This is a genomic window from Mesorhizobium sp. M0195, from assembly GCF_040322115.1.
Taxonomy (GTDB): Bacteria; Pseudomonadota; Alphaproteobacteria; order Rhizobiales; family Rhizobiaceae; genus Mesorhizobium.
Map to the genome: position 1 here is coordinate 229,022 of NZ_JAMYSV010000002.1, position 455,299 is coordinate 684,320.

The 455,299-nt window shown below is 62.7% G+C and carries 436 protein-coding genes, 8 pseudogenes and 1 riboswitch (2 of these 445 cut by a window edge); of the genes and pseudogenes, 227 read left to right on the forward strand and 217 right to left on the reverse strand.

Annotation, left to right across the window (positions count from 1 at the left end; genetic code table 11):
• The 3 genes in view from NKJ12_RS05920 to bglB are tightly spaced (each overlapping or abutting the next) and all read right to left on the reverse strand, a layout consistent with a single transcriptional unit that may run on beyond the window.
• Window positions 1–1,382: the 5' portion of a hypothetical protein gene (locus NKJ12_RS05920; protein WP_502899788.1), read on the reverse strand. It extends 1,138 nt beyond the left edge of the window; only the first 1,382 of its 2,520 coding nucleotides appear in the window; it begins with the start codon at window positions 1,380–1,382; the stop codon falls past the left edge of the window.
• Window positions 1,379–2,209 (reverse strand): 5-dehydro-4-deoxy-D-glucuronate isomerase, encoded by an 831-nt coding sequence (gene kduI / locus NKJ12_RS05925; protein WP_352701577.1) that lies wholly within the window; start codon window positions 2,207–2,209, stop codon window positions 1,379–1,381. Before kduI ends, NKJ12_RS05920 begins: the two co-directional genes overlap by 4 nt.
• Window positions 2,209–3,309: a beta-galactosidase BglB gene (gene bglB, locus NKJ12_RS05930; protein WP_352701578.1), complete on the reverse strand. Its 1,101-nt coding sequence runs from the start codon at window positions 3,307–3,309 to the stop codon at window positions 2,209–2,211. Before bglB ends, kduI begins: the two co-directional genes overlap by 1 nt.
• Before the next feature lie 110 nt (window positions 3,310–3,419).
• On the opposite strand from bglB, the gene NKJ12_RS05935 reads away from it, so the two are divergent.
• The gene (locus NKJ12_RS05935) at window positions 3,420–4,487 is read left to right on the forward strand and encodes a LacI family DNA-binding transcriptional regulator (protein ID WP_352701579.1); all 1,068 of its coding nucleotides are present in this window, start codon (window positions 3,420–3,422) and stop codon (window positions 4,485–4,487) included.
• Here NKJ12_RS05935 and NKJ12_RS05940 read toward each other — a convergent pair.
• Both NKJ12_RS05940 and NKJ12_RS05945 read right to left on the reverse strand, forming a co-directional pair.
• Complete coding sequence (locus NKJ12_RS05940) at window positions 4,472–4,954, reverse strand: flavin reductase family protein (protein ID WP_352476703.1); 483 nt, start codon at window positions 4,952–4,954, stop codon at window positions 4,472–4,474. The two genes, NKJ12_RS05935 and NKJ12_RS05940, sit on opposite strands and share 16 nt — an antisense overlap.
• Window positions 4,954–6,111 (reverse strand): LLM class flavin-dependent oxidoreductase, encoded by a 1,158-nt coding sequence (locus tag NKJ12_RS05945; protein ID WP_352476702.1) that lies wholly within the window; start codon window positions 6,109–6,111, stop codon window positions 4,954–4,956. The genes NKJ12_RS05940 and NKJ12_RS05945 overlap by 1 nt, the downstream gene beginning before the upstream one ends.
• Before the next feature lie 228 nt (window positions 6,112–6,339).
• On the opposite strand from NKJ12_RS05945, the gene NKJ12_RS05950 reads away from it, so the two are divergent.
• Together NKJ12_RS05950 and NKJ12_RS05955 are read left to right on the forward strand one after the other, a co-directional pair.
• On the forward strand, window positions 6,340–6,996 hold the full coding sequence (locus tag NKJ12_RS05950) for a GntR family transcriptional regulator (protein WP_352701580.1): 657 nt from the start codon (window positions 6,340–6,342) through the stop codon (window positions 6,994–6,996).
• Window positions 6,997–7,056: 60 nt separating this feature from the next.
• Window positions 7,057–8,130, forward strand: a complete 1,074-nt coding sequence (locus NKJ12_RS05955; protein ID WP_502905700.1) for a Gfo/Idh/MocA family protein — start codon at window positions 7,057–7,059, stop codon at window positions 8,128–8,130.
• Between the two features lie 30 nt (window positions 8,131–8,160).
• Here the strand turns inward: NKJ12_RS05955 and NKJ12_RS05960 are convergent, their stop codons facing one another.
• The 13 genes from NKJ12_RS05960 to NKJ12_RS06020 all read right to left on the reverse strand — a co-directional run bounded on the left by NKJ12_RS05960 (window position 8,161) and on the right by NKJ12_RS06020 (window position 22,136).
• The gene (locus NKJ12_RS05960; RefSeq protein WP_352571378.1) at window positions 8,161–9,219 is read right to left on the reverse strand and encodes an ABC transporter ATP-binding protein; all 1,059 of its coding nucleotides are present in this window, start codon (window positions 9,217–9,219) and stop codon (window positions 8,161–8,163) included.
• Window positions 9,220–9,257: 38 nt separating this feature from the next.
• Window positions 9,258–10,079 carry a carbohydrate ABC transporter permease gene (locus tag NKJ12_RS05965; protein ID WP_023674179.1) on the reverse strand — a complete coding sequence of 274 codons (822 nt, stop codon included), beginning with the start codon at window positions 10,077–10,079 and terminating at the stop codon, window positions 9,258–9,260.
• On the reverse strand, window positions 10,080–10,982 hold the full coding sequence (locus NKJ12_RS05970; RefSeq protein ID WP_352702071.1) for a carbohydrate ABC transporter permease: 903 nt from the start codon (window positions 10,980–10,982) through the stop codon (window positions 10,080–10,082).
• A gap of 35 nt (window positions 10,983–11,017) precedes the next feature.
• On the reverse strand, window positions 11,018–12,355 hold the full coding sequence (locus tag NKJ12_RS05975) for an extracellular solute-binding protein (RefSeq protein WP_352701582.1): 1,338 nt from the start codon (window positions 12,353–12,355) through the stop codon (window positions 11,018–11,020).
• 61 nt (window positions 12,356–12,416) lie between these two features.
• A complete protein-coding gene (locus tag NKJ12_RS05980; protein ID WP_023674176.1) occupies window positions 12,417–13,076 on the reverse strand; it encodes a GntR family transcriptional regulator in 660 nt (219 codons plus the stop codon).
• Between the two features lie 39 nt (window positions 13,077–13,115).
• Entirely contained in the window at window positions 13,116–14,000 is an 885-nt protein-coding gene (locus NKJ12_RS05985; RefSeq protein WP_352701583.1) for a dihydrodipicolinate synthase family protein, read from the reverse strand.
• A 204-nt stretch (window positions 14,001–14,204) separates the two neighbouring features.
• Window positions 14,205–16,001 (reverse strand): ABC transporter ATP-binding protein, encoded by a 1,797-nt coding sequence (locus NKJ12_RS05990; RefSeq protein ID WP_352701585.1) that lies wholly within the window; start codon window positions 15,999–16,001, stop codon window positions 14,205–14,207.
• Entirely contained in the window at window positions 15,998–16,942 is a 945-nt protein-coding gene (locus NKJ12_RS05995; RefSeq protein WP_352701586.1) for an acetamidase/formamidase family protein, read from the reverse strand. Before NKJ12_RS05995 ends, NKJ12_RS05990 begins: the two co-directional genes overlap by 4 nt.
• Window positions 16,932–18,575: an ABC transporter substrate-binding protein gene (locus tag NKJ12_RS06000; protein ID WP_352701587.1), complete on the reverse strand. Its 1,644-nt coding sequence runs from the start codon at window positions 18,573–18,575 to the stop codon at window positions 16,932–16,934. The genes NKJ12_RS05995 and NKJ12_RS06000 overlap by 11 nt, the downstream gene beginning before the upstream one ends.
• A gap of 31 nt (window positions 18,576–18,606) precedes the next feature.
• Window positions 18,607–19,527, reverse strand: a complete 921-nt coding sequence (locus NKJ12_RS06005) for an ABC transporter permease (protein WP_352688931.1) — start codon at window positions 19,525–19,527, stop codon at window positions 18,607–18,609.
• Window positions 19,524–20,390 (reverse strand): ABC transporter permease, encoded by an 867-nt coding sequence (locus NKJ12_RS06010; RefSeq protein WP_352476783.1) that lies wholly within the window; start codon window positions 20,388–20,390, stop codon window positions 19,524–19,526. The genes NKJ12_RS06005 and NKJ12_RS06010 overlap by 4 nt, the downstream gene beginning before the upstream one ends.
• Before the next feature lie 19 nt (window positions 20,391–20,409).
• Complete coding sequence (locus NKJ12_RS06015; RefSeq protein ID WP_352645958.1) at window positions 20,410–21,012, reverse strand: ANTAR domain-containing response regulator; 603 nt, start codon at window positions 21,010–21,012, stop codon at window positions 20,410–20,412.
• Window positions 21,009–22,136 carry a transporter substrate-binding protein gene (locus tag NKJ12_RS06020; protein WP_352505196.1) on the reverse strand — a complete coding sequence of 376 codons (1,128 nt, stop codon included), beginning with the start codon at window positions 22,134–22,136 and terminating at the stop codon, window positions 21,009–21,011. Before NKJ12_RS06020 ends, NKJ12_RS06015 begins: the two co-directional genes overlap by 4 nt.
• Before the next feature lie 516 nt (window positions 22,137–22,652).
• Between NKJ12_RS06020 and NKJ12_RS06025 the strand changes: the two genes are divergently transcribed.
• Entirely contained in the window at window positions 22,653–23,768 is a 1,116-nt protein-coding gene (locus NKJ12_RS06025) for a hypothetical protein (protein WP_352701588.1), read from the forward strand.
• Window positions 23,769–23,814: 46 nt separating this feature from the next.
• On the opposite strand, the gene nadE is transcribed toward NKJ12_RS06025, so the two are convergent.
• The 8 genes from nadE to NKJ12_RS06065 form a co-directional block, all read right to left on the reverse strand.
• On the reverse strand, window positions 23,815–24,822 hold the full coding sequence (gene nadE, locus NKJ12_RS06030; protein WP_352701589.1) for an NAD(+) synthase: 1,008 nt from the start codon (window positions 24,820–24,822) through the stop codon (window positions 23,815–23,817).
• Window positions 24,819–26,366 carry a class I adenylate-forming enzyme family protein gene (locus NKJ12_RS06035; protein WP_352701590.1) on the reverse strand — a complete coding sequence of 516 codons (1,548 nt, stop codon included), beginning with the start codon at window positions 26,364–26,366 and terminating at the stop codon, window positions 24,819–24,821. The genes nadE and NKJ12_RS06035 overlap by 4 nt, the downstream gene beginning before the upstream one ends.
• A 22-nt stretch (window positions 26,367–26,388) precedes the next feature.
• A complete protein-coding gene (locus NKJ12_RS06040; protein ID WP_254818658.1) occupies window positions 26,389–26,652 on the reverse strand; it encodes an acyl carrier protein in 264 nt (87 codons plus the stop codon).
• Window positions 26,653–26,671: 19 nt separating this feature from the next.
• A complete protein-coding gene (gene asnB, locus NKJ12_RS06045; RefSeq protein ID WP_352701591.1) occupies window positions 26,672–28,609 on the reverse strand; it encodes an asparagine synthase (glutamine-hydrolyzing) in 1,938 nt (645 codons plus the stop codon).
• Window positions 28,610–28,793: 184 nt separating this feature from the next.
• A complete protein-coding gene (locus tag NKJ12_RS06050) occupies window positions 28,794–29,765 on the reverse strand; it encodes an NAD-dependent epimerase/dehydratase family protein (protein ID WP_352701592.1) in 972 nt (323 codons plus the stop codon).
• Window positions 29,766–29,874: 109 nt separating this feature from the next.
• Window positions 29,875–33,333, reverse strand: coding sequence for a chromosome segregation protein SMC (smc, locus tag NKJ12_RS06055; protein WP_352701593.1), 3,459 nt, complete (start codon window positions 33,331–33,333; stop codon window positions 29,875–29,877).
• 117 nt (window positions 33,334–33,450) lie between these two features.
• Window positions 33,451–34,179 (reverse strand): DsbA family protein, encoded by a 729-nt coding sequence (locus tag NKJ12_RS06060; RefSeq protein ID WP_352701594.1) that lies wholly within the window; start codon window positions 34,177–34,179, stop codon window positions 33,451–33,453.
• 129 nt (window positions 34,180–34,308) lie between these two features.
• Window positions 34,309–34,809: a DUF721 domain-containing protein gene (locus tag NKJ12_RS06065; RefSeq protein ID WP_352701595.1), complete on the reverse strand. Its 501-nt coding sequence runs from the start codon at window positions 34,807–34,809 to the stop codon at window positions 34,309–34,311.
• A 48-nt stretch (window positions 34,810–34,857) separates the two neighbouring features.
• On the opposite strand from NKJ12_RS06065, the gene mutY reads away from it, so the two are divergent.
• Window positions 34,858–35,970 (forward strand): A/G-specific adenine glycosylase, encoded by a 1,113-nt coding sequence (mutY, locus tag NKJ12_RS06070; RefSeq protein ID WP_352701596.1) that lies wholly within the window; start codon window positions 34,858–34,860, stop codon window positions 35,968–35,970.
• A gap of 11 nt (window positions 35,971–35,981) precedes the next feature.
• Entirely contained in the window at window positions 35,982–36,593 is a 612-nt protein-coding gene (locus tag NKJ12_RS06075; protein WP_352645940.1) for an HAD family hydrolase, read from the forward strand.
• 62 nt (window positions 36,594–36,655) lie between these two features.
• On the opposite strand, the gene NKJ12_RS06080 is transcribed toward NKJ12_RS06075, so the two are convergent.
• Complete coding sequence (locus tag NKJ12_RS06080) at window positions 36,656–37,789, reverse strand: site-specific DNA-methyltransferase (RefSeq protein WP_352476683.1); 1,134 nt, start codon at window positions 37,787–37,789, stop codon at window positions 36,656–36,658.
• 181 nt (window positions 37,790–37,970) lie between these two features.
• Between NKJ12_RS06080 and NKJ12_RS06085 the strand changes: the two genes are divergently transcribed.
• On the forward strand, window positions 37,971–38,660 hold the full coding sequence (locus NKJ12_RS06085) for an HAD family hydrolase (protein ID WP_254818468.1): 690 nt from the start codon (window positions 37,971–37,973) through the stop codon (window positions 38,658–38,660).
• A 38-nt stretch (window positions 38,661–38,698) separates the two neighbouring features.
• Here the strand turns inward: NKJ12_RS06085 and NKJ12_RS06090 are convergent, their stop codons facing one another.
• Window positions 38,699–39,397, reverse strand: a complete 699-nt coding sequence (locus NKJ12_RS06090) for a hypothetical protein (protein WP_352701597.1) — start codon at window positions 39,395–39,397, stop codon at window positions 38,699–38,701.
• Between the two features lie 128 nt (window positions 39,398–39,525).
• Here NKJ12_RS06090 and thrC point away from each other — a divergent pair, with 128 nt between their 5' ends.
• From thrC to NKJ12_RS06110, 4 genes are read left to right on the forward strand one after another with little or no spacing between them, the layout of a single operon-like run.
• Complete coding sequence (thrC, locus tag NKJ12_RS06095; protein ID WP_352701598.1) at window positions 39,526–40,923, forward strand: threonine synthase; 1,398 nt, start codon at window positions 39,526–39,528, stop codon at window positions 40,921–40,923.
• Between the two features lie 14 nt (window positions 40,924–40,937).
• Window positions 40,938–42,230, forward strand: coding sequence for a M16 family metallopeptidase (locus NKJ12_RS06100; RefSeq protein WP_352701599.1), 1,293 nt, complete (start codon window positions 40,938–40,940; stop codon window positions 42,228–42,230).
• A 15-nt stretch (window positions 42,231–42,245) separates the two neighbouring features.
• Window positions 42,246–42,842, forward strand: coding sequence for a GNAT family N-acetyltransferase (locus NKJ12_RS06105; RefSeq protein WP_254818464.1), 597 nt, complete (start codon window positions 42,246–42,248; stop codon window positions 42,840–42,842).
• 3 nt (window positions 42,843–42,845) lie between these two features.
• Entirely contained in the window at window positions 42,846–45,734 is a 2,889-nt protein-coding gene (locus NKJ12_RS06110; protein WP_302895658.1) for an EAL domain-containing protein, read from the forward strand.
• A gap of 25 nt (window positions 45,735–45,759) precedes the next feature.
• On the opposite strand, the gene NKJ12_RS06115 is transcribed toward NKJ12_RS06110, so the two are convergent.
• Entirely contained in the window at window positions 45,760–46,368 is a 609-nt protein-coding gene (locus NKJ12_RS06115) for a YqgE/AlgH family protein (RefSeq protein WP_254818656.1), read from the reverse strand.
• Between the two features lie 147 nt (window positions 46,369–46,515).
• On the opposite strand from NKJ12_RS06115, the gene NKJ12_RS06120 reads away from it, so the two are divergent.
• The 3 genes from NKJ12_RS06120 (at window position 46,516) to NKJ12_RS06130 (ending at window position 48,533) form a co-directional block, all read left to right on the forward strand.
• Entirely contained in the window at window positions 46,516–47,322 is an 807-nt protein-coding gene (locus NKJ12_RS06120) for a protein-disulfide reductase DsbD domain-containing protein (RefSeq protein WP_352701601.1), read from the forward strand.
• Between the two features lie 82 nt (window positions 47,323–47,404).
• Window positions 47,405–47,905, forward strand: a complete 501-nt coding sequence (locus NKJ12_RS06125) for a peroxiredoxin (RefSeq protein ID WP_352688974.1) — start codon at window positions 47,405–47,407, stop codon at window positions 47,903–47,905.
• Between the two features lie 148 nt (window positions 47,906–48,053).
• Window positions 48,054–48,533 carry a DUF2938 domain-containing protein gene (locus NKJ12_RS06130; protein ID WP_352701602.1) on the forward strand — a complete coding sequence of 160 codons (480 nt, stop codon included), beginning with the start codon at window positions 48,054–48,056 and terminating at the stop codon, window positions 48,531–48,533.
• An 18-nt stretch (window positions 48,534–48,551) separates the two neighbouring features.
• On the opposite strand, the gene rnhA is transcribed toward NKJ12_RS06130, so the two are convergent.
• The 11 genes from rnhA to coxB (NKJ12_RS06185) form a co-directional block, all read right to left on the reverse strand.
• Complete coding sequence (rnhA, locus tag NKJ12_RS06135) at window positions 48,552–49,091, reverse strand: ribonuclease HI (protein ID WP_352701603.1); 540 nt, start codon at window positions 49,089–49,091, stop codon at window positions 48,552–48,554.
• On the reverse strand, window positions 49,088–50,050 hold the full coding sequence (locus tag NKJ12_RS06140; protein ID WP_352701604.1) for a homoserine kinase: 963 nt from the start codon (window positions 50,048–50,050) through the stop codon (window positions 49,088–49,090). Before NKJ12_RS06140 ends, rnhA begins: the two co-directional genes overlap by 4 nt.
• Before the next feature lie 5 nt (window positions 50,051–50,055).
• A complete protein-coding gene (gene ispH, locus NKJ12_RS06145; protein WP_254818458.1) occupies window positions 50,056–51,060 on the reverse strand; it encodes a 4-hydroxy-3-methylbut-2-enyl diphosphate reductase in 1,005 nt (334 codons plus the stop codon).
• A 107-nt stretch (window positions 51,061–51,167) separates the two neighbouring features.
• Window positions 51,168–51,923, reverse strand: a complete 756-nt coding sequence (locus NKJ12_RS06150; protein WP_352701605.1) for an SURF1 family protein — start codon at window positions 51,921–51,923, stop codon at window positions 51,168–51,170.
• Window positions 51,920–52,306, reverse strand: a complete 387-nt coding sequence (locus NKJ12_RS06155) for a DUF983 domain-containing protein (RefSeq protein WP_352701606.1) — start codon at window positions 52,304–52,306, stop codon at window positions 51,920–51,922. The genes NKJ12_RS06150 and NKJ12_RS06155 overlap by 4 nt, the downstream gene beginning before the upstream one ends.
• An 82-nt stretch (window positions 52,307–52,388) precedes the next feature.
• Complete coding sequence (locus NKJ12_RS06160; RefSeq protein ID WP_254818455.1) at window positions 52,389–53,270, reverse strand: cytochrome c oxidase subunit 3; 882 nt, start codon at window positions 53,268–53,270, stop codon at window positions 52,389–52,391.
• Window position 53,271: 1 nt separating this feature from the next.
• Window positions 53,272–53,904, reverse strand: coding sequence for a cytochrome c oxidase assembly protein (locus NKJ12_RS06165; protein ID WP_352476673.1), 633 nt, complete (start codon window positions 53,902–53,904; stop codon window positions 53,272–53,274).
• Window positions 53,905–53,911: 7 nt separating this feature from the next.
• On the reverse strand, window positions 53,912–54,079 hold the full coding sequence (locus tag NKJ12_RS06170; protein WP_023674135.1) for a cytochrome c oxidase system small membrane protein: 168 nt from the start codon (window positions 54,077–54,079) through the stop codon (window positions 53,912–53,914).
• Window positions 54,076–55,020 carry a heme o synthase gene (locus NKJ12_RS06175; protein WP_352701607.1) on the reverse strand — a complete coding sequence of 315 codons (945 nt, stop codon included), beginning with the start codon at window positions 55,018–55,020 and terminating at the stop codon, window positions 54,076–54,078. The genes NKJ12_RS06170 and NKJ12_RS06175 overlap by 4 nt, the downstream gene beginning before the upstream one ends.
• 76 nt (window positions 55,021–55,096) lie before the next feature.
• A complete protein-coding gene (gene ctaD, locus NKJ12_RS06180) occupies window positions 55,097–56,749 on the reverse strand; it encodes a cytochrome c oxidase subunit I (protein ID WP_352476671.1) in 1,653 nt (550 codons plus the stop codon).
• Window positions 56,750–56,787: 38 nt separating this feature from the next.
• Window positions 56,788–57,666: a cytochrome c oxidase subunit II gene (coxB, locus tag NKJ12_RS06185; RefSeq protein WP_352701609.1), complete on the reverse strand. Its 879-nt coding sequence runs from the start codon at window positions 57,664–57,666 to the stop codon at window positions 56,788–56,790.
• 371 nt (window positions 57,667–58,037) lie between these two features.
• On the opposite strand from coxB (NKJ12_RS06185), the gene NKJ12_RS06190 reads away from it, so the two are divergent.
• The 5 genes from NKJ12_RS06190 (at window position 58,038) to NKJ12_RS06210 (ending at window position 61,341) form a co-directional block, all read left to right on the forward strand.
• Complete coding sequence (locus NKJ12_RS06190; protein ID WP_254818452.1) at window positions 58,038–58,562, forward strand: invasion associated locus B family protein; 525 nt, start codon at window positions 58,038–58,040, stop codon at window positions 58,560–58,562.
• A gap of 9 nt (window positions 58,563–58,571) precedes the next feature.
• Window positions 58,572–59,063, forward strand: a complete 492-nt coding sequence (locus NKJ12_RS06195; protein WP_352505215.1) for a GNAT family N-acetyltransferase — start codon at window positions 58,572–58,574, stop codon at window positions 59,061–59,063.
• 81 nt (window positions 59,064–59,144) lie between these two features.
• Complete coding sequence (gene tldD, locus NKJ12_RS06200) at window positions 59,145–60,557, forward strand: metalloprotease TldD (RefSeq protein ID WP_352505216.1); 1,413 nt, start codon at window positions 59,145–59,147, stop codon at window positions 60,555–60,557.
• Window positions 60,558–60,689: 132 nt separating this feature from the next.
• The gene (locus tag NKJ12_RS06205) at window positions 60,690–60,965 is read left to right on the forward strand and encodes an AbrB/MazE/SpoVT family DNA-binding domain-containing protein (RefSeq protein WP_254818449.1); all 276 of its coding nucleotides are present in this window, start codon (window positions 60,690–60,692) and stop codon (window positions 60,963–60,965) included.
• Window positions 60,952–61,341, forward strand: a complete 390-nt coding sequence (locus NKJ12_RS06210) for a type II toxin-antitoxin system VapC family toxin (RefSeq protein WP_352505217.1) — start codon at window positions 60,952–60,954, stop codon at window positions 61,339–61,341. Before NKJ12_RS06205 ends, NKJ12_RS06210 begins: the two co-directional genes overlap by 14 nt.
• A 38-nt stretch (window positions 61,342–61,379) precedes the next feature.
• Here the strand turns inward: NKJ12_RS06210 and NKJ12_RS06215 are convergent.
• From NKJ12_RS06215 to NKJ12_RS06225, 3 genes and pseudogenes are all read right to left on the reverse strand, one after another.
• Window positions 61,380–61,716 (reverse strand): annotated as a pseudogene (locus NKJ12_RS06215) (antitoxin Xre/MbcA/ParS toxin-binding domain-containing protein).
• A 98-nt stretch (window positions 61,717–61,814) separates the two neighbouring features.
• Window positions 61,815–63,056 (reverse strand): class I SAM-dependent RNA methyltransferase, encoded by a 1,242-nt coding sequence (locus tag NKJ12_RS06220; protein ID WP_352701610.1) that lies wholly within the window; start codon window positions 63,054–63,056, stop codon window positions 61,815–61,817.
• Window positions 63,053–63,832 (reverse strand): TlyA family RNA methyltransferase, encoded by a 780-nt coding sequence (locus NKJ12_RS06225; RefSeq protein WP_352505219.1) that lies wholly within the window; start codon window positions 63,830–63,832, stop codon window positions 63,053–63,055. Before NKJ12_RS06225 ends, NKJ12_RS06220 begins: the two co-directional genes overlap by 4 nt.
• Window positions 63,833–64,006: 174 nt before the next feature.
• Between NKJ12_RS06225 and NKJ12_RS06230 the strand changes: the two genes are divergently transcribed.
• On the forward strand, window positions 64,007–64,408 hold the full coding sequence (locus NKJ12_RS06230) for a GFA family protein (protein ID WP_352505221.1): 402 nt from the start codon (window positions 64,007–64,009) through the stop codon (window positions 64,406–64,408).
• A 244-nt stretch (window positions 64,409–64,652) separates the two neighbouring features.
• On the opposite strand, the gene dxs is transcribed toward NKJ12_RS06230, so the two are convergent.
• The 6 genes from dxs to NKJ12_RS06260 form a co-directional block, all read right to left on the reverse strand.
• Window positions 64,653–66,566 (reverse strand): 1-deoxy-D-xylulose-5-phosphate synthase, encoded by a 1,914-nt coding sequence (gene dxs, locus NKJ12_RS06235; RefSeq protein WP_352476664.1) that lies wholly within the window; start codon window positions 66,564–66,566, stop codon window positions 64,653–64,655.
• A gap of 81 nt (window positions 66,567–66,647) precedes the next feature.
• The gene (locus tag NKJ12_RS06240) at window positions 66,648–67,568 is read right to left on the reverse strand and encodes a pirin family protein (protein WP_352505222.1); all 921 of its coding nucleotides are present in this window, start codon (window positions 67,566–67,568) and stop codon (window positions 66,648–66,650) included.
• 9 nt (window positions 67,569–67,577) lie between these two features.
• The gene (locus NKJ12_RS06245; protein WP_023716908.1) at window positions 67,578–67,844 is read right to left on the reverse strand and encodes a DUF2277 domain-containing protein; all 267 of its coding nucleotides are present in this window, start codon (window positions 67,842–67,844) and stop codon (window positions 67,578–67,580) included.
• Between the two features lie 109 nt (window positions 67,845–67,953).
• Window positions 67,954–68,205, reverse strand: a complete 252-nt coding sequence (locus tag NKJ12_RS06250) for an exodeoxyribonuclease VII small subunit (RefSeq protein ID WP_031211056.1) — start codon at window positions 68,203–68,205, stop codon at window positions 67,954–67,956.
• Between the two features lie 3 nt (window positions 68,206–68,208).
• The gene (locus NKJ12_RS06255; RefSeq protein ID WP_352476662.1) at window positions 68,209–69,135 is read right to left on the reverse strand and encodes a histone deacetylase family protein; all 927 of its coding nucleotides are present in this window, start codon (window positions 69,133–69,135) and stop codon (window positions 68,209–68,211) included.
• A 132-nt stretch (window positions 69,136–69,267) separates the two neighbouring features.
• Complete coding sequence (locus NKJ12_RS06260; RefSeq protein WP_352505223.1) at window positions 69,268–69,921, reverse strand: TetR/AcrR family transcriptional regulator; 654 nt, start codon at window positions 69,919–69,921, stop codon at window positions 69,268–69,270.
• Between the two features lie 118 nt (window positions 69,922–70,039).
• Here NKJ12_RS06260 and NKJ12_RS06265 point away from each other — a divergent pair, with 118 nt between their 5' ends.
• The gene (locus NKJ12_RS06265) at window positions 70,040–71,263 is read left to right on the forward strand and encodes an MFS transporter (RefSeq protein WP_352505224.1); all 1,224 of its coding nucleotides are present in this window, start codon (window positions 70,040–70,042) and stop codon (window positions 71,261–71,263) included.
• Window positions 71,264–71,322: 59 nt separating this feature from the next.
• Here the strand turns inward: NKJ12_RS06265 and ribB are convergent, their stop codons facing one another.
• Window positions 71,323–72,423 (reverse strand): 3,4-dihydroxy-2-butanone-4-phosphate synthase, encoded by a 1,101-nt coding sequence (gene ribB / locus NKJ12_RS06270; RefSeq protein WP_254818438.1) that lies wholly within the window; start codon window positions 72,421–72,423, stop codon window positions 71,323–71,325.
• 109 nt (window positions 72,424–72,532) lie between these two features.
• The gene (gene aroC / locus NKJ12_RS06275; RefSeq protein ID WP_352505225.1) at window positions 72,533–73,633 is read right to left on the reverse strand and encodes a chorismate synthase; all 1,101 of its coding nucleotides are present in this window, start codon (window positions 73,631–73,633) and stop codon (window positions 72,533–72,535) included.
• 275 nt (window positions 73,634–73,908) lie between these two features.
• Between aroC and NKJ12_RS06280 the strand changes: the two genes are divergently transcribed.
• Window positions 73,909–74,172, forward strand: coding sequence for a DUF1344 domain-containing protein (locus tag NKJ12_RS06280; protein ID WP_023716902.1), 264 nt, complete (start codon window positions 73,909–73,911; stop codon window positions 74,170–74,172).
• Window positions 74,173–74,235: 63 nt separating this feature from the next.
• On the opposite strand, the gene NKJ12_RS06285 is transcribed toward NKJ12_RS06280, so the two are convergent.
• The gene (locus tag NKJ12_RS06285) at window positions 74,236–74,823 is read right to left on the reverse strand and encodes a histidine phosphatase family protein (RefSeq protein WP_352476657.1); all 588 of its coding nucleotides are present in this window, start codon (window positions 74,821–74,823) and stop codon (window positions 74,236–74,238) included.
• A 31-nt stretch (window positions 74,824–74,854) separates the two neighbouring features.
• Window positions 74,855–75,673, reverse strand: coding sequence for an enoyl-ACP reductase FabI (gene fabI, locus NKJ12_RS06290; protein ID WP_352476656.1), 819 nt, complete (start codon window positions 75,671–75,673; stop codon window positions 74,855–74,857).
• Window positions 75,674–76,173: 500 nt separating this feature from the next.
• On the opposite strand from fabI, the gene NKJ12_RS06295 reads away from it, so the two are divergent.
• The 5 genes from NKJ12_RS06295 to NKJ12_RS06315 all read left to right on the forward strand — a co-directional run bounded on the left by NKJ12_RS06295 (window position 76,174) and on the right by NKJ12_RS06315 (window position 83,177).
• Window positions 76,174–79,341: an ATP-binding protein gene (locus tag NKJ12_RS06295; protein WP_352505226.1), complete on the forward strand. Its 3,168-nt coding sequence runs from the start codon at window positions 76,174–76,176 to the stop codon at window positions 79,339–79,341.
• Window positions 79,341–80,489: a YcaO-like family protein gene (locus NKJ12_RS06300; protein WP_352701611.1), complete on the forward strand. Its 1,149-nt coding sequence runs from the start codon at window positions 79,341–79,343 to the stop codon at window positions 80,487–80,489. Before NKJ12_RS06295 ends, NKJ12_RS06300 begins: the two co-directional genes overlap by 1 nt.
• A gap of 61 nt (window positions 80,490–80,550) precedes the next feature.
• Window positions 80,551–81,219 carry a TfuA-like protein gene (locus tag NKJ12_RS06305; RefSeq protein WP_352505228.1) on the forward strand — a complete coding sequence of 223 codons (669 nt, stop codon included), beginning with the start codon at window positions 80,551–80,553 and terminating at the stop codon, window positions 81,217–81,219.
• Window positions 81,220–81,304: 85 nt separating this feature from the next.
• Window positions 81,305–82,486 (forward strand): gluzincin family metallopeptidase, encoded by a 1,182-nt coding sequence (locus NKJ12_RS06310; RefSeq protein ID WP_352689740.1) that lies wholly within the window; start codon window positions 81,305–81,307, stop codon window positions 82,484–82,486.
• A 28-nt stretch (window positions 82,487–82,514) separates the two neighbouring features.
• Window positions 82,515–83,177 carry a hypothetical protein gene (locus NKJ12_RS06315; RefSeq protein WP_352689741.1) on the forward strand — a complete coding sequence of 221 codons (663 nt, stop codon included), beginning with the start codon at window positions 82,515–82,517 and terminating at the stop codon, window positions 83,175–83,177.
• A gap of 148 nt (window positions 83,178–83,325) precedes the next feature.
• Here NKJ12_RS06315 and NKJ12_RS06320 read toward each other — a convergent pair whose 3' ends face one another.
• Both NKJ12_RS06320 and NKJ12_RS06325 read right to left on the reverse strand, forming a co-directional pair.
• The gene (locus tag NKJ12_RS06320; RefSeq protein WP_352501969.1) at window positions 83,326–84,252 is read right to left on the reverse strand and encodes a DnaJ C-terminal domain-containing protein; all 927 of its coding nucleotides are present in this window, start codon (window positions 84,250–84,252) and stop codon (window positions 83,326–83,328) included.
• A 100-nt stretch (window positions 84,253–84,352) separates the two neighbouring features.
• Window positions 84,353–84,814 (reverse strand): RT0821/Lpp0805 family surface protein, encoded by a 462-nt coding sequence (locus tag NKJ12_RS06325; protein ID WP_352470671.1) that lies wholly within the window; start codon window positions 84,812–84,814, stop codon window positions 84,353–84,355.
• Between the two features lie 39 nt (window positions 84,815–84,853).
• Here NKJ12_RS06325 and pdxH point away from each other — a divergent pair, with 39 nt between their 5' ends.
• The 4 genes from pdxH to NKJ12_RS06345 all read left to right on the forward strand — a co-directional run bounded on the left by pdxH (window position 84,854) and on the right by NKJ12_RS06345 (window position 86,530).
• Window positions 84,854–85,471 carry a pyridoxamine 5'-phosphate oxidase gene (gene pdxH, locus NKJ12_RS06330; RefSeq protein ID WP_292663882.1) on the forward strand — a complete coding sequence of 206 codons (618 nt, stop codon included), beginning with the start codon at window positions 84,854–84,856 and terminating at the stop codon, window positions 85,469–85,471.
• A gap of 72 nt (window positions 85,472–85,543) precedes the next feature.
• Complete coding sequence (locus tag NKJ12_RS06335; RefSeq protein ID WP_352476649.1) at window positions 85,544–85,789, forward strand: CopG family ribbon-helix-helix protein; 246 nt, start codon at window positions 85,544–85,546, stop codon at window positions 85,787–85,789.
• Window positions 85,786–86,079, forward strand: a complete 294-nt coding sequence (locus tag NKJ12_RS06340) for a type II toxin-antitoxin system RelE/ParE family toxin (protein WP_254818423.1) — start codon at window positions 85,786–85,788, stop codon at window positions 86,077–86,079. The genes NKJ12_RS06335 and NKJ12_RS06340 overlap by 4 nt, the downstream gene beginning before the upstream one ends.
• Before the next feature lie 151 nt (window positions 86,080–86,230).
• Window positions 86,231–86,530, forward strand: coding sequence for a hypothetical protein (locus NKJ12_RS06345; RefSeq protein WP_352701612.1), 300 nt, complete (start codon window positions 86,231–86,233; stop codon window positions 86,528–86,530).
• A 72-nt stretch (window positions 86,531–86,602) separates the two neighbouring features.
• On the opposite strand, the gene NKJ12_RS06350 is transcribed toward NKJ12_RS06345, so the two are convergent.
• On the reverse strand, window positions 86,603–87,355 hold the full coding sequence (locus tag NKJ12_RS06350; protein WP_352701614.1) for a crotonase/enoyl-CoA hydratase family protein: 753 nt from the start codon (window positions 87,353–87,355) through the stop codon (window positions 86,603–86,605).
• Between the two features lie 52 nt (window positions 87,356–87,407).
• Window positions 87,408–89,171: an acyl-CoA dehydrogenase family protein gene (locus NKJ12_RS06355; protein ID WP_352701616.1), complete on the reverse strand. Its 1,764-nt coding sequence runs from the start codon at window positions 89,169–89,171 to the stop codon at window positions 87,408–87,410.
• 223 nt (window positions 89,172–89,394) lie between these two features.
• Between NKJ12_RS06355 and NKJ12_RS06360 the strand changes: the two genes are divergently transcribed.
• Window positions 89,395–89,625 carry a hypothetical protein gene (locus NKJ12_RS06360; RefSeq protein ID WP_352701618.1) on the forward strand — a complete coding sequence of 77 codons (231 nt, stop codon included), beginning with the start codon at window positions 89,395–89,397 and terminating at the stop codon, window positions 89,623–89,625.
• 121 nt (window positions 89,626–89,746) lie between these two features.
• Window positions 89,747–90,907, forward strand: a complete 1,161-nt coding sequence (locus NKJ12_RS06365; RefSeq protein WP_352701620.1) for a glycoside hydrolase family 25 protein — start codon at window positions 89,747–89,749, stop codon at window positions 90,905–90,907.
• A gap of 21 nt (window positions 90,908–90,928) precedes the next feature.
• Here the strand turns inward: NKJ12_RS06365 and purD are convergent, their stop codons facing one another.
• Window positions 90,929–92,206, reverse strand: a complete 1,278-nt coding sequence (purD, locus tag NKJ12_RS06370) for a phosphoribosylamine--glycine ligase (RefSeq protein WP_352701623.1) — start codon at window positions 92,204–92,206, stop codon at window positions 90,929–90,931.
• Between the two features lie 156 nt (window positions 92,207–92,362).
• Here purD and ubiA point away from each other — a divergent pair, with 156 nt between their 5' ends.
• Window positions 92,363–93,346 (forward strand): 4-hydroxybenzoate octaprenyltransferase, encoded by a 984-nt coding sequence (ubiA, locus tag NKJ12_RS06375; RefSeq protein ID WP_352702073.1) that lies wholly within the window; start codon window positions 92,363–92,365, stop codon window positions 93,344–93,346.
• Here ubiA and NKJ12_RS06380 read toward each other — a convergent pair whose 3' ends face one another.
• From NKJ12_RS06380 to NKJ12_RS06390, 3 genes are all read right to left on the reverse strand, one after another.
• Window positions 93,347–93,913, reverse strand: coding sequence for a DUF6101 family protein (locus NKJ12_RS06380; RefSeq protein ID WP_023674094.1), 567 nt, complete (start codon window positions 93,911–93,913; stop codon window positions 93,347–93,349).
• 185 nt (window positions 93,914–94,098) lie between these two features.
• A complete protein-coding gene (locus NKJ12_RS06385; RefSeq protein WP_352701625.1) occupies window positions 94,099–95,529 on the reverse strand; it encodes an FAD-binding oxidoreductase in 1,431 nt (476 codons plus the stop codon).
• A 9-nt stretch (window positions 95,530–95,538) separates the two neighbouring features.
• Window positions 95,539–96,528: an L-threonylcarbamoyladenylate synthase gene (locus NKJ12_RS06390; RefSeq protein WP_352701627.1), complete on the reverse strand. Its 990-nt coding sequence runs from the start codon at window positions 96,526–96,528 to the stop codon at window positions 95,539–95,541.
• Between the two features lie 200 nt (window positions 96,529–96,728).
• On the opposite strand from NKJ12_RS06390, the gene NKJ12_RS06395 reads away from it, so the two are divergent.
• Window positions 96,729–97,118 carry a hypothetical protein gene (locus tag NKJ12_RS06395; protein ID WP_352701629.1) on the forward strand — a complete coding sequence of 130 codons (390 nt, stop codon included), beginning with the start codon at window positions 96,729–96,731 and terminating at the stop codon, window positions 97,116–97,118.
• A 35-nt stretch (window positions 97,119–97,153) separates the two neighbouring features.
• Here NKJ12_RS06395 and NKJ12_RS06400 read toward each other — a convergent pair whose 3' ends face one another.
• On the reverse strand, window positions 97,154–99,850 hold the full coding sequence (locus NKJ12_RS06400; RefSeq protein WP_502905693.1) for a glycine--tRNA ligase subunit beta: 2,697 nt from the start codon (window positions 99,848–99,850) through the stop codon (window positions 97,154–97,156).
• Window positions 99,851–100,134: 284 nt separating this feature from the next.
• On the opposite strand from NKJ12_RS06400, the gene NKJ12_RS06405 reads away from it, so the two are divergent.
• Complete coding sequence (locus NKJ12_RS06405) at window positions 100,135–100,308, forward strand: hypothetical protein (protein WP_023674088.1); 174 nt, start codon at window positions 100,135–100,137, stop codon at window positions 100,306–100,308.
• 102 nt (window positions 100,309–100,410) lie between these two features.
• Here the strand turns inward: NKJ12_RS06405 and NKJ12_RS06410 are convergent, their stop codons facing one another.
• The 3 genes from NKJ12_RS06410 to NKJ12_RS06420 form a co-directional block, all read right to left on the reverse strand.
• Window positions 100,411–101,472, reverse strand: a complete 1,062-nt coding sequence (locus NKJ12_RS06410) for a glycine--tRNA ligase subunit alpha (protein WP_352701634.1) — start codon at window positions 101,470–101,472, stop codon at window positions 100,411–100,413.
• A 63-nt stretch (window positions 101,473–101,535) separates the two neighbouring features.
• A complete protein-coding gene (locus NKJ12_RS06415) occupies window positions 101,536–103,311 on the reverse strand; it encodes a tetratricopeptide repeat protein (RefSeq protein WP_352702075.1) in 1,776 nt (591 codons plus the stop codon).
• A 210-nt stretch (window positions 103,312–103,521) separates the two neighbouring features.
• Complete coding sequence (locus NKJ12_RS06420) at window positions 103,522–104,127, reverse strand: TetR/AcrR family transcriptional regulator (RefSeq protein WP_352701636.1); 606 nt, start codon at window positions 104,125–104,127, stop codon at window positions 103,522–103,524.
• A gap of 104 nt (window positions 104,128–104,231) precedes the next feature.
• Between NKJ12_RS06420 and NKJ12_RS06425 the strand changes: the two genes are divergently transcribed.
• Window positions 104,232–105,668, forward strand: coding sequence for an MFS transporter (locus NKJ12_RS06425; protein WP_352701637.1), 1,437 nt, complete (start codon window positions 104,232–104,234; stop codon window positions 105,666–105,668).
• A gap of 37 nt (window positions 105,669–105,705) precedes the next feature.
• On the opposite strand, the gene NKJ12_RS06430 is transcribed toward NKJ12_RS06425, so the two are convergent.
• Window positions 105,706–106,722: a polyprenyl synthetase family protein gene (locus NKJ12_RS06430; RefSeq protein ID WP_254818409.1), complete on the reverse strand. Its 1,017-nt coding sequence runs from the start codon at window positions 106,720–106,722 to the stop codon at window positions 105,706–105,708.
• 160 nt (window positions 106,723–106,882) lie between these two features.
• Here NKJ12_RS06430 and NKJ12_RS06435 point away from each other — a divergent pair, with 160 nt between their 5' ends.
• The 6 genes from NKJ12_RS06435 (at window position 106,883) to moaB (ending at window position 110,577) form a co-directional block, all read left to right on the forward strand.
• On the forward strand, window positions 106,883–107,107 hold the full coding sequence (locus NKJ12_RS06435) for a putative signal transducing protein (protein ID WP_023674082.1): 225 nt from the start codon (window positions 106,883–106,885) through the stop codon (window positions 107,105–107,107).
• Window positions 107,107–107,907 (forward strand): tRNA1(Val) (adenine(37)-N6)-methyltransferase, encoded by an 801-nt coding sequence (locus NKJ12_RS06440; RefSeq protein WP_352505243.1) that lies wholly within the window; start codon window positions 107,107–107,109, stop codon window positions 107,905–107,907. The genes NKJ12_RS06435 and NKJ12_RS06440 overlap by 1 nt, the downstream gene beginning before the upstream one ends.
• A gap of 87 nt (window positions 107,908–107,994) precedes the next feature.
• Window positions 107,995–108,852, forward strand: a complete 858-nt coding sequence (locus NKJ12_RS06445) for a S49 family peptidase (protein WP_352456850.1) — start codon at window positions 107,995–107,997, stop codon at window positions 108,850–108,852.
• An 81-nt stretch (window positions 108,853–108,933) separates the two neighbouring features.
• On the forward strand, window positions 108,934–109,119 hold the full coding sequence (locus NKJ12_RS06450; protein ID WP_292665400.1) for a hypothetical protein: 186 nt from the start codon (window positions 108,934–108,936) through the stop codon (window positions 109,117–109,119).
• Between the two features lie 26 nt (window positions 109,120–109,145).
• Window positions 109,146–110,048, forward strand: coding sequence for a 4-(cytidine 5'-diphospho)-2-C-methyl-D-erythritol kinase (locus tag NKJ12_RS06455; protein WP_352505454.1), 903 nt, complete (start codon window positions 109,146–109,148; stop codon window positions 110,046–110,048).
• Entirely contained in the window at window positions 110,035–110,577 is a 543-nt protein-coding gene (gene moaB, locus NKJ12_RS06460; RefSeq protein ID WP_352701640.1) for a molybdenum cofactor biosynthesis protein B, read from the forward strand. The genes NKJ12_RS06455 and moaB overlap by 14 nt, the downstream gene beginning before the upstream one ends.
• Before the next feature lie 33 nt (window positions 110,578–110,610).
• Here the strand turns inward: moaB and NKJ12_RS06465 are convergent, their stop codons facing one another.
• Window positions 110,611–111,585 carry a phytanoyl-CoA dioxygenase family protein gene (locus NKJ12_RS06465; RefSeq protein ID WP_352701642.1) on the reverse strand — a complete coding sequence of 325 codons (975 nt, stop codon included), beginning with the start codon at window positions 111,583–111,585 and terminating at the stop codon, window positions 110,611–110,613.
• A gap of 189 nt (window positions 111,586–111,774) precedes the next feature.
• Complete coding sequence (locus tag NKJ12_RS06470; RefSeq protein WP_023716858.1) at window positions 111,775–112,278, reverse strand: glycosyltransferase; 504 nt, start codon at window positions 112,276–112,278, stop codon at window positions 111,775–111,777.
• Window positions 112,279–112,429: 151 nt separating this feature from the next.
• Here NKJ12_RS06470 and NKJ12_RS06475 point away from each other — a divergent pair, with 151 nt between their 5' ends.
• Together NKJ12_RS06475 and rnhB are read left to right on the forward strand one after the other, a co-directional pair.
• Window positions 112,430–113,584 (forward strand): PA0069 family radical SAM protein, encoded by a 1,155-nt coding sequence (locus tag NKJ12_RS06475; protein ID WP_352505247.1) that lies wholly within the window; start codon window positions 112,430–112,432, stop codon window positions 113,582–113,584.
• A gap of 168 nt (window positions 113,585–113,752) precedes the next feature.
• Window positions 113,753–114,448 carry a ribonuclease HII gene (gene rnhB / locus NKJ12_RS06480; protein ID WP_352505248.1) on the forward strand — a complete coding sequence of 232 codons (696 nt, stop codon included), beginning with the start codon at window positions 113,753–113,755 and terminating at the stop codon, window positions 114,446–114,448.
• 258 nt (window positions 114,449–114,706) lie between these two features.
• On the opposite strand, the gene NKJ12_RS06485 is transcribed toward rnhB, so the two are convergent.
• The 7 genes from NKJ12_RS06485 to NKJ12_RS06515 form a co-directional block, all read right to left on the reverse strand.
• Window positions 114,707–115,198, reverse strand: coding sequence for a F0F1 ATP synthase subunit B (locus NKJ12_RS06485; protein ID WP_352505249.1), 492 nt, complete (start codon window positions 115,196–115,198; stop codon window positions 114,707–114,709).
• 10 nt (window positions 115,199–115,208) lie between these two features.
• The gene (locus NKJ12_RS06490) at window positions 115,209–115,790 is read right to left on the reverse strand and encodes a F0F1 ATP synthase subunit B (protein ID WP_352701645.1); all 582 of its coding nucleotides are present in this window, start codon (window positions 115,788–115,790) and stop codon (window positions 115,209–115,211) included.
• A gap of 81 nt (window positions 115,791–115,871) precedes the next feature.
• Window positions 115,872–116,096 carry a F0F1 ATP synthase subunit C gene (locus NKJ12_RS06495; RefSeq protein ID WP_254820421.1) on the reverse strand — a complete coding sequence of 75 codons (225 nt, stop codon included), beginning with the start codon at window positions 116,094–116,096 and terminating at the stop codon, window positions 115,872–115,874.
• A gap of 66 nt (window positions 116,097–116,162) precedes the next feature.
• Window positions 116,163–116,921, reverse strand: coding sequence for a F0F1 ATP synthase subunit A (locus NKJ12_RS06500; protein ID WP_352505251.1), 759 nt, complete (start codon window positions 116,919–116,921; stop codon window positions 116,163–116,165).
• Between the two features lie 70 nt (window positions 116,922–116,991).
• Window positions 116,992–117,390 carry an AtpZ/AtpI family protein gene (locus NKJ12_RS06505; protein WP_352505252.1) on the reverse strand — a complete coding sequence of 133 codons (399 nt, stop codon included), beginning with the start codon at window positions 117,388–117,390 and terminating at the stop codon, window positions 116,992–116,994.
• 256 nt (window positions 117,391–117,646) lie between these two features.
• Window positions 117,647–118,831: a cell wall hydrolase gene (locus tag NKJ12_RS06510; RefSeq protein WP_352505253.1), complete on the reverse strand. Its 1,185-nt coding sequence runs from the start codon at window positions 118,829–118,831 to the stop codon at window positions 117,647–117,649.
• Window positions 118,832–118,938: 107 nt separating this feature from the next.
• Window positions 118,939–120,258 carry an MFS transporter gene (locus NKJ12_RS06515; protein WP_352505254.1) on the reverse strand — a complete coding sequence of 440 codons (1,320 nt, stop codon included), beginning with the start codon at window positions 120,256–120,258 and terminating at the stop codon, window positions 118,939–118,941.
• 121 nt (window positions 120,259–120,379) lie between these two features.
• On the opposite strand from NKJ12_RS06515, the gene NKJ12_RS06520 reads away from it, so the two are divergent.
• Window positions 120,380–121,297 carry a LysR substrate-binding domain-containing protein gene (locus NKJ12_RS06520; protein WP_352505255.1) on the forward strand — a complete coding sequence of 306 codons (918 nt, stop codon included), beginning with the start codon at window positions 120,380–120,382 and terminating at the stop codon, window positions 121,295–121,297.
• A 367-nt stretch (window positions 121,298–121,664) separates the two neighbouring features.
• On the opposite strand, the gene NKJ12_RS06525 is transcribed toward NKJ12_RS06520, so the two are convergent.
• From NKJ12_RS06525 to NKJ12_RS06550, 6 genes are all read right to left on the reverse strand, one after another.
• On the reverse strand, window positions 121,665–122,555 hold the full coding sequence (locus NKJ12_RS06525) for an SDR family NAD(P)-dependent oxidoreductase (protein ID WP_352701648.1): 891 nt from the start codon (window positions 122,553–122,555) through the stop codon (window positions 121,665–121,667).
• Entirely contained in the window at window positions 122,552–123,331 is a 780-nt protein-coding gene (locus NKJ12_RS06530) for a hypothetical protein (RefSeq protein WP_352689759.1), read from the reverse strand. The genes NKJ12_RS06525 and NKJ12_RS06530 overlap by 4 nt, the downstream gene beginning before the upstream one ends.
• 10 nt (window positions 123,332–123,341) lie before the next feature.
• On the reverse strand, window positions 123,342–123,929 hold the full coding sequence (locus tag NKJ12_RS06535; RefSeq protein WP_254820426.1) for a protein-S-isoprenylcysteine O-methyltransferase: 588 nt from the start codon (window positions 123,927–123,929) through the stop codon (window positions 123,342–123,344).
• 200 nt (window positions 123,930–124,129) lie between these two features.
• Window positions 124,130–124,702, reverse strand: coding sequence for a hypothetical protein (locus NKJ12_RS06540; protein ID WP_254820425.1), 573 nt, complete (start codon window positions 124,700–124,702; stop codon window positions 124,130–124,132).
• 148 nt (window positions 124,703–124,850) lie between these two features.
• The gene (locus tag NKJ12_RS06545; RefSeq protein ID WP_254820414.1) at window positions 124,851–124,985 is read right to left on the reverse strand and encodes an ABC transporter; all 135 of its coding nucleotides are present in this window, start codon (window positions 124,983–124,985) and stop codon (window positions 124,851–124,853) included.
• Between the two features lie 199 nt (window positions 124,986–125,184).
• On the reverse strand, window positions 125,185–125,757 hold the full coding sequence (locus tag NKJ12_RS06550; protein ID WP_352505257.1) for a L,D-transpeptidase: 573 nt from the start codon (window positions 125,755–125,757) through the stop codon (window positions 125,185–125,187).
• Between the two features lie 188 nt (window positions 125,758–125,945).
• Between NKJ12_RS06550 and NKJ12_RS06555 the strand changes: the two genes are divergently transcribed.
• Window positions 125,946–126,701 (forward strand): SDR family NAD(P)-dependent oxidoreductase, encoded by a 756-nt coding sequence (locus NKJ12_RS06555; protein WP_352476622.1) that lies wholly within the window; start codon window positions 125,946–125,948, stop codon window positions 126,699–126,701.
• A 252-nt stretch (window positions 126,702–126,953) separates the two neighbouring features.
• On the opposite strand, the gene der is transcribed toward NKJ12_RS06555, so the two are convergent.
• A complete protein-coding gene (gene der, locus NKJ12_RS06560) occupies window positions 126,954–128,387 on the reverse strand; it encodes a ribosome biogenesis GTPase Der (RefSeq protein ID WP_352505258.1) in 1,434 nt (477 codons plus the stop codon).
• Window positions 128,388–128,393: 6 nt separating this feature from the next.
• A complete protein-coding gene (locus tag NKJ12_RS06565; protein ID WP_352505259.1) occupies window positions 128,394–129,059 on the reverse strand; it encodes a tetratricopeptide repeat protein in 666 nt (221 codons plus the stop codon).
• A 204-nt stretch (window positions 129,060–129,263) separates the two neighbouring features.
• Here NKJ12_RS06565 and NKJ12_RS06570 point away from each other — a divergent pair, with 204 nt between their 5' ends.
• On the forward strand, window positions 129,264–130,256 hold the full coding sequence (locus NKJ12_RS06570; protein ID WP_352702079.1) for a polysaccharide deacetylase family protein: 993 nt from the start codon (window positions 129,264–129,266) through the stop codon (window positions 130,254–130,256).
• Between the two features lie 28 nt (window positions 130,257–130,284).
• Here NKJ12_RS06570 and sbmA read toward each other — a convergent pair whose 3' ends face one another.
• The 3 genes from sbmA to NKJ12_RS06585 form a co-directional block, all read right to left on the reverse strand.
• Complete coding sequence (gene sbmA, locus NKJ12_RS06575; RefSeq protein WP_352701650.1) at window positions 130,285–131,562, reverse strand: peptide antibiotic transporter SbmA; 1,278 nt, start codon at window positions 131,560–131,562, stop codon at window positions 130,285–130,287.
• Window positions 131,563–131,675: 113 nt separating this feature from the next.
• Window positions 131,676–132,830 carry a YbfB/YjiJ family MFS transporter gene (locus tag NKJ12_RS06580; protein ID WP_352701652.1) on the reverse strand — a complete coding sequence of 385 codons (1,155 nt, stop codon included), beginning with the start codon at window positions 132,828–132,830 and terminating at the stop codon, window positions 131,676–131,678.
• A gap of 105 nt (window positions 132,831–132,935) precedes the next feature.
• On the reverse strand, window positions 132,936–133,154 hold the full coding sequence (locus NKJ12_RS06585) for a hypothetical protein (protein ID WP_352701654.1): 219 nt from the start codon (window positions 133,152–133,154) through the stop codon (window positions 132,936–132,938).
• Between the two features lie 96 nt (window positions 133,155–133,250).
• Here NKJ12_RS06585 and NKJ12_RS06590 point away from each other — a divergent pair, with 96 nt between their 5' ends.
• The 3 genes from NKJ12_RS06590 to NKJ12_RS06600 all read left to right on the forward strand — a co-directional run bounded on the left by NKJ12_RS06590 (window position 133,251) and on the right by NKJ12_RS06600 (window position 135,908).
• Window positions 133,251–134,165 carry a LysR substrate-binding domain-containing protein gene (locus NKJ12_RS06590; RefSeq protein ID WP_502905694.1) on the forward strand — a complete coding sequence of 305 codons (915 nt, stop codon included), beginning with the start codon at window positions 133,251–133,253 and terminating at the stop codon, window positions 134,163–134,165.
• 81 nt (window positions 134,166–134,246) lie between these two features.
• The gene (locus tag NKJ12_RS06595) at window positions 134,247–135,503 is read left to right on the forward strand and encodes an aminopeptidase (protein WP_352701657.1); all 1,257 of its coding nucleotides are present in this window, start codon (window positions 134,247–134,249) and stop codon (window positions 135,501–135,503) included.
• Between the two features lie 39 nt (window positions 135,504–135,542).
• Window positions 135,543–135,908: a DUF488 domain-containing protein gene (locus NKJ12_RS06600; RefSeq protein WP_352701659.1), complete on the forward strand. Its 366-nt coding sequence runs from the start codon at window positions 135,543–135,545 to the stop codon at window positions 135,906–135,908.
• A gap of 62 nt (window positions 135,909–135,970) precedes the next feature.
• On the opposite strand, the gene NKJ12_RS06605 is transcribed toward NKJ12_RS06600, so the two are convergent.
• Window positions 135,971–136,324 (reverse strand): ArsC family reductase, encoded by a 354-nt coding sequence (locus NKJ12_RS06605; protein WP_352701661.1) that lies wholly within the window; start codon window positions 136,322–136,324, stop codon window positions 135,971–135,973.
• 172 nt (window positions 136,325–136,496) lie between these two features.
• On the opposite strand from NKJ12_RS06605, the gene NKJ12_RS06610 reads away from it, so the two are divergent.
• Window positions 136,497–136,847, forward strand: coding sequence for an ArsR/SmtB family transcription factor (locus tag NKJ12_RS06610; protein ID WP_352701663.1), 351 nt, complete (start codon window positions 136,497–136,499; stop codon window positions 136,845–136,847).
• A gap of 2 nt (window positions 136,848–136,849) precedes the next feature.
• Window positions 136,850–137,329 (forward strand): SRPBCC family protein, encoded by a 480-nt coding sequence (locus tag NKJ12_RS06615; protein WP_352702081.1) that lies wholly within the window; start codon window positions 136,850–136,852, stop codon window positions 137,327–137,329.
• Window positions 137,330–137,455: 126 nt separating this feature from the next.
• On the opposite strand, the gene NKJ12_RS06620 is transcribed toward NKJ12_RS06615, so the two are convergent.
• On the reverse strand, window positions 137,456–138,883 hold the full coding sequence (locus NKJ12_RS06620; RefSeq protein ID WP_352701666.1) for an aldehyde dehydrogenase family protein: 1,428 nt from the start codon (window positions 138,881–138,883) through the stop codon (window positions 137,456–137,458).
• Between the two features lie 105 nt (window positions 138,884–138,988).
• Between NKJ12_RS06620 and NKJ12_RS06625 the strand changes: the two genes are divergently transcribed.
• Window positions 138,989–139,752 (forward strand): IS5 family transposase gene (locus NKJ12_RS06625; protein ID WP_352701668.1). Its coding sequence is split into 2 segments (ribosomal slippage): window positions 138,989–139,328 and window positions 139,328–139,752, totalling 765 coding nucleotides; the frame shifts between segments, so codons are not numbered across the junction.
• A 2-nt stretch (window positions 139,753–139,754) separates the two neighbouring features.
• Here NKJ12_RS06625 and NKJ12_RS06630 read toward each other — a convergent pair.
• From NKJ12_RS06630 to NKJ12_RS06655, 6 genes are all read right to left on the reverse strand, one after another.
• Window positions 139,755–140,840: an ABC transporter ATP-binding protein gene (locus NKJ12_RS06630; RefSeq protein WP_352701671.1), complete on the reverse strand. Its 1,086-nt coding sequence runs from the start codon at window positions 140,838–140,840 to the stop codon at window positions 139,755–139,757.
• Window positions 140,830–141,438: a cupin domain-containing protein gene (locus tag NKJ12_RS06635; RefSeq protein ID WP_254820400.1), complete on the reverse strand. Its 609-nt coding sequence runs from the start codon at window positions 141,436–141,438 to the stop codon at window positions 140,830–140,832. Before NKJ12_RS06635 ends, NKJ12_RS06630 begins: the two co-directional genes overlap by 11 nt.
• Before the next feature lie 176 nt (window positions 141,439–141,614).
• The gene (locus tag NKJ12_RS06640; protein WP_254820399.1) at window positions 141,615–142,685 is read right to left on the reverse strand and encodes an ABC transporter substrate-binding protein; all 1,071 of its coding nucleotides are present in this window, start codon (window positions 142,683–142,685) and stop codon (window positions 141,615–141,617) included.
• Window positions 142,670–143,548, reverse strand: a complete 879-nt coding sequence (locus NKJ12_RS06645) for an ABC transporter permease (protein WP_352701672.1) — start codon at window positions 143,546–143,548, stop codon at window positions 142,670–142,672. Before NKJ12_RS06645 ends, NKJ12_RS06640 begins: the two co-directional genes overlap by 16 nt.
• Window positions 143,545–144,432, reverse strand: a complete 888-nt coding sequence (locus tag NKJ12_RS06650; RefSeq protein WP_352701674.1) for an ABC transporter permease — start codon at window positions 144,430–144,432, stop codon at window positions 143,545–143,547. The genes NKJ12_RS06645 and NKJ12_RS06650 overlap by 4 nt, the downstream gene beginning before the upstream one ends.
• Before the next feature lie 83 nt (window positions 144,433–144,515).
• On the reverse strand, window positions 144,516–145,799 hold the full coding sequence (locus NKJ12_RS06655) for an NAD(P)/FAD-dependent oxidoreductase (RefSeq protein WP_352701675.1): 1,284 nt from the start codon (window positions 145,797–145,799) through the stop codon (window positions 144,516–144,518).
• Window positions 145,800–146,025: 226 nt separating this feature from the next.
• Here NKJ12_RS06655 and NKJ12_RS06660 point away from each other — a divergent pair, with 226 nt between their 5' ends.
• The 6 genes from NKJ12_RS06660 (at window position 146,026) to NKJ12_RS06685 (ending at window position 152,211) form a co-directional block, all read left to right on the forward strand.
• Window positions 146,026–147,183 (forward strand): fumarylacetoacetate hydrolase family protein, encoded by a 1,158-nt coding sequence (locus NKJ12_RS06660; protein WP_352701677.1) that lies wholly within the window; start codon window positions 146,026–146,028, stop codon window positions 147,181–147,183.
• Between the two features lie 77 nt (window positions 147,184–147,260).
• A complete protein-coding gene (locus NKJ12_RS06665) occupies window positions 147,261–148,055 on the forward strand; it encodes an SDR family oxidoreductase (protein WP_352476604.1) in 795 nt (264 codons plus the stop codon).
• 251 nt (window positions 148,056–148,306) lie between these two features.
• Window positions 148,307–149,239: a sugar ABC transporter substrate-binding protein gene (locus NKJ12_RS06670; protein WP_352701679.1), complete on the forward strand. Its 933-nt coding sequence runs from the start codon at window positions 148,307–148,309 to the stop codon at window positions 149,237–149,239.
• 106 nt (window positions 149,240–149,345) lie between these two features.
• Complete coding sequence (locus NKJ12_RS06675) at window positions 149,346–150,332, forward strand: ABC transporter permease (protein ID WP_254820392.1); 987 nt, start codon at window positions 149,346–149,348, stop codon at window positions 150,330–150,332.
• A gap of 4 nt (window positions 150,333–150,336) precedes the next feature.
• Window positions 150,337–151,131, forward strand: coding sequence for an ATP-binding cassette domain-containing protein (locus NKJ12_RS06680; protein WP_352701681.1), 795 nt, complete (start codon window positions 150,337–150,339; stop codon window positions 151,129–151,131).
• 57 nt (window positions 151,132–151,188) lie between these two features.
• Entirely contained in the window at window positions 151,189–152,211 is a 1,023-nt protein-coding gene (locus tag NKJ12_RS06685; RefSeq protein ID WP_352701682.1) for a LacI family DNA-binding transcriptional regulator, read from the forward strand.
• Window positions 152,212–152,755: 544 nt separating this feature from the next.
• Here the strand turns inward: NKJ12_RS06685 and NKJ12_RS06690 are convergent.
• Window positions 152,756–153,337 (reverse strand): TetR/AcrR family transcriptional regulator, encoded by a 582-nt coding sequence (locus tag NKJ12_RS06690; protein WP_031211029.1) that lies wholly within the window; start codon window positions 153,335–153,337, stop codon window positions 152,756–152,758.
• Window positions 153,338–153,588: 251 nt separating this feature from the next.
• Between NKJ12_RS06690 and NKJ12_RS06695 the strand changes: the two genes are divergently transcribed.
• The 7 genes from NKJ12_RS06695 (at window position 153,589) to NKJ12_RS06725 (ending at window position 163,421) form a co-directional block, all read left to right on the forward strand.
• A complete protein-coding gene (locus tag NKJ12_RS06695; protein WP_254820389.1) occupies window positions 153,589–153,864 on the forward strand; it encodes a hypothetical protein in 276 nt (91 codons plus the stop codon).
• On the forward strand, window positions 153,858–157,037 hold the full coding sequence (locus NKJ12_RS06700) for an efflux RND transporter permease subunit (RefSeq protein WP_352701685.1): 3,180 nt from the start codon (window positions 153,858–153,860) through the stop codon (window positions 157,035–157,037). Before NKJ12_RS06695 ends, NKJ12_RS06700 begins: the two co-directional genes overlap by 7 nt.
• 16 nt (window positions 157,038–157,053) lie before the next feature.
• Window positions 157,054–158,208 carry an efflux RND transporter periplasmic adaptor subunit gene (locus NKJ12_RS06705; protein WP_254820387.1) on the forward strand — a complete coding sequence of 385 codons (1,155 nt, stop codon included), beginning with the start codon at window positions 157,054–157,056 and terminating at the stop codon, window positions 158,206–158,208.
• 281 nt (window positions 158,209–158,489) lie between these two features.
• Window positions 158,490–159,215, forward strand: coding sequence for a GntR family transcriptional regulator (locus NKJ12_RS06710; protein WP_352701687.1), 726 nt, complete (start codon window positions 158,490–158,492; stop codon window positions 159,213–159,215).
• Window positions 159,216–159,265: 50 nt separating this feature from the next.
• The gene (locus NKJ12_RS06715; protein WP_352701689.1) at window positions 159,266–160,372 is read left to right on the forward strand and encodes a mandelate racemase/muconate lactonizing enzyme family protein; all 1,107 of its coding nucleotides are present in this window, start codon (window positions 159,266–159,268) and stop codon (window positions 160,370–160,372) included.
• A gap of 212 nt (window positions 160,373–160,584) precedes the next feature.
• On the forward strand, window positions 160,585–161,907 hold the full coding sequence (locus tag NKJ12_RS06720; RefSeq protein ID WP_352701692.1) for an NAD(P)H-dependent oxidoreductase: 1,323 nt from the start codon (window positions 160,585–160,587) through the stop codon (window positions 161,905–161,907).
• Between the two features lie 20 nt (window positions 161,908–161,927).
• Complete coding sequence (locus tag NKJ12_RS06725) at window positions 161,928–163,421, forward strand: xylulokinase (RefSeq protein ID WP_352701694.1); 1,494 nt, start codon at window positions 161,928–161,930, stop codon at window positions 163,419–163,421.
• Here NKJ12_RS06725 and NKJ12_RS06730 read toward each other — a convergent pair.
• Complete coding sequence (locus NKJ12_RS06730) at window positions 163,418–164,380, reverse strand: sugar-binding transcriptional regulator (protein WP_352473400.1); 963 nt, start codon at window positions 164,378–164,380, stop codon at window positions 163,418–163,420. The genes NKJ12_RS06725 and NKJ12_RS06730 overlap by 4 nt on opposite strands.
• A 308-nt stretch (window positions 164,381–164,688) precedes the next feature.
• Between NKJ12_RS06730 and NKJ12_RS06735 the strand changes: the two genes are divergently transcribed.
• The 9 genes from NKJ12_RS06735 to NKJ12_RS06775 all read left to right on the forward strand — a co-directional run bounded on the left by NKJ12_RS06735 (window position 164,689) and on the right by NKJ12_RS06775 (window position 176,311).
• Complete coding sequence (locus tag NKJ12_RS06735) at window positions 164,689–165,672, forward strand: ABC transporter permease (protein WP_502905701.1); 984 nt, start codon at window positions 164,689–164,691, stop codon at window positions 165,670–165,672.
• A 149-nt stretch (window positions 165,673–165,821) separates the two neighbouring features.
• Entirely contained in the window at window positions 165,822–166,760 is a 939-nt protein-coding gene (locus NKJ12_RS06740; protein ID WP_254820381.1) for a sugar ABC transporter substrate-binding protein, read from the forward strand.
• Window positions 166,761–166,793: 33 nt separating this feature from the next.
• On the forward strand, window positions 166,794–168,302 hold the full coding sequence (locus NKJ12_RS06745) for a sugar ABC transporter ATP-binding protein (RefSeq protein ID WP_352701699.1): 1,509 nt from the start codon (window positions 166,794–166,796) through the stop codon (window positions 168,300–168,302).
• A 126-nt stretch (window positions 168,303–168,428) separates the two neighbouring features.
• Window positions 168,429–169,193, forward strand: a complete 765-nt coding sequence (locus tag NKJ12_RS06750; protein WP_254820379.1) for an SDR family oxidoreductase — start codon at window positions 168,429–168,431, stop codon at window positions 169,191–169,193.
• 8 nt (window positions 169,194–169,201) lie between these two features.
• Window positions 169,202–169,987 (forward strand): SDR family oxidoreductase, encoded by a 786-nt coding sequence (locus tag NKJ12_RS06755; protein WP_352701702.1) that lies wholly within the window; start codon window positions 169,202–169,204, stop codon window positions 169,985–169,987.
• 414 nt (window positions 169,988–170,401) lie between these two features.
• Window positions 170,402–171,376, forward strand: coding sequence for an ABC transporter substrate-binding protein (locus NKJ12_RS06760; RefSeq protein ID WP_352701704.1), 975 nt, complete (start codon window positions 170,402–170,404; stop codon window positions 171,374–171,376).
• Window positions 171,377–171,450: 74 nt separating this feature from the next.
• Window positions 171,451–172,527, forward strand: a complete 1,077-nt coding sequence (locus NKJ12_RS06765; RefSeq protein ID WP_352701706.1) for a quaternary amine ABC transporter ATP-binding protein — start codon at window positions 171,451–171,453, stop codon at window positions 172,525–172,527.
• Window positions 172,524–174,506: an ABC transporter permease gene (locus NKJ12_RS06770; protein WP_352701708.1), complete on the forward strand. Its 1,983-nt coding sequence runs from the start codon at window positions 172,524–172,526 to the stop codon at window positions 174,504–174,506. The genes NKJ12_RS06765 and NKJ12_RS06770 overlap by 4 nt, the downstream gene beginning before the upstream one ends.
• Before the next feature lie 158 nt (window positions 174,507–174,664).
• On the forward strand, window positions 174,665–176,311 hold the full coding sequence (locus NKJ12_RS06775) for a hypothetical protein (RefSeq protein ID WP_352701711.1): 1,647 nt from the start codon (window positions 174,665–174,667) through the stop codon (window positions 176,309–176,311).
• 121 nt (window positions 176,312–176,432) lie between these two features.
• Here the strand turns inward: NKJ12_RS06775 and NKJ12_RS06780 are convergent, their stop codons facing one another.
• The 5 genes from NKJ12_RS06780 to NKJ12_RS06800 form a co-directional block, all read right to left on the reverse strand.
• Window positions 176,433–177,614, reverse strand: coding sequence for a M20 aminoacylase family protein (locus tag NKJ12_RS06780; protein WP_352701713.1), 1,182 nt, complete (start codon window positions 177,612–177,614; stop codon window positions 176,433–176,435).
• A gap of 46 nt (window positions 177,615–177,660) precedes the next feature.
• Complete coding sequence (locus NKJ12_RS06785; protein WP_352701716.1) at window positions 177,661–178,434, reverse strand: amino acid ABC transporter ATP-binding protein; 774 nt, start codon at window positions 178,432–178,434, stop codon at window positions 177,661–177,663.
• The gene (locus tag NKJ12_RS06790; RefSeq protein WP_352701718.1) at window positions 178,421–179,341 is read right to left on the reverse strand and encodes an amino acid ABC transporter permease; all 921 of its coding nucleotides are present in this window, start codon (window positions 179,339–179,341) and stop codon (window positions 178,421–178,423) included. The genes NKJ12_RS06785 and NKJ12_RS06790 overlap by 14 nt, the downstream gene beginning before the upstream one ends.
• 8 nt (window positions 179,342–179,349) lie before the next feature.
• Window positions 179,350–180,180 (reverse strand): ABC transporter substrate-binding protein, encoded by an 831-nt coding sequence (locus tag NKJ12_RS06795; RefSeq protein WP_502905702.1) that lies wholly within the window; start codon window positions 180,178–180,180, stop codon window positions 179,350–179,352.
• A gap of 70 nt (window positions 180,181–180,250) precedes the next feature.
• Window positions 180,251–181,225, reverse strand: coding sequence for a substrate-binding domain-containing protein (locus NKJ12_RS06800; protein WP_352701722.1), 975 nt, complete (start codon window positions 181,223–181,225; stop codon window positions 180,251–180,253).
• 109 nt (window positions 181,226–181,334) lie between these two features.
• On the opposite strand from NKJ12_RS06800, the gene NKJ12_RS06805 reads away from it, so the two are divergent.
• On the forward strand, window positions 181,335–182,672 hold the full coding sequence (locus NKJ12_RS06805) for an aminotransferase-like domain-containing protein (RefSeq protein ID WP_352701725.1): 1,338 nt from the start codon (window positions 181,335–181,337) through the stop codon (window positions 182,670–182,672).
• Window positions 182,673–182,688: 16 nt separating this feature from the next.
• On the opposite strand, the gene NKJ12_RS06810 is transcribed toward NKJ12_RS06805, so the two are convergent.
• A complete protein-coding gene (locus NKJ12_RS06810) occupies window positions 182,689–184,047 on the reverse strand; it encodes a trimethylamine monooxygenase (RefSeq protein WP_352701727.1) in 1,359 nt (452 codons plus the stop codon).
• A gap of 250 nt (window positions 184,048–184,297) precedes the next feature.
• On the opposite strand from NKJ12_RS06810, the gene NKJ12_RS06815 reads away from it, so the two are divergent.
• Window positions 184,298–185,011 carry a helix-turn-helix domain-containing protein gene (locus NKJ12_RS06815; RefSeq protein ID WP_352645392.1) on the forward strand — a complete coding sequence of 238 codons (714 nt, stop codon included), beginning with the start codon at window positions 184,298–184,300 and terminating at the stop codon, window positions 185,009–185,011.
• 51 nt (window positions 185,012–185,062) lie between these two features.
• Here NKJ12_RS06815 and NKJ12_RS06820 read toward each other — a convergent pair whose 3' ends face one another.
• The 4 genes and pseudogenes from NKJ12_RS06820 to NKJ12_RS06835 form a co-directional block, all read right to left on the reverse strand.
• Entirely contained in the window at window positions 185,063–186,103 is a 1,041-nt protein-coding gene (locus tag NKJ12_RS06820; protein WP_352701729.1) for a heme-dependent oxidative N-demethylase family protein, read from the reverse strand.
• A 9-nt stretch (window positions 186,104–186,112) separates the two neighbouring features.
• Window positions 186,113–187,079 (reverse strand): annotated as a pseudogene (locus NKJ12_RS06825) (PDR/VanB family oxidoreductase).
• Entirely contained in the window at window positions 187,076–187,672 is a 597-nt protein-coding gene (locus tag NKJ12_RS06830) for a dimethylamine monooxygenase subunit DmmA family protein (RefSeq protein ID WP_352701731.1), read from the reverse strand. Before NKJ12_RS06830 ends, NKJ12_RS06825 begins: the two are co-directional and overlap by 4 nt.
• 14 nt (window positions 187,673–187,686) lie before the next feature.
• On the reverse strand, window positions 187,687–188,820 hold the full coding sequence (locus NKJ12_RS06835; RefSeq protein ID WP_352688724.1) for an aminomethyl transferase family protein: 1,134 nt from the start codon (window positions 188,818–188,820) through the stop codon (window positions 187,687–187,689).
• Between the two features lie 253 nt (window positions 188,821–189,073).
• Here NKJ12_RS06835 and NKJ12_RS06840 point away from each other — a divergent pair, with 253 nt between their 5' ends.
• The 16 genes from NKJ12_RS06840 (at window position 189,074) to NKJ12_RS06915 (ending at window position 206,647) form a co-directional block, all read left to right on the forward strand.
• Window positions 189,074–189,361: a hypothetical protein gene (locus NKJ12_RS06840; RefSeq protein ID WP_352701733.1), complete on the forward strand. Its 288-nt coding sequence runs from the start codon at window positions 189,074–189,076 to the stop codon at window positions 189,359–189,361.
• 11 nt (window positions 189,362–189,372) lie between these two features.
• A complete protein-coding gene (locus NKJ12_RS06845; RefSeq protein ID WP_023673992.1) occupies window positions 189,373–189,750 on the forward strand; it encodes a hypothetical protein in 378 nt (125 codons plus the stop codon).
• Window positions 189,751–189,765: 15 nt separating this feature from the next.
• The gene (locus NKJ12_RS06850) at window positions 189,766–189,927 is read left to right on the forward strand and encodes a hypothetical protein (RefSeq protein WP_023673991.1); all 162 of its coding nucleotides are present in this window, start codon (window positions 189,766–189,768) and stop codon (window positions 189,925–189,927) included.
• Between the two features lie 15 nt (window positions 189,928–189,942).
• On the forward strand, window positions 189,943–191,343 hold the full coding sequence (locus NKJ12_RS06855; protein WP_352701736.1) for an APC family permease: 1,401 nt from the start codon (window positions 189,943–189,945) through the stop codon (window positions 191,341–191,343).
• Between the two features lie 45 nt (window positions 191,344–191,388).
• Complete coding sequence (locus NKJ12_RS06860) at window positions 191,389–192,069, forward strand: hypothetical protein (RefSeq protein WP_352688721.1); 681 nt, start codon at window positions 191,389–191,391, stop codon at window positions 192,067–192,069.
• Window positions 192,066–192,398 carry a hypothetical protein gene (locus tag NKJ12_RS06865; RefSeq protein WP_352688718.1) on the forward strand — a complete coding sequence of 111 codons (333 nt, stop codon included), beginning with the start codon at window positions 192,066–192,068 and terminating at the stop codon, window positions 192,396–192,398. The genes NKJ12_RS06860 and NKJ12_RS06865 overlap by 4 nt, the downstream gene beginning before the upstream one ends.
• 83 nt (window positions 192,399–192,481) lie before the next feature.
• A complete protein-coding gene (locus tag NKJ12_RS06870) occupies window positions 192,482–193,375 on the forward strand; it encodes a class II glutamine amidotransferase (RefSeq protein WP_352688715.1) in 894 nt (297 codons plus the stop codon).
• Between the two features lie 4 nt (window positions 193,376–193,379).
• On the forward strand, window positions 193,380–194,114 hold the full coding sequence (locus tag NKJ12_RS06875; RefSeq protein ID WP_352701738.1) for a GltB/FmdC/FwdC-like GXGXG domain-containing protein: 735 nt from the start codon (window positions 193,380–193,382) through the stop codon (window positions 194,112–194,114).
• A 6-nt stretch (window positions 194,115–194,120) separates the two neighbouring features.
• On the forward strand, window positions 194,121–195,449 hold the full coding sequence (locus NKJ12_RS06880) for an FMN-binding glutamate synthase family protein (RefSeq protein ID WP_254818691.1): 1,329 nt from the start codon (window positions 194,121–194,123) through the stop codon (window positions 195,447–195,449).
• Window positions 195,450–195,473: 24 nt separating this feature from the next.
• Complete coding sequence (gene glnT, locus NKJ12_RS06885) at window positions 195,474–196,781, forward strand: type III glutamate--ammonia ligase (RefSeq protein ID WP_352476570.1); 1,308 nt, start codon at window positions 195,474–195,476, stop codon at window positions 196,779–196,781.
• A gap of 36 nt (window positions 196,782–196,817) precedes the next feature.
• The gene (locus NKJ12_RS06890) at window positions 196,818–198,071 is read left to right on the forward strand and encodes a sarcosine oxidase subunit beta family protein (RefSeq protein ID WP_352701740.1); all 1,254 of its coding nucleotides are present in this window, start codon (window positions 196,818–196,820) and stop codon (window positions 198,069–198,071) included.
• A gap of 17 nt (window positions 198,072–198,088) precedes the next feature.
• Window positions 198,089–198,364 carry a sarcosine oxidase subunit delta gene (locus tag NKJ12_RS06895; RefSeq protein ID WP_352505310.1) on the forward strand — a complete coding sequence of 92 codons (276 nt, stop codon included), beginning with the start codon at window positions 198,089–198,091 and terminating at the stop codon, window positions 198,362–198,364.
• Window positions 198,365–198,416: 52 nt separating this feature from the next.
• Window positions 198,417–201,398 (forward strand): sarcosine oxidase subunit alpha, encoded by a 2,982-nt coding sequence (locus NKJ12_RS06900; protein WP_352701743.1) that lies wholly within the window; start codon window positions 198,417–198,419, stop codon window positions 201,396–201,398.
• Window positions 201,391–202,020 carry a sarcosine oxidase subunit gamma gene (locus tag NKJ12_RS06905; RefSeq protein ID WP_352505312.1) on the forward strand — a complete coding sequence of 210 codons (630 nt, stop codon included), beginning with the start codon at window positions 201,391–201,393 and terminating at the stop codon, window positions 202,018–202,020. Before NKJ12_RS06900 ends, NKJ12_RS06905 begins: the two co-directional genes overlap by 8 nt.
• A gap of 269 nt (window positions 202,021–202,289) precedes the next feature.
• Complete coding sequence (locus NKJ12_RS06910; protein ID WP_352701745.1) at window positions 202,290–204,659, forward strand: trimethylamine N-oxide demethylase; 2,370 nt, start codon at window positions 202,290–202,292, stop codon at window positions 204,657–204,659.
• Window positions 204,660–204,937: 278 nt separating this feature from the next.
• A complete protein-coding gene (locus NKJ12_RS06915; protein WP_352701748.1) occupies window positions 204,938–206,647 on the forward strand; it encodes a trimethylamine N-oxide permease in 1,710 nt (569 codons plus the stop codon).
• A 209-nt stretch (window positions 206,648–206,856) separates the two neighbouring features.
• Here the strand turns inward: NKJ12_RS06915 and NKJ12_RS06920 are convergent, their stop codons facing one another.
• From NKJ12_RS06920 to NKJ12_RS06940, 5 genes are all read right to left on the reverse strand, one after another.
• Window positions 206,857–208,350 (reverse strand): aldehyde dehydrogenase family protein, encoded by a 1,494-nt coding sequence (locus tag NKJ12_RS06920; RefSeq protein ID WP_352701750.1) that lies wholly within the window; start codon window positions 208,348–208,350, stop codon window positions 206,857–206,859.
• Window positions 208,351–208,419: 69 nt separating this feature from the next.
• Complete coding sequence (locus NKJ12_RS06925; protein WP_352701753.1) at window positions 208,420–211,554, reverse strand: efflux RND transporter permease subunit; 3,135 nt, start codon at window positions 211,552–211,554, stop codon at window positions 208,420–208,422.
• 207 nt (window positions 211,555–211,761) lie between these two features.
• Window positions 211,762–212,910, reverse strand: coding sequence for an efflux RND transporter periplasmic adaptor subunit (locus NKJ12_RS06930; protein ID WP_352701755.1), 1,149 nt, complete (start codon window positions 212,908–212,910; stop codon window positions 211,762–211,764).
• A gap of 62 nt (window positions 212,911–212,972) precedes the next feature.
• Window positions 212,973–213,581, reverse strand: a complete 609-nt coding sequence (locus tag NKJ12_RS06935) for a TetR/AcrR family transcriptional regulator (RefSeq protein WP_352701757.1) — start codon at window positions 213,579–213,581, stop codon at window positions 212,973–212,975.
• Window positions 213,582–213,822: 241 nt separating this feature from the next.
• Window positions 213,823–215,463, reverse strand: a complete 1,641-nt coding sequence (locus NKJ12_RS06940; RefSeq protein WP_352701759.1) for an acyl-CoA synthetase — start codon at window positions 215,461–215,463, stop codon at window positions 213,823–213,825.
• Between the two features lie 186 nt (window positions 215,464–215,649).
• On the opposite strand from NKJ12_RS06940, the gene NKJ12_RS06945 reads away from it, so the two are divergent.
• Entirely contained in the window at window positions 215,650–216,615 is a 966-nt protein-coding gene (locus NKJ12_RS06945) for a sugar-binding transcriptional regulator (protein WP_254818705.1), read from the forward strand.
• A gap of 84 nt (window positions 216,616–216,699) precedes the next feature.
• Complete coding sequence (locus NKJ12_RS06950; RefSeq protein WP_352701762.1) at window positions 216,700–218,754, forward strand: bifunctional aldolase/short-chain dehydrogenase; 2,055 nt, start codon at window positions 216,700–216,702, stop codon at window positions 218,752–218,754.
• A gap of 69 nt (window positions 218,755–218,823) precedes the next feature.
• Here the strand turns inward: NKJ12_RS06950 and NKJ12_RS06955 are convergent, their stop codons facing one another.
• The 3 genes from NKJ12_RS06955 to NKJ12_RS06965 all read right to left on the reverse strand — a co-directional run bounded on the left by NKJ12_RS06955 (window position 218,824) and on the right by NKJ12_RS06965 (window position 222,515).
• Window positions 218,824–219,879 carry a substrate-binding domain-containing protein gene (locus NKJ12_RS06955; protein ID WP_352701764.1) on the reverse strand — a complete coding sequence of 352 codons (1,056 nt, stop codon included), beginning with the start codon at window positions 219,877–219,879 and terminating at the stop codon, window positions 218,824–218,826.
• A gap of 45 nt (window positions 219,880–219,924) precedes the next feature.
• Window positions 219,925–220,920 (reverse strand): ABC transporter permease, encoded by a 996-nt coding sequence (locus NKJ12_RS06960; RefSeq protein WP_352701766.1) that lies wholly within the window; start codon window positions 220,918–220,920, stop codon window positions 219,925–219,927.
• An 83-nt stretch (window positions 220,921–221,003) separates the two neighbouring features.
• Complete coding sequence (locus NKJ12_RS06965; RefSeq protein WP_352701768.1) at window positions 221,004–222,515, reverse strand: sugar ABC transporter ATP-binding protein; 1,512 nt, start codon at window positions 222,513–222,515, stop codon at window positions 221,004–221,006.
• A gap of 135 nt (window positions 222,516–222,650) precedes the next feature.
• Between NKJ12_RS06965 and mtnK the strand changes: the two genes are divergently transcribed.
• The 10 genes from mtnK to dhaL all read left to right on the forward strand — a co-directional run bounded on the left by mtnK (window position 222,651) and on the right by dhaL (window position 233,316).
• A complete protein-coding gene (gene mtnK / locus NKJ12_RS06970; protein WP_352701771.1) occupies window positions 222,651–223,922 on the forward strand; it encodes an S-methyl-5-thioribose kinase in 1,272 nt (423 codons plus the stop codon).
• The gene (gene mtnA, locus NKJ12_RS06975; protein ID WP_352505326.1) at window positions 223,919–225,013 is read left to right on the forward strand and encodes an S-methyl-5-thioribose-1-phosphate isomerase; all 1,095 of its coding nucleotides are present in this window, start codon (window positions 223,919–223,921) and stop codon (window positions 225,011–225,013) included. Before mtnK ends, mtnA begins: the two co-directional genes overlap by 4 nt.
• A 180-nt stretch (window positions 225,014–225,193) precedes the next feature.
• Window positions 225,194–226,078, forward strand: a complete 885-nt coding sequence (locus NKJ12_RS06980) for a helix-turn-helix domain-containing protein (protein ID WP_352645508.1) — start codon at window positions 225,194–225,196, stop codon at window positions 226,076–226,078.
• 129 nt (window positions 226,079–226,207) lie between these two features.
• Window positions 226,208–226,867 (forward strand): 2Fe-2S iron-sulfur cluster-binding protein, encoded by a 660-nt coding sequence (locus NKJ12_RS06985; RefSeq protein ID WP_352645359.1) that lies wholly within the window; start codon window positions 226,208–226,210, stop codon window positions 226,865–226,867.
• Window positions 226,868–226,870: 3 nt separating this feature from the next.
• Entirely contained in the window at window positions 226,871–227,857 is a 987-nt protein-coding gene (locus NKJ12_RS06990) for an FAD binding domain-containing protein (RefSeq protein ID WP_352701773.1), read from the forward strand.
• Between the two features lie 71 nt (window positions 227,858–227,928).
• On the forward strand, window positions 227,929–228,399 hold the full coding sequence (locus tag NKJ12_RS06995; RefSeq protein ID WP_352701775.1) for a nuclear transport factor 2 family protein: 471 nt from the start codon (window positions 227,929–227,931) through the stop codon (window positions 228,397–228,399).
• 96 nt (window positions 228,400–228,495) lie between these two features.
• Window positions 228,496–230,805: a xanthine dehydrogenase family protein molybdopterin-binding subunit gene (locus tag NKJ12_RS07000; RefSeq protein WP_352701777.1), complete on the forward strand. Its 2,310-nt coding sequence runs from the start codon at window positions 228,496–228,498 to the stop codon at window positions 230,803–230,805.
• A gap of 91 nt (window positions 230,806–230,896) precedes the next feature.
• Window positions 230,897–231,044, forward strand: a riboswitch (FMN riboswitch).
• 77 nt (window positions 231,045–231,121) lie between these two features.
• A complete protein-coding gene (locus tag NKJ12_RS07005) occupies window positions 231,122–231,595 on the forward strand; it encodes a 6,7-dimethyl-8-ribityllumazine synthase (RefSeq protein WP_352701779.1) in 474 nt (157 codons plus the stop codon).
• A 68-nt stretch (window positions 231,596–231,663) separates the two neighbouring features.
• Complete coding sequence (locus NKJ12_RS07010) at window positions 231,664–232,671, forward strand: dihydroxyacetone kinase subunit DhaK (protein WP_352701781.1); 1,008 nt, start codon at window positions 231,664–231,666, stop codon at window positions 232,669–232,671.
• A gap of 9 nt (window positions 232,672–232,680) precedes the next feature.
• Window positions 232,681–233,316 (forward strand): dihydroxyacetone kinase subunit DhaL, encoded by a 636-nt coding sequence (gene dhaL / locus NKJ12_RS07015; RefSeq protein WP_352701783.1) that lies wholly within the window; start codon window positions 232,681–232,683, stop codon window positions 233,314–233,316.
• Here dhaL and derI read toward each other — a convergent pair.
• From derI to NKJ12_RS07030, 3 genes are read right to left on the reverse strand one after another with little or no spacing between them, the layout of a single operon-like run.
• A complete protein-coding gene (derI, locus tag NKJ12_RS07020) occupies window positions 233,313–233,756 on the reverse strand; it encodes a D-erythrulose-4-phosphate isomerase (RefSeq protein WP_254818715.1) in 444 nt (147 codons plus the stop codon). The two genes, dhaL and derI, sit on opposite strands and share 4 nt — an antisense overlap.
• 26 nt (window positions 233,757–233,782) lie before the next feature.
• Entirely contained in the window at window positions 233,783–234,541 is a 759-nt protein-coding gene (locus NKJ12_RS07025) for a triose-phosphate isomerase (RefSeq protein ID WP_352701786.1), read from the reverse strand.
• A 10-nt stretch (window positions 234,542–234,551) separates the two neighbouring features.
• Window positions 234,552–235,316, reverse strand: a complete 765-nt coding sequence (locus NKJ12_RS07030; RefSeq protein WP_352701788.1) for a DeoR/GlpR family DNA-binding transcription regulator — start codon at window positions 235,314–235,316, stop codon at window positions 234,552–234,554.
• Between the two features lie 256 nt (window positions 235,317–235,572).
• On the opposite strand from NKJ12_RS07030, the gene fba reads away from it, so the two are divergent.
• The gene (gene fba, locus NKJ12_RS07035) at window positions 235,573–236,637 is read left to right on the forward strand and encodes a class II fructose-bisphosphate aldolase (protein WP_352701790.1); all 1,065 of its coding nucleotides are present in this window, start codon (window positions 235,573–235,575) and stop codon (window positions 236,635–236,637) included.
• 44 nt (window positions 236,638–236,681) lie between these two features.
• Here the strand turns inward: fba and NKJ12_RS07040 are convergent, their stop codons facing one another.
• The 10 genes from NKJ12_RS07040 to NKJ12_RS07085 all read right to left on the reverse strand — a co-directional run bounded on the left by NKJ12_RS07040 (window position 236,682) and on the right by NKJ12_RS07085 (window position 248,416).
• Window positions 236,682–237,620, reverse strand: coding sequence for a sugar phosphate isomerase/epimerase family protein (locus tag NKJ12_RS07040; protein WP_352505459.1), 939 nt, complete (start codon window positions 237,618–237,620; stop codon window positions 236,682–236,684).
• Window positions 237,620–239,137, reverse strand: coding sequence for a glycerol-3-phosphate dehydrogenase (locus NKJ12_RS07045; RefSeq protein ID WP_352701792.1), 1,518 nt, complete (start codon window positions 239,135–239,137; stop codon window positions 237,620–237,622). The genes NKJ12_RS07040 and NKJ12_RS07045 overlap by 1 nt, the downstream gene beginning before the upstream one ends.
• Before the next feature lie 19 nt (window positions 239,138–239,156).
• Entirely contained in the window at window positions 239,157–240,197 is a 1,041-nt protein-coding gene (locus NKJ12_RS07050; RefSeq protein WP_352701794.1) for a 2-hydroxyacid dehydrogenase, read from the reverse strand.
• 7 nt (window positions 240,198–240,204) lie between these two features.
• The gene (locus NKJ12_RS07055; RefSeq protein ID WP_352701796.1) at window positions 240,205–241,767 is read right to left on the reverse strand and encodes an FGGY-family carbohydrate kinase; all 1,563 of its coding nucleotides are present in this window, start codon (window positions 241,765–241,767) and stop codon (window positions 240,205–240,207) included.
• Window positions 241,767–242,891, reverse strand: a complete 1,125-nt coding sequence (locus NKJ12_RS07060; RefSeq protein WP_352701799.1) for an ABC transporter ATP-binding protein — start codon at window positions 242,889–242,891, stop codon at window positions 241,767–241,769. Before NKJ12_RS07060 ends, NKJ12_RS07055 begins: the two co-directional genes overlap by 1 nt.
• Window positions 242,888–244,006, reverse strand: coding sequence for an ABC transporter ATP-binding protein (locus NKJ12_RS07065; protein ID WP_352476539.1), 1,119 nt, complete (start codon window positions 244,004–244,006; stop codon window positions 242,888–242,890). Before NKJ12_RS07065 ends, NKJ12_RS07060 begins: the two co-directional genes overlap by 4 nt.
• 4 nt (window positions 244,007–244,010) lie before the next feature.
• Entirely contained in the window at window positions 244,011–244,868 is an 858-nt protein-coding gene (locus NKJ12_RS07070; protein ID WP_023676025.1) for a carbohydrate ABC transporter permease, read from the reverse strand.
• A gap of 9 nt (window positions 244,869–244,877) precedes the next feature.
• Complete coding sequence (locus NKJ12_RS07075) at window positions 244,878–245,801, reverse strand: carbohydrate ABC transporter permease (protein ID WP_254818724.1); 924 nt, start codon at window positions 245,799–245,801, stop codon at window positions 244,878–244,880.
• 150 nt (window positions 245,802–245,951) lie between these two features.
• Window positions 245,952–247,397: an ABC transporter substrate-binding protein gene (locus NKJ12_RS07080; protein WP_352505338.1), complete on the reverse strand. Its 1,446-nt coding sequence runs from the start codon at window positions 247,395–247,397 to the stop codon at window positions 245,952–245,954.
• Window positions 247,398–247,441: 44 nt separating this feature from the next.
• The gene (locus NKJ12_RS07085; RefSeq protein ID WP_352701800.1) at window positions 247,442–248,416 is read right to left on the reverse strand and encodes a sugar-binding transcriptional regulator; all 975 of its coding nucleotides are present in this window, start codon (window positions 248,414–248,416) and stop codon (window positions 247,442–247,444) included.
• A 226-nt stretch (window positions 248,417–248,642) separates the two neighbouring features.
• On the opposite strand from NKJ12_RS07085, the gene NKJ12_RS07090 reads away from it, so the two are divergent.
• From NKJ12_RS07090 to NKJ12_RS07150, 13 genes are all read left to right on the forward strand, one after another.
• Window positions 248,643–249,686: a substrate-binding domain-containing protein gene (locus NKJ12_RS07090; protein ID WP_352701802.1), complete on the forward strand. Its 1,044-nt coding sequence runs from the start codon at window positions 248,643–248,645 to the stop codon at window positions 249,684–249,686.
• Window positions 249,687–249,722: 36 nt separating this feature from the next.
• Window positions 249,723–250,991, forward strand: a complete 1,269-nt coding sequence (locus tag NKJ12_RS07095; protein ID WP_352701804.1) for an ABC transporter substrate-binding protein — start codon at window positions 249,723–249,725, stop codon at window positions 250,989–250,991.
• A 77-nt stretch (window positions 250,992–251,068) separates the two neighbouring features.
• Window positions 251,069–251,914, forward strand: coding sequence for a carbohydrate ABC transporter permease (locus tag NKJ12_RS07100; RefSeq protein ID WP_352505343.1), 846 nt, complete (start codon window positions 251,069–251,071; stop codon window positions 251,912–251,914).
• On the forward strand, window positions 251,911–252,753 hold the full coding sequence (locus NKJ12_RS07105) for a carbohydrate ABC transporter permease (RefSeq protein ID WP_352476534.1): 843 nt from the start codon (window positions 251,911–251,913) through the stop codon (window positions 252,751–252,753). The genes NKJ12_RS07100 and NKJ12_RS07105 overlap by 4 nt, the downstream gene beginning before the upstream one ends.
• A 21-nt stretch (window positions 252,754–252,774) precedes the next feature.
• On the forward strand, window positions 252,775–253,815 hold the full coding sequence (locus tag NKJ12_RS07110) for an ABC transporter ATP-binding protein (protein WP_352505344.1): 1,041 nt from the start codon (window positions 252,775–252,777) through the stop codon (window positions 253,813–253,815).
• Window positions 253,816–253,849: 34 nt separating this feature from the next.
• Entirely contained in the window at window positions 253,850–255,130 is a 1,281-nt protein-coding gene (locus NKJ12_RS07115; RefSeq protein ID WP_352701806.1) for an amylo-alpha-1,6-glucosidase, read from the forward strand.
• Window positions 255,131–255,322: 192 nt separating this feature from the next.
• Entirely contained in the window at window positions 255,323–256,726 is a 1,404-nt protein-coding gene (locus tag NKJ12_RS07120; protein WP_352701808.1) for an SWIM zinc finger family protein, read from the forward strand.
• A 29-nt stretch (window positions 256,727–256,755) separates the two neighbouring features.
• Complete coding sequence (locus NKJ12_RS07125; protein WP_352701811.1) at window positions 256,756–258,165, forward strand: DUF5691 domain-containing protein; 1,410 nt, start codon at window positions 256,756–256,758, stop codon at window positions 258,163–258,165.
• Window positions 258,166–258,183: 18 nt separating this feature from the next.
• On the forward strand, window positions 258,184–259,263 hold the full coding sequence (locus NKJ12_RS07130; RefSeq protein WP_352645331.1) for an ATP-binding protein: 1,080 nt from the start codon (window positions 258,184–258,186) through the stop codon (window positions 259,261–259,263).
• Window positions 259,264–259,267: 4 nt separating this feature from the next.
• Window positions 259,268–261,394, forward strand: coding sequence for a DUF5682 family protein (locus tag NKJ12_RS07135; RefSeq protein ID WP_352701813.1), 2,127 nt, complete (start codon window positions 259,268–259,270; stop codon window positions 261,392–261,394).
• Window positions 261,395–261,518: 124 nt separating this feature from the next.
• Window positions 261,519–262,772 (forward strand): VWA domain-containing protein, encoded by a 1,254-nt coding sequence (locus NKJ12_RS07140; RefSeq protein WP_352701815.1) that lies wholly within the window; start codon window positions 261,519–261,521, stop codon window positions 262,770–262,772.
• Window positions 262,773–262,818: 46 nt separating this feature from the next.
• On the forward strand, window positions 262,819–262,950 hold the full coding sequence (locus NKJ12_RS07145) for a hypothetical protein (RefSeq protein ID WP_352701817.1): 132 nt from the start codon (window positions 262,819–262,821) through the stop codon (window positions 262,948–262,950).
• 5 nt (window positions 262,951–262,955) lie between these two features.
• Window positions 262,956–264,356, forward strand: coding sequence for an FAD-binding oxidoreductase (locus NKJ12_RS07150; protein WP_502905695.1), 1,401 nt, complete (start codon window positions 262,956–262,958; stop codon window positions 264,354–264,356).
• A 35-nt stretch (window positions 264,357–264,391) separates the two neighbouring features.
• Here the strand turns inward: NKJ12_RS07150 and NKJ12_RS07155 are convergent, their stop codons facing one another.
• The 3 genes from NKJ12_RS07155 to NKJ12_RS07165 form a co-directional block, all read right to left on the reverse strand.
• Window positions 264,392–265,321 carry a pseudouridine-5'-phosphate glycosidase gene (locus NKJ12_RS07155; RefSeq protein WP_023676041.1) on the reverse strand — a complete coding sequence of 310 codons (930 nt, stop codon included), beginning with the start codon at window positions 265,319–265,321 and terminating at the stop codon, window positions 264,392–264,394.
• Window positions 265,322–265,333: 12 nt separating this feature from the next.
• Window positions 265,334–266,443 (reverse strand): carbohydrate kinase, encoded by a 1,110-nt coding sequence (locus NKJ12_RS07160; RefSeq protein WP_352701819.1) that lies wholly within the window; start codon window positions 266,441–266,443, stop codon window positions 265,334–265,336.
• A 242-nt stretch (window positions 266,444–266,685) separates the two neighbouring features.
• Window positions 266,686–267,534 (reverse strand): MurR/RpiR family transcriptional regulator, encoded by an 849-nt coding sequence (locus tag NKJ12_RS07165; protein ID WP_352621064.1) that lies wholly within the window; start codon window positions 267,532–267,534, stop codon window positions 266,686–266,688.
• Window positions 267,535–267,720: 186 nt separating this feature from the next.
• Here NKJ12_RS07165 and murA point away from each other — a divergent pair, with 186 nt between their 5' ends.
• The 10 genes and pseudogenes from murA to NKJ12_RS07215 all read left to right on the forward strand — a co-directional run bounded on the left by murA (window position 267,721) and on the right by NKJ12_RS07215 (window position 278,999).
• Window positions 267,721–268,977 carry a UDP-N-acetylglucosamine 1-carboxyvinyltransferase gene (gene murA, locus NKJ12_RS07170; protein ID WP_352701821.1) on the forward strand — a complete coding sequence of 419 codons (1,257 nt, stop codon included), beginning with the start codon at window positions 267,721–267,723 and terminating at the stop codon, window positions 268,975–268,977.
• Entirely contained in the window at window positions 268,974–269,864 is an 891-nt protein-coding gene (locus NKJ12_RS07175; protein WP_352701823.1) for a glucosamine kinase nucleotide-binding domain-containing protein, read from the forward strand. The genes murA and NKJ12_RS07175 overlap by 4 nt, the downstream gene beginning before the upstream one ends.
• A gap of 181 nt (window positions 269,865–270,045) precedes the next feature.
• Window positions 270,046–270,969, forward strand: a complete 924-nt coding sequence (murQ, locus tag NKJ12_RS07180; protein WP_352455307.1) for an N-acetylmuramic acid 6-phosphate etherase — start codon at window positions 270,046–270,048, stop codon at window positions 270,967–270,969.
• A gap of 36 nt (window positions 270,970–271,005) precedes the next feature.
• A pseudogene (locus NKJ12_RS07185) lies at window positions 271,006–271,593 on the forward strand (N-acetylmuramic acid 6-phosphate etherase); the annotation flags it as partial.
• Window positions 271,594–271,692: 99 nt separating this feature from the next.
• Window positions 271,693–273,213, forward strand: coding sequence for an ABC transporter substrate-binding protein (locus tag NKJ12_RS07190; RefSeq protein ID WP_352701825.1), 1,521 nt, complete (start codon window positions 271,693–271,695; stop codon window positions 273,211–273,213).
• A 34-nt stretch (window positions 273,214–273,247) separates the two neighbouring features.
• Window positions 273,248–274,207: an ABC transporter permease gene (locus NKJ12_RS07195; RefSeq protein ID WP_352701828.1), complete on the forward strand. Its 960-nt coding sequence runs from the start codon at window positions 273,248–273,250 to the stop codon at window positions 274,205–274,207.
• Window positions 274,207–275,046 carry an ABC transporter permease gene (locus NKJ12_RS07200; protein ID WP_352701830.1) on the forward strand — a complete coding sequence of 280 codons (840 nt, stop codon included), beginning with the start codon at window positions 274,207–274,209 and terminating at the stop codon, window positions 275,044–275,046. The genes NKJ12_RS07195 and NKJ12_RS07200 overlap by 1 nt, the downstream gene beginning before the upstream one ends.
• Complete coding sequence (locus NKJ12_RS07205; protein WP_352701832.1) at window positions 275,043–276,791, forward strand: ABC transporter ATP-binding protein; 1,749 nt, start codon at window positions 275,043–275,045, stop codon at window positions 276,789–276,791. The genes NKJ12_RS07200 and NKJ12_RS07205 overlap by 4 nt, the downstream gene beginning before the upstream one ends.
• Before the next feature lie 70 nt (window positions 276,792–276,861).
• The gene (locus tag NKJ12_RS07210; RefSeq protein ID WP_352701834.1) at window positions 276,862–277,863 is read left to right on the forward strand and encodes a serine hydrolase domain-containing protein; all 1,002 of its coding nucleotides are present in this window, start codon (window positions 276,862–276,864) and stop codon (window positions 277,861–277,863) included.
• A gap of 5 nt (window positions 277,864–277,868) precedes the next feature.
• Window positions 277,869–278,999, forward strand: a complete 1,131-nt coding sequence (locus NKJ12_RS07215; protein ID WP_352701837.1) for an anhydro-N-acetylmuramic acid kinase — start codon at window positions 277,869–277,871, stop codon at window positions 278,997–278,999.
• Here the strand turns inward: NKJ12_RS07215 and NKJ12_RS07220 are convergent.
• Together NKJ12_RS07220 and NKJ12_RS07225 are read right to left on the reverse strand one after the other, a co-directional pair.
• On the reverse strand, window positions 278,996–279,427 hold the full coding sequence (locus NKJ12_RS07220) for a GNAT family N-acetyltransferase (protein ID WP_254818745.1): 432 nt from the start codon (window positions 279,425–279,427) through the stop codon (window positions 278,996–278,998). The genes NKJ12_RS07215 and NKJ12_RS07220 overlap by 4 nt on opposite strands.
• Window positions 279,428–279,476: 49 nt before the next feature.
• A pseudogene (locus NKJ12_RS07225) lies at window positions 279,477–280,651 on the reverse strand (MFS transporter).
• Between the two features lie 48 nt (window positions 280,652–280,699).
• On the opposite strand from NKJ12_RS07225, the gene NKJ12_RS07230 reads away from it, so the two are divergent.
• The 3 genes from NKJ12_RS07230 to NKJ12_RS07240 all read left to right on the forward strand — a co-directional run bounded on the left by NKJ12_RS07230 (window position 280,700) and on the right by NKJ12_RS07240 (window position 282,858).
• Window positions 280,700–281,239, forward strand: a complete 540-nt coding sequence (locus NKJ12_RS07230; RefSeq protein ID WP_352701839.1) for an Lrp/AsnC family transcriptional regulator — start codon at window positions 280,700–280,702, stop codon at window positions 281,237–281,239.
• Between the two features lie 139 nt (window positions 281,240–281,378).
• Window positions 281,379–281,918, forward strand: a complete 540-nt coding sequence (locus tag NKJ12_RS07235; protein WP_352701841.1) for a dihydrofolate reductase family protein — start codon at window positions 281,379–281,381, stop codon at window positions 281,916–281,918.
• Between the two features lie 22 nt (window positions 281,919–281,940).
• A complete protein-coding gene (locus NKJ12_RS07240; RefSeq protein WP_352701843.1) occupies window positions 281,941–282,858 on the forward strand; it encodes a sigma-70 family RNA polymerase sigma factor in 918 nt (305 codons plus the stop codon).
• 72 nt (window positions 282,859–282,930) lie between these two features.
• Here NKJ12_RS07240 and NKJ12_RS07245 read toward each other — a convergent pair whose 3' ends face one another.
• From NKJ12_RS07245 to NKJ12_RS07270, 6 genes are read right to left on the reverse strand one after another with little or no spacing between them, the layout of a single operon-like run.
• Window positions 282,931–284,190, reverse strand: coding sequence for an ABC transporter substrate-binding protein (locus NKJ12_RS07245; RefSeq protein ID WP_128244314.1), 1,260 nt, complete (start codon window positions 284,188–284,190; stop codon window positions 282,931–282,933).
• Between the two features lie 48 nt (window positions 284,191–284,238).
• Entirely contained in the window at window positions 284,239–284,667 is a 429-nt protein-coding gene (locus NKJ12_RS07250; protein WP_352505370.1) for a DUF4440 domain-containing protein, read from the reverse strand.
• A gap of 8 nt (window positions 284,668–284,675) precedes the next feature.
• Window positions 284,676–285,731 carry an aldo/keto reductase gene (locus NKJ12_RS07255; protein ID WP_352505371.1) on the reverse strand — a complete coding sequence of 352 codons (1,056 nt, stop codon included), beginning with the start codon at window positions 285,729–285,731 and terminating at the stop codon, window positions 284,676–284,678.
• Window positions 285,728–286,087: a TIGR04076 family protein gene (locus tag NKJ12_RS07260; RefSeq protein ID WP_352701846.1), complete on the reverse strand. Its 360-nt coding sequence runs from the start codon at window positions 286,085–286,087 to the stop codon at window positions 285,728–285,730. The genes NKJ12_RS07255 and NKJ12_RS07260 overlap by 4 nt, the downstream gene beginning before the upstream one ends.
• On the reverse strand, window positions 286,088–286,576 hold the full coding sequence (locus tag NKJ12_RS07265; RefSeq protein ID WP_254818754.1) for a DUF3830 family protein: 489 nt from the start codon (window positions 286,574–286,576) through the stop codon (window positions 286,088–286,090).
• Window positions 286,573–287,310 (reverse strand): GntR family transcriptional regulator, encoded by a 738-nt coding sequence (locus NKJ12_RS07270; protein ID WP_352505374.1) that lies wholly within the window; start codon window positions 287,308–287,310, stop codon window positions 286,573–286,575. Before NKJ12_RS07270 ends, NKJ12_RS07265 begins: the two co-directional genes overlap by 4 nt.
• A gap of 126 nt (window positions 287,311–287,436) precedes the next feature.
• On the opposite strand from NKJ12_RS07270, the gene NKJ12_RS07275 reads away from it, so the two are divergent.
• The 6 genes from NKJ12_RS07275 to NKJ12_RS07300 all read left to right on the forward strand — a co-directional run bounded on the left by NKJ12_RS07275 (window position 287,437) and on the right by NKJ12_RS07300 (window position 292,376).
• Window positions 287,437–288,234: an ABC transporter ATP-binding protein gene (locus tag NKJ12_RS07275; RefSeq protein WP_352505375.1), complete on the forward strand. Its 798-nt coding sequence runs from the start codon at window positions 287,437–287,439 to the stop codon at window positions 288,232–288,234.
• The gene (locus NKJ12_RS07280; RefSeq protein WP_352505376.1) at window positions 288,231–288,980 is read left to right on the forward strand and encodes an ABC transporter ATP-binding protein; all 750 of its coding nucleotides are present in this window, start codon (window positions 288,231–288,233) and stop codon (window positions 288,978–288,980) included. The genes NKJ12_RS07275 and NKJ12_RS07280 overlap by 4 nt, the downstream gene beginning before the upstream one ends.
• The gene (locus tag NKJ12_RS07285) at window positions 288,977–289,885 is read left to right on the forward strand and encodes a branched-chain amino acid ABC transporter permease (RefSeq protein ID WP_352701848.1); all 909 of its coding nucleotides are present in this window, start codon (window positions 288,977–288,979) and stop codon (window positions 289,883–289,885) included. The genes NKJ12_RS07280 and NKJ12_RS07285 overlap by 4 nt, the downstream gene beginning before the upstream one ends.
• Complete coding sequence (locus NKJ12_RS07290) at window positions 289,882–290,865, forward strand: branched-chain amino acid ABC transporter permease (protein WP_352688736.1); 984 nt, start codon at window positions 289,882–289,884, stop codon at window positions 290,863–290,865. The genes NKJ12_RS07285 and NKJ12_RS07290 overlap by 4 nt, the downstream gene beginning before the upstream one ends.
• Window positions 290,862–292,154, forward strand: coding sequence for an NAD(P)/FAD-dependent oxidoreductase (locus tag NKJ12_RS07295; RefSeq protein ID WP_352701850.1), 1,293 nt, complete (start codon window positions 290,862–290,864; stop codon window positions 292,152–292,154). Before NKJ12_RS07290 ends, NKJ12_RS07295 begins: the two co-directional genes overlap by 4 nt.
• A 75-nt stretch (window positions 292,155–292,229) precedes the next feature.
• Entirely contained in the window at window positions 292,230–292,376 is a 147-nt protein-coding gene (locus NKJ12_RS07300; protein ID WP_023716676.1) for a hypothetical protein, read from the forward strand.
• A 47-nt stretch (window positions 292,377–292,423) separates the two neighbouring features.
• Here NKJ12_RS07300 and NKJ12_RS07305 read toward each other — a convergent pair whose 3' ends face one another.
• From NKJ12_RS07305 to NKJ12_RS07330, 6 genes and pseudogenes are all read right to left on the reverse strand, one after another.
• Window positions 292,424–293,260: a GNAT family N-acetyltransferase gene (locus tag NKJ12_RS07305; RefSeq protein WP_352701852.1), complete on the reverse strand. Its 837-nt coding sequence runs from the start codon at window positions 293,258–293,260 to the stop codon at window positions 292,424–292,426.
• Between the two features lie 6 nt (window positions 293,261–293,266).
• Window positions 293,267–294,008 (reverse strand): annotated as a pseudogene (locus tag NKJ12_RS07310) (aspartate/glutamate racemase family protein).
• A gap of 2 nt (window positions 294,009–294,010) precedes the next feature.
• Window positions 294,011–294,829 (reverse strand): ABC transporter permease, encoded by an 819-nt coding sequence (locus NKJ12_RS07315; RefSeq protein ID WP_352701854.1) that lies wholly within the window; start codon window positions 294,827–294,829, stop codon window positions 294,011–294,013.
• Window positions 294,830–294,833: 4 nt separating this feature from the next.
• Entirely contained in the window at window positions 294,834–295,742 is a 909-nt protein-coding gene (locus NKJ12_RS07320; RefSeq protein WP_352701856.1) for an ABC transporter permease, read from the reverse strand.
• A 254-nt stretch (window positions 295,743–295,996) separates the two neighbouring features.
• Entirely contained in the window at window positions 295,997–297,286 is a 1,290-nt protein-coding gene (locus NKJ12_RS07325) for an ABC transporter substrate-binding protein (RefSeq protein WP_352505383.1), read from the reverse strand.
• 36 nt (window positions 297,287–297,322) lie between these two features.
• Window positions 297,323–298,411, reverse strand: a complete 1,089-nt coding sequence (locus NKJ12_RS07330) for an ABC transporter ATP-binding protein (RefSeq protein ID WP_352701858.1) — start codon at window positions 298,409–298,411, stop codon at window positions 297,323–297,325.
• A gap of 258 nt (window positions 298,412–298,669) precedes the next feature.
• Between NKJ12_RS07330 and NKJ12_RS07335 the strand changes: the two genes are divergently transcribed.
• A complete protein-coding gene (locus NKJ12_RS07335) occupies window positions 298,670–299,383 on the forward strand; it encodes a GntR family transcriptional regulator (protein ID WP_352505385.1) in 714 nt (237 codons plus the stop codon).
• A gap of 7 nt (window positions 299,384–299,390) precedes the next feature.
• On the opposite strand, the gene NKJ12_RS07340 is transcribed toward NKJ12_RS07335, so the two are convergent.
• Window positions 299,391–300,488 carry a lactonase family protein gene (locus NKJ12_RS07340; RefSeq protein WP_352505386.1) on the reverse strand — a complete coding sequence of 366 codons (1,098 nt, stop codon included), beginning with the start codon at window positions 300,486–300,488 and terminating at the stop codon, window positions 299,391–299,393.
• Window positions 300,489–300,678: 190 nt separating this feature from the next.
• On the opposite strand from NKJ12_RS07340, the gene NKJ12_RS07345 reads away from it, so the two are divergent.
• The 4 genes from NKJ12_RS07345 to NKJ12_RS07360 are packed head-to-tail and all read left to right on the forward strand — an operon-like array spanning window position 300,679 to window position 303,661.
• Window positions 300,679–301,230, forward strand: coding sequence for a MaoC family dehydratase (locus tag NKJ12_RS07345; protein WP_352701861.1), 552 nt, complete (start codon window positions 300,679–300,681; stop codon window positions 301,228–301,230).
• A gap of 3 nt (window positions 301,231–301,233) precedes the next feature.
• Window positions 301,234–302,394 carry a CaiB/BaiF CoA transferase family protein gene (locus NKJ12_RS07350; RefSeq protein ID WP_352505388.1) on the forward strand — a complete coding sequence of 387 codons (1,161 nt, stop codon included), beginning with the start codon at window positions 301,234–301,236 and terminating at the stop codon, window positions 302,392–302,394.
• 20 nt (window positions 302,395–302,414) lie between these two features.
• Complete coding sequence (locus NKJ12_RS07355; protein WP_352505461.1) at window positions 302,415–303,515, forward strand: extracellular solute-binding protein; 1,101 nt, start codon at window positions 302,415–302,417, stop codon at window positions 303,513–303,515.
• An 8-nt stretch (window positions 303,516–303,523) separates the two neighbouring features.
• On the forward strand, window positions 303,524–303,661 hold the full coding sequence (locus NKJ12_RS07360) for a hypothetical protein (RefSeq protein ID WP_352505389.1): 138 nt from the start codon (window positions 303,524–303,526) through the stop codon (window positions 303,659–303,661).
• Between the two features lie 65 nt (window positions 303,662–303,726).
• Here NKJ12_RS07360 and NKJ12_RS07365 read toward each other — a convergent pair whose 3' ends face one another.
• Window positions 303,727–304,563 (reverse strand): amidohydrolase family protein, encoded by an 837-nt coding sequence (locus tag NKJ12_RS07365; RefSeq protein WP_352505390.1) that lies wholly within the window; start codon window positions 304,561–304,563, stop codon window positions 303,727–303,729.
• A gap of 67 nt (window positions 304,564–304,630) precedes the next feature.
• Window positions 304,631–305,419: an IclR family transcriptional regulator gene (locus NKJ12_RS07370; RefSeq protein WP_352451570.1), complete on the reverse strand. Its 789-nt coding sequence runs from the start codon at window positions 305,417–305,419 to the stop codon at window positions 304,631–304,633.
• Between the two features lie 159 nt (window positions 305,420–305,578).
• Between NKJ12_RS07370 and NKJ12_RS07375 the strand changes: the two genes are divergently transcribed.
• The 8 genes from NKJ12_RS07375 (at window position 305,579) to NKJ12_RS07410 (ending at window position 312,911) form a co-directional block, all read left to right on the forward strand.
• Window positions 305,579–306,898 carry an ABC transporter substrate-binding protein gene (locus tag NKJ12_RS07375; protein WP_352505391.1) on the forward strand — a complete coding sequence of 440 codons (1,320 nt, stop codon included), beginning with the start codon at window positions 305,579–305,581 and terminating at the stop codon, window positions 306,896–306,898.
• A 142-nt stretch (window positions 306,899–307,040) separates the two neighbouring features.
• Entirely contained in the window at window positions 307,041–307,937 is an 897-nt protein-coding gene (locus NKJ12_RS07380; RefSeq protein ID WP_352701863.1) for a carbohydrate ABC transporter permease, read from the forward strand.
• 2 nt (window positions 307,938–307,939) lie between these two features.
• Window positions 307,940–308,806 carry a carbohydrate ABC transporter permease gene (locus NKJ12_RS07385; RefSeq protein WP_352465970.1) on the forward strand — a complete coding sequence of 289 codons (867 nt, stop codon included), beginning with the start codon at window positions 307,940–307,942 and terminating at the stop codon, window positions 308,804–308,806.
• A gap of 1 nt (window position 308,807) precedes the next feature.
• On the forward strand, window positions 308,808–309,905 hold the full coding sequence (locus NKJ12_RS07390) for an ABC transporter ATP-binding protein (RefSeq protein ID WP_352505393.1): 1,098 nt from the start codon (window positions 308,808–308,810) through the stop codon (window positions 309,903–309,905).
• A gap of 4 nt (window positions 309,906–309,909) precedes the next feature.
• Complete coding sequence (locus NKJ12_RS07395) at window positions 309,910–311,022, forward strand: mandelate racemase/muconate lactonizing enzyme family protein (RefSeq protein WP_352701865.1); 1,113 nt, start codon at window positions 309,910–309,912, stop codon at window positions 311,020–311,022.
• Between the two features lie 9 nt (window positions 311,023–311,031).
• On the forward strand, window positions 311,032–311,361 hold the full coding sequence (locus tag NKJ12_RS07400; RefSeq protein WP_023676093.1) for an L-rhamnose mutarotase: 330 nt from the start codon (window positions 311,032–311,034) through the stop codon (window positions 311,359–311,361).
• Window positions 311,354–312,430 (forward strand): Gfo/Idh/MocA family protein, encoded by a 1,077-nt coding sequence (locus NKJ12_RS07405; RefSeq protein WP_352701867.1) that lies wholly within the window; start codon window positions 311,354–311,356, stop codon window positions 312,428–312,430. Before NKJ12_RS07400 ends, NKJ12_RS07405 begins: the two co-directional genes overlap by 8 nt.
• A gap of 1 nt (window position 312,431) precedes the next feature.
• Complete coding sequence (locus NKJ12_RS07410) at window positions 312,432–312,911, forward strand: MaoC/PaaZ C-terminal domain-containing protein (RefSeq protein WP_352701869.1); 480 nt, start codon at window positions 312,432–312,434, stop codon at window positions 312,909–312,911.
• 242 nt (window positions 312,912–313,153) lie between these two features.
• On the opposite strand, the gene NKJ12_RS07415 is transcribed toward NKJ12_RS07410, so the two are convergent.
• The 9 genes from NKJ12_RS07415 to NKJ12_RS07455 all read right to left on the reverse strand — a co-directional run bounded on the left by NKJ12_RS07415 (window position 313,154) and on the right by NKJ12_RS07455 (window position 320,991).
• Window positions 313,154–314,110, reverse strand: coding sequence for a C-terminal binding protein (locus tag NKJ12_RS07415; RefSeq protein WP_352701871.1), 957 nt, complete (start codon window positions 314,108–314,110; stop codon window positions 313,154–313,156).
• A 12-nt stretch (window positions 314,111–314,122) separates the two neighbouring features.
• Window positions 314,123–314,881: an HpcH/HpaI aldolase family protein gene (locus NKJ12_RS07420; RefSeq protein ID WP_352701873.1), complete on the reverse strand. Its 759-nt coding sequence runs from the start codon at window positions 314,879–314,881 to the stop codon at window positions 314,123–314,125.
• Window positions 314,882–314,922: 41 nt separating this feature from the next.
• On the reverse strand, window positions 314,923–315,636 hold the full coding sequence (locus tag NKJ12_RS07425) for a hypothetical protein (protein WP_352701875.1): 714 nt from the start codon (window positions 315,634–315,636) through the stop codon (window positions 314,923–314,925).
• Window positions 315,637–315,662: 26 nt separating this feature from the next.
• Window positions 315,663–316,973, reverse strand: a complete 1,311-nt coding sequence (locus NKJ12_RS07430) for a TRAP transporter large permease (RefSeq protein ID WP_254818782.1) — start codon at window positions 316,971–316,973, stop codon at window positions 315,663–315,665.
• Between the two features lie 3 nt (window positions 316,974–316,976).
• The gene (locus NKJ12_RS07435) at window positions 316,977–317,489 is read right to left on the reverse strand and encodes a TRAP transporter small permease (protein ID WP_352701877.1); all 513 of its coding nucleotides are present in this window, start codon (window positions 317,487–317,489) and stop codon (window positions 316,977–316,979) included.
• Window positions 317,490–317,566: 77 nt separating this feature from the next.
• The gene (gene dctP / locus NKJ12_RS07440) at window positions 317,567–318,544 is read right to left on the reverse strand and encodes a TRAP transporter substrate-binding protein DctP (RefSeq protein WP_352701879.1); all 978 of its coding nucleotides are present in this window, start codon (window positions 318,542–318,544) and stop codon (window positions 317,567–317,569) included.
• A gap of 89 nt (window positions 318,545–318,633) precedes the next feature.
• On the reverse strand, window positions 318,634–319,179 hold the full coding sequence (locus NKJ12_RS07445) for a flavin reductase family protein (protein WP_254818785.1): 546 nt from the start codon (window positions 319,177–319,179) through the stop codon (window positions 318,634–318,636).
• On the reverse strand, window positions 319,179–320,276 hold the full coding sequence (locus NKJ12_RS07450; RefSeq protein ID WP_352701881.1) for an LLM class flavin-dependent oxidoreductase: 1,098 nt from the start codon (window positions 320,274–320,276) through the stop codon (window positions 319,179–319,181). The genes NKJ12_RS07445 and NKJ12_RS07450 overlap by 1 nt, the downstream gene beginning before the upstream one ends.
• 100 nt (window positions 320,277–320,376) lie before the next feature.
• A complete protein-coding gene (locus NKJ12_RS07455; protein WP_352701883.1) occupies window positions 320,377–320,991 on the reverse strand; it encodes a GntR family transcriptional regulator in 615 nt (204 codons plus the stop codon).
• Between the two features lie 441 nt (window positions 320,992–321,432).
• On the opposite strand from NKJ12_RS07455, the gene NKJ12_RS07460 reads away from it, so the two are divergent.
• On the forward strand, window positions 321,433–321,699 hold the full coding sequence (locus NKJ12_RS07460) for a hypothetical protein (protein ID WP_352701886.1): 267 nt from the start codon (window positions 321,433–321,435) through the stop codon (window positions 321,697–321,699).
• Window positions 321,700–321,740: 41 nt separating this feature from the next.
• On the opposite strand, the gene NKJ12_RS07465 is transcribed toward NKJ12_RS07460, so the two are convergent.
• From NKJ12_RS07465 to NKJ12_RS07495, 7 genes are all read right to left on the reverse strand, one after another.
• Window positions 321,741–321,959 (reverse strand): hypothetical protein, encoded by a 219-nt coding sequence (locus tag NKJ12_RS07465; protein WP_352701888.1) that lies wholly within the window; start codon window positions 321,957–321,959, stop codon window positions 321,741–321,743.
• Window positions 321,960–321,962: 3 nt separating this feature from the next.
• The gene (locus tag NKJ12_RS07470; RefSeq protein ID WP_352701890.1) at window positions 321,963–322,148 is read right to left on the reverse strand and encodes a hypothetical protein; all 186 of its coding nucleotides are present in this window, start codon (window positions 322,146–322,148) and stop codon (window positions 321,963–321,965) included.
• A gap of 136 nt (window positions 322,149–322,284) precedes the next feature.
• A complete protein-coding gene (locus NKJ12_RS07475) occupies window positions 322,285–322,485 on the reverse strand; it encodes a hypothetical protein (RefSeq protein WP_352701892.1) in 201 nt (66 codons plus the stop codon).
• 104 nt (window positions 322,486–322,589) lie between these two features.
• Window positions 322,590–323,027 carry a GFA family protein gene (locus NKJ12_RS07480; protein ID WP_352505410.1) on the reverse strand — a complete coding sequence of 146 codons (438 nt, stop codon included), beginning with the start codon at window positions 323,025–323,027 and terminating at the stop codon, window positions 322,590–322,592.
• A gap of 27 nt (window positions 323,028–323,054) precedes the next feature.
• Window positions 323,055–323,273, reverse strand: coding sequence for a hypothetical protein (locus tag NKJ12_RS07485; protein ID WP_352701894.1), 219 nt, complete (start codon window positions 323,271–323,273; stop codon window positions 323,055–323,057).
• A gap of 152 nt (window positions 323,274–323,425) precedes the next feature.
• Window positions 323,426–323,767, reverse strand: a complete 342-nt coding sequence (locus NKJ12_RS07490) for a response regulator (protein WP_352505411.1) — start codon at window positions 323,765–323,767, stop codon at window positions 323,426–323,428.
• A gap of 14 nt (window positions 323,768–323,781) precedes the next feature.
• Complete coding sequence (locus NKJ12_RS07495) at window positions 323,782–326,886, reverse strand: CheR family methyltransferase (protein ID WP_352701896.1); 3,105 nt, start codon at window positions 326,884–326,886, stop codon at window positions 323,782–323,784.
• Window positions 326,887–327,052: 166 nt separating this feature from the next.
• Here NKJ12_RS07495 and NKJ12_RS07500 point away from each other — a divergent pair, with 166 nt between their 5' ends.
• Both NKJ12_RS07500 and NKJ12_RS07505 read left to right on the forward strand, forming a co-directional pair.
• On the forward strand, window positions 327,053–327,250 hold the full coding sequence (locus NKJ12_RS07500; RefSeq protein WP_352645256.1) for a hypothetical protein: 198 nt from the start codon (window positions 327,053–327,055) through the stop codon (window positions 327,248–327,250).
• 1 nt (window position 327,251) lies between these two features.
• Window positions 327,252–327,848 carry a response regulator gene (locus NKJ12_RS07505; protein ID WP_352701898.1) on the forward strand — a complete coding sequence of 199 codons (597 nt, stop codon included), beginning with the start codon at window positions 327,252–327,254 and terminating at the stop codon, window positions 327,846–327,848.
• A gap of 29 nt (window positions 327,849–327,877) precedes the next feature.
• On the opposite strand, the gene NKJ12_RS07510 is transcribed toward NKJ12_RS07505, so the two are convergent.
• A complete protein-coding gene (locus NKJ12_RS07510; protein WP_352701901.1) occupies window positions 327,878–328,150 on the reverse strand; it encodes a hypothetical protein in 273 nt (90 codons plus the stop codon).
• A gap of 256 nt (window positions 328,151–328,406) precedes the next feature.
• Here NKJ12_RS07510 and NKJ12_RS07515 point away from each other — a divergent pair, with 256 nt between their 5' ends.
• From NKJ12_RS07515 to NKJ12_RS07550, 8 genes are read left to right on the forward strand one after another with little or no spacing between them, the layout of a single operon-like run.
• Window positions 328,407–329,513, forward strand: coding sequence for an NAD-dependent epimerase/dehydratase family protein (locus tag NKJ12_RS07515; RefSeq protein ID WP_352701903.1), 1,107 nt, complete (start codon window positions 328,407–328,409; stop codon window positions 329,511–329,513).
• On the forward strand, window positions 329,510–330,589 hold the full coding sequence (locus NKJ12_RS07520) for an NAD-dependent epimerase/dehydratase family protein (RefSeq protein WP_352701906.1): 1,080 nt from the start codon (window positions 329,510–329,512) through the stop codon (window positions 330,587–330,589). The genes NKJ12_RS07515 and NKJ12_RS07520 overlap by 4 nt, the downstream gene beginning before the upstream one ends.
• A complete protein-coding gene (locus tag NKJ12_RS07525) occupies window positions 330,586–331,878 on the forward strand; it encodes a TIGR04295 family B12-binding domain-containing radical SAM protein (RefSeq protein WP_352701908.1) in 1,293 nt (430 codons plus the stop codon). Before NKJ12_RS07520 ends, NKJ12_RS07525 begins: the two co-directional genes overlap by 4 nt.
• Window positions 331,863–332,963: a glycosyltransferase family 4 protein gene (locus tag NKJ12_RS07530; RefSeq protein WP_352701911.1), complete on the forward strand. Its 1,101-nt coding sequence runs from the start codon at window positions 331,863–331,865 to the stop codon at window positions 332,961–332,963. Before NKJ12_RS07525 ends, NKJ12_RS07530 begins: the two co-directional genes overlap by 16 nt.
• A gap of 2 nt (window positions 332,964–332,965) precedes the next feature.
• Window positions 332,966–334,096 (forward strand): CgeB family protein, encoded by a 1,131-nt coding sequence (locus tag NKJ12_RS07535; RefSeq protein WP_352701913.1) that lies wholly within the window; start codon window positions 332,966–332,968, stop codon window positions 334,094–334,096.
• The gene (locus NKJ12_RS07540) at window positions 334,093–335,187 is read left to right on the forward strand and encodes a CgeB family protein (protein WP_352701915.1); all 1,095 of its coding nucleotides are present in this window, start codon (window positions 334,093–334,095) and stop codon (window positions 335,185–335,187) included. The genes NKJ12_RS07535 and NKJ12_RS07540 overlap by 4 nt, the downstream gene beginning before the upstream one ends.
• Complete coding sequence (locus tag NKJ12_RS07545; protein ID WP_352701918.1) at window positions 335,184–336,293, forward strand: CgeB family protein; 1,110 nt, start codon at window positions 335,184–335,186, stop codon at window positions 336,291–336,293. Before NKJ12_RS07540 ends, NKJ12_RS07545 begins: the two co-directional genes overlap by 4 nt.
• Window positions 336,294–336,316: 23 nt before the next feature.
• Entirely contained in the window at window positions 336,317–337,363 is a 1,047-nt protein-coding gene (locus NKJ12_RS07550; RefSeq protein WP_352701920.1) for a UDP-glucuronic acid decarboxylase family protein, read from the forward strand.
• A 243-nt stretch (window positions 337,364–337,606) separates the two neighbouring features.
• Here NKJ12_RS07550 and NKJ12_RS07555 read toward each other — a convergent pair whose 3' ends face one another.
• A complete protein-coding gene (locus NKJ12_RS07555; protein WP_352701922.1) occupies window positions 337,607–339,439 on the reverse strand; it encodes a hypothetical protein in 1,833 nt (610 codons plus the stop codon).
• A 158-nt stretch (window positions 339,440–339,597) separates the two neighbouring features.
• Between NKJ12_RS07555 and NKJ12_RS07560 the strand changes: the two genes are divergently transcribed.
• The 11 genes and pseudogenes from NKJ12_RS07560 (at window position 339,598) to NKJ12_RS07610 (ending at window position 348,545) form a co-directional block, all read left to right on the forward strand.
• Window positions 339,598–340,701: an inositol-3-phosphate synthase gene (locus NKJ12_RS07560; RefSeq protein WP_352701924.1), complete on the forward strand. Its 1,104-nt coding sequence runs from the start codon at window positions 339,598–339,600 to the stop codon at window positions 340,699–340,701.
• The gene (locus NKJ12_RS07565) at window positions 340,698–341,294 is read left to right on the forward strand and encodes a histidine phosphatase family protein (RefSeq protein WP_352701926.1); all 597 of its coding nucleotides are present in this window, start codon (window positions 340,698–340,700) and stop codon (window positions 341,292–341,294) included. Before NKJ12_RS07560 ends, NKJ12_RS07565 begins: the two co-directional genes overlap by 4 nt.
• 15 nt (window positions 341,295–341,309) lie before the next feature.
• The gene (locus NKJ12_RS07570; RefSeq protein ID WP_352701929.1) at window positions 341,310–342,413 is read left to right on the forward strand and encodes a CgeB family protein; all 1,104 of its coding nucleotides are present in this window, start codon (window positions 341,310–341,312) and stop codon (window positions 342,411–342,413) included.
• Window positions 342,413–343,213 (forward strand): nucleotidyltransferase family protein, encoded by an 801-nt coding sequence (locus tag NKJ12_RS07575; RefSeq protein ID WP_352701931.1) that lies wholly within the window; start codon window positions 342,413–342,415, stop codon window positions 343,211–343,213. Before NKJ12_RS07570 ends, NKJ12_RS07575 begins: the two co-directional genes overlap by 1 nt.
• Window positions 343,214–343,215: 2 nt before the next feature.
• Window positions 343,216–343,977: a TIGR04290 family methyltransferase gene (locus NKJ12_RS07580; protein ID WP_352701932.1), complete on the forward strand. Its 762-nt coding sequence runs from the start codon at window positions 343,216–343,218 to the stop codon at window positions 343,975–343,977.
• A complete protein-coding gene (locus tag NKJ12_RS07585; protein WP_352505431.1) occupies window positions 343,970–344,902 on the forward strand; it encodes a glycoside hydrolase 5 family protein in 933 nt (310 codons plus the stop codon). The genes NKJ12_RS07580 and NKJ12_RS07585 overlap by 8 nt, the downstream gene beginning before the upstream one ends.
• A 20-nt stretch (window positions 344,903–344,922) precedes the next feature.
• Window positions 344,923–345,987, forward strand: coding sequence for a glycosyltransferase family 4 protein (locus NKJ12_RS07590; protein ID WP_352701934.1), 1,065 nt, complete (start codon window positions 344,923–344,925; stop codon window positions 345,985–345,987).
• Between the two features lie 7 nt (window positions 345,988–345,994).
• A complete protein-coding gene (locus NKJ12_RS07595; protein ID WP_352701936.1) occupies window positions 345,995–346,984 on the forward strand; it encodes a GNAT family N-acetyltransferase in 990 nt (329 codons plus the stop codon).
• A gap of 59 nt (window positions 346,985–347,043) precedes the next feature.
• Window positions 347,044–347,748, forward strand: a pseudogene (locus NKJ12_RS07600) (class I SAM-dependent methyltransferase); the annotation flags it as partial.
• 222 nt (window positions 347,749–347,970) lie between these two features.
• Window positions 347,971–348,189 (forward strand): hypothetical protein, encoded by a 219-nt coding sequence (locus tag NKJ12_RS07605; protein ID WP_023676213.1) that lies wholly within the window; start codon window positions 347,971–347,973, stop codon window positions 348,187–348,189.
• 179 nt (window positions 348,190–348,368) lie between these two features.
• The gene (locus NKJ12_RS07610; RefSeq protein WP_254818813.1) at window positions 348,369–348,545 is read left to right on the forward strand and encodes a hypothetical protein; all 177 of its coding nucleotides are present in this window, start codon (window positions 348,369–348,371) and stop codon (window positions 348,543–348,545) included.
• An 11-nt stretch (window positions 348,546–348,556) separates the two neighbouring features.
• Here the strand turns inward: NKJ12_RS07610 and NKJ12_RS07615 are convergent, their stop codons facing one another.
• Window positions 348,557–349,141: a sigma-70 family RNA polymerase sigma factor gene (locus tag NKJ12_RS07615; RefSeq protein WP_502900970.1), complete on the reverse strand. Its 585-nt coding sequence runs from the start codon at window positions 349,139–349,141 to the stop codon at window positions 348,557–348,559.
• A 296-nt stretch (window positions 349,142–349,437) separates the two neighbouring features.
• Between NKJ12_RS07615 and NKJ12_RS07620 the strand changes: the two genes are divergently transcribed.
• The 3 genes from NKJ12_RS07620 to NKJ12_RS07630 all read left to right on the forward strand — a co-directional run bounded on the left by NKJ12_RS07620 (window position 349,438) and on the right by NKJ12_RS07630 (window position 350,435).
• Entirely contained in the window at window positions 349,438–349,641 is a 204-nt protein-coding gene (locus NKJ12_RS07620; RefSeq protein WP_254818814.1) for a hypothetical protein, read from the forward strand.
• A gap of 117 nt (window positions 349,642–349,758) precedes the next feature.
• Window positions 349,759–350,106, forward strand: coding sequence for a DUF982 domain-containing protein (locus NKJ12_RS07625; RefSeq protein WP_254818815.1), 348 nt, complete (start codon window positions 349,759–349,761; stop codon window positions 350,104–350,106).
• 32 nt (window positions 350,107–350,138) lie between these two features.
• The gene (locus NKJ12_RS07630) at window positions 350,139–350,435 is read left to right on the forward strand and encodes a DUF982 domain-containing protein (RefSeq protein ID WP_352701937.1); all 297 of its coding nucleotides are present in this window, start codon (window positions 350,139–350,141) and stop codon (window positions 350,433–350,435) included.
• Between the two features lie 32 nt (window positions 350,436–350,467).
• Here the strand turns inward: NKJ12_RS07630 and NKJ12_RS07635 are convergent, their stop codons facing one another.
• The 3 genes from NKJ12_RS07635 to NKJ12_RS07645 all read right to left on the reverse strand — a co-directional run bounded on the left by NKJ12_RS07635 (window position 350,468) and on the right by NKJ12_RS07645 (window position 352,795).
• Window positions 350,468–351,037, reverse strand: coding sequence for a hypothetical protein (locus NKJ12_RS07635; RefSeq protein WP_352701939.1), 570 nt, complete (start codon window positions 351,035–351,037; stop codon window positions 350,468–350,470).
• Window positions 351,038–351,047: 10 nt separating this feature from the next.
• Window positions 351,048–351,683, reverse strand: coding sequence for a LysE family translocator (locus tag NKJ12_RS07640; RefSeq protein ID WP_352505437.1), 636 nt, complete (start codon window positions 351,681–351,683; stop codon window positions 351,048–351,050).
• 281 nt (window positions 351,684–351,964) lie between these two features.
• On the reverse strand, window positions 351,965–352,795 hold the full coding sequence (locus NKJ12_RS07645; RefSeq protein WP_502900489.1) for an SIR2 family NAD-dependent protein deacylase: 831 nt from the start codon (window positions 352,793–352,795) through the stop codon (window positions 351,965–351,967).
• Between the two features lie 214 nt (window positions 352,796–353,009).
• On the opposite strand from NKJ12_RS07645, the gene NKJ12_RS07650 reads away from it, so the two are divergent.
• The 10 genes from NKJ12_RS07650 (at window position 353,010) to NKJ12_RS07695 (ending at window position 362,393) form a co-directional block, all read left to right on the forward strand.
• Window positions 353,010–353,789: a heme-binding protein gene (locus tag NKJ12_RS07650; protein WP_352505438.1), complete on the forward strand. Its 780-nt coding sequence runs from the start codon at window positions 353,010–353,012 to the stop codon at window positions 353,787–353,789.
• Window positions 353,790–353,893: 104 nt separating this feature from the next.
• A complete protein-coding gene (locus NKJ12_RS07655; protein WP_352702085.1) occupies window positions 353,894–355,651 on the forward strand; it encodes a methanol/ethanol family PQQ-dependent dehydrogenase in 1,758 nt (585 codons plus the stop codon).
• Window positions 355,652–355,667: 16 nt separating this feature from the next.
• A complete protein-coding gene (locus NKJ12_RS07660) occupies window positions 355,668–356,501 on the forward strand; it encodes a substrate-binding domain-containing protein (protein ID WP_352701941.1) in 834 nt (277 codons plus the stop codon).
• Window positions 356,498–357,031: a c-type cytochrome gene (locus NKJ12_RS07665; RefSeq protein ID WP_254818823.1), complete on the forward strand. Its 534-nt coding sequence runs from the start codon at window positions 356,498–356,500 to the stop codon at window positions 357,029–357,031. The genes NKJ12_RS07660 and NKJ12_RS07665 overlap by 4 nt, the downstream gene beginning before the upstream one ends.
• 38 nt (window positions 357,032–357,069) lie before the next feature.
• Complete coding sequence (gene coxB / locus NKJ12_RS07670) at window positions 357,070–358,044, forward strand: cytochrome c oxidase subunit II (RefSeq protein ID WP_352505441.1); 975 nt, start codon at window positions 357,070–357,072, stop codon at window positions 358,042–358,044.
• Window positions 358,041–360,017, forward strand: a complete 1,977-nt coding sequence (gene ctaD, locus NKJ12_RS07675) for a cytochrome c oxidase subunit I (protein ID WP_352701944.1) — start codon at window positions 358,041–358,043, stop codon at window positions 360,015–360,017. The genes coxB (NKJ12_RS07670) and ctaD (NKJ12_RS07675) overlap by 4 nt, the downstream gene beginning before the upstream one ends.
• On the forward strand, window positions 360,014–360,619 hold the full coding sequence (locus NKJ12_RS07680; protein ID WP_254818826.1) for a cytochrome c oxidase subunit 3: 606 nt from the start codon (window positions 360,014–360,016) through the stop codon (window positions 360,617–360,619). The genes ctaD (NKJ12_RS07675) and NKJ12_RS07680 overlap by 4 nt, the downstream gene beginning before the upstream one ends.
• Window position 360,620: 1 nt before the next feature.
• Window positions 360,621–360,962: a hypothetical protein gene (locus NKJ12_RS07685; RefSeq protein WP_352505443.1), complete on the forward strand. Its 342-nt coding sequence runs from the start codon at window positions 360,621–360,623 to the stop codon at window positions 360,960–360,962.
• Window positions 360,959–361,843, forward strand: coding sequence for a cytochrome c oxidase assembly protein (locus tag NKJ12_RS07690; RefSeq protein WP_352505444.1), 885 nt, complete (start codon window positions 360,959–360,961; stop codon window positions 361,841–361,843). The genes NKJ12_RS07685 and NKJ12_RS07690 overlap by 4 nt, the downstream gene beginning before the upstream one ends.
• Window positions 361,824–362,393 carry a c-type cytochrome gene (locus tag NKJ12_RS07695; protein WP_352476444.1) on the forward strand — a complete coding sequence of 190 codons (570 nt, stop codon included), beginning with the start codon at window positions 361,824–361,826 and terminating at the stop codon, window positions 362,391–362,393. Before NKJ12_RS07690 ends, NKJ12_RS07695 begins: the two co-directional genes overlap by 20 nt.
• 538 nt (window positions 362,394–362,931) lie before the next feature.
• On the opposite strand, the gene NKJ12_RS07700 is transcribed toward NKJ12_RS07695, so the two are convergent.
• The 9 genes from NKJ12_RS07700 to NKJ12_RS07740 all read right to left on the reverse strand — a co-directional run bounded on the left by NKJ12_RS07700 (window position 362,932) and on the right by NKJ12_RS07740 (window position 369,354).
• Window positions 362,932–363,861 carry a hypothetical protein gene (locus NKJ12_RS07700; protein ID WP_352701945.1) on the reverse strand — a complete coding sequence of 310 codons (930 nt, stop codon included), beginning with the start codon at window positions 363,859–363,861 and terminating at the stop codon, window positions 362,932–362,934.
• On the reverse strand, window positions 363,858–364,253 hold the full coding sequence (locus tag NKJ12_RS07705) for a phage holin family protein (RefSeq protein WP_254818831.1): 396 nt from the start codon (window positions 364,251–364,253) through the stop codon (window positions 363,858–363,860). The genes NKJ12_RS07700 and NKJ12_RS07705 overlap by 4 nt, the downstream gene beginning before the upstream one ends.
• Window positions 364,250–364,978, reverse strand: coding sequence for a WXG100 family type VII secretion target (locus tag NKJ12_RS07710; RefSeq protein WP_352701947.1), 729 nt, complete (start codon window positions 364,976–364,978; stop codon window positions 364,250–364,252). Before NKJ12_RS07710 ends, NKJ12_RS07705 begins: the two co-directional genes overlap by 4 nt.
• 269 nt (window positions 364,979–365,247) lie before the next feature.
• Window positions 365,248–365,721: a DUF2269 family protein gene (locus NKJ12_RS07715; protein ID WP_352688547.1), complete on the reverse strand. Its 474-nt coding sequence runs from the start codon at window positions 365,719–365,721 to the stop codon at window positions 365,248–365,250.
• Window positions 365,721–367,007, reverse strand: coding sequence for an SDR family oxidoreductase (locus NKJ12_RS07720; protein WP_352506813.1), 1,287 nt, complete (start codon window positions 367,005–367,007; stop codon window positions 365,721–365,723). The genes NKJ12_RS07715 and NKJ12_RS07720 overlap by 1 nt, the downstream gene beginning before the upstream one ends.
• A gap of 34 nt (window positions 367,008–367,041) precedes the next feature.
• Entirely contained in the window at window positions 367,042–367,380 is a 339-nt protein-coding gene (locus NKJ12_RS07725; RefSeq protein ID WP_352506814.1) for a hypothetical protein, read from the reverse strand.
• The gene (locus tag NKJ12_RS07730; RefSeq protein ID WP_352475750.1) at window positions 367,380–367,742 is read right to left on the reverse strand and encodes a hypothetical protein; all 363 of its coding nucleotides are present in this window, start codon (window positions 367,740–367,742) and stop codon (window positions 367,380–367,382) included. The genes NKJ12_RS07725 and NKJ12_RS07730 overlap by 1 nt, the downstream gene beginning before the upstream one ends.
• On the reverse strand, window positions 367,742–368,962 hold the full coding sequence (locus tag NKJ12_RS07735) for an NRAMP family divalent metal transporter (protein WP_352506815.1): 1,221 nt from the start codon (window positions 368,960–368,962) through the stop codon (window positions 367,742–367,744). The genes NKJ12_RS07730 and NKJ12_RS07735 overlap by 1 nt, the downstream gene beginning before the upstream one ends.
• The gene (locus NKJ12_RS07740; protein ID WP_352701949.1) at window positions 368,959–369,354 is read right to left on the reverse strand and encodes a hypothetical protein; all 396 of its coding nucleotides are present in this window, start codon (window positions 369,352–369,354) and stop codon (window positions 368,959–368,961) included. Before NKJ12_RS07740 ends, NKJ12_RS07735 begins: the two co-directional genes overlap by 4 nt.
• Before the next feature lie 223 nt (window positions 369,355–369,577).
• On the opposite strand from NKJ12_RS07740, the gene NKJ12_RS07745 reads away from it, so the two are divergent.
• Complete coding sequence (locus NKJ12_RS07745; protein WP_254818839.1) at window positions 369,578–369,790, forward strand: DUF2934 domain-containing protein; 213 nt, start codon at window positions 369,578–369,580, stop codon at window positions 369,788–369,790.
• 149 nt (window positions 369,791–369,939) lie between these two features.
• Window positions 369,940–370,128 (forward strand): hypothetical protein, encoded by a 189-nt coding sequence (locus tag NKJ12_RS07750; protein WP_352688542.1) that lies wholly within the window; start codon window positions 369,940–369,942, stop codon window positions 370,126–370,128.
• A gap of 59 nt (window positions 370,129–370,187) precedes the next feature.
• On the opposite strand, the gene NKJ12_RS07755 is transcribed toward NKJ12_RS07750, so the two are convergent.
• The 6 genes from NKJ12_RS07755 to NKJ12_RS07780 all read right to left on the reverse strand — a co-directional run bounded on the left by NKJ12_RS07755 (window position 370,188) and on the right by NKJ12_RS07780 (window position 375,936).
• Window positions 370,188–370,958, reverse strand: a complete 771-nt coding sequence (locus tag NKJ12_RS07755; protein ID WP_352701951.1) for a GntR family transcriptional regulator — start codon at window positions 370,956–370,958, stop codon at window positions 370,188–370,190.
• Window positions 370,959–371,029: 71 nt separating this feature from the next.
• Window positions 371,030–371,812 (reverse strand): SDR family NAD(P)-dependent oxidoreductase, encoded by a 783-nt coding sequence (locus NKJ12_RS07760; RefSeq protein WP_352506819.1) that lies wholly within the window; start codon window positions 371,810–371,812, stop codon window positions 371,030–371,032.
• Window positions 371,813–371,908: 96 nt separating this feature from the next.
• Window positions 371,909–372,823, reverse strand: a complete 915-nt coding sequence (locus NKJ12_RS07765; protein ID WP_352701953.1) for a PfkB family carbohydrate kinase — start codon at window positions 372,821–372,823, stop codon at window positions 371,909–371,911.
• The gene (gene uxuA, locus NKJ12_RS07770; protein ID WP_352701955.1) at window positions 372,820–374,016 is read right to left on the reverse strand and encodes a mannonate dehydratase; all 1,197 of its coding nucleotides are present in this window, start codon (window positions 374,014–374,016) and stop codon (window positions 372,820–372,822) included. Before uxuA ends, NKJ12_RS07765 begins: the two co-directional genes overlap by 4 nt.
• A 151-nt stretch (window positions 374,017–374,167) precedes the next feature.
• Window positions 374,168–374,827, reverse strand: coding sequence for a ThuA domain-containing protein (locus NKJ12_RS07775; protein ID WP_352701957.1), 660 nt, complete (start codon window positions 374,825–374,827; stop codon window positions 374,168–374,170).
• An 11-nt stretch (window positions 374,828–374,838) separates the two neighbouring features.
• Window positions 374,839–375,936 carry a Gfo/Idh/MocA family protein gene (locus NKJ12_RS07780; protein WP_352701959.1) on the reverse strand — a complete coding sequence of 366 codons (1,098 nt, stop codon included), beginning with the start codon at window positions 375,934–375,936 and terminating at the stop codon, window positions 374,839–374,841.
• Between the two features lie 266 nt (window positions 375,937–376,202).
• Between NKJ12_RS07780 and NKJ12_RS07785 the strand changes: the two genes are divergently transcribed.
• A complete protein-coding gene (locus tag NKJ12_RS07785; protein WP_352701961.1) occupies window positions 376,203–377,111 on the forward strand; it encodes a dihydrodipicolinate synthase family protein in 909 nt (302 codons plus the stop codon).
• Here NKJ12_RS07785 and NKJ12_RS07790 read toward each other — a convergent pair whose 3' ends face one another.
• From NKJ12_RS07790 to NKJ12_RS07815, 6 genes are all read right to left on the reverse strand, one after another.
• Window positions 377,112–377,510, reverse strand: coding sequence for a DUF1801 domain-containing protein (locus NKJ12_RS07790; protein ID WP_352476064.1), 399 nt, complete (start codon window positions 377,508–377,510; stop codon window positions 377,112–377,114).
• Between the two features lie 90 nt (window positions 377,511–377,600).
• Complete coding sequence (locus NKJ12_RS07795) at window positions 377,601–378,071, reverse strand: DUF1801 domain-containing protein (protein WP_254818847.1); 471 nt, start codon at window positions 378,069–378,071, stop codon at window positions 377,601–377,603.
• 4 nt (window positions 378,072–378,075) lie between these two features.
• Complete coding sequence (locus tag NKJ12_RS07800) at window positions 378,076–378,306, reverse strand: hypothetical protein (protein ID WP_352645168.1); 231 nt, start codon at window positions 378,304–378,306, stop codon at window positions 378,076–378,078.
• An 86-nt stretch (window positions 378,307–378,392) separates the two neighbouring features.
• Entirely contained in the window at window positions 378,393–378,785 is a 393-nt protein-coding gene (locus tag NKJ12_RS07805) for a VOC family protein (RefSeq protein ID WP_352701963.1), read from the reverse strand.
• Window positions 378,786–378,858: 73 nt separating this feature from the next.
• On the reverse strand, window positions 378,859–379,269 hold the full coding sequence (locus NKJ12_RS07810; protein ID WP_352701965.1) for an SRPBCC family protein: 411 nt from the start codon (window positions 379,267–379,269) through the stop codon (window positions 378,859–378,861).
• Window positions 379,266–379,589 (reverse strand): ArsR/SmtB family transcription factor, encoded by a 324-nt coding sequence (locus tag NKJ12_RS07815; protein WP_023716560.1) that lies wholly within the window; start codon window positions 379,587–379,589, stop codon window positions 379,266–379,268. Before NKJ12_RS07815 ends, NKJ12_RS07810 begins: the two co-directional genes overlap by 4 nt.
• A 193-nt stretch (window positions 379,590–379,782) precedes the next feature.
• Between NKJ12_RS07815 and NKJ12_RS07820 the strand changes: the two genes are divergently transcribed.
• A complete protein-coding gene (locus tag NKJ12_RS07820) occupies window positions 379,783–380,025 on the forward strand; it encodes a type II toxin-antitoxin system Phd/YefM family antitoxin (RefSeq protein ID WP_352701967.1) in 243 nt (80 codons plus the stop codon).
• On the forward strand, window positions 380,025–380,450 hold the full coding sequence (locus tag NKJ12_RS07825) for a type II toxin-antitoxin system VapC family toxin (protein ID WP_352701969.1): 426 nt from the start codon (window positions 380,025–380,027) through the stop codon (window positions 380,448–380,450). Before NKJ12_RS07820 ends, NKJ12_RS07825 begins: the two co-directional genes overlap by 1 nt.
• Before the next feature lie 138 nt (window positions 380,451–380,588).
• Here the strand turns inward: NKJ12_RS07825 and NKJ12_RS07830 are convergent, their stop codons facing one another.
• From NKJ12_RS07830 to NKJ12_RS07875, 10 genes are all read right to left on the reverse strand, one after another.
• Entirely contained in the window at window positions 380,589–380,954 is a 366-nt protein-coding gene (locus tag NKJ12_RS07830; RefSeq protein WP_352701971.1) for an RNA polymerase sigma factor, read from the reverse strand.
• A 72-nt stretch (window positions 380,955–381,026) separates the two neighbouring features.
• Complete coding sequence (locus NKJ12_RS07835; RefSeq protein ID WP_352701973.1) at window positions 381,027–381,845, reverse strand: RNA polymerase sigma factor; 819 nt, start codon at window positions 381,843–381,845, stop codon at window positions 381,027–381,029.
• A gap of 85 nt (window positions 381,846–381,930) precedes the next feature.
• Window positions 381,931–382,332: a YciI family protein gene (locus NKJ12_RS07840; RefSeq protein ID WP_352475767.1), complete on the reverse strand. Its 402-nt coding sequence runs from the start codon at window positions 382,330–382,332 to the stop codon at window positions 381,931–381,933.
• Window positions 382,333–382,597: 265 nt separating this feature from the next.
• Window positions 382,598–383,380 carry an ABC transporter ATP-binding protein gene (locus NKJ12_RS07845; protein WP_352506832.1) on the reverse strand — a complete coding sequence of 261 codons (783 nt, stop codon included), beginning with the start codon at window positions 383,378–383,380 and terminating at the stop codon, window positions 382,598–382,600.
• 10 nt (window positions 383,381–383,390) lie between these two features.
• Window positions 383,391–384,131, reverse strand: a complete 741-nt coding sequence (locus NKJ12_RS07850) for an ABC transporter permease (RefSeq protein ID WP_352702088.1) — start codon at window positions 384,129–384,131, stop codon at window positions 383,391–383,393.
• Between the two features lie 154 nt (window positions 384,132–384,285).
• Window positions 384,286–385,287 carry an ABC transporter substrate-binding protein gene (locus NKJ12_RS07855; protein WP_502905696.1) on the reverse strand — a complete coding sequence of 334 codons (1,002 nt, stop codon included), beginning with the start codon at window positions 385,285–385,287 and terminating at the stop codon, window positions 384,286–384,288.
• A gap of 224 nt (window positions 385,288–385,511) precedes the next feature.
• Window positions 385,512–386,243: a histidine utilization transcriptional repressor HutC gene (hutC, locus tag NKJ12_RS07860; protein ID WP_352701975.1), complete on the reverse strand. Its 732-nt coding sequence runs from the start codon at window positions 386,241–386,243 to the stop codon at window positions 385,512–385,514.
• Window positions 386,244–386,273: 30 nt separating this feature from the next.
• Window positions 386,274–387,296, reverse strand: coding sequence for a zinc-dependent alcohol dehydrogenase (locus NKJ12_RS07865; protein ID WP_352506834.1), 1,023 nt, complete (start codon window positions 387,294–387,296; stop codon window positions 386,274–386,276).
• A gap of 15 nt (window positions 387,297–387,311) precedes the next feature.
• Window positions 387,312–388,634, reverse strand: coding sequence for a histidinol dehydrogenase (gene hisD, locus NKJ12_RS07870; protein WP_352701977.1), 1,323 nt, complete (start codon window positions 388,632–388,634; stop codon window positions 387,312–387,314).
• An 80-nt stretch (window positions 388,635–388,714) separates the two neighbouring features.
• A complete protein-coding gene (locus NKJ12_RS07875; RefSeq protein ID WP_352701978.1) occupies window positions 388,715–389,488 on the reverse strand; it encodes an SDR family NAD(P)-dependent oxidoreductase in 774 nt (257 codons plus the stop codon).
• Between the two features lie 198 nt (window positions 389,489–389,686).
• Between NKJ12_RS07875 and NKJ12_RS07880 the strand changes: the two genes are divergently transcribed.
• The 4 genes from NKJ12_RS07880 to NKJ12_RS07895 all read left to right on the forward strand — a co-directional run bounded on the left by NKJ12_RS07880 (window position 389,687) and on the right by NKJ12_RS07895 (window position 396,540).
• The gene (locus NKJ12_RS07880) at window positions 389,687–391,747 is read left to right on the forward strand and encodes a N,N-dimethylformamidase beta subunit family domain-containing protein (RefSeq protein WP_352701980.1); all 2,061 of its coding nucleotides are present in this window, start codon (window positions 389,687–389,689) and stop codon (window positions 391,745–391,747) included.
• Window positions 391,748–392,886: 1,139 nt separating this feature from the next.
• On the forward strand, window positions 392,887–394,101 hold the full coding sequence (locus tag NKJ12_RS07885) for a glycosyltransferase family protein (RefSeq protein ID WP_352645145.1): 1,215 nt from the start codon (window positions 392,887–392,889) through the stop codon (window positions 394,099–394,101).
• A gap of 1 nt (window position 394,102) precedes the next feature.
• Window positions 394,103–395,347: a glycosyltransferase gene (locus NKJ12_RS07890; protein ID WP_352701983.1), complete on the forward strand. Its 1,245-nt coding sequence runs from the start codon at window positions 394,103–394,105 to the stop codon at window positions 395,345–395,347.
• Complete coding sequence (locus tag NKJ12_RS07895; RefSeq protein ID WP_352701985.1) at window positions 395,344–396,540, forward strand: glycosyltransferase family protein; 1,197 nt, start codon at window positions 395,344–395,346, stop codon at window positions 396,538–396,540. The genes NKJ12_RS07890 and NKJ12_RS07895 overlap by 4 nt, the downstream gene beginning before the upstream one ends.
• Before the next feature lie 98 nt (window positions 396,541–396,638).
• Here NKJ12_RS07895 and NKJ12_RS07900 read toward each other — a convergent pair whose 3' ends face one another.
• Window positions 396,639–397,307 (reverse strand): class I SAM-dependent methyltransferase, encoded by a 669-nt coding sequence (locus tag NKJ12_RS07900; RefSeq protein ID WP_352702090.1) that lies wholly within the window; start codon window positions 397,305–397,307, stop codon window positions 396,639–396,641.
• A gap of 336 nt (window positions 397,308–397,643) precedes the next feature.
• On the opposite strand from NKJ12_RS07900, the gene NKJ12_RS07905 reads away from it, so the two are divergent.
• From NKJ12_RS07905 to NKJ12_RS07915, 3 genes are all read left to right on the forward strand, one after another.
• Window positions 397,644–400,358, forward strand: a complete 2,715-nt coding sequence (locus NKJ12_RS07905) for an ABC transporter transmembrane domain-containing protein (RefSeq protein ID WP_352645137.1) — start codon at window positions 397,644–397,646, stop codon at window positions 400,356–400,358.
• A 156-nt stretch (window positions 400,359–400,514) separates the two neighbouring features.
• Window positions 400,515–400,964, forward strand: coding sequence for a cyclic nucleotide-binding domain-containing protein (locus NKJ12_RS07910; protein ID WP_023675957.1), 450 nt, complete (start codon window positions 400,515–400,517; stop codon window positions 400,962–400,964).
• A 122-nt stretch (window positions 400,965–401,086) separates the two neighbouring features.
• Entirely contained in the window at window positions 401,087–401,941 is an 855-nt protein-coding gene (locus NKJ12_RS07915) for an MBL fold metallo-hydrolase (protein ID WP_352701987.1), read from the forward strand.
• A 51-nt stretch (window positions 401,942–401,992) separates the two neighbouring features.
• On the opposite strand, the gene NKJ12_RS07920 is transcribed toward NKJ12_RS07915, so the two are convergent.
• Window positions 401,993–402,769: a polysaccharide deacetylase family protein gene (locus tag NKJ12_RS07920; RefSeq protein ID WP_352701988.1), complete on the reverse strand. Its 777-nt coding sequence runs from the start codon at window positions 402,767–402,769 to the stop codon at window positions 401,993–401,995.
• Window positions 402,766–403,854: a glycosyltransferase family 4 protein gene (locus NKJ12_RS07925; protein WP_352701990.1), complete on the reverse strand. Its 1,089-nt coding sequence runs from the start codon at window positions 403,852–403,854 to the stop codon at window positions 402,766–402,768. Before NKJ12_RS07925 ends, NKJ12_RS07920 begins: the two co-directional genes overlap by 4 nt.
• A gap of 92 nt (window positions 403,855–403,946) precedes the next feature.
• On the opposite strand from NKJ12_RS07925, the gene NKJ12_RS07930 reads away from it, so the two are divergent.
• The 8 genes from NKJ12_RS07930 to NKJ12_RS07965 all read left to right on the forward strand — a co-directional run bounded on the left by NKJ12_RS07930 (window position 403,947) and on the right by NKJ12_RS07965 (window position 414,754).
• Window positions 403,947–405,107, forward strand: coding sequence for a DUF3095 domain-containing protein (locus tag NKJ12_RS07930; RefSeq protein ID WP_352702092.1), 1,161 nt, complete (start codon window positions 403,947–403,949; stop codon window positions 405,105–405,107).
• 104 nt (window positions 405,108–405,211) lie between these two features.
• On the forward strand, window positions 405,212–406,555 hold the full coding sequence (locus tag NKJ12_RS07935; protein ID WP_352506846.1) for a nucleotide sugar dehydrogenase: 1,344 nt from the start codon (window positions 405,212–405,214) through the stop codon (window positions 406,553–406,555).
• A 51-nt stretch (window positions 406,556–406,606) separates the two neighbouring features.
• A complete protein-coding gene (locus tag NKJ12_RS07940; RefSeq protein ID WP_352506847.1) occupies window positions 406,607–407,947 on the forward strand; it encodes an adenylate/guanylate cyclase domain-containing protein in 1,341 nt (446 codons plus the stop codon).
• A 149-nt stretch (window positions 407,948–408,096) separates the two neighbouring features.
• A complete protein-coding gene (locus NKJ12_RS07945; protein WP_352475783.1) occupies window positions 408,097–409,992 on the forward strand; it encodes an ABC transporter ATP-binding protein in 1,896 nt (631 codons plus the stop codon).
• Window positions 409,989–411,887 (forward strand): ABC transporter substrate-binding protein, encoded by a 1,899-nt coding sequence (locus NKJ12_RS07950; RefSeq protein WP_352506848.1) that lies wholly within the window; start codon window positions 409,989–409,991, stop codon window positions 411,885–411,887. The genes NKJ12_RS07945 and NKJ12_RS07950 overlap by 4 nt, the downstream gene beginning before the upstream one ends.
• 2 nt (window positions 411,888–411,889) lie before the next feature.
• Window positions 411,890–412,888, forward strand: a complete 999-nt coding sequence (locus NKJ12_RS07955; RefSeq protein ID WP_254818875.1) for an ABC transporter permease — start codon at window positions 411,890–411,892, stop codon at window positions 412,886–412,888.
• Entirely contained in the window at window positions 412,885–414,066 is a 1,182-nt protein-coding gene (locus NKJ12_RS07960) for an ABC transporter permease (RefSeq protein WP_352701993.1), read from the forward strand. The genes NKJ12_RS07955 and NKJ12_RS07960 overlap by 4 nt, the downstream gene beginning before the upstream one ends.
• Before the next feature lie 208 nt (window positions 414,067–414,274).
• A complete protein-coding gene (locus NKJ12_RS07965) occupies window positions 414,275–414,754 on the forward strand; it encodes a class I SAM-dependent methyltransferase (RefSeq protein WP_352506849.1) in 480 nt (159 codons plus the stop codon).
• Window positions 414,755–414,790: 36 nt separating this feature from the next.
• Here NKJ12_RS07965 and NKJ12_RS07970 read toward each other — a convergent pair whose 3' ends face one another.
• Window positions 414,791–416,206, reverse strand: coding sequence for an adenylate/guanylate cyclase domain-containing protein (locus tag NKJ12_RS07970; protein WP_352701995.1), 1,416 nt, complete (start codon window positions 416,204–416,206; stop codon window positions 414,791–414,793).
• Window positions 416,207–416,404: 198 nt separating this feature from the next.
• Here NKJ12_RS07970 and NKJ12_RS07975 point away from each other — a divergent pair, with 198 nt between their 5' ends.
• The 5 genes from NKJ12_RS07975 (at window position 416,405) to NKJ12_RS07995 (ending at window position 423,531) form a co-directional block, all read left to right on the forward strand.
• Window positions 416,405–417,229 (forward strand): hypothetical protein, encoded by an 825-nt coding sequence (locus tag NKJ12_RS07975; RefSeq protein ID WP_352506851.1) that lies wholly within the window; start codon window positions 416,405–416,407, stop codon window positions 417,227–417,229.
• Between the two features lie 73 nt (window positions 417,230–417,302).
• Entirely contained in the window at window positions 417,303–417,827 is a 525-nt protein-coding gene (locus NKJ12_RS07980; RefSeq protein WP_302895874.1) for a GNAT family N-acetyltransferase, read from the forward strand.
• 123 nt (window positions 417,828–417,950) lie between these two features.
• Window positions 417,951–419,336, forward strand: a complete 1,386-nt coding sequence (locus NKJ12_RS07985) for a hypothetical protein (protein WP_352506852.1) — start codon at window positions 417,951–417,953, stop codon at window positions 419,334–419,336.
• 210 nt (window positions 419,337–419,546) lie between these two features.
• A complete protein-coding gene (locus NKJ12_RS07990; RefSeq protein WP_352701997.1) occupies window positions 419,547–422,846 on the forward strand; it encodes an ATP-binding protein in 3,300 nt (1,099 codons plus the stop codon).
• A gap of 19 nt (window positions 422,847–422,865) precedes the next feature.
• Window positions 422,866–423,531, forward strand: a complete 666-nt coding sequence (locus NKJ12_RS07995; protein WP_352701999.1) for a redoxin domain-containing protein — start codon at window positions 422,866–422,868, stop codon at window positions 423,529–423,531.
• A gap of 86 nt (window positions 423,532–423,617) precedes the next feature.
• Here NKJ12_RS07995 and NKJ12_RS08000 read toward each other — a convergent pair whose 3' ends face one another.
• Window positions 423,618–426,473 carry a trifunctional glycosyltransferase/class I SAM-dependent methyltransferase/polysaccharide deacetylase gene (locus tag NKJ12_RS08000; RefSeq protein WP_352702001.1) on the reverse strand — a complete coding sequence of 952 codons (2,856 nt, stop codon included), beginning with the start codon at window positions 426,471–426,473 and terminating at the stop codon, window positions 423,618–423,620.
• A 386-nt stretch (window positions 426,474–426,859) separates the two neighbouring features.
• On the opposite strand from NKJ12_RS08000, the gene NKJ12_RS08005 reads away from it, so the two are divergent.
• The 6 genes from NKJ12_RS08005 to NKJ12_RS08030 all read left to right on the forward strand — a co-directional run bounded on the left by NKJ12_RS08005 (window position 426,860) and on the right by NKJ12_RS08030 (window position 434,661).
• Window positions 426,860–427,051: a hypothetical protein gene (locus tag NKJ12_RS08005; protein ID WP_352702003.1), complete on the forward strand. Its 192-nt coding sequence runs from the start codon at window positions 426,860–426,862 to the stop codon at window positions 427,049–427,051.
• A 35-nt stretch (window positions 427,052–427,086) separates the two neighbouring features.
• Entirely contained in the window at window positions 427,087–427,752 is a 666-nt protein-coding gene (locus NKJ12_RS08010; RefSeq protein WP_254818887.1) for a DUF3450 domain-containing protein, read from the forward strand.
• A 94-nt stretch (window positions 427,753–427,846) separates the two neighbouring features.
• A complete protein-coding gene (locus NKJ12_RS08015; RefSeq protein WP_352702005.1) occupies window positions 427,847–430,417 on the forward strand; it encodes an OmpA family protein in 2,571 nt (856 codons plus the stop codon).
• Window positions 430,418–430,432: 15 nt separating this feature from the next.
• Complete coding sequence (locus NKJ12_RS08020; RefSeq protein ID WP_254818889.1) at window positions 430,433–430,924, forward strand: Rab family GTPase; 492 nt, start codon at window positions 430,433–430,435, stop codon at window positions 430,922–430,924.
• Between the two features lie 3 nt (window positions 430,925–430,927).
• The gene (locus NKJ12_RS08025) at window positions 430,928–431,998 is read left to right on the forward strand and encodes an adenylate/guanylate cyclase domain-containing protein (protein WP_352702007.1); all 1,071 of its coding nucleotides are present in this window, start codon (window positions 430,928–430,930) and stop codon (window positions 431,996–431,998) included.
• Between the two features lie 362 nt (window positions 431,999–432,360).
• A complete protein-coding gene (locus tag NKJ12_RS08030; RefSeq protein WP_352702009.1) occupies window positions 432,361–434,661 on the forward strand; it encodes a mechanosensitive ion channel family protein in 2,301 nt (766 codons plus the stop codon).
• A gap of 202 nt (window positions 434,662–434,863) precedes the next feature.
• Here the strand turns inward: NKJ12_RS08030 and NKJ12_RS08035 are convergent, their stop codons facing one another.
• Window positions 434,864–435,760 (reverse strand): LysR family transcriptional regulator, encoded by an 897-nt coding sequence (locus NKJ12_RS08035; protein ID WP_352702012.1) that lies wholly within the window; start codon window positions 435,758–435,760, stop codon window positions 434,864–434,866.
• Between the two features lie 269 nt (window positions 435,761–436,029).
• On the opposite strand from NKJ12_RS08035, the gene NKJ12_RS08040 reads away from it, so the two are divergent.
• On the forward strand, window positions 436,030–436,764 hold the full coding sequence (locus NKJ12_RS08040; RefSeq protein WP_352473458.1) for an SDR family NAD(P)-dependent oxidoreductase: 735 nt from the start codon (window positions 436,030–436,032) through the stop codon (window positions 436,762–436,764).
• 61 nt (window positions 436,765–436,825) lie between these two features.
• A complete protein-coding gene (locus tag NKJ12_RS08045) occupies window positions 436,826–437,422 on the forward strand; it encodes an NADPH-dependent F420 reductase (protein ID WP_352645096.1) in 597 nt (198 codons plus the stop codon).
• Between the two features lie 196 nt (window positions 437,423–437,618).
• Here the strand turns inward: NKJ12_RS08045 and NKJ12_RS08050 are convergent, their stop codons facing one another.
• Window positions 437,619–438,830, reverse strand: coding sequence for a carboxymuconolactone decarboxylase family protein (locus tag NKJ12_RS08050; RefSeq protein ID WP_352702014.1), 1,212 nt, complete (start codon window positions 438,828–438,830; stop codon window positions 437,619–437,621).
• 571 nt (window positions 438,831–439,401) lie between these two features.
• Between NKJ12_RS08050 and NKJ12_RS08055 the strand changes: the two genes are divergently transcribed.
• Window positions 439,402–439,761 carry an ArsR/SmtB family transcription factor gene (locus tag NKJ12_RS08055; RefSeq protein ID WP_352506866.1) on the forward strand — a complete coding sequence of 120 codons (360 nt, stop codon included), beginning with the start codon at window positions 439,402–439,404 and terminating at the stop codon, window positions 439,759–439,761.
• A 16-nt stretch (window positions 439,762–439,777) separates the two neighbouring features.
• Window positions 439,778–440,257, forward strand: coding sequence for an SRPBCC domain-containing protein (locus NKJ12_RS08060; protein ID WP_352506867.1), 480 nt, complete (start codon window positions 439,778–439,780; stop codon window positions 440,255–440,257).
• A 437-nt stretch (window positions 440,258–440,694) separates the two neighbouring features.
• Here NKJ12_RS08060 and NKJ12_RS08065 read toward each other — a convergent pair whose 3' ends face one another.
• Entirely contained in the window at window positions 440,695–441,291 is a 597-nt protein-coding gene (locus tag NKJ12_RS08065; RefSeq protein ID WP_352506868.1) for a DUF8737 domain-containing protein, read from the reverse strand.
• Window positions 441,292–441,636: 345 nt separating this feature from the next.
• Complete coding sequence (locus NKJ12_RS08070) at window positions 441,637–442,017, reverse strand: hypothetical protein (RefSeq protein WP_352702016.1); 381 nt, start codon at window positions 442,015–442,017, stop codon at window positions 441,637–441,639.
• 82 nt (window positions 442,018–442,099) lie between these two features.
• On the opposite strand from NKJ12_RS08070, the gene NKJ12_RS08075 reads away from it, so the two are divergent.
• A complete protein-coding gene (locus NKJ12_RS08075; RefSeq protein ID WP_352506870.1) occupies window positions 442,100–443,071 on the forward strand; it encodes a LysR family transcriptional regulator in 972 nt (323 codons plus the stop codon).
• 640 nt (window positions 443,072–443,711) lie between these two features.
• Here NKJ12_RS08075 and NKJ12_RS08080 read toward each other — a convergent pair.
• The gene (locus NKJ12_RS08080; protein ID WP_352702018.1) at window positions 443,712–444,605 is read right to left on the reverse strand and encodes an NAD(P)/FAD-dependent oxidoreductase; all 894 of its coding nucleotides are present in this window, start codon (window positions 444,603–444,605) and stop codon (window positions 443,712–443,714) included.
• On the opposite strand from NKJ12_RS08080, the gene NKJ12_RS08085 reads away from it, so the two are divergent.
• The 3 genes and pseudogenes from NKJ12_RS08085 to NKJ12_RS08095 all read left to right on the forward strand — a co-directional run.
• On the forward strand, window positions 444,604–444,792 hold the full coding sequence (locus NKJ12_RS08085; RefSeq protein ID WP_352688513.1) for a hypothetical protein: 189 nt from the start codon (window positions 444,604–444,606) through the stop codon (window positions 444,790–444,792). The genes NKJ12_RS08080 and NKJ12_RS08085 overlap by 2 nt on opposite strands.
• Window positions 444,793–444,893: 101 nt before the next feature.
• A complete protein-coding gene (locus NKJ12_RS08090; protein ID WP_352702020.1) occupies window positions 444,894–445,541 on the forward strand; it encodes a TetR/AcrR family transcriptional regulator in 648 nt (215 codons plus the stop codon).
• Window positions 445,540–445,763: pseudogene (locus tag NKJ12_RS08095) on the forward strand (hypothetical protein); the annotation flags it as partial. The gene NKJ12_RS08090 and the pseudogene NKJ12_RS08095, both read left to right, overlap by 2 nt.
• A gap of 136 nt (window positions 445,764–445,899) precedes the next feature.
• Here NKJ12_RS08095 and NKJ12_RS08100 read toward each other — a convergent pair.
• The 6 genes from NKJ12_RS08100 to NKJ12_RS08125 all read right to left on the reverse strand — a co-directional run bounded on the left by NKJ12_RS08100 (window position 445,900) and on the right by NKJ12_RS08125 (window position 452,321).
• Window positions 445,900–446,847: a sigma-70 family RNA polymerase sigma factor gene (locus NKJ12_RS08100; RefSeq protein ID WP_352702023.1), complete on the reverse strand. Its 948-nt coding sequence runs from the start codon at window positions 446,845–446,847 to the stop codon at window positions 445,900–445,902.
• A gap of 19 nt (window positions 446,848–446,866) precedes the next feature.
• The gene (locus tag NKJ12_RS08105; protein WP_352702025.1) at window positions 446,867–447,799 is read right to left on the reverse strand and encodes an alpha/beta hydrolase fold domain-containing protein; all 933 of its coding nucleotides are present in this window, start codon (window positions 447,797–447,799) and stop codon (window positions 446,867–446,869) included.
• A 321-nt stretch (window positions 447,800–448,120) separates the two neighbouring features.
• A complete protein-coding gene (gene guaA, locus NKJ12_RS08110) occupies window positions 448,121–449,683 on the reverse strand; it encodes a glutamine-hydrolyzing GMP synthase (RefSeq protein ID WP_352702027.1) in 1,563 nt (520 codons plus the stop codon).
• Window positions 449,684–449,738: 55 nt separating this feature from the next.
• The gene (locus NKJ12_RS08115; protein WP_352702029.1) at window positions 449,739–450,419 is read right to left on the reverse strand and encodes a 5'-methylthioadenosine/S-adenosylhomocysteine nucleosidase; all 681 of its coding nucleotides are present in this window, start codon (window positions 450,417–450,419) and stop codon (window positions 449,739–449,741) included.
• A gap of 27 nt (window positions 450,420–450,446) precedes the next feature.
• Complete coding sequence (locus NKJ12_RS08120; protein ID WP_352702031.1) at window positions 450,447–450,905, reverse strand: PaaI family thioesterase; 459 nt, start codon at window positions 450,903–450,905, stop codon at window positions 450,447–450,449.
• A 126-nt stretch (window positions 450,906–451,031) separates the two neighbouring features.
• A complete protein-coding gene (locus NKJ12_RS08125; RefSeq protein WP_352702033.1) occupies window positions 451,032–452,321 on the reverse strand; it encodes an RsmB/NOP family class I SAM-dependent RNA methyltransferase in 1,290 nt (429 codons plus the stop codon).
• A 345-nt stretch (window positions 452,322–452,666) separates the two neighbouring features.
• Here NKJ12_RS08125 and NKJ12_RS08130 point away from each other — a divergent pair.
• Window positions 452,667–453,211, forward strand: a pseudogene (locus NKJ12_RS08130) (MIP/aquaporin family protein).
• 81 nt (window positions 453,212–453,292) lie between these two features.
• Here NKJ12_RS08130 and katG read toward each other — a convergent pair.
• On the reverse strand, window positions 453,293–455,299 hold the 3' portion of the coding sequence (gene katG, locus NKJ12_RS08135; protein WP_352702036.1) for a catalase/peroxidase HPI. 192 nt of this gene lie beyond the right edge of the window; the window shows 2,007 of its 2,199 coding nt (coding positions 193–2,199); the start codon falls outside the window, past its right edge; its stop codon occupies window positions 453,293–453,295.

Below are 455,299 nucleotides of genomic sequence, written 5' to 3' on the forward strand. Positions count from 1 at the left end.
GCGGACTGTTCGCGGCCAAGGCGGCCCGACCGCACGAACCGCACATCAGGCAACAGGCCCCCGGCAATATAGGCGGCGGTGTGGAAGAGCAGCGCGTGGTTCTCGGAGAAGTACCACTGCACATCATTGCCGGGCTCGTCCATCCAGTAGCGATAGCCGAGGATGGCGTTGTCGACGCGCGCGCGCAGGCTCGCTTCCAGCCGATCGCCATAGGCCTTGCGGCACCACAGCAGCGGCACCAGGATGAAGTCGGCGCAATCGTGACAATCCTCGATCGCCGGCAGCGTGCCGGAGATCATGGCGTCGGTCTCGGCGCCCTGCCGCCCGATCGCCAGGCGCGCCAGCGCGCGCACGGTGTCGGCCTCGGCGTGACCGGCGACCTCGCGCAGGGCTTCATCTATACGCGCGGTAAGCGTTTCCGGCGCATCGCCCTGACGGCGCGCGTGGCATATCTCGACGCCGAAGACACGCGATACGGAATGGTCTGCGACCGTCAGCGCCACCTTGAAATGGCGAAAGTCGGCCGGCAGCTGCTCGGTATCGGCGATCGGCAGCCGCGTCTGGCCCGCCGGCAGATCGAAGGCGAAGCGCACCGGCGTCTCGATCGACATGAAATCGCCTTCGATCTCGATCTCGACTTGCGCGTCGCGCGGCAGGGCCACGCCGGTGACGAGCGCCACCTCGCCGCCGTCATAGGCGGGACGGTCGAAATGCATGTCGTCAAGGGCTGCTTCCATCGCATCGGCAACGCCGCTCTCGACTTCGATCGGCAGTGCCACCGAAGCAGCCGGACCGGATAGATAATCGAGCTGGAAATAGTAGCGGGCGTCGCGCTCTGCGAGATCGTCGAACCATATCCGGACGTCGTTGCGGCCGGCCTTCAGCGCGATCTTGAAATGCTCTGCACTTTCCAGATTGCGGCCGTAGGGCGCCATCCAGCCGGCTTCCTCGCCATTGGCAAAGAGTGTGGCGCCGCCGCATGTGCGCAGCCGCACCAGCGCCTCGCCAGTCGAGGCCGCCTCGATGGTGGTCTCGGCCCAGGTTCCAAGCACCGTCGGCCGGAACCAGAAGCCCGATAGGTCGATGCGCGGCGAGGCGAAGGGCAGCCAGATGCGCTCGGCGCCGAATTCGGCGCTGACCTGTGGTCGCTTGCCGCGTCGTTCCGCTGCGAACTGCGCGCGGCACGGATATTCATGGGGAATGAAATTCTTGTGCTTGGTCAGGAAGAAGAAGGGATCCATCTCGCCTTGCATGGGCTGGTCGGCCACGTCGTAGCGTTGCTCGGCGATAGACCCGAGCCGCCAATAGACGATTGGCTGCCCCGCCATGAGCGGCCGGCGCAGCGTAAAGTCCGTCCGAACGCTTTGCGCGGCCTCGCTCATCGCAAATCCTTCACGGCAACTGGATCGACATCGGTGTAGGCCTGGTTCTCGCCGGTCATGCCCCAGACGAAGGCATAGGGGCCGGTCCCGGCACCCATATGGATAGACCAGGCAGGCGACAGGACGACGTCGCCGTCAGCGACCATCAGGTGGCGCGTCTTGTCTGGCCGGCCCATCAGATGGATTACACGGTCGGCCTCGGCGAGGTCGAAATAGCAATAAGCTTCCATGCGCCGCTCATGCAGATGCGGCGGCATGGTGTTCCACACACTGCCCGGCGCGAGGTCGGTGATCCCCATCAGCAAGAGGCAGGACGGGGCCACTTCGGGATGGATGTACATACGCAGCGTGCGCCTGTTCGCGCGGGCCTCCTCGCCGAGCACAAGCGGCCTGGCTTCGCTGCTGACGATGAGACGGTGCGCAACATCGGCGCCGGCCGGCACCGAGTTCATGTAGAAGCGTGCCGGCCTCTCCGGATCGTCGCTCTCCAGCGTCACCTCACGCGCTCCACGTCCGACATAGACGATGTCGCGGTTAGCCACGTGAAAGCGCCGGCCGTCCACCGCGACCGTGCCATTGCCGCCGAGATTGGCGATGCCCATCTCGCGCGCGTCAAAGAAGAGCGGGGTGCCGACTTCGGCCCCGTTGCCGAATGCCAGCGGGTTGGCCAGCGGCATCGCGCCACCGAAGATCATGCGGTCGACATGGGTGTAGACGAATTCGATCGCGCCAGGCCGGAACAAGCCGTCGACGAGGAACTCGGCCCTCAGCCGGTCCGTGTCCATGCCGGCAATATCGCCCGGCGACGCGCCATAGAGCGTCCGCATCACGCCGCCTCCACCTTCGACTGCAGATGCCGCGCCCCTTCGGTCAGGCACAGAATGGCCAGCGCCTGCCCGTAGCCCGTCGGATGGATGGGTATATCGCGATAGAACTGCAGGTCGGCGCCCATGCGTGTGCCATAGGACACGTTCGCCACCACACCTTTGTCATCGATGTTGGCCACCACGGCTTCCAAGGCGCGGAGGCCGGCGGCACGGCACTCTGTCGAGCCGATTCCGAGCCGCGCGGCCTTCATCAACCCGTAGCCGAAGCCGGCCGTGGCGGAAATCTCCTCGTAAGACATCGGGTCGTCGAGCAGAGTGTGCCATGCGCCCGAACCTGCCTGCACCTCGAGCAGGGCGTTGATCTGCGTGTCCAGCACGCCGAGCAGATAGGCCCGGACCGAAGGTGCAATTTCGGCGAACTCCACCAGTTCGAGAATACCGACGGTAATCCAGGCATTGCCTCTCGCCCAACGCGCACGGGCGAAATTGTGCCGTCCCGCGAACGTCCAGCCGTGAAACCACAGCCCTGATGCCGGGTCAGCGAGATAACGGGCGTGAACCAGGAATTGCCTTTCTGCTTCCTCGACGAAGCGACGCTGGCCGGCAGCCTGGCCGTAGGATGCGAGGAACAGCGCCACCATGAACAGCGTGTCGTCCCACAATTCGTCGTCGTTGACCCGGTCCGAAACATCATGCTGGAAACCGCCTTCGGGCGTCCGCGGCAAGGCGATGACTACCTGCTCGGCCCATTCGCGCAGGACCGGCTCGAAGCGCGGCTGGCGCCGCCGTCGCCACAATTCGCTTAGCGCCAGCAGAGGCGCGGTGGTGTTGACGTTCATCGCCGGGAGACCGGCAGCGATGCGTCGATCGTACCAGGTCTCGATCGTCTGCAGCAGCCGATCGTCGCCGGTCTGCGCCCACAGCCGAACCAGCCCGTAGAGCCCCACGCCTTGTGGCCATTCCCAGCTGTCGAAGCTGACATAGTCGCCCGGCGTGCCGTCGAGATTAGGCTCATGGAACCGCCCGTCATGACGCAAGCCGGTCATGCCCGCCACGAGGCTGGCAAGCGCGGAATTCAGGCGTTCGGCCGATAGCGGCATCACTCCTCCCGTTTCTCCCGCTTCATCAGAACTGTTTCACAGCCATTTTTCTTGCGCAATCTGAAAATTTTTGCATTAATCGGATGACTTTGCCGGAGATAACGAAGCGGATGAATATCCAGGGCAAGCGCGGCCGCCCCAGCCGCCGCATTCGACTTGAGGAGATCGCGGCGCGTTGCGGCGTGTCGGTCAGCACCGCCTCCCGTGCGCTGAGCGGCGTCGGCGGCGTGAGGGATGAGCTTCGCACCAGGATCATCGAAACGGCGAAGTCGATGAACTACGCCATTCCCGCCTCGGTTGCCGGCCGCAAGGTCATCCTGGCCGCAAGCAGCGTGGCAATGGTGGACAGTGCCCGCAATCAGTTCACCTACCATGTCCTTGATGGACTGAACGAGCGTGCCCGGTTGCTGGGCGTCGAACTGGTGACCCGGCCGGTTTCGGCGCCCGAGGACGAAATCGCGCTGCTGCGTGAATCCGAGCGCGACGACAGCGTCGCCGGTTGCCTGTTTCTGACGCTGGACGATGACGATGTGCTGACGCTGACAGCCGGCTTCGCTAAGCCGATCGTGCTCGTCAACGGCGACGATCCCTCGATGCGCCATTCGAGCGTGACGCCCTGCAATCGCTCTGGCGCCATGCTTGCCGCGCAGCATCTGATCGGCCTTGGCCACCGCCGCATCCTGTTCCTGATGCGGCGTGGCCGGCGCACAATCGAGCGGCGCTATGAAGGTTGGCGCGACGCGCTGATCACGGCCGGCATTGCCGGCTTCGACGACTTTGTGGTCGAGGTGCAGGACTGGCTGCCGGAACTTGCGAGCAGAGCCGTGACCAAGCGCATCGCGGCCCGCGGCCTCGATTTCACCGCCGTGCTGACGGCCGGCGACAGCCTGGCGTTTGGTGCCATCGCCGGCGTCCAGGAGGCCGGATATTCGGTGCCTGGCGATGTGTCCGTGGTCGGTATGGACGACTTGCCGCTCGCTGCCTTCTGCAACCCGCCGCTGACGGCGATGCACATTCCCATGCGCGAGATCGGATCGGCAGCACTTAGCCTGCTGCTCGACGACATGGCCCATTCGGGGTCGCCGCCGCGCCGCGTCGAGCTTGCCTGCAATCTCGTGGTGCGCCAGTCGACGGCACCAGCCCGGAGCGGCGCCGGCGGTCATCAACTGGCCTCTTGAGCGCGCGACTTGCCGCCAGCAAAGAGCAACGGCAAACCCTCTTGCGTCTCCAGTTCAAGGACACGTCCAAGCAGGATCATATGGTCGCCAGCCGGAAAGCGGTCGGCGACGCTGCATTCGAACCGCGCCAGTGCGCGCGGCAGCAATGGCACGCCGTGCTCGCTCCACGACAGGTCAAGATCGGCAAAGTCCGTCCCCGACTTCGAAAAACGCCAGCACAGATCGATTTGATCTTCCGCCAGCACGTGAATGGCGTAGTGCGCGGAATTAGCGAAGGCTTCGAACCGGCGCGAGTGGCGGCCGATTGACCAGAGCACCAGCGGCGGATCGAGCGACACGGATGAGAAGCTGTTGGCAGTGATTGCGACCGGGCCGTCGGCCGTGCCAGTGGTGACGACCGTGACGCCGGTGGCGAAGCGCCCGAAGGCATTGCGCAAAAGGCGTCGATCGCACACGACATGCTCCATCAGCGGCGCTCCCCCGTTCCCAGTGGTGTCGCTGGAATCCGTTCCGGCACCCGGCCATAGGCGTGCGGGAGCGAGCATGTCTTGAGCTGGGGCAGCACCTTGGTGCCGAAATGGCGCGCCTCGTCGAGATGCGGGTAGCCGGAAAAGATGAAGGCGCGGATCCCCATCTTCATATACGCCTCGATTTCCGACAGAACCTGATCGGTCGAGCCCACCAGCGCCGCGCCGCAGCCAGAGCGCGCTCGCCCGACGCCCGTCCACAGATGCGGCTCGACATAGCCTTCGGCATCGGCGATCTGGCGGTTCCTGGCCTGGTGCGATACGCCGAGCGATCGGGCGTCGAGCGCGCGCTCGCGGATCGCCCTGCCCTGCTCGTCGTCCAGCTTCGAAACCAGCTCCCGGGCATATTCCTTTGCCTCGGCCTCGGTGTCGCGCACGATCATGTGGACGCGCAGGCCGTAATCGAGCGTCCGCCCATGGCGCTCGGCGCGTTCGTGGACGGCTTTCATGCGGCCGGCAAGTTCCACCCTGGTTTCAGGCCACATCAGGTAGACGTCGCACTGTTCGGCGCAAAGCTCGAGTGCGTCGGGCGAATAACCGCCGAAATAGAGCAGCGGACCGCCGTTTTGCTGATAGGGCTTCGCCGGCGCCGTCGAGAGCCCCTTGAAACGATAGACCTCGCCCTCGAAATCGATGCTGTCCCTGGTCCAGGCCTGGCGCAGTATCTGCACCACCTCGCGCGAACGCTGATAACGGTAGGCGCTGTCGGCTGTCTCGCCCGGAAAGTCGGACGAAATGATGTTCACCGTCAGCCGGCCTTCCAGCATGTGATCCAGCGTCGCAATCGTGCGCGCCAGCATGATCGGCTGCATCTCGCCGCAGCGCACAGCGGCGAGCAGATTGATCTTCGAGGTGATCGGCGCACAGCCGGCAACGAAGCTCAGCGTGTCCTGGCCGACCTGATAGGACGACGGACACAAGATGTTGCGGAAACCGAGTTCCTCGGACGTCTTCACGATCTCGGAGCAATGCGCCCAGCTTGAGCGCAGCGCGCCGTCCGGAACGCCGAGATATCGATAGTCGTCCGAGCAGAGTGCGGCGAACCACGAGACTTCGGCAGCTTCGAGATCCGGCGAGGTGATTGGGACGATGCTCATTGCTACTCTTCAGAAAAGACGTCCGGGCCACTCTTCAATGACCTCAGGAGCTGCGAATGGGGCTTGCGTAGCATTCGTTTTTGTGTAGATCAATACTGTATCAATTTTGGAGCCAAACCCGAAACCGGGATGCGATTGGAACACCGGATGCATTTGACAAGGGCGGACCCCGGCCACCGATCCAGCCAGATGCGCGGCCCCTTGCCTGTGCACTTGCAGACCAGCGAAATGCTGATCCGCGAAATCGCGGCCGGACGGCTGGCCGACGGGGCGCGGCTGCCGCCCGAGCGCGCGATGGCCGCGAGCCTCGGGATTGCCGTCGGCACGCTCAGGCGGGCGCTGGCAGATTTGACCGAAAAGGGCCTTCTCGACCGCATCCAGGGCTCGGGTAACTATGTGCGGACGCGCGGCGACTTGCTCGGGATCTATGCTTTCTTTCGCCTGGAGCGTATCGGTGGCGGCGGCCTGCCGAGCGCCGACGTGCTATCCGTCGAGCGACTGCCCAAGCCAGCCGACCTGCCGAAATTCGGCAGCGCCGGCGAAGCCCATCGTATACGCCGGCTGCGGCGGCTCGACGGCGAGCCGGCCGCGGTCGAGGAGATCTGGCTCGACGTCAGCCGCGCCGAGCGGCTCAAGCGCGAGGACCTGTCGGAATCCCTCTATCTCCACTACCGGCTCGCGCTCGGCTTTTCGATCGTTCGCGCCGAAGACCATGTCGCCGTCGCGCCTGCGCCGGACTGGGCCCCGCTCGAGTTCAGGCCACCGCCGGGGACGGTCGTGGGTTTCATAGAACGTATCGCCTGGGCCGGCGACGGCGCCAGCGCGGAATATTCCCGCAGCTGGTTCGATCCGGGCGCGGCGCGGTACGTCACACGTTTCAGATAGGCCGGAGCAAGAGGCAGCGTGACCAGATCATCGATCGGCTACGGCATCATCGGCTGCGGCATGATGGGCCGCGAGCATATCCGCAACATCGCTCTGTTGCCCGACGCGCATGTGGCCGCGATCTTCGAGCCGGACCCCGGCATGTTGGCGGCGTCACTGGCGGCGGCGTCAGGCGCGCGATCGGCGGCATCGATCGCCGAGCTGCTGGCGATGGACGAGGTGGACTGCATCTTGATTGCCAGCCCCAACCACCATCACCTCAGTCAGATGGAGGAGATCGCCGCACTTCGACCACTGCCGGTGCTGGTGGAAAAGCCGCTCTTCACCGCGGCCGCCGACGAGAGGCGGATCGCGGCGTTGAAAGCTCGGCTTCCGCTCGTCTGGGTGGCCATGGAATACCGCTATATGCCGCCCGTCGCCGCCTTCGTCGAGCAGGCGCGCCACGCCACCGGCGGCATCCGCATGCTGACGGTCCGCGAGCACCGCTTCCCGTTTCTGGCCAAAGTCGGCGACTGGAACCGCTTCAACCGCAACACCGGCGGCACGTTCGTCGAGAAGTGCTGCCACTTCTTCGACCTGATGCGGCTGATCCTCGGATCGGACCCCGTCCGCGTGATGGCGAGCGCTGGACAGGCCGTAAACCACCTCGACGAACGCTATGGCGGTGAGAGGCCGGATATCCTTGACCATGGCTATGTGCTGGTTGATTTCGCGAGCGGCGCGCGCGCCATGCTGGAACTGTGCATGTTTGCCGAGAGCAGCCGCTACCAGGAGGAACTCTGCGCTGTCGGTGGCGACGGAAAGATCGAATGTCTGGTGCCCGGCCCAGGCCGGTTCTGGCCGACCCACCTTGGCCCTGCGCCAGTGCCCCAGTTGATCGTCAGTCCGCGCAATCCGCCTGGACCGCGACTGCTGGAGATTCCCGTTGACCCCCGGCTGCTCGAGGCAGGCGACCATAACGGTTCGACCTATTTCGAGCACGCCCGCTTCACCGCTGCGGTGCGCGGACAAGGCAAAGTGGAAGTGACCTTGCAAGACGGCTGGTGGGCCGTCGTCATGGGTCTTGCCGCCGAGAGATCGGCCCGCGAAGGCCGCGCCATCGAACTCGCCGGTGAATTCGCATTGCCGACCTAAGGCTAACCACGCATTCACCGGACCACCGAGTCAGATGCGCCGACCGGTTGCTGCGTCGAACAGATGCGCACATGCACGGTCGATTTCGATCCGCACCCCTTCGCCTTGCTTGAGCGCAAGCCTTTCTCGGAAGAGGCAGGAGATTTCTTCACCGGAGCAGTCGACCCTGGCGAAGATTTCCGAGCCGGTCGCCTCGAGAAGCGTGATCGTGCCCGGCACGCCCTGCCCGGTCGCCCGGATATGTTCCGGTCGAATGCCGTAGACGAGTTCGCGTCCTGCGGCATCCGCCGGCTGGGCGCCTTCCGGCAACGGCAGGATCAACCCGCCGGCGCTGCGGAACACGCCCTCCTCGATGCGGCCGGCAATGAAGTTCATGGCGGGCGAGCCTATGAAACCGGCAACGAAGAGGTTGGCCGGATGGTCGTAGAGGTCCAGCGGCGCGCCGATCTGCTCGACCAGGCCGTCATGTAGCACGACGATCTTGTCGGCCATGGTCATGGCCTCGATCTGGTCGTGCGTGACATAGATCGTCGTAGTACCCAGCCGCTGGTGCAGGGCCTTGATCTCGCCGCGCATCTGGACGCGCAATTTGGCATCGAGGTTGGAGAGCGGCTCGTCGAACAGGAAGACCTGTGGGTCGCGTACGATCGCGCGACCCATGGCAACGCGCTGGCGCTGGCCGCCAGAAAGCTGGCGCGGATAGCGGTCAAGCAACTTTTCCAGGCCAAGAATGCCGGCTGCCTTCCGGACCCGGCCAGCGGTGTCGGCCGGATCGGCTCTCTTGATCTTGAGGGCAAAGCCCATATTGTCGGCCACAGTCATATGCGGATAGAGCGCATAATTCTGGAACACCATGGCGATGTTCCGGTCCCGCGCGCGCAGATTGTTGACCATACGTTCGCCGATGGCGATCTTTCCGCCGGAGATCGTTTCAAGGCCTGCGATCATGCGCAGCAGCGTCGATTTTCCGCATCCCGACGGACCGACCAGGATGACGAATTCGCCGTCGGCGATGTCGACGCTGACGTCGTGAATGATCTTGGTGGCCCCGAAGGCCTTCTGCACGTTGTTGATTGTTACCGATGCCATTGGGTCTTCCTGGAAAAGAGTGATGTCGGGACGCGCGCTCAGCCGCCCTTGACGGCGCCGGCGGTCAGCCCCGCGACGATCTGCCTTTGCGCGAACATGGTCAGGATCAGCACCGGCAGCGTCACCACCAGCGCCGCCGCGGCGAGCGGCCCCCAACTGACCTGCTCGTAGGACAGCATGTTGTAGACGGCGACCGGGAGTGTGCGCGTCTCACGGCTGGCGAGCACCACGCCGAAAACGAAATTGTTCCACGAGAAGATAACGGACAGGATGAAGGCGACGACGATGCCCGGCTTGGCGATGGGCAGGGCAACCAGCCGGAAAACCTGCCAGGAGCTGGCGCCGTCGATGTTGGCCGCCTCCTCCAGTTCCATCGGCGTGGTCTCGAAATAGCCGATCATCACCCAGACCACGATCGGCACCGTCACCACCAGATGGATGATGATCTGCGGCCAGAGCGTGCCGAGGATCCCGATCCATTGAAACAGCAGAAACAGCGGGATGAGATAGGACAGTCCGGGCGTCATGCGGGCGATCATGATGACGACCGCCGATCGTTCAGCCTTGAGCCGTGCGATACCATAGCCGGCCGGTACGCCGATCAACAGCGCCAGCAAGGTCGCCGTGCCGGTCACCAGAACCGAATTCCAGAGATACAGCAGGAAATTGTTCTCCTCGAACACTTTCACATAGTTCGACCAGGCGAAACGTTCGGGGATCAGGATCGGCGGATAGGCACCGTTATCGATTTCGAATTTCAGCGACAATGAGATCATCCAGAGGAAGAACAGGATCGCCGGCGAGACGAAAACCAGGGCAGCGAAAAACAGACCGATCTGGTTGAGCAGCCGTGAACTCATCTATTTGCCCTCCGTATCGATCCACTGCGAGCGTTGGCGCAGCATCAGCAGGACGAAGGACAGGGCCACGATGACGACGAAGAACACCACGGCCATGGCCGAGCCGTAGCCGATATCGTAGTAGGAGAAGGCGGTGTTGTAGAGATAGATGTTGATGGTCTCCGACGCCGTGCCCGGCCCGCCCTGAGTCATCGCGTAGATGATGTCGAAGCTCTTCAACGCATCGATGGTGCGGATGATGACCGCGATCATCAGGAACGGCGCGATCATCGGCAGAGTGAGATAGCGGAATTGCTGCCAGGCATTGGCGCCGTCGATCTCGGCGCTTTCGAAGGGCTCGCGCGGCACCGAGGCCAGCCCGCCAAGCACGATCAGCATGACCAGCGGCGTCCACTGCCAGGTCTCGACCGCAACCAGCGACGGGATGACCGTGTTGGCGTTGAATATCCATTCCTGAGCCGGGATGCCGACCAGCGACAGCAGGTAGTTGAGCACGCCAAGCTGAGGATGGAACATCATGGTCCAAACCAGTGCCACGGCAACGGGTGTCGCCATCATCGGCATGACGAAGATGCCGCGCAGCAAGCCTCGCAGCGGAAACCTGGCGTCGAAAATCAGGGCGGCCAGAGTGCCCAGCAGCATCGGCGCTGCAACCGAGAGGAAGGTGTAGGTCAACGTATGAACAAGGGATTCCCAGAAACGTGGGTCGCTGGCCAGGCGGAGATAGTTTTCCATCCCGGCAAAGCTCCGCGACTGGCCGAGCGTCCAGCGGTTGACGCTCATCCACAGGGTGAAAGCCCAGGGGAAGACGATGACGGCGCCGACGACGACGAGTGCGGGGACAACGAAAGGCCAGTAGTTGGGAGCCAGCCGGATGGTCTGGTCCCCGTCGATAACCGGCATCGTCACCCCGGTCTGTTCTGGGGTGGTGGCCGACATCAGCCCTGCTCGCTCCTCTCGAGAACCGGCTGGAACTGCTCGGTGGCCTTCTTCAGCTCCGCGGCGGGATCGGCGCCGGCAATCATGTTGGTCAGCGCCACGCCATAGATGTCGCGGAATTCGGTGACGGGGATGATGACCGGCAGCGCCAGCCGGCTGATATTGCCCGAGCCGACCACGGCATCGAGCCAGCTTGCCGGCATGGTTACGCCTTCGCGCACCTTGGGATCCTCCAGCACGGATTTGCGGAACGGAACGCCGGCACCGGCCTGCAACAGCCGCGCGCCCATGGCTGGCGATACCGCCCACTGGCAGAACAGATAGGCGGCCTCCTTCTTCTCGCTGGCGGCGGTAACGCCAATCCCATCGCCGAAGGTGCCCGAGGCATGCGCCTTGGGACCCTTGGGCATCACGCCATAACCGACCTTGCCGACCACCCTCGATTTTTCCGGGTTTTCCATCGGCGGGGCAAAACCCACGCCGTCGAGCCACATGCCGATCTTGCCCTGCAGGAAAGCCGATTGTGCTTCGGCCCAATTGAACCCTGTGACGCCCGGAGGGGCGGACTTGGTCATCAGTCTTTGATAGAGCGCGGCAGCCTCGATCGCCTCGGGAGCCTCGGTGCGCAGCTTGCCCTTGTCATCGAGCGGCGTCATGTCGTAGCCGAGCATCAGCGACGTCCACACCGGCGTGTTTGCGTTCTTGAGCCCGCGGGCGACAAAGCCGTATGTATTGGTCGAGGGGTCGGTCAGCGCTTCGGCGGCGGCCACCAGTTGCTCGAAGGTCTCGGGGTATTTGAGGCCCTTGGCCTCGAACAGCTCCTTGTTCCAATAGAGGATCCAGTAGTCCACCGAGAACGGTAGCGAGCGCAGCACGCCCTGGCCGTCCTTGGCAAACAGCATGCCTGCTTCGGCGAAGTCGCTTTCGACCAGCCCCGGGTCGGTGAGCGACGGGTCGGCGAGATAGCCGGCGATATCGGCCAGCCAGCCGCCCTTCTCGAACTGGCGCTTCTGCACGTGGTAGCTCAGATGCACGACGTCGAAGCTCGGCTTGCCCGAGCTCAACTCGATCACCGTCTTCTGTCGCTGCTGCTGCTCGGGCGTTGCCTCGGCATTGACCTTGATGCCGGTCAGTTCCTCGAACTCGGCGAGATATTTCAGGATGGTGTCGCTGCGCGGGCTTTTCACCAGATTGACGTCAAGCGTCGTTCCGGCAAAGCGTTTCCAGTCGACGCCGGCGGCAAAGCCGGGGCGAATCCCCACAAGGCCGGCAGCGGTGAGCGCCGCGGTTCCGGCAAGGAGTTGCCTCCTGGTTGGGTTGAACAGATTGGACGACATTTCTTCCTCCCGGTTGCTGTCGTTGTGGATGCGCCGCGAACCGCGGCGCGGCTATATTTCCTCAGATCTGGAGCGCCAGCCGGCGCGCATTGTCGATATGCAGACTGATCGCTTCAACCGCCTTTTGCGGATTGCGGCTCTCCATGGCTTCGATGACGGCCAAATGTTCGCGCATCACAGGCACCACACGTCCATCGATGCGGAAACGCTCCTGGTGGATCAGCCGGATTTTCACCGAGTTGACCAGATAGGCCTTGGCGATAATCTCGTTGCCGAGCGCATTGATGAAGGTGTCGTGCATGGCCCAGTCGATGTTCTGGGCCTTGGCTTCCATTTCAGGCGTCGGCGCCTGTCCCAGAGCTTGAGCCAGCATCTCCTCATGTTCGCGCCGCATGCGGGCAAGTTCGGCGTCAGAAGCGCTGGTCGTGAATAGCGCCACTGCCTCGCGTTCCATGAACAACCGAAACTGAAACGCCTCGCGGATCAGATTGATATCGATATGCGCGATCTGCATGCCGCGCTGCGGGATGGTGGTCAGCAGTCCCTCGGCCTCGAGACGCGGGACGATCTCGCGAATGGCACCCAGCGGCAGCCCAGTGAAAGCGACCAGTTCGCGCTGTGACACGAACTGCCCCGGCCGCAGATCACGGGCCAGCAAATGCCGCGTGAAGCTGGCATAGGCTTTCTCCCGGAGAGTGATCGGTTCGCTGCCGTCTTCCACTTCAGCTCGCTTCCTTGTCGGTCAGCCCGCCCTTGTCGGTCAGGCCGCCTCTGTCGCAAACAGCCCGTCGTAGGCAGCAGCAAGCTGCCGTTGTCCTTGCGGGCCGATCGCCTCCAGGGGCGGGCGGACCGCCAGCCAGCGCTCGTCGCCGGTCTTGCGCGCGACCATGACCTTCACCGCCGGCGTGACCGGGTATTTGAGCAATTCGAGCACGAAGTCCTCGACGCGTGAGTCGTCGCGGCCCTCTTCGACCATTGCGCGGATTTCGCCGGTAACAAAATTAGCCATGCCGGAAATCGCACCCTGTCCGCCGCGGCGCACGCTTCTCGCCAGATGCCGTTCGTCGCCGATGAGGATCACCAGATCGCCGTGCGCTTCAAGCAGCGCCTCACTGTAGCTCCAGTCCCCGCCGGAATCCTTCACCCCGGCCACCACAGCGGGAAAAGCGGTGCGCAGCCGGCCGATCAGCCCAAGCGGGAGCGGCACCATGGTGACTGAGGGGATGTTATAGAGGAGCACGTCGCGCGCCAGCGGACCGAGTGCGGCGAAGACGGCGGAAAACCATCCGAATAGCCCGTCCTCGCCGACATTCTTGAAGTAGCTCGGCGGGGCGAGCAGAATGTTGCGAACGCCGCGCTGCAAAGCGTGCCGGGCCTGATCGGCGGCATCTTCAGCGGCATCGACCAGCACTCCGGCAACGAGCTGATGTGCCGGAATACCGGCCGCCAGCATGGCTTCGGTGACGATCCGCCGCTCGTCGGTGCCGACCGAGGCTCCTTCGCCGGTGGTACCGAACAGCGTCACACTGCTGCAGCCGGCGCCAAGGCAGGCTCGGGCAAGCGCGATCATCGGCGCGAGCGCTATCTTCCCCGACGCGTCGAAGGGTGTGGTCAGGGCAACCGAAAGACCAAAGCGGGAAGCCAATGCGATCTCCGTTGAAATCAATGTGCACTTAGCGATAGCATGCTAACATGTCAGATGTAAACTCGTGATCTTGCCAACTCGGCATCGCCGAACGGCGCTACCGCGGCAGCGCTATCGCCGATCGTTTTCCGCCGCTCGAACATCACATATGCAGCTGTCCCCGAGCCTCTGCGGGATTGGCTGGACGAGGCAGCCTAAGTTCGATCAAGTAGCGACGAGGTGGCCGTCGCCAACATCTTCGAGCTTGAGTTTCCGGGGCTCCTCACCGATGCGCCGCACAGCGCTTGGAATTTCGCTGTCCAAACGGGCGAACCGGGCGCGGCGCCGGCCCGGATCGGGAACCGGAACGGCTTCGATCAGCCGCTTTGTGTAAGGATGGCACGGGTTGGAGAAGATCTGGTCGCGGGTGCCCATCTCGACGATCTGCCCCAGATACATTACCGCCACGCGATCGGAGATGTTCTCTACCACCGCCATGTCGTGCGAGATGAAGAGATACGCGACGCCAAATTCGCGCTGCAGTTCCTTCAGCAGTCTTAACACGCGCGCTTGCACCGACACGTCGAGAGCAGAGACGCTCTCGTCGGCAATGATCAGCTTCGGTCGCAGCGCCAGCGCCCTTGCAATGCAGATTCGCTGGCGCTGGCCGCCGGAGAATTCGTGGGGATAGCGCTCCATCTGGTCAGCGGAGAGGCCCACGCGTTCGAACAGGGCGGCGATCTGGGCACGCCGTTGCTCTCTGTCGCCAAGGCCGTGGATCAGCAGAGGCTCGGCGACGAGATCGCCTACTCGCATACGCGGGTCGAGGGACGCGAAGGGATCCTGAAAGATCATCTGCACATTGCGGCGGACAGCCTTGCGCTCCTTTCGGCTGAGTGCGGACAAGTCCTGGCCGCCGATTGAAATGCTGCCGATGTAGGGCACCAGCCCGGCGATCGCCTTGGCCGTCGTCGACTTGCCGCAGCCCGATTCGCCGACCAGCGACAGGGTTTCGTGCGGCGCGATCGAGAAACTGACACCTTCGACCGCGTGCACCCTGCGGTCAACGCGGCCGAAGAAGCCGCCACGCAGGTCGAAGCGGACGTGAAGATCGCCGACATATACAAGCTCGGCCGGCATGTTGGCGGCATCTTGTCGGTCTTCGGCCATCCGTCCGCCGCCGATACGCGGCACGGCGGCCAGAAGCTCGCGCGTATAGTCGGCCTGCGGGCGATTGAAGATGTCAGCCGCCCTGCCCTGCTCGACCATCCGGCCGTCGCGCATGACAATGACGCGGTCCGCCATCTCGGCGACGACGCCCATGTCGTGCGTGATCAGGATAACACTGGTGCCGTACTCGCGCTGCAGGTCGCGCAGCAGCTCCAGCACCTCGCCCTGAACCGTGACATCGAGGGCGGTCGTCGGCTCATCGGCGATCAGCACATCCGGGTTCAGGGCCAGAGCCATGGCAATCATCACGCGCTGACGCATGCCGCCTGAGAGTTCGTGCGGATAGTGCTCGAGCCGCCGTTCGGCATCCGGAATTCGGACTGCCTTCAGCGCCTCGAGCGCCCTCAGCCGCGAGTCGGAGCGCGACAGCGAGGTGTGTGCCTCGATCGCCTCCGTGAGCTGACGGCCGATGGACAGAACCGGATTGAGCGATGTCATCGGTTCCTGAAAGATCATTGCAATACGGTTGCCGCGGATGCGGCGCATGCCGCTCTCGCTGAGAGCCGCGAGATCCTGATCGCCGAACCGGATGGAGCCTGATCTGATGCGTGCCGCCGGCTGCGGCAGCAAGCCCATGATGGCCAGCGCCGTCATCGACTTGCCGGAACCGGACTCGCCGGCAATGCAAAGCGTTTCGCCGCGCATCAGGCCGAATGTCAGGTCGGAAACGACGTCGCGCTCGCCCTCCTCGCCACGCACGGCGACGCTCAGACCTGAGACGCTGAGTACCGTCCTAATGGAGCCACTCTCCGCGGCGGCCTGCCCGGATCGTTTGATGTCCTCCACGTTCATTCAAAGACGCAGCGGGGGAAGTAGAACGAAACCAGCCAGTTGGGCATGTCGACGATCTCGCTGATGCGCAGGTCACCGCAAACCGAGACGAGCATATAGGCATCTACCGGATCCATGCCGTAGCGGCCGGAGAGCAGGTCGATCATCTGGGAGACGGCGCTCCTGGCGCCGTCCATCAGATCCGGCCCGATACCGGTTGTCACCTCATAACCCTTGGCGTCGAGATGCCGCGACACCGGACCGGGCGTTGTGAAACGCGGCGTCCGCAGCCGGGCATCCTTGACCAGATCGAGCGTCAGCACGGCATTCATGGGGCTCTCGATTGCCGTGCCGCAGACCTCGCCGTCGCCTTGCGCGGCGTGCGTGTCGCCGACCGAGAACAACGCTCCCGCGACCTCTACGGGCAGGTAGAGCACCGTGCCGGCAGCGAGATCGCGTATGTCCAGATTGCCGCCCACGCGCCGCGGCGGGACCACCGAATGCAGACCCGGCTCAGCCGGGGCATTGCCGATGGTGCCGGCGAAGGGCTTGAGCGGCACCCGGCCGCTCTTGCCGAACAGCGCCGGTTCGAGCGAGGCGGCGTCGTACTTCCAGATATTCAGTGCCGGTTGAGTGAAGTCATCCGCCAACAGACCGAATCCCGGGATATTTGCCGTCCACCCGAAGCCGGACGGCTTGAACGCCTCGATAGTGATTTTCAGGGCGTCGCCCGGCTCCGCCCCGTCGACATAGATCGGCCCAGTGACCGGGTTCACCTTGGCAAAATCGAGCACAGCAACGTCGTCGACGGTGCTCTCCATCGTCAGCTGCCCGCCGGACGAGTCCAGGCACTGGAACTCGATCGTCGACCCTGGCACCACTCGTTCGGCCGGGACAAAGGAATTGTCCCAGCCGAAATGATGGTGGCGCCCGTGGATGGTGTAGTCGCAGTTATTGCACATCGGTCACATACACATTGTCGTAGTTGATCGGGATGTGGACCGGGTCGACATAGAGGTTGTCGGCGCCACCCATGCGGGCTGATTTCATGGTGAAACGCTGCTCGTTGAACACCGGTGCCCAGGGCGCGTCTTCCATGATCTTGCCGTAGATCTCGCTCCACATCTTGGCGCGTTCGCCAGCCTTGGCCGGGTCGACGATGGAGTCGGCTTCGGCTGCCTTGGCGTCGAGCTCCTTGTTGCAATACCACGACCAGTTCCAGCCGCCCGGGACGGCACCAGCGCAGCCGAGGATCGGTCCGTAGAAGTTCGACGGATCGGGGAAGTCGGCGATCCAGGCCATGCCGCCGGACCAGATCATCGGCGCACCGGCCTTGTCGCCGCCGGCGGCGATGACGTTGGCCTGCGCGAGCGACTGGATACTGGCCTTGATGCCGACCGCCGCCAGATCCTGCTGAATGGCCTGCGCGATGCGCGGGTTGGGATCGGTGTTCATGGCAAACAACTGCGTGTCAAATCCGTCGGGATGCCCGGCCTCGGCAAGCAAAGCCTTGGCCTTGCTCACGTCATAGGGATAGCCCTTGAATTCCTTGTCGTAGCCAGGCATCGACGGCGGCAACGGCTGATTGGCCGGCACCGCACGGTTGTTGATCAGCTGGACGATGCGGTCCTTGTTGATCGCCATGTTGACCGCCTGCCGTACCTTCACATTGTCGAAGGGCGCCATGGTGGTATTCATGGTGATATAGCCGGTGTGCAACTGGCCGCCCTCGACGACACGGGCCTTCTGCTCGGGATCGGCCACCACCTCCTGGAATTTCGCCGGGGGAATGCCGTCACCGGGAACGTCGATCTCGCCTTTCTGCAGCCGCAGCAGCGCCACGATCGGCTCCTGGCCGATCTCAAAGGTGATCTTGTCGAGATGCGGCAGACCTTTGTGCCAGTAATCCGGGTTGCGCTCGAAGACCACGCGCTGGCCGAGCGTCCATTCGGCGAGCTTGAAGGCCCCGGTTCCGACCGGATGCTTGCCGAAGTCCGCGCCGTATTTTTCGACCTCTTCCTTCGGCACGACGTGCGAGAAGTTGATCGCCATGACATGCAGGAAGGTGGCGTCGGGCCGGGTCAGCTCGAACTTGATCGTGTAGGGATCGACGACGGTTATGCCGGCCAGGCTTTCCGCCTTGCCGGCAGCGACATCGTCATAGCCTTTGATCGAGCCGAAGAAGCCGGCACCCGGGCTCTGTGTCTTTGGATTGGTGACCCGGTCGAGCGAATATTTCACGTCGTCGGCGGTCATCTCGCGGCCGTTGTGGAATTTCACTCCATGGCGCAGCTTGAAGGCGAAGGTCTTGCCATCAGGCGCAATCTCGTAGCTCTCGGCAAGGTCGGGCCGCAGGTTGGTGGTGCCCGGCTCGTAGTCCATCAGCCCGTCGAACAGGCTCTTGATCATCGACCAGTTCTGCCAGTCATAGCCGATGGCCGGATCGAGCGTGGCGACGTCGTCCTTGTAGGTGATGGTGATCGCGCCGCCCTGCTTGGCATTCGGATCGACAATGTCTTCGGCGCGTACGCTCGTCATGCCAAGCACCAGCGCAAGCGCCGATGCTGCCACGGTGGATATCAGATATTTTCTCATGTCATGTTCCCTTTCTCTGATTTTTTGGTTTTCATCTGAGCTTGATGCGCGGATCGATGAACGGTGCGACAGTGTCGGCCAGGAGATTGCCGAGCACGATGGCAAAGGCCGAAACCAGGGTGACTCCCATGATGATCGGAATGTCGATGCGCTGAATGGCCTGCCAGGCTAGCTGGCCGATGCCTGGCCAGCCGAACACGCTTTCGACAACCACGATGCCGCCCATGAAGATGCCGATGTCGATGCCGATCATGGCGATGACCGGCAGGATGGCGTTGGGCAGCGCGTGCCGGAAGATAATGGCGCTGCGTGCAAGACCCTTGGCACGCGCGGTACGCACGTAATCCTGGCGCAGCACGTCGATCATCGACGAGCGCATCATGCGGGCGTACCATCCGGCGCCAAGAATTCCCATGGTCAGCGACGGCAGCACCAGATGACGCCAGGTGCCGTAACCGCCGATCGGGAACCAGCCGAGCCGCACCGCGAATACATAAAGCAGCAGCAGGCCGACGACGAACTGGGGTGCCGAGACGCCGACGAAGGAGGCGACCATCAGCGACTGGTCGGTGGCGGTGCCACGCTTGATGGCGGCGATGAGGCCCATCGTCAGCCCGATCATGACTTCGCAAGCAATGGCACCAACCATCAGCAGCAGGCTTGCCGGCAGCCGCGAGACGATAAGCTCCGTGACCTCCGAGCGCTGAATGTAGGAGCGCCCCAGATCACCGCTGAGAAGGCTGGTCAGGTAGTGCCAGTACTGGACGACAAAGGGCTGGTCGAGACCGAGCTGCCGGCGGATGCTCTCGACCGTCTCGGGCGTTGCGCTGCGGCCGGCGATCTGGCGGACAGGATCGGCGGGCAGCAGATAGAGCAGCGCAAAGGTGATCAGGGAGACGCCGAGCAAGATGAGAACCGACTGGACAACGCGGCGGCCGAGATAGGCGATCATGCCCGCCCCCTTTGCGTCGGATCGAGGATGTCGCGCAGCGCATCGCCGACCAGGTTAAAGGCTAGCGCCAGCGCCAGGATCGCCGCACCCGGAAAGAAAACCAGCCAGGGCGCTGCCTGAAAATAGGTTTGATTTTCGAAGATGATGTTGCCCCAGGAAGCAGTCGGCGGTTGCACGCCGATGCCGAGATAGCTGAGCGTCGCTTCCAGAAGCACCGTCGTCGAGATGCCGAGCGTGCCCCAGACGATGATCGTCGGCAAAAGGTGGGGCAGGATATGGCGAAACAGGATACGTGGAGCGCTTGCGCCGATGGTGCGCTCGGCATCGATGAACTCGCGCTCGGAGAGCGAACTTGTCTCGGTGTAGATGACGCGGGCGGTCTGCACCCAGTTCACCAATGCGATCACCATGGCGACGATCCACAGGCTCGGCTGGAGGACCGCCGCCAGGCAGATGGCGAGCAGCAGCGCGGGGAAAGCCATCATCAAATCGGTGAAGCGCATAAGCGCGCTTCCGATCCAGCCGCGGAAGTAGCCGGCGGTGATGCCGACTAGCGTGCCGATCAGAAGCGCCACGCCATTGGCGACGATGCCGATGATCAGCGACGTGCGCGCACCGAATAGGAGACGGGTCAGCAGGTCGCGGCCAAGCAGGTCGGTGCCTAGCCAGAACTGGGCTCCCGGCGGCAGTGGCGCGCCTTCAAGCGTGAGCCCGTCGAACATCTGCTCGTTCGGATCGTAGCCTGTCAGCCACGGTGCAAGGATGGCGCCGGCCAAGACAAGGGCAATAATCCCGAGGCCGAGCAAAGCGAGAGGCCGTTTTAGCAGACGTCGCCAGAGGCCGGCGCGAGGCTTGGCCGGCATACGCCCGGCGGCTGAAAGCTCAGGCGCGATCGGATTGGTCATCGTCGCCTTCTTCTTGTGTCATCGCCACGATCCTGCGCGCGGCTTCCTCGACGCTGATTTGCCAGCTCATTGCCAGCGAGCGGAGCTGCGCATAGGCACGGCCGTCCTCGACGCCCTTCGACAAGGCCTCCACCGCGCGTACGATGGTCTGGCGCTCCGCGACCCGCTGACGAAGCGAGGCGATCTCGCCGGCCAGAAGCTTGCGCGCCTCGAAACTCTGCCTTGCGATCAAAAGCGCGCTGTAGACGCCGGCATTGCCGACTGGTTTCAGCAATTGGGCATCGGCCTTGTGCGACAGTGCCCATTCGACACGCCCCGGCGCCTCGGAGCCGATCAGCGCTATCAGCGGCATCGGGGCCTCGCCCGGCTTCCACGGAAATTGCTCGTCAAAGCCGAGGTCGACGTCGAAGAAGACGAAGTCCGCCGCCAAGGCTTCGGCCGGCAGTTCCGGCCAGAAGCCAATCGCCTCAAGGCCGATGGCCGACAATTGTCTTGTGATCGCCTGCACGGTCGGATGTGGACGATGCAGGACAAAAGCCCTGGCGCCTCCAAGGTTCGGGATACGCGCCATCTTGCTCACGACACCACCCGCAGGCGTGGCCGCCCGAACGTCTCCGTCCGGTCATAGCGGGAAAGGTAGGGATCGGGTGCCACGCCCTTCGTCAGCGTGACCGTTTTGAACGATGTTCCATCGATACGTCCGATCTGCACCGGCAACGTAGCATGCTGGGTTTGCGGGTCGATGGCGATGTCGCCCAGCGGCGTTCGAAATGATGTTCCGGCAAAGACCTTGGGAAGGTCCATCCATTGTGCACCGGGGTTGCGGGTGAGTATCTCTGCGAGCGTACGCACCGAGGCATAAGCCGCCGCCTCGAAGGATGAGGCAGGCATAACGGAAGACACTGAAGCCGCTCCGCGATCCGCGCCCGAGATGTCGTGAAAATAGGGCCCAACCGAAAGATGGCCATCGCCTGCCCCGTTGAGCGCCGGCAATTCGCATTCCGTGAGATTGCAGGACAGGATCGGGCAACGCTCCGGCCTGAAATGCGGGTCGCGCCGGCCAAGCTCGGCATAGGCGGCGATAAAGGCATAGGACGAAGGGCCGATGAGATTGTTCAGAATGAAATCAGGTCTCGTCGCCTGTACCTCCGCGATCAGCCGCGCAACGTCGACCTCGCCGAGTGGCAGATAGCGTTCGCCCAGCACCTTGCCGCCGGCGTCCGCAATCAGGTCGCGCGCCACACGGTTGGTCTCCCAACCCCAGATGTAGTTGGAACCGAGCAGGAAGCCGTCGGCGCCGAAACGAGGCACGACATAGGCAAGCAGCGGTACGAGATGCTGATTGGGGCAGGCGTGCGTATAGACGACGTGCTCGTTGGCTTCGAAGCCTTCGTACGGGCAGGCGTACCACAGCGTGCCGCCTGCCCTTTCCAGGATTGGAATGACCTCCTTGCGGCTCCACGAGGTGACGCAGCCAATGATGTGACGCGCGCCACTGTTGGCGAGAATGTCCGCGCAGCCGCTTGCATACCGATCGATGTTGCCCTGCGGGTCGCGCTCAACCGGGACGAATTCGAAGGGGACAGCGGGATCGGCATTGACGTCCGCGATGGCGTTCACCGCGCCCGCGCGGCAGGAGTCGGACACCAGCCGGTAGTTGCCGGACCGCGAATAGAGAATGCCGATCTCGATATGCCGTTTCAAGCAAAGCCTCAAAATGACAATGCCCCGCAGCCACCGCCGCAAGGCGAGGCATACGAGGCATTCTTGCCGCCCGGCGGCCAGAGCCGGTATTTGTCCTCACCGTATTCCGCCCGCGCTCCCAGTCAAGAGCCGCCGCACGAAACTTTGGCTAGCCGCAACGGTTCGACGTGGAGCACGCAACTCACGCCGGTCGTATGGAGTCCGCCAGGAACCAAAATTGCTGATGCCCAGGTATGAGCCCGGACAACCAGGTTCGCTACCATTCAAAGCAACGACTTTAATATCGGTTTACCTGAATCTGCTAGCAGCAATGACGCCGGTTTTTCGTCGGTCAAGCAAAGGGTTCACCTTGCCGCAGCAATTCAGCATTCCGTTCGGTCACCCGGGCGATCGCAACTGGCCGAGGTTCCACGGCTTCATGGGCGTCGAATTGGAACGCGCGCCCGATGTTCTCGTGCCTCGTGTCGCCTTGGCCCGGAAGCTCGGTGGGTGGAACTTTGGTGGCGGGAGCCGGGCTTGAGCGTCATTCGCGCCTTGCAAGGCGCCGATCTCCCAGCAGTCGCGAACATGTTTCAACGCGTGCTGCTGAAGGAAAGGACCGAAGCGCCGGCCTCTCTCGTGGAATACATGAAACGGTTTTATCTGGATGCGCCCGGTTGCGGAGATAGCCTCCGGTCGCTTGTCCACGTCAACGACGCCGGTCGTGTCTCCGGGTTTGTCGGTGTTCATGTGTTGCCGATGACGTTCAACGGCCGTCAAGTACGCGCCGCCATCTGTAGCTCGCTCATGGTCGAGGACCATGAGCACGACCCGCTGGCCGGCGCCCGCTTGCTGAAAGCTTACCTGGATGGTCCGCAGGACATCTCCTTCAGCGAGACGGCCAACGATATCTCGGTGAAATTGTGGACCCGGCTGCGCGGCGTGGTCCTGCCGCAATACAGCCTCGACTGGGTGCGTGTGATGCGGCCAGCGACCTTCATGCTCGGCCTTTCCGCCAATCGCATGGAGCTTGCCCGAGTGCTCAATCCGTTGGCGCGTGCCGTCGACCGATTCTATTGCAGGAGGATGACGTCCAGCGAACGACGCTGGTCGGGTGTGGCGGCGGACGGGGCAGGTCACGGGGGATTTCGCATGTCCGAAATCGACAGCCACACATTTGCCAAGCTAATCGAGCCGTTTATCGCGCGTTTCGCGCTACGCCCGGAATGGACGGAAGACCAACTCAACCACATCCTGACCGATGCCGCACAAAAGCCGGATCTGGGCGAGCTTGTCTACGTTTGCGTGACGTCGCCAGTCGGCACCAATGTCGGCGCTTTCGCCTATTACGCACGGAAGTATGAAATTGGCCGCGTGCTGCAGATCCTCGCCCTGCCCGGCCAGGCGGGCTCCGTGATAGACTGCCTGATCGATCATGCCGCCGCGCGCGGCGTCAGCGGCCTGCGCGGACGTGTTCAACCTGCACTTCTAGAGGCGATGCTTGGACGACGGATCGCTTTCCTGACCGTTGCTTCAACGGTGGTGCATTCACGTGATACAGAGCTGTTGGACGCCATGAAGAACTCGCAAGTTTTCCTGAACGGGCTTGCGGGCGAGCAATGGAGCCGGCTGATCGGCACCCGTTTCAGCTAGAGCGGGATGCATGCAAATCGAACCGTGCACACCGCTCTACCTGTTGTCAGGTGCCGATTTCCTCGACGACATCAACGAGTTGCGGACGCTGGTGCAGATAACGCGTCGCCCTGCGTTTGGCGATGATATCGGCCCAGACGCTTTCCACTTGTGTGGCGGCCAACCCCGCCGCCTGCCCCACTACCTCAGCCGCCACGCCGTTGTTGAGACCGTAAAGGCACAGATCCATGCGGTCATAAGGAAGCGAGAAGTAAAACTCCTCCTGGGTCTGCGCCAGCGAGTAGGTATCGGTGGTCGGAGGCCGGTTAAGGATTTCCTCCGGAACACCGAGATGGGCCGCAAGCGCATAGACCTGCGTTTTATAGAGATGGGCGATCGGCTTGACGTCCGCGGCGCCGTCACCGTTCTTCACGAAGAAACCCTGATCGTATTCCAGCCGGTTCGGTGTTCCAAGAACGGCGAAATTCAGGCGGTCGGCGTGATAGTATTCAATCTGCTTGCGGGTGCGTTGTTTCATATTGGTAGCGGCGACGACGCCGAGATAGACAGGCAGCGGCATTCTCAGTTTCGTCTGCTTGCCGTCCGGATCCTGCACCACCAGGGATGAGATGTTGTAACCCCCGCCCTCGAGCGCGTTCGCGATGACGATCTTCGAGGCCCAGCCTTCGCCGTATTCCGGGACCACTTCGCGGATGAAGGCGTCGCGACGCTTGTAGCAGCCCATTGCGCGCAGGATCGGCCCTATATCCTCCGTCACAGCCTCGACACCGAAAGTTTCGGCGACGAGGCGGCCGAGCCGCAGGCTTTCAGGATCGGAATCGCTTTCCGGCATGAACAGGCAAAGCACATTCTTGGGCCCGACGGCTCGTGCCGCCAACGCGACCGACACGCTCGAATCGATCCCGCCCGAAAGACCGAGCACAAGGCCCCGCTTGCGAAGCCCGCGCAACTGCTGGCGCAAGGCCGTTACGATACGGTCCGTTTCGGTGATCAGGTCGATTGCCAGAGCCTGCGTCAGAAAGGTCCGCGCATCCTCGGTCGGGCGAACATTCATTGCGCGGCCTCCATGGTTTCTGCCGCAAGCCGACGGCTGACCTTGCCGGTATCAGTCTTCGGCAGTTCCCGGCGGAACTCGATGACCTTGGGGACCATGAAGTCCTCAAGGTGGCGTGCACAGTGACGGATGATATCCTTTTCGCTAAGCGCCGGGTCGGACCGTACGATAACTGCGCCGATCGAATGCCCGAGCACGGGATCCGGCACACCGACAACCACCGCTTCCGCGATGCCCGGATGAGCGTGAAGCACGGCTTCCACTTCCTTGGGCGCCACCTTCTCCCCCCGCGACTTTATGATGTCGTCCTTGCGGCCGACGAAATAAAGGAAGCCCTCCTCATCGGCCCTGAACAGATCGCCGGTGTAGAGAACCTTCTCCCAAGGGTTCGGACGCGGGCGCAGGGCTCGTGCTGTCGCAGCTTCGTTTCGCCAATAACCCTGCATGACGTGCGGCCCGCGAATGATCAGCTCGCCTGCTACGCCCGGCGGCACCCGTTGCCCGTGGTCGTCGACGACAAAGGCTTCGGTGTTCGGAATGGCTATTCCGACCGAGCCCGGCCGGCGGTCGAGCTCCTCGGGCGGCAGATAGGTGCAGCGCTTGCATTCCGTCAGGCCATACATCGAATAGAGCCTGACACCGGGGAAAAGGAACCGAAGGCGTTCTATGTGAGAGGGCGGCAAGGCAGCCGCCGTGTTGGAAATATAGCGAAGGCTGGGCAGGACGCCCGGCGCCAGATCACGCATCTGCAGGATCATCGCTGCCATCGTGGGCACGAGCGGAAGCCCGGTGACTCGTTCCTGGCGGATGCGTTCAAAGACCGCCTGGGGAAAAGCGAAGGACTTCTCGAGCACGAGCGTGGCGCCGAGCCTGACGGCCATCAGCAACTGATAGAGGCCGTAGTCGAAGGCGAGCGGCAGAACATTCAAGATGATGTCGTCGGGCGAGTTGCGCAGATAAGTGGTGATGGAGTCGGCCGCCGCGTCGCAATTGCGGTGCGTCATCATCACACCCTTGGGCCGGCCGGTCGAGCCCGAGGTGTAGATCAACATCGCAAGATCGACGTCAATGCCGCGATGGTCAATCTCCCCGGCTTGAAACGTCAAGCAATCCGCCAGGGATGTGGCTCCTGCCGGGCATTGGTTATCGGCAGCAACGGTGGAAGCCACGAAGATACCGGTCTTGCCGGAGTATCTTGACGCCTCCGCGACCACGGGCATCAGTTTTGCTTGAGTGAGAATCGCGGCCGCATCGCAATCGGTGATAATGTAGGCCAGCTTTTCGGCCTTAGTGGATGCGTTGATCGGACTGAAAGTCGCGCCTGCTTTAAGAACCGCGAAAATCGAAACCGCAGCCTCCCAGCAATTGTCCATGAAGATCAGGACCCGGTCGTCGCGCCTGACGCCATTCATGAAAAGGGCGGCGGCCAGGCGGCTCGAGAGATCGTCCAGCTCTTCGTAGCACAGCCTTTTGTGCTCGGTGATCAATGCCGTTTTGGCTGGATCGGCAGCGGCTTTCGCCGTCAGAAAATGTTCGATTCGCACGGACGCTCCTCGCCGATGGCGCCTACGCTGCCAGCGCTTCTGCTTTTGCCTTGATGAAGGCTGAGATGCGGTCAATCGAATCCAGATTGGCCGGTACGATGTCGGCATCGACCATCGCTATGCCGAAATCATCCTCTATAAATGCCACGAGCTCCAACACGGCCGTCGAATCGATGATGCCGTTTTCGATCAGTGACGCGGAGTCCGCAAGCTCGTAGGACGTGTCGCCGAACAAGAAGTTGTCGACGATAAAGGTTTTGACCTTGTCCTTGATTGCTACCATGATTTTTCATTCCCTCGATTTCTCAGGCCGCTCGTGCTGCACCGACCTTTTCGCCGGTGAAAATCTTCTGCCACAGCTGCGTCGACAAAATGCCGACGAAAGCCGCATTGTCGCGGAATCCGGACGCGGGCTGCAAGCGGCATTTCTCGTGCAGGTTCGCCACCGCCTTGGCGTTGAATAGTCCTCCGGCGGCGATGCTTGCCTCGCTCAACGAGTCGCGTATGTAGTCCAGTTCTCCGGGTCCAACGAAGGAGCGGGCTTCCGGCGCCCGGTAAGGCTGTTTGGTGCGCTCGCTGATGGCCGTCGGAAGCAGGTGCTTGGCAACTTTGCGCAGTATGTGTTTTTCCACCAGTCCCTTGAGCTTCATCTCCGGCGGAAGTCTTGCCGCAAACTCCACCAAGCGATGGTCAAGGAAGGGGAAACGCCCTTCGATACCATGCGCCATGGCCATGCGATCGCCCTGGCTGGAGAGGATGTAGCCCGGCAGGAGAAAGCGGGTTTCGAGATATTGCGCTTGATGCAGCGGATGCCACCGGGAAAACGCCTCAGGCAACCGGCCGGCCAGTTCCTCGGCTGCGTCGTAGCCCTTCAATGTCGCACGCAGGTCACCGGAGAAAAACATCTTGGCCGCTGATGTGGTCTTGAAACGCGGCCGATGCGAGAACAGCGGATCGTCCAGGGCTGCGCTGCCGGTGCCGAAGAACGCGGCCAGGTACTCTACGGACTGCTGCTGCAGACCTGGCAGATAGGGATAAAGCTTCCGGAACAGCTGTGGTCTTATGCGCGATGCCGGCTGTCGTCCGCAGAAACGGCGAACCCGCGCTTCCTTGAAGACATCATAGCCGGCAAAGACTTCGTCGGCGCCTTCGCCTGTCAGCACCACTTTCAAACCGGCCTGGCGAACGAGGCCGGACAGTTGATAGAGGGGGGCCGGGGCGGTGCGGATGATCGGCCGCTCGGTAAAGCGGATGACTTCGGGAAACACGCCGGCGATATCACCGGCACGACAGGCTATGGTTCGATGGCGCGTGCCAAGTGCTGACGCCATTTCGGTCTGGAAGGCGCTTTCGTCATGCTCGCCGCTGTCGAACGTTACGGAAAATGTCTGCAGCTTAAGAGGAGTCATGCCGGCCGCGAGTGCCGAAACGAGGGATGAATCGAGCCCGCCCGAAAGGTAAGAACCGACCGGCACGTCGGCGCGCATGCGAAGCCTCACCGCGTCGGTCAACAAGGTCCGCAGTTCCTCGGCCGCGTCGTCCTCATTGGTGATCTTCGATGGCGCATCTCGATGAGGATAGTCCAGATGCCAGTATGGTTTGACCGTCACTTGCCCCTCGGTCGCGATCATTACGCTTGCCGGCTCCAGCTCGTGGATATCCCGGAAAGCCGTGCGTGGCGCGATCGGCGCCCACAGCGTAAAGATCTGGTCGAGTGCAATCGGATCGATTTCGGCAGAGATGCCGGGTACCTTCAGCAGGGCTTTTATCTCGGACGCAAAGTAGAGCACGCCGTCCTTGCTGGTGTAGAACAGCGGCCTAACACCCATGCGGTCTCTTGCAAGCACCATCCGCCGCCGCCGGTTATCCCAAATCGCGAAGGCGAAATCACCGTTCAGGAGCGGCAGGCAGTCTTCGCCCATCTCATCATACAGCTGCAGGAGAACCTCGGTGTCGCTCGACGTGCGGAAGCGTCGGCCTTTGGCCAACAGCCCTTCGCGCAATTCCACGTAATTGAAAATCTCGCCGTTGAACGCAATCGTCAAACTGCCGGTTTCGTCGGACATCGGCTGCTGGCCATCACCAATCCCGATCACCGACAGCCGCGCATGCCCAAGTCCAGCCTCGGGCGCTACGAATTTGCCTTGTTCATCCGGTCCGCGATGGGCGATCGCGGACGTCATGCGCGCAAGCAAAGCTTCCGCATCCCGGACTGAACCGAAATAGCCCCCGAATCCGCACATCCACACAGCTCATATTGAACAGCAAGCCACGAAACATAGCGGTCATAAGCGCCTCAAAGGTTAATCGGATACCTTTCAGCGAGCATGTGGTTAACAGGATGTTAGGACAAAATGATGCTTTTGCGGACCGACTTGTGCCCACTGCAGGTGTCCCGCTTGAAGGCATCACGGCGAGTGGTGCAAATCACTGCTTCGAGTACGGCCGGTACCAGTCGACAAACTTCTTCAGCCCGTCCTCTATCGAAACGCTAGGCCTGAAGCCGAAATCCCGCTCCAGCGCGGTCATGTCGGCGTAAGTCTTCTCGACGTCGCTCGCCTGCATCGGCTCGTTGTGGCGGATTGCCTTGACCTCGAGCAGCCTTTCCAGAATGTCGATGAAGTCGCCGAGGCGCACCGGCCGGTTGTTGCCGACATTGTAAAGCCTGTTCGGCGGAACGTCAGCTGACGGCGGCTTGTCGAGCACGGCGACGACCGCCTTGACTACATCGTCTATGTAGGTGAAATCGCGCCACATTTCGCCATTGTTGAAAACCCGGATCGGTTTGCCCTCGAGCATCGCCCGGGTGAACATCCAATAGGCCATGTCGGGGCGGCCCCAGGGACCATAGACCGTGAAAAACCGCAGGCCGGTCTGCGGTATGCCGAACAGATGGGCGTAGGTGTGGCTCATCAACTCATCGGTTTTCTTGGTGGCGGCGTAGAGCGAAACGGGCTTGTCGACCTGATCGGCTTCGCTGAACGGCACGCTGCGGTTGCCGCCATACACCGAGCTCGACGAGGCATAGACCAGATGCTCGAATGCCGGTTCGGCGCGACAGAATTCGAGCACTTCGAGGTGGCCCATGACATTGGAGCGGACATAGAGCCGCGGATTGTCGAGTGAGTGGCGCACACCGGCCTGCGCGGCGAGATGCACGATCCTGACGATGCCTTGCCCGGCCAGAGCAGCCGCAAGCGCGCCCTGTTCGGCAATATCGAGCTGGTGGAACGAAAAATCCTTGCGGGGCAGAAGGCGGGCAAGCCGCCCCTTTTTGAGCGCCAGGTCGTAATAGTCGTTCATGTTGTCGACGCCGACGACCGCTTCTCCCCGGTCGAGCAGATGATGGCAAACGTGACTGCCAATGAACCCCGCGGCACCGGTGACAAGTATAGGCAACAAGCTTCTCCACGCGCATAGCCGGGCCGGTATCTGGAGCGGCAGATCCAGCCCATTTCGTCGTGCTATAGTCGAAAGCCGAGGTGGAGACCACCATTAAGCTGATGCGTCAGCTTGCCTCGCGCATGGCTTCGGCCGCCTGCAGGTCAACCGACACCAGTTGGCTGACGCCTTGCTCGGCCATGGTTACCCCGAACAGCCGGTCCATGCGCGCCATCGTGATCGGGTTGTGTGTGATGATGACGAAGCGCGTTTCGGTGGTTGCGGCCATTTCGTCCATCAGATTGCAGAAGCGTTCGACATTGTGGTCGTCGAGCGGCGCGTCGACCTCGTCGAGCACGCAGATCGGCGCCGGGTTGGTCAGGAACACGGCGAAGATCAGCGACATCGCCGTCAACGCCTGCTCGCCGCCGGACAGCAGCGTCATCGTCTGCGGCTTCTTGCCGGGCGGTCGCGCCAGGATCTCGAGCCCGGCTTCGAGCGGATCGTCGGACTCGATCAGTTGCAGCTCGGCGGTGCCGCCGCCGAACAGATGCGAAAACAGCCGTTGAAAATGGCCGTTGACCACCTCGAAGGCAGCGAGCAGCCGCTCGCGGCCTTCACGGTTCAGGCTGTGGATCGCCTGCCGCAGCTTACGGATCGCCTCGATGATGTCGTCGCGCTCGGAAACGATGGTCTCCAGCCGGTCCGACAGTTCCTTCTGCTCTTCCTCGGCGCGCAAATTGACGGCGCCCAACCGTTCGCGCTCGACCTTCAGCCGGTCGAGCTGACGCTCGATCTCGGCCATTTCGGGCATCGGGCTGTCGGGTTCGAGGCCGGTGTGGCGGATCACCAGATGCGGCGGCGTGTTCAGCGTTTCCTGGATGCGCGCTTCGACTTCCAGCCGACGCTCGTCGGCGGCGGTCAGCCGCTCTTCGGCGCGAACACGCGTTTCGCGCGCTTCAGCGAGCGATTGGATGGCAGCGGTCGCAGCCTTGTCCAGCTCGGACTGCCGGTTCTCCGCTTCCTGCAAGCGGTCGCCGGCAGCCTTGCGCAGGCTTTCGGCCTCGGCGAGCTGCGACAGCAAGGCGCGCCGCTTGGCGTCGATCTCGTCGGGGGCGTCGGCCAGCCGCTCGCGCTCGGCCTCGGCCTCGGCCTTGCGTTCGCCGAGCGCTGTGATCTGCGTCGACGCGTTTTCGGCGCGCTCCACCCAGTTGCGCCGTTCCGCGCCGATGGCGTCGAGCCGGCGCGCACGTGCCTCGGCTTCCCGCTTCAGGCCCTCGTGAACGGCGCGCGCATCGGCAAGGGCGGCGCGGTCGCGGGCGACGTTGGCGGCCGACTGGTCGAGTTGCGACTGCAGATCGCCGAGATCGGGCGCGTCCTGCAGCAGCATTTCCGCCTCGACGAATGCTGTCGCCGTTTCCTCATGGCTGTCGACAATGCGGGCGCGCGCCTCGTCAAGTGCTGCACGCCGGCTCGACAGTTCGCCGCCGGCCTTTTCGGCCTCGGCCAGCGCATTGCGAGCAGCGTCCAGCCCGTGCTGGGCGTCGCGCCCGGCCTGTCGAGCGGAGCGTTCGGCTTCGCTCGCCTGGGCAAGCGCCTGTTCGGCCCGGGCAAGAGCCTGTTCGGCGTCGCGCAGTATGCGGGTGGCATGGACGGCTTCGGCGTCGAGTTCGGCCAGCCGGTTTTTCTGCGCCAGCCGCTGCGCGGCAGCGGTCGGCGCATCGGCGCTGGCGGTAAAGCCGTCCCAGCGCCACAGCGCGCCTTCGCGGCTGACCAATCGCTGCCCGGGAGCAAGCAGCGTCTGCAGCCTTCTTCCGTCGGCGGCTTCGACAATGCCGATCTGGGCCAGCCGGCGGGCCAGCTGCGCCGGCGCGCGCACCACGCTGGCGAGGCTCTTTATGCCTTCGGGCAACGCGGCGTCGCCGGGCTGGATTTCGCTCTGGCCCCAATGCACCGGCGCGCTGCGGTCGAGCGGCACGTCGAGATCTTCGCCAAGTGCGGCACCCAGCGCCGTCTCGTAGCCGCGCTCGACGCTGATCTGCTCCAGCACCGAGGGAAACAAGTCGCCGCTCGCAGCGTTGAGGATCTTGGCAAGCGTGCGGGCCTCGGTTTCGATCCGCGCCAGCTCGGCCTTTGCGTCCTGAACCGGTGGGCGGGCAGCACCTTCGCCCGCACGCGCCTCGGCGACCGCCCGTTCGGCTGCGATCGCCGCTGCCTCGGCCCCTTCGAGCAGTGCCAGCGCCTGTTCGACCAGCAGCCGCTTCTCGGCGGGATCGGGCAGGCCGGCGACCCTGGAGACGACCTCCGACAATTCGCGGTCGACATCTGCAAGCTGGCGGCCAAAGCGGTCGCGGCGCTCAGCGGTGTCGCGCAGCGTCCGTTCGATCTGGTTGCGCGAGGCGGCAGCCTCCGCCCGTTCGGCGGTCAGCGCGGCGAGCCTGGCCTCGCTCGAGGCAAGCGTCGATGCCGCCTGCTCGAAAGCCGCGCGGGTGCTGGCCTCACGCTCGGCGGCGCCGGCGTTTTCGGCGTCGAGCGCGGCTTCTTCGGCCGCGAGACGTTCGAGAATATCCGCATTGTCGCGGACCATGCGCTGCTCGCGGGCAAGGTCGCCATCAAGCTGTTGCAGTCGGCGGTCGAGCTCTGCCTGGCGGGCGCGGATGCGGCCTGCCTCTTCCTCGATCTGCGCCTTGGCGATCGACAGACGCTGGAAGGCTGCGGCGGCGGCGGCTTCCGCATCGCGCAGGTCCGGCAGCCGGTGGGCGTTGATGCCTTGTTCCCTGGCGGCAGCCATCTGGGCGGCGGCACGGTCGCCGACCAGCGCGGTGGCAATCGCCAGCGCCGAACGCGCTTCGCCTTCCTGCGTCTTGGCCAGCGTCCAGCGAAGATGCAGCAGCGTCGCTTCGGCCTTGCGGACGTCGGCCGACAGGTTCTTGAAGCGCGAGGCTTGGCGGGCCTGGCGTTTCAGGCTTTCGATCTGGCTTTCCAGTTCGCCGACGACGTCGTCCAGCCTTTCGAGGTTCTGTTCCGCCGCCTTCAGCCGCAGCTCGGCTTCGTGGCGCCGTGTGTGCAGACCGGAAATTCCGGCCGCCTCTTCCAGCAGCGCGCGGCGCGCCTGCGGCTTTGCCTGGATCAGCTCGCCGATGCGGCCCTGCCCGACCATCGACGGCGAACGCGCGCCGGTCGACTGGTCGGCGAATAGCAGCTGCACATCCTTGGCGCGGGCTTCCTTGCCGTTGATGCGGTAGAGCGAACCCGCCTCGCGTTCGATGCGGCGCGAAACCTGCAACTCGTCTGCATCATTGAAGGCCGAGGGCGCGCTACGGTCGCTGTTGTCGAGAAAAAGCGTGACTTCAGCGGTGTTGCGGGCCGGTCGTGTTCCGGAACCGGAAAAGATGACGTCGTCCATGCCGGACGCACGCATGTTCTTGTAGGAGCTTTCGCCCATAACCCAGCGCAGCGCCTCGACCAGGTTCGACTTGCCGCAGCCATTCGGCCCGACGATGCCGGTCAGGCCGCGTTCGATGACGAACTCGCCGGGTTCTACGAAGGATTTGAAGCCGAGCAGGCGAAGGCGCGAGAACTTCATTCGCGCCGGCCCATAGCCAAGTTTCGCAACACTGTTCCGGGGTTTTGCAAGGAGAACCCGCGGCAAGACAAAGAAGTGCGTACGCCGAAGCGACGCCGCTTCGGCACTGCCGAAACGTCAGAGCAGAGGGTCGATGATGGCCGACATTTCCGCAATCGACATCGCCCCTTTGTAGGTCTTTCCGTTGATGAAAAAGGTCGGTGTGGAATCGACCTTGAATTCGTCGGCGCCGCGCTTCTGGACGGATCTCACATCGTCTAGAAGTTTCTGGTCCGTCAAGCAGGCCTCGAAGGACTCCTGTGTAAAACCGGCAAGCTTGGCGATTTGCAGCAGTGCGTCCTTGGTATTGTTCACACCAACCCAGTTCGCCTGCTGCCTGAACAGCACGTCGACCATCGGGAAATAGTTGTCCTTGGAGCAGCGCGCCAGCATGAAACCGGCCTCGGCACTGGGATCGAACGGAAACTCGCGCAGGATGTAACGGGCCTTGCCGGTGTCGATATATTTCGTCTTCAGCTCCGGAAACGTGGTCTCGGCGAAATGCGCGCAATGCGGGCAGGTCATCGATGCATATTCGACGATAGTGACCTTTGCATCATCCTTGCCGAGCTGCATGTCGGGCAGCGCGCCGGGCTTCAACAAGGCTGCCATATCCACCGTGCCCTGAGCTTCAGGCGCTTTGGCGGCGGCCGGAGCGGCCGGCTTCGCAGGTTCCGCCGGAGCCGCAGGTTTCACATCCTGCGCCTTGGCTTTCTCGCCCGAGTCGCTGCAGGCGGCAAGCAGGGCCGCCGCTGGTATTGCGGCCAGCGAAGTCAAAAGGTGTCTGCGGGACAAGGAACGAAGCATACGAATCACCTGGCAATAGTTGGATTTTGCAATGCAAAGGCTACAAAAAGCGAGAGTTGGCGCGAATTAAGGCATTACCGCCCCTATTCCAATCGCCAAATCCGGGCATACCATCACGATAGCGCGAGATCACGGCTTCTTTTGACCAAGAATGGTGGCGCCAAGCCGCTCCAATGAGGCGCGCAGCCCGCCGTCCTCGATCAAACCGACAGTGCCCGACAGCTTCGCCTTCTCCGCCACGGTCAGCGGCCGCAAACTGGGTTTCGGCTTTTCCTTGCCCGCCATTACCGGCTTCTGCACGATCCTGATCCGGCCGATCGCATTGAAACCGAGAAACGCATTGACCCGGTTGATGATCTCGCCGGTCTCGTGCTGCAGATGCAGTGCCGCCACACCCTCGCAGGCAATCACCAGCACAGCCGGCTCGAACGGATCGTCCTCGTGCATGCGGCGCGGCCACTGGATCTTTTCCGGGCGCGAGCGGCCGGCAAGCCGCGGTCCGGCAATCTCTTCCCACGACTGGACCAGCCCGATCGACATGCCGGCCCGCTTGCGCAGCACCGGGTCGAGGATCTCGGTTGCGAGATCGCTAACCGGAACGGGATTGCCGAAGGGCCTTTTCCCTGCCATGTGCGTTCTCCAGCTCAGCATCAGTGGATTAGGGCCGACCCTCGATCAATGGCACTGCACGACCAGACCCGCAAGGCCGTATCCGGAGACAATGGCGAGATCGCGTTCCGGCTGCTTGGCTGGTACGACGCGCATCACCGCGAGCTGCCGTGGCGCGTTCCGCCGCGCACGCTGGCAGGCGGCGCCCAGCCCGATCCCTATCTGGTCTGGCTTTCCGAGGTGATGCTGCAGCAAACCACGGTCGAGGCGGTAAAATCCTATTTTCGGGCTTTCGTGCAGAAATGGCCAACTGTCGAGGCACTGGCGGCGGCACCGACCGAAGACGTCATGAAGGCCTGGGCCGGGCTCGGCTATTATTCCCGCGCCCGTAACCTCAAAGCCTGCGCCGATCTCGTCGCGCGGCAAGGCGGCCGCTTTCCGGACAGCGAGTCCGGCTTGAGGGAACTGCCCGGCATCGGCGCCTACACGGCGGCGGCGATCGCGGCGATCGCCTTCGACCGACCAGCCGCGGTCGTCGACGGCAATGTCGAACGGGTCGTCTCACGGCTGTATTCGATCGCCACGCCGCTGGGCGACGCCAAGGGCGAGATACGCGGCCAGGTCGAACGCATGGTTCCCCCGACAAGGCCCGGCGACTTCGCGCAGGCGATGATGGACCTGGGCGCGACGATCTGCACGCCGCGCCGGCCCCGCTGCATGCTCTGCCCCGTCAGGCAGGATTGCAGCGCCACAATCTCGGGCGATCCCGAGCGCTTTCCGGTCCGCCTGCCCAAGGCCGAGAAACCCTTGCGCCGCGGCGCTGCCTTCGTCGCCGTCAGGAGCGACGGCGCCATCCTTTTGCGCAAGCGCGCGGATAAAGGCCTGCTGGGCGGCATGACCGAAGTGCCGACGACCGGCTGGACCGCGCGGATCGATGGCGCCACCACGGCGGCGGCAGCCCCGTTCCCCGGCGACTGGCGGCAGGCCGGACGCATCGGCCATATCTTTACCCATTTTGCGCTTGAACTCGACGTGTTCAAGGCGGAGACCGACAGTGCCGCCCCGGCCGGGCATTTCTGGTCGCTGGCCCATGAAATTTCCGGGGAGGCGCTGCCGAGCGTCATGAAGAAGGTAATCGAAGCGGCGATACCGGGCGCGACGAAAAAGCAGCGGCCGCATTGAAAGAGAGAAGAATGTCCGAAATCCGCCACATCGTTTTCGACATCGGCAAAGTGCTGATCCACTATGATCCGAACCTGCCCTTCAGCCGCTTGATCCCCGATCCCGACGAACGGAAATGGTTCTTCGACAATGTCTGCACGCATGACTGGAACATCGAGCAGGACCGCGGCCGCAGCTGGGAAGAGGCCGAAGCGCTGGCAATCGCTCAGTATCCCGACCATGCCGAAAACATCCGCAATTTCCGCCGGCATTGGCACGAGATGGTGCCTCATGCCTATGAGGACAGCGTCGCCATCATGATCGGGCTGATCGAGAGCGGCCACGACGTGACGATGCTGACCAATTTCGCGGCCGATACGCTTGCCGAGGCCCGCGAGCGGTTCGATTTCCTCAATAGGCCGCGTGGCGTGACCGTGTCGGGCGACATCCGCCAGATCAAGCCGGATCGCGCCATCTACGATCACCACGTCGCCGCGTTCGGCCTCGATCCGGCAGCCACGCTGTTCATCGACGACAGCCAGAAGAATGTCGACGGCGCCAAGGCGGCCGGTTGGCAGGCTGTGCTGTTCACCGATGCAAAGACGCTCAGGGCGGACCTTGAGCGCCTTGGGATCAAAGTGTGATTTGAATCGCTTCCAGAGGTTGGGTGAGCCTTCGCACAACCGATCTGTCGCAACTCGGAGCCTCAGGCTCCTGCCCGCTCCATGCCCAGCCGCGCAATGCGGCGAAGCTCGTCGATCGGTGTCAGACCGCCGCTGCGCTCATAATGCCAGAAGGTCCATCCGTTGCAGGCGTCCAGCCCCTGGACGTGAGCGCCGATCTTGTGGATCGACCCGGCACTGTCGCCAATCGCCAGCGTGCCATCGGCACGCACTTTTGCCGCCCAGCGCTTCTTGGCGTCGTAGAGCGTGGCGCCGGGCGCCACCAAGCCATTGTCGAGAAGCGTGACGAATGCGACGCGCGGCTCAGCCCGCTTGCCGGTCAGCACCGTCAAATTGGCGCCTTCCAGCGGCCGGACCGCATCGATACGTTCCATGGCGGCATCGATATAGGCCTGCTCACGCTCGATGCCGACGAAGTGGCGGCCAAGCCGCTTGGCCACAGCCCCGGTGGTACCTGAACCGAAGAAGGGGTCGAGCACGATGTCGCCCGGCCTGGTCGATGCCGTCATGACGCGGGCAAGCAACGCTTCCGGCTTCTGCGTCGGATGCAATTTGTCACCATTGTCGTTCTTCAGACGCTCGCCGCCGGTGCAGATCGGAAATAGCCAGTCGGAACGCATCTGAATGTCGTCATTCGACGCCTTCAGCGCCTCGTAGTTGAATGTGTAACCCTTGCCCTTTTGGTCGCGCGATGCCCAGATCATCGTCTCATGCGCGTTCTGGAAACGGCGGCCACGGAAATTGGGCATTGGATTGGTCTTGCGCCAGACGACGTCGTTGAGGATCCAGAAGCCCAGGTCCTGCATCTTGGCGCCGACCCTGAAAATATTGTGGTAGGAGCCGATGACCCAGATCGTGCCGTTGGGCTTCAACACGCGGCGCGCCGCTAGCAGCCAGGCGCGGGTGAAGGCGTCGTAGGCCTCAAAACTGTCGAACTGGTCCCAATGGTCGTCGACGGCATCGACCTTGGATTGGTCGGGCCGGTGCAGATCGCCATCGAGCTGCAGATTGTAAGGCGGATCGGCAAAGATCACGTCGATCGACTTTTCCGGCAGCCGTTCGAGCGCGGCGACGCAGTCGCCTTTCAGGATCGTATCCAGCCACTCGGATTGCTGGGGAGCATCGGAAAGGTCGTCGAGAAGACGCACGGCAGACATTGTGACACCCAAGGCACGCGTTACTGTTTACTGTCCGTTATGGTTACCGATCAGCGTAAATATTCAGTGAAGCAGCACGCCGAATTTGCGAAGCCGGGCCTGTTGGTGTATGCCGCGCCGCCTGAGCCGTTTTGACCAAAGGCCCTCTCGGCATTCCCCTCATCCCGCTTCCCGGATCGCCATGCCCCAGCCAGATCTTGTCATCTTCGATTGCGACGGCGTGCTCGTCGATTCCGAAATCATCGCCGCGCGTATCGATGCCGAGCTTTTGACCTCGGCTGGCTACGAGATATCGGCCGAGGAGATCTCCGAGGTCTATGCCGGGCTGACGTTCAAGGACATCATGATGCGGGTCGAGGAAAAGTCCCGGATCCCGTTCCAGGCCTCCCTGATCGACAAGGAGGAACAGCTTGTCGATCGTAGGCTGCGCAGCGACGTGCGTGCCATTGACGGAGCGCACGAAGCTGTCGCCGCGGTAGCAGTGCCGCGCTGCGTCTGTTCGAATTCGCGTTCTGAGCGGATCGAATTCATGCTGGAGAAGGTGCAGCTTTTGCCGTTCTTTGCCGGCCGGATCTTTTCCTCGCTGGAAACCCCGACCGGGAAAACCAAGCCGGCGCCGGACGTGTTTCGGTTCGCCGCGGAAAAGCTCAAGGCCGATCCGGCGAACACCTTTGTCATCGAGGATTCGGTGCATGGCGTCACCGGCGCCAAGACGGCGGGAATGCGCGTCATCGGCTTTACCGGCGCGGCGCACAGCTATCCCGGCCACGCCGATGCGCTGACCGAGGCCGGCGCGGAAACGGTCATCCGCCGCTGGGCGGAACTGAAAAGCGTGATCGCCGCGCTGTCGGAATGGTCGGCGGACGCGTGAGAGGCCGCCTCCAGCCGCCGTGGCGCGAATGCAGCGGCTTAGTTGGTCGCGGCGGCTTTCTTCTTCCTTGGCTTGTCTGTCGCTACTTTCGGAGCGCCCTCGTCATACCCGGCATATGCCTGGTAGTCCTTCGCCGTCGGCTCCGGAACGACGACGTTGGAATCGGTGAAGACGAACTGTGTGGCACTCGAAGGATCGGTAACCTGGACCTGATAGGAGTGAAGCTGCGAATAGAGGACTTCGGTGCCGTGCATCACCGCGATGCGGATCGGCATGGTGATGGTGCCGGGGGTGAACATCGGGCCAGGCACGACCTTGCCGGCGACGGCTATCTTCATCGACAAGGAGCCGTTGGCGCGGCTGCAGTCGCGGGTCACATCGGTGATCGAAGCCTGATAGATGATCTTGGCGGAATCGTCCGGCTGATCGACGCCAGCCGCGTCCGTTGCCGGCTGCGCGGCTTCCTCGGCGGCGACATCGGTTTTTTTCTTCGGCTTCGGACCGCTCTTGGCGTAGGTATTGAAGAAAGCGGTGCCGTCACGCAACGTCACTTTCGGGCAATAGGCCTGCAGCTGGCTGGAAAGCACCTTGGGATCGGGTGGCGGTGGCGGCGTCGTGTCCTTCTTGCCGAAGCCGAGAATACCATTGTCGCTCGATTGGCAGCCGGCGGCGGCAAGCATAAAGCCTGCGAGCCCCAGACCCGCGACAAAACGACCGTTGAATGAATGAAACGCCATGAACTGCACTTCCCTCTCGCAAAGCCGGTGACGTATATCAACCGCGCGGCAAAAATGCGACTGAGCCCGCGCAGAAATCCACCACCTCGCGGCGGGCCAAAATTCCCGGCAGCAATGGAAACGTAACGATGCAATATGTGAGTACCCGCGGGGAAGCGCCCGCGCTTGGATTTTCCGACGCGGTGCTGGCCGGACTGGCGCGCGACGGCGGGCTCTACCTGCCGAGCGCCTGGCCGCATTTTTCCGCAGCCGAGATCCGCGCCATGCGCGGCCTTGCCTATCCCGATCTTGCTATCCGTGTGCTGTCGCCATTCCTCGGCGGCGAGATCGCGCCGCCGGTGTTTGAACGGCTGGTGCGCGAAGCCTATGCGAGCTTCCGCCATGAGGCCGTCTGCCCGCTGGTGCAGACCGGGCCGAACAGCTTCGTGCTCGAGCTCTTCCACGGCCCGACGCTCGCGTTCAAGGACGTGGCGATGCAGCTTCTTGCGCGGCTGATGGACCATGTGCTGGCCGAGCGCGACCAGCGCGCCACCATTGTCGGCGCCACCTCCGGCGACACCGGAGGGGCCGCCATCGATGCCTTTGCCGGGCGCAACCGCACCGACATCTTCGTGCTTTTCCCGCATGGCCGCGTCTCGCCGGTACAGCAGCGGCAGATGACGACCTCGACCGCCGCAAACGTCCATGCGTTGGCGATCGAAGGTAATTTCGATGACTGCCAGGGCCTGGTGAAGGACATGTTCAACGACCACGGTTTTCGCGACCGGGTATCGCTGTCGGGCGTCAATTCGATCAACTGGGCCCGCATCATGGCCCAGATCGTCTATTATTTCTCCTCCGGGCTGTCGCTCGGCGCGCCCGACAGACCGGTTTCCTTCACCGTGCCGACCGGCAATTTCGGCGACATCTTTGCCGGCTATGCCGCCAAGAAGATGGGGCTGCCGATCGAACGGCTGATCATCGCCACCAACGACAACGATATTCTGGCGCGCACGCTGGCGACCGGCGAATACCGCATGAAGGGGGTCTTTTCGACCACGTCGCCCTCGATGGACATCCAGGTGTCTTCGAACTTCGAACGCTTGCTGTTCGAAGCGTCCGGCCGCGATGCCTCGACCGTGCGGCGCTACATGAACGGGCTCAAGCAGTCCGGCGCCTTCACCATCGAGGCTGGCGAAATCGCCAAGATCCGCTCCGAATTCGACGCCGGCCGCGCCACCATGGACGAGGTCGCCGCCACCATCCGCACCACACTAGCGGCGAGCGGGTATCTGCTCGACCCGCATACGGCCGCGGCCGTGCATGTGGCCGCCGGCAAGGCTGCGGGTGAGGTGCCGATGGTGGTGCTGGGCACTGCGCACCCGGCAAAGTTTCCCGCCGCGGTCGAAGCCGCCAGCGGCGTGTCGCCTGCCCTGCCTGCATGGCTAGGCGGGTTGATGAGCGCCGAGGAAAAATACACGGTACTTCCATCCGACCTGAAAATGGTGGAAGATTATCTCGGCCGCCACACGCGGGCGGCGCGTTAGGGAGTAATTGCCATATGGGTGTTGAGGTAAGCCGTCTGTCGAACGGCCTGACAGTCGCCACCGAAACCCTTCCAAGCCTCGAATCTGTTGCCCTTGGCGCCTGGGTCAAGTCGGGCGCACGCAACGAGCGTGACGAAGAGCACGGAATGGCGCACTTGCTCGAGCACATGGCTTTCAAGGGCACCAGGCGGCGAAGCGCCTTCGAGATTGCCTCGGAGATCGAGGACGTCGGCGGTGAGATCAATGCCGCCACCAGCGTCGAGACGACCTCCTATTATGCAAGGGTTCTGAGCGACGACGTGCCGCTGGCGGTCGATATTCTTTCCGACATCCTGCAGGACTCCGAATTCGATCCGCAGGAGTTGGAACGAGAGCAGCATGTGATTTTGCAGGAGATCGGCGCCGCGCACGATACGCCCGACGACGTCGTTTTCGATCACTTTACCGAGACCGCCTTTCGCCACCAGACTATCGGCCGCTCGATTCTCGGCACGCCGGAAACCGTCAAATCCTTCACTTCGAAGCAGTTGCACGACTTCATCGAACGACAGTACGGCGCCGAGAACATGGTGATGGTGGCGGCCGGCGATATCAAGCACGACGATTTCGTGCGGGAGGTCGAAAAGCGTCTCGGCAGCTTCCGCGGCAAGGCCGACGGCACCATCCCGCAATATGCGCAGTATGTCGGCGGCGATTTTCGCGAGGACCGCGACCTGATGGACGCCCAGATCGTGCTGGGTTTCGAGGGCCGCGCCTATCACGTCCGCGATTTCTATGCCTCCCAGGTCCTGTCGATGATCCTCGGCGGCGGCATGTCGTCGCGACTTTTCCAGGAAGTCCGCGAAAAACGCGGCCTGTGCTATTCGGTCTATGCCTTCCATTGGGGTTTTTCCGACACCGGCGTCTTCGGGGTCCATGCCGCGACCGGACAAAGCGATATTGCCGAGCTGGTGCCTGTGGTCATCGACGAGCTGCAAAAGGCCGGCGAAAACATCCTGCAGGAGGAGCTCGACCGGGCGCGTGCGCAATACCGCGCCGGGCTGATCATGTCGGCCGAGAGCCCGGCCAGCCGCGCCTCGCAGATCGCCAGGCAGTTGCTTCTGTTCGGCAGGCCGATTGCCAAGGAAGAGCTGATGGAGCGCCTGTCGGCGTTGACTGTCGAGCGGCTGACGGATCTGTCGTCCCGGCTTTTTTCGACCAAGCCGACGCTTACAGCTGTCGGGCCGGTGGGTACGCTCGCGCCCTATGAGGCGATCCTCGATTCGCTTTCGGGCACGCAGACCACCGCCCGTAAGCTTGCCGTCTAAGCCCATTCGAGCATCGTGTTCGCGCTCCCTTTCTTTCGCCGCGACCTGCCGGCACTGAAGGGCGAGCTGGTCACGCTGCGCGTGCCGCTGACCAACGACTATCGCGAGTGGTCGGTGCTGCGCAGTGAAAGCCGCGCCTTCCTCGAGCCGTGGGAGCCGCGATGGACGCCTGACGAGCTCGACCGCACGGCGTGGCGGCACCGTATCGGCCGCTACCGCGAGGACTACGCGCAGGGGACGGCGATCGCCTTCTTCATCTTCGAGAAAAGCAGCGGCAAGCTGGCCGGCGGTATCACCCTCGGCAATATCCGCCACGGGGTCGCCCAAAGCGGCCATATCGGCTACTGGATCGGCGAGCGCTTCAGCGGACGCGGCCTGATGACCGATGCCGTCAAGGTGGTGACGCGTTTCGCCTTCGAAACGCTGCGGTTGCACCGGATCGAAGCTGCCTGTATCCCCGATAATGCCCGGTCGATCCGCGTGCTTGAAAAAGCCGGATTCCGGCGCGAAGGACTGCTACGATCCTATCTCAGGATCAACGGCATCTGGCAGGACCATTACCTATATGCCCGAATCGCGGACGATCCGCCGGGCGTTGGAACAAAGGACTGATTTTTGACGAATTTTCTGCGCAACGGGTCGCTGCTTGCCTTTATGCTGGCGGCAATCGTCACGCTCTGCGCGGCATCGTCAGCGTTTGCGGTCGAACCGATCAAGATCGCCCGCGACGACGTGGCGCTCGACCTTTCGGGCGCCGTCGCAATCTACCGCAACCAAGGCGAGAATTTCCAGGTCTCGACGGCACCCGGCCCGGACGGCATCGTGCGGCGCATCGAGGTCGAGGCCAATGACGCGCGCTCGACCGGCGACTGGGCGGTGTTCGCGCTCGCTAACACCACCGACCAGCAGCTCGACAGGCTGATTGTCGCACCGCATTTCCGGCTGGTGAATTCCGGCCTGTTCTGGCCGGATCTCGGCTCGACCCGTATCGCTGCGATCACGCCCAGCGAAGGCTTTGCGCTCGACCGCCAGACCAGCCCCGACGCCGACGTGTTCCGGGTGACGTTGAACCCCGGAACGGTGATCACCTTCATCGCCGAGCTCGCCTCGCCCAAGCTGCCGCAGGTCTATCTGTGGGATCCTGAATCCTACAAGGACTCGGTCAATTCCTACACGCTGTTTCGTGGCATCGTCATCGGCATCGCCGGCCTGCTGGCGCTGTTCCTGACCATTCTTTTCGTCGTCAAGGGGACCTCGATGTTCCCGGCGACGGCGGCCCTTGCCTGGGCGGTGCTTGCGTATATCTGCGTCGATTTCGGCTTTCTTAACAAGATCATAGAAATATCCCCGGGCAACGAGCAGATGTGGCGCGCCGGAACGGAGGTGGCGCTTGCGGCGACCTTCGTGGTGTTCCTGTTTGCCTATCTCAACCTCAACCGGTGGCACGGCCATTTCAGCTACGGCGCGCTGGTCTGGATTCTCGGGCTGGTGCTGATCGCCGGCGTCGCCATCATCGATCCGGCGGTTGCCGCCGGCATTGCCAGGCTGTCCTTCGCCGCCACCGCACTGACCGGGCTCGGCCTGATCATCTTCCTCGGTATCCGCGGTTACGACCGCGCCATCATGCTCGTGCCCAGTTGGGTGATGGTTCTGCTGTGGCTATGCGGATCGTGGATGGCGATCACCGGCATGCTGGACAACGATATCGCCCAGCCGGCGCTGGGCGGCGGGCTGATCCTCATCATCCTGCTGATCGGCTTCACGGTGATGCAGCACGCTTTTGCTGGCGGCGCCCTGCATCAGGGCCTGTTCTCCGATCTCGAGCGGCAGGCGCTGGCGGTTGCCGGATCGGGCGATACTGTGTGGGACTGGGACGTGCTGCGCGACCGGGTCGTCACTCGTCCCGACGTCAGCATTCAGCTCGGCCTTGCTCCCAACAGTCTCGGCGGTCCCGCCCGCAACTGGCTGCCGGTGCTGCATGCCGACGACCGCGACACGTTTCGCACGACGCTCGACGTGGTGCTCGAGCACCGGCGTGGCCGGGTGTCGCAAAACTTCCGCCTGCGCGGCGCCGACGGGCACTATCACTGGTTTGCGCTGCGCGCCCGGCCGGTGATCGGCTCGGACGGCGAGGTCATCCGCTGCGTCGGCACCATGGTCGACGTGACGGAGCAGAAGAAGTCCGAGGAACGGCTGCTGCACGACGCCGTGCACGACAATCTGACCGGCTTGCCCAACCGCGAGCTGTTCATGAACCGGCTGGAGGCGATCATTTCGATCGCCCGCACCGAAGAGAAGGTGCGCCCGACCGTCTTCGTCATCGACATCGATCGCTTCAAGCAGGTCAATGACGGGCTCGGCATCTCGGCCGGCGATACCATCCTTTTGACCATAGCGCGGCGGCTGCACCGGCTGCTCAAGCCGAAGGATTCGCTGTCGCGCTTTGCCGGCGACCAGTTCGCGCTGATGCTTTTGTCGGAGCAGGATCCGGCTCGCATCGCGGCCATTGCCGATGCCATCAAGCACGCCATCAACAACCCGATCACCTTCGCCAAGCGCGAGATCGTGCTGACCGCCTCGATCGGTCTGATCACCTGGACGTCCACGCAGACCTCGGCCGAGGACATGGTCAAGGATGCCGAGCTTGCCATGCATCAGGCCAAGCGCTTCGGCGGCGACAGGATCGAGCCGTTCCGGCCCGCCTTCCGCACCGTCGGCACCGACCGGCTGCAGTTCGAGTCCGACCTGCGCCGCGCCATCGAGCGACGCGAATTCACGCTTGCCTATCAGCCGATCGTGCGGCTGGAGGACGGCAGCGTTGCCGGCTTCGAAGCGTTGCTGCGCTGGGACCATCCGCGGCGCGGCATGATCCCGCCGGCGGATTTCATTCCGGTTGCCGAAAACTGCGGCCTGATCGTGCAGCTTGGGCTGTTCGCCATGCAGCAGGCTGCCGAAGACCTGGCCGGATGGCAAAAGCAGATCGGCGATGCGCCGCTGTCGGTCTCGGTCAATCTGTCCAGCCGTCAGCTCATCCGCCGCGACCTGGTCAGCGACGTCCGCTCGGTGATCGCGCGAGCCAACCTGAAACCGCGCTGCTTCCGGCTCGAACTCACCGAATCGCTGGTGATGGACAATCCCGAGCAGACCGCCCATGTGCTGACCAAGCTGAAGCAGCTTGGCATTGGCCTGTCGCTGGACGATTTCGGCACCGGCTACTCATCGCTGGCCTATCTGACGCGCTTTCCATTCGACACCATCAAGATCGACAAGAGCTTCGTCGACGACGCGACGCCGAAACGCGCGGTGCTGCTCAAATCGATGGTCAACATGGCGCATGAGCTCGGCCTGTCGGTCGTTGCCGAAGGCATTTCGGACGAAAGCGATGCGCTGGAGCTACGGCAGATGGGCTGCGAATACGTGCAGAGCTTCATGTTCGGCGCGCCGATGCCCGGCGACCAGGTGCTGAAGACGCTGAAGGAACAGTATCCGCTCACTCAAGCGTGACAAGTTTCTGGGACGTGATGAGGGCTCAGGCGTGACCGGCAGCCAGGCTGAGATGCGCGAGATCGATGCCGATCGAGGCAAGGATCCGGTCGTATTTGCGGTCGATGTCGGCGTCGAACAGAAGCTCGGCACTTGCCGGGCAAGTCAGCCATCCATTCTCGGCGATCTCGTTTTCAAGCTGGCCCGCACCCCAGCCGGCATAGCCGAGAGCCATCAGCGCCCGCCGGGGTCCGCGGCCGGAGGAGATGGCGCGCAAAATGTCGACGGTCGCGGTCAGGCAGACGTCGTCGGACACGGCGAGCGAGGATTCCACCCGGTAGTCGCCCGAATGTAGAACGAAGCCGCGGCTGCGATCCACCGGTCCGCCATTGCGCACGACAAAGTCGCGCGCCGGCGCCGGCAGACGGATCGCCTCCATCTCATTCATGATGCCAAGTTGCACGAGCAGGTCCGGAAACAGCATCTGCTGCGTCTGGTTGATGATCAGCCCCATCGCACCTTCGTCGCTGTGCGCGCAAATGTAGATGACAGAGCGCGTGAAGCGGTCATCCTTCATGCCGGGCATGGCGATCAGGAACTGGTCGTCGAGAAAGCCGGGTCCTGTGGCCGTCCTTTTATGGCGCAACAAATCCATGGCGCCAGCGTAACGCGTTTCCGAAGCGTCGAAAAGATGGGCGGCGCTCGATTTGATCAGGCTCGTAAATCGAAGGTCACGCAAATATGATGCCGGCTGCGTCATGAAATCATTGTGCGGCCATCAACGGACAATCAAATCACCGTCATGCAAAGCTTGAAAATCCTGCTGCTTGGTGCGGCCATTGGATCGGCGACCGGCCTCCCAGCCTCAGCATCCTCGTCGGCCTGGTACAACAGCGAAGGCGGCAGGGTGAGGCTGGTGACGAGCGGCAAAGCCGACCAGGCCGGACGTCTCCAGGGCGTCCTCGACATTGCGCTGAAGCCCGGCTGGAAAACCTATTGGCGCGATCCGGGCGATGCGGGCGTGCCGCCACAGATCGACGTCTCGGCCAGCACCAACATTGCCGACGCGACGCTTTTGTTTCCGCCGCCGCAGCGCCATGACGACGGCTATGGCAAATGGGCCGGCTACGACCACCCGGTTTCGTTGCCGGTGACGTTCACGCTTGCCACGCCCGGCCAGCCGGCCGTCATCGATGCGGACATTTTCCTCGGCATCTGCGAAACCATCTGCATCCCTGTGCAAACAAGGCTGACCGTCGATCCCGGCGCCGATCCGGACAACGCCGAGGATGCGGCACTGGTCAAGGCAGGCCTTGCCACCCTGCCCGCCACGGCAACGCCCGATTTCGGCATAAACGTACTGCCGGGCGACCACGAAACGCTGATTGTCGAAGCGAGCTTTCCGGGCAGCCCCGAGGGCGCCGACTTCTTCGTTGCCGGCGAACGCGACTACATGTTCGGTGCCCCGGCACGCAGCGAAAAGGATGGCAAGCTGATCTTTACTGTGCCGATCCTCGACAGGCCGTCGACAACGCCAACGGATGGCGGCCTGCACTACACACTGACAAGTGCCGCAGGCGCGGTCGAAGGCCTGTTGCCATTCCCGTGATGCCAACGTCTGGACGGTTGCCGGGCGCGCCTTAATTCGCTATCGCAAGGACACTCCCTTCCATTTCCAAACGAGGACCATCATGACGATCTCCGTTGGCGACAAACTGCCCGATGCGACCTTCAAGACAATGACCGCCGACGGTGCAAAGCCGATCACGACGGGCGAGATATTCTCAGGAAAGACGGTGGTGCTGTTTGGCGTTCCAGGCGCTTTCACGCCGACCTGCAGCAACAATCATCTGCCCGGCTACCTGGACAATTACGACGCCATCCTGGCGCGCGGCGTCGACACTATCGCCGTTGTCTCGGTCAACGATGTTCACGTCATGGGGGCTTGGGCCCGCTTCAGCGGCGGTGAAGGCAAAATCCTTTATCTTGCCGATGGCAATGGCGATTTCGCCAAATCGGTCGGCCTCGACGCCGACCTCTCCAGCGGCGGCATGGGGCTGCGCTCGAAGCGTTTTTCGATGATCGTCGAGGACGGCAAGGTCACCGCACTCAATGTCGAGACAAAGCCCGGCGTCGATGAGTCCGGTGCGGCTCACATTCTCGGACAGCTTTCCGTCCTGGCGACAGCTTAGGCCTGGGACGGCGGCGGGGCGCCTTCTAGCGCTCAACGTCCAAAGGACGCTGACTTTTGCATCGGCGCATGATCCTTCCGAAAGCCGACCCGGTTTTCGGGGCCATGTGTCGGCCCTTCGGGACTGCTTGCTTTTGGCGACCTCGATTATGTCTGACATCGTCTGGCGCAGCGTCGCGATCGGCATCGGCGCAACCGCGCTTATGGATGTCTGGGCGATTTTCCTGAGCAAGGCCTTTGCCCAACCGCGGCCGAACTGGGGGCTGGTCGGCCGCTGGGTCTGGCATCTCCGGGAAGGCAAGGTCTTCCATGACGACATTGGCAAGGCCTCGCCCTACCCGCATGAATCAGTACTTGGCTGGGCCTTTCATTATGCTGTCGGCATCGTCTACGGCATCATACTGGTCGTGCTGGCCGGGACGGCCTGGCTCACCGCGCCGACCTTCCTGCCGGCCTTTATCCTCGGCATCGTCACCGTCGGCGCCGGGTGGTTTCTGCTGGCGCCCGGCATGGGCGCCGGCTGGGCCGCTTCGAAGCGGCCCAATCCGATGCAGGTCCGCGCCCTCAATCTTGTGTCGCATACGGTGTTTGCCATCGGACTGTTCGGCACCGCCCTCCTGATCCGCTGACACGCCAGTTCAACCGGATCAATAACTCTGGGTCGAGCGCCGAACCTTCTTGGCCGCCGATTGCCTGGACTGGGTGCCTTCCTTCGGCGGCTCGGACGCGAGCACGGGTTTCGCCGACTTCGTCTTGAATGGCGCCATGCCGAGCCGCGCCAATTCGTCGGCGCGCTCGTTCTCAGGATGGCCGGCATGGCCCTTGACCCAATGCCAGGTGACCTGATGGCGGTTGCGCGCCGCGTCGAGCTGCTGCCACAGCTCGGCATTCTTCACCGGCTGCCGGGCGGCGGTCTTCCAGCCGTTGCGCTTCCAGCCATCGATCCAACCGAAAATGCCGTCCTTGACGTAGTTGCTGTCGGTATAAAGGTCGACGACGCAAGGCTCCTTGAGCGCGTTGAGCGCCGAGATCGCCGCCAACAACTCCATGCGGTTGTTGGTGGTCAGAGCCTCGCCACCATGGAGCTCCTTGATGGCGCCGTTGAAGCGCAGGATTGCGCCCCAGCCGCCAGGCCCGGGATTGCCCGAACAGGCACCATCGGTGAAGATTTCAACGCGCTTGGTCATGTCAGTCCATATTCGGAAGGAGAGTTGATCGCCCGGTGGAAGCGCATCCGGCGAATATACTCGGTCGGGTCGCGTTTCATCACCAGCCCGCCGTCCGGAACCGTCAGCCAGTCGTAGAGCCGGGTCAGCATGAAGCGCAGCGCCGAGCCGCGCGCCAGCATCGGCAGCGCAGCTTTCTCGTCACTGCTCAACGGCCGCACGCTTTGGTAGCCGGCAAGCAGCGCCGTGCCCTTGGTCAGATTGAAGGAAAAATCCTTCTCGAAGCACCAGGCGTTCAGGCACGTGGCAACGTCATAGGCGTAGAGGTCGTTGCAGGCGAAATAGAAGTCGATCAGCCCGGACAGTTTCTCGCCGAGGAAGAACACATTGTCCGGGAAAAGATCGGCATGGATGATGCCTTGCGGCAGACCGTTCGGCCAGTTCCGCCCGAAATCGGCGAAATCGGCATCGACCTCGGCCGCCAGTCCCGGCTCGACCTCGTCGGCGCGGGCGCGGGCGGCATTCCACAGCTTGCGCCAGCCATCGATGGCAAGGGCGTTGGGGCGGGTCATCGGAAAATCCGCGCCGGCGAGATGCAGTGCCGCCAGTGCCTTGCCGACCTCGCCGCAATGCGCGGCCGTCGGCCGCCGCAGCGACAGGCCTTCGAGAAAGGTGATGATGACCGCCGGCCGACCAGCAAGTGTTCCAATCACACTGCCATCATGTGCGGTGACCGGGAGCGGACAAGAAATGCCCTTTCTGGCGAGATGGGCCATGAGGCCGAGAAAGAACGGCAGGTCAGCCTTGTCGACGCGCTTCTCGTAAAGCGTCAGGATATAGGAGCCGCTGCTGGTGTGCAGCAGAAAATTCGAGTTTTCGGTGCCTTCGGCGATGCCCTTGTAGGACAGGAGGTCGCCGACCGGATAGTTCCTGAGGAATGCGCCGAGCTCGCCCTCGTTGACGTCGGTGTAGACCGCCATCGTTGTTACGCGGCCCCGTTGACGAAGGCCATGTCGGCGGCCGTCAGTTCGACATCGCGCAACACCCGCATCACCGGAAAGTCCTCCGTCTCCGTCGCTGTTACGGCCAGCTCGATGGTCACGTCGAAGCGCTGCCTGAACGCATCGACGATCTCGTCGACGATGATCTCCGGCGCCGAGGCGCCCGCCGACAGGCCGAGCGTCGAAATGCCGGCAATCTCATTCCACGGAATTTCGGAGGCGCGCTGCACGAGAAGCGACATCGAGGCGCCGGCGCGCTCGGCCACTTCGACCAGGCGCCGCGAGTTGGAGGAGTTAGGTGCGCCGACAACCAGGAAGAGATCGGCGCCGGCCGCTGTTTCCTTGACCGCTTCCTGGCGATTGGTGGTGGCATAACAGATCGATTCCGCCGCCGGCGCGTGCAGCTCGGGAAAACGTTGCTGCAGGGCGCGAATGATACCAGCGGTGTCCTCGACCGACAGCGTCGTCTGGGTCACGAAGCCGAGCGCCTGCGGGTCTGCAGGAACGAAGCTTGCGGCGTCGGCTTCGGTTTCGATCAGAGTGACCGCGCCATCCGGCAACTGGCCCATTGTGCCGATCACCTCGGGATGCCCGGCATGGCCGATCAAAAGCACGTGGCGGCCAAGCCGCTGATGGCGCATTGCCTGCTTGTGGACTTTCGAGACCAGCGGGCAAGTCGCGTCGAGATAGAAGAGGTTGCGCGACTGGGCGTCGGCCGGCACCGATTTCGGCACGCCATGCGCCGAAAAGACGACCGGGCTCTGGCGATGCTCGGGCGGGATCTCGGAGAGCTCCTCGATGAACACCGCGCCGAGGCTTTGCAGCCCTTCGACGACGTAGCGGTTGTGCACGATCTCGTGGCGGACATAGACCGGCGCGCCATATTTCTTCAGCGCCAGCACGACGATCTGGATGGCACGGTCGACGCCGGCACAGAAACCGCGCGGCTGGCAAAGCCGGATGGTCAGCGGTGGCTTTGTGTGAAGCATGATTGCATCTTACGCTGATTGTAGGCCGGTTGATCGGACTGTGACTTCTGAGCTCTAGGCGCGAAATGAGGTGCGCGGCCCTGCCCTGTCAAGGGTAGTGGCGGCGATCATTGGTCTTTCGCCGGGCGGCGGAGCCAGGAGATAAGGACACCGGCAAGGGCGGCGGCAAGGCCGTACCAGGTTATCGCATATTGCAGATGGCTGTTCGGCAGGTCGATGACGGTGACGCCGCCGACCGGCAGCCCGCCGGGGTTGGGCGTGGCGTTCGCATCGATGAAGATCGGCACCAGCGCCGCACCTGCCGGCAGGCCGGCGCTCGAGGCCATCGCATCACGATCCTTCCAGTAGAAGATGTTCTTCTGCGGATCATTATCGGGAAGCATCATCGAGGGCCTGGCCGGCAGCGGGTTGCGGGCGAGCCCCGTCACCGTCACTTCGCCCGTTACCTGCCCCTGCGGCCGCTTGGCTGGGTCCTTGAAATCGTAAGGCACGAAGCCGCGGTTGATCAGTACGAAACGGCCATCGTCGAGCTGCAGCGGCGTGAAGACATCGAAACCGGACTGGCCTTCCCAGGTGGCGAGGAAATGCCGCTCGCCTTGATGCAGGAAAGTGCCGGTCACCGTTACCGGCGTGTAGTCCACGTCGCCGGTGGCAGCAAACCGCTTTTCGACCTCGGCCAATGGCACGGGCGCCGAATGCGTGCGCTGGTCTATCGTCTCGAGAAGGCCCTCTTTCCAGTGCAGGCGCTGAACCTGCCAGGTGCCGAGCGCCAGCAGGATCAAAAACACGATGATACCCAGGCCGAGCGCCAATGCGCGCTTGGGCGGCGACCGGCCGGCCATCAAACCTGATGCCTCGCTCATTCGCCGCGGTCCAGCCGGCCCTCGGCCGCCTTGTTGCGGTATTGCAGCGTCAGCAGCACCCCCTTGATCAGCCGGAGCGCCGCCAGGCAAAGCACCAGCGTCAGCGGAATCCACAGCAGCAGATGCAGCCAGAGCGGCGGATTGAGCGTCACCTCCGTCCACAACGCCAGGCCGACGACGATGAAGCCGATGATCAGGATAACGAACACCGCCGGCCCGTCGCCGGCATCGGCGAAGGAATAATCGAGGCCGCAATTGGTGCAGCGATTGCCGACCGTGAGGAATCCCGAAAACAGCTTGCCCTCGCCGCAGCGCGGGCAGCGGCCATACAGGCCGGCCGAGATCGGATCGATTGGTGGCCAGATCGCCTTGTCGTCGCTCATGCGATCATCCTAGGAGCATTTGCCGCAAAAGATAAGGCGGCCACGTCGCCGCAGCCGCCTTGTCGATTTCCTCAGGTCGATCTCAATGCGGTTCGATCATCGCGCCGTTCGATGCCCAGACGTAGATCGAGGCAAACAGGAACAGCCACACCACGTCGACGAAGTGCCAGTACCAGGCGGCGGCCTCGAAGCCGAAATGCTGCTTGGGCGTGAAGTCGCCCTTCATGGCGCGGATCAGGCAGACCAGCAGGAAGATAGTGCCGATGATGACGTGGAAGCCGTGGAAGCCGGTCGCCATGAAGAAGGTGGCGCCGTAGATTGAATCCCTGAAGCCGAACGGCGCGTGCATGTACTCGTAGGCCTGCACCATGGTGAACAGCATGCCGAGGCCGACGGTCAGCACCAAGCCATTGATCAGGCCTTTGCGGTCGCCGTGGATGAGCGAGTGATGCGCCCATGTCACCGTGGTGCCCGACAAAAGCAGGATGACGGTGTTGTAGAGCGGCAGATGGAAGGGGTCGAGAACTTCGATGCCCTTGGGCGGCCAGACGCCGCCGGTGAAGGCGGTGCGGGCGTATTGATGGACCTCGCCCGGAAACAGGCTGGCGTCGAAGAAGGCCCAGAACCAGGCGACGAAGAACATCACCTCGGAGGCAATGAACATGATCATGCCGTAGCGCAGATGCAGCGACACGACGCGGGTGTGGCGACCCTCATGCGCCTCCTTGATGGTGTCAGACCACCAAGCGAACATCGTGTAGATGACGATCAAAAGGCCAATGAAGAACAGCCACGGATTGGCAATGTTGAAACCGAAGATCGGGAAATCGCCGCCCTTGAGATACTGCATGTAACAGACGCCGCCGATCGCGGTCACCAGTGCCCCGACGGAGCCCAGGAAAGGCCACGGGCTCGGGTCGACGAGATGATAGTCATGCTGTGGTTTTGCGTGTGCGTCTGCCATATCAACCCCCGAGGCTTGCTTCGGTATCTGAAATCTTGTTGCGGCGGCCGTCGGCCGGCACCGATGATGCGACCGGCTTGGTCTTGTCGACCGGGAACATCGTGTAGGACAGGGTAATCGTCCTCAAATCCTTCAATTCCGGCGCGTTGACGATGTCGGGATCGACATAGAACACGACCGGCATGTCCAGCGTCTCGCCCGGCTTCAGCGTCGTGTCGGTGAAGCAGAAACACTCGACCTTGTTGAAGTAAGGTCCGGCCAGTTCAGGCTGTACATTGAAGGTGGCGCGTCCGGTGATGGGCCGGCTGAATTTGTTCGTCGCGCTGAAATGCGCCTCGGCGGTCTCGCCGATCTTGATGGTGATCGAGCGGTCGACCGGCTGGAATTGCCAGGGAACGCCGGCGGTGTTGGCATCAAAGCGGATGGTGATGTCGCGGTCGAGCACCCGATCGGCATATTGCTGGGTCGCCCGTTTGACGGTGCCGCCGTAGCCTGTCGCCTGGCAGAACATCGCATAGAGCGGCACTGCGGCGTAAGCCATGCCGATCATGCCGCCGAAGAACGCGATGCAGACGGCAGCGACGACGCGGTTCGTATTCTTCTTCGTAGGATCGGTGACTGTTTGCCTGGTCATCGTCAGCTCACATCGAGCCAGGGAAACTGTGGCCAAATTTCACGATGGTCGCGACGTAGAATATGACGACCAGCGCCGCCAGCGCGAAACCGATTGCGGCCGAGCGATTGCGGCGCGCCTTCTGCTGACGTTCGGTCAGCGTGACCAGTTCAAGCTTCTTTTCGGCCATGCTCATGCTCCGCCGACGGTCAGCGCGCGCGCGACGACGCAATCGCCAAGGTAGGTGGCGAAGATGGCGAAGAGATAAAGCAGCGAATAGCCGAACAAGGCCTTGGCCGGCTTCATCGCCCTGTCGTCATCGGCCATTTGCAGCACCTTCCACGCATACCATAGGAAGCCGACGCCGAGCAGCAACGCAACGATGCCATAGGCCGGCGTAGTGAAGCCAAGAACCCATGGCAGCACGCCAACCGGCGCGAGGACCAGCGCATAGGCAAAGATCTGGCGCCTGGTCGCGGGATGGCCGGCGACATTCGGCATCATCGGAATGCCTGCCTTGGCGTAGTCCTCCGACTTGAACAGCGCGAGCGCCCAGAAATGCGGCGGCGTCCACAGGAAGATGATCAGGAACAGCACCAAGCTTTCGAGGCTGACCGATCCGGTTACCGCCGCCCAGCCGATGACCGGCGGAATGGCGCCGGCAGCACCGCCGATGACGATGTTCTGCGGCGTCCAGCGCTTCAGCCACATCGTATAGATGACGGCATAGAAAAAGATGGTGAAGGCCAGAAGCGATGCGGCCAACCAGTTGACCAGCACGCCGAGCGTCATCACCGACAGAACCGACAGCACCAGCCCGAAACTCAATGCCTCGCCTGGCCGGATGCGGCCGGCCGGCACGGGACGGCCGGCGGTGCGCGTCATCACCGCATCGATGTCTGCGTCGTACCACATGTTGAGCGCACCGGACGCGCCAGCTCCAATGGCAATAGCCAGGATCGCGATCACCACCAGCAGCGGATTGATGGTTACCGGGGCGGCGACCATGCCGACAAACGCGGTGAACACCACCAGCGACATGACGCGCGGCTTCAGCAGGGCGAAAAAATCGCCCGCCGTCGCTTCCGACATGCGGAAGCCTGGCTCGTCAATCAGTCTGTCTTCGGCAAGGGCCATGCGTACTTAAAGTCCATCATTCCGTTGGCCAAAACCGCCGGTCGGCCGGCGGTTCCGTATTAAAGGAGGCAACCGCCTACTTGATCTTCGGCAACTGTTCCCACTGGTGGAACGGCGGCGGCGAAGGCAGTTGCCATTCCAGCGTGGTCGCACCCTCGCCCCAAGGATTGGCGCCGGCGACACGCTTCTTCTGGAACGCCTCGAAGACGCCGAACAGGAAGATGACGACGCCGACAGCCGAGATGTACGAGCCGTAGGACGACACCATATTCCAGCCGGCGAAGGCATCCGGATAGTCGATATAGCGACGCGGCATACCGGAAAGACCGAGGAAGTGCTGCGGGAAAAAGACCAGGTTGACGCCGACGAAAGTGACCCAGAAGTGGGTGTTGGCGATCACCGGCGAATACATGTAGCCGGTCATTTTCGGGAACCAGTAGTACCAGCCGGCGAAGATGGCGAAGACCGCGCCCAGCGACAACACGTAGTGGAAGTGCGCGACCACGAAATAGGTGTCGTGCAGCGGGCGGTCGAGGCCGGCATTGGCCAGCTGCACGCCGGTGACGCCGCCAACAGTGAACAGGAAGATGAAGCCGATCGCCCACAGCATCGGCGTCTTGAGCGAAATCGACCCGCCCCACATGGTGGCGATCCACGAGAAGATCTTCACACCCGTCGGCACCGCGATGACCATGGTGGCAAAGACGAAATAGCGCTGGGTGTCGAGCGACAGGCCCGTCGTGTACATGTGGTGGGCCCAGACGATGAAGCCCACCGCGCCGATGGCAACCATCGCATAGGCCATGCCTAGATAGCCGAACACCGGCTTCCTCGAAAAGGTCGAGATGATGTGGCTGATGATGCCGAAACCCGGGAGGATCAGAATGTAGACCTCCGGATGGCCGAAGAACCAGAACAGGTGCTGGAACAGGATCGGATCGCCGCCGCCGTCCGGGGCGAAGAAGGTGGTGCCGAAATTACGGTCGGTCAACAGCATGGTGATGCCGCCAGCCAACACTGGAAGCGACAGAAGCAGCAGGAAGGCGGTGATCAACACCGACCAGGCGAACAGCGGCATCTTGTGCATGGTCATGCCGGGCGCGCGCATGTTGAAGATGGTGGTGATGAAGTTGATGGCGCCAAGAATCGAGGAGGCGCCGGCGATGTGGATTGAAAGGATCGCCAGGTCCATGGCCGGTCCGGGCTGGCCCGATGTCGATAGCGGCGGATAAAGCGTCCAGCCGCCGCCGACGCCGTAGGCGCCGGGCGCACTCGGGACGAAGGCCGAGATAATCAGCAGGATGAAAGCCGGCGGCAGCAGCCAGAACGAGACGTTGTTCATGCGCGGGAAGGCCATGTCCGGCGCGCCGATCATGATCGGCACCATCCAGTTGGCAAAACCGCCTATCAGCGCCGGCATCACCATGAAGAAGATCATGATCAGCGCATGCGCGGTGGTGAAAGCATTGTACATGCTCTTGCCGCCGTCGATGGCGGCGTCACCATTCATGCCGTAGACCATCTGCGCCAGGCCAGTGAATATCTGGATGCCCGGCTCCTGCAATTCCATGCGCATGACGACCGACAAGGCCCCACCGATGCAGCCCGCCATGATCGCGAAGATCAGATAAAGCGTGCCAATGTCCTTGTGGTTGGTCGAATACACCCACCGGACCCAGCCATGATACGGCTTGTGGTCGTGGTCGTCGTGAACTGCAGCGTCTGCCATGATCGGCTCCGTTCCCTGAATCTTTTCTGGTCGCGGCATCAGTTGCCGGCGGCCGCTACCTTGTTCGTGCCATCGACCTCGGCCATCAGCGCCTTGTTGGCGCCGGGAAGGTCGGTCTTGGCTGCCGCCAGCCAGGTCTTGTATTGCGCATCGGAGACGACGCGAATAGCGATCGGCATGAAGGCGTGGTCCTTGCCGCAGAGTTCCGAGCACTGGCCATAATAGAGGCCTTCCTTGTCGGCCTTGAACCATACCTCGTTGATGCGGCCCGGCACTGCATCGGTCTTGATGCCGAAGGACGGCATGGCAAACGCGTGAATGACGTCGGTCGCCGTCACCAGCACCCGGGTCATGGTGTTGACCGGCACCACCATCTCATTGTCGACGGCGAGCAGGCGCGGATACGCGGCGCGATCTTCCTTGCCGGCAGCAGCCCTGTCGGCATCCTGAAGGATCGCGGAATTGAAGGAAAGCGTATTGTCGACCTGGTATTCGTAGTCCCAGTTCCACTGATTTCCGGTCGCCTTGACGGTCAGCTTGGCTTCTTCCGGCGGCGTGTACTGCGCGGTCAGCAGCTGGAACGAGGGAATGGCGAGACAGAGCAGGATGACGACGGGACCGACAGTCCAGATGACCTCGATCAGCGTGTTGTGGCTGGTGCGCGACGGGGTCGGGTTGACGCTCGCCCGGAACCGCAAAATGCAGTAGGCGATCAGGAAAAGCACCAAGGCGGTGATCACAATGATGAACGCGAACGAGTAGTTCCCGAACCACTCGATCTGCCTCATAATGTCGGTCGCCGGAGGCTGAAAACTGGTTTCCCAAGGTTGGGGCTGGGCTGCACGAGCCGATGCAGCGGCAAACAACGTGGCGGCGGCACTAGCTACGATTTTGGCGGTTGCCAGGAATTTTCTCATCGCCCTCGTCATCTCCCAGTTCCTCGCGATCGGACCGCAAGAATGTCGAACAATGCCGGGACGGGAATCCCGGACAATTCAAGGCTGGTTCAAACCATACTCTATTTGCCTCCGCAAGAAAGGAGCGCCGGAACCCGTGCGGCATTTTTGCGCGCAAGCGCGGCGCTGGCTTCGTGCGGTGACGGCTCGCCGCGAATCACCAGAGCGACATCCGAGTAGAATGAGCCGCGCGGCGCGCGGAACCGTCGCAATTAGGGCGAAATTGGCGCGGAAAAGCGCATTGTCGCCTGTGTCGGGGCAGATCGCCGGGGTCTCGTCCTTTACTTGGGTTTAGTGCGGCTTAAAGTGCCGTGATTCGCAATGGAGCCGTCATGAACCCTTGGCTTTCGAGAACCTTGGCGAAGGTCATCCTTGTTGCCGCCGCAATAGCCTTGCCCGGCGCCGGCCTGGCCAATGCCGCGCAGCCAAGCGGCACGGTGAAGTCGACGCATGGGGCGTGGTCGATCATCTGCGATACGCCGGCCGGTGCTACGTCCGAACAATGCGTGATGATGCAGAACGTCGTCGCCGAGGACCGCCCGGAAATGGGTCTTTCCGTCGTCGTGCTGCGTACAGCCGACAATAAGGCCGAAATCCTTCGCGTGCTGGCGCCGCTCGGCGTGCTGTTGCCCAACGGGCTCGGCCTCAATGTCGACGGCAAGGATATCGGCCGCGCCTATTTCGTGCGCTGTTTCCAGGACGGCTGCTACGCCGAGGTCATCCTGGAAAAGCCGCTGCTCGACACGCTGAAGACCGGTACGTCCGCCACCTTCATCGTCTTCCAGACGCCGGAGGAGGGCATCGGCATTCCCGTCGACCTCAAGGGTTTCGCCGACGGCTTTGCCGCCCTGCCTTGAGGCTGCACGTTGACGCTGAAACTGCTCGATGCGGACGACTTCGAGATATTCAGGCGAATTCGCCTGGAGGCTTTGCGCGCTGCGCCCGAAGCCTTCGCCAGCAGCGCAGCGGAATGGGAGCAACTTCCCGACGAGGAATGGCGGCGGCGCCTGACGAACAACCTGGTTGTCGTCAGCTTTCGGAGCGGGGAACCTGTCGGCATAATGGGCCTGATGCGCCAGCCGGCCAGCAAGATGGCGCACCGCGCGACGATCGTCATGGTCTATTTGCGCGGCAGCGAGCGTGGCGGCGGATACGCCGTCAAGATGCTCAATCTGCTGCTCGATCACGCCCGAGCATTGGGCATAAGGCAGGTCGAGCTGGCTGTAAGTGCTGAAAATCCAGCGGCCATACGATTCTATCAACGAGAAGGTTTTCACGAAGTAGGCTGCATACCGGCCGGCTTTCTTCATGAAGGCAGGGAGATCGACGAAATCATGATGGCACGCCGCTTGACTTAGGTCGTGGTGTTCCACCGTGAAGTTGCCGAACGGCGCCCAGGCGCCTACATGCCGTAAATCACTTCTCAAGAGGCCAGCGCCATGAACAGCCTGATCGGCCAATTCGACATTTCCGACGATCGCATCAAGCAGATCGTCGCCGAGACTATAAACGGCGCCGACGACGGTGAACTGTTTCTCGAATACAGCGAAAGCGAAGCGCTGATGTTCGACAATGGCAAGCTGAAGACCGCCAATTTCAACACCGACCAGGGTTTTGGCCTGCGCGCAGTCGCCGGCGAGGCCAGCGGCTACGCCCATTCCAGTGATCTCTCCGAAGCCTCGCTGCTGCGCGCCGCCGACGCGGTTTCGACGGTGAAGAGCGGCTATTCCGGCAGGCTTGCTGCGGCTCCCGCCCGCACCAACCGCCATCTCTACGGTGACGGAAACCCTATCCCCTCGCCTTCCTTCGAGACCAAGGCCAAGCTGCTTCAGGAAATCGATGCCTGGCTGCGATCGGAGGACCCGCGCGTCCGGCAGGTGACGGCGTCGCTCGCCGCCTCTTGGCAGCATGTCGAGATCGTGCGCGCTGATGGCCAGATGGTCCGCGACATCCGCCCGCTGGTCAGGATCAACGTGTCGGTGGTGGTCGGCGACGGTGACCGCCAGGAGAGCGGCTCCTACGGCATGGGCGGGCGCAAGGATTTTGGCGAGTTCCTGATCGAGGACAGCTGGAAGCATGCGGCCAAGGAGGCGCTGCGGCAAGCACTGGTCAATCTCGAAGCGGTTCCCGCGCCTGCCGGCACTTTCGACATCGTGCTGTCGAGCGGCTGGCCGGGCGTCATGCTGCACGAGGCCGTCGGCCACGGGCTGGAAGGCGATTTCAACCGCAAGAAGACGTCTGCCTTCGCCGGCCTGCTTGGCCAGCAGGTGGCGGCGAAAGGCGTCACCGTCGTCGACGACGGCACCATTCCCGAACGGCGTGGTTCGCTGACCGTCGACGATGAAGGCACGCCTTCTGCCCACAACGTGTTGATCGACGATGGCAAGCTGGTCGGTTACATGCAGGACCGCCAGAACGCGCGTCTGATGGGCATGAAAGCCACCGGCAACGGGCGGCGCCAAGGTTACGCACACGAGCCGATGCCGCGCATGACCAACACCTACATGACCGCAGGCGACATGGAGCCGGAGGAAATCATTGCCTCGGTCAAGAACGGCATCTATGCCGTGTCGTTCGGCGGCGGCCAGGTCGACATCACTTCGGGCAAGTTCGTGTTCGGTTGCACCGAGGCCTACATGATCGAGAACGGCAAGGTAACGCAGCCGATCAAGGGCGCCATGCTGATCGGCAACGGGCCGGATGCCATGCATCGTGTGGCGATGATCGGTAACGACATGACGCTCGACACCGGCATCGGCATGTGCGGCAAGGCCGGACAGGGCGTGCCGGTCGGCGTCGGCCAGCCGCATCTCAGGATGAACCAGATGACGGTCGGCGGCACCAGGGTTTGATGCGGCCGGCGGTCCGGCGTCGCTGTTTCGAACACCCTGTCCGTCCTGTCGTCCCATTGAGCTATTCGAGCCTTGAATTGGGCGCGATCTTCACTTATCTTACGTTCGTCTTACATCCAGAGGAGCGCCATCATGGCTGCCGCGGAAAAGCTCGTGACCACCGTCTCGACCAAGGGACAGGTCATCCTGCCCAGTTCGATCCGGAAACGGAGAGAATGGGACGCCGGCACACGCCTTCTGGTCGAAGATACCCCGGAGGGAGTGCTACTGAAGCCTGCGCCAGTCTTCGCCGAGACGCGGCCAGAGGACGTGTTTGGATCGCTGCGCTATAGCGGCAGACCGAAGACGTTGGAAGAAATGGACGCGGGCGTGCTCGCCGAAGCGCGGCGGCGCCATGCTCGCGATTGATACCAACCTGATCGTCCGCTACCTGACGGACGATCACCCGACTCAGTCTTCCCGCGCCCGCGCGTTGATCGATAGCCAGCCAGTCTTTGTCGCCGTCACGGTAATGCTGGAGGTCGAGTGGGTGTTGCGCAGCGCCTACGGTTTGGCACCGCTCGAAATCGCCCGCACGCTACGGGCGTTTAGCGGGCTCCCTACGGTAGAGGTGGAAGACGGGACGGTCGTGTCGTCCGCGCTCGACCTCTCGGAAAGGGGATTGGATTTCGCTGATGCGCTGCATCTGGGCAAATCTGCTCACTGCGTTGGCTTCGCGACTTTTGATCGTAAGTTCGTCACGGCAGCGCAGGCGGCTGGATATGACGGCGTGCAAGAAGCATAGCAGTTTATGGCCACCCAGCCTGGCATGAAGGCGACCGTTCAGGCATAGATACCGGAACGAGCGGCCTGCAGGTAAGCGAGAACCTTATCCGTCTTGCCTTCGCGAACCAGATCATAGGCGGTCTTTCCCACCCAGCCGGGATCGGCTGATGTTTGAACCAGATCGCTGCACGCACTTGATCGCCGGTCATCTCGCCGGCCGTCGCCAGAATACGAATGATGGGGCTCAATGCGGCGTCGACCTTGCGCGCTCCGGTCTTAGCGGCAAACGTGTCGCGGGCGATGCCGCTCAGGCCCGCCAGTTCCCGAGCAGTTCAGCCATCCGCTTCGACGAGAGAAACGGCGTCCGCTCCTCGCCGCAGCGCGATGCCGAAATATCAAAGGCTTTGGCTCATTATAAATTTCCTAGAATATTTGACCGGCGTACGCTCAAATGCGCTTTTTTAGTGCGCATTTCACGCCCGATAAATGCTGCTAGCGCCTTCTCTTGGGCTTCTCCAGCAATGCCACTGCCTCGACATGTGGCGACCACAGGAACTGGTCGATCGGGGTTACGCTCTTCAGGGCGTAACCGCCATCGAGGAGGATGCGAAGATCCCGCGCCAGCGTTGCCGGATTGCAGGACACCGCGGCGACCAGCGGCACGTCGGAGCGCGCGATCTGCTTCGACTGGTCCTCGGCGCCGGCGCGGGGCGGGTCGAAGACTACGCCGTCAAAGGCATTCAACTCCTTGAATGTGAGCGGCCTCCGGAACAGGTCGCGACGTTCGCCGGTCACCCGCTTCAGGCCGCTGGCGAAACGGAATGCCCGGTCGAGCGCCGCGAGTGCTGCCGCATCGCCTTCCACCGCGTGAACCTCCGATCTTGCGGCCAGGCGCAGCGCGAAGCTGCCGCAGCCGGCGAAGAGATCGGCGACCTTTTTGGCGCGCGCGAAATGCTGGCCGACAATGTTGGCCATCGCCTGTTCGGCAGCCTCGGTTGCCTGCAGGAAAGCGCCCGGAGGCACTGCGACGGCGACGCCATCAAACAGGACGACCGGTTTCTTTGGTTCGATAATGATCTCGCCGTCGATCGACAGCCTGGCTAGCCCCTCGGCCACGACGAAGTTGGACGCGACGCGGCGCTGGTTCTCGCCGAGCTTGCCGGAATCGTGAACCGCGACATCAAGGCCGGAACCGGTCACCGTTACCGCCATGTGGAACGATTTGGTCGTGGTGCAGATCAGCCCGGCAAGCATCCTCAAACGGTCGAGCGCAGCGACGATCTGCGGCAGCGAGATGGGGCATTCCTCGATCGAAATGATCTCGGATGACAGCGCGCGAACGAAACCGAACTGCATTCCCGCCTCGCTCCGCCGGGCGGTGAAGACGACGCGGCGGCGCGTGTGCGGCGCGCACGGCACCGGCGCGCCGACATCGCAAGCGATGCCCTTGCTCTTCAGCGCATGCACGACCTTTTCGCGCTTCCACCGGTGGTAGGCTTCAGTCTCGAGATGCTGGACGGCGCAGCCGCCGCATGCGCCGAAATGCCGGCACGGCGGATCGACCCGCAACGGCGAAGCCTCAAGGACCGACATCAAGGTGGCGCGATCTTTCTCCCGCGCGGCGGTGACGACCTCTCCCGGCAGCGCGAACGGAATGAAAACCTCGCCGGTTTCCGTCTCGGCGATGCCGTCGCCCTGCGAGCCCAACCTTGCGATCGTGAAACGGGTGCTCATCGCTTCTGGGTCTCGACGTCCTTGATGCCGCCGAGTAGGAACTCGCGGTTGCCGTCGCCGCCTTCTATCGGCGACAGATGCAGCCCCAGCGAGCGCCAGCCGGGAATGGCATCGAGCCAGTCCTGCATCAGGCCGGCAATGCGCGCCGCATCATAGGGGTCCTTCAACAGGCCGCCCTTGCCGATCGCCTCGCGGCCGGCCTCGAACTGCGGCTTGACCAGAAACACAGCCTTTGCGCCGTTCCCGGCCAAGGCAAGCGCCGGCGGCAGCGCCAGTTTCAGCGAGATGAAGCTGACGTCCGAGACGATGAAATCCGGCACACGGCCGCCGAGATCGGCTGCCGACAGTTCGCGCGCATTCAGGCCTTCAATTACCGTCACGCGCGGATCGCCGGCAACATCGGAGTGCATCTGGCCGTGCCCGACATCGATCGCCGTGACATGCGCCGCGCCGCGTTCGAGCAGCACCTGCGTGAAGCCGCCGGTCGAGGCGCCGACATCGAGGGCTTCGCTGCCGGTGGGGTCGAGGCCGAAATGGTCGAGACCAGCCTTCAGCTTCAGTGCGGCGCGCGACACGTAACCTTGCGCCGGATCGTCAACGACGATGTTGCACTCAGGCAGAACGGCCTGGCTTGGCTTGCGGGCGACGATGCCATCGACCGTCACGGTGCCGCGCGCCACGGCATCGCGGGCACGCGAGCGGCTGGCAAACAGGCCGCGGTGGACGAGCAATTCGTCGAGCCTCTGGCGTATGCTGGCTGGCGGAAGGGAAGTCATCGGCCTTCATGGCGAATGCCAACGATGATGGCAAGGATATTGGCGATGAGACAAGGCATGGCTGGAAAAGCGGTGAACGCATCAAGCCGCTCCGCTACCAGTCGAACCTCGCGCCAGGCGCGACGCAATGCTAAGAACGAGATGCCGTTTTGTGGTCGAAACGCGGAGGAGGAAATGCTGACGGGAACCTGCCACTGCGGTGCCGCCCGCTGGACCCTGGAGGGCGATCCCGGTTCGGTCACTGCCTGCAACTGCACACTTTGCCGCCGCTACGGCACGCTCTGGGCTTACGACTATATCGACGAACGCATCCGCCTTGCCGGGCCCGTAAGCGCCTATAGTCGCGTCGGAAAGGCTCATCCTTCACTTGAGATTCTCTTCTGTCCAACGTGCGCTTGCGTCCTGGCCTGGCGCGGTTTGCGTCCCGATGCGGCTGGGCGCTACCGCATCGCCGTCAATGTGAGGCTTGCGCCGCCCGAGGCCGTCGCCGATCTCCCGATCGACCATTTCGATGGTCTCGATACATTCGAGGATTTGCCGAGAGATGGTCGCTGCGTGCGGGATATGTGGTTCTAGTTTCTAGAGTCTCTTCGGGATCATGCTTTAGAATATCTTCCGCGAAACCCGCCGTTCGACGGCCGGCGTCAGACCGTCGCTGCTGTCGCCGGACACCTGCGTGCGCGGCCGGAAACCAGCAGCGTAAACAGCACGTTACGACTGTTCGCCGGCAATTTGATTCAAGCAGTTGAGATTTTGATTCAGACCGGCATCTTGCAGCCAAGTTGAATCGCTTCGGCGTCGCGGGACATGCGTCTAAAAACTAGGCGCGCTGGGCCTGCGCGGTATGCCCCAACGCCACGAACACAGTGCGCACGATGCCGGCGCTGTCCAGCCCGGCATCGGCATACATCTTTTCCGGCTTGGCATGGTCGACGAAGGCGTCGGGCAGCACGAGCGGGCGCACCTTCAAGCCGCTCTCCAGCAGCCCTTCATGGGCCAGGAACTGCAGCACATGGCTGGCGAAGCCGCCGACCGCGCCCTCTTCCACCGTCACCAGGATCTCGTGCGAACGGGCCAGCCGCCGGATCAGGTCCTCGTCGAGCGGCTTGGCAAAACGGGCATCGGCGACCGTGGTCGAAAGCCCGGCCGCGCCAAGCTCCTCGGCCGCGGCAAGGCAATCCTGCAGCCTGGTGCCGAAGGAAAGCAGCGCAACCTTGGTGCCTTCCCTGACGATCCGGCCCTTGCCGATCTCCAATACCGAGCCTCGTTGCGGCATCTCGACGCCAACGCCGTTGCCGCGCGGGTAGCGGAAGGCGATCGGGCCGTCATCGAAGCTTGCAGCGGTGCGTACCATGTGGCGCAGCTCGGCCTCATCGGCCGCGGCCATGACGACGAAACCGGGCAGCGTCGCCAGGAAGGTCGTGTCGAAGGCGCCGCAATGGGTGGCACCATCGGCGCCGACGAAGCCGGCGCGGTCGATCGGAAAGCGCACCGGCAATTTCTGGATCGCCACGTCGTGGACGACCTGGTCGTAGGCGCGCTGGAGAAAGGTCGAGTAGATCGCGGCGAAAGGCTTGAAGCCTTCCGTGGCAAGGCCGGCGGCGAAGGTAACCGCATGCTGCTCGGCGATGCCGACATCGAAGGTCCTCGCCGGAAACGCTTCGCCGAACAGGTCAAGCCCGGTGCCGTTCGGCATGGCGGCGGTGATGGCGACGATGCGGTCGTCCTCTCGGGCCTCCTGGATCAGACTTTCGGCAAACACCTTCGTATAGCTCGGCGCATTGGCGGGCGCCTTGGCCTGGGCGCCGGTGATGACGTCGAATTTGTTGACGCCATGATATTTGTCGGCCGCGGCCTCGGCCGGGGCGTAGCCCTTGCCCTTCTGGGTCACGACATGGATCAGCACCGGGCCGTCGGCATTGTCGCGGACGTTCTTCAGCACCGGGATCAGGTGCTCGAGGTTGTGACCGTCGATCGGACCGATGTGGTAGAAACCCATCTCCTCGAACAGCGTGCCGCCGGTGACGTAACCGCGCGCGTGCTCGACCGCGCGCTTGATGGCGCGATCGGCGCGCTCGCCAAGATAGGACGTCAGCTTCTTGCCGAAATCGCGCAACCCAAGATAGGTCTTGCCTGAGGCGAGCCGCGCCAGATAGGCGCTCATCGCACCGGTCGGCGGGGCGATCGACATGTCGTTGTCGTTCAAGATGACGATCAGCCGGGCATCGAGTGCGCCGGCATTGTTCATCGCCTCGTAGGCCATGCCGGCCGACATGGCGCCGTCGCCGATGACGGCAATGACATTGTTGCGGCCATCGGACAGATCGCGCGCCATCGCCATGCCGAGGCCGGCTGAAATCGAGGTTGAGGAGTGGGCTGCGCCAAACGGATCGTATTCGCTCTCGACGCGACGCGTGAAGCCGGACAGGCCGCCCTCCTGCCGCAGCGTGCGGATGCGGTCGCGGCGGCCGGTCAGGATCTTGTGCGGATAGGCCTGGTGGCCGACGTCCCAGATCAGCCGGTCGTCCGGCGTGTTGAAGACGTAGTGCAGCGCGACAGTCAGTTCGACCACGCCGAGGCCGGCGCCGAGATGGCCGCCGGTGTGGGAAACGACGTCGATCAGTTCGGCGCGAAGCTCTGACGCCAGCTGCGGCAGGTCGGCTTCGGCAAGCGTGCGCAAATCGGCTGGGACGCGGACCTTGTCGAGAAGCGGCGTATCGGGCTTTGCGTTCACTGTTTGCGAGCCTGGTCAGATTTTCTGTTCATCGTGAAATATGCCGCTGGCCGGCGAATGTAAATGTGGCGGTAACGCGCATCAGCTTTCGGGCAGCGGGATGAACTCTTGCTCGTCTCCAGGAACGATATCGAAGCGGCCCGTCTTCCATTCTTCTTTCGCCTGCTCGATGCGTTCCTTTGAGGACGATACGAAATTCCACCAGATATAACGTTTCGAACCGAGCGAAGCGCCGCCAAACAGCATGAAATGGGCGCCGCCCTCCGATGAAACAACGATCTCATCGCCGGGCCGGAAAACCAGCAGCCGCTCGGCCGGGAAGCGGTCACCGGATATCGAAACCTCGCCTGCCAGCGTATAGATGGCGCGCTCCTCGGCGTCGGCCGGGATCTTCACGCTGGCACCCGGCGCCAACCTGAGATCGGCATAGAGCGTGTCCGAAGCGGTGGCGACCGGGGAGCGCAGCCCGGACAATGCACCGATGACGATACGGCCGCTGACACCCTCTGCATCGATTTCGGGCAGGCGCAGGGCCGCGGTGTTTTCGAAGACCGGCGCGACCTCTTCCTTGCCGTCCGGCAGCGCCAGCCATGTCTGCAGGCCGGAAACCGACATCGGCAAGCCGCGCAGTTCTTCCGGCGTGCGCTCCGAATGGACGATGCCGCGGCCGGCGGTCATCAAATTCACGTCGCCGGGCTGGATCACCATCTCGGTGCCGAGCGAATCGCGGTGCCTGATCTTGCCGTCGAACAGGTAAGTCACCGTCGACAGGCCGATATGCGGATGCGGGCGCACGTCGAGCGCCTGGCCGGCCCGCAGAACGGCTGGACCCATGCGGTCGAAGAAGATGAAGGGTCCGACCAGCCGGCGCCTGGCCGTCGGCAAGGCGCGGCGAACCTGAAATCCGCCGATGTCCTTGGCATTCGGAATGACCATCAGTTCGATCTGATCGCTGGCGAAGGCATCGCCCATCTGCGGATCGTTTCCGGGAAAGAAGCTCACGCGGTCCCCTCAGGCGAAGCGAAGTGCAGATTTGGCCTTCGCCTTGGCCGCCACCTCTTCGCGATTGCGCGGATGCTGCGTCGTCTCGAGGCTGTCGAGCAATTCACGCGCCGAGGCGGCAATGGCCTCGACGGCATGGTCGAACGCATGCTGGTTCTGTTTCGACGGCCGTGTCGTTCCGCTCAGCTTGCGGACAAACTGAAGTGCGGCATCGCGGACCTCGTCATTGGTTGCCGGCGGATCGAAATTGAACAGGGTTTTGATGTTTCTGCACATCGTTCGCAATCTCCTCTCGTCCTGGAGCCGTTTCAAACGGGATGAGTTTTACCCTCAATCGTGATGATGTCCAAAGCCGGTAAGCACAATCGTCGTTCGAGGCCGCGCCTCAGTCCGCATCCAGCGGCTCTGTCCCCACCGGCTTGCCGTCACGCGACAGCCTGATTTTCTCGACCTTGTCCTCGGCCGCTTTCAGCAGCCGGTCGCAATGCGCCTTCAGCGCCTCGCCGCGCTCGTAAATGCGGATCGACTGGTCGAGCGGCACGTCGCCGCGCTCCAGATCGTCGACGATCCGTTCCAGCGCCTCGAGCGCCTGCTCGAAGCTCATCGCCTTGACGTCCTCGTTGGTCTCACCAGCCATCATCTATCCCTTCATCAGCCGCCCGACATGGGCGGCGACCGAAAATGCCAATCCCTGCAGATCGTAGCCGCCCTCGAGAACGCTGACGAGCCGGTTGCGGCTATGGCGCCCGGCTCGTTCGAGCAACTGGCCGGTCGCCCAGTCGAAATCATCCTCGGTCAGGTTGATCTCGGCCAGCGGATCGCGGTGGTGGGCGTCGAAACCGGCGGAGATGATGATGAGATCGGGCGCAAAATTGTCGAGCGCCGGCAGGATGCGTGACAGAAAGGCGTCACGGAAAACATCGCTGCCGCTCTGCGGCGCCAGCGGCGCGTTGACGATGTTGCCGGCGCCGGTTTCGCTCGCGGCGCCGGTTCCCGGGTAAAGCGGCATCTGGTGTGTCGAGCAATAGAGCACCGACGGATCGTCCCAGAAGATGTCCTGCGTGCCGTTGCCGTGATGCACATCCCAGTCGACGACGGCGACACGGCCGGCGCCATGGTTCTTCTGCGCGTAGCGTGCCGCGATCGCCGCGGTGTTGAACAGGCAAAAACCCATGGAGGTGGTCTTTTCGGCATGATGGCCGGGCGGCCGTGCGGCGACGAAGACGTTCTCGGCACGGCCGGTGAAGACGTCATCGACCGCGGCGTTGGCAGCTCCGATCGCGGTCACGGCAGCCTGCCAGCTCTTCGGGCTGGCGGTGGTATCGGCGTCGATACGGGCGATGCCGGTGTCCGGTATCGCTGCACGGACACGTTCGACGAATTCGGGCGGATGCGCGTAGAGAATGGTTGCCTCGTCGCCTTCAGGCGCCTGGACGCGATCGAGCGCCGCGAAGGCCTCGTCGTCAAGCACACGCTCTATGGCGCGCAGACGGTCCGGCCGCTCCGGATGACCGGGCGGTGTTATGTGCTCGAGGAAAATCGGATGCGTGTAAAGTCTCGTGACCATGCCCCGATATAGGCGCGCCTTACCGCTTTGGCCATGTTTTCGCGCGCTGGTGACGCGATGTTCAACAGGGTTTAGGCAACCGGCGTCGGCCGAGCCCACCGCGAGCCGCCTGGGATTGGCGAAAAGATGATCTCAGGCCGGTGATCGGTCAACCTCGGGCTGCATCGCTGACGGTCGATCAGGTTGATGCAGCCTGCCGGTGCGATTGAGCAGCCCCTCCAGAAGAACCTTGAACGCCTTCACTGCCTTCTTCGACGTCGCTTCGGGATCGTTCGAATTTGCGATCCACTGCGCCGCATGCAGCGAGGCGCCGCTGACCAGCCTTGCCGCGGCTTCGGGATCGACGGCGAGAATTGTCCCCTCGTCGCTCAGTCTTTGCAGGCTCTCTGTCATCGAGCGGATGCATGTGCTCTGGCTTGGCCATTGCGATGGATCGCCGAGCACCGCCGGCCCGTCGCGAAGCACGATACGCTGGATCTCCGGCTCCAGCGCCATCTCGATATAGGCGGTGCATTCGTCGACAAAGCCCTGCCAGAGATTGTCCGGCTTGGCCGAAACGACCTTCAGCCGGGCTGCCATTTCGGCGTCGATCTCGGCGATAACCGCCTGGAGCAGGCCCTTCTTGTCGCCGAAGTGATGATAGAGCGCACCGCGCGTCAGCCCGGCCGATGCCGTGAAGTTATCCATCGAGGCTTCGGCATAGCCGAGCGTGCCGAAGGCCTGGCGCGCCGCGGCAATCAGTTTGGCGCGGGTCTCGGCAATCATCTCCTTGCGTGGTTTGTGCATGCACTGGCCCTATTAACATACGCTTCGCATGCCAATTGACATACGCCACGTATGATCTATTTAAACTCATACGCTACGTATGTAATCGCCGAACCGGCCGTTGTCGAGGAGCCAGACCATGCAAAATCCCTATTCCCAGATCTTTCGCGCGCCGGGCGCCAAGGGCTTTGCTGCCGCCGGGTTCGTTGCCCGGCTGCCGATGGCCATGGCTCCGATCGGGATCGTCGCAATGCTGTCGCAGACCGATGGCCAATACTGGCTGGCCGGTGCCGTTTCCGCGACATATGCGCTGGCCAACGCTTTCGTCGCCCCGCAGGTATCGCGACTGGTGGACCGCCTCGGCCAGACGCGGATTGTGGTGCCGACCACCATGATTTCCGCGCTCGCCTTCGCGATCCTGATTGCAGCGACCAATCAGCATTGGCCGATATGGACGCTATTCGTCTCGGCGCTGCTCGCCGCCGTCATGCCCAGCATCCCGGCAATGGTGCGCGCACGCTGGACCGAAATCTTCCGCAACCGCCCCGAGTTGAACACGGCGTTCGCCTTCGAGTCGGCGGCGGACGAACTGGTCTACATCGCCGGCGCATCGCTGTCGGTCGGACTGAGTGTCGCGCTTTTCCCGGAAGCGGGAGTGCTCGCGAGCACATTGTTCCTGGCCTTCGGTTCGACGGCCTTCATCCTGCAGCGCTCGACCGAACCGCGAGCGCGACCGGTGGAACACGGTTCGGGCGGCTCGGCAATCCGCCTGCGGCCGGTCCAGATCATCACCTTGGCCCTGATCTTCATCGGCGCGACCTTCGCCACCACGGAGGTGAGCACCGTGGCGATCACCAAGGAGCTTGGCCAGCCGGGCGCCGCCAGCTTCGTCATCGGCGTCTACGCGCTCGGATCGTTCGTCGTCGGCATCGTCATCGGCGCCCTGAACCTGAAAGTGCCGCTGCAGATTCAGCTTGCCATCGCAATCGCCATCATTGCGCTCACCACGCTGCCGCTGCTCGTCGCCGACACCGTGCCGCTGCTGGCACTGGCCGTCTTCGTCAGCGGCGTGGCAATCTCGCCGACCTTCATCACGGCATTCGGCCTGATCGAGCGGCGCGTGCCGGAGGCGGTGCTGACCGAGGGCGTGACCTGGGTGATGACCGGCATCGGCATCGGCATGGCGCTCGGCTCCTTCGCCGCCGGCTGGGTGGTGGACGCTTTCGGCGCGCAGAACGGGTTCTGGGTATCGGTGGCATCGGGCACAATCGCTTTGGCCATCGTGCTCGCCGGCCAGCGCAGCCTTGCCGCGCCGAACTGCGACATGGCGGCATGCGACGCAGCCGCGGTCGCTGCGGAATAGTTTCCGGTGCGTCCGGCCCCGAGCCGGGGCCGGACGCATACCAGCACCGTGAGAATGGCCTAAAGAATCTCGGTCTTGGCGATGTGGATGCCAAAACCTTCGAGGCCGACATAATGGCGCTCGCGCGAGGCGATCAGATTTATCGAGGAAATTCCGAGATCCTTGAGGATTTGCGCGCCGAGGCCGATCTCGCGCCATTCGTTTTCGCGGCGGCGAGCCTCTTCGTGATCCTCGCGGTCGCCGGCAGCCGGGCGCTTGCGCTCCTGATGGGCGACGCCGACTGAGCCTTCGCGCAGATAGACGATGACGCCGCGCTTACGCTCGCCCATCGTCTTCATGATGGCGTCCAGTCTGTGGCTGGTGCCGAACACGTCGCTGACCACGTCCTCGGAATGAAGGCGCACCGGCACCTCCTCGCCGTCGCGGATGTCGCCGAAGACGATCGCTACATGATGCATCGAATCCCAGGGCAGCGTGTAGGTGAAGACCTGTGCCTTGCCGCCTGCCGTCTCAATGTCGGAACAGGCGACACGCTCGACCAGCGTTTCCTTGCGCTGCCGGTAGGCGATGAGGTCGGCAACCGAGATCTGCTTCAACCCGTGCTTTTCGGCGAAGGCCTGCACCTGCGGGCCACGCATGACGGTGCCGTCATCGTTGACCAGCTCGGAAATCACGCCGACCGGCGGCAGGCCGGCGAGCTTGCAGAGGTCGACAGCGGCCTCGGTATGGCCCGAACGCATCAGCACGCCGCCTTCGCGTGCGATCAGCGGAAAGATGTGACCGGGCCGGACGAAATCGGAGGCGCCGACATTGCCGTTGGCGAGGTTGCGGACAGTCAGAGTACGGTCGTCCGCCGAAATGCCGGTCGTGGTGCCGTGCTTGAAATCGACGCTGACGGTGAAGGCGGTGGTGTGGGCCGAATCATTGTCGGCGACCATCGGCGACAGGTTGAGCCGCTTGGCTTCCTCGCGCGGCATCGGCGTGCAGACGATGCCCGACGTGTTGCGAACGATGAACGCCATCTTTTCCGGCGTGCAATGGACGGCGGCTACGATCAGGTCGCCCTCGTTCTCGCGGCCGTCATCGTCCATAACGACGACGATCTCGCCGCGCTCGAAGGCGCGCAGGGCTTCGACGATCTTCTTCTGGTCGTAAGGCATAAGTGCTCGCTTCGCTCGCAGGGAATAGGGGAGTAGGGCAGTACGGGAGTAGAGAAAAGGAAAAAATGCTGTCGTGGGAGCTGCGTAACCTACTCCCCTACTCTACTCCCTACTGCCTTCCCGTTTGTCCCCGATGACGCAGATAATGATCGGCAATGGCGCAGGCAACCATCGCCTCGCCGATCGGTACAGCGCGGATGCCGACGCACGGATCGTGCCGGCCCTTGGTCATGATCTCGACGTCGTTACCGTCCTTGTCGATCGACTTTCGCGGCGTCAGGATCGACGAGGTCGGCTTGACGGCGAAACGCGCGACGATCGCCTGGCCGGTCGAGATGCCGCCGAGAATGCCGCCGGCATTGTTGGACAGGAAGACCGGCTTGCCGTCATTGCCCATGCGCATCTCATCGGCATTCTCCTCGCCGGTGATGCGGGCGGCCTCGAAACCGTTGCCGATCTCGACACCCTTGACGGCGTTGATCGACATCAGGCCGGCGGCGATGTCCTGGTCGAGCTTGGCATAGATCGGCGCGCCAAGCCCGGCCGGAACGCCGTCGGCGACGATCTCGATGACCGCACCGACCGAGGAGCCCGCCTTGCGGATGCCGTCCAGATATTTGGTGAAGACGGCGACGGACGCCGGATCAGGTGTGAAGAACGGGTTTTCGGCGTCGCCGACGAAATTCCAGTTCCAATTGGCGCGATCGATCGATTTATCGCCCATGGACACCAGCGCGCCGCGCACCACCATGCCGGGCACGACCTTCCGGGCAAGCGCTCCGGCCGCCACCCGCGCCGCCGTCTCACGCGCCGAGGAGCGGCCGCCGCCGCGGTAGTCGCGCAGACCGTATTTGACCTCGTACGTGTAATCGGCATGGCCCGGCCGGAACTGGCGGGCGATGTCGCCATAATCCTTCGAGCGCTGGTCGACATTCTCGATCAGCATCGACACCGGCGTGCCGGTCGTGATCATCGTCTCGCCGTCCTCATCGAGGACGAAGCCGGACAGGACCTTCACCTCATCCGGTTCGCGACGTTGCGTCACAAAACGTGACTGGCCGGGGCGGCGCTTGTCGAGTTCGGCCTGGATCTCGTCGCGAGTGAAGCGGATGCCTGGCGGACAGCCGTCGACGACGCAGCCCAACGCCGGCCCGTGGCTTTCGCCCCAGGTGGTGACGCGGAAAAGATGGCCGAACGTGTTGTGCGACATGGAACCAGCCCTGCCGGCGTCGGAGCCGGCCTAGCGCATAACCCCGAAAATCGGAGCGATTTTCGGAAAGGATCATGCACAAAATCAAAAGTGCTACAGCGTCCTTTGCGCGTCCAGGAGGACGCGCGGCGCTGTCGCCTGCCTTCTATTGGCGTTTTCCACAGTGGTCAAACTGTGATCCGGCGGATTTAGTTTTGACACATTCGATTGGTTTCTGCTCAGTTCCGTTCCGTTGGACCGAGCCGCTGTACCGGCAATGATTAAAGAGGACGATGATGCGTATCCTGATTGGCGCTGTTGCCGCCACGCTGTTGATTTCCACCGCCGCCTTCGCCGGCCAGACCGAAGGCCTGATCAAGAAGGTCGACAAGGATGCGCTGACGCTGACGCTGGACGACGGCAAGTCCTACAAGCTGAACGCCGAAACCGACCTCGATGCGCTGAAGCCAGGCATGGACATCGTCCTCGCCTATGACGTGACGAATGGCGAGAATGTCGTCACCGATATGGAACTGCCGGACACCGGATCGACCGAGTAGGACGCGTCGACATTCAGCTGATGCCGGCCCGACCTGATCTCAACATACGCTGCGTCATCGGTCTCAAAGCCACTCCAGGCGCCGGCCGTCCAGTCTGAGCACGCGGTCCTGCGGCACGTCCATGCTGACCGCATCTTGTTCGGACATCCCCAGTACCAAGCGGAACATTACGCGCATGACGCCACCATGGGTCACGCAGACCGTCTGGCGATCGAGCGCGTCGAACCACGGCTTCACCCGTTCGAGCAGCATCTGATAGCTTTCGGCGCCTTCGCCGGGCGGCTGGAAATTCCATTTATCGAGCCGGCGGCGCCTGGTCGAACCAGGATTGTTCGCCTCGAGTTCGGCAAAGGTGAAACCCTGCCAGTCGCCAAAGCTCAATTCCACGAGCAGCGGCTCGGTACGATAGGCGTGCGGATCGAGCTTCATCGCCGCGCGCAGGCGCTCCATCGTCTCGCGCGTGCGCCGCATCGGGCTGGCGACAAAGTCGAAATCTTCGGGCTTGTCGATGAGTTCGGCCAGCCTGCGCCCGTTGCGGCTAGCCTGCTCGCGGCCAAGCTCGTCGAGGTCGGTATCGGCCTGCCCCTGCAGCCGGGCCTCGGCGTTCCACGCCGTCTGGCCGTGGCGCACGATATAGACGAGCGGGTACATCAGGTCTTCCGGAGGAGGTCAGGCGGTGGCGTCAGTCCTTGACCGTCGAAATATCCGGCGCGTCGACCGCCTTCATGCCGACAACATGATAGCCGGAATCGACATGATGGATCTCGCCGGTGACGCCACGCGAAAGGTCGGACAGGAAATAGACGCCGGAATCGCCAACCTCCTCCTGCGTGACCGTCTGCTTCAACGGCGAATTGTATTCGTTCCATTTCAGGATATAGCGGAAATCGCCGATGCCGGATGCGGCAAGCGTCTTGATCGGGCCGGCGGAGATCGCGTTGACACGGATCTTCTTGGCGCCGAGATCGACGGCCAGATAGCGCACGCTGGCTTCGAGTGCCGCCTTGGCGACACCCATGACGTTGTAGTGCGGCATCACCTTTTCCGCGCCGTAATAGGTCAGCGTCAGCAGCGAGCCGCCGTCGGTCATCAGCGCCTCGGCACGTTTGGCAATGGTCGTGAAGGAATAGACCGAAATATCCATGGTGCGCAGGAAATTATCGCGCGTCGTCTCGACATAGCGGCCGGTCAGCTCGTCCTTGTCGGAAAAGGCGATAGCGTGGACGAGGAAATCGAGCTTGCCCCAATGGCTGGCGATATCGGCGAACACCGCATCGAGGCTGGCCGGGTCGGTCACATCGCAGTGGCCGGCGACATGCGCGCCCAGTTCCGCCGCGAGCGGCTCGACACGTTTCTTGAACGCCTCGCCCTGATAAGTCAGCGCGATCTCGGCGCCGTGATCGACACAGGCCCTGGCGATGCCGTAAGCGATCGAGCGATTGTTGGCGATGCCAAGGATAAGGCCGCGCTTGCCGGCCATAAGGCCCCGTTCACCCGCCATGTCAGCGCTCTCCGCAAGGTTCTCTGCTTTGTGGAGTGCCTATCGCACAGCCACAGTGCCCCTTCAAGCGTTCAAAGCGGACAGTTCGGGGGACAAAGCCGCTGGTCTACAGAGCCGCGCGTCCTTTCGGGCGCGCAAAGGACGCTGTAGCGCTTTGACCTTGCAGCCGTGGGCCAGTGGAAAAATCCGACGCCAGTATCGGTGTCACGGCGGAAGATGACCCTTTGGCGGAAGTTTCGTTGGCCAGCGGCCGAAGTCACGGTCATGACCCCGAGCCGACTTCCATACTTTGGGCCGTGGACGACCGCTTTGCGGTGCGCCGGGAGCGGACGTCTGGGCTTAGGCCGTCGAATGTCTGCCTTTGGACAAAAAATTTGACGTTGAGTCCGCCAACCCACAGGCGAGAGGTCCTGAGCAGCCGTCGCACCTTCCGGCGATCGCCGCTCAGTAATTTGTGCTCTGTCATACTTTTGATAGTATGCCCTGTCAGCGAGGGTGACATGTCGCATAAGAGCCGAGTTGATGTTCCGAAGGCGGGGACTGGCTCGCGCCTTCCGATCGGCAAAGGGTTGATGGATGACGGTGTCGAGACCCGTCACGAACGGCGCATACTAACCGCTCTTTGCTACGATCTCGTAGGCTCCACCGAGCTGCTGGGCCTGCTCGGCATCGAAGATTTTGAGGAACTTATCTTGGCGTTTCAAATGGCCGCCAAGGAAGCGATTGTATCGTGCTCCGGAACCGTGACGGTCGAGGTCGGCGACGGCGGCGTCGCTGTGTTCCCAGTCGATCTGGGTGCGAAGGATGCGGCGTCGCTGACGATCAGCGCCGGGCTTGGGATCGTCAGGGCGTGCAAGCTCCTTGCCGCGGAGAAAGGGAGGAGCGACCTGCATGTAAGGGTAGGCGTGGCGACCTCGATGACGCTAATCCTGAAGGGCGACACCGCTGTAGCGCAGGACACGGTAACCGGCCCTGCATTTGCGCTGGCAACCAGGCTGCAGGCAATTGCCCGGCCGGATACCGTCGTCGTGTGCAACGAGACGCGTAATCTGGCACGGCGCTCACACGTATTTAGCTTCTACGGTTCTCACGTCATCAAAGGCTTCGCGCAACCCGAGCAGGTCTGGCAGGCGCTGAGTCACAAGCGGGGGGTAGACCGTTTCTCCGCGTTCGGACGCCTCACCAGCCCCTTGGTCGACCGTACGGATGAGGCCGAGCTGATCCACGAATGTTGGAATGAGGCCGTTTCGGGACGTGGCCAAGTCGTAGTGATCGAGGGCGAGGCCGGCATTGGCAAGTCGCGCATCCTACACGAGGTGCGCCGGCGAACGCGCTTCCAACGCAACAGGTTGCTCCTCTTCCAATGTATGCCAGGCGACTCGCGTTCGACGCTGTATCCACTGCGGCAGGCGATGCTGGGCAATTTCGACGACGGCGAGCGTGCACTCACCCCTGCGCTTGTAGCAGAGGTGTTCGCAGCACATGACATTCACGACGCCGAAGTCGTCGACATCTTTTCTTTTCTGCTCGGCGTGGAAGGCGCGAGGTCCGGTTTCCATGAGATGGATCCGGAAGTGATCCGAGAGAAAGCCGGTTGGGCTGCGCGCCATGCGTTACAAGCAACGTGCGCCAGTGGCCCAGTGATCTTGATCGCTGAGGATATTCACTGGATCGACCTTACGTCGAAGCAACTGCTGGGTGAACTTGCAAAACTGGTTCCTAGTTGCCCCGTGCTCTTGATCGCAACGACGAGGCCGGGATCTGGCGACTGGCTGGATGAAAAAAGCAAGCATGTCCTGCTCGCTCCCCTTGAGCATGCCGACACCTTGCGGGCAATCGCGACGATGTGGCCTCAGGGCAAGCGAGCGCCCGCGCCTGAGCTGATAGAGTTGGTCGAGCGCGTCACCGGCGGTGTACCCCTGTTCATCGAGGAGGTTTGCCAATGGATGGCGGAGAATGCCGCTAGCGGTACTGAGCACCTGCCACAGGGTGTTTCGCTCGGCCGCGCGGCGGTGTTGGAAACAGTGTTGGACGCCCGGCTCGAGCCTCTCGGCCGCGCCCGCGAGGTGGCGCGCGCGGCCGCCGTCGCCGGCAACAGATTCAGCCTGGACTTGCTGTCGGCGCTCTTGCCGGAATTTGACCCGGGCACAATCTCTGCGGCGCTCAATGCCCTGGCCGAGGCTGGCTTCGTACGCGCCAGGCATGCAGCAGCAACAGTGTACGCGTTTCGGCATGCGCTTATCCAAGAAACGATCTATAGTGGAACACTACGGAAACGGCGCCGGACCCTGCATCAGCGTCTTTATGCGGTGGCTAGTGGCAACCGCAGCCTCGTTGGCTGGCTAACAACGGCAGCTCTTGCCGATCATGCTGAGCGAGGTGGCCTGCTTGACGAAGCGATCGGCGAGTTCGTCAATGCCGGCATGGAAAGCTCGTCCCGCTCGGCTATGGCTGAGGCAAGGCAGCTGCTCGAGCATGCCATTGCGCTTTGCGGGCAGGTTTCTGATCATGACAAACGGGATGCGCTGCGGCTCTCGGCGATGGTGGCGCTCGGGCCGATATTGACCGCTGTCGAAGGGCCAAATTCCGAGCACGCCCGCAGGCTCTACGACGAAGGCGTAAATATCGCACGGCGTCGGCCGATAGCGGAGCGCGCCAAGTGGTTCCCGATCTATTGGGGTTGGTGGTTCACGGGTTCGGTCGTTGATGGCGAGCGGGCGCAGGCCGTCGTCAGTGATCTAAAGGAGGTTAACGACCCCGAGATTCAGCTTCAGGCTAGGCACTGCTTGTGGGCAGTCGATTTCAATCGCGGAGACCATGGTGGATGCATAGCCGCGGTTGATGCTGGATTGCCGCACTATGACGTGGGCCAGGGGCACGCGAATGCCACGCGTTTTGGGGGGCACGACGCGCGCGTGTGCGGCTTGGCGCATCGTGCACTGTCGCTGTGGTTCTCGGGACGTGCAACGAGCGCTCTCCGCTCCATGTCGGAGGCCCGCCGCTGGGCTCAGCAGACTGGCCATGTCAGCAGCATCGCGCATGCCTGTATCAACGGCGCGATGCTGAGTTGCTATCGCCGCGACTTCGCTTCGTTGCGTGACGTGATTGAGGATCTGCGGCAGCTGACCGCGCTTCATCACCTGCCTTCGCTAGTCGTCTCGGCACAAATCTTCGAGGGCTGGTGCGATGGCAACGCTGGCCACCTCGAGCGGGGCAAGGACAAGATGCGTGAGGCCCTCGGCCTGCATGGACAAGTGCAGACACCTGAGGACGAGCCCGTCTATTGCGGCATGCTGGCGGAACTTCTCGCGCGCTCGGGTGAGATCAGTGGCGCGCTTGCCCTGCTTCATTCGGCGGTGGCGCAGGCCGAGGCGGGTGGCAGTCGATATTGGCTGGCGGAACTACATCGGCGAATTGCACAACTTCTCGTCCTTGACGGCGCGGCAGCTGGCCAGGTGGCAGCTGCCCTTGAGAAGAGCCTCAATACTGCAGCCGAGCAAAATGCCGTGCCCATCCTCATCGCGGCCTACGAGACGCTCAGCGTGTCAAATCTCTCGCCCGTCCTGCTTCGGAGCTACAACGACCGTATCGAAGCGGCAAGGAAGTCGGTTGAGCCCGGCGAACCGCTGATCGTCAACCCTGAGCCGGAACTGCGGGCCAGCCGATAGTGGAACAATATGAGCGCCTTGGTCCTCCGGCAGACGAAGCGCTGACGTATCTGATGTCGATGCGACAAGCGTTGGGCATCACCCGTATTGCGGACATTACCGGCCTGGACCGTGTCGGCATCCCGGTCGTGCAGGCAACGAGGCCGTTCTCGTTTTCAAACGCGGTCGCGCAGGGAAAGGGTGCCAGCCTGGCTCGCGCTGCCATATCGGCCATTTTGGAATCCGCTGAGAGCTTTTTCGCCGAGCGCATCGAATATCTTGATGCAGCTTACGCTTCGGCCACTTTACTCGGCATACCCTACGGGCGATTTGAGACGTGGCTGCGAGAGCCCGCCCCTGCTGATTGGCGCGGCCGAAAAATCGCTTGGATGGAGGCGGAGAACCTGCTGGGCGGCGGCCGCGACTTCGTTCCGCTGGAATTGGTGCACACGGCCTATCTCGTACCGCCCAGCCCCTGTGACGGAATTTTCACGCCAACCACAACCGGACTGGCGGCCGCGCTTGATGAAGCAGACGCCATCACACACGGCATATTGGAATGCGTCGAACGCGATGCGATCGCCCGCGCTCTCAAGACGCATGGTTTTCTGCAACACCAGCGAATCGATCCAGCGACCATCGATGACGCAAGGGTCTTGGCTTTATTGGATGAACTCGCACGAAAAGACATGATCGTCGGCCTTTGGCTCGCGCCGTCGCCTGTTGGCCTGCCTGTGATTTGGTGCCATCTGATGGAGAGCAATCCTCGAGAGACGGCATTGCTCCATCTGCCGGCCGACGGCTCGGCCGCTGCATTCGATCCGGCGGCAGCTGCCGTCCAAGCGATCCATGAGGCGGCGCAGGCGCGGCTTGCGGCGATCTCGGGTGCGCGCGACGACATGACCCGGGCGTCTTATCCGAAATATCCCGACTGGCAGCTTATCGAGGCGCACCGCCAGCTGATCACCGGCGGCCGCAAGGACGTGAGTTTCGCCCGCCAGCCTGCCGATCGAGCGGCGAGCGGGCAGACCTTGCGTGGCAGCCTTCTCGCACGACTGGAGGAAAGCGGAATCAGCGCGGTGTATCTGATCCGCCTCAACACCAGCCCTTGGAACCGACTGTCGGCCGTCAGGATAGTTATCCCGCAATTGTACCCTTTAGTGGAGTGACCGGATGCGACCTCGGCTCGTTTTCACCGGCCCCACGCTATCGCATCCAGAGGCACAGCAGGTGGCCGACGTGATCTGCCTGGCGCCCGCGGTACAAGGCTCGATCATAGCCGCGGTGCAGCGTTATGACCCGGCTGCAATTGTCATCATAGACGGCGCTTTCCAGGCTGAGCCGGCAGTGAGGCACAAGGAGATACTGTGGGCGATCAGCCAGGCCATCCCGGTAATTGGTGCGGGAAGCATGGGAGCCTTGCGAGCCGCCGAGCTTTACCCGTACATGCACGGCGTTGGCCTTATCTATCGATGGTATCGCCGCTTCGCTTTCCTGCCTGATGACGCAGTGGCAGTGCTGTACGGTCCGAAGGCGGTGAATTTTTCGCCACTAACGCACGCTTTGGTTGATTTGCGAATAACCGTCCGCGCCGCTTGGAGGCGGAACCTGATCTCCACCGATTTGTCAGGAAAGCTTGGGAATACGGCCCGGAACCTCAATTTTAGGGAACGTACGCTGTCGCGAATGGTCCGCGAGACATTACCGGAAGCCGGTGACCATGATATCGAAGCCTGCCGGCAAATTCTCGCAGGAGCTTTCGTTCAGCAAAAGAAACGCGACGCACTGTCGGCTCTGCAACTTATGAGAGAAAAGGCATTGGTGCCGGCGGAATTGAAGAATTTCAGAATGACGGTCGCGTTTGTCCAGGATTTGGAGGACGCCGGCTTAGCAATCTGACGACAGAGTTGCCGGTGATACCTGGTGCAATTTACGAAGTGCAGGCTTCGTGCTAGTGTTGCCGACTATGAGAGGGGCCGCGCAGTTGAACGCGCTCGATGTCGCCGGTCGGGCGGGGATGTCGGCTGGAACGCGCTTCCTGCTATACCCACAAGCGCCTCACGTTTCTGGGTACGAGAAACCCGAGGCGGTCTGGATTTCAACATCGCCTGGTTTGATCCATCCGGGCCCGGAGGATCATCGCATATATGTGCGTGATCCCGTGCTGGACAAGCAGCCGTACGAGTATCCTTACCTGCCGCCCTTTGTTGGCGCGTATTTCCCACCAGCCGGACCCGGCCTTGATGGTCATTTCGACCACCTCTCTCTTCAGTCGCGCCAGTTCCTGGCAGCGCATGCGTTCGCGGCCGCGAGCCGGGTGCTGGACATCTGGGAAAGCTATCTGGGCAAGCCGATTGTCTGGTACTTCGCCGAAACATACGAGCGGCTTGAGATCATTCCCTGGCTTGACTGGGAGAATGCGCAATCGGGGTTTGGATATCTGGAGCTTGGCCGCGAGCGTGGAGCCGACGGGCGCGGCCATCCGTACGCCCTCAACTTCGACGTGATCGCGCACGAAATGGGTCACGCCATACTCTTTTCTCTCTTCGGAGTGCCCACGCAAGGCCTGCAGGACGGCGACTTCGGGCCGTTCCACGAAGCCAACGCCGATCTTATTTCGCTGCTTTCGTTCCTGCATTTCGACAGCGGGATGGATCGATTGTTACGGCACAGCCAGGCAAACCTGCTTGTCCTCAACGAGCTCAACCGCATCGCCGAACTGACGGGCGACCGCCAGATCCGCCTTGCCAGTAACTCGCGCAAGATGACGGAAGTGACCGAAGAGATTCATGACCGGTCTCGCCCATTCACGGGAGCGGTGTTCGATACTCTGGTCGATCTCTACCATGCCGGCCTGGTGCGGCAGGGCTTGGCCGACGAGCGCCTGCTTGGCTTCGACATCAGGCAGGTTGGCGAAGCCGACATGCGGCACATCTCCGACTTCACGGGCGATGCATTCCGGGCCCGTCCGTTCCTTTTTAAGACCGAGCTAATCAAGGCGCGCGACGATGTCGCGCTTGGGCTTGCGCGCGCGTGGACACGCCTCGATGCCGATCATCTCACATTCGCAGTCGCAGCCTCCACCATCATCGAAGTGTCCGACCGCATCCGCCCGGCCATAGCGGCAAGCTTCGAAGAGAATTTCAGGTGGCGGGAAATTTTATGAATTGGTGATTGCAACGGAGGGTAACAACATGAGCGACGATTTTCATCGACCGACTTACACCACGAAAGATCCCCATGGAGCATTTAACGCCACACAAGTGCGCCTCTATGGAATACCTGGTCTTGGTCTTCCTATATCAAGCAAAAAGAAAAAGACACTGGAGCCAATAACAGGAAAATACAAGAATCATTCTATAATAATAGCAAAGATACTTGATGACGGCGATCCTGATGACAAAAGAATTTTACGGTTTAAGAAATATCTTAGTAAAACCCCACCTAACAATAGCAGTTATGTGTTTGTTAATTCGATCGTAAATAGGTTTATGCTTATGCTTGGGGCGATTGATATAAACCCAGCAAATGGTGATAAAGAAATACTTAGTTGCGGTATAATATTTGGATATGCCTACGAGGGTCATACTTATGATCTCCCGAAGCCCAAGGTAATGTTAATTCCAGCAAATCCGGAGGCAGATATTCCTGAAGACGACTCCAACTATAAATCCAAGGAGAGTGAAGGATACGCCGTCTGGATCGTTGATAAGCTCGACAAATGCGTGGAGATTGAAGTGAATCAGGGTTTCGTCGAGCAGATTGTTCTTGACGCGAATCTACCGGGCAAAAGCTCGCCCACAATGTACGCGTCCCGAATGATGATGGGGCACCGCGGGGGAAGACTTGGCGACTGATAGACGCTAGATCTAGTGCGCGCATGGCCGATCGCGAGTTGTGGTCGGCCAGCCCAGTGGCGCTGGTTGCTCGTTTCCTGTCAATAACCGACGCGGCATGAAACCACTCACGCCCGCTTACGACGTCAAGCGCCGGCCTTTTCGACCGTCAGCGCTTTCGCCGGCGCATCAGCGCCTCTAGCTCGGCGTCGCCGCCTTCCGGCAGCATCAGCCGCACGTGCGCGTAGAGGTCGCCGTGACCGCCGGCCTTTTCCGGCAGGCCCCTGCCCTTCAGCCGCAGAACCTTGTCCGAGCTCGACCAAGGGGGGACGTTGACCGCAATCCTGCCGGTCGGGGTTTCGACTGCCACCTTGGCGCCATGCACCGCATCGGCCAGTTCTACCGGCAGGTCGACATGCAGGTCGCGGCCCTCGACGCGGTAGCGCGGGTGCCGGCGGAAACGGATCTTGACCAGCGCATCGCCCGGCTGCCCCGGTCCTTGCTCACCCTGGCCTTTCAACCGGATGGTCTGGCCGTCCTCGACATAGGCCGGCAACTTGACCGCCATCTTGCGGCCGTCGGGGAACATCGCCGTCACTTTCTCGGCGGTGGCGGCTTCCTCGATGGTGACGTCCAGCGTCACGTTGAGATCTGCGGCCGTCGGCGCCTGACGGCGGCCGCCCGTGCCGGCGCCGCGCTGCTGGCTGAAAGCATCGCCGAAGATCTGGCTGAAGATGTCGCTGTTGCCGTCGAACGGGTCACCACCGGGACGGCCCGTGCGGAATTCGAAATGCGCGCCGCCCGGCCCTTGCTGCCGGCGGAAACCGGCGAAAGGATCGGCGCCGCCGGCCGCACTCTCGAAACCCTGAAACCGCGGTTTGCCTTCGGCGTCGATCTCACCGCGATCGAAAGCCGCCCGGTTCTTCTCGTCGCCGACGATCTCGTAAGCCTGATTGGCGGCGGCAAAACGCTCCTTTGCCTTGGGATCCGGATTCTGGTCCGGATGATACTTCTTGGCGAGCTTCCGGTACGCCGATTTTATGTCCTTGGCCGATGCGTTCTTGGCAACGCCCAGCACCTCATAGGGGTCGCGCATGCTTACTGCCCTGGAGAAGGAGTGGTTCCATGATCGCCTCCTATATGCGCTTGCATAGGAAGAAATTCCAGTGGCTTACCGCTATATAGCCGGCGGAAAATCAGAGCGCCTTGAAGTCCTGCATTCGCCAGGCGCTGCCGCCGGCCAGGCATACTTCGCCTTTGAACAGCGCGACGCCGTCGAAGCTCTCGCGCGACGCGGTGAAGCGACGGCATGTCTCACCGTTAGCCCTGAATTCTGCGAGCTCGGTGATGGAGCCGCGCGAGCCGGTGTCGGCATTCGCCCAGGGAATGGCCTGCCCGGCCAGTTGCTCGACGTCGGCGGAGGACACGGCGTTGCGGATCGTAGCCTGGTCGGAAGCGCGGTCCTGATCGAGCGGCGTGACTGAGGCCGGCGTGCTCGAGGTCAGTATCGAGCGGTCCACCTCCGCCTGCTCCAGGCTGAAGCCGCCCCCGCCACAGGCGGCAAGCGGCAGGATGATTGTCACGATCATGGCTTTGGCGCTGGCCGAAGCGATAACGCTCCATTGCCCACTGTCAAAAGCTTGCGCGATACGCGACAATCGGCAATCTCCCCAGCCGGCGACAAATTTGGGAAAACTATGAGCGAAACCGGGTTAACAAGCGGTGACTTTACCGAGGCGGCGGAGCCGTTCCGGCTTTTTGCGGCGTGGCTCGACGACGCTACGAAGAGCGAGATCAACGACCCCAACAGCGTGGCGCTGGCGACGGTCGATGCCGAGGGCATGCCGAATGTGCGAATGGTGCTGCTCAAGGGGTTCGATGAGGGTGGCTTTGTCTTCTACACGAATTTCGAGAGCGCCAAGGGCCGCGAGATCCTTGGCAGCATGAAAGCAGCGATGTGCTTCCACTGGAAATCTCTGCGCCGGCAGGTGCGGGCGCGGGGCCCGGTGGAGATTGTCACCGACGCCGAAGCCGATGCCTATTATGCGACGCGTCCGCGCGGCAGCCGCATCGGCGCCTGGGCCTCCAAGCAGTCGCGGCCGCTGGAAAGCCGCTTCGCGCTGGAAAAGGCGGTTGCCGAATATACGGCGCGCCACGCGATCGGCGACATCCCGCGGCCAAAACACTGGTCGGGCTTCCGCATCGTGCCGCAGACAATCGAGTTCTGGCACGACCGTCCGTTCCGGCTGCACGACCGTGTCGTCTTTTCGCGCAACGCCGAGGGCGGCTGGGACAAGGTGAGGCTTTATCCGTAGAGGACGATGCGGCAATCCTTGACGAACCACTTTGGTTCACTAATAATCATAGTGAACCAGAGGAATGTGGCCATGACGGCTTTTACCGTGCGCGTTCGTGACGAAACTGCAGACCGGCTAGACCAGCTTGCCGAGAAGCTCGACCGCTCGCGCTCCTACGTGGCTGCGAAGGCCATCGAGGATTTTGTAGCCCGTGAGGAATGGCAACTCGCCGAGATAGAGGCAGGATTGGCTGAAGCCTCGCAAGGCGATTTTGCGGGTGCCAGCGACGTAGAGGCTGTCGTTAGAAAATACGTTAAATCCACCCGCCAGGCATGAGCCATAAGCGAATCCGCTGGACCAAGCGGGCGTTGCGGCGGCTTGATGAAATCGGCACGCATGTTGAGAAAGACAATCCCGAGGCGGCCGCGAGGATCATTGCGCGTATCGTAACGGCGGCGGAACATCTCACCGAACAGCCGGCGATGGGGCGCATCGGGCGCATCAAGGGGACACGGGAACTCGTCTTGGTCGATGTGCCGTATATCGTCCCTTGTCGCATCGACGGCGAAACTGTCGAAATCCTCACCGTCATGCACGCCGCGCAGCGCTGGCCGCAGACCATGTAAGATCAGGCTCCTGCGCGACCCATGCCGGGCTATAGAGACCTGGAGTTTCCAATCCCACGATCACGATCTCGTGTGCGTGAAACGTTCCAGCGTGCCGCAACGAACCAGGAAAGGGCTCAACGCGCCGCTGGCGCAAATTCAGGAGGAAGCAATGCATTCACTCAGGTTGGTCACGATAGCCGGTCTTGCCGGCTTTTTCGCTTCGCAAGCCTTTGCGGAGGAGGCGATGGGGACAATGACGATGATGAAGGGTGGGGAGGTCATGGCGATCATGCCCGATGGGCATATGGGCACCATGATGCCCGACGCGAAGATGAGCGCCGAAATGATGAAAATGGCGAAACCGATCAAGCATTGCATGATGTTGATGACCGACGCCAAAGGCAAGACATTCATGATCGACACGTCTTCGGCAAAGGCCCAGGCCGAATGTAAAAAAATGGCGATGTGACAAAGAGAGCATGGCGAAACCGCCCGCCGGTTGCTGCCGGCGGGTCCACGATGCGAGACAAGGCCAGATGGTCTAGGCCTTTTTCCTGGCCATGAAGGCCGTCAAGGCTGCGCGGGCCTCGTCGGATTTGAGCCGCTCGCGGAAATGCTGGCTTTCCTTGCCGATGCGCTCGACAAGGTCGTCGCGCGAGCCGCGCATCAGATCGCGCGCGATCCTTAGCGCTTGCGGCGGTTTGGCAGCGACCTGGCCCGCCGCCGCCAATACCGATGCTTCGAGTGCCTCTTCCTCGACCACCTCGTAGATCAGCCCGGCGGCCTTGGCGCGCTCGGCCGAAAAGCCCTCGCCGAGGCCAAGTAGCGCGAAGGCGCCTTGCCGGCCAAGGATCTGCGGCGCGAGCAGGCTCGATCCTGCCTCCGGCACAAGGCCGAGATCGACGAAGGGCGTCCGGAACATTGTGCGCGGCGTGGCGAAGGTCAGGTCGCAATGCAGGTTGAGCGTGGTGCCGATACCGACCGCAATGCCGTCGACGCCGGAAACCATCGGCTTCTCCGCTTTGGCCAGCGCCATCAGGAAATCCCAGACTTCGGTACCGCCTTCGCCGCCCGAGGCGACGACCATGAAATCAGCAAGGTCGTTACCGGACGAGAAGGCACCGGGCACGCCGAGAAAGACATGGACGCGGATCGTCGGATCGGCGTCGCCGCCGGCAAGAGCCGCCGACATCGTCGCGTACATGGCGCGGGTCAGGGCGTTCTTCTTGTCCGGACGGTTCATGCGGATGATCTGGATGGCACCCTGGCGTTCGACGAGGATGTGGTCTGTCACTGATTGGTCCTTTGTGAATTTCGGGCATTGTGAATTTCGGCGCGTGCGAACGTCAGGCTGAAATCAGCGCTTTGCCGGCAACGGCAAGGCTGTCGGCGCCGCCGATGACGCGCTCCTTGAGCGCGCCCGCTTCGCCAAGCAGGTTCTCGGCGAAGAACCGACACAGCGCGATGCGGCTTTGGTCGGCAAGCGCGCCGCGCGCCAGATAGGCGCCGCCAGCGGCAAGCGAGATCAGCCTGAGATAAGGTGTGGCGCCCGCCAACGCCTCGTCCGGACGGCCTTCGGCCTGCAGGTCTTGCAGGGAACGGCTCGCCTGTGACAGGTCATCAAGCGCCTGGTCGAGGCGATCGGCGGTGCGGCCAAAGCCTTCAAGGTTCGACGCTCGCACCGCATCGGCGACGGCCTTGAGCTCGGCGATGTAGCCATGCAGATGCCGACCGCCGCCGAGCGGCAGCTTGCGCGTCACCAGATCGATCGCCTGGATGCCATTGGTGCCTTCGTAAATGGGTGCAATGCGCGCGTCGCGATAAAGCGCTGCTGCCCCCGTCTCCTCGATGAACCCCATGCCGCCATGCACCTGCAGCCCAAGCGAGGCGACCTCGACGCCAACATCGGTGGAAAACGCCTTGGCCAGCGGCGTCAACAGATTGGCGCGCTCCTGCCAGTGCTTTGCATCGTCGCTCCGCGACGCGAGATCGATGGCGTGGGCGCAGGAATAGCAGATGGCGCGGGCAATCTGGGTCAGCGCCTTCATGGTCAGAAGACTGCGCTGGATGTCGGGGTGATGCACGATCGGCGCCATGCCGGCACCGCGATAGCTCGCCGCCTTTCCTTGCCGGCGGTCGTTTGCATAGGCGAGCGCCTTTTGCATCGCCGCCTCGGCGACCGCCACGCCCTGCATGCCGACGGCAAGGCGCGCATTGTTCATCATGGTGAACATGCAGGCGAGGCCCTTGTTCTCCTCGCCGACCAGCCAGCCGATCGCGCCGGGCGTAGCGCCTTCGAAGCCATCGCCATAGATCATCGTGCAGGTCGGCGAAGCGTGGATGCCCAGTTTGTGCTCCAGCCCGGAGCAGAAGACGTCGTTGCGTGCGCCCAGCGCGCCATCGTCGCCGACGAGGAATTTCGGCACCAGGAACAAAGACAGGCCGCGCGTGCCGGGCGGTGCGTCCGGCAGCCGCGCCAGCACCAGATGGATGATGTTGTCGGTGAAATCGTGCTCGCCATAGGTGATGAATATCTTTTGCCCGAAGATGCGGTAGGTGCCGTCGCCGGCCGGTTCGGCGCGGGTTCGCAAGGCATTCAGGTCCGAGCCTGCCTGCGGCTCGGTCAGGTTCATGGTGCCCATCCATTCGCCGGAGACCAGTTTTTCCAGATATCTGGCCTTGAGCGCCTGCGAGCCATGCTTGTCGAGTGCTTCGACCGCGCCCATGGTCAGCGTCGGGGCGATGCCGAACGCCATCGAGGCGGAGTTCCACATTTCAAGCGCGGCGACGCCGAGCATGGCCGGCAGCGCCTGGCCGCCATACGCTTCCGGCGCCGACAGCGCATTCCAGCCACCGCCGATCCAGCGGCGATAAAGTTCCTTCCAGCCGGGCGGGGTAGTGACGGCAGCGCCGTTGAGCACCGCGCCGTGCTGGTCGCCGATCGTGTAAAGCGGTGCGACCTCCTCGCTGGCGAAGCGGCCGGCCTCGGCCAGAATGGCGTCGACGAGGTCCTCGCCGAGTTCGCCAAAGGTGCCGGCATCGAGCGCCGGCTTCAAGCCGGCGACATGTTTCAGGGCGAAGGCGATTTCCTCGACCGGTGCCCGATACATGGCGCTGCTCCTCCTCCGTCCGGCCGCCCTCAGTCCGGAAGGTCTACTTAAGACCCGTGCCGAGGCAAAATCATCTGCTTTCGGCTTCCCTGGCGATCTTCTTTTTACGTAAACGTCAAACTTTGTCACGCGGATTTTGCCAATTGCTGCGACGCAGGCTAAATTCGCCAAAAGCCGGGATAAGTTCGACCGGCGGAATCAGGAATACCGGATCGGACCGCCCGTGCTCGCCAGACCTGACGCCTATCGCTGCATCGAATGCGGCCTGCCCTACCGGGCGACCGGTTTTTGCTATCACGAAGGTAAGATGGAGAACGGAGCAGCCTATTGGTCTGATCGCGGCATATTGTGCTCGCCGCAATGCTCGCTCGCCCATCACCGTAAGCGCGAGACGGCGGGAACGCTGTCGCAAGTGCCGGCGCCCGACCCGTTTCAAACCCGCTCTCGACATTGACGACCATCAAAACCATCGACGGAGAAGCTGTCCGAGCCTTGGCGTCCCCGGGCCGCGATCGAGAGCATTTCCTTAACCATGGCCGTTCAGGATTTGGCTTTGGCCAGCAAGGATCTGCTGTTTGAAAACGCCGGCGCGCCCCCTTGTCCGCTCAGCGCTTCTCCTTGTCGCGGCCGCGATGACCCTGGCGCTGAAGCCGGCAAAGGCCTCGGATTTCTCCGAACCGTGGAAGGATGCGGACCGGGCACTGGTCGTCGACGCTTACGAATACAATTCCATCTACTGGACCCGGCTAGCCGACGACAAGCGTCTTGTCGGCTTCATCAACAAGGCATCGGACGGAATGCCGCCACCCTATTTCTGTTTCGGCGACGAGACCGAGCTGCGGCTGTGCAAGACGCTTTGGAAACGCCATGCGATGGCACAGGAACTGTTCCAGACGCGCAAGGTGGTGGCCAAGGCACTGGGCCTGAAATGGGGTGCCTATCATCTCGCCCGCCCCGGCAACCCCGTGGGACAGGCCAATAATTTCATCAATTTCGTGAAACCCGGGCCGGATGACCTGCTTGCCCTCGATATCGAGGACGATGACCCCACCCAATGGATGTCGCTCGAGGATGCCGAGGAATTCGTGCGCCATGTGCATCGTCGGGTTGGCCGCTTTCCGGTGCTCTACACCAACGGCACGACAGCCCGGCATATCGCCGACAACAAGTATAAGTACCCGCTCCTGTCCCGGCTGCCGCTGTGGTATGCGCGCTACAAGCCAGACATCGGCCTGCATTTTCCGATGGGCAACTGGCAGGGGTATGCGCTCTGGCAGTTTTCGGCGCGAGCAAATTGCGGCCGGTTCCGCTGTCCCTACCGGGTCGCGGGCACACCTAACGATATCGACGTCAGCGTCGCGCCGATGAACGCGACGGAATTGCGCGCGCAGTGGCCGTTCGGCGGCCTGATCGACGTGCAGCCGGATTATCTCGCCTTGATACCGGTGCCGCTCTCACGCGAGGCGGGGCTCGCCGGCACTGCCATGACCTACGCCACCGTGGCAGCACCCCCGAGCCTCGAGCAACTGGTCGCGGTACTCAGGGCGCGCTTGGCCAGCTTCAGCAGCGGCTTTCAAATGCCGGCTGCGAAGACGACGCCGAGCCTTCCCCGCGGGATTGCCGAATATGTCGCCTGGATGCGAAACGAAAAGCGTGCGGCCTCGGTGTCCGCAATTGCCCCCACCGCCGGTGCGGTCAGCACCGTCTCGACCGAATTTGACCGCGGCCTGCACTGAAGCCGGAGGCCGCCTGAAGCGTCAGTTCGACTGCTCGCGCGCCAGTGCCAGCCAGCCAATGTCACGGCGGCAAAAGCCTTGCGGCCAGTCGATCCGGTCGAGCGCGGCATAAGCCTTCCTCTGCGCCTCGCCGACGGTGCGGCCGGTCGCCGTGATGTTGAGCACGCGACCGCCATTGGCGACGAGTGCACCGCCGTTTATCGCGGTGCCGGCATGAAATATCTCGACGCCCTCGCCCGCCGCCGCCTCGACGCCGCGGATGACCGAGCCCTTTTCCGGCGCTCCGGGATAACCCCTGGCCGCCATCACCACGGTGAGCGCCGCGTCGTCGCGCCAGCGCACCGAGGTGTGCGCCAGTTGGCCGTCAGCGGCGGCGTTGAGCAGGACGAGCAGATCGTCCTTCAGCCGCATCATCAGCACCTGGCATTCCGGGTCGCCGAAACGGGTGTTGTATTCGATCAGCTTCGGCCCCTTGTCAGTAATCATCAGCCCGGCGAACAGCACGCCGGAAAACGGAGCGCCTGTTTCAGCCATGCCGCGCATGGTCGGCTCGACGATCTCGCGCATGGTTCGGTCGATCATCTCCGGCGTCATCACCGGCGCCGGCGAATAGGCGCCCATGCCGCCGGTGTTCGGGCCGGTGTCGCCGTCACTGAGGCGCTTATGGTCCTGCGCCGTGCCAAAGGGCAGCGCGGTGGTGCCGTCGCACAGGCAGAAGAAACTTGCTTCTTCACCGACGAGAAACTCCTCGACCACCACTTCCGCGCCGGCTTGGCCGAAGGAGCCATCAAAACAGGCGTCGAGCGCGGTCCGCGCCTCGTCAAGCGTCATGGCGACGGTGACGCCCTTGCCGGCAGCTAGGCCGTCGGCCTTGATGACGATCGGCGCACCCGTCTTCTCGACATACGCCCTGGCCGAAGCCAGATCGCGGAAGCGGCCATAGGCGGCGGTCGGGACGCCGTATTTGGCGCAGAGGTCTTTGGTAAAACCCTTTGATCCTTCCAGCCGTGCCGCCGCCTTTGACGGGCCGAAGACGCGGATGCCCTCGGCGCGCAGGTCGTCGGCAATGCCGGCGACCAGCGGCCCTTCCGGCCCGACCACGACGAGGTCTATTTCATTCTCGCGGCAAAACCGGGCCACCGCCGTGTGATCCGCAATATCGAGCCTCACCAGCTCGGCTTCGCGGCCGATCCCCGGATTGCCGGGCACCGCATAGAGTTTGGTCAGCAGCGGTGACGCCGCCATCTTCCATGCCAGCGCATGTTCTCGTCCGCCGGAGCCGATCAGTAAAACACGCATGCCCAGATTCCTCGTCATTCCAAGACCAGGACTGCGCTATTGCGCCGCGCCCGACGGGTCAAGACATTTGGCTGCCGAAGCGCCGATTGCGCGTGGCGAGTGTGCGGGGGCTGCTTGACGCTTGACGGCATTCGCCTCTGCTGCCACTTCAGCAAAATGGAAACCGTCCAGTCGAAAGCGGCCCAGGGCCGCGTCGCCGATGCGCCGAGCGGCCACTGGGTCTATCGCGCGCTGCCGCGGGGGTTGTGGCCCTATGCGCAGCTTGCCCGATGGGACCGGCCGATCGGCTGGCAATTGCTGCTGTGGCCATGCTGGTGGTCGGCTGCACTTGCCGCGAGCGCCTATCCGCGTCCGACGGATCCGCTGCTCTCGCTGCTGCCGTCGCCGTGGTACCTGCTGCTGTTTTTTCTCGGTGCGTTCGCCATGCGTGGCGCCGGCTGCGCCTACAATGATTTGGTCGACGAGGACATCGACAACCAGGTGGAACGCACGCGCTCGCGGCCGCTGCCGGCCGGCAAGGTCACGCGCCGACAGGCCTGGATGTTTGTTGTCCTGCAGGCACTGGTCGGCCTCGCTGTGCTTTTGCAGTTCAACAGCTTTGCCATCTCGCTGGCCATCGGCTCGCTGGTCATCGTCGCCATCTATCCGTTGATGAAGCGATATACCAATTGGCCGCAACTGGTTCTCGGCCTTGCCTTTTCCTGGGGAGCGCTGATGGGATGGGCGGTCGAGTTCGGCGATCTCGATGGGCCGGCAATCATGCTCTACATCGGCTCGATTCTGTGGGTGATCGGCTACGACACGATCTATGCGCATCAGGACAAGGAAGACGACGCCATCGTCGGCGTGCGCTCGACGGCGCGCCTGTTCGGCGATAACACCAAAGCCTGGCTGGCCGGGCTTTATGGCGGAGCGCTGGTCTGCTTCGCCATTGCCTTTGCCTCGGCGCAGGCACCGGTGCCGGCGCTCGCCGGGCTGATCGCCGCCGGCGCGCATATGACCCGGCAGATCGCCGTGCTCGACATCGACAATCCGGACCAGTGCCTAAGGCTGTTCAGATCGAACAACCAGGTCGGCTGGCTGATCTTCCTCGGCCTGATCGGCGGCGCGGCCTGGGTGACGCTGAAGCCGCTGGTTTAGCTACTCCCGCGAAATAAGCTCCTCGCCGCCGATGACCAGCCTGAGGCCGAGATCGCCGGCGCGGCGGCGGGCGAGGAAGCGCGGGCGGCGCATGGTCGAGACGCGACCCTTGCGGCGGTCCTGCGCCGGCAGCGCCTTGATGGCGGCGCCGAGCGATTCTTCCAGCGTGCGGGCAATGCCGTCGGCCTCGATCAGCAGCATGGGCAGGCGGTAGGCGTCGGCCCAGGCGCGCCAGTCGGCGGCGACGTCATCGAGATCGTCGGCGACCAGCAGCGGCACCGACAGCATCGGGTCGTTGTGCAGAAGCTCGAGCGTCACTGTGACATTGCCATCCGGATCCTCCATGGCGCGGGCGGCGACGCCGCGAAACGCGTTGGCGGGCAGAGCGATGATCGCCGGCACGCCGCTCATCTCCAGCGTGCGGCGGATAACCGCGCCGCGCTGGTCGATGGTGAAGGTAACGTCGCCATAGTCGTCACGCGTCGCGTAGCTCACCACCTGCGGCAGGCGGAATGGATCAAGGCGCATATTGCGCCCGGCCCAGACTGGCTTCAGTCCAGTGTTCATGTCGTGCCTTTCCTGTTTCTCCTGAGAGCCGGTGTTTCCGGTTCTCCGGGCCGGTTTTCCCAGCCTCGTTGTGGAGAAACATTAGCGCGAGCTTCTTATCCTCGCGCTTAAGAAAGTCGGTTAAATTTTGCTGATCCGGGGCGGATGGTTATCGGATTGCGAACCGGCGTAGGCCGGCGAAAGGATCAGATAACCTTACCGGGATTCATGATGCCGGCCGGGTCGAACGCGGCCTTCACCCGGCGCATCAGCTCGATCGTCATCGGCGGTGCCGTCGCGATCAATTCGTCCCGCTTCAACTGGCCGATGCCGTGCTCGGCCGAGATGGAGCCATGAAACGAGCGCACGACGTCGTGCACGGCCTTGTTCATGACGTGGTAAAGGCCGAGAAACGCTTCGTCATCGCCGTCGACCGGCCGGGAGATGTTGTAGTGCAGGTTGCCGTCGCCCATGTGGCCGAAGCAGACGACGCGTGCGCCGGGACTGACCGACTGCACGGCACCGGCGGCCTTTTCGATGAATGGCGGGATTGACGCCACCGGCACCGAGATGTCGTGCTTGATCGAGGCACCTTCCGGTTTCTGCGCCTCGGGCAGCACCTCGCGGAAATTCCAGAACGCGTCGCCCTGGGCAATGCTTGCCGCGATCACCGCATCGCCGACGATGCCTTGCTCGAGGCCTGCCTCCAGCACCTCCTCGATCAGGGCCCTTGCATCGTCGGCCGAACGGCCCGACGAGATCTGCATCAGCACATACCACGGCCAATCGCCGGCCAGCGGCCGCACCACGCCTTGCGCGTGGGCAAGCGTAAAGTCGTAGGGCCTCTGGCCGATCAGTTCAAAGGCGGTGAGCGCTGCACCGGCACGATCCATCGCCAGGCTGAACAGCGACAGTGCCGCCTGCGGGGATGACAGGCCGGCAAATGCCACCTCGCGCCCCTTGGGCTTGGGGAAAAGCTTGAGCACGGCGGCGGTGATGATGCCGAGCGTGCCTTCCGCGCCGACGAACAGGTTCTTCAAATCGTAACCGGTATTGTCCTTTTTCAGCTTGCGCAGATCGTCGAACACTTCGCCGGTCGGCAGCACCACTTCGACGCCGAGGCAGAGCTCGCGCGCATTGCCGTAGGCAAGCACGCCGGTGCCGCCGGCATTCGAGGAGAGATTGCCGCCGATCTGGCAGGAACCTTGCGCGGCAAGCGACAGCGGAAACAGCCGGTCGGCGGCATCGGCCGCTTCCTGCAGCGTCTGCAGGATGACGCCGGTTTCGACCGTCACCGTGTTTGACAGCGTATCGATCTCGCGGATGCGGTTCAGCCGCGACAGCGACAGCACGATCTCGCGGCCGGATGCGTCCGGCACCTGGGCACCGACCAGCCCGGTGTTGCCGCTTTGCGGCACGATGGGCGTGCCGGTTTCGGTCGCCAGCCGCATGATGCGGCTGACCTCCTCGACGGTCCCCGGCCTCAGCACCAGCGCCGTCCTGCCATGCCAAAGTCCGCGCCGCTCGGTGAGGTAAGGCGCGATGTCCTGCTGGTCGCGCAGCGCATATTTGTCGCCGACGATTGCCGCAAAGCGCGCGACGACAGCGGGGTCGAGGTCGGGGGAAATGTCGTTCATGGGTGGAAACTATGGTGCCCAATCCATCTTGTCACGAGGGGCGATCTTGTCACGCGGGGCGGCGGCGCGCGAAAGCCTGTCGTTGATCGCCTCGCCCAGCCCGTCGAACGGTATCGGCTCGACGGCGATGGTTCTGGCGCCGCTGCGATCGAGATCCTGCAGATGGGCGAAGAGATTGCTCGCTGCCTCGCGCAGGTCGCCGGTCTCCGACAAATTGCGCAGTGCGGCTGCATCGCGCCAGCCTTCGGCACGGCTGCGGCCGAAGGCCAGCAGGGCTTCGCCCGGTGCGACCTCCGCAGCATTGAGCCGCACCGCCGCACCTGGTGCATAGTGCGAGGCGAGCATGCCGGGCGCCTCGATGGCCGAAGCGCCGCGCAGCAACTTCACCCCGGCGACCGCTTCGATCTCTCCGGCGGCAATGCCGCCCGGCCGCAGCAGCCGCGGCTTTCCAGCTTCGACCTTGAGGATGGTCGATTCCAGCCCGACCGGCGTCGCGCCGCCATCGACCACCAGCTTGATCCTGGGGCCGAGGTCGGCGGCCACGGCTTCCGCCGTCGTGGCGCTGATCCTGCCCGAGGAATTGGCGCTGGGCGCCGCCAGCGCGCGACCGAGCCTGGCGATCAGCTCGCCGCCAAAGCCTTTCGGCATGCGCAGCGCGATGGTGTCCAGCCCTGCGGTGACCAGCGGATGAATGCCGTTGCCGGGCCGTTGCGGCAGCACGAGCGTCAGCGGCCCCGGCCAGAATGCCTGCGCCAATCTTTCCGACAGCGGATCGAACAGCGCGATGCGCTCGGCCATCGCCGGATCGGCAACATGGGCGATCAGCGGGTTGAAGCGAGGTCGGCCCTTGGCTTCGAAGATACGAGCCACGGCAACGCCGTTGGTCGCGTCGCCGGCCAGCCCATAGACGGTCTCGGTCGGGATGGCGACGACATCGCCGCTCTCGAGCAGCGCCAACGCCCTTTCCATCGCCTCGCCGACGGCACGAATTTCAGCCACTGTCGTCACCTCACGGATGCGGGTGCCTAATACGGCGACGCCGGGCGGGCAAGCCCAGGCGTCGGCGAATCGCAAATCGCTAAAATGCTATGTTTCCTCGCAAGCCGGCATCAATTGCCCTCGGCTAGGGTGCCGTCTTCTTGGACAAGGGAACTATCATGCTTTCGATGCGTATCGTTGGCGCGCTTGGCCTGGCGGTTATGGCCGGCACGGCGCAGGCTTCATCGCTCGTTTTTGTCGGGCAGACGACTGAAACGCCGTCGGTGGTAAGTGCCGGCGCCCTCGAACGGGCGAAAACACCGTCGATCGTCGCGCTCGGCGAGAAGTTGCCTGACGTCAATGAAAACGTCACCGATGAAAAGGTCGCGGCAATCCCGAGCCAGCCGAGTCATGGCTTCGACGGAAGCCCGATGATCATTCGCGGCGGTATCGTCGGCGATGCCTTTGCAACGCCCGCGCCCAAAGCCGCGCCGGCCACCGCTGCCGCGCCCGCCGCGAACAGCAAGGCCGATCCAAAGGTCGCCAGCAAAACCCCTGAGCCGGCCGCGCCGCAGCCTGCGCCGCTAGCAGCTCCCGATCAGCCCAAATAGCGCCTGAAGCACAAGCGATGATTTTTTCGCGGATGTCAGCCGGCTATTTTCGAGAAATCGGCGACCCGGTCCGTCGCCGCGCGGATGCGGGCGAGCAATGCCAGGCGATTGGCGCGCACCGCCTGGTCCTCATCGTTTACCAGGACTTTCTCAAAGAAGGAATCAACTGGCTCGCGCAACACGCTAAGCGCCAGCATGGCGGCGGAAAAGTCTTCGTTTTGAATTGCTTCGCCGGCTTGTCTCTCGGCCTGATTGACCGCCGCAAACAAGGTTTTTTCGGCGTCCTCCCGGAACAGAGCCGGCTCAACGCTGGTTGCGATCGCCGTCCCCTTCTTCTCTTCGGCAGCCACAATGTTCGCCGCGCGCTTGGTGCCGGCAAGCAGGTTTTGTCCGTCCTCGGTGTCGAGGAAGGAGCCGAGCGCCTCGACACGGCGGACGATCTGCAGGAGATCGTCGTTTTGCGATAGGCCAATCTCCCCCCTAGAGGGGGAGATGCCCGGCAGGGCAGAGGGGGGCGCGACAGAATGAGAGGCTGGCGGGACAGCGCCCCCCTCTGTCGGCTTCGCCGACATCTCCCCCTCTAGGGGGGAGATTGGGCGCGAACCTGCCGCGAGTACGGCGTCGATCAGGTCGTGCCGGGCGCCCTGATCGCGGAGATAGACTTTGAGGCGGTCATGGAAGAAGGACAGGAGGTTGTTGATCTCTTGCTGCTGCCTTTCTCCAGAACGCTCAAAGGTGTTGTTTGAGATTGCGGAATCGCGTTCGATGACGAGATCGGTAAGCGAATCTCCCCCGAGTTGCTGCTCTAGCTCCGCAGCAATTTCGAACTGTCGGTCGAGTTCGGGATCGCGTATGTGATCAGCAATATTTTCGGACGCGACATTGGCCACAGATTTCAGGGACAACCTAATCCCGTTCTCAATCAGTATCCTCGTTACCCCCAGGGCCGCTCTCCGCAGCGCATAAGGGTCCTTCGATCCCGTCGGCTTTTCATCAATCGCCCAGAATCCAACCAGCGTATCCAGCTTGTCGGCAAGCGCTACTGCGATCGAAACCGGATCGGTCGGCACGTTATCGGACGGGCCTTGCGGCTTATAATGCTCCTCGATCGCGGCGGCGACCGACGGATGCTCGCCCTGCAGCAGCGCGTATTTGCGGCCCATGGCGCCTTGCAGTTCCGGGAATTCGCCGACGACTTCGGTGGTGAGATCGGCCTTGGCCAGAACGGCAGCGCGACGCGCCAGCGCGGGAATCTCCCCCCCTGAGGGGGAGATGTCGCCGAAGGCGACAGAGGGGGTCGGCACGTCCTGACGCGGCTTCCTATTTTGGGCAGAGGATGCCGGCGCTTCACGCGAAGCGACCCCCCCTGGCCTGCCGGCCATCTCCCCCTCGAGGGGGGAGATCGACTGCGCCACGATTGGTGCCAGTTCTTCGGCCAACCTGGCAATCCGCTCCACCCGCTCGCCTTGCGTGCCGAGCTTGGCATGAAACGTTACATTGAGGTGGTCGAGGCGGGCCATGCGCTGGTCGAGCGGCTTTTTGAGATCAAGTCCGAACTTTTGCGCCGATGCCTGCAACTGGTCGAGATCCGGCAGGTCGCCCTGGTCGGTCTTCCAGAAATAGAGCGCGTCGGACAGGCGCGCGCGTACCACCTTGCCGTTGCCATGGGCGATCTCCTTGCCGCCGTCCTTGGCCTCGATGTTGGCGGTCAGGATAAAGCGGTTGGAGAGCGGCGATTGGCTGATCTCCCCCCTTGAGGGGGAGATGGCCGGTAGGCCAGAGGGGGTCGGCACGACCTGACGCGACTCCCTGTCGCGGACAGGGGATGCCGCCGATCCACGCGAGGCGACCCCCTCTGTCGCCTGCGGCGACATCTCCCCCTCGAGGGGGGAGATCTGGCGCGTCGTGACAAAACACTTCTGGTTGGCGCGGATGGTGAGCCTGATCACCTCGGCCGGAATGGTCAGAAAATCCTGCTCGAATTCGCCCATCAGCACGACCGGCCATTCGACCAGGCCCGACACTTCCTCCAGCAGCCCCTCGTCCTCGACGAGGTCGAGCCCGCTGGCGAAGGCGAGGTTCCTGGCATCGGCAAGAATGATCTCCTTGCGTCGGTCGGCATCGAGCACGACCTTGGCCGCCTCAAGCTTGGCGACATAATCGTCGAAGCGGCGCACCGTGATGGCGCCCGGCGCATGAAAACGGTGGCCGTAGGTGACATTGCCCGAGCGGATGCCGTCGATCTCGAAATCGACCACCACCGGCTCCTCGGTTTCGGGGCCGAAGGTGCACAGGATCGATTGCAGCGGCCGCACCCAGCGCAACGAGCCGGGCTTGGCCGAAGCCGGCCCCCAGCGCATCGATTTCGGCCAGGGAAAGTTGCGGATGATGCCCGGCACCAGCTCGGCGATGATCTGCTCGGCCGGCCGGCCCGGCCTGGCAATATGGGCGACATAGAAGTCGCCCTTCTTCGGATCGGAATGAACATGCGCGTCGGCAATCGAGGCAAGGCCGGCCTTGCGCAGAAAACCTTGCACCGCCTGCTCGGGCGCCTTGGTCGAGGGGCCCTTGATCTCCTCGTTTATGTCCTTCGAGCGGGCGGTCAGACCGCGGATGTCGAGCGCCAGCCGGCGCGGCGTCCAATATTCGCGCGCCGCCTCATAAGTCAGCCCGGCCTCGACCAGACCGTCGGTCAGCAGCTTCTTCAGGTCGCCGGCAGCTTTTCTCTGCATACGAGCAGGAATCTCTTCCGAACGGAGTTCTAAAAGCAGGTCGGGCATTGAGTGTGCTCACGCGGCAAATGGTCCGGGCGGGGCATAGCAACTCGGCCGGCCGCTGTCACCCTTCCCAGCAAAGTCGGGCCTGCACGATCGCGGCATCCAACGGCGATTTCCGAAAAAATTCATCCGCCTGTCGGACACGAAGCGGTCCGCCCGTCCTTGGGTCAAAGATTTCCATCAACCGAACGCAGCGCTGAAGCGACCAACGCTCAGGCAGAGAACTATTGGCTGAACGAATGAAAACGGCATCGACATTCCTGCAGATCCTCGCGCTCAGCGCCTGTTTTACAGCACAGGTGCATGGCACGTTCTCGATGCCCGGCGTCAGGCAAGCGCTGCGGACGATAGCCGGTGCAAGCGGCCAAGGTACGTTGCCAATCAGCGCTCCTGTCGAAATCGCCTGGAGCTAATGTGCATGTCGCGCAAAAGTGTGCAGCGGTTTTGCGATAACGACATGCATCAAAACAAGAACTTAAAGCGCGTCGCATGAGGCCGGTCGAACGCGACGCGCTTTAAGCCGCCATTCCGCCCGCCAGGGTCAGCAGAAACGCCTCGCCGCAGGCTTTGGCCAGATTGCGCACCCGCAAGATGTAACTCTGGCGCTCGGTGACCGAAATCACGCCGCGTGCGTCGAGCAGGTTGAAGACGTGGCTGGCCTTGATGCACTGGTCGTAGGCGGGGAATACCATGCGGTGACAACCCTCCCCCTTGAGGGGAGGGTGGCCCGAAGGGCCGGGTGGGGTCGCCCGCACAGTGCTCGACGCTTGACTTGAGGTGCCTTCTGAGATGACCCCCTCTGCCCGCTTCGCGGGCATCTCCCCCTCAAGGGGGGAGACAGGGGCGCCGGCTTGTAGCAGCGCTTTGCACTCGGCTTCGGCGTCTTCGAAATGGCGCAGCAGCATCGCGGTGTTGGCGAATTCGAAATTGTGGCGCGAATATTCCTGCTCGGCCTGCAGGAAGACGTCGCCATAGGTCACCTTGTCGGCGCCTTCGCGGCCGTTGAAGTTGAGGTCATAGACATTGTCGACGCCCTGGACATACATGGCCAGCCGCTCCAGCCCGTAAGTGAGCTCGCCCGCTACCGGTGCGCATTCGATGCCGCAGACCTGCTGGAAATAGGTGAACTGCGACACCTCCATGCCGTCGCACCAGCACTCCCAACCCAGCCCCCAGGCGCCCAGCGTCGGGCTTTCCCAGTCGTCCTCGACGAACCGGATGTCGTGCAGCAGCGGATCGACGCCGATCGCGGCCAGCGAGCCGAGGTAAAGCTCCTGCAGATTGGGCGGATTGGGCTTCAGGATCACCTGGTATTGGTAATAGTGCTGCAGTCGGTTCGGGTTCTCGCCATAGCGGCCGTCCTTGGGGCGGCGCGAGGGCTGGACATAGGCGGCGTTCCAGCGTTTTGGGCCGAGCGCGCGCAATGTCGTGGCCGGATGAAATGTGCCGGCGCCGACTTCCATGTCGTAAGGCTGGAGGACGACGCAGCCATAGTCCGCCCAGTAATTATGCAGCGTCAGGATCAGCCCCTGGAACGAGCGGCTGGGATGCATATGGGCAGGGATATCAACGGTCACGGCGGCCTCCGGCGGATGCGGCACCTCGTAGAGTGCCGCTCCGCGACCGTCAAGGCGATGGAGTCATCCCTTCGGGGCGGGCGCCGGCTCGGCCTTCACCTTGGGGGTTTCCTGCGCCGTGTTGGATTCGATCGGCGGCAGGCCCTTCATCAGCTTTTGCTGCAAGGCGGCAAGCACATCCGGGTCCGGCTTCAGGTCGCGGGCCTGGTTCCACTGGAAGGTGGCTTCCAGCTTGCGGCCGACGCGCCAGTAGGCGTCGCCGAGGTGATCGTTGAGCACCGGATCCTCCGGCTTCAACGAAACGGCGCGTTCCATTTCGCGCACCGCGTCGTCGAACTGGCCGAGGCGGTAATAGGCCCAGCCCAGCGAGTCGACGATGTAGCCGTCGCTCGGCCTCAGGTCGACGGCCTTCTGGATCATCGCGAGGCCTTCCTTGAGGTTCATGTTCTTGTCGACCCAGGAATAGCCGAGATAGTTCAGGACCTGCGGCTGGTCGGGGTAGAGCTCCAGCGCCTTGCGGAAATTCGGCTCGGCCTTCGGCCATTCCTTCAGCCGCTCATAGGCGATGCCGCGCTGGTAGAAGATGTTCCAGTTGGCGGCGGTCGGCGTCTTCAGCACCTCGACTGCCTTGTCGTAAAGATTGGCGGCGGAGCGGAAGTCCTCCTTCGCGGAATAGACGCCGCCGAGCGCCAGATAGGCGCGCATGTCGTCTGGATGCGCATCGACGATGGCTTTGAGGTGAGCGATCGCCTCGTCATTGCGGTCGAGATCGGCAAGGTTGAGGCCAAGCTGCAGGTCCGAAAGCTCCTTCAGCGGCGAGCCGGCGGGAATGCGGCGATAGAGCGCGATGGCGCCCTCGCCGTCCTTCAACTGCTCGGCGACCGCGGCAAGCTGAACAAGCGCCGCGTCGTTGCCGGGCCGCAGCGCCAGGGCATATCGCAGATAAAGCCGCACGAACGGCTCGCCGCCGCCGCGGTTGAGCGCGGTGGCGAGATCGAGCAGGATCTCCGAGGCGCCGTCCGAGGGACCGGCAACGAATGGTTCGATCTTTTCGTCCTTGTTGATCTTGTCGCGAAGCGCTGCAATCTCGACCTTGCCGGGCGCAAACGCCTCGGCCTTGTCGAGCACCGACAGCGCCTTGGCCTTGTCGCCTTTGCGGGCGAGGAAAGAGGCGTAGGCCTGCGCGTTGCGCATCCATGTTTCGGGCGCCGCACCGCCAGCGGCCGTGTCTTGCAGGGTGGCGGTGTAGAGCGCATCCGCCCTGTCGGGCAGGCCCGAGGCGTCGGCAATCAAGGCACGGTGGAACGACTTGAACGGGCTGAACCAGTCGGGGCCCTGCAGCTTGTCGATGGAAGCCATAGCCTCGCCGGCGTCGCCCTCACCTTGCTTGGCCCAGCCGGTCATGACGCCGGAGATCAGCCGGTCGAGATCGGATTCGAGCGAAAGCTGGAGCCAGTATTCGGCCTTGGAGAAATCCTTCTTGTGGAAGGAATCGATCGCCAGCGCCAGGCGCGAGAAGCGCTCGACGTCGGGAACCGCCTTGAGTTTGTCGGCATAGACCAAGGACTCGTCGAAGCGCCCCTGCGCGATCAGCGACAGCATCAGGCTTTGCTGCAGTCCCGTATCGTTCGGATCGAACGCAAGCGCCTGCTTGTAATAGGAAATGGCGCTGTCGAGGTCGTTGTCGCCTTCGGCAATCCGCGCCGCGAGATAGGCTCCCGAGAAGGATGTGATCCTGACCGGCTCGGCGGTCTGTCTGGCATGCGCCGGCAAAGCCGAGATCGCCATGCCCGTCGCGATTGCCAGCCCCGTCAGCCAGCGCGCATATCCTTGCCGCATCATATCCCTTTCAGCCAAACGCCATCTCCGCGTCAGCGGGATCGCCGTAGACTCGATCTTTACAGGTAAAGCATGGCCTTTTTGGGGTCATGCTTCAACCCGGCCCGAATTCACAATCGGGTCAAGCAATTAATAAACCATGCCGAAAGAGGTCGCACGACCGCATTGCGACAAGCCGGCAATGGGAAACCGGCGTAACGGCCCCGGAACTCAGGACGTTTGCGAAAGGCTTGCGTCGAGCGCCTGCATGGCGACGGTGACAAGATCGTGCAGCCGCTTTTTCGGCACGCCGTCGCGTGCCTGCACCGAAAGGCCGTGCATCAGCGTGGCGTAATAATCACCCAACGTCTCGGCGTCGGTACCCGGCTTCAATTCGCCTTCGCGCACCGCTTGCTTCAACCGCTCGATGATCGATGCGGTACGCGCCAGCCGGTGCTCCGCCAGCCATTGCTGCACGGCGTCGTTTTCGACGGCGCAATTGGTGGCGGCCGTCACCACCATGCAGCCCTGCGGCTGCCCCGGCCGCGTATAGATTTCGACGGCGTCGCGAAGCATGCGCTCGATGACGCGCCGGACGTTTGGTTCTTCGTGCAGCGCACGCGTGGCAAAGCCGCCCTCATTGGCCTCGTAAAGTCCCACGGCTTCGCGAAACAGATCCTCCTTCGAGCCGAAGGCGGCATAGATGCGCGCCGATGCGAGGCCAAGCGCCGAAACGAGATCGGCCATCGAGGTGCCCTCGTAGCCACGTCTCCAGAAAGCGTCCCGGGCTTTCTCCAGCGCCTGGTCGCGGTCGAACTCCCTTGGCCTTCCCGCCATTGCGGCCTCCAATTTTTGTCGATCAACAAATAATCCGCTTGACTTCGGATTGCAAATCTCAATTCTTTGTCGATCATTAAATAATTATCGACAAGGAGACCGACATGAGTTCACTGGATCAAGGCGCGCCGCTCGGGGCAATCGCAACGCAAGGGACAACCGGTGTGAAGCGCGGCGCAACGCTGGCGCTGCTCGCCTTCGCGCAGCTCATCATCTCGCTCGACCTCAACATCGTCTTCGTGGCCCTGCCGGAGATCGGCGCCGGCCTCGGATTTTCCGGTCAGACCCTGCAATGGGTGGTGAGCGCCTACACGGTCTTTACCGGCGGCTTCCTGCTGTTCGGCGGCCGGGCCGCCGACCTGATCGGCCAGCGCCGCGTCTTCATCTTCGCACTCTGGCTCTACGCGCTTTCTTCGCTTGTCGGCGGCCTGGCATGGTCACCGGAAATCATCATTGCGGCACGCGCGGTCCAAGGCATCGGCGCCGCATTCCTGTTTCCGGCGACGCTGTCGCTGATCAACCGTCTGTTCGCCGAAGGACCGGAACGCAACCGGGCGCTCGCCGTCTGGGGCGGCGCAGGCGCCAGCGGCCTGACGTTCGGTTCGCTTGCCGGCGGGTTTCTGACCAGCGCCTTTGGCTGGCCGTCGGTCTTCTACGTCAACGTGCTGCTGGCCGGGATCGCCATCATCGCGGCTTTCGCCATCATCCCGCGCGATCGCAAGCGGCACGAGCACCGTAGCTTCGATCTGCCGGGCGCATTGACCGTCACCGCCGGGGCGACGCTGCTTGTCTTCACCCTGGTTCAGGGGCCTGAGTATGGCTGGGGATCGACCGCAATTATCGTCAGCGCAGCACTGGCGGCATTCTTCCTGATCGCCTTCACGATGATCGAGGCGAAGAGCGCCGATCCGCTGATGCCGCTGCGCCTGTTTTACAACCGCAGCCTCGTCGCCGGCATGACGATAACCTTCCTCTACATGGCGACTTTCGGAGCGCTGCCCTACTTCCTCACCGTGCTGCTGCAGAACGTGCACGGTTTCACTGCCTTGCAGACGGGCCTCGCCTTTCTCGTGCCGTCGGTCGCCATCGCCGCCGGCACGCAAGCCGGCGAGCGTCTGGCGACGCGCTTTTCCACGCGCAGCACGCTGGTCGGCGGCATGATCGTCGGCGCGGTCGGCACTGCATTGATGGTATCAGGCGCAACCGCGGAGAGCAGCTATCTGTCCCTCGTACCCGGCCTGATCGTCTCCGGCGTCGGACAAGGCATCGTCTGGACCGCAATGTGGATTGCCGCCGCTTCCGGCGTTGCCCATGATCAGCAAGGCGTCGCCTCGGGCATGGCTTCGACGACACTCAATGTCGGCAACGCCATCGGCATGGCCGTGCTGATCGCGATTGCGAACAGCCAAATCGGCGAATTGTCCGGCGATGCGTTGAAAATTGCCGTCGCCGACGGCATCCGCGTCGCCTTCTGGCTCGCGGCGGCGGGCATCGCCGTCAGCCTGCTCGCAGCAATGGCTCTTCCGGCAAAGGCGCGATGAGAACGGCCCCTCCCCGGCGTCGCGGCGCCGACGCCTGTCAATTCACCCGGCTGATGCAGAAATCGATGACGTCGATCAGTGCAGACTTCTGCGGCGTCGCTTCGAGCGGCGCCAGGGCGTCGCGGGCGATCTCGCCGAAATGGCGGGCGCGCCCGATGGTGTCGGCAATCGCCCCGTGGCGGAGCATCAGGCCGATTGCCTTTTCCAGCCCGGCATCGTCGGCGGCATTGTCCTCGATGGCGCGTTTCCAGAAGCTGCGCTCGGCCTTGGTGCCGCGCCGATAGGCGAGGATCACCGGCAGCGTTACCTTGCCCTCGCGGAAATCGTCGCCGACATTCTTGCCGAGATCCTTGCTGGTGCCGCCATAATCCAGCGCGTCGTCGATCAGCTGGAAAGCAAGGCCGAGATTCATGCCGTAGGAGCGGAGTGCTGCGCGATCGTTGCGCGTCGCCTGGGCGATGACCGGGCCGACCTCGGCGGCAGCTGAGAACAGCGCCGCGGTCTTGGCCTTGATCACGGCGAAATGCTCGTCCTCGGTGGTTTCGAGGTTCTTGGCGGCGGCAAGCTGCATCACCTCGCCTTCGGCGATCACCGAGGCCGCACTCGACAGGATGTCGAGCGCTTCCAGCGAGGCGACATCGACCATCATGCGAAAGGCCTGGCCGAGCAGGAAATCGCCGACCAGAACACTGGCCTGGTTGCCCCAGATCATGCGCGCCGTTTTCTTGCCGCGCCGCATGCCGCTTTCGTCGACAACGTCGTCGTGGAGAAGTGTCGCGGTGTGCATGAATTCGACCGATGTGGCGAGCTTGACATGGCCGTCGCCGGAATAGCCGAACATCTGGGCGGCGGCGAGCGTCAGCATCGGCCGCAGCCGTTTGCCGCCGGACGAGATCAGATGGTTGGCGATCTCCGGGATCATCTCGACATCGGAGCCGGCCTTCGACAGGATCAATTTGTTGACGCGCCCCATGTCGGCCGCGGTCAGGTCGATGAGGTCCTTTATCGAGGCGGCTTCGCGCTTCCCGTTTTCAATGTTGAGAACGACACCCACGGCAAAACTCCCAACCTCGATATGCACGACGGCAACATGGTCCCTGGACAGACTCTAGGGTGTCACCCACCGGTGCGGCAAGAGGCGAATTGGCGCGCCGGCTCTGGTACATGATCACGCCTACGTTTACATCAACGCCGCAAACTGCGAGTTTCATCCGATGATAGAGCTCATCCGCACCAACGACGCTGTCATCATTTCGTTTGTCGAATCGCTGATGCGCGATGCCGGTATCGGCTGTTTCGTCGCCGACCAGAACATGAGCGTGCTCGACGGCTCGATCGGCATCCTGCCCCGCCGTGTCATGGTGGACGCCGACAAGGCCGATGCGGCACGGCGCATCCTGACGGATGCCGGCATCGCCAACGAGATCCGCCAAAAATAATGTCCGCGTCGCCCGCTGCCCTTGTCCCGGACATGCCGACTCACACGGTCGATGCCTTCCATCGTGGTCGCTTCTGGCTGGTGCAGCCGAGAAAGGCCGGCCACCGCGCCGGCATGGATGCGATGATGCTGGCGGCTGCCGTGCCGTCCTCCTTCGCCGGGCGGCTGGCCGACTTTGGCGCGGGTGCCGGTGCCGCGGGCCTGGCGGTGCTGTCGCGCTGCCCCGCTGCCGCGGCCGTGCTTGTCGAGCGTTCCCCGGAAATGGCGGCCTTCGCCACCACCACGCTTGCCCATCCCGGCAATGCGCATCTCAGCGACCGCGCCTCGGTGCTCGTCGCCGATGTCGCGCTGTCGGGCCGGGCGCGAACGGCCGCCGGCCTCGAGGACAACAGCTTCGATTTCGTCATCATGAACCCGCCGTTCAATGCCGCCGAGGATCGCGCGACGCCCGATCCGCTGAGAAAGGCCGCGCATGTCTCGGAGGATGGATTGTTCGACAGCTGGATCCGCAGCGCGGCCGCGGTGGTGAGGCCGGGCGGCGGGCTGGCCGTCATCGCCCGGCCGGAACAGCTCGGCGCCATCCTCGATGCCGTTGCCGGCCGCTTCGGCGACGCCGAGATGCTGGCCGTCCATCCTCGCCCCGAGGCGGCAGCGATCCGCATCGTCGTCCGGGCAGCACTCGGCGCACGCGGCAAGCTGTCGATCCAGCCACCGCTGATGCTGCATGCCTACTCAGGCAATGGCCCTTCGGAGCGGGCAGAGCTGATCAATAACGGGCTGGCGTCGCTGTTCGGAGACTGATCCATTCTGATTGCCGGGGTGACGGCATTGCCGTTGGCCGGCGCATTCCTACATGCCTCAAGCAAATCGACCGGAGACCGCCCCCTCGTGAAACGCCTTTTCAACCGCCTGCTGCCGAAATCCTGGCGCTCCACCGTCGTCACCATTCCGGTCATCCGGCTGCACGGCACGATCATGCCCGGCGGCGGCCAGTTCCGGCCGAGCCTGTCGCTCGCTTCCACCGCCGGTCTTCTCGAAAAGCTGTTTTCCTTCGATGCGCCGGCGGTCGCCATCTCGATCAATTCGCCAGGCGGCTCGCCGGTGCAGTCGCGGCTGATCTTCAGGCGCATCCGCGACCTGGCGAGCGAGAAGAACAAGAAGGTCCTGGTTTTCGTCGAGGACGTGGCGGCATCGGGCGGCTACATGATTGCGGTCGCGGGCGACGAGATCTTTGCCGACCCGTCCTCCATCGTCGGCTCGATCGGCGTGGTGTCGGCCTCGTTCGGCTTTCCCGAGCTGTTGAAGAAGATCGGCGTCGAGCGCCGCGTCCACACCGCCGGCCAGAACAAGGCGGTGCTCGACCCGTTCAAACCGGAAAAGAAGGAGGACGTCGAGCGCCTGAAGGCGCTGCAACTGGAGGTCCACGAGACCTTCATCGACCTCGTCAAGGACAGGCGCGGCAGCAAGCTCAAGGACGATCCCGACCTGTTCACAGGCCTGTTCTGGACGGCCAAGAAGGGGCTTGAACTCGGGCTGGTCGATGCGCTCGGCGACATGCGCAGCGTGCTGAAGAGCCGTTTCGGGCCGAAAACCCAGCTCAAGCTGATCACCGCGCCGCGCGGCCTGTTCGGCCGCTTCGGCCTGTTCGGCTCGAGCTTTTCGGCGCCCGACATCGCTGCCGCCGCGGCAAGCGGCGTCATCGATGCGGCGGAAGAGCGCGCGCTGTGGGCGCGCTTCGGGCTTTGAAAAGCCGGTGAAAGCGTCTAGCATAAATCATCAACCGACCCGACCGGCGGCCTTGCCGGCCTTGCGAGGGAGGAGTTTGACATGCCGCAGATCATTTTCTTCGCCGTCGTCGGCATTGCCGCCTATTTCGGCTACCGCTCCTTCGTCAGGGAAGCCGAGCGGGTGACCGCCAAGGTACGTCGGGCCGAAAAGCAGACGGCCAACGGGACCATGGGAACACTGGTCAAGGATCCGAAGACCGGCGAATACCGTCTGGCCAAGGATTGACCGTCGTCCCCCTCGCGGCCGAGCCAATCAACGCCGAGGCCAGCCTCCGGGCATTGCATGCGCACGCCAAGATAAATCTCGCGCTGCACGTCACCGGCCGGCGCGCCGACGGTTATCACATGATCGAAAGCCTGGCTGTGTTCACGCGCTTCGGCGACCGCATCGAGACAGAACTTGCCGACAGCGATGGGTTTTCCGTGTCCGGCAAATACGCCTCCGCGGTGCCGGTCGACGACAATAATCTGGTGGTGAGAGCGCGCGACGCACTGCGTCGCGAGGCCGGTTCCCAACACGCGCCGGCTGTCGCCATCCGGCTCGAAAAGAACCTGCCGGTCGCGTCCGGTGTCGGAGGCGGATCGAGCGACGCGGCGGCTGTGCTGCGCGCCCTGATCCAGACCTGGGGACTTGATGTTGACGATGCCGAACTGGCGCGGATCGGCCTGTCGCTCGGCGCCGACGTGCCGATGTGCCTCGCTGCTAAGCCACTGATAGCCCGCGGCGTCGGCGACGAGCTGACACTCGTGCCGGATTTCCCGGCGCTGGGTCTGGTGCTCGTCAATCCCGGCACTGCCGTCTCGACGGCCGACGTGTTCGAGGCGCTTGGCCGCCGCGACAATGCGGCGCTGCCGCCGCTGCCGCACAGCCTCGACTTCCACAGCATCCGCAACTGGCTGGAGATCACCCGCAACGATCTCGAACCTGCGGCGCGTGCAATCCAGCCCGCCATCGGCAAGGCGCTTTCCGTGCTTAACAAGGCCGGAGCCGGTTTTGCCAGGATGTCGGGTTCCGGCGCCACCTGCTTCGGGCTGTTCGAGACCGGCAACGTGGCCAAGCGCGCGGCCGTCGATATCCGCGGCCGCCATCCCGACTGGTTTGTCGCGGCGACGCGAAGCGTGAGATCGGAGGCTGATGCCCATGGCCAGGATTGACGTGAGCCGCCCCTTTGTTCCCGTGCGCATCGCGGTACTGACCGTTTCCGATACGCGCAGCCTCGTCGACGACAAATCCGGGCAGACGCTGGCCGACCGTATTGCCGAGGCCGGCCACATCCTCGCCGCCCGCGACATCGTCACCGACGACCGCGACAAGATCCGCGACAAGGTCCTAGGTTGGTCAAGGGACGAAGCGATCGATGTCGTCATCACCACCGGCGGCACCGGCTTCACCGGCCGCGACGTGACGCCGGAAGCGCTGGAGCCGATTTTCGAAAAGCGCATGGACGGCTTTTCCGAAGTGTTCCACCGCATATCCTACGACAAGATCGGCACCTCGACGATCCAGAGCCGGGCAACCGGCGGCGTCGTCAACGCCACCTTCGTCTTCGTGCTGCCGGGCTCGCCCGGCGCCTGCAAGGACGCCTGGGACGGCATCTTGAAGCCGCAGCTCGACTACCGGCACATGCCCTGCAACTTCGTCGAGATCATGCCGCGGCTGGACGAGCATTTGCGGCGCGGCTGAAGCGAGCCAAGGTATCAGCCAAGCGACCTCGGTTTAGCGAATGACCGGCTCGCCGTGAAAACGGCGGCGCGAGGGCGGCGACACGCCGAAGCCGACCTCCATCATCAGCCGCGGCGTGCGCGTCGGCACGGTGCCCATATGGAAGCCGAACGGGTCCTCGACAAAGCCGAGGCCGGCCGGCCCGGTCAGCGTGACCGGGCTCTGCTCGCCATAGACGCCCAGCACCTCCTCCGCCGAATGGCCGACAAGCAGCGTCAGCTGATGCTTCAGGATGCGGCGGTTGTGGGAGCCGCGGACATAGACATGCGGCCCGGTGTCGTTGTCGACCGGCACCAGGTAGAAAAAGAACTTCAGCATCCGCCAGTCATCGAGGTCGAAATGGTATTTGCCGAGCGAGGCCATGTTCTTGTCGGCGTCCGAGACGCCACCGGTCGGAAAGCTCCACCAGACGCGGGTGGTGATCAGCTTGGCCTGGCTGCCGAGATAGTGCGCTGCGATATCGAGAAGCAGCGGATCGCGCTGCACGGCGACCGCAGCGTTGCAGTCGAGGACCCGTTCGAAATAGTGACCGCTGAGCAGCGGGCGGCCGAAATGCTTTTCGGCATCGGCGTGTTTTTCGGGCAGGAATTCCAGCCGGCGGTCGAAATTGCCGAAGCATGGCGTGCGCTCGGCGAAGCGGGCAATCTCCTCATGGATGGCGGCCGGCAGCATCAGGCCCGAATAGAGCCCCTCCGTCCGCAGCGCGCCGACGACGGCATCGCGATCGACGCCGGCGAACATCGTTTCACCGACATTGCGCGCCGGCGGAACGGGCTTTGCACCGCGCCAGTGCAGGCGCCGCGCCGGCATGGTGCGGGCCAGCATGAACATCGGCAGCCATGCCGGATTCTCGCGAAGGTCGGAAAGATAGGTCGGGATGCGGGCGGCGATGCGGCGCAGCGTACCGCCGTTGCGTGCGATCGCCTCGAGGCTTGCAGCGCCGGACTTGTCGGGGCTTGAAAGGGTCATCGGGGTCCTCAAATGTCGATGGAACAGCATCGACGATAGTCGTCGCCGCCGCTCCGGCACACCCCAAACCCATTCGCCCGTTTCGCAGGGAATGGTAACCCCCGGCCAGATTTTGTGCAATGCACAATAAGCGACGACCCGCCAGAAAATTTGCTTGGGCGGCATTCCCTAGGCCGGGATGGTAAGCCGTCACTTCCGCGGCGCCACCCAGATCTCGGCGTGGAGCCTCCTGGTCGCCAGGCCGCGGGCGATCGCTTCGGCGCTGCGGGCGCTCTTTGATAGCGCGGCGGCCTGACGCTTGCTGATCACCAAGCCTTCGGCGAGAGCGCGATTTCCGGCAAAGACGCGTGACAGGAAGGGCGCGCGGCTGCCGCGTGCCCGCGAAAATCGCGCCGCCATGGTTTGCCTGGCGGTATGGGCGACGACCTCGTCGATCCAGCCCTCCCCCAGCCGCGCGCCCGGTTCCAGCAAGAGCAGCCAGTCGCCCTTGGCCTGCCTGATGCCCGCAGCGATGCCGCCGCTGACATAGTGGCAGCCGGCATGTTCGGCGACGCGGTGCGTCTGATCGGTCGAGCCGGTGTCGCAGACGAGAACGTCGCGCACCACGCCCTCGACCGCGCCGCCGATCAGCGAGGCGAGCGTGCGGGCAAGGCCCTCCTCGTCATTCAGGGTTTCGATCAGGACGCTGAGCATGTTTAGCCGAATAGCGGAAAGCGGTGGGCAGCGCCAGTTTTTGCGGCGCGCCGCGAGAAAGTTCTTGCTTTGTTCTCATCGATGCGATAGGAATACATTCATGAGCAGAGCGATTCGACAGCGGGCGGATAGTCCCTGGGAAAGGGCCAAAATGGAACAGATCGTGCGTGCCGACATTGCCGCCTTCGGCGCTGGCAGGGCCGAGATGGCGAATGCGATGATCGAGCAGAGCGGCATGCGCGTCCGTCCGGACCGCAATCGCGGCAGGTCGGCGGGCATCAATCCGTCCGGCCGTTTCGAGCCGGTCAGCCGGCATGTGTTCGATGACGGCTGGAATTCGCTGGAGGAGCTGCCGCCCTTCAGGACCGAGGTACAGGTCGAGAAGCCGCGCACCATCATCACCCGCAACGAATCGCCCGATATCTCCTTCGACCGCTCGATCAATCCCTATCGCGGCTGCGAACATGGCTGCGTCTATTGTTTCGCGCGGCCGACGCACAGCTTCATGGGCTTGTCGCCGGGGCTGGATTTCGAATCGAAGCTGTTTGCCAAGCCGGATGCGGCGCGGTTGCTCGACAAGGAATTGTCCAGGGACAATTACCAGCCGCGCACCATCGCCATAGGCACCAACACCGATCCCTATCAGCCGATAGAGAAGCAATACCGGATCATGCGCGAGATCCTCGAAGTTCTGGAGGCGCGCGGCCATCCGGTCGGCATCGTCACCAAATCGGCACTGGTGATCCGCGATATCGACATTCTGTCGCGCATGGCCGAGCGAGGGTTGGCCAAGGTGGCGCTGTCGGTGACGACATTGGACAGGATGCTGGCCAGAACGATGGAGCCGCGCGCGTCGACGCCGACCAAGCGGCTGGAGGCGGTCAGACAGCTTTCGGACGCCGGCATTCCGGCCTCGGTGATGGTCGCGCCGATCATCCCCGGACTGACCGACCCGGAAATGGAGCGCATCCTCGATTCGGCGCAGGCAGCGGGCGCGCGTGAAGCCGGCTATGTGCTGCTGCGCCTGCCGCTGGAGGTCGCGCCGATCTTCAAGGACTGGCTGCTGCGCCACTATCCCGACCGCTATCGCCACGTCATGTCGCTGATCCGTTCGATGCGCGACGGCAAGGACTACGATTCGGAATGGGGCAAGCGCATGAAAGGCTCCGGCCCCTATGCCTGGCAGATCGGCCGGCGTTTCGAGATCGCCGCCAAACGGCTCGGCCTCAATGCCGAACGGCGCTCGCTCAGGACCGACCAGTTCGTCCCCGCTGCCAAGGCAACCGAGCAGCTGATGCTGCTGTGACAAAGCGTCTCGCGCCAGCCGCTTTGAAGCGGCCGCAGAAGGCGAAAAATCCCGTCCGGCCTGTCCTGTCCCCGGGCTTGCAGACGGTAGCCCCCTCCTGGTCCGGTGCCCCGCCCGACCCGGAGGGGACTTGCGGAGAATCGGAGCCGATGCGAACCTCGCCGCACCATGGCTCGCCCGCGTTCCGATTCTCCGCTTCTCTTCGAAATCGTCGAGAAACCCGACTTCTCGTTCGAAACGAGAGCGATGGCCGAAGGCCTTTGGCCGGTGGCAGGGATGGACGAGGCCGGCCGCGGCCCACTCGCCGGGCCGGTGGTGGCGGCAGCGGTGGTGCTCGATCCCGCCAACATCCCCGACGGCCTCGATGATTCCAAGCGGCTGACGCATTTGCAGCGTGAGGCGCTGTTCATGAAAATCCTCGGCTCCTCACTCGCCGTGTCGATGGCCTCGGTCAGCGCCGAAGGCATCGATGCCTCCAACATTCTCAGGGCCAGCCTGGAGGCGATGCGCCGTGCAGTGGCCGGCCTGTCAATCCGGCCGAAGCTGGCACTGGCCGACGGCCGCGACGTGCCGCCCGGCCTGCCCTGCGAGGGCAAAGCGCTGATCAAGGGCGACCAGCGCTCGCAGTCGATCGCCGCAGCCTCGATCGTCGCCAAGGTGTTGCGCGACCGAATGATGTGCGGCTGCGGCAGCCATCATGCGCGTTACGGCTTCGAACTGCATATGGGCTACGCCACTGTGCGCCATCGCACGGCAATCGATCTGCACGGGCCGGTGGCGCGGCTGCACCGCGCCTCCTTCGCGCCGTTCCGGTTCGGCGGCACCGAGGTGCTGGAGGAAGAGGGTTTTTCGGGTTTGGATTGAGATTGGCGAAAGCGGCTGAGCGCGCAATCTCCCCCCTTGAGGGGGAGATGGCCGGCAGGCCAGAGGGGGTCGCCTTCGTGTGAAGCGTCAACGTTCTCTTTCGTCCCAGTGGCGTCGCGCCAGGACGTACCGCCCCCCTCTGTCGCCTTTGGCGACATCTCCCCCTCAAGGGGGAGATTATGCGCTCTGCCGCTTTCGCCAACAAAAAAGCCGCCAGGTTTCCCCGGCGGCTTCCGATGAATTTCTCGACGAAGTCGCTTAATTCAGTTTCGACTTCAAATCCTGCAGGGAGGCGTTGAACAGGTCGGCGCCGGCCTTGGCGTCGATCTTGCCGGCCAGCAGCGCGCGCGCGGCTTCGACCGCAATGTCGACAGCGCTGGCACGCACTTCGCCGATCGCTTCGCGCTCGGCCTGGCCGATCTTCTGCTCGGCCAAGGCGGTGCGCCGGGCGACATAGTCCTCGGTCTTCTGGTGCGCCTCGGCGGCAAGCATGTCGGCTTCACGCTTGGCGGCGGCAACGATGGCCGCCGCCTCCTGCTCGGCTTCCTTGCGCTTGCGCTGGTATTGGCCAAGCAGCTGCTGTGCCTCTTCGCGCAACCGGCGCGCCTCCTCGAGCTCGGAGCTGATCTTGTCGGCCCGCGCATCGAGCGCCTTGGCGATCATGCCCGGCACCTTGATGTAGATGGCGATGCCGAGGAAGATTACGAGGGCAACCGTTGCCCAAAGCGTCGCGAGAGATGTGGCGTCCATGATGCGCTCCTCACCCGGCCACGGATTTGACCGCGGCCGCGATTTCGGCCTTGCTGGCCTTGCCGCCGACAAGCGCCTCGACGATGGCCGAAGCGGTGTCCTCGGCGATCGTGCCGACTTCCTTCATGGCATTGGCCTTGATGGAAGAAATACGCGCCTCGGCCTCGCCAAGCTTCTGGTCAAGCGCTGCCTCGATCGTCTTGCGGGCAGCTTCGGCTTCCGCCTTGGCCGCATCGTTGGCCTGCTGACCGATCGCATTGGCCTTGCCCTTGGCTTCCGCCAATTCCTGCTCATAGGCGGCAACGGCGGCATCGGCCTCGCTTTTCAACCGGGCAGCATGATCGAGATCCTGCGTGATGCGGTCGTTGCGAACGTCGATGATGCCGCCGACGCGCGGCATCACTACCCGTTTCAAGAAGACGTAGAACAGCCCGAAAGTGATTGCCAGCCACACCAGCTGTGACGGGTACGTTGCCGGATTGAATGGCGGGAACGTGCCGTGCGCCTCGGCAGGCACGCCGGTGGCGGCGTGCGCGTCGGCTTCCGTTGCGGCGGGCGCGGACTCTTGCGCAAAGGCAGATGTCACGAACATGGACTATCCCCGAAATTCAGTCCCGCCGCAGGATCGCGGCCGGCCTGTTCAATTCTTCCCAATGTTCAGCCGAACAAATATTCAGCCGAACAGGGCGAGAAGCGCGATGAGAAGCGAGAAAATACCCAGCGCTTCGGTCACGGCGAAGCCGAAAATCAGACGGCCGAACTGGCCGTCGGCGGCCGACGGGTTGCGCAGCGCGCCCGCCAGATAGCTGCCGAAGATGTTGCCGAGGCCAACGCCCGCGCCGCCCATGCCGAGGCATGCGATGCCGGCGCCGATGTACTTTGCTGCTTCTGCGTCCATTTGTTCAACTCCTTTGGATCTAAAATTCCGTTGCAAATTCGATCCGGCGGCAATGCCGGAACCTAGTTAGTGCCCGGGATGCAGGGCGTCGTTGAGATACATGCAGGTCAGCACGGCAAAGACGTAGGCCTGCAGGAACGCGACCAGCAACTCAAGCGCCGTCAGCGCCACGGCCATGGCCAGCGGCAGAACCGAACCCGCCACGCCGACCGCGCCGAGCGCGCTCAGGCTGACGACAAAGCCCGAGAACACTTTCAGCGTAATGTGACCGGCGAGCATGTTGGCGAACAGACGAACCGACAGGCTGACCGGACGTGAGACGAAGGAAATCACCTCGATAAGCACCACCAGCGGCAGCAGGTAGACCGGCACGCCATGCGGGACGAACAGCTTCAGGAAGCCAACGCCGTGCTTGGTGAAGCCGTAGACGACAACCGTTCCGATCACCAGCGCGGCGAGGCCGAAAGTGACGATGATGTGGCTGGTGACGGTGAAGAAATACGGGAACAGGCCAAGCAGGTTGGCGACAAGCACGAACATGAACAGCGAGAACACGAAGGGGAAGAACTTCATGCCCTGCGTGCCCGCGGCGTCCCTCAGCATATTGCCGACAAATTCATAGGCCATTTCCGAGACCGACTGAAGGCGGCCCGGAACCAGGCTGCGGCTCGATGTGCTGAGATAGAGAAACGCCGCCGCGACGGCAACCGTCGCAAGCATGAACAGAGCCGAATTGGTGAAAGACAGGTCATAGCCGCCGATGTGAATCGGAATGATCGGATGGATCTGGAACTGGTGGATCGGATCGACCTTGTCAGCAGCCACTTTAAATCCCCATCAAAGCCGCAGACGGCTTCAGCATTCTGTTCAATGCGCCGGCATGCGGCGCCTCAATTCATTCTTTCGGATCGCGCGGTTTGTCGCCCGTTCCGAATTCCGACACAAGCCCGGCTGAACGCAGGACATTGAGCACGCCGGCGCCAAAACCCAGCAGCAGCCCGACTATCAGACCCCATGGCGATATCCCCGCCACGCGATCGATAAACCAGCCGAGAGCCGCACCGACCACTATCCCGGCGATGAACTCGCTGGACAGCTTGAGCGCCTGGCCGTACCCGGCCACACTGCCCGTTTTCGCGTCGTCTTTCCCCTCGAGCCGATCCGGCCGCCTTGTCGCAAGCGATGCTTCAAGGTCGCGCCGGCGGCGCTCAAGATCGTCGTCGCGGATGTCGGCTTCATGCTGCTTGCCGCGGCCGGTTTTGCCGGTTCCGTCTGGCCCATTCTTGTCGGCCACGCAACCCCCCCTGCCCGGTCAGACCGTTACCGTCCGTCCGCTTCTTAAAGTCGCCGGCAACATAGTTAGAGGGTCCGCGCCCGTCAAGCCACGGGCGGACCTTCGAGCTCAAGTATTTTTTCGTTATGAATCAGCTACTTGCCTGGGTGCGACATCGTGCCCGACGCGGTCTCCGGCGGGCTGCGGCCGAATCCCCACGGCGATGCGTCTTCCATCGGCCGCTCTCGCGGGAAAGATGCAAGGGCCGCCAGAGCGCTTAGCTCCAGCCGCCGCCATAGGTGCGGTAGAAGATGTGCAGGCCGATCCTGGTCATTTTCTGCATCGTCCGCGCCCAGCCCGGATGGACGTAGTTGGCGTAATAATGGGTCGACGAGCCGACTTCCGGAATGAAGATCTTGCCGGCTGTGACGGCCATGGCGACATCCTGAGCGGTCTTGTAGGCAGCGGGGTTGTCGATCCGCTTCTTCCTGCCGTCGCAGGCGAAGGAAAACTGACAGCGGTTGAACCAGTTGTCGTTCTGGTAGACAACGCCGCAGATCGAGTTCGGATAGGCCGGGTTTCGGACACGGTTGAGGATGACCTGGGCGACGGCGGCCTGGCCGCGCACGGACTCGCCGCGCGCCTCGAAATAGATGCCGTTGGCGAGACAGGCCTGCTCCGGTTTGGAAAAGACGCTCGCCGGCAGCGGCGTCTGCATCCAAGAATGATCGCCCTTGCTCAGGGGCGGAATGAAGCGGCCATCGTTCGGGTCCTCGTCCTGCAGCAAGGCCTCGAAAGGCGACGCCTTGGCGTAATCGGGGGCAGACGAGGCATAGGCGGTCGCCAGCACGTCGGGATGATCGTTGTTGACCAGCGCGGCAAGCATCGCCGGCACGCCGGAATCCGGCTTCTTGTCGACGCGCGTGTGGAAGGAGGCCGCGATCTGAATTTCCTTGCCTTTGATCTCGGGCTTGGCGAAGGCCATCCTCAGGCCGCTGTCCATGCTTGGGCGCAGCAGCGAGGAGGTTCGCTCGAAGATCGAGCCGGCGTTGAAGTTCTTCGGCGGCGAGACGGGCGAGACCTCGATGATGCGGCCCTTCTTGTCGGCACGCGTGATACGGTTCTCGTCCGGCGTCGTGCCGGCGATGCCGCCCTTGCCGCGAAACGAGACGGCGCCGATGCCGGGCAGTTGGACGCCGGAGCCGGAGAGCGAGCCGGTGCTGCTGGAATCGAGGAAGGGCATTTCGGCGGCGTGAACGGAGCCGGCGACGGATTTCTCGACATAGGCGTTCCAGCGGACGCTCGGCGCCTCAAGACCGGAGACCAGGCTTGTCATGTCCTGATAGGCAACGACACTCGGAAAGCCGATCCAGATGCCAAGGCCAATAATAAACGGAGACAGGAAGGAACGCTTTTTCTCACCGGCGGCGGCGACAAGCCGCGTCAAAACACGTCGATGCACGGAACTCTCCAGAAACGCAACGGACCCCACTGGAGAGCTACAATGATGCATTAACCTTGATGGGGCGTTAACAGCTTAGAACCTTGTTTTCCCATCTCGTGTCGAAGTCAGGCGCTTTTGCGGCTGTCCGTTGGCGGAAGAAAGATCGGCCAGGCGATCAGCGCGCAAATAGCCGCACCCAGCCAGACGCCTGGCCACGAGCAGAGCACGAGAAGCCCCGGAATGGCGATCGGCACCAGGAAAAAGGCAATGAAGACCAGACTGTTGGCAAGGCCGAGCGCCGTTCCGGCCTGGCTGGCGCCGGCCAGCGTCGCAAGCTCGGTGTAGGCGACGCCGTGCCAGGAGGAGACGCAGATGCCGGCCACGACGAGCATCGCAACGATCGCCGGCGACAGCATCGGCGCTTGGCCTGACAAGAATTGGGCCGAAAACAAGACGAGCGCCGCAAGCACGGCGAAGGCGGCCACGCTCAGCATGCTGCACAGACGCAGGAACGACCGGCGGTTGCCGTGACGGTCGGTATAGCGGCCGCTCCAGACGCGCATGACCATGGCGCCGACCTGCACGGCACCCAGGCTGGCGCTGATCACGGCTGTTCCCATGCCGGCAAAATCATGTAGGAAGACGGAAGCAAAGGTGAGCACGGCCACCTGTGGGAAGCACAGCAGGCCGATGGCTGTCGCGATGCGCCAGACGGCCGGGTTGCGCAGCGGCGCGGGGCCGGCCGGCTTTGCCGCGCTGCTCGAATGGGCATGGTCGTGCGCCGGCGGCTGATGCAGCCAGCGCCAGGCGAGTGAGGTCGAGACGGCGGATGCAGCCGCCAGAAGTCCGAAGACCGCCGTGAAGCCATGGGCCGAAGCGAGCGACGGCAGCACCAGCGCGCCAAGCCCGCCGCCAAGCGGCACCGCCGTCTGCCTGATGCTCATGGCAAAGCCACGCTCGCCTTCGCCGAACCAGGCCATGATGGCGCGGCCGCTGGAGCCGTTGACGCTGCCGCCGAGCAATCCGGTGACCAGCAGGGCAGCGGCGAGAAGCGCGACGCCGGGAATTTGGGCTGGTGACGGCACGACCAGCGCGGCCATGACGAGCAGCCACAACGCGGTTGCGCCGAGCCCGGTCAGCAGCACGCGGCGGTCGCCCCAGCGATCGGTCAGCAGCCCCCACGGCAATTCGCTCAGCGCCACGCCCAAGCCGAGAAGGCCAAGCGCCAGACCGAGCTCGCCATTGGAGAGATGATAGCCCGAGCGTAGGAACACCGCCGTGGCCGGAATGCCGGAGAATGTCGCGGAGAAGCAGGCGTTGGCGGCGACGCCGATACCCAGCACCTTCCAGCGATGATTGGGTCGAAGCACCGCCGCCTCTGACAGGGTGGTAACGGCGGCCGGGCGAAGCGGTTTGCAATCTGCTCGTGTGTCGACAGCGGACATGGTTCAGCTCCTGCATGCGCTGGTTGCGTTCGGGTCTTGACGCGCTCTCTCTACCGCCATAACTTCGTACTGAATATCAGGAAGTTTTTCACATAATGTCCTAAATATCAGGATTATCGCTATGCGACGCGTGACATTCGATCTCGAAGTTCTGCGCAGCTTCATTACCGGCATGGAGCTGGGCAGCTTCGCCAAGGCCGCCGACCGGCTCGGCCGCTCGACGTCGGCAATCAGTGCGCAATTGAAGAAGCTGGAGGAGCAGGCGGCGACGCCGATCTTCCGCAAATCTGGGCGTGGCCTGGCGCTGACGGACGCGGGCGAGACCATGCTCGGCTACGCGCGCCGGCTGATCGAGCTCAATGACGAGGCCGCCTCCGCCATCCACGATGTCGAGCTGGAGGGTTGGGTACGGCTTGGGCTACAGGAGGATTTCGGCGAGGCGGTGCTGCCGGATGTGCTCGGGCGCTTCGCCCGCGCCCATCCCAAGGTCAAGATCGAGGCCAGGATCGCGCGCAGCCATGAGCTTGCCGAAAGGATCATTTCGGGCAGCGTCGATATCGCGCTTGCCTGGCACAATGGCGCGACGCTGCCCTACAGCCGGAATCTCGCCGACGTCCAGATGCGCTGGATCGGCCCGGCAAAACAGATCGAGACCTGCCTGCGCGATGGCGAGCCGTTGCCGCTGGTGGCGCTCGAAGCGCCGTGCCTGCTGCGCAGCGTGGCGACCGAAACGCTGGACCGCGCCGGCCTGGCATGGCGGATGGCCTTCTCCAGCCCCAGCCTTGGCGGCATCTGGGCAGCCGTCGCCGCCGGGCTCGGACTGACGATCCGCACCGATATCGGCCTGCCGGCCAGCGTCAGGGCGATGACGCCGGAGATCGCCGGGCTGCCCGCCTTGCCCAAGATGGCGCTGTTCCTGCACCGCAAGGAGGCCGAGCCCGATCCGATAGCGGCGCGGCTTGGCGACATCCTGCTGCAGGCGGCGCTGGAAGCGTTGCCGGGAAGTGGCGACGCGGATGGTCTGAGGAAAGCGGCTTAGCGCAGACGAGCCGAAAGGGGCGCAGGGCGCTCCATAACTTAGTCGGTCGAAGAAGCAGTAATGCTGGCGATCCCTCGCGCGCCCCTCTGTCCTGCCGGATATCTCCCCCTCGAGGGCCGCTCGAGGGGGAGATTAGCAGCTTCGCCGTCCCACCCGTCTTTCGGCGTCGGAGATTGGCTAAAAGCGGAGGGAACGGCCAATCTCTCCCGGCCGGCGAACAGGTGTCCGAGGTGCGCAAGCGATGCGGATCGGCGCGCCGGGCATATCGAAAGCCTCGCCTCTATGCTACCAACATGCTTACTTTACGCCCGTCATCGGCGAGCGGTCTCTTGTTTCAATGAGGTTTTTCGGTGACATGCTGGTCCGGTCAGGGGATAATTCCCCGAGGGCCCCGGCGTAGCTGAATCTGGCGGGTACCGCAGCATTTCTTGAACTTCATACCTGAACCGCAAGGACATTGATCATTGCCGCCGCGTTGCAGCCGGCCGACCAGGGGCAGCAGCGCCGCGGAAGGCAGGAGCGCTGCCACAAGGGCAGCCAACTTACCCGAGATACCCGGTACGACGAGGCGACGACCGGATTTGAACGCTCGCCACGCCTGTTCGGCCACATACTTCGGATCCACCTTGGGCAAGATGTTGAAGAGCACCGTCTGATTGGCGCCTGATCTTGCGAGAAACTCCGTGGACACCGGGCCTGGTGCAACGCATGTGACCGTCACACCGGTTCGGCGCAATTCCTGGTGAAGCGCCTCTGAGAAGAAGCGCACGAAAGCTTTGCTAGCGAAGTACAGAGCCATATAAGGCCCGGGAACGAACCCGGCCACGGAACTGAGATTGAGCACCCCGCCCCGTCGGCGTGCCACCATTCCCGGCAGAAAATGAAGGGTCAGTTCTGTGAGGGAATGTATATTGAGATCGATGATGCCGAGTTGACCATCAATAGGCAGCGCCGGCGTCGCGCCCCGCAGGCCGTACCCGGCGCTGTTGACCAGGACATCACAGACCAGGCCGTGTGCGGACAGAAAGCCCTCCAGGCGCGTTGGCGCATCGCCTGCCACGAGATCCAACTCGAGCGTGAATGCCTCGCCGCCCGCCTCCCTAACCTCAGACGCCGCGGCGGCCAAACCCTCAGGTGAGCGGGCAACCAGCACAACCGCACCGCGCTCCCTTGCAGCGACGCTCGCAATCGCCCGGCCAATTCCACCCGAGCCGCCAATCACGACGATAGCTGGCCGGAATTCACAGTGCGAAATCACTTCGCATTCCTCTGTCTTGCAGGAGCGGAAACACCTTGACCGAGCAGCACCACTTCATTGGCGACAGTGCCGTTCAGAATCTTTTCGAATCTCTCCAGTGCTCGTGCGACGTTCGCTCCATCCATGACCCGGTGATCGTAGTGGATGCGGACATTCACCGATCCGTCTTTGCCGATCGGACCGTAGTTTAGAAGGGTGGTCAGTGGTGTCAGCGGGTTGAGTGATTCCGCACCGAGACCAGAATAGACGGACAGTTGGAAGGTACCGAAGTAATTTGCCCTTTGCCGGGCGATGTTCAACCCTAGCCACATAAGCAGCCACCTGACTGGCGCGGGCGCACCTGCCATCCGCAAGGCACGCCGAAACTCCGGGACCTCCTGGATCGGCCGTGATCGAGCCGCGTGGATGGATCGCTCAAGTTCCGTGATGGAGTAGCGCTCCGGGCATTTGATGCAGCTCAGCAGAACGGCCGGCTCGCCATCATATTCGCGCTCGTGGGCAATCGAGGCTACGCTTGCCGGATACTCGTAAAGCTGCGGCCAGGGCAACTTGACATAGGCGCGCCGCAACTCCGGGGTCTCTAGGGCAAGAAGCGCATACCCTTTCAGGAAGATCGCGGTCCACGAGGGCCTGGTCTGCTGCGCCATTCTAGCCCTTACGAGTGGGCCGAGATTCATCTGACGCTGCACCGCGACCCGTGGCACGCCGATCGAAAACCTCATCAGGTCGCCAACAAGGCGCCGGGGCGCGGAAAGCTTGAGGGCTCGGCCTCGCATAAAACGACCTCTAATAAAGATAAGGGAATATTCGCTTGGTCCTTTCCATATAGACACGGTATTGCGAGCCTAAATTCTCCAGCATCATACGCTCTTCCTTATCCACTCTCAGCAGGAAAAGGACTGCGAAACCAACCAAACCCGATATGCCCGCAACCCAGTTCGGCAGCAGAAAGAGCTGGCCGAGCCCCATAAGCAGGAAAGAGGTGTACATAGGGTGACGGACCAAGGCGTATGGCCCGGCGCTGACCAGTTCATGCCGTTCGCGAATCTCGAGCGTAATCGACCAGTTACGGCCAAGTTCCTTGTGGGATAAGCGAAAAATCCACAGCGCTGAGCAGAAGATGATGGTTCCGAGCGCCACCGACCACACGCTGGCCGGATGATCAGCCGCTGCGGGGATGCCGGTGGCGACATAGAAGCCAGGCAGGATCGCCAGGCCAAGGAGAGCCGATGCAAGCCCGACGGTGTCGGAACTTGAGCGGCCGCCAGCTACTATTCGCACGCGCCTTGCCCGGCGCTCGAAGGGATACCGGATCACGTACCAAGCGACGATGCCGATCACCCATATGATCTCGCCAAGTGAGGCTAAAGCAATGGTCACTTCAGGTCACCAGCGCCCTTTCTGCGATCGCGACTGTAGCAGCTGCCCCTGAGTATGGCCACTTCACCCATCGCCTCGATTTCGTCACCGGCCTACCTTCAGGCGCAGCGATCCTCTCCGAGTTAGTCCGCACACGCGAAAGCCGGAGGGGCAGTACCGATCGCATTCGGTCCCATTCATCCCTCGAATCTTGGTTATGTATTCATCTCCCGAAGCTCGGTTATGAATTGTTGCGGCCGGAGCTGAATGGCGGGAGTCTTATATCCCATGGAATGAGCGATGTCCGCCACGAAGCCGTTGCAGTTCAAGACCGTCGCCTGCCAGACATGCGAGCTCGCCTGCAGCTTGCGGATGTAGGCAACGACTTTGTCGTATTCGGCCCGGGTCAATATGATTCGCCAGCTTGCGGATCTGTATGGTTCTTCCAGATCACCGTCGCTCCACCCGGTTTCGGCTGGCACCGGCACGATATGGCCCAGAACATAGGGAACCGCACTGTTCGAAGCCGGGTGAAGGCCCGCGACTTGGGGATCGATCATTCTCCCGGCCCGGTCCAGGCGCCCAAAAACTGCGTAGGTGTGGCCGTAGCTTAGGGCGTAGCGGGAGCGGAACTCGATGAAGTACCGCTCGTCGTTTTTTTTAGGCGCAGCTCCGCCATCGGCATAAGATACGAAATTCGGCTGGGGCGGCAGGTCTTTCGTCTGACATGCCGCTGCCGGGAGGGCCACCAATGCCACAAGCAAGAGACGGCTACTTACAAGCGTCATCGCCGCGTCCATTCCCGAACTTCACAATGCACAGACCTAATAACGGCCTATGCCCGCCAACCGCGCCGGACGCTATGAAGCCGGCCAAAGCCCCGGCTGCGTATGTATGGGGAAGGGCTTGGCACCCCTTCCCCATACAAGCCGGTCCTTACTTAATCACTGGTTCCTCTACCGGAGCGGGTGCCGGAGCCTTACCCTTTCCTTTGCCGATCCAGTCGTTCGCGCAGCCGCTCAGGCTGGCAACGGCGAGCACAGCAACCATTGCAACCAATATCCTGTTCATCAAGCAATCCTTTCCCCGGGGGCGGAATAGCCTATAGAATCGCCACAACTAAAACGATATGCAGCCCCACCAAGTTAGCTGCGATCTACACCAACGCCTAGTGCAGAAATGACACAGTTGGCATCCAGTTGCCGGCGGCACCTTTGCGGTGACGTGCTGGCAGGGTTCACCATGCAACGGAGATCAGGCCTGCCCACCATCAAACAACCACCACCGTCGTGCCCAAAGGAGTACGGTCGTAGAGGTCAATGACGTCGTCATTTATCATACGGATGCACCCGTTCGATACCGCTGTGCCTATCGTCCATGGCTCGTTTGTACCATGTATCCGGAAGTGGGTGTCGCGCCCGTCTTGATAGAGATAAAGGGCACGCGCACCAAGCGGGTTGTTTGGTCCGCCAGGGACCCCCCCTGCATACTTCACCAGGCGCGGCTTGCGCTGCATCATGCTGGCGGTGGGTGTCCACGACGGCCAGTCCGCCTTGCGGCCGACGGTCGCTGTACCCTTGAACGAAAGTCCCTGCTCGCCGACGCCAACGCCGTAGCGCGTCGCCCACCCGTCCGTCTCGACGGCATAGAGAAAGCGTTGCGAAGTATCGACGACGATCGTTCCGGCCGGCTCGTTTCCGTCGTACCGCACGTGCTGTCGTCGGTAACGAGGATTCAGGCCACGCCTTGGTCCGAACGCGGATGAAATCGACGTACATCCGGAGACCATCAGAGCCAGACTACCCAGCACGAGCCCCCGGCGCGCAATGTGGTGTTCTTCCATTTGTACCTGCTAGGAAACTGGTCATCTACCGCCGCCCTCGTCTCTACCATTCCAAGGCCTGCGCGCCAAGTCTCGCTGTGTGGTGGCAAAATGAATTCACAGGATTGACAAGCGAATTGGAGCGAAACTTCTTGCGATAACCGTCTGCCTCTGTTCGGTTATGTCAAAATTGGCATAGGACAGAGACGATGAAGCCTGACTTCCATGGTAAAGTCGCGATTGTGACCGGCGCAGGCTCCGGAATAGGGGCGGCTGTTTCACGGCAACTCGCGCAAGAAGGAGCCGAGATTGTTGTCGCCGACCTTGATGCCGAGGCCGCGCACTGCAGAGCCGCCGAAATAAGCTCGCAAGGCGGCAGGGCCTACGACTTTGCGGTAGATGTCACGGATGCGGCAGCCGTGGAAAAGCTGATCGAGTTCACTGTCCAGAAATGCGGCGGACTGGATATGGCGGTAAACAATGCAGGTATCGACGGCATTCGAAAAGCCACGGCAGACTATCCGCTCGACAACTGGCACAAGCTGATAAACGTCAATCTAAATGGCGTTTTCTACAGCATGAAGTACGAAATCGCCGCGATGCTGGATCGAGGCGGAGGCGCCATCGTGAACATGTCCTCCGTCCTCGGTTCCGTCGGCTTGCCAACTGCGTCCGCATACACGGCAGCGAAACACGGAGTCGTTGGACTAACCAAAGTTGCGGCGATCGAATATGCCAGGATGGGCATCCGGATCAATGTAGTCGGCCCCGGCTGGATCGAAACGCCTCTTTTGTCGGAGCAAATGGAGGCATTAGCCAGCCGGCGCATGGCAGGTCTTCAGCCGATGGGCAGGCGCGGGAAACCAGAAGAGGTAGCGGCTCTTGTATGCTTCCTCTTGTCCGACCAGGCCAGCTTTATCACTGGGAGCTACCATCTGGTGGACGGAGCTTACACCGCCCATTAGGTGCAGAGGCTGCCCCCACTCGCGCCGGCCACCGTCAGGGCGATGACGCCGGAGATCGCCGGGCTGCCCGCACTGCCTGAGATGGGCCTGTTGCCGCATCGCAAGGAAGGCCGAGCCAGACCCGGTGGCGGCGCGACTTGCCGACATCCTGCTGCAGGTGTCGGTGGAATCGCCTTCCCGAAAATGTGCAGGCGCTGCCCGCGAGCGGCCTGCCGAGCGTAGCCTGATGCTGGCGCCCAGAAGACGCGCAGCTCAGCGGCGCTTCTTCGCCCTGCCGGCGAAAGGATTGTCCGAGGTGCGCAAGGCGATGCGGATCGGCACGCCGGGCATGTCGAAAGCCTCGCGCAGGCTGTTCGAGAGATAGCGGACGTAGGATTGCGGCATCGCATCCGGCCGTGAGCAGGAGACGACGAAGCCCGGCGGCCGCGTCTTGGCCTGCGTGACATATTTGATCTTCAGCCGACGCCCGGCGACAGCGGGCGGCGGATGATGCGCCAGGATGCCTTCCAGCCAGCGATTGAGCTTGCCGGTCGACACACGGCTGTTCCAAACTCGATGCGTCCTGATGACAGCATCCATCAGCTTGTCGAGGCCACGCCCGGTCTCGGCCGACACCGGCACCGCCTGCATGCCGCGCGCCTGCGGCAGCAGCCGCTCGGTTTTTTCGCGCAGCTCGGCCAGCAACTCCTGGGGATGATCGACAAGGTCCCATTTGTTGAAGGCGATCACCGGGGCACGGCCCTCGCGGATGATCAGGTCGGCGATCTGCAGATCCTGCTTCTCGAAGGGAATGGTGGCGTCGAGCACGATGATGACGATTTCGGCAAAGCGGATGGCGCGCAAGCCGTCCTGCACCGACATCACTTCGAGCTTTTCGTGGATCCTGGCCTTGCGGCGCATGCCGGCGGTGTCGAACAATTTTAAGCGGCGGCCATGCCAGTCCCAGTCGACCGAGATGGAATCGCGAGTGATGCCGGCCTCAGGGCCGGTCAACAGCCGCTCCTCGCCGATTAGTGCGTTGATCAGCGTCGACTTGCCGGCGTTGGGGCGGCCGACGACGGCGATGCGCATCGGCTTGGTGTCGTCATAGCTCGGCTCGGCGTCCGGGTCGGTGATGTCCTCGCCGATTAGCACCTCGCTGGCGGCGACCTCATCCTCGCCGGCCTCTTCGTCCTCGCCGAAGGCGCGCGCCTCGCCAAGTGCTGCGATCACCGCGTCGCGCAAATCGGGCAGGCCCTGGCCGTGTTCGGCCGAGACCGGGATCGGTTCGCCAAGGCCGAGCTCCCAGGCCTCCAGCATGCCGCCCTGGGCGCCGCGCGCCTCAGCCTTGTTGGCAACGACGACAACCGGCTTGCCGGACTTGCGCACGATCTCGGCGAAGGTCTTGTCGTCGGGCATCAGCCCGGACTTGGCATCGATCGTAAAAAAGATCAGGTCGGCCTCGCGGATGGCGATCTCGGTCTGGGCGCGCATGCGGCCGGGCAGCGTCGAGGCAGCCGCATCCTCGAAGCCGGCGGTGTCGATGACGTCGAAATGCAGGTCGTAGAGCTTTGCGGCATGGACGCGGCGATCGCGGGTGACGCCCGGCGTATCGTCGACAAGCGCCAGCTTCCTTCCCACCAGCCGATTGAAAAGGGTCGATTTGCCGACGTTAGGCCGGCCGATGATGGCGACTTTGAAGGTCATGGACTATCACGACACGCCGCCCGAGCCGCGGATCAGCTCGGACATCAAAGTCGCCCGCTCGCGCGTGTTGCGCGGGGCGCCATCATCCGCGGCGATCTGGTCGAACAGCTTCAATGCATCCGCCGCCTTGCCTTCCTTCCAGGCGGCAAGGCCAAGCGCCTCGCGCGCCGTATGGCGCAGCGTGTTGGTCTCGGCGGTGAGCGCCTCGACGCGACTGGAGACATCGGCGAAAGAGCCGTGGTCGACCAGAAGCAGCGCTGCCCTGAGCCGAGCCATGTCGCGAATGCCGGAGGGTATCTTGGTGTCGGCGGCGACCTCGTCGAAATCCTTGACGGCGGCGTCGACGTCGCCCTTGTCCGCCTTGACGGTTGCCGCGCGCATGCGGGCGAGCAGCGGATAGGCGCCGTAGCCGTCCTTCTCCAACGCCTCCAGAGCGGCAAGCGCCTCGTCGTTCTTGCCGTCATTGGCAAGCTTGAGCGCCTGCGAAAAAGCATCGCCCGAGCGGTTGGCGCGAGTTTCGTCCCAATAGCGGTAGCCGACGACAGCAGCAGTGCCGAGCACCACCAGCACGGCCAGCACGAGCAAGGCGGGACCGAAACGGTCCCACAGCGCATGCGCCTGGTCGCGACGAATCTCTTCGTTGACTTCGCGGATAAAACTGTCGTCCGACATGGATCAAAACCATTCATGCCCCGGGCGGGGCGGTTGATGAGCCCGCGTTTTAGCGAAATTTTGCCGGCATGGAAGGGGTTCGGCAGGAAAATCGCCTATTCACGAGGCAGTCGCCGCCAACGGCGGCCGTACAGGTCGATCGTACCCGTGCCATATTTCAGCGGTAGGCGTCGCTTCTACATTCCTTGATCCGGTCAGATGCCTTTGCCCCGTTTGTCCCGCGTTGTTGCGTTTTCGATTGCCGCGCTTGCTACCGGCGCGGCATTTGCCGACCCGCCGCCGCCGCCGACAAAACCGAAGCAGATCGTCATCATCTCATTCGACAGCGCCCGCGACATTTCGCAGTGGCAGCGCAGCCGGGCGCTGGCCCGGCGCACAGGCGCGCATTTCACCTATTTTGTCTCCTGCGTGTTCCTGCTGTCGCCCGAGACACGCAAGCAATACACCGCGCCCGGCAAGACAGAAGGCAAATCGAATATCGGCTTCGCTGCCTCCAAACAGGAAGTCGCCGAGCGGCTCGAGCAGATCAACCTCGCCGCTAGGGAAGGCCACGACATCGGCAGCCATGGCTGTGGTCATTTCGATGGCAAGGACTGGAGCAAAGCCGACTGGCTGAGCGAGTTCGGCTCGTTCAAGCATATTCTCGAAAACGCCTATTCGATCAACGGCATTGCTCCTGAACCGAAGGACTGGCGCGATTTCGCCCGCAAATCGGTGGTCGGGTTTCGCGCGCCCTACCTGTCGGCAAACAAGGCGCTCTACGAGGCGCTGCCCGCGGCCGGTTTCCTGCTCGACGCAAGCGGCGTCTCGCGTGAGCCGGTTGAGCCACCGACCGTCAGCGGCATCACGCGCTTTTCGCTGCCGCAGATCCCGGAAGGGCCGAGCTCAAGGCGGGTGATCGCCATGGACTACAATCTCTATGTCAGGCATTCCGGCGGCTTCGAGCGGCCGAGCATGGCGGAAGAGTTCGCTGACCGGACCTATCACGCGTTCCGCGCCGCCTTCGATGCGCAATACCGGGGCAAGCGCATTCCGCTTGAGCTCGGCTTCCACTTCACGCTGATGAATGACGGCGCCTACTGGAACGCGCTGGAACGCTTTGCCGGCGAGGTCTGCATCAAGGCCGACGTCGAGTGCATCAGCTTTCGCGACTATGTTTCGCGGCGAGGCGAAAGGCAGGCGGCGGTGGGCGGCTGAGCCCAAGTGGATCGCCGCCCGCTACCCTTTAGCTCACCGGCTGATCTTCAGGGCGCAAGCCGGCTTGCTCACGCTCCAGATAGCGCTGGTCGATTTCGGGCAGTGGCTCGCCCTCGAGCGTCGCCTCGAAGGCGCGCAGGCGCTTATGTACTGACTGCAGCTCGACGATGGTCGACCATGAGGTGAGCAGAAACTGCAGCGATCCGGTCACTCGGCCGAACGCGTTGGAAATCTGGCTAAACGCCCCGAAACTTATCTTATGAGCCACAAAGGACGGCCCCAGGATCAACATTGAGAAGATACCGTCGGCTTGCAGATAGGTATAACGGACCACATTGAAATAGATATAGTGAAAATACAGTCTGAAGTAGTTGTGACGAACGTTGGCGAACAACTCCGAAGTGGTTGCCGGTTGGGCCCTGTCCGCATGATCCTCGCCGTAGACGAGTTCCTTGCGATAGGCAGCCTCGACACGTTGGTTGCGAAACTGCAACCCAGGTAACTTCAGACCTGCAACCATAACCGAAATCGTTCCGAACAGGCACCAGGCAAGCGCGGCAAAGACTAATGGCTGGGGGATGGCACCGACGACCGGCAATTCGCTAATGTGGCTCTGCAGTTGAATCATCACCGGCAGAAATGCAATCAAGGTCATGATCGACTGAACAAAGCTCGAGCCCAGATCCTCCATGATCTGCGAGAACCGCATCGTATCTTCCTGGATACGCTGAGAGGCGCCTTCGATGTGGCGAAGCCTGCTCCAGTTCTCGATGAAGTAATTGTTCATCGCCGTTCGCCAGCGGAAAATCCAGTGACTGACAATGAAGGCGTTGATCACCTGCACGTTCATCCCGACCAGCGCAAGCCAAGCGAAGCTGCCTAGTCCGGCATAAAACTCTCCTGCGGTCGACTTGATAGTCCCCGACATAAGTCCCTGGATATAGTCATAAAAAGGGCCGTACCAAGCGTTGACCGCTACACTGACCTGCACATTGAAGTAGATGAGGAACAGGATGACTGCGCTGATCAATATCGACCAGTTTTGCCACGGATGCGGTGCATACCAGCTCCAGAATGCATAGAAGACGGCAACGCAAAAAGCGAAATAGAGATAGAACCACAGAAACGGGTTCGACCAGAGTATGGTGATGCCGATAATGGGCGGTGCATCAGCCGCGGCCGGCGGCAAGCCGAACACAGCGCCCAGCTGTTCGCCACCGAAAAACCAGAACAGGATAGCGGCAAGGCTCCAGACGGCCAGCGAACTGAAGAACAGCTTCGGCTGCGGGAAGAAGGATACAAACACTGTGGGGAAATCCTCGGTCGATGCGCAAATCAGCGGGTTCAGCGGGCATAAAGTCACACATTAGTGGGAAAGAAAATGCCGTGCCCGGTTCCCGGCGCCGAGCAAGACCACAATCATGGCGATTTTGGCGCAGCCGACCAGGCGATCGCACCGGAGGCGAGCAGGACGGCGGCGGCCACGATCGAGGCAAGGAAAAAGTCGCCTGAGGCCTGCGCAAGCAGCCCGGCGACGATCGGGCCGATGATCTGGCCGAGGCCGAAGGCGGCCGTCATCACCGCCAGCATCCGGCGTGGTGCTTGCGGGGCAAGCTGCCGTCCGGCCTGCAGGCCAAGCGCGGTGATGGCGATGAAGGTGCCGCCGACAAGAAGGCCGCCGAGCAGCGGCCCGGTGCGTCCGTCCATGACGACACTGGCGCTGACCCCAACCACCTCGACCAGGCACCCAAGGGCATAGGTGGCGTAAAGCCCGATCCTGGCCGTAAGCTTCTGCCACAGCCAGACCGAGGGGAACCCGGCAAGGCCGGTGACCATCCAAACCACGGCCTCGAAGACCCGGCCACCGCCGCCCTGGCGGACGATCGCGACCAGGAACGTCGCCGTGACGATGTAGCCGAAGCCGAACAGGCCGTAGGCGACAATGACCTTCACCAGTGAAGGGTTTTTTGGCAACGCCGGCTCCGGCCCGGCAACGCTGTTCGCAGCCGAGGTGCCGCCGGCGAGCAAGGCGACGGCGGCAAAGCCGCAGGCCGAAATCGCCGCGGACCACAGCCAGCCCGCCGCCCAGCCGGCGTGTTCGGTGACAAGGAGCGCCAACAGCCCCGAGGATGCCGCGATGCCGAGACCGACACCGCCGAAATACAGCGCCTGCAGGTCGTTTCGCCCGGCCGCGGCGAGATGACGGAAAACGATGCTGGTCATGAAGACCAGCACGAAGGCACTGGCGAGGCCGGCAAGAAAGCGGATGAGGAGAAGGGCGGCCATGGTACCGGTCAGGCCCATCAGCCCGGCGAGGATCGCAGTGGCGGCAAGGCCGGCCAGCATCAGCTGGCGCTCGCGGCCTTGCGCCCAGCCGCCGGTGGCGGCAAGCGCGCCGACGAGGTAGCCGAGATAGTTGGCCGATGCGATCCAGCCGGCATCAGCCGGCGACAGGCCGAGCTCGTCCATCATGCCAGGCAGGATCGGCGTATAAACGAAGCGGCCGATGCCCATGGCGACGGCCAGGGCGATCATGCCGGCGATTGCCAAGCGCAAGGGCGAAGCGATGTTCATCGCGGTGCACAATAAGTGCGCCTGCCGCCGAGACAATCCGCCTTTTGTTGGGCCAGAAGGGGTTGCGCAGCCCCGTCGGCGGCTGGCTCGCCTGAGGTGCTTCGTTCAGGAGACTCTGCCGCAGCAGGTCCTCGTCAAGGCCGTCTCGTAGCGGGTACGACGCGCGGTCAGCCTGAATGGCATGTCGGCGAGTTCGCGCTCCGACATGGTGTCGAGCAGCGGATGCGACAGCGGATCGGTCACCCAGCTGGTGGCCTCGCTGTCATGCCGGTGCGGCTGCGTTCCGATCGGGGAAAAGGCTCCGAGCCATGACAAAATCTTCATCAGATTGCCTCGTCACTCTGCGTAACCCACTTAGAATCCGGCATCCTGCAGTGTCTGGCAATTAAGATTTCAGCCGTTCGAGTTTAGAAAAACTGTATGGCTACTCTGAACCGCGTCCATCTCAACGGCTTGCGCGCCGTGGAAACCGTTGCCCGCCTGGGCTCGCTCGCGGCGGCGGCCGGCGAGCTCAACGTTTCGGTCAGCGCCGTCAGCCAGCAGATCAACCGGACAGAAAAGCAGCTCGGCCGGGCGCTGTTCGACCGGACGCCAGCTGGCCTGGTGGCGACCGAATTCGGTGTCGTCTTTACGGCGCGGCTCAGCGCCGGGTTTCGCGAACTCGCACAGGCGGTGGCGCTTGCCGATGAAAGCTCGGAGTGCACGCTGGTGGTTTCGGTGGCGCCGGCGTTCGCCTCGAAATGGCTGCTGCCGCGGCTGTCGCGGCATTTTGCCCGGCATCCGAACGTGCTCCTGCGCATCGATGCCTCGGTGCGGCTTGCCGATCTCGATCGTTCGGACATCGACGTCGCCATCCGGCTCGGCGACGGCAAATGGCCGGGCGGGCGGGCCGAATTGCTGCTGGCGCAAGAGGTGTTTCCGGTCTGTGCACCGATGATCGCCAGCAAGCTGAAAACGATCGAGGACCTTGCTTTGACCTGTGCGATCACCGACGAAAGGTCGATGATCAGCTGGGAGAGCTGGTTCGAAGCGGCCGGGGTGGAGCCGGTCACCTTCATGAAGGGCGCGCGCTTCACAGATCCGATGCTGTGCCTGGAATCGGCGATTGCCGGTCACGGCGTCATGCTCGGCTGGCAATTGCTGGCCGCCGACGCGCTGGTCGACGGCCGTCTCGTTGCGCCGTTCGGCATACGCGCCCAGAGCGGGCTCGGCTATTGGCTGGTGACTTCGGCCAGCAAGGGCGAAAGCCGCAAGGTCAGGGATTTCAAGATCTGGGTGCGCGAAGAGATCGAGGCGACGATGGCGCAGTTCAGGTCGCTCGAGAGCGTCAGCTAGACCTGCCGGCGTCATCAGAGTGGAAAGGTCGGTAACGCCGGTCTATGTAAGACGCAGTCCCCAATCACGGCAGGCAGGATCATGACCACACATTCGCGCGGCGTTTCCGCAACCATCGACCCGGTGAAGCTCGACAGGCTGGCGGAGGTCGCCGTCAAGGTCGGGCTGCAATTGCAGCCGGGTCAGGATCTGGTGCTGACCTCGTCTATCGCCGCGCTGCCTCTGACGCGGCGGATCGTCGAGCACGCCTACAAGGCAGGTGCCGGCCTGGTGACGCCGATCTTCAACGACGACGAGATCACTCTCGCGCGCTTCCGCTACGGCGCCGACGCCGGTTTTGACCGCGCCGCCGGCTGGCTCTATGAAGGCATGGCAAAAGCCTTCGCCAACAATGCGGCGAGGCTTGCCGTGCGCGGCGAGGATCCGTCGCTGCTTTCGTCTCAGGACCCGGCAAAGGTGGCGCGTGCCAACAAGGCAAATTCGATGGCCTATCAGCCGGCGCTTGAGAAGATCACCGGCTTCGACATCAACTGGAACATCGTGGCCTATCCCGATCAGGCGTGGGCCAAGCAGGTTTTCGCGGACGATGCCGAAGACGTCGCCGTGGCCAAGCTCGCCGATGCCATCTTTGCCGCCTCGCGGGTGGACGTCGAAGACCCGATCGGCAACTGGACGGCGCACAATGCGGCGTTGAAGAGCCGCACCGAATGGCTGAACGGCCACAATTTCCACGCACTGCATTTCACCGGCCCCGGCACCGACCTGACCGTCGGGCTGGCCGACGGCCACGAGTGGATGGGCGGCGCCTCGACCGCCAAGAACGGCATCACCTGCAACCCGAACATCCCGACCGAAGAGGTTTTCACCACGCCGCATGCAAGGCGCGTCGAAGGCCACGTCACGAGCACCAAGCCTCTGTCCTACCAGGGCACGCTGATCGACGGCATTGCGGTGCGTTTCGAGGCGGGCCGCATCGTCGAGGCCAAGGCCTCGAAAGGTGAGGATGTGCTGCAGAAGGTGCTCGATACCGACGAAGGCTCGCGCCGTCTCGGCGAGGTGGCGCTGGTGCCGCATTCCTCGCCGATCGCCAAGAGCGGGCTGCTGTTTTTCAACACGCTGTTCGACGAGAACGCCGCCTGCCACATCGCGCTTGGCCAGTGCTACTCGAAGTGCTTTGTCGACGGCGCCTCGCTCAGCCAGGACGAGATCGCGGCGCGCGGCGGCAACAAGAGTTTCATCCACATCGACTGGATGATTGGCTCGGACAAGATCGATATAGACGGCGTCCACAAGGACAGCAGCCGCGTGCCGGTGATGCGCGAGGGCGAGTGGGTTTAAGAGCACCAGCACGCAGCCGCGCCGGTGACGCATGCGGGGTTGGCAATGGAACTCGCGGTCAAGCGCATCTATGAGCCGCCGTCGCCCGATGACCGGCAGCGGGTGCTGGTGGACCGCATATGGCCGCGCGGCATCGCCAAGCAGGACGCGGCGCTGACGCTATGGCTGAAGGACATCGCGCCAAGCAACGCGTTGCGCAAATGGTTCGGCCATGAGCCGGCGCGCTGGGCGGAGTTCCAGCGGCGATACAGCGATGAGCTCGACCGGCACGGCGAGGCGGTAGCGGAACTGCGCGCCTTGCTGCGTGAGGGCAAGGTGACGCTGCTCTACGGCGCGCACGACGAGGCCCATAATAATGCGGTCGCGCTGGCGAGCTATTTGCGTGGGAAAACCACAAGCGTCTGATACGATCAATATGCATGCCGGGCAGGACAGAGGGGGGCGCGACGGATCGCGGTCGGTCGGTTCTACTTCCCGCCAACCGCCTGCTGATAAACATCGGGCTTGAACCCGACGAGAATCCTATCGCCAAGTTCCAGCACCGGACGCTTGATCATCGTCGGCTTTGCCAGCATCAGCGCCTTGGCCTTCCTTTCATCCAGGCCCATCCTGTCCTCCTCCGACAGTTCGCGAAACGTCGTGCTCGCCTTGTTGAGCAGAATTTCCCAACCGACTTTGCCTGACCAGCCGTTCAGCCGATCCGCATCCAGCCCCTCGACCCTGTAGTCATGAAAGCGATAGGCAAGATCATGGCTCGCCAGCCAGGAACGGGCCTTCTTGATCGTGTCGCAATTGGTGATGCCATACATGGTGATCGACAAAAACGAATCCTCGGGCCGGTCGAATCTGACGGCATCCTAAAACCGCACCTCTCAGTTTTCCAGCGGCTTGCCGGCCATCCATGATTTTCGCCCTTGCCAATAGTAAGGAATTTCCCTAAGTGTTTCTAAGCCAACTCTGGTCACGCGGAATGGCCGAGGCAAGGAAACGACTATGACGAGCCTGCAGACCGAAAGCCCCCCGCCCGTCGACGGCATTTTCCGGGCGCTCGCCGATCCGACCCGGCGACGCGTGGTCGAGCGACTGAACCGAAGCCCCGCCTCGGTCAGCGAGCTTGCCCAGCCGTTCGAGATGGCCCTGCCATCCTTCATCGAGCATCTCAAGGTTTTGGAAGGCTGCGGGCTGGTGCATTCGGAGAAGGCAGGCCGCGTCAGGACCTACCGGCTCGCGCCGGAGCCGCTGAAGCTCGCGGAAAACTGGCTGGCCGAGCAGCGGGCGCTGTGGGAGCGCCGTCTCGACCAGTTCGACGACTACGTGCTGAAACTCAAGGAGAAAGACAGATGAACATGGCTCCGTTGTTCCAACCCGATCCGAAGCTCGACCTCGTGCTCGAACGGTCGATCGAGGCGCCGCGCGAACTGCTGTGGATGGCCTTGACGAAGCCCGAGCATGTCCGCCAATGGTTCACGCCGAAGCCGTGGATCATCACCGATTGCGAGATCGACCTGCGGCCCGGCGGCCTGTTCCGCACCCGCATGCAGTCGCCCGACGGCAGGCAAGTCAACGACAGGCGTTGCTGCTACCTCGAGATCGTCCAGGATGAGCGGCTGGTGTGGACCGATGCGCTGCTGCCAGGCTACCGGCCGTCAGGCGACCCATTCATTACAGCCGTCATATCGCTGCAATCGCGGGGCGAGGCGACGCGCTACACCGCGACCGCCATCCACCGCGACGAAGCCACGCGCAATAGCCACGAGGAGATGGGCTTCTACGACGGCTGGGGCACGGTGGCGGATCAGTTGGCGGGCTACGTCAAAACGATCTGAGGCGACCCTGCTTCGCACTTACATTGCGGCCACGCAATCGTTGTGGCCGTTCAACCGAACGCCGCTGCCGAAGGCACCAACGCTCGCAACAAACTTGACGGTTGGCGTAATGCCAATGTCGAAGGCTCAGGCGCCGTAGCCGATGATGCCCTTGATCTCGAGGAAATCGTGGATGGCCCAGTCGGCGTATTCGCGGCCGTTGCCGGACTGCTTGTAGCCGCCGAAGGGCGCGAACGTGTCCCATTCCGGATAATTGATCGACACCTGCCCGGCACGCAGCCGGCTGGCAATCTTGCGGGCGTGTTCGATATCCCGGGACTGCACATAGGCGGCCAGCCCATAGACGGTGTCGTTGGCGATCTTCACCGCATCATCATCGTCCTCGTAGGAGATGACCGACAGAACCGGCCCGAAGATCTCCTCCTTCTCGATGGTCATGCCGGGTCTGACGTGGCCGAAAACGGTCGGCCGCACATAATAGCCGCGGTTGAGGTGCTCCGGCCGGCCGGGGCCGCCGGTGACCAACGTCGCGCCCTCGGCGATGCCGGCCTCGATCAGCCGCTGGATCTTGTCGAACTGGATGTTGTTGACCACCGGCCCGAGCTTGGTCTCCTCGGAGCGCGGGTCACCGACCTTGTGCCGTTCGGCGGCCTTCCTAGCGATCGTCAGCGCCTCGTCGTGGCGGGCGGCTGGTACCAGCATGCGCGACGGCGCGTCGCAAGACTGGCCGCTATTGCCGAAGCAGGCGTTGACACCCTTGCGCACCGCCGTCTCGAAGTCGGCATCGGGCAGCACGATGTTGGCCGATTTGCCGCCCAGCTCCTGCGCGACGCGCTTGACGGTCTCGGCCGCCGTCTTGGCGACGATGATGCCGGCCCGGGTCGACCCGGTGAACGAGACCATGTCTACGTCGGGATGGCCGGCCATGACCTGGCCCACATCCGGACCGGTGCCATTCACCATATTGTAGACGCCCTTCGGCGTACCGGCGGCGTCCATCACCTCGGAAAAGATGATGCCGCTGATCGGCGCGATCTCGGAAGGCTTCAGCACGACCGTGCAGCCGGCGGCGATCGCCGGCGCCACCTTGCAGACGATCTGGTTGAGCGGCCAGTTCCACGGCGTAATCAGCGCGCAGACGCCGATCGGTTCTTTGACCACCATGGTGGTGCCGCGCTTCTCGCTGAATTCGTAATCCTCAAGCGCCTTGATGGTGGCTTCCATATGCGCCCTGCCCGCCCAGGCCTGCGCCTCGCGCGCCCACCTGATCGGCGCGCCCATTTCCTGGCTGACCGCCTGGGCGATGTCCTCGTAGCGCTCATTGTAGACTTCGAGGATACGCTTCAGCAGCTTCAGGCGCTCGGCCTTGCTGGTTTGCGAGAAGGCCGGGAATGCCGCCTTGGCTGCCGCCACGGCCTTGTCGACATCGGCTTTCGAGCCGACCGAGATTTTGGTGTAGGCCTCTTCGGTGGACGGATCGATCACATCCAGCGTTGCCGCAACCACGGGGCCGACCCATTTGCCGCCGATGAAAAAATTGAGATGATTGCTCATGGGCCGTGCTCCGGTTTTCCAAAAATGAGTGAGACTAGGGTCAGGACCCATTAATTTGTTGAGTTGATCTCTGTTGGGTGATTCAAGGTGGCAGGAGGTGCCGCCTTGAGTGATTTGCTGATGTTGACGCCGGAGCAGATGCGCCGGATCGAGCCCTATTTTCCTTTGTCGCATGGTGTGCCGCGTGTAGATGACCGCCGGGTGCTGAGCGGCATCCTGTTCGTGATCCGCAATGGTCTTCGCTGGCGAGATGTCCCTTCCGACTACGGTCCGCACAAGACTATCTACAACCGCTTCATCCGCTGGAGTCGGCTGGGTGTGTTCAACCGCATCCTGGCGGAACTGGCCGCGCAGGGCGGCGAAACGGACAATCTGATGATCGATGCCACCCATCTCAAAGCGCATCGCACTGCCGCCCGCCTCCTTAAAAAGGGGCTCTATCCCGATGTATCGGACGCAGCCGAGGCGGACTGACCACCAAGCTGCAAGTGGTCTGTGACGGCAAGGGACGTCCGCGGCTGCTGCATCTGAGCGAAGGGCAGGCCAATGATCACAAGACTGCTGCGGCAGTGATCGAGGATTTGCCCGCCGCCAAATCCCTGCTCGCCGATCGGGCCTACAGTTCAGCGGCCTTCCGCCAGGCGCTCGTCGAGCGCGGTATCACGCCATGCATCCCACCCCATGCCAAGCATCGTGTTCAGCACAGCTACGATCCTGTCCTATACCGACAACGCCACAGGATCGAGAACATGTTCGCACGCCTCAAAGACTGGCGACGCATCCACACCAGATACGACCGATGTGCTCACACCTTCCTGTCGGCGATCGCCTTCGCTGCAGCCTTCATCTTCTGGATCAATGAGTCCTGACCCTAGCTGGGCAGCATAGGGCAGTTGGCGCCGCGGCGCAGGCTGATATGCGCCACATCGCCGACGCTGAATTGAAAACCCTCTGTCGGGCGTGGCGCGTCGATCACCACCTGTGTCCCCTGCCCCAGCTCTGCATGAAGGCGCAAGGTGCGGCCGTGGAAGACGATGCTGTTCACCCGCACCGGTACAGTGCCGGCCGTGGCCTCGGTCGTCGCCAAAAGATCCTCCGGACGCACGCCGATGGTGCGCACCGTGCCCTCGCCAGGCAATTCGCCCGTCTCCGAAACCGCTTCCAGCGGCAGGGCGCCGGCGGCGAACCGCAAGCGCTCGCCGTCGCGGCCGACAAAGCGCGACTGCAGAAGGTTCATCGTGCCGATGAAGCTGGCGACGAATTTGGTGGCGGGCCGGTCGTAGAGGGTCGCCGGCGGCGCGATCTGCTCGATGCGGCCTTCGTTCATGACGACGATGCGGTCAGAGATCGACAGCGCCTCGGTCTGGTCATGCGTGACCATGACGAAAGTGGTGCCGAGGCGCGACTGCAGGCGCTTCAACTCGACCTGCATCTGTTCGCGCAGATGCGCATCGAGCGCCGACAGCGGCTCGTCGAGCAGCAGCACGCGCGGTTCGCAGACTATGGCGCGGGCAAGCGCGACGCGCTGGCGCTGGCCACCCGACAATTCGGACACGCGGGCGCCGAGCTTGTCGGCAAGGCCGACCATGTCGAGCGCTGCGCCGACGCGCTTTGCCTGTTCGGCACCCGCGAGCTTGCGCAGCGACAAGCCGAAGCCGACATTTTCGGCGACGTTCATGTGCGGAAACAGCGCGTAGTCCTGGAATACGGTGTTGACCGGGCGGTCGAAGGGCCTGAGCCCCGTGATGTCGCGCCCTTCGAGCAGGACCCTGCCGCTCGACGGGCCTTCGAAACCAGCGATGACCCGCAGGCTGGTGGTCTTGCCGCAGCCGGACGGTCCGAGCAGGGTCAGGAACTCGCCGCGCGAAATATCGAGATCGACGGTGTCGAGCCCGACGATGCCGCCGGGGAAAATCTTGGAGACCTTGTCCAGCCGGACGAGCGGATCAGGCGCCATCGCGAACCTCGGACGGCTTGGTGGTGTTGACCCACAGGATCTGGCAGCGCTCGCTGCCCGGATTGCGGAAGGCATGCAGCAAGGTGCTCTTGAAGGCGAAGCTGTCACCGGCCTTCAGCCCGTATCTGGTCGAATCGACCACCAGCTCGACCTCGCCCGACAGGACGAAGCCGAATTCATGGCCGGCATGGGCGTAGGCTTCGGCGGTGCCGCCACCGGCTTCCACCGTCACCAGCATGCCGGTCAGCGTGGCAGCCGGCGGCGACAGCAGCGCCTTGGCGATGCCTTCCGACTTGACCGGGATCTGACGCCGGCTGTTGGCGCGCACGCAATAAAGATCGTTGCCGGCATCGTTGCCGTCAACGATCAGCGCCGACGGCTCGATGTCGAGTGCGGCGGCGAGCGGCCAGATCACTCGCACCCGCAATGACGACATGCCGCGCTCGATCTGGCTCAGCGCCCCGATCGAGACGCCGGCTTTGGCGGCGAGTTCGGCCAGGGAGAGATTGCGCTCCAGCCTGAGCGCCCGCACGCGCCGGCCGACCCTGACGTCGGCGTCATCCTTCGGCTTCTCAGCCGCTTCGTCCAACATGTCCATTCGTTCGTCCTTGTTTGGTAAGTTCCCCTTCTCCCCTTGTGGGAGCAGGTGGATCGGCGCGAAGCGCGGAGACGGATGAGGGGTGTCGGCCGGAGTGCCGTCGGTGCCATCTGGAACACCCCTCATCCGCCGCCTTCGGCGACACTTCTCCCGCAACGGGAGAAGGAATTGTGAACTCAGCCGCCTGCCTTGACCTTCTCGAACATCTTGGCGAGTTCGTCATTCTGTTTCATCGGCCCGGTGAAGATCGTGGTCTTCAGCATCACCTCGGGATCGGAAGGCAGCTGCAGTTTCTCCAACTCCTCCTTCGGCACGGCGGCGAAAGCCGAGCTGATCGAGCTTCCATAGCCGTAGGCCTGGATCAGATACTTTCCGGAATCCGTCTCCAGCCGGCTGTTGATGAAGTCATAGGCTAGATCGACGTTCTTGGCGTCCTTGAGCATGACGAAGCCGCAAGCCCAGGTCAGCATGCCTTCTTTCGGCTTCATGAACTCGACAGGCACGCCCTGCTTCTTCAGCGAGGTGGCCGAGGCGTTCCAGGTCATGGCCGCGACCAGCTGGCCGCTCGCCAATGCCTGTTCGACCGAGGTCATGTCGGTGGTGTAGTTCGAGAGCAGCGGGCGCTGCTCGCGAAGTTTTTCTGCCACCTTGTCCATCTGTTCCGGCGTCATGTCGAATGGATTGACGCCGGCGAGAAGGGCTGCCACCACCGGTGTGTCGTGGACGGCATCGATGGTCGCCATACGCCCGGCATATTGCTTGTCCCAAAGCAGGTTCCAACTGGCTTCCGGGTTCTTCACCAGATCGGTGCGGTAGAGGATCGAGGTGTTGCCCCAGTCCCATGGCACCATCCAGACCTTGCCGTCGCCGGCCTGCAGGTCGGGCAGGTTCTTGAAGACCGGGAAGATCGAATCCCAGTTCTTGATGCGCTTGGTGTCGATCGGCTGCAGCAGGCCTTCCTTGTTCCAGCGCGCCACCTTGTCATAGCATGGGTGCGCGACATCGGGGCGGAAGCCGGCCTTGACCTTGGTGAAAGCGTCATCGTCGTCGCCAAACATCGAGGCTTCGACACCATCGGGGTGCGCGGCGAGGAAGCTCTTGTTGAAGTCGGGCAGCTCATAGCCCGACCAGGTGAAATATTGCAGCTTGTCCCCGGCAAAGGCGACAGTCGACGCAAGCGCCAGCGCGAAGGCAGCCAGTCCGGTTTTCGCTGTCTTTGCCGTTATTGATTTCAGGTCGAATGCCATTGCAGTTCTCCTCTTTCGGTTTCTTCTGGTTTTGACAGGTTGGCGGGCGCTGACCGCCGGGTGGCAGCAAGCCCGCGATGGCGAAGCATTTCGGCGAGTGCGGCGATGAGGAACGACACGGCCAAGATCGAAGTGCCGAGCGCCATGACGGTCGGCAGCGATTTCGGGAAGCGCAGCTGGCTCCAGATATAAAGCGGCAGCGTCGGCTCGGTGCCGGCAAGGAAGAAGGCGACGATGAACTCGTCGAAGGAGGTCAGGAAGGCCAGCATGAACGCCGAAGTAATGGCCGGCAGGCTGAGCGGCAGCATCACCCGTCTGAAGGTCGTCCAGTCGGAAGCGCCGAGGTCGAGCGCTGCCTCGCGGATGGTCTTCGGGATGGCGGCGAAGCGGCTGCGCATGACCACCACCGTCGTCGGCAGCGCCACCAACACATGGCCGAGCACAATGGCAATGCGCGACGGCCCAAAGCCGGCGAGGTTGACCAGAATGAGCAGCGATATGCCGACGATGACGCCTGGGATCAGGATCGGCAGCCGCGCTATAGCACTGATCGTGGCGGCCAGCGGCGAGCGGCCGTAGAGGTCCATATAGGACACGGTCACGCCGCAGAGTGTTGCGCCAGTGGCAGCAATTGCGCCGATGACGAGGCTGGTGGCAAGCGCGCCGGACAGCGCCGAATTGCCGTAAAGCGTGCCATACCATTCAAGCGTAAAGCCTTGCAGCGGAAACGCCGCCTGGATCGAATTGTTGAAGGAAAACAGCGGGATCAGCAATATCGGCAAATACAGGAATATCAAATAGGCAAGGACATAGGCGCCGAGCCAGCCGCCGCCCTGTTTTGCATCGACACGCGCCTTGTTCATGTGCGGCTGCCGTATCGGCGGTCGGCGAAGCGCACCACCAGCACCACGGCGAGGATGACCAGCATGACGGCGACGGCGAGTGCGGCGCCGAACGGCCAGTCATTTGCCTTGCCGAACTCGGCCTGGATCAGCGTGCCGATCATGGTGCTGGCCGGGCCGCCGACCAACGCCGGGGTGACATAGTCGCCGACGGTCGGCACGAAGACGACGAGGGCCGCCGCCAGCACGCCCGGCATCGAATTGGGCAGCACGATGCGGCGGAAGCTGGTGAACGGTTTTGCGCCGAGATCGGAAGCGGCTTCGAGCAGCGATTTCGGGATCGTGTCCAGCGCCACATAGATGGGCAGGATGGCGAACGGGGCATAAGCGTGGGCAAGCGTGACGATGACCGCTGCCGGCGTATTAAGGAAGGCCAATGTCGGCTCCGACCAGATGCCGCTTTCGATCAGCGCCGAGTTCAGCACGCCATTATAGGCAAGTACGATCTTCCAGGCGAAGACGCGCAGCAGATAACTGGTCCAGAACGGCAGGGTCAGCAGGAACAGCAGCAGCCCACGCCACCGCCCGGCATGGAAAGCCAGATAATAGGCGACAGGATATGCCGTGACGACGGTTGCCAGCGTTACCAGGCCGGCGATGCCCAGCGAGCGCAGCGTAACCGTCCAGTACAGCGGATCGGTGGCCACCGTGACGAAATTCGCAAGGGTGAAACCAGTCCCCAGCAGCGAGCCGTCATTGCCGCGAAAGGCCAGGAAGAACACCAGGCCAAGGGCGAAAAGGATCAGCAGAAAGGTGACGAGCCCGCCCGGCAGCAGCATGGCGAAGCGGAATCCCGGCGAAGACCGGGGTTCCGGCAGCGGCTGCGTTGCGGCGATGGTCGACATCGACTGCCTATGGTATTTGAAATCGGCTAAGCTTTTTTCATATTCGTGAAGCTGTCAAGCTGTTTCACGTTTGGGAATGAACGTCAGCGTTCGAAGGCGTCCAGCATCCGGTACCAGGCGATGGTCGCGGCAACGCCGACCTGCCGAAAGGCGTGAAACGGAATCGGCCGGATCGGCGAGATCGGGAACGGCAATTGCCTGGTGTCGCCGCTCGACAGATAGGAGGCGATGCGCTCGCCAAGCGCGGTCATCAGGCCGATGCCGCGGCCCTGGCAGCCAACCACCGCCAGCAGACCCTTCTCTGGCTCGTGGATATGCGGGAGATGGTCCGGCGTCATTGCCACCCGGCCGAACCAGCGCTTTTCAATGGCCACGTCGGACAGCGCCGGGTAGAGCCGCAGCAGCGCGCGTTCCAGATGCGCCCAGTCGGCCGGGCCGTTCGGCAAGGCCATGCGGCCGCGTCCGCCAAGCACCAGCCGACCATCGGCACTCTTGCGGTAATAGACGAGGATGCGGCGCGAATCCGAAACCGCCTGCCCCTCCGGCAGGATCGCCGCCGCGAGATTGGACGATAGCGGTGCTGTCGCGATCTGAAAGGAATGCAGCGGGATGATCGTCTCGGCAAGGCCGGGAAGCAGGCCGCCGGTATAGGCGTTGGTCGCCAGGACAATCGCCTTGGCCTTGAGTTCGGCGCCGCTTTCCGTAAAAACGTGCCAATTGCCGGCATTCTTGCTGATCTGCATCACGTTCTGGCGCTCGGCGATCTTCACGCTTGCCGCTGCAGCGACGCGCGCCAGTTCCGACGTGTAGGCGAGCGGATCGATGACGCCGGCACGGCGATCGAGCCAGCCGCCGAGATAGCCTTGCGCGCCGGTCATCGTCGCGATCTCCGTCCCGCTAAGCAGCCGGACATCGGCGCCCCGCGCCCGCCACTGCCGATCCCGGTTTGCCGCCGCTTTCAGCGCGGTCTCGGTGTGCGCGGCCTGGATCCAGCCGTTGCGGACGAACGGCACCGCCAGTTTTTCGTCGCGGATCATTTCGAAAACGGCGTCCGCCGTCGAGGCGGCAAAGTTGACGAGCGCCTCACCGCGTTCGAGACCAAAATGCTCCAGCAGCCAGTCCGGATCGTATTTCAGGCCAGGAATAACCTGACCGCCGTTCAGACCGGACGCGCCATTGCCAATTTCGCCGGCCTCCAGCACCTGGACCGCAAGGCCGAGCCGGGCAGCGTGCAAGGCCGTTGACAGCCCCATGATGCCGCCGCCGACGATGACGACATCGACGCATTGGCCTGCAGGAACAAGCGACTGGAACGCAGTGGCTGTCCGCGGCTTCTGCCATATTGGGTCGGAAAACCGTAAGGACAAGGGTCACCTGGGCTGCGCTTTTCAGTGAAAATCCTAATGACGATTTCATGGATTTGACAGCCTGTTTTCGGCTCGCCATTGGCGCAGGGCGAAATCGATTACGATCCAGCAGCGCAAGACGACCTTAACAGATTGACAAAGCTGGCCTTGGAAACCGGATAGACCTTTGCCGGGAATTTGTTGAAAGTGCCGCGGCCCAAGGACAAGACAACAGGAAACGTAAGCCATGACGAACGCCACACATTTGCCCGCCGAAGGCCTCTTTGTAGGCCGCGCCCGGGCGAGCGATGCTTCCCATCCGCTGGTGGTCACGGTGCGTGACGGCACGGTCTTCGACATCACGTCAAATGTGGCACCGACCGTACGCGACGTTTGCGAATTGCCGGATCCGGCAGCGCACGTCCGCTCGGCAAACGGGCGGCCGATCGGCCCGCTCGATGCCATTGCGGCCAACAGTTTCGAGACAGCGCGCGATCCGGGGAAACCGTACCTGCTGTCCCCCGTCGACCTGCAGGCGATCAAGGCGTCTGGCGTCACCTTTGTCGTCAGCCTGCTCGAACGGGTGATCGAGGAGCAGGCGCGCGGTTCGGCGGAAAAGGCCGACGCCATTCGCGCCGACATTGCCGGGCTGATCGGCCACGATCTGTCGAAGCTCAAGCCCGGCTCGCCGGAAGCGATGGAGATCAAGGCCAAGCTGATTGCGCGCGGCGCCTGGTCGCAATATCTGGAAGTCGGCATCGGCCCCGATGCCGAGATCTTCACCAAATGCCAGCCGATGGCCTCGGTCGGCTTCGGCGCCGATGTCGGCCTGCATCCGGTTTCGACATGGAACAATCCGGAGCCGGAGATCGCCATGATCGCCGCGAGCAGCGGCAGGATCGTCGGGGCGACGATCGGCAACGACGTCAACCTGCGCGACGTCGAGGGGCGCTCGGCGCTGCTGCTCGGCAAAGCCAAGGACAACAACGCTTCGGCAGCACTTGGCCCCTTTATCCGGCTGTTCGATGAGACATTTTCCATCGGCGACGTGAAGCAGGCGATCGTACGGTTGAAAGTCGAAGGCGAGGATGGGTTCTCGCTGGAGGGCGCCAGTTCGATGGCCGAGATCAGCCGCTCGCCAGAAGAGTTGGTCGCCGCCGCCATGGGGCCACATCACCAATACCCGGACGGGCTGGCGCTCTATCTCGGCACGATGTTCGTGCCGTCGAAGGATCGCGGCGAAACAGGCAAAGGCTTTACCCACAAGGTCGGCGACATCGTCACCATATCCTCGGAGAAGTTCGGCGCCTTGGTCAACCGCGTGCGGCTGTCGCCCGACTGCCCACACTGGACCTATGGCGCCAGCCATCTGATGCGCGACCTCGCAAGGGCCGACCTCATCTAGTCCCCCAGCCTAACATCCGATAGATCTAGAATTCTCTGATTGGAAATTACCTGCTCGTCGGCATTCGGGAGAGTCCATTGATCGTCGCTCTTGAGGGCAAGACCCTTGTCGTTACCGGCGGGACGCAAGGGCTTGGCGAGACCATCGCCCGGCTGGCCTCAGCCGGCGGCGGCGAAGGGATCGCCATTGTCGGCCGCAATGCCGAGCGTGGCGCACGCATCGCCGAAGAGCTTTCACGACCAAGCCGGCCCGTCGTCTTCATCCAGGCCGAGCTTGGAGATCCGGCCGCGCCTGCAGCTGTCATGGCGGAAGCGATCAAAAGACTCGGCCGCATCGATTGTCTGGTGAACGCCGCGGCCCTCACCGACCGGGCCTCGCTGGAAACTGGCACAATCGACGACTGGGACAGGTTGTTTTCCGTCAATGCGCGCGCGCCGTTCTTCCTCATGCAAGCGGCCGTAGCCGACATGAAGACACGGCGGGCGGCGGGCGCCATCGTCAACATACTGTCGGTGAATGCGCATTGCGGTGCGCCGGACCTTGCCATCTATTCCGCCACCAAGGGCGCGCTTTCGACGCTGACCAGAAACATTGCCAACGCGCATCTTTCCGATCGCATCCGCGTCAACGGCATCAACATGGGCTGGGTAGCGACGCCGGCCGAACAAGAGATGCAGGCGCGCACGCTGGGCAAGGGCGAAAACTGGGCAAAGATCGCCGCCGCCGGCCTGCCGCTTGGTCGATTGCTGACCATGGACGAAGTCGCCCAGCTAACGCTGTTCCTGCTCAGCGACGCCTCCGGGCTGATGACCGGGACGCTTATCGACCTAGAGCAATCCGTGCTCGGCGCGCCGCCGCGCGGCATTGCGTGACGTCGCAGGGCCGATCGTCGGCCGCCTGGAAAATATCAGCCAAACTGATGCAATCTGATGGGATTGCTGATGGCGTCGTGCATTGCGCCAACGTCCATTGGCGGATGGAGGCTTGCCATCGATCGAAAAAGGGAATGCTCTAATGCGCCCAGGTCGACGCTGGCAAAATGCGACCACCGTTTTGGCCGCGCACGGCCTTTCGCGGTGATCGTCGTCGGAGGAGGAGTTCGGTTCAAATGGGAGGAAATCACATGCTGACGAGGCTAAGACTGATTGTACTTGGCTTGGTAGTGGCGCTGGCCATTCCGGCCGCGGCACAGGCCAAGACGTTCTACTGGATTTCGCATGGCGGCCCGGCCGATCCGGTCTGGACCTACTTCCTTGCCGGGGCCAAGCAATGGGCGGCGGACACCGGCAACACTGTCAACACATCGTTCCACAATGGCGACGTGGCGTCGCAGCAGGAGGCTATTCGCGCCGCGATTTCCGCCAAGGCCGACGGCATCACCACGACCAGCCCTGATCCGGGCAGCCTTGTCGAGATCGTCAAGGAGGCGCGGGCGGCGAACATCCCGATCATCAACTTCAACACGCCCGACCCGAAGGCGGACTTCAATGCCTATGTCGGCGGCGACAACGTCACCTTCGGCAAGCACTGGGCGCAGTATCTGGTCGACAAGGGCCTTGTGAAGAAGGGCGACTTCGTCTGGATGCCGGTCGAGATTCCCGGCGCCACCTATGGCGTCCAGGAAGAGGAAGGCATCAAGAGCGTGTTCGAGCCGCTCGGCATCACCTACGAGATCACCGAAGCGACGCTCGACCAGGCCGAAGTGATTAACCGCATGGTCGATTACCTCACCGCCAACAGGGCCAAGGTCAAGGCGGTTATCGGCCTCGGCGACCTGGTCACCGGTTCGATCAAGCGGGTGTTCGACCAGGTCGGCGTCAAGCCGGGCGAAATCCCGGTCGTCGGCTGGGGCAACTCGCTCGACACCACTCAGGAAGTGCTGAACGGCTACGTCAATGCCGCGCAGTGGCAGGATCCGCAGGCGACCAGCTACGTCGCGCTCTCGCTCGCCAACATGGCGGCAAGCGGTATCCCGCCAGGCTTCGACGTGATCACCGGCGCGCTCTACGAGAAGGACACCGCCGCGGTATACGACAAGATCCTGTCCGGCAAATAGGTCCGCGATCGAGTTGGTCACGGCCGCTTCGGCGGCCGTGACCGTCTCATCATTCCGCCGAACCGCTTGCGGTCTCGGCCAAATCCAATCCTATCGCGGGTCCAAGGTGGAAAATCGTTCTCTTATCCAACGCTCGATCGCGCGGCCTGAGTTCGGGCCGTTCGTGCTGCTCGTCATCGAGATCGCCGTGTTCTGGGGCATCAACCACGACTTCCTGTCGCCGCAAAACATCTCGAACACGCTGGCCTTCACGGTCGAACTCGGGCTGATCGCGCTGGCGATGACGCTGTTGATGACATCAGGCGAATTCGACCTCTCGGTCGGCTCGGTGTTCGGCTTCTCGCCGGTCCTGATGTGGACCTTGTTCAACAGCGGCGTCGCCTCGCTCGAAGCCGCCTTCGTCGTTGCGCTGGTGGTCGCTGCCTTCATCGGACTGGTCAATGGCTGGTTCGTGACGCAGCTCAAGATCCCGTCCTTCCTGGTGACGCTTGGCATGCTGCTGGTGGTGCGCGGCACCGCTTTGTTCGTCACCAGCGGGTTTCCGCAGCGGACCTGGAGCGCCGAGGGCAGCTGGCTGGCGGAAGCCCTGGTCGGCGATTTCTTCATCGGGCCGTTCCGTATCTATATGTCGCTGTTCTGGTTCATCGCCGCCGCAATCGCGCTCGGCTACGTGCTGACGCAGAGCCGGACCGGCAACTGGATCCAGGCGGCCGGCGGCAACCCGAGTGCTGCAAGGGCGCGCGGCGTCAATGTCAGCGGCGTCAAGATCGGCCTGTTCATCCTGTCGTCGATCCTGGCCTCGCTCGCCGGCGTCATCTCCTCGCTGCGTACCTCGGCGGCCAACCCCAACAGCGGCACCGGCTACGAGCTCGAAGTCATCGCCATGGTGGTGATCGGCGGCACGGCGCTGACCGGCGGGCGCGGTACAATCATCGGCACGGTGCTCGGTATCCTGATCCTGCGCGTGATGCGCAACGGCATCGTGCTGATCGGTGTGCCGGGCCTTGCCTACAACATCTTCATCGGCGCCATCATCCTCGGCATGATGGCGCTCCACTCATGGCTGGAACGCCGGCATCAGGCAGGGACTTGAGACGATGGTCGAGCCACTGATCCGCATGACGAACATCCGCAAGTCCTATGGGCGCGTGCAGGCGCTGATTGATGCCAATTTCCATGTCAACGAAAGAGAGATCGTCGGACTGCTCGGCGACAACGGCGCCGGCAAGTCGACGCTGATCAAGGTGCTGTCGGGCGCGGTCCCGCTGACCAGCGGCGACATCTTTATCCGTGGCAAGAAGGTGAATTTGCGCAGTACCAGCGACGCCATCGCCCATGGCATCGAGACGATCTACCAGGATTCCGCGTTGGTGACGCAGCTGTCGATCGCCCGTAACCTGTTCCTCGGACGCGAGCCGATCAAGCCGCCGCGTTTCCTCAACCGCATGGACCAGGAGGCGATGAACGTGGTTGCCCGTGACCTGCTCAAGCAGGTCGGCATCTCGAAGAACATCCCGCCGACGACGCCGATCGGCTCACTCTCCGGCGGCGAGCGGCAGGCGGTGGCGATTGCGCGCGCCATGCATTTCGACAGCGACCTTATCATCCTAGACGAGCCGACCAACAATCTCGGCGTCGCCGAAACGCAAGGGGTGCTGAGCTTCGTGCGCAGTGCCCGCGATTCCGGCCATTCCTGCATCTTCATCGCCCACAACATCCATCATGTCTTCCAGGTGGTCGACCGCATCGTCGTCATGCGCCGCGGCAAGGTGGTCGCCGACGATATCGACCCGAAGAAGACCAGCGTCGCCGAAGTCGAGCGCGTCATCACCGGCATGTCGGACAAGGAGATCCGTGACGCGCTGGCCGAGGGCACGCAACGGCCCGGGTGAGCAGCCGGGCCGGGCTTATCGTCGAGGCACTGGATCGCATCGCCACATGGTTGCGACATGAAAGCCACCGTTTCGGATATTGCCAGGAGCTGCGGCCTGTCGACCGCGACGGTCGACCGTGTGCTCAACAACCGGCCGGGGGCGAGTGCCGCCAACCGGCAGCGCGTGATGGAGGCGGCCAAGCAGCTCGGCTATCTGCCGGTCGTCGACCAGGTCGCGTTGCCCTCGCGGCCGGCACATCTCGAATTCTTCCTGCCGATGGGCAGCAATGCCTTCATGGCCGATCTGGCCAGGCACATCGAGGATTATGCGGCGCGCCTGCCGCTGGTCGCCTCCTGCCGCATCCACAAGCTCACCGGCATCTCGCCGAGTGCCTTGCAGATGGCCGTCGAAAACCTCTCTCTCAAGGCGAACGGTGTCGGCGTCATCGCCATCGACCATCCGAGAACGCGCAACATCTTGCGCGAGATCGTCGAGGCCGGCATCCGCCTGGTCACGCTGGTTTCCGACGTTCCCGGCGCGCCGCGCTCAGCTTATGTCGGCATCGACAACAGAGTGGCCGGCCGCACCGCGGCGCTGCTGATGGGACGTTTCCTCGGCGGCCGCCAGGGCCATTTGGCGATGGTGGTCGGATCACGCTCCTATCGCGGCCATGAGGAACGCGAGATGGGCTTTCGCTCCGTGCTCGGCGAGGAGTTCCCCAACCTGGCCGTCACCAGCGCCGTCGAGATCAACGACGAGCCGGAGGTCAGTTATACCGCGACCATGAAGGCGCTGCACAACGAGCCGGAGCTGCTCGGCATCTACTGTATCGGGGCCGGGCGCTCGGGCGTGGCAAAAGCATTGCTCGAAGCCAGGCCGCGGACGAAGCCGGTGTTCATCTGCCATGACCTGACGCGCGAGACGCGCGGCTATCTGGTCGACGATCTGCTCGACGTCGTCATCGACCAGAATGCGCGGCTGATCGCCGAACAGTCGGTCATTCGCCTGCTCGGCTCGATCGCCTCGTCGGCGCCCTATCTGACGCGGAAATTCATCGAGCCGCGCCTGATCTTCAAGGAAAATGTCCCGGTGCAGTGATGTCGTGCGGGGGCGATGGTCGCTCGGGCCTTGATCGTTAAAATTCGGTTGATACCGCAAATCTGCACATCACCTATGCAACTTTTTTGGTTGCCGAATCATTGGGCAATTGATAGTTTCGCAGGTGTCGGCCATCTACTCCTCCCAGATGCGATGCCGACGCTGAGTGCGGTACACCTCCTCCCGTGCCGTATTCGAAATCGAGCCCGCTGCCACCTCCTCCCGGCAGCGGGCTTTTTTTGTTCCGGCGCCGGGATAGCGGGCGATGCTGGGATCGTGACTGACACCGGACACGATTGCTGATCCGCGGATCGATGAGCTTCGCTGCGACCGCCGCGGCTTATCGGGCGAAATCCTGTCACACTTGTCACTCTCACCGGTTCGCCAACGGCCCTATCCTGCCTGACGACCAGCAAACAACGCCGCGCCAGCAATGCTGTTGCGGCAAGGGCGACGCGAGATGGAACATCGCGATGGGACGAGACGTCGCCCAGCGGCACGGCGCGCAATCAAAACGCCGCGGATCGTTTCGCCGCTTGCGAGATTATCTGGCCCTGAAAGAAGTGATCAGGCCTTCCGCCATGCGGACGAACTGCGCGCTCGGGCCCTCGGCGCCGACGCTTTGCAGGCTGACGCGGGCGCCCTCGAGCAGAAGCGACAGCGTATCGGCGAGAAGCTCGGCCTGTCCGATACCCGCATCGCGACACAGCGAGACCAGACGCTCGCGCTGCGCTTCCTTGAGTTCCTTGATCACTTGCCTTGCCGGATGATCGGCCTCGCTCAGCTCGATGGCGGCGTTGGCCATGTCGCAACCGCGGCGATCCGACATCAGGCAATCGGCCGCCATCCGGACCCAGGCGTGCAGCTGCGCCAGCTTGTCGCCCGGATTCTCCGCCTCGAACTTCTCCCACATCGCGTTGGCGCTGCAGGCGGTCGCCCGCAGACATTCGATGATCAGGTCGTCCTTGGACTCGAAATGCCGGTAGAGCGTCATCTTGTTGGTGCCGGCGGCCTCGGTGATGGCGTCGATGCCGACGCCGCGAATGCCATGCTTGTGAAACATGTCCCGTGCCGTCTCAAGGATCCTGTCCCGGGGGCGAACACGCTCCACAACACCGTCTGTCATCAAAACCTCCGTGATTGCGTTTCCGAAATTCCCTCGGTGCACCTCTTGACTAGGGTGTTACCGGTCTGTAACGTTAGCGATGTTACTTACCTGTAACACCCGCATTGCATCATGTCAAACTCGCAAGTGCCGGCCATCAGCCCCGCCCCGATCGGCAAGGGCACGAACCGCACCGCACGGCCTCGGCCGGCGAGCAAGAGAACACCCGATCCGCGGCTCGCCGCGGATCGCCAAAACCAGGAGCCGCTTCGATGTCGCAGCGCAATGATCTGACGATCGATGAAGTCGTGAGGGATCCGATGATCCGCATGCTGATGAAAGCCGACCGCGTCGACCCGCGGTCTTTCGAGGCGATGCTGCGTACGCTGGCGGACGAGCAGGCCGAGCGCCGCAATGCGCCGCGTCGCCCCCTGCAAGATTTCGGCTTTCTCGAAGATTCCGGCTCGACGCGCAGCCGGCGACTGTCCAGGGTGGCCAAGGCCTTCGGCCGGGCCAGAGCATCGGGCGAGGCGTGCATCTCATGGTAAACTTCTTCATCCATCGTCCGATCTTTGCGTCGGCGATCGCCATCATCATGGTGCTCGCCGGGGGAATCTCTTATTTCCTTCTGCCGGTCTCGCAATTTCCCGACATCACGCCGCCCCAGGTCGTGGTCAGTGCTCACTACCCGGGCGCCAGCGCGCAGGTCGTCGCCGACACGGTGACGACACCGCTCGAACAGCAGATCAACGGCGTCCAAGGCATGATCTATATGTCGTCGTCGAGCTCCAATGACGGCTCGTCGACGATCACCATCACCTTCGACGTCGGCTACGATCTGAGCACGGCGGCCGTCGACGTCCAGAACCGCGTTTCGCAGGCGGCTTCCTCGCTGCCGGCCATCGTCAATCAGGGCGGCGTGACGATCAAGAAGCAGAACCCGAACTTCGTCCTGATCGTCGACCTCACCTCGCCGGACGGTTCCGTCAATCCGGTCGCGCTGAGCAATCTCGCCTATCTGCAGGTGGTCGATCCGCTGAAGCGGCTGCCCGGCGTCGGCGACGTGCAGATCTTCGGCGAGCGGCGCTATTCGATGCGCATTTGGCTCGACCCCGACAAGCTCGCCAATCTCGGCATTACTGCCGTCGACGTGCAGAACGCCGTCGCCGAGCAGAACGTCCAGGTGGCGGCCGGCAAGATCGGGCAATCACCGGCTCCGGCCGGCACTGCCTTCGAGATGCAGGTCAACGCCGTCGGCAGGCTGAGCGATCCCAAGGAGTTCGGCGACATCGTCGTACGGGCCAATACCGCCAACGGCTCGCTGGTCAGGCTGCGCGACGTTGCCCGCATCGAACTCGGTGCGCTGCAATATTCGTCGTCGGCCTTCTTCGGCAAGGACCCGACGGTGGTGCTCGCGGTCTACCAGATGCCGGGCTCCAACGCGCTCGATCTGCAGCAGCGCGTCAAGGACAAGATGCAGGAGCTGTCGGGCCGTTTCCCGAAGGGCGTCAGCTACGCCATGCATTACGATACGACACGTTTCGTTTCGGCCTCAATGCACGACGTGCTGATCACGCTCGGCGAAGCGCTGGTCCTGGTCGTCGCCGTGGTGTTCATCTTCCTGCAAAGCTGGCGCACCACGATCATCCCGACGATCGCAATTCCGGTGTCGCTGGTAACGACGCTGGCCGTCATGCATATGCTTGGCTTCTCGCTGAACATGCTCAGCCTGCTCGGCATGGTGCTGGCGATCGGCCTCGTCGTCGACGACGCCATCGTCGTCGTCGAGAATGTCGAACGCCAACTTGAGGCCGGCCTCAAACCTCTGGCTGCCACGCGCACGGCGATGGCCGAGGTCACTGGCCCGATCATCGCCACGACCGCCGTGCTGATGGCCGTGTTCGTGCCGGTCGCCTTCATTCCCGGCGTGTCCGGCCGACTCTACAACCAGTTCGCCCTGACCGTGGCGATCTCCTTCGGCATCTCGGCCTTCGTCTCGCTGACGCTTACCCCGTCGCTCAGCGCCGCCTTCCTGCGCCACCGGCCGGAAACACAGTTCGTGCTGTTCCGCTGGTTCAACATGGGCTTCGAACGGCTGGCGCATGCCTATGCGAATGGCGTACGCATTCTCATCCGCCTGCGCTGGATCATGCTCGGCGTGTTCGCGGCCGGACTTGTCGCGACCTATTTCGTCTGGCAGCGCCTGCCGTCGACCTTCCTTCCGGTCGAGGACCAGGGCTATTTCTTCGTCGTCATCCAGCTCCCGGACGGGGCCTCGCTGGAACGCACCGATGCGGTGGCGCAAAAGGCGCGCGACATCCTGCAAAACACGCCCGGCGTCGACATCGTCGGCTCGATCAGCGGCTTGAATTTCCTGACCAGTGCCGCGCAGTCGAACTCGGCGGTCGAATTCGCGATCCTGAAGCCATGGGACGAACGCGGCCCCGACCAGAGCGCCTCGAAACTCGTCGCCGACGTGCGCAACAAGCTGCTGCAAATTCCGGAGGCTTTTGCGCTGAGCTTCGACCCGCCGTCGATCCCGGGCATCGGCACCACCGGTGGCTTCGAGTTCCAGGTCGAGGACCTGACCGGCCGCGGCAGCGTGGCGCTCAACGATGCGACGCAAGCCGTGATTGCCGAGGCGCGCAAGCAGCCGGAGCTCAACCCGCAGCAATTGTTCTCGTCGTTCTCGACCTCGACGCCGCAGTTCAACTACGATCTCGATCGCGCCAAGGCGAAGCTGCTCGGGCTCAACCTGCCGGACGTCTTCAACACGCTGCAGATCTATCTCGGCTCGCTCTATGTGAACGATTTCAACCTGTTCGGCCGCACCTTCCGGGTGACGATCCAGGCCGACAAGGACTCTCGCGCCGGTCCGGCCGACATATCGCGGCTCTATGTCCGCAATGCGTCGGGTGGCATGGTGCCGTTGAGCACGTTGGGCAAGCTTGTGCCGATCGTCGGCCCCGAGACCGTGCCGCATTACAACAACAATGCGTCGGCGCTGATCAATGGCGGCGCCGCCCCCGGCTTTTCGTCCGGCCAGGCGGTGGCGGCAATGGAGCGTGCCGCTGCCACGGCATTGCCGAGAGATTTCGGCTACGAATGGACCGGCATCACCTATCAGGAGCTCAAGGCAGGATCGATCGCATCCGTCGTCTTCGGCCTTGCAATCGTCTTCGTCTTCCTGATCCTCGCCGCGCAGTATGAGAGCTGGGCGATGCCGTTCATGGTGCTGCTGGCGGTGCCGCTCGCATTGTTCGGTGCGTTCGTCGTGCTGTGGCTGCGCGGCATGCAGATCGACGTCTATTCGCAGATCGGCTTCGTCATGCTGATCGGACTGGCGGCCAAGAACGCGATTCTGATCGTGGAGTTTGCCCGGCGTCGGCGCGAAGAAGGCCTCAGCATCGTCGACGCCGCAATGGAAGCGGCGCGGCTTCGGCTGCGACCGATCCTGATGACCGCCTTCGCCTTCATCCTCGGCGTGCTGCCGCTGATGTTCGCCACAGGTGCGGGTGCCGCAAGCCGGCAGTCGATCGGCACCACCGTCTTTGGCGGCATGGTCGCGGCGACGATCCTGTCGCTGGTGTTCGTGCCGGTCTTCTATGCGGTGATCGAGCAACTGCGCGAGCGCCGCAGCGAGAGCGAACCGGTTTCCGAAGCGACCGAACAACCAACTGCCGAACCCGCCTTCGAGCCCCTGGCCGAAGCGGCTGAATAGGACTGGAGAATTGATCATGCGTAAATGGAAAATCGCGCTGGGAACGGCCGTCGCCCTTGGGGCGATTTCGGTGGCGAGCGTTCACCTGCTCGACATGGGCAGCCTCAGCCTCAACGCCGGCACAGCCGGGGCGGCAACACCCAAGCCGGAAGCCTTCGTCATGCCGGTGCCGGTGGTGAGCGTCGTCAAGAAGACGATCCCGATCTATCTCGACTACGCCGCCCGGGTGGAGCCGATCCGCAGCATCACGCTGCAGGCGCGCGTGCCGGGCTACCTGCAGGAGCAGGTCGCCATCGACGGCAGTGACGTTGCGAAGGGCGACCTTCTCTACAAGATCGCCCCTGAGGATTTCCAGGCTGCCCTCGAGCAGGCGAAGGCGCTTATCCAGCGCGACACGGCAACACTCGACTATGCGCGCTCCAATCTCGGGCGCGGCAGCGAGCTCGCCAAGAGCGGCTATCTCGCCAAGGACGTGTTCGACCAGCGCACCAGCACCTTGCGTGAGGCTCAGGCCTCGCTCGCCGTGAACCAGGCCGCCTTGCGCACCGCCGAGCTCAATTTGAGCTATACCGAAATCCGCGCCCCGTTCGCGGGACGCATCGGACGCAGCCAAGCATCCGTTGGAACGCTGGTCAGCGTTGCCGGCACGGTGCTCAATTCGCTGGTGCAGCTCGATCCGATCTACGTCACCTTCAATCCGAGCGAAACGGACCTGACACAGATCGAGGAAGCCCGGGCCGCGGGACCGATCAGTGTCGATGTCCTGCTTCCCGGTGAAACGGAACCGCGCCAGAAGGGCGATCTTACCTTCATAGACAACACGATCGATCGCTCGACCGGCACGATCACGGCACGGGCGACGATCGGCAACGCGAAGTTCACGCTGCTCCCCGGCCAATATGTCCGCGTCCGGCTGCACGTCAAAGAGCAGCCCGATGCGCTGATGGTACCGCAGACGGCACTAGGCTCAGGCCAGCTCGGCAAATATCTCTATGTCGTCGGCAAGGACAACACGGTCGACCAGCGTATCGTTTCGCTCGGACCGACCAATGGCGATCAGGTCGCCATCTTGAGCGGTGTGGCCGAAGGCGACCGGGTCATTACCGGCAATCTGCAGAAGATCGGCCCGGGAATGCCGGTCTCGCCGCTGCCCGAGAAACCGGCCACCTGATAACCCCCATCAGGTCCGGTCCCGCGGCGCCCTCGGCTCCCACGCCAAGGGCGCCGTTTTGCTATGTTTCGTTTTACGCAATTCCTTGGGGAAGGCGCTACATACGCCAGCTTCGAGAAGCCGGCGTGATGTTCAGCGGGGTCGGTTCTGCGGCCGTGCGGCCTGACGGCCTTGCCTGCGCCGCAAGCCGCCGGCCAAGCGGAAGTTAAGAAATCCACAACCAGCCTCTTGTAAGATTGTCGACAATCTGTTTTTCCTTCCGGTTTGCTGGAGCAGCCGGAATGGCAACGCTGGATTTCAGTCCGATCGCCGACACGACAAGACGCGCCGAGATCGTGGCGCTGCTCCGGCGGGCGATCCTGACCGGCCAGTTGGAACCTGGGCAGAAGCTCAACGAACTCAGGATTTCCGAGCAGATGCGGGTGAGCCGCGCGCCGCTGCGCGAGGCGATGCGCGAATTGGTGCAGGAAGGCATCCTGACCAGCATTCCTTACGCCGGAACCTTCGTCATCGACGTTACCGCGAAGGATATCGACGATGCCTATTCGCTCAACAAGGTGCTCGACGAATTCGCCATCGCGCGGACCTGGCCGCTTCGCGACGAGCGCTTCTTCGACGAGATCGACCGACGCCATGCGGCGGTGAAGCAGGCGACGCGCGAACTGGACACGACGCGGCAGATCGAAACCGCGCTGCAACTGCATGGCCTGATCCATGAATGGGCCGACAATTCGGTGCTGCTTGAAACGTGGCAGCGGCTGACCAGCCGGCTGCAGATGTATTTCGCGCTGCACCAGCGGGCGCGCAACGAGCCGGTGCCTGCCGAAGATGCTCACGAGACCTATGTACGGCTGCTCAAGGGCAGCGACATGCGCGCTGCCCAGCGCCACGCCAAGGAGCACATCGATTTCGATTTCGAAGAACTGCTCGCCTATGCGCGCGGGCTGGAACAGCGCGGCTCAAAGGGTGCTGGCGCCAATCGTGCCGGACCGCCTGAAGGCGGCTGAGCCAGACAATTCTGGTGGTCATCCCGGAAAATAGGCAACGGACAGAAAACGTGCAGATCAAAACCATCAAGGCCTATCATGTCGTGCAGCCCTTCGTTGACGGGCCTTATCGTATGTCCAAGGGGCGCGTCGCCGATGCGTTCGACGCGGTGATCGTCGCCGTCACCGCCGATAGCGGGCTCACCGGCTGGGGCGAGATGGCGCCGCTCGGCAACTTCTATTCGCCTGCCTTCGCCGCCGGCACGCGCGCCGGCGTCGTCGAGATCGCACCGCATCTCATTGGCCATGACCCACGCGGGCTTGCCAGTATCAACAGGCTGATGGACACGGTGTTCAAGGGCCATCCCTACATCAAGTCGGCGCTCGACATGGCATGCTCGGATCTCGCGGCGCGCGCCGCCGACGTGCCGCTGGTCACCCTGCTCGGTGGGCGCGAAAGTGAGACGGCCGAACTCTACAAGGTCGTCACCCACGGCACCGTCGACGCGATGGCCGCACTCGCCAAGCGCATCCTCAACGACGGCTTTCACCGGCTGCAAGTCAAGGTCGGCGGCAACGTCCATGACGACATCGAACGCGTCACAGCCGTCGCCGCCGCCGTGCCGAAGGGCACCGTCATCTTCTGCGACGCCAATGCCGGTTGGACGCCTTACCAGGCGCGCCAGTTCGCCGATGCGACGCGCAACATCGACTACACGTTCGAGCAGCCCTGCACGACGATCGACGAATGCCTGTCGGTGCGCCGCTCGCTCGACAAGCCGATGGTGCTCGACGAATCCGTCGCCTCGCTTGACGATATGCTCGACATCCATCGCAAGGGCGCCGCCGACGGGCTGACGCTGAAGATCTCACGCCTTGGCGGCGTCACCAAAACGCGCCAGATCCGCGACCTTGCCGTCGACCTCGGCTTCATGATCACGGTCGAGGACACTGGCGGCGCCGAGATCGACACATCGGCCATGGCGCATCTGTCGCTGTCGACGCCGGAGGAGCGCCGGCTGCACGCTATCGCCTTTCACGAATGGGTGACGGTGCGCACCGCATCCAACATGCCGCCGGTTTCGGGAAGCCGTATGGGCATTCCGGATGGGCCGGGCCTCGGCATCGATGTCGTTCCCGGCCTGCTCGGTGCGCCCTTCTTCGAAATCGGCAGCTGAACTGCACAAGGCTGCACCGAATCAACCTGAATATGCCGCGTCCTTCTGACTGCGGAGGCACGGCCGTGTGGATTGACCGCTCATCCAATCGTCATCGCCGATTGCAGAGCGACAATGTCCAATTGCCGGTTGAAATATTTTTCATTTGCAAATAGAAATGTTCAAAACGTTGATTTCGACGCTGCGGCGCGTCAGGAACTGGAGGAAGCGACATGTCCCATCCGCAATTTGCAGCGGAACTTCTGCAGCGCGCTGAACAGCAGGGGCCGATCACTATCGGACTTGCCGGCGCCGGGCAGATGGGCACCGACATCGTCGTCCAGGTCGCGCTGATGCCGGGCATGCGGATCGGCGCTATTTCCGAAGTCAGGCCGCAGGCAGCGATCGACGCGGCGCTGCTCGCTGGCCATGACCGTTCCGACATCGTCCAAGCCGGCAATGCGGGCGCGATCGACCGCGCCATCGAGGCGGGCAAGATCGCGGTGACCGAAGATTTGCATGCGCTGGCGGCGGCCGGCCGGATCGACGTCATCATCGACGCGACGGGCAATCCCAATATCGGCACGCTGTTCGCGCTGGAAGTGATGAAGAACGGCAAGCACATCGTCATGCTCAATGTCGAGGCCGATATCACCATCGGCCGCTTCCTGAAGGAGGAGGCACGCAAGGCCGGCGTCGTCTATACCGGTGCGGCCGGCGACGAGCCGGCCTGCACACTGGAGATCATCGGCTTTGCCAAAAGCCTCGGCTTCAACATCATCGCCGCCGGCAAGGGCAAGAACAATCCGCTGAAGATCGACGCCATGCCGGCCGACTACGAGAAGGAGGCGGCCGAGCGCAACATGAATGCGCGCATGCTGGTCGAATTCGTCGACGGCTCGAAGACGGCGATCGAGATGGTGGCGATCGCGAATGCGACCGGGCTGGTGCCCGACGTGCCGGGCATGCACGGCCCGACCGCGACGCTGGAGGAACTGGCCAGCGTGCTTTGCCCGCGCGACGATGGCGGCGTGCTGCATCGCAAGGGCGTTGTCGATTACTCGATCGGCAAGGGTGTGGCGCCCGGCGTGTTCTGCATCATCGAGACCCGGCATCCGCGTGTGCTGGAGCGCATGATCGACCTCAAGGTCGGCAAGGGGCCCTATTTTACGATCTTCCGGCCCTATCATCTGACCAGCCTGGAAGTGCCGCTGTCGGCGGCGCGCGCCGTGGTCTACAAGCGGGCCGACATGGAGCCGCTCGACCATCCTGTGGCCGAGGCGGTCGCGGTCGCCAAGAGCGATCTTGGCGTTGGCCAGTCGCTCGGCATGATCGGCGAGAACGACTATCGCGGCTTCGCCATGACCTGGGGGGATGCGCGCGCCCGTGGCGCCCTGCCGCTCGGCCTTGCCGAACGCGCCAAGGTGGTCAAGCCGCTCAAGACCGGCGACTTCCTGACCTATGAAAATTGTGTACCCGACGATTCGATGGTGATAACCCAGATCCGCCGCCGTCTCGACCAGTCGGACGGACGGTTCGTTACAAACGCAGCCTGACCCCGCCGGATCTCCGCCTGATGGACGATGTCGTAATCGGGATCGACGCCTCGACCACGGCCGTGAAGGCGATTGCCTTCGCGCGCGACGGCGAGGAGCTGTTCCAGGCGCGCGAGCCGTACCCGCTTTCAAATCCGAAGCCCGGCCATTTCGAGCAGGACGCCGAACATTGGTGGACGGCGCTGCTTGGCGCATTGAAGCAGGTCACCGAGGCGGTCGGCGCTGCGCGGGTGGCGGCGATCTGCATCGCTCACCAGCGAGAGACCTTCACGCTGGTGGACAGCGCCGGCAAAGCACTCATGCCGGCGATCCTGTGGCTCGACGAACGCGCCCGGCCGCAGGTTATCAGGCTTTCGGCCGAACTCGGCCGCGAGGCGATCCGCGACTGGAGCGGCAAGCCGCCGGACCCGACGCCGGCGCTCTACGCCATTGCCTGGCTTGCCGAGCACCAGCCGCAAGTGCTTCGCCAGGCAGCGGCACTGGTCGACGTGCACGGCTTCTTCGTCCAGCGGCTGACCGGGCGATTGGTCACCAGCACCGCAAGTGCGGATCCGCTCGGGCTGCTCGACGTCGAGAAGGGTACCTGGCGTCCCCGCCTCGTTGCGGCCGCCGGACTGCAGATGAAGCAATTGCCCGAGCTGGTCGCACCAGGCGTGGTCTGCGGCAGTCTTTCCGGAAGCATAGCGCAGCTGACCGGCCTGAGGGCCGGCACGCCGGTCGTTGCCGGCGCCGGAGACGGTCAGGCGATGGGTCTCGGCATGGGCGTCTACGGCGAGGGCAAGAGCTACCTCTCGCTCGGCTCCGGCGTGGTCAGCGGCTGCTATTCCGGCAAGGTGAAAACCTCGGACGCCTTTCGCACGCTGGTCTCGCCGACCGGCTCCGGTTTCATGCTGGAGACCGTGCTGCGCTCGGGCATGCAGCTGGTCGACTGGATCGTGCGAACCACCGGTTCGCCCTCGGCGGCAGCGCTGGAGAAAGTGGCGCTGGATGTTGCCGCGGGTAGCGAGGGCCTGCTCATCATGCCCTATTGGGCCGGCGTCATGAGCCCGTATTGGGACGGTGCGGCGCGCGGCGCAATTGTCGGCCTGTCGCTGGATCACCGGCCGGAGCATCTCTTCCGCGCTGTCCTGGAAGGCATCGCCTTCGAGCAGGCCGTCGCCACCGAGGCCATGGAAGCCCAGGCCGGCGGACCGGCGGCGATGATTGCCGCCGGCGGCGGCACCAATTGCGCGCTGCTCATGCAGATCATGGCAAGCGTGCTCGAGCGGCCGCTCTCGGTTTCGCCGGTCAACGAAGCCGCCGCACTCGGCGCTGCCATGCTGGCGGCAGCGGCTGTCGGCTGGTTTGCCTCGCCGGAAGCCGCCGCGCAGGCAATGGCTGCCGCTCCCACCAGGCATGTCGATCCGGTCGACGGGCTTGTCGCCGCCTATCGCAGCCGCAAGGAAATCTACCGCGACCTTTATCAGGCGACGCGCGACATCCACACCCGCCTCAGCGCTCTCGGCGAAATCTAGCGGTTGAGCAGGCCCTTGGCCGCGTCTTCGTCGGTGATCAGAACCGATACCTTGGTGTTGGCGAGCGCAGCCCGCATTACCGCTACCTTTTCGCTGCCTCCCGACACCAGGATGATGCTCGGGATATCCGACAGATCCTGCAGCGGATAGGCGCAGACGCGGCGGTTGACCTCGTGGTCGACCGGGCGGCCCTCGGCGTCGATGAAATGACACAGAATATCGCCGACGGCACCGGCCGCCTGCAGTTCCTCGAGTTCGCTTGGCTTGATGAAGCCGTAATTGGCGATCGGGCTGTCGTTGGAAAACGAGCCGACGCTGAGCACGGCGATGTTTGCCCGGCGTGCACGGAAGACGACGTCCTGAACGCTGCGCTGGCTCATGAAAGCGTCGCGCTGCTCCGGCCTGTCGGCATAGACCGGCACCGGCAGCAGGAAGCACTCCGCACCGATCTTTTCGGCGAAATCCCAAGCGCTTTCTGTCGGGTTAAGCGGCTGGGCATGGGTGAGGCCGCCAAGCATCGAAACCACCGTCGTCCTGGCGATGGGCCGCCGCGGCAATTCATTGATGGCGAATTTCAGTGTCCGCCCCCAGCCCAGTGCGATGACATCGCCGGCATTCACATGGTCGGCCAGGTAGGCGGCGGCGGCGTGGCCGATCATCAGCGGCGCGTTGCTTCGGTCGGCCGCCGACGGCACCACAACAGCCTGGCTGAGCCCGAACCGCTGCTTGAGGCTTTCCTCCAAAATCACGCATTCGACGACGCTGTCGCGGATGCGAAACTGGACGACACCCTCTTCGCGGGCGGCGGAGAGAATGCGATGCACCTTGATGCGGCCGACGCCGAGAATTTCGGAAATCCGCTCCTGTGTAAGACCCTCGACATAATAGTGCCAGGCGGCGCGGGCCTTGAGTTCGGCGTCGGGGAAGCGCGGGGCTCTTTCGTTCTCTACGATCGTCATCTGTTTGCCTTGCCGCAGCCGCCGGCTCTGCTCAGGATATTCCAATCCGGCGACTTCGAAATGCCCAAGATTTCGGAGACCTTGCGTAAGGCAAACCGGCGGACAGCGCAAACCCGTCGTCGAATGAAGCGGCAGGCCTTGACAATTTTCCGACGAACAGTTTAGCTGAACAAAATTGCATGTTAAAGATAAATTGTTCACAGGGAGGAGCCTGGTGAGCAAAGTGGCCCGGTGATGCAGTGCCGGATTGCTGTGGAGGAGAGAAAGTGGCTGTGAGCAACGACGCAAGCAATTTGAAGGCAAGCGAGTTGAAGGCAGGCTCTGGCGCGCAGGCTACGGCGGGCGCAAGGTTTTCAGCTGTCTTTGCCGGAACCATGGGTCCGCTGATCGGGCTGGTTCTGCTGTGCCTGGCGCTCTCGCTGACCACCGACACGTTCCTGACCGTCCGCAACATCCTCAACGTGCTCGACCAGGTCACCGTGCTCGGCATCATGGCGATCGGCATGACGCTGGTCATTCTGATCGGCGGCATCGACCTGTCCGTCGGCTCGGTGCTGGCACTGGCTTCCATGGTGATGGGCTTCGTCGCCCATCCGGACTATCTCAATCTCGGCCTGCCCGCCGGCATCGCCGCGGCCCTCGTCGTCGCCGGTCTTTGCGGCCTGGTTTCGGGCCTGCTGGTCACGATCACCAAGCTGCCACCCTTCATCGCCACGTTGGCGATGATGTCGGTGGCGCGCGGTCTCGCCAACATGATCACCGACGGCTCGCAGATCGTCGGCTTTCCCGACTGGTTCACCAGCCTGTCGATCATCCGGCATTTCGGCTTCCTCTCGGTCACCGTCGGGCTGATGATCGTGCTTGCCGTCGTTTTCGCGATCTTCCTCAACTACCGCGCCACCGGCCGTAGCCTGTACGCAATCGGCGGCAGTGCCGAAGTCGCCCGGCTGTCCGGCATACCGGTCAAGTCGCTGACGAACTGGGTCTATGCGATCTGCGCCGTACTGGCCGGTCTCGCCGGCATCGTGCTTGCCGCGCGGCTCGATTCCGTCCAGCCGAGCTCCGGCCTCGGCTACGAACTCGACACCATCGCGGCGGTAGTGATCGGTGGCGCCAGCCTGTCGGGCGGCGTCGGCTCGATCGGCGGCACCGCCATCGGCGTCCTCATCATCGGCGTGCTGCGCAACGGGCTGAACCTGCTCGGTGTCTCGCCCTTCATCCAGCAAGTGGTTATCGGCGTGGTGATCGCGCTGGCAGTGGCCACCGACACCTGGCGGCGCCGAGCACAATGAAGAATGGGGCACAATGAAGAATTGGGCTCAATGAGATTCACCCGGATATTCGGGCGAAAACGGATCGGTGATCCGAAACTGGGAGTTGTTCGGCCAAGGGGCGCCGCGATGCGCGGGCAGGACAGATTGAACATCAACGGAGGAATAACATGCTGACCAAACGTTCATTGCTGCTTGCCGCCGCGGCCGTCATCCCGCTGCTTGGCCTGTCCGATATGGCGTCGGCCAAGGAGGCCAAGAAGCTCGGCCTCGCCGTCGCCAATCTGCAGGCCGACTTCTTCAACCAGATCAAGCAGTCCGTCGAAGCCTACGGCAAGGAAAAGGGCATAGAGGTCGTTACCGTCGATGCCAAGGGCGATTCGGCGACCCAGGTCAGCCAGGTGCAGGACCTGATCACGCAAAACATCGACGCGCTGATCTACATTCCGGCCGGCGCCACCGCCGCCACCGTGCCGACCAAGACGGCCAAGGCGGCCGGCATCCCTGTCATCAATGTCGATCGCAACGCCGACGGCGCACCCGGCGACACCTTCATCGCCACCAACAGCGTGGCATCGGCCAAGGCGGTTTGCGACTACATCGCCAAGCAGGCCGGCGGCAAGGGCGAGTTGATCATCATCCACGGCCAGAAGGGTACGACGCCCGAGGTCGATCGCTCGAAGGGCTGTGGCGAAGCATTGAAGGGCTATCCCGACATCAAGGTGGTCGGCGAATTGTGGAGCGAAGGCTGGCACCAGGACGAAGGCTTCAAGCTGACGCAGGATCTGTTGCAGTCGCATCCGGACGTGTCGATCGTCATCGGCCAGGCCGACGCGCTGGCGCTCGGTGCGGCGCAGGCGGTAAAGGTCGCCAATCCTGGCCACAAGGTTTGGGTTGCCGGCTTCGACGGCGACGTGGCGGCGCTCAAGGCACTAAAGGACGGCGTCTTCGACGTGACGGCAACGCAGCAGACGCAAGGCATGGGCCGGCTTGCCGTCGACGCGGCAATCAAGCTGGTGGCCGGCGAGACCATTCCCGCCGAACAGCTGCAGGATGCGACTTTGACCACCAAGGACAATGTCGAGCAGTTCATCGCCAAGCATCCCTGATTAAGACCAGTCCGGCAGTCAGCGAGCGCAACGATGTCCACCGATCCTCGCCATACGCACAGCCCCCATAACGGGCTCGTCGTCAGCGGCCTCTGCAAGAGCTACGGGCCAGTGCAGGTCCTGGCCGATGCGAGCTTCGAGGTGCGGCCGGGCGAGGTCGTGGCGCTGCTTGGCGAAAACGGCGCCGGCAAGTCGACCGTCTCGAACATCATCGCCGGGTCGACGAAACCCGATGCCGGCACCATCACCTGGCGGGGGAACCCTTATTCCCCCGCCAATCCTGCCGCGGCGATCGACGCCGGCATCGGCATGATCCACCAGGAGCTGAAGCTCTTGCCCGATCTGTCGGTCGCCGAAAACGTCTATGTGGGGCGCCTGCCGATGCGCGGCGGCCGCATCGACCGCGCGGCAATGAATGCACGGGCATCGGCCCAGTTGAAGCGCCTCGGCCTCGATGTCTCGCCCGAGCGCAAAGTGCGCACGCTGCGTATCGCCGCCCAGCAGCAGGTCGAAATCGCCAAGGCGCTGACGCTCAATGCCGAGCTGCTGATCTTCGACGAACCGACGGCCGCCCTTGGCGGCGAGGAAACGGAGCTCCTGTTCCAGCAAATCCGCAAGCTCAAGGCGGAAGGCATGTCCTTCATCTATATCAGCCACCGGCTGGACGAGATCGCCCAAATCGCCGATCGCGTGGTGGTGATGCGCGACGGGCGCATCGTCGCCCGGCACGAGCGCGCCGACATTCCGGTGCGCACCGTGGTCGAGCAGATGGTCGGCCGCAGCGTCGAGCGGATGTTCCCTACGGTATCGGCGCCGGGCAACGACACGCTGCTCGAGGTCGAGAACCTGTCCTCGCCGGAACGCAGCTTTCAAAATGTCAGCTTTTCAGTGCGGGCCGGCGAAATCCTCGGCATTGCCGGGCTGATCGGCGCCGGACGCACGGAGCTGGTGCGGGCGATCGCCGGTGCCGATCCGATCTCATCGGGTTCGGTGCGCGTCGCCGGCAAGCCGGTGCATCTCAATGGCCCGGCGGCGGCGATCAGGGCCGGCGTCGTTCTCGTACCGGAAGACCGCAAGGCGCAAGGCGTGGTGCTCGACCAGACGATCGGCGAGAACCTGGCGATCGGCAATTTCGACCATGTCGCGCCGAATGGCTGGGTGTTCCCGAAGGCGGTGCAGAAATTCGCCGAGGCCGGCATTCGCCGGCTCGGCGTCAAGGGCCGGCCGAACCAGGCGGTCAGCAAGCTCTCCGGCGGCAACCAGCAGAAGGTGATCATCGCCAAATGGGTGTCGCGCCCGCCAAAGGTGTTCATCCTGGACGAGCCGACGCGCGGCATAGACGTCGGTGCACGCGCCGCGATCTATGATGTCATCGCCGACCTTGCCCGTTCCGGCATGGCGGTGGTGGTGGTGAGTTCCGACCTCGAGGAAGTGCTCGGCCTGTCGCATCGCGTGCTGGTACTGAGCCGCGGCCGGCAACGCGGCATTCTCGACCGCAGCGAAGCGAGCAATGTCGCCGTGATGGAACTCGCCACAAGCTAGGACGGCCCATCGAAACAGAGCGCAGCAGGTGGTATCCTCCCGGGCACCAGACCGCGCGGGGCGCCAGCAACAGAGTTGGCGCCCCTTTATTTCCGGAGGACGGCGGTTGGAACAGAGGGACCGACGATGAAACTATTCGAACTTCATGGTGACGTGGCACTTGTTACAGGCGCCGGCAGCGGCATCGGCCAAGCAATCGCCATCGGCTTGGCCGAGGCCGGCGCCGACATAGCCTGCTTCGGCCACGCCTCCAAAGGCGGGCTGGAGGAGACCGCGCACCGGATCACGGCACTTGGCCGCAAGGCGCTGGTGCTGAACGGCACGGTGACGTCAGAGGCCGATCTCGCGGCCGCGATCGAGCGTACGGAGAAGGAACTCGGCGCGCTGACGGTCGCCGTCAACAATGCCGGCGTCGCCGGAGCTGAGCCGGCCGAGACGCTGTCGCTGGAGAAATGGCAGAAGCTTTATGACGTCAATGTCAGCGGCGTGTTCCTGTCCTGCCAGGCCGAGGCCCGCGCCATGCTGACGCGGCGCAAGGGCTCGATCATCAACATCGCCTCGATGTCGGGCTCGATCGTCAATCGCGGCCTGACCCAGGCGCATTACAATTCGTCGAAGGCCGCGGTCATCCACATGTCGAAGAGCCTGGCCATGGAATGGGCCGATCGCGGCCTGCGCGTCAATGTCGTCAGCCCCGGCTACACGCTGACGCCGATGAACAAGCGGCCGGAGGTCGCCGACCAGGTCAAAATCTTCGAGCGCGACACCCCTATGGGCCGCATGGCGGCGCCGGAAGAGATGGTCGGCCCGACCGTGTTCCTGGCCAGCCGCGCCTCGAGTTTCGTCACCGGCATCGACCTGATCGTCGATGGCGGCTTCGTCTGCTGGTAGGAGAAAAGATGCAGAAGCGATTCCAGGGAAAAACGGCGGTCATCACCGGCGCCAGCGGCGGCATTGGGGCGGCAATGGCCGGGCGCTTCGCCGCGGAAGGTGCGGCAGTCGTCATCAGCGCCATCGACACGCGCGTCGATGAGGTTGCCGCCGACCTGAAGGCTGCGGGCGCCAGGGTCGCATCGCTGCGCATGGACGTGACCAGGAAGGACGAGGTCGTCGCCCTCTATGACCTGGCCGAGCAACAGTTCGGCCGCGTCGACATCTCCGTACAGAATGCCGGTGTCATCACAATCGCCAGGGTCGAGGCGATGACAGAGGCCGAATGGGACAAGGTGATGGCGGTCAACACCAAGGGCGTGTTCCTGTGTTGCCAGGAGGCGATCGCGCGCATACGCAAGCATGGCGACGGCGGCCGGCTGATCAACACCGCATCCGGCCAGGCGCGGCAGGGCTTTATCTACACGCCGCATTATGCGGCCTCGAAATTCGGCGTCGTCGGCATCACCCAGAGCCTCGCCAAGGAAGTGGCAAAGGAGAAGATCACCGTCAACGCGATCTGCCCCGGCATCATCGACACCGACATGTGGGCCTATAACGACGCCGCGTGGGGCAAGCTGATGGGCGACTACAAGCCCGGCGAGCTGATGGCCGAATGGGTGAAGAACATCCCGATGGGCCGCGCCGGCAGCGGCGAGGACGTCTCCGGCCTGGTCAGCTTTCTCGCCAGCGACGATGCGGCCTACATCACCGGCCAGACCATCAATGTCGATGGCGGCCTGATCATGTCGTGAGGATACTCGGGCGCCAGTGCCCTGTCCGAATTGCATGACCGTGACGGCATAATGCGTTGCGAGACATGAATGTTGGTATATATAATTTCATCCCATGAAACGGCTCTGGCGAGATGGGTTCGCCAGCCCGACAGCTGAGATCATGGGACCGTGATGGCTCGCATCTTTCAGAGCGCCGCCAGACCGGCGATCGATCCGCGGACTGCCTTGGCCGCAATCCATCGGCAGCCATGACACGGTCCTCTCCGGCACGGTTTCACAAAATTGGGCACCATCCGCTCTGCGCCGCTTCAGCGCCGGCAGCAATCTGGCGCCAACGCCCTTGCGCAACGACCAGCTTTTCCAACACAATCAAAAAAAGACGCAAGAAGGGAACGAACAATAACTTCACCAGAGCTTGACAGGAGAACAAGCATGTCACTTCGGAGCATGATTTCGAGTTTCTCAATGGGAGCCTTAATACTTACCGCGGCGAGCGCGCTGACGTCTTCGGCCTATGCGGCAGCGCCGGAATCCAACGACCCGATCAAAATCGCGTTGTTCGACTGGACCAGCGTCAATCTGAACGCCAAGATCCTCGGCTGCATCCTCGAAAAGCTCGGCTACACCGTCGAGTACCCGACCGCCGACTATCTCTCCAGCCTGACCACCGGCCTGACCAATGGCGACATCGATGTCGGCCTGGAATTCTGGGACACGACGGCCGGCGAGGCGATGAAGGCCTCGGACGCGACGGGCCAGACCGAACGCCTCGGCAAGCTCGGACCCAAGGCCAAGGAAGAATGGTGGTTTCCCGAGTATATGAAAGAGAAATGCCCCGGCCTGCCTAACTGGGAGGCGCTGAAAGACCCGAAATGCGCCGAAGCGTTCTCGACCGCCGAAACCGCGCCGAAGGGGCGTTATCTCGGCGGACCCGTGACATGGGAAGGTTTTGACGACGAACGCGTCGAGGCGCTGAAACTGCCCTTCACCGTCATCCATGCCGGCACTGATGCGGCGATGTTCGCCGAACTGGACTCGGCCTATCAGCGCAAGGCGCCGATCATGCTGTGGATCTATTCGCCGCATTGGGCGCCGGCCAAATACAAGGGCGAATGGGTCGAATTCCCCGACTATACGCCGGAATGCTACAACGACCCGAAATGGGGCGTGAACCCCGATGCCAAATATGACTGCGGCAAGCCGCATGGCGAGATCTGGAAATATTCCTGGGCCGGCATGAAGGACAAATGGCCGGTCGCCTACAAGGTCGCGAAAAACTACACGGTCGATACCGACGAGCTCAACAAGATGAGCGGCGAGATCGATCTCGAAGGCAAGACGCCGGAAGACGTCGCCGCCGCCTGGATCGCCGCCCACGAAGCCGACTGGAAAGCCTGGGCCGAGTGACCGTCTGACTGGAAACGCGACGACCCGGCCACTCAGGGCCGGGTCTCGATCCCCTATTCCAGAAGGACGATTGAATGAGCCATACGATTGAACAGGCGTCGAAAGCGGGCAACGATGCACGCCCGATAAAACTTGCCTGTCGCAATGTCTGGAAGCTGTTTGGCGCGGACGCGGCCAATTTCATCCGCCGGCGCGACGGCAAGGCCAGCATGACGGACATCGCCGCCGCCGGACTGGTTGGGGCGGTGCGCGCCGTCGATCTCGAAATCCGCCAGGGCGAGATCTTCATCATCATGGGACTTTCCGGGTCAGGCAAGTCGACGCTGGTGCGCTGCATGTCGCGGCTGATCGAGCCGACCCACGGCAAGGTCGAGTTTGAAGGCAAGGACCTGCTCAAGATTTCCGATGCCGCGCTGATCGAGCTGCGACGCCACCGTATGGGTATGGTGTTCCAGAATTTTGCCTTGCTGCCGCATCTCAACGTACTGGAGAACATCGCCTTTCCCTTGGGCATCCAGGGGCAGGACCGGCCGACGCGCGAGAAGCGGGCCGGTGAAGTCATCGAGCTGGTTGGCTTGCGCGGCCGCGAGCATTTCTATCCGCGCGAGCTTTCCGGCGGACAACAGCAGCGTGTTGGCATCGCCCGCAGCCTCGCCACGAAGCCGGAAATCTGGTTCCTCGACGAACCGTTCTCGGCCCTCGATCCGCTGATCCGCCGTGAGATGCAGGACGAGCTGATGCGGCTGCAGACCATGCTGCACAAGACCATCGTCTTCATCACCCATGATTTCGACGAGGCCATCCGGCTAGCCGATCGTATCGCCATCATGAAGGACGGCGAGGTCATCCAGATCGGCACGCCGGAAGAGTTGGTGGTCAACCCGGCGACCGACTACGTCGCCGAATTCACCCGCGATGTCGATCGCGCCAAGGTGATATCGGCGCGCAGCCTGATGCGCGCCTGCGACGGCGCCGAGTACGGGGGCACGGTCGCGCCGGATGCCAAGATCGCCAGTTTCTCGGCTGATATCGTCTCTGCCGGCAAGCCCTTCGCGGTGGTCAACGGCACCGGCAAGCCGATCGGCTTAGTCACGCCGCAGGCGGTGATCGATCTTCTGGCCGGCATAGAACGTCGTGGGGCCGGCGCATGACGGTCACGGCAAGCGCCAGCGCAGCGAGGCCCCGGCCGGTTCAAACCTGGCTGGCGATCTGGGCCTGCGCGCTCGCCGCCGTGCTTGTCGTCTTCCTGCTGCAGGAAAGCCTGCCCTGGGCGGTCAATTACCCGGCCGGCGCGATCGTTCCTGTCGCAGACTGGGTCGGTGCGCTGATGAACTGGGTGAAGTCGAATTTCTCCTGGCTGACCCGTTCGATCACCGCGGTGCTCGGCGTGCCGCTCGATTTCGCGCTCGCTCTTCTGGCCAAAAATTTCAAGATCGGCCATGGCGCCGATATGGTCGTGTTGCCGCGCCTGTCCTGGGTCGGCGTCTGCGCTGCCGCCTACCTTGCCGGACGCGCCGCCGGCGGCTGGAAGCTGGGTGCGCTGGCCGGCGGCTGTTTTCTCTACATCGCGCTGTTCGGGCAGTGGACCAGCGCCATGCTGACGCTGGGCTTAATCTCGATCGCTGTGCCGTTTTGCATTGTCACCGGGCTGTTCGCCGGCATCTGGGCATGGCGCAAGCCCTGGGCGGAGAGGCTGTTGATCTCCCCTGCCCTCGATCTGATGCAGACGATCCCGACCTTCGCCTATCTCATCCCGATGCTGCTTCTGTTCGGCAACAGCCCGGTCTCGGCAATGATCGCGACGGCAATTTTCGCGACGCCGCCAATGGTGCGGGCGACGATGCTCGGCCTGTCGCGGGTGCCGTCGGAGATCGACGATTTCAGCGAGATGGCCGGCTGCACGGCACGGCAGAAGCTGTGGCGGGTGCTGTTGCCGTCGGCGCGGCCGACATTGATGGTCGGCGTCAACCAGGTCATCATGCTGGCGCTCAATATGGTGATCATCGCCTCGATGATCGGCGCCGGTGGGCTCGGCTATGACGTGCTTTTGGCGTTGCGCGCGCTCAAGGTCGGCGAGGCGATGGAAGCTGGCCTCGCCATCGTCGCACTGGCGATTGCACTCGACCGGCTGAGCCAGGCGATCGCGCACAATCACGCCAAGGGCAATGTCCGCCATCAGGCCGGCACCAGCTTCTGGCGGCGTTATCCCAACCTGACGCTGGCCGTCGCCATTCTCGCCGTCACCACGCTGCTCGGCCTGTTCGTGCCGGCCTTCGCCGCGGTGCCGAAGGCGATCACCTTCACCACCGCGCCTTTGTGGAAGGCGGCGGTGAACTGGATCACCATCAACTTCTTCGACACGATCGAAGCGTTCCGCGTGGCGCTTATCCTCAACGTGCTGAACCCGGTGCGCGCCTTCTGCGAGGGCTTTCCGTGGCTGGGCGCGGTTTGTCTCCTTGGCCTTGCCGGATACCAGCTCGGCGGCTTCCGCCTCGCCGCCCTGGTCGCGGCATTGACAGCGTTCTGCGCCGTCACCGGCCTTTGGGAAAAGACCATGGCGACGGTCTATTTGTGCGGCATCTCGGCCTTTATCGCTTGCCTCATCGGCATTCCGATCGGGCTGATGGCATCGCGCAGCGACCGCTTCGAAAAGACCGTCACGCCGGTCATCGACACGCTGCAGGTGCTGCCGTCGTTCTGCTTCATCATTCCGGTGGTGATGCTGTTCAGAGTCGGCGACGTCACCGCGATGATCGCCACCGTCGCCTTCGCCGTGGTGCCGGCGATCCGCTACACCAATCACGGCATCCGGCAGGTGCCGCCGGCGCTGATCGAGGCGGCGAAGGTGTCCGGCTGCACCAGGCGGCAGACCTTCTTTCGCGTGCAGCTGCCGCTGGCCCTTCCAGAGATCATGCTTGGCGTCAACCAGACGATCCTGATGGCACTGGCGATGATCATCATCTGCGCCATGGTCGGCACCCGCGATCTCGGCCAGGAGGTGTTCATCGCCCTGTCCAAGGCCGATTCCGGCCGCGGCATCGTCGCCGGCCTGGCCATTGCCTTCATCGGCATCGTCGCCGACCGGCTGTTCAACGCCTGGACGGCGAAGGCTCGCGCAAGGCTGGGATAGTCCGGAATAGGACGGCCTCAGGAAGCTGCCGCCAAGCGCGCCGTTAACGAGGCACCGATCCCTACGCCTAAAGATATAGCCATTCGGGATGATTGCTCGCTGTTACCTCACATCGTACGGCTGTCATCGGACGGGCAGGCTCAACAGGAGAGCGAACAATGGCTATACGCGTTCCCTTTACTCCCGGTGATCTAGTAGATCGTCAACGGGGCACCGATGACGTCCTCGCAGGCGATCTAAATACAAACATTTTAATCGGCGATGCTGGCGGCAGCCTGCTAGATTTCTCGAGGGGTGGCAACGACATCTTCACGGGATCGCCATCCTCCACCACCACTGCTTACGGAGATGCCGGCGAGGATAGCTCGGACCACAGCAAGGGCGGCGACGACAGTTTCACAGGCGCCTCGCTGGGCACCTACGTCTTCTACGGTGACGTCGGCGGCAACATGTTCGTTCATGCTCTGGGCGGAGACGACAGTTTTAGAGCCGAGGGCGACTCCTTCAACACTTTTTACGGCGATGCCGGCGGCGATATGTCGGACCACAGCAAGGGCGGCAACGATACGTTGAGCAGTGAAGTGGGTAGACGGGTAGACAACACGTTCTACGGTGACGCCGGCGGCAACATGTTCGGCTTTGCTCAAGGCGGCGACGACATTTTCGTGACCAGCACTCGACAAGGAGCCGATCACACCTTTTACGGTGACGCGGGCGGCGAGATGTCCGACCATGGCAAGGGCGGCAACGACACCTTCCAGGGCTCGATAGAAGCCAATAACATTTTCTACGGTGACGCGGGCAGCAACATGTCCGGCAATGCGCAAGGCGGCGACGACAATTTCACGAGCAGGACCGACTCCTTCAACACTTTCTACGGCGATGCCGGCGGCGATATGTCGGCCTACAGCAAGGGTGGCAACGATACCTTCACGGGTAGCTTCTTTTCCACCAACACCTTCTTCGGTGACGCCGGCGGCAACATGTCTGACCATGCTCAGGGCGGCGACGACCACTATACGGACCTGGGTGGGGAGATCGGGAGCAAAACTCTTTATGGCGATGCGGGCGGTGATCTTTCCGGTTTCGCCGCGGGCGGCAACGACACTTTCACGAGCGCGGGTGGCTCGGAGATAACGTTCTACGGGGACGCGGGCGGCAGTATGTTCGATCACGCGCTTGGGGGCGACGACGTGGCCGTGCTGCAAGGCACTCATAATTTGGGGTATGGCGATGCGGTCACGATGCTCGGCAGCGCTGTGGGCGGCAATGATACCCTGACGGGCGGGGACAAAAGCGCCTTTCCTGATGTTCTAAACGAGTTATACGGCGACGCGCGCTCTATGTCCGGTTCCGCCCAGGGCGGCAACGACATTCTTACTGGGGGCCAGAACAGCGAAAGCGGCCAGGTCCGTAACTTCCTGTGCGGCGACGCTCTGCAAATGTCCGGTTCGGCCAAGGGCGGAAACGATACCCTGTACGCCGGGAGCGCGGCACCCGGCTGCACGGTCATCAATGACATGTGGGGCGACGGGCAACTGAGCGAGTTGGCTCAGGGCGGCAGAGACCAATTCATATTCAAGGACGATGGTTCCATGACGGTCGGAACCCAAAACACCATCTACGATTTCAGCCAGACCCAAGGCGACACTATCGTGTTTAGCGGCGTGGAGCGCGTGCAATCGTTCGATGATCTCACTATTGCGCAAACTGGAACCGACACCATCATTACCGCGGGAGTCGATCAAGTTACTCTCGCAAACTTTACGAACACGCTGACGACGAGCGACTTTTTGTTCGTCTGAGAGCGAAACTCTTATCCTATTCGAAGAGGCGGAATGCGGTGAGAGTTCGTTGATAGTCGCGCGGCCGGTCGCCCCAATTCTGCTCGACCGGCCGATCGACAATCCAAGCCGCAGATGTGAATCAAATGGCCAGGAATCTCTCGGTCAGTCGAGCCCAGAGCGCTGCGCCGACGGTCAGATTGCCGTCGTTGAAATCGTATTTCGGGCTGTGCAGGATGGCTGAATCCTCGCCGTTTCCGAGGCGCAGGAAGCAACCGGGTTTGTGTTCGAGGAAATAAGAAAAATCTTCGCTGCCGGGGATCAACGGGCAGACGGACACCTTGTCCTGACCGACGAGCTCGACAGCGACGTCTGTCGCGAAGGACGTCTCGCCCTCGGAATTGATCACCACCGGGTAGCCGCGCTCGTAATCGATCTCGACCGTTGCGCCATGCGCCTGCGCCACAAGTGCTGCGATATTGCGAATTCGCTGCTCGAGCGTGTCGCGGATCTCGGCCGAGAAAGAGCGGACGCTCAGCGCGATCTCGGCGTGTTCCGGGATGACGTTGGAGGCCGTGCCGCCGTGAATGGTGCCGACGGTAACGACAGCCGTCTCGATGGGGTTGACGTTGCGCGACACCACCGTCTGCAGGGTCATGACGATGTTGGCGGCAGCGACGATCGGGTCGACCGTCAGGTGCGGACGCGAGGCGTGGCCGCCACGCCCGGTTATCTTGATCGTGACGGTATCGCTCGCCGCCATCAGCGGCCCGGCGCGCATCAGGAACGAACCCGTCGGCGCGCCCGGATGGTTATGCAGCCCGAATATCGCATCGCAGGGAAAGCGCTCGAACAGGCCGTCGGCGATCATCGCCTGCGCCCCGCTTCCCTTGCCGGCTTCCTCGGCCGGCTGGAAGATGAGGTTCACCGTGCCGTTAAAATGCCGCGTGCGCGCCAGGTATTCGGCGGCGCCGAGCAGCATCGTGGTGTGGCCGTCATGGCCGCAGGCGTGCATCTTGCCGCTGGCCTGGCTGGCATAAGGGAGATTGGTCGCTTCGGTAATCGGTAAGGCGTCCATGTCGGCGCGGATGGCGATGCTGCGGCCGCTGCCCTGGCGCAAGCGGCCGACGACGCCGAGCCCGCCGACATTGCGCGTCACCTCGTAGCCCCAGCCTTCGAGCCGTTCGGCAACGTATGCAGCGGTTTCGTGCTCCTGGAATGAAAGCTCGGGATGGGCGTGCAGGTGCTGGCGGGCCGCTGCAAGCTCCGCGGCCTTGTCGGCGAAGTCGGAAATGTCGGCGAACTGGTTGGAGGTCTTTGGCATCGAAGGTCCTTTGCCGGCCGAGCACGTAATCGTGCCGGCTTTGCTGTCAGATGAAACGGCTTAAAAAGGCCCGCGTGCGCGGGTGCCTGGGTTTAGCGAGAACCTCGTCCGGAGGCCCGGCCTCGATCACATTACCGTCGTCCATGAACACCACCCGATCCGCCGCTTCGCGGGCGAAGCCGATCTCATGCGTGACCACGATCATGGTCAAGCCCTGCCTGGCGAGATCGCGCATGGTGGCGAGCACCTCGCCGACCAGTTCCGGATCGAGCGCCGACGTCGGCTCGTCGAAGAGCATCAATTTCGGGCGGATGGCGAGCGCGCGGGCGATGGCGACCCGCTGCTGCTGGCCGCCTGAAAGCTGGCGCGGATAGGCGTCGATCTTGTCGGCCAGACCGACACGGGTCAGCAGTTCGCGGGCGTAGCCGATCGCCTCCTTGCGGTTCTCCCGGTGAACGCCAACCGGAGCCTCGATGACGTTCTGCAGGGTCGTCATGTGTGGATAGAGGTTGAACTGCTGGAACACCATGCCGATCTTGCGCCGCTGCGCCGCGATCGCCCGGTCGGAGAGTTTGTCGAGCCGGCCGTTGTGCAGCCGGTAGCCGATCTGCTCGCCGTCCACCTCAATCGACCCTTGATCGATCGCCTCCAGATGATTGATGCACCGCAGGAAGGTTGATTTGCCGGAGCCGGACGGTCCGAGAATGACCACCACCTCGCCAGGCGCGACATCCAGGTCGATGCCCTTCAGCACCTCGAGCGGGCCGAACGCCTTGTGAACGTTGCGTGCCCTGACCAGGGGCGTGTCATGCGCGCTCATTGGCGGCCTCCAGTGTGGCGGTCGCCGTCTTCTCACGGGCGCCGCGGTCGCCGCGGCTGTAGTGACGTTCGATCGCGCCTTGCGCGACATTGAGGATCGAGGTGATCAGCAGGTACCACAGCACTGCAACCATCAGCAGCGGAATGATTTCGAAGGTGCGGTTGTAGATCGACTGCACCGAGTAGAGCAGGTCGGCCATGGCGATGACGCTGACCAGCGACGTCGCCTTGATCATGCTGATCAGCTGATTGCCGGTCGGCGGGACGATCGATCGCATCGCCTGCGGGATGATGATGCGCCGCAAGGCCCGCGCGCGGGTCATGCCGAAGGCTTCAGCCGTTTCGGCCTGTCCCTTGTCCACCGACAGCAGCCCGCCACGAATGATCTCGGCCATGTAGGCGGCCTCGTTCAGCGCCAGACCAAGAACGGCGGCCGTCAAAGGCGTGATCAGGTCGTTGGTGTTCCAGCTGGCGAAGCCAATGGAAATGCGCGGAAACAGCGTCGAAAGGTTGTACCACAGGATCAATTGCACCAGCAGCGGCGTTCCGCGGAAGAACCAGATGAACAGGCCGGAGAGGAAGGATGCCAGCCTGTCCTTCGACATCCGCGCGATGGCGAGCAGCAGGCCGAGCACGATGCCCAGGATCATCGCCACGACCGTCAGGCCGAGCGTTACGGAAAGCCCCTGCATGACCGTCGGATCGAAGAAATACTGGGCGACCACCGGCCAGCCGAAATTCGGGTTGACCGCGACGATATAGGCGAAACCGGCGGCGACGGCGACGGTGAATGCCCAGAGCGCCAGCCGGACGAGCGGGAATGGCCGGTGGGCTCGTTTGACGTCGCGCAGCGCGTCGTCGGGACGTCGCGGCAGCCCGGCCGCGTAGGCAGCGGTCGCGTCGGTCATGGCAGCCTCTACTGGCCCTGGTTGATGCCGGGCGCGTCGATCATGTTCTTCTCGAGGCCCCACTTCTTCATCACCGCGGCGTAGGTGCCGTTCTTCATCAGGATCTTGAAGGCGTCGAGCAGCACGCCGCCCAGCGGCGAACCCTTCTTGACGACGGCGCCTTGGTAGATGTCCTTGAAGCCGTTGGCCTGGCCGACCCCGGCGAGTTCCAGCTGGCCCTTCGCCTGCTCGACGAAATAGGTCAGCGGCGCCTGCGAGGAGAAGAATGCGTCGGAGCGCTTCGACCGGACGGCCAGTATCGAGCTTGGCTGGTCGGTGAAGGATTGCACCTCGACGGCCGGCTTGCCGCCCTCGGTGCATTTCTGCGCCTGTTGCTTGATGACCTTTTCGGCCGAGCCACCCGACATCACGGCAATGCGCTTGCCGCACGCGGTGTCGAGCGAGGTGATGCCTTGCGGGTTGCCCTTCTCGACGGCGAAGACGACGTATTCGCGCACCCAATCGATGAAGTCGTTGGACTTCTGGCGGTCGGGATAGTCGCCGACAGGCCCCATCGCGAACTGATAGCGGCCGGCGTTGATGCCGCTCAGCAAAGCCGGCAGGCCGGCGACCGAGGCATGGTCGACCTCGACGCCGAGCAGCTGGCCTATAGCGTCCGAAATGTCCTTGGTCGCCCCTGTCAGTTCGGTGCCAGTGACGATCTCATAGGGCGGGAACGAGCCGTTGTTGACAGCCGTGATCTTTCCCGCCGTGCGGATCTCTTCCGGCAGCAGGGCGCGCAAGTCTTCGTTCACCGATTGCTTTTGGACGTCCTGGGCAAAGCTGGCCTGCGCCAGCATGGCGACGAGCGAGGCGAATATGAAGCTGATTGTCCTCATGGCATTCTCCTTCGTGTTCTTCGTTGCGTTGTCAGGCTGCGGTGGCCCGCGACCTGGCCTCGAAAGGAAACAAGGCTTCGGCGGAAATCGGTTCCGTCAGAATGCCCTGGGCATGGAGCTCGGTGACGAAATCCTCGATCATGCGCCGGTTGGCAGGCAGGCCGCTGGCGTTCCAGGAGGCAGGCAGGTCGCGCCCCGCATGAAGCAGCTCCTCGAGGACCCACGGCGAGGTGTCGGCATATTTTCGGCGCTTTGCCGTCCAGACGCGCTGGCTTTCGTCGATCAGCCTGGCGAGTTCCTGCGGCAGCCAGGGATGTTCCCTGGCCATTGCAGCCTTGACGGCGACCAGATGCATGCCCGGCACATAACCGACGTCGGCGAAATAGGCGCGTTCGGCCGCGCGAAAATCGCGCAGCACTTGCCGGAAGCCGGAAGCCGGGCCGAAAAAGCCGTCCGGCATGAAGGGCGTGAAAACGGCGTCGAGCTCGCCTTGCGCCAGCAGCTCCATCATCGGGCGCTCGCCCGGTGCTGCTTCGATGCGCCCCGGCCTGCCGAATCCGTCGAGGCGGTCGGCGATCGGGTGCTCGGATGTCAACCGGCCGGCAAACCAATACGCATCCTCGATGCCGACGCCCTCCCGGCGAAGCGCCCCGCGCGTCCACGTGTTGCCGGAATCGCGCCAGCCGGTGACGCCGATGCGTTTGCCGGCAAGGTCGGAAAGCTGCTCCAGCGGACTGGCCTCGACCGTGATGATACAGCGATGGCGAAAGCCGCGCATAATGAAACACGGTAGTCCAACCACCGTATCGACGCCCGAAGCCATGGCCGACACATAACGGCTGAACGAGACCTCCGCCGCATCGTAGTTCGGATCGGTACCGAGGTCCGGAATGAGCGTGGCGACGCGATCAACCTTCACCGACAAGCGGCTCGAAGTGACGTCACCCAGCACCAAAGGGGTGAGATAGTCCCAATCGCGGGTGGCTACAGTGATGGAAACGGGCATCGGCATGAACTTCAACGCTATGTTTGACCGGCGATTGGTAAATGTTTAATTTTGGCCGATCAAATGTTATTATGTTATTGAACATTAGCTTTAATGGTCGCGGGTGCCGATGGATTTCGATGCAGGATGGTTCGCTGAACGCCTTGGCGACCGCACGATGCGCGGCATCGCGCGCGAGACCAGTGCGCTGATCAGAAGCGGCGCGCTGCCGGTCGGCGCGAAACTTCCGCCGGTGCGCGATCTGGCCTATGTGCTCGGCGTCAGCCCGGCGACGGTCTCGCAGGCGTGGAGCGAGTTGCGGCGCTACAAGATCATCGGCGGCCGCGGACGCAACGGCACCTGGATCATGGGCAACCGCTTTGCCGCGCGGCCCGAGCGCCACATGAGCGGCGGCAATTACGGACAGGATGTTCTGAACCTGGCGATCGCGGAGCCCGATGTGAGGCTCTTGCCGCCGCTCGACATCGCGCTGGCGCATGGTGCGCGCGCCGAAAAGCTCAACAGTTACGAGCGGGTGCGTATCCTGCCCGAGCTGGAGGCCGCAGTGCGCCCGTCATGGCCGTACGATCCCGGTGCGTTCCTGGCCACCAATGGCGGTTACAACGCCATCTACACCTTGCTGCATGCGCTGGTCCCGCCGGGAGCGCCGGTGGCCATCGAGAACCCGACGGCGCTTCGCCTGCTCGACATCCTCGAAGATCTCGACGTACCGATCATTCCGGTAGATTGCGACGGTGAGGGCCCCCTGCCGGACGCGCTCGCCAGCGCACTGCGGCAGCGACCGGTGGCGTTCCTGTTCCAGCCGCGCGTCCATTCGGTGACCGGCGCCTGCATGTCGCCGGCGCGGCTGGAAGTCATCGGCGACCTGCTCGCCGGTACCGACGTGCTGATTGTCGAAGATGACGGCGTTGGCGATATTGCCTCGGCGCCGCGCATTTCGCTGGGTCGGCGTTTTCCCGATCGCGTCGTCCATATCCTGTCCTATTCCAAGACCCACGGCCCGGACCTGCGGCTCGCCGTCCTGTCCGGATCGGCGACGATCGTCGAGCAGATCCAGTCCTACCGCAGCTTCAGCTCGGGATGGACCAGCCGCATCCTGCAGGCGGCCACCGCCTGGCTGCTGCAAGACCCGGCCACGGCCGCCCTGGTGGAGCGGGCGAAGCAGGTCTACCGCCGCCGCCGCGAACGGCTCGCCTGCGAACTGGCCAAACGCAATGTCGATATCGACGCCGGGCACGGTCTCAGCGTCCTCATTCCGGTTGCTTCGGAACCTTACGCGATGGTCACGCTGGCCGCCCACGGCATCGCGGTCCATGCCGGAGCGAAGTTTTCGACGGGAAAAACGAACGCTGTCCGCGTCGCGACCAGCATTCTGGACGAGGAGCACCTCGAGCACGTCGCAAATTCCCTGGCGCTGGCAGCCGACCCGGCGCGGGAAGTTGTCTGAGGCAAGGCAATCACTGCTACTCCGCCGCCACGCCCTTCACCTCGAGATAGCTCTCCATCGAATCGTCCATCGCCTGCAGCCACGGCGTATGGTGCAGCGGCGCCATCGTGCCGGTCATCAGCGAGCGGTAGGCATGGTCGCGGAAGCCCATAATGTCTTCCGCCTTGTGGTGCTCCCACTCCATGAAGGTCCGATTGACGGCCTCGACGTCGAAGCCCGGATAGTCGGTCTGCTCCATCAGCTCTCGGGTGTAGTCGCCCTGGAACCAGATCATCTGCTCGGCGTCTTCCAGCGTCTCCTCGCGTGCCCGCCATTTCCGGCCGTGCTCCGCCATCGCTTCGGCCGACGGCAGCTTGATGCGACCCATGATGACGTCGCGGGCGAACCAGGCCTGCGCGTCGAACATGTTGAAGGTGTAGAACTGGTCCTGCATGCCGATATAGAAAAGCTTCGGGTTCTTCTCCCAGACGACGCCCTCGTAGAGCCCGTCCGGCCACATGCGGTTGGCGGTCTTCAGCTTCAAATCCTCGGTGAGGAACGGGAAGGAATGGAGATAGCCGGTGCACAGGATGATGGCGTCGACGTCTTTGGTGCTGCCATCCTTGAAATGCGCGGTCTTGCCGACGACCTTCTGCAGCAGCGGCACTTCCTTCCAGTTCTCCGGCCATTTGAAGCCCATCGGCTTCGAGCGGTAGCTCGAGGTTATCGATTTGGCGCCGTATTTGTAGCATTGCGAGCCGATGTCCTCGGCCGAATAGGAGCGGCCGATGATCAAGATATCCTTGCCCTTGAATTCCATCGCGTCGCGGAAATCGTGGCTGTGCAGGATGCGACCATTGAAAGTCGAGAAGCCCTCGAAATAGGGAACGTTGGGCACGGAAAAATGCCCCGAGGCGACGACGACATTGTCGAACTCTTCCGAATAGGTGACGTCGTTGGTGCGGTCATGCGCGGTGACGGTGAATTTTTTCGTCGTGTCGGAGAAGGTGACCATCCGCACCGGGCTGTTGAAGCGCACCCATTGGCGCACGCCGGATTTTTCGACGCGGCCCTTGATGTAGTCCCACAGCACGGCACGCGGCGGGTAGGAGCCGATCGGCCGGCCGAAATGCTCCTCGAACGTGTAGTCGGCGAATTCGAGGCATTCCTTCGGGCCGTTCGACCAGAGGTAACGGTACATCGAGCCATGCACCGGGTCGCCGTGCTCGTCGAGGCCGGTGCGCCAGGTGTAATTCCACAGACCGCCCCAGTCGGACTGCTTTTCGAAGCAGACGATCTCGGGAATATCGGCGCCCTTGTCGGCGGCCGACTTGAAGGCCCGGAGTTGGGCCATGCCGGACGGCCCGGCTCCAATGACGGCAACACGATCTTTCATTGCGGGCCTCCCGATCTCATTTCTCTAACGAAACAAATTTCACTGACAGGACAGTAATTGCCCCTTCGATGCTGTCAACAGGGCTTGTCGCGAAACCGCGCTTCGCCGAGTTGGATTTCTAAACGACGTGGAAGCTCGGGCGAAATCCGGTCATTGCGCAATTCGGCTTGCCGTGAGAGTTGCGCTTCTGTATCGGCACCGAATATGTTCACCGTGAGTGAAATGAATCGGCAAGGTCCGGGGTGGCGAAATGGCGAAAAGAGCGTCCAATCTGAAGCAAGATGCCGGCGCCGCGGCGGGCAAAGCCAAACCCGCCGCGATCGAGCCGCGCAAGATACGCGTGCCGCTCACCCAGAACCCGCACGCCATTCGCGACACCCGCGAAAAAGTGCTTGAGGTCGCGATCGGCCGCGAGGTGCGGGCATTCCGCAAAAAGCTCGGCATCACCGTCGCCGATCTGGCTGCCGCCACCGACATTTCGCTCGGCATGCTGTCGAAGATCGAGAACGGCATCACCTCGCCATCGCTGACCACGTTGCAGGCGCTGTCGCGGGCGCTCGGCGTTCCCGTCACCGCCTTCTTCCGCCGTTTCGAGGAGGAGCGCAGTGCCGTCTTCGTCAAGGCCGGCGAAGGCCTCGACGTCGAACGCCGCGGCACGCGCGCCGGCCACCAGTACAATTTGCTCGGCCATATCGGCTCCAACACCAGCGGCGTCGTCGTCGAACCCTATCTGATCACGCTGACCGAGGATTCCGACGTGTTCCCGACCTTCCAGCATGAAGGCATGGAATTCCTCTATATGCTCGAAGGCGAAGTGGTTTACCGGCATGGCAGCAATCTCTACCCGATGAAGCCCGGCGACAGCCTGTTCTTCGACGCCGATGCGCCGCACGGACCGGAAGTGCTGAGCGTTCTGCCGATGCGCTATCTGTCGATCATCTGCTACCCGCAGAGCGCGGGGTGAGTTGGCCAATCTCCCCCCTCGTGGGGGAGATTAGCAGCTTCGCGGGTAGCTTTACTCCGGCCCGAAGCCCGGCGATGTCGGGCTGCCATCATCCAATTTCGACAGCCATTCGACCAGCGTCGGCCGATAACGCGTCAGGCCCTTGTAATTGGCGAGTTCGTCTGGCAGGTCGCGGATGACGCGGTGCAGGCGGCGTGCCCATTTCGGCTGCGTCACCAGTTCGTCCATCTTGATGAGGTAACAGCGGATAGGGAAGACGATCGCGTTCGAGCGGGGCAGCCGCCAGAAACTCTGCAGCTCGACGCGCAGATGCACTTTTTCGCCGACGTTTTCCGGCGTCACCGTGGCGCGGTCCGGACCCCATTTGTGGTAATTTTCCGGGCTGGTGTCGAGGCGCGGATTGATGGTCATCGTCCAGTTCAGACGGCGCGCCGGCTTACCCTGCTGGATGTTGGTGAGGAATTTCAGCGCCCGGACGAAGATCCCCTTCTCATGCGCCAGCGGCACCGGCGCGTGCCATTCGAAGAAGTTCATGCCGATGTCGAAATCGAGCGACCAGTCGGCCTGGGTGGTGACCATGCCGGCATCCATCCACAGATTGCCGTCGCGCTGGTCGAGAATGCAGAAATCGCCCTGGCTCTGGCGGGTGATATATTCCATCGGCCCATAGGGCAGCGTCGAGACGTCGCCGAAGGTGAAGCTGTCGTCGATGCCGAGCGGCCGGTTGATCCAGCGCCAGCGATCGCCGTCGCGGATCAGCGTGAAATGCTCGGGATAGCCCAGCGCCTGCTGCTCCATCAGGAGTTCGAGCAGGTCCCAGCCGGCCAGTGTCATATGTGGCAGCGACTGGCAGCGCAGCGGATCCTCGGCCAGCACCAGTGCGCGGTCCTGCATCTCGGCGACATAGTGCTCGTCGACGTCGATCAGGTTTTCGAGCACGCTCCCCTTCGGCCCCAGAACATGCGGCTCGATATTGACCGCATACATGTAGCTGTCTTCGTGGAAGGGGAAGGGAAACCGCCTGATGTGTTCGGGGCTGTTCCTGAAGGTGAAGTCGTCGCGGAATGTTTCCTTGCGAAAGGTGATTCCCAAGCTCGCCTCCTATCTTTCCAGGACCAACGACCTGCCCTCGAAGCGCGAAACGCAGGGCATGATCTTCTTGCAGGATCGATGCTCTTCCTCGCTCAGCCAGTGATCGTTGTGGATGAATTTGCCGTCATGCGCGATGACGTTGGTTTCGCACTGGCCGCAGACGCCGCCGCGGCAGAGATAGGGCGGATCGACGCCGGCGGCCTCGATCGCCTCGAGCAGGCTCTGCTGCTCATCGACGCGGATCGTCTTGCCGCTGAGGGCCAGCGTCACGTCGAACGGCGCGCCGGGCTGGGGTGCAGCGAAATGCTCGAAATGCACGGTCTCTGGCGGCCAGCCGAGGGCAGCGGCGCGTTCGCGCACCCAGCCGATCATGCCGGACGGGCCCGCAGACATAGAGATGGGTGCCGAGCGGCTGCGACGACAACAGCCGGTCGAGATCGACGCGCTCGTCGCGGTCGTCGTGATAGAGCCTGACCCGGCGGTCGTAGCGCTCTCTCAGCAGGTCGGCATAGGTGCCGAGCGAGGCGGTGCGGCAGGTGTAATGCAATTCGAAATTGCCGCCTTGCGCCGCCAGCTGCGCGGTCTGCGCCATAAACGGGGTGATGCCGATGCCACCGGCCAGCATCAGATGCTTCCTGGCCCGAAGATCGAGCGAGAACAGATTGACGGGGTAGCTGACCACCATCTCCCTGCCCGGCCTGACCTGCCTGTGCATGAACAGCGAGCCGCCGCGGCCGGCGTCGTCGCGGCGCACCGAGATGGTGTATTCGCGGGTGTCGAGCGGCGAGCCCATCAGCGAATAGGGATTGAGCCTGGTGCGTTCGCCATCGCGCATCTCGACGACGACATGGGCGCCGCCGGAAAAGGTCGGAAAAAGCTGGCCGTCGCGCCTGCGGAAATGAAAGCGCGTCACCAACTCGTTGATCGGGACGACATCGCTGACGACGACATCGAGTCTGGTGGTGCCGGTGCTCATCGAAAGACCTCCTCGATCGGAGGAATTTCGCTGCGGTCCTCGGCGTTGATGCAGACGCCCTGGAAGGCGGCGAGGCGCCGCGAATAGTGGTCGCGCACCAGAAGCAGCAGGCCGCAATGCGAACAGGTTGCCGGCTGCGTCGTCACGTTCTCGGTGATGCCCTTGCAATGGACGCACTGCATGCGGCGCGCCAGCGAGCCGCGATGCTCGGTCTGGATCGAGGTGTGGTCGATGCCGGCTTCGAGCGCCGCCTGCATGGCCTGGCCGATCAGCCCTTCGGTGCCGGCAAGGTAGAGCCTGAGGCCCATATGGGCGTTGGCCAGCGTCTGCTTCAGCCGCGGCAGGGCACTGGCGAAGGAATGGCCGAGGTAGAGCTGCGCCGGCTTCAGTGCTTCGAGCGCCTCGGCATATTTACCGTCGCGGCCGGGAATGAAGATGATGTGGGCGCCGCCGAAGAAATCCGCCGGTGCCTTGGCGGCCAGATCGGCAATCGCCAGCGCTCCCTCTGCGTCCGCTACGAAAAGATGGTGCTTGCCGGGCTGCGGAGACAGGATCCCATAGACCGGGCGGCTGATGATGCTTTTCGCTGCCATACCCGCAGTATGCCTCAGCCTTTCGCCGTGCGCTTGGTCTTCTTCGGATCGTCGAACGGAAGCGGCTCGGCGGTTGCGCTGATGGCGCCGCTCTTGTTGCGGATCTCGAGCCTGGTGCCCTGGACCGCGCAGTCGACGTCGAGCCGGGCGATGCCCATCGATTTCCTGGCCAGCGGCGAATACATGGCGCAGGTCACCACGCCGACCTTCTTGCCGTCGCGATAGACCGGTGCGCCCTCGTCGGCCGGCTCCCTGCCTTCGAGCAGCACGCCGAATATCTTGAAGCGCTCCTTGCCCTTGAGGCGGTAGTGCTCCTCGGCACCGCGAAAGCCCGTCTTGCCGGGGCTGACGGTGAAGTCGAGACCAAGCTCCCACAGCGTGTCGCCGGGCCCCTCATTCTCGAACGGATATTTCTGCGAATTATCGTAGGGGTAAAACAACAGGTAGCTCTCGACGCGCAGCATGTCGAGCGTGGTGAAGCGGCACGGGATGATGCCGGCGCTCTTGCCCTCATCGAGAATCCTGTCCCAGATCGTGCCGGCGTCCTGGCCACGGCAGAAGATCTCGTAGCCGCGCTCGCCGGTGTAGCCGGTGCGCGAGATCATCACCGGAAAGCCGAACAACTGCGTCTGCACGTGGTGGAAATAGTTGAGGTCGCGAATGCCGGGCACATGCTTTGCCAGATAATCCACGGCTAGCGGCCCCTGCAGCGAAAGGTCGTGCAGATTGTCGTCGAAGCGCAGCGACACGTCGCGACCGACGGAAGCGCGCTGCAGCTCTTCATGGCCGGTGCCCGAGCCATGCACGACCATCCAGGAATTCGGGCCGGTGCGGTAGAGGATGCAGTCGTCGGTGAACTTGCCGGCCTCGTTGAGCATGCAGGCATAGGCCGACTTGCCGGGATAGATCTTTTCGACGTCGCGCGTCGTCGCCAGGTCGATCAGGTGCGAGGCGTGCGGCCCGGTGATGTGGATCTTCTTCAAGCCGGACACGTCCATCAGGCCGGCCTTGGTGCGGATGGCGATATACTCTTCGTCGGCGTCCTTGTCGTAGGTCCAGGCGGTGCCCATGCCGCTCCAGTCCTCGAGCTTCGAGCCGAGCGCGCGATGGCGGTCCGCAAGCGCCGAAAATCTCCAGGATGCCGTCATCCGCTTGTCCTCCGTTTCGAAAAACGTTTGCTTTCCCCTGCTCCTGCACAGCGGCGGGAGCGTTGCCCGAATATTGATCGCAAACGCCGGGAGCCTGCAATACCCGCAAGCAAATAATTTCATTGTCAGGCAAAATTCGGCGGATCAAACAAACGGTTAACGTTGCGTAAAATCGTCTTGACAATTGCGGAATTCGGCTTGAATTTATGAAAAAAATTTCACTCTCTTGAAAGAGAGCGATGGAGGGGAACCGATGTCCGACATGCAGCAGCGCATTGAAGCCCTGTACCGTTCCGACCTTCGTGGATCGGTGCTCCTGATCGTCTGCCTATGGGCGACGATCCTTTTCGTCCTGTTCATGACATGGCCATACATCCCCGATGCCGGCATCAAGCTCGTCGTCGCGGTCGCCGCGGCCGCCGTGCTGATCTTCAACACGGCCGCCATCCTGGCGATGGTCGATCACTACAAGGAAGACAAGGACTTCATCTACGGCCTCGACATCAAGAATGCCGACGCCTACCGCAACCGCAAGTCCTGAGGGGGAGACGCATGGCCCGCTATACACCGCCCGAACAGAGCAAGGCCGGACAGGTTTTCGATATCGCCGTCGTCGTGGTCGCGATTTTCGTCGCGCTGTGGCTGCCGCTGAAACTAGGCCTGGCAGGGGCGGCAAAATCCATCGACGCGCTCGACGCCAAGACGTGGGAAGCGCTCGGCCAGAACCCGACCATGGCCTCGATCTGGGAAAAGCTCGGCTACACGCCGGAAACCGCGCACGACATCATCCAGAACCGGTTCCACTACATCATCGACTGGCCGACGCTGATCATCATGGCCGCGGTGCTGATTGGCTATTTCATCTTTCTGTTCCGCGCATCTGACCGCGAATACCGCGACGTCATCGACGAAAAGTTCGGCGACAAATAGATAGGAAGCATCGTCATGTGGGTGGCACTCTCTTACGCATGCTGGGGCATCTCGATCGTGCTCGCGCTGTGGATGCTCTACGACTGGTTCAAGATCGACACGACCTATTCCGAAGAGATGCTGACCTCGTCCAGGGAAGGCGAGCTTGAAGCCGTGTCCGAAAAACACCGGATCTGAGTGGGGGATTGAACGATGACGATCACGGCTGAACCAGCGGTGCAAGCGCAAGGCGACAGGGTCTCACTGCTCAGGGTGCTCGGCCCCGCTCATGTCTGGGCGCTCGGTGTCGGCATCGTTCTGGTCGGCGAATTCACCGGCTGGAATTTCGCGGCGGACAAGGGCGGCGCGCTGGCGGCGCTGATCGTCTGCTGGATCGTCGGACTGCTCTACACCTCGGTCGCGATGATCGATTCCGAAGTCACCTCGACGGTTGCCGCCGCCGGCGGCCAATATGCCCAGGCCAAGCACATTGTCGGGCCGCTGATGGCCTTCAACGTCGCGCTTTTCCTGGTCTTTGCCTATACCATGCTCGAAGTGTCGGACGCGATCCTGCTTGGCGACACCATTGTCGCCAAGGCCGGCGTCGAGGGCCTCAACCACAATTCCTTCATCGCCGCGACCATCGTCGTGCTGGCATGGCTGAACTATCGCGGCGTGCTGATGACGCTCAACGTAAACTTCGTCATCACCGCCATCGCCTATGTCTCGATCGTCATCCTGTTCTTCTCGGTCAGCCCGTGGACCCAAGGCGCCGTGCTCAAGCTGAACGAGTTGGTCACCCCCGGCAACGCCCTGCCCTATGGCTGGATCGGCGTCATCGCCGCCTTCCAGTTCGGCATCTGGTACTATCTCGGCATCGAAGGCACCACGCAGGCCGCCGAGGAAGTTCGCTCGCCGGCGCGCTCGCTGCCTTACGGCACGATGGCCGGCATGATCACGCTTCTGATCGCGGCCGCGATGACCTGGTATGTCTGCGCCTCGCTGATGCCCTGGGAATATCTCGGCATCACCTATTATCCGCTGTGGGACGCAGGCAAACTGACCGGCAGTGCGCTGCTCGAGAACCTGTTGTTCATCGCGACGCTGCTTGCTGCACTTGCTTCCGCCAATGGCTGCATCAACGACGCCGCGCGCGCCTGGTTCTCGCTCGGCCGCGACCGCTATCTGCCGACCTGGTTCTCGGCGGTGCATCCGAAATACCGCACGCCCTATCGCTCGATCCTGTTCCTGCTGCCGATCGCGCTCGCCTTTGCCTTCATCGCCGACCTCAACCAGGCGATCACCTTCTCGATCCTGTCGGGCGTGCTGCAATACACCTTCATGAGCATCAACATCATCATGTTCAGGAAGAAGTGGCCGCTCGGCTCGATCCGCCGCGGCTACACCCATCCCTTCCATCCGCTGCCGGCGATCGTCTTGTTCTGCCTTTGCGTGGTCACCTTCTTTGCGATCTTCCTCGGCTTCGGCTCGCAGCTGATCGCCATGGTCGCCTTCTACTTCCTGATCTCGCTGTGGTTCCACTTCTACCGCTACAAATTCGTACGCCGTGGTGCCCAGTTCACCATGCCGTGGCCGAAGCCGCAGGGGTACTGACGGCGCGCCGGTCTGGGCGGGCATTTGCGTGACGAGGTGCGCTAGGTGATCTCAGCATTGCTCGCCGGGGCGGTTGCCCTGGCTCTCGTCCTCCACATAGCCTGGCTTGCGCGCGCCAGCCGCGCCAAGGCTTCGACTGCGCTTGCCGCCGACGAAGCGGGGCTTCGCGATATCATCCCCGACGTGGCAAACATCTCGGACGGCGCCGCCGGAGTCGTCACCTTCGCCGGCTCGTGGAACGGCCGGCGGGTGCAGGTGCGGACCATCGTCGACACGCTGGCGATAAGGAAGCTGCCGGCGCGCTGGCTGAGCGTTTCGATCACCGAAAAGGTCGCGGTGCCAGGCACTTTCGACATGATGATGCGGCCGGGATCGCCGACGACGTTTTCCAATTTCGATCATCTCGTCCAGACACTGCCGAAGGCCGCCGGATTTCCAGCCGAGGCGGTGCTGCGGAGCGACCGCAAGGGCGTGCGCTTCCCCGAAGCCGTCATCGCCGACCACCTCGATATCTTTGCCGAGGAGCGCGCCAAGGAACTGCTGATCACACCAAACGGCGTGCGCATCGTCTGGCTGCTGGCCGAGGCCGAGCGGGCGCGCTACGGCGTATTCCGGCAAGCCGAATTCGGCACGGTCAGGCTCGATCCGGGGCTGATCGAGAGGCTGCTGTCGTCGGCTTCGGCGCTGCGCGATGCCATCAATCAAAGCGAACGGCAGGCGGCATGACCAGCCAGATCACCACCTCCCCCGCACCACCGAGCCCCTATCTGGTTCTGGGCGCTGCGATCGTTTTGCCGGCGAGCGGGCATGTCGTGCTCGGCGTGCCGGTGCGCGGCCTGCAATTCCTGTTCTTCATGGTGGTCCTGGCCTGGGTCACCGCCAAGATCGCGCCGCCCGATGCCAGCTTCATCGGCCGCCATGCCGGCGGCGTCCTGATCTATGCCCTGTCGATCCTGGATGCCTACAAGATCGCCCGCATCCGCTATGCCAAATGGGTTCACAATGGCGGCCAGCGCAGCGATAGTGCGGCCGACGGCGCCTCAACCGATATATAACGACAGGAAAATTTTTTTCATGCCAATTGAATTCCCGGGACTCATTCGATACATCTCGGAGGAACAAACTCGCGGAGCCTGACATGTGCGGAATCGTCGGACTGTTTTTGAAGGACAAGTCGCTCGAGCCCCAGCTTGGCGCGATGCTGTCGGAGATGCTGATCTCGCTCAGCGATCGCGGTCCCGACAGCGCCGGCATCGCCATCTATGGCGCGCCCTCCAGTGAAGCCAAGATCACCATCCAGTCGGCCAAGCCGGAGCGCGATTTCGGCGGCCTCGACGCCGAACTCGCCAAGGCAATCGGCGCGCCGGTGAGCATTGCTGCGAAGTCGACGCATGCCGTGGTCCGGACGATGCCTGCCAAGATCGACGAAGCGCGCGAGGCGATCCAGACGCTGCGCCCCGACATCCGCATCATGGGCGCCGGCGACGTCGTCGAGATCTACAAGGAAGTCGGCTTGCCGGAAGCAGTCGTCGGCCGTTTCGGCGTCCGCGAGATGACCGGCACGCACGGCATCGGCCATACCCGCATGGCGACCGAATCGGCGGTGACGACGATGGGCGCGCATCCGTTCTCGACCGGCGCCGACCAGTGCCTGGTGCATAATGGCTCGCTGTCCAACCACAACAATGTCCGCCGCGAACTGATCCGTGAAGGCATGACGTTCGAGACCGAGAACGACACCGAGGTCGCTGCCGCCTATCTCTCCTCGCAGATGGCGCATGGCAAGAATCTGGGCGAGGCGCTGGAAGGCACGCTGAGCGATCTCGACGGCTTTTTCACCTTCGTCGTCGGCACCAAGAACGGCTTCGGCGTGGTGCGCGACCCCATCGCCTGCAAGCCCGCCGTGATGGCCGAAACCGACCAGTATGTCGCCTTCGGCTCGGAATATCGTGCGCTCACCAAACTGCCCGGCATAGACAATGCGAAGGTCTGGGAACCCGAGCCCGCAACCGTCTATTTCTGGGAGCATTGAACCAATGCCGGCAATCAACCTCTCCAAGGCGGTTCGCGAGCCGGGCCATGCGTCACGGGTCTTCGACCTGGCCGAAATGTCGCTGCGCGAGCTCAACCAGGCGCTGCACGATCTGGCGCCCGGTTCGAACGAGACTGCCTGGGAGGTGCTCCACCCGCGAGGCAGCCATTCGGTTGCCGTCGGCGTCGACCAGCCGGTCGCCATCGATGTGCGCGGCAGCGTCGGCTATTATTGCGGCGGCATGAACGACGGCGGCACCATCACCGTGCATGGCTCGGCCGGGCCCGGCGTCGGCGAAAACATGATGTCCGGCCAGATCGTCGTCAAAGGCGATGCCAGCCAGTATGCCGGCGCCACCGGCCGCGGCGGGCTGCTCGTCATCGAAGGCAACGCGTCATCGCGTTGCGGCATTTCGATGAAAGGCATCGACATCGTCGTCCATGGCAATATCGGCCACATGTCGGCCTTCATGGCGCAGTCCGGCAATCTGGTGGTGCTGGGCGATGCCGGCGATGCGCTCGGCGATTCCATCTACGAGGCGCGGCTTTTCGTGCGCGGCAAGGTCGAAAGCCTCGGCGCCGACTGCATCGCCAAGGAGATGCTGCCCGAGCATCTCGAATTGCTGCAAGGCTTACTCGACCGCGCCGGCGTGACCGGCGTCAAGGCGGCGGAGTTCAAGCGTTATGGCTCGGCTCGTACCCTCTACAATTTCAATATCGACAACGCCGACGCGTATTGAGGCTCAATGACCTATCGCAACCCGCCGACGACGCCGCGCAAATCCGCGACCTTCGACGACTACACGCTTTCCGAGATCCGTCGCGCCGCGGCGACCGGCATCTACGATATCCGCGGCGCCGGCGCCAAGCGCAAGCTGCCGCATTTCGATGACCTTCTGTTCCTCGGTGCTTCGATCTCGCGCTATCCGCTCGAAGGCTATCGCGAGCGCTGCGACACCAGCGTCGTGCTCGGCTCGCGCTATGCAAAAAAACCGATCGAATTGAAAATCCCGATCACCATTGCCGGCATGAGCTTTGGCTCGCTGTCCGGGCCGGCGAAGGAAGCGCTCGGCCGCGGCGCGACGCTGTCCGGCACCTCGACGACGACCGGCGACGGCGGCATGACCGAGGAAGAGCGCGGCCATTCGAAGACACTGGTCTACCAGTATCTGCCGTCGCGCTATGGCATGAACCCGCGCGATCTGCGCCGTGCCGACGCGATCGAGGTTGTCGTCGGCCAGGGCGCCAAGCCAGGCGGCGGCGGCATGCTGCTCGGCCAGAAGATCTCCGACCGCGTCGCCGAAATGCGCACGCTGCCGAAAGGCATCGACCAGCGCTCGGCCTCGCGCCACCCCGACTGGACCGGGCCGGACGATCTCGAGATCAAGATCCTGGAACTGCGCGAAATCACCGACTGGGAAAAGCCGATCTACGTCAAGGTCGGCGGCGCCCGGCCCTATTACGATACAGCCCTTGCGGTAAAGGCCGGCGCCGATGTCGTCGTCGTCGACGGCATGCAGGGCGGCACCGCGGCAACCCAGGAAGTGTTCATCGAGAACGTCGGCCAGCCGACGCTTGCCTGCATCAGGCCGGCGGTGCAGGCGCTGCAGGATCTCGGCATGCACCGCAAGGTGCAGCTGATCGTCTCGGGCGGCATACGCAACGGGGCCGACGTCGCCAAGGCCCTGGCGCTCGGCGTCGATGCGGTGTCGATCGGCACGGCAGCGCTTGTCGCGCTCGGCGACAATGATCCGCGCTGGGAAGCGGAATACAACGAGCTCGGCACCACCGCCGGCGCCTATGACGACTGGCATGAGGGACGCGACCCGGCCGGCATCACCACGCAGGATCCCGAGCTAATGAAACGGGTCGATCCGATTGCGGCCGGACGACGGCTGGCTAATTATCTTAAGGTGATGACACTTGAGGCTCAGACAATCGCCCGCGCCTGCGGCAAGAATAGCCTGCACAATCTCGAGCCCGAGGATCTTGTGGCCTTGACGATCGAAGCCGCAGCCATGGCCGGCGTGCCGCTGGCCGGCACCAATTGGATACCGGGCAAGAACGGCTTCTAAAACAAACCAAAGCGAGGAACTATAATGGGGAACGATCTCGCCGCCTTCGCCAAGGAAAAGGGCGTCAAATATTTCATGATATCCTACACCGACCTGTTCGGTGGGCAACGCGCCAAGCTGGTGCCGGCGCAGGCGATCGCCGACATGCAGCGGGACGGTGCCGGCTTTGCCGGCTTTGCCACCTGGCTCGACCTGACGCCGGCGCATCCCGACATGCTGGCGGTGCCAGATCCGGCCTCGGTGATCCAGTTGCCTTGGAAGCCGGAGGTCGCCTGGGTTGCCGCCAACTGCATCATGGACGACAAATCGGTCGAGCAGGCGCCGCGCAACACGCTGAAGCGGTTGATCGCCGAGGCCGCTGGCGACGGCATGCACATCAAGACCGGCGTCGAGGCCGAATTCTTCCTGATCTCGCCGGATGGCAAGACGATTTCCGACGAATACGATACGGCGTCGAAGCCCTGCTACGACCAGCAGGCGGTGATGCGCCGCTACGACGTGATCGCCGAGATCTGCGACCACATGCTGGCGCTCGGCTGGGGCGCCTACCAGAACGACCACGAGGACGCCAACGGCCAGTTCGAGATGAACTGGGCCTTCGACGATGCGCTGGCGACCGCCGACAAGCATTCCTTCTTCAAATTCATGGTGAAATCGGTCGCCGAAAAGCACGGCCTGCGCGCAACCTTCATGCCTAAACCCTTCCAGGGCCTGACCGGCAATGGCTGCCATGCGCATATCTCGGTGTGGGACAGGGACGGCAAGACCAATGTCTTTGCCGATAATGCGATGGAGCTCGGCCTGTCGGCAAAGGGCCGGAATTTCCTCGGCGGCATCATGAAACATGCTTCCGCCCTTGCCGCGATCACCAACCCGACGGTCAATTCCTACAAGCGCATCAACGCACCGCGCACCATCTCCGGCGCTACCTGGGCGCCGAACACCGTGACCTGGACCGGCAACAACCGCACCCACATGGTGCGCGTGCCTGGGCCAGGCCGGTTCGAGCTGCGCCTGCCGGACGGCGCGGCAAACCCCTATCTGCTGCAGGCCGTCATCATCGCGGCCGGCCTTGACGGTGTCCGCTCGAAGGCCGATCCCGGCCGGCGCTACGACATCGACATGTACCAGTTCGGCCATACGGTCGAGGGCGCGCCGAAGCTGCCCCTCAACCTGCTCGACGCGTTGCGCGAGTTCGACAACGACAAATCGCTCAAGGCGGCGCTGGGTGAGGAATTCTCGTCGGCGTATCTAAAGCTCAAGCAGCAGGAATGGAATTCCTATGCTTCCCACTTCACCCAGTGGGAGCGCGACCACACGCTCGACATCTGATCCGGAATTGTTGCACGCCCGGCGCGAAACAGGTTCATGAAATACTCGATCTTCTCCCTCGCCCGGGCGGCATTTTCCGGCCATAAGAACTGGCAGCGCACCTGGCGCGACGCCACCCCGAAGAGCCACTACGACGTGGTGATCATCGGCGGCGGCGGCCATGGCCTGGCGACGGCGTGGTTCCTCGCCAGCGAATACGGCATCAGAAATGTCGCCGTGCTGGAAAAAGGCTGGATCGGCTCCGGCAATGCCGGCCGCAACACCACCATCATCCGTTCCAATTACGGGCTGCCAGGCAATACAGGGTTCTACGAGCTTTCGATGAAGCTCTGGGAGCGCATGGAGCAGGACCTCAACTACAACACCATGGTCAGCCAGCGCGGCGTCATCAACCTCTACCATTCCGACGCGCAGCGCGACGCCTACGCACGGCGCGGCAACACCATGCGCATCAACGGCATCGATGCCGAACTGCTCGACCTCGCCGCGGTCAGGAAGATGATGCCGTTCCTGAACTTCGACAATGCGCGCTTTCCGGTGCAGGGCGGGCTTTTGCAGCGACGCGGCGGCACGGCAAGGCACGACGCCGTGGTCTGGGGCTATGCGCGTGCGGCGAGCGCACTCGGCATCGACATCATTCAGAATTGCGAGGTGACCGGCTTTGTTCGCGACGGCAGCGGCAAGGTGACCGGCGTCGAGACATCGCGCGGCAGGATCGGTGCCGCCAAGGTCGGCATGGCGGTCGCCGGCTCCTCGTCGCGCGTCGCGGCGATGGCCGGCATGCGGCTGCCGATCGAAAGCCATGTGCTGCAGGCCTTCGTCTCCGAGGCGATCAAGCCGCTGATCCCCAATGTCATGACCTTCGGCGCCGGCCATTTCTACGTCAGCCAGTCCGACAAGGGCGGGCTGGTCTTCGGCGGCGATATAGACGGCTACAATTCCTACGCCCAGCGCGGCAATCTGCCTGTCATGGAAGATGTCTGCGACGGCGGCATGGCGCTGATGCCGATGATCGGCCGGATACGGCTTCTGCGTCAGTGGGGCGGCATCATGGACATGTCGATGGACGGCTCGCCGATCATCGACAAGACACCGGTCGACGGGCTCTATCTCAACGCCGGCTGGTGCTATGGCGGCTTCAAGGCGACGCCCGGCTCCGGCCTGGTCTTTGCCCATCTGCTGGCGCGCGACGAGCCGCACAAGGAGGCTGCCCGCTTCCGCCTCGACCGCTTTCGGCGAGGTGCGATGATCGACGAAAAGGGCCAGGGCGCCCAACCGAACCTGCATTGAAGGCTGGCTGAAGAAGCATGCGCATTGTCTGTCCCTTCTGCGGCGAACGCGAACTCGGCGAATTCACCTATCTCGGCGACGCCAAGCCGGCGCGCCCGGCAGCCGGCGCCTCCGAAGACGAGGTGTTCGACTACGTCTATCTGCGCGACAACATCGCCGGGCCGATGAGCGAATACTGGTACCATGGCGGCGGCTGCCGGGCCTGGCTGAAGGTCGCCCGCAACACGCTTACGCATGAGATTTCCTCCGTCGAGCCGGCGGCCGGCGTTGGTGCGAAGCAGGCTGCAAGATGAATTCTGTCCAGGTCAGCGCTCATCAGGCCACAGCGACGGAAGGCGGGCGATCGTGACCTCCAGCCAGCCCTATCGTCTCGTATCAGGCGGTCTCATCGATCGCGCCGCGCCACTGGGCTTCCGCTTCGACGGCAAGAGCTTTGCCGGCTTCCAAGGCGACACGCTGGCCTCGGCGCTGATCGCCAATGGCGTCAAGCTGGTCGGCCGCTCGTTCAAATACCATCGCCCACGCGGCATCCTGACCGCTGGTTCGGAGGAGCCCAACGCGCTGGTCGAACTGCGCAGTGGAGCGCGACGCGAGCCCAACACTAGGGCGACCACGGCCGAGCTTTATGACGGTCTGGAAGCGGCCAGCCAGAACCGCTGGCCGTCGCTGCGCCATGATCTGATGGCGGTCAACCAGCTGTTGGCGCCGATCTTCGTCGCCGGCTTTTACTACAAGACGTTCATGTGGCCGGCGAAATTCTGGGAAGCGGTCTACGAGCCGGCGATCCGCCGCGCCGCTGGCCTCGGTCGCGCTGCAGGCATCGCCGATCCCGACCATTACGACAAGGCGTGGGCGCATTGCGACGTGCTGATTGCCGGGTCCGGCCCGGCCGGGCTGGCTGCGGCACTGGCGGCCGGGCGCGGCGGCGCCCGCGTCATCCTGTGCGAGGAAGATTTTGCGCTTGGCGGCCGCCTGCTTGCCGACGGCGGCATGATCGACGGCGCGCCGGCGGCCGAATGGATTACGCGCACGCTGGCCGAACTCGCCGCAGTGCCCGACGTCCGCATCATGACCCGCACGACATTGTTCGGCGTCTATGATGGCGGCACATATGGCGCCATCGAGCGGGTCAACGACCACCTGCCCTCGCCGCCCGAGCACCAGGTGCGCCAGCGGCTGTGGCGGATCGTGGCCAAGCGCTGCGTCGTCGCCGCCGGCGCCATAGAGCGGCCGATTGTCTTTGCCGGCAACGACACGCCCGGCGTGATGATGGCTTCGGCAATGCGGACCTATGTCGCGCGCTACGCGGTTACCCCTGCAAAGAGGATCGCGCTGTTCACCAATAATGAGGATGGCTGGCGCACCGTAGAGACCGCGCTTGCCGCCGGGTTGCAGGTCGCGGCGGTCATCGATGCGCGCCCGGATGTCTCCGCCGCGCATCGCGCGCTTGCCGCAAAGACCGGCTTCGCCGTGCTCAACGGCTCGGTCAGCGGGGTCGAAGGCGGCAAGGACGGGGTCCGGAAAATCGTGGTATCGCTCACTGGTGGGGCGCGCGCCGAGGTCGAGGCCGACGGGCTAGCCGTCTCGGGCGGCTGGAATCCGGCGGTCGGGCTGACCTCCTATCATCGCGGCCGGCCGAAATGGCAGGACGATATCGCAGCCTTCGTGCCGGACGGCGCGCCGCCCGGCATGGTGGCCGCCGGCGCCGCCAACGGCGCCTTCGAACTTGGCGAGTGCCTGCGCCAGGGCTTTGCCGCCGGATCCGCAGCAGCACAAAGCGCCGGCCGCGGCGGTAATGCCGGCACGCCGCCGGTCGCCGACGAAGAAGCCTTTTCGCTGACCCCGCTCTGGCACGTCGCCGGCAAGGGCAAGGCCTTTGTCGACTACCAGCACGATGTCACCGCGTCCGACATCGAACTGGCGCAGCGGGAAGGTTTTGAATCGGTCGAGCATCTCAAGCGCTACACGACGCTCGGCATGGCCACCGACCAGGGCAAGACCTCGAATGTCGCCGGCCTCGCCATCATGGCTGCGTTGTCAGGCAAGTCCATTCCCGAGACCGGCACGACGATCTACCGCCCGCCCTATGTGCCGGTCGCCATCGGCGCCTTCGCCGGCCATCATCGCGACGAAAACTTCCACGCGACACGACTGACGCCGTCGCATCACTGGGCAGCCGAACAGGGCGCGGTGTTCGTCGACACCGGCCTGTGGAAGCGGGCGCAATGGTATCCGCGCGCCGGCGAAAAGGACTGGCTGGAATCGGTGACGCGCGAGGTCAAGGCGGTGCGCTCAGGCGTTGGCTTCTGCGACGTCTCGACGCTCGGCAAGATCGACGTGCACGGCCCGGATGCCGGCGCTTTCCTCGACCGCGTCTACATCAACACTTTCTCCAATCTTGCCGTCGGAAAAGCCCGCTACGGGCTGATGCTGCGCGAGGACGGCATCGTCTATGACGACGGCACGACGTCGCGGCTCGCCGAGGACCATTATTTCCTGACCACCACCACCGCCAAGGCCGGGCTGGTGATGCAGCATCTCGAATTCTGCCGGCAGGTGCTATTCCCGGAATTCGACGTGCAGTTGACCTCGGTCTCCGACCAGTGGGCGCAATTCTCGATCGCCGGGCCGAGCGCGCGGGAGTTGCTGAAACAGGTCGTTGATGAATCCGAGGATTTGTCGAACGAAGGTTTCCCGTTCATGGGGGCGCGCGAAGTCGCGTTGCGCGGTGGCATCAGAGCGCGGCTGTTCCGCATCTCCTTCTCCGGCGAAATGGCGTTCGAGATTTCGGTTCCCGCCCGCTATGGCGACGCGCTGGTGCGCAATTTGATGCTGGCCGGCAAGCCATTCGGGGTTACGCCCTACGGCACCGAGGCGCTCGGCGTCATGCGCATCGAAAAGGGCCATGTCGCCGGACCGGAGTTGAACGGCACGACGACCGCCGCCGACCTCGGCCTCGGCAAGATGATGTCGACCAAGAAAGACTTCATCGGCCGCGTCATGGCCGGGCGCGAGGCGCTGGTCGCGCCGGACCGCCAGGTCGTCGTCGGCATCAAGCCGGTCGACAAGACGCGCCGCCTGCGTTCCGGCGCGCATATTATCCCGAAGGGCGAGACGCCCGGTCCCGACAATGACCAGGGCTATGTCACCTCGGTCTGCTTTTCGCCGATGCTCGACCAGTGGATCGGGCTTGGGCTGGTCGAGCGCGGCCGCGAGCGCATCGGCGAGATCGTCCATGCGCACGATCCGCTGCGTGGCGAAGATTACGATGTCGAGCTCTGCAGTCCTGTCTTCTACGATCCGGATGGAGGGCGCCAGCGTGGCTGAGTTTTCCTGGATTGCCCGCAGTCCGCTGGAGAAAGCGCTTGTTGTCGGCGGCTACGGCGCGCGCGGCACGGCGGCCGGCGTATCGCTCACCGAGATCCGCAATTTCGACCTGATCCAGGTGATGGCGCGGCGCGGCAAGGCGGCAGAACTGGCGAAGGCTGCCGAAACCCGCTTCGGCGTTGCCGCCCCGAATGCGCCCAACACGGTCCGAGTTCCCGACGCCACGCTGATCTGGTCGGGACCGGATCAGTTCCTCGTCTTGTCGAAGGGCGGCATTCACGCGATGGAGAAGCTGAGCCAGGCGTTCTCGCAGTCCGCCTCGCTTTCCGATCAGTCGCATGAGCGCGCCTTGATCAGCGTCTCGGGAGCCAAGGCGCGCTCGATGTTGGCGAAATTGTTGTCACTAGACCTGCACCCGGCGGCGTTCCCGGCCGGCACCGCTGCGGCGACCGCGGTCGATCACACCAGTATCAATCTCTGGCGTGGCAATGACCGGCCGGATGGGCAGGCGGTGTTCAATCTTCTGGTGTTCGCGACATTCGCGGAAAGCCTGTGGCACACGATGCTCGACGCTGCCGCCGAGCATGGCGTCGAGATCAGCCACAGCGAGGGGTTGGCATAGCCTTGGCGCGCCTTCCTTTTCCCCTTGTGGGAGAAGGTGGATCGGCGCGCAGCGCCGAGACGGATGAGGGGCGTTCCAGCGGAGTGAGAGGCTGGCGTTCCCTGGAACACCCCTCATCCGTCGCCTTCGGCGACACCTTCTCCCACAAGGGGAGAAGGAAGAGGCGCGCGCTCCACCTTCACCTTGCCAACTCCGGCTCTTCTGCCCTATTCTTCCCGCTAAAACAATTTCACACACAGGCAAACTTGTTTCTCGAAACCAGGGTTGAGATGAGCCAGTCGCCCTACCCCGCCGTCGTCGCCGGACCGCCGCGGCCGAGCCTGATCCTGCGGCCAGGCCAGATCGCGCTGCCGGCCGGGATGGAGCGCTACACCGTCCACGGCAACGGCGCGGTGCTAATCGAGGTCGAGGCCGGCGATACGATCAGCGTGCGCAATGTCGAGGGCGGGCAGGCTTGCGAGCTGCTGGCATGGGACAGCAGCGGCGCGACCGATCCCGGCATTCTCGGAGAGCAATCGAACAGCAATGCCGCCGGCATCAAGGCGATGCTGGCCGAGGGCGACGATAGCCTCGCTTCCTTGCGCCGAGGCCTCGAGCGGCGCGAGGTGCAGCTCGATCAGGCAAAGGGGGTTCGCGTTTTCGGCGGCGCCACCCCTGCCGGTACCGAACAGGCTTTTACGGTCGCCCGCGACGGTTCGATGCTGATTGCCGCGCCCGGCGGGCCGATGCTGGTCGACGGCCACGATACCGCGACGCCGCTTAGCGTCATCGTCCGGCGCGCCACCATCCGCCCGGCGGCGAAATCCAGGCTTGCCGACCCGCTGGCCGATCCCGTGCTCGACCTGCGCGTCCATTCGGCGACGGCGGAGGCCTACTTCGTCAAGGCGGGCGACTATCTGCAGATCATCGATGTCGACGGGCGCCAATGCACGGATTTCCAGTGCTTTTCGGCGCGCAAGCTGGACAAGGGCCGCGATCATCCGCTCGACGTGACGACGACGCGCACGCTGATGGGTTCGAGCTATCCGATGCCCGGCCTGCATTCGAAATACTACGACCAGGACATGGAGCCGCTGGTCGAGGTGGTGCAGGACACTTGCGGCCGGCACGATGCGTTCGCGCTCGCCTGCGCCGCCAAATATTACGACGACATCGGCTATCCCGGCCATCCCAACTGCTCGGAGAATTTCAACCGCGCGCTGGCCGACAAGGGCGTCACGCCCCGCGCCGGCTGGATGGCGATCAACTTCTTCTTCAACACGGCGATCGACGCGCATGGCGTCGTGGTTTCGGACGAGCCGTGGTCGCGGCCGGGCGACTATGTGCTACTCAGGGCGCTCACGGACATCGTCTGCGTCTCGTCGGCCTGCCCCGACGACACCACGCCGGCCAATGGCTGGAACCTGACCGACATCCATGTGCGAACCTATTCCGGCCAGCACAAATTCTCGCGAGCGATCGCCAGACGCATGACGCCCGATTCGGAACCGAAAATGACCCGCGAGACCGCCTTTTATTCGAGCTTTGCCAAGCACACCCGCAACTTCGTCGAGTACAAGGGTTATTGGCTGGCCAATTCCTTCGCCAGGCAAGGCCCGATCGACGAATACTGGGCCTGCCGGCAGGACGCCGTGATCATGGACCTGTCGCCGCTGCGCAAGTTCGAGGTCACCGGGCCGGATTCCGAAGCGCTGCTGCAATATACCCTGACCCGCGACATCAAGAAGCTTGGCGTCGGTCAGGTGGTCTACTCCGCCATGTGCTACGAGCACGGCGGCATGATCGACGACGGCACGCTGCTTCGGCTTGGCAAGGATAATTTCCGCTGGGTTGGCGGCGACGATCTATCCGGCGAATGGCTGCGGGAAACAGCGCAAAAACTCGGCCTCACCGTGCTGGTGCGCTCGTCGACCGACCAGATGCACAATGTCGCCGTGCAGGGACCGAAAAGCCGCGACATTCTGCGGCAGATCGTCTGGACCTCGCCGCTGCAGCCGTCGATCGACGAGCTTGAATGGTTCCGTTTCGCGGTCGCCCGCATCGGCGGCGGCAATGGCATTCCCGTCATTGTCTCGCGCACCGGCTACACCGGCGAGCTCGGCTACGAGATCTGGTGCCACCCGCGCGACGCCGACAAGGTCTTCGACGCGATCTGGCAGGCCGGCCAGCCGCACGGCCTGAAGCCGATGGGGCTGCAGGCGCTCGATATGGTGCGCATCGAGGCCGGGCTGATCTTTGCCGGTTACGAATTTTCCGACCAGACAGATCCGTTCGAGGCCGGCATCGGCTTCACCGTACCGCTGAAGACCAAGAGCGACGATTTCATCGGCCGCGAGGCGCTGATCCGGCGCAAGGAAAATCCGCAGAGGAAGCTGGTCGGCCTCGACATCGACGCCAATGTCGCCGTCGGCCACGGCGATTGCGTGCATGTCGGCCGCGCCCAGATCGGCGTGGTCACCTCCGGCATGCGCTCGCCGCTGCTAAGCAAGACCATCGCGCTGGCCAGGCTCGACGTCGCGCATTCGGCGGTCGGCACCGAGGTCGAGATCGGCAAGCTCGACGGCCACAGCAAGCGGCTGCCGGCGCGCGTCGTCGCCTTTGCCCATTATGACCCGCAAAAGACCAGGCCGCGCTCCTGATCGATGCTGTCTGGTTCTTCCCTTCTCCCGTTGCTGTCGTGGGAGAAGGAAGACCGCACCCGTTGGCAGCGCCAACGAAGCTCGACTGTTCCACAAACGCAATGTGCACAGCGTCACAAAGCGCTTGACGTGAAAGCGCGTTGGGTCAATCTTCACTGCTAAGAAAAAAATACTACTGAGCGGAAAACGCCTGGGGCCGTTCAACGTGAGCGTCGATGACGCCTCGCGAGACTGTGGCTGTTGCCGATGGGAACATCAAAAATGGGGAATCCACGTAAATGAGCACGATAGTCACCACCTTGGTGCCGCCTGCCGAAGGGCAGCTGCACCGGAACATCGATTGGCGCGGCGCCTTCTGGGTCGCGAGCGGCGTTCCGGCCCTTGTCCTGTTTTCGATCGGCGGCATCGCCGGCACTACCGGAACGCTGGCCTTCCTGATCTGGACCGTATCCATGGTCATGGGCTTCCTGCAGTCCTTCACCTATGCGGAAATCGCCGGGCTGTTCCCGAATAAATCCGGCGGCGCCTCGATCTATGGCGCCACCGCATGGCTGCGCTATTCGAAATTCATCGCGCCGCTTTCGGTGTGGTGCAACTGGTTCGCCTGGTCGCCGGTGCTGTCGCTCGGCTGCTCGATCGCCGCAGCCTACATCCTCAACGCACTGGCGCCGGTGCCGCTGTTCACCGACACTTCGCCGGAAGTCGCCGCCTATATTGCGGCCCATGCCGGAACCAGCGCCGCTGACGCCATCACCGCGGTCACCGCGGCGGCGACGCCGGCGATCCGCAGCTGGACGCTCTACGGTCACACGCTTGGTCCGGTTTCCTTTACTTTCAACGCCACCTTTTTCATCGGCGCGGTACTGATGCTGATCATCTTCTCGATCCAGCACCGCGGCATCCTGGGCACGGCCAACGTGCAGAAATATATCGGCCTGCTGGTCATCATCCCGATGCTGATCGTCGGCGTGGTGCCGATCGTCACCGGCCAGATCGATTGGGCAAATTTCTCGCCGCTGGTGCCGCTCGCGGCAGCCTATGCGCCGGAGCCCGGCGCATGGAACATCGCCGGCTGGACGCTGGTGCTCGGCGGCATGTTCATCGCGGCATGGTCGACCTACGGTTTCGAGACCGCGGTCTGCTACACCTCCGAATTCAAGAACCCCGGCACCGATACCTTCAAGGCGATCTTCTACTCCGGCCTGTTGTGCATGCTGCTGTTCATCCTGGTGCCATTCACCTTTCAGGGCGTGCTCGGCTTGAACGGCATGCTGGCGACGCCGATCGTCGACGGCTCCGGCGTTGCCGATGCGCTGGCCGGCATGGTCGGCGGCGGACAGCTGATCCACAGCCTGCTGGTCATGCTGATGATCCTGGCGCTGGTGCTCTGCATCATGACGGCGATGGCCGGCTCTTCGCGCACGCTCTACCAAGGTTCGGTCGACGGCTGGCTGCCGCGCTACCTCAGCCATGTCAACGAGCATGGCGCACCGACGCGGGCGATGTGGACCGACCTGGTCTTCAACCTGATCGTGCTGGCCATCGCCTCGGCCGACGCGACAAGCTTCTTCTTCATCCTCGCGGTGTCGAATTGCGGCTATATCATCTTCAACTTCCTCAATCTCAATGCCGGCTGGATCCACCGCATCGACAATGGCCACATCGCGCGGCCCTGGAAGGCGCCGAGCTGGCTGCTCGGCCTCGGCGCGATCTTTGCCTACGTCAACGCTGTTTTCATGGGCGCCGGAGCCAAGGTCTGGAACCCGATGGCATTGTGGGCAGGGCTGATCACGGCAGCCTTGATCATCCCGGTGTTCTGCTTCCGGCATTACATCCAGGACAAGGGCAAGTTCCCCGACCACATGCTGGCCGATCTCGGCATGAGCTCGTCCGACCTTACAGTGCGAAAGGCGGGGTTGCTGCCCTATCTGACGCTGGTCGCCGGCGCCGCGGTGATGCTGCTCGCCAACTGGCTGTTCGTCATCTGAGGCTTGCCTTGAGGGATCGGGTGCGCGATGCGCCCGATCCCCTGCCGGAACATCGAGACGCCCGGCACGTCGATTATTTGAGGCATAGCCCTATTTTGTTCTTGCTTTGTGCCCGCAGCTATGCTACTAAATTGAGTATGGTGCCAATTGGCTCCAAAAACCCGCCTCCCGAGGCGGGTTTTTCGTTTCTGACCCTGTTGGCGCCAGGCTCAATCGATCTTGATGAACACGCCCTTGGTGTTGAGATATTCGTCGAGGTGTTCGGCGCCACCCTCGCGGCCGTAGCCGCTCATCTTGTAGCCGCCGAAGGGCACGGCCGGATCGATGGCGTGATAGGTGTTGACCCAGACCGAGCCGGCGCGGATCTTGCGCGACAGCTGGTGGGCGGTAGCGAGATTTTGGGTGAAGACCCCTGCAGCCAGGCCGTAAGGCGTGTTGTTGGCCCGCTCGACCGCCTCGTCCAGAGCATCGAACGGCAAGGCTGAAATCACCGGCCCGAAGATCTCCTCACGGGCGATCTTCATGTCGTCCGAGACGCCGGCAAAGACGGTCGGCGCGACGAAATTGCCGGTGGCAAGCGCGCCTTCCACAAGCCGGGTGCCTCCGGTGACGAGTTTCGCCCCTTCCGCAGTGCCGGCCTCAAGGTAACCGGTGACCCGTTGCAACTGCTTTTCGGAGACGAGCGGGCCGATCTCGGTCGCCGGGTCGATGCCGTCGCCGACCCTGAGAACCTTGGCATATGCCGCCAGCCGCTCGACGAACTCGTCATGGACGGCGCGTTCGACAAACAGGCGCGAGCCGGCAATGCAGATCTGGCCGGAATTGGCGAACACCGACATCGCCGCCACCGGTACCGCCTTGTCGAGATCGGCATCGGTGCAGACGATGACCGGCGACTTGCCGCCGAGTTCCAGCGAGACGCGCTTGAGGTTGCCAGCCGAGGCCCGCACGATCGACTGGCCGGTTGCCGTCGAGCCGGTGAAGACGATCTTGTCGACGCCGGTGTGCTCGGCGAGTGCCGCGCCTGCCTCGGCGCCGGTGCCGGTGACGATGTTGACGACGCCTTCCGGGACGCCGGCTTCGTTCATGATGTCGGCGATCAAAAGCGGCGTCAGAGGCGCCTCTTCCGATGGTTTCAGCACGATGGTGCAGCCGGTCGCCAGCGCCGGGCCGATCTTCCAGATCGACGCCGCCGTTGGCGCGTTCCAGGGAATGATGGCGCCGACGACGCCGACCGGCTCCTTGCGGGTGAAAGAGACGATTTCGCCGGGCAGCGAGTTGTCGATGGTCTCGCCGTGCAGCGCCGTCGCCATGCCGGCATAGTAGCGCAGCATGCCGATGACGCGGTTGCGGTTGGCGCGGGTGCGTATGATCGGCATGCCCATGTCGGTGGTGTCGGAGCGGCTGATCTCTTCCCAGTGCTTTTCGAAGAGGTCGGCGATCCTCAGCAGCAGCACCTGCCGCTCATAAGGCTTGAACCGGCTCCATGGCCCCTCGAACGCCTTGCGGGCGGCAGTCACCGCGACGTCGATGTCCTGGCGGTCGGCGCGCGGCACTGTGGCGATGACCGCGCCGGTGGCGGGGTTGCGGCTCTCCATGGTCCGACCGGAGCGGGCATCAACCCAGCCACCGCCGATGAACATCCGGCGATGGCGCCCGTCGATCGGCAGCCGCAGCGCCGCCGCTGTCTGAGGCATGGTCATAACGTCCTCCTCCGGCGCCTACGCCTGGTGGGCGGATTAAACCGCCGGAGGTCACATTTGCCAACAGCGCTATTCGGCCGCCAGGGCCAGTTGCGGCCTTTCGTTCTTTTCTTCCGTCTCGGCCGGCTGCTCCACCACCTTCTTGGGCTCCCTGCCGAAGAACAGCGCATAGGCTGCCGGCAGGACAAGGATGGTCAGCACCGTGGCGACGAGAATGCCGCCCATCATGGCGTAGGCGAGCGGCCCCCAGAAGACGCCGCGCGAGATCGGGATCAGCGCCAGCACCGCCGTCAGCGCCGTCAGCACGATCGGCCGGAACCGGCGCACCGCCGAGCCGATGATGGCCTCGGAACGCTCCACGCCGGCGGCGATGTCCTGGTCGATCTGATCGACCAGGATGATCGAGTTGCGCATGATGATGCCGAGCAGGGCGATGACACCGAGGATGGCGACGAAGCCGAACGGCGCGCCGCTGATCAAAAGTGCCGCGGCCGCGCCGATAATGCCGAGCGGACCGGTCGCCAGCACCAGCATCGCCTTGCCGAAATGCTGCAGCTGGATCATCAGCAGCACGACGATGACGGCCAGCATGATCGGCGCTTTCGCCGCAATCGAGGCCTGGCTTTCGGCCGCATCCTCGGCGCCGCCCTGGATCTCGATCTTGTAGCCGGGGGCGAGGCTGGCGCGCAGGCCCTGCATCTCGCTGTACATTTTCATGGCGACATCGTTCGGCTGCACGCCATCCGGAAGCGTGGCGCGTACACTGATGGTCGGCAAGCGGTCGCGCCGCCATTCGACGCCTTGCTCCAGCACCGGGACGATCTTGGCGACCTGCGACAGCGGCACGGAGCCACCGAAATCGGTCGGTATATAGACGGAGTCGACCGCCGACAGCAGGTGACGGCTTGCCTCCGGCTCACGGGCGACGATCGAAACCGTCTCCTCGCCGTCGCGGAAGTCATCGAGCGGCGCTCCCGACATGGTCGCCTGCAGCATCTGGCGGATGCGCTGCGAGGTGACGCCGAGCGCACGGGCACGATCCTGGTCGATCACCAGCTTCATCGCCGGCACCGGCTCCAGCCAGTCGTCGTGGATGGCGCCGAGCAGCGGATTTGCCTGGAACTTCGCCTTTACCTCGTCGGCAATGCGTCGCACCTCCTGGCGATCGGGACCCATGACGCGCATCTGCACCGGCCAGCCGGTCGGCGGACCGAGGAACAGGCGATCAACCTTGGCGCGGATCGATGGGAAATCCTCAGCCAGGATGGTGCGCAGCTTGACGATCAGCCGCTCGCGGGCCGGTTCGTCATTGGCCATCACCAGAAGCTGGGCGAAGTTCGGGTTGCGAAGCTGCTGGTCGAGCGGCAGGAAGAAGCGCGGCGCGCCTTCGCCGATATAGGTGGCTATGAAGCGCTTGTCCTTGTCGTCCATCATCCTGGCTTCGAGCGCCTTGGCCTGGGTCTCGACTTCCTTGATGCTGGTGCCTTCCGGCAGCCAGAGATCGACGAGGATTTCCGGACGCGACGATTGCGGGAAGAAATTCTGCGGAATGAACTGGAACGCCCACAGGCTGGTGGCAAACGTCATCAGCGTCATCACCAGGACGATGATGCGATGGCGCACCGCCCATGCCACGGTCGAGCGAAGACGGCGGTAGAAGCGCGTGTCGAAGACATCGTGATGGTTGCCGGCGTGCTTGCGCTGCTTCAGGATCATGTGGCCGAGCCACGGCGTGAAATAGACCGCCGCAAACCAGGACACGACCAGCGCGATGCCGACGACGTAAAACAGGGTGCGCACATATTCGCCGGCGGTCGAGGCAGCGAACCCGACGGGAATGAAGCCGGCCGTGGTGATCAGCGTGCCGGTCAGCATCGGGAAAGCGGTCGAGGAGTAGGCGAAGCTCGCCGCCTCGACCTTGACCAAGCCTTCCTCGAGCTTTCGCTCCATCATTTCGACGACGATCATCGCGTCGTCGACCAAGAGGCCAAGGGCGATGATCAGCGCACCGAGCGAAATGCGCTGCAGGTCGATGCCGAGCTCGTACATAATGGCAAACGTAGCCGCCAGGACCAGCGGAATGACGATCGCGATTACCAGGCCCGAACGCCAGCCGATCGACAGGAACGAAACGAAAAGCACGATCAGGAGCGCTTCGCCGAGCGCTTCCATGAATTCGCTCACCGCCTCTTTCACCACGTGCGGCTGGTCGGAAATCTGATCGACCGCAACGCCATAGGGCAGCGCCTCTTCGAAGCGCTTGTAGGTTGCTTCGACGTCCTTGCCGACGTCGGTGACGTTGAAGCCCTTGGCCATGACGACGCCGAGCTGGACGCTGTCGTGACCGTTGAAACGGTATTTGCGCTGGTACGGATCCTCGAGGCCCGAGGTCACGGTGGCGATGTCGCCAAGGCGCGTCACCTGGTTGCCGGCGCGCAGGCGAAGCTCGCGGATGTCGGCCGCCCTGGTGACATCGCCCTCGACCGAAATGCGCACCGAACGCTGGCCGGTGTCGACCGAACCTGCCGGGTCGACATTGTTCTGGCCTCGGATCGCATTCTGCAGGTCGGTCAGCGTCAGGCCGCGTTCGGCAAGCGCCTTGGACGAAACGTCGATGTAGAGTTTTTCCGGCTGGTCGCCGATGATCACGGCCTTCTCGACACCGGGCGTCGTCAGCAACATGTCACGCGCCTGGATGGCGAATTTCTTCAGCTCGGGATAGCTGTAGCCGTCGCCGCTGATCGAATGCAGGGTGATGAAAGTATCGCCGAATTCGTCATTGAAGTAGGGCCCGAGCAGCCCCTGCGGCAGCTCATTGGCGATATCGCCGACCTTCTTGCGCACCTGATAGAAAGCATCGGCGACCTGCGCCGGATTGGTGTCGCCCTTGACCTGCAAGGTGATGATGGCGCTGCCGGCGCGGGTGTAGGAGCGGACAAAATCGAGGTGTGGGGTTTCCTGCAGCTTGCGCTCGATCTTGTTGACGACCTGGTCCTCCATCTCCTTGATCGAGGAGCCTGGCCAGATCGCCTGGACAACCATGACGCGGAAGGTGAAATCGGGGTCTTCCTTCTGGCCCATGCGCATCAGGCCGAGCGCACCGGCGACGATGATCAGCCCGAACAGGAAGCGGGCAATGCTCGGATGGCCGATTGCCCAGCGCGAAAGATTGAAAGACCGCTTTTCATTGGTGTCGGTAGTCATCGGCGTCAGTCCGTTTCAATTTGATCAACAGAGCACGCGCTTTCACATGCCCAAGGAACTTCCGATGTGGGCTTCCGGACGGCGAGGCCTTGCCGAGTTGAGAGATCTACATCGCGGTGGGACGCGAGGATCGACGTGGGGGTTACATCGACCTGAGATCTCGACAATCGGGCGCCTGCCGCCCGGAAACCGTGAATTGCCTGGCCGTCAGCGCAAGCGCCTTGCAGCGTCATCGGCCGACGCCGACTGTTGCGCTGCATCACCGGTCAGCTTGACTTTCAGATTCTCGGTCATGAACTGCGTGCCGGCGGCGACGACCACGTCACCCGGCTTCAGCCCGTCGGCGACGCTGACGCCGTCGGGGGTGAAGGCGGCGACCTTGACCGGATGCGCATGGACGGTCCCGCCATTGCGGTCGACGGTCCAGACGATCGATTGGCTGTCCTTTTGCGCCAACGCGGCCAGCGGGATCGACACCAGTTGCTGCCGGTTGTCCGCCGCGGCTTCGATGGAGGCGGTCATGCCTAGCAGCACGCGAGGATCGTTGGGCAGGCTGATGCGAACGGCAAAGGTGCGCGACTGCGGATCGGCGCTGCCGGCGACTTCGCGGACCTTGCCGTAGAGCGTCAGCGCCTCGTCGGACCAGAAGCCAGCCTTGACGGTCTTGCCCGGCTTGAATTCGGCGATATCGGTTTCCGGAACAGCGATCAGGACTTCCTTCTCGCCGTCGATGGCAACGGTCACCACCGGCGTGCCGGAGCCGACCACCTGGCCGACATCGGCGGCAACGGCGGTGATGATGCCGTTCTTGTCCGCCTTGAGATCGGTATAGCGGACCTGGTTCTGGGCCTGGGCAAGCTGCGAGCGGGCGGAGTCTCGCGTGGCGACCGCCTGATTATAGGCGAGCGTCGCCTGCTCGAGCTGCGACTTCGGCGCGAAATTCTTGGCGTAGAGCTGTTCGGCGCGCTTGCGCGTAAGCTCGACTGTCTCGACCTGACGGTCGGCAGCATCGAGGCTGGCCTGAGCGCTTCTCACCGAAAGCTCGTAGTCGGTGGGATCGATGCGGGCGAGAACGTCGCCCGGCTTGACGCGGTCACCGATGTCGACAAGGCGCTCGGTGATCTTGCCGTTGATGCGAAAGCCGAGATTCATCTCGGTGCGGGCACGCACCGATCCGGAATAGGAAAGCTGACGGGTATCACTCGCCTTGGCGATCTCGACCACCTTGACCGGGCGGATGATCTCGGTGACCTCGGCTTTCTCCTGCGAGCAGCCGGCGAGGCCGAGGGCGGCAACGACAATCAATGCCAGGCCGGCGGCCGGTCGCCCGTTGGTGATGGACTTGGACAGAGACACTTTTCGTACTCCCGAACTGTGGAGATGAATTCTCGGCATCGCCGCCCGACGGGCGGCAACGGTCATTTCTTCAAGGCTCTGATGGCAAAGTCGGCAAGCTCGTCCGGCGTTGCCCGGTTCTTCTTGGCGAGGCACTGGGCCACCATCTGCGGATGACAGAGGCTGATAATGGCAGCGCCGAAACACCGGGAAGCGATCACCGGATCCTGATCGACGAACTCGCCGGTAGCGATGCCCTCGCGGATCACTTCCGCGACCAGTTCATGGATGCTGTCGATGTGCTTTTCGATGACGTGCCAGTCGCGCTCGATGGCGACGATGACCATCTCGTGGACCTTCTCCTGGTCGATCATGGTCTCGAGCGTCCACTGATAGTGCGTACGCACGTAGCGGCGGAGCTTTTCGCTGGCGGTGCTGGGGCTATGGCAGGCTTCGTAGGTCAACCGGTAGCAGGTCTCGAGCATACGGCCGCAAACCGCCTGGTGGATTTCCACCTTGGAGGCGAAGAAGCGATAGATGTTGGCGGTCGACATGCCGAGTTCGCGCGCTATGTCGGCGACGTTGGTCTTGCCGTAGCCGTAGTGGCGGAACAATCGCTCCGCGCAATCCAGGATGCGCGTGACATTTTCCTGGCGGGCGGAATCGGCGGTGGCGTCTAGGGTTTCAAGCATCTCGTTGGCCAAAATTTACGACTGACGAATTTAGAATTTCGTCACTCGTAAATTGAAAACCGTCACCTGTCAAGGCACGATTTTGGGCGCTGACGACAGAGGGTGACATCTCTGGACGGAGTTGGCCCATGAAGCGCATGTGGTTCACGCCGGGTGCGCCTGCAACGCCGCCCCGTGTTTTTTGACGCAAAGGAATTTGAAATGATGCTTTCCGAAAAACGGTTCCGTTTCGGATCGGGCGTTAAGGCTGCTTTGTCATCTCCCGCAGCCGGAACTTCTGGATCTTGCCTGTCGAAGTCTTCGGGATCTCCGCGAAGATCACCGCTTTCGGCACTTTGAAGCGGGCGAGCAGCGCGCGGCAGTGCTCGATGATTTCGGCCTCAGTCGCCGCCTTGCCCGGCTTCAGCTCGACATAGGCGACGGGCACCTCGCCCCATTTGTCGTCGGATCGGGCGACAACGCCGCAGGAAGCCACGGCGGGATGCTTGTAGAGCGCCTCCTCGACCTCGATCGAGGAGATGTTTTCGCCGCCGGAGATGATGATGTCCTTGGAACGGTCCTTGAGCTGGATGTAGCCATCCGGATGCATCACGCCGAGGTCGCCCGAATGGAACCAGCCGCCGGCAAAAGCCTCGTCGCTCGCTCTGCGGTTCTTCAGATAGCCCTTCATGACGATATTGCCGCGGAACATCACCTCGCCGATCGTCTCGCCGTCGGCCGGCGTTTCTTGCATCGTCTGCGGGTCCATCACGGTCAGGCCTTCGAGCGCGGCATAGCGTACGCCCTGCCTGGCCTTCTTCGCTGCCCTCGCCCCCTTCTCCAGCCGGTCCCACTCGCCATGCCATTCGTTGACGACGGCCGGGCCGTAGGTCTCGGTCAGGCCGTAGAGATGGGTGACGGCAAAGCCCGCATCGGCCATGCCCGACAGCACCGCCTCAGGCGGTGGCGCCGCGGCGGTGTTGAAGGTGACGGTCTGCGGAAACTGCCGCTTGTCCTCGTCGCTGGCGTTGATCAGCACCGACATCACCACCGGCGCGCCACACAGATGGGTAACGCCGTGATCGGCGATGGCGTCGTAGATCGGCTTCGGCCGCACCCAGCGCAGGCAGACATGGGTGCCAGCCTGGACGGCAAGCGTCCAGGGAAAGCACCAGCCGTTGCAGTGGAACATCGGCAGCGTCCACAGATAGACCGGGTGCTTGCCCATGCCGGCATGGATGGTGTTGGCATAGGCCATCAGTGCCGCGCCGCGATGGTGACAGACGACGCCCTTCGGATTGCCTGTCGTGCCGGAGGTGTAGTTGAGCGAGATGGCGTCCCATTCATCGTCCGGCATCGACCAGGCGAAATCCTCGTCGCCGCCGGCGACGAACGCCTCATAGTCCAGCGTGCCGATCCGTTCCCCCTTGGGATAGGGCGCATCGGCGGCATAGTCGGGATCGTCGTAATCGATCAGCAGCGGCCTGACCTTGGCCAGCGTCAGCGCTTGCCGAACCACGCCGGCGAATTCGCGGTCGACGATCAGCACCTTGCTTTCGGCGTGATCGAGCTGGAAGGCAATGACGGCGGCGTCGAGGCGCGTGTTGAGCGAGTGCAGCACCGCCTTGGTCATCGGCACGCCGAAATGCGCTTCCAGCATCGGCGGTGTGTTGGACAGCATGACGGTAACGGTGTCGCCCTTGCCGATGCCGCGCTTAGAAAGGGCCGAGGCAAGCCTCAGCGAGCGTTTCCAGAAATCGCGATAAGTCGTGCGCCGGCGGCCATGAATGATGGCGACCTGGTCGGGAAAGGTTTTTGCCGCCCGCTCGAAATAGGTGAGCGGCGTCAGCGGCTGATGGTTGGCCGGGTTCCTGTCGAGATCCTGTTCGTAGGGATTGCCCATCCCGTCCTCCCCGATGTTCGTCCAGAACTTTAGCTACAGGTTTGCGGTCCGTCACCACCAACGATGCCGCGACAGACCGCATTTGGCACAATGACGGTCTAGATTCGACCGGCGCGAGAGCATTACCTGCCCGCGCGTAGTTTGACTTTTGTCGAGAGCCGTGAATAATGTCAGCGAGGAGATGGCATGGCGATCCGACCGGCAGAACAGCTTATCCACAAGGCCGCGTGGCTTTACTACGCACACGGCTTGCGCCAGGACCAGGTGGCCAGCCAGCTCAAGATTTCGCGCGCCTCGGTAGCCATGTATCTGCGCAAGGCGCGCGAGACCGGCATCGTCAACATCTCGACCTCGACCCAGCTTTTCACCGACGACGTGCTGGCGCGGGAGCTGGAAGACGCGCTGAAGCTCGACGCCGTCTGGATCGCGCCGGAAAACGGCTATGTCGCCGACCCGTCCACCGACATCGCGGTACTTGCGGCAAGCGTCTTCCTCGAGCTGGTCAGGAAGGGCGACCGCATCGGCGTCGCCTGGGGGCGGACCATCTACACCATCGCCGACATCATGTCCTATGCCGATCTGCAGGACGTCACCGTGGTGCAGCTCTGCGGCAATCTCGGCGCCCCCTATTCGTACCGGCCAGACCAATGCACCATGGAGATCGCCCGCCGGCTCAACGCCAAGGGACTGAATTTTTACGCGCCGCTGGTGCTGACGACGGAAGAACTGGCACGCGGCCTGCGCGCCGAGCCGGTGATCCGCGAGCAATTGTCGGGCATCGGTGACTGCAACCTGGCGCTATACTCGGTCGGCTCAGTGGATACCGACAGCCATCTGGTCAAATGCGGCGCGCTGACGCCAAGCGAAATGGCTGCATTGCGCAAGGCGGGTGCGGCCGGCGTCATTGCCGGGCAAATCATCGACGCCCAGGGCCAGGCGCTCGACTGCAGCTACAACCGCCGGCTGATTTCGGCGGAGCTGTCATCGCTGCGCCAGATCGAAAAGCGCCTTGTGGTGGTGCAGGAGGAGAGCAAGTTCGAACCGCTCGTCGCGGCGATCGCCGGCGGGCTCTGCACTCATCTCGTCGTCGGCGCGCGCATGGCACGACGGCTGCTCGACCATGCCGGAGCGGCAGCAGAAAAGGTCGCCTGATAGTTAATTCCAGCCGCCGGTGCATTGTCATCAAAGCGTCGCGGCATTCCTGTTCACAACAAAAAGAAATCGGACGAAGCTGACATGAAGAACCTCTGGAATGACGGCGAGGCGGAGAAGTTGGTCGCCGACTATGCAAAGAAGGGTGTGGCCCGCGACCTGGCGTTGCGCGTCTACACGACCAGGCTGCTGGGCGGCGAGCCGCGGCTCGTCCTGCATGGCGGCGGCAACACCTCGTGCAAGACCAAGGCTACCGATCTTATCGGTGACGAGTGGGACGTGCTCTGCGTCAAGGGCAGCGGCTGGGACATGGGCGTCATCGAGCCGCAGGGGCTGCCGGCGGTCAAGCTCGGCCCGCTGTTGAAGGCGCGGTCGCTGAAGAAGCTCTCCGACGAGGACATGGTCGCGCTGCAGCGGGCGAACCTCATCGATCCGTCCTCGCCAAATCCATCGGTCGAGACGCTGCTGCACGCCTTTCTGCCGCACAAATTCGTCGACCACACGCATTCGACCGCAATCCTCGCCATCGTCGACCAGGAGGACAGCGAGGCGCTGAGCCGGAAGGTGTTCGGCGAAAAGATGGGCTTCGTGCCTTACATCATGCCGGGCTTCGATCTGGCGAAGGCGGCCGCCGATGTTTTCGACGCCGATCCGACGGTCGAAGGCCTGATCCTCGACAAGCATGGCATTTTCACCTTCGGCGACGATGCCAGGCAGGCCTATGACCGGATGATCCATTATGTGAACGTCGCCGAGGATTTCATCGCCAGCCACGGCAAGCCGCGCACCGAAAAGGTGGCACTGCCGGCCAGGCTGGCGAAGCCTGCGGAGATTGCACCGATGCTGCGCGGCGCGGTGGCGGTGGCGCGCGGCGAAGGCCGTTTCGACCGCATGATCAGCGATTTCCGCACCTCGGATGCGATCGTCGACTTCATCAATTCGGCAAAAATTGCCGACTATGCCGGGCGCGGCGTGTCGACACCCGACCTGTCGATCCGCATCAAGACCGGACCGATGGCGCTGCCGGCGCCCGACGCTGACAAGGTCGGCGACTACAAATCCGTCATCCGCCAGCATGTCGAGAAATTCGCCAAGGACTATCGCGCCTATTTCGAAACCAATGATGCGCTCGACGACGTGAAGCGCACCATGCTCGACCCGATGCCGCGGCTGACGCTGGTGCCCGGCCTCGGCATGTTCGGCCACGGCCGCACACTCAAGGACGCGAAGATCGCCTCCGACGTCGGCGAAATGTGGATCGAGGCGGTGCGCGGCGCCGAAGCCGTCGGTGACTTCCGCCCGCTCTCCAAAGCCGACCTGTTCCCGCTCGAATACTGGTCGCTGGAACAGGCCAAACTCGCCTCCAACAAGCCGAAGCCGCTGACCGGCCAGGTGATGCTGGTCACCGGCGGCGCCGGCGCGATCGGTGCCGCCACGGCAAAGCTGTTCGCCGACAACGGTGCCCATGTCGTCGTCGTCGATCTCGATGCGTCAAGGGCTGCCGAGGCGGCAAAAAAAGCCGGCAACGGTTCGATCGGCATTGGCACCGACATCACCGATCCGGCGCAGATGCGCGCTGCGTTCGACAACGCGGTCGACGTCTACGGCGGCCTCGACATTCTCGTCTCGAATGCCGGTGCCGCCTGGGAGGGCCGGATCGGCGAGATCGACGACGCCACCTTGCGCAGGAGTTTCGAACTCAATTTCTTCGCACACCAGTCGGCGGCGCAAAATGCCGTGCGCATCATGCTCGAACAGGGCACCGGCGGCGTGCTGTTGTTCAATACCTCCAAGCAGGCGGTCAATCCGGGGCCGAAGTTCGGCGCTTACGGCATTCCCAAGGCGGCAACGCTGTTTTTGTCCAGGCAATATGCGCTCGACTACGGCGCGCATGGCATCCGCTCCAATGCCGTCAACGCCGACCGCATCCGTTCGGGGCTGTTGACCGATGCCATGATCGCCAGCCGCTCGGGCGCACGCGGCGTGTCGGAGAAGGAGTACATGTCCGGCAACCTGCTCGGGCAGGAAGTGACGGCCGAAGACGTCGCCCAGGCCTTTCTGCATCAAGCGCTGGCCGAGCGGACAACCGCCGATGTGACGACGGTGGACGGCGGCAACATCGCAGCGGCGTTGAGGTAGATCTAAACTCCGGGCCAACAAAAAAGAGCGGCCCGCGAGCCGCTCTTTTCCTTTGCCGATAGCGAAAGACTACTTCGCGTTCGGGTTCGGCATCCAGGCCGGCATCGCGACATCGGCATGGGCGAACTGCGGCAGCTTGGCCGAGAGGTCCTCCATGTTCTTGATGTCCTTGTCGATCAGATCCTTCTGGGTGATCAGCGTCGGCGGCACGATGACGTTGTGGCCGGGACCTTCACCGGCCAACAGCTGCGCCAGCGCACGCACCGAGACCTGGCCGACGACGGCCGGGTTGGTGGCGGCGGTTGCCGCCCAGGCGCTGTCCGGCTCGCGCATCGCGGCGATGTCCGAGGTAGAGATGTCGGCCGAATAGATCTTGATGTCCTTGTTCAACCCGGCCTCGTCGACGGCGATCTTCACGCCTTTGGCGAATTCGTCATAGGGCGCGAACATCACCTTGATGTCGGGATGAGCCGACAACACCGAGCGAGCCTGGTTGGCGACCGAATTGGCGATCGGATTGTCGAGCGTGCCGAACATGGCGACTTCGTTGATGCCCGAATATTTCTTCTTGAATTCGACCCAGGTCTCGTTGCGGCGGTCGAGTGGGGCGATGCCGGCGACATAGACATAGCCGGCCTTCCAGCTCTCGCCATTGTCTTTGACCGCCTGTTCGAGCGCCAGGCGCGCGAGGTCGCGGTCGGATTGCTCGATCTGCGGGATCTTGGGGTTTTCGACATTGACGTCGAAGGCGACGACCTTGATGCCGGCATCGACCGCGCGCTGGGCGGCGTCCTTCATCGATTCCGTCAGTCCGTGCTGGATGATGATGCCCTGGACGCCGAGCGCGATGGCTTGGTCGACCATGTCGGCCTGAAGCGCCGCGTCCTGGCGACTGTCGAGCACGCGCAGGTCGACGCCGAGCGCCTTGGCCTGCGCCTCGACACCGGACAAATACGCCTGGAAGAAGTCGCCGGTCGAGAGATAGCGGACCAGCGCTATCTTGACGCCGCCCGGCTTGTCGAACGGCGCTGGCCGATCCTGCGCCATTGCCGGCAACTGCATCAGCAATGTTGCGCCGGCAAGCCCGAGCGCTGCCTTCCCCAAAAGTCTTCTTGTGATGTTCACGTCGCTTCCTCCACTTGTTGAACCCAAAATGTAACCGGTCGAAACCTATCTCCTGCCCCTGCCGGACAGGGCGAAGGTGAAGACAAGGGCGACCACGAGAACCACGCCCTTGACGAAATCCTGCGTGTAGTAAGGCGCGTTCATCATCGTCAGGCCCTGCAGCAGCACGCCGACAAACACCGCGCCGACAGCCGTGCCGAAGGCGTTCGGCTTGGCGGCGCCGAGAACCGCGTAGCCGATGAGTGCCGCAGCCACCGCGTCGAGCAACAGATTATTACCCGAGGCGATGTCGCCACGTCCAAGCCGGGCGGCGAGCAAAATGCCGCCGATCGAGGCAAAAACCCCAGAAATAACGTAGGCCCAGATTTTGTATGCCTTGACAGGCGCGCCGGCGAGTTCGGCAGCGCGTTCGTTGCTGCCGACGGCGTACATCATGCGGCCGAAACGCGTGTATTCGAGAAAGAACCAGATCAGCACCGCCAGCACGAGCAGGACGACGACCGACACCGGGATGAGGTTCGGGATGAAGAAGTCGAAGCGATGGCGGCCAAGCGCCAGAAACGCGGCGCCGAAGCTGCCGTTGGCGACCGAGCCGTCGGGCATGGTCATGCCGGTGGCGATCGAACGGCCCTCGGTCGGTATGCGCTGCAGGCCGACAAGCAGGAACATCATGCCGAGCGTCGCCAAAAGGTCCGGCACCCGCGTATAGACGATCAGCCAGCCATTGATGAGGCCGACGACGGCGCCGATCACAAGGCAGACGACGACCGCCACGACGGCGTTCTGTTCCAGCACCACCATGACGTAGGCAGCCGCCATCATGGCGCTGGTGGCGACCGAGCCGATCGACAGGTCGAAGCCGCCGACGACCAGCGTGGCGGTGACGCCGAGCGCCAGAACGCCGGTGATGGCGACCGACTGGAAGATGAAGACGGCGCTTTGCGGCGAGACGAAACCATCGGCGGCGACGGCGAAATAGGCGATCAGCCCGAACAACAGAACGATGAAGCCGTAGCGAATAGCATGGTCGCGCAGGATCATTCAGCGCTCCCGTACGCTGGCACCGTCTTTATCCGACCCGAATTCATACCCTCTCCATTCCAATTCTCATCGTCTTCCCGCTCTCAGGCTGCGCTGTGCAACGGCCCGCCCGCCACTTCGGCCAGCAGACGCTCGAGATCGACATCGGTGTTGCGGTGCTCGCCGACGATCGTCTGCTCCGACATCACCAGGATGCGATCAGCCGTCTCCAGGGCTTCGTCCAGTTCGGTGACGAACAGCAGCGTCGCGCGGCCATGGGCGCTCGCCCGCAGCTTGGCGGCGATGTCACGCCTGGCCGAAATGTCGACGCCCTGAAAAGGCTCGTCGAGGATGAACAACCTTGCCGCCTGGGACATCCAGCGGGCGACCATCACCTTCTGCTGATTGCCGCCGGAAAGCGACGCCATCTCGTCCCTCTCGGAGCGGCAGACGATGCCCAACTCCTGGATCTGCTCGCGGGCAACAGCGCGTTCGATACCGCGTTTGAGAACACCGAGACGCGACATGCGACTGTGGAACGGCAGGCTGATGTTTTCCTGGATGTTGAAGTCGCCGACGATGCCGTTTTCGCCCCGGTCCTTGGCGACGAGAAACACGCCGGCGGCAATCGCTTCGCCGGTCGACGCCGGCGCATAGGGTTTCCCGTTCAGCACCATGGCCCCGGACAGCGGCTTGCGCAAACCGAACAGCGTCTCGGCAAGTGCGGTCTTGCCGACACCGACGAGGCCGGTGATGGCGACGACCTCGCCGTCGCCGAGGGTCAGCGAAATCGGCCTGGCGCCTTCAGCAATCCGCAATGCATCGGCAGCGAAAATTGCTTTGGCCGAATTCCTGGCGACAATCCGCTCGAGCTGGATCTTACGGCCGAGCATGGCGTTGACCGCACCTTCGTAATCCAGCGGCTTCTTGTCGAAGATACCTGAGATAACCCCATCGCGCATTGAAATGATGCGATCGGCAAGCCGTCTGATATCCGACATACGGTGCGAGATGTAGAGGATCGCCACGCCTTGCTGGCGGAGCCGGTCGAGCAATGCGAACAGCCGGTCGGCTTCGGCGCTGGACAGCGAGGAGGTCGGCTCGTCGAGGATCAGCACTTTCGGCCGGTGCGCCATGGCGCGGGCGATCGCCACCATCTGGCGGTCGGCCAGAGAGAGATCGCTGATCCGGGCCTTGAGGTCGATGGCCAGTCCCATACGGTCGGCCACCGCCTTTGCCTCGCGACGCACCCGGCCCGGATTGAACAGCGTCGGCACGCCGCTGCCGCTCAGCCTGTCGAGGGTAAGGTTGGTTGCGACGTCGAGGTCGGCGACGACACCGTCATTGATGTTCTGGTGGACGGTAACGACGCCGGCGCGGATCGCCTCGGCCGGCGTTTTCGGGTCGAAGTCCTGACCGGCAAGCGACATCGAGCCGCCGCCATGGTCGTAAACACCGCTGATGATCTTGACGAGGGTGGATTTGCCGGCGCCGTTGGCGCCCATCAACACGGTTACTTCGCCGGCATGCAATTCGAGCGAGACGCCGCCAAGCACCTCGATATGGCCAAAGGATTTCCTCAGGCCGTCGACGCGGAACACGGCATCATTGCCCATTCGTTCCTCCCTGACCGTGACGCTATGGGCTATATCGGCAATTGTCAACACGATTGACAATTGCCAGAAGGCTTCCTAGCTTGGCCCGGCCGCCATGGCTCCGCTATTATCGGAGCACATGAGCGGGAGGTGAGGATGACTGGGAAATCGCCGTTCGAAGCACTGTCGGTCGAGACACTGGCGGGCCGTCTCGGTGCCAACGAGGCCCTGTGTTCGCAGATCGGCAAGGATACGAGCCAGTGGAAGGTTCGTGAAGTCGGCGACGGCAATCTGAACCTTGTGTTCATCGTCGAAGGTGCTGAGGGTGCGGCCGTCGTCAAGCAGGCCCTGCCCTACGTCCGGCTGGTCGGCGACAGCTGGCCGCTGCCGTTAAAACGCTCCTTCTTCGAATACCATGCGCTGACGCGGCAACAGGCACGGGCGCCGGGTTCGGTGCCTGAGATCTACCACTTCGATGAAGGCCAGGCGCTGATCATCATGGAGTACCTGTCGCCGCACATTATCTTGCGGCGGGCACTGATCGAAGGCCGGCAATTGCCGAACATCGCGAAAGACATCGGCTTGTTCATGGCCCGCACGTTGTTTCGCGGCTCCGACCTGCATATGGCGACCAAGGATCGCAAGGCCGATCTGGCGCTGTTCGCCGACAATGTCGAACTCTGCGACATCACCGAGAACCTGGTTTTCTCGGATCCGTATTTCGATGCCAAGATGAACCGGCACACCAGCCCGCAGCTCGACGGCATTGTCGCCGAGCTGCGCGCCGACCGCGACCTCAAGGTCGAGGCGCAGCGCATGAAGCACATCTTCGCTGCCAATGCCGAGACGCTGCTGCATGGCGACCTGCATTCCGGCTCGATCATGGTCACCGACACCGAAACGCGGATGATCGATCCCGAATTCGCCTTCTACGGCCCGATCGCCTTCGACGTCGGCATGCTGCTCGCCAATTTCTGGATGGCGTTCTTCTCGCAGCGCGGCCATGAACAGGACGGAACCCGCGATGCCATGCGGGACTATCTGCTCGGCGTTACGGTCGAGACATGGTCGGTGTTCCGCGTCGAGTTCTCGCATCTGTGGCGGACGGAGCGTACCGGCATGCTCTACCAGAAGAGCCTGTTCGAAGATCAAGGCGACAGGCTTGGCGCCGAGCAGGCGCTCGACCACGTGCTGCAGTTGATCTGGACCGATCTGCTCGGCTTTGCCGGCGTCGAGGTTCACCGGCGCATTCTCGGCCTTGCCCATAATGCCGATTTCGAGACCATTGCCGATCCTGATCTGCGCGCCAGATGTGAGGCAAAGGCGCTGAAATTCGGCCGTCACCTCGCCGTCAACCGGCGCCAGATCCACAGCATCGACGAGGTCAACCGGTTGGCCGCGCTGATCGAACGGGAGAGCAGGATTTGAACGTCGGCGACCGCCACTACCGCACCATCTGGCCGAGTGACGACGGCCGTTCGGTGGAGATCATCGACCAGCGCTGGCTGCCGCACGAGTTCCGCATCGAAAAGATCGATACCGTCGCCGGCATCGCCACGGCAATCCGCGACATGTGGGTGCGCGGGGCGCCGCTGATCGGCGTCACCGCGGCCTATGGCGTCGCCATGCAGATGGCCGACGACCCGTCGGATGCAGCACTCGACGCCGTCTGGGCAACCTTGCACGAAACGCGCCCGACGGCGATCAATTTGCGCTGGGCGCTGAACGAAATGCAGCGCTTCCTGCTGACGCTTCCCCTGGCAGAACGTGCCGCGGCTGCGTATCGGCGTGCCGGCGAGATCGCCGACGAGGATGTCGGCCTCAACCGCGCCATCGGCGCCCATGGGCTCGAAATCATCAAGGCGATCGCGGCGCGCAAGCAGCCGGGCGAACCAGTCAACATCCTAACCCACTGCAATGCCGGCTGGCTGGCCACCGTCGACTACGGCACCGCCACCGCGCCGATCTATCTGGCGACGGAAGCCGGCATTCCAGTCCATGTCTATGTCGATGAAACGCGACCCCGCAACCAGGGTGCCCAATTGACCGCCTGGGAGATGGCCGGCCACGGCGTGCCGCATACGCTCATTGTCGACAACGCCGGCGGCCATCTGATGCAGCGTGGCCAGATCGACATGGTCGTCGTCGGCACCGACAGGACCACCGCCGACGGCGATGTGTGCAACAAGATCGGTACCTATCTCAAGGCACTGGCCGCCGCCGACAACGACGTGCCGTTCTATGTCGCGCTGCCGTCGCCGACGATCGACTGGACCGTGGGCGACGGGCTGGCCGAAATCCCGATCGAACAGCGCTCGCCCGACGAGGTCTCGCTGGTCTGGGGCAAGACCGCGTCCGGCGAGATCGCCCAGGTCCGCGTGTCGCCGGAAGCCACGCCGGCGGCCAATCCGGCCTTCGACGTGACGCCGGCGCGGCTGGTCACCGGTTTGATCACCGAACGCGGTGTCGCTACGGCCTCGCGCGAAGGCCTGAAGACGATGTTTCCCGAGCGCGGATGATCGGCTTTTCCGGGAGGGCGCTCTGGATTGCCTCATCTCACGATTTCTTGACCACGGCACGGTTAAAAACGCCCGTTGCCTGTCCCACATGGACGGCCGTATGCGTAGCGGCGGGGCGGCGCCCAACGCTCGAAGCCGGGGTTGACCACGGCCCGGCGAGTGAACAAGCGGGGTACCGCGATGTCATTCAGACCATTGCTTGGTGACGGACGGGTTCGGAGCCAGGACGAGAAGTCGGAGCCCCTGCAAACCGCGTCATGGGTCAGCTCCTCGATCGTGTTCGACAACCGGCGGTGGGCGTGCCGGGAGGCGGAGCTCCGCTGGACAGCCCCTCATCATCTGATCGTGCTGACCGAAGAAGGCGGCACGTCCCATACATCCATCCGGCACGAGGCACGATCCCTTTACGATGGAATGGACCGTCCCGGAGCCCTCACCTTCGTCCCGGCAGGCGCGGAGCGACAGGGCTTCTATCGCGATGTAAACCTCTCCTATTCAGCCCTGTGGATCGATCCCGATATCAGGCTTCCCGGATGCGAACGCCTGAGGAACCTGCCTATACTGGTAAACAAGAAAGACGCGGTCGTCGCCACGCTCCTGAGTTCGCTTCGCGACGAGATGGCACTCGGCCACAAGCCAGACACTGCCTATGTCGAGCATCTGGTCGCCCTGGTCAGCCTCCGCGTGGCCAACCTGAGCCGGGAGCAACAGCGGTTTGTACGTCACGGCTGTCTCAGCCGCCGAGCACTTGGTCGCGTTCGGGATTACATCGATGCGCATATGAATTCCGACATTTCGCTAAGCGAGCTGGCAGCCGTCGCGGGCATGGCCGTCGACAGCTTTGCGCGTCGCTTCAAGGCGACGACCGGCCTTGCACCCTATGCCTATGTGATCGAGGAACGGGTGCGGCGAGCGGAGGTGTTGCTGCGCGAAACGGGTTTGTCGATCGGTATCATTGCCTTTCGGCTTGGCTTTTCAAGCCAGAGCCACTTCACCACGACCTTCCGACGTCTCAGGGGCACGACGCCTCGTGCCTATCGGATGAATTCTTCTCCAGAATCCTGATAGTGCCGCCGGTTTCTTGAAAGAAAACCGCCGCGCGCACTCCCACCTCCAGTGTCGTTGGGTGACAGAACCCGAGAGTTGCTCGGGTCAAGTTGCCGGCTGCGCTTCATTGCGACTGGGAGATCATGCATGGCCAAAACGGACAACAGGAGCGGGCCGACGCGTCGGATGGTATTGGAAGGTGGTGTTGCGACCGGGGTGCTCCTGGCGGCCGGAATACCGGTTGACGCCGAGCCGGCCGAGACCGTCACGGCGGCTGCATCGTCCTCGCCGGTACCGACGATGACGATGTCGTTGCGGATAAACGCGAAGGATCTTGCCATCGAGCTAGACCCGCGGACGACGCTGCTCGACGCCCTGCGCAACCATCTCGGCCTCACCGGCTCGAAGAAGGGCTGCGACCACGGCCAGTGCGGCGCATGCACGGTGCTCGTCGATGGGCGCCGGATCAATGCCTGCCTGACGCTTGCCGCAATGCATGAAGGCGACGAGATCACCACGATCGAGGGCCTTGCCGAGGGTGACCGGCTGCATCCGGTCCAGGCCGCCTTCATCGCCCGCGACGGTTTCCAGTGCGGCTACTGTACGCCAGGCCAGATCTGCTCGGCGGTCGGCATGCTGGGCGAGGCGCGGGCCGGCTGGCCAAGCCATGCGAGCGCCGACGTGGCGGCGGCTTCCGTCGCTCTCACCGATGTCGAGATCCGCGAGCGGATGAGCGGCAACATCTGCCGTTGCGCCGCCTATCCGAACATTGTCGCTGCAATCCGCGACGCGGCAGAGGAGGCATGAGCAATGCAGTCCTTCACTTATGAACATGCGACGAGTGCCGAGCAGGCGGCCGCCGCGGTTGCGGCCCGGCCGGACGCCAAGTTCATCAGCGGCGGCACCAACCTGCTCGACCTGATGAAGCTCGAGATCGAGCGCCCAGCGCATCTCGTCGACATCAGCCGGCTGCCTCTTGATCGGATCGAGGAGACGGCGGAAGGCGGGCTTCGGGTCGGCGCCCAGGTCCGCAACAGCGATCTCGCCGCCGACCCGCGGGTGAGGTCGCGCTACCCGATGCTCACGCAAGCGCTGCTGGCGGGAGCGTCCGGCCAGATACGCAACAAGGCCTCGACCAGCGGCAATCTCCTGCAGCGTACGCGCTGCCCCTACTTCTATGACCGCAACATGCCCTGCAACAAGCGCCAGCCGGGTTCGGGCTGCACGGCGCTTCAAGGCTTCAATCGCATGCACGCTGTACTCGGCGCGAGCGAAGCCTGCATCACCGTCCATCCCTCCGACATGGCGGTCGCCATGTCCGGGCTCGACGCCAGGATTGAGACCCTCTCGCCCGGCGGCGAGACCCGCACGATCACAATCGCCGATTTCCATCGATTGCCCGAGGCGACGCCCCATGTGGAGACCGTGCTCGGCCACGGCGAAATGGTCGTTGCGGTTACCCTGCCGCCGCCACCACCCGGCCGGCAGCTTTACCGCAAGGTGCGCGACCGTGCTTCCTACGCCTTCGCGCTGGTGTCGGTGGCAGCAATCGTCGAGAAAAGCGGCGACCGTATCCGAAGCGCTCGGATCGCCATGGGCGGCGTGGCAGCGAAACCCTGGCGCGCGACGGAGGCGGAGCGCGCGCTGGCAGGCGCGGCGGCGTTCGACGGCGCCTTTACCGACGCGGCCGAAGCCGCGCTCGCCGGAGCCGTCGGGCATGGCGCCAATGACTTCAAGATCCCGCTGGCGAAACGGACGGTGCGGCACACGCTCGCTGCTGCCGTCGAACGTGCATGAGGTGGTGCGATGACAGAGACGACGACCCCGAGCAGCGGTTCCCAGATGCAGGCGACGAGCGGGGGATCGATATGAAACTCACGCGACGCGCCGTTGCCGCCGCGGGTGGCGGCCTTTTTGTTTCTGCCGCCGCAGCCTGGGGCGCCACATCCGACCCGGCAGCTCGTCACGTGCTCGAGGCCGCCGTTGACGCCTTCTTTGCCGGCTGGGCCTCTGGCGACTGGACGGCATTCCTTGATTCTTGCGATGAGACGATGACCTTCCAATTCCCTGTCGGCGAGCAACGAGGCCGACATGGACCGCCAGAAGGCAAGCAGGCACTCGCAGCCTGGACCGCCGCGCATCAAGCGCAGGGAAACAGGATCACGAAATCGACCGTCGATCTCAAGCTCTTCGCCGCCGACTGGGTCATCGTCTGCGATCGCGGGAGCGGGACAATCAGTGGCGCGCCCTACACTGGCCTGCATGCGATCTTCATGCGGGCCGGCTCGACAGGGAGGCTGGTCGAGTTTCGCGAGTATTTCGGCGAGATCGCCGCGTGAGCTCCGGCCGCCGCGCGACGAACATGAAGGTGCAAGGAAGAGGCGTCGTCGCGGCCTCGATGCTTCTGAACTCCCAATGAAATCTTTAGGTGACTTATGAACGACACCATACCCGGACTGCCCGGCTCCGCCATCCATTCAGGGGTGAAACCTCGTCCCGATGCCGGCGTCATCGGGCGGCCGATCGACCGCATCGACGGTCCGCTCAAAGTGACGGGCGGCGCCACATACGCTTACGAGAATGAGCTGGATGGTACAGCCTTTGGCTACATTCTCGGCGCCTCCGTCGCCAAGGGCCGCATCGCCGAGATCGACACGACCGAAGCCGAACGGGCGCCGGCAGTGTTGCTCGTCATGACGCACCGCAATGCGCCGGCCCAGCCGGATTTCGGCCCAACGGTCACGCCGACGGTGCCGGAGGTCTTCACGCGCGCCCGGCCCGCGCTCAACAGCGAGCGGGTGCGGTATTACGACGAGCCCGTCGCGCTGATCGTTGCGGAGACGTTCGAGGCGGCACGCGCTGCTGCGGGCCTCATCAAGGTGCGCTACGACGAGGAGCCGGGCGTCTACGATCTACCGGGCCATAAGGCCGACGCCTATGCACCAAAGCGGACAAATGCCGGCTTCGAGACCGACAGCGTGATCGGCGACTTCGAGAGCACCTTTGCTGTGGCTCCGGTCAAGATCGATGCCACGTACCGGACGCCTTTCGAACATCACAATCCGATGGAGCCTCATGCGACGCTTGCTGCCTGGTCAGGCAACGAGCTGACGATCCGTACATCGGCGCAGACCCTCGCGAACTTCCGGGCCGGGGTCGCCAGCACGCTTCGCATCCCGCCCGAGCGAGTGCGCATCGTGAGCCCCTTCATCGGCGGAGGCTTCGGGTCCAAGCTGATTGTCCATGCCGATACGATCCTGGCCGCGCTTGCAGCGCAGGTCCTGCGGCGCCCCGTGAAGATCGCGCTGAAGCGACAACAGATGTTCGCCAATGCCGGTCATCGTGCAGAGATGATCCAACAGGTGCGTCTCGGCGCGCGCACCGACGGGCGGCTCACCGGGATCGCGCACGATGTCTGGTCCGCAACGTCCAGCTTCGAGGAGTACTGCGAACAAACGGCAGTTTTTGCGCGCTCGCTCTATGTGGCGCCGAACCGTCTCACCCGCCATCGCCTGGTTCCGCTGGATATCAACCGCGGCGAATGGATGCGCTCGCCCGGCGAAGCGCCCGGCATGCTGGCTTTCGAATGCGCCATGGATGAGCTCGCCGACCGGCTCGGCCTGGACCCGATCGAACTCAGGGTCCGAAACGAGCCGGCACAGGATCCCGAGCGCGGCGTGCCGTTCTCCACCCGCAATCTCGTCGCCTGCATGGAGGAAGGCGCCCGCCGTTTCGGTTGGGAGCGGAGAAACCCGACACCTGGCCGCACCCGAGAGGGCCGCAAGCTCATCGGCTACGGCATGGCGGCGGCAATCCGTCCGAACTACATCGGCGCGGCGACGGCGCGGGTTGCGATCGACCGGGACGGTCGGGTGACGGCGCGGCTCGACATGACCGATATCGGGACCGGCACCTATACGATCCTGACCCAGATCGTGGCGGAGAGCCTCGGCCTGCCGATCTCGTCCATCAAAGTGGAGCTTGGCGACAGCCGCTTCCCGCGTACCGCCGGCTCCGGCGGGTCCTGGGGCGCAGCAAGCGCGGGTTCGGCGCTGCACAACGCCTGCAACGCTCTGAAGGAACGCATCCTGGAGGCGGCGCAGTCGAACGAAGCCTCGCCGTTGCGCGGCGCGAACGCCACCGAGGCAAGCTTTGCCGACGGCGAGGTCAGGGTCGGCCAGCGATCGGCGAGCCTGGCCGATCTTATCCGAGGGATCTCTCCCGACGGGCTCGAAGCCGAAGGCTCCGTAGCCGCGGGCGCCACTACCCAGTCATACAAGACCTATTCGCAGCATTCCTATGGCGCGCATTTCGCAGAGGTCGCTGTCGATTGCGATACCGGTGAAATCCGCATGCGCCGGATGCTGACTGTGATCGGCGCGGGCCGTATCCTCAACGCCAAGACCGCGCGCTCGCAAATCATCGGCGGCATGACTTGGGGGATCGGTGCAGCGCTGATGGAGCAGACGGTGCTCGATCCGCGCTACGGCCACTTCGTCAATCACGATCTTGCCGAGTATCATGTGCCGGTCAATGGCGATGTCCCCGATATGGAGGTCGCCTTCCTCGAGGAAGATGACGACAAGGCCAACCCGCTTGGCGCAAAGGGTCTCGGCGAGCTCGGCGTGTGCGGTGCCGGGGCAGCTGTCGCCAACGCCATTTACAACGCGACCGGCGTGCGAGTGCGTGAATTTCCCATCACCTTGGACAAGGTGCTGCCTGCCTTGCCTGTGATCGCCATTTGACGCTGCAAGTTGTCAGCGCCTCCTCGCCCTCAAGGGTGACCGCGACGCCGGCGGTTGACAGCGTCATCCAGCCCTTTCATACAAACGCCGTCAATGTTCTCAGGGCGGGGTGAAAGTCCCCACCGGCGGTGAAGGGTTTCGGCCCAAGCCCGCGAGCGCCTTCCAGATGATCGGAAGGGTCAGCAGATCCGGTGTGATTCCGGAGCCGACGGTCAAAGTCCGGATGGAAGAGAACGAATGGAAGACGGGTCCGCTCTCGCGGTTCGGATTCCCTATCGTGCGTCCTGATTCTGGTTCGAAACGGAAGGATGGACCCATGAATCAGCATTCCCGGAAAAACTATGAAATGATCCGCGTTGCCGTCATTCGGGCGCGCTGGCACGCCGACATCGTCGACCAATGCGTTGAAGCGTTCGAGGCGGAACTGGCGGTTCTCGGGGAGAAACGCTTTGCCGTCGATGTCTTCGACGTGCCGGGTGCCTATGAGATTCCCCTGCATGCAAAGACCTTGGCCCAGACCGGTCGCTATGCGGCGATCCTCGGCGCGGCGTTTGTCGTCAATGGCGGCATCTACCGCCATGAATTCGTGGCGGGCGCTGTCATCGACGGCATGATGAACGTGCAATTGTCGACTGGCGTGCCCGTGCTTTCGGCGGTGCTGACGCCGCACAACTACCATGACAGCGCGGACCATCACCGCTTCTTCTTCGAGCATTTCAAGGTCAAGGGCAAAGAGGCGGCCAGTGCCTGCGTGCAACTGCTGGCGGCACGCGAACGCATCGCGGCATGAAATCTCCGTCGCGGGTGGAAATCCCGGTAAGGCGCTGTAGTATCTCACGAAAACCAGGGAGGATGCCGGTGCAGACCAAGAAGATCATCAATGACGGTAACCGCTCCGTCGACGAGATGCTGGAGGGCATCCTGGCTGCGCATCCGCGCCATCTCAGCAGTGCGGAGGGAAGTCCGCGCTCCATCATCGCCCGCGACGGCCCACGCCCCGACAAGGTCGGTCTCGTCATCGGTGGCGGCTCGGGCCACGAGCCGACCTTCCTCGGCTTCGTCGGCAAGGGGCTGGCCGACGCCGCCGCAATCGGCAATGTCTTCGCCTCGCCGCCGCCGGACCCGATCCTCGAATGCGCCAAGGCGGCCAGCGGCGGCGCCGGCGTGCTGTTCATGTACGGCAACTATGCTGGCGACGTGATGAACTTCGACATGGCCGCAGAGATGGCGGCGATGGACGACATCGAAGTGCGCACCGTGCTGACCACCGACGACGTCGCCTCGGCGCCACGCGACCAGAGGCAGAAGCGGCGCGGCGTCGCCGGCAATTTCTTCATCTTCAAGGCCGCTGGTGCAGCCTGCGACCGGATGCTGTCATTCGATGAATGCGAACGCATTGCCAGGAAGGCCAACGATCACACCTTTACCATGGGCGTGGCACTGTCGCCCTGCTCGCTGCCGCAGACCCGCCGGCCCAATTTCGAGATCGGGCCGGACGAGATGGAGATCGGCATGGGCATTCATGGCGAACCGGGCATCGCGCGCGGAAAATTGAAAACCGCCGACGAGATCACCGACGAGATGCTGGACAAGATCTTCGACGAGATGGCGCCGGCGCGCGGCGATAAGGTCGCCGTGCTCGTCAATTCGCTCGGCTCAACGCCGCTGATGGAGCTCTACATCATGAACCGGCGGATCAAGCAGAGGCTCGATGACATCGGCGTTTCCGTCCACGCGACCTGGGTCGGCAATTATTGCACCTCGCTCGAAATGGCCGGCGCCTCGGTGACGCTGATGCATCTCGACGGCGAATTGCAGGAGATGCTCGACCATCCCTGCGACTGCGCCATGTTCCGCGCCGGCTGAGAGAGCATCATGACATCCACCGATACGGCCAAATTGAAAAGAATGTTCGATGCGATCGCCGCGGCGATCGACGCCGACAAGGACAGGCTCTGCCGGCTCGACGGCGTCATCGGCGACGCCGACCATGGCATCGCCATGGCACTAGGCTTCGGCGCTGTGCGCGACACGCTGGACCAGATCGATGCGTCGACCGAGCCGACGGCATTGCTCAACACCGCGGCAAAGTCGTTTCTCAACGCAGTCGGCGCCTCGTCGGGCCCGCTCTATGCGACCGCCTTCATGCGCGGTGCCGCCGCCGTCAAAGGCAAGGCAATTCTGGAGGACGCTGACGTCATCGCCATGTTCCGGGCGATGGCACAAGGCATCCAGGATCGCGGCAAGGCCGAGCTCGGCGAAAAGACCATGGTCGACGCCTGGCTGCCGGCAGCGCAGGCAGCGGGTGTCGCACAGGAAGCCGGCAAGAGCCTGTCCGAGAGCCTGGATGCGGCACTTGCCGCGGCCGAAAGCGGCGCCGAGGCGACCAAGGACATGATCGCCACGAAGGGCCGCTCTTCGCGTCTCGGCGAGCGCTCGATCGGCCATCTCGATCCTGGCGCCGCATCGGCCGTGACGATCATCAGGGCAATGCGGAACAGTCTGGCTTAACCCCGCTTCGCCGCGTCGAGCCTGTCGATGGCCTGGACATTGCCGGCCGATGGTCCCTTCTCATCGAATTCCGATGCGAGCCAGGCGTCGACGATCGACTTGGCCAGTTCCGGGCCGATGACGCGCGCGCCCATGGTGATGATCTGGGCGTTGTTGGATTTTGCCGCGCGCTCTGCCGAATAGGTGTCGTGGGTGAGTGCGGCGCGAATGCCGGGCACCTTGTTGGCGGAAATGGATACGCCGATGCCGGTGCCGCAAAACAGGATGCCGCGATCGTTCTCGCCGTCCAGGATGGTCTGGGCGAGCTTCTGCGACAGGTCGGCATAGTAGCCCGCCTGGCTGAGGTCGCTAACCGTGAGGCCGGGCTTGGTGGCGAGGTGAGCGGCAATGACGTCGAGCAGCGGCTTGCCGGCGCTGTCGGCTCCAATGGCTATTTTCATGTTCGGTTTCCTTCCTGTTCGATGCTTCAGATCGCCGCCGAGGCGCGTTTGAGGATGTCGATATAGCCTTCCGCCTGCCAGGCGGAACGGCCGATGAACAAGCCGTCTATATTGGGCTGGCCGACCAGTTCGGCGGCATTTTGCGGATTGACACTGCCGCCATAAAGCACCGGCGGCACCACCGGCAGCAGGTCGCGGGCGATTTTCTTGATCAGCGCCTGCTGCCTGTCGGCATAATCAGAACTGGCCGGCACGCCCTTGTCGCCGATCGCCCAGACCGGCTCATAGGCAAACAGGATCGTCGCCGCCTTCGCCGCCCCTTCGAGAAACTGCAGTGCGCCGTGCACCTGCAGGGCCAGTATCGCAGCGGCCTGCCCGCTGTTGCGTTGAGCCAAGGTCTCGCCGACGCAGATGAGTGGCACGAGACCGTGCTTCACCGCCGCTGCAGTCTTCAGCCCGACAGCCTTGTCGGTCTCGCCGAAATGCTCGCGCCGTTCGCTGTGGCCCAACTCTACCATATCAAGTTCGCAGTCTTTCAGCATTACCGGCGAGATCTCGCCGGTCCAGGCACCGGCGTCGGCCCAATGCATGTTCTGCGCGCCAACCTTGATGCGTGTCGGCGACAGCGCTTTCTTGACCTCGCGGACCGCCGTGAAGGGCGGGATGACGAAAGGCTGAATGCGCTCGTCGAAACCGGGGACGAACTCCGCCAGCGCCTCGGCGAAAGCCATCGCCTCGGCGAGCGTCTTGTTCATTTTCCAGCTGGTGCCGACCCAATAAACCATACGCGCCCTCCTAGTCTGCGATCACGGTCAGCGAAACGCCAGCGCCATCCAGCGCGGCGCGCATCTGCGGCTGCGGCTCGCGGCCGGTGAAGACCATGTCGAAGGCCTTGAGATCGGTCAGGAAGTGCAAGGCGGTGCGGCCAAACTTGCCGTGATCGGCCAGCAGATATTTGCGCGCTGCTGCGGCCATCATCAGCCGTTTGGTCTGGACCACTTCCTGATCTTGGTGAAAGGCAGAGGCACCATGGATGGCCGATGAAGACAGGAAGGCGACATCTGCGCGCAAAGATTTCAGCGTGTCTTCGGCGAGCAGGCCGAAGAAGCCGTGGAACTTCTTGCTGTATTGGCCGCCAAGCGCAATCAGGTTGATGCCGGCAACGCCCGCCAAATCCTGGATGACAGCCAGGTTGTTCGAGATCACCGTCAGCGGACGCAGATCGGCAAGGTGCCGAGCAACGCCGCCCGCGGTCGAGCCGTCGTCGATAATCACCGTCTGGCCCGGTTCGATCATCCTCACGGCGGCGACGGCGATGCGCTTTTTCTCGTCGCCAGCCAATCTCTGGCGGTAACGGAAATCGCTCTCGAAAAGGCTGCTCGGCTGGATCGAGGCGCCGCCGCGCACCTTGCGCAGAAAGCCGCTTTCCTCGAGCTCGTCGAGGTCGCGGTGGACGGTCATCTTCGACACGCCGAAGCGTGAGGCAAGATCGTCGACACTGGCCGTACCGGTGTCCATCAGAAAATCCATGATGCCTTGCCGACGGCCGTCGCTCTTCATTTCCGCGGCTTCCTCGTGCACCCCGGTTCCGAGACATAACAGCAAACGTCGGACAAGCCATCAAATTTTTTGTGATAATGTTATGTCTCTATGGGATATCATGACGCTTCTGGTCGCGTGCTGTAACAAGAATTGCTGCCGGCCGAGCGCCCAGCGGTTGCGGTGCCGCGGAAATCCGGCCAGAAGCATCAGGGGCTCGACGACAACCGAACAGCCCGCAAACACTGGCTCGAAACCGGATACGGGAGACTACTGAGTGGCTCGCATCACACTGAGACAATTGCTCGATCATGCCGCCGAATACGGCTATGGCGTGCCTGCCTTCAACATGAACAATATGGAACAGGGCCTCGCCATCATGGAGGCAGCCGAGGAGACCAAATCGCCGGTTATCCTGCAGGCAAGCCGCGGCGCGCGAGCCTACGCCAACGATGTGGTGCTGGCCAAGCTGATCGACGCGCTGGTCGAAATCCATCCCGATATCCCGGTCTGCATGCATCTCGACCATGGCAACAACGAAGCCACTTGCGTCACCGCGATCCAGCACGGCTTCACGTCGGTGATGATGGACGGATCGCTGAAGGAAGACGGCAAGACACCGGCCGACTACGCCTATAATTCCGGCATCACCCGCCGCGTCGTCGACATGGCGCATTGGGGCGGCGTCTCGGTGGAAGGCGAGATCGGCGTTCTCGGATCGCTGGAGATGGGTGGCGGCGAGCAGGAGGACGGCCATGGCGTCGAGGGCGTCATCAGCCACGACCAGCTGCTGACCGATCCCGTGCAGGCCGAACAGTTCGTGCGCGACACCCGTGTCGATGCGCTGGCCGTCGCCATGGGCACCAGCCACGGCGCCTACAAGTTCAGCCGCAAGCCGGATGGCGCTGTGCTCGCCATGAACGTCATCGAGGAAATTCACCGCCGCCTGCCGAGCATGCATCTCGTCATGCACGGCTCGTCCTCGGTGCCGGAGGAGCTGCAGGAGATCATCAACAAATATGGCGGCCAGATGAAGCCGACATGGGGGGTGCCGGTCGAGGAGATCCAGCGCGGCATCAAGCACGGCGTGCGCAAGATCAACATCGATACCGACAACCGCATGGCGCTGACCGGCGCCATTCGCAAGGTGCTGACCGAGAACCCGAGCGAATTCGACCCGCGCAAATATCTGACGCCGGCGATGGCCGCCATGCGAAAGCTCTGCAAGGAGCGTTTCGAGCAATTCGGCACCGCCGGCAACGCACCGAAGATCAAGCCGCTGCCGCTATCGGAAATGGCCAGGCGCTATAAATCCGGCAGCCTCGACCCTAAATTCGGCTGATGTGTTCTGGATGAGCAGGGGCCGCATCGGCTCCTGCTCATCCATCATGCTCGCGGCAAAAGATCGGCCCTGCCGGCCTCGATGAAGGGCGCCCAATAGCCGACCGACTCGCGGATCATGGCGATGACCTGGTGGTCGACGGGCTCGCGCTCGCGGAACGACAATTCGAGGCAGATCTCGTTGTCGACGCCGCCGCCACGGCGAATCGTCTCCAGCAGCTTTTCCGGTGTGATGCGGCCGTCCTTGTTGTGGGCGGCAATGAACGGCCAATGGCCACCCTTGTTCATCGACGACTGCTTGACGTGGATGATCGGCGATTGCTTTGGAAAGGCTTCGGCCCAGGCATAAGGGTCGATGTCGTCCGGATTGCTCGACGTCACGTCGCCATGATCGATGTCGACCATCATCTTGAGCGGGATCGCCATGCCGGCGGCATCGATCTCGCGCTGCAGCGTCCGGCAGCTCTCGATCGTATGGCCGAACTCGCGGCCGACCGACATCGGCTCCCAGAACAGGTAGATCAAGCCGGCGGCCTGGGCATGCTCGGCAACCTCACGCCAGCACGCCAGCGCGATGTCGAAAAGCCGCGCGCGACGTTCAGGATCGTCGTAATCCCGATGGGTGAAGATCGCGAACTGCGTACCCATGCCGCCGGCGCCGAGCTCGGCCGAAATTTCGGCAAAGGTCTTGAACCAGTCGACGTAGTAGCGTCGCACGTCGGCATCGGGATGGCCGAAATGATTGAGCCGGCCGTAAGGGCCGGTCATCGCCGAGGTCACGCGCACCCCGGTGCGGTTGAGAGCGGAGCGGAACAGGCGGGTGAATTTAGCGATCGTTGCCGCCGGCCAGCCGGGATTGATGAACTCATGCGTGAGCTGCACGTCGCGGATGCCGATGTCGTAGGCGATCGTATCGATCAGGTCGTCCGGTTCGGCAAAACGGTTGACCAGCGGATTGGTGTTGAGGGACAGCGTAAAGGCCATCAGCCGGCCTTCGCCAGCCGATTCGAACACCAGTCCTCGAACGCTTCTCTTTCCGCGCTGGACAGATGCAGGCCGTGCTTGGTGCGTCGTTCGAGAATATCGGCCGCGGTCTCGGCCCATTCGTGCTCGAGCAGGTAGTTAGCTTCGCGCTCGAAAAAATCCTTGCCGAAGCGCCGGCCCAGTTCGGCGAGCGAACCGGCCGCGCCGACCAGATCACGCGTCCTTGTGCCATAGAGCCGGCCATAATGCTTGACCAGGGAGGCGGGCATCCAAGGATATTCGTGGCCGAGGTCACCGAGGAACTGCTCGAAATCGGCATTGGCGATATCGCCGCCCGGCAGATGCCCTTTCGAGGTCCACGGCTTGCCCATCTTCGGAAAGAACGGGGCGATGCGGTCCAGCGCGTGCTCGGCCAATTTGCGGAAGGTGGTGATCTTGCCGCCGAAGACGGAAAGCAGCGGCGCCTGCCCTGCCGAAGCGTCGAGTTCGAAAATATAATCGCGGGTCACCGCACTCGGATTGTCGGCATTGTCGTCATAGAGCGGCCTGACGCCGGAAAACGAATGAACGACGTCGCCGCGCGCAAGCTGGCGCTTGAAGTAGCGGTTGACCACCTTGATCAGATAATCGATCTCGCCGGCATCCGCGGTCACGTCTTCCGGCCGCCCGTCATAGGGGATGTCGGTGGTGCCGATCAGCGCCAGATCGTTCTGGTAGGGATTGATGAAGATCACGCGCTTGTCGCTGTTTTGGACGAGATAGGCCTGTCGCCCTTCCCAGAATTTTGGCACGACAATGTGGCTGCCCTTGACCAGGCGCACGTTCCGCTTGGAGTTCTGGCCGGCCACGCGGTTGACGATGTCGTTGACCCAGGGACCGCCGGCGTTGATCAGCGCCCGTGCCCGGACTGTGGTCCTGACGCCGGTTCGACCGTCGCGCATCTCCACCGACCACAGGCCGCTTTCGCGACGGGCGGCAATGCAGGCGGTTCGGGTGAATATCCTGGCCCCACGCTCCGCGGCGTCGAGCGCGTTGATGACGACCAGGCGGGCGTCGTCGACCCAGCAGTCGGAATATTCGAAGCCGCGCTTGAAGGCGTCCTTGATCGGCGCGCCTTCGGGTGCGGTGCGCAGGTCCAGCGTGCGGGTGGCCGGCAGCCGCTTGCGGCCGCCAAGATGATCGTAGAGGAACAGGCCGAGCCGGACCAGCCAGGCCGGCCGGTCATCGGGGCTGTGCGGCAGCACGAAGCGCATAGGCCAGATGATGTGCGGCGCGGATTCGAGCAGCACCTCGCGCTCGATCAGCGCCTCCCGCACCAGGCGGAACTCGTAATATTCGAGATAGCGCAAACCGCCATGAACGAGCTTTCCCGATCGCGAACTGGTGCCTTCGGCGAGATCGCCTTTTTCGCAAAGAATGACCGACAGGCCACGGCCCGCCGCATCGCGCGCGATTCCGGCGCCATTGACGCCACCGCCGATGACGAAGAGGTCGACGATTTCGGTTTCACCGTTCATCTCGCTCGATGCCCTGTCGTCAGCATGGATTGACCGGAGGCAGACCGGCGATGAAGCGGCGCACTTCCTCGGCCGCCTGCTCGGCCGCATAAGTCACCGTGCGCACCGACGCGCCGGCGATATGCGGCGTCAGTGTCACGTTCGGCAACTGCAGCAAGGGCCAGTCGGCAGGCACCGGCTCGACGGCGAACGTCTCCAACATGGCACTGCCGATCTGTCCCGAGACGAGCGCCTCGTAGAGTGCATCGTAGTCAACCAGCGGTCCGCGCGCGGTATTGACGAAGATTACGCCTGGCTTCATCCGGGCAATAGCGTCCTTGCCGATGAGGCCGCGCGTCTCTTCGGTGACCCGGGAATGCAGCGTGACCACATCGGAGCGCGACAGCAGATCGTCCAGCGCTACCAGCTCGACGCCGGCATTGCGGTCCTCGACGCTCAACTGCACATAGGGATCGGAGACCAGGATGCGACAGCCGAAAGCACGCAGCAGCCGAACCAGCCTGGTGCCGATATTGCCATAGCCGATAACGCCAACGGTCATTTCGTTGAGCTCGCGGCCGGTGCGGTCGGCGCGGTAGAGATCGCCGCGCCACTCGCCCTTGCGCAAGGCTTCGTGGCCGACGCGGATCAGCCGCGTTTCGGCGAGAATGGCGCCGATGGTGAACTCGGCCACCGCGCTGGCGTTGCGGCCGGGCACATTGACCACCGTGATGCCATGGGCCTTGGCGGCAGCCATGTCGATGTTGATCGGCCCGCCGCGCGACACCGCAACCAGCTTGAGTGTGGGCAGGCGCTGCATCATGGCTTCGGAGAGCGGCGCAAGCTGGGTAACAAAAATTTCGGCATCGCCGATAAAATCGACCACCTCGTCCGGATCGCCGAAATACTCCTTGACCTTGTCGAGGCCGAGCGCCGCATTGCCGAATTGCATCGGCTCGTCGGGCCAAGCGGTCTCAACGGTGCGGATGTCGAGATTGTCGCCGCAGGCCGCCTCGATTTTCTCGCGAAACACGTCCGGAAGCATGAAGCGGTCGCCGATGATCGCAATTTTCTTGGGCATGCTCTTCTCAATTCACGTCGGTTTGCCTGGACGCGGCCAGCGAACGCCAGACCGGCCGCAGCGCCTGGTGCGCCAATGTGTAGGACGGAGCCATCGCCTCATAGGCAGCGGCAAGCTTTCGGTCGCTGGGCTCGGCCGCACGGAGCAACGGTGTGACCCATTCACTGACGCAATCGTCCATCGATGCGTACTGGCCGACGCAGACCGCAGCAATCATTGCGGCGCCCGCCGCACCGGCCTCCTCGCGCTCGCTGGTGCGAATGTCGGCGCCGATCGCAGCACCCAGGATATTGCGCAGCGCCGGGCTCCTGGCCGCTCCGCCGGTCAGGCGGATTTCCTTGGGCAGCGGCCCCATGGCGGCGTAGCAATCGCGTGCCGCGAAAGCCAGCCCCTCGAACACCGCACGAACCATGTCGGCATAGCCGTGCCTGGACGAAATGCCGATGAAGCCGGCCCGGGCATTGGCATCGACGAACGGGCCGCGCTCGCCGGCCTCCGAGACATAAGGCTGGTAGAGCAACGAGCCTGGCTCGGACGACGATATCCACTGGTCGACCAGCGCGATCATCTCGCCATTGGTCCGTGTGATACCTTGCGAGGCGAGAATGCCGGAGGCGAGGCCAAGGACCCAGTCAATATTGAGCGTTGCCGCCATGTTCGACTGCATCTGCGCAAAGACGCCCGGTGCCGGCATCGTCATCGTGTAGCCGGTTGCAGCCTCATTGAGCAGAACCTCCTCCGGCGTTTCGGCAAGCCGCATATGCATTCCGGTGGAGCCAATGATCGAGCATCCCGGCTTGCGCTCGCGATCGAACAGGCCGGCGCCAAGCGCCGTGCAGGCGACATCGACATAGGCCAGAACGACCGGTGTGCCGGCGAGCAGACCGGTCGCTTTGGCTGCTGCCGCCGACAGCGAGGTGCTTTGCCTGGTGCCATCTACGATCGGCGGCAGCAGATGCCGGAGATCGGTGACTCCGAGTACCTCGAGCACATCATCTGAATAGCCGCGCGTGCGGAAGTCGCCGAAGGTAAAGGTGCCCTCGGACGGGTCGGTGGCGCGTTGGCCGGTCAACTTGAAATAGAGCCAGTCCTTGCAGTGGAAGGCCGTCGCTGCATTGGCAAGCATCGCGGGCATGTGGCGCTTCATGAAGACGAACTGCGATCCCTGCTGGCAGGCAGCGAGCCCGCTGCCGGTCTTTTCGAAGCGCAGCCGGTCCTCGGGCCGCGCGCGTATCTCCTCGACGACCGCGGCAGCGCGCGCGTCGAGCCACAGCCAGCCCTTGGCCACCGGCTCACCATCCTTGTCGATCAGCCAGGTGCCGTCGCCCTGCCCGGTCACGGCGATGGCAATGGTCCGGCTGGCGAGATCCGGCACCTTGTTGGCAAGCTCGTGCAAGGTCGTCGCGGTATCGGCCCAGGTGCGTGTCAGGTCCTGCTCGGCGCCGCCGCCCGGCAGTGTCTCGTACTTGTTGGGCAGCGCGGCGGCCGCGATCTGCCTGCCCGCCGTGTCGAAGGCGACGGATTTGATGACAGACGTGCCGGCGTCGACGCCGATCAGCACATCCCGCATCAGGCAAGCTCCGTGCCGTGCGAAATGGCGTCACCGCTCGCCTGATCGAAGACGTGCAGGTTTTTTGGATCGATGCTGACCTTGATCGGCGCCCCTAGCTCCAGGCGGGTCCGGTCATGCTCGACCAGAACCAGCGAACCGCCGGCGAAATCGGCGGCGATATGGGTCTGATCGCCGAGCCATTGATTGGCCGAAACCGTGGCCGGCACGCCGTCCTTGGAGCGGCGGACAGCATAAGGCCTGACGCCGATGACGACGCGCTGCCGGTTGAGCAATTCGTCGCGAACCGGGCCGCTGAAGGCATCCTTGTCGTAGTCGAGCGAAAGCCCGTCAGGCAGCTTGAGACTGATCTTGCCGTCAGTCGTGCCGACATAGGCTTCGAAGACATTCATTGGCGGCTCGCCAACGAAGGTGCCGGTGAACAGGTTTGCCGGCCGCTCCTTGATCCTGTCAGGCGTATCGAACTGCTGCAGCACGCCGCCTTCCATAACGGCAATACGGTCGGCCAGCGCATTGGCCTCCGTCTGATCGTGGGTGACCAGGATCGCGGTCAGGCCGCGCTCCTTGATGAAGTGCTTGATGCGGCCGCGCAGCACAGCGCGAAGCTGCGGCTCGAGCTGGCCCATCGGCTCGTCCAGCAGGTGCAGGTTGGCTTCGCGGATCAGCGCCCGGCCGAGGCTGGCGCGCTGCTGCTGGCCGCCGGAGATCGAGCTCGGATAGCGCTCGAGAATGTCCTCGATCTCAAGCAGCTTGGCGATATGAGCAACCTTTGCATCGACCGCGCTCTTAGCCAGCCTGGCAGCCTTGAGGGCGAAGGCCATGTTCTCGCGCACGGTCAGCGGCGGGTAGAGCGAATAGCCCTCGAAGGCCATCGCGACGTTGCGCTTGACCGGCGGCAACGTGTGCACCTTGCGGCCGGCAACCGAGATTGTGCCGCGTGAGACCTCTTCGAAGCCTGCGATCATGCGCAATGTCGAGGTCTTGCCGCAGCCGGATGAGCCGAGCAGTGCCACGATCTCGCCCTTGGCGATTTCCATCGTCAGGTTCTTGACGGCGTGCACGCCGCGGTCGATCGGACCGTAGAACTTGTCGACGCCCGAAATGGTGATTGCGCTCGGGCTCATGCCGCTTCTCCACTGCGCAAATTGACGACATTTTTCGAGCCGATGCGCTCGCCGCTTGCACGATCGAACAGCAGGGCGCTTTTGCTGTCGACAGCGATATGCGCCCTACCCTCGGATTGACCCGGTATCCCGGACGGACGCGAAACCAGGATTTCACGGCCGCGCACGGTGCGCACCAGGGTGACGATCTTCTCGTTGAGCGGCGTCTCGGCCTCGACCGTCACCGGGATGGCGCCGGACGTGCCTTCGTCAACAAAGGCCAGCGCCTCCGGCCGCAAGCCTATCACGCAGTCACGGCCGACCGCCGCCTCATGCGCGCCGGCCAGATGGACCTGGACATTCGACAGGCCGACATAGACGCCCTTGGCATCCCGGGACGGCTTGACGTCGAGCAGGTTGATGGTCGGGTCGCCGAACAGCCGGGCGATCTCGACGTTGGCCGGCTCGCGATAGATCTGTTCGGGCGTGCCGAGCTGTTTCACGACGCCTTGCGACATCACTGCGATGCGATCGCCAAGCGCCATCGCTTCCTTGTAGTCCTGGGTGACGTAGACAACGGTTGCGCCACGATCGGCGAGCAGTCTTGGCAGTTCGAGCCGCATTTCGAAGCGCAATTTGGCATCGACGTTGCGCAAGGGATCGTCGAGCAGCAGAAGCGGCGGCGAGCCGACCAGGGCGCGGGCAAGCGCGGTGCGCTGCTTCTGGCCGTTGGACAGCGCCCGCGGCTTGTGGCTGAGCACATGGCCGATCTTCAACAGCTTGCCGACGCTCTCGACGCCGGCCTTGATCGCGCCCTGCGACGAATGCTTCGCCTGCAGCGGCGTGGCGATGTTGTCGAACGCCGTCATATGCGGGAACAGCGCGAAGTTCTGGAATGCCATGCCGACGCCGCGGAACTCGGCGTCGACGTCGGTCATGTCCTCGCCGCCGATGAGGATCTTTCCCTCGTCGGGGTCGATGACGCCGGCGACCAGCCGCAATAGCACCGTCTTGCCGGCGCCGGACGGCCCGAACAGGACCAGCGTTTCGCCGTCGGCGACGGTCAGCGACAGATTGTCGAGAACGGTCTGGCTTTTGTAGCGCTTGACGATGTTTCGCAGTTCGAGGCTTGCCATCGGACTATCCTTTCACCGCGCCAAGCGACAGGCCTTCGACGAGATAGCGCTGCGCATAAAGCGCGAGCGCCAGCGTCGGCGTGATCGACAGCACGATCGCGGCTGAGATCTGGCCGTACTGGATGCCGGAGGAGGTGATGAAGGCCAGCGCGCCGACCGTCACCGGCTGCTTGTCGGCTGAAGCGAGCACCAGCGCAAAGACGAAATTGTTCCAGGCGAAGATGAAGGCGAGTAGGCCGGCAGCGGCAATGCCCGGCCCGGCGAGCGGCAGCGCGATCTTGCGGAAGGTGGCAAACCAGGAATGGCCGGCGATGCGGTAGGCGTATTCGATGTCGGCCGGAATATCCTCGAAATAGCCGCGCACGATCCACAGGATCAGCGGCAGACAGATCAGCTGGTAGACCCAGATCAGCCCGATATAGGTGTTGGCCAGCCCGAGCTTCTGGAAATAAAGGGTGAGCGGCAAAAGCACCAGCAGCGCCGGCGCGAACCGGAACGACAGCAGCGTGAAGGCGATGTCCTCCGAGCCGCGGAATTTGTGCCGTGCAAAGGCATAGGCTGCGGGAACGCCGAGCAGCAGCGCGACGGCAACCGAGGTGACCGACAGGAAGACGGAATTCCAGAGATTGCGCATGAAGGCGATGTCGAGCGTGCCGGCTGCCGTCATCAGCTTGCCTGTGATCAAGGCGGTGTAGTTGGCGAGCGTCGGCTCGAAGACAAGCTGCGGCGGGATCCGCAGGATTGTCTCGTTGGTCTGGAACGACATCATCAGGATCCAGACGATCGGGAACATGAAGAAGATCACGACCAGCGCCAGGGCTATGCCACGCAGGATGCGTTCGAGAAGGGAGGTGTGTTCCATGCCAGCCTCCTATGCATGGCCGCGGGCGCGTTCGCGCAGCCGCAGCCAGTTCTTGATGAAAATGTTCGAGAGGAAATAGGTGATCGCCCACAGGATGATCATCAGTGCTGCCGAGCGGCCGACATTGGTCGACTGGAAGAAGTTGAGATAGGCCTCCACCTGGAAGACGGTCAGCGTATCGCCCGGCCCGCCTTGGGTCATGGCGTAGATGATGTCGAACTGCTGGATTGAATCGAGCAGGCGGAACAGCGTCGCTGTCAGGATATAGGGGGTCAGCATCGGCAGGGTGATGCGGAAGAAGACGAAGCTGCGCGGCACGCCGTCGAGTGCTGCCGCCTCGAAGGGCTGCGTCGGCAGGCTGCGCAGTCCGGCAAGCAGCAGGATCATGATGAAAGGCGTGTAGACCCAGATGTCGACAAGGACGACGGTGAGCAATGCCGTCGACGGAGACGACGCCCAGCGGAAATCCTGCAGCCCGATCAGGCTAGCTAGATAGCTGAGTACACCGAAGCCGGGATTGGTCATCAGCTTCCACATCAGCGCGGCGAGCGCCGGCGCCGTCATCAGCGGCATCAACAGCATGATCGAGATGAAGTTGTTTAACGTCGAGCGCTTCTGCAGCAGCATGGCGATGCCAAGACCGAGAAGCAGCTCGAGTACGACGGTGATGCCGGCGTAGAGCAGCGAAATCTCCAGCGTGTTCCAGAACTTCGGGTCGGTGAAGAAGGAGATATAGTTGTCGCCCCAGTTGAACTGCCGCGCCCAGGGTTGGCTCAACCGGTAGCGCTGGAACGAATAGACCACCGACGTCAGGAACGGGATCAGGATTCCGATGCAGACCAGCAGGGCCGGCAGGCTGAGGAGGTAAGGCAGCACACGCTTGCTGATCCTGAAGCCCGACGGCCTGTTTCTTTGTATTGTCGCCGCAGTCATCTGCTGCTCCGTCATCCTGTTGCTTCGCCGTCCCGGCCGCCCAAGGGAGCAAGGCGGCCGGTCGGGCGAGCAGGCGGCACCTTTCGGGACCGCGTCGCAAACGATCACTTCTCAAAGGCTGGCCCGCGACGGGCCAGCCTTTGCCGCGCCTTAGCCGAGCCCGGCTTCCTTGAGCTGGCCGTTGATGCTCTCGGCCAGCTTGTCGAGGCCCTCGTCGACCGGCACCTCCTTGGCCACCATCTTCTGCAGCGTCGCCGCCCATTCGGTGGTGAGATCGAAGAACAGCGGCTGCGGAGTGAACTTGATGCTGGCGCCCGGCGCCGAGACGTCGAACATCTCGACATAACCGGGATAGCTCTTGTTCAACTTGTCCCGGAACATCTGGTCGTTCCAGACCGACTGGCGGACCGGATTGACGAAGTCCATCTTGGTCGCACCGAACAGTGCATGCTCGGGTCCGGATGCCCATTGCATGAAGTACCAGGTGGCGTCCTTGTCTTTGGAGAAGTTGGACATCGACAGCGACCAGATCCAGATATTGGGCGTCGGTGCCTTGGCGGCGGGATTGGCCTTGAACGCCGCGAAGGCGAGCTTGCCGGCCATCTTGTTATCGCCGCCATTCATGAAGTAGCCGAGAATGTCGGCGTCGTAGATCATCGCCGAGGCGCCTGCACCGAGATCGGTGCCGACCTGGTACCAGGTGTAGGTCGACCAGTCCTTCGGGCCGCTCTCCTGAATCATCTGGACCCACTGTTTGTGGAAAGCCTTGGATTCGGCGGTGCTCATCGCGGCCGACAGCTTGCCGTCAGCCGAGACGTTCAGGTCCTTCTGGTCGAAATTGGCGTAGGCCGACAGGAAGCCCGGGTGGATCGTTGCCCAGGAGCGCGAGCCGCGCACGCCTATGCCGTAGACGCCTCCACCAACATCCTTGGTAAGTTTCGCCGCCGTAGCGACCATCTCATCCATATTGCCGGGAACGCTGACGCCGACCTTGTCGAACATGCCTTTGTTGTAGGTGATGTTGTTCTGTTCGAAACCCCACGGAATGCACCACTGCTTGGCGTCGTCGGAACCGAGCACTCCGCCAGGCTGGCCGTTCCAGGCGCAGGACTTCCTGACGCCGGGCAGGAAGTCGTCCCAGGCATATTTCGGGTTGGTCTTGGCCGGATCCTTGATCCATTCGTTGAGGTCGGTGATCCAGCCGGCCGGGCCGTAGGTCCAGGTCATGTAGGCGCCCGTCATGAAAGCATCGTATTCGGGCGAGCTGGCCGACAGCGCGGCGGTAACCTTGTCGAAATAGACGTCTTCGGGGAACACGTCATAGACGACATTCATGCCGGTCAACTGCTTGAAATTGTCGAGGTTGGCGATCATCGCATCGGCGTAAGGATGCTTGTTGAGCAACAGCTTGATGGTCTTGCCCTTATGCGCCTGCCAGTCGAAATCAGCCGCCAGGGCGCGGGTCTGCCCGAAATTGAGCAGTGTGCCGGCGGTGCTGGCGGCAAGGCCCATTGTACCGAGGCCCTTGATCAGCCCACGGCGGTCGACTTGTCCACGCAGGAACGCGTCGATGAGGTCTTTCTCTTTCTCACGCATTTCTCTTCTCCTCCACAGGGTAGTTTCAACGAAATGGTTGCCGGCTACCCGACCGGCGTCTGTTCCACGAGCGATCGCGCCGTCCGCTCGTCGGTTATCAAGCCTTTGAGATAGCGGCCCTCCAGCACTGACTTGATGGCGCGAACCTTCACCTTGCCGCCGGCAACGGCGACAATCCTGCGGTTGCTGATGTCTTCGCGCGCCAGCGCCAGCGCCCGGTCGGAAAGCGTCGTCGCAACGGCCTTTCCGGCGTTGTCGAAGAAATGCCCGAGCAGTTCGCCGACGCCGCCATTGCGGCGGATCTCCTCCATCTCGCCCTTCTCGATCATACCGGTGGCGACAAGCGAGGCCTCACGTTCGGCGGTGCCGATGCCGGCGATAAGCAAGTCGGCGGACTTGGCGAGGTCGAAGACATCGCTGACGCCCTTCTGCCCGAGCAACACGGTTCGATCCTCGACCGTGTTGGCGAACATCGGTACGGGCATCACATAGGCCTCCGCACCGGTCCGTTCCGCGACGCGGTGGATGACGTCATGCGGATTGGCCGAGAACTTGCGCGTCAGGCCGCCAAGCAGCGAGACGAAACGGATCCGGCCGGCCGATATGCGCGGCAGATACTCCACGCAGGCGGCAAGCGTGCGGCCGTGGCCGACGCCGATCAGCGCCTCTTCGCCGCGTTCGATCTCGCGCTTGAGAAACTGCGCGCCTGCGATGCCGAGCGCCTTGAGCGGCAGGTCTTCGGCATCGAAGTCCGGAACTACCTCGCAATAGTCGAGGCCGTAGCGGCCGGACAACTCGTCCTCAAGCTCCACGCATTCGGAGACTTCGCCGTCGATATAGACTTTGACCAGGCCTTCCTGATTGGCCTTGGTGATCAGGCGATGCGCCTTGAGGCTGGTCAGGCCGAGCCGCTTGGCGACCTCCGACTGGGTCAGGCCGCCGGCATAGTGAAGCCAGGCGGCACGGGCTGCCATACCTGTCTCATCGTCGCGCAGCAGGCCGTTGCCAAAACCAACCATTTCCGCCCTTTGATATTTTTATCAGTTGCTGCAAAATTTTTCACAAGGCGTCGCCCGAGTCAAGCAACCGCTGCGTTTAAATCGCCGACTAGGAGCTTGCGGGCCGGGGTCGATAGGGCCGCGCTACCCAACGGGCAAGAAATCACATCGACCGCGCACCATTTAAAACGTTTGCAATTTCGCTTGAAGTGATTACAAACGTTTCAAACTTCGTTCGGGAGGAACGATGCCGGCCCGCGTTACCACCCTCAAGGAACTTGCTGCGCAGCTCGGCCTGTCGATCACCACCGTTTCGCGGGCCCTTGCCGGCCACGAGCAGATCGCCTTGAAAACGCGCCAACGTGTCACCGAGGCCGCGCGCCTGGCCGGCTATGTGCCGAATACCGCAGCCCGCACGCTGGTCTCCGGCCGCAGCGGCTTTGTCGGCATGGTGCTGCCGATCCGCGGCCCCAATCTGGTCGATTCCTTCCTCGGCGAATTCGTCACAGGGCTCGGCGAAGGGCTGGTTTCGCACGGCTCCGACCTGATCCTGGCCGCAGCGGCGCAGGGCCAGTCGGAACTTTCCGTGCTTCGCCATGTCGTCGAATCGGGCCGCGCCGACGGGGTCATCGTCACCCGTATCGCCGAGGTCGACGAGCGGCTTGCCTATTTGCGCCAACGCAATTTCCCGTTCGTCGCGCATGGCAGGCTGCTCGACGGCGACTTTGCCTACCATTGGCTCGATACCGATGGCGCGCATGCTTTCGGCGAAGCCTTCGACATGCTCTACGACCTCGGACACCGGCATTTCGGCCTGGTGACGATTTCCGAGCCGATGACGTTTCGCCATCTTAGGCAGGATGGGCTCGCCGCCGCGATCGCCCGCCGGGGCGATCCGTCGGTCAGGCTCGATGTGGCGACGGCGCCGCGTTTCGATCGCGGTGCCCGCATCCAGGCGATCAACCGGCTGCTGCACGCTGCCGAGCGGCCGACGGCCATTGTCGCGCTGTTCGACGAGCTGGCGCTGACGGTCATGGAAGAGGCAGGGCGCGCCGGACTTGCCATTCCTCACGACCTGTCGGTGATCGGCTTCGACAACATAGCCGCCTCCGCCTATGCGCCGCCGGGGCTGACCACTTTCGACGCCTCGATCCGCCAGTGCGCGCGCGAGATCGGCGAGATGCTGCTGACCGTCATCGGCGACAGGCCGACCAAGCCGCTGACGCGGCTGGTGCGGCCGATACTTGTCTCGCGGGCAAGCCATGGCCCGACACCTACAGGACGGAACTGACGCCTTAGCGGCGCACAACCAGGGAGGAAGATGACGATGAATGCGTTGAGGACATTGGCAGGTGCGGTGCTGGCGTTGTCGCTTGCTGCTGGCGCAGCACAAGCCCAGCAAGTGTTGTTCTGGTCGACACAGGCGCGACCAGTGGAAGAGACACAGAAGATGCGCAGCGAAGTGCTGAAGGGGTTTGACGGCCAGGTCGACTATCAGGTCGCCGAGGACGGGCCCTGGCTCACCCGCCTTCAGGCCGAACTGCAGGCCGGCTCCGGCACCATAGGCGTGCTCGGCGGCCTGCACGGAGACTTCTCCACCGTCGGCGCGAACCTTGTCGATCTGTCCGGCGTCGATCTCGGTGGCGTCAAGGTCAACGAGACCTACAAGAAGCTCGGCATGCTCGGCACCGGCGAGCAGAAGTACCTGCCATGGATGCAGGCCACCTTTCTGATGGCGGCCAACAAACAGGCGCTGCAATATCTGCCGGCCGGCACCGATCTCAACACCATCACTTATGACCAACTGATCGAGTGGGCGAAAAACATCGCGGAAAAGACTGGTTCACCCAAGTTCGGTTTTCCGGCCGGCCCGAAAGGGCTGAAGCATCGTTTCTTCGAGGGTTTTCTCCTTCCGTCTTATACCGGTTCGATGGTGACCAAGTTCCGCTCGGCGGAGGCCGAGACGGCGTGGAACAAATTCAAGGAGTTGTGGCAGTACACCAACCCGAATTCGACCAACTATGCCTTCATGCAGGAGCCGCTGCTGACCGGCGAAGTCTGGGTGGCATTCGACCACGTGGCGCGGCTTGCCGACGCCTTTAACCAGAAACCCAATGACTTCGTCGCCTTTCCGGCGCCGGCTGGCCCGGCAGGCCGCGGCTACATGCCGGTGGTGGCCGGTGTCGCTATCCCGAAGACCTCGCCTGACATGGACAAGGCCAAGGCGCTGGTCGCCTATATGCTGAAACCGGAAACCCAGATCGCGACGCTGAAGGCGACAAACTTCTTCCCCATCGTCAACGTCAAGCTGCCCGACGACATGCCGGCCTCGGTGAAGGCTTTCAGCCCAGTGATCGCCACCATGACAGCAGCTCCCGATGCGTTGCCGGCGCTGCTGCCGATGGGACTTGGCGGCCTCAGCGGCAAGTTCAATCAGATCTACACCGACAGCTTCGAGCGCATCGTGCTCGGCGGCGAGGATGTGCACGGCGTGCTCGACGAACAGGCGACGGCGCTGAAAGCGATCATCGAACAGGCGAAGGCGCCGTGCTGGGCGCCCGACAAGCCATCGCAAGGCGCCTGCCCGGTCGATTAGGAATCCTCCCTGGGCGTCCGGATTTCCAGCGCGCCGGGCGCCCACCCTTTTTTCAAGCGTCGAATAGAGAGCGCTCCATGCACGGCAAGGCCCTTCCCTATCTGCTGCTGATGCCGGCGACGCTGTTCCTCTGCGTCTTCTTCCTCTACCCGTTCGCGCTGGTCGCCTTCGAGGCGTTCACCCGCGACGGCGGTTTTACGCTCGACAATTTCCGCACCATGGCGGGCAGCTGGAAGTTTCCGGTCACTGTCCGCAATACGCTGCTGCTGAGCGCCATCGTCGTGCCGATCCAACTGGTGATGGCGCTGCTGATGGCAACGGTGGTGTCGCGGCTTGAAACCGGGCGCAGCGCTGCGCTTTACATCTTCGCTATTCCGCTCGGCATCTCCGATCTCGCCGCCGGGCTGATCTGGCTCGCCATCTTCGACCAGTCCGGCTTCCTGAACACCTTGCTCTCCAATCTCGGCGTCATCCACAGGCCGGTTATGTTCCTCGGCTATCAGAGCAAGCTGACGATCTTCATCGCCGTGGCGCTGGCCGAGATCTGGCGCGCGACCGCCATCATGATGGTCATTCTGGTCGCCGGCATGGGGCTGATCCCCCGGGAATACTACGAGGCGGCGGAGGTTTTTGGCGCTAGCCCGTGGAAGCGCTTCATCAAGATCACGCTGCCTCTGCTGCGCCCAAGCCTGCAGACGGCGATCATCCTGCGCGTCATCCTTGCCTTTGAAGTCTTTGCCGTGGTTGCAGCACTCGGCGGCACCAATCTGCCGGTGCTGATGGGCGAGACCTACAATTGGCAGTTCACGCTGCAGGACCGCAATGTCGCCGCCGCCATGGCGCTGTTCATCCTCGCCATCTCGATCGGTTTCACGCTGTTCTTCCTGCGGGTGCTGCGTGTGCCGAAGGAGGCGCGGATATGAGCACGGTCGCGGAACTCTCGATCGCCGCGCCTGAGGCCCGCAAAGCCGGTAACTGGTTGCTGGTCGCCACCGTCATCCTGCTTTGCGTCTGGGTGCTGCTGCCGATCTATCTGTTGATCGTCAACGCGCTGTCGTCGCCGGAAGAGGTGACCGCCTTTCCCAAGCGCTTCTTCCCGTCATTCGATTTCGGCAGCCTTTCTTTCTTCATCAATTTCGCCGGCGTCGCCAAGGCGCTGTGGAACTCCGTTCTCGTCGCCACGCTGACGATGCTGCTCTCGATCGGCTTCGGCGCACCCGCGGGCTACGCGCTGTCGCGCTTCGAATTTCGGGGCAAGGAAACGTTCCGTTTCCTCGTGCTGATGACCCGCGCCTTCCCGCTGCCGCTGCTGGCGCTACCGCTGGCGGTGATGTTCATCCGCACCGGCCTCGACGATACCGCGATCGGGCTGGCGCTGGTCCACACCACGCTGGCGCTGCCGTTTGCCGTGCTGATTACCTTCTCGCTGTTCTCCGGCATCCCAGTCGAGCTGGAGGAAGCTGCCTGGACACTCGGCTGCACGAGATTGCAGGCATTCCGAAAAGTCATTCTGCCGCTGGCGCTGCCGGGCATCGCGGCGTCGGCGGTGTTTGCCTTCACCATCTCCTGGAACGAGGTGTTTGCCGCCGCCGTGCTCACCATCGAGAACCGGACGCTGACCGCCTTCCTGCTGCAGAGCCTTGGCGAATCGCCGCTCTACCTCAAATTCGCCGGCGGTGCTGCCTTGGTTATCCCGGCGCTGATCTTCATCTTCGCCGTCCGCAAATATCTGTTCGCCATGTGGGGGATCGCCAACCGATGACGCGCACAAAAGAGAACGCCGATGGCTGAGATCGTCATCAAGCAGGTGGCAAAACGTTTCGGCGGCTTCACCGCGCTGCATTCGATCGACCTGACCATCGCCGACCAGGAATTCATGGTGCTGCTTGGTGCCTCAGGTTGCGGCAAGACCACGCTGCTGAGGATCGTCGCCGGGCTGGAAACGCCAAGCCAGGGCGAGGTCTGGATCGGCGGCCGTCGCGTCGACCATCTGCCGCCGCGCGCCCGCGGCATCGCCATGGTGTTCCAGAATTACGCGGTCTTTCCGCACCTGACGGTATTCGAGAACATCGCCTTCGGCCTGCGCATGAAGAAGCTGCCGCAGCAGGAGGTCGACGGGCGCGTCAACCGCACCGCGGAGCTCATGCATATCGAGCAACTTTTGAAGCGCTATTCGGGCCAGCTTTCCGGCGGCCAGCGCCAGCGTGTGGCCGTCGCCCGCGCGCTCGCCATGGAGCCCGATGTGATCCTGATGGACGAGCCGCTGTCGAACCTCGACGCGCTGCTCAGGCTCGAAATGCGCGCCGAGCTCAAGGGCGTGCTGGCGGCGTCCAAGACCACCACCATCTACGTTACCCACGACCAGGTCGAGGCGATGAGCCTTGCCGACCGCATCGCCGTCATGCATCAGGGCCGTATCGTCCAGGCCGCCTCACCGGTAGAGGTCTACCGCAATCCGGCGGCCCGCTTCGTCGGCTCCTTCATCGGCAACCCGCCGATGAATTTCATCCCGGCGACGAAGACTGCGAACGGCAGCTGGATCGTCGCCGGCCTGACGCTACCTGGCCCCAAATCGGACAAGCAGACGATAGAATTCGCCATTCGCCCCGAGGATGTGGACGCCGGTAACGAAGGCATTAACGCCACCGTGCGCGTCGTCGAGCCGCTCGGACCGCACACGCTGGTCACCTGCGATGTCGAGGGCGGCCTGTTTCGCGCCATTCTCGAATCGAACGCCACGGTCGCCGTCGGCGATCACTTGCGGCTTTCGCCCAAACCCGATCGCATCCGCTGGTTCGATCCCGAAACCACGAACGCCCTTTGATCCTCCCTTCGATCCTGAAAGTACGAACGCCCCGATGATATCTCTTGCCATTGACGAAACTATCGCCCGCGCCGTCGAGGTGCTCAGGGAAAATGACCAAGGCACCTATACCATACCGACCAAGGGCCTCTACCCGTTCCAGTGGAATTGGGATTCCTGCCTGACCGCCCTCGGTCTTGCCCACTATGACGAGGCCCGAGCCTGGACCGAGATCGACACGCTGTTCGCTCACCAGTGGCCGGACGGCATGGTGCCGCACATCGTCTTCCACGTCTGGAACGACGGCTATTTCCCCGGGCCGGAGGTCTGGCGAACGGACCGCCCGACCGCCACCTCGGGCATCACCCAGCCGGCAGTCGCCGGCTTTGCCGTGCGCCGCCTGTTCGACCAGGCCAAGGACAAGAAACTGGCGGCCGAGCGCGCCCGCGCGCTGCTGCCGAAGATCGACGCCTGGCACCGCTGGTTCTACGAAAATCGCGACCCGAACGGCGAAGGGCTGGTCGCCATAATTCACCCATGGGAGTCCGGCCGCGACAACTCGATCGACTGGGACGAGGCGTTCGAGCGCGTGCCGACCGAAGGCGTCGAGCCCTACACCCGCCGCGACATCCTGCACGCCGACCCTGCGCATCGACCGACCAGGGCCCAGTACGATCGCTATATCTGGCTGCTGCAGCATTTCCGCGAACTTGGTTGGGACAACACCCGGCTGCACGATGCCTCGCCCTTCCAGGTCGTCGATCCCGGCTTCAACGCCATCCTGATCCGTTCCGCCGCCGATCTTGCCGATCTCGCCGATACACTTGGCGAAACTGAAATCGCAGAAGCCAATCGCGCCCGTGCCGAAAAGGGGCTTTCGACGATGGAACGGCTGTGGAGCGACACACATGGCCAGTACATTTGTTTCGACCGAGTGGCCGGAAAGCTCGTGGACAGCGCGTCGGTCGGCGGCATTCTGCCGGTGTTTTCGGCCATTCCGGAAAGCCGGGCGGCGGCCATCGCTGCAACGATCGAGCGCATCGCCGGCAAAGCGCGTTACATCGTCCCCTCGCACGATCCTGGCGATGCACGCTTCGACCCAAAGCGCTACTGGCGCGGCCCGGTCTGGCTGGTGGTCAATTACATGATCGCCGACGGCCTTGCCGCCGCCGGCCACAGCCAAATCGCACAACGGATCACGCAATCCAGTCTCGACCTGATCGCCGAGAGCGGTTTTGCCGAATATTACGGTCCCCTCAGCGGCGAGCCGCTCGGCGGCAATCGCTTCACCTGGACCGCGGCGATGGTGATCGAGTTCCTGAAGGGCAGAGCCTGAACGCTTCCGCCTAGGCCGCCGGCTACCAAAGCCCGTTCTGTCTGCCGAATAACAGTCGACCCCATTTGCGTCTGAGGCATGTCCTGGCCCATCAAACAGGGCCAAGGCATGCCCAATCTTCACCATGCCAGAGCTATAATAATTCGTCACAAACCGCTATCTATACTGCGTCGGGGCGGGGAGAAGCGCGGCTTGGAATTCGATCTGAAGACCATTGAGGCGCTTGCTCCCGATCAGGCGTCGCTGAGCGCCGCCTCCAAGCTCACCAAACGAACGAACTGGCCGCGGCTCGAAAAGCATGAGCAGCAGGCGCTCATCTGGGGCGAATGCCAGGGCTCCGGCTCCAATCCTTATCGAGTGGTGGTCGACACGGGTGATCACGGCTACCAATGCACCTGCCCTTCGCGCAAATTCCCATGCAAGCACACGCTGGCCCTGATGTGGATCGCTGCCACCGCGCCAGCCAGCTTTGCCGCGGCCGAATCCACGCCGGGATGGGTGAATGACTGGCTTGGCCGGCGCCGGAAGACGGCGTCACAGCCGGTGCAGCAACCGGCACCGGGCGCGGAAGCCAAGAGCATTGGCGAAGCCGCACGGGCGGACGAGAGCGCCGCCGTTGAAGATAACGCAACGGTCGAGCGTCGCGAGGCGGCGCAGCGCAAGCGGGCGGAAAGCACACGAGAAGCAGTGTCGGCGGCGCTCGATGAACTCGACCAGTGGATTGCCGACCAGTTGCGGCTCGGTCTTTCCGGGTTTGTCGACGCCAGCAGCGACCGTTGCCGGCGGATTGCTGCGCGGCTGGTCGATATGAAGGCAGCGGCGCTCGCCGGCCGTATCGACGAGATTCCGTCGCGGCTGATGGCGCTGCGCAGCGAAGAACGACCGGATGCGGCGATCCGCGAACTCGGCAAGCTCGTGCTGCTGGCCAAGGCCTGGCGGTCGGCGCCCGACGATCCCGAGTTGAAGCGGCTTGTATCGACATCCGAAACCCGCGAACAGGTGCTGGCCAATCCCGATGCAATGCAAGTCGAAAGTCTCTGGGAGGTTGTCGGCGAGAAGATCGAGACCCGGCGCGATGGTTTGGTCAGCCATTCGACATGGCTGCTCGATCTGAAAAGCTCCACACCACAATTTGCCCTGCTGCTCGATTATTTTCCCGCCTCGGCCGGACGCCGATCCAACGCCTTCTCGCCAGGCGATCGCTTCAATGCCCGGTTGGTCTTTTATCCATCACGCCGGCCACTCCGGGCGCTGGTGGCAGAACGCATGGGCGACGTCGCATCGGGCCCGTGGCCCGATTTTACCCTGGGCGTCGCCAAGGATCCGCTGGCTGCGCATGTGTGCCATCAGGATGCCGCTCCCTGGCTCACAGATAGCCCTCTCATACTGCCGCCTGGTGCGATCCTGGTCGACGATCGGGGCGCAGCCTGGTGGCAGGCCGCCGATGATCCGCAAGGGCTCGCCTTGCCGATCAGTGGCGCCGTCAATCAGACATTGCTCGGCCTCGACCTTGCCGCCACGGCAGCGCTCTGGGACGGCGCTCGGCTTGAGCTTCTGGCGGCTCAAAGCGGGTTCGGGAGGCTTGACCTGTCGTGAATGAGGGCGAGCAAACAGGCCTGGCGACCATGCGCGATTGTTGGATCACCGGCGGAGCCACCTTCGATCTGGCTCCGGCCGCCTGGAAGGCAATCGCAGGCGGCGCAAGTCCCGACGAGCAGGAGCGCCGGCTCCTGGCAATTGCAGCGCAAGCGCTCGACGTCGCCTTGCGGCCGGCGGCGCCGAAGACGCTCAAGCGGCGGCCGCCGCTGCCCGGGCTTGCCTTGCCAATGCTGCCGGAGCGGTTGCGGCCGCTTTTGCGCGCCGCCCTGAAGCACGCCGCCGACGCGAGGCGAAAGGCACGCGTGGCGGCGCTCGTCGCCAGCCGCGGCTTCGTGCTCCACCCAATGGACTGGATGCCCTCGTCGGATCAGAACAGCCCGGATGTCTACGCTCCATGGATCGACTGGCAAGCCAGCGTGGATGGAGAAAGACATACCCCGCAAGAGAAACTCACGGCGGAAAATTGGGATGAGTTCTATCCCGCCGCGCGCCGCATCGCGCTGGCTGATATGCGCCGGCGCGAACCGGCCGCGGCGCGAATGCTGATCGAGGCCAAGGCCTCGGGCGAACCTGCGGAGGTCAGGCTTGCGCTCATCGAACTTATGCGCTTCGGCCTCAATGCCGAGGACGCGCCGTTCCTGAAAAGCCTTGCCACCGACCGTTCCGGCAAGGTGCAGGACCTGGCTGGCCGGTTGCTGGCAAGGTTGGGCGAGCACGGCCATTCGAGCGAAGGCGGGGCGGAGGATCCAGCAGTCGAACTCGCCGTCTTCATCGGCGAAGGCAAATCCGGCTTCATCCGCCGCCGGACCACCTACACGCCGGCGAAACTCAAATCCCCGGCGCAGGAAAAGCGCCGCGCCGAATTGTTCGAGACTTGCAATCTGGTCGACCTCGCCAGACGGTTCGGCATCACGGAACCCGAATTCATCGGAGCCTGGCAGTTCGGCGCCGACAACACCGCTGATATCCTGATCGCCCGAATGGTCGCCGCTTCTGGGAGCGACGCGGCGGTGACGCATATGGCGGACATGCTTGTCACCGAAGGCGGCAAACCGGCGCTGTTCGTGTTGCACCTTGTGCCGCGTCTGGACAGCCGCAGGAAACGGGCTCTCGTCCGGCTGATCCTCAAGCAAGCAAATTACCTCAGCGCGATCAATCTGGCGGAAGGCATTGATGCTGGCTGGCTGGAATGGGACGATCTTTCGAACGGGTCAGTTCTTCCCGCTTTGCGTTCCGCCGTTGCGGGAAACGACGAAGCCGTGCGGCGGGGCGCTGACGATATACTGGAAACGATCGGCTACCTTGCCACAGCGACCACAGCAGCCAAATTGATCGACGAGGTCGTCGCTGCCGGTATGCCGCCCGCCGCCCCATCACTCAGTGTCCTGCGTCTCAACGCGGCGCTGGCCGAACATCAGTCTCGAACCGACACATGATCAATCCGGAGAATTCATATGAACGCTGCCATCCGTCTCCCGGTCGAGCAGGCCTATGCCTCTGAATTGCAGGCGCTGGCGCGCGGTGACGACAGGCAAAAACCTGCCGGCTGGAGCCTGTCGCCACAGGCTGTGCTGACCTATCTGCTCGGCGGCAAGGCTAGCGACGGCACACTGATAACCCCGAAATATGTCGGTCGCCGCCGGTTGATGGAAACCGCGGTAGCGACGCTCGCCACCGACCGTGCACTCTTGCTGCTCGGCGTTCCCGGAACCGCCAAGTCCTGGGTATCTGAACATCTTGCCGCCGCCATCATGGGCGACTCGACGCTGATCGTGCAGTGCACGGCCGGCACCGACGAGAACCAGATCCGCTATGGCTGGAACTATGCGCAGCTGCTGGCAAAAGGCCCGAGCCAGGAAGCGTTGGTGCCGACGCCGCTCTACCGAGCCATGCAGAACGGCAAGCTCTGCCGGCTGGAGGAACTGACCCGCATGGGCTCGGACGTGCAGGACACGCTGATCACCGTGCTTTCCGAAAAGATGATGCCGATCCCGGAATTGAACACCTCGATCTACGCCCAGCGCGGCTTCAACATTATCGCCACGGCAAACAACCGCGACAAAGGTGTCAACGAGCTCTCCTCGGCGCTCAAGCGTCGCTTCAATGTCGTGGTGCTGCCATTGCCGGAAGACATGGCCGAAGAGGTGGCGATCGTCTCCAAACGGGTCGATGAGATGGCTGGCGGACTCGACCTGCCGGTGCCAAAAAATGTCGGCGAGGAGATCGCCCGTGTGCTGACCATCTTTCGCGAATTGCGCTCCGGCGCGACTGCCGACGGCAAGGTGACGCTGAAGACTCCTTCCGGCTCGCTGTCGACCGCAGAAGCGATCGCCACGATGGTTGGCGGGCTCAGCCAGGCGGCGTGGTTCGACAGTGGCAAGCTCGGCGCCGAAGGTCTCGCCGCCAGCCTTGTCGGCGCGATCGTGAAGGATCCGGTGCAGGATAAGGTGGTGCTCGAGGAATATCTGGAAACGGTGCTCAAGAAGCGCCCCGACTATGCCGGCTATTACGCGGCGCTGAACGCAGCGATCTGACGCCATGAGCCACGGCGACATTGCCTATTTCGGGATACGCCATCACGGGCCGGGTTCCGCCGACAGCCTGCTGCAGGCACTGCAGGATTTGAACCCGGTCGCCGTGCTGATCGAGGGGCCGATCGACGCCTCTGAGCTTCTGCCCATGCTGGCCCGCCCCGAAATGCAGCCGCCGGTGGCGCTCCTTTGCTATCCGGAGGACGATCCGGCTTCGACAAGCTTCTGGCCTTTTGCCGAGTTCTCGCCCGAATACCAGGCGGCGCTTTGGGCTGTGGGCAATAAGGCGACGTTGCAGTTTATCGACCTGCCATCGTCGGCACGGTTCACCACTGCTGCGATCGGTGGCGCGGAGGACACCGACGCGACCGAAGCTACCCAAGCCCTCGAGGATGGTGACGCGGCTCCGCTTCCGCGTGATCCGATTGCCATACTGGCGCACGCCGCCGGTTATGAGGACGGCGAAAGCTGGTGGTCGGACATCATTGAACAGAACCCGGAACCCGGCCCGATATTTGCGGCCATCGCCGATGCGATGACGACACTGCGGAATGGTGAGGGTCCGATCGCGCAGTTCGAAGCCAAGCGCGAGGCGCATATGCGGCTCGAAATCGCCAAGGCGCGTAAGCAGTTCGAGGGGCCGATCGCCGTCGTCTGCGGAGCATGGCATGTGCCGGCGCTGCAGGCCACCCACACTCAGAAAAACGATCAGGTCCTGATCAAGGGAATTGCCCGGCGCAAGAGCACAATGACATGGGCACCGTGGACCGGACCGCGCCTGGCGCTGGGATACCGCTATGGCGCGGGCGTCGTCGCGCCCGGCTGGTGCAAGCATCTTTGGCGCACGCGCGGTCGGCGCGATGCGGCAACCCTGTGGCTTGCCATGATCGCGGCGCTGCTGCGGACGAAGGGCCATCTGGTCTCGACCGCTTCGCTGATCGAAGCGAAGCGGCTCGCCCGCGCGCTCGCCGCCATTCGCGAACGGCCGAAGCCCGGGTTCGAGGAATTGCGCGACGCCGCGATCGCGGCCCTGTTCAATGGCGAAGCGTTGCTGTGGGGGCTGGTCGAGGCCGAGTTGCTTCTGGGTGCGGACGTCGGTGAAATTCCGCCCGACACGCCGCTGGCGCCATTGATCGAGGATCTGCAGCGCAACCAGAAGGCGGCGCGGCTGAAGCCCGAGGCGCTGGAGCGCGAACTGTCCGTCGACCTGCGCAGCGAAAGCGGGCTGTTTCGCTCGACATTGCTGCATCGGCTGAGCGTGCTTGGTGTGCATTGGGGCAGACTGACCGATGCCGGTCGCAGCCGTGGCACCTTCCGCGAGCGGTGGACCCTGGCGTGGGAACCGGAATACGCCGTTCGTCTGGTCGAGAACCTGATCTACGGGCCGACCATCGAAAAGGCTGCCAATGCCCGCCTGATCCAGATGATCGAAACGGCGGCGACGCTCGATACGCTTGCGGCATTGGTGCAGAACGCGATCACGGCAAACCTGTCGGAAGCATCGACTGCCGGCCTTGCGGCGTTGGAGGCGCGAGCGGCGCGCAGCAGCGAATGCCTGGAGATCCTGGCGTCTGTGCCGCCCCTCGCCGACATCATCCGTTACGGCGAGGCCCGCAAAACGGAGACGAACCGGCTGTCCGGTCTCATGGAGCGGCTGATCGTCGAAGGTGCGATCGCGCTTCCGTATGCTGTACGCGATCTGGATGAGCAAGCCGCCGCGACGCTGGTCGGTGCGATGCGCAAGGCCGATGAGGCGATCAGACTGGTCGAGCCCGGGCAAGACGTACTGGACGGATGGCGTAACGGACTGGCTGCCGTGGTGGAGGGATCGCGGTCGACGGCGCTGCCGGCAGGATGCGCCGCGCACCTGCTCTACGAAGCTGGCCGGCTTTCCGCCGAGGACGCTGCCGGACTGCTCGAGCGACGCTTGTCACCGGGGACTCCTGTCATTGAAGCGGCCGGATTCTTCGAAGGCTTCTTCAGCACTGCCGGCCAGCGGCTGATCTATGACGAAGGTCTGCGCGGCGCGGTTGATGCGTGGCTGAAGTCCCTCGACGAGGACGCTTTCTCGCGCATCTGCCGCTGCTGCGCCGTGTCTTCTCCAATCTGGACAGCATGGAGCGCCGGCGGTTGATTGAAGCGGTGCTCGGCCGCGCCGCGCGGCTGCCGGCCGGCCTGATACCGGCGCCCGATCGCGGCGAGGCCTGGCGTCGGCACCTGGAGCGGCTTGGACCCTTGCTCAAGAGCGGGACATAACGATGGACGACGAGGCAGAGGCGACCCAAACGGGCGCACCATCGCCGGATGGCGGAAGAGAGCGCCGCTGGCGTCTGGCGATCGGCGCCGACGATGAGACATCTGCGGCACTTTCCAGCGACGACAAACGGCTTTCGGCGGCTCTTGACGCGTTATACGGCGACGGCGCCAATGCCGCTGCCGACCCGCGCAAACGGCGCGGCGGGCTAGGCCGTTCGGCGCCGCGCGTTGCGCAATGGATGGGCGACATCCGCTCTTTCTTTCCCGCGCAGGTCGTCCAGATCGTCCAGAAAGATGCCTTCGAACGGCTGAACCTGAAGCAGATGCTGATGGAGCCGGAGTTCCTGAAGGCGATCGAGGCGGACGTCAATCTGGTCGCCGACCTGGTTTCGCTTCGCTCGGTGATGCCTGCCAAGACCAAGGACATCGCCCGCGCGATCATCGCCGATATCGTGGTCAAGCTGATGCAGAGGCTGGAGCAGAAGACAGCCGAGGCAATCCGTGGCGCGCTCGACCGGTCGAGGCGCACCAACCGCCCGCGTTCGCGCGATATCGACTGGCAGCGCACCATCTCGGCGAACCTTCGCCACTACCAACCCGAACACAAGACCATCGTGCCGGAGAAGCTGGTTGGTTTCATACGCAAGCAGCGACGGCTAGTCGATCTCGACGAAGTCGTTCTCTGCGTCGATCAGTCCGGCTCGATGGCAAGCTCGGTGATCTACGCCTCGATATTCGCAGCGGTCATGGCCTCGCTGCCGGTTGTGCGCACCAAGCTCGTCTGTTTCGATACCGCCATCGTTGACCTTACCGAAGAACTCAGCGATCCTGTTGAAGTGCTGTTCGGCGTGCAACTCGGCGGCGGCACCGACATCAACCAGGCGGTCGCCTATTGCGCCGACCGTATCGAACGGCCCACCAAGTCGCATCTGGTGCTGATCACCGATCTCTATGAAGGCGGTAATGGCCAGGATCTGCTGCGGCGACTGGCAGCGCTGGTTCGATCCGGCGTAAATGTCGTGGTGCTTCTGGCGCTGACCGATCAAGGCCGGCCCGGCTACGATCCCACAATGGCAGGCTCGGTAGCAGCCCTTGGTATTCCCGTCTTCGCCTGCACGCCGGATCTGTTTCCGGACATGATGGCTGCGGCCTTGCGCCGTGCGGATATCGGAGCATGGGCGGCGACCGCCGATATCAAGCTGGTCCGCGCCGAAGCGCAGGTGTCGAGCCACCCATCACCAACTGCCACAGTTTGACAAAACGCGGTCCGCGCCTATGGTCGACCTGTTACAGGAGCGGTGCATGGCGACAGCAACCGACTGCATTTTTGGCGGGTTTTCCGCATGTTTTCTTTCCAGCGAAATTCGCGTCAAGCCGCGCCTGCAATCCTCGCCGGTCTTCGCGTGCGCTGCATCGATATCTGCGCGCCAATAGCATCCGTGAGCGCCCTCTCCTCACGAACCGCCGAGCTTCTGTCGCGACTTGAGGGTCGGCTGGATCGGCCGGCGATCGTCTCGGCCGATGAGGCCGGGCCGCGTTACAGGGAAGACCCCGACGGCAGGACGGGTGCGCGGCCGGAGGTCGTGCTGCGACCGCGCACTGCCGGCGAGGTGTCGGACATACTGCGCCTCTGCAATGAGGCGGGGCAGAGGCTTGTGATCCAGGGTGGCCGGACCGGGCTTGCCGGCGGCGCTCGCATCCAACCCGGCGAAGCTGTGCTGTCGCTGGAGCGCATGACTTCCGTTGAAGCTCTCGACCGCGAGGCGGCGACCATCATCGCCGAGGCCGGCGCGCCGCTACAAGCGGTGCAGGAAGCCGCCGATGCGGCCGGCCTGCTGTTCGGCGTCGACATCGGAGCGCGCGGCACGGCCACCGTCGGTGGCAATGTCGCCGCCAATGCCGGCGGCATCCGTGTGCTGCGCTACGGTATGTACCGGGCTCAGGTGCTTGGCCTGGAAGCGGTGCTTGCCGACGGCAGTATCCTGACCTCGCTCAAGGGTTTGGCGAAGGACAACTCCGGCTACGACCTCAGCCAATTGTTCATCGGCAGCGAAGGCACGCTCGGCGTGGTCACGCGCGCATGCCTGCGGCTGCATCCGAAGCCGGCCACCGAGATCAACGCCTTCTGCGCGCTTGCTTCGCTCGACGCGGCGATCACGTTGCTTGCGCTGCTCAGGCGGAAGCTCGGGCCCTTGCTGTCGGCCTATGAGGTGAATTTCGCACCGCTCTATGGCGCCATGATCGCCGGCATGGAGGCGCCGGCGCCGCTACCCGCCGGCTCGCCCGTCTATGTGCTTGCCGAGATACAGGGCAGCGAGCCCGACCGCGACGGCGAACGTTTTGCCGCGGTGCTGATGCAGGCGGTTGAAGATGGCGTGATCGACGATGTGGTCGTCTCGCAATCGCCGCGCGAATTCCGGGCGCTCTGGGCGGTGCGAGAAGAGGCCAACCGTTTCCTGTTTTCGATGACAGGCCTGATCGGCGTCGATATCAGCATCCCGCTGGCGAGAATGGCGACTTTCCTGGGCGAAACAGAAGCCGCCATCAGGGCCGTCGACCCTGGCGCCGACATCTACGTCTTCGGCCATCTCGGCGACGGCAATCTGCATTATCAGGTCCGCACCGCGGATCCGGCGGCCGCATACGGCATCGTGTACCGCGGTGTTGCCGCCGCCGGCGGCGGCGTTTCGGCCGAACATGGCATCGGCCTCGACAAGAAGGAATGGCTGCACCTTGTGCGCAGCGACGCCGAGATCGCGGCCATGCGCCGCCTGAAAGCAGCCTTCGACCCGAACAACATCCTCAATGCCGGGCGCATCTTCGACCTCGCGCCGGGCTGAAATCGAAGGCCGGTAGCGCTGGCCGGATGCTGTCTCTATCTGGTCGCGCTCTTCAATTCCGCATGCGCCACCGCAATGCGGGCAGCAAGCGCGGCGTTGTTGCGGACCAGCGCGATGTTGGCCTTCAGGCTGCGGCCTTGCGAAAGCTCATTGATGCGTGCGAGCAGAAACGGCGTTAGTTCCTTGCGCCCGATGCCGCGCTTCTCGGCCTCAGCCACGGCCGCTGCGATCGTGCCGTCGATGAACGCCGGATCGAGCGCGTCCGCTTCGGGGATAGGGTTGGCGACGAGAATGCCGGTGCCGGATTCCATCTCGTCATGCAGCAGCATGGCTCGCGCGATCTCGTCGGGCGTGTCGAGGCGATGATCGGCCTTGAGCCCGCTGGAGCGGGTGTAGAAAGCCGGAAAATCATCGCTCCCATAGGCGATCACCGGCACGCGCTGAGTTTCCAGATATTCCAGCGTCTTCGCAATATCGAGGATCGACTTAACTCCGGCGCAGACGACGGTCGTGCCGGTTTGGCCGAGTTCGGTCAGGTCGGCGGAGATATCGAAAGTGGCTTCGGCGCCGCGATGCACGCCGCCGACGCCGCCGGTCGCAAAAATGCCGATCCCGGCTAAAGCGGCGATCCGCATCGTCGCCGAGACGGTGGTTCCGGCCGAGCCGCCGCGCACCATGATGGCGGCGAGATCGCGCCCGGAAGCCTTGACCACGCCCTTTGCCGCTGCCAGCTCTTCCAGTTCACGGTCGTCGAGGCCAACCTTGATCTTGCCGGCGACCACCGCGATCGTGGCGGGCACGGCGCCGTTTTCACGCACTACGGTCTCGACACCACGGGCAGTTTCCAGATTGGCCGGATATGGCATGCCGTGGGTGATAATCGTCGATTCCAATGCCACCACCGCGCGGCCTTCATCAAGCGCAGCAGCGACTTCATCGTTCAGGTGGACAAGGAAAGGTTTCATATCATCTCGCTTTCAGGCAGGAATGCGGTACATGCCGGCGGCAAGGAAGCGCGGCGACAGATCGGGATGGACGCTGGATTCGCTCTCGGTGGTCAGTGTGGCAAGCAGCGCGCCGGTGCGCACGGCATGAGCGACCGGCTCACCCGAAAGCACCTTGTACAGTGTGCCGGCGATCATCGCGTCACCGGCGCCGGTGATATCGACGGGCTGCGCCGGGACGGAGTGCATGGTCGTCACACCGCTCTCGGTCGCAACGGCAAATCCATGCGCGCCCACGGTCACGACCACCTCGCCGGCGCCGGCCGCGCGCAGCGCTGCCGCTGCTTCCTCCGGCGTCAGCCGCCTGTCGGCATCCGTCATGCCGAGCATCGTGTTGGCCTCGTCATGATTGGTGAACAGAAGATCGACGCCGGTCAAGTCCTTCGGCAGGCGCGCTGATTTCGGCGCCGATACCGTGTCGACTGCGAGCTTGAAGCGCGCACCCTGCTTGCGCGAGATCAGTGCTGCGAGGGTCGCGGCCGGCAGATTGCAGTCGATGAACACCCATGTCGCCGAAGCCAGATGCGGCCAGAAGCGGTCGAGATAGGACGACGAAAACAGATCGAAGATCTCCATGTCGGCAATGCCGAGCACGAGGTCGTTGTTGCGGTCGAGGATGGCCGCGTATTCCGCCGTCGGCCGTTCCGTGGTGGTGATGACCTGGCTGACATCGGCGCCGAGGTCGCGCAGATGCCGCACCAGTGAGCGGCCGGTTTCATCGTCGCCGACGATCGAGACGAAGCTTATGTCGACGCCGAGGCGGGCAAGGTTTTCGGCGACGTTGCGGGCAACCCCGCCGAAGCTGCGATAGCCGTCGACCGGGTTCGACGTCTCGAAAATCAGATCCTTCTTGGCGTGGTATTTGCGGTCGAGCACCGCGCCGCCGACGCAGACCATGCGCTTGGACGTCGGCAAGACGTAACCACGGCCGAGAATGTATCCCTTGTTGACGAGTTGCACGATGTGGGCCGCGACCGTCGAGCGGGCGATGCCGAGCACCGTTGCTATGTCCTGCTGGCCGGCGAATGGGTTCGCCGCAATGAGGTCGAGAACCGCTTGTTCCTGTGCTCCAAGGTCGTCCATTGTCTCACCCGGCCGTCAAATTCGAGGCTGAACGCCTTCGCAACAACAGATGACATTGTCAACATTTGTTTCGACCGGCGGCATTTGACCAATCAGCGCTCCCGCGACTCTCTTCCAGCCGGACGAAGAAAGCGGGTGAGCACATTGAAGAAAGCTATTTCACCAAGGAGGACGAAAGTTGCTCTTGTCGGCGTGCAGCGCCAGGGAGGAACTGAGGCCTTAACGCGAGACGGCGAAGAGCGCTAAGCCTTCAGCACCGAGACGGCCAATTCGCTGTTGTGGACGTATTCGTTGGCGTCAGGCTGCTTCTGCACGAGCAGGATGAACAGCAGGTCGGTCAGCGTCAGTTGTGCATCACGCGCAGTTATCGATGACGAGCGCGCGCGCTCTTCATCGGCGATCGTGTGGAGGCGAATGTCGGCAACCCGGCTCAGCGGATTGTCGCGAAGTCCGGTGACGGCGATAACGGTGGTGCCACGTTTGCGGGCAAGTTCAGCTATCCGCAGGGTTTCGATGCTCGCCCCGGAATAGGAGAGCGCGAACAGCACGTCACCTCGTCCAAGCGTCGAGACATTGGCCATTTGCACATGGCTGTCGCTGTCGTGCAGCACGTTGCGGCCGAGCTTCATCAGCTTGTAGGAAAAATCGCGCGCCACCAGCGAGGATGCGCCGACGCCGGCCAAATGAATGCGGCGCGCACCGTTCAACGCTTCGAGGGCCTTGCCGATTTCCTGCTCGGTGTTGGCCGCGACGGTCTGCTGCATCGACAAGAGCTTGCTGCCGATCAGCTTGCGCAAGATGACCAGATAGCTGTCGTCGACCTCGATCGAACCGTGGATCATGCCGGCCGACACGTGCCATTCCTGCGACTTGGCCTCACTGACGGCGAGCTTAAGCTCCTGATAGCTGGAATAGCCGAGCTTCTGGCTGAACTTGACGACGCTCGACTGGCTGCGGCCGATCTCGGCGGCAAGCGCCGCCGTCGACAGGCGGAGCATCTGGTCGGGATTATCGACGATATACCGACCGATCTCGCGGTCGCCGGGCGCCATGACTTCGAGCTTGGCCTCGATCTTCTTCAGCACGGACATGCGTTCCTCCATTGCCTGTCATCGACAATGCCAAGCCAAGGAATAAATTATTCCGTCTCTGATTGACAGCCAAGAATGAACCATCAAATCTCGACTGGTGCGGTTGCGGCCCAGCCTTCGGGCATGTCGACGATTCGGACATGAAAGATCGTAGACTCGCCGACAGCTCGGGATTAGGTCAGAGCCATGGACAAATTGCGGATCGTCGGCGGGCACAGGCTTGAGGGCGCGGTGACGATCTCCGGCGCCAAGAACGCGGCCTTGCCGCAAATAGCGGCGGCGTTGCTCAGCCCCTATCCGCTGCAGCTGACCAACCTGCCTGAGGTGACGGATGTCGACAACATGCTTGGCGTCGTCGGCCTTCATGGGGCCGAAGTCATCAGGTCGGCGCATGCCGCCACAATCGATACCAGTGCTGCCGCTTCCAGGGAGACAAGCTACGATACCGTCAGGCGCATGCGCGCGACGGTGCTGGTTCTCGGTCCACTGCTTGCCCGCTTCGGTCATGCCCGGGTCTCGCTGCCTGGCGGCTGCGCGATCGGCGCACGGCCGGTCGACATGCATGTCGCCGCACTTGCCGCACTTGGCGCCGATATCGCGATCGAAAACGGACTGATCGTCGCGTCTGCGCCGGGCGGACTGAAAGGCGCGCGCATCGTTTTGAGCTCGCCGTCGGTCGGCGCGACCGAAACGGCGATGATGGCGGCGACGACGGCAAACGGCGAGACCGAGATCCTCAACGCGGCCCGCGAGCCGGAGGTGGCCGATCTTGCCGCCTGCCTGAACGACATGGGCGCGCGGATCGAGGGCGCCGGCACGCACCGCATCCTGATCGGGGGCAGCACAGACTGGCGCGCCGCCACGCACGACATCATCCCGGACCGGATAGAGGCCGGCACCTATGCCGTCGCAGCGGCCATCACCGGCGGTCAGCTCGAGCTGACCCACGCGCGGCTCGAGCACATGGCATCCGTCGTCCAGCTGCTCGAAGCAGCCGGTGTGAAAATATGGCCGGGCGACCGCGGGCTGATCGTATCGAGAGACGGGCCGCTCAAGGCGGTCGACGTGACGACGGAGCCCTATCCGGGCTTTCCGACCGATCTCCAGGCGCAGTTCATGGCGTTGATGTGCTGTGCCGAGGGCGCTTCGCTGTTGCGCGAGACGATCTTCGAGAACCGCTTCATGCATGTGCCTGAACTGATGCGGCTCGGCGCCAATATCAAACTGCAAGGCACCATGGCGCTGGTGCGCGGAGGCGAGAAGCTGAAGGGCGCGCAAGTGATGGCGACCGACCTGCGCGCCTCCGTCTCGCTGGTGCTGGCAGCGCTGGTGTCGGAGGGCGAGACGACGATCAATCGCGTCTATCATCTCGACCGCGGGTACGAGCAGTTGGACCGCAAGCTCCGGCTGTGCGGCGCCCAGATCGAACGAATAAGGCAATGAGTGCCGGTGGGGCGTCTCCGCATTATTTCCTGGGCGTCGATGGCGGCGGAACCGGCTGCCGGGCGCGTATCGAAGACGAAGCAGGAACCGTGCTCGGGCAAGGCCTGTCGGGCCCGGCGACAACGCGACTCGGTATAGAGGTGGCCTGGGCCTCGATTGCCAAAGCCTTTGGCGCGGCGATCGAAGAGGCAGGGTTCGCGGCGGCGGAAATCGCCAGGATCCGCGCGGGTATCGGTGTTGCCGGCATCGGCCGTAAGGGTGCGCTCGAGGCGTTTCGTGGCATCGAACAACCCTTTGCGAGCATCGACTTCGTCAGCGACGGCGTCGCGGCTTGCCTTGGCGCGCATTCGGGTCAAGACGGCGCCATCGTCATAGCCGGGACCGGTTCGATCGGGCTCGGCTTTGTCGAAGGGCGCGACCTGCGCGTCGGCGGCTACGGTTTTCCGATTTCCGACGAGGGCAGCGGCGCCGATCTCGGACTGAAGGCGGTGCAGCTTGCCTTGCGAGCCCATGACGGCCGGCATGAGCGGACGGCGCTGCTGGCCGAGGTGATGCAGCGCTTCAAGGACGATCCGTTCGAGGCGGTGGCCTGGATGGACCGCGCCAGCGCGACGGACTATGCCGCCATGGCGCCGATGGTGATCCGTCATGCCGACCAGGGCGATCCGGCCGGTCGGCGGATCGTGCAAGGCGCTGCCGAGCAGATCGACACCTTCGTGCGGGTGCTGTTCGAAAAAGGCGCGCCGCGGGTCACGTTGCTCGGAGGGTTGTCCAGCCCGCTTGGGCCATGGCTCGCTCCCGACGTCCGCCGACGGCTGAAGCCGGCCGACGGCGATGCGGTTTCGGGAGCCATAATCCTGGCCAGAAAATCCCTCTGCCGCCAGTGATGGCCTTCGGCAAGGAATATAATATTCCTACTTTCCGTTGACAGAGGGAATATCGAATTCTAAAAAGTTAACGAAACAGAACCGGCGCAGCCGGTACGGAGCCGACGGCCAGGTGCAGGCACTGGACGCCGCTTGCCGCGGGCATCACAGTCCTGCTCGCAGTCGCACTTGAAAGTAAGAAGTGGTCGAACAAGGGTTGATGTCGGAGCTGGAGCGGCTGGTTTCCGAGGACCGGAACCCGAAAACCATGGACATCGATCTGTTGCCGACCCTCGAGGTGCTGCGCAAGATCAATGACGAGGACAAAGGCGTTGCGGCAGCCGTCGAGAAGGTCATTCCCGATATTGCTGCGGCCGTGGACCGGATCGTGAGCGCGTTCCAGAACGGTGCACGCCTTGTCTATATGGGGGCTGGCACCAGCGGCCGGCTCGGCGTCCTCGACGCCTCGGAATGTCCGCCGACCTTCGGGGTACCCGAGGACATGGTGGTGGGCCTGATCGCCGGCGGCGTTGACGCGCTGGTGCACTCTGCGGAAGGCGCCGAGGACGATCCGAAACAGGGAATAAAGGCGCTGCAGGACATCAAGCTGACCGCTGGCGACGTGGTGGTCGGCATCGCTGTCAGCGGACGCACACCTTATGTCATCGGTGGCCTGACCTATGCCAAGGAAGTGGGAGCCACCACCGTGGCGTTGTCCTGCAATCCTCGATCGACCATTGCCGGCATTGCCGATATTGGCATCTCTCCGGTGGTTGGCCCGGAGGTCCTCACCGGCTCGACCCGGCTGAAATCGGGAACCGCGCAAAAGCTGGTGCTCAATATGCTGTCTACCGCCAGCATGATCCGCATCGGCAAGAGCTATCAGAACCTGATGGTTGACCTCAATCCAAGCAACAAGAAGCTTGTCGCAAGGGCGGTCAGGATCGTGATGCAGACGACCGGCTGCGCGGCACAGCAGGCACGACAGGCACTCGACCAGACCGGCAATGATGTAAAACTGGCAATCCTGGTGACGATCACCGGCATGGGTGTCGAAGAAGCACGTAAGGCGCTTGCCAACGCGGGAGGTTTCCTGCGCAAGGCGATAGGCGAAAAGACGGTGTAAGACCGCATGGATACTGGGCCGATGTTCCGGGGCGTGCTGGTGCACTCTGCGGAAGGCGCCGAGGACGATCCGAAACAGGGAATAAAGGCGCTGCAGGACATCAAGCTGACCGCTGGCGACGTGGTGGTCGGCATCGCTGTCAGCGGACGCACACCTTATGTCATCGGTGGCCTGACCTATGCCAAGGAAGTGGGAGCCACCACCGTGGCGTTGTCCTGCAATCCTCGATCGACCATTGCCGGCATTGCCGATATTGGCATCTCTCCGGTGGTTGGCCCGGAGGTCCTCACCGGCTCGACCCGGCTGAAATCGGGAACCGCGCAAAAGCTGGTGCTCAATATGCTGTCTACCGCCAGCATGATCCGCATCGGCAAGAGCTATCAGAACCTGATGGTTGACCTCAATCCAAGCAACAAGAAGCTTGTCGCAAGGGCGGTCAGGATCGTGATGCAGACGACCGGCTGCGCGGCACAGCAGGCACGACAGGCACTCGACCAGACCGGCAATGATGTAAAACTGGCAATCCTGGTGACGATCACCGGCATGGGTGTCGAAGAAGCACGTAAGGCGCTTGCCAACGCGGGAGGTTTCCTGCGCAAGGCGATAGGCGAAAAGACGGTGTAAGACCGCATGGATACTGGGCCGATGTTCCGGGGCGTGTGTCCCTTTGAAGCGGTCCGAGGAACTGCAAGGCATCTGGTTTAACAATAATGGGAGACGACAATGGTACGGCACATTGGCAAGAAACTGCTTTCCGGCATGACGCTCGCGGCAATGGTTGGCATCGCCGCGCTACCGGTGCAGGCGAGTGCGGCGACGCTGCATATGGCGTGGTCGCAGGACGCCACCGGTCTTGATCCGCACAAGCAGACGGCATTCTCCTCACTGCGGCTGCTGGAGCTGATCTACGAACCGCTGGTGCGGCTCGACGCAAACCTGCAAATCACACCCGCGATTGCCGATTCATGGCAGTTCTCGCCGGACGGCAAGGAGCTGAGCTTCAAGCTTAATCCGAAAGCAAAATTCCAGAACGGCGCCGCCGTGACCTCGGCCGACGTCAAGGCATCGTTCGAGCGCATACTTGACGAGAAGACGGGTGCTGCGGCGCGCGCCAACTTTCTCTCGATCGCCAGCATCGACACGCCCGATCCCGCCACCGTCGTGTTCCACCTCTCGCAGCCGGACGTGCCGATCCTGACGGCGATGAGCGACGTCAATGCGGCGATCGTCCCGGCAAGCGAAATCGCGGCCGGCTCGATCGGCACGACAACGATCGGCTCGGGTCCGTTCAAGCTCGAAAAATGGGATCCGAATTCCAAGGAAGTGCTTGTCGCCAACAAGGACTGGGCAGGCGGCGCGACCGGCGTCGACGGCATCGATATCAGCGTGCTGCCGGACGAGACGGCGATACTGGCGGCGATGCGTACCAAGCAGATCGATTTTGCCCTGCTCAACGATCCGCTTGTCGCCACGCTGGTGCCCAAGGAAGCCAGCCTGCAGTTGAACCGCGTGCCGGTGCTTGCCTATCACGTGCTGCAGCTCAATCCCTCCCGCAAGCCGATGACCGAACTCAAGGTGCGTCAGGCGATTTCCTGCGCCATCGACCGGCAGGAAGTGCTGGACACCGCCTCGCTCGGCGAAGGCAAGGTCACCGGCCCGCTGACCATCCCGGCACTGGCGACCGATCCGAAGCAGTTGTTCTGCTATAAGCGCGACATTGAGAAGGCCAAGCAGTTGATGGCCGAAGCCGGCTATGCCGACGGCTTTTCGGCGACCGTGATTGGCGCCACCGGCGAGCCGCCGACGGCAGCGGCGGAAGCCCAGGTCATCCAGTCGCAACTCGCAGAAATCGGAGTCAAGCTCGACATCAAGATGATGGAGCTCAACGTCTATGTCGACGCCTGGCTGAAGGGCGATTTCGACATGGCCGTCGCGCTGAACGGCGGCAGGGCCGATCCCTACACTATGTACAACCGCTACTGGACCAAGACGGGCAATCTGCAGAAGGTGGCGAACTATATCGACGACACGCTGGACAGTCTTATGCAGAAGGGCCGCACCGAGACCGACCCGGCAGCGCGCAAAGCGATCTTCGCCGACTTCGAGAAGCACATCACTGAGATGTCGCCCTGGATCTGGCTCTACACGTCCTACAGCTACACGGCACAGCAGAAGAATATCGCAGGATTCGAACCGGTGCCGACAGGCTCGCTGTTCAGCCTCGCCAAGGTGACGATCCAGTAGCTGCTTTGATGCCGGACGAGAGGATATTCTTCGCGTGAACTATCTGATGCGGCGACTGGCGACCTTCCCTCTCGTCCTGCTTGGCGTGTCCATCGTGGTGTTCCTGGCGATCCGGATGGTTCCGGGCGATTCGATCACGGCAATGCTGGGGACCGAAGCCGGCCTGCTGACGCCGCAGCAGCGCGATGCGCTTGCAGCTTATTTCGGCATCGACCAGCCCTGGTTCATCCAGTACTGGCGCTGGCTGCTTGGTCTTTTCCAAGGCAATCTCGGCATTTCGTCCACCTATGGCAGGCCGGTGCTCGACGTCATCCTCGAGCGTTTCCCGCTAACGTTGGAACTCGCCCTGCTGTCGATGGTCATCGCCCTGGTTGTCGGCATGCCGGCGGGGATCTTTGCCGCCACCCATAACGAAAAGCTGTCCGACCTCGGCGTGCGCGTTGTCGCAATGATCGGGCAGTCGACGCCGAACTTCGTCCTTGCCCTGCTGATCATCTACACGCTGTCGGCGGGGTTTGGCGTTTTGCCGGCGATGGGCGAGTTTTCGCCGCTGTGGCAGGATCCGCTGCGCAATCTCGGCCAGCTGTTGCTGCCTGCGGTCACGCTTGGATTTGCCTTCGCGGCTTCGGTGACCCGCATATCGCGTTCGGCGATGCTCGATGTGCTCAGCGACGACTATGTCAGGACGGCGCGCAGCAAGGGCGTTTCGGCGCGCGGCGTCATCTGGCGGCATGCCTTGCCCAACGCGCTCATCCCGGTCGTGACGCTGAGCGGCATAGAGTTCGGCTACCTCCTGGGCGGAGCTGTCATCGTCGAGCAGATCTATGCGCTGCCCGGCCTCGGCCGCATGGTGCTGGATGCCATCCTGCAGCGCGACTACGCGCTGGTGCAGGGAAGCGTGCTGTTCATCGCCTTCAACTTCATGATCGTCAATCTCCTCGTCGACCTCGCCTATGTCGCGCTCGACCCGCGTATCCGGCTAAGCGAGCACTGATGGCGACATTGCGGGCTATATTTGCGCATCCCAGCGGCCGCATCGGCGGTGCGATCGTTGCGCTTTATCTGCTGCTTGCCGTGCTTGGCATGCTGGGGCTGACGCCGCACAATCCGCTGACGCAGCACCGGGTCGAGCGACTGCATGCGCCTGATAGCACCTACTGGATGGGCACGGACCTATTCGGCCGCGATGTCGCAAGCCGGCTGATGACCGGGATCGGCCAGTCCTTCATCGTGGCCTTCTTTTCGGTCGCCTTCGCGACACTGGCCGGCACCGTGCTCGGGCTGGCGGCAGCCTGGTTCGGGCGCCGCTGGGACGGCCTGGTGATGCGCATCATGGACGTTGTGCTGGCGTTCCCGGCGATCCTGCTGGCGCTGCTGATCGTCGCGGTTGCTGGACCGGGAACCTCGACCAGCGTCATTGCCATTGCCATCGTCTACACGCCGATCTTCACGCGCGTCGTGCGAGGTCCGGCTCTGTCGCTCAAGGCGCGCGAGTTCGTCGACGCGGCCCGCACGTTCGGCAGCAGTGCGGGCTATATCGTAACACGCCATCTGCTGCTCAATCTGGTGGCGCCACTGACGGTTCAGGTGACGCTGGCGCTGGCCTGGGCACTGCTGACCGAGGCCGGCTTAAGCTTCCTCGGACTCGGCACGCAGCCGCCCGCCGCCTCGCTCGGCCTGATGCTGAGCGACAGCCGCAATCTGATGGAGACAGCTCCCTGGCTGATGATCTTCCCGGGCGTGGCGATCATGATCAGCATCCTCGGCTTCAACCTGCTCGGCGATGCGTTGCGTGATGTCCTCGATCCGAAGATGCGGAGATCGCTCGCATGATCCCGCTGCTGTCCGTCAGCGGATTGCGCGTCGGCTTCGGCCGCAACCCGAAAGCCAATGAGGTTGTGCGCGGCGTCAGCTTCGATCTCGCCGACGGCGAAACATTGGCAATCGTCGGCGAAAGCGGCTCGGGCAAATCGGTCACAGCGCTGTCGATCAATCGCCTTGTCGATTATGGCGGCGGCCGCATCACCGCAGGCTCGATCACGCTGAAGCGGGTCGACAACAGCATTTTCGACCTGACCGCCGCGGACGAGCCGCAACTGACGAAGATCCGCGGCGGTGAAATCGGCATGATCTTCCAGGAGCCGATGAGCTCGCTCAATCCGGTGCTGACCATCGGCAGGCAGATCGAGGAATCGTTTCGCCTGCATCGCGGCCTGACCGGCCGGCAAGCGACGGTGGCGGCCAAGGACGCGCTCGACCGCGTGCGTATTCCCGACGCTGCACGGCGACTGAAATATACGCCCAACCAGCTTTCGGGCGGCATGTTGCAGCGGGTGATGATCGCCATGGCGCTCGCTTGCAACCCGCGCCTGCTCATTGCCGACGAACCCACGACGGCGCTGGATGTTACGGTGCAGGCGCAGATCATGGCGCTGCTCGCCGAGTTGAAGCAGGAAACCGGGATGTCGATGATCTTCATCACCCACGACATCGGTCTGGTTGCAGGCATCGCTGACAAGGTCATGGTGATGCAAAGCGGGGAAGCTGTCGAGCAGGGCGCGCTGAACCAGATATTGGACGATCCGCAGCATCCCTATACGCGGCATCTGCTTCATGCGGTGCCGCATTTCGCCGGCGGCAGTGCCGTACGCAAGGACGTGCAACGCGAAACGCAAAAAGCTGCCGAGCCGGCGCTGATGGTCGATGGCCTCGTGGTGCGGTTTCCAGTCAAGGCTGGGTTTTTCGGCCGCGCCAGCGGTACCGTGCACGCGGTGGACGGGGTGGATTTCGAGCTAATGCCAGGCGAGACATTGGCGGTCGTCGGCGAGAGCGGTTCCGGAAAGTCCACCACCGCCCGCGCGATTCTGGGGCTGGTGCGCCCGACGCACGGCACAATTTCGGCCAACACGCGCAAGGCCGTCGCCGGGCAGAGCGCCCTGCCCGTGCAGATGGTGTTCCAGAATCCCTATGGCTCGCTCAATCCCAGACTCACCATCGAAAGCATCCTCGCAGAGCCGGTGATCGCTACCGGCGGACGGATAACTGCTGAAACGCGGGCGAAAATGGCCGCGCTGCTGAAACGAGTCGGCCTTCCGGAAAACAGCCTGCAGCGCTATCCGCACGAATTCTCCGGTGGCCAGCGGCAACGCCTGTGCATCGCTCGCGCGCTGATGCTCAATCCTTCGGTTGTTGTCCTCGACGAAGCGGTTTCGGCGCTTGATGTATCGGTGCAGGCCAGGGTGTTGGAGCTTTTGATCGAGCTGCAGCGTGAATTCGGGCTGGCCTACCTGTTCATCTCGCATGACATGGCTGTCGTCGAGCGGATTGCCCATCGCATCGCGGTCATCTATGCCGGCCAGATCGTCGAGATCGGCGATGCCAGATCGGTGCTCTCGGAGCCGAAGCACTCCTATACCAAACAGCTTATCGCGGCCGTTCCCTCCATAGACCGGCGGCATGAACGTTTCGAGCTCGACACGCGCCAGGTCCCCTCGCTCGTGCGTCCGCTGGGATTTGAGCCGGGCCCGGCCAATTGGCAGCAATTCGGGCCGGATCATAGAGCGCGGGTGGAAGTGTGATGATTGTCGCTCGAAAGCATGCAGAGCCAGACGGACAGCCCCCTCGCTGCTTTTCAGACGGAGGCCGTATTTGATCGACCATGATCTCTTCGACCGCGCATTCGCCCCGCTCGAAACGGCCGTGGCTGCGTCGCGCATTCCTGGCGGCGTGCTCGGCATGGTCGACCGGGATGGTCAACGCATCGTCCGGGCAATCGGCTCGGCCCAAGTCGTGCCGAAGGTCAGGCCGATGCATATCGAAACATGGTTCGATCTGGCGTCGCTGACCAAAGTCATTTTTACGACGCCGCGCATCTTGGCACTGGCGGAGGAAGGCGTCATCGACCTCGACGCGCCGCTGATTTCGGTCCTGCCCGACCTTCGCCAATATGACGAAAAAGCCTGGGAACGGAAGGTGACGTTTCGCCAGTGTCTCGGTCATCAGACGCCGTTTCCCGCCGTTGCTCCAATCTACACCTATGGCCGCGATCCCGAGCTGTTGCGCGCCTTTGTCCTGCAGCGCGAGTGGCAGGTCGGGGAGCCGGTCTATTCCGATATCAATTTCATTCTGCTCGGCTTCGTCCTGGAGCGCCTGTCCGGCAAGACCATTCGCGACATGGATCCCGGTCCGGGCTTCGCGTTCTCCACCGAACCGGATCGCGCGGCGGCCACAGAAGACTGCACATGGCGCCATCGTGTTCTCTGCGGCGAGGTCCACGACGACAATTGCTCGGCATTGCAAGGGGCCGGTCACGCCGGGCTGTTCGGAACGGCGGCCGCGATCCTCGATTTTGCGCTAGGGCTGCTGGACGGGAGCGGCGCATCCGAGCGTTCAATAGCGCTGATGCGCACGCCCTTGTCGGCAACCCGCACCCATGGCTGGGAGCGGCCTTACGAAGGCTGGTCCGGCGGCCGGCTGTGCAGCCCCGGCACAATTGGCCATACCGGCTTCACCGGCACCGGGCTTTGGGTCGACTTCGACAAAGGCAGAGCATGGACCTTGCTCACCAACCGGATCCATCCGACACGTCATTTCAACAGCGGGATCGCAGCGCTAAGGCAATCGATCGGCGATCTCGTCAACGGAGCCTGACAAGCATGATTGCGAAAAATGGCGAACCAATGTGGGCTGTCGGCCTGATGACCGGCACCGTGCTGGACGGCAATATCGACGTCGCGCTGATCAAGACCGACGGCGAACGGATCGCGGATTTCGGCACCTACACGCTGGCGCCTTACCCCAGGTCGATCCGCAGCCTGTTGGAAGAGACGTTGCGCCAAGCCAGGATCTGGAATTTCACCGGACCGGAACCGGCGATTTTTCGTGAGGCAGAGGAGGCACTGACGCGCGCCCAATCCGCCGCGGTGAGGGATCTTGTCGAAAGTCACGGCCTGACCATGGCCGATATCGGCGTCGTCGGCTTCCATGGCCAGACCGTGCTGCACCGTGCCCCGCAAGTGGGCCGACTGGGCCAGACCCGCCAGCTCGGCGACGGCGAGCTGATGCATGCCATCCTGGGCACCAAGGTCGCCTATGACTTCCGCTCGGCCGACATGCGCGCCGGCGGCCAGGGTGCGCCGCTCTCGGCCGCCTATCACGCCGCGCTACTGCGCGAGGCAGACGCCAGCGGCGACACGGCGGTGCTTAATCTCGGCGGCGTCGCCAACATCACCTGGTGGGACGGCATGGACAATATTGTTGCCTTCGACACCGGGCCCGCCAACGCACCGCTGAACGACTTCATCAAATCGAAGGGTCTTGGCGAAATGGACCGCGACGGCGCGCTGGCCCGCGCCGGGACGGTCGACGAGTCACGGCTGGCCAAGCTCCTGCAGCACCCGTATTTGACCAAGCCTTACCCGAAATCGCTGGACCGTTTCGATTTCGACGCCTCGATGGCGGACGGGATGAATGCCGAGGATGGCGCAGCACTGCTGACGGCCTTCACCGCGGCCGCGGTCGGCAAGGGGCTCGATCTTCTGCCGCGCCGGCCGAAGCGGCTGGTGATCAGCGGCGGCGGGCGCCACAATCCAACGATCATGGCCATGCTTGCCAGCCGCGCCGGTGTCGAGGCCGTGCCGGCTGAGGCGATGGGCTGGAAGGGCGATGCGGTGGAGGCGGAGTGTTTTGCCTTCCTGGCAGTGCGTGTGCTTAGGGGCTTGCCGATCAGCTTCCCCAGCACGACCGGCGCGCCGCAGGCGATGCGCGGAGGGCGGCTCGCCGGCTAGTCGTGCTTCAGGTTCTTCTGTAAGAAGATGCGGCTGCGGCCAATGGGAAAGTCGGCGAGCGCACCGAACGGCCGGTAGCCGTGGCGCTCATAGGCCTTGGCCGCCTTGGGATTGAACGTGTCGATCCAGGCGCCGTGACAGTCGCGCGCGATCGCCTCCCTCTCGGCCGCCTCGAGCATCCTGCCGGCCATGCCGTGGCCGCGCAGTTTTTCATCGACCCAGAGCCATTGCACATAGAGCCAGCCCCAGGCGGTGTATCCCGAGATGCCGGCGACAATAACGCCGTGCTCATCGCGCACGAACACGGCCAATGCCTTCCTGCGGGAGGCGCCGACATCGCTGTCGTTGAACGCAGCAAGCCGCTCTCCGAGAAAAGCCAGCTCGTGCGGCAAGGGATCGGCGGTTGTCTCAAGCGTTGTATTGTCCATCCACCAAGCATCTATCGATGGACGGGGCCGAGACGCAAGCCTTGCTGCGCTACAGCTTCGGCGAACGCCACGCCGCTACCACAGCAGCGATCAGCATGAGCAGGGCTGCAACCACCGCCGACGCCGCAAAACCGAAAGTGGAATAAAGCGGTCCGAACGCCGTGGTGCCGACGAACACCGCGAGATACGTCACCGCGCTGTTCAAGCCCATGATCGTGCCGCGCCGCGCAGGATCGAGCGCGGACAGGCGCATTACCAGGACGTTCAGGCCGAAATGATTGGCAAGGCCCCAGACGGCTATCATCGCTATAGTCAGATGGAAACTACTGCTCGCCGCGGCAATCGCGACATAGACGGCCGCGACGAGCAGGTAGGCAAATGGCATGATACGCCGCGCGCCCAGGCGGTCGATAACGCCGTCAAGAAGTGCCGCCGCACCAAATCCGGCGCCATAAGCGAGCGCGGCCAGCCCGTTGGCGCTGACCGGCCGTCCCAAGCCATTGTGAAGGTGATCGCCAAGATAGCCATAGACACCATAGAACGCGGTCATGAATGCGGCGCAGGCAACCAGAAGCGGCACTATGCCGGGGACGCTCAAGGCGCCCAGCGGCGTCGGCGCCGGGCCGCTCTTCCTGACATCGCTCAGCGACGTCAGCGTCAGGCTTGCCAATGCGAGTGCTGAGAGCACCGCGACCGCCGCGAAAACAGCGCGCCAATGCACCAGGTCGGCAAGTACGGCCGATAGCGAAACCCCGGCGATCATGCTCAGCGTCCAGCCGGTCAGCACGACGCCTATGGTGCCGCTTTCGCGGCCGGGCGGTGCAATCGCGGCGGAGCTGGCGTAGATTGCCGGCATGGCGACACCTGCAGCTATGCCGGCGAGAAGCTGGGCCGCGACCAGCGCGTCACCGTCGGCGCAGCAGCGCTGGCGACGAGCGCTATCGCCAGCAGCAGCAACGCTCCTTGCAGCATGCGGCGGGCACCAAGCCGGTCGATATAGCGCGCCAGGAACAAGGCGCTCGCCGATGTGCCGAGCCCGAACGCGGCGGACGCGATCATAACCGCCGGCACGCTTGTGCCGAAGGACGCGGCCACCGCCGGTGCGATCGGACCGAGCACCAGCGAGTTCGAGCCGATCACGGCAATGCATCCGGTGAGGAGGTAAGCGAGCGCCGGGATAGGCGGCCTTGCCGTAAATGTTGCGACTTGATCACTGTTCGACATGCGGCGATAATGGCCGTATCAAATTCTGCATCAATAGGGAATTTCATTATGGATGAAGAAACAGATGGCATTCCGCAGAACAGGCCTGCCGCCCGCGATATCGATGCAATCGACCGAAAAATATTAAGCGTTCTGGTCGACGACGCCACGATCAGCTATGCCGAGCTCGGCGACCGGGTCGGCCTTTCACCGCCGGCAGCCCATGAACGCGTCAAGCGCCTCCGGCGCAGCGGCGCCATCCGCAACACCGCGGTCATCATCGATCCCAAGGCGGTGCACAAGCCGCTGCTTGCCTTCGTCCATATCGACACCAAGGGGTGGGGCAAGACGCCGGAGCTGATGGCTATTTCCGAACACCCCGAAGTCGAGGAGATTCATTCGGTGGCCGGCGACACATGCATGCTGATCAAGGTCCGCACGGAGGACACGCGGGCACTCGAAGGCCTGTTGTCGCGCCTCTACGAAACGCCTGGCGTCACCTCGACCCGAAGCTATGTGGTCCTGTCGACCTATCTCGAGCGGCCGGTGCAGCCGGGGATAACGACGGAATGGCCGACCCCCCGGCACATGGCCAAGCCGCTTTATTAGCTCATACGATTCTCACGCGTATCCAAAGTCGAACCGGAAACGTCTTAGGCACTGCATCCTGTGGTCATCCGTCGGGCCGGTTCGTTTGCGCCGGTTCTTGGATCCGACGGGATGCCTGTTGCGCAACCGGAGACACGCGATGAGAAAATTAATCGTAGGCAGCTTCATTTCGCTGGACGGCGTCATCGAAGCACCAATGGAATGGGCCTCGCCCTTCTTCGACGAGGAGATGAAGGAACACTCATATGAAAAGGCCGGCGAGGCGGATTTTTTCCTGCTCGGCCGCATCACCTATGAAATGTTTTCGGCGCGTTGGCCGCAGGTCAAAGGCAGCAAGTACATGGACCGCATGAATGGGCTGAACAAGCTCGTCGCTTCCCGCAGCCTCAAGGCAGTGAGCTGGAACGCGTCGCTGATCGAAGGCGACGTCGCTGCCGAAATCGCCAGGATCAAGCAGCAAATCGGCGGCAACATATTGAAGTATGGAGTGAGCAATCTCGACCAGACGCTGCTCGCCAACAGGCTTGTCGACGAGTATCAACTCTCGATCGTACCGACCCGCGTCGGGCATGGCAAACGCGCTTTCCAGGATGTCGACCCGTCCCTGGTCAAGCTGGAGCTTATAGATACGCACCGTTTCAAGAACGGTGTGATCACGCTGACGTATGTCCCGATGTGATCCGCCGCCGAATTGAATGCCGATGAAGATGCAGCCAAGACTTGACCCGACCGGGCTTTTCGACGTCCGCTACGCCGGCTTCCTGGGGACAGTCGCGCATTTGCGTGGACGGCTGCACCGCTACTGTGCACGTATGACCGGTTCGACGCTCGACGCCGAAGACGTGATGCAAGAGGCGCTGTTCGAGGCCTATCGGAAGATCGAGAAGCTGGACGATGCGACTGCTCTTCGCCCCTGGCTGTTTCGCATTGCACATAATCGCTGCATCGATTTCCTGCGAAGCCGGCAGGTGCGTCAGCATGCGGAGGCCAATTTCGTCGAAGACGAGATCATCCTGCCGGTCGAGCCGGCGGGCAAGGGCGCGGATCGCGCGATGGAACGGCTGGTGATCCACCTGCCGCCCAAGGAACGCGCCTGCGTCCTGCTCAAGGACGTCTTCGACTATTCGCTGGAAGAGATCGCCGATCTCGTCGGCTCGACCGTGGGTGGCGTCAAGGCCGCGTTGAGCCGTGGCCGCTCCAAATTGGGCGCCTTGTCAGGCGAGCCAATCGTGCGTTCGGAGCCCCAACGCGATCCGGAACTTCTGGAATTGCTCAGCCGCTATGTCGAACTGTTCAACCGCCGCGACTGGGACGGGGTTCGGGCGTTGACCAGCGCCGACGCACAATTGCGGGTCGCGGATTGCTTCAAGGGCAGGCTGTCGGAATCACCTTACTTCGTCGAATATGAAAGAGCCTCGACGGCCTGGAAAATGGCGATTGGCATGATCGATGGCGAGGCGGTGCTGCTCGTGCTCCACCATGGCGAAGACGGTTGGAAGCCGGCCCATCCGGTTCGGATCGAAGCCGCTGGCGGGACCATAAATCGCATCACCGATTATTATGCCTGCCGCTGGATCATGCCGACGGCTGGTGCGGTGGTCGTTTCCAGGCCGGCCTAACCAACAGGACATGCAAGTGTCCGGCATCAACCTCAATGAAATGGGATCAATGCCGGACAAGACATAGGGGGCTTACTGAAGCTTCGCCTGCAAGGCGTTGACGTCATCCGTCGTCATTTCGCCATCGGTCGTCACCTTGCCGTCGACGATCTTCCAGAGCCGGAACGGGCCGGTGATGTCGCCGTACTTATCGAAGGCTACAGGGCCGATGACGCCTTCGTAGCGGATCGGCTTGCCGTCCTTGATCAGGCCGAGCGCCTTGGCGAACTCGTCCTTGCCGGCATAGATCGGCGTGCCGGCCGGATCGACCGCCTTGTACATCGCGTCCTTGATCTTGGCCGGATCCTCGGAGCCGGCAATCGCGATAGCCAAGCCGACAATGGCGCCGGCATCATAGGACCGGTCGGCCGCCGGGTTCGACGGCTCAATGCCCGAAAATTCCTTGTAGTTCTTGGTGAAATATTCGGTCGATGCGGTCGGGCTGGTGCCCGAGGAAGTGCCATAGGCATCCTTCAAATAGTCGGCGCCGACGGATTCGATGAAATCCGGGCTGTTCATGCCGTCATTGAGCAGGAATTTCTGGACACCGCCCTGCGAAATCCAGGTACGGGCGATGGTTGCGCCATCGACAGGCGTGCTGACGAGGTAAAGCCCGTCCGGTTCGCCGGCCATGGCCGCGGTTACCTCCGAGGCATAGCTCGACTGCTTTTCATTGTAAGGCGTGTCGGAGACGATGGTGCCACCGAGCGCCTTATAGGCACGCGAGAATTCCGCCACCATGTTGACGCCGAAGTCGTTGTTGACGTGGATGACCGACAGCTTCTTGAAGCCCTTGTCGATGGCATATTTGGCGGCGGCGACGCCCTGCAGAGCGTCCGAGGTGATGGTGCGGAAAAAGATGCCGTTGGTCTTGCCGTCGCGCCCGAGCGCCGTCAGCGTCGGCGACGACGAAGCCGGCGACACCTGGACGATCTTGGCCGGCGCGGTGACCGAGGTCAGGATCGGGATCGACACAGAGGAGATGATGCCGCCTATGATCACCGGCACCTTCTTGACCTGCACGAGCTGGGTTGCGGCGTCGACCGCAATGTTGCCCTGGCTCTGGCTGTCGCGCGTGTCGGTCGCGAGATCGCAGCCGCGCACGCCGCCGGCATCGTTGATGTCGCGGAAGGCCATTTCGACCGACTTGGCGCCGGCCTGGCCGTATTCGCCGGCCGGGCCGGTCAGTTCCATGACGAGGCCGACGGTGATCTTGCAGTCGGCGGCCTGCGCTGCGCCGGCCGCTGTCAGCAAGGCGAGCGCGGTGGTGATCTGAAGTATCGTCTTTGTCATTGTTGTTCCCCTTTCGTTACACGACTCTCATTCACGTCTTGAGCCTGTTCAGCCTTCCGGCACCTGCAGCCAGGTTTCATGCAGATGTCGCCATTCGACGCCGTTAGGCGCCGATGAACTGGTGGTGAAAACGGCACTCGAGCGACGGCGGCTGTGCCTGCCGGCGCGTTGCTGTGCCTCGACGTAGCAGACGACGATCGTGTCCCCGGCCTGCCAGTCGGCCCGGATGTCCTCGATCGAGATACTGAAATCGCCGTCGCAGCTGGCGCGGCTTGCCCTGACATGGTCGAGCACCGCGTCACGATCGAGGACCTGGCCATCCGGTGCAACCATCTGGAAGCCTTTGCCCATGACGCTTTCGAAGCGCCTGAAATCTGCATTGTCCGCACTTGCTGCATTGAACCAGTCGACGAAGAAGCGGTGGAGATCGACCACCTCGACGCTGGCGCGGGAAAGCAAGGAGGGGTTTTCGTCCATGGCCGCGTTCATTTCCTGCCTGCATTCAAATTGTAATGCATGATCGAGCCGTGGCGGCCGTGACGGTCGCGTTCCAATGTGTAGACGTCGCCCAGCGGCCCCCGGCTTTGCGCGATTACGGCAGCGATCCTCGCCCGTTCGTCTGCATCGAGCGCGACGTCCATGATTCTGGCATTGGCAAGGGCGTGCGCCTGGTTGCGGGCGCCGACGATGACGGCCGCCACTTGCGGCTGCTGCAGCACCCAGGCGCTGGCGATGGTGGCGATGTCGACACCGCGGTGGTCGGCGATGGCCTTCAGTGTGCGAAGCAACTCCTGGAAAAGCTCCCAGCCGCCGAAATCATCGATGATCAGCTTGTATTTGACCAGCGACCGGTTTTCGAGCGGCGTCTGCGGCTCGGTAACGCCAAGCCATTTTTCGCTAAGGAAGCCGCCAGCCACCGAACCGTAGCAGAGGAAACTGACGCCATGCCGGCTGGCGAGTGCTGCAAGGCTGTTCGCCGGCCGCTGGTCGAGCACCGAGTATTGCAATTGCTGGCTGACCAGCGGCACACCCGCGGCCAGGATCTCGGCCAGCCGCAGCGTGTCGAAGTTCGTGGTGCCGATATTGCGCACCTTGCCTTCCCTGCGGATTTCGTCGAGCCAGCCCATCGCGTCGACATAGCGGGGCACCGAATAGTCCCACCAATGGAACTGCACAAGATCGAGGCGCTCAGTCTTCAACCGCCGCAGCGACTGGTCGACGATGCTGCTGATGTAGTCGCGGCCGATCGTGGAGAGCCGTTCGAGGTCAGGCACCAGCTTGGTGTGCACCTTCATCTTGGCGGCAGCGTCGAGGCCACGCTCATTGGCAAGGCGCAGGCGCGCCGCACCAATCAGTTCCTCGACACCGGTATAGATATCGGCGCAATCATAGGTCCAGATGCCGGCGTCGAACGTGGCGATCAGGTCGCTCACCGCCTGTTGGCGATCGACCGCGCCGTGCCCGCCGGCAAGCTGCCAGCCGCCGCGAATGACGCGCGAGATCGTGTAGCCGGGACTCAGTTCGAATGCCTTGGCGGTCATCTCTGGTCACTCTCCTTCGGCAGCGGAACCGCCGTGGTCTCGGCATGGCTGAACCGCCGCTTGCCCGTCCTGACGATCCGCAGCCGGCTGGCGCAATTCGGATCCGGACAAGCGATCTCGGCGTCCGACGTCATCCAGTCGTTCCTGTGGGTCGGGCGCTGTTTTGCCGCGAGCAGCGGCAGCACGGCTGATATCGAATAGATCGAAAAACCCTGGCCCGCCGGCATCGACAGCATCTCGCCCTTCAACTCGAAATAGTCGCCGGCCTTGGCGCCGCAATAGATCGGCTTGCCCTCGGGGATAACCGCCTCGACGCGAAGGTCGAAGAGTTCGAAACTGTCGTCTTGTCCGGCCATTCAGATCTCCACCCGGGTAAAGGTGATGTCGCAGGCGCCGTTGCGGCGGATCACGCCACAAGCGGCTGCGAATTCATCGCGCTGCTCAGGCACCACCTGCGCGACGACGCTTCCGGCAAGCCAGCCGATCGGGAACAGCAGGCGTGCGCCCGCTCCGTAGAACAGGCCGATATCGAAAATAGCATTCGGATTGCCGCCCCACATGCGCGGCGGCACGTAGGACAACACGATGTCGCCCGGCTGCGGCGTCAGCGTTGCATTCTCCGCCGGCAAGGGCCTGGCATAGGTTTGGCCCTCAAGATCGACTGATGGAACCGGGCAGGAAATCTCAGGCCCCGTCCACATCGCATGGATGCCGGCAACGACGCGCGGCTGCTCGAGATAGGCCAGCAGGAAGGCGGCATTGTCGGGCGCCTTTTCAGGCAACAGCAGTGCGGTCACGGAAAGCTGTGAGCGCGGCTCGGTGATGCTGATGCCAAGCGCCGTCATGCCCTCAATCCTTCCTTGCTTGTAGATTGGAGCTTGTCGCGCAGAAAGGCGAAGGGCCGGCTGATGTCGGCCACCAGGGCCTCGCGCGCCGCTTGCGCATCCTGCCTTGAAAGCGCTGCGACGATGCTGCGGTGGTAGTGGGCCGTATCGACCTCGCCGGCGTCGGAAAAGGCGTAGATGGCTACGCGGATGCACGGTCCGGATTGCAGCCAGAGGCTCTCGATCATCGGGATCAGCACGGCGGAACCGCAGCATCGGTAGATCTCGAAGTGGAAGCTCTGATTGAGCGTCGCCTCCCGGTCGATGTCCTTCTTGTGCTTCAGCGCCCGCATCTCGTCCCACTCGCCGAGCATGGCCTCGACCGAAGCGATCTGGCGCGGGTTCATGCGCGTCGCGGCCAGCGCGATCGCTTCGCCCTCGATCAGAGAGCGGGCGCGCAAGAGGTCGTCGATGCGCTCCAGCGTGATCGGCGGCACGCGCACTGAACGGTTGGGAAGCGCCTCCAGTGCCTTCTCGGTGATCAGCCGTCCGAGCGCCTCGCGCACCGGCATGGTGCTGGTGACCAGCGCGTCGGCGAGGCCGCGGATGGTCAGCACCTGGCTCGGCTCGAAAAGGCCGCCGATCAAGGCGCGGCGCAGCTCCGAATAGACGCGATCCTGCACGGTCTCGCGGCCGACCGGCGTAAGCTGGGCTGCGATCATCTCATTGTTCTTTTCGATGGCGGCCTTCTGCATAGGCAATCCCGGTCTTGGCCGTTTTCGGCTTGCGGAAGAAATTAAAGCCGAATAGCGTGATCAAAGCAAGGGTGATCACAAATCAGATCATAGGCGACGAAGATCGCTTTTCGGCCAGAGGAATTGATGAGCGACACGACGGAACGGCAGGAGGAGATCCGTACGCCGGTCCTCACGGCCAGGAACGTCCTCAGACGCTTCGGCGGCCTGGTCGCGGTCAACAATGTCTCGTTCGACGTCCGGCCGGGCGAAATACTTGGCCTTATCGGCCCGAACGGCGCCGGCAAGACCACGATGTTCGACCTGCTCGCCGGCAGCATTCTGCCGACCAGCGGCGAAATCCTCCTCAACGGCGTATCGGTGTCGGGGGAAGCTGCCCATCGCCGCATCCGCCGCGGCCTCGGCCGCACGTTCCAGATCCCCCGGCCCTTGCCTAACCTGACGCTGATCGAAAACGTCATGCTGGCTGCTCAAGGGCAGGCCGGAGAAAAACTGCTCGCCAATTTCCTGACGCCCCGGCGGGTCGCTGCCGAAGAAAGGGCTGCCGAGATAAGAGCCGTCGAACTACTCGAGCTCGTCACGATCGCTCACCTTGCGCACGAGCCGGCGCGCGTGCTTTCAGGCGGCCAGCGCAAGCTGCTCGAGCTGGCCCGCGTGATGATGGCCGACCCGGCGATCATCCTGCTCGACGAGCCGGCGGCCGGGGTCAACGCAACCCTGCTCGAGATCATCATCGACCGCATCCGCGACATCAATGCGCGCGGCATCACCTTCCTGCTGATCGAGCACAATATCGACATGGTGACGCGACTCTGCCACCGCGTGCTGGTCATGGCGAGCGGCCAGCTTCTGCGCGAAGGCACTCCGGACGAGGTGGCGCGTGACCCACGCGTCATCCAGGCCTACCTCGGAGGCACGGCATGAGCCAAAGGGTACTCGATGTCCGCGATCTCGAAGCCGGCTATGAGCCCGGCGTTCCGATCGTGCGCGGCGCCTCGATCACCGTCGACAAGGGCGAGATCGTCGTCGTCCTCGGTCCCAACGGCGCCGGCAAGTCGAGCCTTATCAAGGCCATCGCCGGCCTTGTCCCGATCACCGGCGGCACGGTGCTGCTGGACGGCAAGGATATCACGGCGTCGCCCGCCCACACCATGGTCCGCCTTGGCCTTGCCTTCGTGCCACAGACGGAGAACATCTTCCCGCTGATGTCGGTCGAGGACAATCTCAAGGTCGCCTGCGGCATTCTGAGGCCGCGCGAGGTCCCCGCCCGCATTGAGGAAATGTATGCGGTCTTTCCCGATCTCGCCCTTCAGCGCAGAACAGCCGCGGGCAATCTCTCAGGCGGACAGCGGCAGATGCTGGCCGTCGCGCGGGCATTGATCGTCCATCCCAAGGCGCTGGTGCTCGATGAGCCGTCGGCCGGCCTGTCGCCGAAATTCGTGTCGATGGTGTTCGAGATGCTGGCCGGCATCCGCAAATCCGGCGTCACCATCCTGCTGGTCGAGCAGAACGCGAAGGCAGCGCTTGCCATTGGAGACCGCGCCTACGTGCTGGTCGAGGGCAAGGAGCGGCACCAGGGCATCGCCTCCGAGCTCTGGAACGATCCGGTCGTCGCCGAACTCTACCTTGGCCAGCGCCGCCCCGACTTTGGGAAAGGAGGCGCGGCATGAACCTGCAATTTGTCGTCGACGGACTGCTGGCAGGCTCGATGATCGGCCTCGGCGCCATCGGCGTGACGCTCACCTATTCGATCCTCCGCTTCTCGAACTTCGCCCATGGCGACTTCATGGCCTGGGGCGCCTATGCGACGCTGGCCGTGGTTGGCGCCATCGGCGCGATGTTCGGCAAGATCGCACCGATCGCGCCCCTCTCCTTCGGTTGGCCGCTGATCGCCGCGCTCATCATCGGAATGGCGGTCACCGGCCTGCTGGCACTGGCGCTCGATCTGGTGCTGTTCGCGCGGCTGCGGGCCAAGGGCCAGGCGATCATCGTGGTGATGGCCAGCTTCGGCGCCTCGATGGCGCTGAGAAGCCTGCTCGAATTCATCTTCACCTCGCGTCCGACCTATTTCAGCCGGGCCATCCAGATCGCCATGCCCGTCGGCTTCGGCATTCGCATCACCCCCGACCAGATGGCGCTGCTGCTGCTGACGGCCGTGCTCGTGCTCGGCGTGCACCTCCTGATGACCCGCACCCAGACCGGCCGTTCAATGCAGGCATTGAGCCAGAACGCGGCACTTGCCCGCATTGTCGGCATTGACGTCGCCAGGGTGGTGCGCGTCACCTGGCTCATCGGCGGCGCGCTGGCCTGCGTCGCCGGCGTCATGATCGGCATTCTCATTCAGATCCGGCCATTCATGGGCTTCGAGATGCTGCTGCCGATGTTCGCGGCCGCCATCCTCGGCGGCATCGGCAGCGTGCCCGGCGCCGTTCTCAGCGGTTTGATCATCGGCATGGCCGAAGCGGGTGCCGTGCAATTGATCGGCGCCGAATGGCGGGCGGCCGTCTCCTTCATCATCCTGATGGCGGTGCTGTTCGTGCGCCCCATCGGCCTTTTCGGAGTGAGGGAACGCTGATGGATCTGCTCGGCTACGGCGCTTTCTTCCTGACCACCGCGCTGATTTTTTCGCTCGTCACGCTCGGGCTCAACCTGCAATGGGGGCTGACCGGGCTTTTCAATGTCGGGGTCGCCGGCTTCGTTGCCATCGGCGCCTACACCTCGGCACTGCTGACCACGCCCGACGATGCCGCGCGGCTCGGCGGCTTCGATCTGCCGATCCTTGTCGGCTGGCTCGGCGCCATGCTGGTGGGCGGCGTCGCGGCCGCCATCACCGGTATCGCCACGCTGCGCCTGAGATCGGACTATCTGGCGATCACTACTTTCGGCGTCGCCGTCGTCGTGCAACTGGTAGCGCTCAATGCCCAGAAGCTGACCGGCGGCCCATTCGGCATCGGCTTCATTCCGCGTCCGCTCGGCGGTCTTGCCGAAACGCCGTTGCTGTTCAACCTTTCGAACCTTGCGATCGTCTCGGTGGTGACGCTGATCGTCTATCTCGCGCTGGAGCATCTGTCGCGCAGCCCGTGGGGGCGCGTGTTGAAGGCGCTTCGCGAGGACGAGCGGGCCGCGATATCCCTAGGTAAAAGCGCACGTTTCTACCGCGTCCAGGCCTTTGCCGTGGGCGGTGCCATCATGGCACTGGCCGGTGCGCTGCAAGCGCATTTCACCGGCTTCATCGCTCCGGACAATTATTTGCCGGCGCTGACCTTCCAGGTCTGGGTGATGCTGATCGTCGGCGGCTCGGGCAGCAACATCGGCGCCGTCATCGGCAGCATCCTGGTCTGGGCGATATGGGCCGGATCTGGAGCCTTGACCAGTGTGTTGTTCTCGCCGGAGCAGCAGGCTCGTGCCGCCTCCCTGCAGATCGTCGCCATCGGCGTGATGCTGTGCGTCATCCTTCTGGTCAGGCCGAACGGCCTGTTCGGCGACAGGCCGCGGCGCGCAAGGTTCGGCAAGGGCGCGAAAGCGGCTCCGGACGAGAGCGCTGCAAGGTCATGAGCAACGTTGCCGTGCCACGCGGCCTTTCGCTATGGCACGCCGTCGGCCGTAACCGCCGCGACCGGCCTTCGCTCGAAGGTGCACTCGAGGTCGATCTGGCAATTGTCGGCGGCGGATTTTCTGGCCTTTCCGCCGCGCTGCACGCCGCCGAGAAAGGCATCTCGGTCGCCGTCCTCGAAGCCGAAATCATCGCCTGGGGGGCGACCGGCAGGAACGCCGGTTTTGTCGTGCCGAATTTCGCAAAAAGAGACCCCGACGATATCATTGCCCAGCTCGGACCCGACCGCGGCGAACACCTTGTCGGGTTCGCCGCCGGCAGCGCCGACCTCGTCTTCGACCTGATCAAGCGGCATGCCATCGAATGCGACGCCGTCCAGAGCGGCTGGATACAACCAGCCCATTCACCGACCGCTTTGCAAAAGACTAGATCGCGTGTCGAACAATGGGCACGGCGCGGAAGACCGACTGTTGCGCTGGATAGACCGGCGGTCGAGGAGCTGACCGGCGTTCGCGGCTATCTTGGCGGCTGGATGGATCGGTCGGGTGGCGTCCTCAATCCGGTCGAATATGCGCGCGGCCTCGCCGATGCGGCGGAAAAAGCCGGCGCGCGCATTTTCGAACATACGCGTGTCGCGTCGATCGATCACCTAGGCGATGGTTGGGCTTTGAAGACGGCCTCCGGCTCGGTACGCGCAGGAAAGGTGCTGGTCGCCACCAACGCCTATGGCGGGCCGCTGGATCGCGCGCTGCGGCGAACCTATTTCCCGCTGAAAATCTTCCAGATCGCGACAGCGCCGCTGCCGCGCGAGATACGCACTCGCCTGCTTCCTGGCGGGCAAGGCGTCGGCGACACAAGACGCAATCTCTTCACCTTCCGCTTCGACGGCGAAAACAGGCTGATCACCGGCGGCATGCATGTTTTTGGCCCCGGTGCCGACACGCGGGTGCCGCGGGCGATCTGGCGGCGCCTGGCAAAACACCTCCACCTCCCGGAGATCCCGCCGCTTGAATATAGCTGGTCGGGGATGGCTGCCGTCGAGCCCGACTTCCTGCCGCGCCTTGTCGATCTCGGCCCCGGCCTGATCGCGGGCTTTGCCTGCAACGGACGCGGCATCGCCATGACGACGAGCATGGGCAAGGTGCTTGCGGATTGGGCTGATGGAACAAAGCCTCAGGATTTGCCGCTGCCGTTTGCGCCGCCGGCGCCGATCCCGCTCCACGGCCTGACGCGGCACGCGCCAAACATGCTGCTTCCCCTAAGCATGCTGCGCGATCGGCTGGATGGCTGATCGACGTGCGTGTCCGTCCGCCGTCCTGATACCGAACCGCTAGACTCGCTCAAATCATGTTGTTAACGACAGCGGATGAAGCAGAACTATCTTTATCTCATCATCGGCGCTTTGGTCGTCGCAGTCATTGCCTTGGGCATTTACGTCTATCGCGAGGAGACCAAGCCGAAAGGCGTGGAACTTCGTATCGACGATTCCGGCATTTCAGTTCAGGAAAAGTAGACATTTCTGCTCCCCGACTTGCGCGCTAGAAGCCGACTTGCACCGTCTCAACCAAGCTCCAAGGTCGTTATCGCATAGACACCCGACTGCGTGAGCTGCGGCGCGCTTCCCTTGTACATTCGGGCAGTCTCGAAACCCGGTTGAAGACCTGCGGATGACAGCAAATCTGCCAATTGCCCGCTGGTTTCGGGAACGTCGAGATGGACGTTTCCGGGACCGCACATCTGCGCAAGCGTGGCGAAGAGACGGCTTGCCGCGTCCAGGCTGTCGGCAAAGAGCGGGCCGATCTTGCAGCCGTCCCGGCATTGGCGCGCGACGCCGTATCCCGCAATGGCGCCGTGCTTGAGGATCGCAAGCGCCATATGCGGCGGGCGCAGCCAGTGTTCCAGGAACGATCGCCTCGGGCCGGGAAAGAAGCGGCGGTCATAGTCCAATATGTCCGGCACGAAGTCCGGCCCTATTGTGCAAATGTCACTGCCGACCGCTGCCGGGACATTCGGCAATCCGACGAACCCGATCGTCCGGTAGGCCGGTGCAAAACCCATGCTGCGGTAGTTGGCCTGCTGTTCGACAACGCCGTCGAGGCCGATCGTGCGGTTGCCGAGCCGCGCCATGCCGGCATCCCAAACGGCTTTGCCATGACCTTGGCCACGCCTGTCCGGCCGGCAGATGTAGAGGCCGATGAAGCCGAAATCCTCGCCATAGGCAACGGCCGAAATGCCGGCCACCATCTCGCCTTCGACAAAGGCGCCGATGAAGCCCTGCGGGTCCGCTGCCTGGAACAGAGCGGCGTCGCCGAGGCCGGGATTCCAGCCTTCCTGCGCCGCCCAGTCGACAAGGGTTTCCACCTCTTCAAGTGCGAGCGTTCGGATCGTTCTGAGCATTTGCGATCACTCGGCGGCACCAGGCGCGAAGGACTTCAACGCGCCATGATAGGGCTTTGCCAATGGGCTTGCATAGGCGCCGCGCTTGGATGTCGTCAGGCCAAGCGTGATCAAGGCCTCGGCCTGCTTGACCGCGGCACCGACGCCGTCGATGACCGGAAGGCCGAATTCCCGCTGCAGCGCCGCCGCCAGATCGGCCATGCCGGCACAGCCGAGCACGATCGCCTCTGCGCGATCCTCGTCGATGGCGCGCGCAATCTCGTTGCGCAGTTTGAGCAGTGCGCCGGACGCCGGATCTTCGAGGGCAAGAACTGGAATGTCGGCAGCGCGCACGCGTGCCCGCCGCGCCATGCCATAGCGCTGCACCAGGCCTTCGACCGGCACGCGCGAACGCCCGGTGGTGGTAACGACGGTGAAGCGCTGGGCGATGAACGAAGGCCGTGCTGAGCGATGCCTCGCAGATGCCGATGACCGGAATGTTGGCCATGGCGCGCGCGGCATCGAGGCCCGTGTCGTCGAAGCAGGCGATGATCGCGGCCCCCGCGCCCGAGCGTTCGCCGGCGGCGATCTCGACCAGCAGGCCGGGAACGGCAAGCGCTTCATCGTAATAGCCTTCGATCGACACCGGGCCCATCGTAGAGGTAACGGCAACAATCTTCGTCGATTGAGCAGCGACCGATCGGGCGGCGACCGCGATAGTCTCGGTCATGCTGGCGGTGGTGTTCGGATTGACGACGAGGATCTGCACGGTTAGGCACGCTCGCGGCGGCGGCCGACATAGACAATTGTGCCGAGCGTCAGCAAGATCACCAGGAAGGAAAACACGGTCGTCACGGTGCCCAGCGCATAGAGCACCGGCGTCGTGACATTCGTCGTCATGCCGTAGATTTCGAGCGGCAGCGTGTTGAAGGTGCCTGACGTCATCAGCGTGCGAGCAAACTCGTCATAGGAGAGGGTAAAACCAAACAGGCCGACGCCGATCAGGCTGGGTGCGATCATCGGCAGGACGACATGCGCGAAGGTTTGCCACGACGATGCTCCGAGATCGCGCGCGGCTTCCTCGTAGGCGGGCGAGAACCGGTTGAAGACAGCAAACATAATCAGCACGCCGAAAGGCAAGGTCCAGGTCAGATGGGCGCCGAAAGCGGATGTGTACCAGGCGGGGCGGAAGCCGATCTGCTGGAAGACGACGCCAATGCCGAGACTGATGATGATCGAGGGCACGACCAGGCTGGCGACGGCCAGATAGAACAGTGCGGTTGCGCCGCGAAATTTCTGCCGGAAGGCAAGGCCGGCAAGCAGCGACACGGCGACAGTGACGACCATCACCATCAGGCCAAGGACGAGCGAGCGTTTGAAGCTGCCGCCGAAGTCGCCGACGGCCTGGCGCTCGAACAGGTTGGCAAACCAGTGCAGCGAGACGCCGTTCAGCGGAAATGTCAGACCGCCATTCTCGCCCTGGAAAGAGAGGATCAGGATCGCCGAAAGCGGGCCGTAGAGGAACTGCACGAAAACCGCGAAGAACGCCGCCAGCACGTAGAATTCGAAGCTGCGCTTGTCGTGTCTCAAAGTCTCACAGCTCCTTGCGAATGTCGACGATGCGCAGGATGCCCGCGACCATCAGCAGGACCAGTACCAGCAGCACGACCGCATTGGCAGCCGCCGCCGGATACTGCAGCAGCGACATCTGGTTCTTCATCATCAGCGCGACGGAGGCGCTCTGGCCGCCGGACATCACCTGCACCGTCGAAAAGTCGGCCATCACCAGCGTGACGACGAAGATGGTGCCGATCGCCATGCCGGGCTTGGCAAGCGGCATGATGACGTTCCACAACACCTGCCAGCCGGAAGCCCCGGCGTCGCGCGCGGCCTCGATCAGCGACTTGTCGATGCGCATCAGCGTGTTGAAGATCGGCGTCACCATGAACAGCGTGTAGAGATGCACCATGGCCAGCACCACGGCGAATTCGGAATAGAGCAGCCACTCGATCGGCTTCGGGATCAGTCCCATCTGCACCAGCGTCGAGTTGACCAGGCCATTGCGGCCAAGCACCGGAATCCACGAGATCATGCGGATGATGTTGGAGGTCAGGAACGGCACGGTGCAGACAAGGAACAGCACCATCTGCATGGCTGTGGTTCTGATATGGAAGGCGAGGAAATAGGCGACCCAGAAGCCGATAAGCAGCGTCAGTGCCCAGACGATGGCGGCGTATTTCAGCGTATTTAGATAGGTCTTCCAGGTAACCCACGAGCCGAGCGTGTCGGCGTAGTTGGTGGTCAGGAAATCCGGGTACATCGCCGCGAAATCGTAGTCCCAGAATGAGACCACGGCGATCATCAGGATCGGCAGCAGGAGGAACGCGCCGAGGATCAGCGCCAGCGGTGCCGCCTGGAGATAGGGTGCGACGCCGGCAAAGGAGCGCCTACGTCTGGCAGGCTTTGTGGCAATGGTTGCTGGCTGATCGAGTGCCACTGTCATCTGGAACAGCCCTGGGGTGTCGCAAAGGGCCGATAGTCCGGCACGCCGTGATCCTTCCCGCCCCCCTCTGTCCTGCCGGACATCTCCCCCGCAAGGGGGGAGATTTGCAATTTGGCTGCTAGCTCTCCTCTTGAAGCATTGGAGATTGGCGAAATCAGAGATGACGGCGCAATCTCCCCCCTTGCGGGGGAGATGTCCGGCAGGACAGAGGGGGGTGGGAAGGAATGAGGCATCTCAGTTGTTGCCCGGCTGCATCAAGCAGCGATGAACTCGTTCCAGCGCTTCACCATGTAGCGGTCTTCGTCCATGACCGAGTTCCAGCAGGCGACCTTGCCCATACGCTCTTCGAACGAGCCGCCGTCACGCACGGCGCCGGCCTTTTCCATGACCTTGCCGTCCGGCGACAGGATATCGCCCTTTGCCGGCTTGCCTTCGATCCAGTAGCCCCACTCGTCCTCGGACATGAACTTCTTGGCCGACACCATGTTGGCCGAGTAGTAGCCCTGGCGATTGAGATAGCCGCCCACCCATCCTGACGTGTACCAGTTGATGTATTCATAGGCGGCGTCGAGTTCGGCGCCGGAGAGATGGGCTGCCAGGCCAAGCCCGCCACCCCAGGAGCGGTAGCCTTCCTTGAGCGGCTGGAAGCGGCACGCGATGCCCTTGGAGCGGACTGCGGCCACGGCCGGCGACCACATCGACTGGATTACCACTTCGCCTGAAGCCATCAGGTTGACGCTTTCGTCGAAGGATTTCCAGAAGGCGCGGAACTGGCCGGCTTGCTTGGCTTTGATCAGGAAGTCGATCGTCTTGTCGATCTCCTCCTTGGTCATGTTGCCCTTGTCGGCGTATTTGATGTTGCCCGTTGCCTCCATGATCATCGCCGCATCCATGATGCCGATCGACGGGATGTTGAGGATGGCGGTCTTGCCCTTGAAGGCCGGATCCATGATGTCGGCCCAGGTGGTGATATCGCGGCCGACGAGGTCGGGGCGGATGCCGAGCGTATCGGCATTGTAGATCGTCGGCACCATGGTGAACCAATTGGTCGGCGCCTTGGCGAAAACCTTGCTGTCCTGCGCCTCGACGTAACCGACGGTATGCGGCGCGGTGCCCTGGGCAATGACGCTGTCGGGCGTCAGCTTGCCGGTTTTGAACAGCGGCACCAGCTCGTCGTAATATTTCAGCTTGCTGACATCCATCGGCTGCAGGACGCCTGTCGGGAACACCTTCTTGCAGATCCAGTATTCGATGTCGGCGATGTCGTAGCTGTCGGGCTGCGTCACGGCGCGCTGCGCGGCGGCGTCGGAATCGGTTGCTGTCATCTCCAGCGTGATGCCGAGATCGGCTTTGCACTTTTCGGCGATGGCATTGAGATTGGAGACGCCGGTGCCGAACTGGCGCAGCGTGATGTTCGATTGCGCCCAGATGGTCGGAAAGCCTGATATGGCGCCGGAACCGGCGGCGAAACCGACGGCGGCGGCACCTGTCTTCAGCAGCGAACGTCGCGATATTCCAGTCTTCTTGTCGGTGGTGTTGGTCATGTTCAGTTCCCCTGTTTTGGTTGGTTATGCTGGGTTTCAGGAATCGAGACGGCCAAGGACGATCGCGTCCTCGGCGTCCCAGGCGATCGGCACTGCGTCGCCGACGGCGACCGGCCTGGCGAAGAAGCTGGTGTCGTCGACGATCACCGTGAAATCCTCGATGCCGGCGCCATTGACCGAGAGCTTCACGGACGAGCCGCGGTACTCGACGTTTGCAATGATGCCGGTGAAGCCGAGCCCGGCTGCCGCCGGCACGCCGATGCGCACGTGGTCGGTGCGAATGGCGATGTCGATGGGCTCCCCGGTCTCCCTGCCCTGCCCGCTCGCGGCGAACGCGACGCCGCCGGGCACGTCGAAAACGACCATGCCGTCGCGACTACCGGCGACGCGGCCGGAGATGACGTTGTGGTCGCCCATGAAACGAGCGACGAAGGCGGTGGCCGGCCGCTCGAACACCGTGCGCGGGTGCGCCGCCTGCTCGATTCGGCCGTCGTTCATCACCACGATCAGGTCGGCCAGCGCCATCGCCTCTTCCTGGCTGTGGGTGACGTGGACGAAAGTGATGCCGAGCGATGTCTGCAGCTTCTTCAGTTCGGCCCGCATGCGGATCTTCAGGAACGGATCGAGCGCCGAAAGCGGTTCGTCGAGCAACAGCGCCTCGGGATCGGTGATCAATGCGCGGGCAAGAGCAACGCGCTGCTGCTGGCCGCCGGAAAGCTGCGCCGGACGACGGCTGGCATAGGCCTCCATCTGCATCAGCTTCAGCATGTCGAGTGCCTTGGCGCGGCGCTCTTCCTTGCCGACGCCCTTCATCTTCAGGCTGAAGGCGACATTGTCGATCAGGTCGAGATGCGGAAACAGCGCGTAGGACTGGAACATCATGGCGGTGCCGCGCCTGGCCGGCGGCAGGTCGGTAACCACTGTGTTGCCGAGACGCACGTCGCCGCTCGATATGCTCTCGTGCCCGGCGATCATGCGCAGCGTCGAGGTCTTGCCACAGCCGGACGGACCGAGCAGGCAGCAATAGGTTCCCGCAGGGATTTTCAGGCTGATGCCTTCGACGGCAGTCGTCGCGCCATAGACTTTCGAAACGGACACAATGTCGATTTCGGCGGCTTTGGACATCCAGCTTCCCCTTTGGTCGGATTAGCCAAAGCATCATGCGTGCCAGTTGCGCACCGCCGCACCAACCGGCTGAATCCTCGAAGAAATCAGGGCCGCCTCTATATGGCTGCCGATACGGCATCCTTGTGCAATGCACAAATTATAGGCGGTTGCCACCGATCCTCGCGAAAATCGTATGCAATCTTTTTCGTTCCTGTATTCACTTTGTCTCTCGTCCAAGCGACGCGATTCAGGATAGAAGAAGGCAGGACCACTGCCATGAACATTGCCAACCAGACTATCCCTGCTATCGAGGCCGCCAACGAGGATCGCGCGCAGGCGATCCGCGACCAGTTGCGCGACGCGATCGTCGATCGCCGGCTGGCGCCGGGAACCAAGCTTTCCGAGGGCGAAGTCGGCACGCTGTTCGATGTCAGCCGCACCGTGGCGCGCGCCGCACTGCAGATGCTCTCCTTCGAGGGATTGGTGCGCACCGAGCGCAATCGCGGCGCCTTCGTCGCCAATCCGTCGCCGGAGGAAGCGCGGCAAGTTTTTGCTTCGCGCCGGCTCATCGAACCCGGCATCGCGATTGCCGCCGTCGGGCGGATGACGCCGGCGCATGTCGCCGCGTTCAAGGCCCAGCTCGACGAAGAAGGCCGTTTCATCGCCGAACGCGGACCGAATGCAAGGCGATCGGAGATCAAGGCGTCGGGGGATTTTCACCTGCTTCTGGCGTCGGTCGCGGGAAACGTCATCCTGCAGCGCTTCATGGAGGAATTGGTCGCTCGTTCATCGCTGGTGATCGCACTCTATGGCCGCTCGGGTATCTCGAGCTGCGGCCACAACGAACACACGCAGATCCTCGAAGCGCTGGAAAATGGCAATGCCGAACGCGGCAGCGCCCTGATGCTGCACCACATCGACCATATCGAGGCCGACCTCGATTTGCGCGTCAGGAGCGGCCCGGCACTCAGGCAGGCGCTCGAGTTCTGAGGTCACTTCAACGCACGATCCTCACGCACATCGGCGTGCCGATGTCGATGGATCGGCCGGTATCGGTCAGCCGGCCGGTTGCGGCATCACGGGCGAAAATCGAGATGCGGTCGGCATTCTGGTTGGCCGAGAACAGATGGCCGCCCGAAGGCGTCAGGGCCAGGTTGCGCGGCGTGGCGCCCCCGCAAGGCGTATAGCCCACAAGGGCAAGTCTGCCGGCTTGCTGGTCGACCGAAAACACGGCGATGCTATTATGGCCGCGGTTGGAGCCATAGAGGAAGCGGCCGTCGGGCGAGATCTGGATGTCGGCGCAGTGATTGCCGTCGCGCGCCTCGGGCGGCACCGCCGGCTTACTGTCGATCACCGCAAGCTTGCCTGATCCGTCTTCCAGCGCCAGCGAGACGACCGTCGAATCCAGCTCGTTCATGACGAACACGAAGCGGCCGCCCGGATGCAGCGCGAGATGGCGCGGACCAGCCCCCGGCGCAAGCGCCGATTCGGCGAGCTTCGTCAGACTGCCGTCTGAGCCGATGCGATAGGACACCAGCTGGTCGATGCCGAGGTCGGCGACGATCGCAATGCCGCCGGCAACCGTCTCGGTTACGCTATGGGCGTGCGGCCGCTCCTGGCGTGCGGGGTCTGGTCCGGTCCCGCTATGGGCGACGCTCGACAACGGTGCGGTCAGGCCGCCATCCTCGCGCAGCCCCAAGACCACGACCGAGCGATCGGGGCCGCCCTCGCCCATGCCGTAATTGGCGACCAGCAGCTTGGTCCCGTCGCGCGTGATGGTGTTATGCGCCGTGATGCTGCCCAGCGTCGGCTGCTTGTTGATGTAGGACAGCGTGGCGGTCTGCCTGTCGAAACGGTAGGCCGAGACAACCCCTTCGCGCCAGGTGAACACTTCGGAATTGGCGTAGACGTGGGAGCCGTCCGGCGTCACCGACAGGAAGGTCGGATTGTCGATGTCTGCCGTCTCGGCCAGTTTCTTTGTCTCCAGCGTCCCCTCGTCGAAACTGTAGACGCCCAGCCCGACGCCGCGCGCGCCCTGAAAATATGGGGCGTCGCGATTGAGGCTGCCGACGAAAACCAGACAGGCATTCTGCATCACTTCCTCCCATGTTCCGCCGGCATTGGCCGCGACGGAGCCGCCAAAATTTCACCGAGACTCGCTTGCATCACAACCCCATATGTGAAAATACTATTCACAAAAGAAGATTGACGGGAGGATCGATCATGCATTTCGCTGGTCTGCGGCGCGCCCTGATGGACGATTCCCGCTCCCAGAGGAAGTCGTCATGAGCGGTTTCGCGCCAACCGTGGGCGTGGCATCGACACACCCCGCCAACATGCCTAGGGATCACGCCGACCTTCCCGTCTGGAACGCGGAGAACTGGTTCTACGAAGACTGGCCGGTCGGCCAGAAGATCCGCTCGCTGCGCAGGACCATTGCCGAGGGCGACAGCCATCTTTTCAACGCGCTGGTGCTCGATATCAATCCTTACGTGCAGGACCAGATGTTCGCCGAAACAGAAGGCATCTTCGGCAAGCGCCTGGTCGCCGGCGCCTTCGTGTTCTCGGCCGGGCTCGGCCTCGTTGCCACCAATTGCATCAACGCTTTTTCCTATGGCTACGACAAATTGCGCTTCATCAAGCCGGTGTTCATCGGCGACACGATCTATTCGATCCGCTCCAACCTCGACAAGAAGCCAAAATACAAGGAAATGGGGCTGATCCGCGCCAGCTATGAAGTCTTCAAAGGTGAAGGCGAGCTTGTGCTTTATTGCGAGCACCTGCAGACGGTGAAGTACCGCAATCCGGCCGATTTCGCCGGCAAGACGGAGAAATAGGCAATGGCTGCCATTGCCGAACTGCCGCTGACCGGGCTCATCGTTGTCGATATGAGCCAGTTCTTGTCCGGCCCCTACTGCTCGCTGCGACTGCTCGACCTCGGCGCTCGCGTCATCAAGATCGAACGGCCGGATGGCGGCGACCTGTCGCGCCGACTCTATCTCAGCGACACCGAGATCGGCGGCGATTCCACTATTTTCCACGCGATCAACCGTGCCAAGGAAAGCTTTGCCATCGACCTCAAGGACGAGGCCGATCTTGCGGCACTGCGCGGCCTGCTGGCCAGGGCCGACGTGCTGATCCAGAATTTTCGGCCCGGCGTCATCGAACGACTGGGCTTCGATTATGAGGCGGTGCGCAAGATCAATCCGCGGCTGGTCTATGCCTCGATCAGCGGCTATGGCGAGGAAGGCCCATGGGTCAAGCGGCCCGGGCAGGATCTGCTGGCGCAAGCCCGCTCCGGCGTCATGTGGCTGAACGGCGACGAGGACCAGGGGCCGGTGCCCTTCGGCCTGGCGATCGCCGACATGCTGGCGGGTTCGGCCGCCGCGCAAGGCATCCTCGCCGCACTGGTGCGGCGCGGTGTGACCGGCAAGGGCAGCCATGTCGAGACCAGCCTGCTCGAAGCGCTGGTCGACTTCCAGTTCGAGGTGCTGACCACGCATCTCAATGATGGGCGCCGGCTGCCGCGGCGGTCGAGCTTCCGCAGCGCACACGCCTATCTGTCGGCGCCCTACGGCGTCTATCCGGCCAAGGACGGCTATCTGGCGATCGCCATGACGCCGATCTCGAAACTCGCCGATCTCCTCGGCCTCGAGGAACTTGCGCCCTACCGCGATCAGCCGTCGACCTGGTTCACTGCCCGCGACGAGATCAAGGCGATCATCGCACAAAAAATCGCGACGAAAACGGTCGACGAGTGGCTTGCCATCCTCGAACCTGCCGACATCTGGTGCGCCAAGGTTTTGACCTGGCCGGAAATGATGGCCAGCGAAGGCTTCCAGGTTCTCGACATGTTGCAGACGGTGACGCGCGAGGATGACGTTTCGATCCTTACCACGCGCTCGCCGCTCAGGGTCGACGGCATCCGCGCCAAGGTCGAGCGGGCCGCGCCACGCATCGGCGAGCACAGCGCAAAAATCCGCGCGGAATTCGGGCTTTGAGCGACGTCACGCTCAAAGGCATGACCTGGAGCCATCCGCGCGGCTATGACCCGATGGTCGCCTGTTCGGCGCTGTGGAAGGAACGGACCGGCGTCGCTATCGAATGGGACAAGCGCTCGCTGCAGGATTTCGAGACCTTTCCGGTCGAGGAACTGGCCCACGCCTATGATCTGATCGTCATCGACCATCCGCATGTCGGCCGGATCACCGCCGAGAACTGCCTGACGCCGCTCGATGTTGCCGGCCGGGAAGCCGAACGTGCAGCACTTGCGGCGGGCAGCGTCGGCCGGTCCTATGCCAGCTACAACTGGCAGGGCCGGCAGTGGGCGTTTCCGATCGACGCGGCCAGCCAGGTGCAGGCATGGCGCCCCGACATGCTCTCGGCTGCGCCGGCGAGCTGGGCCGATGCGCTCGATCTGGCGCGGCAGGGCCGCGTGTTGTTGCCGCTCAGGCCGCCGCATTCGCTGATGGTGTTCTACACGCTCGCCGGCAATCTCGGCCGGCCCGCCGGTGAAGGCCCGGGCGACCATGTGGATCCTGCAATCGGCAAGCAGGTTTTCGAGATGATGCGCGAGATCGCGGCGCTCGTCGACCCGGCCTGTCTTGGCATGGACCCGATCGCGGTTCTTGAGCAAATGGCCGGATCGGGATCGCGGATCGCCTGTGCGCCGCTGATCTATGGCTATGTCTCCTACGCCATCGCCGGATTCCGGCCCAGCCGCGTTGTTTTCGCCGATATCCCTGCTGCGGGCAATGTCGGTCCCAAAGGCTCGGCGCTTGGCGGGACCGGCATCGCCGTGTCGGCCTTTTCGAAGGCCAGGCGGGCGGCCATCGACTTCGCTTACTGGATCGCCAGCGGTGACGTGCAGCGCGGCCCTTACGCCTCGGCCGGCGGCCAGCCCGGCCATGCGGCAGCCTGGGCGGACGCCGCCGTCAATGCCGCCAGCGGCAATTTCTACAAGGACACCCGAGCCACGCTCGAAGGTGCCTGGGTCAGGCCGCGGCACGACGGCTACATGGCCTTCCAGCAGGCGGCGTCAGATCGCATCAATCTTGGCCTGAGCGAAAGGCACAATGCGGCTCGCGTCGTTGCCGATCTCAATCGCCTGTTTCGGGCGTGATCGCTGGATTGCCGACCGAACTGAAGGCGCAATATGACGGCGCGCCGCAGAAGGTGCTGCCGTCGGCCTGGGCGGCACTTGGCCTGGTCGTCGTGCTCCTGGTTTCGCTCTACGGTCGCGAGCGGCACATGTCGGCGACCATCTGAGGCCGTCTATTCGTTTTAGCCGCATTTGTGCGACGCCAAGTGATTCCACTTGGCTGCAAAATGCTCTACAAACTCCACAGCCGCTTGGCGTTGCCGGACAGCAGCTTTTGCCGTTCATCGTCGCTGGTGCCGGCAAGCAGCGCGTGCGTCGCCGCAATCCAGGTCGCAAGCCCGCCGCCGAGCGTGCAGACCGGCCAGTCGCTTCCCCAGACGACGCGATCCCAGCCGAAGCATTGGATGGTGTGCTCGACATAGGAACGCAGCGTTTCGACAGTCCAGGATCCAGCATCCGCATAGGCGACCACACCGGAAATTTTGCCGGCGACGTTCGGGCGCCGCGCGATCTCCGCCATGTGCTCGCGCCAGGGGTGCTCGGCACCGCCCTTGATGTCGGGCACGCCGCAATGGTCGAGCACGAACTGCACATCCGGCGCGAGGTCGGCGAGTACGATCGCCTTGGGGATCTGGTGCGGCAGGACGACGAGGTCGAAGGTCAGGCCGCTGCCGGCAAGCCGCTTGATGTTTTCACGAAACAGCGCGCCTTCCGACAGTTCATCCGGCATGACGTGCAGCACACGCCGAAAGCCCTTGACGAAAGAATCTTCACGCTGGCGCTCGAGATAGCCGGCAAAGCCCGGCTCTTCCGGACGGCAGGAGGCGATTGCACCGCGTAGCAGGCTGCCCTTCTGCTGCGACAGCGTTTTCACATGGCTGGTCTCGGCCTCGATGTCGGCAGGATCGACATCGACCTCCATGTGCAATGCGCCCTCGATGCCGGCGCGGCGGGCCTGGACTGCATATTCGTCGTAGGAGAAATCGCGGTTGAGCGCCGGCACACCGGCCAGCCAGGGATAGCGCAGCGCGGACTGGTCGATCAGGTGCAGATGAGTGTCGAAGATCATGGTGGCGCGCTCCTCCTTGGCGACTTCGCGATCATCTCACGGAGAAATTCTTCATTCAAATAAGAATTCATCGCGATTGCTTGACGGTCGATCCCGCCAGCTGCGACAGCTTTTCGGTCGCTGCCAGCAGCAGCTCAATCGTCCTCGTAATGTCGGGCGCCTTGGGTGCGTTGACCAGGGTTATGTAGGGGATCGACAGCGCGGCGATCGCCCTGCCGTCCGAGCCAAGAACCGGTGTCGACAGGTTGAAGACACCGGCGGTCTGCATCGATGCCATCATCTCGTAGCCGCGTTCCCGGATCTGGTCGAGGCGGGCAAAGAACTCCGGCGATTGCGGCGGCTTGTCGGTGCTGCGCAGATGTTCTGAGATCATCATCTGCCGCTCTTCCGGCGGGCGGAACGCCAGCAGCACATGGCCGGAGCCGGTGTCGAACAGGCTGATATGCGAGCCGACGCGGATCGAGATGCCCCAGTAATCCGGCGCCTCCTGCTGTGCGATCACCACCGCAGAACCGCGATCGAAGACGACCAGCTGATTTGCCTGCTGTGTGGTCTCGGCCAGCTCGCGCATCAGCGGCGTCGCATAGGAAACCAGCCGGCGCACCGGCGCGTGCAGCTGCGCCAGACCAAACAGCTTGAGCGTCAGCGAGTAACGGTCACCATCCGGCCGCGTGACATAGCCGCGCCGCACCAGCCGGTCCAGCATGCGATAGAATTCGTTCGGGCTGCGGTCGAGCTTCTTGGCGATTTCCGCCTGCGTCAGGCCGCCATCGACCCCGGCCAGCAGCTCGAGGATGTCGAGCCCCTTGTCCAGCGCCGGGGCTCGATAGCGGTCGTCTTCCTCGTCCTCTGCCATTCCGCCTCTCCAGTGAATTGCATTTTTCATATACGCATAACGGTATTGCTTCCGAAAGAACTTTCGGCTTGACGATCCTATGAATGTTTTGTTTGTATATGAATGAAGCTGCCGATCGACCTCACTACGCGATCGATGCAGGCTCTTGGGAGGATACCAATGACGAAACTGTTCTGCGGCCTGTCAGCCGGCGTAACGCTGCTCGCACTTGGTGCGAGTGCTGCCCTTGCTGCCGACCTGCCCGGCAAATTCGACGGCGTCACTATCGACGCCAAGCTGATCGGCGGCCAGCAATATGAAGGGCTCTACGCGCGCATCGGCGAATGGGAAAAACTGACCGGCGCCAAGGTCAACGTGATCTCGAAGAAAAACCACTTCGAGCTCGACAAGGAAATCAAGTCGGACATCGCCTCCGGCAGCATCAACTGGTGCGTTGGGTCGAACCACTCGTCCTTCGCGCCGCAGTATCCTGATATCTACACCGACCTCAACAAGCTGCTGCCGAAGGAGGAGATCGACGCCTTCGTGCCGTCGACGATCAAGGCCTCGACGCTCGACGGCAAGCTGGTGATGCTGCCGCGCGCGCAGTTCGACGTGTCGGCGCTCTATTACCAGAAGAGCCTCTACCAGGACGAAGCCAAGAAGGCCGCCTACAAGGCCAAGTACGGCAAGGAGCTGACACCGCCCGACACCTGGGACGAGGTCGCCCAGCAGGCGGAATTCTTCGCCAGCCCGCCCGATTTCTACGGCACCCAGTTCGCCGGCAAGGAAGAGGCGATCAACGGCCGGTTTTACGAGATGCTCATCGCCGACGGCGGCGAATACCTCGACAAGGATGGCAAGCCGGCCTTCAACTCGGAAGCCGGCGTGCACGCACTCGACTGGTTCGTCAATCTCTACAAGGCCAAGGCGGTGCCGGCCGGCACCACCAACTATCTGTGGGACGATCTCGGCCAGGGCTTTGCCTCAGGCACCGTCGCCATCAACCTCGACTGGCCAGGCTGGGCAGGCTTCTTCAACGATCCGAAGTCGTCGAAGGTCGCCGGCAATGTCGGGGTGAAGGTGGCGCCGAAGGGATCGGCCGGCATTCGCACCGGCTGGTCGGGGCACCACGGATTTTCGGTCACCGAAAACTGCGCCAGCAAGGAGGCTGCGGCGTCGCTGGTCTGGTTCCTGACCAATGAGGACAGCCAGAAGCTCGAGGCGGCAAGCGGCCCACTGCCGACCCGCACGGCGGTGTGGGACTGGGACATCCAGCAGGCGGCAAGCGATCCCTACAAGAAGGAAGTGCTGGCGGCTTTCCAGGAAGAGGCAAAGCACGCTTTTGCCGTGCCGCAGACAGCTGAATGGATCGAAATCTCCAACGCCGTCTATCCCGAATTGCAGGCCGCCATCCTTGGCGACAAGACCTCCAAGCAGGCGCTGGACGACGCTGCCGCCAAGGCCACCCAGATCCTCGAGGACGCAGGCAAGCTTTGATCATTCAACCAAGGGGGGCGCCGCGCTCATTGAAGGGCGGCGCCCCGAACTTTTTTCGAACCATGCGCAACACGCTGTGTCTTGATCCCAGCTCGCCAATGGCGGCCTTCGGTGTCCGGGCACCAACCAGAACCGGATCGCCATGAAAGGCTGGAGACCTTCGCCGCCATTGTTGCTCCTGCTGCCGGCGGTGATCGTGCTTGCGGCGGTGGTGGTGGTGCCGCTGCTGCTGTCGCTCTATTCCAGCTTCACGCCGTTCCGGCTGACCAGGCCGGAGACGTTCTGGGTCTTCATCGGCGCGCGCAACTACGTCGCCATCCTGACCAGCCGCGCTTTCTGGGTTGCCTTTGCCCGCACCGTGGTCCTGCTGACGGTGGCGCTCAACCTGGAAATGGTGATCGGGCTCGGGCTGGCGCTGCTGGTGGAAAAGGCATCGCGCGGCCAGCGGGTTCTGCGCACCATCATGATGTTTCCGATGATGTTTTCGCCGATCCTGGTCGGATTCCAGTTCAAATTCATGTTCAACGACAATATCGGCCTGGTGAACAACGCCCTGCAGGGGCTCGGCCTGACCGACCGCGCCATCCCGTGGCTGATCGACGGCAATTTCGCCTTCATCGCCATCCTGACCGCCGAGATCTGGTCGTCGACCTCGGTGTTCGCGATCCTGATCCTTGCCGGGCTGCTGGCGATGCCGCGCGAACCGGTCGAGGCGGCGCGCGTCGACGGCTGCACGCCGTGGCAGACATTCCGCTATGTCACCTGGCCGTTCATCATGCCGTTTGCCTTCATCGCCATGACCATCCGCTCGCTCGACGTCGCGCGCGCCTATGACATCGTCAAGATCATGACCGACGGCGGTCCTGCCGGCCGCACCGAACTGGTCTGGACGCTCGTCGCCCGCACTGCCTATGGCGATGCCCGGATGGGAATGGCCAATGCCATGGCCTATTTCTCCATCCTGCTGTCCATCCTGTTCACCGTCTATTTCTACCGCAAGCTCGCCGCGGCGCGCACACAGATCGCGGCGGAGTGGTGAGGATGGACCAGAACAGCCTGCATCGCGTCGGCAACAAAGCGCTCGGCATCGTTCACGGCATCGGACTGTTCCTGGCCATGCTGGTCATCTGCCTGCCCGGCATCTGGATCGTGCTGTCGTCGCTGCGGCCGACCGTCGAGATCATGGCCAAGCCGCCGGTGTGGATCCCGCAGCAACTCTCGCTCGATGCCTACATAGCCATGTTCAGCGGCGTCGGCCAGGGCGGCATTCCGGTGCTCGACTACTTCCGCAATTCGCTGATCATCTCGGTGACCTCGACGGTGATCGCCATCGTTATCGGCATGGCCGGCGGCTATGCCTTTGCGCGCTACCGCTTTCGCGCCAAATCGGCGATGTTCCTTGGCCTGATGCTGACGCGCACGGTGCCTGGCATTGCGCTGTCGCTGCCGCTGTTCTTCGTCTTTGCGCGGCTCGGCATCATCGATACGCATTTCGGGCTGATCCTGGTCTATGTCGCGCTCAACGTGCCCTTCACCGTCTGGCTGATCGACGGCTTTTTCCGCCAGGTGCCGAAAGACCTTGCCGAGGCGGCGCAGATCGACGGCTGCACGCGCTGGCAGGCCTTCTGGCAGGTCGAGTTTCCGTTGGCCGGGCCTGGCATCGCCTCGGCCGGCATCTTTGCCTTCCTCACCTCCTGGAACGAGTTCGCGCTCGCCTCGCAGCTGACACGCTCGATCAACTCCAAGACCCTGCCGGTCGGCCTGCTCGACTATACGGCCGAATTCACCATCGACTGGCGCGGCATGTGCGCGCTGGCCGTGGTTATGATCATACCGGCGCTCACGCTTACCTTCATCGTCCAGAAACATCTCGTCGGCGGCCTCACTTCCGGCGCGGTGAAAGGCTGACATGGCAACTGTATCGCTCAAGAAACTCACCAAGAGCTATGGTCCGGTGGCGGTCGTGCACGGCATCGACCTCGAGGTCGCCGACCGCGAGTTCATCGCGCTGGTCGGGCCGTCCGGCTGCGGCAAGTCGACAACCCTGCGCATGATCGCCGGCCTCGAGGCGATCAGCGACGGGATCATCGAGATCGGCGGCCGCATGGTCAACGACCTGCCGCCGCGCTCGCGCAACATCTCGATGGTGTTCCAGTCCTACGCGCTCTATCCGCATATGACGGTGCGCGAAAACCTCGGCTTCTCGCTGAAGATAGCCGGCGCCGCGAAAGAAGAAATGGACCGTCGCGTAGCCGAAGCGTCCGGCATTCTCGGCCTCGACCAGTTGCTCGACCGCCGGCCGTCGCAGTTGTCGGGCGGACAGCGCCAGCGCGTCGCCATGGGTCGCGCCATCGTGCGCGATCCCGACGTCTTCCTGTTCGACGAGCCGCTTTCCAATCTCGACGCCAAGCTTCGGACGCAGATGCGCACCGAGATCAAGAAACTGCATGCCAAGGTCCGGTCGACGGTGATCTACGTCACCCATGACCAGGTCGAAGCGATGACATTGGCCGACCGCATCGTCATCATGCGTGACGGGTTCATCGAGCAGGTCGGCACACCCGACGAGGTCTTCCGCCGGCCGCAGACGCGCTTCGTGGCCGGCTTCATCGGCTCGCCGCCGATGAATTTGCACGAGGCGGTTGTCGACGACGGACAGCTGCTGTTCGCCAGCGGCGAGAGACTGCCTCTGCCCAGCCAGTTCAAGGCAAATGTCGGAACCGGCGACAAGGTCGTATTCGGCCTCAGGCCCGACGACATTTATCCGACGGGACACGGCATCAGCTCCGGCGAAGAGGTCGACGTCCACCAGGTGGAACTGCCGGTGACCGTCACCGAACCGCTTGGCAACGAGACGCTGGTGTTTGCCGAATTCAACGGCAGCGACTGGGTATCCCGCATGCTCAATCCAAAGCCGCTCAGGGCCGGCGACAGGGTCAAGATGAGCCTGGACCTGTCGCAGGCCCATCTGTTTTCTGCCGAAACGGGCAAGACATTGCGAGGTTAAAATCATGGCAAAGATCGAGAAAGTCGAACTGCGCATGGTCGACTTGGTGCCGAAGGTCAAGCGCACCGATGCCATCCAGAGTTTTGTCAGCCAGGAAACACCGATCGTCACCATCACCGACGCCGACGGCGCGGTCGGCACCGGCTACAGCTACACGATCGGCACCGGCGGCTCGTCGGTGATGCGGCTCCTGGCCGACCACCTTGCACCGCGGCTGATCGGCCGCGACGCCGACATGATCGAGGCGGTCTGGCACGAGCTGGAGTTCGCCACCCACGCCACGACGATCGGCGCGATCACGGCAATCGCGCTGGCGGCCATCGACACTGCCCTTTGGGATCTGTGGGCGAGGAAGCAAAACCTGCCGCTGTGGAAGCTTGCTGGCGGCGCCAAGGACCGCTGCCCGCTCTACACCACCGAAGGCGGCTGGCTGCATATCGAAACCGAGGCACTGGTCGAGGATGCGCTGGCCGCCAAGGCCAAGGGGTTTCGCGGCTCGAAGGTCAAGATCGGCAAGCCGCACGGTTCCGAGGATCTTGCCCGGCTGACGGCGGTGCGCCGGGCGGTTGGAGACTCCTACGAGATCATGACCGACTGCAACCAGGGCTTTTCTGTCGACGAGGCGATCCGCCGGGCCGAGCGCTTGCGTGAACTCGACCTCGCCTGGATCGAGGAACCGCTGCCGGCCGACGACATTGACGGCCATGTGCGGCTGTCGAGTGCCACATCGACGCCGATCGCCATCGGCGAGTCGCTCTATTCGATCCGGCATTTCCGCGAATATATGCAAAAGGGCGCGTGTTCGATCGTGCAGGTCGATGTCGGTCGCATCGGCGGCATCACGCCGTGGCTGAAGGTGGCGCATGCAGCCGAGGCGTTCGACATACCGGTCTGCCCGCATTTCCTGATGGAACTGCATGTCAGCCTGACATGCGCCGTTCAGAACGGCAGATATGTCGAGTATATTCCCCAGCTCGACGAGCTGACCGGCACGAAAATGCGTATCGAGGACGGGCACGCGCTGGCGCCGGACGAGCCCGGCATCGGCATCGACTGGGACTGGGATGCGATCAAGTCGAAGAGCATAGCGGAATTCACCATGGCGATAGTGAAATAGGAGGCGGACATGCAGCGAATGGGAATGGTGCTCGGTCTCAAGCCGGAGAAAGTCGCCGAGTATGTGCGGCTTCACGCTGCCGTCTGGCCGGACGTCCTCAAGATGATTTCCGCCTGCAACATCAAGAATTATTCGATCTATCTGAGGGAGCCGGAGCACCTTTTGTTCAGCACCTTCGAGTACCACGGCACCGACTATGCCGCCGACATGGCGAAGATGGCTGCCGATCCCACGACGCAGGAATGGTGGGCGCTGTGCATGCCGTGCCAGGAGCCGCTGCCGACCCGCAAGGAGGGCGAGTGGTGGGCGTCGATGGACGAAGTCTTCCACTATGACTGATGACATTTTCGATCCTGCCTCGCTTTCCCAGGCCTGGGCACAACCGTCAAAGCCCAGGCCGATCGTGATTTTCGGCGCCGGCTCGATCGTCGGCGATGCGCATTTCCCGGCCTACGGGAAAGCCGGTTTCCCGGTTGCCGGGCTTTTCGACCCCGACCTGGCCAAGGCGGAAAAACTGGCGCAGAAATGGGGCGTCACCGCTTACCGGTCGCTCGAGGAAGCTGCGTCAATCAAGGACGCCGTATTCGACCTGGCGACACCGCCGGCCCATCACGCCGGCGTGCTCAGGGCGCTGCCCGATGGTGCGGTGACGCTGATCCAGAAGCCGATGGGCAGCGACCTCACCGAGGCGACCGAGATCCTCGAAATCTGCCGCTCCAAAAACCTCAGGGCCGCTGTGAATTTCCAGCTCCGTTTTGCGCCGATGATGCTGGCGCTGAAGGATGCGATCGCCAAGGGCTGGCTGGGCGAAGTGGTCGATTTCGACGCATGGCTGGCGCTGGCGACACCCTGGCAGCTCTGGGAATTCCTGTTGCAGGCGCCGCGTGTCGAGATCGCCATGCATTCGATCCATTATCTCGACCTGATCCGGCAATTGCTCGGCGATCCCAAGGGGGTTCACGCCAAGACACTCGGCCACCCCGGCCATAAGGTTGCGCAAACGCGAACCAGCGCGATCCTCGACTATGGCGACACCGTGCGCTGTGCGCTGTCGATCAACCACGATCACAAATTCGGTCGAAAACACCAGGCTTGCGAATTCCGCATCTGCGGCACCGAGGGCGCCGCTTACCTCAAATTAGGCGTCAACCTCGACTATCCGCGCGGCGAGCCGGACATTCTCGAAATCTACCCCAAAGGCGGCAAGGACTGGATTGCGGTTCCACTCGTCGGCTCATGGTTTCCGGACGCCTTTGCCGGCCGCATGGCCAATGTCCAGCGCTACGCGTCGGGCGAGGACGCCGAGCTTGTCAGTTCCGTCGAGGACGGCTGGAGCACCATGGCGCTGGTCGAAGCCGCCTATCAATCGAGCGCGGCGCCGGCAACACCGATAGCGGCGAGGCCCTGACATGGAGCAGACGATCTACTTCGAGGACTACCAGATCGGCTCGTCGCGCATGACCAGCGGGCGCACCATCACCGAGACCGATTTCGTCGTTCATGCCGGCCATACCGGCGATTTCTTTCCCCACCACATGGACGCCGAGTTCATGAAGACGACGCCGTTTGGCCAGCGCATCGCCCACGGCACGCTGGTCTTTTCGGTCGGCGTCGGACTGACGGCAAGCGTCGTCAACCCGGTTGCCTTCTCCTATGGCTACGACAGGCTGCGCTTCATCAAGCCGGTGTTCATCGGCGATACGATCCGCACCCGCACCACCACCTCGGCCAGGGAAGACGACCCGAAGCGACCCGATTCAGGCCGGGTCATCGAGCGCTGCGAGGTGATCAACCAGCATGGCGACGTGGTGTTGGTCGCCGACCACATCTACATCGTCGAGCGTCGCGACAAGCCGAGCAGAGCCTCGACGGATGGCGCTGAAACCTAAAGGCAAAAAACCCGCCTTGTGGCGGGTCCTCAGTGCGAATCAGCACTATACACAAATTAGTAGCATAGCTGCCGGCACAAAGCAAGAACAAAATGTGGCGCTGTCGGCAAAAAATGCGAATTCGCTCTTCACCCCTTCCCGTCTTTATCCACTTGCCGAGGTCGCGCTCAGGGGGCGCCTGCCCCGGACCGTTAAGCTGTAACTGTCGACAGGCAGCGGATGGGTGCCGACATCGGGAATGGTCATATCCGGTTGACCGGATATACCGGCTTGCCGCCGCGCAGGACCGATGCGACATCGGCAAACACCTTGTTGCGAACCTCTGCGTAAGACTGGGTCGAGTAGTGCGCCGCGTGTGGACTGACCAGGACGGTGTCCAGCGCCAGCAGCGGATTGTCGGGCGAAGGCGGCTCCCGCTCGAAAGTGTCGATGCCGGCGCCAGCCAGATGGCGACGCCGGATCAGATCCGCCAAGGCGACCTCGTCGACGAGGCCGCCGCGGGACACGTTGATGAGTATCGCCCCTTCCTTCATCCGCGACAGGGCTTGCGCCGACATGATGTTTCTGGTCTCCGGTGTCGCGGGAACGTGCAGCGAGACGATGTCGGCGCTGGCAAGCAACTCGTCGAAGCCGACCGGTTCAGCACCACCGGCCGTGATGCGCTCGGCCGGCATGTGAGGGTCGTAGGCGATGATGTGGTAGCCGAAGACCCGCGCCCGCTCGGCAGTCAGGCGCCCGATCTGGCCGAAGCCGATCAGGCCGAGGATTTGCCTGTCGGGCCGCGTGATGCCGGCGCCATCGGTCATTGCAGCCCAGCGGCCGGCGCGCACGGCGCTGTCGAACTGCTTCAGCCTGCGCGTCAAGGCCAGGATCAGGGCCATGGCGTGGGTGCTGACTTCAACCAGATTGGCGTCCGGCACGTAGGTTACCTGAACACCGGCACGGCTGGCGGCCTCGACGTCGATCGAATCGAGCCCGACGCCGAACCGTCCGATGATCTTGAGCCTCTTCAGTTCCGCCAAAACGCGAGCCGTTATCGGCTCGCGCAATACCATCAATGCGTCGGCGTCGCGGCAGTGTTCGATCAGGGCATCTTCCGTGAGCAGCGTCTTTTCGACAAACTCGGCGCCCAAGCCGTCGAGGTAGCGCAACTGCTCTTCCTCGACTGACAACACGCCGTCGGTCTTGATGATCTTCATGCCAAACTCTTGCTATGAGGCGCTGCGCGCCGACGCGACACCGGCGGCAAGGCCGGCGCCGAGAAACATCGTGTCGCTGGCCAGCACGTGGAAGCTGATGCCGTGCCGCGACCATTTGCCGACATCATCCGCCGAGGGGCGAAAGATGCCGACGGCCTTGCGGGCCGTGCGCGCCGCGGCCGCGATCCTCATAATCGCGGCATTGAGCTTGTCCTGGCCGGCCGGCCCCATGGCGTCGATCGAGACCGACAGGTCGCCGGGGCCAACGAAGACCACGTCGACGCCGTCGACCTGGACGATGTCGTCGATATTGGCGAGGCCTTCGGCCGTCTCGACCTGGATGGCGACCGTCAGGACCTCGTTGGCCGATTTGAGGTAGTCCGGAATGCTGTAGCCATAACCGGCGGCGCGGCCTGGGCCGACACCGCGGGCGCCGACCGGCGGGTAACGGCAGGCCATGACCGCCATGCGGGCTTGCTCGGCCGTGGAGACGCGCGGCACCAGGACGCCCGACGCGCCGGCGTCGAGCGCGGCCGCGATCCACTCCGGCGTGTGGCCGGGAACGCGCACCATCGCGGGAACCTTGTGGACATCGGCGGCGCGGATCAGATCTTCGAGCCGTTCGCGGCCGATCTGCGAATGCTCCCAGTCGATGCACAGGAAATCGACCCCGCTCGCGGCCGCCACTTCGACCGCCACAGGGTGCGGGATGGCGCAGAAGGTGCCGATGAGGCGATCGAGAGAGATACATTTCTTGCGAAAGTCGTACATGAAATCTCCAGAAATTTTCGGCGTCGGCAAACCCTGTTTGCCTACGAGGCCCTTGACGAAGGATGCACGGCTTCCGTCGACATCGGAAAATGCCGGCTGCCGCCTGAAAACGGCGGAAAAGTCTTGTAGTCGGCGCGCATCTCCAGCCGCGCCGGCGATTGCAGCGCGTGCGTCAATGCAGCGGGACTGTCGAACATGACGCGATTGCGCTGCATATAGTCGATCCGCGGCCAGGGCAGCGAACCGCACCAATCCAGTCGCGACAGAACCTCGATGTGGCGAATGCCTGGGAAGCCCCGCATCAGTTGCGGATGATGCGTCACATAGTGGTGGAGCCAGACATTCATGTCTTCGGCCGGCCCGGGATAGTGGACAAGATAGCTGCAGGGCAGCCCGAACGTCTTGACGCCAGCGTCATCGACGGGAAACGGACGCACGCACGTTGCCTGTTGCGTCGGCCTCGAACCGGCGATGCTGGACAGCACGCCAGGTGCGGCAAGTGCCTGCAGATGGCCGGACGGCGCCAGCGCCGCCTCCATGTCCGCCAATTCGTCGAAATAGAGCTGGAAGCCAAAGACCGGCGGTGGACCATCGTTGTTGAACATGTCCGTCGCCACTTCGGGCAGATAGATGTTGGCAAGCGCAAGGCCCGGCGTCGACGCAAGCACACGCCGCACAGCGTCAACGTCTTCACCGGCGATGGCCAAATTTGCCTCGCGGTCGGCATGGAAGAAGGCAAGATAGGCAAAGCGCATGCGGAGACCCTCTGGATCGAGTTCGGCTAGATCAAATTCGGAAGAAAGAGAGCGATCTGCGGAAAGAGGACAATCAGCAGGATCAGCAGAAGCGTCAGCGCGATGTAAGGCGCCGCTGACATGGCAACCGTTTTGAGCGATGTGCCTTTCGGCGCGACACCGATCATGATGAACAGCAGCAGGCCAAACGGCGGCGTGGTGAAGCCGACCTCGTAGGCGAGCAGCAGGATCAGCCCGAACCATACGGGCTCGTAGCCGAATTGCTGGGCGATCGGCAGGAAGATCGGCAGCGTGATCAGCATCATCGAGACCTGATCCATGAACATGCCGAGCAGCAGGATGACGAGCACCATCATGAGCAGCATGGGATACGGTCCAAGATCGTAGCCGACGATGAACTGGATAAAGCCGTTGGAGGCGCCGGAGAAGGCGAATATCTGCGAGAACGTCGTCGAAGCCGAGATGATCAGGAAGGTCATGCCGGTGACCTTCATCGCATCGTCCAGCGACTTCCAGACAACCGACCAGCTGAACCGTCGGTAGACAAACAACAAGGCGAAAACCGCGGCACAGCCGAGTCCCGCCGATTCCGTCGGCGTCGCTATCCCAAGGATGATCGTGCCGACCACCATGAACACGATGACGCTCATCGGAATGATGTTGACGGCGACCGCCCTCACCTTCTCGGCCGCGGGAACGGCGGGCACCGGATAGTGCGGAGCGGCGTCCGGGTCGATCTTCGTCTGGGCGAAGATCAGCGCTGCGTACATGACAACGAGCAGCAGCCCGGGCAGAGCCCCCGCTATGAGCAGCGCGCCGACGTCGATCTGGGCAAGCGAGCCGAGCAAGACAGCCAGCGAGGATGGCGGGATGATGACGGCAAGGCTTCCGGCGCCAAGCACTGGGCCGTAGGCCATATGCGGCTTGTAGCCCCGCTTCAGCATCTCGGGCACCATCAGCGAGCCCATCATGCCGGTATTGGCGAGGCTCGAGCCCGACAGCGCGGAAAAGATCGTGCCGGCGGCGAGGACGACATAGGCGAGGCGTCCGCGCAGATTGCCGATGCACAGGTCGAGCGCGTAGATGACCTTCTCGCCGAGGCCGGAGCGGAAGAACAGGCTGCCCATGACAAGAAACATCGGCAGCGGGGCAAGCGCGTAGGTCGAGACAGCGTCGGAGAAGTTGGCGACCATCTGCGTCACGCCGATCGAACCGCCGAAGAACAGGTACAGCCCGATCACATTGGTAACGAAGAACGCGAAGGCGACCGGCAGCCCCAGCCCCATCAACACCAGGATGGTGCCAACGAGCACGGCGAATGGAAACAGCCAGGCCACCGGTCAGAGCCCTTCCATTTCCAGAGGATCGAGCGTGTACAGCGTGTCACGGCCGAGCAGGTATCTGAGCCATTCCAGCGCCGAGAGGTAGAAGGCGAGCATGATGGGCAGAAAGACCAGCCATTTCGGCATGTCGAAGCTGCGCGTTTCATATTCGCCGCCCGCCACGGCACTTGTCAGGGACGACAGAGCGATGCTGCCGAGGTAGAGGCTGACGGCAATGCAGGCGAGATAGACCAGCTTTTCAAGCACCGCCCGTGCCCGCACCGGCAGCGCCTTGCGCAGGAACTCGACGAAGACATGGCCCTTGCTGTGGACCAGCCAGGGCATCGGCAGAAATGCCGCGTAAAGCAAGCCGTATTCCGTCGCGGATACTGCCCAGGCAAGCGGCCTCAGGCCCAGATTGCGGACGCACGCATCAGCAACCACCGCGACAATGATGAGGCCAAGCACCACTTTTGCCGCCGCCGCCAACGCAAGGCTCAGCTTCCCAATCGCTGCAAACAATCTGTCCATGCCCGACGACCCTCATGTCCACCTTTGCCCCTTGGCCCAACTTTGACGGAGGGCGCACAAGGCACCCTCGGCTCGGGCTACTGAAAGAATTTCTTCAACTGATCGATGTTGGTGGGATCGCGTTTGGCCATTCTCGCCCAGCTCGCCTGCGTGGCAGCCGCCAGGAATTTGTCGCGGCCGGCGCCGCTCAAGCTGACAACCTTCTGCCCGCCGTCGATCATCGCCTGTGCCTGTTTTTCGGATTCGGCAAGGTTGGCGTCGTAGCTCGCGCGCTCGTATTCGACGGCCGTATCGGCAAGCAGCTTCTGCGCCTCGGGCGACAGCGTGTCCCATCTGGCCTTGTTGATCGAGATCAGCACGTCGGTTTTGAAGAATTGCGGATCGACACGGTATTTGGTGAATTTGTCCCAGCCGAATGACGCATAGCCAAACACCGTATAGGCGTTGGCATTGACGACGCCGCGCTCGAGCGAGGTATAGACATCCCCCGGCGCTTGCACGATGACCGTCGCGCCCAGGGATTCGAGGAAATCGCGATAGAGCGGCGACGAACGTATCTTCAGGCTGCTCCAGTCGATGCTGCCTTCGCTGTTGAGCTTGGGTTCGTCGACGGTGAAGACGTTGAAGCCCGAGCCCGCGTCGACATGCGCCAGCAGATGGGCATTGGCCTTCTTCTCGAAAATTGCGCTGATGAAGTCCCAGCCGCCATTTTCGCGAATCTCCCACGGCGTCTTCGTCGATGCGGAGAAAACCTCGCCTTCGGGCACGAGTTCGAGGAACTGCCCTGCCGGTGTGTCGATCACATCGATCAGGCCGCTCCTGAGCGCCGCGCCCTGCTGGATCGGTGGAATGACCTCCGGCCCGCCACGCACGTTGATCTGGACCACGCCCTTACCCTTTTCGTTCACCTTCTGAACGAACTTCAGGAAGCTCTGGGCGTAGCCGTTCTGCGTCGGCGTAAAATGCACGGCGTTGAGGACGACCTCGTCGGCCATGGCGATACCCGCCACACCCGACATGAGTGCAGCCAGAACAAGGGATTTCCAAATGCGCATTGCCGTATTCCCTCTGATAGATTCACTTCGCCGGAGCCCATCATCGGGCCGATCTGAAATTGCACGCTTCGCCGCCACACGAACGGCGGTTAGTTGACATCATCTCCTACTGTCAGGAACCGCCCATGCGCGTAGAAGACCGGCGATCGGTGAGCGCGATCCAGCGCAACGCCCGAGACGATGCCGATGACGATCATGTGCGACGCCCGCACAATGATTTCGGCCACCCGGCATTCGAACATTGCCCTCGCGCCGACAAGCAAGGGCGCGCCGGTTTCGCCGCGCACCCATGATCCGGACGAGAACCGCGCGGCGCCCTTGGCTTTGGTCATGCCGCCAAACGCACGCACAACGTTCTCCTGGTCGCCGGCGGGAAGATTGACCGAAAAAGGCAAACCTTCGCGAATGGCCGAGGCAAAGGTGCTGCCGCGGTTGACACAGGCAAGCAGCGAAGGCGGCTCGGCACTGAACGAGCAGAGAGCCGTCGCCGTGATGCCGCAAAAGCCGATCTCGTCATGCTCCGACGCAAGGATGGCGACGGAGCCCGCCACGGCCCGCATAGCCTGCTTGAACGCGCGCGGATCGATGGCGTTGTGCCCATCCACCCATAGCGTCGGAATGGCGGCGGCCGGCATCAGTTTACTCGAAGCCCGGCCTGGCGCATCAGCGGCAGCACGCGGTCGCAGAAGAAGGGCAGTTCGTAGGTGTAGTTGACGAATGTGAGGGCGGCGCCGGAATAACCCTGTTCCATGATCTCGGTGAGGTCGTCGACGATCTTTTCCGGCGTGCCGATGAGCGGGAACGTCCCGGCACCGCCGGCGAACCTCTGCCGATATTCGGTGAAGGCCTTCGCGTCATGCGAGTTCGCGAATTCCTTCTTCTTGCGCATATGCTCGTCGACGGCACCCTCGTCCGCGCATTCGAGCGCGTAGTGCCGGTAGTAATCCTCGGCTTCCTGCTGGGTCTCCCGGCAGACGACGTGACAGACCGTATAGACGCCGACTTCGCGCCCGACTTCGGCCGCGCGGTTGGTAATGTCGACCACATGCGCACGTCCGTCGGCAATTTCGGAAAACGTCGAAAACAGATAGTCACAGTGGCGCGCCGCATAGTTGCGCCCCGGCGCGCCGAACGCGGCGTTCATGGTCACCGGTCGTGGCACTTGCAAGCTTGGCGGGCGGCTAACGACACCCTTGAGATCATAGAACTCGCCGCTGAAGTCGAACGGCTCCCTCGATTGATAGGCACGCACGATGATGTTGATCCATTCCTCGGCCTGATCGTAGGTCCGCTCGCCGACCGTCTGCCCGAACATAACGAACTCGTCCGGGTTCCAGCCGCAGACGATGTTCAAGCCGGCACGCCCGTTGGAGATGTGGTCGACCGTCGCCAGCGCTTTGGCAGCCTGCAGCGGATGAACCAGCGGCACATGCACCGTCATGAACAGGCCGATGTTTTCCGTGGCGACAGCAAGACCCGCCGCCCAGGTGAACGTCTCAAACGACCATTCCCGCACATGCGTCAAACCGCCGAAGCCGCGCCAGCGGGCGATCGGCAGCAGAAACTCGAGGCCGGCGCGGTCGGCGATGCAGGCGGAATTGAGGTTGTCTTCCCAGCGGGCACGCCAGCGCTCGGGAACGGTGGTCATTGCCAGGCCGCCATCGGCGTTCATGGAGAAGACGCCGAGCTTGAACCTGTTCGGCCCTTTCAGCGGGTGCTGCTTCCTGGTCATGGTTTCCCCCGCTGCGACATGCTCTCACCTTCACCTGTGGAATTTTGAGACGGAGGGCTCAGCTTCATGAAACGCTCCTCGGCGTTCTGAATGAAGTGGGTCATACGGTCGTAAGCGGCGACGGCGTCGCGCTTGACGAATGCCTCATAGATTGCGCGCATGCAACGGCCACGACGACGGCCTGCGTCGGCTGGTGCGACAGCGTCCTTAAACGGACGACGAGGACATGGTCGGCGAACCTTGCAATGGTTTGTGAAAGGCGCTGGTTCTCGACAGCGCCGAGCCAGCAATTCCTGAATGCCGAATTGGCCTGGAAGAAGCGGTCGGCATCGCCGGCGGCGGCCGCAGCCTCCGCCTCCCGAAGCGCGGCCGCAAGCGTCTTGAGGCCAGCGGCGTCGAGTGTCCGCGCAGCGTGTGCGGCGGCCCGGGGCTCGAGCAAGCGGCGGACCTCGAAGATGTCGGCGACATCCGTTGCGGTAAGCGTGGGCAGGGTGAAGCCGCGTGTGGTGCCGACGAGATAGCCCTCATGCACCAACTGCATCAAGGCGTCGCGGACAGGCATTCTGGAAATACCGAGCTGGGCGGCAATGTCGACATCTACGAGCTTCTGGCCAGGCGCCAATTCGCCATGCTGTATGGTCAGACGGATTTGTTGATAGACCTGGGCACGCAGATTGCCGTCGCCAACCCGTTTGAGCTCTATCGTTTCCGTCATCCACGCCTTCCCCTGCGAAGATTTCGTATATCGTTTGAGGCTGGTGTTCTCGCAGTGATCGTTGAAATGCAGCTACATATCGAGAGAATTCGACCTGCAGGCCACGTTCCAATGCGAAGTGGAGCACAGGCTGGATCGCCTGGCAAGATGTTTTAAGTTTATAATGTATACTGTTTAGGTTCGTTGTCCGGAGGGCAGAGGGTCACGCCATCCGTGGGTTGCGCCGCGCGACGCGAGGAGAGCCAGCGATCCGCGCGGTTCGGTAAAAACGTACAGACGTTTTCGCGTGACACATCGAGGCTGGCGGATTTAACTAAAAATACTTGCGATCTGCGCGCGCCGGCACGCCCATCCGATCCCCTCGCCGGTGCGCATTACTGGATCGCCCGCCGTATCGAAAGGTGCGGCGGGCTTTTCGTTTCGTTTGGCGGGGAGGCGCTTATGCGAGACTTGCCTAGGGATATCGACGCAGACGTCGTCATCGAAATCAGCAAGCTGCTCGACGACCGGGCGAAGTCCGTGCCGGTGCCGGTGCACAAGCTGGCGGCGATGATCCGGCTGGGCGTCGAGACACGTCTGACCAATCACTCCATCGAAGAGCTGATCGTGGAGATGGCCGCGACGCGGGGGCTTCCGATGCTGTTTGATTTGCCGACGGCAAATGTCGACAATGTCGTGCCGTTCGCCTCGGCGCGCCGTCCCCGCTGAAATTTCGCTCGAGCCACCGATCTTCGCGTCGCCACCAGATTTCACTTGCCCTGATGCGCAGGCCGGGTGTCGCCCTTCTTTTCGGGGTCGTGGGTATGGTGGCTGTCGCGTTCGCCGCCGCCACCGGAGACCTTGCTGTGGCTGCGCCGGTCGGGATCGGCGGGCGGCTTTTCGACGCTCAGCGGCTTCTTGGCGTTTTCGTGCGCCGCGCCAGGACCACCCTGGCGGATGCTGGCAGGAGTCTTCTTCGACGTGGACATGACCTAGCGATCCTGGACGTTGCCTTGGTGGGTGGTGTTGACCTTCGTATTGCCTTGCTGGCCCTGCTTGTCGGGATCCGGCACGGTCGATTGGCCGTGCGGTGCTTGGTCGGCGGCTACCGTTTTTTTGTCACCGGCTCCTTTTGGGCTCAGATTCTCCGGTGGAACAGGGGGAGGTTTTGTGCTCATGGCGTTTCTCCTTCCGCCACCCAAACAAGCGGGTCGGGAGAAAGGTTCCCGAGGGTCCGATACGAACGGCGCTTGTCGCTACGAGCCGGGTCCCGGACCACGGCTTGAGGCCAGGGGACGCCTGCACAATCCGGGGTTATTTCTTGATGATGGTTCCGTGGTTCAGATCGAAGGCCTGGGCACCGAAAGCCTGTTTATAGAAATCCTCCTGCAGTTCGCCCCATTCGCCGAGATAGGCGCCGCAATTGCTGCAATAGATCGGCGTCGAATCCTTCGGGTCGTCGGGAATATCCATCAGGATCGTCCCGCACGCCTTGCAATCGAGCTTGTCATCCAAACGGCGGCTCATCGGCCGATAATTGCGCGTTTTCGGCCCCGCGCCAACTGTCGTTTTCGTACGCAGCCCCGATGGCACGTCTTCCAACTTGCAAGGACCCCAGGCTAGCGTTCCGCCGGATTTCCGAAGGTCGGATCTCGCCGCCTCGAATACGTCCCCACCCGCGGCAGCTCGTCTGGAAAGTCGACCCAGGGCAACCTCATGTCCCAGTATGCATGGGCCTGTGGCGGAAACCGTTCGGGATGATCGAGAAAGCCGATTGCCAGATAGAGTTCGTCGGGCAACCCTTGGTCGACATAGCCGATCGATGTCCCGCAATCCGCGCAGAAGGACCGGAGCACGCCGGAGGTTTTCGAAAAGGTCCTCGGCGTGCCGGTGAGCAACGTGAATTCGGAAGGCCGATAACCGACCCACACCGTCAGAGGGCTTCCTATCGCCTTGCGACAGTCGTCATCGTGATCGGAGCAAATCCAGAAAGGCTCGCCGCGCATCTCCGCCGTTATGGCGCCGCAAAAACAGGAGCCCGTTTCAGTTCGTGGCATTGGTTAACTTCATTGCTGGACCGGCCTTCATTGCTGGCCTGGCATTTCGGTATTTTCCTTGGGGTTCTTCTTGATGCCGGCGGCAGGCGAGGTATCGGCCGGAGCATTGCCACCCTGGTTCTGTTCAGGGGCTCTTTTGAGCGGCGAGATTTGCCAGCCCATATCGCCGTACAAAAAGCCTATGAGAAAGCCGACGATGATGATGGCCGAAATCACCATCGCAATTAACGCGTTACGTCGCTCCATTTCGCGCGGCTCCTTTCTTCGAGCCGAACAAACGATGGCGGAAATGGTTCCGGAAGGCCTCGACCCGGAATCGGCGGCGGCAGGCTGGCACCTCGCTGCCCCACCGACAAGCCGCTGGATTGAAAAGGCGGGCCCGCTGGAACGACAGGAATTCAGCCGGCGCGCGCGAGTTCATCTACGGCATTCAAAATCGCACTTTGGCTCGCCGGCTTCTGCACGATCCTGCAAGCGCGGAACCCGGCTGGAATTTCGCGTTCGCCGTACCCGGAGAGGAAGGCGAACGGAACACCGCGCGTTTGCAACGCTTCCGCGATCGGATAGCTGGTTTCGTCGTTCAACTGGATATCCAACAACGCCGCGTCGATGCCGCCTTCGCCAACGAGCCGAAGTGCTGCCGTTACCGACGAAACCGGTCCAACCACCTGATGGCCGGCTTTGCGCAGGTAAGCCGCCGCGTCGTCGGCGATCAGCCATTCATCCTCGACGATCAGCACACGCACCTTTCCGGTCACGACGAGCCCTCGCGGGTCAGAGGGAATGCAATTTCCGCCTCCAAACCATTTGAGCGGAAAGTTGTTTCAATTTTTCCGCCCAGCCTGTAGCCGATTTCTCCGCGCAGAAGGGTAAGGCCGAAGCCGCTGTCGGTTGGCTCCTTGATGCGGGGGCCGCCCTTCTCGCGCCAGACGAGCTTGAAGGTTCCATCCACCACCGACCATTTCACAATTATCCGCCCGGCAGGCTTGGACAGTGCGCCATATTTAGCGGCATTGGTCGCCAGTTCATGGATTGCCATGCCGAACGAAAGCCCCTGTACAGGCTTGAGGCTTACCCGCTTGCCATCGAGCTCGAACCGTTCGGCCCCGAAGGGACCAAGCTCCTGGCGCAGCAGTTCCTCGACGGAGGCTTCCGTCCAGCTTTCGCGCGAGAGCAGACTGTAGGCTCGTGACATTGCATGCAGACGGCCGATCAAAGCTTCAGCGAACTCGTCTTTTGACGCCGAGTATTCCCGCGTCCGGTTGGTGATGCTGGCGACAACCGCCAGCATGTTCTTGACGCGATGGTTCAGCTCCGAGATGAGCACCTGCTGACGCTCTTCCGCCTGCGCCAGTGTCGTCACGTCGATCAGTGTCACGACCACGCCTTGGATGCTGCCGCCTTTGTCCCGGTAAGGGTTGATGCGGACCAGGTAGAACCGGCCCTTGTCGTCGCGCGCAAGGTGATGGTTCAGGGTCTCTCCCGTCTCGAACACCGCCTGGATGTGCCGCTTCAACTCGGGGTAGTCGAGTTGGCTCGAAAGATCGGTCAGCGGTCGGCCGACATCTGACGGACGCAAGTTGAAGAACGACGACGCGGCAGGAGTAAAGGTTCGCACCACAAGGTTGCGGTCGAGGAAGATGGTGGCGATTTCCGTGCTTTCGAACAAGTTTCTGAGATCGCTGTTGGCGCGATCGAGTTCCTCTATCTTGCCGGTCAGTTCCGCATTGATGGTGTTGAGCTCTTCGTTGAGCGACTGCATTTCCTCCTTCGAGGCCTCAAGCTCCTCATTCGTCGACTGTGCCTCTTCATTGACGGAGACGAGTTCCTCGTTCGAAGATTTTACTTCCTCCAGCGCGGTTTCGTACTCCTCGATGGTCGACTGCAGCCGCTCGCGCGTGTCGCGCAACTCCCGTTCGAGATCGGCCGCGTCGTCTGTGCCGCGGCTTTCGCGGGCCGGATCGGAGCGTATCTGGGCCTGCCCCACCGGATTGAACAGGACGAGGTAGAGGGGCTCGCCATTGCTGCGTTCCGTGTACGGCTCGACTGTCAGTGTAATGAACTGAAGCTGTCCGTCGTCTTCTTCGACCGCTATGTTCTCCCGCACGACCGTGCGGCGCGTCGTTGCTGCTTCCCGCAACGCGGCGCGCATCTCAAGTCTCAGCCCGCGGCGGGCCAAGGTCAGCAACTGCCGGCTCGGGGCACCTTGCGGCGCTTCCAGATATTTACCCGTCCGCCCCGAATAGTAGACGACGTCGCCATCGCCATTGACCAGCACGTGAGGCGGGGCGAACCGCTCCAGCACCTGAGCCTCGATTGCCTGGCGCAGCGAATGGCTCGCGCCATCGTTTTTTGAGCCACGGCGTCCCGCCGGCAGGGCAGCTGTGAAGCCATTGCCGATCAGGACCGGCGGTCGCGGCGTGGCATGTTCCCGCGCCTGGAATATCCGCTGCTTTTTATCGACCGTGGCGAACAGGTCGCCGTGCTGACCGACGCTTTCCGAGGTGCCGAGGAACAGATAACCGCCCGGCCTCAGCGCATAGTGGAAGATCGGGACGACCCGGTTCTGGATCTGCGGGCCGAAATAGATCAACAGGTTGCGGCACGAAATCATATCCATACGCGAGAACGGAGGATCGCGGATGACGCTGTGCGGGGAAAAAATGCAGAGTTCGCGCACCTCTTTGGCCAGCACATAGCTCTCGCCGTCGCTGTGGAAAAAGCGTTGCCTGCGCTGTGGCGATAGCCCGTGCAGCAGCGCTTCGGGATAACGCGCCGCACGCGCCACCGCGAGCGCCGGCTCGTCGATGTCGGTCGCGAATATCTGGACGCGCGGCGGCGCGGGAAGTTTCTCCATGCGCTCGCGCATCAGCATGCCGATCGAGAACACCTCCTCGCCGGTGGCGCAGCCGGGCACCCAGACACGCACCGCATCGGACGCGTTCCTGCCCTCGAAAATCTGCGGTATGATCTTGTCCTCCAGCAATTTGAACGCTTCGGCGTCCCGAAAAAAGCTGGTGACATTGATGAGCAGGTCGCGAAACAGCTTCGCCACCTCGTCGGGATCCCTCTTCAGCCGTTCTATGTAGGTGCTGATCGACTGTAGCTGCGTTATCTGCATGCGCCGCTTTACGCGACGCAGGAACGTCTTGGCCTTGTAGCCGGAAAAGTCGTGACCGGAATGGCTGCGCAGAATGGCGTAGATTTCATCGCGGGCTCGATCTATCTCGGCCTTGCGTTCGTCGTCCGCTTCGGTCAGGCCGTTCAGCACGTCGAAACCGCGGACAAACGCCTGAAGCTTTGCACCGATCTGCTCGGCGGGCGCCGCTATGTCGATCAGGCCGCTCGAAATCGCGCTCTGCGGCATATCTGGATTGCGGGGGCCGGAACCGTTGGAGGCCTGGGCAATGGTCAGCCCGCCATGCTCCTTGATGGCCCTGGCGCCAAGCGTGCCGTCCGAATCGCCACCCGACAAAATAATGCCGACGGCATACTCGCCCTGGTCCTCGGCCAATGCGCTGAAGAAGATATCGATCGGCTTGCGCTCGCGGTTGAGCGTGTTCGGCCGGCGCAGCGAAAGCGCGCCCTTACGGATGGTGAGGACAACGTTTTGCGGCATCACATAGACCTGGTCGGGTTGGACCGCTGCCCCCTCCTCGGCCACCAAGACCGGCATTTCGGTATAACGTCGGATGACCTCGTGCAGCAGGCTTTCCCGCTCCGGGCTGAGATGCGTGACGACGACGAACGCCATGCCGGTGTCGCCGGTCAGCCCTTTGAACAGGCCCTCCATCGCGGGAATGCCGCCGGCCGATGCGCCGACCCCGACTATGGGAAATCTTCCATTCTGGGATGCCACGCCAAGCCCCTGGTAACAGCCGCAAACACAAAGCCGTCAAATCGGGCCTTAGACCCAAATCGCGCCTCAGATTAAGACCGGGCCGAGCCTGAGGCCAGTAAATAGTCCACCAACGGAACAAAGTACCGCCGGTGGGCATTAACATTTGACTTTGGAGGCGGTTCCAATGGCAAAACGATCACCTGAAATAAAGCCGGCCAAGCGAATTCTGTTGCCCTCGCCGGATCTGACCAAGTTCCCGGTATCTGAAAACATTCCGCCTCGCCTGCTCGCGCTCGCGGAACGGTTGCAAGAGGTATTGGAGCGCCACTTTGCAGAAGTCCGCGCCGACAAGCGTAGATCCCGCAGAAAGAAGGAACAATGAGGTGCGCGACCTGCAAGGCCTGCATATCCTGATCGTCGAGGACGAATGGATGCTGGCGGGGGATCTTGCACGTTATTTCAGCAAGATGGGCGCCGTGGTGCTTGGCCCGGTAGCGACGGTGGAACAGGCATCGAAACATACGGACGAGGCCGAAGCCGCGATCCTGGACATCAATCTCAACGGACGACGGGTATTTCCGATCGCCGACGAACTGATGCGCCGTGGCGTGCCGTTCGTGTTTTTCAGCGGCGATGAAGACATCGTTATTCCCGAGCGGCTTCGGTATGCCAGCAGCCTCCGAAAATCCTCGGACGCCCAGGCTGTTTTCGACGCTCTCTTTCCAGCCGAGACGTCGGCATCGACAGGAGGTCGAGCGTCGGAGCCCTCGGACGACGTATTTTCGCTGCTGCCTAAGCTCAGGCTCGCGGCGCGCCTGCTGCTGGGAGATGTCGAGGCCTCCGACCGGCTGGTCGAGCGGACGCTCGAGCAGGCGATCGGCGAGATCGACAGCAGGCGATCCGGCTCCTCCACCGAGGACTGGCTCAACGGCATCATGCGAAACATCGTCAGGGCACGTGGAGCGAACCTGCTGCACTGACCGCGGCAGCTGCCGGCAATCAGACGAGGTCAGCCTTTCCGGTTGCGTTCGACGAATTTGTTGAAGCGGCTGGTTTTGCCGCCGCTGGTCTCTTCCTGGTAGAGGAAGGCCAGTTCCTTCTCATCGAATATCCTGAAGAACTCGTCCCATTCGACAGGCTCGAACGTCTCTTCAGGCTCGCCGAAGTCGATGCGCAGTATGCCGCCCTCGCCCTTGGTGCGCACCACCGCCGGCCGGCCATCGCGATTCTCGGCCCAACGGCGGATTTCATCATGATCGGTGGTCGTCTTCGATTCAGACATTCCAATCTCCCTTCGATTCCACCGCACACCGCGAGATCCCGGTCTGCCTCGTACAACCAGCAGATGCATTTCTGCCGAGCATATGCGCGCGGTTGGTCGATTATGGCTCCTAACACCAAGCGCGCTTCGATGTTCCCGTGCCCAGCCCAAGGCGGTCGCTTCCGGAGCGCAGCGCTCGGGAACTTTGTTGAAGCAAGGGAACAAACCTTTCGCCCGGAAGTTTGGGGCGGCAAAGCCATTCGTATGAGGAGTTGTCGTGAAACGTATACTGGTCACGGGAGGCTGCGGTTTTATCGGCCGCCACGTCGCCCAGGAACTCGTTGAACATGGCTATGGGGTTTCAATTCTCGATGCGCTGCTGGACCAGGTGCATGGCGGCGAGGCAATCAGCCTGCCGCCAGGCGCCAAGCTGATCAAAGGCGACGTTCGTGATCGCGACGCCATCGCAGAGGCGGTCGACGATGTCGACGCGATCATTCACCTGGCGGCTGAAGTGGGCGTCGGCCAGTCGATGTACGAGATCGCCCGCTATGTCGGCGCCAACGACCTCGGCACCGCCACGTTGCTGGAGGCACTGATCAAACGCCCGATCGAACGGATCGTCGTTGCGTCGTCGATGAGCGTCTATGGCGAGGGTCTCTATGCCACGCCGGACGGCCGGCGCATCGACAATGCAAGACGGCAGCCGGACGACATCCGCAGCGGCCAATGGAATCCCCTCTCGCCGGAAGGCGAAGTCCTGTTGCCGCTGCCGACCGACGAGCAGAAACCGGTCGACCTCGCCTCGATCTACGCGCTGACGAAATATGCCCAGGAACGAGCCGTGCTGATCTTCGGCGAAGCCTATGGCGTCGATGCGGTGGCGCTGCGCCTGTTCAATGTCTTCGGTGCCGGACAGGCACTCTCCAACCCGTATACCGGCGTGTTGGCGAACTTCGCCTCGCGCATCGCCAATGGCCAGCGGCCGCTGATTTTCGAGGACGGCGAACAGCAGCGCGATTTCGTGCACGTGCGCGACGTTGCCCGCGCCTTCCGGCTGGCGCTGGAGCAGCCCCAGGCACGCAGCCACGTCATCAACATCGGCAGCGGGCGGGCCTACGCAGTCAGCGACGTCGCCCGGCTGCTCGCCGAAGCAATGGGCGTGCCTGGCCGCCAGCCGGAAATCCTCGGCAAGGCACGCTCCGGCGATATCCGCAATTGCTTTGCCGACATATCGAAGGCGCGCGAACTGCTCGGCTTCCAGCCGCAATACCGGCTGGAGCATTCGCTCGGCGATTTCGTCGCATGGGTGCGCAACACCGTCGCCATCGATCGCAGCGCCGAGATGAAGCGGGAACTCGAAGCGCGAGGGCTGGTATCATGAGACCGGATTCACCCGATTTTCGCGAAGCGCCCGTCGCCGTTATCGGCGGCAGCGGCTTCATCGGCTCCAACCTCGCCGACAGCCTGTTGTCGGATGGCGAACCGGTGCTGGTCATCGATAATCTGAGCCGTCCCGGCGTTGAGCAGAACCTCGAATGGCTGACGCAAAAGCACGGCAGCCGTCTCACCATTGAAATCGTCGATATCCGCGAGGCCGAGGCGCTGATGCCGCTGGTGGCTGGTTCGAAGGCGGTTTTCCACTTTGCCGCGCAGACCGCCGTCACCACGAGCCTGGCTCGGCCGGACGAGGATTTCGACATCAACCTGCGCGGAACGTTCAACGTCCTGGAAGCCGCTCGCCGCAGCGGCAAACGCATCCCCGTCGTTTTCGCCAGCACCAACAAGGTCTATGGGCGGCTCGCTGACATTGCGATGCGCGAAGACGACGGCAAATATGCGCCTTGCGACGCCAGCATCCAGGCGCACGGCATTGACGAGACGCGCGGCCTTGATTTCTGCACGCCCTATGGCTGCTCCAAGGGCGCGGCGGACCAGTATGTCCTCGACTACGCCAAGTCATACGATCTGCCGACGGCGGTGCTGCGCATGAGCTGCATCTATGGACCGCGCCAGTTCGGGACGGAGGATCAGGGCTGGGTCGCCCATTTCCTGCTTAGCGCGTTTTCCGACCGGCCGATCACCATCTATGGCGACGGCAAGCAGGTGCGCGACATCCTGCATGTTGCCGACGCGGTCGCGGCCTACCGCGCGGTGCTCGACCGGATCGAGGAAATCAAGGGCCAGGCATTCAATCTCGGCGGCGGACCGGAAAACGCCGTCAGCCTGCGCATGCTACTGAAGGAGATTTGCGACATAACGAAACGGGACGTTTCGATCCGTTACGACCGCGAACGCACCGGCGACCAACCGTTCTTCGTCGCCGACACACGCGCGATCGAGGCGGCGCTGGGATGGAAAGCGCATGTCTCGTGGCGAAACGGCATCCGCGACCTCGCCGATTGGCTGCAGCGTCATCGCGCCGACCCGCATCCCGAACCGGCGAGGTACGTAGCATGAAGGTCGCTCTGGTCAATCCGTCCTGGACCTACCAGGACAGCATCTATTTCGGCTGCCGCCAGCCGCATCTGCCGCTCGAACTCGGCTATTCGAAAGCCTTGCTCGAAGCCGCCGGTCACGAGGTGCTGATGCTGGACGGGCAGATCCAGAAGCTCGACAACGCCGCGCTTGCCGATCGCGTCGCCGCTTTCGAGGCTGATATGACCGTCGTCAGCACCGCGCCGACCTACCTGTTCTGGCGCTGCGCACCGCCCGAGTTGCGCGTGCCGGCTGAGTTTCTCAACCATCTTGCCGGGCGCGGCGGCCGCACCGTCGCCGTCGGGCCGCATGGCTCGGCGACGCCGGCGCCGACTTTGCGCAAGCTTGGCGTCGACATTGTCGTGCGCGGCGAATGCGAGGAAGTGGTCGCGGAACTCGCCCGGCGCGACGACTGGAATGCTGTGCCGTCCACCGCCCATTTTGAGGATGGAGAACTGGTTTCGAACGGCAGCGCGCATGCGAGCTCGTTCATCGATCACCCAGCGCTCGAATGGCCATCGGACTGGATTGCCGCCCATTCGCACCACCATCACCGCTTCGACGACAACCAGGTCGGCTTTGGCGCCGAGGTCGAGGCTTCGCGCGGCTGCCCGTATAATTGCAGCTTCTGCGCCAAGATCGATTTCCGCGACGCCTATCGCCGTCGGAACCACGAAGCGGTGATCGCCGAGATCGACCGGCTGATCGCACAGGGCGTCGGCTACATCTACTTCATCGACGAGATATTCCTGCCACAAAAGGCATTGCTGGAAGCGCTGGTCGATCGCGATGTGAAGTTCGGCGTGCAGACGCGGATCGACCTCTGGAAACCGGAACTGCTGAAACTGCTTGGCGCCGCCGGCTGCGTCTCGATCGAGGCGGGGCTCGAAAGCCTGACGGTGGAAGGCCGCGCCATGCTGGCAAAACGCTGCCGGCTGGGCACCGAGGAACTGGCTGCGTTGCTGGTCGACGCCAGGCGCCATGTGCCGTTCGTTCAGGCCAATCTCATCGGCGTGGTCGAAGACGATCCCGCGCTGGTCGACTATTGGCGAAAGCACCTGATCGACAACGGCGTTTGGGCCAACGAACCGGTGCCGCTTTATCCTTATCCGAGTTCGCCCAGCTACCGCGAACTTTGGGGCGAGCCGGACGATCTCGCCTGGGAGCGCGCGCATGAACATTACCTCGCATCCTTCCGGACGTTCAGCGACATCCAGGAGAAGCGTCCGCGTCCGCTGGCTGAATTGGAGGCCACATGTTGCGGACACTGAGCCCGCCGCGTCGCATCCTGATGACTGTCGATGCCGTCGGCGGCGTCTGGCGCTATGCGCTCGATCTGGCCAGGCAACTCGTCGCCGGAGGCGACAGTGTCGTGCTTGCCGGGCTTGGTCCGGAACCGTCCAGGCAGCAGGCCGAGGAGGCCCAGTCATTCGCGGCGCTGACCTGGCTCAACACGCCGCCCGACTGGATGACCCGCGACGAGCAAGACCTCGACGCGTTGCAGCAGGAGCTGCTCCCGCTCATCCGTGACTACGCCATCGAAATCGTCCATCTCAACGCGCCGACGCAGGCTGCGGGGCTCGACGTGCCCTGCCCGGTCGTGGCGGTGTCGCATTCCTGCGTGGTGACATGGTTCCACGCCGTCAAAGGACAGGCGGCGGACGGCGATTGGGCCTGGCAAAAGGACCGCAACCGGCGCGGTTTCGATGACGCAGGCATGGTCGTTGCACCCAGCCGCAGCCATGCCGACATGCTGGAAACCTGCTACGGGCCGATCGCCCGCCTGAGCGTCGTCGGCAACGGTGCACGGCCCGGGCCGAAGAGCGAAAGGCGGGAATCGGTCGTTTTCGCCGCTGCGCGCTGGTGGGACGAGGGAAAGAATGCGGCGGTGCTGGACCGGGCCGCTTCCCGCACGCAATGGCCGGTCTTCGTCGCCGGCTCGCTGCAAGGCCCGGACGGCCAGCATGTTGGCTTCAGCCACGCCGTTCCCGTCGGGCCGGTACCGCATGAGGAAGTGCGCCTGCTGATGGCGCGGGCCGGCATTTTCGTATCGCCGTCGCGCTACGAACCGTTCGGTCTGGCCACGCTGGAAGCCGCGATGTCGAAGACGCCTTTGGTGCTCGCCGATATTTCGACCTATCGCGAACTGTGGGACGGCGCGGCCATGTTCTACGACGCGCGCGATCCGAGCGATCTCGCCAGATGCATCAGCAGCCTGTGCAGTGACGCGCAGCGCCGGCGAGAACTCGGTGAGGCAGCGGCCCGCCGAAGCCGTAGATTTTCATTGGCAAGACAGGCGACCGCCATGCGCGGCGTCTACGACAAGGCGGCCCTGGCCACCATGGCGGGTAGTTGATTATGCGGTTTTTGTTCTACACCCATTCGATCGTTTCCGACTGGAACCACGGCAACGCACATTTCCTGCGGGGCATCATGCGTGAGCTGGTCGCGCGCGGGCACCAGGCTATCGCGCTGGAGCCCGCCGACGGCTGGAGCCGGTCGAACCTGCTGGCCGAGAAAGGATCCTTCGCCATCGAACGATTCCGGAAGGACTTTCCCGAGCTGATGCCGGTCACCTATGACGCCGCCTTCGACCACGAAGCCTGGATCTCCGATGCCGATGTGGTGATCGTGCATGAGTGGACCGAGCCGGATCTTGTCGCGCGGCTGGGCAGGGTGAAAGCGAATGGCGGGCGTTTCACGCTGCTGTTCCACGACACGCACCATCGCGCCATATCGGCCACGCAAGCGATCTCCTCCTTGCGGCTTGAACATTATGACGGCGTGCTCGCCTTCGGCGAGGCGCTGCGGGAAAGCTATCTCCGTGCCGGATGGGGCAAGCGGGTCTTCACCTGGCACGAGGCAGCCGATGACCACCTGTTCCAGCCGCATCCTGAAATCGAGCGTAGTTCCGACCTTATCTGGATCGGCAATTGGGGCGACGACGAGCGCAGCGCCGAAATCAGGGAGTTCCTGGTCGGCCCGGTGCGTGAGCTCGGCCTGAGCGGAACCGTCCACGGCGTTCGCTATCCGCCGGAGGCGCTCGCCGACCTTGCGGCCGCCGGCCTGCGCTACGAAGGCTGGATCGCCAATGCCGACGTGCCGAAGGCATTCGCGGCGAACCGCATCACGGTTCACATCCCGCGGCGTCCATATCGCGAAAGCCTGCCCGGCATCCCGACCATCCGCATGTTCGAGGCGCTCGCCTGCGGCATTCCGCTTGTTTCGGCGCCTTGGTCCGATGTCGAACGCTTGTTCAGGCCCGGCACCGATTTCTTGTTTGCAAATAATGGCTTCGAGATGCGGCGTCATCTTCGCGCCGTGCTGCACGATGCGGATCTCGCCGCTTCTCTGGCGACCTCGGGCCTCGAGACCATCCGCTTGCGGCACACATGCCGGCACCGGGCGGATGAATTGTTCGGCGTGCTCGCCGAATGCGGGCACCGCCAAGCCGCCGACACGATCCTTGCAAAGGAGGCCGCCGAATGAAGATCGCATTCTATGGATCGAGTCTGCTGTCGTCCTATTGGAACGGCGCGGCAACCTATTACCGCGGGCTGCTCAAGGCCTTGGCAAGGCTCGGCTATGACATCACCTTCTACGAGCCGGACGTCTACGATCGCCAGAAAAACCGCGACATCGAGGCGCCGGACTGGTGTGCCGTGGTCGTCTACGAGGCCACCCCGCATGCCATGATGCAGGTGGCCGCGCGGGCGGCGGAGGCAGATATCGTCGTCAAGGCAAGCGGCGTCGGTTTCGCCGACGACGCGCTGTTGCGGGCGGTGCTCGATCACGCCCGTGCCGATGCGCTGACCGTATTCTGGGATGTCGATGCGCCGGCGACGCTCGGCCAGTTGCGCGACGAGCCCGACCATCCGCTGCATCGCGCGCTGCAGGAAATCGACCTCGTGCTGACCTATGGCGGCGGCGACCCGGTGGTCTGGGCCTATCGGGCCATGGGAGCGGCCGAATGCGTGCCGATCTACAATGCGCTCGATCCGGAAACGCATCATCCGGTCGGCAAAGATATGCGTTTTGCCTGCGATCTCGCCTTCCTCGGCAACCGGCTGCCGGACCGCGAGGCGCGCGTCGAGGCCTTCTTCCTCGACCCGGCCGGCCGCTCGGCCGATCAGCGCTTCCTGCTCGGCGGATCTGGCTGGGGCGACAAGCAGATGCCCGCCAATGTCCGATGGCTCGGCCATGTCGGCACGCGTGACCACAATGCTCTGAACGTCACGGCCAAGGCGGTGCTGAACATCAGCCGCGACAGCATGGCGGCCAATGGCTTTTCACCTGCGACGCGCGTGTTCGAGGCAGCCGGCGCCGGCGCGTGCCTCATCACCGACGCCTGGCTCGGTGTGGACCTGTTCCTGAAACCCGGCGAGGAAATCCTGGTCGCGCGCGATGGCGAGGACGTCGCCGAGATCATGCAAAGCCTTAGCGCCGAACAGGCCAAGGCGATCGGGGCATCCGCGCTTCGGCGGGTACTTGGCGAACATACCTATACGACACGGGCCGTTTTGGCCGACGCCATTTTCAGGCGCCATTTCGAGCGTCCGACCGTGGAGGCGGCCGAATGACGAAGCCGCTCGACATCGTCTTTCTTGGCCTGTCGCTCTCCTCGTCCTGGGGAAACGGCCACGCCACCACCTTTCGGGGGCTGCTTAAAGGTCTCCACGAACTCGGTCACCGCGTCACCTTTCTCGAACGCGACGTGCCGTGGTACGCAAGTCACCGGGATCTGCGCGACCCCGATTTCTGCGCGTTGCGCTACTATGAAACGACCGATGATCTTCGCCGCAATTTTGCGCGCTGCCTGCGCGATGCCGATATCGTGGTCGTCGGCTCCTTCGTTCCCGAAGGTCCTGAAATCATCGACGTCGTGGCATCGCTGTGCACAGGTCAGTTCTGCTTCTACGACATCGACACGCCGGTCACGCTGGCAAAGCTTTCAACCGATGATTGCGAGTATATTGCCAGGCGGCAGGTCCCGTATTTCGATGTCTACTTCTCCTTTACCGGCGGGCCGACGCTTGCCCGTCTGACTGCGGAATTCGGCGCGAGGCGGGCCGAGCCGCTCTACTGTTCCGTCGACCCGGAACGGCATCACGGAACCGGTGACCCAATCCGCTGGGATCTCGGCTATCTCGGCACGTACAGCCCCGACCGCCAGGCGACGCTGGAGGCCCTGCTGTTCGAACCGGCGCGTCGCATGCCTGAGCGTCGCTTCGTCGTTGCCGGCTCGCAATATCCGCGCGAAATCGCCTGGCCGGACAATGTCGATCGCATCGAACACCTGCCGCCGGCAGACCATGCCGCCTTTTACAGCCGCCAACGCTACACGTTGAACGTCACGCGCAGTTCCATGATCGCGGCCGGATGGTCGCCCAGCGTGCGCCTCTTCGAGGCAGCGGCCTGCGGCACGGCGATCATCAGCGATAGCTGGGCCGGACTGGACAGCCTGTTTCCAGGGCGGACGATTCACACGGCGCGCAGGACCGAGGACGTAATCGGTATCCTGTCTGGAGAATCCGACGGCGCCCGGCTTGCCATGGCCACGCAGGCGCGCGTGCTCATCCTGGCAGCTCACACAAGCATCGCAAGAGCCCGCGAATTCGTTGCGCTGCTGGCGCAAGCCAAATCGCCACGTTCTGTTCTCGATCTGGACGTCGAGAGCGCAGCATGACCCGCAGACGGGAGAAGATAGAGATGCAGCTATCAAGAAAGGCGCAACGGACCAAGACCGTGCTTGTCGCCGGCGGCGCCGGCTTCCTCGGTTCGCATCTTTGCGAGACAATGCTCCAGGCCGGCTGGCGCGTGATCTGCGTCGACAATTTCCTTACCGGCCGCATGGAGAACATAGCATCGATCGCCGATCGTCCGGATTTTCGGCTGATCAAGCAAGACATTTGCCGGCCGTTGGAGCCTGGCGAACCGGTGGATCGCATCTTCAACATGGCATGCGCGGCCTCGCCGCCGCGTTACCAGGCCGACCCGGTCCACACGACGCGGACTTGTGTCATCGGGACGCTCAATCTGCTGGAGCTTGCCGCCCGTAGTGGCGCCCGCTTCCTGCAGGCGTCCACCAGCGAGATCTATGGCGATCCCGAACAGCATCCGCAGAAGGAAGACTATGTCGGCCACGTGAACTGCATCGGCCCCCGCGCCTGCTATGACGAAGGCAAGCGCACCGCCGAGACCCTATGCTTCGATTATCTGAGAATGGGAAAAGCCGATATCCGTGTCGCGCGCATCTTCAACACCTATGGTCCCAGGATGGACCCTGCGGACGGACGGATCGTTTCCAATCTGATCATGCAGGCACTCGAGAGACGGCCGCTGACGATATTCGGCGACGGGCTGCAGACGAGGTCGTTCTGCTACGTTTCCGATCTGGTCGACGGCTTGATCCGGTTGATGGAGGTCGATCCCAATCCACGCAAGCCGGTCAATCTGGGCAATCCGGGGGAGTTCACCATCCTGCAACTGGCGAGCCTGGTGAGAGGCATGACCGCAACCAAATCGGACGTGAAATTCCTGCCGCTGCCGCAAGACGATCCTCGTCGTCGGCAACCCGATATTTCCCGCGCAAGGAAGCTTCTCGGCTGGTCGCCAAAAGTGCCGCTCAGGCAAGGTTTGATGCACACGATCGGCTATTTTGCCGAGCTTGAGACGGCGCAGATGATCGACAGAAGACGTCAAATTGCCGCCACCGTACGTTCTGCCTCAGGCCGGCTGCAAAACCTGCCGGCCTGAGGCGGGGAGCGTCTGGCCGCTGCATGATCGCGCGGTCGTTTCGGATTTGGTCACTTTTTCTCGTCGCGGGAACAACCCGTCCAGCTTCTGGTTCTGCCAAGGTACCGGCATGGAGACGATTGTGCATCCGAAGCGATCCGCCAAAGACATCGAGCAAATGGCCGCAAAGGAGACGGCTGCCTTCCTGCGGCGCGCCTCCATCACCTATCTGGAATGTTGCGTGAGCCTGATGATGACGCATCTTCAGCGCGAGGAGGTAGTCGCCATCCTCGAAAAGGAAGCGGATATGCTTCGCCGGCTGGACTGATCCTGGTCGAAGGGCCGCAGCTCCCCTTGGTTCTCCAGGAAACGAAGCAACATCGAGGTATAACGTCTTGCCGCGGCCGCCAGCCGGATCTGTTCCCGATCATCGCCAGATCGTGCAGCCATGCTCCACAAGCCAAGCTGGAACGCAAGATAGCAGGGCTCATAGTAGTGGACCAGATTGGCATCGACGGGACGGGAGGCTCTCGCTTCCACGGCCTTGCAAAGCGCCCCAGTCGCCGGGTCGGAGAGGCTGTACTCGACACGGGCGCCGGCAATGTCCCAGGCGATGTTCTGGCAGCCGATCAGATCGTGCGATCGGCAATGATCGAGGGCGTCCGTCTTGACCAGCGTTCCACTGCGCGAAAGGATGAACTCCCACGGGTGAAGCCGCCCGTCGATCTCGACCCGCTGCATGGTCTTGGGTGGAGCCTGTTTCGAGAACCAGGTCTGCAGCTCCGCCGCGCGGCCTTCGCCCAGCGCCTCACTTGTATTCCGCACGGCCATGTCCGCAAGCGCCTCCAGCCAGGCACCTGGCTCCGAGGCGGGCAGATTGGCTGCGCGCCAGGCGAGATAGCCCGCCAGGTGAGCGACCAATTTTTCTTTCGAAAGCGTTGCCCGGTCCAGCGTTGTGCCGTCGATCCAGCGTTCGACCAGAAAGCCATGGCACAGCCCGGCGACTTCCGGGCCAAAGCCTGCGTCGTGCAGCCTCCTGGCGGTCTCGGCCTTGTGCATTCCGATTTCACCGAGGCCGACGAATTTGACCGACCATTTTTCCCGGCCCGCGGAAGCGAGGAACTTCCGCCGCTCGAAGCCGCGATGAACGGGCGGCCAATGATCCTGCGAGCCATAATGCAAGCGACGCCACTCTCCGGCGGATATTTCCATCAGGCTGACCGCTGTGCGGCCGATCATTCTAGCCACCCAATCCCGCAGCGCCGGCAGAGCGGATCCAGCGGGGAAAGTCCGTTCGAAATCCGCGGTGTGTTTTTGGCACACCGTCCATGCCTCACGGATGTCCGCCGATGTCTCGGGGCCCGGGCCACGCAAATGACTTGGGAACAGATGGATGCGCCTGGTATCGATGCCCAGCGCTTGTAGCCATGCGACGACGGCATGGAACGAGCTGCCGGACAGACCCGGGCCCTCATCGACGATGGCAAAGCGGGCCGATGGCTTCGTCATCCAGCCGCCGATCAGCTCCGGATCGGCGGCAAGCCGCCTGCGAAACGGATGGCCGGTCGGACGGACGCTGACGGGTGCTGGCGCGCCGATGGCTGCAGCCACCATCGCTGCAAGCCCCAGGCCGATGCTGCGGATGCCGATTACGCATGTGTTCGCATCGAGACCCGACTGCCGCGCGGCGACGAAATAGCTCTCCGGATAAAGCCCGTAATGAGCGTAGCCCTCAGCCGCGCCGGTCAGAATGTCGCCATCGCATTCGAGTTCGGCCAACATTCGCGGCACTTCGGCATCGACCGGGCCGTCGACGGCGAATCCGGCCCTCCACGATCTGCCCACGTCCCGGGCCAAGCCGACCAGGAGATTTGCGCCCGCGATCCGTTGTGGAGAATTCCTGTCCGTGCCCTTGGCCTCGAATTCCGCGTCGGCAAGGCCCTGGACCAATTCCGAGACCTTGATGAACAGGCCGACCAGGGCTGCGTGCCGTCCGATCCCGCTTGGCATGTCCGCGATGTGCCCGGCCGCGTCGCGAGCCGAGGCGCGAACATATCGCGCGCTCTCAGTTTGCTTGTGGTCGCCATAGACGATCATTGTCCGTCCCGGTTGGCCTCATCCCCCGCTGCACAACTCGGCCGACGCTACTTTGATCCACCGTCGGTTGCACGATTTTTACAGCCGGCAAGGAACAATCCGGGAGGAAGGCGGTTTGGCACGAAGAACTTACCTTCAACAGCATAGGCAGCGGTTTCGTGGGATCGAAGAAAGTTCGGATCGGAATAGTCGGCGTGGGCAACTGCGCCTCCTCCCTTGTTCAGGGCATCACCTATTACCGCGACGCAAGGAGCAATGAGCCCATACCCGGGCTGATGCATGCCGATCTTGGCGGCTACCATGTCAAGGACATCGAGGTGGTCTGCGCTTTCGACGTCGCCAAGGGCAAGGTCGGACGTGATGTGGCAGACGCGATCTACAGCGCGCCCAACAATACTTTCCGCTTTGCCAATGTTGCACCTACCGGCGTTCGCGTCGAACGCGGACCGACCCTGGACGGCATCGGCAAATATCTGCGCGACGAGATCGAGGAGGCCGACGAGCCGGTCGCCAACGTCGGCAAGATCCTCGCCCAAAGCAGCGCCGAGATCCTGGTGTCCTATCTGCCTGTCGGTTCGGAGGAGGCAACACGCTTTTATGCCGAGTGCGCGCTCGAGGGGGGCTGCGCCTTCGTCAACTGCATACCAGTCTTCATCGCCTCGCGGCCGGAGTGGCGCCGGCGCTTCGAGCAGCACGGGCTGCCGCTGATCGGCGACGACATCAAGAGCCAGGTCGGTGCGACGATCGTCCACCGGCTGCTCGCCAACCTGTTCCGTGAGCGCGGCGTGCGCATCGATCGCACCTACCAGCTCAATTTCGGCGGCAACACCGACTTCCTCAACATGCTGGAACGCGAGCGGCTGGAATCAAAGAAGATCTCAAAGACGCAATCCGTCACCAGCCAGATCGACGTTCCCCTGGAGCCGGGCAACATTCACGTCGGGCCGAGCGACCATGTCCCATGGCTGACCGACCGCAAGTGGGCCTATATCCGGGTCGAAGGCACGACCTTCGGCGGCGTGCCGCTGAATGCCGAGCTCAAGCTGGAAGTGTGGGATTCGCCCAATTCGGCCGGCGTCGTCATCGATGCGGTGCGTTGCGCCAAGCTGGCGCTCGACCGCGGCATCGCGGGCGCGCTGACCGGCCCCTGCAGCTATTTCATGAAATCGCCGCCCGAGCAGTTCACCGACGCGGAAGCCCGCCAGCGCACGCTCTCTTTCATCGCCGGCAAGGACGAGCCGATGCTCGATGCGGCGGAATGACGACGACGTTTTTTCTGGTGCGCCACGCCGCGCATGACAATGTCGGCTGTTATCTTGCCGGGCGGATGGCCGGCGTTTGCCTCGGCCAAGCCGGCAGGGCACAGGCCTCGCATCTGGCTGACCGTATGGCACGCGAGCCGGTAGCGGCAATCTTCTGCAGCCCGCGCGAACGCACGCAGGAGACTGCCAATCCGATGGCGCTTGCCTGCAATGCCGGTGAAATCGTGATCCGCGAGGAACTCGATGAGATCGACTTCGGCACCTGGTCGGGAAAGACCTTCGAGGAGCTGAACAAGGATGCCGACTGGCGAGCGTGGAATGACCAGCGTCAGCAGGCGAGAACGCCGAGCGGCGAGACCATGCTGGACGTGCAGCAACGCGTCGTCTTGCTGATCGAACAGGTCCGCGGCACCTACCAGAACCAGTCCGTTGCACTGGTCAGCCATGCCGACGTCATCAAGGCCGCGGTGTGCAAAGTGCTCGGCCTGTCGCTGGGGAACTGCTTTCGCTTCGATATCGACCCAGCGTCGATCACCACAGTTGTTTGGGGGGACTGGGGGTCGAAGCTGATCAGACTCAACGAAGCTGCCTGACGAGGAATTTGCCGGATGCGCATGGTCATTTTCGGTCTTACCGTGACATCGTCGTGGGGCAACGGCCACGCCACGCTGTGGCGCGGATTGATCCGGGCGATGGCCGGGCTGGGCTGGTCCATCACCTTCTTCGAACGCAACACTCCCTATTATGCCGGTACACGCGATCTCGACCAGTTGGATGGCGGCAACCTTGTCCTTTACCCGGATTGGGAGGACATCCAGCGCGTTGCCGAGCAGGCGATGAAAGAGGCCGATGTCGTCATCGTCACCTCCTATTGCCCCGATGCCGTGAGCGCGTCGCGCCTTGCTCACCAGGCCTGTCGCGGGCTGAAGGTCTTCTACGATCTGGACACGCCGGTGACGCTGGCGCGGATCGAACAAGGCGAGCCTCCGGCCTATTTCGGGCCGGAAGGGCTTCGCGATTTCGATCTCGTGCTGAGCTACACGGGAGGAACCGCGATCGACGCATTGAGGTCGACGCTGGGTGCACGCCGCGTCATGCCGCTCTACGGCCATGTCGATCCAGAGCGACACCGGCCCGCCCCGCCCAGGCCGGAGTTTGCCGGCGACCTGTCCTATCTTGGAACCTATGCGGCAGACCGCCAGGCCGGGGTCGAGAGGTTGCTGGTCAGCCCGGCTGCGCGCCTGCCGGATCACCGTTTCATTATTGGCGGCGCACAATATCCGCAGGAATTCCCGTGGAGCGACAATATCTTCTTCGTCCGGCATCTGCCGCCGGCCGACCACCCCGCCTTCTTTTCATCATCACGAATGACCCTGAACGTGACCCGCGAGGCGATGGCCGAACGGGGCTGGTGTCCTTCCGGCCGGCTGTTCGAAGCCGCCGCTTGCGGGGCTGCGATGGTGAGCGACACATGGCCCGGACTGGAGGCCTTTTTCCGGCCCGGTGAAGAGATCGTCGTGGCCAACAGCACCGACGACGTGGTCGCGGCGCTCGACCTGTCCGACGCCGAACTTGACGCGATTCGCCGCCGTGCGCGCGAGCGGGTGCTGGACGAACACACCTCGGCGCGGCGCGCGAAGGAATTCGACCGCATCCTGTCCGATGCACTGCACGGCTCCACGCATGGCGAGCCGTTGAAGGAGGCAGTTTGATGTTGGGCATCGTGCCCGCAGCCGGACGGGGAAGCCGCATCCAGCCGCTCGGCTTTTCGAAGGAGCTTCTGCCGGTCGGCAGCCGCATCGACGGCAACACCGAGCGGCCTTGCGCGGTCAGTGAATACCTGGTGCGTCGCATGGTCCGCGCTGGGGCCGACAAGATCTGCTTCGTCATCGGCTCGGGTAAGTCGGATATCCTGGAATATTATTCTGCCGGCTATGCCGACGCGGCCGCTCTGTTTGTGGTGCAGCCCTCTCCGGTCGGCCTTTGCGACGCCATCTTCCGCGCCGCACCGCTCGTCGCGGCCGACGAGACCGTTCTGGTCGGGTTGCCCGACACGATCTGGTTTCCCGAAGACGGGTTCCTGGCCCTCCCGGACGACGGCCTGTCCTTTCTGCTGTTTCCGGTGGACCAGCCGGAGTTCTTCGATGCCGTCGTTGTCGACCCGGTCGGCCGGGTGAAGCAAATCCAGGTCAAGCAACAGAATGCCGCGTCGAACTGGATCTGGGGTGCGTTCAAGATGCCCGGCCGCACCCTTCATCAGCTCGCCGCGCTGTGGCGGGAACGGGACCGGTGCGACGAATATATCGGCACGCTGGTCAACGCCTATCTCGCCGCCGGTGGCGAAGCCTATGGCATCAAGGCTGGCACCGCCTATGTCGACGTCGGCACCTTCAACGGTTACCGCACCGCATTGCGGCTGCTTGAAAGCGCCGCCGGTACCAAGGACGACCAAGCCGCCATTACGCTGCCCGGCCACCAGCACGTCCCTATCCTCGCAGGCGAAGGAGGCTAGCCATGCTGCATTCCGATGCCGAGATCCGCCGCCGTATCGATGCGCTCGGCCCATGGTTCCACAATATGGAGCTGGCCGGCATCGAAACCGCTCCCGACCATTTCCTTGGCAACTATCCGCTGATCAAATGGCGCAAATTCGCCGACGCGATTCCCGCCGATCTTTCCGGTAAGGCGGTGCTCGACATAGGCTGCAATGCGGGTTTCTACTCGATCGAGATGAAACGTCGCGGCGCCGGCCGCGTGCTAGGCATCGACTTCGATGAAGCTTACCTGGCGCAGGCGCGCTTTGCCGCCGAGGTCGCAGACTGCGACATCGAATTCCGGCAGCTCTCGGTCTACGACGTTGGCGCCCTGCAGGAGCGGTTCGACATCGTGCTGTTCATGGGCGTGCTCTACCATTTGCGCCATCCTCTGCTCGCACTCGATCTGATCCGGGAGCACGTCGCCGACGACCTGATGATCTTCCAGTCGATGCAACGCGGCAGCACCAACGTGCCGGCGCTCGAGCAGAACTATCATTTCTGGACCCACGACCTGTTCGACCGGCCGGAATTCCCAAAGCTGCATTTCATTGAGCATCGCTATGCCGACGACCCGACCAACTGGTGGATTCCCAACCGCGCCTGCACCGAAGCCATGCTTCGCAGCGCCGGCTTCAAGATCGTGCTGCAACCGGAACAGGAGGTCTATTTCTGCCGCACCGCCGACGTGCCGGCCGGCGGCGGCGCCGTCTACCCGTCGAAAGGACAGATAAATGATTGAAGCCGCGATGATCTGGAACGAGCCCAACAACAAATCCCACTGGGATCCCGAGCTCGACCCCGACTGGAGCCGCTTCGCCGCTACGGCAATCCTGGCCGCCGACGCGATCGCGGCGGAGAATCCCGCCTTGACCAAGGTGCTGGGCGGCATCTCGCCGATCGATGCCGGCTTCATGACACGGATGAAGGAATTCGGCGTGCTCGATCACGTCGACGCGGTCGCCGTACACGGCTTTCCGCTCGACTGGAACCTCTGGCAGATCCACGAATGGCCGCAGAAGGTCGGCGAGATCTCGGCTGTCACCGATCTTCCGGTATGGGTCAGCGAGGTCGGCGTGTCGACCTTCGGCGCCGAGGAGGTACAGGTCTGGGGCCTGCGCCGGACCGCGGAATTGCTGATCGGCAACGCACCGCGCATCCAATGGTACAGCCTCTACGACCTGCCGCGCGAGTGGGAAGCGACGACGCGCCATCGCGAGGCGGAAGGCTCGTCTTACTATCGCCATTTCTACATGGGCCTGCTTCGCCAGGACGGCACGCCAAAGCCCGCGCTCGAGGAGTTCCTGCACCACACGCCGGCATTAGGACTGGTGCAGTGGTTCCATTTCGAAGATCACCGGCTTGATGACGCCGTTGCCTGGATGAAACGCCTCGGTGTCACCAATCTGCGTACCGGGCTTTCCTGGGCCGACAGCTTCAGGCCGAACGCGCTTGACTGGTTCGACCGGCAGATGGAGGCGCTGGCCGACTTCGACGTGACCGTTACTTTCTGCTTCACGCCGGAGCATCGCGGAATGATGCCGCACCACAGCAGTCCGCCGCTGGTGCCGGAGGAATTCGCCGAGTTCTGCGCGGCAATGACGCGCCGCTATGCCGGCAGCATCGCTGCCCCTTCCGTCGGCAGGCTACGCGCCTCCGCGGCGTGAGGAGCTTCGGCTCTCCAGCCATGACGCTCACCGTCCTCAACGTCGCCTATCCCCTCGCCCCGGTCGGGCCGGATGCGGTCGGTGGCGCCGAGCAGGTGCTGTCGATGCTCGACCAGGCGCTCGTACAGGCCGGATACCGCTCGATCGTGATCGGCTGCCAGGGCTCGAGCGCTGCGGGCACTCTCATCGAGACGCCGGCCGAACCGGGCGTGCTCGATGAAGCGGCGAAGCGCCGGGCGCAGCGTGCTCATCGCGCTGCAATCGCTACCGCACGCGCTCGCTGGCCAATCGACGTGGTTCATTTGCACGGCATCGATTTCGACGCCTATCTGCCGGGCGACGGGCCGACATTGGTGACCCTGCATTTGCCGCTCGACTGGTATCCGGCCGACGCTCTCAATCCGACACGGGAGGATCTGTGGCTGCATGCGGTATCAGCGGCTCAGCAAAGAACCGCGCCGCCGGGAGCCAGGCTCATCGAACCGATCCCGAACGGAGTGGACATCGACGCGCTCAGCGAGCGGCAGGCCAAGCGCGACTTTGCCCTCGTGCTCAGCCGCGTCTGCCCGGAAAAGGGCATCCATCTGGCGCTGGACGCAGCCAAGAAGGCCGGTGTGCCGTTGGTCATCGGCGGCAAAGTCTACCCTTACGAAACCCACACCGCGTATTTTCGCGACGAGGTCGAACCTCGGCTGGACGACCGGCGCCGCTTCCTTGGTCCGGTCGGCTTTGTCGCCAAGCGGCACCTGCTGAACACAGCCCGATGCCTGGTCATCCCGAGCCTTGCCGCGGAAACCAGTTCGCTGGTCGCCATGGAGGCGCTCGCCTGCGGCACACCCGTGGTGGCCTTCCCGAATGGCGCACTGCCGGATGTGATCGAGCACGGCAAGACCGGGTATCTGGTCGGGGACGTCGACGAGATGGCGCAGGCCATCCTTGCCGCGTCCGGCCTGGATCCCGAGACCTGCCGGGCCGAGGCGCAGCGGCGCTTTTCACTCGACCGCATGGTTTCCTCCTACATGGACGCCTATCGGGCGCTGGCACGGCTCGGCACAGACAGCGGGCAGCTCGCGACGGCGAAGTGAGCGGAACATGCTCCGCGGTGAGATCATCGACGATCCGGCCGGCCTCGAAGCCCTTGAGCCGCACTGGTGGGAACTCTGGTCGCTCAGCCCCTCGGCGACGCCGTTCCAGTCTCCCGCATGGTTGCTGCCATGGTGGCGGACATTCGCTCCCGGCGAGCTAGCGACGGTCGCCGTCTGGCGTGGCGACGATCTGGTCGGCCTGGCGCCACTCTATCTGGAACGCCAGGGCGCCGGCGCGCGGCTGCTTCCGCTCGGCATTTCGTTGAGCGACTATCTGGATGTCCTCTATATTCCCGAAACCGCCGAACCGGTCGCCGTCGCCATCGCCGACACGGTTCTTTCCCTCGGCTGGTCGCAGTGGATCTTGCAGGACCTGCCTCCCGGCGGCGCCGGCCTTGCCATCAGGCATGCCGCGCTCGAATCGTGCCAAGCCGTCAGTCATGCTGCTTGCCCGGTGCTCGCTCTCGCCGGCGACCAGACGCTTCAAGGCTGTGTTCCGGCGCGGCGGAGGCGCCAATTGCGCCGCGCCCACAGGGCCGCGTCGAGACGCGGCAGGGTCTCCATCGAACCCGCTTTGTCCGATCCGCAGACATTCCTCGATCACCTGATCCGCCTTCACCGAGCACGCTGGGCCGGACACGGCGACGGCGTTCTGTCCGATTCCCGCGTGGAGGCATTCCACCGTCAGGCGCTGCCGCAGCTGGTCGCACAAGTGCTTGCCCGATGCTGGCTCATCACCATCGGTGACGTGATCGTGGGCGCCTACTACGGGTTCCATGATCGGGGCCGCGCTTACGCTTATCTCGGTGGCTTCGATCCGGACTATGCCGATGAAAGTCCCGGCGCGCTGCTCATCGGCCAGGCGATAAGGCAGGCGATCTGCGAAGGCGCGGAAGAGTTCGATTTTCTGCGCGGACAAGAGGCCTACAAATACAGCTGGGGCGCCGTCGACCGGTGGACGATGCGCAAGATCTGGACGCGGAGCAAAGGTCAATGAGCGCGACCCAGCCAGGACCTCGGCGGTCGACGTCAGCAAGGCGGGTGCTGGAGGACTGCATGGCAGACGGTGCCAGCGTCGAAGCCGTCATCGCCAGGCTGGCTCTCCGTTTCGAGACAGGAATCGAACCCGCAGAACTGGCGAAGATTGCACAAAACACGCATTCGGCCGATCCGCGAAAGACGGCAAAATTACAACGGATCGCGGACCTGCTTCAGCGCAGGCCCGAGATCTTCGCCACGCTGCGCAAAATAGGTGCTGCCGTTCGGCACGAGCGTGGCGGTGGCGAGACCGACGATGCGGTCGTCAAGCGGCTGGCGGCCGGGTTTGACGCAGCGGCGGCTATCTCCCCGGCGGCGAGCGTCCAGCTGTCATCGCTGGGCAATGAGGGAAAGCTCGCGGCCGCTACGGCTGAGATCGTTACATGGCTGGAGAGGCGAGGCTTTACCGGTACCGACCGCGACATACTGGATATCGGCTGTGGCATCGGTCGGTTCGAACAGGTGCTCTCCGCTCTGTCGCACCGGATCGTCGGCAGCGATATATCCCCGGCGATGATCTCGATCGCCCGCCGGCGATGCGCGGGGCTCGGCAATGTAGAATTCCGCCCTACCCGCGGTTTCGATCTTGCCGATTTTCGCGATGCCAGCTTCGACCGCGTGCTGGCCGTCGACAGCTTTCCCTATCTGGTGCTGGCCGGCCTCGCGGAACGACATTTCGTGGAAATCGCACGCGTGCTGAAGAGGCCAGGCATGGCCGTGCTTTTGAATTATTCATATCGCGGATCGCCGGCGCTGGATCGCGCCGATGTCCATAAGTTCGCCAACGCAAATGGCATGCAAGTTGTCGTCGACGGCGAAAAGCCGTTCCGGCACTGGGATGGCGATGCCTTCATGCTTACGATTTCCGGCGGAACATTGCGGCCCAACGCAGGTTCGGATGCCGAACGGGAAAAGCCGCTATTCGACAGCAGGAAGGAGGACGAGATGGCGTCCGGCAGCAAGAAGCACATCGGTCGCGGCAGTCACGGCAAAGGCGCCGGCGCTGGCGCGATGACCGATCTTCCCAAGGACAAGATCGGAGAGAACGCCGTTCTGTCCAACAGAGACAAGAAGCAGCACACCAAGGAGCGTGGGCTCGACGGCAATCGGGTCAAATCCGAGCAGTACCAGGATCATTCAGCGGATCGGCGGCCTGAAGACTGATCGTTGCGGCAGCATATGGCTTGCAGCCGGTGAGCAATTGAAACGCAGCGAGAGCCCAACCGCTGACGAAGCTTTGCAAGGACCGAAGCCGGTCGCATGGATGGCCTGCAAATTCTTGCAAACTCGCACTGTTGCCACCAGAGTGAGATGAAGGGACCAACATTTGCCAAGAGAACGCGATGTCTCGCGCAAGGGAAGATTCCGTCGGCACGCGCGCCGATCTGACGATAGACCGGGAAATCGCTTCCTTGCTTGCGGCAATCGAGCAGGAAAGGGTTCCTGACCGGCTGACCAAACTTGCGATCGAATTGCAGCATGCGCTTGTCGAAAGACGCTTGCGCGGAACCAGTAACTAACGTGACATATATTAGCGGCGCCTCTCGGCTTCGAAGTCCAGTTGTCCTTCGGACAGATAGCTGCGCCTTTCCATCAGGGTTTGCGAGGAACTTTCGCCTAGGTATTCAAGCACGCCGGCGCGGGCCCTGTTGAGCCGGCTCTTCACGGTTCCCACCGCGCAACCGCATATTTCGGCGGTTTCCTCATAGCTGACGCCCAGCACGCCTATCAGCATCAGAACCTCGCGCTGATGCTCGGGAAGGCTCTGGATGGCCTGGTGGACTTCCTTGCCCTGTACGGACCATTCCTGCGTCGCTTCCGAGATCGGCCGCAGCGAAGCACAGTCGAGCAGGCCAGGCGCTTCCCTCACGGCGGCCCTGACACGCGTGTAGTAGGTGTTGCGCATGATCGTGAAGAGCCATGACTTCATACGCGTTCCAGCTTCGAACTTGTCAATGTTGGCCAGGCCCTTGGTCAGCGTCTCCTGGACCAGGTCGTCGGCATCATCGGGAGTGCGGCAGAAGGTGCGGGCGAAAGCCCTCAAAGCGGGTATGAGGTCGACGATGGAAACTTCTTCGGCTTCGCGGGTCGCCAAGGCGTAGGCTGTGGGTGGCAATGGTCCAGCTCCCGTCCAGAATGAGTTCGCGAGCGCAGACCAGTTAAATGCATTGGGCGAAAGATCGTTCCGGTTGCGAAAATCACCCGGCTCCAGAAAACCGGAGAGGGCTTGGCTGAGCAATCCCGGCCGACGGCGATATTTTTGACGGAACAACCATCGGGATCGCGGAGTTCAAAATCAAGGTCGTCCGACAATTCGGGCGCCGCCATTTGGCGCGTCGAAATGCGATTTCGCAGCGAGCCTTGGCCGCGACCTCAAGGGCGGCCTGCCACCTCAAGAAACAGGAGGAGTCCATGACAGGAAACAAGCACGCCAAAGGCAAAACGCCGGCCGATAGCGATCTTGCCAACGATCCCGGCATCGGCAGTTCCAGGGGCACGATCAAGGAGGGCGACCGGCTCGATCAGGGCACCAATACGTTCGAAGGCGATGTCGAGAACGACACCACGCCGCAAGGCGGTATCAATCCTCGGCAAAAGATGCGGACCAACAAGTGACCGGCCGCGCACGATCGAACAAACCTGCTGCAACCCGTGCAGCAATCCCGCGTTAAAGAGCATGAGCCTCAGGTCCGCCCGGGCGTTGATGCGACAGGCTCTTTCGCGGAGACACAGATGACAAAAAAATTGTTTGGCCGCCCCGTTCCAATTCTCGTCGGCCTTGGTTTCCCTCGCTATGTCGAAAATATCTGGCAGGCCTATGACGTCTTAAATGAATGGCCGAGCCGCGGTCCGGCGCACAAGGCGGCGTTCGACGCCTGTCGCGCCGGGCTGGCTGACGAGGTCGACGTCGAGACGGTGCGCGCGGCGTTCGATAAATTCGCCCGCAAGGCGGGCATTCTGGCCTACGATATCGCAGCCGAAACACCAGCACGCGCCAAAACAGCTGCGAAGGCCTACGACGTTTGGCTGAAACGCCCATCGGACAGTCGTGTAGACCCTGAAGACACGCAGCTTGCTTGAAGCGACACCTTGCTTGAACCGGGAGGAATCCGGTGCAGAGAATAGAGTTCGATACACCTGTTTGCATCTATTTCGGCAAGCCTGGGCGATCGCGATTGGTCAGTTCCGTTTTCGAAGCAGTACATTGCCTGAAAAGCGAGAAATGGCCGGCGCGCAATGCCCCACTGGCGCTGGCGGCCGCTGATGTATTGAATCGCGCCCGAACCGGTGAAATTACGGCCGGCAAAGCGCGGCAAGCGTTTGTCGACGCCGCGTGGGAGGCAAACATTCTTGTCGAAGGCGAGTCGCATGACGGGCATGCCCCGACAGCACAGCGGGTAAACCTGTAGGTGTCTCCCGCAGTTCCGTCCAAAGCCCGGCTTTATCTCGAGTGATTGGCGTTCTCGGCCTTTTTCTCGCGCTGCTGCCTGAGGATTTCGTCGGTTCCGACGAGCTTCTTCGATCCGCCCGGGATCGCGGTGGAGACGACCGCCGGCGGGTCGCTTGCCGGGAAGGAATCTTCCAGGCCTGCCTGCAACTGGTCTTCCAGCGTTTGCGGCTCTTCAGAGCGGCCGGGGGTCCTTCGGGTATCTACGCTCTCCAGGGGCTGTGTCATGTCCGGTGAAGACCTGACTTCTCGAATCCAGCCATAGAGCTGTTCGATGGCAAATTCCTTCATCGTGTCGAAATCGGCCTTTTCGTCACGCAATGCCTCGATTTGGTCGACCATGGTCTTCTCGAAACGTTCGAGGCTATCGCTTCCGCAAGCCCGGCAGAGACGCACCAGCGCCTCGCGCAGTATGAGTGGCGCAAAGTGCGCCGTTGCCTCAAGCCTGAGCTGCTGCAAACGCTCCGGGGTAGCGGCTTGGAACTTCGACATGCTCGACCTCTTCGCCTTGTGGAGCAAGTCAACGAAAATTGTCGGCGGATGTTCCATCGGCGGCCGCTGCATCGCTCGATCCTCAGCGGTGCGCGCCACCACCGACCGCCATGCGGATACCGAGACCGACGACGAAACAGCCTGCCACCCGCTGCTGCCAGAGCCTTACCTTCGGTCGTTTCATAATCCAGGCCCCGAGCGTGCCGGATGCGAGTGCATATGTGCCCAGCACCAGCACACCGGTCATTTTCTGGGTGCCACCGAGCAGCAGCAATTGCAGCGTGACCGATCCGCGAGCAGGATCGACGAACTGCGGAAGGAATGCCACCATAAAGGTTATCGGCCAAGGATTTATCAGATTGGCGATCATTCCTTCGCGTGCGGCCACAAGCGGTCCGACATTGCGCGGCTCCTCGACGGCGGCGCTGGCTGACGGCAACAGCACCAGACGCGATCCAAGCCAAACGAGATAGGCTGCACCCGCCCAGCGAAGCATGGCAAAGGCAAACGGCGATGCCTGAAGCAGCGACGATATGCCGAGGGCAAGGAGCGGCAGCTGGACCATACCGGCGCCGAGGGTCATTCCGAGGACGGTGAACAGGGCAATATCACGGCCCTGCCCGATGCCGCGCGCAATCACCAGCAGACTGTCGGGCCCCGGCGGCATCTGCATCAGGATGACCGTTCCGACAAAAGCCGTCCACGAAGCGGAATCCACGCCGCTACTTCGCCCCGGTTTCGCAAGATGCCTTCGCGCTGTCCTTCAACCGGCCGGCATCTCGCATCGTCTTGAGTGCTTCGTCCCTCGTCAGGCCGCACCTGCGGGCAAAAAAATCGATCTCATAGGCCAACTCGGCCGACAGGTCGTGTTTGGCATGCATTCTTCGCTTGTGTTTGCGTGCGCCCATTCAGGCTCGGTCCCGGATACGCTAGTCCTCCCGAACTCACATCGGATCAGTCGGTTCCACTGCCGGACCAATCCGCTTTCCGCAGGTTTTCTCACGCGCTGTCTGGCCGGCCCACCCTATCCTTGAGTTCGTTCAGGAACGCGAGCAGCGCGTCCTCAGGATCGTCGGCCTCTTCGGTCAGCATATCGATGCCCCAGTGGCCAAGAACAGCCTCCTGGACGATGCTCGGCTGCGACATGAAGATGAAGGATTTCGGGCGGCTCTTCTCGTAGCCCGACCGCCGCCAGGTCTGCCAAAGCCTGTGCAACAGCAGACGGATGTTCATATCAGACATGCTGTAGCCGATGAACAGGATGGTGCGCCCCAGTGCGTCGGCGCGAAACTTCACGTCGAGCGGCGAATCGAACGAAAGCCGGTCGAAATAGTCGGTCTCCGCCAGGACCAGCGATTTGTCGTCGTCGAAATCGCCGTGGAATTTGATGATCTGCGTCACCTCGCCGGTCGTCTTGGGCAAGTCCTTTGCGTTGGCCACCTTCACAAAGGGCCGGCCATGAATCTCGAAGGCAACCTCGAGGTTGCGATCATAATTGGTGGTGTAGATGATCGGAAAATCGAGCGATACGATGAGCTTGTGGATTGCCGACCGCTGCACTTCTTCCCGCGAGACGCTCCATTCACGATCCATCCAACTGCGCAAAGGGCCGAGGCTCCCCTGCTTCAGCCGGTAATATTCGGCAAGCGCCTGATAGCTGGCCTCCGGTGCGCCGATCATGTCCTCGTCAAGGCCGAGCTCGTTTTGCATGTGCTCGATGAGCTTTTGCCAAGACGGCAAGCCGACGCTCATCGACACCCCGGCTCCAACGAACAAGATACCTCGTCGCTCTTTCACCGATTGAGCCAGTTGCTCGACTGCGGACACCATTCGACACAACTGCCAGAAGTGCTGCTCTGTTCCGACGGCGCCTGGACCATCGCAAGAATAACTCCGATTTCCGGTTGAGTGCCAACACCCAGATCGGCTGTCCCGAGTTCCGGTCCCCGAGTTTGTCCGACCGAATCCGATATTTATTTCGTTCCCTTTGGCACTTCTGCGCCTCCTACGCGTTGGAGAGTGTTCAACAAAGACGGCGCAGCTAATGGATCGCCATCGGATTGTCTCGGTAGCATTATGTCTGTTCCTGCTTACGATCGGCGCCGTCCAGCAAAAGGCTTGGGCTCAAGCACCTTGCCCGGCCGACCATGACAAGTTGCTGGCCGCCCTCAAGGCCAACGTCAAGTCCAGCGGCGGTCCCGGCAATGGCGGCTTCGACACTAATGAATGGGCGGCAGTCGTGGCTCGCGACGGAACTGTCTGCGCCGTCGCCTTCAGTGGGCCGACCGCCGACGCCCAGTGGCCTGGCAGCCGGCTGATCGCCGCTGAAAAAGCCAATACCGCCAACGGGCTCAGCCTCGCCCACATGGCGTTGTCCACCGCGAACCTCTATGCGCCGGTGCAGCCCGGCGGTCCTCTATTCGGTCTGCAGGCCACCAATCCGGTCAATCCAGCGGTGGCCTATGCCGGCGATCCTTCGACGTTTGGAAGCTCCAGCGATCCATTGCTGGGAAAGCCTATCGGCGGTGTCGTCGTGTTTGGCGGCGGCCTGGCTCTCTACGACGGCAAGGGGATCGTCGGGGCCCTGGGGATAAGCGGCGATTCCTCCTGTGCCGACCACAATGTCGCCTGGCGTGTGCGCGCCGCGCTCGGGCTGGACAAGGTACCGGCAGGCGTCAACCCAAACCGCAAGGACGCTATCATTTACGACCTCGATCCCGGCGGCAAGAGCGCCTCCGGCTGGGGCCATCCATTGTGTGCCGGAAACGAGGCGGACGTGGCGGCGGAGCTTGGCGCCGGGGTCGGCGGCTCGATGCGCAAATGAGGAAAGGGCGACAGGTGGCGGCGAAAACTCGTGTGTCAGCCAGAGGGGGAAACAGGCCAATGGCTGCGAGGTTGGGATGGACGCTGCTGGCGGGGTTTGCACTGATGACGGCGGCGGTTGCGCAGTCAATATCAAGCCCTGCGATAAATCCGCCGGCCGCAGCTGCTCCGCCCGACGACGGCCAGTGGGCGATGCCGGCAAAGAACTACGCCTCGACCCGCTACAGCGAACTTGCGGAGATCACCGAAGACAACGTCAAAAACCTGCAGGTGGCCTTCACCTTCTCGACCGGCGTCAACAAAGGTCAAGAGGCTGCGCCCCTGGTCGTCGGCAACGCGATGTACATCGTGACGCCGTTTCCCAACATCCTCTATGCGCTTGACCTTACCAAGCCCGGCGCGCCGATGAAGTGGAAATTCGAGCCCAACCCCGAGCCCGCCGCGCAGGGAGTTGCCTGTTGCGACGTGGTCAACCGCGGTGCGGCCTTCTTCGACGGGCGCATCTATTTCAACACGCTCGATGGTCATGCCATCGCCGTCGATGCGGCAACCGGCAAACCGGTCTGGAACACCCATATCGGCAACATCAATATCGGCGAGACCATCACGATGGCGCCGCTGGTGGTGAAGGGGAAGGTACTGGTCGGCAATTCCGGCGGCGAAATGGGCGTACGCGGCTGGATCAAGGCGCTCGACGCCGGCGACGGGCACGTCGTCTGGACGGCCTACAATACCGGCCCGGACGCCGAGGTGCTGATCGGCCCCGATTTCAAGCCGCATTACGACATGGACAAGGGCAAGGATCTCGGGGTGACATCGTGGCCGCCCGACGCCTGGAAGATCGGCGGCGGCAATGTGTGGGGCTGGATCTCCTATGACCCGGACCTCAACCTGATCTTCCACGGCACCGGAAATCCCGGTCCGTGGAATCCGGATCTGCGGCCCGGCGACAACAAATGGACCGCCGGCATCTTTGCCCGCGATCCCGACACCGGCGCAGCCAAATGGTTTTATCAATGGACCCCGCACGATTTGCACGACTACGACGGCATCAACGAACAGGTGCTGCTCGACATGACCTGGCAGGGCAAGCCCCGCAAGGTGCTGGTCCGACCGGAACGCAACGGCTACGTCTATCTGTTGGACCGCACTACGGGCGAAGTACTGTCGGCAGTGCCGTTCGGGCCTGTCAATTCCAGCAAGGGCGTCGACCTGAAGACCGGCCGGCTGATTGTAAATCCGGACAAGAAGACCGGCACCGGCAAGGTCGTCCGCGACATCTGTCCCACCGCATCGGGCCTCAAGGACTGGCAACCTTCGGCGTTCTCGCCCAAGACCGGCCTGCTCTACATCCCGCATAATAACATGTGCATGGACGAAGAAGGCGTCGAGGTGAATTACATCGCCGGCACGCCCTATGTCGGCATGAACGTGCGCATGATTCCCGGGCCGGGCGGCAATCGCGGTGCATTTACTGCCTGGGATGTCGCCGCCGCCAAGCCGGCGTGGAGCCTGAAGGAGAACTTTCCGGTGTGGAGCGGCGCCGTCGCCACTGCCGGCAACGTCGTGTTCTATGGCACAATGGAAGGCTGGTTCAAGGCGGTCAGCGCTAGGACCGGCGAACTGCTTTGGCAGTTCAAGACGTCGTCCGGCATCATCGGCCAGCCGATCACCTATCGCGGCCCGGACGGGCACCAATATGTTGCGGTTCTTTCGGGCGTCGGCGGCTGGGCCGGTGCGATCGTATCCGGCGATCTCGACCCGCGCGACGCCACCGCCGCGCTCGGCTTCGTCAACGTCATGAAGGATCTGAAGGATGTAACCACGCCGGGAGGTACGCTGTATGTGTTCCGGCTGCCTTGAGACGATCGGCCGCGTTATGTGCTCACGGAAAACGCGTTCGCGGCGGCTTGCCGCCGCGGTTGGCGCACTGGCGCTCTCGTTTGTCGCCGCCGTTGCCGATGCGCGCGAGTTGAGGATCTGCGCAGATCCCAACAACATGCCGTTCTCCAATGCCGCCAGGCAGGGCTTTGAAAACAAGATTGCCGAACTCGTCGCCCGGGAGCTTGGCGCGACTATTTCCTACACGTGGTGGGCACAGCGGCGCGGCTTCGTCCGCAACACGCTGAAAGCCGGCCTGTGCGATCTGGTGCCCGGCACGCCCACCAATCTCGAGATGCTGCGCACCACCGCGCCCTACTACCGGTCTTCCTACGTCTTCGTGACACGCAGGGATGCGCCGGAAATCGCGTCCTTCAACGATCCTCGCCTGCGCGATCTGCACATCGGCGTCCAGCTGATCGGCGACGACGGCGCCAACTCGCCACCCGTCCAGGCGCTCGGCAGTCGCGGCATCGTCGGCCATCTCGTCGGTTTCCCCGTCTATGGCGACTATTCGGCGCCAAACCCGCCAGCGCGCATCATTGAGGCGGTCGCGAATGGCGACATCGATATGGCCGTCGTCTGGGGGCCGTTGGCCGGCTACTTCGGTGCCAGGCAAAAAGTACCGTTGCGGATTACGCCGGTTACACCGCGAATCGACGGTCCGCTGCTGCCGATGATCTACGACATTTCGATGGGCGTGCGCCACGACGACGATGCGCTGCGCAGCGAGGTAGACGCAGCGCTCGCCAAACACCGCGCCGAGATCGATGCAATCCTGGCGGCATATGACGTGCCTCGCCTCGACGTCGCCGGGGCGGCAGCGCGATGAACCGCGGCCTTCCATGCGTGCTGTCGGCGATGCTCGTTCTTGCCGCTTGCCAGCGTGAGGAACGCGACACGCGTCCACAGTCGGCGCTCGGCTCGGGCGACCAACCGGCAGCCGTCACGGCCCTCGAGCCGGGCGGCCAGCGGCCAGCCTCGTCCAACAACAAGGCCGGAGTGTTCGAGGCCAACGCGTTCCACCTCAGCGAGGGCAAGCGTCTGTTCAACTGGTTCAACTGTTCCGGCTGCCATGCCAATGGCGGTGGCGGCATGGGCCCGGCGCTCATGGATCAGAAGTGGCTCTATGGCAGCTCGATCGAAAGCATCCACGCCACGATCAGGGACGGTCGGCCAAACGGCATGCCGAGCTTTCGGGACAAGATCCCGGACGACCAGATCTGGGAGCTTGCCGCCTTCGTCCGCGCGTTGAGCGGCAACGCGCCAAAATCGGCTGCGCCGAGCCGCGACGACGACATGATGCCCCATCCGTCCGAAAATCGCCTGCCGGATGCCGCGACTCTGGGGAAGTCGCCGTGAACCGCCTTGTTTGCAGCGTGTGCTGCGGCGCAGCCTGCATGCTGCTCCTTGCAGGATGCAGCGGCTGGCAATCCGCGCTTGACCCAAAAGGCCCGGCCGCGGGCGAGCTTGCATGGCTGATCTGGTTCTTCACAGCGCTGTGCACGGTGGTCTGGCTTTTGGTGATGGCCGTGCTGATCCTGCCATTGGCCCGACGCCCCGCGCCGGTCGGCGATCCGCTTGTCCTCGACGCTGCCGCCGAGCGCGGCAAGATGCGAATTGTCGTCGCCGCACTCGCCGCTACCGCCCTGATCCTGGTCGGCCTGACGCTGCTGAGCTACTTCGCTAACCGGACGCTTGCCGCCATCGGCTCGGATGCGGCGCTGACGATCCGGGTGACCGGGCATCAATGGTGGTGGGAGGTGCGCTACGAAAACGATCAGCCGAACCGCATCCTGACGACCGCCAATGAAATCCACATCCCGGCGGGCGAGCCGGTGCGGCTTGTAGTGACCTCGACCGACGTCATCCATTCCTTCTGGGTGCCGAACCTCTCGGGCAAGCTGGACCTCATTCCAGGCCACGAGAACGTTCTCGATCTGAAGGCTGACAAGCCCGGCGTCTATCGCGGCCAGTGCGCCGAGTTCTGCGGCGCGCAGCACGCCAATATGAGCACCTTCATCATCGCCGAACCTCGGCCCGTCTTCGACGCATGGCTGAACGATCAGCTGCGGCCGGCAGCTGCCCCCGTGTCGACCGAGGCCAAAACCGGCCACGACCTGTTCCTCAAACGGCCATGCGTGATGTGCCACAAGATCGGCGGCACCATTGCCGGCGGCACGGTCGCTCCCGACCTTACACATATCGCAAGCCGGCGGACGCTCGCTGCCGGAACGCTGGCGATGAGCCGCGGCAATCTCGCAGCCTGGATAGCCGATCCGCAAGGGATCAAGCCAGGTGCCCGCATGCCCGTGGTGGGACTGAACGGGGACGAGCTGAATGCGATAGTAGCCTATCTCGAGGGCTTGAAATGAGTAGCGCCGACCTAGCCCATGGGCGAGACCTCGCCCAGCAACGCGCCGCAGCACAAAAGGGTGACCTGGTTCCCGAGCGCGACGGCCCTCGCGATACCGGCCTCGACGACGCCAGCCTCGAGCGCAGGCTGGCGCGGACATGGCAGACCGTGCCGGGCATCATCGGTGCGCTCTCGAGCGTCGACCACAAAATTGTCGCGCGGCGGTACCTGATCACCGCTTTCGTCTTCCTGTGCCTCGGTGGCCTCAGCGCCGTTGCCATGCGCATCCAACTGTCGGGGCCGGAGCGCGGGCTGATCGGGCCGGACCGCTACAACCAGCTATTCACCATGCATGGCGTGACCATGATGTTCCTGTTTGCAGTGCCAATCGTTCAGGCGACCGGCATCTATCTCGTGCCGCTGATGGTCGGCACCCGCAACATCGCCTTTCCGCGCCTCAATGCATTCAGCTTCTGGATTTATCTCTCCGGTGGCCTCTTCGCCTGGGTGTCGTTTGCACTCGACATGGCGCCCGACGTCGGCTGGTTTTCCTACGTGCCGCTGTCCGGTCCTGAATTCGGGCCAGGCAAACGTTCCGATGTGTGGGCGCAGATGATCACCTATACCGAAGTATCGTCATTGGCGGTTGCGGTTGCCACCATCGTCACCGTGCTGAAGCAACGCGCGCCGGGCATGTCGCTGGACAAGATTCCGCTCTATGTCTGGGCGATGCTGGTCACCTCCTTCGTCATCGTGTTCGCCATGCCGGCAGTCATGATCACGTCGACCTTCCTGATCCTCGACCGACTGGTCGGCACCCATATCTTCAATCCCGCCGAGGGTGGCGACGTACTGCTGTTCCAGCACCTGTTCTGGTTCTTCGGCCACCCCGAAGTCTACATCATTTTCCTGCCGGCCACCGGCATGGTGTCCTCGATCATCGCCGCTTTCGCCCGGCGTCCGGTATTCGGCTATCTGGGCATGGTTCTGTCGCTGATTTCGGTCGGCTTCCTGTCGTTCGGCCTGTGGGTTCACCACATGTTCGCAACCGGCCTGCCCAAGCTCGGCGCGAGCTTCTTCACCGCCTCAAGCATGCTGATCGCCATCCCGAACGGGCTGCAGATCTTCTGCTGGCTGGCGACATTGTGGGACGAACGCCCGATAATCAGGACGCCGCTGCTGTTCGTGTTCGGCTTCTTCTTCACGTTCGTCGCGGGCGGCCTGACCGGCGTGATGCTGGCGTCGGTGCCATTGGACCTGCAAGTACACGACACCTATTTCGTTACCGCGCATTTCCACTACGTGCTGATCGGCGGGTCGGTGTTCCCGCTGCTCGGCGCGACCTATTTCTGGTTCCCCAAGATCACCGGCCGGATGATGAGCGAGCGTCTTGGACGCTGGCACTTCTGGCTTGCCTTCATAGGCTTCAATGCGGCGTTCTTTCCGATGCACATTGTCGGCCTGTGGGGCATGCCGCGCCGGGTCTACACCTATCCGGTGGAGCTCGGCTGGGGCAACATCAACCTGTTCATCACAGCCGGCGCGGTTGTCCTGTTCCTAAGCTTCGTTCTGTTCACCATAAACCTGGTGTACAGCGCCTCGAGGGGCGCCCCGGCCGGGGACAATCCCTGGAATGCGGGCACGCTTGAATGGGCGACAAGCTCTCCGCCGCCGAGCTATAATTTCGCTCGGATTCCGGTGGTTACCCACTCCGAGCCGCTCTGGGCCGAACGTGACACGCTGCCTGTCGCGACCGGGCTTCGCGTCGACGCACGCGAACTTGTCATTTCGACGGTGGCAGAGGCGCATCCAGATGTGCGCGAGAAGTCGGCGACGCCGTCGATCTGGCCATTGTTCGCCGCGCTCGCCGTCGGCGCCACCTTTCTTTATTCGATCTTCAGCCCGTGGGCGGTGGTCTGGGGAGCCGGGCCAATCGCCATCACCTTGATCGGTTGGTTCTGGCCGAAAGGCGATCCGGAGGATGAGGAATGAAACAGCGTCCTGCCGCCGATCTTTCCAAACTCCCGACCTTCGGGATCGGACCGCGCAGCCCGACCTGGTGGGGCACTCTCGCCTTCATGGCGCTGGAGGGCACCGGCTTCGCGCTCGCCGCAGGCGCCTATCTTTACCTCGCCTATCTGTCGCCCGAATGGCCATTGGGCGTGCCGCCGCCCAACCATTGGCCGGGCACCATCGTCACGCTGTTGCTGCTCGCCAGCGTGGTGCCCAATCACATACTGAATCGCTACGCCGAAGCCTGTGCCATGGTACCCGTGCGCATCGGCCTGATCGTCATGACGCTGCTCGGTATCGCACCGCTTGTCGTGCGGTGGTTCGAATTTCCGGCCCTCAACATCTATTGGGATACCAATGCGTACGGCTCAATGCTGTGGGTCCTGCTCGGCCTCCACACCACACACCTAATCACCGACGTCGGCGACACGCTGGTGCTGACGGTCCTGATGTTCACGCGCCATGGCTATAGCGGCCGGCGTTTCGGGGATGTTGGCGACAACGTCTTCTACTGGGATTTCGTGGTCGCGACCTGGATCCCGATCTATCTTTTGATCTATTGGATGCCGAGGCTTGACTGAGATGCGTGCGCTTCGCTTGGGCACATCATGGGGCGGGCTGTTGTCCGGGCCTTTGGCCTGGGCGGTGTCGACGCAGCTGAATTACGCGGTCGTGGAGTGGCAGTGCGCCCACGGTATTTCTGTCATACCGGTCGTTGCGCTGATGCTGACAGTGCTGGCCTTGCTCGGCGGGGCGCTGTCGTGGCGGGCGCGACAGCAAGGTGGCGCCGCCTTTAAACCGGACCGTGCGCGCGGCACTGAAGATTTCGTCGCCAATATCGGCATTCTCAGCGCGTTGCTGTTTGCGCTGGTAATCGTCATGCAAGGCGCCGCCTCGCTCATTCTCGACGGCTGTCTGCGATGAGCTTCGACGCGCTTTTCTCGACCTCGATCTGCTACGGTGCCGGTGCCCCGCAGGCCGGCTGGACGCTGGCGTTGCCGATCACGCTGCCGCTAACCATGGTCGCACTGCTTTACGCGGCAGGCGCCTTTCGGCTGTGGCGGCGGAGCGCCCGCAGCCGCCCGTTGCGGATGCGGCAAGCCCTGCTGTTTGCGACCGGCTGGGCCATTTTGGCGGCAGCACTGGTCAGTCCGCTCCACGCATTGGGCGAGCGCGTTTTCACCGCCCACATGATCGAGCACGAGCTGTTGATGGCGGTGGCGGCACCCCTGCTGGTCGCCTCCCGCCCGGCGGCGGCGATGATGTGGGCATTGCCGATCAAGCTGCGGCTGGCATTTGGCGCAGCCGGGCAGGCGAAGGTGCTTCGAACCGTTTGGGCCGCCATCAGCCGCCCCGTTGCCGCGACCTTCCTGCACGGCGTCGCGATATGGGCGTGGCACGTTCCGGCGCTGTTCGAGGCGGCGCTTGCACGGGGTGTCCTGCATTATGCGCAACATGCCTGCTTCTTCGGTACAGGGCTGCTGTTCTGGTGGGTGCTGCTGCCGCGTTCAGGCCGCGAACAAGCCTATGGCAGCGCGGTCATGCACCTCTTCTTCACCTCGCTGCATACCGGCCTGCTCGGGGTGCTGCTGCTGGTCTCGCCAAGGCTGTGGTATCCGGTAAACGCAGCCGGTGCGAAATTGTGGAACCTTAGTCCGCTCGAGGACCAGCAGCTCGCCGGGCTGGTTATGTGGGTTCCGGCCGGCCTGATCTATGGCGGCGCGGCTTTGCTGCTGGCCGGCCTGTGGATCCGCTCCAGTGGACAGAGAAGATGGGAGACGTCGCATGCGCTCCAAGCTGTCTAAGCTGGTCATTGGTGCCGGGACGGCAATTGTCGTGCTGGCCGCAGCTTGGACGGCGCTGACGTTGTGGCCGGAGCGCCTCATCAGGGTCGCGCATAAAACGGACAATGCCACCAGCAGCATCGGTGTGCGCGCCACATCGCGCTTTACTCCGTCCGGACCCATACTCGGCGCCGCAGCAATTGTCTTGCTCGTTGCAGTCCTGGCCGGGATCGCGTTGTACTTCGAGCAAAGCCGTCGAGTGGAGCAGAAGGCCGACAATGCAACCGGCGGTGTTGGCGCCCGCGCTATACCCATCATGATGGCCAATGGCTGTGCTGGATGCCACACGATCACCGGCGTTCCCGGCGCGCAGGGAATGGTCGGTCCACGCCTCGACGCCAGCTTGGCCACCCGGGTCTATATCGGCGGCGTATTGTCCAACAACCCGCGAAACATGGTCCGTTGGATACGGGCCGCAAGGGAGATCAATCCGCACGCGGCAATGCCTTCGACAAGGATTTCCGAGCAGGAGGCGCGGGACGTCGCTGCCTACCTCTATTCGCTGAAATGACATCGTTGCTCGCCTAGTCGAGATCAAACCCTGCCGGCAGTCTACCGATGCCGGTTTGCCGGGACCGGCAATCGTCACCGCCTTCGGCTCGATGCCTTAGTTGCCGACGAACCTTTCGGAACCGGCCCGCATCGGCGAGGCTGCCCGCGATCAGTCGGACATCGCCGAGCGCCGCTATGCCCGGTAATCTGCTGTGCGGATTGTTTCGCGGGCATCTCGGATATGAGCTTCTTTGGCGAGTGGGCCGAGTGCAATCTCGACGTCGTCGTCCCAGTCGAATTGACGGGGTGGTTGTTTTTTTCAGAATTGGACAGTGCTGCTGAGAATTGCGTGCCACGCCGTGGGCAGACACGCCTCATGGAGCCGAAGAACCGAACGGATTTAGAGCGAAGAATCGGAACGGACCGGAGCGCCTCGGCTAATGACTTGAGCGCCGCGATCACATTTGTCAGCCGAAGGTTGCGGGCTCCTAGCCGACTTCGATGTTCCAACCGCGAGGCGACCGCGGTCGGAGTCGCCACGAACGACCGCAGCGAAATCACGTCGTTTCGGGAGACTCGTTCGATTTGGGAGCCTCGTCGGTCTCCGGCAAACGATCGCGAATGGCTTCCTCGGTTTTGCTTGCCGTCTTTTTCACGACTTTCTCGACGCGGTCGACCAACGTCTCGGCGTCGCCGCTGGAACCCTGTCGGTCAGCCTCTTCCTTTACAGTCTCATATGCTTCGGCGGCGACCTGCTTGGCTTGCTCGACGCCTTCTTCAAAGACTTCCTCGGCACTGTCACGAAGCTTGTCGCGGTAGGGGCCGAGTTGCGCGTCCTCAGCGGCGGTGTGAGGCAGCATCACGCCAATGGCGGTGCCCACGGCAAGGCCTACCGCGGCCATTGCCAGAGGTTCGCGCTGGAACAGGTCCTGAGCCGACTGCCGCACCCGCCCCGTCCTATCGGTGGCGGCCGAGCCGACCTGCCCGGCTGTGCTTCTCAATCTTTCTTTGGCGCCGCTCGCAACGTCTGCCACAGCCTCAACCGCACCGCCTGCCACGGACGCAACCGAACGGGCGGTATCGGAGAGCATGGAGCCGGCGGAACCTTCGCCCTCGGCACCGTACTCATCGCCGCGTGAGTCCTGCCAGGCCCCGCCCAAGCCCCTCTGGTCAGAGAAGTTTCGGGTGCCGTCAGGTTCCCTGCCGGTCGAATAGGCACCAAGTGCTGAACTGTCTACCGACGTGCCCTTGCCTAGCATCAGCCAGGCCAGGCCCGCGCCGACCAATGTAAGCGGCAACGGATTGTCCCTGACCTGAGTCTTAAGATTGCTGAGCATGGCGGATCCCTCGCCGCTGAACATCCCGGTGAATTCGTCGATCAGCTGACCTGGTGTCATCTTGCTCCGGATCGAGTCTGCCGTGTCCGTTATCTTGGCACGGGCAATGTCGGCATCGCGTTCGAGTTCGGCTGCGGATTTGTCGGTCATCTTATCTGGTCCTTGATCACGCGTGCGTCGCGTTTAAGTTGGTCTTGTGTCCGGTCGGGGGTCAACTCTGAGGGAGCCATGCTTGCCTTGCCGGAGCGCAGGAGTATGACGCCCAGTACTGCCACCACGACGCCGACGAGCAGCGAGGACCATCCGGCTCCCAGGCCGGCGCTCGCCAAGGCAATCACCAGCGCCTGCAAAAGCACCATCAGGGCGGCAAGCAGGCAAATGACGCCTCCCATTACCTCCACGGCGCCGGCGCCGGCCTTGCTTAACTTTTCTGACATTTCAGCCCGCAACAGCCTGCTTTCGGTTTGAAGCAGTGTTGTGACCTGCTGTGCCAGATCGCTGACAAGGGTTGTCAGGCTGCGAGTGTCCTGGTTGTCAGTCATGGGTTTCGCTCCAGGCTTGCATTGGCCCAGTCATCGCCGGACTGATCGGATCCTAACGGGGCTGGTTCAACTGGCTCTGCCGATCGCCATCCCGACTCATTCGAGCTAGGACCCGTCTCGGGCACCCGGCCTGTTCCCGACTGGCCCGGTGCTCCGGTTTGAGCAGAGGGTGGCGAGCTCTTGATGAACCGCCCCAAAGCCAGGCCTGCCAATACCGAGCCGGCGATCAGCGCCCCCGAGTTTTCGCGGCCGAACGACTGAATTTCGCCAAGCACCTCGTCGAACGGTTTATCCTTCAGGGACGAGGAAAGCCGCTCGAGCCCGCCTGCGGCGTCAAGGGCGAATTTCGAAGCGGTCCGTTGATCATTGTTGGCAAGATGCTCGCTTGCCGCGCGCAATGCGCCGCTGAAGGCCTTGAGACTGGCGCTCATGTCGCGCTGCGTTCCCTCCGCCTTGTTGAACAATGCTTGCTTTGCTTCCGATGCGTAATCTCCGGCTTTCCTGGTGATCTCGTCACGCGCATCGTGGAGCGCTTCCGTCGCGGTCTGCTTTTCCCGTTGTAGTCTTTCCGAAAGCTCGCTTCTGGCTGTCTCGAAATCGGCCGTCTGACGGCCTTGATCGTCTTTGTCCTGCATGGTGTCTCCTAGTGGAATCCGAGGAAGGAGAGGATCGCAAGCACGACGACGACAAGGCCGATGAGATAAATAACACTGTTCATGGCGCAATCTCCTCCACTGCGCACCGAACTTGCATGTGCTTCCCGTGTTCCCCTCAGGCGTCATCTTTTTGTAAGCGAAGCCTAACCAGCCTCAAGACGGGATCTTGTCCTGTGCCGATGGGGGTGAGCGCGCGGTTGGAAATGATACGAGACCGGACTCCGGTGCGACTTACAGGTCGAGACGCACGTCCGCTCCGGCAGATATTCGCGGTGCAGGGGCCGGAATTTTCCGCAGCGCTTTGACTGGGCATTATCGCAGTGGGACCTGCCTGCGACCTACCACTCGATCGCAGGCCGCGCGATCATCAGCCAGAAAATCCCGAGCACGGCAGCGAAGGCAGGGAAGCCGAAGGCGAACCACAACCAGAACAGCCGATGGTAGCGTGGCGGCAACGGCGCGCCTGCAGCGGCGGCTTGCGATGCCAGCTTGCGCATCTCCATTTGCATCCAGACGACCGGGAGCCAGAACATTCCGGTGAAGATATAGAGCGCGATCGAAAGTACGATCCAGCCCTCCGACAGCGAGTAGCCTGCCTGCCAGGCGAGCGCGGCTCCGGTCAAAGGTTGCGCGACCACGGCCGTCGCTGTGAAAAGGAAGTCGGCGACGACGACGATACGCGCCACCGCCGCAACCGTCGCGGCATTGCCGGTCCTGTGGGCGAACAGCATGAAGAAAGCGATGCCGGCGCCGGTGCCGAGCAGCACAGATGCGCTGATAACATGCAGAAATTTCAGCAGGAAATAGAGCATCAACGCTCCTCCAGCACTGCCAAGGCCACAAAGTGCAGCACCAGGATCGGCAGCACTTTAAGGAACGGCCCAAGCGGGTCGTTCCACAGATCGGGGCTCAGGAAGCTTCCGACGACCAGATAGAAAAGCGAGAGCGCGATGCCGCCATAGAGGCCTTTTCGCGCCGCCGGCCGCCAGGCTATGAGCACGCCGATGGCGATGTCGGCAAGAGCGCCGGCGATCACGATCGGTGCCGACAAGATGCCGGCGCCCGTGCCTTGCATCAGATCGACGCCGCTGCCGTAGCCGGTTGTCAGCGACACGATTCCGGTCATGATCCAGAAGACGGGCAGGACGACGAAGATCGCCGGCTTGATGAAATACAGCCGGGCAAACCATTTCTCCTGCACCGTTGCCGGATTGAGCGCGAGGAAGCCCGCCAGGGTTTGCGGGCGTATGCCAGTCGCGGCGGTCCAGTCCGAGGGATCTCCAACCGCTCCTCGGGCGATCTCCCTGGCCGCGTTGGTGCGCATCGGTGGACGCCAGCCGAACATCGCGGCAAGGTCGCCTAGGCGGTAGAGAAGCCTTGCAACAGCCGTCGGCAAGACAAACCTGGCTGCCAGACCCCAACCGAGCCACCGGCGATAACTGCCGACGACCTCGTCCATGCTCAGTTGTTCGGGACCGACAAGTTCCAGCACGACGCGAGACGGACTGGCGGGATCGAGAAGGAAAATGACCGTTGAGACCACATCGTCGAGTAGTACCACCTGGAGCCGGCCGGTGCCGGGCATGGACGGCAGCACTGGCAGCGAAGCGAGACCCCGAAACAATGCGCTGGCCCCAAACACCGGCCGGCCGAGCACCACGGACGGGCGCAGGACAACCCAATCCAGATCAAGCGTCATAAGCGCCTGGTCCCCGGCCAGTTTCGTCGCCGAGAACGCCGAAGGCTGCGCCCGATCGACGCCGATCGCCGAGAAGTGGATCACCCGGGCAACCCCTGCCCGCGCACAGGCGAGAAAGAGTGCGACCGCCGCATCGCGATGGACTTCGCGCGTCTTTTCACGGGGGCTGTCCTGGAGAACGCCGGCACAATTCACGACGGCGTCGACACCCCTGAGATGCGGTAGCCAGTCTTCGGGCTGCAGCGCCACCGCCATGTCCAGCACCAGCAATTGGTAATTGCCGGCCCGGTTTGCACCGGGGCTGCGGACCAATCCGATTACCTCATGCCCTTCGGAAAGAAGGCGTGCCACGACGGAGGCACCGATCAGGCCGGTGGCGCCGGTAACCAGGACTTTCACTGAACCCCATTCTCCGACGGCGGGAAAGTGTCGTTCATTCCGGTTTATCGCCCTCGATACTGCCCTTCATAGCGGAAAGTTCTTCCATCGCGCACAACAGTCGCGGCTGCGTCGGGTCGGAGATGTCGAGCTTGTCCCAGGGAATGCGGTACATGCTGTCGTGACTGCGCAGTCGAAAGACTTCGAGGACCGCCGTGCCGATGGCCGAAGCGGAAAGACGCTCGAACGCCGCGTGGATGCCGACGTGGTACTCGGTAACCACGAGGTCGTCGCCATCCGGTTCGGCGCGTATCTCCTCGATATGGCCGATGCTTTTGCCGCGCTGCGAAAGCACATTTCTGCCTGCCAATTGCTCAAGGTTGACGGTGGCCATCATCCGGCTCCCGGGATACGCCTTATGACATGGTCGCGCAGCCAATCCTGCCAGTCGAAAATCGCCGTTTCACGCACGTCGATGTCGAATTCGATGTCGACGCCGATGTCGCGCACCTTGTTCCAGGCGATGCGGTGCGGTTCGGCATGGCGCTTGCCGCCGAGCCTTGCCGCGAGGCGCGCCATCCAGCGCCCGGATCGCTCGCCAAGCCGACGCGCCAGCGTGATCGAGCCGAGCTCGACCGCAACGATTTTGGGTGGCTTGCCCGGCCTGACCTCGGCTACCAGCCCGTCCACCTTGCCGATCTTGACCTGCTCACGGTCAACCACTTGCTTGTCCAGGATGTCGCGCAGCAAATCCATCACGTGCCTCCGAATATCTGCAAAGGAATGGTCACGATCGCGAGCACGAAACCGAGCGCAATGATGAAGATAACCGCGGCATTCGCGATCATGCCATTGCGGTGCTCGCCGACATAACGCTCGTCATTCAGCAGGAAAAGGAACGGCACCACGGTCAGCGGCAGGCTGGCGGCCGTCAGCGCCATGGAAAAGATGGTTAGCTTCAGCGGATCGAGACCCAGTGCGATCGGAATGGCGGCGAGAAACAGCGAGACCGTGTAGACGGTGCTGAAGCCGGGATCGTCGCGCGGTTTCAGGTCCTCGCCCCAGGTCCAGCCGAAACCCTGCGCCACCAAGTACGCTTGCTGCAGCCCGATTTCGAGCGCAGCGCCGAAGCAGGCTATGCCTAGTGAAGCAACGAACAGGACGAACCCCCAGAAACCGAAGATCTGGATCAGCATCAGCGGCAATTGATGGTAGTCGTCGACCTGCTCTATGCCGTGCGCTGCCAGCACGAGCGCCGCCACGATCAGCACGCCGATCGAGATTGTGCCGCCAAAACTCATTCCCAATCCGGCAATGGCCCGATTGGTCCCGAGATAGCTCTTGTCCCACTGGTCCTCGATGGCTCCCGACGAATAGAACATGAACAGGTAGGGCGAGACCGACGCACCAAGAATACTGACCGCCATGAACCAGTAATTGGCCGCGTCGTGCTCGGGCAGAGTGGGGACGGCACCGGCCGCGACCTGCCCCCAATCGGGCTTCAGCATGACGGCGCCGACCACGAAGCACAACGTGACCAGGCCGAGGATCGAGACGCCCTTTTCAATGAAGCCGAACGTGCCTTTCCAGAGGAACAGCCATGCCAGAAAAGCGACCGGCAGGGCCCACCACTGAAAGCCGATGCCGGTGGCGAGCTCAAGCGCAATGGCGACACCGCCGATCTCGGCTGCCATGACCATGAAGTTGACCAGCAAAGTCGCAAGCAACGGCCACAGAAAGGCGGTGAAGCCAAACCGTTCCCGAATCCCGTCGGCGATGGTGTGATGGCTGACGGCGGCGAAGCGGCCGGCCATCTCGACCAGGAAGATGATGCAGATCGTGCCCAGGAGGACGGCCCAGATCAGCTGGAACCTGAACGCTGCACCCGCCTGTGCGGCGGTTGCCATCGATCCGACCTCTAGAAAGCCACCGACGCTGGTGACGATGCCCAGCGATATTTCGAGCAGCTTCTTCATGGTTTCGGCGCGAAATGTTTGGCGTAGGATGCATTCAGGGCGGCGGTGGCAGCCTGGATATCCTGCTGCGCCTGTTCCGCCTCCGATCGGTTGCCGTCCTGCACCGCCGTCGCGGCGCGTGTCACCGCCGCCGACAGCTGTCCGATTACCGCCGTCAGACCGGCTTGCTCGGTGGGCTCAGTCGACTTGGCGGACTGGATTTGCGCACCGGCATCGACGAGCGCCTTGCCGACCGATTGCAACGTGCGCGACGTATATGTCGAAGGGGCTGCCCCGGCGGCCCAGGCACCCAGGACCAGCGATGCGGTCTGTGCGGCCGAAGCCGCGGTTTTCGACTGCTGCTCGATCTGGTCGGAAGGCGAGCATGCCGTCAGCACAAACGTTGTCAGCAACAGGCACAGCCGGTCCGGTCGAAGACCAATAGCTGCAATGGCATCTACAATACGTGCTTGTAGCGTTGCTGCCACACGATTGTTCTCCCCGGCACCAGGCGACCTCGGCGTACAATTTCATCTAGGGCGCCTGGTGGTCACGTCAACTGAACCGTCGGGAACTGCCTGGCAACGCGGAACAAACCTTCGATCGCCGGATTAGGGATATCAGGAGGCAAAGGTCATGGACAAGGAAGAGCGTATCAGGCAGCGGGCCCATGAGATATGGGAGCGCGAAGGCCGTCCGCAAGGACGCGAGCGCGAGCATTGGGACCAGGCCGTGCAGGAGATCGAAGCTGAGGGCTCCGAAGCCGAACGCGGTCCGGTCGTGCCCGATCCAACGGTTGAGACCGGCTCCGATCCCGAGGTGCGCGGCAGCAAGCGGCGGGGGAAGTGAGCCCCAATGCCTCGTCTCGTCGCCTGGATCGTGGTCGTACTGGTCGTGCTCTTCGCCGCATGGCTGATGCTTGGGCGCGACAGGACCAGCACTGGTGGCGAAACTCAGCCCTCGCCACATGCAATAGACCAGAATGGATAGGAGCTGACATGACGGCTAGGGAAAGCCATCCCGAACAGGACCCTGCGGAAGGATCGCGATCGACGATAGAAAAGCAGCTCCGCAAGGAGCAAGGCGGCGAGGCGAAGAATCGCGAAGCCAAGCCAACTTCCGACAAATCCGGCAGCAAGGCCAAGTTGCCTCCGGAAGCGCCGAAGAAAGGCTCAGGCCTGGACTGAGCGGCTGGTTTCACGTTTCCACGTCGTCATTCCTCCTCGCTCCGTCGCGCGAATGGTTGTCATTCGGGCAGATCGCCGGCAGCCGCTTCTGTCCTCTTTCCAGCCGAGCCCGGTGCCTTGAAATAATGAGGATAGCGTTCCCGGACGATTGCGAGCACCTCGAAGATGCGGCGAAGATGCGTTCGCATCGCCTCTTCCGCCGCAAATGCGTCGGCCTGCTCGAGCGCATCGACGATCCGCCGATGTTGGCCGAGAACCACCGACATGCTGTCGAGGCGCGGGAAAGACAGGAAGCGGAAACGGTCCATGTGCAGCTTCGCCGCGCTGATGTCGGCCCAGATTCCGGGGAAGCCGGCATGGCTGGCAATGTGCTGGTGGAACAGCTCGTCCGACTTGAAGAAGCGCCTGTCGTCCGAGATGGAGGCGAACGTCTCCTGGACCGCCAGTTCGCCTTTGAGCATGGCGAGCAGTTCGGCGCGGCGCGGGCTGTCGACCGCACGCTTGACCAGGCCGACTTCAAGCGCTTCGCGCAGGAACTGCGATTTCTCGAGATCGGCGATCCGCAGCGGCGCCACCATGCTGCCGCGCTGCGGATAGATGTCGATCAGGCCAAGTCCGGCCAGCCGGGCGAGCGCCTCTCTGACCGGCGTGCGGCTCACGCCGAGGGCTTCCGACATCGCCTTTTCGGAAATCAGCTCGTGCGGCTTCAGGCGGAAGGTCAGGATCTGGTCGAGCAGGACCTCGAACGTCCTCGCCGCGACTGAAGCGCCGGGGCCGGTTTCGCCAAGCCGCCCCTCGGTGATGGTCCGCATTCCCAAAAGCCTTGCCATCGGCAATTCCCTTGAAGGCTCGGCAGCTTCAAGCCGTTCATGAAATGGCTGCGCAAGCAGCAGCGCCGATGTTATTCCTTGCGCGGAGAACCGCCGATGCGCGCCAGCAGGCCGCCATCGACGCGCACGACTTCGCCGGTGACGAAGGAGGCATCGTCGGACAGCAGGAAGGCAACGACGGCCGCAATCTCTTGCGGCTGGGCGGTGCGGCCGAGCGGATGCATGTTGTCAAGGATGCGCATGATCTCGTCGGGCTTATCGTTCAGCTTGACCGCATCCCGCAGCATCGGCGTGTCGACCGCGCCCGGAGCCACGGCATTGACGCGCACACCGAGCGGCGCATAGTCGACGGCCATGGATTTGACCAGCCCGATCAAGCCGTGCTTGGCCGTGCTGTAGGCCAGAACCCCTTCCTGGCTGGCCAGGCCTTGCACCGAGCTCATATGGACGATGGCGCCGCGGCTTTGCCGCAGCAGCGGCATCGCCGCGCGGGAGAGCAGATAGGCAGCCTTGAGGTTGACATTCATCACCTCGTCCCAAAGCGCCTCGTCCGTGGTCTCCACCGTTCCGTAACGCTGGATGCCGGCATTGTGGGAAAGCATGTCGAGCCCGCCGAACGCGGACCGGGCAAGCTCGACGGCGCGGCCGCAGGCTTCGGTGTCGGCGGTCGAGCCGAGCACGGTGTGCACGGTCACGCCGCGCGCCGCAAGCTGCGCCGCGACCTCGTCCAGCTGATCGCCCACACGGTCGAAGAGGATCAGGTCGACACCTTGCTGGGCCAGCCTTTCGGCGACAGCACGGCCGATGCCCATGGCCGCCCCGGTGACCAGTGCGCGTTTCTTGAACTCAGCCATTTCTCCTCCCACGAACAGTTGCAGCGGCTGCCATGGTAGTCGATCAGCGACGTATGACGTACCCTTTTCGCTGAGCCGGCCCGAGCGTATTCGGCGTCATGTCGATCCTTGCATGAAGGCCAGTGTTTCCGCGCGCGTCGGCGCGCCGAGCCGTCCGCCAAAACGCAGGCACTTCAGCGCAGCGGCGGCGCTTGCCACTGCTATGGCCTGCTCCTCATCCCAACCTTCAGCCAGCCCCAGAGCGAAGGTGCCGTGAAACACGTCGCCCGCCGCCAGCGTGTCGACGGCTTCGACTCGCGGCGACGGCAGATGACGGACATCATTGCTGCTCGGGTGCTGGAACGCGGTGCCGTTCGCGCCATCGGTGATCGCGACGAAGGCGCCGGTCCGTTCGCCCAGAATAGCGACGGCGGAACCGGCGGAAACCTCTGGACCGCAAAGGATACGCGCCGCGGGCAGCGAAGCAATGACATGCGAGGCGAGCGGCAGCAATCGGTCGAGCACCGGTCGCGACGCAATATCGGCGTCGAGGATCGCCGGAATGCAGCATTCGCGGGCCTTCGCCAGCGCCATCGCGGCGGCTCCGGGCCAACGAACGTCGACCAGGACGGCGTCGAAGCGGGAAAAATCCACGGGCGGAAGACGGTCCGGATCGGCTTGCGTGACGGAATCGTAGAAGGGCACAATCATGCGCTCGCCGGCGGCATCGACCAGGATCGTGGCAATGGCCGAGCGGCCATCTTCAACCCTGCGCACCAACGAACAGTCGACCCGCTCCGCCTCCATCTGGGCGATGACATCGCGGCCGACGGCATCGTTGCCGACGCTTGCCCATAGCCAGACCTGCCCGCCCTGGCGGCTTGCCGACGCGGCGGCACTTGCCGCCATGCCGGCGGCGATCTGCACGGCCTCGCTCGGCAGGAACTTGCCGGCGCCGGACGGCAGGACATCGAGGCGCAAGATCGTGTCGTAGGTGAGCGCGCCGACGCAGAGCAGGCGGGGCGCCCTCATTGCAGCCTATAACCGCGCTGATGGGCAATCGCCGTCATTACGCCTCTCAGTTCGGCAAGGCCGCGAAGACGGCCGATCACGGGGTAGCCGGGATGGGTGTGCCGCGTGGCGTCATCGATCAGCTCGTGGCCGTGATCCGGGCGAAACGGCAGCAGCGCCGGTTGCCCGGCGTCGCGGCGGCGTTGCTGCTCGTCGAGCAAGATCGAGACCACCGAAACCATGTCGACATCCCCGTTCAGATGCTCGGACTCCATGAACGACCCGTCCGGATCCTTGCTGACGTTGCGCAGGTGCACGAAGTTGATCTTGTGCGCAAAGCGCCTGGCGATGGCGGGCACGTCATCGGCCGGATTGGCGCCCAGCGACCCCGTGCACAAGGTAAGGCCGCTATGGGCCGATGGCACCGCATCCAGGATAAAGGCGATGTCGTCGGCGTTCTTGACGATCCGGCACAGGCCGACGAGATCGCGCGGCGGATCGTCCGGGTGGATCGCCAACGTGACGCCCGCCTCTTCGGCCGCCGGCAGCACGTGTTCGAGAAAACGGACGAGATTCTCGCGCAGCCGGTCGTGCGACAGGCTAGACTGCTCGGCCACCACTTCGCGCAATTCCGCTATGTCATAGCGCTTGAAGGCGCCCGGCAGGCCGGCCATGATGTTGGCAAGCAGACGCTCTTTTGACGCATCCGGCGTCGCCTCGAACCATTCGCTTGCCCGCTGGAGAACATCGGACGCATAGTCGCGCTCAGATCCCTTGCGCTGCAGCATGTAACAATCGAACGCGGCAAGCTCGTGCATGTTCATGCGGAGCGCCCGTCCGCCGCCCGGCAGCGGCGCCGCCAGGTCGGTCCGGGTCCAGTCGAGGATCAGCATGAAGTTGTAGCAGACCGTGCGCACACCGCAGGCGCCGAGATTGCGTAAGGTCTGCCTGAAATTCTCGTAGAGCCGGTCGAGATCGCCGCGGCCGAGCTTGATGTCCTCGTGCACGGGCACGCTCTCGACGACGCTCCATTTGAGGCCCATCGCCTGATCCGCCTCGATAAGCGCCTGGCGCTGCCTGATGGCGTGGATCGGCCAGACTTCGCCGTAAGGAATGTCGTGCAATGCCGTCACGATGCCGGTCGCGCCGGCCTGCCTGGCATGGGCAAGCGTTGCCGCGTCGCTCGGGCCAAACCATCGCCACGTCTGCTCCATTCGACCTCCAGCTACGGAATTCCCCGACGAGACTGCTGTCTATTGGATGCTACCATGGCAGTCAATTGCTTGCCGCAGCCCAGTGCTGTGTCCGCGTTCGGGCGGCCGCCCTATAGAGATTACAACGATACGTGGCGTTCAGATTGAACGGCTACGCAAGATCCGGGTTTCGGCTGGCCCAAAGCATGCCGCGCTCGAACATCGTACGCATTTGCGGCACTGCGAACTCGTCGGCGGTGTGGCCGAGTGCGCTGTAGAAGACGCGGCCCTTGCCGTAGCGGCGCTTCCAGACAACCGGCATGACGACGCCGGCGATGAAATCGAGATGCTCGCCGGTGAAAGTAGTCGTCGCCAGCACCTCGTTGGTCGGATCGACATGCATGTAATACTGCTCTGAACGGTACGCGAAGCCGTCGATGCCCTGCATGACCGGATCGTCTGGCATGGTGATATCGACGTGATAGTCGATGATGTTGCCGGGATGGGCGACCCACTGGCCGCCGGTCATGAACTGATATTCCGGCTCGTTGCGGAAGCTGTCGCACATGGTGCCGTGAAAGCCCGCAAGGCCGGTGCCGGCCCCGTCGGCGTTGGTCAGGTTTTGCAGTTCCGGCTTTTCGATCGTCGACATGGTGATCACCGGGACAATGAGATCGAGCTTGCCCAGTTGCGGATCGGCAAGCGCCGAAGTCCCCTGCTCCAGCTGCACGTCGAAGCCGTTGCCGGCCAGCATCTCCTTGACGATGTGGGCGCTACGGGCCGGCGTGTGGCCTTCCCAGCCGCCCCAGAAAATCAGTGCCGTCTTGCTCATCGTGTCATCCCCTATTCCAGAATTCCGAAAGGCAGATCGGCGTGCATTGGCGCCGGCCGCGCGCAGCCATATCTCAGGTCGATACGCCGCCCTGTCTCTGCTGAAGAGATGATCGATTCCATGATTTCCAGGACATGGAGGGAAAGATCGAGGCTGGCGCGGTGTTGCCTGCCCGAGACGATCGCCTGCGCCATGTCGGCGAGGCCGAGGCCCCGGTAATTGCCGTCGCCATAGGAATGGATCTGATCGGCCACCGTCCAGTCGCCCTTGCGCTGGCTGGTCCTGATGTCGCCCTGGAACTGATTGGGATCGGAGACGATCATCGAGCCGGTGGTCCCGTAAAGTTCGATGTGATTGTGTTCATGCTTCCAGACGTCGAAGCTGGTGGTGATCGAAACCGCCGCGCCGTTCTCGAATGCGAGCAGGCCGGAAATATGGGTCGGCACCTCGACCCGGATGGTTTCGCCCTGGCGCGGTCCGGAACCGATGATGCGGGTGGGATAGGATGACTTCGCCTGTCCGGTCACGGATTTTACCGGACCCAGGAGATTGACTAGGCAGGTCAGATAGTACGGTCCCATGTCGAGCATCGGCCCACCGCCGGGCTGATAGTAGAAATCCGGATTGGGATGCCAGAGCTCGTGGCCGGGCACCTGCATGAAGGCAGAGCCGGCGACGATGGTTCCAACCGCATCCTCATCGACCAGGCGCCGCACCGTCTGGTGGGAGCCGCCAAGAAAAGTGTCGGGTGCGCAGCCGACGCGCACGCCCTGTTCGCGCGCGGCCGCGACCAGCCGCTCGGCGTCGCTGAGCGTCGTTGCCAGCGGCTTCTCGGAATAGACGTGCTTGCCTTGCCCGACAGCCTGCAGGCCGACCGGCACATGATGCTGCGGCGTCGTCAGATTGAGCACGATCTCGACGCACGGATCGGCCAACAGCGCGTCGACCGGCATCGCAGCCAGGCCGTAGGCCGCTGCCTTGGCCTCGGCTGCCGCCCGGTTGATGTCGGCGACGCCGATAATGTCGAGCACCGGGAATTGCGGCGATGCCTTCAGATAGGCATCCGAAATGTTGCCGCAGCCGATAATGCCGACACCGATCCTCCGCATGGGCTTCTCCTCAAAAGGCGGCATTGATGAAACAGCAGAACTCGTTTGTCACCCCCCTTTCGGCCCGGACGCGGTTGTCCCGTGACAAGTACACACCCTCGAGAGCCTCAGAACCGCCGCCCGATCACAATCGCGCGCCTATGCGAGAGCCGCTTGCTTTCGAGGTCGAACGGCCGGTACTCAGCAACACTGCTTCCTGTAGCTTGCTCGACATTTTGATGCCGGCTTTGAGCACAGCACAGATTTTCACCCGTAGAAGGACGCACATGATCCGCCCACAAGGAACCATCGCACCGATCCTGACGCCGTTCGAAAACGACGGCTGCATTGCCCGCGACCTCTGGATATCACACGCCAAGTGGGTGCTGGATCAGGGAGCGCATTTCCTGTCGCCGTTCGGCACCACGGGCGAGGCGTTGTCCGTCTCGTTGCGCGAGCGCATGCAGGCGCTGGAGTGGCTGGTCAAGGCCGGCATTTCGCCAAGCCGGCTTATGCCCGGCACCGGTGTCACAGCACTTGCCGAGACTGTCGAGCTGACCGCGCATGCCGTCGGGCTCGGCTGTGCCGGGGTGATGGTGCTGCCGTCGTTCTTCTATACGGCCGCCGGCGACAACGGTCAGGCCCGTTATTATGGCGAGCTGATCGATCGGGTGGCGAACCCGGCGATGAGGATGATCCTCTACCACATCCCGCAAAATTCCGGCGTAGCGGTGAGCCCGGCGCTGACCGCCCGCTTGAGCGAAGCGTTTCCCGATGTCGTGGTGGCTTACAAGGACAGCGCCGGCGACTGGAACAACACCGCGGCGGTCATTGCGGCAGCCCCAAGGGTCGCGGTGTTCCCGAGTTCGGAAGCACAGCTGACGAAAGGCCTCGCCAACGGTGCTGCCGGCTGCATCTCGGCGACAGTCAATCTGAATGCCGCAGCGATCCGGGCCCTCTACGACGCAGTGCTGGCGGGAGAGGACACTACCGACGCGGATGCCGCCATCAGGGCGTTCCGCAAAATCATCCAGGACGCCGGCCTCATCACTGCGATGAAGGCAGTGCTGGCGGTACGGTCCGGCGACAGACGCTGGCTGAATCTGCGCGCGCCGCATGAGAACGCGACGCAAGCCACCGGCGAAGCCGTGCTCGCCGCTCTCGGCCCGCTAGCCGACCATATCGGCCGGAGCTGACTATCGGGCCGTGTTCAGGGCGGCAGCAGCGCGTATCAGCGCCTTGAACGCATTCTCATCTATGTCTTCGCCCTCACGGATATCGATGGCGCGCCTGGTGTTGCCTTCGAGGCTGGAGTTGAACAGGCCGGAAGGGTCCTGCAGCGAGGCGCCCTTTGCGAAGGTCACTTTCACGACGTTCTTGTAGGTCTCGCCAGTGCAGATTATTCCGGCGTGCGACCACACCGGAACGCCTCGCCACTTCCACTCCTCGACCACTTCCGGGTCGGCCTGCTTGATGAGGGCGCGGACATGGGAAAGCGTCTTGCCTCGCCAATCGCCCAGTTCGCTGATCCTCGCATCGATCAGCTGAGAGGGAGAGTTGCCTGCATTTCCTTCCATCGAGTCACTCTTCATCATCATTGTCGCTTTCCCTTGGTTGTTGCCGCTCGCCCGTCACATGAATGCCGCTAGTCGGCACCGGATTTGCCGAGATGACTGGCATTCCACTCACATTCGCTCGCCAGGCAACTGGCTGGCTTGCTTTATCCAGTCGGCGAGTTGAGCTTCGTCGAGCAGGTCGTCCTCGTAGATATCGAGGTAGCGCACGTCCTTGTGCTTGGACTCACCGGGTGGGACGGGACGCAACGACGCGCCGCGGAAGAAAGCCAGCTTGATGTACTTTGTGAAGCAATGGAAGTTGAGGAACCAGCCTTGGCCTTCGACGCCATAGAAGGGCGAGTTCCATTTGACGGCCTTGCGCACGTCAGGGACGTTGCGCACGATGAGCGCGTCGAGGCGACGCCCGACGTCGCGTTTCCAGCCCGGCATGGCCGCGATGTAGGCCTGCACAGGAGCGTCACCATCACCCTTCGGGATCTGCGGGTTGCCGCCTGCGAGGAGGACCGGCTTGGCGGCTGCAGGCTTGGCGGCGGACTTCTTCGCGACCGCCGATGACCTGATGGACGTCTTGTTGGCCATTCGTTCACTCCAATGCGCCGGTGCCCCCCGCGCTGCGCCGCTTGGGCGCGTAAGGCAGCACGAACATGTACAGTCCGGTAAGCAGGAGCAAGCCGAGTGGAAACAGCGGCAAGAGGTATACCCAGTAGGAGGGTTCCTTGCCTACTCCCAGGCTGATGAAGATGGCGGCGACGACCGCCGCAAAGATGATCGACAGCCAGCGGTGGATCTGCCGAACCCATTTGTTCCAATCCATTGAGACCTCCTCTGAAGACGAACCGAGCGGATCGGGCGGCCCGTTTGGCGGCTCCCGCCGGGCAGCCACGCCACTGAATGCATCCCTTACCAGCGCGCCAGCTGTGTGATTTGAACGAGATTGCCGCAGTTGTCGTTCAGCTGGGCTATGATCGAGCCGGTTACTTCGGTTGGCGGCATGGTGAACTTGGCGCCGCGCGCTTTGATGCGCTCGTAGTCCCCCTTGACGTTATCGGTGAAGAACATGACCGCGGGCTGGCCCTGCTGGAAAATGGCTTGCTGGTAGGTCTTTGCAGCGGGGTTGTCATTGAGCGCGAGTTGCAGCTCGGCACCGTCCGGCTCGTCGGGTGATGCGACGGTCAGCCAGCGAAACGGCCCATTGCTGAAATCGGCCTTCTTGGTAAAGCCGAGCGTTTCGGTGTAGAAACCCAGAGCCTTTTCCTGGTCATCCACGTATACTTTGGTCAGCTTGATCTTCATTAGCTTGCCTCCATTATCCTCCGCCATCTGCCGCCCTGTAACAGAGCCCTTGCTTGAATAGCGCAGGCGGATCTCAGTCCGTTCGCGCAAGAACCTGCTCCAGATCGTCAAAGAACCTCGGCCAGCCGACTTTGGCACCCCGGAAGTAAGGCTGCTGATCCGGCCGGAAGCCCGACTGTTCCATACGCAAGCGGGCGCCGGTGCTCGTGGGGGTGATCGTCCAGGAGACGACACTCTTGAGATCCTTGGTATCCCACGTGTAAGTCAGCGTTCTGTTCGGCTCGACCGTCTGGACTTGACATTCGACAGAGCCCCAGGCCGCGTGAAGCTTGAAACGGTGGTCCGCGACAGGTTTGAAGTCGTTTTTCATGAGCCACTCCTCGATCAAGTGTGGTTGCGTGAGCGCGCGCCAGATCTTCTCGGGCGGATAAGCGATTTCCCGTTCGACAATGACGGAGAGCGTTTCGGTCGCTATTTCGTTCACTGGTCCATCCTTTTGAGCAGGTCCTCGAGGTCGTCGAACCGGCTCTGCCAGAACCCGGTCATCTGGCTTGTCCAGTCGATCAGGGGGGCAAGCGCGGCGAGCTGCGCGCTATAATGGGTCTGCCGTCCCGCATGGCGGTCGCGCACCAGCCCCGCCTGCCGCAAAACCCCGAGATGTTTCGACACGGCCGGTTGCGAGATCCCGGCCTGAGCCGTCAGCGCGCCGACTGTCTGCTCTCCCTCGCGACACAGTCGCTCAAAAATAGCGCGCCGAGTCGGATCGGCAAGCGTTCTGAAGAGCACATCGTGAGCGTTTGGCATTGGGATAGATAACCCTTCGGCTATTGATCAATGCATAACCACCGGGATATGTGTGAGTCAAGCGGGAAGCGGCATAATTCTCGTTGCAGGAGCGGTCACTTGCTTCGCTCACGCAGCCAGTTGCTTATTCGCCGTGCACTGGAATTGTCACACGTGATGCGCTATATGACCATCTACATGGTCAGGAGCTGACATGGACGCGGTCAAGCTGGCGGACGCCAAGGCACATCTGAGTGAGCTCATCGACCGGGTCGAGGCTGGAGACTCGATCGACATAACCCGGCGTGGCAAGCCGGTCGCCAGGCTCACGGCCGTGGCCCGCCCTCGCAAACGGATCGACGCCGTCCTGCTCCAATCCCTGACCGCAACCATGCCTCTGCAGGCTCAGGCTGCCGCCGATCTGGTGCGATCGATGCGAGATGGCGATCGCTATTGATGTCCTATCTCGATACTTCGCTGATCGTCGCGGCGCTATCCAGCGAAGCCATGACCGCGCGCGTTCAGGGCTGGCTGGCGGAGCAGGACCCAGCGCAACTTGTGATCAGCGACTGGACCATCACCGAGATGTCCTCCGCCATGGCGATCAAGCTTCGGACCGGACAGATCGACTTGGAGCAGCGCGCGGCTGCGCTCGCGATGTTCAATAAGCTTGTCGCTGAGAGCTTCACCGTGCTGCCGGTGACGGGCGGGCATTTTCAGGTCGCCGCGAAATTCGCCGATCAGCATATGCTCGGGCTTCGTGCTGGCGACGCCCTGCACCTCGCGACGGCATCGGAGCATGGCGCCACAGTGTGGACCCTCGACCAGCGGCTCGCCGAGGCAGGACCGATTCTCGGCGTACCGACGCAGTTGCTGGCATGATCAGGGCCTCTCCTCCAAAATGAATATACCCAAGCTGCGTTGCGAGTTGATCACGCTCATTGAAGGGAGCTGGCCGGGAGCGAACTGGCGGCTTTCGATGTTGCCCTAGCGGCGCGTCGGGCACGCAGAGCGATGCTGTCAACCACAAGCGTCTGCACGGGCGAGGAGAAAGGCCGCTTCGCGCGCGTTGCGGGTGAGCTTGGCCGCAGCCTCGAACTCGGCGCGGGCCTCGGCCAGCCGGCCGGCCCGAAACAGAAAATCGCCCCTCGCCGCCGGCAATGGCGCATAATTGCGCAAGGCGGCGGCGTCGGCAATCTCGTCCACCAGCCGCAGGCCCGCTTCAGGCCCGAAGGCCATGCTGTGGGCGACCGCTCGATTGAGATCGACCACCGGCGAGGGCATCACTGCTCGTAGCCGGTCGTAGAGCGCTGCGATGCGGGGCCAGTCGGTATCGGCCGGACTGCGCGCCCGCGCGTGACAGGCTGCAAGCGCGGCCTGCAACACATAGGGGCCATCGCCCCCGAGAGCTTCGGCACGGGCCAGCGCGTCAAGGCCCCGGCGGATCAGCAGTTGGTCCTAGCGTGCGCGGTTTTGCTCGGTCAGGGTCGAGAGGGCGCCGTCCGGCCCGATGCGTGCGGGCAGGCGCGATGCCTGGATTTCCATCAGAGCCAGCAGACCGAACACCTCGGCATCCTCGGCCATCAGACCCGCCAGCATGCGGCCCAGCCGTTGTGCCTCCAGGCACAGGCCCGGCCGGACAAGGTCGTCGCCGGCCGTGGCAGCATAGCCTTCATTGAAGATGAGGTAGATGACCTCCAGCACCGAGGAAAGACGCACTGCACGCTCGGCACCGCGCGGCACCTCGAAGCTAAGCCCCGCCTTTCCGATCGTCCTCTTCGCGCGGACGATGCGCTGGGCGATCGTCACCTCGCTCGACAGGAAAGCACGGGCGATCTCGTCCGCCGTCAGGCCGCCGATGACACGCAGCGTGAGCGCTGCGCGAGCGTCGGCCGAAAGTATCGGGTGGCAGGCTGTGAAGATGAGGCCCAGCAGCTCGTCGCCAAGATCGTCGTTCATGGCCATTTCGTTTCCCTCGGCCGTACGGTCGCACTCGCCGTCCAGCTCCCGGGCGATCTCCTCATGCTTGCGCTCGCGCATCTTGTCGCGACGGATCGCGTCGATGGCGCGGCGTTTGGCGACCGTCATCAGCCAAGCGCCGGGATTGGCCGGAACGCCGGTCCTGGACCATTCGGAGAGGGCTATGACCAGGGCGTCCTGCACCAGTTCCTCTGCAAGGTCGACATTGCGCACGAGGCGGGCCAGGCCCGCAATGAGCCGGGCCCGTTCAATGCGAAAAATCGCCTCGATCGCCTGGTGCGTCTCGCCTGCGGTCATGCCGCCTTGTCGGCCAAAGCCACAATGGAGGCAAGCAGGTTGCGGCCGACAGGTTCAGTTGCCGCTGCGCTTCTCGCGCGTCCGGTCACGGATTTCCGTGACCTCCGGCGTCAGATTCCCATTGCCAATCAGCCATCTCGTACAGCGGCCGGATTTCGATCTCGCTCGGTCCCGGCATGGGATTGGGGCAGCGCTTCACCCAGGCGACCGCCTCGTCCATGTCCTTGACTTCCCAGAGCCAAAAACCGGCGACCAGTTCGCGGGTCTCGGCGAAAGGCCCGTCGATGACCGTCCGGCGGGGACCATCGAACGCAACGCGCTTGCCCTGCGAGGAGGGCTTGAGGCCGTCGGCGTCGAGCAAGATGCCGGCATTGCGCAGCTCGTCGTTAAATCTGCCCATCGCCTCCATCGCCTCTTTCGCCTCGGGCGTCGGGAGAAAGCCCTTTTCGCTGTCCTCGGTAGCCTTCACGAGCACCATCACACGCATCGTCTGTCTCCTTGTTTGAGCCGGCCTCACCGACCGGCAGCGAAACGACGAACGGAGTTTAGGAAATCGACATTGTCCTGCAGATTTTTTTTCGAGCTTGAAGAGAAAGATGCCGATGGCTGCTCCCCTGGTCAGGGGTCGCGATGGCGCGATATCGAGATTGGGCGCTACGCTGGTCGCGGATTGTAAGTAATTCTACGCTAAAGTCCTCCGCGTCCAGCCGCGTTGGTTCCGCTCTTGGACCCGACACGCATGAGTGGCCTGCCTAAACCATTTCGGGACGTTTAGAAGCCTCGCGGATCGCCTTGTGCACGCGGCGCTGCAAATCCATGAAGGCCGGAGTTTCCATGACCTCTTCCCGGCGCGGGCGCTCGATATCGACATTGAAGGTCTGCATGATGCGTCCCGGCCCGATCCCCATCACGACGATGCGGTCCGACAGGTAGACGGCTTCTTCCACATCATGGGTGACGAAGAGCACGGTGAGCCTGTGCTCCTCCCAGATCTGCGTCAGGAGTTCCTGCATCTGATGCCTGGTCAAGGCATCGAGCGCGCCAAAGGGCTCGTCCATCAGAAGCATTTTGGGTCGATAGGAAAGGGCACGCGCTATGGCCACGCGCTGCTTCATGCCGCCAGAAAGCTCAGATGGATAGCGATTGGCGCTATGAGGGAGCTTGACCAGATCGAGATGCTCGCGCGCTATCCTGCGGCAGGTCGCGCGGTCATGACCCGCGGCCTTGAGCGCGAACTCGATGTTCTGCTGCGCCGTCAGCCAGGGAAGCAGGGTGTAGGACTGAAAGACGACGCCGCGGTCGAGGCCCGGCCGCAGGATCGGCGCACCATCGATAGCAAGATCTCCCGCGTCGAAATCCTGCAGTCCGGCAACGATCGACAGCAGCGTGCTCTTGCCGCAACCCGACGTGCCCACCAGCGAGACGAACTCGTTGTCGGCAAGATCGAGATTGATATCGCGCAGCACTTCCGTGCGCCGTGCGCCCGTGCCGAAGCTTTTGTGGAGGCCTTCGATCCGCAGTTTGGGCAAACTCATCGGCCCGGCCTCATTGCACGTGGCCCTCCTGCCGGAACAGCACTTTTCCCAGTGCCTTCATGACCTGGTCGGTAATGAGGCCAAGCACGCCCAGCAGCAGGATGTAGCCGATGATGGTGTTTGTCTGGAAATAGCGCTGGGACACGGTGATGCGGTAGCCGAGGCCTGATGTCGCCGCGACAAGTTCCGCCAACACCAGCCAGGTCCATGCCCAGCCGAGACTTATGCGCAACGTATCCCAGATGCCTGGCAAGGCGCTGGGAACGACGATGCGCGTCAGGATCTTGCGATCCGGCAGGCCGAGCGTCCTGCCAAGGCCGATGAAATCAGCGGGAACCCGCTTCACATTGTCCATGATCATCAGCACCTGCTGGAAGAAGGTGCCTATGAAGATGATCAGGAATTTCTGGGCATCGCCCGTCCCCGACCACAGGATGGAGAGAGGCACGAAAGCGACCACCGGCATGTAGCGGATGAAATCCACAAGTGGCTCGATCGCCGCTTCCCAGGTTCTGAAGCTGCCGATCAGCACGCCGATCGGAATCGCCAATGCGGAGGCGATGAGAAAGCCAACAGAAATACGGTATATCGAGGTCCTGAGATCCAGCCATAGCATGCCGTCACCCGAGAGCTTGCCGAGCTGGGTCACCACGCTTCCCGGCGACGGCAGGAAAATTGGCTTTACCAGTCCCAGCCCCGTTGCCGCCCACCAGGCGAGGCCGAGGCCGGCAAAGACGGCCACTGCTATCATCAGGAAGCGCGAGCGTGCGATGGGCGCGCCGAACCCGGAGGGTCGGCGCCGGCGCCTCGGGTGTTTTATCGCCGGCCCCGGCGCGGCGGTAGACGGGCTTGGCTCGGTCGCACGCTGCTCGGACATTTGCGTCACCACCGCGAGCCGGCCCTCGTCATTTCGCGGCCTTGACGAATGACGGGTCGATCATCTGTTCCGGCGTCACGTCCGCCTGCAGCAGCCCGGCGTTCTTGGCGGCCGCCTCTACATCCGCAAATGTCTTGGTGGAGAACTCCCCGGTCAGCGCATCCTTGTTTTCGGCGAGAGTATAGTAACGCACGCCATCAAAGGCGGTGTTGAGGTCTTCGACGCTCGACCCGACCGCCTTGGAGATGATCGCCCGGCCGTCGGGCGTGTCGGCGTTGTAGGCCTTCAGGGCCGCATCCCAGGTCTTGATCATGGCAAGCACCTGGCCGGGACGCGACTTGATCACCTCGTCGCGCACCACGAATACGTCACTGATCAGGCCGGGATCTTCGCCCGCGGTGAAGAGCAGCTTGAGGTCTTTGTTCTGCGCTCTTGCCGCGGTCAGATAAGGCTCATAGGTGACTGCGACTGGAACCTGGCCGGCGATCAAGGCGCTGCCGGCATCCGCCGCCGGCATTGGAACTGGCTGGACATCGGCGATCGACATGCCGTTCTTGGCGAGCGCGTATTTGAGCAGGATGTCGCTCGTCGTGCCTTCCTCAAAAGCAACCTGTTTGCCCTTGAGGTCGGCGACGGTGGCGATGTCCTTGCCGGCGATCATGGCGTCTGCCGTCATGCTGACGTCGAGCAGAAGCACGATCTTCACCGGCAGGCCGGCCGCAACCATTCCCATAGCCGTGTGCGTCGCGATGTTGGCGGCATCGAGCTGGCCGCTCGCCAGGGCGGCGTTGATATCCTTGTCCTCCGCGAAGTTCACGATCTGCACGTCGGACAGCCCGCTTGCCTTGAACAGGCCCTTGGCCTCGGCGACGTGCCACTGGCCGTAGCCCAGCCATGGCTCGATGCCGATCTTGAACGTTCCTGCCTCAGGCGTCGCCGGAATTGTCGTGTCGGCCGCGTAGGCCGCCGGGGCAAACCCGACAGCAGCAGCCATAACGAGCGCCCGAAATTGTCCTGCTAGATTACTCATCATCTTGTTCCCCTTGATGATCACGCCGCTTTTTTGAACCAAACTCCGGCCTGGTGAGAATGCCGGCGTCTGCTCTTGCGGCACCGTGCCTCGGCATCTTAGCTGCCCGTTCAACGAAAGTGCGACGACACTTCAACGTTAGCAATAGCGGATGTCAAGGCTAAATACATACATGCATATACAAGTTAGACCCCTCCTTCCGAGTCTGATTCGCTTCACTGCGATCAAGTTTTTTTAGACGGAGAATACCGGCTGCCAAGCGAGTAGCGGCTGCCAACGTAAGTCAGCTTGCTGATCGTGGCAACGACGGCGCCCGTCCATGTCCGGCGATGCAGAAACAGGCAGCAGCTGCCGACATCGATGCCCAGATGCCGCGCCGTCTCGGCATCGGCAGGGGTCGCCGAGATGATGTGCTCGACCTCCGTCACCGGGGTTTTCTGCATGAGGTAGTCGTAGGTTGCTGTCTTGGAAAAGTCCTGCTTGTCATAGTCGGGTATCAGGCCCGGGTTCACGAAACGCTCTTCCAGTTGCACAGGCAGGTCGTTCTCGAAGTTGACGACGATGGAATGATAGACCGGCGCGCGTTTTGCGAACTCGAAGGAAAGCGCGAGCTCCTTTGTCGGCGTGATCTTTTCGAGCACGATAACCTCGGAGCGATGCCTGTTTCCCCGCGCGACAATTTCCGCCGCGATGTTGTTGATCTCGATCAGTGCTGATTGCGGTCGAGGTGGCGCGATGAATGTGCCGACGCCCTGGAGCCGGATCAGAAAACCCGCAGAGGTCAACTCCCGCAAGGCACGATGGACCGTCATACGAGACACGCCGAGTGTCGCCACGAATTCATTTTCGGACGGCAGCTTCCGGTCCTTGCTCCATTGGCCCATTCCGATGTTCGTCAGGATGTAGTCCTTGACCTTCTCGTAAAGAGGGCTGGCGGTATCGGGCAAAGTGATCATTTCAAAATCCTTTCCGGCAACGTTCGGAAATCACACGCGCCCGGAAGACCGCATCCGGATGATTGTTTTCAAACCATCGCCCTGCCCCGCCAACAGCCGCTCATAGGCTGCGGGAACATCATCCAGGCCGATCTCGCGGTCGATCAGTTCGACCATGGGCTCGGTCAATTCGCCGAGCATCCGAATGGCGTCGGGAAGCTCATCGGCAAAGGCGTGGCATCCCAGCAATGCGATTTCGCGTTCAACCAGGATGTTGGGATCGATGTCGAGGCGCCCATGGAATATGCCGACCATCGCAACGGTGCCACCGGCATCGAGAACGCCGAGCAACTGGCTGAGTGCTGCGATGCTGCCGGTCGCTTCGACGGCAGCAAGCAGGGGGGCATCCGCGGTGGCGGCGGCAATGGCGTCCCGGTTCAAGTCGACGATGCTGGCGCCGGTCACCCGCGCCACCCGGGCGCATCGGCCAGGGTTGCGATCGGCGACGAGCACGGTACCTGCGAATGTCCGGGAAAGCAGCAGTGCGGCAAGCCCGCCAATAGTCCCGCAGCCGACCACAAGAACGGAGCCGGCCGTTTTCGGCAGACGCCGCACTGCGTGCAACGCTACAGCCAGCGGCTCGGCCATCGCAGCGACCCGTTCGTCAAGCGCGGCATCGACGACGTGCAGCAGGCGTGCGGGCAGGACCGCCTGTTCGGCAAATCCGCCGTCGCATATCTCGCCGACAAAGCCCAGCGACGTGCAAAGGTGCCGCCTGCCTGCATGGCATTGCGCGCATTCTCCACACCAGAAACGGGAATCGGCGACCACGCGGTCGCCAACAGCGACGATGTCCACGCCCTCGCCGATAGCGATCACCGTGCCTGTCAGCTCATGGCCAGCCGTCGAGGGCGCCCGGCTTATCCATTGGCCCGTGCGAAAGTTGTGAAGATCGGAACCGCAAATGCCTGCGGCATCGACCCTCAGCTTCACCCAGCCTGGCTCGGGAGCGGCTGGCGCGGCGATATCCTCGACGCGCAGGTCGCCGGGTCCATGGAGTCGCGCCGCCCTCATCGTCATCGTTTCCGCTCAGCCGGCGAGATAGCGATCGCGGATCTCCGAAACCGCGTTCTCATGCGAGCTGAACCCTTCGTAGCGGGCGAGCCTGCGGGCATGCAACGCGAGTTCCGGATAGGCCGCCGAGGTCACATAGCCGACCGACGATCTCTTGACGAAATCCGTCACCGAAAGCGGTCCAAAGGTTCGCGCCCACCGGCTGGTCGGCAGCACCGCATTGGGTCCCAGGACGAAGTTAGCGAGGGTCACCGGCGTGTGCGGTCCCATGAGGATCTCGGCGGCTTCTGTGATACGTCCAAGGTGCGCAAATGGCTCCGTTGACAGAATCTCGAGGTGCTCCGGGGCATAATCGTTGATGAAACGGTAGCTGTCCTCCAGCGACTCGGTCAGCACGATGCCGCCGCGCTTTCCAGTCAGCACCGCGCGCGAGAACTCCACACGCTGTTCGCTCATTCGGGACCAGTGTTCCGGTATCGCAATCAACGCGGCTTCGGCGACCTTACGGCTATGCGTCACCAGATAGGCCGACGAATCCGGGCCGTGCTCGGCCTCTATCAACAGGTCAAGAGCGGCCAGGCCGCCGTCGACGCTGTCATCGGCAAAGATGATCGCTTCGGACGGGCCGGCAGGCAGGCCTGTGTTGATGATCGGGGACAACACGCTCTTTGCCGCCACCACCCACGGGCTCCCCGGCCCGACGATCTTCACGGCAGGCTTCACGGTCTCGGTTCCATAGGCGACGGCGGCGACCGCATGGGCGCCGCCGCACTTGTACACGGTCTCCACGCCGGCAATGCGGGCAGCAACCAGCGTCGCGGCGTCGACGGAACCATCCGAAGTCGCAGGCGTCACGATCGCGATCTGGGGAACCCCGGCAATCACCGCCGGAACCGAGGTCATCATCGTCACCGAGGGGAAGGCGCCTTTGCCGCGCGGAACATAAAGCGCAACGGAAGCAATCGGTGTGTATCGGTCACCCGCATAGGCGCCCGGCCGAACTTCCTTGAGCCACATCGTTTCCGGGCGCTGCTCCTCGTGGAAATGCCTTATGTTCTCAATGCCGAACCGGATACTCTCCACGACATCCTTGTCGACCTTGTCGAATGCCGCGTCGAACTCCGCTTCCGAAACTTTCAGCCCACCGTCGGCAACATCGGCTTTGTCGAGTTCGCGCGCAAACCGGAGCAAGGCCGTGTCACCTTCATCCTTGACGGCCTTGATGATTGGACGGACCTTTTCGATGAAGGAAGACAGATCTCCTTCTGCGCGTTTCAGTAAACTGGACCGCTGATCGACACTGAGGGATGACAGGCGGTGGAAGCTGACGTCAGACATGGCGGCTCCTTTTCTTAGGACGCAATTACGGTTAGCGCTTGTCGATCACTTCTGGGACACATCTCCAGCCCCTGAAGCCTTCAAATCGATGCGAGAAAGCCTCCATCCACGGGAATGGACTGGCCGGTTATGTAGGCTGCCGCATCCGAAGCGAGGAACACCGCGATTCCGTGCAGGTCCGGGAGATCACCAAAACGGCGCTGCGGAATCTTGGCGAGCATCGATTGCTGCCATGCCTGGTTGCTGTAGAACACGTCTGTCATCGCTGTCCTGAAATAGCCAGGCGCAATGGCGTTGACCCGGATCCCAAGATCGGCCCACTCCGCCGCAAGCGCCCGCGTCATGCCGAGGAGGCCTGATTTCGACGAGCCGTACGGCACCGCCGTGGGAACCCCAACCTCGGAAGTTAACGAACAGAGATTGATAATGACGCCGGGCCGTCCGGCGTCTCTCATCTGCCGCGCAGCTGCCTGGGCGCAGAAGAAGGCGCCTTTGAGATTCGTATCGACAATCCTGTCCCACAAGGCCTCGTCGACATCGAGTGAAGGCCGGACCTCTTCCGTACCTGCATTGTTGACGAGAATATCGAGACCTCCGAGCAGGCTGCCGGCCTCGGCTGTCGCCGCCCGGCACCGGTCGACGTCAGTGACGTCCAGGGCGACGGCGTGCGCGACCCCGCCGGCGGTGCGGATAGCGGCCATCGTCTTCTCGAGCGAGGCCACGCTGCGCGCCGTGACGGCGACGTCGGCGCCGGCCGCGCTGAGCGCCTCGGCGATGCTGCGCCCGATGCCACGGCTTGCGCCGGTTACAAGCGCCTTCCTGCCTGACAGATCGAAGAGAGATGCGTTGCGCATGTCATCCTCCTTGGTAATGTCGCGCTTGGACCGATCACGTCGAGACTATCCGAATGCAGCTTATCTATACAAGCATGTACATCATGGCTGTAGTGCGCCATGCGAAACTCTGCTTGTCAGAGCGGCAGCGCATTGGCCGACATCGGACCGGTCTACGCGGTTCGCCCCAGCCCATCTGGAGTTCATCGGGAGGGATATATGAAGCGCGCAGTAGACCACGACGCGATGAGCGTGGTTGGCTATACCACCCCCTGGAGTGCCAAAGCAGGCCAGCGGATCAAGCTCAGCCTGTCATGCGATCGGCCGATAAAGGCCACACGAATTTGCCGGCTCGACAAGCCGGCTCCGGAATTTCTCACCTGGGCCATCGAAACAATAGGTGAAGCACGGCGTCGGCATTTCGACCAGGGGTCGTTCCTGTTCGTGCGGCCCGGCGAACTGGCCAAAGTACAAGCCCTCCACGGTATACGTTTTGAGCTGTTCCTCACGCGCAACGAAGGTGCGCGCACGATCCTGGAGGCAGGCGCCGTCGGGCTGCGCCTCCGCGACGGCGCATTAGTCGTGGAAATCGGTGACGAAACCCTTGTCGAGAAGAAGGCGCCAACCGGTGTGTGGCTCACTGTCGAGTTGGATCTGCGGCAGGAACAATCGCGTCTGCGCATCAAATCCCATGATCTTCTCGCGCCTTACGAACTCCGTGAAGGTTTTGGCAGCCCGGCGTGGAACCTCCAAGGGCACGGCATCCATTTCGGCGCAAGTGCCACCAACCACGAACCTACCCTCAACGCGAAATTTGCTGCGATCCGGCTCGACACCCCACAGGGGACTGTTGCCTGGGATTTCCCGACGCTGTTACCAACGCAACCGATCCTGTCGTCGGGCGGAGCAGATCCGCTGCTCCTAGATGTGATCAATCAGCCAGCCTTCTGCGTGACTTCGGCACGCTGGGACGGATCGAGCTTCGAGCCTCGCTTGGTGCCGTCGCACTACGACGCTATCCATTGCCACGACGACGACATCGGCCCGCTTGAGTGGCCGGCATCACACCGCGTGACGATCCCTGAAAACGCACACCCAGGCGTCTACGCGTTCCAGGTCGAATGGGAGGGTGGCGACGAACGCGTGGTGTTCTTCGTCACCTCGTCACAGGTCTCGTCGCCGCTGTTGTATCTCGTGCCGACGGCCACCTATCTCGCTTATGCCGACGAATATCTCCCGGATCATCTTTATGAATGGAAAGGCGACGACCGGGGACATCGCTTCGCGATCGCCAACAATCTGAAATCTCTTTACGACTACCATTCCGACCTTAGCGGTGTTTCCATCTGTTCCTACAAAAAGCCGAAAGTGACGCTCAGGGACGATTACGACTATCCGCTCTGCGGCTGCCCACACAATTTGCCGGTCGATCTGCACTTCCTCCGATTCTGCCACGGAAATGGAATCATGTTTGACGTCCTGACCGATCACGACTTGCACGAATGCGGCATAGACGGTCTGCGTCGACATCAAGCCGTCGTCACCGGCAGTCACCCCGAATATATGTCGATCGAGATGGAGCAGGCGCTGCGGCAGTTTGTGGCCGAAGGCGGCAGCATCGCCTATCTCGGCGGAAACGGCTTCGCTGCCACTGTGGCTTTCAAGGACGACCTGATGGAGCTGCGGCGCTCGCCGCTGGAGGCAGGCCGCACCTGGGAGGGCCCGGTCGCCGAACAGGCGCTGTCGATCACCAACGAACCAGGCGGCTATCTCCGCTCGCGCGGCCGAGGCGAATTCTCGCTGATCGGTGGCGCGATCTCACTGATGGGATTCGAAGGCGCGCGCCCGTTCACGCGCACTGAGGAAAGCCGTGAAGCAGGATTCGCATGGCTGTTCGAAGGCGTTAAAAATGCGACCTTCGGCACGGACGGCATCGTGCTGGGTGGTGCCGCGGGCTACGAAGTGGATGCGACAGATCCAGCCCTCGGCACTTCCGCTGACACCGTCGTGATCGCGCGGGCGACGGGATTTCCGGACAGCTTCTTCCAGGATCCGACGCGCTGGTATGAGGGCGGCGATACGCAACGCATCGCCCGCCGCTGCGCCGAAATGACCCTGCGAAAGCTCGCAGCAGGCGGCTTGATCTTTTCGGCAAGCTCCGTTGCCTGGTGCGGCGCGCTGCCAGCCGCAGGCGCCATGAACGATGTCGGCAGGATCACGCTCAATCTGCTTAACCGCCTCGGCACCACGAAAGGAGAACCCGGCCGAGAAAATCAATAACCTTCGGCGAAGGTACTGACCAGCGGACTGCGGGACCTTGAGGAGCGCGGCGTCCCCGATAGCGGGCGGGCATTTAGAGAGTGGTACTGCGCAGTGACTTGGGCCCTCCAAGAGTCTAAGCAGCCAGCATGCTTCTGACAGCACGAAGGAAAAACCGCCGCATACCCCGCTTTCTTGCCGTCTACACCATGGAGCCCGAAGACCTCGCTCGCTTTCGCAGCCTGCCTAAGCCGAGCAGGATGCGATTGATGCCGTCGGCTTGCAGCAATGGGCGGACTGGGAGGAGAGAAATGCCGCATTTTTTCCCCGATCGCGGCGACTTCAACGCCGTCAAAAAATTACGCTCTTGATTCTAAAGGCTAAAGTCGTCGCAAAAATATTTTGAGGTTTCGCCAACTGTCGGGACCAATCGAGCGGTTTTTGCACCTCGCGACGTTCGATGGCCCGCTCAGGTCGTCTCAAAAAGTACCGTCACCGCCCCAGCTAAGGCATTAGCCAGAGGCCATAGCGATCGACAAGCAACCGCTGTTGCACACACCCCGCTGCGGGCGGTGTGTTGTGAGCGCTGGCATCCACTCGATTCCTGGCGAAATTCAGGCTAGCTTGGGCGATAGATGGCTCAGTTCTGGTCGGTGAATCATAATCAGACCGCCCGTCAAGAGATTGATGGGCAGCACCTTTGGTCTCCCAAGACCGAGAGCGATGGCGCGCGAAACGAGTTCTGCAACAACATGTGCCGTGCGACGCCCGGCGACCCTGTCCTTTCGTATACCGATCAAGCAATTGACTATATGGGCAGGATCGCGGAATCGCTTTCACCGCTCCGAAACCATCGAGTTCGGAGAGACCGGAGCTTATTGGAATCAAGAGGGATGACTTCTGCCGATCTTTTGGACACCGCTTTCCCCTTCGATTCATCCCAAAACAACAACGGGGAGTCTCGGCCCGCTCCCGCCGAGGCGATATTCGCCACTCCATCTAGTTTCGGGCTCAGGCAATCAGAAAGCCCTATCTGACAGGCATTCCACAGAAGTAATGCAAATTCAAAATCGCGGCCTCATGTTTCAAAACCAGGATGGTTTCGAAGCCGGCGGGTCGCTCACGGTCCTCAAAGCGAGAATTCTAAGAGACGTTCAACAATGACCCAGCACGCAGAAAACGCTCGAATTCTCATGTACAGCCACGACACGTTCGGGCTCGGCCACTTGCAGCGCTGCCGAACTATCGCGCATTCGCTGGTCGAGGATTTCCGCGGACTTCAGGTGCTTATCATTTCGGGTGCGACTATCGCTGGCGCCTTCGACTACCGTGCCCGTGTTGACTTCGTGAAGATCCCCAGCGTCATCAAGCTGCGCAACGGCGAATACACCTCGCTGGAAAAGGACATCGATCTGCATGAGACGCTAAGGATGCGCCAGTCGATCATCCGCCACACGGCCGAGACCTTCCGGCCGGATATCTTCATCGTCGACAAGGAACCGCTCGGCCTGCGCGGTGAGATTGAGGACACGCTGTCCTACCTCAAGACGCGGGGCACTACGCTGGTGCTTGGCCTGCGCGAGGTGATGGATGCGCCGCATCTGCTCGAAGCAGAGTGGGCACGCCGGGACGTGATGCGCAAGATAGGCCTGTTCTACGACAAGGTCTGGGCCTATGGCCCGCCGGATTTCTACGATCCGTTGACCGGCTTGGATGTGCCGCCGGCTGTCAGGGCAAAGATGAGGTTCGTCGGTTTCCTGCAACGGAGCCTGCAGCGGAACGAGTTGCCCGGCCATCGGCCCGAGGGCGACTATATCCTCGTTACCACCGGTGGCGGCGGTGACGGCGCCGATCTGATTCACGACGTCATCGATGCCTATCAGCAGGATCCGCAATTGCAGCATAGGGCCCTGATCGTGCTTGGGCCTTACATGCCGGCGCGCAAGCGCAACAAGCTGCTCAAGAAGGGGTCCAAGATCCCCTATATCAGGATCATCGAGTTCGACAACCGCATGGAAGACCTGATTGCCGGCGCCAAGGCGGTAGTGGCGATGGGCGGCTACAACACCTATTGCGAGATACTGTCTTTCGACAAGCCGGCGCTGATCGTGCCGCGCGTCGAGCCCCGAAAGGAACAACTGATCCGCGCACGGCGCGCGGCCGAACTCGGCCTCATCGAGATGCTTTTGCCGGAAGAAGCCGAGGATTCCCGGCGGTTTGCCGACGCACTGAAGGCGCTGCCGGACCGGCCCCGCCCATCGCAGAGCAATCCGCATCTGACGCTGGAAGGGCTGCCTCATATTTCCGAAATCGTCGCGGAACTGCTCGACCGGCGGGCCGGCCATCACCTTTCAGTCATTGAAGGAATGACCTGAGTTGCAACATCGCAAGATCGTCGTGGTTCTGAAGGGTTATCCGCGGCTGTCCGAAACCTTCATCGCGCAGGAACTGCTCGGCCTTGAGCGTGCGGGGTTCGACCTGATACTTGTCGCGCTCAGGCGGCCGACCGACGAAAAACGCCACCCCGTGCATGACGAGATCAAAGCGCCCGTCCATTATCTGCCGGAATATCTGCATGAAGAGCCGCTGCGCGTGTTTCGCTCGCTGTTTGCCTATCTGCTGCGTCCGGGCTTCTGGCGCGCGCTCGGATCGCTGGCTGCCGATATGCCCCGCGACTTTACGCGCAATCGCGCGCGCCGCTTCGGGCAAGCGCTCGTGCTGGCGGCCGAATGGCCGGAAAACGCGGGCTGGCTGCATGCCCATTTCGCGCACACGCCTGCATCGGTGACGCGCTATGCCAGCCAGCTTCGTGGCCTGCCCTGGACCTGCTCGGCCCATGCCAAGGACATCTGGACTTCGGCGGACTGGGATCTGGCCGGCAAGCTTTCCTCGGCGCGCTGGACGGTCACTTGCACGAAAACCGGCTTCGACCGTCTGAAAAAACTCGCTAACGGCAACTCGTGTGTGCATCTGAGCTATCATGGGCTCGACCTTGATCGCTTTGGCAGTTTCGATGAGGCGCGAAAGCAGCATGACGGCTCGGCTCCGGACGAACCGGTTGTCGTTCTGAGTGTCGGGCGCGCCGTTGAAAAGAAAGGTTACGATACGTTGCTGGAGGCCCTTGCCCTGTTGCCCGGCGATTTGGCGTGGCGTTTCGAGCATATCGGCGGCGGCGAAGAACTGGAACGGTTCAAGGCGCTGGCGCAAAAGCTCGGTGTGGATGATCGCGTCTCTTGGAAAGGCGCGCTTGCGCAGGAGGAGGTGCTTGAGCACTACCGCCGCGCCGACATCTTCGCCCTGGCCTGCAGGATCACCGCAAATGGCGACCGCGACGGTCTGCCGAATGTTCTGGTGGAGGCGGCTAGCCAGCGGCTTGCCTGCGTGTCGACCGATATTTCCGGCGTGCCAGAGCTTTTATCGCCGGATGAAACCGGCTTGCTGGTTCCGACGGAAAACCCGATTGCCCTGGCACAGGCGCTGGAACGCCTGATCCGTGATCCCGTGCTCCGCGGCCGCCTCGGCGACGCCGCAGAGCGGCGCGTGCGCGGCAATTTCGATCATATGGCAAGCATTGGACAGCTCAAGGAACTGTTCGAGCGGGAGTGGCGGGCCGCCGAATGAAGCGGCTGCGCGCTTTCTTCTATGTCCAGCACCTGCTCGGCATCGGCCATCTCGCGCGCGCCAGCCGCATTGCAGCGGCTCTGGTCGATGACGGGTTTGACGTAACCGTCGTGACCGGTGGAGCGCCGATCGCCGGGTTTCCGGGACTGGGGGTAAAATCTGTAACCCTGCCACCTGTCACCTCCGGTGATGAAGGATTTTCGGGACTTGTCGACCTGCAAGGCAACCCGATCGACGAGGATTTCAAGAAATGGCGTTCAGAGATGCTGCTGCAGGCATTCCGGGATTGCAGGCCTGATATCGTCATTGTCGAGGCGTTTCCATTTGGACGCCGGCAGATGCGTTTCGAACTCTTGCCGCTGATCGAGGCCATCGACGCGACGTCGCCCAGACCGCTGCTGGCGACGTCCGTCCGCGATATCCTCCAGGAGCGCGTCAAGCCGGGCCGAAACGAGGAAACGGTCGATCTCATCAACAGGCATTTCGACCTTGTTATGGTCCACGGCGATCCGGCTTTCGCAACCATCGACAAGACATTTCCATTGGCTGGGGCGATCAGGGCCGAGGTCACCTACACCGGGCTCGTTGCCGCGCCGCCATCGCCCGCGGCCTCCGAGCGCTTCGACGTTCTGGTGTCGGTTGGCGGCGGGGCTGCCGGAAAGAGCCTTGTCAGCTCCACCATCGCAGCGGCGCGGGATGCGAACAACGCTTGGAAATGGTGTTTGATCACCGGCCCGAACCTGCCGAAAGACGAGTTTGACGCGATCGCAGGCGATGCCACGCCGGGCCTGTCCATCTTCCGGTTCCGCGAGGATTTCGCCAGCCTGCTGACCGGCGCCCGCCTGTCAGTCTCGCAGGCGGGTTACAACACGGTCTGCGATGTACTGCGCGCGGGTTGTCGCTCCCTGCTCGTCCCATTTGCAGCCGGCGGGGAAACCGAACAGACGGTTCGCGCCCTGATGCTCGAAGAACTCGGTCTTGCAACGGTGCTGACGGAAAAGGACCTGACGCCTGAAGGTTTGGCGCAAGCTATCGAACAGGCGCTTGTGGGACGGACGCCATCCGCGCATCGTCTCGATCTGGAAGGCGCGCGTCGCTCGGCGCAAATCCTCCGCGAGCGGTATCGAACATGGTCCCTAAATGTGGGGCCCGGTTTCGGAAAAGTTCATGATCAAACAGACGATAGATCCTAACGCGCGTAGCGTCCGTGAGATTCGTACGACGCGCTTCAAGTCCTGTTTTTATGCGTATCGTTGTCCCAAAACCGCTACGCACTTTTGGGCGAAATGCATTAAACAGTTCCAATCAGCATGAAGCGCGTATAATTTTTTGTCGGCAGTTCGCCGGAGAACCGCACCTCCCGTAGCGCCGCCATTGCCTCGAAGGCTGCAAGCGAAGCCACGCAGTTGATGTGCGTCGGCTCGCTGAAATAATCGTTCGATTGCAGCAGTACATTCGTGCCCGGCGGAAGCAGAGCAAGCCAGGCGCGCAGATCGGCTATGTGTTCGCAGCTCGTATTGACCATCAGGTCGGGCCGCCCGGCCGCATAGTCGAGTGCGTACATATCTGCCGTCAGCGCCCGGAACCGGTCGCCGGCTTCCCGGTTGAGGGTCCGGGCGACCGGCGCGACTTCAGGATCGATGTCGATGCTATCGATCGCCGCGATGTCGAAGCGGGCATCGTTGAAAAGCATTGCCGGTAATACGCCGTACCATCCACCCAGAACCCATATGCGCCCGAAGCGGCCGCCGCCGCTTTCGAACAGCCTGTCGAGCGCCCACATCTTGCAGGCGACCTGCTTGTGGTTGAAGGCGTTGGCAATATCGGCCTTCGGATGCTTGGCGATGACGCGCGCCAGCCCTGCCACGAGAGGGCAGTTGACATAAGCAGCAATTCCCCGTGTGAGGTCCAAGGCTTGCTCATGCCAGTCCATGGCATTGCGTGGTTGCGTGACATCCATCATAATTCGTCTTGTATGTTGGGATTCTGGGCGACACAACGCAATCTTGCCTCCCGCAAGACTGTTTGATTCCGCGGACGTGATCATGCTGCAAGCCGCTTGGCTATTGCCCGGTGCCGGAGAGAGCCTATTGCATCTGTCCGGATCATCGGCGTCCATCCGCCAGCACCAGCCGCGCAGCTGCGGCCTCGTGCTGCTCAGCTGTTCGCCAAAGCCCTACGAAAGCCGCGGACCGTTTGGCCAGCTCGTTGGCGATGAAGAAATTGCCGATACGCCATTCGCCAGCAGGTGCTTTTACATCCTGCACGCTTCCAACTGAAGGGTCCACAGTCGCATATGGAAGCCAGCCTAGCCCGCTATATCTGGACGCACACCAAGAAGCAGCAGCTCTGGATATTGATGATCGTCGTGCTTTCGATGATCCCATATTTCATGTCTTTCGACCTGCCGAAGCTGATCGTCAACGGACCGATCCAAGGTCGCGGCTTCGAGCAACCGGGCGCGACCCAGCCATTCATGAGGCTACACTATAACCTGCCGTTCATTGGAGAGGTCCAGTTCTTCTCCGGTTTTCAGCTCGACCGCGAGGAGACCCTGTTTGCCCTGAGCCTTGTGTTCCTCTTGCTAGTCGTCATCAACGGCCTGTTCAAATTCTACATCAACACCTACAAGGGCCGCCTCGGCGAACGCATGCTGCGGCGTATCCGCTTCGATCTGGTCGACCGTGTGCTGCGGTTTCCGCCGGTTTACTTCAAGCGGGTGAAATCCGCCGAAGTGGCGACCATGGTGAAGGACGAGGTGGAGCCGCTGGGCGGCTTCATCGGCGACGCCTTCCTGCAGCCGGTACTGCTCGGCGGCCAAGCGCTGACGGCCATGCTGTTCATCATGATCCAGAACGTCTGGCTCGGAATGATAGCGGTCGTGATCGTGGCGATCCAGATCGTGCTCATCCCGCGAATGCGGCGGCGGCTGATCGTGCTCGGGCGCCAACGGCAGTTGACGGCGCGCGCGCTTTCGGGCCGGGTTGGCGAAATCGTCGACGGCATCGGCGCGGTTCACGTCCACGATACATCAAACTACGAGCGCGCCGACATAGCTGCACGGCTCGGGCTCATCTTCAAGATCCGCTTCGATCTTTACCAATGGAAATTCATGGTAAAGTTCCTCAACAATTTTCTCGCGCAGCTCACGCCCTTTCTGTTCTACATGATCGGCGGGTATCTGGTCCTCCAGGGGCGGCTGGACGTCGGCCAGCTCGTGGCCGTGATCGGCGCCTACAAGGACCTGCCCGGACCGATGAAGGAACTGATCGACTGGGATCAGGATCGGCAGGATGTCCAGGTCAAATATCAACAGGTCGTTGAACAGTTCACCGTCGAAGGTCTCATCGCGCCGAGTATCATGGCATTGACGATCGACGATCCCGATCCGATGACCAAACCGCTGTCGGCGATCAATCTGTCCATAGCAGACGATGGCGGTGCGATGCTCCTCAACCGTATCTCCCTCCAGGTCAAGCCGGGTGAGACGGTGGCACTGGTCAGTACCGCAACAGGTGGAGCGGAGGCGCTTGCAGAAGCCTTCGCGCGGCTGATCTGGCCGGACAGCGGAAAGGTCGCTTCGGGCACCGACGACCTGCTTGAACTCCCGGAAGCAGTAACCGGCCGGCGCATATCGTACGCCTCGTCGGATGTTTTCCTGTTCCAGGCAAGCCTCCGCGACAACCTGCTCTACGGGTTGAAGCATGCGCCGCTGACATCGGTGCCTTATGACGGTGCTGCGGCAGATCAGCACCGCTGGAACATTCACGAGGCGCGCCGGTCGGGCAATCCGGATCTTGATATCCACGGCGACTGGATCAACTATGCTTCCGCTGGCGCTACCGGCCCGCACGACCTCTTTGAAGCCGTGCGCCGGGTGCTCGACGCGGTTGTTCTGTCGCGTGACATTCTGGATCTTGGCTTACGCTCTTCAGCTGACCTCAAGCGTCACACGGAGCTTGCCAGGCGGATCGTTGAACTGCGTGCGGCGCTGCGGACCCGGCTGGAACAAGAGGGGCTGAGCGGGCTGGTGGTTCCTTTCGAACCGGGCGCCTACAACAAGGAAGCAACGATCGGCCAAAACCTGCTCTTCGGCGCTGCCGCCGGCCCCGAACTGGCCGACAGGGCGCTGGCGGCCAATCCCTATTTTGCTTCCGTGCTGAGGCAAGCCGGCCTCGACCGCACGCTCTACGAAATGGGCTTGGAGATCGCCAAACAGGCGATAGAGTTGTTTGCCGACCTGCCGCCCGATCACCAGTTCTTCCAGCAGCTCGCCTTCATGAGCGCGGAGGAGATACCCGCCTACGAAACCTTGCTGCAACGGCTCAAGAACCGTCCCTACGAGGCGGTTTCGGAGAACGATCGCGCCATGATCGTCACCTTGAGCTTTGCCTACATCGAGCCCCGGCACCGCTTCGGCCTGCTGAGCGACGAGCTGATGAGCAAGATCGTCGCTGCACGCAACCGGTTCTATGAAGACCTGCCGCCCGAGTTGCACAATGCGATCGAACGGTATGATCCTGCCAAATACATTGCCGCGGCCACGGTCATGGATAATGTCCTGTTCGGGCGTGTGGGCAACAATCATCCCGACGCGCCCGACCGCATACGCTCCATCGTCTATGACATTCTTGACGAACTCGGGCTTTATGGCGAACTTCTGGATGTCGGCCTGGACTTCAACGTCGGCTCCGGCGGGAGGCGGCTGACCGGTGGACAGCGACAGAAGCTCGATGTTGCCCGGGCCTTGCTCAAGCGTCCCGATTTTCTCATTCTCAACCGGCCGCTGTCGGCGCTCGACCAGCGCATGCAGGATAAGGTGCTGCGAAACGTGCTCGAGGAAGCCAGGCGCGACGGCCATTCGCCGGCAATTGTGTGGGTCGTGACGAATCCGGCAATGGCGATGATGTTCGATCGCGTTGTCGTCTTCGACTCGGGTCAATTGGCGGAAGACGGAACACACGAGACACTCTTGGCGGGGAACGGTATCTTCAAGGAACTGTTGTCATAGAGCAACGGACATTCAGATGGATCATTCTGCCGGTGCACGACATCGGGCTCGCCACCTTTCCGTGGGTTTGCCTCGCCATCCCGGAAAGAGAATTGATTCCATCTGGGCGTCCCTTGCTCTAGTCTGGCAAACGCGAATTTTGGAAGGTTTGCGACAATGCTGCTCAAGGATGAAGTTGGAATGCTGCAACGCGTTCCCTTGTTCTCTGCCATCGAGCCGACAAAGCTCAAGCTGCTTGCGTTCACATCCGATCGTGTGAGCTACAGCGCGGGCCAGATCCTTTTCAGGCAGGGCGACGAGGGAGACGCCGCCTATGTCATCCTTTCAGGCAGAGCGGATATTCTTGTCGATTCCGATAGCGGACCGATAAAAGTTGCCGAACTGGAGCCAAATTCGATCGTTGGCGAGATCGCCATATTGTGCAACAGCTCCCGCACTGCCACCGTCAGAGCGGCAAGTCCGCTGGAAGCCTTGAGAATCCGCAAGGATCATTTCCTGAGGCTTATGAGGGAGTTCCCGGAAATGACCATCGAGATATTGCGGGTTCTTGCCGATCGCCTAAGCCATACGACCGCGGATCTGATCGACGCACGAAGCGCCAAATAACGAAGGACGGGCGCCCGATCCTCGCCGTCGTGACGGCACTGTCCTCTCGCTGAGAAGATCACCCGGAGAAAGCCTGTCTCGCCTAGCAGCAGTTGTTTGGATATGATGGGCGAAGGGGTAGCATGGACGACAACGTTTTCCTGGTCGGGTTTTGGGGTGTCCGCGGCAGCATTTCGGTATCAGGGCCAGAATTCTCTCGCTATGGCGGCAACTCAATCTGCGTCGAAATGCGATGCGGTAAGCATACGCTTCTGTTCGACGCAGGCTCTGGCCTACGGCCTGCCGGCGCGGCACTTCAGGCGTTGGGCGTGACCGATTTCGACCTGCTTTTCACCCATTGCCATTACGATCACATCATCGGGTTGCCGTCTTTTGCGCCGATCTATGATCGGGGCGCCAAGGTTACGCTTTGGTCCGGGCATCTTGCAGGACACATGACGACCCGGCAGATGGTCGATGAGTTCATGCAGCCGCCGTGGTTTCCGGTGAAACTGGAAGCCTGCAAGGCAAGCCTCGACTATCGCGATTTCGTATCCGGAGACGTGCTTCGCCCGCGCGAAGGGGTGGTGGTCCGAACCGGCAGTCTTATCCATCCGGGCGGCTGCATAGGCTACCGGGTCGAATGGGGCGGCCGCGTCGTGGCGATGATCACAGACACTGAGCACGAGCCGGACAAACTCGATCAGGCGGTGCTCGGCCTGATCGAAGATGCCGACCTCGTCATTTACGATTGCACCTACACCGAGGAGGAAATGGAACGCCGCCGCGGTTACGGGCACTCGACATGGCAAGAGGGTGTCAAGCTCTGTGAGGCGGCCGGTGCGCGCAGGCTTGCCCTGTTTCACCACGATCCGACACGGACCGACGAGGAACTGGACGAGATCGAGAAACTGGCCAAAGACAGGTTTACCGGCGCTTTTGCCGCGCGGGATGGCCAGACGCTCAAATTTCCAGTCTCATTGCGCAAAAAGCGCTGAGCTGTTTTCCTCTATCTCTTTGTTTTGACGCAATTCCGGACGGAAAACCATTCACACTTTTCCTGGAATTGCTTTACCGGCGCTGCGCCCGATCAATGTCCTGACCGGAAGCCATACGCAGGCTTCAGTCTGTGCGGTGACTGTGAACAGCCGTTCGAGGAAGAGCCAGGCCGATTCATCATGCACGAGATGGTGGGTGAGCAGGCCGACCGGTTCGCCTCCATCGAATGCATGCTGCAACTGCGCGATGATGGCCCGAACCAATAGGCCATGATCGCGGCAGCCGCGCGTGCCATGCCAATCCATGATGTCGACATTGCTGTTGATGACCGCAAGTGAAGCCGGTCTTGGCGGCCCATAGACCGACAATGCCGAAAATCCTATCGATCCAAGGTCGGATACCAAGCCGGCGTCGATCCTGTTCCAGGGTGGCACCAGCATCGGAACGGCACGTGCGCCGTGCAGGCCGGTTATGTGCGACAGCCCGCGAGCCAGATCATCGAGCACCGCCTCGCGTGGCCGATGCGCGCCGAGCTCCTGCTTCTTCTGGCCCTCCGGAGCATGATTTCGGTGCGCCCAGCCGTGGATGGCGACCGTGGCATGCGGCGCCTCGTCAAGCCGAACGACAAGCTTCTCGTCAGTCAGGGCGGGAATGACGGCCAGAGTCACCGGAACCGCGAATTCACCGGTGAGGTCGAGCAACCGATCAAGCGCAGGCGTCGGATCCACGGCGTCATCGTCGCGCAGCCAGAACTCCGCCTTACGGTCCGCCCGTTGCCGGCTCGCCAGTTCCTCCATCAAGGGTTGCCAGATTTGATCGGATGTCATGAGACCGGGATCTTCGCAAGAAGTTCGGCCAGACGCGCCGCCGCAGCACCGAGAGAACGTTCTTCGAGGATGAAACGTCTGGCTTCTGCGGCCATGATGGATCTTTCGTCGTTATGGGCCAGAAGCCTGTCAATGGCAGAAGCGAACGCCGCCACATCGCCCGGCGGGGTGAGAAACCCGGCCTGGCCATCCCGCACGACCTCCGGCACGCCGGCGACGTCCTGAGCCACAACCGGAAGGCCGGCGGCCTGTGCTTCAAGATAGGCAACGCCATAGGCCTCGCCGAAACCCGGCCAGACGTAAATTCCCCCACTGTAGAGGACATCCGGCACGGCGGCTGGCTCAAGCGCGCCAAGCCATTCGATACGCTCGGCGGGCAAGCCGGCGAATTGCGCTTTGATCTCCTCGCGGGCAGGTCCGTCCCCGACGACCGATATGGTCCAGGGCAGATGACCGATCGAACCGAGCGCCTGCGCCAGCATGCGATAGCTTTCGACTTTGTCGCCCGGGCGCATCATGGCGACGGTAACGAGGCGCGTTGGACAACCCCGTGCCGGTGTTTCCCGGAATAGCGATGTGTCGATGAAGGGCGAAAGCATGCCGAAAGAGGCTTCGGGTATCGCATCTGCCAGTCCCTGACGATCCCTTTGCGTGAAGCAGATGTTCAGTGCCGCCTGTTCGACGGCTCGCGCCACCAACGCTTGCGTATCGGTCCACAAACCGGTGTTGCGCCGCCTCGAATAGGAGGCTTCCGCTGTCACATAGGGAACACCAAAGGCCAACGCCAGTTCGGGCCCGATCAGGTCGGGCGCCTTGTAATAGGGATGATAGGTGAACCACAGATTGGGCTTGCCGTCACGATCCCAAAGCCCTGCCAGCCGCGCGGCTTCCTCCCGGGCCTCGATCTTGAGCGCATCGAAACTTTTCGAATCCGGTTCGCGTAGATAGAAGCGCAATTCGGATGCCAGTTCGACGCTGTGCCCTCCATGCTCCAGCGCCTTGACCAGCATCCGTGCCATTTGACGGTCGCCGGAGGCAACGGGATGATTGGGCGACTTCAGCGGCGCGTAGAAGGCAATTCGCATCGCCGGACCCTATCATCGGAAAGCCTGCGCAAGTCAATTTCGAAGCATGATCGACTTCACCCTCAAGCACTGGAATGCGCTATCTGATGCTCATGGAAACAGCTGCCGCTGCCGATCCGTTTGTTGCTTCTCTGCCGGTCTTCGCAAAATTCGAAAGCGTTGCCGATATCGATAACTATCGGCCTCTCCCCGATGGCTGGGCGCTTGCTACCGCAGACATCGTCGGCTCGACCAAGGCGATCGCGGCGGGGCGCTATAAAACCGTCAATATGGCCGGTGCCAGCGTCATTTCGGCGCTGCTCAATGCGCTGGGTAGGCAAGATCTTCCCTTTGTCTTCGGCGGCGACGGCGCGCTCGTGGCGTTTCCCGGCTCGGCGCTGGAGATCACCCGCAACGCGCTGGCGGCTGTCCAGAGATGGGTGGCGGACGAGCTGGATCTGAGCTTGCGTGCCGCAATCGTGCCGATAAAGGATATAAGAGCGCAAGGCCTCGACGTTCGCGTGGCGAGGTTCCAGGCCTCCGATGCAGTCTTCTATGCCATGTTCGCCGGAGGTGGCGGCAGTTGGGCGGAAGCCGAGATGAAAGCGGGGCGCTACCGCATCGATCCTGCGCCGGCCGGCGCGCGGCCGGATCTGACCGGCCTCTCCTGCCGCTGGAACCCAATCGAAGCCCGGCATGGCGAAATTGTCTCGATCATAGCCATACCGGGGGCGTCGCGCGACTTGCGCGGTTTTCAGTTTCTGGTTTCCGACATCATCGCCCTTGCCGGCAGGCAGGAACGCGATGGCCACCCGGTGCCAGTGAACGGGCCGGACTACAGTGTGCTGCCCGCCGGCCTCGATATCGAGGCGCGGGCCATGGCGCCGGCAGGACGGCGGTGGCTGTCGAAGCTGTGGATAGTGTTCCTGATGACGCTTACGGCTGTTACGGATAGATATGGCTGGACGATCGGCAGATTCGATCCGAAGATCTACAAACGCGAAGTGGCCAGCAATTCGGATTTCCGGAAGTTCGACGATGGCTTGAAGATGACCATCGACGTTGACGCGGATGTGTTGCAACGGATCGAGAACCGGCTGAAACAGGCGGAAGAGGCGGGCATCTGCAACTATGGCCTGCACCGCCAGAAATCGGCCTTGATGACATGCCTCGTCGCATCGCCGCTGCAGCGCGATCACGTTCATTTCATTGATGGCGCCGCCGGCGGCTATGCGATGGCTGCCGCAAGCCTTAAGGCGAAGGTGCCGGTCTGACGGCTTGCGGACATCGATTTTCCGCAATATGCCTCGGGGCTCTTGTGAGCGGTGAGCCTCACCATGGAAGCGGACGGCCTGTCCGAATTGACGGGAAGCAGATTTTGGACGCCTCACGATCGACATATGACCGTCTTCTGAACCGGATTTCGACGCGTGCCGCGCAAGTCGGCGTGATCGGACTGGGCTATGTCGGGTTGCCGCTGGCGGTTGCGATCGCACGCGCCGGCTTCCCGGTTTCCGGCTTCGACATCGAACCCCAAAAGGTCGAGAGCCTGAACAACGGCCAATCCTACATCGAGGCGGTGACGTCGCCAGCCCTTGCCGGCCAGGTGGCGAGCGGACGGTTCCGCGCCACTGCGGATTTTGCCGAACTGGCCGTCTGCGATGTCATCATCATCTGCGTTCCGACACCACTGACGAAACACCGCGAGCCGGATCTCTCCTTTGTCAGGAACACGGCAGGCACCATCGCGAAGCATCTGCGTCTCGGCCAGCTGATCGTGCTGGAATCGACCACCTATCCCGGCACCACCGACGACGTGATCAAGCCCATCCTGGAAAAAACCGGCTTGCGGTCGAGGATAGATTTCTTCCTCGGCTTCTCGCCCGAACGCGAGGATCCCGGCAACCGCAGCTTTGAAGTCGCGACGATCCCCAAGGTCGTGGCAGGTGACGGCACTGAAGCGGCGATGCTCGTGCAGGCTTTCTACCATGGCGTGGTCAAGACCGTCGTTCCGGTTTCCACCACGGCAACCGCCGAGGCGGTCAAGCTGACGGAAAACATCTTCCGCTCGGTCAACATAGCCCTCGTCAACGAGTTGAAGGTCGTGCTCGGTGCGATGGGAATCGACATCTGGGAGGTGATCGAGGCGGCAAAGACCAAGCCGTTCGGCTATATGCCTTTCTATCCTGGCCCTGGACTTGGCGGGCACTGCGTTCCGATCGATCCTTTCTACCTGACGTGGAAGGCGCGCGAATACGAACTGCCGACCCGCTTCATCGAGCTGGCGGCAGAGATCAACACGGCCATGCCGCGTCATGTGGTCGATGAACTGGCGAAGGCGCTGGACCGGCGCTGCGGCAAGGCGCTCAGCCGCTCGCGCATTCTCATCATCGGGCTCGCCTATAAGAAGAATGTGCCCGACATCCGCGAAAGCCCCTCATTGCGGCTCATTGAACTCATCGAGGAATGGGGCGGCAAGGCGGAATTCCACGATCCGCATGTTACCGAAATCCCGACCACACGGGAGCATATGGCGATCAAGGGGCGTCGCTCGGTCGAATTGACCGAGGTGGCCCTGAAGGATTTCGACGCTGTCGTCGTTGCAACCGACCACGACGCGATCGACTATCAGGCGATCGCGGATCACGCTCTACTGATCGTCGACACACGCAATATTTTTGGCCGCCTCGGGCTAGCCCGAGAGACGGTGGTGAAGGCCTGACGGCGTCCGAGCCGGCGAATTTGTGGCGGATCAAGGAGATTTCGAGATAGCATGAGCACAGCGCAAGCAGAAATTTCTGCCATTCTCATGGATAAGGTTGCCGATTGGCTGACGCAATCGGCGTTGGCGGGCGACGATCTGGAAACATTGGTAAGGGGCTTTTGTGAACGGCTGGCTGCTGCCGGCCTGCCGCTGAAGCGGGTGCATTTGAGCTTTTCGATGCTTCATCCGCTTTATGACGCGCTCGGCTTCACCTGGCTCCGGGGCCAGGGCCTGGAAGTGGAAGGCTTCCGCAAGGAGAACGGCGTTCACTCCGACAGATTCCTGACCAGCCCATACTACCATCTGCTCAGCCACAAGCTCGACCATCTGCGGCGCCGGCTCGACCCGTCGGTGCCGTCGGAATTTCCTGTTTTCGATGACCTCAAGCTGATGGGCGTCACCGATTACATGGCTTTCGTCCATCCCTTCAGCGGCAACACCAGTCAGGGCATGATCGGGTCTTGGTCCACCGACAGTGCCGCAGGCTTCAGCGACAGCATGATTGCGGCGCTGCTGCGCATCCAGAACCATCTCGCTATCGCAACCAAGATGGCGGTGCTCACCAAGCTTGCCGACAACATGATGACCACTTATCTCGGCGGCGACGCCGGCAGGCGCGTGCTCGACGGCCAGATCAAGCGCGGCGAGGGTGATACAATCCGGGCGGCGCTGGTCATGGGCGACATGCGCGGGTCGTCAAGACTTGCCGAAACCTCCGGCCGCGAAGTCTATATCGATACGCTGAACCAGTTTTTCGACGCCGCTGCTGCGCCTTTCAATCGTAAGGGCGGGCAGATCATGAGTTTCATAGGGGATGGCTTCATTGCAGTTTACCCTTGCGCAAGGCACCGTTCACAGTCCGAGATCGCCTGCCAGGCCGCTCTTGCAGCAGCGCACAAGGCCACCGCGCGCATGATGGATCTCAATCTGCGCAGAAAGCAGCAGGGATTGAGCGACATAAACTATGGTATCGGCCTGCATGTCGGCAATGTGATGTTCGGAAATGTCGGGCTTACCGACCGGCTCACATTCTCCGTCTTCGGCTCGGCTGTAAACGAGGTCCAGCGCCTCCAGACCCTGACCAAGAAATATCCGCACAGCGTTCTCGCCAGCAAAGACTTCGCCAGCTATTGCGGCGCCAACAACTGGCTGGCGCTCGGCATGGAGGAACTGGCGGGCATCAGGCAGAAGCTAACGGTGCTTTCACCCGATTTGTCGGGTGCTCTCTCGCTCGACGAAGACGGTGCGCTGGAGCCGATTTACGACCGAATATCGGACGCCGAGCAGGTCATGCTGCTTCATCGCAATGCCGCGCGGCCGTCCGCGGGCGACCCGAGGAAGCTCCAGTAACCGCCACGATCCGATCCGAACGCGTTTGGTACGCACTCCGATCGCCGGTTCCGCCAGGGAACTGGCGACTGTTCGAATCCAAGTTGCTCTAGGCTGGCAATGCGCTAGTCTCGCCTTCTGGAGCGGCCAGAGTGGGGGCTGGTGTGAGAATGAATTTGGGCGTTGATCTGCTGCGGATCGAGGATGTTGGCATCTCTTTTGCCATTATAGGGGGACCGTTGCATGCCGTCAGGCGTGCGAATCTTCGCGTCTTGCCCGGCAAGGTTACCGCGCTTGTGGGCGAGTCCGGTTCCGGAAAATCGGTTCTCAGCCAGGCAGTGATGGGCATTTTGCCGAACACAGCCCATGTTCGCGGCCGTATCCTGTTTTCCGATCCTGAAAAGCCCGGCACGACGCAGGATATCCTGCAGATGCCGCGTGACGGACCCGAAATCCGGGCGTTGAGAGGCAGCCGCATCGGCAAAATATTTCAGGAGCCGATGACATCACTGTCGCCGCTGCATACGATCGGCAATCAGGTCAGCGAATCCCTGCAGATTCATACGCCCACGGCTCGGGTGGAGCGCAAGGCGCGGACCGAGGAAATGCTCGGACTTGTCGGCTTTCCCAACCCCAAGCGCGCCTATGACATGTATCCCTTTGAACTTTCGGGAGGATTGCGTCAACGCGCCATGATCGCCATGGCGCTTATCTGCCGGCCCGCCCTGTTGATCGCCGACGAGCCGACAACGGCGTTGGACGTCACCATCCAGGCGCAAATCCTGCAATTGCTGCGCGAGCTTCAGACGAAGCTGAACATGGCGATGCTGCTGATCACGCACGACCTTGGCGTAGTCGCCAATGTCGCCGACGAGGTGGTGGTCATGTACCATGGCGAGATCATGGAAGCGGGACCTGTGGAGGCGATATTCCGCCGGCCGGGCCACCCTTACCTGAAGGGCCTGATGGCAGCCGTTCCGCATTTCGACCTGAAGCCCGGCGAAAGGCTAAAAGCGCTCCGCGAGGTGCCGGTGAATGTCGGGAACCTGCTCGGCAAGCAGACGGCGCCAGCATCGAAGGGGCCGGACGACCTCCTGCTGTCGGTCAGGGATATGACAAAGACCTTCACGATCCGCAAGTCCGGATGGTTCGGCGGAGGTCATCAAACCTCTGTTCGCGCCGTGGACGGCGTGAGCTTTGATATCAGGCGGGGCGAGTGCCTGGGTCTTGTCGGCGAAAGCGGCTCCGGCAAAACCACCGTCAGCAAGGTCCTCATGCGGGCTGTCACCCCTAGCGGCGGCTCTGTGATCTTCAACGGCCGCGATGGTCCGATCGACGTCTTGAAAGCCGAGGGAGACGCTCTGCGCATGCTGCGCGCGAAAATCCAGATGGTCTTCCAGGATCCGGTTTCGTCGCTTTCACCTCGCATGACGGTGGAGAACATTTTGAGCGAGCCGCTGGAAATCCATCAACGTGGCAATGCCGCGTCCCGACTCGCCACGGTCAAGAACCTGATGCAGGCAATCGGACTCGACCCGCGCTTCATAAAGCGTTATCCGCACAGTTTCTCCGGCGGACAGCGTCAGCGTATCGGCATCGCGCGCGCGTTGGCACTGGGGCCTGAACTCCTGATCTGCGACGAGCCAGTTTCGGCACTCGATGTCTCTGTCCAGGCGCAGATCCTGAATCTTCTGAAGGACCTGCAGAAGGAACTGGGCCTGACCTACCTGTTCATATCCCACAACCTGGCGGTGGTGGACTACATGGCCGACCGCATCGCGGTGATGTGCGGCGGGCGTATCGTCGAGCTAGCGCCGCGCGAAATTCTGCTTAGGAAACCGGTCCACCCCTACACGCGCTCACTGGTCGCCGCAGTCCCTTTCCCCGATCTCGACAGGCCGATGGATTTCAAGACTCTGAAGCTCAGCGGCGCTTCCGACACCAGCGCATGGGGACCGCAATTCCGTGACGAGGGCGACGAGGACATGCTGTCGCCGCTCGACCTTGGCGGCGGCCACCTCGTGCTGGCGCGACGTTCGGCCGATGTCAGCGAGCTACGCCATTGATCAGCCGGCGCACCGTCCTTGGACTCATGGCTTCGGCATTTCTGCCGGGCACGTTGCGCGCCGGCGACCTGGAGCCGGAATTTCTTCAGCCGCAGATGAAGGCCAGGGCGCTGCCGGCCCTGGCCGAACGCCTGCCCAAGCGTCCGCGCGCGTTGAATCTCGCTGCGATGGGCCGGCAGCCCGGCCAATATGGCGGCACGCTGCGCACGATCATCGGCAGCCAGAAAGATATCCGGATGATGACGATCTACGGGTATGCTCGCCTGGTCGGCTATGACGAAAAGCTTAACCTGCAAGCCGACATTCTCGAAAGTTTCGATGTAGCGGATGATCGTGTCTTCACTTTCAAGATACGAGAAGGACATAAATGGTCTGACGGTAGCCTGCTGACGTCGGAGGATTTTCGCTATTGCTGGGAAGATGTCTGGCTGAACGATGAGCTTTCGCAAGGCGGGCTCGCCCCGGCCCTGCTGGCGGATGGCAAGCCGCCACGCTTCGAGATCGTCGATCCGTTGACGGTCCGCTACAGTTGGGATGCGCCCAATCCCGACTTCCTGCCCAAGCTCGCCGCTGCTTCGCCCCTATCGCTTGTTCTGCCGGCCGCCTATCTCAAGCAGTTCCACAAGAAATACCAGGATCCATTCCGGCTCGCCGGCCTAATGAAGGAGAACCGGGCCAAGAAATGGACGCTCTTGCATATCCGCATGTCGCGGCAATATCGCCCGGAGAACCCGGAACTGCCGACGCTCGATCCCTGGCAGAACCGGACCAAGCCGCCGGCTGAGCAGTTCGTCTTCGAGCGGAACCCGTTCTTTCATCGAATAGACGAGAATGGCCGGCAACTGCCCTATGTCGACCGGATAGTCATGAACGTCAGCTCGTCGGCGATCATTTCCGCCAAGACCGGTGCGGGCGAGAGCGACCTGCAAGGCATGGGAATTGACTTCACCGATTACGCCTTCCTGAAGGATGCGGAGAAGCGCTACCCAGTGAAGATGCATCTCTGGAAACGCACACAAGGTTCGCGGCTGGCGCTGCTGCCCAATCTGAATTGTGCCGACCAGGTGTGGCGCGGCCTTTTTCGTGACGTGCGCGTGCGCCGCGCACTTTCGCTCGCTGTGGACAGGCGCGAGATCAATTTGGCCGTGTTCTACGGATTGGCGCAGGAAAGTGCCGATACGGTCCTGCCGGAGAGCCCGCTCTACCGGCCGGAATTCGCGAAAGCCTGGGTCGCCCATGATCCCGACCAGGCTAATGCCCTGCTCGACGAGGTCGGGCTTCAGGCGCGTGACGATGACGGCCTGCGGATACTTCCCGACGGACGCCCGGCGCAGCTCGTAGTGGAAACTGCCGGCGAAAGCACGCTGGAAACCGACGCGCTCGAGCTCATCACTGATCACTGGCGCAAGATCGGCATCGCTCTGTTCATCCGGACTTCGCAGCGCGACATCTTCCGCAGCCGCGCGCTTGGTGGCCAGATCATGATGTCGATGTGGTCGGGCATCGACAATGGCGTGCCGACCGCCGACATGAACCCCTACCAACTGGCCCCCACCGTCGACGACCAGCTGCAATGGCCGCTCTGGGGTGCTCACTACTTGTCCCGTGGCAAGGTCGGCGAAGCGCCCGATCTTCCGCCCGTGGTCGAGTTGATGGATTTACTCAAGCGCTGGAACGCATCGACTGAAGCCACGGAGCGCGCCGAGATCTGGAATTCAATGCTGTCGATCTATACCGATCAGGTGTTTTCGATCGGCACGGTGAACGGAACGCATCAGCCGGTTCTGGCATCCTCGCGGCTGCGCAATCTGCCCGACAAGGCGCTTTACGGCTACGACCCGACCGCCTATTTCGGTGTCTATATGCCGGATACATTCTGGCTTGGAGAGTCCTGAGCGTGCTTCGATATTTGGTCTGGCGCATCGCCGTGATGGTTCCAACGCTGCTGGTCATATCGGCACTGGTGTTCACGATCATCGAACTTCCCCCAGGCGACTATTTCGACAGCTATGTTGCCGAGCTTCGGGCTCAGGGCGAAGCGGTGGATTCCGATCGCATCGAGATGATGCGCAAGGAATATGGTTTCGATAAGCCACCGGTCATTCGCTACTTCTACTGGGTCGGCGGGATGCTGCACGGCGATTTCGGCTATTCCTTCGAATATGAGCTGCCGGTTCGCGACGTCGTGGGGGACCGAATGTGGCTGACGGTGCTGGTTTCCTTCGTCACGATCATCTTCACCTGGCTCATTGCCTTTCCGATCGGCATGTACTCCGCCACGCATCAATACAGCTGGGGCGACTACGGCCTGACTTTCTTCGGCCTTCTCGGCCTTGCGATTCCGAACTTCATGCTGGCGCTGATCCTGATGTATTTCGCCAACATCTGGTTCGGCACGTCCATCGGCCATCTCATGGACCAGCAATATCTCGGCGAGCCGATGAGCTGGGCCAAGGCGAAGTCGATCCTCGCCCATCTCTGGATTCCGGTCTTGATCATCGGCACCGGGGGCACGGCAAGCATGATCCGGCGGCTGCGCGCCAATCTGCTCGATGAATTGCATAAGCAATATGTCGTGACCGCGCGCGCCAAAGGCCTTCATCCCTTCAGGGCGCTGGTCAAATATCCGCTGCGCATGGCGCTCAATTTCTTCATTTCGGATATCGGCTCTATCCTGCCGGCCATCATCTCCGGTGCCGAAATCACGGCGATCGTGCTGTCTTTGGAAACGACCGGGCCGATGCTGATCAAGGCGCTGCAAAGCCAGGACATGTATCTCGCAGGGTCGTTCCTGATGTTCCTCGCCTTCCTGACGGTCATCGGCGTCCTGATTTCCGACCTAGCGCTGGCGCTACTTGATCCGCGAATTCGTTTGCAAGGCGGCAGCACCAAATGAACACGCAATCGCCGCTGCCCGCTCCGGGTGCCCCACTGCAACACTACGTTTCCATCGAGCCCTTTGACCTGCAGTCGGTCGAGGCGATGACGCCGGAGCAGGAGAAGGTCTTTCAGGCGTCGCAGCTGCGGCTGATCTGGTGGAAATTCCGCCGGCACCGGCTTGCCCTTGTATCCGGCATATTCCTGGCAACGCTTTATTTCGGGATACTGATCTGCGAGTTCCTGGCGCCCTACGATCTGCACACGCGCAACATGGACTACATCTATTCGCCGCCGCAGCGGGTGCACCTGTTCCACAACGGCCAGTTCGTCGGGCCGTTCGTCTATGGCCGCCAGATGACGCTGGATATGGACACGCTCAAGCGAAACTACATCGAGCAACAGGATGATGTTCAGCGGATCCGTTTCTTCTGCAAGGGCGACAAGTACCGGTTCTGGGGCCTGATCGAAGGTGACAGGCATTTTGTCTGCCCCGCCGAAAACGGCCAGCTCTTTCTGGCCGGCACTGACAGGCTGGGGCGCGATGTGCTCTCGCGCATCATCTATGGCGCACGCATTTCACTGACAATAGGCCTCGTCGGCATCAGTTTCAGCTTCCTGCTCGGCATTGTCATCGGCGGACTGGCCGGCTATCACGGCGGTATCTTCGATCTGATCGTTCAACGGATAATCGAAGTTCTGCAATCGATCCCCAGTATTCCGCTATGGCTGGCTCTGGCGGCGATCATGCCGATAACCTGGAGTCCGATCCTGATCTATTTCGGCATCACCGTCATCCTCGGGCTGCTCGACTGGACCGGACTGGCGCGGGCCGTGCGTTCGAAGCTTCTAGCCTTGCGCGAGGAGGATTACGTTCTGGCCGCGCAATTGATGGGCGCCAGAAGCAGCCGCATTATCCGCCGACACCTCATTCCCGGGTTTATGTCGCATCTGATCGCGACGGCAACGATCTCCATACCCGGCATGATCCTGGGCGAGACGGCGCTGAGCTTCCTCGGGCTCGGCCTGAGGGCGCCGATAACCAGCTGGGGCATCCTGCTCACCGAGGCGCGCAGCGTCAGCGTGATCGCGTTCTATCCATGGCTGCTTTTGCCGATGCTCCCCGTCGTTCTCGTCATCTTGGCGTTCAACTTCCTCGGCGACGGGTTGCGGGACGCCGCGGACCCCTACAAGTGACATCGCTATTCCACCGCGCGCCGCGCCGCCGACTCCACCCGGTATGATCCTTGTCGGCAGCCTGTTCGCTTGTTGCAGTGTTCATCGTTCGCCTCTACACGCGGCAAGACTCGATCGGGGTTTAACACGTCGCCTCTGGTTTCAGCCGCGAAACGCTCTGGTCGGGGGCAGTTGATTTCGTGGACTTGTTCAGGAGATACAATCGCGCATGAGTCGCCTCGACAGTTTCATCCGGAGGATGACCGCACAGCGCGACATACTCGATCATGTCTGCGCCGAGGTGGCGAAGATAGAGGGCCCCGTGCTCGAGCTCGGCCTCGGTAATGGCCGGACGTTCCACCATCTGCGCGAGCGCCTGCCCGGACGCCGGATCATAGCGTTCGACCGCGCACTTGCCGCACACGCCAGCTCAATTCCCGAAGCTGAAAACCTCGTGCTCGGCGAAATACGCGAGACGGCGAGCAGGTTCATTGGCATCGACGCCGCCCTTGTTCATGCCGACATCGGCACCGGCTATGAAGATCGCGATGCAGTGATCTCTACCTGGCTTCCCGATCTGACCGCGCGCCTACTTCGCGTCGGCGGCATCGCGGTCAGCGGCACGCCGCTCGATCACCCGCAGTTGCAACGCCTCCCGCCGCCACCTTCGGTTCCCGCCGATCGTTATTTTATCTGTAGGCGAGTGTGAGGGGCCGGGACGAGCCAAATCTTCAGGGCCAAGCCTTCAGGGGATCGTGTATACTGCTATCTCCCGGTCAATGCCGCGCAGCGAGACCTCGTGGGGCACGGGCGTCAGCGCGTTCCTGTGTAAGAGATTGGCGGTGAGATTGTCGTCGACCACCGATCGAGTGGCGAAGATCGCCTGTGCGTTGGCAAGGTTCTGGACCCGCGAAGCAATGTTGACCGTCTGGCCGAAATAGTCCTGTCGCTCATTCATAGACACGGCGATGCAAGGGCCGGCATGGACTCCGATCTTGAGCAGCAGATCCTCGCGCCCGCTCTTGTCGTTGAGCGTACGCATGGCATCGCGCATCCTGAGGGCTGCAGCAATCGCACGATCGGGCGTCGCGAAGGTCGCCATCACCGCATCACCGATCGTCTTCACCACCGCGCCTGCCTCCGCCGTGACGATCTCGTGCAGAACCTGGAAATGCTCGCGCACGAGATCGAAGGCTGAAAGGTCGCCCACCCGCTCGTAAAGCTCGGTCGATCCGCGCAGGTCGGTGAACAGGAACGTCAGGCTGGTGATCTTCAGGCGCTGGTTGATGTCGAGTGTATCCGTGCGATAGAGATCGCGGAACGTCTGGTTGGTGAGCAGGCGCTTGGCGGTCAGGAAGGGCCGGCGTTTTCCCAGGAAATCATGCAATGCCTGGCCGGCGATGAAGACCGTCGGCAGCACGCGGGTGTCGGTCCGGTTTTCCAGCGAAATGCGCAACGGGCCGGGTTGCATCTCCAGCGTCTGGTTCTGAACATGGTCGCGGTCGAAGGCCAAAGAGAGGCTTCGGCGCTCCTTTGTTGGTTCGCCCTTCCCGTCGATGAACTGCGCCGAGTGGGTGACCGGCTCGAAGACGATGATGAATTCGGACGGAAGCTGTATGGGCAGAACCGCCTTTTCACCGGGCGCAAGCTCGATATCCTCCAGCGAGAACGCTTCCATCTTTTCCGCGAAATGCTCTTCCGGCAGATCGACGCCGGACGCCCAGTAGATCTGGCGGAAATATTCCGCCACCGGCAGTTCGTGTGGATTGTGGGCGGCAATCCTGCGCACGCGGGGACTGACGGTGAATGTCACCTCGACCATCTCGTCGAGGGTCGGTGAATAGCCCTCGGAGCACAGCGCGCAGGTGTATTCGTCCTTTTGCAGGGTTTTCAGCGTGGCGTTGGTGTCGAGCACGCCGCCACAGCCGGGGCACAGAACATTCCAGGAAATGTCGAAGATGCCCACCCGCGCGGCATGGAGAAAGGCGCCTATTGCGCGCTCCTCGTCGAGGCCATGCTTGCTGGCGAAGGCTGGCGCATTGATGCGGCAAAGTTCGCGGTCCTCGCCCTCCGCGATGGTTCGCTTGATCGCGTCGATCGCCTGTGGATCGACATCGGCCGATTGTCGCAGAAGTGAGAACAGATCCTGAGCTTCGTTCATCGTGCAGGCTCCGGAAAATGCACCCCGTGGCGTTTTGACCGGACCGGTCTTTGGTCCGAATGCTCCATCTTACTTCGAAACGAACCGTGCGGCCATTCGAATGGATAAGCCTGGTGACCGTTCACTTAGGCCGATTTTAACCGGCCGCAAGCAGCATTATGATGGTCCATGGAGCCTTCATCTTTGGGATTTTCTCCCATGCCGACATCCGACAATCCGCCATTTCCCGCGACCCTGCGCCTTTTCTCTGCGGTCGTCATCATCGTCCTGATCGTAGGCGCCGGCCTGTTTTTCGTGCCTGTTCTGGTCAAACCGGGCTGGCCTTGGGCCGTCACGCCGTTCAATGCGCGCTTTCTCGGCGGCTTCTACACCGCCGAAATGGTCGTGATGGCGGCGCTGCTGGTCTGGAATCGCTGGTCGCCCGGCAGGCTCGTGCTCGTCATGGCCTTCATCTTCACCTTCATCGTGTCGGTGGCTTCGTTCATCAATCTCGGCTATTTCAACTTCGAGCGCAAAGCGCCCTGGCTGTGGTTTTTGGTCTATCTTGCTTCGGTCGCGGTATCCGGGCTGTTCCTGTGGCGGGCCAGAGCCCGTCCTTCTGCGAAAGGCGTGACCTTAAATCCCGCATGGCGCGGCTACATGCCGGTGGAATCCGCGATCCTTGGGCTCTATGGCGTCGGCCTGTTGCTGTTTCCCCTGACATTCAGTGGCATCTGGCCATGGCCGATCGATGCCTTCCACGCTCAGGTCTACAGCGCAATCTTCCTCGCCGGTGCGGGCGGTATATATCTCGTCTGGAGAAGCGCGCCGCGCGAGGAACTGCTGGTGCTCGGGTTGGCACAGTTTCTGGTTGGCCTGCTTGCCATCCTCGGCGTCGTCATCACCGACGCTGCGGTGCACCGGATCGACTGGACGGCGATCGGGACATTGTGCTGGCTCACGCTTTTCGGCTGGATCGGCATCAGCGGCGTCTTCAAACTCTACGCCGCCTCCCGGTATTTCAGCTCGCAATCGGCATCATAGGTTGAGAGACGGCTGGATTTTCAGGTGGCGTCCGGTGCATCGTACCGGTCCGATTGCCTTCGCCGGGAACGCCATGACCAGCACGACGTCGCCACCCTCCGAGAAAAGCCAGCCGCTGCTCCGGTCCGTCCGGCCAAGCGATGCGGAGGCGCTTTGCGCTATTTTCAACATGCCGGGCTTCCGCCAGGGCACGCTCAGGATGCCTTTCGAGATGGTGGAGCAGGTGGCGCGGCGCATCGCCAAGTCCGGCCCGGAAACCACCTGGATCGTTGCCGAGCTGGACGGCAAGGTCGTCGGCCATGGCAGCCTGGTCGTGCAGGGTTCACCGCGCCGTTCGCACATCGGCGAGATCAATATCGGCCTTGACGATGCCTTTGTTGGCAAAGGTATCGGCTCTGCCATACTTGGCGCGCTGCTTGACGTGGCCGACAACTGGCGCGCCCTGAAGCGAGTCGAATTGACCGTCTATGCCGACAACGAACCGGCCCTCCGTCTCTACAAGAGCCACGGCTTTGAGATCGAAGGCCGGCATGTGAAGGCCGGCTTTACCGACGGGCAGTACCACGACCTCCTGAGCATGGCCCGGCTGCGGTTCTAAGATCCGCTGTTTGCCTTGGCTGTTTAGCCAATCTGACAATTTGTGCCGAGTCAGCGAACAGGGCTGCATCCAGCAAGTCTGGTCTCGCTTGGCGTTTACACCGCAAGCGGCTAGACGGGACCAATGACCGCCGTCTTTGATCCAACCCCTACCCCTCCGCTGGAAATTCTGGCTGTGCTGTCGCTGCTCTGCCCGGAGGTCGTGCGCGACATCGAGCAGAACTGGAATGCACCGGTTTCCGATTACGCCCGCCATCTGTGGCGGCCGGTGGCAAGGCCTGCATCGGGCCCGGCGATCGCTGCCCGCTCGATCCTGCGCGAAGTCCTGCATCAGCGCCTCGATAGGATCATGCGGCCTGAGGAGATCGGCAAAGCCCTCGACGAGTTCGAGCACAGACCGGTGATTCAGTCCGGCCTGCACTGCCTGCTTCTGATGGACCGGATCACCTTCGATGCCCTCCTGCTTGCCTGGCTCGGCGCGGTCGAAAACGGGCTGTCGGCCTTCGTCGGCTTCATGGGAACGACGATGACCATGGAGACAGTTGGCCGGGAGGGGCCGGGATGGCTCGATGTCGGCGACGACAAGGTCAACCTGTTCGGCATGGGGCGCCACAAACTGTGCCGCAAAAGCGCCTGCGTGGCCGGTCCCGTCTCCCTCAACAAGCGCGCGCTCGAAGCGGTGGGCGATGAAACGGATGCCAGCCGCTGGCTGGGCACACTGCTTGCCAGCCAGGACAAGGTGTTTGAAACCGCCGCCGATGCGCTGACTGCCCTGAACCACGATCTGGTCGCCAATTGGGATCGTGCCGGCATGGCCCTGCCGGTTTTCATCGATGATCGGGCCGCCGCGGCTGCCATGGCGCGGCATCTGGAATATGACGGCGGCCTTCTTTCCAGACTGCTCATTGAACCCGCAAGACGCCAGCGTCTCGAACGTGCCTGGCAAGAGGCCGCATCGAGCCCATTTGGCAGATTCCTGCCCAATGCCACGGACTATTTCTGGGGCATTCGCGAGGAGCGCGTGCGCAAACTCGTTCTCGAGAACGGGCACCTGATCGAGCCCGACAGGCCGCAAGGTCTTTCCATCCCGTTCGAGCGGCCGTATCTCAGGCAGGCGCTGCTGGACGGCGTGCTGCTGCCGAACTTGTTCCTGACGTTCCTCGTCCTTGCCATATTGCCGCGCGCGCGGGTCGTGGGGGGCCTGAGACAGATTGGCTATGTAGCGCTTTTCCACTCGATCCTTCTGGCCGCGCTAGACGAAAACGCGCCGGAAGAGCGCGATCTGGCTGCGGAGCTGCAGGTTCGGGAAAATGCCTGGGGCATGCGGGTCATCGATGAAAAGATCTCAGTCCGCGAGCAGCTTGCCGGCCTGCCGGAAGGAGCGCTCTTCCCGGACCTGCTCCGGCAATACCGATTGCGGACATTTGCCGAGACGACCGACGACCTAAAACTGGTTCGCGAAAACGCCAGATGGCGCAAGATCGGCCAGGCAGAGATCAAGCCGACCTGAGCCTAAGTCACAACCGCAAGCTGACAGCGAGCCAGCCGTTGCATCAAGAGGTCATGCGTAGCGCTCTGCCACCGGACCCACACGGATGGCTCGATGCCCATTTGCGCTGCCGCTTGCTCGTCGACGGCTATCGGTGCATCCTTGTGAATAGCCTGGCCGTGCAGTGCGGGCGAGATCACGCCGTCACGGCCACTAGTGAGGTCTTGTTCGATGGACTGCTCGGGCTGCGGTTTCGAGATTGAGGGCGGTTACGCCTTCTGTCCGAGGTGTGGCAGGCGCCAGCCCGTGCCATGCGCCAGTTGCGGCTACGCCTGCGCACCTGATTTCGAGTTCTGTCCGAAATGTGGGGCAAGCGTCGGTGCGCCCGCAAAAGCCGTCGAACGGCCTGCTCCGGCACCAAGCCGGACCATTGTGCCGCCTTCTCGAACTCCGTCGCTGCTTCCGAACATCGAAAGCGAAGAAGGGCTGCATCCCGTCTCCGACGCCGATCGCCGGACGGTAACGGTCCTGTTCGCCGACCTTTGCGGCTTCACGACACTCAGCGAGCAGCTCGACCCCGAGGTCATGCAAGCGCTGCAGAATAAACTGTTCAAGGAATTGACGGCGGCCGTGCGAAACTTTGGTGGTTTCGTCGACAAATTCATCGGCGATGCACTGCTCGCTTTGTTCGGTGCGCCGGTCGCGCATGAGGACGATCCGGAACGTGCGCTTCGCGCCGCTCTCGACATGATCGCCCGGACGGCGCGGCTCGGCGAAAGCACCCCCCACTCCGGCTCGCCTCTGTTACTCCACATCGGCATAAACACTGGTCCGGTCGTTACTGGCGGATTGGGCATCGGCACCGCCAGATCCTATTCGGTGACCGGCGACACAGTGAATACGGCGCAACGCCTGCAATCGCTGGCCGCACCGGGTGAGGTGCTGGTAGGCGAGCTCACTCACAGGCTGACCCGGCATGCCTTCTCTTACGAGTCACTGGGTGATGTCGTGTTTCGCGGCAAGGCTGGCAGCGTGCTCGTCCATCGACTGGACGCACCGCTAGCGGTGCCGCGCCCAGCGCGCGGGCTCGAGGCGCTCGGCCTCAGTGCGCCACTAATAGGTCGTGGTGCGGAGCTCAATAGAATGATGGCGAGCCTTGACCAGGCGTGCGGCGGCTCGGCCCAACTTGTCCGCCTCGTCGGAGAAGCCGGCATCGGGAAATCGCGGCTGGTGAAGGAGTTCGTCGCCCGCGTCGGCGACGAGGAGCGTTTTCGCAACGTCGTCGTGCGGCAGGCCACGTGCTCACCGCTGGGCGAACAATCTTTTGGCGCCTTGGGCGCCGTGGTGCGCAGCGCTGCCGGGATGATGCAAAACGACAATGGGGACGAAATGCGGGGGAAGCTCGCAGGCTTGCTTGCCGATCTCGGCCTGCAGGGCGAGGAGGCGAAGCGGCTGATGCCTTTGCTCTATCATGTGCTCGGCCTTGGCGACCCCGATGCCACCTTGCAGCATGTCGAGCCTGAGCAGTTGCGGCGGCAAATTCTCTACGCAGTCCGCACAATCATCGAACGGCGGCTTGCGTTGTCGCCGCTGTTGATCGTCGTCGAAGACCTGCACTGGGCCGACGCCGTGTCGCTCGAGGCACTACGTTTCGTGATGGACAGGTTAGAACGCACGCGGTTGATGTTGCTGGTCACGCATCGTCCGGCGCCGGACAACGACCAGCTCGACTCAAGTCGGGTCAGTCACACAGCGCTCAGGCTTCCGCCGCTCAATGGTGATGACGGACGCAGGCTGCTCGCGGCGCTTTTCGGCGAGAGCTGGGTAAACTCCGCAGGAGGGCTTCTCGATCAGATCCTCGAGCGCGCGGGCGGCAACCCCCTTTTTGTAGAGGAGATTGTTCGCGGCCTTATCGATCGCGGTGTACTGATGCGAGAGGGCCAGCGATGGCGGACTGTGGCCGGCGAAGTCGCAACCGGCATCCCCGCCACTATCCAGGCGATGTTGCTTGCCCGCGTCGACCGGCTGCCCCCAGAGGTGCGCCGGTTGGCTCAGGAGGCCGCGGTAATTGGCCCGCGTTTCGATGCCACACTTCTGAAATCCGTGACGGCCGACCCCGGCCGGCTTGAAGCCGGCTGCGAACTGCTTTGCGATGCGGAAATCATCGAGGAAGTTGCCGGATCAGGCTCGGTCTCGTCGCAAAGCTACCGCTTTACGCAAACATTGCTGCAGGACGTGATCTACCAGAATCTGCTCCTGCAACGCCGGACCGACATCCACGGGCGGGTCGGTGCTGCCTTGGAGCAACTGTGCGGCGACAAGCCGGAACGGCTCGAGGATTTGACCGTGCTCGGTCATCATTTCGCACAGAGCGCCGAGCGGGAGAAGGGCGCGCATTACCTGCAGGCGGCAGGCGATCGCGCTCGCATGATATACGCCAACGACGACGCCCTTCGTTTCTACGAGCGAGCACTGACAGCATTGGACGCGATCGGGCAAACACCGCTCAAACTGGCAATTGCAGAGCGCATTGCCGATTTGAGCGGCCCGGCAGGCCGCCGCGAGATCGCGCACCACCACTACGAGACCGTGTTGCAGGCATATCGCGAAGCGGCCAATCACGTCGCCTCGGCGCGAGTTTTGCGTAAGATCGGTCGGCTGCTCTGGGACGTCGGCAAGCGGGACAAGGCAGAACCCTGCTATGCTGAGGCGGCAGCGCTCCTCGATGGGGCGGATGCCCCGATCGAGCAGGCGCATCTGTGGCAAGAACGTGGCCGACAGGCGTTCCGTAGCGGAGATCACGCTCTCGCGGCAAAATGGGCAGACGCGGCGCTGGATTGCGTACGCAATCTGACAACGGAGCATGTCTCCGAGGTGGGGTGTGATGCCACTCTTGTGACCGCCGAGGCACTCAATACCAAGGCTGTCGCGCTGGCTCGCCTCGGGCGAAACCGTGAGGCCGTGCGTCAGGTTGAGCGTAGCATTGAATTGGCCGAAGCCGCCGGTCTGCTGGGCGCGGCCTGCCGCGGCTACACCAATCTCGGCGTGCTATACACGACCATCGATCCGGCACAGGCGATGGAGGTCTGTCGGCGCGGTCTTGAAGTGGCGCGCCGTATTGGTGATTTGGGTTTCCAGGCGCGCCTCCTCGCCAATCTGGCGGTCGCTTGTTGTACTTTCACGGATCGCTGTCCAACGGAGGGCATACCTGCTGCCGAGAAGGCCATCGAGATCGACCGGGCGCTCGACCAGCGCGAGCACCTGCCGGTGCCGTTGATCGTGCTTGGGCAGATCCACCAGTGCAACGGCCGTCCGGACCTGGCCGTTGGTTTGTTCCACGAAGCACTGGACGTAGCCCGCGAAACGGGCGAACCCCAACTGCTGTTTCCGTGCTATGATGGTCTTGCAACGCTTAATCTCGACCTCGACAATCTGGCCGAGGCCGAACGCTACTTTTCCCTGGCGCAGGGCATATGCGCCCAGCACGGGCTCGACCCGGAAGCGCTCGTGGTGCTGCCTTTTCTCGACTAGCCGGGGTTGGAGGTTGGAAATGTTGGTGCCGCTTCAACCGGGCGACCGTGCGCCGAACGTGGTACTCGACGCCATTACCCAGGAAGGCAAGATCGCGCTTGACGACTTTCGCGGCCAAAAACCGGTGCTGGTCGGCCTGTTTCGAGGTCTGCATTGTGCGTTTTGCCGGCGCCATATCGCCGCCCAGGCGCGGCTTGATCCGGAGCTGCGCGAAAAGGGCGTGGAGAGCCTGACGGTGGTCAACACGCCGATCGAACGGGCGCGTCTCTATTTCCGCTACCATCCGATGCCGAATCTGCTTGCGGCCTCCGACCCTGAACGCGCTTCACATCGTGCTTTTGGACTGCCCAATCTCGAATTCACCCAAAACGAGACGAACTGGCCGTACAAGGTCTCGATGGCAGCGGCAAAGGATATGCGGGTCGACATACCAGGCGAGTTGCCCGGTCCTATGGATCCTCTTGAGGCCAGCGAAATCCTCAACAAGAAGGACCATTACGAACTGACGGAAGCCGACGAGCAGATGATAGCAACGGGACACGGACAATTGATCGGTCAGTTCCTGCTGGACCGGCAAGGGATCGTCCGCTGGAGCTTCACGGAGGTTCCAGAGGGCGGGCGATACATGTTTGGGGCGCCAAGCCCGCAGGAGCTGATGTCAGCCGTGTCCCAAGTCGCCCAATAGACTTGCGAACGAGGTAAGCGGAGCGGGACGCTCAACAAAACGCGGAACCAACTTGTTACAAATCTAGACACTGACAAATTCACGGTTCATGCGAGCACGGCCTCGACAACCGCAACAAAGTCATCGAGCGAACGATCCCCACGAATCTCGATGCGCGGAAGGTCGATGGGATCACAATCGAGGTCCGCCGGCCCGTGTCTGCCGCCGAAGCCGATTCGATAGCCGCACTCCTTGGCCAGCCTGCCAAGCCGTCGGTCGGTGACTGAGAAGGGTGCCGCGAACGCCGCGGTTGGCCGACCGGTCCACCGTTCGATGAACATACGAGAGCGCAGAAGCTCGGCGGCCAAGTCAGAGCTCGACAGACCATCGATCGCGCGATGCGTCGCCAGATGGCTTCCGAAGAAGGCGCCTTCGCCGGCGAGGCGTCGCACCGTCCCGGCGTCCATAAGCTGCGTCGGCGGGCCGCTGTAGGCGTCCCACTGTGCACTTTCACCCACCAAGTCCGTCACCAGGAACACTTCCGCGGTGAGGTCGTTCGCGCGCAGGATCGGCCAGGCATGGTCGGCAAAGTTCTGGAAGCCGTCATCGAAGGTGATGAGCACTGGGCGGCCAACGAAAGGCTGACGGTTGGCGATGAACCATTCCAGCTGCTCGGAGCTAATCGCGTGAAAGCCATTGGCGCGCAGCCATGTCATTTGGCTGGCGAATGCGGCGGGCGTGAGCCGAAAACGGGCGAGCGCGGCCGGACCTTCATCGGAGACGCTGTGATACATGAGGACAGGGATACGCTGCCGCCGCTCGCTACGTGCGACGTCGCGGCGCAAGGCCCGCGCCCCGCCCCAGACGATTTTTCGCGCGACCCCCATATCGATGCGCGCGCGGATTGGCACATGATCAATGACTGGTTCCGTCGCCACGTCGCCTGGTGACAGGCGGCGGAAGCGGTCTATGCGATAGAGCTCGGTCTGGATCGATTGCTCGAGGACAAGACCTTCGGTCCCTGCCAGCGTCTCCGAGATCGCTTGTGCACCGAATGTGTTCCAGTCGAAGCCCGTCCTCTCAGGATTGTCACGTAGCACGAATGCGTGTGCGCTGATGAAGCTGCCGCCAGGCGCCAATGCCTCAACGACTTTCTTGGCGAAGCGTTGCAACTCGGCGAGATCATCCAGGTAGTAGAGCACTTCCGAACAGAAGATCAGATCCATCTCACCCGGCAGCGTATCCGCCGTGAAATCCAGTTCGCCGAACTCAACATTCGGCTGATCGCTGCATCGCGCGCGCGCCCGCTCGATGGCTATGGCGGAGATGTCAGTTGCGGTCAAATGGCTCACGCGCGGCGCCAGTTGCCGCGTGAAGTGGCCTTCCGCACAGGCCAGCTCAAGCGCCCGTCCAATGGGACCGGCAGGCAGAATTTCGAGCTGCCGCTCATATTTCTCCTGCTCATAGGACGAACCGTAATTCCAGGGATCCTCGGTCGCGAAATAGCCATTCCAGAACGACGTGCGATCCTTGTCGTGCCTGGCCCGTGCGCGGCGCAGCGCCGGGGGAGGCTCTGCAGGTTCGGTGCTCGACCGAACCAGCTCCCGCGCTTCCTCGGCCAATTGGGCGAGTTTGCCGAAGTGACTGTCCGGATCGGACCGGCCTTCAAGCCGCTCGGGGGACACGACATTCAGGATCAATTCGATCCAATAATCCCTTGTCACTGTCCCAAGTACGCCGAATTGCACGACAGCCTCGATCTGGCCATCCATCATCAGATAGGCATAAATTTGATCGATTCCTTGCGGAAGTTCGACCGTGGTCGGATTTCGCGCGTCGACACGAATTCCAAGTGTCCGCGCCAGCCTGCGCGGCGCGGCGAGATCGTCGACGTCGAGCAGCATTTGCTCAAGATGATACTGGACGCGGCGAGCCGCGTCGGGATTGTTCCAGACCTTGCCGAGTTCGATGATCAACTCGGTGAGGGAGCCGCCGAACCTGTCCCACCTGGCAGCCAATTGCGCTGGCACCGACAGGCTTCCGACCGCTAGGCCATCGAAGATCACCTTGGCGATCTCTCGCGCCCCTTTGCGTCCTGGCGGGAGGGCGCGCAGGGACTGCGGGTTGATCGAGCGCGAGCCGCTGCCGCAATCCGACGCGGCGTTCCACAACGCGAACCACGCGAGTGCCTCGGAGGCGGTACCGCCGTTCGCCTCGATCGCTCCATTGGCGTGAGCCGACGCCGGGTGTTTGACCCTGGGATCGGCGGAAAAGCCGCGGGCGATCACGATTTCAGCATCTGCCAGCATCTGCGTCGAACTGCGGCTGAGCGCGTTGGGGCTGGTCCGATAGAAAGCGAGCGGCTCATCGACCATCACCCAATTTTTGCCCAGACGTGCGAGGCGCTGCCACAGGTCCCAGTCCTCGCAGGTGCGCAGCGACACATCGAAACCGCCCAACTCGACAATTGTCTCCCGGTCGACCAGCAGCGCGTGAATGGCGATGGCACGTCTGCGGGCGAATGTCTCGAAGGGCTGAATCGCAACCTCCGTTGCGATGCTCGACGGGGTGAGTTCGCCATCGGGCATCTCGCGCCGGGAACCGCAATAGGCGGCCACTGCATCGGGAACGGATTTCAGTGCGGCCAGCATTTTTGCGAGGAAGCTGGCATCCACCCAATCGTCGGCATCCAGAAACATGAGCCAGCGGCCGCGCGCTGTCGAAATCCCGCTATTGCGCGCGCCGGCGGCGCTATACGCGCAAGACCTCAACGTCCGAAATCGGGCATCGTGCTCTACATAACCGGCGATGATCGAGGGGGTGCGGTCCATGGAGGCGTCGTCGACGATGATCGCCTCCCAATCCACTATTTCCTGATCGAGAAGGCAATCGAGTGCGCGCGCGAGCGTTACCTCCGCGTTGTGCGCAGGAACCACGATTGAAACCAAGGGATCACGCGCCACGCCGTCTTACCCGCGCCCGGTTCGAAGGCACAACAAGACGCGTTGATCTTTCTTGGCGTAGGTCGTCACAATCCACGCCGATCAGTCCGTCGACCCATCGTCCATCACCCTATATCCAGTATCTGGTAGGTCTGCCTGCCGGCAAGCGTTGTGCCGACGGTTTGCTCGGCATTGAAAATCGGTACCATACCGCCTTGCGGTAGCATTGTCCTGGATCATCGAGCTTTCGTTTTCTTCGGCAAGAGTCGGCGAATGTCAAAACCGGATGACGGCATCGGATGGCAGCACTGCGCTGTCAAGATCGGGGCAAATTAGAGGCGGGCAAAAAAGACTTGAACACAGGCTGAATGGCAGCGCGCATGCCCGACGGCTTGGAGCTGAGGTCGATGCGCCAGGGCATCTCCGCTCTCGCATTTCATCTGCAAAAAGATGATCGCGGGCGAAGACACGAGCGCAAGCTGATCCGGATCGAGCCGCATGTCGAAATCTATCCGAATGGGGACGCACGAACCGACTTGAGCCGAGAAAATTCCGGCTTGCGGGTCGGCTATTTTGCTGACATGTTTATCAGTTTCTAAATTAGCGCTGGCAATGTCAAAAGAAGGGGCATGGGATGGCCAAGGAATCTTCGAGTACCGCTTCTTCGGCAAATAAAGCGGACGCAAATCTGACAAGTAATGCAGACGGAAGCGGGCTGAACTTCATGGCGGGCCAGGCTCGCGAGAGCGGGCCTCCCGGCGACGCTGTAGGTGTCGACAAGATACGTGATCTGCTGTTCGGCAACCAGATGCAGGACTATGACCGCCGCTTTTCCAAGCTTGAAGAACGGGTCTTGCAGCGCTTCAAGGATGTCGAATCCGAGGCCAAGCGCAATCTTGAAATGTACGAGTCAAATGCAAAGAAGCAGGTCGACTCGCTTGCGGCGCAATTGCGGAACGAAAAAGACGCGCGAGCCGACGCCGACAAGGAGATTGATCGGAATCTTCGCGAGCAAAATCAGGCGCTCGAAAAGCAGGTGCGCGCGTTGTCGGATCAGTTGAGCGAGCTTGAGCGGGAAGTTGCGGACCGGATAAATCGAAACGATCATTTGCTGCGTGAGGAAATCAAGCAAAAGAATGAAAGCATTCAGATGCTGATGGAGAAAATGTTTTCCGATCTTGGCAATGTCAAGACCGACCGAAATCTTTTGGCTGGCCTGTTTGTCGAGGTTGCAAAATGTCTAAATCAGGATCCCGCCGGCAGCAAGAACAACTCGGAGCGTACCTGGAAAGTGAGTTGATGGGAACTTGACGTCGACTGTCGACCCAATCAGCCTCCCTAAAAGAGCAGCTTCGAACGATACAGAGATTGATCGCGAGGCTCTGGCTCGCCTTTTGATCGAAATTGCCCGGAACGTTGATCCGGACTATCGTGCGCGTCTCGACGGAATCCCAACCGCCGATCCTCGCATGGAAACGCTTCGCCAGTTGCTGGTCGGCCGCGAAATTTCGGAGCTTTCACGAGTTACCCACCTGCTCGACGAACCTGAGCAGCTTGCGGCGGCAGTGGGGGGCGTCCTCCCCGGTGCAGCCGCACGCGCGTCTCATGCGCAACTCGGCGAGGCCCTTGCGCCAGTTGTCGAGAGGGCTGTGCAACGGTCCATCCAGAAAAGCCCGCGCACGCTGACGGATATATTATACCCGGTGTTTCTGCCGGCTATTCGCAAGTCGATCGGCGAAAAGATCGACCAAACCTTTCAGTCGCTGAATGAAACCTTAAGACACATATTTACTTGGCATGGGCTCAAGTGGAGACTTGAAGCTTGGAGAACGGGGGCAAGCTTCTCAGAAGTTGTTCTTAGGCATTCTCTTGTCTATCGTGTAGAACATGTCTTTCTCATTCACCGCAATTCCGGGCTTTTGATCAAGCATGTAACTGCCGAAAACGCAACCAGCGAAGATCCTCAACTGATTTCCTCGATGCTTAGTGCAATTCAGGATTTTGTAAAAGACTCATTTAACGAGGAAGAACAGAGTGGCCTGGACATTATCCGTTTCGGGGAGCTTCGTCTCTGGTCGGAAGTTGGGCCGTTTGCGACCTTGGTTGCGGTGATCCGGGGAAATCCGCCGGAGGAATTACATGAAATAATTCGCGATGTATTGCTTCGCATCCATGATGAATGCTCACAGGCCCTGGAGCAGTTTGACGGCGACAGTTCGCAGTTGGCCGGCGTCGAGACGCAGTTGCAGACCTGCGTTGATCTGAAGCAGGAGGAATCAAACCAGGGATTTCCGTGGCTGGTCCTGGCTGCAGTCCTGCTGGTTTTGATTCCCGCAGGCGGTTGGTTCTTTCTTTCCTGGCAATCCGGGCAGCGCTGGCAGGCGTATGTGTCGCGACTGGGGATCCAGCCGGGCATCATCGTTGCCGACCAAAAGGTGCGCGATGGCCAATTCTATATTACCGGCCTGAGAGACCCTCTTGCCGCCGACCCGCAGTCGCTGTTGGCCGGAACGCAGGTCGATCCCGCCCGCGTTCATTCACACTGGCAATTCTATCAGAGCCTTGATCCGGAGTTCGTGTTGAAGCGGCTGACGGCGTCGCTGGTTCCGCCGGATTCAGTACGACTTTCGATCGTCAATGATCGCATCGTTGCCGAGGGGGAGGCTCCCGACACCTGGATAGATCGGGCGCGCGCAGCGGCCCGACAGCTTTCGGCAGGCGGACCGGAATTCGACATCTCCAAAGTTCGTGATGTGAGCCCCGAAGCACGCGCGGCGGAGCACTGGCAGGCCTATGTGTCACGACTGGAGGCCCAAGCGGGAATCATCGTCGCCCAGCAAACGGCGAGGGGCGGACATTTCTATATTTCCGGCCTGAGAGACCCTCTTGCCGCCGACCCGCAGTCGCTGTTGGCCGGTACGCAGGTCGATCCCGCCCGCGTTCATTCGCAGTGGCAATTCTATCAGAGCCTTGAGCCGGAGTTCGTGCTGAAGCGGCTGACAGCGTCGCTTAACCCGCCGAAATCGGTTCGGCTTTCGATCGTCGAGGATCGCATCGTTGCCGAGGGTGAGGCTCCCGACACCTGGATAGATCGGGCGCGCGCAGCGGCCCGACAGCTTTCGGCAGGCGGACCGGAATTCGACATCTCCAAAGTTCGTGATGTGAGCCCCGAAGCACGCGCGGCGGAGCACTGGCAGGCCTATGTGTCACGACTGGAGGCCCAAGCGGGAATCATCGTCGCCCAGCAAACGGCGAGGGGCGGACATTTCTATATTTCCGGCCTGAGAGACCCGCAGGCCGCCGACCCGCAGGTTCTGCTGTCCGGAACAGGGGTCGATCCTGCCCGCGTTCATTCGCAATGGCAATTCTATCAAAGCCTTCATCCGAAGTTCGTGGTGAAGCGGCTGATGGCGTCGCTGACTCCGCCGGATTCAGTACGGCTTTCGATCATCAAGGATCGCATCGTTGCCCAGGGTGAGGCTCCTGCCGCCTGGATAGATCGGGCGCGGGTCGCCGCCCAACAGCTGTCCGCGGACGGACTCTCTCTAGAACTCTCCGAGCTGCGTGAGTTGACCCCTCCGGAACTGACTCATTTGAGGGAGGCTATTCAAACGGTCAGCATTTTCTTCGATTCTGGCAAGGCTGTACCGGGACCAGAGCAACTGCCGGTTCTCGACAAATTGGCGAGTCAGTTGAAGGAATTGGCCACGGACGCCCGCAAGGCAGGGGTAACAGCACAATTCATGTTGACCGGCCATTCGGACGAGACGGGCCGTGAAACGGCCAAGTTGTCGATCAGCGCGGCGCGCGCGGAAACAGTTCGTGCGCTTCTCAAGAAACGCGGCGTCGATCCGGAATTGCTCTTGGTTCGCGGCGCGGGCACCTTTGAGCCAGCGGAGACTGAAAATAGCCGAACCGGGAGCTCCGCGAACCGCAGAGTTTCGGTTACGGTAAACTTCCACTAGGCGGAGCCCAGGATATTGCAAAAGAAGATCTGCATGTTGGGCGGGTTCGCTGTCGGAAAGACAAGTCTGGTTCGCAGGTTTGTGCAAAGCATCTTTTCAGAAACCTACTTGACCACGGTGGGAGTGAAAATCGACAAGAAGAGTGTCGCATTCCCGGACAAAACCGTGGATCTGATTTTGTGGGACTTGGCCGGCGAAGACGATATCGGCTCATTCCGCGTCAGCTATGTGCGAGGTGCGAGTGGGCTCGTGCTTGTCGTCGATGGAACACGCGCTGCTACTCTTGCCGTGGCGCTCACGTTGCGCGAGCGGGCCGAGGCTGAATTCGGCGCTATGCCGTTTGTATTGCTGTTCAACAAATCCGATCTGGCCGATCGGTGGGCAATATCGGATAGTGAAATTGACGAACTGAGGCAACTTGGATGGCAAATCTATCTAACAAGTGCGCTTTCGGGTGAACATGTTGATGATGCGTTTCGTCAACTTGCTTCGATGGTCAGCAAATAAACCATGCATGTCTTGCCAAGAGAAGTTAGAAGCTGGATTTACGATTTCTTCTACAACGAGCGCTCGGTCGCATATCTAAAAATCGACGCCCAGCTTTGCGTAGCTGCGAAGGGCGGTAACGTTAAACATTACGGACTCTCGTCAGTTCGCATAGGTAAGCCTGTTGCCGAGCAGCTTGAATTCATGGAAGGTTTGTTGCCCTGCCCGGAGCTTCCATTTGATATGGACATGGTCGAACTGCCCGGCGGGCGTGTCGCGGACCTCCATCTTTTTGCTGACAATGCCTGCGTGTGGCTGCTCTTTCTTGACGCCGCTGCCGAACGCGACAATAGGCAGCGGCTTCAACAGAAGGCTTATGAAATGACGCTTCTGCAAGAGAGGGAGCGTCAACTCAACGAGAAATTACAATCGATGAACGAGGCGTTGAGGGCGAGCCAAGAGGGATTGTCGCGTGAATACCAACGCGCCGAAGCCCTACTCCTCAACATTCTTCCGGCGTCGATCGCGGAGCGCTTAAAAGCGGACGAACAAATTGCAGACAACCATGCTGACGTGAGTGTGCTTTTTGCCGACATCGTCGGTTTTACGGAAAGAGCGCGGAGCGTCGGAGCCGTAACGACGCTCGCTATTTTAAATTACTTCTTCAAGGCGGCGGATCTGCTCTCGGAGCAATACGGCTGCGAAAAGATCAAGACAATCGGCGATTGTGTAATGGTGGTCGCTGGCCTGCCCGCCGCGCGATCCGATCATGGGGAAGCCCTTGCGCACTATGCACTTGAACTGCGCAACGAGGTCAAGCGCGAACGCTTCGCAGGAGAACCGATAAGACTCAGAATTGGAATTCACTCAGGACCAATCGTGGCGGGCGTCATAGGCAAAAGGCGGTTTGCCTATGACCTATGGGGCGACACCGTTAATCTCGCCGCACGTATCCAAACGTCCGCGGAGCCCGATGAAATCCGCATTTCGGATGCAACTCATCAACTGCTTGGACCAAATTTTGCTTGCGACCCACTCGAGGAAACGGAATTGCGTGGTACAGGTCGTGTGCGAATGTGGCGGCTCCCGGCCTGATTTGCCGCATGGCAGCGCCGACTCGGAAGCGCATTGCATCTCAAGCAACATCATGGTTTCCAATGTCCGCAGCGGTGCGCGAAGCAGTTGACCACCGAGCGACCGCCAAAGGTCTGTCCTAGTCAGTTCAGGAAATCAGTTCCTGAGGTTTAACGTCGATGCCCAGTTTATAGAACGGCCGGAGACCTGGGCCGAGGTCGGAATGCGCTGCCCCCGCGGCTAAATAAACACCGCCAAGTACCCGGCGCAAGGTCCGGCTCGGAACGATGACGTCTTGCACCGCAACATCGGTTTCTTCAAGGTAAGGCAACAACGGACATAGATGTCGTTGCTTGCCGATTTGACCGGAAGGTTACAGCACGATGCCACGCATCACTCGACGATTGGGGGCCAGGAATCTGGCGCGCCCGGCACGGCGTCTCGGAGACCTGACCGCGATGTTTGCCTTGATTGCCAGGCCGCTCGTCTTTGGGATCGCCCTTTTGTTGGCTGGTCAGGCACAGGCGCAGGCGCCGGCGACGGTCCCGCCTGAAAGGGTCAAACAGCTGTTCGAGCTTCTCGACGATCCGTCAGTGAAGGCCTGGGTGGCCGAACAGCGAAATCAGGACGCCGGGTCAACGGGAGCGCCTGCCGAGCCAGGGGCTTCGCCGACCGACGCATCGTCCGGCGCCGTGGCCGCACCAGGCCCGATGAATACGATGGCATCCTCGACGCTCGATGGGATCAGGCATCATATCGAAAGAATCGTGCGAACTTTGCCCTTGCTGCCAAGCCAGTTCGCGCGCGTTCGGGCAGAGACAATGGAGGATATGTCCAGCAAGGGGCCTGCCGGCGTATTTGTGCTGATTGCAATGTTCATCGCTGCCGGCCTGGCGCTCACTTGGGCAACGTACAAGCTCACCCGCCCATTTCGTCTCTGGATTATCGCGCAACCGAAGGATACGCCCGTTGGGCGAGCCAAGAAGATTGGTGGCCGCCTGCTTTATTCCAGCCTGCTGATAGTCTCTTTCGCACTGGGCAGCGCCGGCGCATTCATGTTGTTCGACTGGCCGATGCTTATCCGCGAGATTGTACTGACATTTCTGATGGCGGCAGTCGTTACATGGGGTGTGCGCATGTACGTCATGGCCATGCTCGTCCCTTCCTTCATGAACGTCGAGAACGCCGGCGAGGTTCGTGCTTTGCCGATCACCAACGACGCGGCTGACCATTGGTCCTATTGGCTACCCCGGATCGTCGGCGTCTTCGCCTTCTTCGGCGCCGCGTTTATCCTCTTGCCAGGTCTCGGCATCGATCAGGACGGAATGATGGTCCTGTCACTGGGCGCCGATTTCGTGCTGCTGTTGCTCCTGCTGCTTGCCATTTGGCGTCGGCCAAGAACGCAGCGAGACGGTGCGAGCCACATCGGTCACACGGAAGCGACATGGCTATTGACTGCTTATTTCGTCGTCCTGTTCCTGCAGCGTATCGCCGGCCTTAATACATACTTCTGGTTCACCTTCGCCGCATTCTTCCTGCCTTTGGCGATCGTGGTGACGCAGCGCGGGGTTAATTTCGTTCTGCGGCCAGGTTCGGAAGATGTCGGCCGGCCCACGATCCCGGCGGTGACGATCGCTGTCATCGATCGCGGAATCCGAATGATTTTCATCCTGGCGGCGGCTTACCTTCTCGCACGTGTCTGGGGTCTGGACATGCAATCCATGCGGGACAGCGATACGACGACGACGTTCATATTGCGCGGCTTGATCAATGTCGTGGTGATTGCCCTCGCCGCCGACTTCGGCTGGTCGATCATCAAAGCTTTGATTGAACGAAAGCTCGGCATCGAAACACCGCACCCTGTGATCAGCGACGAGGACGTTCCGGTCCTCGATCCGCAGCAGGCGCGGCTGCACACGCTCTTGCCGATCCTCCAGAACATTCTGCTCGCATCGATCATCGTGATGGCGGTGCTTATGATGCTCGCCTCGCTGGGAATCCAGATCGGCCCATTGATCGCCGGCGCCGGCGTCGTCGGCGTCGCCGTGGGCTTTGGCGCACAAACCATCGTCAAGGACGTCATTTCAGGCGTGTTTTTCCTGCTCGATGATGCGTTCCGTGTCGGCGAATACATTTCATCGGGCAATTACAAGGGTACTGTGGAAAGCTTCTCGCTGCGCTCGGTGAAGCTGCGCCACCATCGTGGTCCGCTGTTCACGATACCTTTCGGTGAACTCGGGGCAGTCCAGAACCAGAGCCGTGACTGGGTTATCGACAAATTCAACATCACCGTTGGTTATGACACCGATATCGACTTCGCTCGCAAGCTGATCAAGCGGATCGGCCTCGAACTGGCGGAAGATCCCGAGTTCAAACACTGGGTGCTCGACCCGATCAAGATGCAGGGCGTGCAGGAGTTCGGGGAATACGGCATCGTATTGAGGGTCAAGGCCACAACCAAACCGGGAGGCGCCTTCGGTATGAAGCGCAAATTCTATGTACGCCTCCGCCAAGTCTTCAAAGAGCAGGGCATCGAACTCCCATTTCCGACCGTCCAGGTCCAGGGGCTACAGAACCCACATGGGGCAGAGAATGCGCCGTTGGAGATCACACCCGAGTTGAAAATGGCCGTTGCGCAGTCGCACACTATTCGGCGCAGAAAAAAAGCCAGCACACCGGAGTAGGAAAGCTGTGACACCTGCCGGTCACAGCGTCGCTTTCCGCGCATCGCCCGTGGCAGGGATACTCTTCTATCTTCAACCGTTAAGACGAAAAAGACGGTCACGAGGCAGTCTACAACCAGAGTCCGTCCCGAGATTTACACCGGGCTGCGTAAGTTGATACAGCGGTACGCTCGAGACAGCGCCATCTGCTACCTGCCGCGCGTCAGTCACGCGATAAGGACCGTCCCGCGAGAAGCGGCGCGTACGCGGCGAGCGTGCGGGATACGAACTCGGTGAAGAGCCGCACTCGCTTCGTCTTGCGTGTCTCCCCCTGTGTGAGAAGCCAGAGCGTTCCGTACATGTGCAGGTCGGTGCCCGGCACCCTCACCAGTAGGGGGTCGGCATCTCCGACGAAGCACGGCAGTGTCGTCATCCCGAGCCCTTGCCGTACTGCAACGATCTGCGCCTCGCCGTCCGTGGTCCTGAACGGAACCCCCGTGGTGCGAACCTCACCCTCGCGGGCCCAGTCCGGGACGCCATGAATGCTTATGACGATCCACCGGATGGGATCAGACGAACCCGCACGCCATGCGGTTAGTCGATCACGAGACATGTAGACGCCGCCGAACAGCTCCGGTCCCTTCAGGCCGTGAAGATTGAGCGGCAGGGTTTTGCGGTCGTAAACGACGCGGATCGCGACATCGGCCTCTCGGTTGGTCAGATTTGCCAGCTCGCCGGACGACAAGATTTCCATCTCGATGTCCGGATGCAGGCGCGCGAAATCGGCGAAGTCCGGCATGAGCAGGTGTGTCGCGAGGGGCGGTGCCAGCGTCACCCGCAAGAGTCCGCGTACGCCCTGGTCGCGCCCGAAGATTCGCGTCTCAAGCCGGGTCGACGACGCCTCCATCTGCTCCGCGAACTCGAGGACTTCCTCGCCCGCAGCCGTCAGGCGGTAGCCCGAGGGCAGCTTCTCGAACATCTGCGCCCCCAGCCGCTCCTCCAGTTGGGCAAGGCGCCGCAGCACCGTGGTGTGGTTAACCCCGAGGCGCTCGGCGGCAGCCCGCACCGAGCCTCCGCGCGCGACGGCAAGAAAGTAGCGAACGTCGTCCCAGTCGATCATGGTGCAATCCCGCACCGCGGGGTGCGCCTTCCAAAGCCCGTATCTAACACATCGAACAGCAATACGCGCGGTCATCATAGCCTATGTCGGCGAGCGCGGCCCAATTCCGAACGGCGGACATCGATCGTCGCGGCTGGCGTCCCGCCGGATCGATTTTGCACCACCGATGTGCGCGCTTCCGCACTCAACACCTGACGCCGGCGGACCTATTTCGAGGTTCTCGGGGGTGTCCCCGCACAACCAAAGGCGAAGGCCTGGAAGGATAAGTCATGGGAAAGCTTGAAGGGAAGGTTGCAGTCATCACCGGCGGCGCTACCGGCATCGGCCGCGCCGCAGCAAAGCGCTTCATCGAGGAGGGCGCCTTCGTTTTCATCTTCGGCCGCCGGCAGGAAGCGCTCGACGCCGCTGTGGCCGACCTCGGGCCCAATGCCCGCGCGGTGAAGGGCTCGGTCTCCGATCTGACCGACCTCGACCGACTTTACGCTGCGGTGAAGGCCGAGCGTGGAACCCTCGACATCGTCTTTGCCAATGCCGGGGCGGGAAGCCAGCTTCGGCTCGGCGAGATCACCGCCGAGCACATTGACGAAACCTTCGACACCAATGTGAAGGGTACGATCTTCACGATCCAGAAGGCGCTGCCGCTGATGAGCGAGGGCGGTTCGATAATCCTGACCGGATCGAGCGCTGGCACCACTGGCGCCCCGGGGATGAGCGCCTACAGCGCGAGCAAGGCGGCAGTGCGCAACCTCGCGCGGACCTGGGCGGAGGACCTAAAGGGCACCGGCATCCGGGTAAACGTGCTGTCGCCCGGGGCCACTGCGACCGAGCTAGCGAAGGAAGCGCTGGGCGAGGAGGGCCAGAAGGTCTTCGCCTCGATGACTCCGCTCCAGCGCATGGCCGATCCGGCGGAGATCGGGGCGGCGGCGGCCTTTCTCGCGTCGTCGGACAGCAGCTTCATGACTGCCAGCGAGGTCGCCGTTGACGGCGGTCTTGCGCAACTCTGACGCGCTAACCCAGCGCCGTTGAAGGCCGGGGAATCAATACCAACACAAATCGGAGAAGATTATGAGCTACGCAATTGTAGGATTCGGTAAGATAGGCCAGGCCCTCGCCCACGCCTTTGCCCGTAAAAACATCGACGTGACCGTCGCGAGCCGCCGTCCGCCCGAGGCGTTGGCGCCGCAGGCTCGGGCGATTGGACCCACGATCGTCACCAAGTCGCTGCGGGATGCACTCGAGGCCGACACGATCATCCTGGCGGTCCCGTTCGGGGAGCACCGCGAGGTTGCGAAAGCCCTGCCGAGCTGGGAAGGCAAGACGGTCATCGACGCGATGAACCTCTTTCCGGTCCCTGAAGAGCTGGACGGTCTCCCGTCCTCCGCTTTCGTCGCGAAGGCGTTCACCGGCGCCAAGTTCGTGAAAGGGTTCAATCACCTGATTGCGGCCACCCTGGCTGCCGATCCGATCGTCGAGGGCGGCCACCGGGTCGTCTTTCTGTCGAGCGACGACGAGGACGCGACCGCTCCCGTGGCGGCCTTGGCCAAACAACTCGGGTTCGCACCCGTCAAGCTGGGAAAGCTCAACGAGGGTGGCGCGCTGGTGCACGCACGCGGCCGTACTTGGGGCCAGCTTATCTTCCAGGATTTGTTCAAGAAGGAGTGACTATCGACATCAATTGGTCGATTTTCCGCTTCGCAGGCACACGCACATTCGGCATAGCGCCTGATAAAAGACCGTCAGCAGTAAAGCGCATGGGCGAGAGAGACCGTTTCGCGACGGCCTCTCCTACGTCCGCCCCGCCGTTATCGGCCGTCGTCAGCCGTTTTGAAAGCCCCTGAGGTGATCTGCCCTTTTGGGACTAACCGCGCTTAGAGAATTCCTCGGCTGCGATACGAACCGCCTGCTGTGTCGCGGGATAGCCGCTGTAAGGAGTGAGGTTTACGAGCGTTTCCAGGATTTCTTCCCGCGTCGCGCCAACGTTCAACGCGGCGTTGATGTGCACGCGAAGCGGAATCTCTGTCGTGGCAGAACCAACGGCTGCCAGAGCAGCGCAGGCGCTGAGTTCCCGAGACTTCATGTCGATTCCGCTCCGCGAAAACACCTCACCATAAGAATGCTCGACGATCATTCGACCGAGATCAGGTGCGACATCATCGAAACTGCGGACCACGGCATCGCCCGATGAACCGGACGTTTGTGCAAGCGTAGCACGCCCGCGTTCCAACCGGTCTGCGCGGCTCGCGACCACGGCGGGTGGGGGGACGTTTGCCGCAATCGTTGGCGACCCGGCAGCGAACATATCCTTGGCGACGGCGAACGCGTTGAGCGCTGCCGGAAAACCCCGATAGACGCTGAGCTGGATCAGCACCTCGATGATTTCCTCTCGCGTCACGCCATGGGCAAGCGCGCCGGCGAGATGAAGACGGAGCGCCGCCGCACGATTGCCGCTGGCAGCAAGCATCGAGATGATTGTTAACAGTTTGGCTTTTTGTTCGAGGCCGTCGCGCGCCAGCATTTCACCAAAGGCGAACTCGATGGAGAGTTGCGCGAGGTCAGGCGAACCGGCAGCAAAGCCATCGAAATATGCCTGCACATCGCCTCCAGAGAGCCGGTCGAGCGCCTCCAACCCGGCCTGTCGGCGTGTCGATCCATCGCCTGCGGAGGGCTCGATGGGTTCAAAAGCGAGCTTGCGCTCAGCGAACACCGCACGAATAAGGCCGATCGCATTTACCGTTGGCGGGAAGCCGAGGAGCGCTACAGATATAAACATGAGTTCGATGAGCGCCTTTGGCTCGCCGCCGGCGTTGAGAAAGCCCGCCATATGAAACTTCAACTGCGGCTGGGCGCTTCCGTCGGCAAGCAGCATTGAAATAGTGCACAGCTGACGCAATGGGAGGTCGAGACCTGGCCGCGATAGAATGTCTCCGTATGGGTATTCTACGGTGAAACGAGAAAGGTCGACGGATGTCTCGGCAAGACTATTAATCGGCGCGTCGAAATTCTCTCCGCCAATCTGCCGTAAGATTTCAAGACCGCGCGAATAACGACTATCTTGAGATGTTGTTGTCATTGCATATGCCTTCTGATTGATCGTGGCGAGAGTCCCGCCCACGGCGACAAGGGCAGCTCCAAAAAACTCTGGCCGGCGGCGGGTGCGTTGTGCTCGGTTATTGCTGCGTTAGGGCGACACGACATCGGCGATCTCTTTCACGAAGCGTCCCGGACTTGGCCGCGAAACCAAAGAAGGCATCGCGGAACTAGCCATAGTCGAAGGCGCTCGACAAGGAATGCTGGTCGCGACCGCCCCACACCAGGCACAGCCGGATTTGATACAAACCCTCGGAACGTGACCTCTGCAGTCGAGGGTTTGTATCATCGGAGCCGACGCTAATGCCGGCTGATCCCAGTCATCGCGAATTGAGAACTATCGGCTACTTTTGCTGTGCTGGTATCGCCTACAGCGCGATATCCTATCCTACTTTACTCCACAGCACGCCCCTCACTCCCACTCGATTGTTCTTGAATATGGCAACGCATTGATCTAACGGCGCAATTTTTTCTACACTCAATGGAGAACCAACGCAGCGCGCGCTCGGTCTCCCCTTGAATGCCGCTAATCCATGTGTTACATACTGAACCACATGGTTCAGTATGCTCGGACCCGCTTCGATGCCTCGTTCGCCGCGCTCTCGGACGCCACCCGACGCGGCGTTCTGGAGCAGCTCGGACGTGCAGACGCTTCGATCACGGACCTTGCCGAGAAGTTCCACATGACCCTCACGGGCATGAAAAAGCATGTCGGCGTCTTGGAGCAGGCGGGGCTCGTCACCACGGAGAAGGTCGGACGCGTGCGGACCTGCAAGCTCGGCCTGCGCCGACTAGAGGAAGAGGCGGCATGGATCGAGAGGTACAACCAGCTCTGGGACGCACGCTTCGACGAGCTGGATAAGGTTATCGAGGAACTGAAACAGAAGGAGAAGGTCGATGGACGCAGGAAGTGAGAGTGAGCCTACCCCCATGAAGAACCGCACGACGGTGGAACGGAAGTCCGAGCGTGAGCTAGTCGTTACGCGTACCTTTGACGCCCCGGCGCGCATCGTGTTCGAGGCGTGGACCAAGCCCGAGCTGTTCAAGCAGTGGTGGGTGCCGAAGTCGATGGGCATGCTCCTGCGTTCCTGCGAAATGGATGTTCGTGTCGGGGGCAAGTACCGTCTCGAGTTCGAACCCGATGCTATGGTGTTCTTCGGCACGTACCTCGAAGTGACAGCGCACTCGCGCCTCGTCTGGACCAATGAGGAAGATGGTGAGGGTGGGCCCGTGACCACGGTGACCTTCGAGGAAAAAGGTGGCAAGACGCTGCTGGTCCTGCACGAGCTCTATCCCTCGAAGGAAGTTCTCGACGCTGCCGGCACCGGGGCGGCGGATGCAATGGTCGAGACGTTCGAGCAACTGGACGAGCTTCTTATCACCCTGGGCGCGCGCGTGGGACGGTCATGAAGTCGTCGATCTCGCGGTCGGCCGCTTGGCTCTTCACTACGCGGAAGAGAACCCCGACGAGGTCGTCGCCGCCCTCTGCGGACCTACGAGACCATCATCAACCTCATTGACAATACGACCAACCGAGGTGTCTCGTCGTGCGCGTCCGCCTCAACCACCTTTTTGCGCGCCATTCTACGCTGGAGCACTACCGCATTCGGAAACGCATTCTGAGGCCGACGTGCGCGGTGGGCCGCAATCAAATGTCCTCGTCGAGGATAGTTCGGCCGCACAGTCGGAACGGTGGTAGCGCCAGAAGCCTGACCGCCATGCTGATTGCAAAGCTGGCATCGCGCAGGCGGCGAAAAATTCGATGCATTCGTCCCCTTCGTCAGACATTTTCGATCTTGAATATAAAGGGAAAATTCGCCAAGTCGAAACTTGCTCGGTTTCAGAGACTACCGGCATCGATCGATCGAATTTCGAATTGCGCCTTGGCGAAGCATCGTTTGCTCAGCTGCCGGAATACCGTCAACAACGGCCGAATCGCTGCCGTGGGCCCGAGCCGGATTGGACTGCGGACGCACCAGCAGATAGAGCGCGGCGAAGTGTGTGATCATGAGCAAGGGCACATAGACAATCGGGATTACATAAGTGGCGGCCAACTGTCCCGAAAGCGCCGCAAGATTGAACACGGTGCCGTGATAATAATCGACGAAGAGATCGACTATCCCCACAATGTTGTAAGCAAGCACGAGTGGCCAGAAGAAGAAGCGCGCCCTGATCGTGAGAAGCGCCAGGATGGCCAGCAGTCCTGTTGCGAAGTCGCCATATGCGGCGAACTCTGCAAAGCCAGCGGGCAGATCGGGGCCGACAACGCCCGGAAGGATAAAGACCAGCCCAAAAAAGCGGAAAGCGTGCAGGATCGCGATGGCGCGCTGCGCCTCAACGCGGTCCATCGACTTGAGCCTGGGCCAGAAATACACACCGAAGCAGATGAGCCACGGCACGTAGCCCAGAACAAGTTGAATGTCGAAGATCGTTGCCGGTGACATGAAATCTCCTATCGCGACTTGATTCATGCGGCCTCAAGCACCGCTATCAGAATACCGCGCCGTTTCCGCCCGGCTGCGCCGGATTAACTGGCGCAGTGACAGCGTGTGCAGCAGGATCGAGCATGGCACCATGAAGCCGGGGTCAGCACATCGGGATAAGCGCCGGCGCCTGCGCTGTTCAGCACATTCGGAACACGATACCAGCGGGAACAGCGGCGACGGGCATCAGCGGTCCTTCCATATGCTTTCTCAAATCAGATGTTGATTGACGCGGCCTCGAACACCGGAGTCAGAATGCCGAGCTGGCCTTCCATGAGACTTCGCCCCAGCGCCGAGATTCATGCACTAAACGCTGGGTTCACGGTCTGCCGAGTTATTGCTTGGCTGACTGGCTCCCAATAGCAGGCGCAATGGCATCAGCGGACCGACGGGAATGTACTCGTGATCCATCAGATTCTCTTGAGCGAGCGGCAGGGCCTCCATGATCGAACTCGCCTCAGCCACGTCTTTGACGTTCAGAAGGAAGACGGCGCCTCTGCCGTCTTCCCGCGAGTGCCATTCGCGGATTTTGCCTTCAAGATAGAGTTGGACCGTCGCGCGTATCTCAGCGGGTATAGCGGCCATAACCTGCTCGCGCTTCACGCCGGGCTTTGCCGTCAACAGTGCAAACACGCCAGTGGTCGTTGCGGTGGAGGTCTGGGATTGGGTGGGTGACGGCTCGGCCATCGGGAAATCTCCATTCAGGATTTGCCCATCAAATCTAGGATCGCTTCCGGTAAGCGACTATCCGCGATAATATTGATGGGCCATGAAGCAGAACTTCACAGTGAGGCAAGGCGCGCTCGACGGCGTCGAGGCATTCCTGAGCGTTGCTCAGCACCGCAGCTTTCGCAGAGCAGCCGCGGAACTCGGGGTGACTCCATCGGCGATCAGCCAGGCGGTACGCGCGCTCGAGGCGCGCCTCGGCGCAGCACTCTTCATCCGCACAACACGCAGCGTCGGTCTGACCGAGGCCGGCGAACGTTTCTTGTCGCGCGCAAAGCCCGCCTTCGAGGAGCTCGTCGCCGCAAGCGAGGCCGCGCGTGACCTCGGGCAGCGGCCGGCTGGACTATTGCGTCTCTCGGTACCGCGCGCGGTGGTGCCGATCCTGCTGGAGCCACTGATCGCATCCTTCTGCCAAGCCAATCCCGAGGTCGAGGTGGAGATCGCCGCGAGTGAGGAACTGGTCGATATCGCGGCCGGAGGATTTGACGCAGGCATCCGGCTCGGTCAGTTCATCGCAGCGGACATGATCGCGGTGCGGCTCACGCCGCCGTTTCCGCTCGTCGTCGTGGGCAGCCCCGAGTATCTACGCCGGCAGGGGCGGCCGGAGCGTATCGAAGATCTGCGTGAGCATGCCTGCCTGCGCATGCGCCGCTCGAACGGGTCGATCGCGCCTTGGTCCTTTGTCAACGGCAACAAGCCGGTCGAGGCGCTCATCTCGGGACCGCTCGTCGCCCACGACTTTCCCACCGTACTTGGCGCGGCAGTGGAGGGCATGGGGCTCGCGCAAGTGCCTGCGCCGATCTCAGCTGGGCCAGTGAAAGCCGGAAAACTCGTGCGCGTTCTGGAGCGGTTCGCGCCGATAGCGCCGGGCGTGTTTCTCTATTATCCCAGCCGCCATCAAATGATGCCGAAACTGCGAGCCTTTATCGATCACGTAAAGAGCGGATCGGACGCTGCCAACAAAAATCCAGTTCACATCGATAACAAGCGAACAGGCGACGTGAAAGTGCGCTGACGTGGGAAGCGCGGACCAATAGAATTGAGAAGCCGACCTATGGGCCGTCAAAACGTTACAGTCTTGATTTCCGAGGGAAAAATAGCACGAAAATTTTTTGTGCGGTTTCGGCATCTATCGAAGTCGATCGCCTTTCCGGACCCACTTTGGGCAACTCAGGTGGTTTCACAGCGAACGAAGAAAGTACCCGTCACTAACTTTCATAGCACAGCGCGCCACAACGCGACCCGCCGCGGCAGCGTCATCCAGGCGCCATCCCCTCTCCGTTTTGTAGGTGAACTGGATACCGCTGGCAGTGCAAACTGGACACTCCCGGCAGCATAAACTGGACACCTCAAGACCCACCCGCTCCGAGGGCGCGACAGCACGGTTCAAGGTTCAATGCCGCGCCCTCGCTTGCTGAACTTCTTCCCGGAGGGGGCCGGGGGAGGTTGAATAACCTGTGGAAAACCTGTGGGTCTTTTGGGACGGTTTGCGGACCGGCCTGAGCCTGGGAATCGTTTTGCTCAACTGCCCCTTCGAGACGGCTGACCGGCCAAAGACGCCCCTCAGGGGAGATGGGCCCCGCGTTTCCGTGGCACCGGCCCGCAACCTTCATAATATGATGGCCCGCGGCAACCGGAGAAGGGTATCTGTGCCCTCAAACCAGCATCGACTGCTGGGCGAAGATACCCGCCATCGCGCCGTGCGATGATGCCGTGGTGACCGAGGCCATGAGGGGGTTGGCGAGGTCGCCGGCGGCGTAGATGCCGGGCATGCTGGTTTCGCGGCGCTCGTCGACCTTGAGGGCGATGCCGAGGGGCGTATCGACCGTGGCGAGGCCCAGTGATTCATGCAGGCTTGCAGACGGCTTGTTGCGCGGATGGGCGAACAGGATGTCGACTGCGACATTGCGGCCGGTATCGAGATTGACGGTGGCAATATGGCCCCCGTGATGGGCGATCTCGGTGATCCGGCCATCGACGACAGGTATGTTGCGGCGCGCCAGATCGGCCCGGATATCGGGTGGAATGTCGTGACCATCGGCGAAGAGCGTCAACCTGTCGGTCCAATCGTGGAACAGCCTTACCTGATTGTGCGACTGCGGGCCGGACCAGACAAGGCCCCAATGCTGGCCGGCGACTTCAAAGCCGTCGCAATAGGGACAGGGCACGATGGACGTGCCCCAGCCTTCGGCAAAGCCCCGAACATCAGGCATCTGGTCGGCGACGCCATAGCTCAGGATCAGGCGGCGCGCCGCAAGGCTTTCGCCATCGCCAGTGAGGACGGAGAAATCGTCGATGGCGCCGGAGACGCTGTCGGCCCGGGCACTGACCAGTCTGATCGTGGGATAACGCGCCAGCTGCTGCCGCGCCTCGGCCAGGATGTCCAGCGGTGGCTTGTGATCGTGACCGAGCAGGCCATGCGAGTGGCCGGCGAAGCGATTGCGCGGCAGGCCGGTATCGAGAACGGTGACCTTGCGGCGGGCACGGCCGAGCTGAAGCGCAGCGGCGAGACCGGCAAAGCTGCCGCCGATGATGATGACGTCATCCATGGTGATAAACTCCGTGTTGTGGATGGAGGGGGTTGGGCTGGGCCTGGCGCAAAATATCGTCCAGCGATACGCGCTCGAGACGGGCAGCGAGCAGGGCTTCGGCATCGACGAGAAAGTCGCCCATCACTGTGTTGACCGGCCGGACAATGCCGCATTCGATATCGCCGGGCGGCCCAGGGAAACTTGATTTGGAGGACAGGTTGAAACCTACCCATTGGCTTGCACATTTCAGATACTACATGGTATCGTAATGCAAGAATTAGGATACTGTCAAGTACTGGAATTGTCGTGACCGAAAACAGCCAGGGTCGGCGCGGCCGGCCCGCCAACGAGGCGCTTGGCCAAACGATAGTCGACGCCGCGTGCGAACTCTTTGTGGAATTGGGTTTTCAAGCGACGACATTGGACAAGGTCGCCCAGCGGGCGAACATATCCAAGCTCAGCATCTATCGGCACTTCGAGAACAAGGAGGCGCTGTTCAGCGCGGCCATCGCGGCCCACTGTCATCAGTTTGCACCACAGGCTCTTATTGAAGGTCTCGACGGTTCGGCAGAAGATCAGCTCATGGCGGTGGGATTATCCCTGCTTCGCACGCTGTTGAGCTCGGACGTCCGCAATGTCGAAGCCATGATCATGGCCGACAAGACGAATCAAAAGTCGTTAAGCAGGCTCCATTACGAAGCCGGCCCCGCCTATGTCATCGCCCAAATCGAGGCCCTGTTGCGTCAGTTGCACGCGAAGGCGGTTCTGAACGTGCCCGATCCTCTCCGGTCCGCCCGCTTGTTTGCCGCGCTTTTCAAGGGATCCGATCTCCTGATTATCGCACGCTTCGATGAGGCGAGAGCAGAGGACGACAACGAAATCGAATCCTATTGCCGGTCGGCCGTCGCCATGTTCATCGCCGCGCACGGTGGCAACGACCACGCGGCCGGATAAGCATTTGATTGCTCCGGGCAGCTTGGCCGGGACCGTCGTCCAGGCGCTTCGTAATATTGGGCCGGCGCGCGCGGCCGAGCTTGCACAGATCGCGGCACCTCATCTTTCTCCCAACGATAAAAGACGCTCGCATCTACCGCGGTCCAAGCTCCCGCCTGGATGCGGTCGACGCTTCTCTCCATCGCAGATCCGGCAGCAGTCGGGATAACATTTGATAGGTGATGCGACGGTGCCATCCGACGATATGCGATCAGGTCCGGAACACCGATCGGTACCGCAGCCAAAGCTGCACGCCACGATTTTTCGTTGAGGACGCACCATCGTAACTCCGCCAGGCCAGAAGTGAGAAATCGTCGCCTTATGCTCTTCCCAAAATGGCTGGCCCAGTCATGAGTTTCAGGTCGGATTCCGCGGCGTTTTCCAACATCCATGGACAGGCATAATAATCTTCGATGCGATCGATGACGCGACCGGCGACATGGACACGAACCGGCCACGCGACCTGCCACCGGTCGCCTCGCTGGAAGAGCACGATCAGGACAGGCTCTCCGTCGATCGCCCCCAACTCCATGGTCCACGTCTCCGGGTTTCGCTCGTATTCGACGAAATAGGGAGAACTTCTGAGCAGGCCGTCATAGCAATCGGCGACCCGCAACCGGGCATCGGCGCTGGTGAGGCTCCGCACGCCATCCCAGTCATGGCGGTTGAAGAGGTCAACATAGCGCTGCAAGAGCCGCGCGGTGTCGGGATCAAGCGGACGGTTCGGTTCACCGGCAGGTTCAGGGGGCAAGTCGGCGAGCTTCGCCCGTCCGCGGGAGAGCGCGGATTTGACGCCCCCAACCGTCGAGTCCACGAGTTCTGCGGTCTCTTCCAGCGAATAGTCGAACACGTCCTTCAGGAGGATGCAGGCGCGCTCCTTGGGCGGCAAGCGGCCAACCAGCCGTTCGATGGCGCGGCGTGCATCGGTCGCTGCCGGCTCTGCAGAGACAACGCCGACGTCGTCCGAATAGGCGTGCTCCGCGCGCTCGCGCACATCGCATCGCCTCAGAAAGTCGATGCAGCGATTGTGAGCGATGCGAAACAGCCAGGGCTTCAGCCGGCGGGCATCGTCGAGGGTCTCAATCTTCGTGTAGGCCTCGAACAGCGTCTCCTGCACGAGATCCTCACCGTCGAGGCGTGAGCCCGTCATGCGGGCGCAGTAGCGATGCAGTTGGGCGCGGACGCCTGACACCGTCTCGAGGAAGGCGCGATATCGCGCATCGAACAGGCCGGTCGGTCGCTCGGGCATGTCCTTCAGCTGCCACATCTTGGTTTCAATTTGCCAGTCATGCGACCTCCTGACCTTCAGCGCGTATTGCCGCGGTTGCGGCCAGACCAAGCTTCGGGCGAACCCATTGTGCCAACCGCGCGATCGCGTCGTCGGCTTCGGGAGCACGCCCAGCCATCATCTGGTACGAGTGCAGCATCCCCGGAAATACGTCCAGGCGCACCTCGACGCCGGCGGCTTTTGCGCGGTCGGCAAGCGCCCGGCTGTCGTCGAGCAGGGTTTCGTCTCCACCCACTTGCAGATAGGTCGGCGGCAGGCCCTTCAGATCGGCAAAGATCGGGCTGGCGAGTGGATTCCTGGGATCGGTACCTGCGAGGAGTTGCGATGCCAGCATATCCACGGCCGCCTTCTGGAAGAAGGCGTCCTTCTCGCGATTGGCTTCATAAGAGAGCCCGCTCGCCGACAGATCGTACCAGCCAGAGATGCTGAGAATCGCGGCCGGTAGCGGCCGTCCCGCGTCACGGAGTTTCATCGCGGCCGCAACGATCAGGCCAGCACCAGCGGAATCGCCTGCAGCTATGGTGTGCTTCGGCGCGATACCTTGCTCGGCGAGCCACTCGAACGCGGTCACGGCCTGCTCGATTTGGCGCGGAAACTTGCTCTGGAAAACGTAGTCGTAAGTGGCGAGCAGCGCGTAACAGCCAATCGCCTTGGCGAGGTGTCCGACCATCTTGCGATGGGTCCAGATCGATCCGCCGAGATAGCCACCGCCGTGCAGGTAAAGCATGACCCGATCATTGGCCGCCGCTTTTGGCTGAACCCACAGCGCGGTCGTGTCGCCGAGGGTCGTCTCGACGTAATCGACGCCGCCCGGTTCTGCCGTCAAAACGGACCACTCGGATGCTTCCTGTGGCGATTCTCGACCGCTGCGAAAAGCCTCCGCGAGCGTTTCGTAGTGTATCTTGTTCGCTAGGCTCTGCTTGCTGTTCATTTGTCACGCTCCAATTCGTCCAGGAGGGCGATGTCAAGGATGACCGTGCCCATGAACAGCTAAGACGGATGAACCCAGCGAAAGGATACGTGGCCGGCAGATGGGTGGCAGTTGCCGCGGACCCCGGTTGTCAAACCCAGCAAGGCTAGGCTGCTCCACCCTTCTCTGTGGGACGTTCGTTCCAGACTTTCGCCGATCGGCCAGATGCTTCGTCTATGCCGTCGCCGGGTGGCCGGGGGCTGGGACTATTGACTATTATCGCCGAGCCAACATCGCCTTAAACATGCTGCTCTATCCTCTTCTACTCCGCAGTACTCCTCGTCACTCCCACTCGATTGTACCTGGGGGCTTGCTCGTTACGTCGTAGACGACGCGGTTGATGCCGCGCACTTCGTTGATGATGCGCGTAGCGGCGGCACCGAGGAAGGCCATGTCGTAGTGGTAGAAATCCGCTGTCATGCCGTCGACCGAGGTGACGGCGCGCAGCGCGCAGACGAACTCGTAGGTGCGGCCGTCGCCCATCACGCCGACGGTCTGCACCGGCAGCAGCACGGCGAAAGCCTGCCAGATGGCGTCGTAGAGGCCGGCCTTGCGGATCTCGTCGAGATAGATGGCGTCGGCCTCGCGCAGGATCTCCAGCTTTTCGCGGGTGATGCCGCCCGGGCAGCGGATGGCAAGACCGGGACCGGGGAACGGATGCCGGCCGATGAAGCTGTCGGGCAGGCCGAGCTCCTTGCCGAGCGCCCTCACCTCGTCCTTGAACAATTCGCGCAGCGGCTCGACCAGCTGCATGTTCATGCGTTCGGGCAAGCCGCCGACATTATGGTGCGACTTGATCGTCACCGACGGTCCGCCGCTGAAGGAGACGCTTTCGATGACGTCGGGATAGAGGGTGCCTTGCGCCAGAAAATCGGCGCCGCCGAGCTTCTCGGCCTCCTCCTCGAACACCTCGATGAACAGCCGCCCGATGGTCTTGCGCTTCTTCTCGGGGTCCGACTCGCCCTCGAGCGCGCCGATGAAACGGTCCGCAGCGTCGACCAGGATCAGCGGCAGATTGTAATGCTGGCGAAACATCTCCACCACGCCTGATGCCTCGTCCTTGCGCATCAGCCCGTGGTCGACGAGGATGCAGGTAAGCTGGTCGCCGACCGCCTCGTGGATCAGGAGTGCTGCGACAGAGGAATCGACGCCGCCTGAAAGCGCGCAGATCACCTTGCCCTGGCCGACCTGCTTGCGGATCGTCTCGACCGCGTGCTCGCGGTAAGCGCGCATCGTCCAGTCGCCCTCAATACCGGCGATGTTGTGGACGAAATTTTGGAGCAGCCTGGCGCCGTCCGGCGTATGCACCACTTCGGGGTGGAACATGAGGCCGTACATCTTGCGTTCGACATTGCCGAAGATGGCGAAGGGCGAGCCCTCCGATTTTCCGAGCACCTCGAACCCCTTGGGCAGGGAGATGACGCGGTCGCCGTGGCTCATCCACACCTGGTGGCGCTGGCCGGGCGCCCACAGGCCCTCGAACAACGGGCTGTCCTTGGCGATCTCGACGAAGGCGCGGCCGAATTCGCGATGATCGGAGCTTTCGGCGACGCCGCCCATCTGCACGCACATCGCCATCTGGCCATAGCAGATGCCGAGCACCGGCACGCCGGCGTCGAAGACGATCTGCGGCGCGCGCGGACTGCCGATGTCGGCGGTCGAGGCCGGGCCGCCGGACAGGATCACCGCCTTCGGATTGATGCGCTTGAACGCCGCCTCGGCCGACTGGAAGGGCACGATCTCGGAAAAGACGCCGGCCTCGCGGATGCGGCGGGCGATCAGCTGGGTAAACTGGCTGCCGAAATCGACAATCAGGACGGTGTCGGGATGATTGGCTGTTTTCATGGCGAGCGTTTAGAGAAAGAAACGAGTCGGCGCAATGGGTTGCGAGGCCTCTCTCTCATTCCGATTCCGCATCTTCACGCGACAGATCAAACTCGATCGCCCCGGAAGCGATCGCCTGTTCCAGCAGTTGCACCGCCGCGGCCAGCTTCTCGTCGATGACGTGCAGATATTCGGTCCAGTCGCCGACATGCCTCAGATCGGCTGCCCCGTCGGAAATGCCGCGCAGGCCGATAAGCGGCACGTCGAACAGCTGGCAGACGCGCAGGCAGGCGAAGGTCTCCATATCGACCATGTCGGCGGCGATCGCGTCGTAGGCGGCGCCGGTGACGATTGCCGCACCGGTCGACAGCGTCGCTTGCCCGATGCCAGGAATTCTGAACGGCAGCGGCACGCTGACAGGCAGATCGAGGAACGGCGTGGCGCCCTTCTCGAACCCCAGGGGCGAGGCGTCCATGTCGCGGTAGGCGACTGAAACGGCCTGGTAGATTTCGGTCTGCTCCAGCGTCCGGCTGCCCGCCGACCCGAGCGATACGACGAGATCGGGCAGCGCCTTTTCGGTCTTCAGCCGGGACAGTTCTGCGGTAAGTCCGACGCCGGCCTCGACCGGTCCGACGCCGGTCATCAGCGGCGTGAACAGCCGCTGCAGGTGTGGACCGTATTCGGCCTCGGCCGCCATGACGAAGAGAACGGACTTGCCGGAGATCGGGGTGAGCTCACCAGGTGCCTTGCCGGCCATGATCGTCGATCCTCCCCTGCCCGTTCCTCAGCCTTCGATACCGTCGCGGCCGAGCACTGTCATCATCGTTCCGGTCATTGTGGCAATCAGCTTGGCCTCGCCGTCGGTGGCGAACGCATAGGCCTGGCCGTCGGCGACGATGATGGTGCGGCCGGGCTTGGTCACCGAGCCGCGGAACAGGAAGCGCTCGCCCCGGCCGGGCGCCAGCAGGTTGACCTTGAACTCGATGGTCAGCACGCCGGAATTTTCCGGCATCAGCGAGAATGCCGCATAGCCGCAGGCCGAGTCGAGAGCCGTCGAAATGACGCCGGCATGGAGAAAGCCATGCTGCTGCGTCAGAGCCGCCGAATAGGGCATTTCGATCTCGATGATGCCGGGCGTCACCAGCGTCAGCTCGGCGCCAATCGTCATCATCGCGTTCTGGCGCGCAAAGGACGTCCTGACGCGGTCCTCATAATCGGGAGCAGGAACGATCTTTGCTGTCATGGCCGTCGCCCTTCGTTTCTCGGCAAATCTTATTGCAAAGTCATTTATCGCAGAGGGGTGGGCGACAGGCAATCGCAAATGCTGCACTGCAGCATTCGGCCCCGGCTCTGTGTCCATGGCAATGGCTCAGCCGGCGCGGCGCAGCGCACAGAAATAGAAACCGTCGGTGCCGCTCAGCAACGGTGACAGCGAAATGCCGCCCGCAGCGCCTATCCGCATGGCCGCTTCGTGGCCCGCAAAACGGCTGTCCCAAAGCTGGCGGTGATCGACAGGGACAAAACCGGGATGGCGGTCCCGGAACGCCGAAACCTGGTCGCCATTTTCCTCGTCGAACACCGAACAGGTGATGTAGACCAGCAGGCCGCCGGGTTTGACGAAGTCGCTGGCGGCATCGAGTATCGTCTCCTGCTCGCCCTTGCGCGCGTCGAGTTGCCTCTGTGTCAGCCGCCATTTGGCATCCGGCCGGCGCCGCCACGTGCCGCTGCCGGTGCAGGGCGCATCGATCAGGACGATGTCCATATGCCTGCCGAGCGGCGCGAGTTCGGCCGGCCTGGTGACGATCTGCACATTGCGGTTTTCCGAGCGGCGGATGCGATCGAAGATCGGCGCCAGCCTGGCCTTCTCGGCGTCGTGGGCGAAGATCTGGCCGCGATTGTCCATCGCCGCGGACAGCGCCAGCGTCTTGCCGCCGGCGCCGGCGCAAAAATCGAGCACCTGCATTCCAGGTTCGGCGCCGGCCAGTTCGGCCGCAATCTGCGAACCCTCGTCCTGAACCTCGAACCAGCCTTTCTGGAAGGCCGGCTCGGCCTGCACGTTCGGGTGCCTGCCGTCGCCTTCGATCGGCGGGATGCGGATGCCGTGCGGCGCGATCCGCGCAGGCTTGGCGCCGGTCTCCGCCAACTCGGCCAGCACCTTGCCGCGATCGGCCTTGAGCGTATTGACCCTGAGGTCGAGCGGCGGGCGTGTCGCCAGCGCGGCACCCTCTTCCACCCAGGCCGTGCCGAACGCGCGCTCGAAAAGCGGCATGCACCAGTCGGGGATATCTGCCCTGACAGCCGGCGGCGCATCGGCGAGCCGGCGACCGCCGAGCGTTGTCAGTTCGTCGGCGGTAAGCAGCGGCGGCGCGAACTTGTCGCCCTCGAGCGCCTCGTTCAGCGACTGCGCCGTCTGGCCCCATTCGAGCAGCAGCGCGCCGAAGCCGATGGCGCGCGGCGTGTCCTCGCCGAGCAGCCAGCCGGCCGAGCGCTTGCGGCGCAGCGCGTCATAGACGATGTTGCCGATCGCGGCGCGGTCGCCGCCACCGGCGAAGCGGTGCGACAGGCCCCAGTCCTTCAGCGCATCGGCCACCGGACGGTGGCGCCGGCCAATGTCGTCAAGCACTTCAATGGCTGCCGCTAGCCGCCCGCCCAGTCTCATTGTCGTCTTCCATTACTCAGCAAAACAAAATCCGGCCCTGCTCTTAGAGCTTTTCGTGTCCTGATTGAAACAGTTCTGTTTCCCCGACGGCGAGACAATCCATGCAAGGGGTGACGAGTGTGGGTTGGTGCATAGGGAGCCGCCGCCACCAAGCGGGCGCCGGCATGCGTAACTAAACAATTCGATCAATATATTAAAAGTCTCTAATGTGCATGTCTGGCGCTCACAAGCATAGCGGCCTGCGAAACTGCTCTGCTTTCCAAGTTTTCCGGTTGCGAATACTCTTTGCGCGGTGATTCGCGTCGCAGAAAAGGCGGAGCCGCGGGTCGATACGAGGAGAGGGCAATGAAGACTTATCTGGCGGAAGTTCTAGGCACGTTTCTATTGGTGTTCATCGGCACGGCTTCGGTGGTGACGGGCGGCTTCGGCGGCGCGCTGCCGCTTGGCCAGGAAGGTATCGGTCTGGCGTTCGGCATCGGCCTGATCGCGGCGGCCTATGCGATCGGCCCGATTTCGGGCGCGCACCTCAATCCGGCGGTGACGCTCGGTGTATTCCTCGCCGGGCGGATGCCGGCTGGGATGTGACGAAATGGGGCGTCAGCTCGGCCTTGCTGTGGGAGCTGATCGGCACTTTCACCTTCGTCACGGTGATCCTCGGCGTCACCAACGCCAAGCATACCACGGCCTTCGCCGGCCTCGTAATCGGCCTGACGCCCTTCGCCATCATCCCGGTGACCGGCACATCGCTCAACCCGGCCCGTTCGATCGGACCGGCGCTGTTTTCGGGAACTGCGGCGATCGGCCAGCTGTGGCTGTTCATCGTCGCGCCGCTGATCGGCGGCGCCATTGCCGGCGTGGTTGCCAAGGCCGGCATCTTCGAGAAGGACTGACTTTTCGGAAGCCCAACGAAAAAAGGCGCGGGTCGAGGCCCGCGCCTTTTTTTGTTGCGTCGAGAAATTCGTATGCCCGGATCAGGCCGCGAGGTCAAAACGGTCGGCGTTCATCACCTTGGTCCACGCCGCGACGAAATCCCTGACGAACTTCTGCCCGGCGTCCGCCGACCCGTAGACCTCGGCCAGCGCCCGCAGCTGCGCATGCGAGCCGAAGATCAGATCCGCGCGGGTGCCGGTCCACTTGACCGCCCCGGTCTTGCGGTCACGCGCTTCATAGACTTCATCGGAGCCGGCCGCCGGATCCCAGACAGTGTTCATGGAGAGCAGGTTGACGAAGAAATCGTTGGTCAACGTGCCCGGCCTGTCGGTGAACACCCCGTGCTTCGACTGACCGGTGTTGGCGCCGAGCACCCGCAACCCGCCAACGAGCACCGTCATCTCCGGCGCCGTCAAGGTCAGCAGCTGCGCCCGATCGACCAGCATCGCTTCGACCGACATCGGCGGCTTGCCCCTGACATAATTGCGGAAGCCATCGACTTTCGGCTCGAGCGCGGCGAAGGACTGGACATCCGTCTGTTCCTGCGAGGCGTCCATGCGGCCTGGCGTGAACGGCACCCCCACGTCATGGCCGCCGTCTTTCGCCGCCTTCTCGATCGCCGCTACGCCGCCGAGGACGATAAGGTCGGCAAGCGAGATCTTCTTGCCGCCGAACTGCGCTGCGTTGAACTCGCTCTGGATGCCTTCGAGCTTTTCGAGCACCTTGGCCAGTTGCGCCGGCTGGTTGACCTCCCAATCCTTCTGCGGCGCCAAGCGGATGCGGGCGCCGTTGGCGCCGCCACGCTTGTCGGAGCCGCGGAAAGTCGAGGCCGAGGCCCAGGCGGTCGAGACCAGTTCTGAGACGGACACGCCGGAGGCCAGGATCTTCGCCTTCAGCGAGGCGATATCCTGCTCGCTGACCAGTTCGTGGTCGACTGGCGGTATCGGATCCTGCCAGATCAGCTCTTCCTTCGGCACGAGCGGGCCGAGATAGCGGACGGCCGGACCCATGTCGCGATGGGTCAGCTTGAACCAGGCACGGGCGAAGGCATCGGCGAACTGATCAGGATTCTGATGGAAGCGCCGCGAGATCTTCTCATAGGCCGGGTCGACGCGCAAAGCGAGGTCGGTGGTCAGCATCGCCGGGGCGCGACGCTTCGACGGATCGTGGGCGTCCGGCACGGTGCCTGCACCGGCGCCGCCCTTGGGCGTCCACTGATGGGCGCCGGCCGGGCTCTTGGTCAGCTCCCATTCGTAGTTGAACAGATTGTCGAAGAAGTTGTTGCTCCATTTGGTCGGCGTCGTGGTCCAGGTCACCTCGAGGCCCGAGGTGATGGCGTCGCCGGCAATGCCGGTAGCGTGCTTGCTCGACCAGCCGAGGCCCTGCGCCTCGATGCCGGCGCCTTCCGGCTCCGGGCCGACCAGCGATGCATCACCGGCGCCGTGGGTCTTGCCGAAGGTGTGACCGCCGGCGATGAGCGCCACGGTTTCCTCATCGTTCATGGCCATGCGAGCGAAGGTTTCGCGGATGTCGCGCGCCGCGGCCAATGGATCGGGCGTGCCGTTCGGCCCTTCCGGGTTGACGTAGATCAGCCCCATCTGCACGGCGCCGAGATGGCCGTGAAGTTCGCGGTCGCCGGAATAGCGCTCGTCGGCGAGCCACTTGGTTTCCGATCCCCAGTCCACGTCCTGCTCGGGCTCCCAGACATCGGCGCGGCCGCCGGCGAAGCCGAAGGTCTTGAAGCCCATCGATTCCAGCGCGACGTTGCCGGTGAGGATCAACAGGTCGGCCCAGGAGATCTTCCTGCCGTATTTCTGCTTGACCGGCCACAGCAGCCGGCGCGCCTTGTCGAGATTGGCGTTGTCCGGCCAGCTGTTGAGCGGCGCGAAACGCTGCTGACCGGCGCCGGCGCCGCCACGGCCGTCGCCGATGCGATAGGTGCCGGCGCTGTGCCAGGCCATGCGGATGAAGAGCGGGCCGTAATGGCCGAAATCGGCCGGCCACCAATCCTGCGAATCGGTCATCACCTGGTGCAGATCCCCGATCAC

Bases quoted from the DNA above. Each gene is read 5' to 3' on its own strand.
- NKJ12_RS07275 (WP_352505375.1), top strand. From the start codon at position 287,437: ATGAGCGACACGACGGAACGGCAGGAGGAGATCCGTACGCCGGTCCTC.
- NKJ12_RS07320 (WP_352701856.1), bottom strand. From the start codon at position 295,742: ATGACAGTGGCACTCGATCAGCCAGCAACCATTGCCACAAAGCCTGCC.
- coxB (WP_352505441.1), top strand. From the start codon at position 357,070: ATGCTGCTCCTTGCAGGATGCAGCGGCTGGCAATCCGCGCTTGACCCA.
- NKJ12_RS07480 (WP_352505410.1), bottom strand. From the start codon at position 323,027: ATGCCACGAACTGAAACGGGCTCCTGTTTTTGCGGCGCCATAACGGCG.
- NKJ12_RS07235 (WP_352701841.1), top strand. From the start codon at position 281,379: ATGAGAAAATTAATCGTAGGCAGCTTCATTTCGCTGGACGGCGTCATC.
- aroC (WP_352505225.1), bottom strand. From the start codon at position 73,633: ATGTCGCACAACACGTTCGGCCATCTTTTCCGCGTCACCACCTGGGGC.
- moaB (WP_352701640.1), top strand. From the start codon at position 110,035: ATGGCCAGGATTGACGTGAGCCGCCCCTTTGTTCCCGTGCGCATCGCG.
- NKJ12_RS06645 (WP_352701672.1), bottom strand. From the start codon at position 143,548: ATGAACAAGGCGCGTGTCGATGCAAAACAGGGCGGCGGCTGGCTCGGC.
- NKJ12_RS08100 (WP_352702023.1), bottom strand. From the start codon at position 446,847: ATGTGGCAGCTGAAGGACATGCCCGAGCGACCGACCGGCCTGTTCGAT.
- NKJ12_RS07945 (WP_352475783.1), top strand. From the start codon at position 408,097: ATGAATTTGGGCGTTGATCTGCTGCGGATCGAGGATGTTGGCATCTCT.
- NKJ12_RS07085 (WP_352701800.1), bottom strand. From the start codon at position 248,416: ATGGTTGGTTTTGGCAACGGCCTGCTGCGCGACGATGAGACAGGTATG.
- NKJ12_RS07545 (WP_352701918.1), top strand. From the start codon at position 335,184: ATGACGAAGCCGCTCGACATCGTCTTTCTTGGCCTGTCGCTCTCCTCG.
- NKJ12_RS06810 (WP_352701727.1), bottom strand. From the start codon at position 184,047: ATGAAAGATCGTGTTGCCGTCATTGGAGCCGGGCCGTCCGGCATGGCC.
- NKJ12_RS07325 (WP_352505383.1), bottom strand. From the start codon at position 297,286: ATGACCAACACCACCGACAAGAAGACTGGAATATCGCGACGTTCGCTG.
- NKJ12_RS07510 (WP_352701901.1), bottom strand. From the start codon at position 328,150: ATGTCTGAATCGAAGACGACCACCGATCATGATGAAATCCGCCGTTGG.
- ctaD (WP_352701944.1), top strand. From the start codon at position 358,041: ATGAGTAGCGCCGACCTAGCCCATGGGCGAGACCTCGCCCAGCAACGC.
- NKJ12_RS07030 (WP_352701788.1), bottom strand. From the start codon at position 235,316: ATGAAGAGCGACGGCCGTCGGCAAGGCATCATGGATTTTCTGATGGAC.
- NKJ12_RS06165 (WP_352476673.1), bottom strand. From the start codon at position 53,904: ATGACCAGGCAAACAGTCACCGATCCTACGAAGAAGAATACGAACCGC.
- NKJ12_RS07965 (WP_352506849.1), top strand. From the start codon at position 414,275: ATGAGTCGCCTCGACAGTTTCATCCGGAGGATGACCGCACAGCGCGAC.
- NKJ12_RS06140 (WP_352701604.1), bottom strand. From the start codon at position 50,050: ATGGCGGTCTACACCGACGTCAACGAGGGCGAGCTCGGCGCATTCCTC.
- NKJ12_RS08065 (WP_352506868.1), bottom strand. From the start codon at position 441,291: ATGTCACCGGCAACGATCTTCGACATTCAACTTGTTCTGGGCTACGTG.
- NKJ12_RS06295 (WP_352505226.1), top strand. From the start codon at position 76,174: ATGTCGCATAAGAGCCGAGTTGATGTTCCGAAGGCGGGGACTGGCTCG.
- NKJ12_RS06985 (WP_352645359.1), top strand. From the start codon at position 226,208: ATGGCCAAAACGGACAACAGGAGCGGGCCGACGCGTCGGATGGTATTG.
- NKJ12_RS08060 (WP_352506867.1), top strand. From the start codon at position 439,778: ATGAAGAACCGCACGACGGTGGAACGGAAGTCCGAGCGTGAGCTAGTC.
- NKJ12_RS07385 (WP_352465970.1), top strand. From the start codon at position 307,940: ATGGACCAGAACAGCCTGCATCGCGTCGGCAACAAAGCGCTCGGCATC.
- NKJ12_RS06150 (WP_352701605.1), bottom strand. From the start codon at position 51,923: ATGAGCGAGGCATCAGGTTTGATGGCCGGCCGGTCGCCGCCCAAGCGC.
- NKJ12_RS06415 (WP_352702075.1), bottom strand. From the start codon at position 103,311: ATGCGGCAAGGATATGCGCGCTGGCTGACGGGGCTGGCAATCGCGACG.
- NKJ12_RS08120 (WP_352702031.1), bottom strand. From the start codon at position 450,905: ATGACAGCAAAGATCGTTCCTGCTCCCGATTATGAGGACCGCGTCAGG.
- NKJ12_RS07695 (WP_352476444.1), top strand. From the start codon at position 361,824: ATGCGCTCCAAGCTGTCTAAGCTGGTCATTGGTGCCGGGACGGCAATT.
- NKJ12_RS07160 (WP_352701819.1), bottom strand. From the start codon at position 266,443: ATGGACGACCTTGGAGCACAGGAACAAGCGGTTCTCGACCTCATTGCG.
- NKJ12_RS06890 (WP_352701740.1), top strand. From the start codon at position 196,818: ATGAAATACTCGATCTTCTCCCTCGCCCGGGCGGCATTTTCCGGCCAT.
- NKJ12_RS06515 (WP_352505254.1), bottom strand. From the start codon at position 120,258: ATGTCCGCTGTCGACACACGAGCAGATTGCAAACCGCTTCGCCCGGCC.
- NKJ12_RS07815 (WP_023716560.1), bottom strand. From the start codon at position 379,589: ATGCCAAACGCTCACGATGTGCTCTTCAGAACGCTTGCCGATCCGACT.
- NKJ12_RS07825 (WP_352701969.1), top strand. From the start codon at position 380,025: ATGTCCTATCTCGATACTTCGCTGATCGTCGCGGCGCTATCCAGCGAA.
- NKJ12_RS07405 (WP_352701867.1), top strand. From the start codon at position 311,354: ATGACTGATGACATTTTCGATCCTGCCTCGCTTTCCCAGGCCTGGGCA.
- NKJ12_RS07125 (WP_352701811.1), top strand. From the start codon at position 256,756: ATGCGCGATTGTTGGATCACCGGCGGAGCCACCTTCGATCTGGCTCCG.
- NKJ12_RS07390 (WP_352505393.1), top strand. From the start codon at position 308,808: ATGGCAACTGTATCGCTCAAGAAACTCACCAAGAGCTATGGTCCGGTG.
- NKJ12_RS07350 (WP_352505388.1), top strand. From the start codon at position 301,234: ATGGCTGCCATTGCCGAACTGCCGCTGACCGGGCTCATCGTTGTCGAT.
- NKJ12_RS06335 (WP_352476649.1), top strand. From the start codon at position 85,544: ATGACGGCTTTTACCGTGCGCGTTCGTGACGAAACTGCAGACCGGCTA.
- NKJ12_RS07750 (WP_352688542.1), top strand. From the start codon at position 369,940: ATGACGGCTAGGGAAAGCCATCCCGAACAGGACCCTGCGGAAGGATCG.
- NKJ12_RS08025 (WP_352702007.1), top strand. From the start codon at position 430,928: ATGCATGTCTTGCCAAGAGAAGTTAGAAGCTGGATTTACGATTTCTTC.
- NKJ12_RS06670 (WP_352701679.1), top strand. From the start codon at position 148,307: ATGCTGACGAGGCTAAGACTGATTGTACTTGGCTTGGTAGTGGCGCTG.
- NKJ12_RS07705 (WP_254818831.1), bottom strand. From the start codon at position 364,253: ATGACTGACAACCAGGACACTCGCAGCCTGACAACCCTTGTCAGCGAT.
- NKJ12_RS07915 (WP_352701987.1), top strand. From the start codon at position 401,087: ATGGACGACAACGTTTTCCTGGTCGGGTTTTGGGGTGTCCGCGGCAGC.
- NKJ12_RS07620 (WP_254818814.1), top strand. From the start codon at position 349,438: ATGACAGGAAACAAGCACGCCAAAGGCAAAACGCCGGCCGATAGCGAT.
- NKJ12_RS07220 (WP_254818745.1), bottom strand. From the start codon at position 279,427: ATGGACAATACAACGCTTGAGACAACCGCCGATCCCTTGCCGCACGAG.
- NKJ12_RS08010 (WP_254818887.1), top strand. From the start codon at position 427,087: ATGGCCAAGGAATCTTCGAGTACCGCTTCTTCGGCAAATAAAGCGGAC.
- NKJ12_RS07205 (WP_352701832.1), top strand. From the start codon at position 275,043: ATGATCCCGCTGCTGTCCGTCAGCGGATTGCGCGTCGGCTTCGGCCGC.
- NKJ12_RS06380 (WP_023674094.1), bottom strand. From the start codon at position 93,913: ATGAACACTGGACTGAAGCCAGTCTGGGCCGGGCGCAATATGCGCCTT.
- NKJ12_RS06895 (WP_352505310.1), top strand. From the start codon at position 198,089: ATGCGCATTGTCTGTCCCTTCTGCGGCGAACGCGAACTCGGCGAATTC.
- NKJ12_RS07295 (WP_352701850.1), top strand. From the start codon at position 290,862: ATGAGCAACGTTGCCGTGCCACGCGGCCTTTCGCTATGGCACGCCGTC.
- NKJ12_RS06965 (WP_352701768.1), bottom strand. From the start codon at position 222,515: ATGGGCAATGATGCCGTGTTCCGCGTCGACGGCCTGAGGAAATCCTTT.
- NKJ12_RS07270 (WP_352505374.1), bottom strand. From the start codon at position 287,310: ATGCAGAAGGCCGCCATCGAAAAGAACAATGAGATGATCGCAGCCCAG.
- NKJ12_RS07795 (WP_254818847.1), bottom strand. From the start codon at position 378,071: ATGGCCAACAAGACGTCCATCAGGTCATCGGCGGTCGCGAAGAAGTCC.
- NKJ12_RS08105 (WP_352702025.1), bottom strand. From the start codon at position 447,799: ATGAACAGCAAGCAGAGCCTAGCGAACAAGATACACTACGAAACGCTC.
- NKJ12_RS07135 (WP_352701813.1), top strand. From the start codon at position 259,268: ATGAGCCACGGCGACATTGCCTATTTCGGGATACGCCATCACGGGCCG.
- glnT (WP_352476570.1), top strand. From the start codon at position 195,474: ATGGGGAACGATCTCGCCGCCTTCGCCAAGGAAAAGGGCGTCAAATAT.
- NKJ12_RS07265 (WP_254818754.1), bottom strand. From the start codon at position 286,576: ATGACGGCGCTTGGCATCAGCATCACCGAGCCGCGCTCACAGCTTTCC.
- coxB (WP_352701609.1), bottom strand. From the start codon at position 57,666: ATGAGAAAATTCCTGGCAACCGCCAAAATCGTAGCTAGTGCCGCCGCC.
- NKJ12_RS06210 (WP_352505217.1), top strand. From the start codon at position 60,952: ATGCTCGCGATTGATACCAACCTGATCGTCCGCTACCTGACGGACGAT.
- NKJ12_RS06855 (WP_352701736.1), top strand. From the start codon at position 189,943: ATGACGATCACGGCTGAACCAGCGGTGCAAGCGCAAGGCGACAGGGTC.
- NKJ12_RS06125 (WP_352688974.1), top strand. From the start codon at position 47,405: ATGACGATCTCCGTTGGCGACAAACTGCCCGATGCGACCTTCAAGACA.
- NKJ12_RS06485 (WP_352505249.1), bottom strand. From the start codon at position 115,198: ATGGACGCCACATCTCTCGCGACGCTTTGGGCAACGGTTGCCCTCGTA.
- NKJ12_RS07025 (WP_352701786.1), bottom strand. From the start codon at position 234,541: ATGGTTTATTGGGTCGGCACCAGCTGGAAAATGAACAAGACGCTCGCC.
- NKJ12_RS06800 (WP_352701722.1), bottom strand. From the start codon at position 181,225: ATGCCCGTTTCCATCACTGTAGCCACCCGCGATTGGGACTATCTCACC.
- NKJ12_RS08115 (WP_352702029.1), bottom strand. From the start codon at position 450,419: ATGGCCGGCAAGGCACCTGGTGAGCTCACCCCGATCTCCGGCAAGTCC.
- NKJ12_RS07645 (WP_502900489.1), bottom strand. From the start codon at position 352,795: ATGGTGTCCGCAGTCGAGCAACTGGCTCAATCGGTGAAAGAGCGACGA.
- NKJ12_RS07285 (WP_352701848.1), top strand. From the start codon at position 288,977: ATGAACCTGCAATTTGTCGTCGACGGACTGCTGGCAGGCTCGATGATC.
- NKJ12_RS07970 (WP_352701995.1), bottom strand. From the start codon at position 416,206: ATGAACGAAGCTCAGGATCTGTTCTCACTTCTGCGACAATCGGCCGAT.
- NKJ12_RS07240 (WP_352701843.1), top strand. From the start codon at position 281,941: ATGAAGATGCAGCCAAGACTTGACCCGACCGGGCTTTTCGACGTCCGC.
- NKJ12_RS05940 (WP_352476703.1), bottom strand. From the start codon at position 4,954: ATGGAGCATGTCGTGTGCGATCGACGCCTTTTGCGCAATGCCTTCGGG.
- nadE (WP_352701589.1), bottom strand. From the start codon at position 24,822: ATGAATGTTCGCCCGACCGAGGATGCGCGGACCTTTCTGACGCAGGCT.
- NKJ12_RS06960 (WP_352701766.1), bottom strand. From the start codon at position 220,920: ATGATCCTGCGCGACCATGCTATTCGCTACGGCTTCATCGTTCTGTTG.
- pdxH (WP_292663882.1), top strand. From the start codon at position 84,854: ATGAGCGAAACCGGGTTAACAAGCGGTGACTTTACCGAGGCGGCGGAG.
- NKJ12_RS07610 (WP_254818813.1), top strand. From the start codon at position 348,369: ATGTCTCGCGCAAGGGAAGATTCCGTCGGCACGCGCGCCGATCTGACG.
- NKJ12_RS06615 (WP_352702081.1), top strand. From the start codon at position 136,850: ATGGCTCCGTTGTTCCAACCCGATCCGAAGCTCGACCTCGTGCTCGAA.
- NKJ12_RS06790 (WP_352701718.1), bottom strand. From the start codon at position 179,341: ATGACCGACGCGACCGCTGCCTACGCGGCCGGGCTGCCGCGACGTCCC.
- NKJ12_RS07455 (WP_352701883.1), bottom strand. From the start codon at position 320,991: ATGACGGAAACGATAGAGCTCAAACGGGTTGGCGACGGCAATCTGCGT.
- NKJ12_RS06190 (WP_254818452.1), top strand. From the start codon at position 58,038: ATGAACCCTTGGCTTTCGAGAACCTTGGCGAAGGTCATCCTTGTTGCC.
- NKJ12_RS07075 (WP_254818724.1), bottom strand. From the start codon at position 245,801: ATGACTGCGGCGACAATACAAAGAAACAGGCCGTCGGGCTTCAGGATC.
- NKJ12_RS06990 (WP_352701773.1), top strand. From the start codon at position 226,871: ATGCAGTCCTTCACTTATGAACATGCGACGAGTGCCGAGCAGGCGGCC.
- NKJ12_RS05955 (WP_502905700.1), top strand. From the start codon at position 7,057: ATGATGGGCCGCGAGCATATCCGCAACATCGCTCTGTTGCCCGACGCG.
- NKJ12_RS07570 (WP_352701929.1), top strand. From the start codon at position 341,310: ATGCGCATGGTCATTTTCGGTCTTACCGTGACATCGTCGTGGGGCAAC.
- NKJ12_RS06940 (WP_352701759.1), bottom strand. From the start codon at position 215,463: ATGGGCAATCCCTACGAACAGGATCTCGACAGGAACCCGGCCAACCAT.
- fabI (WP_352476656.1), bottom strand. From the start codon at position 75,673: ATGGCGGGTGAACGGGGCCTTATGGCCGGCAAGCGCGGCCTTATCCTT.
- NKJ12_RS06520 (WP_352505255.1), top strand. From the start codon at position 120,380: ATGCGACGCGTGACATTCGATCTCGAAGTTCTGCGCAGCTTCATTACC.
- NKJ12_RS06400 (WP_502905693.1), bottom strand. From the start codon at position 99,850: ATGCAGAGAAAAGCTGCCGGCGACCTGAAGAAGCTGCTGACCGACGGT.
- NKJ12_RS06420 (WP_352701636.1), bottom strand. From the start codon at position 104,127: ATGGCGGGAAGGCCAAGGGAGTTCGACCGCGACCAGGCGCTGGAGAAA.
- NKJ12_RS06700 (WP_352701685.1), top strand. From the start codon at position 153,858: ATGGTAAACTTCTTCATCCATCGTCCGATCTTTGCGTCGGCGATCGCC.
- NKJ12_RS06730 (WP_352473400.1), bottom strand. From the start codon at position 164,380: ATGACGATCGTAGAGAACGAAAGAGCCCCGCGCTTCCCCGACGCCGAA.
- NKJ12_RS05965 (WP_023674179.1), bottom strand. From the start codon at position 10,079: ATGAGTTCACGGCTGCTCAACCAGATCGGTCTGTTTTTCGCTGCCCTG.
- NKJ12_RS07985 (WP_352506852.1), top strand. From the start codon at position 417,951: ATGACCGCCGTCTTTGATCCAACCCCTACCCCTCCGCTGGAAATTCTG.
- NKJ12_RS06695 (WP_254820389.1), top strand. From the start codon at position 153,589: ATGTCGCAGCGCAATGATCTGACGATCGATGAAGTCGTGAGGGATCCG.
- NKJ12_RS07305 (WP_352701852.1), bottom strand. From the start codon at position 293,260: ATGCTCAGAACGATCCGAACGCTCGCACTTGAAGAGGTGGAAACCCTT.
- NKJ12_RS06785 (WP_352701716.1), bottom strand. From the start codon at position 178,434: ATGAGCGCGCATGACACGCCCCTGGTCAGGGCACGCAACGTTCACAAG.
- NKJ12_RS07340 (WP_352505386.1), bottom strand. From the start codon at position 300,488: ATGCAGAATGCCTGTCTGGTTTTCGTCGGCAGCCTCAATCGCGACGCC.
- NKJ12_RS06760 (WP_352701704.1), top strand. From the start codon at position 170,402: ATGTCACTTCGGAGCATGATTTCGAGTTTCTCAATGGGAGCCTTAATA.
- NKJ12_RS06765 (WP_352701706.1), top strand. From the start codon at position 171,451: ATGAGCCATACGATTGAACAGGCGTCGAAAGCGGGCAACGATGCACGC.
- NKJ12_RS07055 (WP_352701796.1), bottom strand. From the start codon at position 241,767: ATGCGGGATGTGCTGATCGGCGTCGACGCCGGCACGTCTGTCATCAAA.
- rnhB (WP_352505248.1), top strand. From the start codon at position 113,753: ATGGCTCGCCCGCGTTCCGATTCTCCGCTTCTCTTCGAAATCGTCGAG.
- uxuA (WP_352701955.1), bottom strand. From the start codon at position 374,016: ATGGAGCAGACGTGGCGATGGTTTGGCCCGAGCGACGCGGCAACGCTT.
- NKJ12_RS07380 (WP_352701863.1), top strand. From the start codon at position 307,041: ATGAAAGGCTGGAGACCTTCGCCGCCATTGTTGCTCCTGCTGCCGGCG.
- NKJ12_RS07885 (WP_352645145.1), top strand. From the start codon at position 392,887: ATGACCCAGCACGCAGAAAACGCTCGAATTCTCATGTACAGCCACGAC.
- NKJ12_RS06745 (WP_352701699.1), top strand. From the start codon at position 166,794: ATGTCCACCGATCCTCGCCATACGCACAGCCCCCATAACGGGCTCGTC.
- NKJ12_RS06255 (WP_352476662.1), bottom strand. From the start codon at position 69,135: ATGGTCACGAGACTTTACACGCATCCGATTTTCCTCGAGCACATAACA.
- NKJ12_RS06540 (WP_254820425.1), bottom strand. From the start codon at position 124,702: ATGACGCTTGTAAGTAGCCGTCTCTTGCTTGTGGCATTGGTGGCCCTC.
- NKJ12_RS07575 (WP_352701931.1), top strand. From the start codon at position 342,413: ATGTTGGGCATCGTGCCCGCAGCCGGACGGGGAAGCCGCATCCAGCCG.
- NKJ12_RS07465 (WP_352701888.1), bottom strand. From the start codon at position 321,959: ATGTCCACGTCGAAGAAGACTCCTGCCAGCATCCGCCAGGGTGGTCCT.
- NKJ12_RS05960 (WP_352571378.1), bottom strand. From the start codon at position 9,219: ATGGCATCGGTAACAATCAACAACGTGCAGAAGGCCTTCGGGGCCACC.
- NKJ12_RS06845 (WP_023673992.1), top strand. From the start codon at position 189,373: ATGGCCCGCTATACACCGCCCGAACAGAGCAAGGCCGGACAGGTTTTC.
- NKJ12_RS06805 (WP_352701725.1), top strand. From the start codon at position 181,335: ATGGATTTCGATGCAGGATGGTTCGCTGAACGCCTTGGCGACCGCACG.
- NKJ12_RS06115 (WP_254818656.1), bottom strand. From the start codon at position 46,368: ATGGATTTGTTGCGCCATAAAAGGACGGCCACAGGACCCGGCTTTCTC.
- NKJ12_RS07840 (WP_352475767.1), bottom strand. From the start codon at position 382,332: ATGCGTGTGATGGTGCTCGTGAAGGCTACCGAGGACAGCGAAAAGGGC.
- hutC (WP_352701975.1), bottom strand. From the start codon at position 386,243: ATGATCACTTTGCCCGATACCGCCAGCCCTCTTTACGAGAAGGTCAAG.
- tldD (WP_352505216.1), top strand. From the start codon at position 59,145: ATGAACAGCCTGATCGGCCAATTCGACATTTCCGACGATCGCATCAAG.
- NKJ12_RS07875 (WP_352701978.1), bottom strand. From the start codon at position 389,488: ATGCGCAACGCATCTCTCTTCGATCTGTCAGGCAGGAAGGCGCTTGTA.
- asnB (WP_352701591.1), bottom strand. From the start codon at position 28,609: ATGTGCGGATTCGGGGGCTATTTCGGTTCAGTCCGGGATGCGGAAGCT.
- NKJ12_RS07345 (WP_352701861.1), top strand. From the start codon at position 300,679: ATGAGCGGTTTCGCGCCAACCGTGGGCGTGGCATCGACACACCCCGCC.
- mtnK (WP_352701771.1), top strand. From the start codon at position 222,651: ATGACTGGGAAATCGCCGTTCGAAGCACTGTCGGTCGAGACACTGGCG.
- NKJ12_RS07090 (WP_352701802.1), top strand. From the start codon at position 248,643: ATGCCGGCCCGCGTTACCACCCTCAAGGAACTTGCTGCGCAGCTCGGC.
- NKJ12_RS07105 (WP_352476534.1), top strand. From the start codon at position 251,911: ATGAGCACGGTCGCGGAACTCTCGATCGCCGCGCCTGAGGCCCGCAAA.
- NKJ12_RS06980 (WP_352645508.1), top strand. From the start codon at position 225,194: ATGTCATTCAGACCATTGCTTGGTGACGGACGGGTTCGGAGCCAGGAC.
- NKJ12_RS07905 (WP_352645137.1), top strand. From the start codon at position 397,644: ATGGAAGCCAGCCTAGCCCGCTATATCTGGACGCACACCAAGAAGCAG.
- NKJ12_RS05945 (WP_352476702.1), bottom strand. From the start codon at position 6,111: ATGAGCATCGTCCCAATCACCTCGCCGGATCTCGAAGCTGCCGAAGTC.
- NKJ12_RS06130 (WP_352701602.1), top strand. From the start codon at position 48,054: ATGTCTGACATCGTCTGGCGCAGCGTCGCGATCGGCATCGGCGCAACC.
- NKJ12_RS06345 (WP_352701612.1), top strand. From the start codon at position 86,231: ATGCATTCACTCAGGTTGGTCACGATAGCCGGTCTTGCCGGCTTTTTC.
- smc (WP_352701593.1), bottom strand. From the start codon at position 33,333: ATGAAGTTCTCGCGCCTTCGCCTGCTCGGCTTCAAATCCTTCGTAGAA.
- NKJ12_RS08040 (WP_352473458.1), top strand. From the start codon at position 436,030: ATGGGAAAGCTTGAAGGGAAGGTTGCAGTCATCACCGGCGGCGCTACC.
- NKJ12_RS07280 (WP_352505376.1), top strand. From the start codon at position 288,231: ATGAGCCAAAGGGTACTCGATGTCCGCGATCTCGAAGCCGGCTATGAG.
- NKJ12_RS06795 (WP_502905702.1), bottom strand. From the start codon at position 180,180: ATGCTGGCGCAGGCCAGCTTTGCCCAGGACGTCCAAAAGCAATCGGTG.
- NKJ12_RS06470 (WP_023716858.1), bottom strand. From the start codon at position 112,278: ATGCTCAGCGTCCTGATCGAAACCCTGAATGACGAGGAGGGCCTTGCC.
- NKJ12_RS07995 (WP_352701999.1), top strand. From the start codon at position 422,866: ATGTTGGTGCCGCTTCAACCGGGCGACCGTGCGCCGAACGTGGTACTC.
- ispH (WP_254818458.1), bottom strand. From the start codon at position 51,060: ATGCTTCACACAAAGCCACCGCTGACCATCCGGCTTTGCCAGCCGCGC.
- NKJ12_RS07635 (WP_352701939.1), bottom strand. From the start codon at position 351,037: ATGCAGCGGCCGCCGATGGAACATCCGCCGACAATTTTCGTTGACTTG.
- NKJ12_RS06060 (WP_352701594.1), bottom strand. From the start codon at position 34,179: ATGCTTCGTTCCTTGTCCCGCAGACACCTTTTGACTTCGCTGGCCGCA.
- NKJ12_RS06870 (WP_352688715.1), top strand. From the start codon at position 192,482: ATGTGCGGAATCGTCGGACTGTTTTTGAAGGACAAGTCGCTCGAGCCC.
- NKJ12_RS06475 (WP_352505247.1), top strand. From the start codon at position 112,430: ATGGAACAGATCGTGCGTGCCGACATTGCCGCCTTCGGCGCTGGCAGG.
- NKJ12_RS06950 (WP_352701762.1), top strand. From the start codon at position 216,700: ATGAAGAACCTCTGGAATGACGGCGAGGCGGAGAAGTTGGTCGCCGAC.
- NKJ12_RS06280 (WP_023716902.1), top strand. From the start codon at position 73,909: ATGCGTATCCTGATTGGCGCTGTTGCCGCCACGCTGTTGATTTCCACC.
- NKJ12_RS08005 (WP_352702003.1), top strand. From the start codon at position 426,860: ATGCGCCAGGGCATCTCCGCTCTCGCATTTCATCTGCAAAAAGATGAT.
- thrC (WP_352701598.1), top strand. From the start codon at position 39,526: ATGCAATATGTGAGTACCCGCGGGGAAGCGCCCGCGCTTGGATTTTCC.
- NKJ12_RS07730 (WP_352475750.1), bottom strand. From the start codon at position 367,742: ATGGATTTGCTGCGCGACATCCTGGACAAGCAAGTGGTTGACCGTGAG.
- NKJ12_RS06740 (WP_254820381.1), top strand. From the start codon at position 165,822: ATGCTGACCAAACGTTCATTGCTGCTTGCCGCCGCGGCCGTCATCCCG.
- NKJ12_RS07045 (WP_352701792.1), bottom strand. From the start codon at position 239,137: ATGAACGGTGAAACCGAAATCGTCGACCTCTTCGTCATCGGCGGTGGC.
- NKJ12_RS08055 (WP_352506866.1), top strand. From the start codon at position 439,402: ATGGTTCAGTATGCTCGGACCCGCTTCGATGCCTCGTTCGCCGCGCTC.
- NKJ12_RS07805 (WP_352701963.1), bottom strand. From the start codon at position 378,785: ATGAAGATCAAGCTGACCAAAGTATACGTGGATGACCAGGAAAAGGCT.
- NKJ12_RS05970 (WP_352702071.1), bottom strand. From the start codon at position 10,982: ATGCCGGTTATCGACGGGGACCAGACCATCCGGCTGGCTCCCAACTAC.
- NKJ12_RS07365 (WP_352505390.1), bottom strand. From the start codon at position 304,563: ATGATCTTCGACACTCATCTGCACCTGATCGACCAGTCCGCGCTGCGC.
- NKJ12_RS07880 (WP_352701980.1), top strand. From the start codon at position 389,687: ATGAAGCGCGCAGTAGACCACGACGCGATGAGCGTGGTTGGCTATACC.
- NKJ12_RS07460 (WP_352701886.1), top strand. From the start codon at position 321,433: ATGCGAGACTTGCCTAGGGATATCGACGCAGACGTCGTCATCGAAATC.
- NKJ12_RS06090 (WP_352701597.1), bottom strand. From the start codon at position 39,397: ATGGCGTTTCATTCATTCAACGGTCGTTTTGTCGCGGGTCTGGGGCTC.
- NKJ12_RS06260 (WP_352505223.1), bottom strand. From the start codon at position 69,921: ATGCACAAACCACGCAAGGAGATGATTGCCGAGACCCGCGCCAAACTG.
- NKJ12_RS06435 (WP_023674082.1), top strand. From the start codon at position 106,883: ATGATAGAGCTCATCCGCACCAACGACGCTGTCATCATTTCGTTTGTC.
- NKJ12_RS06120 (WP_352701601.1), top strand. From the start codon at position 46,516: ATGCAAAGCTTGAAAATCCTGCTGCTTGGTGCGGCCATTGGATCGGCG.
- NKJ12_RS05950 (WP_352701580.1), top strand. From the start codon at position 6,340: ATGCTGATCCGCGAAATCGCGGCCGGACGGCTGGCCGACGGGGCGCGG.
- NKJ12_RS06530 (WP_352689759.1), bottom strand. From the start codon at position 123,331: ATGCGAGGCCGAGCCCTCAAGCTTTCCGCGCCCCGGCGCCTTGTTGGC.
- NKJ12_RS07680 (WP_254818826.1), top strand. From the start codon at position 360,014: ATGAAACAGCGTCCTGCCGCCGATCTTTCCAAACTCCCGACCTTCGGG.
- NKJ12_RS07215 (WP_352701837.1), top strand. From the start codon at position 277,869: ATGATTGCGAAAAATGGCGAACCAATGTGGGCTGTCGGCCTGATGACC.
- NKJ12_RS07530 (WP_352701911.1), top strand. From the start codon at position 331,863: ATGTTGCGGACACTGAGCCCGCCGCGTCGCATCCTGATGACTGTCGAT.
- NKJ12_RS07835 (WP_352701973.1), bottom strand. From the start codon at position 381,845: ATGACCGCAGGCGAGACGCACCAGGCGATCGAGGCGATTTTTCGCATT.
- NKJ12_RS07850 (WP_352702088.1), bottom strand. From the start codon at position 384,131: ATGATAGCAGTGGCCGTCTTTGCCGGCCTCGGCCTCGCCTGGTGGGCG.
- NKJ12_RS07525 (WP_352701908.1), top strand. From the start codon at position 330,586: ATGAAGGTCGCTCTGGTCAATCCGTCCTGGACCTACCAGGACAGCATC.
- NKJ12_RS06265 (WP_352505224.1), top strand. From the start codon at position 70,040: ATGCAAAATCCCTATTCCCAGATCTTTCGCGCGCCGGGCGCCAAGGGC.
- NKJ12_RS06225 (WP_352505219.1), bottom strand. From the start codon at position 63,832: ATGACTTCCCTTCCGCCAGCCAGCATACGCCAGAGGCTCGACGAATTG.
- NKJ12_RS06340 (WP_254818423.1), top strand. From the start codon at position 85,786: ATGAGCCATAAGCGAATCCGCTGGACCAAGCGGGCGTTGCGGCGGCTT.
- NKJ12_RS05935 (WP_352701579.1), top strand. From the start codon at position 3,420: ATGAATATCCAGGGCAAGCGCGGCCGCCCCAGCCGCCGCATTCGACTT.
- NKJ12_RS07605 (WP_023676213.1), top strand. From the start codon at position 347,971: ATGGCGTCCGGCAGCAAGAAGCACATCGGTCGCGGCAGTCACGGCAAA.
- NKJ12_RS07420 (WP_352701873.1), bottom strand. From the start codon at position 314,881: ATGTACGACTTTCGCAAGAAATGTATCTCTCTCGATCGCCTCATCGGC.
- NKJ12_RS07765 (WP_352701953.1), bottom strand. From the start codon at position 372,823: ATGAGGGCGCCCCGCCTGCTCTGCGTCGGCGCGCTCACCTACGACACG.
- NKJ12_RS06835 (WP_352688724.1), bottom strand. From the start codon at position 188,820: ATGACGGCATCCTGGAGATTTTCGGCGCTTGCGGACCGCCATCGCGCG.
- NKJ12_RS05975 (WP_352701582.1), bottom strand. From the start codon at position 12,355: ATGTCGTCCAATCTGTTCAACCCAACCAGGAGGCAACTCCTTGCCGGA.
- NKJ12_RS08035 (WP_352702012.1), bottom strand. From the start codon at position 435,760: ATGATCGACTGGGACGACGTTCGCTACTTTCTTGCCGTCGCGCGCGGA.
- NKJ12_RS07115 (WP_352701806.1), top strand. From the start codon at position 253,850: ATGATATCTCTTGCCATTGACGAAACTATCGCCCGCGCCGTCGAGGTG.
- NKJ12_RS07140 (WP_352701815.1), top strand. From the start codon at position 261,519: ATGGACGACGAGGCAGAGGCGACCCAAACGGGCGCACCATCGCCGGAT.
- NKJ12_RS07550 (WP_352701920.1), top strand. From the start codon at position 336,317: ATGCAGCTATCAAGAAAGGCGCAACGGACCAAGACCGTGCTTGTCGCC.
- NKJ12_RS07755 (WP_352701951.1), bottom strand. From the start codon at position 370,958: ATGGCAAGGCTTTTGGGAATGCGGACCATCACCGAGGGGCGGCTTGGC.
- NKJ12_RS06590 (WP_502905694.1), top strand. From the start codon at position 133,251: ATGGCTACTCTGAACCGCGTCCATCTCAACGGCTTGCGCGCCGTGGAA.
- NKJ12_RS06010 (WP_352476783.1), bottom strand. From the start codon at position 20,390: ATGCCGGCCAAGCCTCGCGCCGGCCTCTGGCGACGTCTGCTAAAACGG.
- NKJ12_RS07470 (WP_352701890.1), bottom strand. From the start codon at position 322,148: ATGAGCACAAAACCTCCCCCTGTTCCACCGGAGAATCTGAGCCCAAAA.
- NKJ12_RS06440 (WP_352505243.1), top strand. From the start codon at position 107,107: ATGTCCGCGTCGCCCGCTGCCCTTGTCCCGGACATGCCGACTCACACG.
- NKJ12_RS07775 (WP_352701957.1), bottom strand. From the start codon at position 374,827: ATGAGCAAGACGGCACTGATTTTCTGGGGCGGCTGGGAAGGCCACACG.
- ribB (WP_254818438.1), bottom strand. From the start codon at position 72,423: ATGCCTTACGACCAGAAGAAGATCGTCGAAGCCCTGCGCGCCTTCGAG.
- NKJ12_RS06230 (WP_352505221.1), top strand. From the start codon at position 64,007: ATGCTGACGGGAACCTGCCACTGCGGTGCCGCCCGCTGGACCCTGGAG.
- guaA (WP_352702027.1), bottom strand. From the start codon at position 449,683: ATGAAAACAGCCAATCATCCCGACACCGTCCTGATTGTCGATTTCGGC.
- NKJ12_RS07540 (WP_352701915.1), top strand. From the start codon at position 334,093: ATGAAGATCGCATTCTATGGATCGAGTCTGCTGTCGTCCTATTGGAAC.
- NKJ12_RS06565 (WP_352505259.1), bottom strand. From the start codon at position 129,059: ATGTCGGACGACAGTTTTATCCGCGAAGTCAACGAAGAGATTCGTCGC.
- NKJ12_RS07050 (WP_352701794.1), bottom strand. From the start codon at position 240,197: ATGCCCAAGAAAATTGCGATCATCGGCGACCGCTTCATGCTTCCGGAC.
- NKJ12_RS07040 (WP_352505459.1), bottom strand. From the start codon at position 237,620: ATGGCCTTTACGCTGTCCCTCAACACCAATCCGCTGGTCAACCGTTTT.
- NKJ12_RS06465 (WP_352701642.1), bottom strand. From the start codon at position 111,585: ATGACCCTTTCAAGCCCCGACAAGTCCGGCGCTGCAAGCCTCGAGGCG.
- NKJ12_RS07780 (WP_352701959.1), bottom strand. From the start codon at position 375,936: ATGCGGAGGATCGGTGTCGGCATTATCGGCTGCGGCAACATTTCGGAT.
- ubiA (WP_352702073.1), top strand. From the start codon at position 92,363: ATGGAAACCGTCCAGTCGAAAGCGGCCCAGGGCCGCGTCGCCGATGCG.
- NKJ12_RS06705 (WP_254820387.1), top strand. From the start codon at position 157,054: ATGCGTAAATGGAAAATCGCGCTGGGAACGGCCGTCGCCCTTGGGGCG.
- NKJ12_RS07145 (WP_352701817.1), top strand. From the start codon at position 262,819: ATGGCGACAGCAACCGACTGCATTTTTGGCGGGTTTTCCGCATGTTTT.
- NKJ12_RS07130 (WP_352645331.1), top strand. From the start codon at position 258,184: ATGAACGCTGCCATCCGTCTCCCGGTCGAGCAGGCCTATGCCTCTGAA.
- NKJ12_RS07065 (WP_352476539.1), bottom strand. From the start codon at position 244,006: ATGGCAAGCCTCGAACTGCGAAACATCGTCAAGCGCTACAAAAGCCAG.
- NKJ12_RS07100 (WP_352505343.1), top strand. From the start codon at position 251,069: ATGCACGGCAAGGCCCTTCCCTATCTGCTGCTGATGCCGGCGACGCTG.
- murA (WP_352701821.1), top strand. From the start codon at position 267,721: ATGGACAAATTGCGGATCGTCGGCGGGCACAGGCTTGAGGGCGCGGTG.
- NKJ12_RS06650 (WP_352701674.1), bottom strand. From the start codon at position 144,432: ATGTCGACCATCGCCGCAACGCAGCCGCTGCCGGAACCCCGGTCTTCG.
- NKJ12_RS07500 (WP_352645256.1), top strand. From the start codon at position 327,053: ATGGCAAAACGATCACCTGAAATAAAGCCGGCCAAGCGAATTCTGTTG.
- hisD (WP_352701977.1), bottom strand. From the start codon at position 388,634: ATGTCTGACGTCAGCTTCCACCGCCTGTCATCCCTCAGTGTCGATCAG.
- NKJ12_RS06725 (WP_352701694.1), top strand. From the start codon at position 161,928: ATGGACGATGTCGTAATCGGGATCGACGCCTCGACCACGGCCGTGAAG.
- NKJ12_RS06085 (WP_254818468.1), top strand. From the start codon at position 37,971: ATGCCCCAGCCAGATCTTGTCATCTTCGATTGCGACGGCGTGCTCGTC.
- NKJ12_RS07975 (WP_352506851.1), top strand. From the start codon at position 416,405: ATGCCGACATCCGACAATCCGCCATTTCCCGCGACCCTGCGCCTTTTC.
- NKJ12_RS07095 (WP_352701804.1), top strand. From the start codon at position 249,723: ATGAATGCGTTGAGGACATTGGCAGGTGCGGTGCTGGCGTTGTCGCTT.
- NKJ12_RS06815 (WP_352645392.1), top strand. From the start codon at position 184,298: ATGGCGAAAAGAGCGTCCAATCTGAAGCAAGATGCCGGCGCCGCGGCG.
- NKJ12_RS06250 (WP_031211056.1), bottom strand. From the start codon at position 68,205: ATGGCTGGTGAGACCAACGAGGACGTCAAGGCGATGAGCTTCGAGCAG.
- NKJ12_RS07690 (WP_352505444.1), top strand. From the start codon at position 360,959: ATGAGCTTCGACGCGCTTTTCTCGACCTCGATCTGCTACGGTGCCGGT.
- NKJ12_RS08050 (WP_352702014.1), bottom strand. From the start codon at position 438,830: ATGACAACAACATCTCAAGATAGTCGTTATTCGCGCGGTCTTGAAATC.
- NKJ12_RS07230 (WP_352701839.1), top strand. From the start codon at position 280,700: ATGGATGAAGAAACAGATGGCATTCCGCAGAACAGGCCTGCCGCCCGC.
- NKJ12_RS06585 (WP_352701654.1), bottom strand. From the start codon at position 133,154: ATGAAGATTTTGTCATGGCTCGGAGCCTTTTCCCCGATCGGAACGCAG.
- NKJ12_RS07595 (WP_352701936.1), top strand. From the start codon at position 345,995: ATGCTCCGCGGTGAGATCATCGACGATCCGGCCGGCCTCGAAGCCCTT.
- NKJ12_RS06490 (WP_352701645.1), bottom strand. From the start codon at position 115,790: ATGTTCGTGACATCTGCCTTTGCGCAAGAGTCCGCGCCCGCCGCAACG.
- NKJ12_RS07175 (WP_352701823.1), top strand. From the start codon at position 268,974: ATGAGTGCCGGTGGGGCGTCTCCGCATTATTTCCTGGGCGTCGATGGC.
- NKJ12_RS06910 (WP_352701745.1), top strand. From the start codon at position 202,290: ATGAGCCAGTCGCCCTACCCCGCCGTCGTCGCCGGACCGCCGCGGCCG.
- NKJ12_RS05990 (WP_352701585.1), bottom strand. From the start codon at position 16,001: ATGAACGTGGAGGACATCAAACGATCCGGGCAGGCCGCCGCGGAGAGT.
- NKJ12_RS06865 (WP_352688718.1), top strand. From the start codon at position 192,066: ATGACCAGCCAGATCACCACCTCCCCCGCACCACCGAGCCCCTATCTG.
- NKJ12_RS07200 (WP_352701830.1), top strand. From the start codon at position 274,207: ATGGCGACATTGCGGGCTATATTTGCGCATCCCAGCGGCCGCATCGGC.
- NKJ12_RS06850 (WP_023673991.1), top strand. From the start codon at position 189,766: ATGTGGGTGGCACTCTCTTACGCATGCTGGGGCATCTCGATCGTGCTC.
- NKJ12_RS07655 (WP_352702085.1), top strand. From the start codon at position 353,894: ATGACGGCGGCGGTTGCGCAGTCAATATCAAGCCCTGCGATAAATCCG.
- NKJ12_RS07155 (WP_023676041.1), bottom strand. From the start codon at position 265,321: ATGAAACCTTTCCTTGTCCACCTGAACGATGAAGTCGCTGCTGCGCTT.
- NKJ12_RS06630 (WP_352701671.1), bottom strand. From the start codon at position 140,840: ATGGCGCCTGATCCGCTCGTCCGGCTGGACAAGGTCTCCAAGATTTTC.
- NKJ12_RS06920 (WP_352701750.1), bottom strand. From the start codon at position 208,350: ATGACCATGCCTCAGACAGCGGCGGCGCTGCGGCTGCCGATCGACGGG.
- NKJ12_RS07665 (WP_254818823.1), top strand. From the start codon at position 356,498: ATGAACCGCGGCCTTCCATGCGTGCTGTCGGCGATGCTCGTTCTTGCC.
- NKJ12_RS08045 (WP_352645096.1), top strand. From the start codon at position 436,826: ATGAGCTACGCAATTGTAGGATTCGGTAAGATAGGCCAGGCCCTCGCC.
- NKJ12_RS06840 (WP_352701733.1), top strand. From the start codon at position 189,074: ATGTCCGACATGCAGCAGCGCATTGAAGCCCTGTACCGTTCCGACCTT.
- NKJ12_RS07960 (WP_352701993.1), top strand. From the start codon at position 412,885: ATGAACACGCAATCGCCGCTGCCCGCTCCGGGTGCCCCACTGCAACAC.
- NKJ12_RS07400 (WP_023676093.1), top strand. From the start codon at position 311,032: ATGCAGCGAATGGGAATGGTGCTCGGTCTCAAGCCGGAGAAAGTCGCC.
- NKJ12_RS07080 (WP_352505338.1), bottom strand. From the start codon at position 247,397: ATGCGTGAGAAAGAGAAAGACCTCATCGACGCGTTCCTGCGTGGACAA.
- NKJ12_RS06545 (WP_254820414.1), bottom strand. From the start codon at position 124,985: ATGAACAGGATATTGGTTGCAATGGTTGCTGTGCTCGCCGTTGCCAGC.
- NKJ12_RS07760 (WP_352506819.1), bottom strand. From the start codon at position 371,812: ATGGCTGAGTTCAAGAAACGCGCACTGGTCACCGGGGCGGCCATGGGC.
- NKJ12_RS06495 (WP_254820421.1), bottom strand. From the start codon at position 116,096: ATGGACGCAGAAGCAGCAAAGTACATCGGCGCCGGCATCGCATGCCTC.
- NKJ12_RS07725 (WP_352506814.1), bottom strand. From the start codon at position 367,380: ATGGCCACCGTCAACCTTGAGCAATTGGCAGGCAGAAATGTGCTTTCG.
- der (WP_352505258.1), bottom strand. From the start codon at position 128,387: ATGACCTTCAAAGTCGCCATCATCGGCCGGCCTAACGTCGGCAAATCG.
- NKJ12_RS07425 (WP_352701875.1), bottom strand. From the start codon at position 315,636: ATGCGCTTTGCCTATCTTGCCTTCTTCCATGCCGACCGCGAGGCAAAT.
- NKJ12_RS06425 (WP_352701637.1), top strand. From the start codon at position 104,232: ATGAGTTCACTGGATCAAGGCGCGCCGCTCGGGGCAATCGCAACGCAA.
- NKJ12_RS06690 (WP_031211029.1), bottom strand. From the start codon at position 153,337: ATGACAGACGGTGTTGTGGAGCGTGTTCGCCCCCGGGACAGGATCCTT.
- NKJ12_RS07800 (WP_352645168.1), bottom strand. From the start codon at position 378,306: ATGGATTGGAACAAATGGGTTCGGCAGATCCACCGCTGGCTGTCGATC.
- NKJ12_RS07580 (WP_352701932.1), top strand. From the start codon at position 343,216: ATGCTGCATTCCGATGCCGAGATCCGCCGCCGTATCGATGCGCTCGGC.
- NKJ12_RS07445 (WP_254818785.1), bottom strand. From the start codon at position 319,179: ATGCCGGCCGCCGCCATTCCGACGCTATGGGTGGATGGGCACAACGCC.
- NKJ12_RS07375 (WP_352505391.1), top strand. From the start codon at position 305,579: ATGACGAAACTGTTCTGCGGCCTGTCAGCCGGCGTAACGCTGCTCGCA.
- NKJ12_RS07910 (WP_023675957.1), top strand. From the start codon at position 400,515: ATGCTGCTCAAGGATGAAGTTGGAATGCTGCAACGCGTTCCCTTGTTC.
- NKJ12_RS06385 (WP_352701625.1), bottom strand. From the start codon at position 95,529: ATGAACGACATTTCCCCCGACCTCGACCCCGCTGTCGTCGCGCGCTTT.
- NKJ12_RS07005 (WP_352701779.1), top strand. From the start codon at position 231,122: ATGAATCAGCATTCCCGGAAAAACTATGAAATGATCCGCGTTGCCGTC.
- NKJ12_RS07110 (WP_352505344.1), top strand. From the start codon at position 252,775: ATGGCTGAGATCGTCATCAAGCAGGTGGCAAAACGTTTCGGCGGCTTC.
- NKJ12_RS07895 (WP_352701985.1), top strand. From the start codon at position 395,344: ATGAAGCGGCTGCGCGCTTTCTTCTATGTCCAGCACCTGCTCGGCATC.
- dctP (WP_352701879.1), bottom strand. From the start codon at position 318,544: ATGCGCATTTGGAAATCCCTTGTTCTGGCTGCACTCATGTCGGGTGTG.
- NKJ12_RS06005 (WP_352688931.1), bottom strand. From the start codon at position 19,527: ATGATCGCCTATCTCGGCCGCCGCGTTGTCCAGTCGGTTCTCATCTTG.
- NKJ12_RS07715 (WP_352688547.1), bottom strand. From the start codon at position 365,721: ATGCTCTATTTCCTGCTGAAATTTCTGCATGTTATCAGCGCATCTGTG.
- NKJ12_RS07590 (WP_352701934.1), top strand. From the start codon at position 344,923: ATGACGCTCACCGTCCTCAACGTCGCCTATCCCCTCGCCCCGGTCGGG.
- NKJ12_RS07625 (WP_254818815.1), top strand. From the start codon at position 349,759: ATGACAAAAAAATTGTTTGGCCGCCCCGTTCCAATTCTCGTCGGCCTT.
- NKJ12_RS06245 (WP_023716908.1), bottom strand. From the start codon at position 67,844: ATGTGCAGAAACATCAAAACCCTGTTCAATTTCGATCCGCCGGCAACC.
- NKJ12_RS06205 (WP_254818449.1), top strand. From the start codon at position 60,690: ATGGCTGCCGCGGAAAAGCTCGTGACCACCGTCTCGACCAAGGGACAG.
- NKJ12_RS07245 (WP_128244314.1), bottom strand. From the start codon at position 284,190: ATGACAAAGACGATACTTCAGATCACCACCGCGCTCGCCTTGCTGACA.
- NKJ12_RS07865 (WP_352506834.1), bottom strand. From the start codon at position 387,296: ATGAGGGCGGCGCGACTCCATGGACCCGGCGACCTGCGCGTCGAGGAT.
- NKJ12_RS07415 (WP_352701871.1), bottom strand. From the start codon at position 314,110: ATGAAGATCATCAAGACCGACGGCGTGTTGTCAGTCGAGGAAGAGCAG.
- NKJ12_RS07450 (WP_352701881.1), bottom strand. From the start codon at position 320,276: ATGACCAGGAAGCAGCACCCGCTGAAAGGGCCGAACAGGTTCAAGCTC.
- NKJ12_RS07535 (WP_352701913.1), top strand. From the start codon at position 332,966: ATGCGGTTTTTGTTCTACACCCATTCGATCGTTTCCGACTGGAACCAC.
- NKJ12_RS06635 (WP_254820400.1), bottom strand. From the start codon at position 141,438: ATGGACATGTTGGACGAAGCGGCTGAGAAGCCGAAGGATGACGCCGAC.
- dhaL (WP_352701783.1), top strand. From the start codon at position 232,681: ATGACATCCACCGATACGGCCAAATTGAAAAGAATGTTCGATGCGATC.
- NKJ12_RS07650 (WP_352505438.1), top strand. From the start codon at position 353,010: ATGGATCGCCATCGGATTGTCTCGGTAGCATTATGTCTGTTCCTGCTT.
- NKJ12_RS07685 (WP_352505443.1), top strand. From the start codon at position 360,621: ATGCGTGCGCTTCGCTTGGGCACATCATGGGGCGGGCTGTTGTCCGGG.
- NKJ12_RS06775 (WP_352701711.1), top strand. From the start codon at position 174,665: ATGGCTATACGCGTTCCCTTTACTCCCGGTGATCTAGTAGATCGTCAA.
- NKJ12_RS06770 (WP_352701708.1), top strand. From the start codon at position 172,524: ATGACGGTCACGGCAAGCGCCAGCGCAGCGAGGCCCCGGCCGGTTCAA.
- NKJ12_RS06755 (WP_352701702.1), top strand. From the start codon at position 169,202: ATGCAGAAGCGATTCCAGGGAAAAACGGCGGTCATCACCGGCGCCAGC.
- rnhA (WP_352701603.1), bottom strand. From the start codon at position 49,091: ATGACCAAGCGCGTTGAAATCTTCACCGATGGTGCCTGTTCGGGCAAT.
- NKJ12_RS06720 (WP_352701692.1), top strand. From the start codon at position 160,585: ATGTCCCATCCGCAATTTGCAGCGGAACTTCTGCAGCGCGCTGAACAG.
- NKJ12_RS07435 (WP_352701877.1), bottom strand. From the start codon at position 317,489: ATGGACAGATTGTTTGCAGCGATTGGGAAGCTGAGCCTTGCGTTGGCG.
- NKJ12_RS07900 (WP_352702090.1), bottom strand. From the start codon at position 397,307: ATGGATGTCACGCAACCACGCAATGCCATGGACTGGCATGAGCAAGCC.
- NKJ12_RS07745 (WP_254818839.1), top strand. From the start codon at position 369,578: ATGGACAAGGAAGAGCGTATCAGGCAGCGGGCCCATGAGATATGGGAG.
- NKJ12_RS07260 (WP_352701846.1), bottom strand. From the start codon at position 286,087: ATGGCCGGACAAGACGACAGTTTCGAACTCTTCGACCTTCGCGTCGAG.
- NKJ12_RS07555 (WP_352701922.1), bottom strand. From the start codon at position 339,439: ATGATCGTCTATGGCGACCACAAGCAAACTGAGAGCGCGCGATATGTT.
- NKJ12_RS07520 (WP_352701906.1), top strand. From the start codon at position 329,510: ATGAGACCGGATTCACCCGATTTTCGCGAAGCGCCCGTCGCCGTTATC.
- NKJ12_RS06285 (WP_352476657.1), bottom strand. From the start codon at position 74,823: ATGTACCCGCTCGTCTATATCGTGCGCCACGGCCAGACGGCGTGGAAC.
- NKJ12_RS06075 (WP_352645940.1), top strand. From the start codon at position 35,982: ATGTCCGAAATCCGCCACATCGTTTTCGACATCGGCAAAGTGCTGATC.
- NKJ12_RS07930 (WP_352702092.1), top strand. From the start codon at position 403,947: ATGGAAACAGCTGCCGCTGCCGATCCGTTTGTTGCTTCTCTGCCGGTC.
- NKJ12_RS07060 (WP_352701799.1), bottom strand. From the start codon at position 242,891: ATGAGCCCGAGCGCAATCACCATTTCGGGCGTCGACAAGTTCTACGGT.
- NKJ12_RS06450 (WP_292665400.1), top strand. From the start codon at position 108,934: ATGCCGCAGATCATTTTCTTCGCCGTCGTCGGCATTGCCGCCTATTTC.
- NKJ12_RS07330 (WP_352701858.1), bottom strand. From the start codon at position 298,411: ATGTCCAAAGCCGCCGAAATCGACATTGTGTCCGTTTCGAAAGTCTAT.
- NKJ12_RS06155 (WP_352701606.1), bottom strand. From the start codon at position 52,306: ATGAGCGACGACAAGGCGATCTGGCCACCAATCGATCCGATCTCGGCC.
- NKJ12_RS08085 (WP_352688513.1), top strand. From the start codon at position 444,604: ATGGTGATAAACTCCGTGTTGTGGATGGAGGGGGTTGGGCTGGGCCTG.
- NKJ12_RS06830 (WP_352701731.1), bottom strand. From the start codon at position 187,672: ATGGCAGCGAAAAGCATCATCAGCCGCCCGGTCTATGGGATCCTGTCT.
- NKJ12_RS07790 (WP_352476064.1), bottom strand. From the start codon at position 377,510: ATGATGAAGAGTGACTCGATGGAAGGAAATGCAGGCAACTCTCCCTCT.
- NKJ12_RS07250 (WP_352505370.1), bottom strand. From the start codon at position 284,667: ATGGACGAAAACCCCTCCTTGCTTTCCCGCGCCAGCGTCGAGGTGGTC.
- NKJ12_RS07845 (WP_352506832.1), bottom strand. From the start codon at position 383,380: ATGAGTTTGCCCAAACTGCGGATCGAAGGCCTCCACAAAAGCTTCGGC.
- ctaD (WP_352476671.1), bottom strand. From the start codon at position 56,749: ATGGCAGACGCTGCAGTTCACGACGACCACGACCACAAGCCGTATCAT.
- NKJ12_RS07355 (WP_352505461.1), top strand. From the start codon at position 302,415: ATGACCTGGAGCCATCCGCGCGGCTATGACCCGATGGTCGCCTGTTCG.
- NKJ12_RS06170 (WP_023674135.1), bottom strand. From the start codon at position 54,079: ATGAGCATGGCCGAAAAGAAGCTTGAACTGGTCACGCTGACCGAACGT.
- NKJ12_RS06875 (WP_352701738.1), top strand. From the start codon at position 193,380: ATGCCGGCAATCAACCTCTCCAAGGCGGTTCGCGAGCCGGGCCATGCG.
- NKJ12_RS06175 (WP_352701607.1), bottom strand. From the start codon at position 55,020: ATGGCCCTTGCCGAAGACAGACTGATTGACGAGCCAGGCTTCCGCATG.
- NKJ12_RS07300 (WP_023716676.1), top strand. From the start codon at position 292,230: ATGAAGCAGAACTATCTTTATCTCATCATCGGCGCTTTGGTCGTCGCA.
- NKJ12_RS07395 (WP_352701865.1), top strand. From the start codon at position 309,910: ATGGCAAAGATCGAGAAAGTCGAACTGCGCATGGTCGACTTGGTGCCG.
- NKJ12_RS06000 (WP_352701587.1), bottom strand. From the start codon at position 18,575: ATGAGAAAATATCTGATATCCACCGTGGCAGCATCGGCGCTTGCGCTG.
- NKJ12_RS07990 (WP_352701997.1), top strand. From the start codon at position 419,547: ATGGACTGCTCGGGCTGCGGTTTCGAGATTGAGGGCGGTTACGCCTTC.
- NKJ12_RS07000 (WP_352701777.1), top strand. From the start codon at position 228,496: ATGAACGACACCATACCCGGACTGCCCGGCTCCGCCATCCATTCAGGG.
- NKJ12_RS06315 (WP_352689741.1), top strand. From the start codon at position 82,515: ATGAGCGACGATTTTCATCGACCGACTTACACCACGAAAGATCCCCAT.
- NKJ12_RS06945 (WP_254818705.1), top strand. From the start codon at position 215,650: ATGGCGATCCGACCGGCAGAACAGCTTATCCACAAGGCCGCGTGGCTT.
- NKJ12_RS07410 (WP_352701869.1), top strand. From the start codon at position 312,432: ATGGAGCAGACGATCTACTTCGAGGACTACCAGATCGGCTCGTCGCGC.
- NKJ12_RS07190 (WP_352701825.1), top strand. From the start codon at position 271,693: ATGGTACGGCACATTGGCAAGAAACTGCTTTCCGGCATGACGCTCGCG.
- NKJ12_RS08080 (WP_352702018.1), bottom strand. From the start codon at position 444,605: ATGGATGACGTCATCATCATCGGCGGCAGCTTTGCCGGTCTCGCCGCT.
- NKJ12_RS06750 (WP_254820379.1), top strand. From the start codon at position 168,429: ATGAAACTATTCGAACTTCATGGTGACGTGGCACTTGTTACAGGCGCC.
- NKJ12_RS06935 (WP_352701757.1), bottom strand. From the start codon at position 213,581: ATGCTTGAAACCCTAGACGCCACCGCCGATTCCGCCCGCCAGGAAAAT.
- NKJ12_RS06915 (WP_352701748.1), top strand. From the start codon at position 204,938: ATGAGCACGATAGTCACCACCTTGGTGCCGCCTGCCGAAGGGCAGCTG.
- NKJ12_RS07925 (WP_352701990.1), bottom strand. From the start codon at position 403,854: ATGCGAATTGCCTTCTACGCGCCGCTGAAGTCGCCCAATCATCCCGTT.
- NKJ12_RS07700 (WP_352701945.1), bottom strand. From the start codon at position 363,861: ATGACCGACAAATCCGCAGCCGAACTCGAACGCGATGCCGACATTGCC.
- NKJ12_RS07585 (WP_352505431.1), top strand. From the start codon at position 343,970: ATGATTGAAGCCGCGATGATCTGGAACGAGCCCAACAACAAATCCCAC.
- NKJ12_RS08070 (WP_352702016.1), bottom strand. From the start codon at position 442,017: ATGGCCGAGCCGTCACCCACCCAATCCCAGACCTCCACCGCAACGACC.
- NKJ12_RS05995 (WP_352701586.1), bottom strand. From the start codon at position 16,942: ATGTGCAATAACTGCGACTACACCATCCACGGGCGCCACCATCATTTC.
- NKJ12_RS06220 (WP_352701610.1), bottom strand. From the start codon at position 63,056: ATGAGCACCCGTTTCACGATCGCAAGGTTGGGCTCGCAGGGCGACGGC.
- NKJ12_RS06580 (WP_352701652.1), bottom strand. From the start codon at position 132,830: ATGAACATCGCTTCGCCCTTGCGCTTGGCAATCGCCGGCATGATCGCC.
- NKJ12_RS06555 (WP_352476622.1), top strand. From the start codon at position 125,946: ATGAAGCCTGACTTCCATGGTAAAGTCGCGATTGTGACCGGCGCAGGC.
- NKJ12_RS06925 (WP_352701753.1), bottom strand. From the start codon at position 211,554: ATGACTACCGACACCAATGAAAAGCGGTCTTTCAATCTTTCGCGCTGG.
- NKJ12_RS06080 (WP_352476683.1), bottom strand. From the start codon at position 37,789: ATGTCTGCCGTGCGTCTTCTCGACGACCTTTCCGATGCTCCCCAGCAA.
- NKJ12_RS06595 (WP_352701657.1), top strand. From the start codon at position 134,247: ATGACCACACATTCGCGCGGCGTTTCCGCAACCATCGACCCGGTGAAG.
- NKJ12_RS06685 (WP_352701682.1), top strand. From the start codon at position 151,189: ATGAAAGCCACCGTTTCGGATATTGCCAGGAGCTGCGGCCTGTCGACC.
- NKJ12_RS06160 (WP_254818455.1), bottom strand. From the start codon at position 53,270: ATGGCAGACGCACACGCAAAACCACAGCATGACTATCATCTCGTCGAC.
- NKJ12_RS07940 (WP_352506847.1), top strand. From the start codon at position 406,607: ATGAGCACAGCGCAAGCAGAAATTTCTGCCATTCTCATGGATAAGGTT.
- kduI (WP_352701577.1), bottom strand. From the start codon at position 2,209: ATGCGGACGCTCTATGGCGCGTCGCCGGGCGATATTGCCGGCATGGAC.
- NKJ12_RS06660 (WP_352701677.1), top strand. From the start codon at position 146,026: ATGACGAACGCCACACATTTGCCCGCCGAAGGCCTCTTTGTAGGCCGC.
- NKJ12_RS07920 (WP_352701988.1), bottom strand. From the start codon at position 402,769: ATGACATCCGATCAAATCTGGCAACCCTTGATGGAGGAACTGGCGAGC.
- NKJ12_RS06320 (WP_352501969.1), bottom strand. From the start codon at position 84,252: ATGCGCGACCCCTATGAGGTGCTGGGCGTTGCCAAGAACGCATCGGCC.
- NKJ12_RS06405 (WP_023674088.1), top strand. From the start codon at position 100,135: ATGAAAACGGCATCGACATTCCTGCAGATCCTCGCGCTCAGCGCCTGT.
- NKJ12_RS07370 (WP_352451570.1), bottom strand. From the start codon at position 305,419: ATGGCAGAGGACGAGGAAGACGACCGCTATCGAGCCCCGGCGCTGGAC.
- NKJ12_RS06395 (WP_352701629.1), top strand. From the start codon at position 96,729: ATGGCCGGCACGGCGCAGGCTTCATCGCTCGTTTTTGTCGGGCAGACG.
- NKJ12_RS08030 (WP_352702009.1), top strand. From the start codon at position 432,361: ATGCCACGCATCACTCGACGATTGGGGGCCAGGAATCTGGCGCGCCCG.
- NKJ12_RS06065 (WP_352701595.1), bottom strand. From the start codon at position 34,809: ATGGCAGGGAAAAGGCCCTTCGGCAATCCCGTTCCGGTTAGCGATCTC.
- NKJ12_RS07255 (WP_352505371.1), bottom strand. From the start codon at position 285,731: ATGACCGCCAAGGCATTCGAACTGAGTCCCGGCTACACGATCTCGCGC.
- mutY (WP_352701596.1), top strand. From the start codon at position 34,858: ATGGCACTGCACGACCAGACCCGCAAGGCCGTATCCGGAGACAATGGC.
- NKJ12_RS06780 (WP_352701713.1), bottom strand. From the start codon at position 177,614: ATGCCAAAGACCTCCAACCAGTTCGCCGACATTTCCGACTTCGCCGAC.
- NKJ12_RS07660 (WP_352701941.1), top strand. From the start codon at position 355,668: ATGTGCTCACGGAAAACGCGTTCGCGGCGGCTTGCCGCCGCGGTTGGC.
- bglB (WP_352701578.1), bottom strand. From the start codon at position 3,309: ATGCCGCTATCGGCCGAACGCCTGAATTCCGCGCTTGCCAGCCTCGTG.
- NKJ12_RS06100 (WP_352701599.1), top strand. From the start codon at position 40,938: ATGGGTGTTGAGGTAAGCCGTCTGTCGAACGGCCTGACAGTCGCCACC.
- NKJ12_RS06640 (WP_254820399.1), bottom strand. From the start codon at position 142,685: ATGGCATTCGACCTGAAATCAATAACGGCAAAGACAGCGAAAACCGGA.
- NKJ12_RS07070 (WP_023676025.1), bottom strand. From the start codon at position 244,868: ATGGAACACACCTCCCTTCTCGAACGCATCCTGCGTGGCATAGCCCTG.
- NKJ12_RS06880 (WP_254818691.1), top strand. From the start codon at position 194,121: ATGACCTATCGCAACCCGCCGACGACGCCGCGCAAATCCGCGACCTTC.
- NKJ12_RS06710 (WP_352701687.1), top strand. From the start codon at position 158,490: ATGGCAACGCTGGATTTCAGTCCGATCGCCGACACGACAAGACGCGCC.
- purD (WP_352701623.1), bottom strand. From the start codon at position 92,206: ATGCGTGTTTTACTGATCGGCTCCGGCGGACGAGAACATGCGCTGGCA.
- NKJ12_RS07485 (WP_352701894.1), bottom strand. From the start codon at position 323,273: ATGGAGCGACGTAACGCGTTAATTGCGATGGTGATTTCGGCCATCATC.
- NKJ12_RS06550 (WP_352505257.1), bottom strand. From the start codon at position 125,757: ATGGAAGAACACCACATTGCGCGCCGGGGGCTCGTGCTGGGTAGTCTG.
- NKJ12_RS07335 (WP_352505385.1), top strand. From the start codon at position 298,670: ATGAACATTGCCAACCAGACTATCCCTGCTATCGAGGCCGCCAACGAG.
- NKJ12_RS07785 (WP_352701961.1), top strand. From the start codon at position 376,203: ATGATCCGCCCACAAGGAACCATCGCACCGATCCTGACGCCGTTCGAA.
- NKJ12_RS07980 (WP_302895874.1), top strand. From the start codon at position 417,303: ATGACCAGCACGACGTCGCCACCCTCCGAGAAAAGCCAGCCGCTGCTC.
- NKJ12_RS06620 (WP_352701666.1), bottom strand. From the start codon at position 138,883: ATGAGCAATCATCTCAATTTTTTCATCGGCGGCAAATGGGTCGGCCCC.
- NKJ12_RS07820 (WP_352701967.1), top strand. From the start codon at position 379,783: ATGGACGCGGTCAAGCTGGCGGACGCCAAGGCACATCTGAGTGAGCTC.
- NKJ12_RS07165 (WP_352621064.1), bottom strand. From the start codon at position 267,534: ATGTCCGTGCTGAAGAAGATCGAGGCCAAGCTCGAAGTCATGGCGCCC.
- NKJ12_RS07735 (WP_352506815.1), bottom strand. From the start codon at position 368,962: ATGAAGAAGCTGCTCGAAATATCGCTGGGCATCGTCACCAGCGTCGGT.
- NKJ12_RS06610 (WP_352701663.1), top strand. From the start codon at position 136,497: ATGACGAGCCTGCAGACCGAAAGCCCCCCGCCCGTCGACGGCATTTTC.
- NKJ12_RS06355 (WP_352701616.1), bottom strand. From the start codon at position 89,171: ATGTATCGGGCACCGGTCGAGGAAATCGCCTTCGCCCTGAAACATGTC.
- NKJ12_RS08075 (WP_352506870.1), top strand. From the start codon at position 442,100: ATGAAGCAGAACTTCACAGTGAGGCAAGGCGCGCTCGACGGCGTCGAG.
- NKJ12_RS06995 (WP_352701775.1), top strand. From the start codon at position 227,929: ATGAAACTCACGCGACGCGCCGTTGCCGCCGCGGGTGGCGGCCTTTTT.
- NKJ12_RS08125 (WP_352702033.1), bottom strand. From the start codon at position 452,321: ATGAGACTGGGCGGGCGGCTAGCGGCAGCCATTGAAGTGCTTGACGAC.
- NKJ12_RS07565 (WP_352701926.1), top strand. From the start codon at position 340,698: ATGACGACGACGTTTTTTCTGGTGCGCCACGCCGCGCATGACAATGTC.
- derI (WP_254818715.1), bottom strand. From the start codon at position 233,756: ATGAAAATAGCCATTGGAGCCGACAGCGCCGGCAAGCCGCTGCTCGAC.
- NKJ12_RS07855 (WP_502905696.1), bottom strand. From the start codon at position 385,287: ATGAGTAATCTAGCAGGACAATTTCGGGCGCTCGTTATGGCTGCTGCT.
- NKJ12_RS06680 (WP_352701681.1), top strand. From the start codon at position 150,337: ATGGTCGAGCCACTGATCCGCATGACGAACATCCGCAAGTCCTATGGG.